Raw genomic sequence first — 456,747 nt, forward strand, 5'->3', positions numbered from 1 at the left:
GCCGACCTGGTCGCCCACTACTGGAACAGCTGACAACACATGTGAGCAGCATGAGCAACGCCGCTGGCCGGCACCCCGCAGCATGGGGGTGCCGGCCAGCGGCGTACCCGCCCGCGGGGGATCGGGATCCCCCGCTCGGGGGAGCCCCGCACGGTTCCTGGCGGGCAGGGTTGGGGCTGGAACGGCGGCGCCCATCGCGGCGCCGACGACACCTGGTACCGCCGGCCGGGTGCGCGGCTCGGGGCGCGTACCCGGCAGGGCGGGGACGGCAGCCGGCGGTGTAAGACGAGCAGTCCTGGCGAGGGGGCGTCAACTCAAGGTTGACGGAGGAGGGTCGTCAACCTATGGTTGACGCATGACGGATCCCGTGAAGATGACCCACCCCGTACGCCTCGACGACCTGATCGAGGGCATCAAGAAGGCGCACACCGATGCGCTGGACCAGCTCGCCGACGCCGTCCTGGTCGCCGACCACCTGGGTGACGTCGCCGACCACCTGATCGGCCACTTCGTCGACCAGGCCCGCCGGTCCGGTGCCTCCTGGACGGAGATCGGCCACAGCATGGGCGTCACCAAGCAGGCGGCCCAGAAGCGTTCCGCCGCCAAGGCCGAGACGGCGGCTGCCCTGGACCCGAACGCCGGCTTCGGCCGGTTCACTCCCCGGGCCCGTAACGTGGTGATGGCCTCGCAGGAGGAGGCGCGGGCCGCCGGTAACGCCGAGATCGGCCCCGGGCACCTCGCCCTCGGCCTGTTCGTCGACCCGAACGCGCTGGCTCCCCGGCTGATCGAGGCCGCCGGCGTGTCCGCGGAGCGGTTCCGGGAGACGGTCGCCGCGACCCTGTCGGCGAAGGCCGAGCAGGTCCCGGACCTGATCCCCTACGACGCGCGAGGCAAGAAGGTGCTGGAGCTGACGTTCCGGGAGGCCCTCCGGCTCGGCCACAACTACATCGGCACCGAGCACATCCTGCTCGCCCTGATCGAGGAGGAGGACGGCGACGGCGTGCTCACCGGCCTCGGCCTGGCGAAGGACACCATGGAGGCCGCGATCGGGGGCGCGTTGGCCGAGATCGCCCGGAAGATGGCCTGACTGTGCCCCACCGGGCACTCGCCGCGGGGGCGGGTGCCCGGAAACCGGGACGTCAGTCGGCGGTGGGGAAGCCGTAGCGCGCGGCGTGCTCCGGGTCGGTCGGGTCGACCTGGCGGACGCCGGCGTCGGCGAGGCGCTTGTTGACCTCGTCGAGGCGCTCCCGCACCAGCCGGGCCTCCTCCTCGGTGACCCGGCCCCGGTGGGGCTTTCCGGCGTGCTCGATGGTGCCGTAGTCGACCTTCTCCGGGCTCCGCCGCGCCTTCGGCGGCCTGACGCGCTCGGCGGTGCGCAGCAACTGCGCCATCGGCACATCCGTGGCCATGGCGTCGAACTCGCTGGCGGTCAGCACCACCCGGCGCGGTTCGCCCCCGCCGTGCCGGTCGTGGACCTCCACCACGGCCACGTCCAGCGCCGCATCGTCGATGCTCTCCACCTCGACCGGGGTGGCGTCCAGCTGCACGGGCCCGACGACCAGGTCAGGGTGCTCCAGCACGACGACCTTGACCACCTCGTCGTCGGGGCGCAGCACCGTGCCGCTGAAGTCGGAGACGTGGATCGTCTTCTTGCCCATGCGCGGAGCTTCTCCTGTCGTAGGCCGGGATTTCGGACCAGAAGACGCTACCCGACACATGTGCGAAAGCCCGGTTGGAGCGCCTGGGTGTGTCGTTCCTTTCGCTCCCCGCCCGCCTCCGCCGCGTCAGCGGGCGTTCAGGCCACGCCGGGTGGAGGTGCGCGCCGGCAGCGCGTTCAGCGCGGCCCAAGAGAGCGCTCCGTTCGCCCGAGCCTCCCGGTACGGGGGCTGCGCCGGGCACCCGACGGCCTCGGCGGCCGGCCAGCCCCGCTCGCTGTCCTGCTGGTACGGGTCGTTCGGCTGATTCGGCATGACCATCACCGTCCCCGAAAAGTTGTACATGTATGGGCACGAATATGACGTGCGATCGATGCGTCAGGTTCCCGCCGCCGGCAGCCGGATCACGAACCGGCAGCCCTCGGCGATGTTCTGGACATCTACCCGCCCGCCGTGCGCCTCAACCAGCCCGCGCACGATGGCCAGCCCCAGCCCGCCCGACCCCTCGGCGCCACCGTTGCCGGGGCGTGGCGTCCGCGCCGGCTCGCCTCGGAACGCCACGTCGAACAGCCTGGGCAGGTCCGTCTCGGGGATACCGCCGCAGCTGTCCGCCACCGCCAGCCACGCGGTGTCGCAGTCGCGGCCGGCGTCCACCCGCACCGTGCCGTCCGCCGGGGTGTAGCGGACCGCGTTGAGCAGCAGGTTGCCCACCACCCGGGTCAGCTCCGGTTCGCTCGCCGTGACCGTCGGCCAGCCCGACTCGGCGGCGACCAGCCGGATCCGGCGCGCGGCCGCCAGCGGCGCGGTGCTGGCCAGGGCGTCCGAGACCACATCGCCGAGCGGCACCGCGGACAGCGACAGCCGCAGCGCGCCCGCGTTGATCCGAGACAGCTCGAACAGGTCGTCGACCAGCCGGGTCATCCGGTCGGTCTCCGTCCGGATCCGGCGGTGGTACTCGTCCACCGTCTCCCGGTCGCGGACCACCCCGTCCTCCAGCGCCTCGGCCATCGCTCGCAGCCCGGCGAGCGGGGTGCGCAGGTCGTGCGAGACCCAGGCGACCAGGTCCCGGCGCCCCTTCTCGATCCGTCGCTCCCGCTCGCGCGCCTGGACCGCCCAGACCGCCGCCGCGGCCAGCCGGCGGCCGAAGAGCCAGCCGACCGCGAGGCTCACCACCGCCGCGGCCGACACGGTGATCAGCACCACCTCCAGGTCGTGCGGAGAGAGGAACATCGCCTCGGCCACCACCGCCACCCCGGCGACCACCGCGCCCACCGTGATGGTCAGCAGCACGAAGATGTGCCCGGTGATCGACCGGCCGCGCAGCAGCCGCAGGGCGAGTGCGCCGGCCAGCCCGACGCCGAGCGCGGCGATCAGCGCCACCCCGAAGATCAGCGCCAGGTCACGCATCGGCCCGCTCGTACCGGTAGCCGACGCCCCACACGGTGACGATCCGTCGCGGGCTGGCCGAATCGGCCTCGATCTTCTCCCGCAGCCGTCGGACGTGGACCGTCACCGTCGACTGGTCGCCGAAGCTCCACCCCCACACCCGCTCCAGCAGCTCGGCCCGGCGGAACGCCCGAGCCGGGTGCCGCATCAGATGCACCAGCAGGTCGAACTCGCGCAAGGTCAGGGTGAGTTCCTGGCCGTGCAGCCGGGCCACCCGGGGCCCGGTCGCCACCTCCAGGCCGTCGTCGGACAGCACCTGCGGGGGTGCGCCGGCCGGCTCCCCGCCGGCCCGGCGCAACACCGAACGGACCCGCAGCACCAGCTCGCGCGGAGAGAACGGCTTACCGAGGTAGTCGTCCGCGCCCAGCTGCAGGCCGAGGATCCGATCGGCCTCGTCGCCGCGCGCGGTCAGCATGACGATGGGTACGCCGTCCGGCCGCTCCCGCAGCCGCCGGCAGACCTCCAGCCCGTCCAGCACGGGCAGCATCAGGTCGAGCACCACCAGGTGCGGCGGGCGGCGGGCCACGGCGGCGAGCGCGGCAGACCCGTCCCCGACGTGGCTGACCTCGTAGCCGGCGTGCTCCAGATACCGGCAGACCACGTCGGCGACCGTCCGGTCGTCGTCGACCACCAGGACCCGCTGCGCCACGGCCACCTCCCCGTCGTGGGGGCCAGCGTATCGGCGGGTGGGTGGTTGATCTATTGCGATGGCCTTACGGTTGGCGTGGTCCGGCCGGACGGGCCTCGCCCGGCGCCGGGCCATGGACCGGGTCGGGCGTAGCGTGATCACGAGGCGTGGCGCGACGACCCGGCGGGTGAGGAGGTGTGCCCCGGTGCTCGACCGGCGGTTGTTCCTGCACCTGGCGACCTGGCTGGGACAGTGGCCGGCCGGCCCCGGGCTGCACGTGGTCCGCTCACGCCGCCGCGCCCGGCCGGCGTGGGACGGCCGGCTGCGGCCGGCCATCGCGGTCGGGTCACCCGGGTGCACGATCCTCTCCGTGCCGCCGGACCGGATCACCACGGTCCGGGCCCTCGCCCACGGGCGGTCGGCCGAGGAACTGCTGGCCACCCTGCCGGCCGCGGTCGGGTCGCCGGAGTTCGCCACCCAGACCGGCCTGTTCCGTTGGAGCACCGCCCCGGCACCGCTGCCCGATGTCGGCGAGTGGATTCCGCCTGCCACGCCAGGGTTGCCATCCTGGTTGCGGCTCTTCGACCGTGAGGTGCTGGTGGTACGCGACGCCGACGGGCGCTACCTCGCCGGTGCCGGGATCAAGCGGCACGACGCGCACGGGCACGAGCTGGCCGTCGGCACGGTGCCGTCGGCCCGGGGGCGGGGCCTGGCCCGGCGGCTGGTCGCACAGGCGGCCCGGCGGGTGCTCGACGAGGGAGCCGTCCCCACCTACCTGCACGACTTCGGCAACAGGGCCTCCGCGCGGGTGGCCGAGGCGGCCGGCTTCCCGGACCGGGGCTGGACCTCGTACGGGGTCTTTCCGCCCTGACGCCCGGTGGCGGCGGAGGTCAGTGACGCAGCGTGCGGATGAGGGCGAGCACCTGACGGGTCACCGGTCGCAGCACCCGGAGCCGGGACAGCCCCACCAGCCGGTCCACCAGCGGCGCCGCGTTGTCGATCAGCTGCCGCGTCTTCACCTGATCCGGCGAGCGGTCGTGCACCCAGTAGAGGACCACGCCCATGTATGCGAGCCAGAGCAGCTCCGGCAGCGCCGGACGCAGCTCGGGGTCCACCCGGGTGGTGGAGCCCTCCAGCACCTCCCGGAACAGCGCGACCGATGCCTCCCGGGGCCCGGCGGACTCCGACGAGAACGGGCTGGTCGGCGAGGTCGGCTCGGCCGCCGTCTTGAAGAAGCTGGCGGCGAACGAGTGGTACGGGGTCAGCACGTCCACGCCGGCGTGCAGCACCCCGGCCAACCGGGCGGCGAAGTCCCGCTCCCTGGCGAGCACCGACGCCGCCGCCGCCCGGTGCTCGTGCTGGGTGTCCGCGTAGAACCCCTGGATGAGGTGTTCCTTCGAGTCGAAGTAGTAGTAGGCATTGCCCACCGCCACGCCGGCCTCCTGGGCGATCGCGCGCATGGTGGTGCGCGCGTAGCCCCGCTCGCGGAACAGCCGCATCGCGGTGTCCAGGATCAGCTGCCGGGTCTGCTCACCCCGGGCGGTCGCCCCGGTGGTCGGGCCACCCGCACCTGTCGTCGCAGTCTGCTCGGTCATCGTCGTCACCGTATCCCGGGTCCGGCCGCGGCTGGCGGACCAGTTCGCGCACCGTGGAGGCGGTCGCCACCATCCGCCGGGCCAGCGGCAGCAGGTGCGGGCGGGCCAGCCGCTCGGCCGTCGACCGGTGGTCCGCCAGCGACCAGAGACAGGCGAACCAGGCACCGTCGCCGGCGTACACCGCGCCGGTGTCGGCCACCACCGTCAGGTCCCGCAGCGTCGCGTCGTGGTCGAGCCCGGGGAAGCGCCGCCGGGCCTCCGCCGAGCCGGCCGGCACGAACTCCAGGGGTACGAGCTGGGCGCGGGACGCGAGCCACTGCCGGGCGGCCCGGCACACCGGGCAGTGCGCGTCGTAGAGGACGGTGAACCAGCGGATCCCACCAGCCCCGTGCCCGGTGGGATCCGCCGGGTGCCCGCCCGGCCCGACGGTCACGGTGCCAGCGGCGTCGGTCCGGCGGACGGTGCGGGACCGCCGGCCGGGATCGGGCCGGCGGGGCCGGCCAGCCGGGGGCCGGGCGGCGCGGCCAGGTGACCCGCCGGGGCGAGCGGGGGATGGGCGGCCGCCTGCTGGCGGAGTCGGCCGCGCCGGTACCGGCCGAGCGCGAAGACGTTGAAGAAGTGCAGCGCGCCGAGCACCAGCAGCACCAGGCCGACCTTCATGGAGAGTTCCTCCAGCGCCTGGCTGGTGGTGTCGACCGGCGCGGCCTCCTTCATCGCCACCGTCACGTAGCCGAGGTTGAGCAGGTAGAAGCCGACCACCAGGAGGCTGTTGACCGCGTTGGCCAGCCGCTTGTCGCTGAAGACGTCCTCGAGGAAGACCAGCCCGTTGCGGGAGAGCGCCCGGGCCACCCAGACGGTCAGACCGATGCTGACCGCGAGGTAGGCCAGGTACATCCAGACCTTCACGTCCATCTCGTCGCCCTTCTTGAACGTGTTCAAATTCAGGTCGGGCTCAGCGTACGACAGGTTTTGAACGTGTTCAAGAGCGCGTCGGGCCGGCCCGCATCCCCCGTCGGTGAGCGGGGCGGCCCGACGTCGGCCGGTGGGCGGCGGGGCTCAGCCGGCCAGGCCGAGCACCTGCGCCGCCGCGCGGCCGTTGGCGTGGCTGGCGCCGTACGTGGTGACGAAGGCGCGCGCCCCGGTGGGACGCCAGGCGCCCGGCCAGCCCATCTCCACCACGGTCACCGGATGAGCGGCGGCCAGCGCCTCGACCAGTTCCCGCGCTCCGGGCAGGCGGTGCAGGTGGCGGCCGACCAGCACGATCGGCCGGTCCCCGGCCCGCTGGCGCAGCTCGTCCGGGTCGGTCTCCCCGGCGACCGCCCGGACCTCCTCGGCCCGGGCGAGGTGCGGGCCCAGCCCCCACGGCACCCGCCCCTCGGCGATGGTCGAGGTGGCGTGGACCTGCACCACCAGTGGCGCGGTCAGGCCGGTGACGTCGCCCTCGACGCGTACCGCCCGGAGTGCGGCGGCGTAGCCGAGGCCCTCGGGGCCCGGGGCCGGGACGCCGACGGCTTCGGTCCAGGTGGCCAGCTCGGCGACCCGACCGGCCGCCTCCTCGACCCGGAGCCGGTCCAGCCGGCCGTCGCCGAGCGCGCCGACGATCTCCTCGACCACCTGTTCCACCAGGTCGGCGTCGACCTTGGCGCCGATGCAGAGCAGGTCCGCGCCGGCGGCCAGGGCGCGTACGGCAGCCGGACCCACCCCGCCGGCGGCCAGCGCGGCGCCCCTCATCTCGAGCGCGTCGGTGATCACCGTGCCGGTGAAGCCGTACTCGCCGCGCAGCAGGTCGACCAGGACCGCCCGGCTGAACGTGGCCGGGCCGTCGCCGGTCAGCTCCGGTACCCGGATGTGCGCGGTCATGATCGCTCGTACCCCGGCGTCGATCACCGCGGCGAACGGCGGCAGGTCGCGCTCGCGGAGCACCGCCGCCGGCACGTCGACGGTGGGCAGCTCGTAGTGGGAGTCGGCGACGGTCGCGCCGTGGCCGGGGAAGTGCTTGGCGCAGGCGGCCACGCCGACGGCCTGGAGACCGGCGACCGCGGCCCCCGAATGGGCGGCCACCCGGGCCGGGTCGGCGCCGAACGAGCGGGTGCCGATCACCGGGTTCTCGTCGGCGCTGTTCACGTCGACGGTCGGAGCCAGGTCGACGGTGACGCCGAGCGCCGCGAGTTCCGCCCCGATCGCCGCGTACACCTGGCGGGTCAGCGTCACGTCGTCGACCGCGCCGAGCGCGGCGTTGCCCGGGTACGGGCTGCCGGCGGCGTGGGCCAGCCGGGTGACGTCGCCGCCCTCCTCGTCGATCGCGAGGATCGCGTCCGGGCGGCCGGCGCGCAGCGCGGCGGTGCTCGCCGCCACCTGTGCCGGGTCGTGGATGTTGGTGCCGAACAGGGTGTGCCCGGCGAGCCCGTCGGCGAGCAGGTCCACCGCCCAGTCGGGCGGGACCGGTCCCGGGTACGCGGCCAGCAGCGTGCCCAGCGCGAGCCGGCGGAGTCCTGGATCCAACCCCACGAGTTCCCCTTTCCCTGCCGAGTCGTCCGACGACTCCGGATCGGAGCGGCCGATACGCTAGCGGACACCCCTGTGCAGGCCTTTTTGTGGTTAGCAAACTTTACTGAAAATAGAGGACGTGGCATGAGTGCGACCCGGCTGCCCGGCACCCCCCGCCTGTTACGCGCGCTCAACGACCGTGCGGCGCTGGAGCTGCTGCTCGAACGCGGGCCGCTCACCCGGGCCCGGCTCGGCGAGCTGACCGGGCTCTCCAAGGTCACCGCGTCGCAGCTGGTGGAGCGGCTGGAGGAGCGCGGTCTGGTCACCCGGGTCGGCGAGCAGGCCGGCGGGCGGGGCCCGAACGCCCAGCTCTACGCGGTCCGTCCGAGCAGCGCGTACGTGGTCGGCGTGGATGTCGGCGCCGAGCGCGTGGTGGCTGCCTGCGCCGACATCACCGGCGCGATCATCGGGCGGGTGGAACAGTCCACCAAGGACACCGACGATCCGGTGGGCGTGGTGCACAACGCGGTGGTCCAGGCGGCGAGCAGCGCCGGCGCGGAGCTGTCCAGCGTGCGGCGGGTCGTGCTGGGCACCCCCGGCCTGGTCGACCCGGCCACCGGCGACATCACCTTCGCGTTCAACCTGCCGCGCTGGCACCGCGGCCTGCTCGCCGCGCTCCGCGAGGACCTGCACATCCCGGTGGTCTTCGAGAACGACGTCAACCTGGCCGCCGTCGCCGAGGCCCAGTCCGGTGCGGCCCAGGGCGTGTCGGACTTCGTGCTGGTCTGGGTGGGCGCGGGCGTCGGTCTGGCGATCGTGCTCGGCGGCCGGCTGCACCATGGCAGCAGCGGGGCGGCCGGCGAGATCGGCTACCTGCCGGTGCCCGGCGTACCCATCCCACGGGACGTCTCGAAGCGGACCAAGCCGGCGTTCCAGCAGCTCGCGGGCGCCGACGCGGTCGCCGCGGTGGCCGCCGAGCACGGGTTCGCCGCGGAGAACGCCGCCGAGGCGGTGCGCCTCGCGATCGCCGCAGGCACTGCCGGCGGGCCGATGCTGGACGAGTTGGCCCGCCGACTGGCCCTCGGGGTGGCGAGCACCTGCGTGGTGCTCGACCCGCCGCTGGTGGTGCTCGCCGGCGAGGTGGGCCAGGCGGGCGGCGCGGCGCTGGCCGAGCGGGTGCAGCACGAGGTCGCCGCGATCACCCTGGTCCGGCCTCGGGTGGTCGTCACCGGGCTGAGCGAGGAGCCGATCCTGCGGGGCGCGCTGCGCACCGCCCTGGACGCGGTACGTGACGAGGTGTTCGGTTCGACGGTCGGCTGACCGTCCGCCACTGCCCGCCCGCGCCGCCATGTGAAGGAATTCTTCACGAACCGGAGAACCGCTGCAAGGACTTGCCGGTACGGCCCCGGCCTGCGGGCCGTACCGGCACGTCCCTCAGATCAGGTCGCGGCGGCGGAACACGGCGAAGGCGGCCCCGACCAGCACGACCGTCAACCCGAGCAGCACCGCCAGGCCCACCCCCCAGCCCAGCGTGTAGGTGCCGTCGCAGAAGCTGCTCGCGTCAACCACACGGCAGGCTTGGCTGTCGAGGAGCCGGATCTCGCCGTTCAGCCAGGCGGCCAGATAGGTGGAGAGCATCCACTGGTCCGGGCGGGCGGCGTCGAGGATCTGCAGCACCAGCCGGGCACCCAGTTCCCACACCACCAGGTAGGCGGCGACCGCGCCGAGCGCGGCCGCGGTGTGCCGGCCCACGGTGGCGATGGCGAAACCGAGCGCCGCGGCGAGCAGCACCAGCACTAGGCCCCGCCCGTAAGTGGCCCCCAGCGACCCCCAGAACTCCCCGTCGAGCTGCCCGGGCAGCCCCGCCGTCTGGCCGATCAGCCAGAACACCCCCAGGTACGCCGCCGACGCCACCGCGGAGAGCACCAGCAGCGCGCCGAGCAGCGCACCCAGCTTGGCGCCGAGCACCGCCCAGCGGCGTGGCCGCCACAGCAGCAGGTTGACCACCCCACCCGAGTTCAGGTCGGCGCCGATGTAGGAGGCCCCGACCAGGAACCCGAAGAGCACCAGGAACGCGACGAGGAAGTAGAGCAGCGGCAGGGCCTCGGTGGCGAAGGTGAACACCCCGTCGAGGTAGTCCGCCGCGATCGGCGGATGCTCCATCAGGGCCGGGTCCAGCTCGGCACAGTCCATAGGGACGTAATCGTTTTCCTGCGCCTCCACCTTCCCGGCCTTGATGTCCAGGCACCGGTTGTGTTGGGCCTCGAGCTCCATCCGCTGCTGCGCGGCCTGCGCCTGGGCCTGGCTCACCTCGGCCGGCGTGGGCTGGTGCGACCCGGCCAGCGTGGTCGCCGCGGTCACCGCGAAGGCGACGAGCAGCAGCACCACCATCAGTTGCACGAAGCGGCGGGCGGTCAGCCGCTCCAGCTCGGCTCGGACCAGGTTCACGCGTCCACCTCCCGGTTCTCGCGCGCGTCGAGATCGATCACCACGTCGTCGGGGTCGGCCGGTGGCCCTGCCGACCAGCCCACCTGATGGGGCAGGCTCGGGTGCGGGGTGGTGCCGGTCAGCTCCAGGAAGACGGACTCCAGGTCCGGACGGAGCGGGACCAGCTCGCGCACCCAGAGGCCCTGCTCGCCGAGCGTGCGGCTGATCAGCTCCGGCTCGTCGACCCCGGCGACCACCAGGTGGTCGGGGTGGGCGGTGACCGACATCCCGGAGCGGCCCAGCAGCTCCGCGGCGCGCTCCGGCTCGGCCACCCGGACCTGCCACTCGTGCCGGTCGAAGCCCGACAGCACCTCGTCCACCCGCCCGTGCGCCACCCGCCGGCCACGGCTGATGATCGTCACGTGGTCGCAGATGAGCTGGATCTCGGCGAGGATGTGGCTGGAGAGCAGGACGGTCACCCCGGCCGCGGACAGCGACCGCATCAGGTCCCGCATCTCCCGGATACCGGCCGGGTCCAGGCCGTTCGCCGGCTCGTCGAGGATCAGCAGCTCCGGCTGCTTCAACAGCGCCGACGCCACCGCCAGCCGTTGCTTCATGCCCAGCGAGTAGCCCTTGACCCGCTCCTCGCTCCGGTCCCGCAGGCCGACCTGCTCCAGCACCTCGTCGACCCGGGTGGTGGGCACGCCCCCGGCCCGGGCCAGCAGCCGCAGCGTACGGCGGGCGGTGAAGTTGCCGAAGAACTGCGGGCTCTCCACGATCGCGCCGACCCGACCCGCCACCTCGGGCAGCCGCTGCGGGGAGGTGGCCCCGAGCACGCTCATCCGCCCACCGTCGGCGCGCACCAGCCCGAGCAGGGCGCGCAGCGTGGTGGTCTTGCCCGAGCCGTTCGGCCCGAGGAACCCGTGGACCTGCCCGGCCTCCACCAGCAGGTCGAAGCCGTCCACGGCGACCTGGCGCCCCTGGCGCAGGGTGTGGAAGGTCTTGTGCAGGCCGGAGATCTCGATGACCGCGCTCATCAGTGCGGCTCCTGGCAGCGGTGGGGCATGAACGATCCTCCGGTTGTGGTGACCAACGACACGGCGCCCCACCCTATGGTGGCGGGGCCGCCCGTGGGGGGCAGCACCCCTGCTGCATGGTTGGATGGACAGGTGACTGGTGACCTGATCCCCGGCGCCGCCGGCGCCCCCGCCAACCACTCGACCGTGGACGCGGATCTGGTGGTCAGCCTGGACGGGGTCGGCGTCAAGCGCTCCGGAACCGCGCTGGTGCACGACATCGACTGGCGCGTCGAGCTGGACGAACGCTGGGTGGTGCTCGGTCCGAACGGCGCCGGCAAGAGCACCCTGCTCAACCTGGCCGCCGGCCGGCTGCACCCGACCACCGGCACCGCACACGTCCTCGGCGAGCGGATCGGCCGCACCGACGTCAACGAGCTGCGGACGCGGATCGGCCACTCCACCGCCACGCTGGCCGAGCGGATCCCCGTCGACGAGCGGGTCGTCGACGTCGTGGTCACCGCGGCCTGGTCGGTGGTGGGCCGCTGGCGGGAGAGCTACGACCGCGCCGACGAGGCCCGCGCGCACGCGCTGCTCGGCCAGCTCGGCATCGGCCACCTCGCCGACCGGGCCTACGGCACGCTGTCCGAGGGGGAGCGCAAGCGGACGCAGATCGCCCGGGCCCTGATGACCGACCCCGAGCTGCTGCTCCTCGACGAGCCGGCCGCCGGGCTCGACCTTGGTGGGCGCGAGGACCTGGTCGGCCGGCTCGCCGAGCTGGCATACGACCCGGACGCCCCGGCCCTGGTGCTGGTCACCCACCACGTCGAGGAGATCCCGCCCGGGTTCAGCCACGCGATGCTGCTGCGCGAGGGCGGCGTGGTGGCCCAGGGACTGCTCGCCGACACGCTCACCGCCGACAATCTGTCGAAGACCTTCGGCCTGCCCCTGGTCGTCGAACGCTCCGGCGACCGCTGGACCGCCCGCGCCGCCTGAGCGGAGGAGGACCACCGTGCCGCAGACCCGGGTCGCCGTGGTGGGCAGCGCCAACATGGACCTGGTCGGCACCGCCGCCACGCTGCCCCGCCCGGGGGAGACCGTGCTCGGCAGCGACTTCGTGATGCTGCCCGGCGGCAAGGGCGCCAACCAGGCCGTTGCCGCGGTGCGCGCCGGTGCGTCCTGCGTCTTCCTCGGCGCGATCGGCTCGGACGCCTTCGGGGTCACGCTCAAGGCCCGGATCACCGCGGCCGGCGTCGACGCCAGCCAGCTCCGGGTGGTGTACGGGGCCTCGGGCGTCGCCCTGGTCATGGTCGGCGGGGCGGGGGAGAACGTCATCCTCGTCGTGCCCGGCGCCAATGACGCGTTCACCGGTCTCACCGAGGGCGAGCTGCACGCCGTACGCGAGGCGGACGTGCTGCTGGCGCAGCTGGAGGTGCCGGTCGAGACGGTGACCGAGGCGGCCGTCACGGCCCGCGGGGCCGGCACCCGGGTGGTGCTCAACGCGGCACCGGCCCGGCCGGTGCCGGCGGAGCTGCTTGCCGCGGTGGACCTGCTGGTGGTCAACGAGACCGAGGCGCAGACGCTCACCGGACGGGGCCGGGACGAGCCCGCGGCGCTGCTCGACCTGGTGCCCCGGGCGGTGCTCACGCTCGGCGGCGACGGTGCCTGGTACGTCGACCGGGACGGCGCACGGGTGCACGTCCCGGCGGTGAAGGTCGACGTGGTGGACTCCACCGCCGCCGGGGACGCCTTCACCGCCGCCCTCGCCGTGGCCTGGGGCGAGGGGCGGGACCTGGTCGACGCGGTGCACTGGGCGGCGGCGGCCGGGGCGGCCTGCGTACGCCGGCTCGGCGCCTCGGTGGCGCTGCCCCGCCGGGTCGAGATCGAGGAGCTGTACCTCCCGCCGGTCTGAGCTGCCCCGCCCGGAGCCGCTACGCCGCGCCGGCCCGGAACGCCCGCCGGTACGCCGAGGGCGAGGTTCGCATCGTCCGGCCGAAGTGGTGCCGGAAGGTGACCGGACTGTCGAAGCCCACCGCCACGGCGATCTCCGCCACCGCCGCGCCCCGCACCGCCGTGGCCTGCGACTGCTGAGCCCCGCGCGACTGACCGCCGCCGCGCGGTCACCGATGCTCACTGCGCTGCTCGACGGCGCGTTGCACGGCCCGGTAGATCTGCCCGAACCGTAACGCGTCAGGCGTGCGCAGCAGCATCACCTCCCGCCCGTGGTGCTGCACCCACAGTTCGTGCACCCGGCTGCCCCGCTCGTAGGAGCGGTCCAGCCAGCCGAGCGGCAGTTCCAGGAACGGGGTCAGCACCAGGCCGACGACCACGAAGGCGCCGAGGATGATGAGCGCCAACTTCCAGTCGCCCCGGTCCTGCGCCGCCCAGGCCAGCGAGATCACGCAGACCAGGGCCACCAGCGGCGGCAGCGAGAGGAGCAGGACCAGCACGCCCCGGCCGAGGACCCGCCCGCGTACGGCTGGCGTGGTCGCGCCGCGCGCGTGCCAGACGTACGTGACGTCGGCGAGCCTGACGACGTGCCCGCCGGCGTGGATGGCCTCGGAGGTGACCTGCACCGCGTCGTCCCGGTAATAGAGCGTCATCACTTAGCCTAACCACCCGGAATCAAGCCCGGCCGATGCCGTCGCGGCCGTGCGGCGGCGGTCGTTCCGGTCGGCGGAGAGGACCCCGGTCGGGTAGCGTCCCGAACATGGCGGACCGGAGCGGTGCCGAGGCGGCCGTGACCGAGCAGGAGCGCAACGTCGAGGTGGTCCGGAGATACCTGCGGACCTTCGTCACCAAGGACCTGGCCGAGCTGGCCGAGGTGGTCGCCGAGGACGTGGAGATCTACGGGTCCGGCACGGCGGTGCGCGGCCGGCGCTATCCGGAGGGGGCCGTTTCCTCGCCCGGGCTCACCGTGATCGACCAGGAGATCCTGGAGATCTTCGCGGCCGAGGACCGGGTGGTGGTCTCGATGGCGCAGACGTACCGACGGGACGCGACGGGGGCCACCACGGTGCAGAGCGCCTGCAAGATGTACCGGCTGGCCGGCGGCCGGATCGTCCAGTTCTGGGGCGAGCAGGACACCTACGGCCTGCTTCGCGGCCTCGGGCTGCTGCCGGACGAGCCGATCACCTTCTGACGTCGGGGCGCCTGCTCCATCGCCCGCTGCACCGCCCGGTAGATCTGGCCGAAGCGCAGCGCGTCGCCGGTGTGCAGCAGCCGCACCGGCTGGCCGCGCCAGCGCGCCCAGATCTCCAGCTCCCGGCTGCCCCGGGCGTACGACCGGTCGAGGTGTTCGAAGAGGACGTCGGCGAGCGGGCCGACCCCGAGGCCGACCAGCACCGAGGCCCCGACGATGGCCAGGGTGACCACGGCGGAGCGGTGCAGCCAGAGCGCGAGCCCGATGCCGCACACGGCGGCCACGAGCGGCCCGGCGAGGGCCGCGCCGATCGCGCCGCGACCGGCGAGCACCCGCCAGGAGCGGCTGCCCCGCCGGTGCCACACCATGCCCAGTTCCGCGAGCGGGTAGGTCCGCCCGTCCACCTGGACGGCGGTGGAGGTGACCTGCACCGACCGGTCGTCGTAGTACGTGATCATGGCTGCACTCCGGGTGTCGGGACGGACACCACACTGTCTACCCCAACGAGCCGGGCCGTAAGGTTGGCACGCGACTTCGACGAGGAAGTGAGGGCAGCGTGGGCGAGTTCGTCAGGCTGGAAGTCAAGGACGGCATCGGCACCATCCGCCTGGAGCGGCCGCCGATGAACGCGCTCAACACCCAGGTGCAGGAGGAGTTGCGCGCCGCCGCGGCCGCCGCCACCGCAGACGCCGAGGTCCGCGCGGTCATCGTGTACGGCGGCGAGAAGGTCTTCGCCGCCGGCGCGGACATCAAGGAGATGGCCGACATGTCCTACGTGGACATGGCGGAGCGGGCCGCCGACCTGTCCAGCGCGCTCGGCGCGATCGCCCGGATCCCGAAGCCGGTGGTCGCCGCGATCACCGGATACGCCCTGGGCGGCGGCTGCGAGCTGGCCCTGGCCTGTGACTGGCGGATCGTGGCCGAGGACGCCAAGCTCGGCCAGCCGGAGATCAGGCTCGGCATCATCCCGGGCGCCGGTGGCACCCAGCGGCTGGCCCGTCTGGTCGGCCCGGCCCGGGCCAAGGACCTGATCATGACGGGGCGGATGATCGACGCGGCGGAGGCGCTGCGGATCGGCCTGGCCGACCGGGTGGTCCCCGCCGCCGAGGTCTACGACGCCGCGGTCGCCTACGTGAAGCCGTTCCTGACCGGCCCGGTGCAGGCCCTGCGAGCGGCCAAGGCGGCCGTCGACGGCGGCCTGGACATGGACCTCAACTCGGGCCTGGCCTGGGAGAGCCAGCTCTTCGCGGCGCTCTTCGCCACCGACGACCGGCGCGAGGGCATGGCCGCGTTCGTCGAGAAGCGCAAGCCCGACTTCACCGGCCGCTGATCGCTGACCGGGTAGGCGGCGCACCGCCGCCTACCCGAGAGCGGTTCCCATCGTGACTACCGACCAGTAACGTGTGATGCCGGTCCTGGGACGAAGGGGAGTGGCGATGCCGGAACGAGTCGAGGGGCACGGCGGCGAACTGGCGCTGGCGGCGCTGCGGGCGCACGGCGTACGGGAGATGTTCACCCTCTCCGGCGGGCACGTCTTCCCGCTCTACGACGCCGCGCACCGGACCGGCTTCCCGATCTACGACGTGCGGCACGAGCAATCCGCCGTCTTCGCCGCCGAGGCGGTGGCGAAGCTCCAGCGCCGCCCCGGCCTCGCCGTGCTCACCGCCGGTCCCGGCGTCACCAACGGCGTCTCCGGCCTGACCAGCGCGTTCTTCAACGCCTCCCCGGTGCTGGTGCTCGGTGGGCGGGCCCCGCAGTTCCGTTGGGGCTCCGGCAGCCTCCAGGAGATGGACCACCTGCCGCTGGTCGCCCCGGTCACCAAGCACGCCGCGACGGTGTTCACCGCCGACGACATCCCGGGTGCGGTCACCGCCGCGCTCACCGCGGCGCTCACCCCGCACCGCGGCCCGGCCTTCCTCGACTTCCCCCTCGAAGCGGTCTTCTCCGTCGGCGACGCCGACCTGCCGGCCGTCACCCCGATCGCCCCGGTCGAGGCCGACCCGGACGAGGTCGCGAAGGCCGCCGGCCTGATCGCCGGCGCGTCCCGGCCAGTGATCATCGCCGGCTCCGACGTGTACGCGGGCGACGCGATCGACGCCCTGCGTGCCGTCGCCGAGTCCCTCCAGGTGCCGGTCTTCACCAACGGCATGGGCCGGGGCGCGTTGCCGCCGGCGCACCCCCTCGCCTTCGCCAAGGCCCGCCGGGTCGCCCTCTCCGGCGCCGACGTGGTCGTGGTGGTCGGCACCCCGCTGGACTTCCGGCTCAGCTTCGGCGACTTCGGCGACGCGAAGGTCGTGCACGTCGTCGACGCGCCCAGCCAGCGCGCCGGGCACGTCCTGCCGGCCGCCAGCCCCGCCGGCGACCTGCGGCTCATCCTCACCGCCTTCGCCGAGCACCCCGGCGACCGGGCCGACCACGCCGACTGGATCGCCCAGCTGCGTACCGCCGAGGACGCCGCGAAGGCCCGCGACGCCGAGGAGATGGCCGCCGAGACCGACCCGATCCGGCCGGCCCGGGTCTACGGCGAGCTGCGCAGGGTGCTCGCCGCCGACGCGATCACCATCGGCGACGGCGGCGACTTCGTCTCGTACGCCGGCCGCTACCTGGAGCCGGCCCAGCCCGGCACCTGGCTCGACCCCGGCCCGTACGGCTGCCTCGGCACCGGCATGGGCTATGCGATGGGGGCCCGGGTCAGCCACCCCGACCGGCAGATCTGCGTGCTGATGGGCGACGGCGCCGCCGGCTTCTCGCTGATGGACGTGGAGTCCCTGGTCCGCCAGCAGCTCCCGGTGGTCATCGTGGTCGGCAACAACGGCATCTGGGGCCTGGAGAAGCACCCGATGCGGGCCATGTACGGCTACGACGTGGCCGCCGACCTCCAGCCCGGCCTGCGCTACGACAAGGTGGTCGAGGCGCTCGGCGGTGCCGGCGAGACGGTGGAGAAGGCCACCGACCTCGGCCCGGCCCTGGCCCGTGCCTTCGACGCCGGCGTGCCGTACCTGGTCAACGTCCTGACCGACCCGGCCGACGCGTACCCCCGCTCGTCGAACCTGGCCTGATCCTCACACCTCCGGGCGGTCCCGGTCGCCGTCCTGGCGGCGCAGCTCCTCCTCGCGTCGGCGCAGGTCCTCCTCCCAGCGGCGCAGGCGTTCCTGGTCCTCCCGCCGGCTCCGCTCGGCGAGGGAGGACAGGAACTCCGGATCGTCGTCCGGTGCCACGGGTCGGCGGTCCTGCTCGGAGAACCCGTTCCCCATCGGCCAGGCGGTGCGGGGTCGGCGGGCGGTCGGTTCCCGGCCGGCGACGAACCAGGCGATCGAACCGACCAGCGGGAAGAACAGGATGATCAGCACCCAGGCGACCCGGGGCAGGGCCCGGATCTCACCCTCCTCGGCGGAGAGACAGCTGATCAGCGCGCAGACGGCGAGCACGATCTGGGCGAGGAAGAGGAGTCCGTACAGGCGAGCCATGCCGGACATCATGGACCAGCGGTGCCGGTCAGCGCAGCCCGCGTCCCACCAGCACGACGCCGAGCAGCGCGAAACCGGCGGCGGCCAGCGCGGTCAACGGGAACGACCAGCGCTGCGCCCACCGTGGCCCGGTGCCGGTGGCCCGTCGCCAGTTCGCGGCGAGCGTGCCGAGCCAGGTCAGCAGGGCGAGCCCGGCCAGCAGCACGCTGGTGAGATCACCGGTGAGCGCCAGCCGGACCAGCAGCACGGTGACCCCGGTGAGCGCCAGCAGCGTACGCCGCCAGGCCAGCCGGGTCCGTTCCGGCTGGAGTCCGGGGTCGCCGGTCATCGGATCGCCCGGGCGAGGACCGCGACCACCAGCAACAGCGCGCCCAGCGCGACGGCCATCGCCAGGATCGCCGGGAAGCGGGAGGCGGGCAGCTCCTCGCTTAGCCGGATCGCCCGCTCGGTACGCGCCCAGTGGTCGACCGCCCTTACCGCGACCGTGGCGCCGAGCAGCAGCAGCGCGACGGCGATCGCCTCGCGTAGGTGGGCCAGGGGGAGCGGGGGCAGGAACTGCGCGGCGGCCAGCCCGCCGGCGATCAGCGCGAGGCCGGTACGCAGCCAGGCCAGGAAGGTCCGCTCGTTGGCCAGCGAGAAGCGGTAGTCCGGCGTACTGCCGACCGATCGCAGCTCGCGCGGGTCGAACCAGCGCCTGATCGCCTCCCACACGTCGTCGATTATCCGCTTTGCCCGGTGCATAGTCTGGGAGGATGACTGATCTTGATCCGCGAAGCCTGCGGGACGCCTATGACGCACAGATCCGCCCGGAGATTCCGGACCCGGTGCCTGCGGGAGTGACCGTCGACCGGGACGGGCCGCTGTTCCGCGTCGTCGGCCTGGACCATGGCGGCTTCCTCACCTACCGCACCCTGGACGGGCTGGCCGGCACGGAACTGGACGCACTGATCGCCCGGCAGGTCGAGTTCTTTCGTGCCCGCGGCGAGTCCGTCGAGTGGAAGCTCGCCGGACACGACGAGCCGGCCGACCTGGGGGACCGGCTGCGCGCCGCCGGCTTCGTGCCGGAGGACCTGGAGACCGTCATGGTCGGCCCGGTCGCGGCCCTGGCCGCCGCCGTCCCGGTCCTGCCCGAGGGGGTACGCCTGCGCGAGGTGACCGCCCGGGAGGACCTGGAGCGGATCCGCGCGATGGAGGAGGCGGTCTGGCACGCCGACCGCAGCCACCTGGTGACCGGGCTGGCCAGGGAGATCGAGACGGACCCGCAGTCGATCACGGTGGTGGTGGCCGAGGCGGGCGAAAGGGTGGTCAGCGCGGGCTGGGTGCGCTATCAACGCGGGACCGGCTTCGCCAGCCTGTGGGGCGGCTCGACCCTGCCGGAGTGGCGCAAGAAGGGCATCTACCGGGCGCTGGTGGCGTACCGGGCGCGGCTGGCCGAGCAGCGGGGCAAGGCGCTGGTGCAGGTGGACTGCTCCCCGGACAGCCGTCCGATCCTGGGGCGGCTCGGGCTCGTTGCGGTCACCACGACCACCCCGTACGTCTACACTCCGTGATCATGGAACCGTTGACGGCGGACGAGCGGCTGATCCTCAAGACCGGGGCCTTCGGCGCCGTCTTCCTGGTCTCCAACGCCGAGCCCGGGATGCTGGCCCTGGTGCGGGAGAGCTTCGCGGCCTCCGACGCGCTCGCCGGCGCCAGCGGGGTGGTGAAGGAGGCGCTGACCACCGGCCCGCTGCCGGAGTTGCCCCGGGACTCCGCGCTGGAGATCGAGGCGATGGTGCTGCCGGCGCTGGGCCGGGCGGTGGAGATCCTCCGGGCGAAGTCGCCGGGGGACGTCGAGGCGTACCGGTCGGTGGTGCTGACCGCGGCCGATCGGGTGGCGCAGGCTCACCGCGGCATGTCGCCCGCCGAGGCGACGGCCCTCGACAAGATCAGGAATGCGTTGGCCGCGTCCGCCTGATCGACTCGGCGGACCAGAGCGCCCGGACACTGGCCCGGACGCAGCGGTCACGGACCCGGCCGCAGGCGCACCGGTAGGTCTCCGGGATCATCCGGCGACAGGGCCGGCGGGGGGTGCGCGCAACTCCCGCCGCGCCCCGCGCGGCCGCCGAAATGCTGATTTCCGACATTTGCGTCACCTCCCGATTTGGAAGCTTACCCGGCGCGCGGACCCCGGGTGAGCTGTGTCACTCTGGGACTTCGGAAGGGCTATGCTACTTGTGGGTAACATTGCCCGTGGGCAACCGCACAACAGCCCGCAGTTGACCGATCGTTAAGTCACGCGGGAGGCTGCGGCCGTGACCGGGCGAGTGATCGCAACACCAAACAGGAGGGTCGTCGAAGCGCGATGAACATCGTCGTACTCGTCAAGCAGGTGCCTGATTCGGGCGCGGACCGCAACCTGCGTTCTGACGACAACACCGTCGACCGCGGTTCGGCGAACAACGTCATCAATGAGATGGACGAGTACGCCATCGAAGAGGCGTTGAAGATCAAGGAAGCCCACGGCGGCGAGGTCACCATCCTGACCATGGGTCCGGACCGGGCGACCGAGTCGATCCGTAAGGCGCTGTCGATGGGCCCGGACAAGGCCGTGCACGTGGTGGACGACGCCCTGCACGGTTCCTGCGCCGTGACCACCTCGAAGGTGCTCGCCGCCGCCCTCGGGCAGCTGGGCGCGGACCTGGTGATCTGTGGTGCCGAGTCAACCGACGGCCGGGTCCAGGTCATGCCGCACATGATCGCCGAGCGGCTGGGCGTCGCGGCCCTGACCGGTGCTCGCAAGCTCACCGTCGACGGCTCGACGCTGACCGTCGAGCGGCAGACCGAGGAGGGCTACGAGGTGGTCACCGCCTCGACCCCGGCCGTGGTTTCGGTGTGGGACACCATCAACGAGCCGCGCTACCCGTCGTTCAAGGGCATCATGGCCGCGAAGAAGAAGCCGGTGCAGACGCTGTCCCTGGGTGACCTCGGCGTCGCCGCGTCCGAGGTCGGCTTCGACGGCGCGACCAGCGCGGTGCTGGAGCACACCAAGCGGCCGCCGCGTTCCGGCGGCGCGAAGATCACCGACGAGGGCGAGGGCGGCGTGAAGCTGGTCGAGTTCCTCGCCACCGAGAAGTTCGTGTGAGAGGTCTGAGTCATGTCTGAGGTTCTCGTCGTCGTCGAAGCCACCCGGGAGTTCGGCGTCAAGAAGGTCACCCTCGAGATGCTCACCCTCGCCCGCGAGCTGGGCACGCCGAGCGCGGTCGTGCTCGGTGGCGCCGGGGCCGGCGAGGCGCTGAGCGCGAAGCTCGGCGAGTACGGCGCGGAGAAGGTCTACGCCGCCGAGGGCGAGGAGATCGACGGCTACCTGGTGGCCCCGAAGGCCACCGTGCTGGCCGAGCTGGTCGCTCGGGTGCAGCCGGCCGCGGTGCTGCTCGCCTCGTCCCAGGAGGGCAAGGAGATCGCCGCCCGGCTGGCCGTGAAGCTGGACAACGGCATCCTGACCGACGTGGTCGCCCTGGCCGCCGACGGCACCGCGACCCAGGTCGCCTTCGCCGGCTCGACCATCGTCAAGTCCAAGGTCACCAAGGGCCTGCCGCTGGTCACCGTCCGGCCGAACTCGCTCACTCCGGCCCCGGCCCCGGCCACGCCGGCCGTCGAGCAGCTCACCGTGTCCGTCGGTGCGGCCGACAAGCTGGCCAGGGTGGTCGAGCGGGTCGCCGAGCAGAAGGGCACCCGCCCCGAGCTCACCGAGGCGTCGGTCGTCGTGTCCGGCGGCCGCGGGGTCGGCAACGCCGACAACTTCAAGCTGGTCGAGGAGCTGGCCGACCTGCTCGGCGGCGCCGTCGGCGCGTCCCGCGCGGCGGTCGACTCCGGCTTCTACCCGCACCAGTTCCAGGTGGGCCAGACCGGCAAGACCGTCTCCCCGCAGCTCTACGTCGCGCTGGGCATCTCCGGCGCGATCCAGCACCGGGCCGGCATGCAGACCTCCAAGACCATCGTCGCGGTGAACAAGGACGCCGAGGCGCCGATCTTCGAGCTGGCCGACTTCGGCGTGGTCGGGGACCTGTTCAAGGTCGTCCCGCAGGCCGCCGAGGAGATCCGTAAGCGGAAGTGAGTGAACGGGAGCTGATCGGCGGGCCGGGGAGCTGAGCCGGCCCGCCGATCAGCCCGTCAGGGCGCCCTCAGCGACACCGTCGCTGGAACGGGCGGGCTGGTCGTCGTAGCTCAGCGTACCTACCGGAGACGTTCGCGACGTCCCGGGATCGACAAACCGGTCCCGGTGCGCGAGGGGCGGTCCGGCATCCGGCGAGGCGACCCTCGGCCACTAGGCTGAAGGGGATGGCATACCTGGATCACGCGGCGACCACCCCGATGCTCGACGAGGCACTCGAGGCGTACGTCGCCACGGCCCGCGAGGTGGGCAACGCGTCGTCGCTGCACGCGGCGGGCCGGCAGGCCCGGCGCCGGGTGGAGGAGTCCCGCGAGCGGGTGGCCGCCGCGCTCGGCGCCCGCCCGTCCGAGGTGATCTTCACCGGGGGTGGCACGGAGAGCGACAACCTCGCCGTGAAGGGCGTCTTCTGGGCCCGCCGCGCCACCCACTCCGGGCGGATCCGGGTGGTCTCCAGCGCCGTCGAGCACCACGCGGTGCTGGACGCGGTCGACTGGCTGGCCGGGCAGGAGGGCGCCGAGGTCGGCCGGCTGCCCGTCGACGCCGTCGGCCGGCTCGATCCGGAGTGGCTCCGCGCCGAGTTGGCCGCGTACGGCGAGCGGGTGGCCCTGGTCACCGCCATGTGGGCGAACAACGAGGTGGGCACCGTGCAGCCGGTGGCCGGGCTCGCCGCGGTCGCCGCGGAGCACGGGGTGCCGTTCCACACCGACGCGGTGCAGGCGGTCGGCCAGGTGCCGGTCGACTTCGCCGCCAGCGGCGTGTCCGCGCTCACCGTCACCGGGCACAAGCTCGGCGGCCCGAACGGGGTCGGCGCGCTGTTGCTGGCCCGGGACGTCGCCGCCACCCCGCTGCTGCACGGCGGCGGCCAGGAGCGCGACGTCCGCTCCGGCACCCTCGACACCGCCGGCATCGTGGCCTTCGCGGTCGCCGTCGATGCCGCGGTGAAGGGCCAGCAGGAGTACGCGGCCCGGGTCGCCGCGCTCCGCGACGAACTGGTGGAGCGGGTCCGGCGGGCGGTCCCCGAGGTGGTCTTCAACGGCGACCCGGTCGACCGACTCCCCGGCAACGCGCACTTCTCCTTCCCGGGCTGCGAGGGGGATGCGCTGCTGCTCCTCCTGGACGCGCAGGGCATCGCCTGCTCGACCGGCTCGGCCTGCTCCGCCGGGGTGGCCCAGCCCTCGCACGTGCTGCTGGCGATGGGTGCCGACGACGACCGGGCGCGGTCGTCGTTGCGGTTCACCCTCGGGCACACCAGCACCAGGGCCGACGTCGACGCCCTCATCACCGCGCTGCCCGGCGCGGTGGAACGGGCCCGCCGCGCGGCCGCCCTCCGGTCTCCCCGTTGACCCGGATACGCTCGGTGAGGACGAGGGGAGCGAGCTGGTGAGGGTTCTGGCGGCGATGTCGGGCGGGGTGGACTCCGCCGTGGCGGCGGCGCGGGCGGTGGCGGCCGGGCACGACGTGACCGGCGTGCACCTGGCGCTGGCCCGCAACCCGCAGACCTACCGCACCGGTGCCCGAGGCTGCTGCACCCTGGAGGACTCCCGGGACGCCCGCCGGGCCGCCGACGTGATCGGCATCCCGTTCTACGTCTGGGACATGGCCGACCGGTTCCACTCCGATGTGGTGGACGACTTCGTCGCCGAGTACGCGGCCGGCCGTACCCCGAACCCGTGCCTGCGCTGCAACGAAAAGATCAAGTTCGCGGCGGTGCTGGACCGGGCGGTGGCCCTCGGCTTCGACGCCGTGGTCACCGGCCACCACGCCCGGCTCGGCCCGGACGGCCTGCTGCGGCGCAGCGTCGACGAGGCCAAGGACCAGTCGTACGTCCTCGCGGTGCTGACCCGGGAGCAGCTCGACCGGTCGATCTTCCCGCTCGGTGACTCGACCAAGGCCGAGGTGCGCGCCGAGGCCGCGCGCCGCGGCCTCGCGGTGGCCGACAAGCCCGACTCGCACGACATCTGTTTCATCGCCGACGGCGACACCCGCGGTTTCCTCGCCCAGCGGCTCGGCGAGGCTCCGGGCGACGTGGTCGACGCGCTCACCGGCGCGGTGGTCGGCAGCCACACCGGCGCGTACCAGTACACCGTCGGCCAGCGGCGCGGCCTGCACCTGGACCGGCCCGCCCCGGACGGCCGCCCCCGCTACGTGCTCTCCATCACCCCGAAGAGCAACACCGTGGTCGTCGGCCCGGCCGAGGCACTGGAGGTCGCCCAGGTCCGGGCCGCCCGCCCGGTCTGGACCGGTGGCGAGCGGCCCACCGCGCCGATCGAGTGCGAGGTGCAGCTGCGGGCGCACGGCGACGTGGTGCCGGCCACCGTGGAGCTGACCTCCGACGGCCTGCGCGCCGAGCTGGGCCGTCCGGTCCGCGGGGTCGCCGCCGGCCAGGCGATCGTGGCGTACCGGCCGGACCCGGCCGGGGACGTGGTGCTCGGCTCCGCCACCATCTCCGACTGAGTCGACGGGCCGGTGAAGGCCGCGCCGTGGCCGGATGTCGCCGCTCGGCGCCGCCGTGCCCTGCCCGGCCAGCTGAGGCATGCCTCTCCGGAAGCTACGAACTTGATGTCGTGAACGACTCAGACCCGCTCGGCGCGGCGGCGCTGCGCCAAGGCTGGTGCCCTGCGGCGGTACTGCCGAGTCGCTGAATCATCCACGTCATCAAGTTCGTAGTGCCCGCCGAGGTGGTCGTGCACCCGCCGGTGCGGCCCCGCCGGCCGTCGGCATCCCGTCGCCGGTCGGCCGCGGAGCGATAACCTTCGGCGGTGACTGATCAGACCTGGCCCTGGCCCGCCGGGGCGGCGACCGGCATCGGCTCGCTGCCCGGCACCGACATCGCCGAAGCGCAGCGCATCGTGCTCGGCGAGCTGCCGGCCCTGCCGCACCTGCCGGAGCTGCCCGCCCGGGGCCCCGGCGCGGATCTGATCGGCCGGACCGGCGGCCTCCTCGTCGAGCTGCCGATCGAGCTGTACGCGGCCCGCTGGCGGATCGCCCGGCACCCCGGCAAGGACCTGCGCCGCGCCCGCGACCTGATGGAACGTGACCTCGACCAGCTCGCCGAGCAGGCCGAGGAGTACGTCGGCCCGGTCAAGGTGCAGGCGGCCGGTCCGTTCACCCTGGCCGCCTCGCTGGAGCTGCCGATCGGCGGCCGACTGCTGCGCGACCCGGGAGCGGTCCGGGACCTCGCCGGTTCGCTCGCCGAGGGGCTGCGCGGGCACGTCGAGGCGGTGGCCCGACGGCTGCCCCGTGCGTCGGTGCTGCTCCAGCTCGACGAGCCGTCGCTGCCGGCGGTGCTGGCCGGCCGGGTGCCCACCGAGAGCGGTTTCGGCACGCACCGGGCGGTGGAGTCGGGGGTCGCCGGCGCGCTGCTGCGCGGTGTGATCGAGGCGGCCGGGGCGCCGACCGTGGTGCACTGCTGCGCACCCGACGTGCCGCTGGAGCTGATCCGTACCACCGGGGCCGTCGGCGTCGCGATCGACCTCGGGCTGGTCACCGACCTGGACCCGCTCGGCGAGGCGATCGACGCCGGGCTCGGGCTGCTGGCCGGCGCTGCGCCCGCGCTGCCGGCGTCCAGCGGTCGCGCCCCGACGTCGGCCCAGGTCGCCGACCGGGTACGCCGGATCTGGGACCAGCTCGGCTTCCCCCGCCGCCGGCTCGCCGAACAGGTGGTGGTCACGCCCGCCTGCGGTCTGGCCGGGGCCACCCCGGGGTTCGCCCGCGCGGTCCTCACCGCCTGCCGGGACGCCGGTCGCCGGCTCTTCGAGGAGTGAGTTTCCTGTCGCACCCTCGGGGCAGGATGACCGGCATGATTGGACAGCTGCGTTCCGTCGTGATCGACTGCCCCGACCCGCGCGCGCTGGCCGGCTTCTACGCGGAGCTGCTCGGCCTGCCGCTGATCGAGGACAACTCCGACGGCGACGAATGGGTGGTGCTCGGCGGCCCGCCGGGGCACCAGCCGCGGGTCGCCTTCCAGCAGGCGCTCAACCTGCGCGCGCCGGAATGGCCCGACCCGGAGCGGCCCCAGCAGTTCCACCTCGACGTGACGGTGGACGACATCGAGGCCGCGGAGAAGGCGGCGCTGGCGCTGGGCGCACGGCGGCTGCCCGGCGAGGGTGACGGGTTCCGGGTCTATGCCGACCCGGCCGGGCACCCGTTCTGCCTCTGCTGGGACTGACCGCCGCCGGCGCGGCTTGCCTCGGCGATGCATGATCGCCATCGTGATCGACTCTTCGCCGCGCCGCGCCTCCGGTTCGCTCTTCGGCCTCGCCTACGGCGATGCCTTGGGCAAGCCCACCGAGTTCCTGACCGTCGCCGAGATCGTCCGCCGGTACGGTCCGGCCGGCCCCCGGGAGCTGGCGGGCGACCCGGCGCTGGTCACCGACGACACCCAGATGGCGCTCGCGGTGGCCTGGGCGCTGCGCGACGCGCCGGCGTACACCCCGCAGGTGGTGGAGCCGCTGCTGCGGCAGCGCTTCCTGGACTGGGCGGCCAGTCCCGACAACAACCGCGCGCCCGGGATGACCTGCCTGCGGGCCTGTGCCGAGCTGTCCCTCGGCACCCGCTGGCAGGAGGCGAGCATCGCCGAGTCGAAGGGCTGCGGCGCCAACATGCGGGTCACCCCGGTCGGGCTGCTCGACGTCGATCTCGACACCCTCGCCGGGCTGGCCCAGCTCCAGGCCGGCCTGACCCACGGCCACCCGACCGGCCTGGCGGCCAGCGAGCTGACCGCGTACGCGGTCCGGTTGCTGCGCGACGGCGCCGCGCTCGCCGAGCTCCCCGGGCTGCTCGTGGCACGGGCCCGGGAGCAGCGGACGGTCTACCGGGCCGACTGGCTCGGCGACCTGTGGCAGCGCCCCGGCGGGCGGACGCCGGAGGAGTTCATCGCCCGGGGCTGGGACGACTGCCTGCAGGTGCTCGGCCGGCTCGACGCGGCGCTGGACCGGCCGGACGACGGTGGCGACCCGTGCCGGCTCACCGGCGAGGGCTGGGTCGCCGAGGAGGCCCTGGCGACCGCGCTGCTCTGTGCCCTGTGGCACGCCGACGACCCGGTCGGCGCGCTGGCCCGGGGCGCCACCACGGCCGGTGACTCGGACTCGATCGCCGCCCTGGCCGGCGCCTTCGTCGGCGCCGCCCACGGCATGTCCGCCTGGCCCGCCGACTGGTGCACCCGCATCGAGTACGCCGACCAGCTCACCACCCTCGCCACCCCCGCCGACTGATTCAGCTGCTGAGGTGCGGGAGGCGACGGAGGTGCCGCCACAGGGTGGGGTCGCAGGTGCCGGCCCAGCCGGGGCACCGGCCGGCGCGGCCGGGTGACCGGGCGGGTGGTCGCTGCGCGGCGCCCCGGCGCATGCTGGTGTCGCGCGCCTGGTCAGGGCGGGTTGGGGGAGCGTTGTCAGCCCTAACCGCTACGGTGCGGGGGTAACACGATCACGGGAGGTCGACAGCGGTGTCCGAAGGCGGCAGCGTGTCCGAGGAAGCGGTTCCCCAGGCGGTCAGCCCCGCGCAGGAGACGGCGGCGGGCGCCGAGCCGACCCCGGAGGTGCGGGAGCGGCACGCCACGCTGAGCCAGGAGCTCACCGAGCACCAGTACCGCTACTACGTGCTCGACGCGCCGACCATCTCCGACGCCGAGTTCGATCGGCAGTTGCGCGAGCTGGCGGCGTTGGAGGCGGAGTACCCGGCGCTGCGCACCCCCGACTCGCCGACCCAGCGGGTCGGCGGCACCTTCTCCACCGACTTCACCCCGGTCACCCACGCCGAGCGGATGCTCTCGCTGGACAACGCCTTCGCCGACGAGGAGCTCGCCGCGTGGGCCGAGCGGGTCGAGCGGGACGCCGGCGGCCCCGCACCCTACCTGTGCGAGCTGAAGGTCGACGGCCTGGCCATCAACCTGACCTACGAGAAGGGCCGGCTGGTCCGGGCCGCCACCCGTGGCGACGGGCGCACCGGCGAGGACGTCACCGCCAACGTGCGCAGCATCCGGGACGTGCCGGCCCGGCTGACCCCCTCCGACGGCTTCCCGGACGTGCCGGAGTTCCTGGAGGTGCGCGGCGAGATCTACTTCCCGGTCGCCGGCTTCGCCGACCTCAACGCCGGCCTGGTCGAGCAGGGCAAGGCGCCGTTCGCCAACCCACGCAACGCCGCCGCCGGCAGCCTGCGGCAGAAGGACCCCCGGGTGACCGCCTCCCGGCCGCTGCGCCTGGTGGTGCACGGCATCGGCGCCCGCAAGGGCTTCCAGCCGGCCGCGCAGTCCGAGTCGTACGCGGCGCTGAAGGCGTGGGGGCTGCCCACCAGCGACCGCTGGCGGGTGGTCCCCGACCTGGCCGGGGTCGCCGACTACATCGCCTTCTACGGCAAGCACCGGCACGACGTCGAGCACGAGATCGACGGCGTGGTGGTCAAGGTCGATCCGGTCTCCATCCAGGGTCGGCTCGGCTCGACCAGCCGCGCGCCGCGCTGGGCGATCGCCTTCAAGTACCCGCCGGAGGAGGTGACCACCAAGCTGCTCGACATCGACGTCGAGGTCGGGCGGACCGGCCGGGTGACGCCACGAGCCCTGCTCCAGCCGGTCAAGGTGGCCGGCTCCACCGTCGCGTACGCCACCCTGCACAACGCCCAGGAGGTGGAGCGCAAGGGCGTGCTGATCGGCGACACGGTGGTGGTGCGCAAGGCCGGCGACGTGATCCCCGAGGTGCTCGGCCCGGTGGTCGACCTGCGACCCGCCGATGTCCACGCGTTCGTCATGCCCACCACCTGCCCGGCCTGCGGCACGCCGCTCGCGCCGGCCAAGGAGGGCGACGTCGACATCCGCTGCCCCAACGCGCGCAACTGTCCGGGCCAGATCCGCGAGCGGGTCAGTTACCTGGCCGACCGCAAGGTGCTCGACATCGAGGCGCTCGGCGAGAAGAGCGCCGCCGCGTTGCTGGACGGCCAGATCATCACCAACGAGGGTGACCTCTTCCAGCTCGACGCCGAGCAGCTCGCCCGCTCGCCGTTCTTCGTCAACAAGGACGGCAGCCTGGGCAGCAACGCCACCAAGCTGCTGGAGAACCTGGCCGTGGTCAAGGAGCGGGACCTGTGGCGGGTGCTGGTGGCGCTCTCCATCCGGCACGTCGGCCCGAAGGCGGCGCAGAGCCTTGCCCGGCACTTCCGCTCGATCGACGCGATCGAGGCGGCGGGCGAGGAGGAGCTGTCCTCGGTGGACGGCGTCGGCCCGACCATCGCCGCCAGCATCAAGGAGTGGTTCGCCGTCGACTGGCACCGCGAGGTGGTGCGCAAATGGGCCGAGGCCGGCGTACGAATGGCCGAGGAAGCCGGCGAGGAGGGGCCGCGCCTGCTGGAGGGTGTGACCGTGGTGGTGACCGGCACCCTGACCGGGTTCAGCCGCGACCAGGCGTCCGAGGCGATCCAGTCCCAGGGTGGCAAGGTCACCGGCTCGGTCTCCAAGAAGACCAGCTTCGTGGTGGTCGGGGACAACCCCGGGTCCAAGGCCGACAAGGCGGCCAGTCTCAAGGTGCCGGTCCTCGACGAGGAGGGCTTCCGGGTGCTGCTGGAGTCCGGCCCGGACGCGGCCCGGGAGGTGGCCCGCGTCGAGGGCTGAGGCCAGGTTCAATGTGAAGCTCGAAGGGACCTGATCGCGTATACCAACTTAGTTACGACTACGACCGATTCGTGACTGTCGTGTCGGGGAAATCGGCACCGAGGGCGTTTCATTGGCCTACGGCGTGTGGACGGCGCATGCCGCTGCCGCCCGGGAGGTGCGATGGAGACCGGCGACCCGCGAAACTCCGTTCCGCCCGGGCGGGGTGCGCCGTTCTTCGCTTTCGTCGTCGCGGTCGGCGTGCTGGCCGTGCTCGTGTCGGCCGGGCCGCTGGCCGGGCTGCCCGACCGGCTGTCCGGGCTGCCGGCGGCCTTCTGGACCATGGCGGCGCTCGCTGTCGTCGGTGACGCCCGGCCGTTCGTCCCGCCCGGTCGGCGGCGATCCTCGGCGGTCTTCCCGTCCACCTGCTTCACCTTCGCGATCCTGCTCGGTTGGGGGCTCGGCCCGGCGGTCGCCGTGCAGGCCGTGGCGGTGGCCGTCTCCGGCTGGCGGATGGGGTACGCCCTGTGGCGGACCGCCTTCAACGGAGCCCAGTACGCCTGCGCGCTCGCCGCCGCGTACGCGGTCACCCGGCTCGGTCCCGGCGACCTGTTCTACGGCGGGCGGCTGCACTGGACGGATGTGGCGGCGGTGGGTGGCGCCACCGCGGCCTGGTTCGCGGTCAACTACGGCCTGGTCAACTCGGCGATCCGGCTGCGCTTCGGCGACCGTTGGTGGCCCAGCGTCCGGCTCGGTCTGGCGTACGAACTGCTGTCCACCGGCTCGTTGCTGCTGCTCGCTCCGGTGCTGGTCGCCGCCGCCCGGGCCAGCGCGGCACTGATACCGCTGGTGCTGGTGCCGCTGTTCGCCGTCTACCGGATGGCCCGGCTCTCCACCGAGCGGGAGCAGCTGGCGGCACTCGACCCGCTCACCGGGCTGCCCAACCGCAAGGCGATGCTGGCCGAGGTGGCGGAGCAGGTGCACCTGCACGCCGAGCGGGCCGCCCGGGGCGAGCCGGATGCGCACCTGGCCCTGCTGTTGCTCGACCTGGACCGGTTCAAGCACGTCAACGACGCCCTCGGGCACTCGGTGGGGGACCGGCTGCTGGTCGAGGTGAGCGCCCGGCTGACCGAGGTGGTGGGCGAGGGCGACCTGGTGGCCCGCCTCGGCGGCGACGAGTTCGCCATCGTCGTGCCCCGGCTCACCGGGACCGACCAGGCCCGCGAGTTGGCCGACCGGGTGGTCGCCGCGCTCGCCGAGCCGGTCCCGCTGGACGGGCTGCCGCTGGACGTGGGCGGCTCGATCGGCATCGCCCTCTTCCCCGACCACGGCGAGGACTTCGCCACCCTGATGCGCCACGCCGACGTGGCCATGTACGACGCGAAGCACCGTAACGACACCGTGGCCGTCTACGCGGCCGAGTCCGACCACAACTCCGCCGAGCGGCTCAGCCTCCTGGCCGACCTGCGCCGGGTCCTGGAGACCACGCCGGCCGTGTCCGCCGAGAAGCCGCTCGGCGTGCGCGGGGGCGACGGCGCCACCCTCGCTCCGGACCCCGGTCTCACCGCGCCGGTCCGTGCGGGTCGGGCCGACGGCGCCCCGCCCAACGGTGGCCGGGATGGCAGCGCCGCCCGGCCCGGCGACGCGTCGGCGTGGTGGCGGCTGTGGCGGCGCCGGGAGCGGCTCGACGCACAGCACGACGACGAGTTGATCAACCGGATCGTCACGAACGCCGATCCGATCCGCCGCCGGGCGGCCCGGGCGGTCTCGTTCGACGGGCCGACGGGCGTGGCCCGCGCCGACGCGCCGCCCGAGCTGGACGGATCGCCGGGGACGACGACCGGGCCGGACGAGTCCCTCAGCCCGGCGGACGCCGGCGGGCGACCACCCGAGGTGTCCGGCGGCAGCCTGCCCGGCAACCTCGGGGTGACCGACGGCGCGGACGATCCGGCCGGGGATCCGGGCGAGATCACCATGTACTACCAGCCACAGATCGAGATCGCCACCGGCGAGGTCGTGGGGGTGGAGGCGCTGCTGCGCTGGCGACACCCGCGCCGCGGCATGGTCGACCCGGGGGAGCTGATCCAGGTCGCCGAGCAGAGCGCGGTGATGCGGCTGCTCACCCGGCGGGTGGTGGACGACGTGGTGGAGCAGGTGGCGAAGTGGTCGGCGGCCGGGATCACGCTGCGCGCCGCGCTCAACGTCAGCGTCCGTGACCTGCACACCGGCGAGATCGCCGAGCAGATCGCCGACCGCCTCGCCGGGTACGGCCTCCCGCCGGACCGCCTCCAGGTGGAGATCACCGAGGGTGCCCTGATGGCCGATCCCCGGCGGGTGCTGGCCAGCATCTCCCAGCTGCACCGGATCGGCGTCGGCATCGCGCTGGACGACTTCGGCACCGGGTACTCGTCACTGCAGCACCTGCGCCGGCTGCCGCTGTCGGAGGTGAAGGTGGACCGGTCGTTCGTCCTCGGGATGGCCGAGGACCCGGACGACGCGGCGATCGTCCGGTCGATGATCGAGCTGGCCGCGGCGCTCGGGCTGCGGGTGGTGGCCGAGGGGGTCGAGGACGAACGCACCTGGCGGCTGCTGCACGCGGCCGGCTGCGACGTGGCCCAGGGGTGGTTCCACGCCCGGCCGATGCCGGCCGAGGAGTTGGTCGCGTGGCTGTCCCGGTACCGTCCGGTCCATCCGGCCGGTGGCGACCGTCCGAGGTGAGCAGCAGGTGCCTGGTTGAGGGGAGTCAGGATGAGGGCTGCCAAGCCCGCCTCGGTTGCGCGGCGACGCCTCTCGGGACCGTCGTCGCGTCACCGTCGATCTCTGGCCGCCCTGCTGGCTTCCGGGCTGGCCCTGACGTTCACCACCGCCGGGTGCACGTCGACCCCCACGGTCAGCGGCACGGCCGCCGCCGCAATCGGAGCCGATCTCCTTGATCTCTACGAGCGCATCAACGGGAACGTGCGGCAGCGCGGCGCCTCCGACGTGCTGACCTACGTCGCCTACCAGGAGCCGATCAAGAAGTGTGTCTCGGCGGAGGGTTACGCCTACGCCCCGCCGCCGTTCCACGAGCCCTACCGAGGGCTTGCCCACGTCGCGCTGCCCAGCGACGTGTCCGCGATCGTGGAGCCGGGCGCGGACTCGGTGCTGGGGCAACTGGTCACCTCGCTGGCTGCCGCCGCCGCAGTACCGGAACACCGCAATCCCGGGTCCGAGGCGCTTCCCGAAGGCGAGCGGCCGCGCTACCAGGCCAAGGTCGGGTCATGTGAGCCGCCGACCGACACCTACGTCGACCGGTTCACGCCGGCGACGGCGACTGCGGTGAGCGGCAGGTTTCACCAGATGGTGGAGAAGGTCGGCGAGGACGGAAAGGTCGCAGCCGCGATGGAGTCGTACGCCGACTGCATGGCGGGGAGGGGTTTCCCGGTGCACGACCTGGATGAACTGCGAGCCTCCGTACGAAACAGGTTCGCCGGCGCGGACGGAGCGCCGTTGGGCCCCCGGTCCGCGCAGTGGCCATCGGCCGTCTCGTACAAGGAGTCCGCCGTGGCGGCGGACAAGACCTGCCGGGCCGGTGCCTGGCGCGCCGCCATGACGCGCGTCGGCCAGTTGTTGCCCGCGTTCCTCGACACGAACGCGGCCCAGCTGGCGACCATCGACGAGGAGTGGCGGGCCATCGAGGACATGGCCGATGAGGCGCGAGCGAAGCTCCCGCTCTAGCAGTGGGGTCGGGGCCGACGGTTCGGGCCGGGTGACGGTGGTCGGGGAGCCGGAGGCGCCGCCGGAGGTCCCGACACATAGACTCGGCACGTCACCACCTGCGCCCACCGCGAGGCAGGTCGGCAAGCAGCACGCAGCCAGGAAGGGGTCGTCATGGCCGCCATCTCCCGCGAGGAGGTCGCGCACCTCGCGCGACTGTCGCGGCTCGCCGTCACCGAGGAGGAGCTGGACACCTTCGCCGGCCAGCTCGACGTGATCCTCCAGTCGGTCGCCCAGGTCGGCGAGGTCACCGCGGCGGACATCCCGCCGACCTCGCACTCGGTGCCGCTGACCAACGTCCTCCGCGAGGACGTGGTGGTGCCCGGGCTGACCCCGCAGGAGGCGCTGTCGGGTGCGCCCGACGCCGAGGAGCAGCGGTTCCGCGTCCCGCGGATCCTGGATGAGGATGTGGCTTCATGAGTGACCTGACCAGGCTCACCGCGACCGAGATCGCGGGGCTCGTCGCGAGCGGGGAGACCTCCGCCGTCGAGGTGACCCGCGCCCACCTGGACCGGATCGCCGCCGTCGACGACCGCGTGCACGCCTTCCTGCACGTCGACGCCGAGGGCGCGCTGGCCGCCGCCCGCACGGTCGACGAGCGCCGGGCCGCCGGTGCGGAGCTGGGTCCGCTGGCCGGCGTGCCGGTCGCCGTGAAGGACGTGCTCACCACCAAGGGCGTCCCGACCACCGTCGGCTCGAAGATCCTGGAGGGCTGGCGCCCGCCGTACGACGCGACGATCGTGCAGCGGCTGCGCGACGCGGGCACGGTGATGCTCGGCAAGACCAACATGGACGAGTTCGCGATGGGCTCCTCCACGGAATACTCCGCGTACGGCCCGACCCACAACCCGTGGGATCTCGACCGCATCCCTGGTGGCTCCGGCGGGGGCAGCGCCGCGGCGCTGGCCGCATACGAAGCACCGCTGTCGATCGGCTCGGACACCGGTGGCTCGATCCGCCAGCCCGGCGCGGTCACCGGCACGGTCGGCGCGAAGCCCACCTACGGCGGCACCTCCCGATACGGCCTGGTCGCGTTCTCCTCCTCGCTGGACACCCCCGGTCCGTGCGCCCGTACGGTGCTGGACGCCGCGCTGCTGCACCAGGTGATCGGCGGCCACGACCCGCGCGACTCCACCTCGATCCCGGCCGCGGTGCCGGACGTGGTCGGCGCGGCGAAGCTCGGCGCGACCGGCGACCTGACCGGGGTGCGGCTCGGCGTGGTCACCGAGTTCACCGGCGAGGGCGCCGAGCCGGGCGTGCTGGCCGCGTTCCGCGAGTCCGTCGAGGCCCTGGCCAAGCTGGGGGCCGAGATCGTCGAGGTCTCCTGCCCGCACTTCAAGTACGCGCTGCCGGCGTACTACCTGATCGCGCCGAGCGAGTGCTCCTCGAACCTCGCCCGGTTCGACGGCGTCCGGTTCGGCCTGCGGGTCGGCGACGACGGCAACCGGTCGCTGGAGGAGGTCATGTCGCTGACCCGCGAGGCCGGTTTCGGCCCCGAGGTGAAGCGGCGCATCATGATCGGCACGTACGCGCTCTCCTCGGGCTACTACGACGCCTACTACGGGCAGGCGCAGAAGGTCCGCACCCTGATCACCCGGGACTTCACCGCGGCGTTCGAGCAGGTGGACGCGCTGATCTCGCCGACCACCCCGTTCGTGGCCTTCCCGATCGGGGCGCGCACCTCCGACCCCTATCAGATGTACCTGGCCGACCTGTTCACCATCCCGACCAACCTCTACGGTGGGCCGGCCATCTCGGTCCCGTGCGGCCTCTCCGAGGGGCTGCCGGTCGGTCTCCAGATCATGGCTCCGACGATGGCCGACGACCGGATGTACCGGGTCGCCGCCGCCCTGGAGTCCGTGGTCGGCACGTTCACCCCGCCCGCGCTCTGACGCGCACACACCGCCAAGGCCGGCGCCGACGGGAGACTCCCCGTCGGCGCCGGCCGTTTGTGCGGAACCGAATCGCAACGCGAATCGGCGACGCGCTGTCACCGTTCGGTCCATTTCGCCTCGCCACTCGTCCTGATTGGATAGCGTCTGTTTCCACTGGCGAATGGCGCTGTCGATCAATTCCTGGACGGGTGATGAAGAAGCTGCGGCCGATCATGATTTTTCGGTGCTAATGGTGCTGCTTTTCGGCACGGCGCAGCCGGCGGCTGCCGCGACGATCACCATCACCTCGGGTACCCCCACCTCACCGGTCACCGCCTATGAGCCGTATCCGACGCACACGTTCACGGCGTCGGGCGGCACCGCGCCGTACAGCGTGGCGCTGCGGTCGGGGTCGCTGCCGGTGGGGATGTCGCTGGCGTCGGTGACGGGGAAGTTGTCGGGTACGCCGACCACCCCGGGCAGCTACACCTTCGGCATCCGGATGACCGATGCCGACGGCTCCTTCGCCGACCAGAGCGTCACCGTCGAGGTGGTCGCGCCAAAGATCACCATCACCTCGGGCACCCCCACCTCGCCGGTCACCGCGTACGAGCCGTATCCGACGCACACGTTCAACGCGTCGGGTGGCAGCGCCCCGTACACCGTGGCACTCCGGTCGGGCTCGCTGCCGGTGGGTATGGCGCTGGCGTCGGTTTCGCGCACCTTGTCGGGGACGCCGACCACCCCGGGCACCTACACCTTCGAGGTCCGGGTGCTCGACGCGAACGGCTTCTTCGCCGACCAGAGCGTCACCATCAAGGTGGTCGCGCCGACCATCACCATCACCTCGGGCACCCCCACCTCGCCCTGGTACACCGGTCAGCCGTACCCGACGCACACGTTCACGGCCTCGGGTGGCACAGCCCCGTATTCGGCCTCGCTGCGGTCGGGGTCGTTGCCGGTGGGTATGGCGCTGTCGTCGCTCTCGCGCAACCTTTCGGGGACGCCGACCACCCCGGGCAGCTACACGTTCGGGGTCCGGGTGACCGACGCGAACGGTTTCTTCGCCGACCAGGACGTCACGGTCGTCATCGCCGACCCGGCCACCACCATCACGTCGGGCGATCCGCCCGCGGGCACGGTCGGCGAGGCGTACTCGTTCCGGTTCACGGCCACTGGTGACTCCAACATCAAGTTCAGCCTGGCCGCCGGCGACCTGCCCGACGGGCTCACCCTGGCCCGGGACGGCGTGCTCAGTGGCACCCCCGAGTCCGCGAGCAGCTTCACCTTCACGGTGAAGGCGACCGGTACCGCGTCGAGCGACACGGCCGAGGTGACCGTCGTCATCGCCGCTGCACCGCCCTCGTCGACACCGACACCGACGGTGACGCCGACATCGCCGGCGCCGTCGCCGTCGGCCACGCACGGCACGGGGCTTCCGGTGACCGGATCTGACACGAGCGCCATCCTGTTGCTGGGCGTCGCAGCGATCGCCCTCGGCGGGATCCTGCTGCTCGTGGTCCGCGCCCGCCGCCAGCGGTTCACGACGGGTGGCTGACACCCGGCCGGAGCGGGACCGGCCGAGCGGCCGATCCTGACGTGACCCCCCGCCGCCCACCCGGGCGGCGGGGGGAATCAGTTGGCCACCCGAGGGCCGCCCCGCCGGCCGCGGGTGGGTAGCCGGTCGCCCGCACGGCGAGGATCCACCACAACCACCGGACACCCGGTGAGCGCCGGTGGGCACCGCACTAGGCTTGGGCACGTTGATTCCGGATGCCGCCCGAAAGCTGGAGTTCTCATGACGACGACACTGCCCGCGTACGACGAGGTCGTCGCGCGCTTTGAACCGGTGATCGGCCTGGAGACCCACGTCGAGCTGGGCACGAACACCAAGATGTTCTGCGGCTGCCCGACGGACTTCGGTGGCGCGCCGAACACCCGGGTCTGCCCGGTCTGCCTGGGCCTGCCCGGCTCGCTGCCGGTGGCCAACAAGGCCGCCATCGAGGCGACCATTCGGATCGGGCTGGCGCTGAACTGCTCGATCGCGCAGTGGTGCCGGTTCGCCCGGAAGAACTACTTCTACCCGGACATGCCGAAGAACTTCCAGATCAGCCAGTACGACGAGCCGCTCTGCGTCGACGGCTACCTGGACGTCGAGGTCAACGGTGAGACGGTGCGGATCGGCATCGAGCGGGTGCACCTCGAGGAGGACACCGGCAAGACGCTGCACGTCGGCGGTGCCACCGGCCGGATCCACGGCGCGACCGAGTCGCTGGTCGACTACAACCGGGCCGGCATCCCGCTCGTCGAGATCGTGACCAAGCCGATCCCCGGCACCAGCTCGCTCGCGCCGGAGGTGGCCCGGGCGTACGTCACCGAGCTGCGCGACGTGATCCGCTCGCTGGGCGTCTCCGACGTCCGGATGGAGGAGGGCTCGCTGCGCTGTGACGTCAACACCTCGCTGAACAAGCCGGGCGAGGAGTGGGGCACCCGCACCGAGACCAAGAACGTCAACTCGCTGCGTTCGGTCGAGCGGGCGGTCCGCTCGGAGATGCTGCGCCAGGCGTCGGTGCTCGACGCCGGCGGCAAGATCACCCAGGAGACCCGGCACTTCCACGAGGAGACCGGGGACACCACGCCCGGCCGGTCCAAGGAGACCGCCACCGACTACCGGTACTTCCCGGAGCCGGACCTGGTCCCGCTCGCGCCGGACCAGGCCTGGGTGGCCGAGCTGAAGGCCGCCCTGCCGGAGCTGCCGCGGCTGCGGCGCAAGCGGTTCCAGCAGGAGTGGGGCCTGTCCGACCTGGACATGCAGTCGGTGGTCAACGCCGGCGCGGTCGAGCTGATCGAGGCAACCGTCGCCGCCGGCGCCACCCCGGCCGCCGCCCGCAAGTGGTGGCTGGGTGAGCTGTCGCGGCGGGCCAACGAGACCGGTGTGGAGCTGGCCGACGTCGGGGCCACCCCGACTCAGGTCGCCGAGCTGCAGAGCCTCGTCGACGCAGGCAAGCTCAACGACAAGCTGGCGCGCGCCGTCCTGGAGGGCGTGGTGGCCGGCGAGGGCTCGCCGACCGAGATCATGACCAACCGGGGCCTGGAGGTGGTCTCCGACACCGGCGCGCTCACCGCCGCCGTGGACGAGGCGATCGCCGCCAACCCGGACGTCGCGGACAAGATCCGCAGCGGCAAGGTCGCCGCGGCCGGCGCGTTGGTCGGCGCGGTCATGAAGACCACCCGCGGCCAGGCGGACGCCAAGACCGTCCGTGAGTTGATCCTGGAGCGTCTCGGCGCCCAGGGCTGAGTCCCACCCCCCGGAGGCCGCCGTCGTGACCCGGCGGCGGCCTCCGGCCATGTCGAGTGCGCGCGCGACCCGCGCCACCCCCTCGCGAGGGCGTCAACGGCGACGCCCGGATGGAGTCATCGTGAACCAGCACGACCTTGATGTCCTCGACGAGATCCAGCGGCGGGTGCTCTGGCTCGCCACCCGCATCGTCGACGCGGCCAACCACGACCGGAACACCGGCGACGGGGTGAAGGTCGGCGGCCACCAGGCGTCGAGCGCGTCGCTGGTCACCGCGATGACCGCGCTCTGGTTCGCCCACCTCGACGCCGAGGACCGCGTCGCGGTCAAGCCGCACGCCTCGCCGGTCTTCCACGCCATCCAGTACCTGCTCGGCAACCTGGACCGGTCGTACCTGCCGAAGCTGCGGGCGCGGGGCGGGTTGCAGTCGTACCCGTCGCGGACGAAGGACCCGGACGGGGTGGACTTCTCCACCGGCTCGGTCGGTCTGGGCGCCGCCGCGCCGCTGTTCGCCGCGGCCACCCGCCGCTACGTCGACGCGCACTTCGGCGCCCGGCCACGCTCCCGCTTCATCGCCCTGATCGGCGACGCCGAGCTGGACGAGGGGAACATCTGGGAGGCCGTCGCCGATCCGGCCACCACCGGCCTGGGCAACGTGATGTGGCTGGTCGACTTCAACCGCCAGTCGCTCGACCGGGTCGTCCCAGGGGTGCGGATCAACCAGTGGCGGGGCCAGTTCGAGGCCGCCGGCTGGCACGTCGTCGAGGTCAAGTACGGCCGCAAGCTCGCCGAGGCGTACGCCCGGCCGGGCGCGTACGCCCGGCCGGGCGGCGAGGCGCTGCGCGACTGGATCGACCTGATGCCGAACGAGCAGTACCAGTCGCTGTTCGCGTTGACCGGCCCGGCCCTGCGCAAGCAGTTCCTCGACGGCGCTCCGGCCGGCATCGCCGAGTTCATCGCCGACATCCCCGACCACGAGCTGGGCCCGCTCGTCACCGACCTCGGCGGCCACGACCTGGCGGCGATGCTCGACGCGTACGCGCAGTGCGACGCGGTCACCGACCGGCCCAGCGTGATCTTCGCCTACACCGTCAAGGGGTGGGGCCTGCCCATCGCCGGCAACCCGCGCAACCATTCGGCGCTGCTCACCACCGAGCAGGTCGAGGCGTTGCGCGCCGGGCAGGGCCTGACTCGCGAGACCGAGTGGGACCGCCTCGACCCGGCGTCCCCGGCCGGCATCCGGGCCGGCGAGCGCCGGGAGACGCTGTCCCGCACGCCCCGCGAGCGGGCGCTGGGGGTCACCGTCCCGGAGGCCACCAAGGTACGTGCGAACAAGCCCGTCTCCACTCAGGAGGTCTTCGGCCGGGTGCTGGTCGACCTGGCCCGGGACGAGAACGTGGCCCCCTACCTGGTCACCACCGCGCCGGACGTGGCCACCTCCACCAACCTGGCCGGCTTCATCAACAAGACCGGCGTCTTCGCCCCCACCGCGCAGCGCTCCTGGACCGAGGACCGGATGCTGCGCTGGACGGAGAGCCCGGCGGGCCAGCACATCGAGCTGGGCATCTCCGAGATGAACCTGTTCCTGCTGCTCGGCCAGCTCGGCCTGTCGTGGGACCTGTCCGGGCAGCCGCTGCTGCCGATCGGCACGGTCTACGACCCGTTCGTGCTGCGCGGCCTGGACGCATTCCTCTACGGCACCTATTCCGGCTCCCGGTTCGTGGTCGCCGGCACCCCGTCCGGCATCACCCTCGCGCCGGAGGGCGGCGCCCACCAGTCCACCATCACCGCCTCCGTCGGCCTGGAGCTGCCCGGCGTCACCTTCCTCGAGCCCGCGTACGCCGGCAGCCTCGACTGGCTGCTCTGTGACGCGCTCGGCCAGATCGCCGGGGGACCGGCACCCGCCGCCACCGCCGCGCCCGCCGAGGACGGGGCGTACTACTTCCGGCTCAGCACCCGCCCGATCGACCAGGCGCCGTTCGAGGCGGCCCGGGCCCGGATCGGCGACGCGGTGCTGCGCCGGCAGGTGGTCGCCGGGGCGTACCGGCTGGTGGACGCGCACGAGGCCTACCCGCATCTGGCGGATGCCCCGGTCGTGCAGCTCGCCGCCTCCGGCGCGGTGCTGCCCGAGGTCCTGGCCGCCGCCGCGGAGCTGGCTGACGAGGGAGTGGCCGCGCACGTGGTGGACGTCACCTCGCTGGACCGGCTCTACCGCGCCTGGCAGCGGACCCTGCGCCAGGGGGTACGGACGGCGACCGTGCCGAGCGTGCCCGATGCCCTGCGGTCCGCCTTCGCCGACCGGGTGCCGGTGGTGACCGTGCACGACGCCGCCTCGCACGCGATGGCCTGGCTCGGCTCGGCGCTCGGCGCCCCGGCGGTGCCGCTCGGGGTGGACGAGTTCGGCCAGTCCGGCAGCGTCCAGGAGCTGTACGAGCTGCACGACCTGCTGCCCGGCAGCATTGTCAACGCCGCCCTGGCCGCGCTGTCGCTGCGCTGACCGTCCGCGCGCTCGCCGTCGGCCCGCGGAGGAGACTCCTCGCCGGCCGACGGCGCGCCCGGGCGGATCAGCGAGTGGCGGTGGGCGTCGGGGCCGGCGACTCCGACTCACCGGTCGGGGTGGGCGACACCGACTCACCCGGCGGGACGGGCGACACCGGCCCACCCCGGCTGGGCGTCGGGGTGACCGGCACCTGGGCGCCCTTCTCCGGCTCCTGGATCACGTGCCGTTCCAGGTTCACCTGCGACTGACCGGTGCCGCCCACGGTGATGTCGTCGTACGCCTGGAGCAGCTTCTGCTGGTCGAAGTAGAGCACCGTCATGGTCAGCGGGGTGGGCTTCTCGCCCTCCAGGCCGCGCAGCCCGGCACCACCGGTGGAGCCCTCCACCATGAGCTGCGTCGGCTGCTTGCCGGGCACCTCCGGCAGCTTCGACACCTGCCGCACGTGGGTGTGCCCGGCTAGCACCAGCGGGGTGGTGCCGGAGAGCGGCCCGGCGGAGGCCGGGTCGTGCACCAACGCGATGTTCACCTGCTTCGGCGAGTTGACCACCGTGGTGGCGAGCTGTTCGCCGGCCCCGATCACCTGGTCGGCGACCTGCGGGGTGAGCCCGCTGCCGGCCGGCGAGGTCTCCTTGTCGGGGGTGAACCGCGGGTCGCCGATGCCGGCGATGGTCAGCCCGGACACCGTGGTCGTCGAGTTGTCCAGCACGATCGCGTTCGGCTGCTGGGCCACCGCCGCGGCCGTCCGCGCCGAGTCGTGGTTGCCGCGGATGTAGACGTACGGCTTCTTGAGCAGACCGATCGAGCCGACGAAGGACGCCTCGGGCTCGCTGCCCCAGTCGGTGATGTCCCCGGTGTCGATCACGACGTCGATGCCGAACTGCTCGACGATGGTCCGGATCAGCGACCAGCCGGTCGGGTTGAGGTGCATGTCGGAGACGTGCAGTACCCGGGTGGTGCCGGGCGCCGGCTCGTACACCGGCAGCGCGGAGACGGTGGTGTAGAGCTTGCTGACGTTGCCGACCATCCGCTGGAGCTGCTCGGCGTACTTGGTGTAGTCGTTGGCGATCCGCCGCGCGTCGCCGACGATCGCCGGCGCGTTGACCAGCAGCCCCTCGTAGCGGGGCTCCTCGATCGACTGTGGGCGGATCGTGGCGACGGCCAGCCCGAGGCTGCCGGCGGTGATCACCAGCGCCATGCCGCCGGCCCAGGCCATCCGGCGCACGTCCCGGAAGACCAGCCCGGCCAGCAGCAGGGTGGCCAGCACCGCCGACGCGAGCGTCTTCAGCCCGAGACGCATCACCCCGGCGCGGACGTCCTCGACCGCGGACTGGCTGGCCCGGCTGATGCTCGCCGGGTCGTCGAGCAGCGCCTCGGTACGCCGCTGGTCCAGCGAGCCCAGCTCCACGGTCAGGTAGGCCGGCCCGTTGTGGCTGTCCAGCAGCAGTGCGCCCAGCGGGGGCACGGCGATGGTGGTGCCCCCGCTCAGCGACGGGGTCAGGCTGATCTGCGCGCGGAACGGCCCGATGTCGGTGCCCAGGTGCCCGCCGGCGTACGTGCCGCCGACGGTCCCGGCCAGGGTGACCACGAGCAGGGCCAGTACCGTACCGAGCCGGCGCAGCCGGACGCCCGGCCGCCCGATCCGCGGTCGCAGCCTCCAGCGGCGGCGGGCGCGCACGGTCTCCGGGGTCACCTCGCCCCCGATGTTGCGCTGCTCGTTCTCCTGGCCGTCCATACTCAAATCCTGCCCTGTGAAGGATCTTGGAAAACCTGCGGGAAGCCCGATCCTGCTCAACCGGCGCGGCTGGGGGTCGATCGGGCCGATCGATCAGCTGCGTCCGGCGCCGCCGTCGGCGAAGACCAGCCGCAGGATCCGGTCGTCCTCCGCGGCCGGCCTGCCCCGCCCGTCCCGGTTGGAGGTGCTCACCCAGACCGAGCCGTCCGGGGCGACCGCGGCGGCCCGGAGCCGGCCGTACCTGCCGTTCAGCAGCTCGTGCGGTTGGCCGAGGACAGTGCCGTTCGGGGCCAGCTCGACCAGCCAGAGCCGCTGCCCGCGCAGGCAGGCGGTGACCAGCAGGCGGTCCGTCGCGGCCAGCCCGGAGCACGACGCGTCGGCGGTGCGCCACTGCACGATCGGGTCGACGTAGCGCCGGTCGTCGCCGCGCCCCTCGACCTGCGGCCACCCGTAGTTGCCGCCCTTTTGGATCTCGTTGATCTCGTCCCAGGTGTTCTGGCCGAACTCCACGGCGTACATCCGCTTGGCCGAGGTCCAGGCGAAGCCCTGGACGTTGCGGTGCCCCAGCGACCAGACCGGGGAGCCAGGGGTGGGGTTGCCCGGCGCCGGCCTGCCGTCCGCGGTGATCCGCAGGATCTTGCCGCCGAGGCTCTTCGGGTCCTGCGCGTTGGCCGTCTTCCCGGCGTCGCCCGTGCTGGCGTAGAGGAAGCCGTCCGGACCGAAGCCCAGGCCGCCGCCGTTGTGGTTTCCGGCCTTGGGGATGCCGGTGAGGACCGGGGTGGGAGCCCCGCCCAGCTGCAGCTTCGCGATCCGGTTGTCCTGGTTGGTGGTGTAGTAGACGAAGACCGTGCGGTCCTTCACGTACGACGGGGAGACCGCGATGCCGAGCAGCCCGCCCTCGCCGCCGGCCGCCACGTCCGGCACGGTCTGCACCACGGCGACCTTCATCCCCTCCGGCGCGGACGCCGGGCCGACCTGGAGGATCCGCCCGCTGTCGCGTTCCGTCACCAGCGCGCCGCCGTCGGGCAGGAAGGCGATCGCCCACGGCACCGCCAGCCCCTTGGCCAGCACCGTGGCGACCACCTGCTGCCCGCCGCCGGGGCCGGCCGTCGCCGAGGGCGTCGGCAGGTTCGGCGGCTCGCCGGCCGGGTCGGGGTCCGGCTCGCCGAAGGCGCAGCCGGCGGTGCCCAGCAGCAGCGCCGCGCACGGCGCCGCCAGGGCCACCCGGAGGCGGCCGGTGCGGGGATACGGGGGACGGGCGCTCACCCGCCCCAGCGTAGCCGGGCTGCGGCCGGCCGTCCGGCCTCGCGGGCGCGCGGCTATCGTCGGCGGTCGTGAAGGTATGGATTCCGCACCGGGCCGGTCACGCTCTCCTCGGCGAGCTGCCCCCGGGCATCACCGTGGAGTTGCTGGAGGACCCGACCCGGCTCCCGTCGTCCCCGGCCGACGTGCGCTTCTGGGTGCCGCCGTTCCTCGCCGCGTCGGACGCCGGCGCGCTGCTGGCCGAGCTGCCCGATCTGGCGGTGGTGCAGCTCCTGTCAGCGGGGGCGGACGCCTGGGTGGGGCGGATCCCCGCCGGGGTGACGCTCTGCGACGCCCGGGGCGTGCACGACTCGAGCACCGCCGAGTGGGTGGTCACGGCGATCCTGTCCGCGCTGCGCGGCTTCGGCCCGCTGGCCCGGGCCCAGGCGCGCCACGAGTGGGCGTACCACGAGGTGGCCCCGACCGACGAGCTGGCCGGCAAGCGGGTGTTGATCGTCGGCGCGGGGTCGATCGGCGCGGCGGTCCAGGCCCGGCTGGCTCCGTTCGAGGTGACCTTCACCCTGGTCGCCCGCAGCCCGCGTCCCGCCGAGGGGGTGTACGGGGTGGACGAGCTGCCCGCCCTGCTGCCCGAGGCGGACGTGGTGGTGCTGCTGGTGCCGTTGACCGAGCAGACCCGGGGGCTGGTCGACGAGAAGTTCCTCGCCGCGATGCCGGACGGCGCGTTGCTGGTCAACGCCGCCCGCGGCCCGGTGGCCCGGACCGAGGCGCTGGTCGCCGAGCTGGCCTCCGGACGGCTACGGGCCGCGCTGGACGTCACCGACCCCGAGCCGCTGCCCGCCGACCATCCGCTCTGGGAGCTGCCGAACGTCCTGATCACCCCGCACGTCGCCGGCTCGGTCCGCGGCCTGCTGCCGCGGGCGTACCGGCTGGTGGGGGAGCAGTTGCGGCGGTTCGCGGCCGGCGAGCCGCTGGTGAACCAGGTGGTGGGCGGCTACTGACCGGTCCGGCTGATCCGGCTGATCCGGCCCGGTCGGGTCAGCCGGCGCTGTCGGACAGTTCCTGCCCGGTGGCGGAGACCAGCCGGGGCAGGTCGTCGGTGCGTACGGCGGGGAGCACGAGCAGCTCCCCGTCGTCGAGCCGGACGACACCCCGACCGCGTGCGTCGCCGGTCAGCTCGGCGACCCGGTCCCAGGGGATCCGCCGCTGCCCGGTGAGCGCCCGCAGCCGCAGCTCGCGGGAGTCCGCGTCGGTGCCGGCCCGCCACGCCCAGACGATGACCGCGAGCGGGATCAGCAGCACCCAGAGCAACCACCAGTTGGCGGTGGCCAGCGGCAGCGCGCCGAGGAGCGCGACGATCGCGGCGACCAGGATGGCCTGGTTGTGGCGGAAACGGACGGTGGCGGCGCGGCTCATCCTCCGATGATCGCACCCCGGATCCGGCCCACCCCCGGCGGGCGGAACGGGGGCGATCGGCGGCACAGGTGTGACCGACATCACGCGCGGTGCCGCGTTGCCGGACGCGTCCGGAATCGTTCATCGGCATGGCCGTACCGGATCCACACCGGCGTCGTCCACACCCGTCGCCGCTCATCGATCCACCCGCTGGCCCCGCACACCGCTCCGCAACCGCACCGCCCCCGTGCCCCCTCGCGAAGGCGATCGCCGTGACCGTCACCCACTCGTGCCCTGGTCCACGCCGCCGACCACCCCTGCCCGATCTCGTCGTGCCGCTCGCCGGCGCGCTGGTCGTGCTGGCCGGGGCCGCCGGCCTCGTCCCGGCCCTGGCCGCGGTGGCGTTCGCCGTCGCCGGCGGCTGTGCCCTGGCCTGCGTCCGGCTCGCCCGGCTGGCCGGCGCTCCGCCCGCCGGTGCCGAGCCGGACCGGCTCCTGGCCGCCGAGCCGGCCCCCGGCACCGATGGCGGCGGATCGCCGCCGACCGGTCGGCGGGCCCGGGCACCGTCCCGCCGGGGCGTCGCGACCCTCGACGCGGCCGTGCTGGCCGCCGGGCTCACCGTCGCCGTACTGCCGCTGACCGACTCGCCGCACCGGCCGCCGGTCGCGCTGGTCGGCCTCGCCGTCACCGCCCCGCTGTACGCCGTGGCACTGCTCCGGCTCCCCGGCCACTCCTGGCGCACCGCCGCCGAGCGGCTCCGCCGGGCCGTCGAGACCGTCGGCCTCGGCGTCAGTCTGCTCTTCGCGGCCTGGATGCTGCTGCCGCCCGGTCCGGTGCCACCGACGGCGGGCACCGCGTGCATCGCAGGCGCGACCGGAGTGGCGGCGCTGCTGGTGACCGCGCTGGCGGACCGGCGCCGCCGGCCGGGCGCGGCGCGCTGCCTCGCCGGAGCGGCGGCCACCCTCACCGGGCTGGCCCTCCTCGTGGTGCTGCTCGCCTACGGCGCTCCGGACCGGGCCAGTCTGGCCGTCGCGCCCCCGTTGCTGGCCGGCGCGTTGCTCACCGTCGCCGGCGCCCGACGTCACGCGGCCGGCGAGCGGCCCCGGCCGGACGGCTTCCCGGCCGCCCTGCCCGTGCTGACCGCGCCCGCCGGCATCGCCGCGCTCGCCGCCGGCCACCACCTCTGGACGGTGGGGGAGTTCGACACGCCCGCGATCGCCCTGGGGCTGGGGATCATCCCGCCGATGGTGCTCCGCGAGGTGCTCGCCGCCGCGGACCAGCGGCGCTGCGCCGACCGGCTGGCCGCGCGTGAGGCCCGGCTGCGCGCCCTGGCCGGCGACCAGCGGGCCACCGTCGGCCCGCCCGCCGAGCTGGCCGACCGGGGCGGCCTGCTGCGTGGGCTGGCCCGGCGGGAGGGCGGGGCCCTGCTCGTCGTCGACCTGGTCGGGGCCGACGACGGCCCGGCCGTGGACCAGCCCGTGCTGGGCGAGGTCGCCCGGCGGCTCCGGGCCGGCTGCGGCCCCGACGACCTGGTGGCCCGCCTCACCGACGCCGAGTTCGCCGTGCTCACCGACGTCGGGCCGGTGGTCGCGTACGCGTTGGCCGGCCGGTTGCTGACCGCACTGACCGAGCCGTACGCGGGGACCGGCGGGGTGACGCGGATCCGGGTCAGTGTCGGGCTGGCCGAGACGACCGGCGGTGACCCGGAGGACGTGCTGCGCCAGGCCGACCTGGCTCGGCGGCGTGCGGTGCAGCTCGGCCGGGACCGGGTCGAGTGGTACGACGCGTACCTGGAGGAGCAGCTCGTCCGCCGGCTGGACCTGGAACGGGAGCTGCCGGGGGCGGTCGCCCGGGGCGAGCTGGACCTGGTCTACCAGCCGGTGCTGGCCCTCGCCGACCGGCAGCCGGTCGGCATCGAGGCCCTGCTGCGCTGGCGCAGCCCGGTGCTGGGCACCGTGCTGCCGGACGAGCTGGTGCCGGTCGCGGCGGACCTGGACCTTCTCGGCGAGCTGGGGCGGTGGGTGCTCGACCGGGCCTGCCGGCAGCTCGCCGACTGGTCGGACGGGGGCCGAGAGCTGTGGATGGCCGTGAACGTCACTCCCCGCGAGCTGGCGGCGCCGGACTTCGTGGCTCGCGCGGCGGCCGCCCTGGCCGCGTACGGTGTGTCCCCTGAGCGGCTGGTGGTGGAGGTGGCCGAGCCGGCGGTCGTCGCCGAACTGCCCACGATGGTGGCCCGGCTCGCCGGTCTGCGTTCCCTCGGGGTGCGGACGGCGCTGGACGACTTCCGCGCCGAGCACGCCTCCCTGGCCCAGCTCCGCCGGCTGCCGATCGACCTGCTCAAGGTCGGCTCGCACCTGGTCGGGCCGGCTCCCGACGGGCAGCTTCCGCTGATCGCCGTGGTGGCCAGCCTCGGCGACCGGCTCGGCCTGGAGGTGGTGGTCGAGGGGTTGGAGTCCGACGCCCAGGTCGCCGAGGCCCGCGGGGCCGGCTGCCGCTACGGCCAGGGCTTCGCCCTCGCCCGCCCCGCCACCGCCGAGCGGGTCGAGGCATGGTTCGAGGAGTTCGGCGCCGCACCCCGCTGAGCGGGTCGTCCAGCAGCGGGCCGAACCAGTTCACCGGCTCCGCGGGGGTGCGGTGCTGCCGCGCGGGGTGAGGTGAGCGGTCTCGTCCTGGAGGCCGGCGGCCGGCTCGCCCCCGATCACGGCGAGGAGCTGCCGCGCGGCGTGTGCGCCGTATCCGGGGATGTCCCGGCCGAGGGCGGTCAGCGGCGGGTGCACCAGCTGGCAGAGCGGGGAGTCGTCCCAGGCCACGATGGACAGGTCGCCGGGGACGGCGAGCCCCATCTCCTGGGCGACCGAGAGCCCGGCGATCGCCATCACGTCGTTGTCGTAGATCACCGCGGTGGGCCGGTTCGCGGAGCTGAGCAGCCGGCGGGTGGCCCGGGCGCCCTCCTCCCCGGTGTAGTCCGACCAGACCGTGGTGGCGTCGTCCAGCCCCAGCCGCCGGCACACCTCGGTGAACGCGTCGGTACGGATCTCGGTGTGCAGCAGGGTGGGCAGCCCGCCGACCCGGGCGATCCGCCGGTGCCCGAGCGCGACCAGGTACTCCACGGTCTCCACCAGGGCTGCCGCGTCGTCGGACCAGACGTTGGCCAGGCTGCCGGTGTGGCCGGGGCCGCCGATCACCACAGCCGGCAGTTGCAGCTCCTCCAGCGCCGGCACCCGTCGGTCGTCGGTACGCAGGTCGCACACGAGGACGCCGTCCACCCGCCGCTCGGCCCACCACCGGCGGTAGACCGCGATCTCCGCCTCCTGGTCGGCGACCACCTGGAGGGTCAGGGCGTAGGAGCGGGCGGACAGTTCGGCCTCGACGCCGCTGATCAGCCCCATGAAGAACGGTTCGATGCCCAGCGTCCGCGCCGGCCGGCACAGGGCCAGGCCGACCGCGTTGGCGGTGGCGCCGGAGAGCGCCCGGGCGGCGCTGCTCGGGCTGAAACCGATCTCGGCGGCGATCGCCAGGATGCGCTGTCGGGTCGCCTCCGACACGCCGGGCTGCCCGTTCAGGGCGTATGACACCGCGCCCTTGGAGACCCCGGCCCGTCGGGCGACGTCGGCGATGGTCGGCCGCTTCACCGGCGTGCTCCTCCAGTTGTCCGGCCCCGCGGGGGCTCCTGCGCCGCCGGGGGTGACCGGCGGCCGTCACGCTACTGCAACGGGCCCGACCGGCGGTCGGCGCGGCGGGCCTGGGGCTGACCGGGACAGCCCGTCACTTGCCCGGTTAAGCGTACGGCCCCGTCCGGCGTTCTCCACCAGAGCCCGCCTCACGATTCTGCTCCGGAAAGCGCTTCACCACGCATGGTCGCGCTCCCACAATGGTCGGAGGTCGTTCGAGGCGTCTCGCGGCGGACTGACCGTTGACAGTCCGGAGGGTGCCCCGTACGGTGTGCTCACTTATCCGGTTCAGTCAACGTTTCTCGATCTTGGGAGCGTTCCCATTCGGCGCGGAGGATGACATGAAGCGGTCCTGGACGCACTGGGCCCGGGCGGTCACCGTGGGTGCCGTCAGCCTGGTCATGGTCGCGGCGTGCAGCGGACAGAGCACCACCGGCGGCTCGGCTTCGGGCGACGGTCAGATCACTCTGAAGATCAACTTCTGGGGCGACTTCGGCCTCCAGGATCTCAAGGCCAAGTACGAGGCCCAGCACAAGAACGTCAAGATCCAGCTGAACTCCGGCGAATACAACGCCCAGCACGAGGACCTGCAGAAGAAGCTGGTCGCCGGCTCCGGCGCCCCGGACATCGCCGCGATCGACGAAGGCTTCATGGTCCAGTTCCGCAGCCAGTCCGACAAGTTCGTCAACCTGCTGGACAAGGGCGCCGGCTCGTACGAGAGCAAGTACCTGCCCTGGAAGTGGAAGCAGTCGCTGTCGGCCGACGGCAAGACCCAGATCGGTCTCGGCACCGACGTCGGCGGCCTGGCCATGTGCTACCGGACCGACCTGTTCAAGGCCGCCGGCCTGCCCACCGACCGGGACCAGGTCTCCGCCCTCTGGCCCACCTGGGACAAGTTCATCGAGGTCGGCCAGCAGTACACCGCCAAGAGCAAGAAGAAGTTCATCGACGCCGGCAGCAACATGTTCAACCCGATCCTCGGCCAGCAGCCGGTCGGCTTCTACAACGAGCAGGAGCAGCTGCAGATGGACGGCGGCCCGAAGGTCGCCTTCGACTACACCATCAAGGCCATCCAGGCCGGGCTCTCGGCCAACCTCGCCAGCTTCCAGGCCGACTGGGACAAGGGCTTCACCAGTGGGTCGTTCGCCGTGCTCGCCTGCCCCGCGTGGATGCTCGGCCACATCAAGGACACCGCGCCCGGCACGCAGGGCAAGTGGGACATCGCCGCGGTGCCGGGGGGCGGCGGCAACTGGGGCGGCTCCTTCCTGACCATCCCCAAACAGGGCAAGCACGTCGACGAGGCGTACAAGCTGCTGGAGTGGCTGGTGCAGCCGGAGCAGCAGATCGAGATCTTCAAGAAGGTCGGCAACCTGCCCTCGCAGCCGGCGCTCTACGCCGACCCGGCGATCGCCGACTTCAAGAACCCGTTCTTCAACAACGCGCCGGTCGGGCAGATCTTCCCGAAGATGGCCCAGGGCCTGACCCCGCAGTACCTCGGCAAGAAGAACGGCCCGACCCGGGTCGAGGTGGAGAACGTCATCGGCCGGGTGCAGAACAAGAGCCTGAAGCCGGACGCCGCCTGGGCGGCGGCGGTCAAGGCGGCGGAGAAGGCGGCCAGCTCCTGACGGCGGCTCCGCCGCAGTGACTCCTGTGCAGCACCGGTGACGGAGCGGGGCACCGGCCCGCTCCGTCACCGTCCGTCCCGTCACCACCTCGGCCCTGGAGTGATCCGATGTCCACCACCCGTGCCGCAGCCACACCGTCGTCGGGCCGCCGAGCCGCGCCGGAGCGCGGCCGCGGGGGCGGCAGGCAACGGTTGACCTGGCGCGACCGGCTGTACCGCTTCGACCTGCGTTACCTGCCGTACCTGATGATCGCGCCGTTCTTCCTGCTGTTCATCGTGTTCGGGCTCTTCCCGCTGCTCTTCAACGGCGTGGTCGCGCTGCGCAACTACCGCCTCGACGACCCGACGCTGCCGTACTGGGCCGGCTTCGACAACTTCAGCAAGCTCTTCGGCGACGAGTACTTCTGGAACGCCCTTTACAACACCTTCGGCATCTTCCTGCTCTCGACCGTGCCGCAGTTGCTGCTCGCGCTGGTGGTCGCCGCGCTGCTCAACCGCAAGCTGCGGGCGCAGACCTGGTGGCGGGTCGCCGTGCTGCTGCCGTACGTGACGCCGATTGTCGCCTCGACCATGGTCTTCAGCGTCTTCTTCTCCCGCGACTTCGGCATGGCCAACTGGGTGCTCGGCCTGTTCGGCATCGGCGGCGGGGACGACCCGATCGACTGGCGGGCCGACAAGCTGCACTCCTGGATGGCCATCGCGACCATGGTCAACTGGAAGTGGATCGGCTACAACGCCCTGCTCTACCTGGCCGCGATGCAGTCCATCCCGCGCGACGTCTACGAGGCGGCGGCGATCGACGGCGCCAGCCCGTGGAAACAGCTCTGGCGGATCACCGTGCCGATGATCCGCCCGGTGGTGCTGTTCACCGTCATCCTCTCCACCATCGGCGGGTTCCAGCTCTTCATCGAGCCGATGCTCTTCGACCTGAACGCGCAGGCCGCCACGGGCGGTGCCGGCAGGGAGTGGCAGACCATCGCCCAGCTCATCTACAAGGTCGGCTGGAAGGACCTCGACCTTGGCTACGCCGCCGCGATGTCCTGGGCGCTGTTCCTCATCATCCTGATCGTCGCCGGCGTCAACACCCTGCTCACCAACCGACTGTCGGGAGGGCGCAAATGACCGCCGTGACCGCGCCGCCGCCCACCCCGCCGAGCAGGCGGAACCGCCCGCGGCTGATGGGACGGGCCCCGCAGGACACGGCGGCCGGCGTCTGGACCTATCTGCTGCTGGCCGCGACGTTCCTGTTCGGCGCGTTCCCGCTCTACTGGATGTTCGTCATCGCGACCAGCACCGACGAGGCGCTGGCGAAGCTCCCCCCGTCGGTGGTCCCCGGCGACCAGTTCCTGGTCAACCTGCGGGAGGTCTTCTCCCTGCAGGACGTCTACTTCGCCGCCTCGCTGGTCAACAGCGTCATCGTCTCGACCGTGGTGACCGCCTCGGTGCTCTTCTTCTGCTCGCTGGCCGGCTTCGCGTTCGCCAAGCTCCGGTTCAAGGGCAGCAACGCGCTGATGCTCTTCGTGGTGCTCACCCTGACCGTCCCCAACCAGCTCGGGGTGGTCGCCCTCTACATCGTGATGGGCAAGCTCGGCTGGAACGGCACCCTGCTCGCGGTCATCGCCCCCGGCCTGGTCAGCGCGTTCGGCGTGTTCTACATGCGGCAGTTCATCGTCAACAGCGTGCCCGACGAGCTGGTCGAGTCGGCCCGGATGGATGGCGCCACCACCATGCGGATCTACGCGACCATCGTGCTACCGGCGATCCGTCCCGCCCTGGCGGTGCTCGGCCTGCTCATCTTCGTGGCCACCTGGAACGACTTCCAGTGGCCGTTGATCACGCTGGGCGGCACCGACTACCCGACCTCGATGGTGGCGGTGTCCGACCTGGCCAGCGGCAACTACGTGATCTACCGGCGGGTGCTGGCGGGCGCGTTCGTCGCCACCGTTCCGCTGCTGGTGATGCTGTTCATCGGTGGCCGACAGATTGTCCGCGGCATCATGGAAGGCGCGGTGAAGTCGTGAGCCGGCGGGCGTTGCACGAGGGTTGGGTCCTGCGGGCCGTACCCGGTCCGCAGGTACCGCCGGAGGTCGCCGGGCGGGCGGTGTCGGCCACCGTACCCGGCTGCGTGCACACCGACCTGCTGGCCGCCGGCCTCATCCCCGACCCGTACCCCGACGACAACGAGACCCGGCTGGGCTGGATCGGGCGCACCGACTGGGTCTACGAGACCACCTTCGCCTGGCGGCCGGGCGACGACGACCGGGTGGACGTGGTCTGCGCCGGGCTGGACACGGTCGCCACGGTGACGCTCAACGGCACCGAGGTCGGCCGCACCGAGAACCAGCACCGCGGCTACCGGTTCGCCGTCGGGTCGCTGCTGAGGCCCGGTTCGAACACGCTGACCGTCCGCTTCGGCTCGCCGTACCGCTATGCCGAGGCGCACCGGGAGCGGCTCGGTGACCGGCCCAACGCGTATCCGGAGCCGTTCAACTTCATCCGCAAGATCGCCTGCAACTTCGGCTGGGACTGGGGTCCCACCCTGGTCACCGCGGGCATCTGGCAGGAGATAGGGCTGCACGCCTGGTCGACCGCCCGGCTGGTCACGGTCCGCCCGCTGGCGACCGTCGAGGGCGGCACCGGCCGGGTCGAGTTGCACGTCGAGGTCGAGCGGGCCGCCGAGGTGCCGGTCACCGTGCACGCCACGGTCGCGGGCGCCGCCGCCGAGGTCACCGTCGCGCCGGGGCAGCGCACGGCCGTGACGGCCCTCACCGTCCGCGACCCGCGGCGGTGGTGGCCGATCGGGTACGGCGAGCAGGCTCTCCACGATCTCGAGGTCACCCTCCGCGCCCCCGACGGGCGGGAGTTGGACGCCTGGTCCCGCCGGATCGGCTTCCGCTCGGTACGCCTCGACACCACCCCCGACGCGTACGGCACCCCGTTCACGCTGCACGTCAACGACGTGCCGGTGTTCGTCAAGGGCGTGAACTGGATCCCCGACGACGCGTTCCCCAACCGGGCCACCCGGCAGCGGCTGGTCGAACGCTTCGACCAGGCGATCGGGGCCAACGCCAACCTGCTGCGGGTCTGGGGCGGCGGCCGGTACGAGTCGGACGACTTCTACGAGCTGGCCGACTCCCTCGGCCTGCTGGTGCAGCAGGACTTCCTCTTCGCCTGCGCCGCCTATCCGGAGGAGGAGCCGTTCCGCACCGAGGTCGAGGCCGAGGCGCGGGAACAGGTGACCCGGCTGGCCGCCCACCCGTCGCTGGTCCTGTGGACCGGCAACAACGAGAACATCTGGGGCTGGCACGACTGGGACTGGCAGCAGCCCCTCGCCGGGCGGACCTGGGGGCGCGGCTACTACCTGGAGCTGCTGCCCCGGATCGTCGGCGAGCTGGACCCGACCCGGCCCTACTGGCCGGGCAGCCCCTGGTCCGGCCGTGAGGACGTGCACCCCAACGACCCGGCCCACGGCACCATGCACATCTGGGACGTCTGGAACACCGACGACTACCTGAGATACCGGGAGTACGTGCCGCGCTTCGTCGCCGAGTTCGGCTATCAGGCGCCCCCGGCGTACGCGACCCTGCGCCGGTCCCTCTCCGACGAACCGCTCGCGCACGACTCGCCGGGCATGGCCCACCATCAGAAGGCGATCGACGGTGACCGGAAGCTCCGGCGTGGACTGGACGCGCATCTGCCGGTGCCCACCGACTTCGACGACTGGCACTACCTCACCCAGGTCAACCAGGCCCGGGCCATCCAGCTCGGCGTCGAGCACTTCCGATCCCACCGGCCGGTGTGCATGGGCACCATCGTCTGGCAGCTCAACGACTGCTGGCCGGTCACCTCCTGGGCGGCGGTCGACGGCGACGGCCGGCGCAAGCCGCTCTGGTACGCGCTGCGCCGCGCGTACGCCGACCGGCTGCTCACCGTGCAGCCGCGCGATGGCGGGCTGGCCCTGGTGGCCGTGAACGACGCCGGCGAGGCGTGGCGCGCGCCGGCCACGGTCACCCGGTTCACCCTGGCCGGGGAGCCGAGGGCGAAGACCTCGGTGGACCTCGACGTCCCCGCGTACTCCTCGGTGGTGCTGGCGCTGCCGGCGGAGCTGGCGCGGCCGGACGAGGCCCGGCGGGAGCTGCTGGTCGCGGAGGCCGGTGACACCGCGGAGCGGGCGCTGTGGTTCTTCGCCGAGGACCGGGAGATCGACTGGCCGGCGGCGGCGTGGGACGCCGTGGTCGAGCCGACCGGCGACGGCCAGCGGGTCCGGGTGACCGCCCGGACAGTCCTGCGCGACCTGACCCTCTACCCGGACCGGCTGGACCCGGCCGCCCAGGTCGACCAGGCCCTGGTCACCCTGCTGCCGGGGGAGTCGGTCACCTTCACCGTCACCGCGGCGGCGCCGCTCGACCCGGCCGCCCTCACCGCCCGCCCCGTGCTGCGCTGCGTGAACGGCATCACCAGCGGCGCGGCATGAGGGGCCGGCCGGCGGGCGGCTGACGGGCCGCGCGTGGCGGTCGGTCCGGGGCCTCGGGCCGCCCTTGACCGGCTGGCCGAGGGGATGGCGCTGACCGCCTGCAAACTTGATGACGCGGACGAATCGCCGAGGCCGTCGTCGGCGCAGTGCGATCGAGGTGAATCGTCCACGTCATCAAGTTCGTAGCGGTTGGTGCGCTGCCGGCACGCGGGCTGGCGGGCGCCGTCACCACTTGAAGATTTGTGCAAGTGCTAAAGTCGTCAAGGCTTTAGGGAGGACCTTGATGTCGGTGCCGCTGTACCAGGCGAAGGCGGAGCTGTTCCGCACCCTCGGCCATCCGGTCCGCATCCGGGTGCTCGAGCTGCTTCAGGACGGCCCGAAGCCGGTCCGCGACCTGCTCGCGGCCATCGACGTCGAGGCGTCCAGCCTCTCCCAGCAGCTCGCTGTGCTGCGCCGGGCCGGCATGGTCACCTCGTACCGGGACGGGTCGCTGGTCATGTACTCCCTCAGCACCCCCGACGTGGCCGACCTGCTGGCCGCCGGACGACGGATCCTCGGCGCGGTCCTCACCGACCGGGACGCCCTCCTCGACGAGCTGCGCGCCTCCGGGACCGACCGGTGAACGTGCTCGGGCTGCTGCCCGGCCGGGCCGACTGGGCGGCGGTGCGCCGGTCCCCCCGCCGTGACCTGCTCGCCGGGCTGACCGTTGCGGTGGTGGCGCTGCCGCTCGCCCTCGCCTTCGGCGTCACCTCCGGGCTGGGCGCGCAGGCCGGGCTGGTCACCGCCGTGGTCGCCGGAGCGGTGGCCGCCGTGTTCGGCGGTTCCAACCTTCAGGTCTCCGGGCCGACCGGGGCGATGACCGTCGTGCTGGTGCCGGTCGTGCAGCGCTTCGGCGCCCGCGGAGTGCTCATGGTCGGCGCGATGGCCGGCCTGGTGCTGATCGCCCTCGCCCTCGCCCGGCTCGGCCGGTACGTCCGCTACCTGCCCACCCCGGTGATCGAGGGCTTCACCGCCGGCATCGCCGTGGTCATCGCGCTCCAGCAGGTGCCCGCCGCGCTCGGGGTCACCGACGCGCACGGCGACAAGGTCTGGGCGGTGGCCGCCGACGCGGTCGCGCAATTCGTCACACATCCCCGACCGGTTGCCGTCGCGGTGGCCCTCGGCGTCGCGGCACTCATGCTGCTCGGCTCGCGGTGGCGGCCCGGACTGCCGTTCTCCCTGGTCGGCGTGGCCGCCGCGACGGTCCTCGCCGAGTTGGCCCCGGTCGACCTGGTCCGGATCGGCGCCCTGCCGCAGAGCCTGCCCGCGCCCTCGCTCGACTTCCTCGACCTCGGCGCGGTCGGTGTGCTGCTGCCCAGCGCGCTCGCGGTCGCCGCGCTCGCCGCGCTGGAGAGCCTGCTCTCGGCCACCGTCGCCGACGGTATGACCGTCGGCCAACGGCACGACCCGGACCGGGAACTCTTCGGGCAGGGCCTGGCCAATCTGGCGTCGCCGCTGTTCGGCGGCATCCCGGCCACCGCCGCGATCGCCCGGACGGCGGTGAACGTCCGCGCCGGGGCCGCCTCGAAGCTGGCGGCGCTGGCCCACGCGGTCGCCCTCGCCGCGATCGTGCTGGCCGCCGCCCCGCTGGTCGGCCGGATCCCGCTGGCCGCGCTGGCCGGCGTGCTGCTGGCCACCACGGTCCGGATGGTGGAGGCCGGCTCGCTCCGGGCGATCGCCCGGGCCACCCGCGGCGACGCGGTCGTGCTCGTGCTGACCTTCGCCGTCACGGTGATCTGGGACCTGGTCACCGCGGTGGCGGTCGGCCTCGCGGTGGCGGTCGTCCTGGCCCTGCGCGCGGTGGCCCGCAGCGCCCGGCTGGAACAGGTTCCGCTCGACCCGGGCGAGCACAGCGCCGAGGAACACGCCCTGCTGTCCGAGCACATCGTGGCCTACCGGTTGGACGGGCCGCTCTTCTTCGCCGCCGCGCACACCTTCCTGCTGGAACTCTCCGACGTCGCCGACGTGCGGGTGGTCATCCTACGGATGTCCCGGGTGTCCACCATGGACGCCACCGGCGCGCAGGTGCTCGGCGACGCCGTCGACCGGCTCCAGGCGCGCGGCATCGTGGTGCTGCTCTCCGGCATCACCCCCGGCCACGACCAGGTGCTGGACGCCCTGGGCGTGGCCGACGAGCTGCGCCGTGCGGGCCTGGTCTTCCCGGACACCCCGGCCGCCATCCGGTACGCCCGCACGATCGCCCTCGAGCCTGCGCCGGCGGCCGGCCGCTAGCTGCTAGTGCGGTGTCCCCATGGACACCGCACTAGCTCGGCAGGGCGCCGAGCCCGGCGAGCAGTTCCCAGCGCTCGTCCTCGGTGAGCACCCCGTACGCGGGCGCGTCGCGGCGATCGGTCTCGGACTCGATCGCCGCGCGCTCCGGCCCGTCGGGCAGCGCCCTGATCTCGGCGGCGGTCAGCCCGGCCGCCCGCCACGCCGCCCGGTGCGCGTCGGCACGATGGTGCCGCAGCGAGCCGAGCCGGGTGATGAGCAGCATCGCCGGCGAGGCGTCGTCCGGCTCGTACGGTGGCGTCATGGCGCGGAACGCCGGCCCGCCGGTGGCCAGCCCGTGCCCCAGCACCCGGCCCACCAGCTCGGCCAGCCGGGGCACCGCAGCCAGGCCGGGCAGCATCGAGGGATTGGAGGACCACAGCTCCTCGGCGGCCTCGGCGGTCGCCCGCTGCGCGAACAGCGCCAGCTCCCGGCCCAGCTCGGTGAGGTGCCAGGTGCCCTCGGCATCCACCTTGGTCACGCCCTGGGCCAGCTCCCGGCTCATGTCACCGCTGGTGTAGGCCAGCGCGTCGGCGAGGGCGTCGGCCGGCATCGGCCGGGCCAGCGCCCCGGCGAAGAAGGAGTTCTCGTAGCCGAGGTCCACGCCCCGCTCGGCGTAGAACGCCTCCATCCGGGCGCGGGCCGCCCAGCGGGCGCCCACGTAGACCCGGTCGATGACCGGTCGGATCCGTCGCGCGTAGCTCATGGTCGCCTCCACGACGCCGCACGCTACCGGGAAAGGGCACCACGAGGTGCCCCTGCTGTGCCCGCGCCTACAGGGGCCCGCACCTCACTCGGGGACGCGGCGGTAGGCGCCGTCGCTGGCCGAGGTGGCCATCGAGGCGTACGCGCGCAGCGCCGCGGACACCGGCCGCTGCCGGTCGGCCGGGGTGTACGGGCGATCCCGCTTCTCCTCGGCGACCCGGCGGGCCTGCAGCACGTCGTCGGGCACGTCGAGGTGGATCGACCGGGCCGGGATGTCGATGACGATCTCGTCGCCCTCGCGCACCAGCGCGATCAGCCCGCCGGAGGCCGCCTCCGGGGAGACGTGGCCGATGGACAGGCCGGAGGTGCCGCCGGAGAAGCGCCCGTCGGTGAGCAGCGCACAGGAGCGGCCCAGCCCACGGCCCTTGAGGAACGAGGTGGGATAGAGCATCTCCTGCATGCCCGGGCCGCCCTTCGGGCCCTCGTACCGGATCACCACCACGTCCCCGGCGGCGACCGACTTGTTGAGGATGCCCTCGACGGCGGCCTCCTGGCTCTCGAAGACCCGCGCCGATCCGCGGAAGGTCAGGCACTCCTCGGGCACCCCGGCGGTCTTCACCACGCAGCCGTCCGGCGCCAGGTTGCCGTGCAGGATGGCCAGCCCGCCGTCGGCGCTGTAGGCGTGCTCCCGGTCCCGCACGCAGCCCCCGGCCGCGTCGGTGTCCAGCGACGACCAGCGGTTGGTGGTGGAGAACGGCTCGGTGGTGCGCACCCCGCCCGGGGCGGCGTGGAACAACTCGACCGCCTCCGGCGTGGCCGAGCCGCCCCGCACGTCCCAGTCGGCCAGCCATTGCCGAAGACCGGGCGAGTGCACCGCGTGCACGTCCCGGTTGAGCAGCCCGGCCCGGTCCATCTCGCCGAGGATGGCCGGGATGCCACCGGCGCGGTGCACGTCCTCCATGTGGTACTGCGGCGAGTTCGGCGCGACCTTCGCCAGGCAGGGCACCCGGCGGGAGATCGCGTCGATGTCGGCCACGCCGAAGTCCAGCTCCGCCTCCCGGGCGGCGGCGAGCAGGTGCAGCACGGTGTTGGTCGAGCCGCCCATCGCCACGTCGAGCGCCACGGCGTTCTCGAAGGCGGCCCGGTTGGCGATCGAGCGGGGCAGCACCGCCGCGTCGTCCTCGTCGTACCAGCGCTTGGCGATCGCCACCGCGGTGCGGCCGGCCTCGACGAAGAGCGACCGGCGCGCGGCGTGGGTGGCCAGGGTCGACCCGTTGCCGGGCAGCGCCAGGCCGATCGCCTCGGTGAGGCAGTTCATCGAGTTGGCGGTGAACATGCCGGAGCAGGAGCCGCAGGTCGGGCAGGCCGAGCGCTCGATCTGGTCGAGCTGGTCCTCGGTGACCGCCTCGTTCGACGCGGCGATCATCGCGTCGATCAGGTCGATCTTGGAGTGGACGACGCCCTCGATCGCCACGGTCTTGCCGGCCTCCATCGGCCCGCCGGAGACGAAGACCGTCGGGATGTTGAGCCGTAGCGCCGCCAGCAGCATGCCGGGGGTGATCTTGTCGCAGTTGGAGATGCAGACCAGGGCGTCCGCGCAGTGCGCGTTGACCATGTATTCCACCGCGTCGGCGATCAGCTCCCGGCTGGGCAGCGAGTAGAGCATGCCGCCGTGGCCCATGGCGATGCCGTCGTCCACGGCGATGGTGTTGAACTCCCGGCCCACCCCGCCGGCCTCGGCCACCGCGTCGGCGACCAGGCCACCGAGGTCCTTGAGGTGTACGTGGCCGGGTACGAACTGGGTGAAACTGTTGGCGATGGCGACGATCGGCTTGCCGAAGTCGTCGTCGGTCATCCCGGTGGCCCGCCACAGGGCCCGGGCACCGGCCATCGTCCGACCGTGGGTGGATGTCCTCGACCGCAGCTCAGGCATGGCTACCAGTGTGGCACCGCCGTTGCCGGAGGCCCCCGGCACGCGGCTCGTGTCCCAACAGTTGCACATCCGGTACCCCCGGAGATGCGGGCGTCCGGCACAGTTGGGGTCGTGCATTCGTCCCCGGGCGTGGTCGCCGTCGCGGTGCTGAGCGGGCTCGTCGCCGCCGGCGCCACCGCGCTGCTCGCGGCGTCGGCCCGCCGGCGGGTCGGGCCCCACCGGCAGACCCACGTGCTGCTCGCCGTGGCGGCCGGGATCGCGCTGGTCGGCCTCCTCGTCGGGGTGACCGCCGTGCTGGCCGCCGGTGGCCACTGGGCCCACCGGCAGGGGCAGCGCACCGGCTGGGCGACCCTCGTCTCGGTGGGCGGCACGCTCGGCGGGCTCGCTCTCTGCGCCGTCCTGCTCCGCCTGCCCGGCGCCGCGCTCACCCGGGCCGCCACCGCCCGGTTGCTGCTCGACGGTGTGATCATGGCGAGCGCGCTGTGGTTCGTCGGCTGGGTGGCCTTCAGCGAGCCGACCCGGCTGCTCGGCGAGCCGACCCCGGTGGCCTGCGTGCCCATCGTGCTGGCCACGCTGAGTGCGGCGCTCACCGCCGGGCTGGCCCTGATCATGGTGCTGCGGGCGGCCCCACCGCGCGGCCGGCTCGCCCTGCTCGGGGCAGGGGGGACCGGGGTGACCGGCGGGGGCCTGGGCCTGGCCGCCGGGCTCTGCCAGACCGGCCCGGGGATGGCCGTCACCGGTGCCGCAGTGCTGGCCGCGGGCCTGCTGGCCACCGCCGTGGCGGTGCACCGGGTCGACCTGCTCGGGCAGGTGGACGTCGACCTGATCCGCCGTGACGGCGAGTACGCCTTCGTCCCGATGTTCGCCATGGTCGCCTCGGCGATGTACCACCTCGTGCAGGGCGGCAGCTTCGACGGCTTCGGCGTCGTCGCCGGCAGCGTCGAGGGCTTCGCCCTGGTGGCCCGGCAGTATCTCGCCCTCAACGACGTCCGTGGCTACGCCAGCCGGCTGGCCGAGCGGGAGGCCCACTTCCGCGAGCTGGCGCACACCGACCCGCTCACCGGCCTGGCCAACCGGCGTGGGCTGCTGCGGGCGCTGCACCGTTGCGCCGACGCCGGCGTCCCCTGCGTCCTGCTCGGGTTGGACCTGGACGGCTTCAAGAACGTCAACGACATGCGCGGGCACGACGTCGGCGACGCGGTGCTGGCCGAGGTCGGCCGGCGGCTGCGCGGCAACCTGCGCCCGGGTGACCTGGCCGCCCGGCTCGGCGGGGACGAGTTCGCGGTGCTGATGCACGGCGCGAACGATGCCGGGCCGGTCGCGGAGCGGCTGCTCGGGGTGCTCGGCCGCCCGTACGAGGAGGCGGACGGCCCGGTCTTCCTCTCGGTCAGCATCGGGGTGGCCGGCACCTGCGGGGAGACCGAGGTCGAGCGGCTGCTGCGCAACGCCGACCTGGCCCTGCGCTACGCCAAGCAGCGCGGCAAGAACCGGATCGAGCGCTACGACGCCACGTACGACCAACTGCTGCGCCGGCGCACCACGCTCGAGCACGAGCTGCGCGGCGCGATCGAGCGCGACGAGCTGCGGTTGGCGTTCCAGCCGGTGGCCTCGCTGCCGTCGGTCCGCCCGGTCGGCGCGGAGGCGCTGCTCCGCTGGCACCATCCGGAGTTGGGCAATGTCCGCCCGGACGAGTTCATCCCGCTCGCCGAGGAGTGCGGGATGATCTCGACGTTGGGCGCCTGGGTGCTGCACCAGGCCTGCTTCCAGCTCTCCCGCTGGCTGGCCGACGGGCACGACGTATGGGTGTCGGTGAACGTCTCGCCGCGGGAGCTGCACGCTCCGGAGTACGTCGTGCAGGTCGCCGACGCCCTGCGCGCCCACCACGTACCACCGCAGCGGCTGGTGCTGGAGGTCACCGAGCACGCGGTCGCCACCGACCTGGACGAGCTGATCCGGCGGCTGGCCGCGTTGCGGCTCACCGGGGTGCGGATCGCGCTGGACGACTTCGGCGCGGGCTACTCGTCGCTGGGGCAGCTGCGCCGGCTGCCGATCGACATCCTCAAGATCGACCACAGTCTGGTCGCGGAGCACGAGCCGGTTCGGCCGGTCGGCCGGGACGGCCCGGCGTTCGCCCCGATGGTGGACATCGTCATGCGCCTCGGGCACCAGCTCGGCCTGGAGGTGATCGCCGAGGGCGTCACCACCCGCACCGAACTGGCCGCGGTGGTCGCCGCCGGCTGCCGGTTCGGGCAGGGCGCGCTGTTCGGCTGGGGCGTGCCGGCCGAGCACCTGGAGGCGATGCTGGAGGCGGCCACCTCGCCGGGCGCGCGTCCCACCTCCGTGCCGCCCGCCCCGCCGGCCCCACCGGTGCATCCCGGCCCGCCGCTGCTGCCCGGGTTCCGGTCGAACGCCCCCGCGCCGCGTCCCTCGGAGGAGGGATCTTCGCAGGTGGCACCGGCCGTGGAGGGCGCGCCCAGGCCCGACACGCCGACGTCCGTTAACCAGAATGTGGGATCAGTTGACTCATCGCGTGAGATGCGTCAGGCTTAGTCCCATGTCGTCGAACCGGTCGCTGCGAGTACTTACCTGAGCGCACTCTCCCTGATCGAGAGTGCGCTGGCCCCCGTGCATCTGCACGTGGGCTTTTTTGTTGCCGTCTGACCCTCACCGGGACCGCCCGCGTTCCACCCTGAGAAGCGCATCACCCACTCCAGCCGAAGGGCTGAACCGCCATGACGAGACCCACGCCAGAGACCCTCGCCCACGCCGCCCGGCGAGCCCGTCCGGCCACCGAGCCGGCCGGTGACGCCGACCACGCCTCCACCCCCCGTAACGGGGCCGTTCCGGCCGCGCCGGCCGTACGGCAGCCCGGCCCGGCGCAGGTCTCCGGCGCCGGATCGCTGGTGCGGTCACTTGAGGCGCTCGGTGTCGACGTCGTCTTCGGTATCCCCGGCGGCGCGATCCTGCCCGCGTACGACCCGCTCTACGACTCCACCGTCCGGCACATCCTGGTCCGCCACGAGCAGGGCGCCGGGCACGCCGCCACCGGGTACGCCCAGGCCACCGGCAAGGTCGGCGTCTGCATGGCCACCTCCGGCCCGGGCGCGACCAACCTGGTCACCCCGATCGCCGACGCGTACATGGACTCGGTGCCGATGGTGGCGATCACCGGCCAGGTCGCGCGGCCCGCGATCGGCACGGACGCCTTCCAGGAGGCGGACATCCAGGGCATCACCCTGCCGGTCACCAAGCACAACTTCCTGGTGCAGACCGCCGACGAGATCCCGCAGGTGCTGGCCGAGGCGTTCCACCTGGCCTCGACCGGCCGGCCGGGCCCGGTGCTGGTGGACATCCCCAAGGACGTGCTCCAGGCGCAGACCATCTTCGCCTGGCCGCCCACCCTCGACCTGCCCGGCTATCGGCCGACCCTGCATCCGCACGGCAAGCAGATCCGCGAGGCGGCCCGGCTGATGGCCACCGCCCGCCGCCCGGTGCTCTACGTCGGCGGTGGGGTGCTCAAGGCCGGCGCCACCGAGAGCCTGCGCCGGCTGGCCGAGCTGACCGGCATCCCGGTGGTGACCACCCTGATGGCGCTCGGCGCCTTCCCGGACTCGCACCGGCAGCACCTGGGCATGCCCGGCATGCACGGCACCGTCGCCGCGGTCTACGGGCTGCAGAAGGCCGACCTGATCGTGGCGCTCGGGGCCCGCTTCGACGACCGGGTCACCGGCAAGCTGGACTCGTTCGCGCCGGACGCCACCGTCGTGCACGCCGACATCGACCCCGCGGAGATCGGAAAGAACCGGCACGCGGACGTCCCGATCGTCGGCGACGCCCGGCACGTGATCGACGAGCTGATCGCGGCCATCAGCACCGAGCAGGTGGCCCGGCCGGCCGCCGACCTCGGCGACTGGTGGACCCAGCTCGACGACCTGCGCAGGCGCTACCCGCTGGGGTACGAGGAGCCGGCCGACGGCACCCTCTCCCCGCAGTACGTGATCAAGCGGCTGGGCGAGATCGTCGGCCCGGACACCATCTACGTGGCGGGCGTCGGCCAGCACCAGATGTGGGCCAGCCAGTTCATCTCGTACGAGAAGCCGTACACCTGGCTCAACTCCGGCGGCCTCGGCACCATGGGATACGCCGTCCCGGCGGCGATGGGCGCCAAGGTCGGCCAACCGGACACCACGGTCTGGGCGGTGGACGGCGACGGCTGCTTCCAGATGACCAACCAGGAGTTGGCCACCTGCGCGCTGGAGGGCATCCCGATCAAGGTCGCCGTGATCAACAACGGCAACCTGGGCATGGTCCGGCAGTGGCAGACGCTCTTCTACGGGGAGCGCTACTCCAACACCGAGCTGGGCACCCACAAGCACCGCATCCCGGACTTCGTCAAGCTCGCCGAGGCGCTCGGCTGCGTCGGCCTGCGCTGCGAGAACGCCGCCGATGTGGACAAGACCATCGAGGCGGCCATGGCGATCAACGACGCGCCGGTGGTCATCGACTTCGTGGTCGGCAAGGACGCCATGGTCTGGCCGATGGTCGCCGCCGGCACCAGCAACGACGAGATCATGTTCGCCCGGGGCGTCCGCCCCGCCTTCGACGAGGACGAACTCTAATGACCATGCACACGCTCAGCGTCCTGGTGGAGAACAAGCCGGGCGTCCTGGCCCGGGTCTCCGGGCTGTTCTCCCGGCGCGGCTTCAACATCGACAGCCTCGCCGTCGGGGAGACCGAGAACCCGGACGTCTCCCGGATCACCATCGTGGTCAACGCCGAGTCGTCCCCGCTGGAGCAGGTGACCAAGCAGCTCAACAAGCTGGTCAACGTACTCAAGATCGTCGAGCTGGACCCGCAGGTCGCGGTGGCCCGGGAGCTGCTGCTGGTGAAGGTCCGCGCGGACCGCAACGCCCGCGCGCAGGTGCTGGAGACGGTGAGCCTGTTCCGAGCCCGGGTGGTCGACGTCGCCCCGGACACGCTGACCATCGAGGCCACCGGCACCCCCGACAAGCTCGACGCGCTGCTGCGCGACCTCGAACCCCTCGGCATCAAGGAGATGGTCCAGTCGGGCACGGTGGCGATCGGGCGCGGCTCGCGCTCGATCACCGCCGGCCCCGCGCTGCGCGCCGCCTGACCCAGACCGGACCGGCGCCGCGCGCCGCCCGAACCACCGCACAAGTCCACGACGGGCCGCCGGGCACCGCCGTACGAAAGGGAAGTCATGAGCGTTGAGGTGTACTACGACGACGACGCCGACCTGGGCCTGATCCAGGGCCGCAAGGTCGCCGTGATCGGCTACGGCAGCCAGGGCCACGCCCACGCGCTGTCGCTGCGCGACTCCGGTGTCGACGTGGTGATCGGCCTGCCCGCCGGCTCGAAGAGCCGGCCGAAGGCCGAGGAGCAGGGCCTGCGGGTGCTCACGCCGGCCGAGGCGGCGGCCGAGGCCGACGTCATCATGATCCTGGCGCCGGACACCGCCCAGCGGGGCCTGTACGCCGAGGCGATCGCGCCGAACCTGGCCCCCGGCAAGGCGATCTTCTTCGGCCACGGCTTCAACATCCGGTACGGCCTGATCAAGCCGCCGGCCGATGTGGACGTGGCGATGGTCGCCCCGAAGGGCCCGGGTCACCTGGTCCGCCGCCAGTACGTCGACGGCAAGGGCGTGCCGTGCCTGGTCGCCGTCGAGCAGGACGCCAGCGGCGAGGCGTTCGGGCTGGCCCTGGCGTATGCGAAGGCGATCGGCGGTACCCGGGCCGGCGCGATCAGGACCACCTTCACCGAGGAGACCGAGACCGACCTCTTCGGCGAGCAGGCGGTGCTCTGCGGCGGCGCGGCGGCGCTGGTGCAGACCGGCTTCGAGGTGCTCACCGAGGCCGGCTACGCCCCCGAGGTGGCCTACTTCGAGTGCCTGCACGAGCTGAAGCTCATCGTCGACCTGATGTACGAGGGCGGCATCGCCCGGATGCGCTACAGCATCTCGGACACCGCCGAGTACGGCGATCTCTCCCGCGGCCCCCGGGTCATCGACTCCCGGGTCAAGGAGGAGATGCGCAAGATCCTCGGCGAGATCCAGTCCGGCGAGTTCGCCCGCGAGTGGGTGGCCGAGGACGAGGCCGGCCGGCCGAACTTCGCCAAGTGGCGGGCCGAGGGCGCGGCGCACCCGATCGAGGAGACCGGGCAGAAGCTGCGCGCCATGATGAGCTGGGTCGACCGGCCCATCACCGAGACCGCCTGAGCGATCCCGGCAAGGCGGGTGGCCGCGCCCGGCGCTCTCCCCGGCGCCGGGCGCGGCCACCGCCGTCATTCGGCGCCCTCCTCGATCCTGGCGATCTCGTCGGCGACCCGGCCGGCCTCGTCGTGCTGGCCGAGCCGCACCAGCGTGATCTCCAGGTTGCGGAGGGGCCGCAGGAGTTGCCCGGGCGGGATCTCGGCGCCGCCGTCGCGCAGCAGCGCGACGCACTCCCGGTGCGCGTCCACCGCCTCGTCCCACCGGTCGAGGACGTGCAGCCGGTTCCCCAGGTTGCCCAGCGCCTCGGCCAGCCTCAGCCGGTGCTTCGCCGGATCGCCGCGAAAGAGTTCGCGGCGGATCGACACGCACTCCCGCAGCAGCTCGCTCGCGCCGAGCGGGTCCCCGACGCCGTTGACCGCCCGTTCGAGGCCGAACAGGCAGCCGGCCAGCAGGTCGCGGTAGCGCCCGTCGGCGCCGGCCAGCGTCCGGGCCAGCTCCACCGCCTCCCGCCCGGCCGCCAGGGCGTCCGCGGCGTTGCCGCTCGCCGTCTCCCCGTCCGGGGTGACGGGTTCCCGGGCGACCGCTCCGGGCGGTGGGGGGAATGCCCACAGCGCGCAGGTCACCGCCAACGCGTGGGCCAGCCGGGGACGCCATACCTCCGGCAGCTCCTCGGCGTTCGTCCGGCAGAGCGGGACCGCCTCGGCCAGCAGCGCTTCGACCGCCGCCTGGTGGCCCGTCTCGATGTGCAGGTCGGACAGGTCGAGCAGGGCGCGGGCCAGGATGACGTCGTCGTCGATGCCCCGGGCCAGGTCCACCGCCTCGGCGAGCCGGTCGGTCGCTTCGTCCCGGCGGCCGGCCCGAGTCAGCAGCGTGCCGAGGACGTGCAGCGAGTCGGCCAGCCCCGCTGGGTGAGCGGGCGGGCTGGCCTCGACCAGCCAGCGCTGGTGGGCGACCGCCTGTTCCGCCGTCCGGATTGCCGCCTCCGGCTCGCCGAGCCCCTCCCGGCAATCCGCCACTGTGCGCAGCAGCCGGCCCAGTGCCGTACGGGCCTGCCGGGGCTGTAAACGCAGCCAGAGCGGGCTTTCGAGTTCGGCGCGGACCTCCTCGGCGACGACGAGTGCGTCCTCCCAGCGCTCCACCGCGGCCAGGCTCGCCGCCAGCCCGGTCGCCGCCGCGTGCCCCGTCGGCGCCCAGCGGGCCTGCCTGAACAGGGGCAGCGCCCGGTAGAGGTCCATCGCCTCCTGGTGGGCGGCCAGCGCCTCCTCCGGCCGGCCCAGCACGGCCCGGCAGTCCCCGATCACGATCAGCGTCCGGGCCAGCCCCATCCGCTCGCCGGCTCCGACCGGTCGGCAACTCAGCCAGGTCGCCCGGGCCCTGAGCGCCAACGGCAGCGCCTCCCGGGTCGAGCCGGTGAAGTGCAGCGACGCGGCAACGAGCCTGCGCGCCTCGGCGAGGACGACCAGCGCCTCGCGGTCGTCGGTGTCCTCGACGTAGCCGATCGCCTCGCGTCCCTGCGCGATCGCGGAGGCCACGGTGTGGTCGTCCGGGATGGCGGCCTGCGCGACCAGCGCCCGGGCGAGCCCGACGCGGTGCCGGCCCGGCTGATCGCCGTCGAGCCGGCGATAGAGCGCCACCGCCTCCTCGGCGGCGGCCGCGCGCCGGGCGATGAACGTGGGTCGGATGCTCACCTGCTGGGACCGGGTGACCAACGCCTCGGCCAGCCGCGGCTCGTACCGGAGCGGGGCGTGCCGGGCCAGCCGGCGCAGCAGCGCGATACGGACACCAGGTAACAAGGCCGTTCCTTTCCCCGCGTGGGCGCCGGCCTTCGTTGTACTGGTGCCCTGCAAGTGCGGGAACCGGGTGAACGGGGGATGACCGACCTGCGGCACGAGTGTGTGAGGGCCCTCACCCCACACTCCGGGACATGCGGGCCGGGGTGCGCCCTACGATCCCTGATAGGTGCGTAGCCGGCACCTGACGGCCAAGGCACGGATCAGCGCAGGGCGCAGCGCGGCGTCCCGACGCGCCAGGCCGACCGCATACGAGCGTCTACGAGGACCGATGAATCCTGTCGTACTGATCGCCGAAGAACTTGCCCCTGCCGCCATCGAGGTGCTCGCGCACGACTTCGACGTGCGCCACGTCGACGGCACCGACCGTCCGGCCCTGCTCTCCGCACTCTCCGAGGCCGACGCGGTGATCGTACGCAGTGCCACCCAGATCGACGCCGAGGCGATCGCCGCCGCGCCGCGCCTGAAGGTGGTCGCCCGGGCCGGCGTCGGTCTGGACAACGTCGAGGTGCCGGCCGCCACCGCGCGGGGCGTCATGGTCGTCAACGCGCCCACCTCCAACATCGTCTCCGCCGCCGAGCAGGCCGTCGCGCTGCTGCTCGCCGTGGCCCGCAACACCGCCAGCGCCAGCGCCGCGCTCAAGGCGGGGGAGTGGAAGCGGTCCAAGTACACCGGTGTGGAGATCCAGGGCAAGACCGTCGGCGTGGTCGGCCTCGGCCGCATCGGCGTGCTCTTCGCGCAGCGCATCGCCGCCTTCGGCACCCGGTTGATCGCGTACGACCCGTACATCCAGCCGGCCCGCGCCGCGCAGCTCGGCGTGCGTCTGGTCGGGCTCGACGAGCTGCTGCGGGAGAGCGACTTCATCTCGATCCACCTGCCCAAGACCCCGGAGACCGTGGGCCTGATCGGCGAGAAGGAGCTGGCGGTCGTCAAGCCGGGTGTCCGGATCGTCAACGCCGCCCGCGGTGGCCTGGTCGACGAGCAGGCCCTGGCAGACGCGATCGCCGAGGGCCGGGTCGCCGGCGCCGGTGTCGACGTCTACGCGAAGGAGCCCTGCACCTCCTCCCCACTGTTCGCCTTCGACAACGTGGTGGCCACCCCGCACCTGGGCGCCTCCACCCAGGAGGCGCAGGACAAGGCGGGTCTGGCCGTGGCCAAGAGCGTCAAGCTGGCGCTCCAGGGCGAGTTCGTGCCGGACGCGGTGAACGTGCAGGCCGGCGGCGTGGTCGCCGAGGATGTCCGGCCGCTGCTCCCGCTGGCCGAGAAGCTCGGCCGGGCCTTCACCGCGGTGGCCGGCGGGGTGGCCGCCAGCGTCACCGTCGAGGTGCGCGGCGAGGTCGTCTCGCACGACGTCTCGGTGCTCAAGCTCGCCGCCACCAAGGGGCTGTTCAGCTCCGTGGTGGAGGAGCAGGTCACCTACGTCAACGCGCCGCACCTGGCCGCCGAGCGTGGCGTCGAGGTGACCCTGACCACGCAGCCCGAGACGGTCGACCACGCCAACCTGGTGACCGTACGCGGTGCGCTGCCGGACGGCCGGACGGTCAGCGTCTCCGGCACGGTGACCCACACCGGCACCCGGGACATCATCAAGCTGACCGAGGTGGACGGTTTCGACGTGGAGATCGGCGCGGAGGGCATCCTGGTCTTCCTGCGCTACGTCGACCGGCCGGGCGTGGTCGGCACCGTCGGCACCCTGCTCGGCGAGGCGGGTGTGAACATCGCCGCCATGCAGGTCGCCCGTCGGGAGGCCGGTGGCGAGACGCTGATGACGCTCACCGTCGACCAGGCCCTCGGCGCCGACCTGCTCGGCTCGGCCGCCGATTCGATCGGTGCGGTCGCGGCCAGCGCGGCCGACCTGCGCGACGAGTAGTCCACACACGACGGATCAGGGGCCCGGCCGGCAGGCCGGGCCCCTGGCCGTATCGGACGTCGGTCAGGGGGTGACGCGGCTGGGCGGCAGGTAGACCGAGCCGTCCTGGGCGTCGAACAGCATCAGGTCGTACTCGGCGGCCAGCCGCTCGATGTCGAGCAGCACCTGGTCCTCACAGGTCGGGGAGAGGTTCATCTCCACGTGGTCGCCGGCCGTGTGCAGCGGGGTTACCTCCCACGGGGTGCCGGGGCCGGCCTGGCGGTCGGGATACGCCGCGGTGATCGCCCGGTAGAAGGCGACCAGCCTCGGGTCGGGGTGCTGCCCGCCGTGCCGCCCCTCGCGGCACTGCTGCGCCGCCGCCCGCACCTGGTCGGGCGTGGCTCCGGCCGGCAGGGCCCACACGCTCAGATCGAAACTCACGGCGGACAGCGTGCCATCCCTGGCGCGCGCCGTCACCCCTGCCCCGCGGCAGGCCGGTGCCCGGACGGCGAAACGGGCGCCACGACGGTCCGCTGTGGAGACTCTTGCGTCGAGTTGCGTCGATTCGCTAGCGTACCCGTGCGGTCACTGGCTGAGTTGCGACTCCGGCCCGTCTTCGGGTGGCGCGGTCAGATGTCCGGCCCGCCGGCCCGCACCCCTCGATTGCGCGAGCCACGCGCACTCGTCGCTGACCGGCCCCCATGGTCGTTGCCGAGACCGTGGGGGCCGATCGCGGACCGCGCCCCGGATGCGAAGGCGGGACGACGGGATTCGGTGCGACGTGTGCTCACCGTCGACGGTGGGCGAAGAGCGCCCGGTAGTCCGAGCCGTTGCGGAACCAGGCCAGCCCGGCCGGGCCGGCGGCGTAGAGGGCGGTGGCGTAGGCGTCGGCCACCGCGAGGTCCGGACCCACCACGGTGGCGGCGACGAGTTGGTCGGCCGGCTCGCCGGTGTGCGGGTCCACCACGTGCCCCTGGCGCCCGGTCACCCCGGAGGTGCCCACCGCGCCGGCCGTCATCTCCAGCACCAGCGGTGCCCGGTGCGGGTTGGTCGGGTGGTGCACGGCGACCCGCCACGGGCCGCCGTGCGGTGCGTGGCCGCGCACGGTGAGGTCGGCGCCGCTGAGCACGGCGTAGTCGTGGATGCCGCCGGCGCGCAGGCGGGCCGCCGCCCGCTCCACCGCCCAGCCGCCGAGCAGGCCGCCCGGGTCGAAGCCGCCCGGCACCGCCCAGGCGTCGAACCAGCCGTCGGTCGCCGCCCGCATCGCGGCGCAGCGGTCCACCAGGTCGGCCAGCGGAGGGTACGACTCGGGGTTGATCTCGCCCCGCCGCAACTTCGATACCAGGCTGTCCGGCCGGTTCGGTCCGTAGGTGAGGTCGATGGCGCGCAGTTCGGCGACGGCGTCCCGCAGCGCCTCGCCGACGATCCGCCGGCCCAGCCACTCGGGTGCGTTGAGCAGCAGTGAGTATTCGGCGGTCGAGGTGCGGACGGTGTGCCGGACGCTGATCCGGTCCACGGCGGTGCCGCCGCCCCGGTCCAGCCGGTGGCTGCGGACACCGAGGCGCAGGTCGGCGCGGCGGCTGAGGAAAGCGGACTGGTCGATCCACCGGGTCCGCGGCTGCTCGTCGATCCGCATCGCACCTGCCCCCCTCGTTGACGACGCCGCAGCGCCGCGGCGAAGCCGGACCCGGGCCCCCTCCGGCCCGGTCGCCTTCGACCCTAGGCGGTGGAGTTGACTGCGCCATGAATGCCACCTGGGAGCCTGCTGAGCGTTCGATCATCCCAAATCCTGGAAGGCGCGTACCGGGGGACGGGACGGGGGCGTACCGTTGCGCAGAACGACGAGGTGAGGGAGCGCCAGGTGGCACGGATCGCGGTGGTGGCCGGGGACGGGATCGGACCCGAGGTGGTCGAGCAGGCCCGCAAGGTCATCGACGCCGTGCTCCCCGGCGTGGCGGCCACCGAGTACGATCTCGGCGCCGCGCGCTACCACCGCACCGGCGAGGTGCTGCCGGACTCGGTCCTCGACGAGCTGGCCGGGCACGACGCCATCCTGCTCGGCGCGGTCGGCGACCCGACCGTGCCGCCGGGGGTGCTGGAGCGCGGCCTGCTGCTTAAGCTCCGCTTCGCGTTCGACCAGTATGTCAACCTCCGCCCGTCCCGCCTCTGGCCGGGCGTGTCCGGCCCGCTCGCCGCCGTCAAACCGGGCGAAGTCGATCTGGTCGTGGTCCGCGAGGGGACCGAGGGTCTGTACGCCGGCGCCGGCGGCTCGCTGCACCGGGACACCCCGGCCGAGGTGGCCACCGAGGAGAGCCTGAACACCCGGCACGGGGTCGAGCGGGTGATCCGGGACGCCTTCGCCCGGGCCCGCCGCCGGGAGCGGCGCAAGGTCACCCTCGTGCACAAGACCAACGTGCTCACCCACGCCGGCTCGCTCTGGGCCCGGGCCTTCGAGGCCGTCGCCGCCGAACATCCCGACGTGACCACCGAGTACCAGCACGTCGACGCCGCCGCGATGTTCCTGGTCACCCAGCCCCAGCGGTATGACGTGGTGGTCACCGACAACCTCTTCGGTGACATCCTCACCGACATCGCCGCCGCGGTGACCGGCGGCATCGGGCTGGCGGCCAGCGGCTGCATCAACCCCGAGGGGCGCTACCCGTCGATGTTCGAGCCGGTGCACGGCTCCGCGCCGGACATCGCCGGCCGGGGCGTCGCAGACCCGGTCGCCGCGGTGCTCTCCGCGGCGCTCCTGCTCGACCAGCTCGGGCACGCCGACGCCGCCGCGCGGGTCAGCGCCGCGGTCGCCACCGAGCTGGCGAGCCGTACGCCGGGGGCGCCGCTGCGTACGGAGGAGGTCGGCGACCGGCTCGCCGGATACGCCGTAGCCTGACCAGCCGCACTACCATTCGGTGCGTTCGATGTGCCGGGGTGGAGCTATCCGCTGAACGACCGTTCGGGGTAAGTTTCTGGCACCAGTGACGTCGGAATGCGATAACGCATGCCGTGAACCCGCAGGAGGTCAGCGCGATGAGCGGTGGTGACAAGCTCGATTTCGAGATCCGTCCGAATCCCGCGCCGGTATCCGCCGCCGATCGGGCCGCCCTGCTGGCGAACCCCGGGTTCGGTCGGGTGTTCACCGACCACATGGTGACGATCCGGTACGCCGACGGCAAGGGCTGGTACGACGCCCGGGTGGAGGCGCGTGCGCCGATCCCGATGGACCCGGCCGCCGCCGTCCTGCACTACGCGCAGGAGATCTTCGAGGGGCTGAAGGCGTACCGGACCGCGGACGGGGCGGTGACCCTGTTCCGCCCGGAGAAGAACGCGGCCCGGTTCGTCGCCTCGGCCCGGCGGCTGGCGATGCCCGAGCTGCCGCCGGAGGCGTTCGTCGAGTCGCTGCGTCGGCTGGTCGAGATCGACAAGGACTGGATCCCGGAGAGCGAGGACGCCAGCCTCTACCTGCGGCCGTTCATGTTCGCCAGCGAGGTCTTCCTCGGCGTCCGGCCGGCCAACGAGTACCTCTACGCGGTCATCGCCTCGCCGGCCGGCGCCTACTTCCCCGGCGGAGTCAAGCCGATCACGGTCTGGGTCTCCCCGGACTACACCCGGGCGGCCCCGGGCGGCACCGGCGCGGCCAAGTGCGGTGGCAACTACGCCGCCTCGCTGGTCGCCCAGGCCGAGGCGATCGACGCGGGCTGCGACCAGGTGGTCTTCCTGGATGCGGTCGAGCGGCGCTTCGTCGACGAGTTGGGCGGCATGAACGTCTTCTTCGTCTACGACGACAACACCCTGGTCACCCCGCCGCTGACCGGCACCATCCTGCCGGGCATCACCCGGGACGCGATCCTCACCCTGGCCGCCGAGTCCGGGCACCGGGTGGAGGAGCGGCCGATCAGCTTCGCCGACTGGCAGGCGGACGCGGCCAGTGGCCGGCTGCGCGAGGTGTTCGCCTGCGGCACCGCGGCGGTGGTCACCCCGATCGGCGGGGTGCGCTTCCCCGACGGGGAGTTCCTCGTCGGCGGCGGCGAGCCGGGTCGCTCCACGATGGCCCTGCGGCAGCAGCTGGTCGACATCCAGCGTGGCCGCGCCGAGGACCGGCACGGCTGGGTGCAGCAGGTGCTCTGAGCGCGTCCCTGTCTGGGGTCAACCTCGTCTTCCCGGCCCAGACCTGAGCAGTCGTAGCGTGCCGGCCCCGGCCAGATAGGCGATGAGCGCCGGGACCGGCACGCCGAGCGGCTCGGGGGCCGACTCCGGCGTGCGGACGTTGATCGTCACGCCCAGCACCAGCAGACCGAAGCCGGTGACGGCGAACGCCATGGGCAGCGCGCGGGCGAGTCCGCAGCCGCGTGGCCCGCCCCCGCGCCGCGGCCGTCGGTGGCCGGACCGGGCCTCGACCGGTCCGAAGATCGCGACCAGCCCGGCCAGCACCACGCTGAGCATGAGCAGCCAGGGCACCCGCCAGGCGAACCAGGCGAGGGAGGGCACCGGCGGGGTGGGCAGCAGGCGCAGCGTGTCCAGGAGAGCGATCAGCAGCACGGCCGCGGTCAGGTGCCAGAGAAACACGGTGAGGACGACTGCGTTGACCGCGACCACCGCCTGCCAGGGGCGCCGCCGGCGCAGCCACCGCTCCGCGTGGTCCCGCAGCAGCAGGATCAACCCGAGTTGGGCGCTAGCCGCGGCGAGCAGCGCCACGGTGGGTGGGGAGGAGTTGTTCAGCCGCTCACCGGGCACCGCGAGCATGGCCACGGGGTACGGGCCGAGCAGGGTCAGCAGCGCCAGCGCGGCGAGCCCGCCGCCGAGGAACGCCAGGGCCGCCCGACGGGTCATCGGCAGCCGGCGTGTCCACAGCCCCCGTCGCTGTGGGGCGTCGTCGGGCCGGAGCCGGGTGTCGTACCAGGCGAAGCCGAGCTGGTGGATGGCCAGCCAGCCCAGCACGTAGTTCCCCTGTGCCAGGATGTCCCGCCCGGTCAGCCGAGCCACGTCACCGAGCGCCACGAGCGGGACCAGCGCCACCGCCACCGTGAGGCCGAACCGGCGGTGCAGCGCGTACATCGCCGGGGCCAGCGGGACCACGATGAGGTAGGCGCCGAGGAACCACAGTGGGATGGTGGCGAACCAGACCACGATCCGGATCTCCACCGGATCGGTGCCGTGCAGCTGGGCCGCCAGGGCGGTGCCGGCGAGCACCACCAGCAACACCGTGGTGGGCGGGACCAGGCGTGCGCTGCGGTCCAGCAGCCACCCGGTGACGGTTCCGCCGTGCCGCAACCGGCTGGTCAGCGACGCCGCGTTGGCGAAGCCGCCGACGAGGAAGAAGACCGGTATCACCTGCACCACCCAGGTGACCGGGTACGCCCAGGGCATGTCGCCGAGCGCCGAGTGCCCGGTGGGACGGCCGGCGGGGTCGTGGCCGATCACGGCAATCGCCCAGTGGCCGAGCACCACCGTCATGATCGCCAGGGCGCGGAGCAGATCGACGTAGCGTTCCCGCCCTGCCGGGGTCCGCTCGGCGAGCCGCTGCAGGCGGCGCATGAGATCACGCTACCGGGACCCCATCAGCCATGCCCGCGAACAGGCGCATGGGAGCGCCTCGGCGGCTCAGTCGAGCAGGTGGGCGCGGAGGGCGGCGAGCTGTCCGTCGGTCACTCCGGCGTGGCGCAGGTAGCCCTCCACCGAGCCGTGCCCCACCCGCAGCTCGGTGAGGAAGAGCATCATCGCCTCGGCGGGGGAGGCGAGGTAGGGGCGGGGCGGCTGCGCGGCCTCGGGCAGCGCCGCGGCGACCCAGGCACTGAACCGGGCGGACGCCTCGGTGCTCAGTGCGTAGTCGGCGGCGATGTCCTCGTCGGAAACGCCGAGCACCGCGAGGGTGAGCGCGCAGACGATGCCGGTGCGGTCCTTGCCGGCGACGCAGTGCACCACCACCGGCGCGTTGGCGCTGTCCGCGATCAGCCCGACCGCCTCGGCCAGCCCGGCGGTGCCCGTCTGGGCCAGGGCCGCGTACCGGTCGGCGAGCCAGCGCGCGAGGCTCTCCTCGGGGTCGTACGGGATGCCGGCCCAGTTCTGGTGCTCGGGGTGGATGTGCCGGTAGGTGAGGCCGTCGTACGCCGGCACCCGGCCGTCGCGGGCCACCTCACTGGGACGGCGCAGGTCGATGACGGTGCGGATGCCGAGGGCGGTGAACGCCGCCCGGTCGGTCACGTCGATCCGGTGCAGCGAGTCGGAGCGGTAGAGCCGGCTGCGGCACACGGTCCGCCCGTCGTGGCCGGTCAGGCCGCCGACGTCGCGGAAGTTGAACAGGGCGGGGAAGGGGTTCCGGTGCGGGGTGTCCGTGGCGTCCACCTCTGACACGGTAACGGCCGGCGGGGCAACGATGTGCCCCGCCGGCCGTCAGGTGCAGGTGCCCTCCGTCACCGGGCGGTACCCGGCGGGATCGACGAGTAGGTGTCGTCGTAGTATCCGCCGAGCTTGTCCCGGTATGCCGGATCCGTGTCGGTGGACTCGTCGTACTCGGGCGCGGCCTTGATCTGGTCCTTGCTCCGGTCGACGTAGACCTTCCGCTCGTCGTGGTCGACGTGGTTGACGGTGCCGGCCGGCAGCATGACCTTCTTGCCGAAGATCCACGGGCCGGTGTCGACCACGAGGTAACTGGAGTTCACCTCGTGGCTGGCCCGGTCCACCTTGCCGATACCGCCGTCGGTCGCCTCCACCTTGTAGCCGACCAGGTCGATGCCGGTCACCCCGGCGTCGTCCCGGTAGCGCCACGGGTCGAAGCGCCCCGCGGGCGCGCTGCCCGCGAAGGCACCCTGATCACCGTAGGCGAGCGGGTCCGGCGTCCCGTGGGTCGTTCGAGGGTCGAGCCGCTCCATTCGCGTTCACTCCCTTTCTCGACTTTCTCGGGGGATGTGCCCTGTCGGACCCTTCGTACCCGGCTGCGGAGATCGCTACACCGGCGACTCAGGCCAGCGCGGCCTCCGCGTCGAGGGCCACCGCGGCGGCGTGCACGACGGACGCGATCCGCAGCCCCTCGTGCACCTGGTCGCGGCTGAACCCGGCGGCGCGCAGGGTCTTCTCGTGCGACTCCAGGCAGACGCCGCAGCCGGTGATCGCCGAGACGGCGAGGCACCAGAGCTCGAAGTCGCCCTTCTCCACGCCCGGCCTGGCGATGATCTGCATCCGCAGCCGGGCCGGCAGCGAGGCGTACTGCTCGTCGCCGATCAGGTGCTTGGCCCGGTAGTAGATGTTGTTCATCGCCATGATCGTGGCCGCGCCCTTGGCCGCCTCGACCGCCTCCGGCGTCAGGTGGCCGGCCGCCTCGGCGGCGATCTCCCTGAGCACCACCGGGTTGCGGGCCGCCACCGCGCAGGCCAGGGCGGTGCCCCAGGCCTGCTCCGGCTTCAGCGTCGAGGTGGCGATGGTGGAGCCGAGGTTGAGCCTGATGTCCTTGGCGTACTCGGGCAGCGCCGCCTTGACCGCGTCCAGGCCCATCGTCAGGCCCCGGCGCCGGCGAGCAGGGCGTTGGCGTCCAGGGTCGCGCCGCCCTTGTTCCAGTTGCACGGGCAGAGCTCGTCGGTCTGCAGCGCGTCCAGCACCCGCAGCACCTCGGAGACGTTCCGGCCGACCGAGCCGGCGGTCACCATGGCGAACTGGATCTCGTTGTTCGGGTCGACGATGAAGGTGGCCCGCTGCGCCACGCCGTCCTCGCCGAGCACGCCGCAGGCGGCGGTCAGCTCGCGCTTGATGTCGCTGAGCATCGGGAAGGGCAGCTCGCGCAGGTCCGGGTGGTCCTTGCGCCACGCGTAGTGGACGAACTCGTTGTCGACGGACACGCCGAGGACCTGCGCGTCCCGGTCGGCGAAGTCGCCGTTGAGGCGGCCGAACTCGGCGATCTCCGTGGGGCAGATGAAGGTGAAGTCCTTCGGCCAGAAGAAGACCACCCGCCACTGGCCCTGGTGGGACTTGTGGTTGATCGTCTCGAACGCCTTGTCGGCGTCCAGCGATACGCAGGCGGTGAGTTCGTACTCGGGGAAGCGGTCACCGACAGTGAGCACAGGTCCTCCTTGACAGCGGCTTGTCAGCGGCGCGTAGGCCGGTAACTGGATCGGTTCCAGATACTTCCTCAGTCCTGTTTCCGCTTGATGCCGGCCGGATGACATGTGAAGTCGATCACGAGTGCCGCGTTCTGCCCGGGTCCGTCCCTCGATCGGGTACTACCACTCTCCGTCACCGTCCCGATATGTGGATTGTGCCTCCCAGATTCAGCGTCGGGGTGGCAGAGTACGGATCGTGACCAGCTCCGCCCTGATTATTGGCAACTAGCGCGCCGGCTTCCCTCTCGCCGAGCGCGCAGACCTCCCGCATCCGCGGGGGGTCTTTTTGTTGCTCCCCCAAGGCCCGAGAAGAGGACTCCCATGACCTTCCAGGTGTACGACACGACGCTGCGCGACGGCGCCCAGCGCGAAGGGCTCAGCTACTCGGTGGTCGACAAGCTGGCCGTGGCCCGCCTGCTCGACGACCTCGGGGTCGGCTTCATCGAGGGCGGCTGGCCGGGCGCAGTCCCGAAGGACACCGAGTTCTTCCGGCGCGCCCGTACCGAGCTGGAGCTGAGGCACGCGATCCTGGTCGCGTTCGGGGCCACCCGCAAGGCCGGGGTGGCGGTCGACGCCGATCCGCAGGTGCGCGGGCTGCTCGACGCGGAGACCCCGGCGGTGGCGCTGGTCGCCAAGGCGGACCTCCGGCACGTCGAGCGGGCCCTGCGCACCACCGCCGACGAGAACCTGGCAATGATCCGGGACACGGTCGCGCACCTGGTGGCGCAGGGGCGGCGGGTCGTCGTCGACGGCGAGCACTTCTTCGACGGCTACCGGCACGACCCGGCCTACACCGCGGCGGTGCTGGAGACGGCGCTGGCCGCGGGCGCCGAGCGGTTCGTGCTCTGCGACACCAACGGCGGGATGCTGCCGTCCCAGGTCACCGCCGCCATCGCCGATGTCACCGCGCGCACCGGCGTGGCGCCGGAGCTGCTCGGTATCCACTGCCAGAACGACACCGCCTGCGCGGTCGCCAACACCATCGCCGCGGTCGAGGCCGGCGTCCGGCACTTCCAGGGCACCGCCAACGGCTACGGCGAGCGCCCCGGCAACGCCGACATCTTCGCGGTCGTCGCCAACCTCCAACTCAAGCTCGGGCTGCCCGTCCTACCGGAGGGCTGCCTGGAACAGATGGTGCGGGTCTCGCACGCCATCGCCGAGATCGCCAACATCGCCCCCGACACCCACCAGGCGTACGTCGGGGCCGCCGCCTTCGCCCACAAGGCCGGGCTGCACGCGAGCGCGATCAAGGTCGACCCGTTGCTCTACAACCACGTGGACCCGTCGGTGGTGGGCAACGACATGCGGATCCTGGTGACCGAGATGGCCGGCCGGGCCAGCATCGAGCTCAAGAGCCGTGAGCTGGGCCTGGACCTGGCCGGCCATCCGGAGGCGCTGTCCACGGTCACCAAGCGGGTCAAGGAGCTGGAGGCCGGCGGCTGGTCGTTCGAGGCCGCCGACGCCTCGTTCGAGCTGCTGGTCCGAGCAGAGCTGCCGGGCCGGGCCGCGCCGCGGCCGTTCGCCCTGGAGTCGTACCGGGTGCTGGTCGAGCACCGCGAGGACGGCGTCGTGGTCTCCGAGGCCACCGTCAAGATCCGGGTGGCCGGCGAGCGGGTGATCGCCACCGCTGAAGGGAACGGCCCGGTCAACGCGCTGGACGAGGCGCTGCGCGCGGCGCTCGTCCGGCACTACCCCGAGCTGCGCGAATTCGAGCTGGCCGACTACAAGGTCCGCATCCTGGAGGGCAGCCACGGCACCGGCGCGGTGACCCGGGTGCTGGTGGAGACGGCCGGCCGAGGCCGCGACTGGACCACTGTCGGCGTCCACCCGAACGTGGTCGAGGCGAGCTGGCACGCCCTGGTCGACGCCCTCACCTACGGCCTGAACCAGTCCCGGGTGTGAGGAGGCACCCGTCCTGAAGCCCGCGATCGAGCACGGGTTCCCTGGCCACCGGGCCGGCGAGCGTCAGGCGTCGGGGAGGCGCAGCTCGGCGAGGACGGCCCGGTGGTCGCTGCCGGGGAGAGCGTGTACGGCGACCGAGCGGACCGCGATGCGCCGGTCGGCCAGCACGTGGTCGATGGTGACCGGCGGGATCGAATCGCCGTCGTACGGGCCCCAGGTGCCGGCGAGCCCGGCGCCGGCCGCGTCGGCGGCGTCGACGTACCCGGTGGCGATCAGCTCCCGTAGCGGCGCGTGGTCCAGGGTCGCGTTGAAGTCCCCGGCCAGGATGCTCAGCCGCCCCCGCGGGGTGGCGGGCGGCTGCCCCCGCAGGTCGGTCCACCAGTCCGGCAGGACTTTGACGGCGTACGGCGCGGCCGGGTGCGCCGACTCCACCCGCAGGGGCGGCGCGCCCGGCACCGCCAGCGTCCCGTACGCCTGGCTGAAGCCGAAGCCCTGGTTGCGCCGGAACCCGGCCTCGCTCAGCGGGAAGCGCGCGTAGAGCCCGGAGCCGGTGGTCCCGACCTCGGCGTTGAGCTCCCGATACGGCAGCAGGGTGGCCAGGCCGAGCTGGTCCAGCGCGGCGGCGATCTCCGGGGTGAACTCCTGCACGGTCAGCACGTCCACCCGCTGGCTGCGGACCAGCTCGACCAGCCGGGCCGGGTCGGCCTTGCCCACGAACAGGTTGGCGGTGAGCAGCCGCAGCGTGGGGCCGCCGGCCGCCGGCTGCGTGGCGGCGACCGCGCGGGGGGCCACCACGCCGACCAGCGCCAGCGCCGCGACCGCCGCGACCACCGCGGCGGCGCGGCGCCGCAGCGCCAGCGCCAGCGCCAGCGGCACCAGCGACCCGGCGGCGACGTACGGCGTGAAGGCGACCGCCTGCACCAGTGGTCCCCGCTCCAGCCCGGCCAGTCGGAGCGCGGCCCAGGCGGGCGCGGGCGCGACGGCGAGCCAGCAGGCCACCGTGGCGACGCGCCCCGCGCGGCCCTCGGTCCGTCGCTCCGGCAGCACTACGGTCACGGCGGTCACCGTATCGCCCGGTGCGAGGTCTCGGTTGCCCCGCGCCACCTGACCCCCGAACGGTGTCTTCAGCCGGCGGCTCGTCCGGAATCGCCTCGGACCGGCCGTTTCACCTGGCCATCCACCACCGACCCGCCCCAGCGGCCAGCGCTGCGCCGCTGCCCCGCTCTGCGTCGGCCTGGCACCACTCGTGCCGTTCCCGACCGGACGGGGGAGTCATCCCGATCCGGCCCGAGAACGACCGCGGAGGGGCCGATAATCCGACGTTTGTCCGACCGCACGGACGGGAAGCAAGCACCGTGACGGACATCTCGGACACCCTGGCCAGCGTGCACAGCCCGGTTGATGCCGACGCGAGCGGCGTCGAGCTGGAACAGACCCTATTCGAGGTGAAGCGCGTGATCGTCGGGCAGGACCGCCTCGTCGAACGCCTGCTCACCGCCATGGTCGCCGACGGGCACTGCCTGCTGGAGGGCGTGCCGGGAGTGGCCAAGACCCTCGCCGCGCAGACCCTCGCCACCGTCGTCGGCGGCACCTTCTCCCGGATTCAGTTCACCCCCGACCTGGTCCCGTCGGACATCGTCGGCACCCGCATCTACCGCGCCTCCACCGAGGCGTTCGACGTCGAGTTGGGTCCGGTCATGGCGAACCTGGTGCTCGCCGACGAGATCAACCGGGCGCCGGCCAAGGTGCAGTCGGCGCTGCTGGAGGCGATGGCCGAACGGCAGGTCTCCATCGGTGGCCGGAGCTGGTCGGTCCCCGATCCGTTCCTGGTGCTCGCCACCCAGAACCCGATCGAGTCGGAGGGCGTCTACCAGCTCCCCGAGGCGCAGCGTGACCGGTTCCTCATGAAGATCGTGGTCGACTACCCGAGCGACGCCGACGAGCTGGCCATCCTCTACCGGATGAGCAGCGACCGGCCGACAGCCCGACAGGTGCTCGACCCGGCCCGGTTGCGGGAACTCCAGCGCCGGGCCAGCCAGATCTTCGTCCACCACGCACTCGCCGAGTACGTCGTCCGGCTCATCCTGGCCACCCGGGACCCCGGCCGGTTCGGGCTGCCCGACCTCGCGCCGCTGCTGGCGTACGGGGCGAGCCCGCGGGCCACCCTCGGCCTGGTCGCCGCCGCCCGCGCCCAGGCGCTGATCCGGGGCCGGGACTACGTGCTTCCGGAGGACGTCCGGGACCTGGCCGTGGACGTGCTCGCCCACCGGCTGGTGCTCTCCTTCGACGCGGTGGCCGACGGCGTCTCCGCCGACGCGGTGGTCCGTCGGCTGGTCGAGGCGGTGCCGCCGCCCCGGATCGTCTCCGGCCACCCCGAGACGGCGCCCGACCTGGCGGCGGCATGAGGCGCCGGGACAAAACCCCGGTGCTGCCCGAGCCCGGCCTGGCGGATCTCGCGCCCGACCAGCGGCTGCGCCGGCTCGAGCTGACCGTCACCCGCCGCCTCGACGGGTTGCTGCACGGCCAGTACCGCGGCCTGCTGCCCGGGCCGGGCAGCGAGGTGGCCGGCAGCCGGGAGTACCGCCCCGGCGAGGACGAGGTACGCCGGATGGACTGGGCGGTCACCGCCCGGACCACCGTCCCGCACGTCCGCGAGGTCGACGCCGACCGGGAGCTGACCACCTGGCTGCTCGTCGACGCCAGCCCCAGCATGGAGTACGGCACCGCCACACTGGACAAACGCGAACTCGCGGTGGCTGCCGTGGCGGCGGTCGGCTTCCTCACCGCAGGCGTCGGCAACCGCCTCGGCGCGCAGGTGCTCGCCCCGGACGGCGTACGTCGGTTCCCGGCGCGCGGTGGGCGTACCCACCTGCTCGGGCTGCTGCGCGCCCTGCTCGGCGCACCCCGCACCGGCGGGTACGAACAGGAGCGACAACTCCAGCGCGGCGCGTCCGACGCCGCGCCGCGACGACGACTTCAGTTCGGCGCGTCTGACGCCGCGCCGCGACCTGAAGCCGTCGCTGGAGCCGCCGCGCCGACACTGGCCGACGGGCTGGCCGGCGTCCAGCGGATGGCCACCCGCCGCGGCCTCGTGGTGGTCGTCTCCGACTTCCTCGACGACCTGCCCGACGACCCGGACGCCGCCCCGCCCTGGGAGCCGGTCCTGCGCCGGCTCGCTGTCCGGCACCAGGTGCTCGCGGTGGAGGTGACCGATCCGCGCGAGCTGGAACTGCCGGACGTCGGCCTGATCACCCTGGTCGACCCGGAGACCGGCCGGCGCCGCGAGGTGTGGACCGGGGACCGGAGCCTGCGGGAGCGGTACGCCCAGGCCGCTCTCGCCCAGCGCGACCAGGTCGGCCAGGTGCTGCGCCGGTCCGGGGCGACCCACCTGGCCCTGCGTACCGACCGGGATTGGAGCGCCGACATCGTGCGGCACGTGCACACCCAGCGCCGCCTGGCTGCCGCGCCCGCCGCGGCTCGGGGAGGTGTCGCGTGACCTGGCAGTCGCCGGCCCGGCTGTTGCTCCTGCTCGGCGTCGCCGTGCTCCTCGTCGGCTACCTGGCGATGCAGCGCCGGCAGAGCCGCTACGCGGTCCGCTTCACCAACCTGCGCCTGCTGGACCGGGTCGCGCCGCGGCGACCGGCCTGGCGCCGGCACGTGCCGGCCGGGCTCTTCCTCGCCATGCTCGCGCTGCTGGTGGTCGGCTTCGCCCGGCCCAGCGCCGAGGTGCGGGTGCCCCGGGAACGCGCCACCGTGATGGTGGCCGTGGACGTCTCCACCTCGATGCTCGCCACCGACGTCGACCCGGACCGGCTGACCGCCGCCAAGCAGGCCGCCCGCCGGTTCGCCGACGGCCTGCCGAAGGAGTTCAACGTCGGGCTGGTCGCCTTCGCCGGCAGCGCGGCGGTGCTGGTCCCGCCGGGCACCGACCGGGACGCGCTGCACGAGGGGATCGGGCGGCTCGCCGAAGGGGTCACCGGCGTCCAGGGCACCGCCATCGGCGAGGCGATCAGCACCTCGCTGGGCGCGGTGAAGAGCCTGGACGCCAAGGCCGTCAAGGACCCCCCACCGGCCCGGATCATCATCCTCTCCGACGGTGCGAACACCTCCGGGATGGACCCGATGGAGGCCGCTGCCCAGGCCGTGGCGGCCAAGGTCCCGGTGCACGCGATCTCCTTCGGCACCCCGTCCGGCTTCGTCGACCGGGGCGGGCGGGCGATCCAGGTGCCGGTCGACGGGCAGACCCTCAAGGCGGTCGCCGAGGAGACCGGGGGTGGCTTCCACGAGGCGTCCAGCAGCGCCGAACTGCGCGCCGTGTACGAGGACATCGGCACGTCGGTCGGCTACCGCAAGGAACGGCAGGACATCTCCGCCCGCTTCATCGGCCTGGGACTGGTCTTCGCCATGGGCGCGGCAGCCGGATCCCTGCGGTGGTTCTCCCGCCTGCCCTGATCCGCACCACCCATCCGCGATGTCGGCACGACACGTGAGGAGCCAGGTATGGCAGTGCAGACCGGACTCGGCGAGCCACGCGGCCCGTGGTTCGTCTCGCCGGAGCTGGATCCGGACGGGCGTGGGCGCTGGGACGTACCCGGATCGGAGCGCGGCCCGCGGCCACGGAGCTGGCGCGGCCGGCTGCTGAGCGCGCTGGCGGTGGTGGCCCTCTCCACGCTCTCCGGGGCGGCGGCCGGCAGCTGGGTGGCCGGCCGGGACGCACCGGGGCCCGCAGCGGCCTCCGCCGCGCCGGTGCCGGGGGAGCTGGTCACCGCCGCCGAGAAGACCGTGCCCGGGGTGGTCTCGGTGCTGGTCGGCGGCGCGTCCGGGGCGTCCGCCAGCGGCTCCGGCTTCGCCATCGACCATGAGCAGCACATCGTGACCAACGACCACATCCTGGCCAAGGGCGGCTCCGGCCCGGTGACCGTGGAGACCTCCGACGGCCGCCGGTTCACCGCCGAGGTGGTGGGCCGGGAACCGAGCAGCGACCTCGCGGTGCTCAAGGTGCCCGCCTCGGCCGGACTGTCGCCGCTGCCGCTGGCCAAACCCAACTCCACCCGGGTCGGCGAGCCGGTGCTCGCGGTCGGTTCCCCGCTCGGGCTGGCCGGCACGGTGACCGCCGGCATCGTCAGCGCGCTCAACCGGCAGGTACGCATCGGCAACGGCCGGCACACCGCGGTCCAGACCGACGCCTCGATCAATCCGGGTAACTCGGGTGGCCCGCTGGTCAACGCGCGGGGCGAGGTGGTCGGGGTGAACACGGCCATCGCCACGATCGACGGCAACGGCTCGATCGGCATCGGGTTCGCGATCCCGATCGACCAGGTGCAGCAGACCGCCGACACCATCATCGGCCGGGGCGGCTGAGCGGCGGGCCACAGCGGGGCGCCGGCTCTCACGCAGCGTGATGTCCTTCGGCGGGTGCTCGCGTCGGCGGCCGACGCTCCCGAGCAGCCCAGCAAGATCGCGTGAACTGTCAGATACCCGGCGCGGAGCCATCGGGCCATGGAAATATCACGCTGAGTGTGGATACTGACGTGGGTGGAGCGATCTCTCATGGCAGTCCTGCTGGCCGTGGGCATCCTGCTCGGCGGTGTGACGGGTGCCGCCTACGCGCGGGCGCGGTGCAGATGGGACGACTACCAGATCATCAAGAAGAGGGTGCCGGTGCTTCGTCGGACGGCGTGGCTGCTCATCCGGCTGGCGGCCACGAAGATCGGTGTGATCGCGCTGCTGCTGATCGGGGCTGTCGCATACGCCGCCGCCGGTGCCGACCACGAGCGGGCCACCCCGACGCCAACCCCGACGGTAACTCCGATGCCGAGGCAGCAGTCAGGGCGATAGCCTCGGGGCGTGGACGACGGACTGCGGGTGACCGACCGGCTCGTGGTCCCCGGCGCCGAGCTGCGGGAACGCTTCTCCCGCTCGTCGGGGCCGGGTGGGCAGGGCGTCAACACGGCCGACTCCCGGGTGGAGCTCAGCTTCGACCTGGCCGGCTCGCCCAGCGTGCCCGAGCCGCTGCGCGCCCGCGCGCTGGAGCGGCTCGCCGGCCGGCTGGTCGACGGCGTGCTGACCGTGGCCGCCAGCGAGCACCGGGCGCAACTGGCCAACCGGGAGGCCGCCCGCGACCGGCTGGTCGCCCTGCTGCGTGAGGCGGTCGCCCCGCCGCCGAAACCCCGCCGCCCGACCCGCCCGTCCCGCGGGGCGAAGGAGCGGCGCCTGGCCGAGAAGAAGCGCCAGTCCCAGCGCAAGCGCGACCGCCGGGTGGACGGCGACTGATCGGCCCTGTCCGGAAAAACGGTTTGAGGTCGATCGGCGCGCAGCCCACAATTCGCCGCGTGCCCGTCGACTTCTCCGTCAAGCCCACCCTCACCGGTGACCGGGTCGTGCTGCGCCCGTTCGTCGACGACGACGTCGCGACATTCCAGGCGGCCATAGCCGACCCGGAGGTGGTCCGGATGACCGGCAGCCCGCCGGGGGACGGGTTCGACCTGGGCCGGCTGCGGGCCTGGTACGGCACCCGTAACAGCCAGACCGATCGGCTCGACCTGGCCGTGGTGGACAAGGCGACCGGGGCCTGCGTCGGCGAGGTGGTCCTCAACGAATGGGACGGCCACAACCGCAGCTGCAACTTCCGTACGTTGATCGGCCCGGCCGGCCGGGACCGGGGGCTCGGCACCGAGTCGGTGCGGCTGATCGTCGGGTACGGCTTCGAGCAGCTCGGCCTGCACCGGATCGCGCTGGAGGTGTTCGCGTTCAACCCGCGCGCCCGGCACGTCTACGAGAAGGTCGGCTTCGTCGCCGAGGGGACGCTGCGCCAGGTGCTCCGCGACGGCGAGCACTGGGTGGACGCCACCGTCATGTCGATCCTCGCCCCGGAGTGGGCGGTCCACCGGGGGTATCCGCCGGGCTGAGTCCGGAACGCGGGACCGGGTTGAGCGGGAGCCGGTCAGTCGGTCGCCGCGAGCAGCTGGGCCCGTAGTGGGGCGGCCCGCTCGGCGAACCCGCGCTGGGCGGCGGCGTACTCGGCCCGGCCCTCCGGCGTCTCCACCCGCACCGGCGGGTACCCCAGGTCGGCCAGGTCGTACGGGCTGGCCCGCATGTCCAGCACGCGGATGTCCCGGGCCAGCGCGAAGCAGTCCCCGACCAGCTCCGACGGCACCAGCGGGGAGAGCTTGTACGCCCACTTGTAGAGGTCCATGTTGGCGTGCAGGCAGCCCGGCTGCTCCAGCGCGTGCTGGGTCTCCCGGGTCGGGGTGAGCAGGTTCAGGGGCCGGGCCGGCGCGGTGAAGAACCGGTACGCGTCGAAGTGGCTGCAGCGCACGCCGCGCTCCTCGACGACGGCGGCGGTGGCCTCCGGGCCGAGCCGCAGCGGCCAGGCGTTGTGGCGTACCTCGTCCTGGGTCTGCCGGTAGACCATCGCCCACTCGTGCATCCCGAAACAGCCGAGGTGGGCCGGGCGGCCGGCGGTCGCCGCGAGCAGGGCACGGATCCAGGTGATCGACTCCGCGCGCCGCGCGCGTACCCCATCGGTGTCGAGGGTGAGCCCGGCGGTGGTGGCGCGGTAGTCCCGGCCGAACTCGGCCGGGTCCGCCTCGGGCAGCACCACTCCCGCACCCGGGTGCCATCGGCGCAGCTGGGCGGGGCGGTGCGAGTAGTAGGTGAAGAGGAAGTCCTCCACCGGGTGCTTGACCCCGCCTCGCCGGCGGGAGAGGTGCGGCGCCAACCAGGCGTCCACCCGCTCCTCGTGGGCGCGCCGCCGGGCGTGCCAGTCGGCCGCGGTCAGGGCGGCGGCGGGGACGAGGGCGGCGGTCACGGACCCCAGGGTACGACCGCCGCCCGACCGCCGGTCAGGGCACGTCCACCCGCACCCCGGCGGAGAAGACCCCGCTGCGCAGCTCCAACTGCTTCGGCTGGTCGCTGCCGCCGACGCTGAAGACCAGCGGCAGGAGCACCCGGCTGCCCGCGGCGACCGGCTGGGCGAAGATGTCCTGCCCGAGGTTGGCGACCCGGGTGGCGTCCTCGTCGGCGGCGACCCAGTTGCCGCCCGGCAGGTACGCCCGTTGCAACTGCCCGTGCCAGGTCTGCTCGCCCGACGTGAGGTTGCGCACCCCGACCGTGGCCAGGCACTGCCGCCCGCCCTTCGAGGCCGAGGGGAGGTTCCCGGCGCCGCACGCCACCCGGTAGACGGTGAACTCGAACGCGGCCTCGCGCAGCGGGACGCCGACCGCCCCGGTCACGCTCTTGCCCATCCACGCGCCGCTGGTCGGCTGCTTGGCGGTGTCGATCGCGGCGACCCGCTGGGTGGCGGTCCACGCCGCCGCGCCGACCACACCGGCCAGCACCGCCGCCGCCACCCCGATCATCAGCCAGACCGGCGGCGTGCGGCGTCGCCCGGCCGGCGAGGGCATCGCCGCGCGCGGGTAGACCGTGCCGCGGTCCGCCGGGCCGCGGGCCCCGCCGGCGACGGCCGGGGCGCCGGCGCTCGTCGTCGCCGCATCGTCCGACGCCACGCCGGAGCGCCGCCGGCGGCGGCCCAACCACCACCAGAGCACGCCGCCGGTGACGACCAGGAGAGCGGCCAACGCGGCCAGCTGGACCGACGATCGCTGCCACATCGGTGCCGCCGCCGCAGCCTTCGTGGCGGGTACCGCCGGCCCCGTCCAGGTCGCCGTGGCGCAGTCGTACGGCCGGGTGCCGTCGGTGCCGTACGCGCAGGCCGGCGCGGTCACCGGCTGCCCGGACACCGTCATGCTGAGCGCGGTGTTCAGGGTGGTGGTGCTCCGTGGCGGCAGCTTAAGCCGCCAGGTCACCTCGTTGGCGTTGGACGCCCCCGCCACGGGGGTCGTCCGACCGCCCCCGGTCACCGTGGTCGCCCGCGATCCGGTCGGCAGCTCCTGCCGGAGGGTCGTCTCGACCGGGGTGTTCCCGGCGTTGAGGACCTGGATCTGGTAGCCGGGCGCCGGGGTGTTGGCCGCCGCCACCCGCACGGTGATCGGCGGCTTCGACATCTGGACGGGTGGCGGCTTCGCGGGCGGCACCGCTGGTGGGGCCGCCGGCATCCCGGTCTGGACCGGGGTGGCCACCGGGGAGGCCTGGGCCGCCGCCGGTGCCGGGTTCGCGGGCGCGGCCACCGCCCGGGGCGCCGCGGCGGGCAGGGCCGGTACGGCGGCGATGACGCCGAGGCAGTTCACGATTACTGCCAGGGACCTGTGGTGTCGTCTCGTTGCAGGCATACGAACGCACCTCCGGACCCGAAGCTATGGTCCCCGGCCCGCCGTGCGGGTACGAAGTCGACATACCCGCCCCGGGCGGCCGGCGGCCGCGTACTCTGGCGCGTCCCGATCGGGATGACGTGGCGTGACCGCGTCCCGCGCGGCACGGGCGGCACGCGGGGATAGATTGGCCGGGTGCGTATCGCTCGTTTCGCTCATGCCAAGGGAATGTCGTTCGGGGTCGTCGAGGGCGAGTCGGAGGCCGGGCCGCAGGGCCTGACCATCGCCGAGATCGAGGGGCATCCGTTCGGACAGATCCAGTTCTCCGGCGCCCGCTGGGCGCTTTCCGACGTCCGGCTGCTCTCGCCGATCCTGCCGAGCAAGGTGGTCTGTGTCGGCCGCAACTACGCCGAGCACGCCGCGGAGCACGGCAGCGAGGTGCCCAAGGAGCCGTTGCTCTTCCTCAAGCCCTCCACCTCGGTGATCGGCCCGCGGGACGCGATCCGCCTGCCGATCTTCTCGAAGCAGGTGGAGCACGAGGCGGAGCTGGCGGTGGTGATCGGTGCCCCTGGCGCGCGGCGTGCCGACCGGGCCGCCGCCGAGCGGGCCATCTTCGGCTACACCTGCGCCAACGACGTCACCGCTCGGGATCTGCAGCGCTCCGACGGCCAGTGGACCCGCGCCAAGGGCTTCGACTCCTTCTGCCCGCTGGGCCCGTGGATCACCACCGGGCTGGACGTCGCCGACCTGGAGATCCGCTGTGAGGTGGGTCGCAACCCGGAGGAGATGGAGGTACGCCAGCTCGGCCGGACCAAGGACATGGTCTTCGACGTGCCGGCCCTGGTGTCGTACATCTCCCATGTGATGACGTTGCTTCCCGGTGACGTGGTCCTGACCGGGACCCCGGCGGGGGTTAGCCCGCTCACCGACGGGGATACGGTCACCGTGCGGATCGAGGGGATCGGCGAACTCGCCAACCCGGTGGTGCCGGTCGCCTGATGCGTCCGACGTCTCGTTTCCGCTGGTCACGGGCGGTTCGAGGGGTTGGATTTGGCCTGCCGGCACCGGGAGGGTAAAGTTCATTCCCGGCACCGCAAGGGGCCAATGGGGTATGGGGTAATTGGCAGCCCGACTGATTCTGGTTCAGTTAGTCTAGGTTCGAGTCCTGGTACCCCAGCGCAACCGCGGATTCGCGAGAATCCCGGGACGCTGGATTCTGGCGGAGTTCCGCTCCGCCCCTCGTGAGAGGGGTGGATGATGATCTCTGATAGAGTGCAGCTTCCCCGCCTCCACGGCGAGGAAGCAGATTGTTCTGGCCCCGTCGTCTAGCGGCCCAGGACGCCGCCCTCTCAAGGCGGTAGCGCCGGTTCGAATCCGGTCGGGGCTACAGCGTGCACAGCCCGTCCCACCTGATGGGGCGGGCTGTTTCGTGTCCGTGCCCGTCCAGGCGGGTGAGCCGGCTGCGTGTCCGGTTGCCGTCAGGGGCGGGCTGGGCCGGGTCCGGTCCGCCCGCTGGCGCCCGGTCGGCCCGGGACCCCGTCGCGCGGCCCGTAGGTGGTGCCGCTAGACTACGTCCGCACCGCTCGTCTGGGCGGTGAACAGGAAAAGTCCCTGGCCCCGTCGTCTAGCGGCCCAGGACGCCGCCCTCTCAAGGCGGTAGCGCCGGTTCGAATCCGGTCGGGGCTACCACACCGAACGGCCCGGTTCGCTCATGCGAGCCGGGCCGTTCGCCGTTCCCGCCACGGGGTTCGGAGGGGATCAGAGGCCGGAGAGGCGTTGGCCGGCGCGGACCACGGCCATGGCGTGACGTTCGCCGGGTCGGCGGCCGAGGCGTTCGATCGGGCCGGAGATGCTGATCGCCGCGATCACTCGGCCGGTGCGGTCGCGGATCGGGGCGGAGACGCTCGCCACACCGGCCTCCCGCTCGGCGACGCTCTGCGCCCAGCCGCGGCGGCGGACCTCGGCCAGGGTGCGGCCGGTGAACTTCGACCGGGGCAGCAGCGGCATGACCGCCTCCGGCGGTTCCCAGGCGAGCAGGATCTGGGCGGCCGAGCCGGCCGTCATGGGCAGCACCGAACCGATCGGCACGGTGTCCCGCAGGCCGCTGGCCCGCTCGGCCGCGGCCACGCAGACCCGCTCGTCGGCGCGACGCAGATAGAGCTGGGCACTCTCGCCGGTGGCGTCGCGCAGCGCGCCGAGCAGCGGCTCGGCCGAGGTCAGCAGCACGTCCGGCGCGGCGTTGGCCAGCTCGCCGAGCCGGGGGCCGGGGCGCCATCGGCCCTGGGTGTCCCGAACCAGCATCCGGTGGATCTCCAGCGCCTGTGCCAGCCGGTGCGCGGTGGCCCGGGGCAGCTTGGTGCGTTCAACGAGTTCGGCCAGGCTGGCGCCGTCGACACAGGCGGCCAGAATGACCACCGCCTTGTCGAGAACGCCGACACCGCTCATACTGTGTCCCACAAGCCGAAATTTACCTCCCAGAATTTAGGATGTCCAGATGGTGGGAGTCACTCAACCGAGGACCCTGGCCGAGAAGGTCTGGGACGCGCACCTGGTCCGCTCCGCCGCCGGCGAGCCGGACCTGCTCTTCATCGACCTGCACCTGCTCCACGAGGTCACCAGCCCGCAGGCGTTCGACGGGCTGCGGCTGGCCGGCCGCCGGGTCCGTCGTACCGACCTGACGATCGCGACCGAGGACCACAACACCCCGACCGGGTACGACGATCCCGCGTTCCGGTCCCGCCGCGGAGACCTGCTCACCATCGCGGATCCCACCTCCCGCACCCAGATCGAGACGCTGCGCCGCAACTGCGCCGAGTTCGGCGTACGGCTGCACCCGCTGGGTGACGAGAACCAGGGCATCGTGCACGTCATCGGCCCGCAGCTGGGTCTCACCCAGCCGGGCATGACGATCGTCTGTGGCGACTCGCACACCGCCACCCACGGCGCGTTCGGCGCGCTCGCCTTCGGCATCGGCACCAGCGAGGTGGAGCACGTGCTGGCCACCCAGACGCTGCCGCAGGCCCGACCGAAGACCATGGCGGTGAACGTCACCGGCCGACTCGCTCCGGGCGTCACCGCCAAGGACCTGGTGCTGGCGCTGATCGCTCAGGTCGGCACCGGCGGCGGGCGCGGCCACATCGTGGAGTACCGGGGCGAGGCGATCCGCGACCTCTCCATGGAGGGCCGGATGACCATCGCCAACATGTCCATCGAGTGGGGTGCCAAGGCCGGCATGATCGCGCCGGACGAGACCACCTTCGCGTACCTGAAGGGGCGGCCGAACGCACCGCAGGGCGCCGAGTGGGACGCGGCGGTGGCGTACTGGCGGACCCTGCCCACCGACGAGGGAGCGACCTTCGACGCGGAGGTGACCCTGGATGCCAGCCGGATCACCCCGTTCGTCACCTGGGGCACCAACCCGGGTCAGGGCGCGCCGCTGGGCTCGGCCGTGCCGGACCCGGAGGAGTTCGTCACCGAGTCCGAACGAGCCGCCACCCGTCGGGCGCTGGAGTACATGGACCTCGCGCCCGGCACGCCGCTGCGCGACCTCGCCGTCGACGTGGTCTTCGTCGGCTCCTGCACCAACGGCCGGCTGGAGGACCTCCGGGCCGCCGCCGACGTGCTGCGCGGCCACCAGGTCGCCGACGGCGTACGCATGCTGGTGGTACCCGGGTCCGCCGCGGTCCGCGAGGCGGCCGAGGCGGAGGGGCTGGACAAGGTCTTCGCCGACGCCGGCGCCGAGTGGCGCTTCGCCGGCTGCTCCATGTGCCTGGGCATGAACCCGGACACCCTCTCGCCGGGCCAGCGTTCGGCCTCGACCTCCAACCGCAACTTCGAGGGCCGCCAGGGCCGGGGCGGGCGCACCCACCTGGTGTCCCCGCCGGTCGCCGCCGCCACCGCCGTGGTCGGCCGGCTGGCCGCCCCCGCCGACCTCTAGAAGGGCAGCCGAGAGATGGACAAGTTCACCACCCACACCGGCACTGCCGTGCCGTTGCGCCGATCCAACGTGGACACCGATCAGATCATTCCCGCCGTGTACCTCAAGCGGGTGACGCGAACGGGTTTCGCGGACGGGCTCTTCAACGCGTGGCGGGAGGATCCGGCATTCGTTCTCAATGATCAATCCCATTCGGGTGCGTCGATTCTCATCGCCGGCCCCGAGTTCGGTACGGGTTCCTCGCGTGAGCACGCCGTCTGGGCGCTGCGGGACTGGGGCTTCCGGGCCGTGATCTCTCCCCGCTTCGGCGACATCTTCCGTGGCAACGCGCTGAAGGAAGGTCTCCTTCCGGTGGAGCTGGAATTGAAAGCGGTGGAGGAACTCTGGGATCTGGTGGAAGCCGACCCGACCACCCCGATCACGGTCGACCTCACCGCCCGCCAGGTCCACGCCGGGGATGCCACCTGGGCCTTCCCGCTGGACGACCACAGCCGTTGGCGGCTGATGGAGGGCTTGGATGACATTGGACTCACCCTCCGACACGAGCCTGAGATCAGCGCGTACGAGGCGTCCCGGTCGCCGTTCCTGCCCTCGGTGGCATAGCCGTACGCCGGAACACACAGCGGTTTTCGCCCCCACCCGACCGGCGGGTGGGGGCGAATCCGTTACGACACAAGGCCTTTTTTCCACCGAATGTTTGTGTCCAGGCAGCACAGGGCATACCGTGCGCGCAGAATGGCTCGCGTCGAGTCAGTTGCACAATCGGGAGGAAGTCGTGAACAAGGCCGAGCTCATCGAGGCGCTCGCCGTTCGCCTGGGGGACCGGAAGACGGCGACGGCCGCGCTCGACGCGGTCCTCGCTGAGGTCCAGGCGGCGGTCACCAAGGGCGAGAAGGTGGCGATCACCGGTTTCGGAGCGTTCGAAAAGCGTGTCCGAGGCGCCCGAACAGCGCGTAACCCGCGGACCGGCGAGGCGGTGAAGGTCAAGAAGACCTCCGTCCCGACCTTCCGCCCGGGTGCCGGGTTCAAGGAGATGGTGGCCGCCGGCAAGGTGCCGAAGGCCACGGCCGCCGCCAAGAAGATTGCCGCGGCCGCCGCCAAGACCACCGGTGCGAAGGCGACCGGGGCCAAGGCGACCGCGGCGAAGAAGACCACCGCGGCGGGTGCCGCCAAGAAGACCACGGCGGCGAAGGCCACCAAGACCACCGCCGCCAAGAAGGCCGCGCCGACGAAGAAGGCCGCCCCGGCCAAGACCGCCGCGGCGAAGAAGACCACGGCGGCCAAGAAGGCGCCCGCGGCCAAGCGGACCACCGCGGCGAAGAAGACCACGGCGGCCAAGAGCACGGCCGCCAAGAAGGCGCCCGCGAAGAAGGCACCGGCCAAGAAGGCCGCCACGCGGCGCTGACCGTACCGGCAGGGAAGGGCGTCCACCGTTCTCGGTGGGCGCCCTTCCCCGTGCCCAGGCCCGGTAGACGCGCGTGACCGGGGGCCCGTCCCTACAGTCGATCGGCGGCGAGCAGGCGGTCCCCGGTGAAGGCGAGCAGCCAGCCGCCACCCTTCGGGGTGGTGAAGTCGTCGGCCCGGCCGGTCAACCGTTCCAGCATGCCCGGGATCACCTTTCCCTGACTGCACACGGCGACCGGCTCACCCGCGACGGCCAGCGCGGCGACGCGGGCCGCCCCGGCGAGGGCACACTCGTCCGGCTGCTGGCCGGGCTTCGGCTCGTCCAGGTCACCGGTCACCTCGATCGGCAGGTCCAGCAGGGCGGCCGCCGGGTCGAGGGTCTGCACGCAACGGCGGGCCGAGGCGGAGAGCAGGCGGACCGGACGGACCAGGGCCACCAGCTCGGCCAGCGCCTGCGCCTGGGCCCAGCCCTGCGCGTCCAGCGGCCGGCCGGTGTCCGGGCCGGTCCAGGTGCCCCGGCTGCCGGCGTGCGCGTGCCGGACCAGCAGCACGGTGCCGGTCACCGGGGGCAGCGCCGCGAACGCGCCGATCACCTCGGCGTCGTGCGGGTAGCTGACCCGGCGGGCCGCCTCGTCGAGCCCGAGCCAGCGCACCTCGTCGACCTCGGTTTCCGGCTGGAAGCCGCCTTCCGCGACGGCCCGCATCGACCAGTAGTCGACCGCCTTCGGCCGGCCCTCGCTGCGGTAGCGGACGGTGGGCAGGCGCACCTGCGGCACGGCCCGGACGTCGGTCTCCTCGGCGACCTCGCGGACGGCGGCGCGCAGCGGGTGTTCCCCGGCGTCCAGCTTGCCCTTGGGCAGCGACCAGTCGCCGTACCGGGGGCGGTGCACCAGGCAGACCTCGACGCCGCCAGGGGCGGGCCGCCAGACGACCCCGCCCGCCGCCCGGATCCGCACCGGCTCGTCCGTCATACGCTCACCGTAAGCCCGGTCCGAACAGGCCGTGGCCCGCTCAGCTCGCCGTTCCGCCGACCCGGTGCAGCAGCAGCTCCTGCAGGTGCGTCAGCGGCTCGTCGTCGGTGCCGGTACGCCGGCTCCAGCTGCCCTCCCCGGCCAGTTCGAACGCGTCCACCTCGGGGCTGAACGCGGCGGTCAGCACGTAGTCGAGTTCGGCCCGGGCGACCGGATCGCTCACCTGCACCAGCGCCTCCACCCGGCGGTCCAGGTTGCGGTGCATCAGGTCGGCCGAGCCCATCCAGAACTCGGCGTCGCCGTTGTTGCCGAACCGGAAGATGCGCGAGTGCTCGAGGAACCGGCCGAGGATCGAGCGGACCCGGATGTTCTCCGACAGCCCGGGCACCCCGGGGCGCAGCGTGCACATGCCACGGATCAGCAGGTCGACGTGGACACCGGCCAGGGAGGCCCGGTAGAGCGCGTCGGTGATCTCCTCGTCCACCAGGGCGTTCACCTTGAACTGCACCAGCCCGGGCATGCCGAGCCGGACGTGGGCGATCTCCCGTTCGATCCGTTCGATCAGGCCGCTGCGGATGCCCTGCGGGGCCACCAGCAGCCGTCGGTACGCGGTCTGCCGGCTGTAGCCGGTGAGCACGTTGAACAGGTCGGTCAGGTCGGCACCGATCTCCGGGTCGGCGGTGAGCATGCCGAAGTCCTCGTAGAGTCGGGCCGTCTTCGGGTGGTAGTTGCCGGTGCCGATGTGGCAGTAGCGGCGGATCTGGTTGCCCTCCTGGCGTACCACCAGGGCGGTCTTGCAGTGCGTCTTGAGCCCGACCAGGCCGTAGACGACGTGGCAGCCGGCGCGTTCCAGGGTGCGGGCCCAGCCGATGTTCGCCACCTCGTCGAAGCGCGCCTTCAGCTCGACCAGCACCACCACCTGCTTGCCGGCGGCGGCCGCGTCGACCAGCGCGTCCACGATCGGGGAATCGCCGCTGGTGCGGTAGAGGGTCTGCTTGATGGCCAGCACGCTGGGGTCGGCGGCCGCCTGCTCGATGAAGCGCTGCACGCTGGTGGCGAACGAGTGGTACGGGTGGTGCACCAGCACGTCCCCGTCGCGAAGGGTGGCGAAGACGCTGCGCGGCACCTCGCCCTCGGTGAGCCGGGGGTGGGTCGCCGGCACGAACGAGGGGTCCTTGAGCTCGGGGCGGTCGGCCTCGCCGTACACCTGCCAGAGCGCGGAGAGGTCCAGCAGGCCGGGCACCCGCAGCACCTCCTGGTCGTGCATGTCCAGCTCCCGGACGAGCAGCTCCAGCATGTGGTCGGAGATCGAGGCGGCGACCTCCAGCCGGACCGGCGGGCCGAAGCGGCGCCGGGCGAGCTCCCGCTCCAGGGCCTGGAGCAGGTCCTCGTCGCGGTCCTCGTCCACCTCCACCTCGGCGTTGCGGGTGACCCGGAACAGGTGGCACTCGACCACCTGCATCCCGGAGAAGAGCTGCCCGAGGTGCACCGAGATGAGGTCCTCGACGGGGATGAACCGGACGCCGGGGGAGTCCCGGGCGACCCGGACGAAGCGGGGCACGTTGTTGGGCACCTTCACCCGGGCGAACAGCTCCGAACCGCCGTCCGGGTCGCGGACCGACACGGCGAGGTTCAACGACCGCCCCGAGATGTACGGGAACGGGTGCGCCGGGTCCACGGCGAGCGGGGTGAGCACCGGGAAGATGTGCTCCCGGAACCAGGTACGCAGCCGCTCCCGTTCCGGGTCGTCCAGGTCGCTCCAGCGCAGGATCCGGATCTCCTCGTCGGCCAGCTTCGGCAGCACGTCGTCGACGAAGCAGGCGGCGTGCCGGGCCACCAGGTCGGCGGTCTTCTCCCCGATCAGCTCCAGCTGGGTACGCAACGGCAGCCGGTCGCCGCCGCGTACCGGCAGGCCGGCGGAGAGCCGGCGCTTCAGACCGGCCACCCGCACCATGTAGAACTCGTCCAGGTTGCTGGCGAAGATGGCCAGGAACTTCACCCGCTCCAGCAGCGGGGTGCGCCGGTCCTCGGCGAGCGCGAGCACCCGGGCGTTGAAGTCGAGCCAGGAGAGTTCCCGGTTGAGAAACCGGTCCTCGGGCAGCGGCTGCGCCGCCGGCGGCTCGGCGCCCGGCACCGGGCCCGGGCCCTCGACCGGGTCGAGGGACTCCTCCAGCCCGGTGGAGGCCGCCGCGGCGTCCGGGCCGGCCTGCTCCGCGATGTCCTCCTCGGGCGGACGGACCCGGCGGAAACGGCCGTCGGCGCCGCGGGTCGGGGCGCCGTTGCGGGGCGCGTCCGGGTCGAGGACGTGCTGCGGACTCTCGGGGCGTTCGCGAGGGGTGCTCACCACCTCATGATTCCCCGATCAGGGTGAACGGAAAATGAACTCGGGGCAGGTTGCTCAGGCCATCGTCGGCAACGTCACGCGGATGATCTCGCCGGCGCCGTCCCGCTCGATCCGGACCCGCTGACCGAGCCGGAGCAGCCGCAGCCCGGAGGCGTCGAAGGCGCGGGCCGGGAAGGGCAGCTCGGTGCCGTCGTCGAGAAGCAGCACGCCGCTGCGCGTCGACGCGTCGTAGGTGGCCACCGTGCCCTGCATGCCAGCACCGTACCCGACGGGCCTGGCGAGCAGCGCCGCCGTGCGGGGCCCCGAGCCCAGCCGGGCGGCGGCGGCCAGGTCGGCGGCGGTGTCCACGTCCCGGCGCAGGGTCGGCCAGTCGCCGCGCAGCGGCAGCGCCCCGCTCGCGGTGTGGGCCGCCGCCGAGTCCACCCCGAACCTGGGGTCCAGCGGCACGCCGGCCGGCGCGGCGAGCAGCACGGTGCCGCTTCCCGGCTCGTCGGCCACGAATCGGCGTACCCCGGGCGGGCCGGCCGGGACGGCACGGAGCGCCGCGGCCAGCTCGGCCGGGCGTAGCGCCGGCAGGTCGGCGGTGAGCCCGGCCACCGCGGCGCCCGGACCGGCGACGGCCGCGCCGCGCCGGAAGGCGCCGTTCAGCCCGACGGCCGGGTCCGCCACGACCCGCGCGCCGGCCGCCCTAGCCTCCGCCGCCACCCGCGGGTCGTCGGTGACCACGAGGACCTCGCCGACGGCCGGGCAGGCCCGCACCGCGCGGACCGTGTCGGCCGCCAGGGCCAGCGCCAGGTCCGCATGGGGTACGGCGGGCAGTGCGCCCCGCAGGCGGCTCTTCGCCGCCCCGAGGCGCTTCACCGGCACCACCGCGGTCCAGGTCGGCTCGGGCACGCCACCATCCTGCCAGTCGGGCGGCGGTACCCTCACTGGCCGGACCCGCGGCGAGCAGGCATGATTTCGTCCCGGGGGCGTTCGGCACGTGGGTCGGGGCAGTACGAGGAGGCAGGGTGGCACCGCGGAAGCTGGGATTCTGGCGACGGTTCGCCGTGGTGCTGGTCAAGCCGGTGTTGACCGTCTGGACGCGGCGCACCTGGCGGGGCATGGAGCACCTGCGCCGCGAGGGCGGCTTCATCATCGTGCCGAACCACATCTCGCACGCTGACCCGCTGGTCTCCGCGCACTTCATCTACGACTCCGGGCGCTGGCCGCGATACCTGGGCAAGGCCAGCCTGTTCCGGTTGCCGGTGATCGGCTGGATCCTGCACCAGTGCAAGCAGATCCCGGTGGAGCGCGGCAGCGTCGAGGCGGCCAAGTCGCTGGAGAAGCTGGTCGCCGCGGTGCGGGCGGGCGGCGCGGTGGTGATCTACCCGGAGGGGACCACCACCCGCGAACCGGACCTGTGGCCGATGAAGGGCAAGACCGGAGCGGCCCGGCTGGCGCTGGCCACCGGCGCACCGGTGATTCCGGTCGCGATGTGCGGGCCGGAGAAGATGTTCGATCCGCGGACCGCCCGGCTCGGGCTGCGCCCGCGGACCCCGGTGACGGTGGTCGCCGGGCCGCCGATCGACCTGAGCCGCTGGGCGGGCGCCACGCCGAGCCGGGCCGTCCTGGAGGAGATGACCGACACGATCATGCTGCGGATCCGGGACATGGTCGCCGAGATCCGTGGGGGCACCCCACCGCCGCTCTGGGAGCGTCCCGCCCGCACCCGTTCCACCGAGGTGACCGAATGAGCGAGCGAATCGGCCGGCTCGGCGCGGTGGTGCCGCAGGCCTTCGCCGACCATGGGGAGGCGACGGCATGAGCGGGCATGTCGCGGTGCTGGGGGCGGGATCGTGGGGGACGGCGTTCGCCAAGATCCTCGCCGACGCCGGCCGGGACGTGACGATCCTGGCCCGGCGGCCGGCGGTGGCCGAGGCGATCCGGACCGGGCGCCGCAATCCGGACTACCTGCCGGACGTGCGGCTGCCCGACCGGGTCACCGCGACCGGAGACGCCGAGGAGGCGATCGCCGGGGCCGGAGTGGTGGTGCTCTCCGTACCGTCGCAGACGCTGCGCGGCAACCTCGCCGAGTGGACCCCGTACCTGGACTCCGACGCCACGCTGGTCTCCCTGATGAAGGGCATCGAGCTGGGCACCACCAAGCGGATGAGCCAGGTGATCATGGAGACCGCCGGGGTACCGGCCGACCGGGTGGTGGTCGTCTCCGGGCCCAACCTGGCCCCGGAGATCGCCGCCGAGCAGCCCGCCGCGACCGTGGTCGCCGGCACCGACAGCCGCCGGACCGCCCTGGTCCAGTCGTCGATCCGGACGCCGTACTTCCGCCCGTACACCAACGACGACGTGGTCGGCTGCGAGCTGGGCGGAGCGGTCAAGAACGTGATCGCGCTGGCGTACGGGATCGCCACGGCGATGGGCTTCGGCGACAACACCCGGGCGATGCTGATGACCCGCGGCCTGGCCGAGACCGCCCGGCTGGGTGTGGCGCTCGGCGCCGACCCGATCACCTTCGCCGGCCTGGCCGGCATGGGCGACCTGGTCGCCTCCTGCGCCTCACCGCTGGCCCGCAACCGCACCTTCGGCGAGCACCTGGGCCGCGGGGAGACCCTGGAGCAGGCCCAGGCGGCCACCCGGCAGACCGCCGAGGGGGTGAAGAGCTGCCTGGCCATCCGGGACCTGGCCCGGGCGCACGGGGTGGAGATGCCGATCACCGAGCAGATCGAGCGGATCTGCCACGAGGGAATGGACCCGCGGCTCGCCGTGGACGCCCTGATGAGCCGGACCGCGAAGCCCGAGTCGTACGAGTGAGGTGGCGATGACCGAGTGGGGTGACGGCACCCGTAGCGCGCACGCCGGGCTGCCCGCGGCGGCACCGGGGGAGCCGTTCCTGCCTGGGCCGGTCTTCGCCGCGCCCTACCATCTCGACCCCTGGCGGGGGCCGGAGGCGGCACCGAACGGGTACGGCCGGCCGGACAACCCCACCCGGCGGTTGCTGGAGGCGGCTGTCGGGGAACTGGAGGGCGGGGACTGCCGGGTCTTCGCCAGCGGCCAGGCGGCCATCACCGGGCTGCTGCTGGCGCTGCTGCGCCCCGGGGACACCGTGCTCCTCCCCGCCGACGGATACTTCCCGGTGCGTGCCTTCGCCACCGACACCCTGTCCGGGATCGGGGTGCGCGTCGGCTTCGTGCCGACCGCCGGGCCGCACCCGTCGTTCGAGGGCGTCCGCCTGGTGTTGCTGGAGACCCCGGCGAACCCCGGCCTGGACGTGGCCGACGTGTCCGCGCTGGCCGCCGCCGCGCACGCCGCCGGGGCGCTGGTCGCCGTCGACAACACCACCGCCACGCCGCTCGGGCAGCGACCGCTGGACCTCGGCGCCGACGTCGTGGTGGCCTCCGGCACCAAGGCGCTCACCGGCCACTCCGACCTGCTGCTCGGATACGTGGCGAGCCGCTCCGCCGAGATGCTCGACCCGGTGACCGCCTGGCGGACCACCACCGGCGGAACACCCGGGGCGTTCGACTGCTGGCTGGCCCACCGCTCGCTGGCCACCATGGACCTGCGGCTGGCCCGGCAGACCGGCAACGCCGAGGCGCTCGCCCGGCTGCTCGCCGGCCGCGCCGACGTCACCGGCCTGCGCTGGCCCGGGTTGCCGGAGGACCCGGCGTACCCGGTCGCCTCGGTCCAGATGCGACGGATGCCCGGGGTGCTCTCGTTCGACCTCGGCGACGCCGACCGGGTGGCCCGGTTCCTCGACGCGTCCCGGCTGGTCGCGGCTGCCACCTCGTTCGGCGGGGTGCACACCACCGCCGACCGGCGGGCACAGTGGGGCGACGACACCGCCCCCGGCTTCGTCCGGCTCTCCTGCGGCATCGAGGACCCCGCCGACCTGGTGGCGGACGTCGCCGCCGCGCTGGACGCCAGCGCGGCCCTGACGGCGGACGGCTGACGCCGGCGCGGCCCGAAGCCGGGGCGGTCGGAGGCCGTCCGCTCCCGAAAGGCATCCCCATGGCACCGTTCCATTCCGACCGCCCCGCTCTCGTCGCCCGGCTGCGCGCCGCCGGCTGCGTCTACGCCGAGGACGAGGCGGAGCTGCTGATCGCCGCCGCCGGCTCCGCCGAGGCGCTGACCGACCTGGTCGACCGCCGGGTCGCCGGCCTGCCGCTGGAGCACCTGCTCGGCTGGGCCGAGTTCTGTGGCCTGCGGGTCGCCGTCGATCCCGGGGTCTTCGTGCCTCGGGGGCGTACCGCCCTGCTGGTCTCCGCCGCCGCGGCGGTGGCCGGGCCGGCGCCCGCCGTGCTCGAGCTCTGCTGCGGGTCGGGTGCCGCCGCGTTGGTGCTGCACGGCCGGCTCGCCCCCCGTTGGCTGGCCGCCGCCGACATCGATCCGGCCGCGGTGGCCTGCGCCCGGCGCAACCTCGACCCGCTGGGCGTTGCGGTCTACCAGGGCGACCTGTTCGCGCCGGTCCCGTCCGAGTGGCGGGGGCGGCTCGACCTGGTCGTCGCGAACGCCCCGTACGTGCCGAGCGGCGCACTGGCGTTGATGCCGGCGGAGGCGCGACTGCACGAGGCGCCGGTGGCGCTGGACGGCGGCGCCGACGGGCTGGCCGTGCTGGGCCGGGTGGCCGCCGGGGCGGCCGAGTGGCTCGCCCCGGGCGGGCACCTGGCGGTCGAGGTCAGCGCCGCCCAGGCCGAGGCGCTCTGTGCGGTGCTGACCGGAGCGGGCCTCGTGCCGACGGTGGTACACGACGACGACCTGGACGCCACGGCAGTCACCGCCCGCCGACTCGCCTGAGCGCCACGGCCGGCACCGCAGCCGGCCGCCGTGGCCGCGGCTCCGCCGGCTGGGGCTGCCGGTGGTCTACGCCAACGACGGGAACGCCGCGGCTCTCTACGCGTACCACGTCCACTTCGGGGTGGACGCGATGCGTCGCTCCTCCGTCGCCGCCATCGTCGGCACCGGCCTCGGCGGCGGGGTGGCCATCGCCGCCCTGGAGGCCGTCCGGTCCGGCTCGGTCGCCGGCCCGCTGGCCGCCGGCAGAGCCGGGCCGGGCCCGGCCCCCAGCGCCGTCCGATTACTCCGCGTATTCGACTTCCTGACCGGTTGCGCCGAGGTACGCCGTCCTCCTGGGTATCGGCTACCCGCCCTCGCCACGCACAGTAGGGTCAACCGGGTGAGCGCCACCGGCGAGCACGGCCAGCCGCAGTCGCGACCGAAGAGGTGACCGGAGTGACCACCCCAGGCAAGACCCGTGTGGCGATCGTCTTCGGCGGCCGCAGCCCCGAGCACGGCATCTCCTGCGTCAGCGCGGGCAGCGTGCTGAGCGCGCTGGACCCGGACGAGTTCGAGGTGGTGCCGGTCGGCATCACCCGCCAGGGCCAGTGGGTGCTGGCCAGCGGCGACCCGGGTCAGCTGGCGATCCAGGACCGCAAGTTGCCGGAGATCACCTCCGGCTCGGGGGCCGAGCTGGTGCTGCGCGCGGACCCGGCGGCGGGTGGCCTGATGGTGCTCGACCCCGCGCAGGGTCCCCGGGCACTGGCCGACGTGGACGTGGTCTTCCCGGTGCTGCACGGCGCGTACGGTGAGGACGGCACCATCCAGGGGATGCTCGAGATGGCCGACATCCCGTACGTCGGGGCGAACGTCTTCGCCTCCGCCGCCGCCATGGACAAGGAGTTCACCAAGAAGCTGTGCGCCGCGGAGGGCATCCCGGTCGGCCCGTACGTGGTGCTGCGCAACGGGATGACGATGACCGAGGAGGACAAGGAGCGGCTGGGCCTGCCGGTCTTCGTCAAGCCGTCGCGGGCCGGGTCCTCCTTCGGCATCACCAAGGTCGACGACTGGTCGCAGCTCGACGCGGCGGTCGCCGTCGCCCGGGAGATCGACACCAAGGTCCTGGTCGAGGGCGCCGTCGTCGGCCGCGAGATCGAGTGCGGCGTGCTGGAGGGGGAGGCCGGCGGCGCCCCGGAGGCGTCGGTGCTGGCCGAGGTGCGGATGGTCGACGGCCACGGCTGGTACGACTTCGAGGCCAAGTACATCTACGCCGACGAGGTCTGTGAGTACGACGTCCCGGCGAACCTGCCGGAGCAGGTCACCCGCCGGGTGCAGGAGTACGCCGCCCGCGCCTTCACCGCGCTGGACTGCTCCGGCCTGGCCCGGGTCGACTTCTTCGTCACCCCCGACCTGGACGTCTACCTCAACGAGATCAACACGATGCCCGGCTTCACCCCGACCTCGATGTTCCCGCGCATGTGGGCCGCCAGCGGCCTGGAATACCCGAAGCTGGTCAACCGCCTCATCCGCACCGCACTCCGCCGCGCCGGCCGCTGACCCCGTCCGCCCGGCGTCAGGCGGCGCAGCCCGACGGGGCGGTCTTCGCGGAGGGAACGGCGGCGACCACGGCGTCGGCGATCGGAGCGACCCACTGGAGGGCCTGCTCGTACTGCCCGGGCACGCGGACCCGGACCGGGGCCTCCCGGTCGACGGTGGTCAGCACGGTCGCGTCGGCCTCCTGCAGCGCGTGCCAGCAGACCCCGTTGACCGACCACACCTCGTCGGTGGCGGCGTAGCAGCCGTCGGCCGGCTGCCCGGTCGCGCCGGCGGTGGCGGTGGGGCACTGCTTGAGCGGCTCGACGCCGCAGGCCACGGTCAGCGCCGGGTCGCCGTACGCGGCGTTCTGCTCCGGCCCGGCGGTGACCGGTCGTTGCGGCAGGTCCCGCACGCTCGACGGGAGCTGCGACAGCAGGGCGCGGCACACCGTCGCCGGCCGCTGCGCCAGGGCCGGGGCCGGCATCTCGACCGGGGTGGTCGACTGCGGCCGGGCGGCGCTCGCCGACGGCTTCGCCGCGGTGACCGGCTGGTCCGGAGAGAGCTTGGCGAAGGTGAACGCGGCCACCGCCACGGTGACCGGCACCGCGACCAGCGTCGCCCAGAGCGCCGCGCTGCGGGTGGAACGCTCGCGGCGCGGGGCCGGCTCGGCCGGGCGGGACTCGTCGCGAGCGGGGGAGGAAGTGATCTTGTCCACTTACAGACGCACCACGGAACACGTGAGGGTACGGGTGATGCCGGGCACCATCTGCACCTTGCTGACGATGAGTTTGCCGAGCTCGTCGACGGTGTTCGCCTCCGTGAGGACGACCACGTCGTACGGCCCGGTGACGGCGTCGACCCGAACCACGCCGGAAAGGTCCGCGATCTGACCGGCCACGTCACGCGCCCGCCCGACCTCGGTCTGGATGAGGATGTACGCCTGTACCACGACTCGACCTCCGTCCGTCGCCGCCTGGGGCGACCCGAAGGGTGAAACTACCCTACGGAGCAGGCCCGATCCCTATCGGTGGTCGGCTGGACGCGGTGAGCGAGGACACGCCCGGGGCGTGGTGGCGGGAATGCGGAACGGAAGAGCGCGACGAGAGGACAAGATGACGGTCGCGGGTGTCGGGGAGTTCGGGCTGATCGATCGGGTGACCGCCCGGCTGACGTACGGGGAGAGCTGCCTGCTCGGCCCCGGGGACGACGCGGCGGTGGTCGCGGCGCCGGACCGGCGGGTGGTGGCCTCCACCGACGTGCTGGTGGAGGGGCGGCACTTCCGCCGGGACTGGTCCGGGGCGCGGGACGTCGGGCATCGGGCGGCAGCCGCCAACCTGGCTGACATCGCGGCCATGGGCGCCACCCCGACCGCCCTGCTGGTCGCCCTCTGCATCCCGGCCGAGCTGGACCCGAGCTGGGCGGAGGAACTGGCCGACGGGCTGGGCGCCGAGGCGGCCCTGGTCGGCGCGGGGGTGGTCGGCGGCGACATGTCGGGCAGCCCGGTCATCACGGTCGCCGTGACCGCCCTGGGCGACCTGGGTGGCCGGCCGCCGGTGGTCCGCTCCGGGGCCCGCCCGGGAGACGTCGTGGCGCTCGCCGGCCGCACCGGCTGGGCGGCGGCCGGCTACTCCGTCCTCTCCCGGGGCTTCCGGACGCCTCGGCTGCTGGTCGAGGCGTACCGCCGTCCCGAGGTGCCGTACGCGGCCGGCCCGGAGGCCGCCCGGCACGGGGCCACCGCCATGATCGACGTCTCGGACGGTCTGCTCGCCGACCTGGGGCACGTGGCGCGGGCGAGCGGCGTGGGGATCGACCTGACCCGGGACGCGTTCGAGGTGCCCCGACAGATGCGCGACGCGGCCCAGGCGCTGGGCGTCGATCCGTACTCCTGGATTCTGGCCGGCGGCGAGGACCATGCCCTGGCGGCGACCTTCCCGGCGACGGCGGCGCTGCCCGAAGGGTGGCGCCCGGTCGGCCGGGTCGCCGAGGGGGACGGGGTGACCGTGGACGGCGCCGCGTACGAGGGCCCCGCCGGGTGGGACCACTTCCGCCGGACGGAGTGATCTGCGACCGAGGTACGCCGGTCGGCCCCGGGCGGCACGGATTGCGGTCGTAGCCTTCATGACGTGAACGAGATCGAGATCCGGGCGCAGCGCTTCGACGCGCCCGAGTCACACGCGTTGATCCGGGCGGCCCTGACCGACCTCGGCCAGCGGTACGGCGGCACCGGCGACGACACGCCGGTCGACGCGGCGGAGTTCGAGCCCCCGGTCGGCACCTTCCTGGTCGCCTACGTCGACGGGCAGCCGGTGGGCTGTGGCGGCTGGCGCAGCCACGGCGATGACGGCGAGACGGCCGAGCTGAAGCGGATGTACACCGCGCCGGTCGCCCGGGGCCGGGGCGTCGCCCGGTCGGTGCTCGCGGCGGTGGAGCGGTCCGCGCGGGAGCAGGGCCGCAAGCGGATCGTCCTGGAGTGCGGCGACAAGCAGCCCGAGGCGATCGCCATGTACACCTCGGCCGGCTACGAGCGGATCCCGAACTTCGGCTTCTACAAGGACGCGCCGGGCTGCCTCTCCTTCGGCCGTACCCTCTGACGGCCGCCGCCCGGCGGTGATGCGGGCCTGCTGCCCGGATCAGGCGACGGTGACGCGGATCTGGTCGGCGGCCTCGCGGGCGGCGCCTGCCGCCTCACCCGGGCCGGCGCCCCAGACCAGCAGGTGCCCGCTGCGATACGCCGAGGAGATCAGCTCCGGCACGGTGTCCCCGACGGCGACGTCGAGCTGCACGTCCAGCACGCCCGGCATCCGCAGGGCCGCCCGGGTCCCGTCCACCGCGGTGACCCGGCCGGGCGCGGCGACCAGGAACTCCACGGCCGCCGCGCCGGTCGGCCGGGCCGGGAGCGCGGGGCGCTCGCCCCGCAGCACCCGCAGGTACGCCTCGATGAAGCCGCACTCGTAGGCGATCGACACCAGCGCGGTGATCATGTCGCCGGGCATCCGGGCGGCGCACTCCACCAGCGTGGGCACGCCGTCGGCGAGGATCCACTCGCTGTGCAGCATTCCGCTGCGGAAGCCGGCCGCCCGCGCGAGCCGTACCGCCGCGTCCCGCAGCGCCCGGTGCTCCGTCTCGGGCAGCGCGGACGGCACGGTGTGGCCGCTCTCCACCGGGAACCGACCGCCGACGATCCGCTTGTCGGTGACGTTGGCGAAGATCGGCTCGCCGTCGGCGACCAGCAGCTCGACGCTGTGCTCCGAGCCGGCCAGCATCTCCTCGACCAGCACCTCGGTGGGCAGGCCCGCGGTGGCCTCGTCCGGCGCCGGCGGGCTGGCGCTGGCCGCCCACACCGCGGCGATCTCCGCCGGGTCGGCGATGAGCTGCACGCCGAGGCTGCCCGAGCGACGGGTGGGCTTCAGCACGCACCGGCCGCCGTGGCGCCGGGCGAACTCCGCCGCCCGCGCCGGGTCGTCGACCAGCTCGTACGCCGGGTTGGCCAGGCCGGTGGCGTCGGCGAGCAGCCGCATCCGGTGCTTGTCGGAGAAGATGTCGGCGGCCGGCAGCCCGGCCCCGGGCAGGCCGAGCCGCGCCGCCAGGCGGGCGGTGGCGCCCACCGCGTACTCCATGCCGGGCACGACCAGCCGGGCCGCGGCCAGGCCGGGCTCCCGGGCGAGCAGGGCGTCGACGTCGAGGCCGGTCTGGTATCCGGCCGGCACCAGCCGGGAGACGAGGGGCAGCTCGGCGGCGTACCGCTCGAGGCCCCGGCGGCGGATCACGTCGGGCTCCTCGACCAGGACCACGCTGCCGGCCGGGAGCTCCTGGTCGAACCAGCGCAGCGACCCGAACGACGCGCCGACCACCACCATCTCGTCGCGCCCCAGGTCCAGGTCCACCGGTCGTTCCTCCCCCACGCGCCGTCGGCACCGGAACGGACAGCCGGCGCAGCACGACCCTAACCGGGCGGTGCGGCCCGGTCGCCAGCCGGTCGGACGGCCGCCGGCTCCGGCTTTCGGACACGACAGAAGCCGGCGGACCATCTCGGTCCGCCGGCTACCGGCGAGTTGTGGGTGGCGCTACCGAGTCAGGCGCGGGTGACCTTGCCGGCCCTGATGCACGAGGTGCAGACCTGCATCTTCTTGGTGGTGCCGCCACCGGCCGGGGTACGCACCGACTGGATGTTCGGGTTCCAGCGGCGGTTGGTCCGCCGGTGCGAGTGGGACACGTTGTGGCCGAAGCCCGGCCCCTTGCCACAGACGTCGCACACGCTAGCCACGGGATACTCCTGGGATTGAAACGTTCATGAGGTCGCCGCCAGGCGCAGCCCGGGCAACCTGGTCAGGTTACCCGATGGCCCGTCGGTACGCCCAACCGGCCCGGCCGGCGGCCGGCTCCAGGTCGCTGCGCGGCGTCAGACGCGCCGAGCTGGAGTTGCCGGATGGAAACTCGCCCAGCGTACCGGCGCGGACCGGTCCCCGATCCGCGGCCCCGGCCCCGGTCGGACACGCCGACGGGGGCCGGGCACGCCCGGCGCGTGTCAGTGCGCGCCAGTAGGCTTCCCGACGTGCTGGACACCCTCGACGCCGCCGCGGTGCGCCGCTGGTGCGCGAGCGGGCTGGCCACCCTCCAGCGGCACCAGGGCGAGATCGACGACCTCAACGTCTTTCCGGTCCCGGACGGGGACACCGGCATCAACCTGGTGCTCACCCTCACCTCCGCGCAGCAGGCCCTCGCCATGGACCTGGGCACCCTTCCCGACGACGGGCACACCCCGCACGGGCACGTGCTGCGGCTGATGGCCCAGGGCGCGCTGCTGGGGGCGCGGGGCAACTCCGGGGTGATCCTGTCGCAGATCCTGCGCGGCTTCGCCGACACGCTCGCCACCGCCCCGGCGGTCCGCGGCCGGCAGCTCGCCGCCGCGCTGGCCGCCGCCACCACCGCGGCGTACGCCGCGGTCGCCCATCCGGTCGAGGGCACCCTGCTCAGCGTGGTCGCCGCCGCGGCGCGCGCCGCCGGGCAGGCCGACAGCGACGAGCTGCCCACGGTGGCCCGAGCCGCGGCGGGCGGGGCGGCCCGGGCCCTCGCGCGTACCCCCGAGCAGTTGCCCGCGTTGGCCCGCGCCGGCGTGGTGGACGCCGGCGGGCGCGGCCTCTGCCTGCTGCTGGACGCGCTGGTCGAGGTGGTCACCGGGGAGAGCCCGCAGCAGCCGATGCTCGCGTCGCCCGCGGTCCGCCCGCCCGCCACCACCGTCCGGGAGGCCGGCTCCCCGGCGTACGCCTACGAGGTGCAGTACCTGCTCGACGCCACCGACGACGCGGCGGCCCGGCTGCGCGCCGAGCTGGACGCGCTCGGCGACTCGCTCGTCATCGTCGGCGACGGTGGCCCGGGCGTCGAGACCTGGAACGTGCACGTGCACGTCAACGACGTCGGCGCGGCGATCGAGGCGGGCATCGTCGCCGGCCGCCCGCACCGGATCACGGTGACCCGCTTCGCCGACCAGGTGGCTCCGGCCCCGCCGGCCCTGCTGCCCGACGGTCGGGCGGCCGTGGTGGTGGCCACCGGCGCCGGCATCGCCGAGCTGTTCGCCGCCGAGGGGGCCATCGTGGTGCCGGCCAACCCGTCCACCGGCGAGCTGCTCGACGCGATCCGCGCCACCGGCGCCGCCCGGGTGGTGGTGCTCCCCAACGACCCCAACACCCAGTCGGTGGCCAGCACGGCCGCCCAGGAGGCGCACGGGCTCGGCGTGAAGGTGAGTGTGGTGCCCACCCGCTCCCCGGTGCAGGCCCTCGCCGCCCTCGCCGTACGCGACCCGTCCCGCCGCTTCGAGGACGACGTCATCGCCATGGCCGAGGCCGCCGGCGCCTGCCGGTACGCCGAGGTCTGCCACGCCGGCAGGGAGGCGCTGACCGTGGCCGGCCCGTGCCGGGCGGGCGACGTGCTGGCGCTGGTCGAGGGGGAGGTGCACCTCATCGGCGCCGACCTGCTCGACACCTGCACCGCCATGGTCGACCGGATGCTCGGCGGGGGCGGCGAACTGGTCACGCTGCTCTGCGGGGCGGACGCCCCGGACGGGCTGGCCGACCGGGTACGCGAGCATGTCGCACGGTCCTGGCCGTTCGTGGAGGTCCAGGCGTACGAGGGCGGGCAGCCGCACTATCCGCTCCTGGTGGGGATCGAATGACGAGCGAACCGGCCACGGTGGACACGCCGCTGAAGAAGCTGGTCGGGGAGAAGACCGCCAAGGCCCTGGCCGGCCACCTCGACCTGCACACCGCCGGCGACCTGATCTACCACTTCCCCCGCCGTTACGACGAGCGCGGTGAGCACACCGACATCCGCTCGCTGGACGTGGGGGAGCAGGTGACCGTGCTGGCCCAGGTGCAGCGCACCGCGGTCCGGCCGATGCGCCAGCGCCGGGGCAACCTGCTGGAGGTGACCGTCGGCGACGGCTCGGGCGGCGTGCTCACCCTCACCTTCTTCGGCAACCAGGCCTGGCGGGAGCGCGAGCTGCGCCCCGGCCGGTGGGGGCTGTTCGCCGGCAAGGTCACCGAGTTCCGGGGCAAGCGGCAGCTCAACGGCCCGGAGTACGTGCTGCTCGGGGAGGGCGGCGACGGCGAGGCGGCGGCCAACGAGGAGGTCGAGGAGTTCGCCGGGGCGCTGATCCCGGTCTACCCGGCTGCGGCGGCCGTCCCGACCTGGGTGATCGCCCGCTGCGTCCGGGTGGTGCTGGACACCTTCACCCCGCCGGAGGACCCGCTGCCCGCGACGGTGCGGGCCAGCCGGAACCTGGTCGGCATCGGCACCGCGCTGCGCGAGATCCACCGGCCGTCCAGCAAGGAGGAGCTGTACCGGGCCCGGCGCCGGCTCAAGTGGGACGAGGCGTTCGCCGTGCAGCTCACCCTGGTGCAGCGCAAGCACCGGGCCGCCGCCCGGCCGGCGCAGGCCCGGCCGCCGCGCGCCGGCGGCCTGCTGGACGCGTTCGACGCCCGACTGCCGTACGAGCTGACCCCCGGTCAGCAGGTCGTCGGCCGGGAGGTCGCCGCCGACCTGGCCACCGCGCACCCGATGCACCGGCTGCTGCAGGGCGAGGTGGGCTCCGGCAAGACGGTGGTCGCGCTGCGGGCCATGCTCCAGGTGGTCGACGCCGGTGGGCAGGCCGCGCTGCTCGCCCCGACCGAGGTGCTCGCCGCCCAGCATCACCGGGGCATGCTCGACCTGCTCGGCCCGCTCGCCCGCGCCGGTGAGCTGGGCGCGGCCGACGACGCCACCCGGGTGGAGCTGGTCACCGGTTCGCTCGGCGCGGCGGCCCGGCGGCGGGCGCTCGCCGAGGTGGCCGAGGGACGGGCCGGCATCGTCCTCGGCACCCACGCCCTGCTCTACGAGGGGGTCGACTTCCACGACCTGGGGCTGGTGGTGGTCGACGAGCAGCACCGGTTCGGCGTGGAGCAGCGGGACGCGCTGCGGGCCAAGGCCGACCAGCCACCGCACGTGCTGGTCATGACCGCCACCCCGATCCCGCGCACGGTGGCGATGACCGTCTACGGCGATCTGGAGGTCTCCACCCTCTCCGAGCTGCCGCAGGGGCGCTCGCCGATCGCCTCGCACGTGGTGCCGGCCGCCGAGAAGCCGGCCTTCCTCGACCGGGCCTGGCGCCGGGTACGCGAGGAGGTCGCCGCCGGCCACCAGGCGTACGTGGTCTGCCCGCGGATCGGGGACGGCCCCGTCTCGGAGGAGGAGACGCCGCGCGAGGACGACAACGGGCGGCGACCCCCGTTGGCGGTCACCGAGGTGACGCCGCTGCTCGCCGAGGGGCCGCTGCACGGGCTGCGGATCGGGGTGCTGCACGGGCGGCTGCCCGCCGACGAGAAGGACGCGGTGATGCGTTCCTTCGCCGACGGCGACCTGGACGTGCTGGTGGCGACCACGGTGGTCGAGGTGGGCGTGAACGTGCCCAACGCCACCGTGATGATCGTGCTGGATGCCGACCGGTTCGGCGTCTCCCAGCTGCACCAGTTGCGCGGCCGGGTCGGTCGTGGCTCGGCCGCCGGCCTCTGCCTGCTGGTCACCGAGGCGGTGGAAGGTTCGTCGGCTCGGGAACGCCTCGACGCGGTCGCCTCCACCACCGACGGGTTCAAGCTCGCCGAGCTCGACCTGGAGCAGCGCCGCGAGGGCGACGTGCTGGGCGAAACCCAGTCCGGCCGCCGGTCCCACCTGCGGCTGCTGTCGCTGCTGCGGGACACCGACCTGATCCGGGACGCCCGCGCCGAGGCGATCGCCCTGGTGGAGGAGGACCCGGAGCTGGTCCGGCACCCGGCCCTGGCCGCCTCGGTCGCCGCCCTGGTCGACGAGGAACGCGCGGAGTACCTCGAGAAGGGCTGACCCGCAGCCCCATCCGAGGTCATCGATGTACGGCTGGTGATCGTCCTTACCTGCCGGCGGGCGCAGCGGGTCGCCCGGGCCGGTCGGGCCGTCGCGTAGCGTCAGGGGCATGTGCAGGAGCAGACGGTGACCCGGATCGTGGCCGGGACGCTCGGCGGGCGGCGGATCAGCGCGCCCCCCGGCGCCGGCACCCGGCCCACCTCGGACCGGGTCCGGGAGGCGCTGTTCAGCGCCGTCCAGGCCGAGCTGGACCTGGACGGGGCGCGGTTCGCCGACCTCTACGCCGGCTCGGGGGCGGTCGGGCTGGAGGCGCTGTCCCGCGGCGCGGGGCACGTGCTGCTGGTCGAGTCCGACGCCCGGGCGGCCCGGGTGATCCGGGAGAACATCGCCGCGCTGCGGGCCGCCCCGGCCGCCCGCCTGGTCACCGGAAAGGTGGCCACCGTGCTCGCGGCCGGACCCGACGGCGGGCCGTACGACGTGGTCTTCGCCGACCCGCCGTACGCCGTTACCGACCAGGAGGTCGCCGCGGTGCTGGCCGCGCTGGTCGACGGCGGCTGGTTGGCCCCCGGCGCCCTGGTGGTCGTGGAGCGGTCCAGCCGCACCGGCCCGGTCGCCTGGGTGGACGGCGTCACCGGCGAGCGCAGTCGCCGCTACGGCGAGACCACCCTTTGGTACGGTCGCCGATCATGAGACGTGCGGTCTGCCCGGGCTCCTTCGACCCGGTCACCAACGGACACCTCGACATCATCGGCCGGGCCGCCCGGCTCTTCGACGAGGTGATCGTCGGCGTGCTGGTCAACCAGTCCAAGCAGGGGCTGTTCACCGTCGAGGAGCGGATCGACATGCTCCGCGAGGTGACGTGCTCGTACGACAACGTGCGGGTCGAGTCGTTCCGCGGGCTGCTGGTCGACTTCTGCCGGGCCCAGCACGCCAGCGTGCTGATCAAGGGCCTGCGCGCGGTCAGCGACTTCGACTACGAGCTCCAGATGGCCCAGATGAACATCGGCCTGGCGGGCGTGGAGACGCTGTTCATGCCGACCAACCCGCTCTACTCGTTCCTCTCCTCCAGCCTGGTCAAGGATGTGGCCAAGTGGGGCGGGGACATCTCGGCGCACGTCCCCGACGTGGTTCGCGAGCAGTTGGTGACCCGCCTCAACCCGGGCGCCCGGTCCTGACCCCGCCCGCTCGGGAGCCCGGACGGGCGGCGCGCGACGCGCCGGGCCGGGGTGGGTCGGCGTGGCGTGGGGCGGGCGCGACATGATGGGTGCAGCGCCGAACCCTGGTGCAGGCTGCATCATGTAGGTCGGCCGAGGAACGACAGGAGTGAGGTACCGGTGGACCCGCTCGATCGCATCGACGAACTCATCGCCATGGTGGAGCAGGCCCGCTCCGTCCCGATGTCGCGCAACAACTGCATGGTCGACCGGGGTGAGATGATCGCCGCCCTCGACGAGGTGCGCGCGGAGCTTCCCGCCGACCTGCGCCGGGCCGCCGCGCTGCTGGAGGAGCGGGACAAGATCATGGAGGCCGGCAAGCGCGAGGCCGACCGGATCATCAGCGAAGGTGAGGCGGAACACGCCCGCCTGGTCTCGGTGAACGAGATCACGGTCTCCGCCGAACACGAGGGTGCCCGGATCATCGCCGAGGCTCGCGCCGAGGCGCAGCGCCTGCGCGACGAGGTGGACGACTACGTGGATACGGCGCTGGCCAACTTCGAGCAGTTCCTCACCCGGGCGCTCGCCTCGATAGAGCGTGGCCGGGACAAGATGCACGCGCTGCGGGAGATCGGCACCTTCGCCGGTGACGAGGCCGACCGGCCGCTACCCTTCTGAGCGGCACCCCGGCCGGTGGCCGACAGCCGGCGGCCGACGGGCGGGGCGGCGACGCCCCGGTTCGACGGTTCGGCGGTCGCCCAGGTAACCTTCTTTGTCGGCCTCTCACCGGCCGGAGTCTGACTATGCCCAAACACTCGCCATCCTCACTCAACCCCAGGTCGCCGCTGGTCCTCGACACGAGAGACCTGCCGCGTCGGCCTGGCGCGTTGCGTACGGTCAAGCGGGTCGTGCCGGCACCGGAGGACCTCGGCGTGGAGTTGATCGGCGTGCCGGCGGGCGCGGACCTCGACCTCGACCTGAGGTTGGAGTCGGTGTCCGAGGGTGTGCTCGTCTCCGGGACCGTGACCGGCCCCGTCAAGGGCGAGTGCGGCCGCTGCCTGCGCGAGATCGACGACTCGGTGGCCGTGAAGATCCAGGAGCTGTACGCGTACGCGAACAGCACCACGGACGACACGACCGACGAGGACGAGGTGGGCCGGATGCAGGACGATCTGATCGACCTGGAGCCGGCGCTGCGGGATGCGGTGGTGCTCACGCTGCCGACCAACCCGCTCTGCCGGGAGGACTGCCCAGGCTTGTGCCCCGACTGCGGGGTGCACTGGGACGATCTGCCGGCCGACCACAGCCATCAGCAGATCGACCCGCGTTGGGCGGGCCTGTCGCAACTGACCCGTACAGAGGAGTAAGAACCGTGGCCGTCCCCAAGCGCAAGATGTCGCGCAGCAACACCCGCGCCCGCCGGGCGAACTGGAAGGCCGCGGCGGTCGCGACCGTTGCCTGCCCGCAGTGCAAGTCGGCCAAGCTGCCGCACGCCGCCTGCTCCGTCTGCGGCACCTACAACGGCCGCCAGGTCCTCGACGTCTGATCTGGACGCCGAGTGACGTCCCCGACCAAGGGTCGGGCGACGCGCGCACCCTGGCTCTCGCCCGGTGCCCCGGCTCCCTCCGCCGCCGGCCGTTCTGCGGCCGGCGCACCGATGGAGCCGGGCACCGCGCGGATCGCCGTTGACCTCCTCGGCGGGGACGAGGCTCCCGCCGTCGTGGTTGGCGGCGCTCTGCGAGCGGTGCGTACCGACCCTGACCTGCACCTGCTGCTCGTCGGACCGACCGAGGTCGCCGACGGGCTGATCGATGCGCTCGACCCGGAGCAACGGTCCCGGGTCACGGTCCGCCCGGTGCGGACCGCCGTCGGCATGGCCGACCACCCCACCTCCGCGCGCGCGGACAGCACCGTCCGCGCGGCGGTCACCGCCGTCCGCGACGGGCTCGCCGACGCGGTCGTCTCCGCCGGCTCGACCGGCGCCACCGTCACCGCCGCCGCGCTCGGCCTCGGTCGCTGGACCGGAGTACGTCGTCCGGCCCTGGTGGCGACTCTCCCCGCTGTCGCCGGCCCGGTGGTGCTGCTGGACGTCGGCGGCACGCTGGAGTCCCGCCCCGCCACCCTCGCCCGCCACGCCGTGCTCGGCGCCGCCTACGCCGCCGTGGCGCACGCCGTCGCCGCGCCCCGGGTCGGGCTGCTCTCCGTCGGCACCGAGGCCGGCAAGGGCGACCGCCTGCGCCGCGCCGCCGACCCCGCGCTCGCCGCCGTGCCGCTGCCGTGCGATGCCCGCTACATCGGCCTCGTCGAGGGGTACGACATCTCGCTCGGCGCGCGCGCCGACGTCGTGGTCACCGACGGGTTCACCGGTAATGTGCTGCTCAAGGCGATCGAGGGCGCGTACGCGATGGCCGGCGGGCCTCCGGCGAGCGGCGGCGCCCCGCGTGCGGCGGCCCTGCTCGGCGTGGCCGGCACGGTGGTCGTCTGCCACGGCGCGGCGCGGCCCGACGACGTCGCCTCCGGCATCGCTCTCGCCGCCCACCTGTGGCGGCGCGGCGCCACCGACACGGTCGCCGCCCTGCTCGACGGCGTCCCGCACGATTTCGCACCTGACCGCAACGACACCGAGGTAGCACCATGACCAACGACAAGCGGCGGCGGGCTCCCGTGGGCCACCTGGAGGCGGCCTTCGGGGTGTCGCTCGACCCGGAACTGCTGGAGCGCGCGCTGACCCACCGCTCCTACGCGTACGAGAACGGTGGCCTGCCCACCAACGAGCGGCTGGAGTTCCTGGGTGACTCGGTCCTCGGCGTGGTGATCACCACCGCGCTCTTCCACAACCATCCCGACCTGCCCGAGGGGCAGCTCGCCAAGCTGCGCGCCAGCGTGGTGAACATGCGCGCGCTGGCTGACGTGGCGCGCGGCCTCGGCCCGTCGGGGCTGGGCGCGTACCTGCTGCTGGGCAAGGGGGAGGAGACCACCGGCGGCCGGGACAAGGCCAGCATCCTGGCCGACACCCTGGAGGCGCTGCTCGGCGCGATCTACCTCCAGTACGGCCTGGACGCCGCGGCCATCGTGATCCACCGTCTCTTCGACCCGCTGATGGCCGAGTCGGCCGGCCGGGGCGCCGCGCTGGACTGGAAGACCAGCCTGCAGGAGTTGACCGCCGCGTTGGGGCTGGGCGTCCCGGAGTACCGGATCGAGGGCACCGGCCCGGACCACCTCAAGACGTTCACCGCCTGGGTGGTGGTGGCCGGCAACCGGTACGGCGGCGCCGAGGGGCGCAGCAAGAAGGAGGCCGAGCAGCGGGCCGCCGAGTCGGCCTGGCGGATGCTGACCGAGCAGGCCGAGAAGGAGCAGGCCGCGCTGGGTGCGGCGGAGGGCCTGCCGGCGGCAGCGGACGATGTCGGCAGCGGGTCGGCGGCCGATGCGGCCGGAGCGGGCGCGAGCCGTGCCTGAGCTGCCCGAGGTGGAGACGGTCCGGCAGGGGCTGGCCCAGTGGGTCATCGGGCGGACCATCGCCTCGGTCGAGGTGCGCCACCCCCGGGCCGTACGCCGGCACCAGCCCGGCGCCCAGCACTTCGCCGACGTGCTGTCCGGTCGGACGATCGCCGACGTCCGGCGCCGGGGCAAGTACCTGTGGCTGCCGCTGGACAGCGGGGACGCCCTCGTCGGGCACCTCGGCATGTCCGGCCAGTTGCTGCTCCAGCCGGTCGGGGCGGCCGACGAGCTGCACCTGCGGGTCCGGTTCCGGTTCGCCGACGACGGCCCGGAGCTGCGCTTCGTCGACCAGCGCACGTTCGGTGGCCTGTCGGTCTCGGCCGGGGGCGCGGAGCTGCCCGCCGAGATCGCCCACATCGCCCGGGATCCGATGGACCCGGACTTCTCCGACGCCGACTTCGTGGCCGCCCTGCGGCGGCGGCGTACGGAGGTGAAGCGGGCGCTGCTCGACCAGACCCTGGTCTCCGGGGTCGGCAACATCTACGCCGACGAGGCGTTGTGGCGGGCGATGCTGCACGGCGCCCGACCGACCGACGCGCTCACCGGCCCGGCCGCCATCCGCCTGCTCGGCCACGTCCGGGACGTGCTCGGTGAGGCGATCAAGCAGGGCGGCACCAGCTTCGACGAGCTGTACGTCGACGTCAACGGCGAGAGTGGCTACTTCGACCGGTCGCTCAACGCGTACGGCCGGGAGGGGGAGCCCTGTGGGCGGTGCGGCGCCCCGATCCGCCGCGAGGCGTTCATGAATCGTTCGTCCTACAGCTGCCCGCGCTGCCAGCCCCGCCCCCGGGGGGCCCTCCGGGGATGACCCGGAGTCGGCTCGGGGTTGCACCGGTGTGCCTCGCTGGGCGGCTTGCGGCGCGTCCCCCGGTCGTACCCTGAAAGTCCCGTTCTGTCCGCTTGGTGGAACCCGGCTGGGCCGACCGGTCGCGACCGCGCGGATCGGGGACGAGCCGGGGCCGTTCCCCGATGTCCGGGCGTCGCCCGCTCCCTAGCGTCAGCACAGTCGGTACAGGACCGGCGTGTGGAGGGGGAACCCAGGTATGGGCAGGCGACCGGTGACCGTGCGGTTGGCACGGTGGAGTGCGGAGCATCCGTGGCGAGCCATCGCACTGTGGGCGGTGTTCGTGGCGGTCTGCTTCGTCGGCGGCAACGCCGCGGGCCTGAAAGAGGCGACCAACGGCGACCAGGCGATCGGGGAGGTGGGACGGGCCCAGCTGATCGTCGACAGCGGCGGCTTCCACGAGCCGGCGACCGAGAACGTGCTGATCACGTCCCGCTCCGGGACGCTCGACCAGGCCGCGGCGAAGGCCGCCGCCGACGACGCGGCGGCCCGGCTGCGGCAGGTCGACGGCGTCACCTCGGTGGGAGCGCCGGTGCCGTCCCGGGACGGCACCGCACTGCTGTTGCCGATCACCATGTCCGGCGACCCGGAGACCGCGTCCGACCGGGTGCAGCCCCTGCGGGACACCACCGCCAAGGTGCAGGAGGCACACCCGGCGCTGCGGATCGAGGAGGTCGGGGGGCCCTCGATCAACAAGGCGCTCGACGACACCCTGGGCAAGGACTTCAAGCGGGCCGAGCTGCTCAGCCTGCCGGTCACCCTGGCCATCCTGATCATCGCGTTCGGCGCGCTGATCGCGGCCGGCGTGCCGGTGCTGCTCGCGCTCTCCTCGGTGGCCGCGGCCATGGGACTCTCCACCCTGGCCTCACACCTGGTGCCGGCCAACGACACCACGGCCAGCGTGATCCTGCTGATCGGCATGGCGGTCGGTGTCGACTACTCGCTCTTCTACGTTCGACGGGAACGCGAGGAACGGGCGAAGGGGCGCTCCGGGCTCGACGCGGTGGAGGTCGCGGCGGAGACCTCCGGGCACGCCGTGGTGGTGTCCGGCACCGCCGTGATCATCTCGATGGCCGGGCTGCTGCTCGCCCAGGACGCCATCTTCTCGTCGCTGGCCGTCGGCTCGATCCTGGTGGTCGCGGTCGCGGTGCTCGGCTCGCTGACCGTGCTGCCCGCGCTGCTCGCCAAGCTCGGTCGCTGGGTCGACCGGCCCCGGGTGCCACTGCTGTGGCGGCTCACCGCCCCGCGTACCGGCCGGGACGGCCAGCCGGCCCGACCCCGGTTCTGGCCGGCCGTGCTGAAGCCCGCGCTGCGGGCCCCGCGGGCCACCTTGATCGTCTCGGTCGGACTGCTGCTCGCCCTGGCCGCCCCGGCGCTCGGCATGAAGATGAAGTTCCCCGGCATGGAGGACGTGCCGCGCAGTACGCCCGCCATGCAGGCGTACGACCGGCTCACCGCCGCCTTTCCGAGCAACGGCACCAGCCACACGGTGGCGGTGCGGGCGCCGGCCGACCAAACCGACCGGGTGCACGCCGCGCTGACCGAACTGGCCGGGCGGGCCGCCGCCGATCCGCTCTTCGCGCCGGCCGAGGGGGACGGCCCGAAGATCAAGGTGTCGGCCGACCGCCGGGTGTCCGTGCTGGAGGTGGCCACCCCGTACGGCAGCCGCACCGACGAGGCCACCCGCTCCCTGCACGAGCTGCGCCAGGACCTGGCCCCGGCCGCGCTGCGCGACATCCCCGGGATCGAGTACGCGGTCGGTGGTGCGGTGGCCGCCAACGAGGACTACGCCCAGCACATCCGGGAGAAGCTGCCCGTCGTGGCCGCCTTCGTCCTGGCGCTGACCTTCCTGGTGATGGCCTGGACGTTCCGGTCGGTGGTGGTCGCGCTCACCTCGATCCTGTTGAACCTGCTCTCCGCCGGGGCCGCCTACGGCCTGTTGGTGCTGGTCTTCCAGAACGACTGGGCGGAGGGTCTGCTCGGCTTCACCTCGATGGGCGCGATCGTCACCTGGCTGCCGCTCTTCCTGTTCGTGGTGCTCTTCGGACTCTCCATGGACTACCACGTCTTCGTGGTCAGCCGGATCCGCGAAGGCGTCCGCGCCGGCCTGTCGAACCGGGACGCGGTGGCGTACGGGATCACCTCGTCGGCGGGCGTGGTGACCAGCGCGGCGATCGTCATGGTCGGCGTCTTCTCGATCTTCGCGACGCTGAGCACCATCGACATGAAGCAGCTCGGCATCGGCCTGGCGGCGGCGATCCTGCTGGACGCCACCATCATCCGGGCCGTGGTGCTGCCGTCCCTGATGACCCTGCTGGGCGATGCGAACTGGTGGGCCCCGCGCTTCCTGCGCCGCCGGGCGGACGCCCCGCCCGCCGACCCGCCCACCCCGACCCCGGAGCTGGTCGGCGCCCACTGACCCCGGCACCCGGAGGGCCGGACCGCGCAGCGGCCCGGCCCTCCGGCTCGCGGCCGGTGCGTCGCCGGGGCCCTCGTCACGGACGGGTCGCCTTCCACAGGCCTTACGGACAGTGACGGCGACGTGGAACGGTCACGGCAGGGGACAGGGCTGCCGCCAGGCGTCCAGCGCGTGGTCCTTGCGGATCGAGGCGAAGCCGTAGCCGACGGTGGTGACGCAGAACGCGGCCGGGTCGCCGGTGTACTCGACGTGGAAGACCGGCTTGTCCGCGTCGGCGAAGGGCAGCAGCTTCGCGCACTCCCGCCGCCGTACGCACTCCTGGTTGACGGCGAAGTCGAAGTCGGGAGCGAGGGCGGCCACCTGCGGCACGTCGTCGACCAGCCCGGGGGAGAGGTCGAGCTGGCGGGCGAGGGTGGCCAGCCGGCGGTTGAACAGCAGTTGGTCGTCGAAGTCGAGCGAGAAGCCGGGGCGGTGCTGGTAGCCGTCGGCGTCGTTGATCGCCACCGCGCCGAAGCCCTTGCCCCGGCACAACCGGAACCGGTCGGCGAGCACCGGCTCCAGCGCGTCCCACCGGCGCACGTCCAGCCATCGGCTCTCCGGCCGGCCCGCCACCGCCGCGCCGAGCACGTCCGCCGGGAAGCGGCTCGCGTCCGGATCGGTGGGCGCGTACGTCCCGACCCGCACCTGGCAGACCAGCCGGCGGTCCCGGGCGCGCAGCGCGGCGGTCTCGGTGGAGGTGGTGAGGACCGGGTCGAGCAGGAAGACGTCCGCGTCGACGGTGACGTCCACCGGGCCGGTGAGCTGCCACTGCCACTGCCACTGGTGGGCCAGCGCGGTCGGCCACGGGGTGGGTGCTCCCGGCGGGACGAGCGGCGCCCGGCAGCCGGGCACCGGGGCGAGCAGCAACATCGTCACCAGGGCCGCCACGCCCCGGCCCAGCCCGCGTCGCAGGACGCGGACCGGCCGGACGGGCGGCACGGCCCACGCCGGCCGGATCCACATCGACAGCTCCCGGGTCGCGGGCGGCGCCCCGCCGCCCCTGCCGGTACGCCGAGCCGACCCGGGCCTACCGGCCCAGCCGGCACGGTCAGGTGACCCTGGCGTACCTCACCCGGTCAAACGAGCACATACCCGGTCACGACGCGCCGTTCAGCGCGGGGTGCCGAAGTCCTGCGTCCAGTACGGCCCGTTGCTTCGCGCCACGCCCACGCCGATCTCGGTGAACGAGCAGTTCAGGATGTTGGCCCGGTGGCCCGAGCTGTTCATCCAGGCATCCATGACCGCGGCGGGGGTCTTCTGGTTCCAGGCCACGTTCTCGCCGTACGCCCGCCAGGTGTAGCCGACCCGGTCGAGCCGCTCGCCGGCGTCGCTGCCGTCGCTGCCGTCGTGCGTCATCGTCCGGTGGTCGGCCTGGTCCTGGCTGTGTCGCTGGGCGGCCAGCATGAGCTTGTCGTCGATGGTCAGCGCCTTGCAGCCGGCCTTGGCCCGCTCCTGGTTGACCAGGTCGACGACCTGCTGGAGCTCGGCGCTGATCCCGCCGGTCGAGGTGGGCCGGGTGGCGGTGCTGCTCGGCGCGGAGCTGCGCTGGAGCTGGCGGGAGGGGGCGGTGGACCGGCTGGACTTCGGCGTGGCCCTCCGGGTCGGGCTCGGGCGGGCGCTGCTCGGCGCGGCGCTGGGGGAGGCCGCGGGCGAGTCGGGGGCGAGGGCGTCGCCGGGGGCGTCGCCGGTGGTGTCCGGAACGACCGGGGCGGCGGCAACCATGCCGTCGGTGGCGGCCGGCTCGGTCCCTTGGTCGTCGCCGGGCAGCATCAGGGCACCCACTCCGAGGCTCACCGCGAGGGTCACCGCAGCGGCGGCCCCGCCGATCGCGAGGGGGCGCGGGAACCGGCGCCCCCGCCGCTGCCGGTGCCGGCCCGGCTCCTCGGCTGGGGCGTCGGGGTCCGGACGCCAGGTGACGGCGGGCTGCTCCCCGGCCCGAGCGCCGGCGGCCTGCTCGAACGGGGCGATCGGCACACCCGGCGCCCCCGGGTGGGTCGCCGGGTCGAACGCGGGGTGCCCGCCGGTCCGGTCGACCGTGGGCGTGAGCGCGGTCCAGTCGGCCTCGCCGGTGTATCCGGTCCGGTCGGCGTCGGTGAAATGACCGGTCCGGTCGTCGTCGGGGAGGTGACCGGACCAGGAGGAGCTGGGGAGGGAGCTGGTCCGGTCACCTCCCCGACGGGCATCGGCCGGGGTGGCCCGCCACTGGTCGTCCGGGGTGGCGGTCCGCCAGGTGCCGGCCGGGTCCGGGCCCGGCTGCTCCAGTTCGTCCCCGAAGAGGTACGCCGACCGCGGCTCGGGCCGGTCGGTGAGCCAGGCCGGGCCCTCGGCGGCCGGCGGCTCGGGGCGCCGGGAGACGCCATCCGGTTCGATCGGGTCGGTCCAGCGGTGCACGCCTGTCCCCTCCACGGGTCGGTTGCGGGGCCTCGGTGACGCTACGGGTGCCCCGCGAGCTGCGGCAACGTGGCTAAGAAAGAGTTAAGGGGAACCGGACGCCGAGGGTGAGGTGTTCGCACATTCCGGGGCGTACAGTTAACGGGTCCGGACAGAGCGTGTCCGCGCCTCACGGCAGCCCCCCGACAAGTGGACAGGTCGACGTGGAGATGATCTACGGCCTGCGGGAAACTTGACGAAGGAGGGGTTTGCGGCTCAATATATAGGTGTCGCCAGTCGCGCCCAGCCATGCCCGCATTTTGCTGGGATGGCAGCCGCGAACATGATGGGCGCGCGTTGGCCGGCCTTTCCGGCAGCGCATATCAAGGAGTCAGCATGGCGAAGGCCCTCTACGGCCACGTTGGTGCAGCGCCCGACCGGCGCCTGCTCGACGAGGTCACCCGACTGCGTGCCAGGGTTCAGGCACTGGAGTTCGAGATCACGCGTCTGCGCGCCGACAATGATCGGCTTGCGGCGGCAGCGGCGGAGGCTGATGACCTCCTCCGGCTGGCCGAGCCCGCGCTGACCTGATCTCCGGTTGTCGGAAAACTGAATCGCACCACACGAAAACGCGCGCCGACACCCCAGTGCCGGCGCGCAGCTTTGTGCGTACGTCTTTTGTTTTCGCGCCGCACTTCAGATCGGGTGAGCCGCCCGGAATTGCGTGGCGGCGACCGTGGCCGTAAATACGATCTTGTGGTTTTCCGCACTGTGCCGGGGTGCGCGGAAACCGGACACGGCCGGCCCGGGGTGGGTCGCGTACCGAGACCTCCCCTGCCCCGGGTTAGTCTGCGGGTTCAGGTCCGCGCAGCCGGCGACGGTACGGCGGCCACCGGACGAGGATCGAGAAGGTGCATCTCAAGAGCCTGACGGTGAAGGGCTTCAAGTCCTTCGCCTCCGCGACGACGCTGAAGCTGGAGCCCGGGATCACCTGCGTGGTCGGCCCGAACGGCTCCGGCAAGTCCAACGTCGTCGACGCCATCGCCTGGGTGCTCGGTGAGCAGGGCGCCAAGGCGCTGCGCGGCGGCAAGATGGAGGACGTCATCTTCGCCGGCACCGCCGGGCGGGCGCCGCTGGGCCGGGCCGAGGTCACCCTCACCATCGACAACACCGACGGCGCCCTGCCGATCGAGTACACCGAGGTCTCCATCACCCGCCGGATGTTCCGCTCCGGCGAGAGCGAGTACGAGATCAACGGCGACTCCTGCCGGCTGCTCGACATCCAGGAGCTGCTGTCGGACTCCGGCATCGGCCGGGAGATGCACATCATCGTCGGGCAGGGCCGGCTCGACGGCATGCTGCACGCCAAGCCGGAGGACCGGCGGGCGTTCATCGAGGAGGCGGCCGGCGTCCTCAAGCACCGCAAGCGCAAGGAGAAGGCGCTGCGGAAGCTCGACGCGATGCAGACCAACCTCAACCGGCTCACCGACCTCACCGCCGAGCTGCGCCGCCAGCTCAAGCCGCTGGGCCGGCAGGCCGAGGTCGCCCGCCGGGCCGCCGCCATCCAGGCCAACCTGCGGGACGCCCGGTTGCGGCTGCTCGCCGACGACCTGCACACCCTGCGGACCACCCTGGACAAGGAGATCGCGGACGAGACCGCCCTGCGCGAGCGGCGGGAGCAGATCGAGGCGGAACACGGCGAGGTGCAGGCCCGCCTCGGTGAGCTGGAGGCCGCCCTCGCCGAGGACGCCCCGCTGCTCGCCGCCGCCCAGGACACCTGGTACAAGCTCTCCGCGCTCCAGGAGCGGTTCCGTTCCATCGAGCAGCTCGCCCGGGAGCGGCTGCGCCACCTGGGCGCCACCCCGGACGACGAGCGCCCCGGCCGCGATCCCGACCAGCTGGAGGCCGAGTCGCAGCGGGTCCGGGAGCAGGAGGAGGAGCTGCGCGCGGCGCTCACCGAGGACCAGGTCCGGCTGGCCGAGGCGGTCGAGCACCGGCAGGAGCTGGAACGGCAGCTCGCCGCCGAGGAGCGGGAGCTGGTCGCCGCCGCCAAGGCGATCGCCGACCGGCGGGAGGGGCTCGCCAGGCTGACCGGCCAGGTCAACTCGGCCCGGGCGCGGACCACCAGCGCCGGCGAGGAGATCGAGCGGCTGGCCGCCGCGCACACCGACGCGATGGCCCGCGCCGAGAAGGCCCAGGGCGAGCTGCACGAGGTTGCCGAGCAGTCCACCGAGGCCGACCGGGACAACGCCGACCTCGACGCCCGGCACGCCGAGGCGGTGGCCGTCCACGAGCAGGCGCAGGCCGTCGTCCGCAGCGTCACCGACGCCGAGCGGGCCGCCGAGAAGGACGCGGCCACCTGGAAGGCCCGCGAGGAGGCGCTCGCCCTCGGCCTGCGGCGCAAGGACGGCGCCGGGGCGCTGCTGGCCCGCGCCGACCAGGTGCCCGGCCTGCTCGGCAGCCTCTCCGGGCTGCTCACCGTCGCGCCTGGCCACGAGGCGGCGCTCGCCGCCGCGCTCGGCGGGCTCGCCGACGCGGTCGCGGTCAGCGGCGTGGACGAGGCCGTCGAGGCGATGCGGCTGCTCAAGATCTCCGACGCCGGGCGGGCCGGCCTGCTGGTCGGCAGCCCCGCCGGGCCGGGCATGGCCGGCCCGGTCGACGCGCTGCGCCCGAAGCTGCCGGACGGTGCCCGCTGGGCGCCCGACCTGGTGGAGTGCTCGGTCGAGATCCGGCCAGCGGTGCACCGGGCGCTGCGCGACGTGGTGCTGGTGGACGACCTCTCCGCCGCGGCGGAGCTGGTCGCCGGCAACCCGGAGCTGCGCGCGGTGACCCCGGAAGGCGACGTGGTCGGGGCGTACGCGGCAGCCGGTGGATCGGCCAAGGCGCCCAGCTTCATCGAGGTGCAGGCGGCGGTCGAGGAGGCCCGAACCAACCGGCTCGCCGCCGAGCGGACCGGTGCCGAACTGCGCGAGCAACTGGTCGAGGCGCGCGCCGAGGTGGCTGCCGCGAAGGAGGCCGTGCAGCATGCCGCCGCCGCCAAGCGGGAGGCGGAAGGCCACCGTAACGCCGCCGCACGAAGGCTTGCCGAGCTGGGCGCGGCCGCCCGCTCGGCAAAGGCGGAGACCGACCGGCTCGGCGAGTCCCGGGCTCGCGCCGAGGCGGCCCGGGAACGCGACCTGACGGCGCTGGCCGAGCTGGAGGAGCGGCTGCGGCTGGCCGAGGCCACCCCGATCGACGCGGAACCGTCCGCCGACGAACGCGACCAGCTCGCCGCGATGGTGCCGCAGGCTCGGCAGAACGAGATGGAGGTCCGGCTCGCGGTGCGTACCGCCGAGGAGCGGGTCTCCTCGATCGCCGGCCGGGCCGACTCGCTGGCCCGGCAGGCGAATGCCGAGCGGGCCGCGCGGGAGCGTGCGGCGGCCCGGCGCGCGGCCCGCACCCGCGGCGCGGAGATCGCCCAGGCCGTGGTCGGCGGCGCCCGCGAGGCGCTGACCCGGCTCACCGTCTCCATCGCCCGGGCCGAGGAGCATCGCGACGCCGTGGCCCGCGAGCGCGCCGCCCGCGAGGCCGAGCTGTCCGAGGTACGCGGCGCGGCCAAGCGGCTCGGCGCCGAGCTGGACCGGCTGACCAGCCAGGTGCACCGGGACGAGGTGGCCCGCGCCGAGCAGCGGCTGCGCATCGAGCAGCTGGAGGCGAAGGCCGCCGAGGACTTCGGCCTCGACGTGGCGACCCTGATCGCCGAGTACGGCCCGGACCAGCTCGTCCCGCCCACCCAGGCGGACGTCGCGGCCGCCGAGAAGGAGGGCCAGCCGGTGCCCGAGCCGGTCCGCTACGAGCGGCCGGTGCAGGAGAAGCGGGCCGCCAAGGCGGAACGGGAGCTGGCCCTGCTCGGAAAGGTCAACCCTCTCGCGCTGGAGGAGTTCGCCGCGCTGGAGGAGCGCTACAAGTTCCTCTCCGAGCAGCTGGAGGACCTCAAGGCCACCCGCCGGGACCTGCTCACCGTGGTCAAGGACGTCGACGACCGGATCCTGGAGGTCTTCGCCAGCGCGTTCGAGGACACCGCGCGGGAGTTCGAGCAGGTCTTCACCGTGCTCTTCCCGGGTGGCGAGGGGCGCCTGGTGCTCACCGACCCGGAGGATCTGCTCACCACCGGCGTCGAGGTCGAGGCCCGCCCGCCGGGCAAGAAGATCAAGCGGCTGTCGTTGCTCTCCGGCGGGGAGCGGTCGCTGACCGCGGTGGCCATGCTGGTGGCGATCTTCCGCGCCCGGCCGAGCCCGTTCTACATCATGGACGAGGTGGAGGCCGCCCTCGACGACGTGAACCTGGGTCGCCTGATCACGCTGCTGGCCCAACTGCGGGAGAAGAGCCAGCTGATCGTGATCACCCACCAGAAGCGGACCATGGAGATCGCCGACGCGCTGTACGGCGTGACCATGCGCAGCGGGGTCACCCAGGTGATCAGCCAACGGCTCAACCGGGCCGACGACGACGGGCAGGAGACGGACGAGTGAGTCGGGAACGCGCGACGGCGCTGCTGGTGGACTTCGACGGCGTGCTGCGCCGCTGGGACCCGGCGGTGGCCGGCGCCGTCGAGCGGAAGTACGGGCTCACCGGGGGCGTGCTGGGCGAGATCGCCATGTCGTGGGGGCTGCTCCAGCCGGTGCTCACCGGGAAGGTGAGCCACGCCGACTGGATGACCAGCGTGGCCGACGCGCTCACCCCCTCGGTGGGTGACCCGGCGCGGGCCCGCGCGGCCGTGGACGAGTGGCAGCGCTACCGGGGCGAGGTCGACCCGGACGTGCTGGCGTTCATCCGGGAGGTGCGGGCGGCCGGCGTACGGGTCGGGCTGGGCACCAACGCCACCGACCTGCTCGACGCCGACCTGGTCGCGCTGGGCCTGACCGACGAGTTGGACGTGGTGGTCAACTCCTCGGTCGTCGGGGTGCACAAGCCGGCGAAGGAGTACTTCGAGGCGGCCTGCGAGGCGCTGAAGACCCCGCCGGCGCGGGTGCTCTTCGTCGACGACGAGGACCGGTCCGTCGCGGGCGCCCGGGTGGCCGGGCTCTCCGCGCACCGCTGGACCGGCTCGGGCGACCTGCGCTACCTGCGCGCCGCACTGGCGTACTGAGCCGCGTCCGGCGCTGCTTCGCCGAGGTGGCGGTCTCCGCTCCGCCGCGATACCGCCACCTCGCCGACATGGGGGCAGTCAGTCGCCGGTGACGCCGTCGATCCGCTCGCGGATGAGGTCGGCGTGGCCGTTGTGCCGGGCGTACTCCTCGATCATGTGCACGTACACCCAGCGCAGGTTGAAGGTGCGTTTCTTCGGCCCGACCTCGATGAAGGTCTCGTCCAGGGACCGGCCCGCCGCGGCGGCCCGGGCCAGCTCGACCTCGCGGTGGTACGTGGCGAAGTCGGCCTCGGCGTCGGCGGTGCTGACGTCGTGGTCGGCGTCCGGATTTTCCGAGGTGAAGTACGGGTAGTCGACCCGCTGCCCGGCGAAGTTCTCCCGGAACCACCAGGCCTCCACCTCGGCCATGTGCCGGACCAGGCCGAGCAGGGTCAGCGCGGAGGGCTCGACGCTCGCCGTGCGCAACTGCTCGGCGGTCAGCCCGGCGCACTTCATCAGCAATGTCTGCCGGTGGTAGTCGAGCCAGCTCTCCAGCATGGTGCGCTCGTCGCCGACGGTGCTCTCGTTGGTCCGGACGATCTCCGGTGCTCTCCAGGTCATGCCGGCCATCCTGGCCGGAAAACCGGACAATCCGCGACCGGATATCAGGGGACCACCACGACGGGCCAGCGGCCGGTGCGGACCAGCCGGGTGGCGACCGAGCCGACCAGGCGGTGCCCGGCCTGCTCGGACGCCCCGACCACCACCATGTCCGCGCGGAACTCGTCGGCCGCCGTGCACAGCTCGTGGTACGCGTCCCCGCGCCGGCACAGGAAGGTGACCGGCAGGCCCAGCTCCTCGGCGCCGCGCCGGCATTCGTCGCGCAGCTCGGCGGCCAGCTCGTCGTGGGTCTGCTGGACCGCCCCGGCCACCATGCCGGACATCATCGCGGCGTACGGGGCCGGCGAGCTGACGAAGACCACCACCAGCCCGGCGCGCTGCCGGCGGGCCAGCCCGGCCGCGTACGCGGCGGCCCGCAGCGAGGTGCGGGTGCCGTCCACCCCGACCAGCACCACCCGGGGCCCGTCCGTGCCGCGTTCGAACGGCAGCGGCCGGGACTCCGGACCGTACTTCTCGCGCTCGGCAGATGTGCTCATCGGGTCACTCCTGGATGCCGGTCCGGACCACCGGGGCCCCGCTGCCGACCGCGACGGCCGACTCCCGCTCGACCTCGGCGGAGATCGCGTCGCTGGTGTGCCGGCGCAGCGGCACCTCCTTGATGAAGATGACCGCGATCAGGGCGATCAGCCCGAACGGTGCGGCGGCCAGGAAGATGTCCCCGGCGCCGTGCCCGTACGCGGACTCGACCACCGCCCGGATCGGAGCGGGCAGGGTGTGCACGTCGGGCAGGGCCCCGCCGCCTGCGCTGGACGCCCTGATGCCGAGCCCGGCCAACCCCTCGGCGAGGTAGTCCTTGACCTTGTGGCCGAGCACCGCCCCGAGGGCGCTCACGCCGATCGCGCCGCCGAGGCTGCGGAAGAACGCCACCGTGGAGCTGGCCGCGCCGAGTTCGTGCACGCCGACGGTGTTCTGCACGGCGAGGACCAGGTTCTGCATGGTCATGCCGACGCCGAGACCGATCAGCGCCATGAAGATGGCCAGCCGCCAGTACGGGGTGTCCGCGCGTACCGTGCCCATCAGGGCGAAGCCGGCCGTGAGCAGGGCCGAGCCGGCGACCAGGTAGCGCTTCCAGCGGCCGGTGTTGGTGATGATCCGGCCGACCACCGTCGAGGAGATCAGCAGGCCGCCGATCATCGGCAGGGTCATCAGGCCGGACATGGTCGGGCTCGCGCCGCGGCTGATCTGGAAGTACTGGCCGAGGAAGACCGAGGCGCCGAACATGCCCACCCCGACCGCGATGCTGGCGACCACGGCGAGGGTGATGGTGCGGTTGCGGAACAGCCGCGGCGGGATCATCGGCTCGCTGGCCCGCTGCTCCACCCGGATGGCGAGCGCGCCGATCAGCAGCGCCCCGACCACCATGGCGGCGGACTGCCAGGAGATCCACTCGTACCGGTCGCCGGCGAGGGTGACCCAGATCAGCAGCAGCGACACGGCCGCGGTGATCAGGGTGGCACCCCACCAGTCGATCTTCGCCGGGTGCTTGACCACGGGCAGGTGCAGGGTCTTCTGGAGCACGACCAGGGCGAGGATCGCGAACGGCACGCCGACGTAGAAGCACCACCGCCAGCCGAGCCAGTCGGTGTCGACGATGACCCCACCGATCAGTGGGCCGCCGATTGTGCCGACGGCCATCACCGCGCCGAGGTAGCCGCTGTACCGGCCGCGCTCACGCGGGGCGATCATCGTTGCCATGATCACCTGGGCGAGCGCGGTCAGCCCGCCCGCGCCGACGCCCTGGAGCACCCGGCAGGCGATGAGCTCCCCGGTGGACTGGGATTGCCCGGCGAGCACCGAGCCCAGCACGAAGATCCCGAGAGCGAGCTGGACCAGGACCTTCTTGCTGGTCAGGTCGGAGAGCTTGCCCCAGATCGGGGTGGTCGCGGTGGTTGCCAGCAGCGTCGAGGTGACCACCCAGGTGTACGCGGACTGACCGCCGTGCAGTTCGGTGATGATCCGCGGCAGCGCGTTCGAGACGACCGTGGAGGAGAGGATCGCGACGAACATGCCCAGCAGCAGGCCGGAGAGCGCCTCCAGGATCTGCCGGTGGGTCATGTCGACGGCGGTCGCCCGGGCGGGCGCTGTCGCCTGCGTCATCGTGGATTGCCTCCGGAGAAAGACGGGGGAATATGTTGCTTCGGGCAACCGTATGACTTGGTTGCCTCAAGCAACAACCGGAGGTGGCGCAGGTCTTATTCCTCGCCCGAGCGGGCTCAGAAGGTCTCGTTGAACCGGTGCAACAGTCGGGCGAAGTCCTTGACGTCCTGTTTCGGCCAGTTCTCCAGGGTTCGGCGGATCTGTGCGAGCCGGGCCGCCCGCGCCGCGTCGAACCGCCGGGTGCCGTCCTCGGTGAGGCTGAGCTGGGCGGCCCGCCGGTCGGTCGGGTCCGGGTCACGGCGGACCAGGCCCAGGCCCTCGAGGCCGGCGATCTGCCGGCTGAGGGTGCCCTTGCCGATGCCCAACCGCGCGGCCAGGTCGGTCAGCCGGATCGAGCCGCACCGGCGCAGCCACAGCAGCAGGCCGTACGCGTTCGGCTCCAGGTTGGGGTGGACCTCCCGGGCGATCTCCCAGGACAGCGCCCGGCCGCGGCGCAGCAGCGCGGCCAGTTCGTCCTCCACCGCCCGCAGGGTCTCCGGCAGGTGTTCGTCCACCGGGAGAGCGTACTCACGCATCGTCGCTGAGTGGCTGCCGCGCCACCGTACGGAGGTGGCCGTCCGAGGTGGTGCCCTCGACCACCACCTCGGCCGACCGACCCCGGTGGGTCAGGGTGGACACCGCGTTGCCGAAGTACGGCCCGGCCAGCCTCTTCCACCGCACGCTCGCCCGGCGTACCCCGGCGGAGCGGGCCAGCGCCCGGGTGGCCGCGGCCGGCCCCGGATGCCAGCCCAGCCTCATCAGCGGGCGCATCGCCGCCGGCACCTGGTTGTGGATCGGGGAGCAGGTCAGCTGGTGCACCGGGGTGCGGACACTCCGGTCGGTGAACCGCGCCCGGGCCACGTACGAGTGGTGCACGTCACCGGAGAGCACGCTGATCGAGGCCGGGGGCGCGTACGCCGGCCCGGCGCCAACCCGCGCTCCAGGACCACCGGGGGCGCCGCTGCCCAGCCGGGCGAAGAGCTCGCCGAGGGCGTCGAACGAGCGCCGGAACGACGCCCAGTGCTCCAGGTCCAGGGCCCGCCGGAGCCGCTCGGAGACCTTCGCCACCCAGCGCCGGCGGGAGTCGGCGAGCTTCTCGTTCCACGCCTCGACGTGGTGGATGCCGGGCGGTAGCAGCCAGGGCAGCGAGGCGCCGATCACCAGGTGGTCGTAGACGCCGTGCGCCCGGTCGACGAACCAGGACCACTCGCCCGGCGGCAGCATCGCCCGGTTGCCGGACACCAGCACCCGGCTGGACCGGTTGTCCAGCATCACCAGGCGGGTACGCCCCAGGTCCAGCGCGTAGCTCCACTGGTACTGGACGGCCCGCCAGCGCTCGGTGTCGTGCGCGACGTCGGCCTCCCGGTCGACCCGCTCGCCGAACTCGTGCAGCACGCCGGTGGCGTCCTCGGCGGCCGCGACCTTGGCGTACACCGGGTCGGCGGCGATCTCGTCCGGGGACAGGTTGCCCAGGTGCTGGTAGACCCAGTACGAGGCGAGCCCGCTGCGGATCCGCTCCGCCCACCACGGCTGTTCGCGCATGTCCGCCCGCCACGCGGCCGAGGTGTTCCAGTCGTCGATCACCTCGTGGTCGTCGAAGATCATCACGCTGGGCACGGTGGAGAGCAGCCACCGGATCTCGGGATCGCGCCAGGACTCCAGATAGAGCTTGGTGTACTCGTCGAAGCTGACCACCTGGGTGGCCGGCGCGCCGGCCGGCCGGCGCCGGCGCCGCTTGAGCAGCCGGCGCACGGTCGGCGAGGTGACGTCGGCGTAGACCTGGTCGCCGAGGAGCACCAGCAGGTCGGGCCAGCGGGTGGGATCCGGGTCGGCCATCAGCCGCCGGGCGTAGGCGTCCAGCGCGTCCGGGGGCAGCTTCCGGGAGGTGGCGTGCTGGGTGGTCTCCCGGCACGAGCCGAAGAGCAGTCTGACGGGCTGGTCCCGGTCGTCCGCCGCCCGGGTGCGGATCACGCTGGGCGGGAAGCCGGTCTCCGGCATCGGCCAGGCGACCTCGTCGTCGATCAGCACCTGGTAGGTGGTGGCGCTGTCCGGGGTGAGCCCCGCCACCACCACGATCGCGTAGTGGTGCTCGTACGCCGAGAAGGTCGGTGCGGTGCCCGTGGCGCCGTCGGCCGTGCGGACGGTGACCACCGCGGGGGCGCTGGTCTCCACCCAGACCGTCGCCCGCGTGTCGACGACCCGGCGCAGCAACGGGCCGATGAGCAGGCGCGAGTTGGCCACGGGGCACCTCCGAGGGAGAAATGTGCCGCCTGTTCTACCCGGACGGCGAGTTCGGCACGCCTGGCTGCGGCGAGCCTACCCGCGGCTGGCTCGCCGACGGAGGCGGTGAGTGGGACGCCGCCGCCACCATCTGACAGGATTTCGGGCATGAAGGAATACCTCCTCATCATCATCGCCCTGCTCGGCGTGCTGATCCTCGGCGGCCTCAGCCTCGTGGTGCCCCGGCTGCGCCGGCGCCCCGCGCCGCCGCCGGAGCGGGAGGTCGAGACCCGGCCCGAGGAGGAGTTGGCCGCTCCGCCGGTCGAAGCGGCGCCGGAGGTCTCCACCGGGGTGCTGGTCGAGCCCCCGGTGGTCGAGATCCCGGCGATCACCATCGAGGTTCCCGAGCCCACCGCCGGCCGGCTGGTCCGGCTGCGCTCCCGGCTGTCCCGCTCGCAGAACGTCTTCGGCAAGGGCCTGCTCGGCCTGCTCAGCCGCGACCACCTGGACGAGGACGCCTGGGAGGAGATCGAGGACAGCCTGATCACCGCCGACGTCGGCATCGACGCCACCCGGGAGATCGTCGACCGGCTCCGCGAGCGGACCAAGGTGCTCGGCACCCGCTCCACCACCGAGCTGCGCGCCCTGCTCGCCACCGAGCTGGTCAACGCCCTCGACCCGGCCCTGGACCGGTCGCTGAAGACCGCACCCAAGGTGGACGTGCCGGCCGTGCTGCTGGTCGTCGGGGTCAACGGCGCCGGCAAGACCACCACCTGCGGCAAGATCGCCCGGGTGCTGATCGCCGACGGGCGCACCGTGCTGCTCGGCGCGGCCGACACCTTCCGGGCCGCCGCCGCCGACCAGCTGGAGACCTGGGGCAGCCGGGTCGGCGCGGAGACGGTCCGCGGGCCCGAGGCCGCCGATCCGGCCAGCGTCGCCTTCGACGCCGTCAAGCGGGGCATCGACACCAGGGTCGACGCGGTGCTGGTGGACACCGCCGGTCGCCTGCAGAACAAGATCGGCCTGATGGACGAGCTGGGCAAGGTCAAGCGGGTGGTGGAGAAGCACGGCCCGATCGACGAGACCCTGCTGGTGCTCGACGCCACCACCGGCCAGAACGGCCTGGAGCAGGCCCGGGTCTTCACCGAGGTGGTCAACGTGACCGGCGTGGTGCTGACCAAGCTCGACGGGACCGCCAAGGGCGGCATCGTGATCGCCGTGCAGCGCAAGCTCGGCATCCCGGTCAAGCTGGTCGGCCTCGGGGAGGGCCCCGACGACCTGGCCCCGTTCGACCCGGCGCAGTTCGTCGACGCGCTGCTCGGCACCGAGCCGCTCGCCCGGGACGCGTAGCCTCGAGTGACGACTGACGATCGCGCCTACGCGGGGTGGCGCGACCCCAGCCATCCGTCGCCGCGCCTCGGGAGACCGTACGTGACTTCACAGGAGATCCCGCTGCACGGCGGGAACGTGAGCACCGTGGTCCGGGTGGGCGACACGGTCCGGCGCAACGCCGGGCCGTGGACCCCCTCGGTGCACGCCCTGCTGCGGCACCTGGAGTATGTCGGGTTCACCGGCGCCCCGCGCGCCCTGGGCATGGACGAGCGCAACCGGGAGGTCCTGTCGTACCTGGAGGGGGAGTGCGGGGAGTACCCGCTCGCCCCGCACTGGGTCACCGACGAGGCGTTGGTGACCGTGGCCACGATGCTGCGGATGTTCCACGACGCCCAGTACGGCTTCACCCCGCCACCGGGAGCGGTGTGGCGCTCGTTCGGCCCGCCCCCGCCGGACACCGAGGTGATCTGCCACCACGACGCCGCCCCGCACAACGTGATCTGGCGGCCGGACGGCACCCTCGGCCTGATCGACTTCGACCTGGCCTCGCCGGGCGCCCGGATCTACGACGTGGCGTACGCGGCCTGGACCTGGGTGCCGATCTTCTCCGACCGGGACTCGATCACCCTCGGCTGGAAGCGCCCGGACCGGCCGCGCCGGCTGCGCCTGTTCGCCGACGCGTACGGGCTGATCCCGCGCGACCGGCACCGGCTGGTCCGGACCATCCGCAAGCGGGTCGTGGATCACGTCGAGGGCATCCGCCGGATGGCCGCCGCCGGGGAGCCGGCGTTCGTGCGGATCGTGCACAAGGGCCATCTGCGCCGTCCGATGCGCGACCTGCGGCTGCTCGACTACGAGCGGCACGCCCTGGAGTACGCCCTGCGGTGACCCGCCGGCGGGCGGAAGAGTGGCCGGTTCGTCTGCGGAACGGCCACTCTTTCCGTTTCCCGGGTCCATGATCGGCGTTCTTCACACGCCCGAAACAACCCGTCACGACGCGGAAATCGAGCGGTGTCGGTGGAGGTAACAGCCGGCGACCAAGCTTCCGCGCAACCGGCGTACGGGCGACGCTGCCCCGGAAGCCGCGAAGGAGGGAACTTCACCTTTAGGAGGCCAGCGTGCCTGAAGCACCGACGATCGACGGCGGCAACACGGTTTGGCTGCTGGTTTCGACCGCTCTCGTGCTGCTCATGACCCCCGGACTGGCGCTGTTCTACGGCGGGCTCAACCGGGGCAAGGGCGTGCTCAACATGATGATGATGAGCTTCTCCGCCATCGGGCTCATCTCGGTTCTGTGGTGGTTCTACGGCTTCAGCGTCGCCTTCGGGACCGACGTGAACGGACTCTGGGGCGACCCCACCGCCTACCTGGGCACCAAGACGTTCCTCGCCGAGACCGACCTCTGGGGCGCCACGGCGGACAACCCCAGCGGCATCGGCGTCCCGCTGTACGTGTTCATGGCGTTCCAGATGGTCTTCGCGGTGATCACCGTCGCGCTGATCAGTGGCGCCGTCTCCGACCGGGCCAAGTTCGCCGGCTGGGTGCTCTTCGCCTTCGGCTGGGCCACCCTGGTCTACTTCCCGGTCGCCCACTGGGTGTGGGGCGGCGGCATCATCGGCGGCAAGCTCCACGCGCTGGACTTCGCCGGTGGTACCGCGGTGCACATCAACGCCGGCGCGGCGGCACTCGCCCTGGCGCTGGTGCTGGGCAAACGGCTCGGCTGGCCCCGGGAGGGCATGAAGCCGCACAACATCCCGCTGGTCGCCCTCGGCGCGGGTCTGCTCTGGTTCGGCTGGTTCGGGTTCAACGCCGGCTCGGAGCTGACGGTTGACTCGGTCGCCGGTCTGGCCTTCATCAACACCCAGCTCGCCACCGCCGCGGCGGTGCTCGGCTGGATCGCGGTCGAATGGATCAAGGACCGCAAGCCGACCATGGTCGGGGCGTCCTCCGGCGCCGTGGCCGGTCTGGTCGCCATCACCCCGGCCTGCGGTTTCATCGCCCCGTGGGCGTCGGTCCTGCTCGGCATCGTCGCCGGCGTGGTCTGCGCGCTCGCCATCAGCCTGAAGTACCGGTTCGGCTACGATGACTCGCTCGACGTGGTCGGCGTGCACTTCGTCGGCGGTTGGATCGGGTCGCTCTGGCTCGGTCTGTTCGCCACCAACTCGGTCAACGGCGCGATCAGCGACGTGGTGGGCGCCTCGGACGGCCTCTTCTACGGTGGTGGCCTGACCCAGCTCGGTCGGCAGGCGCTCGCTGGCCTGATCGTGAGCGCCTGGTCGTTCGGCGTCGCCTGGCTGCTCGCCACGGCGATCGAGAAGACCATCGGCTTCCGGGTCGGCAGCGAGGCCGAGGTCGAGGGCATCGACGTCGCCGAGCACGCGGAGAGCGCGTACGACCTGTCGCCCACCACGGGCAGCAGCGCCGGTGGCGCGTTCGCGATGGCCGGGATCGGCGCCGCCAGGCCGACCCCGGAGCCCACCGGCGCGGCGGCGGAGCCCGTCGAGCCGGCCAGCGAGAAGGTCGCCGGTTAACGTTCCTGGGATGGAGGGGTTGGACATGAAGCTGGTGACCGCGGTCATCAAGCCGTACCAGCTGGACGCGGTGAAGGAGGCTCTGCACGCGCTCGGCGTGGCCGGCCTGACCGTCAGCGAGGTCCAGGGCTACGGCCGGCAGAAGGGGCACACGGAGGTCTACCGGGGTGCCGAGTACACGGTCGAGTTCCTGCCCAAGATCCGGGTCGAGGTGCTCACCGACGAGATGGACGTCGACAAGATCGTCGACGCCATCGTGGGAGCGGCCCGGACCGGCAAGATCGGCGACGGCAAGGTCTGGGTGACCGCCGTCGAGGAGGTCGTTCGCGTGCGCACCAACGAACGCGGCCTGGACGCCCTGTAAGGAACGCGTCGATGACCTCGTCGATCAGGGAGAACGCGTCCGGAAACTCCGGGAACGGCGACGCGCACTTTTTGATCAACGAGGTCGTCGGCGTGCCGGGCGGGATCGGGGCGGCGGCGCGGCGGGCGCGGGCGGACGCGCTGGACGCCTGGCTGGGCTCGATCTTTCCCCGCCGGGACGGGGTCGCCCTCGTCGCGGTCGGCGGGCTGGGGCGGCGGCAGTGCGCGCCGTACGGGGACCTCGACCTGGTGCTGCTGCACGCCGGGGTGCCCGGCACGGACGAGCTGGCCGCCTCGCTGTGGTATCCGATCTGGGACGCCGGGCTGCGGCTGGACCATTCGACGCGCACCGTCGCCGAGGCGCTCTCGGTGGCCCAGGACGACGTGAAGGTCGCCCTCGGCCTGCTCGACGCCCGCTACCTCGCGGGCGACCGGGCGCTCGCCGACCAGCTCATCCGTACCGCTGCCGATCACTGGCGGCGGACCGCCGTCCGGCAGCTGCCGCGGCTGCGGGAGATCACCACCGCCCGCTGGGAGGCCCACGGCGAGCTGGCCTTCCTGCTCGAGGGCGACCTCAAGGAGGCCGCCGGCGGGCTCCGTGACGTGGGCGTCCTGCGCGCCATCGCGACCGCCGGCGTCACCGACGCGCTGCGCCCGGCCGTCCACGCCGCCCACCTGCGGCTGCTCGACACCCGCGACGCCCTGCACCAGCAGGTCGGCCGCCGGGTGGACCGGCTGGTGGCCCAGGAGCGCGACGGCGTCGCCAAACTGCTCGGCCTGCGACAGCTCCAGCCGGGGCCGCCTGACGCCGCGCAGGGACCCGCAGGTGCCGTGGACGACCGCGACGCCCTGCTGCGTCGGGTCGCCGGGGACGCCCGCACGGTCAGCCACGCCCTCGACGACGCCTGGCGGGCCGGGGACCGGCTCCGGACCGACCGTCGCCGGGGCGCGGGCCGGCCGGCGCGCCGTCCGGTCGCCCGGGACGTGGTCGAGCACGGCGGGGAACTGGTGCTCGCGCGGACCGCCATCGGGGCCCGGCCCGACCCGAGCCTGTCGCTGCGGATCGCCGCCGCCGCGGCCGTCACGCGGCTGCCGATCGCCCGGGCGACCTGCGAGTGGCTGGCCGCGTACTGCCCGCCGCTGCCCGCGCCCTGGCCGCCGGACGCCCGCGCCGCGCTGGCCACCCTGCTCGGTGCCGGTCCCGGGCTGGTGCCCGCCTGGGAGACGTGCGACCGGTACGGCCTGATCGAGGGCTGGCTGCCCGAGTGGACCAGGCTGCGCAGCCTGCCCCAGCACAACCCCGTGCACCGGTTCACCCTCGACCGGCACCTGGTGCAGACCGCGTACGAGGCGAGCCGGCACACCCGCGAGGTGGACCGGCCCGACCTGCTGCTGCTCGGCGCGTTGCTGCACGACATCGGCAAGGGACTGCCCGGCGAAGGTGCCGCCGGGCGGGCCGGCAGGTCCGAGCCCGCCGGCACCTTCGTGGACCACAGCGTCGTCGGCGCGCCGATCGCCGAGGCGGTGGCCACCCGGATCGGACTGGCCGCGCCCGAGGTCGCGCTGATCGGGAAGCTGGTCCGGCTGCATCTGCTCCTGCCCGACGTGGCCACCCGGCGCGACCTGTCGGACCCGAAGACCATCGCCGGTGTCGCCGAGCAGGTCGGCGACACCACCACCCTCGATCTGCTGCACGCCCTGGTCCGCGCCGACGCCGTCGCCACCGGCCCGGCCGCCTGGTCCGACTGGAAGGGGCGGCTGATCGCCGAGCTGGTCGCCCGGGTACGCACCGCGCTGGACACCGGTGCGCTGCCCGCGCCCCCCGCCCCCGACCCGGCGCTGGTGGCGGGGCCGCTGCCGGTCGTACACCTGGCAGACGACCGGGTGGCGGTGGCCGCCGCGGACCGGCGGGGCCTGCTCGCGACGGTGGCCGGCTGCCTGGCCCTGCACCGGCTGGAGGTGATCTCCGCCGACGCCTCCACGATCGACGGGCGGGCTCTGGTCGAGTGCCGGGTGCAGCCCCGCTACGGCCTCGCGCCCGACCCCGTCGCGCTCAGCGCCGACCTGCGGCGCGCCGTCGCCGGGGACGTCTCGGTGACCCAGCGGCTGCGCGGCCGGGCCCTCGCCGCCCGCGGCCAGGGTGCCGCGCCCCGGGCGGTCTGGCACCGCGAGGCGGCCACCGACGCGGTGCTGCTGGAGCTGCGCGCGGCCGACGCGGCCGGGCTGCTCTACCGGGTCACCTGCGCCCTCGACGAGGCCGGCGCGCAGGTGCGGGCGGCCCGGATCTCCACCCTCGGCGGCGACGTGGTCGACGCGTTCTACCTGGTCGGCGGCTGGCCCGACGACGCCGAGCGGGCCCGCATCTCGGCCGCCGTCCTCGCCGTCGTGTAGGGGCATACGTCCCGGGGCGTAGGCGTGGAGCCGCTCGCGGGGCGACGCGCGAGGGCCGGGCGGCCGGCACGCTCGTGGCATGAACCTGCCAGTGCAGACCGAAGGGCTCACCAAACGGTACGGCGGCCTCACCGCCGTGCAGGACCTCGACCTGACCGTCCGGCCCGGCGAGGTGTACGGCTTCCTCGGCCCGAACGGCGCCGGCAAGACCACCACCCTGCGCATGCTGCTCGGGCTGGTCCGCCCCAGCGCCGGCACGGTACGGCTGCTCGGCCGGCCGCCCGGCGCGGGCCGGCTCACCGGGGTCGGGGCGCTCATCGAGGGACCGGCCTTCTACCCGTACCTCTCCGGGCGGGACAACCTGCTGGTGCTCGCCCGCTACGCCGGGGTCGGCGCCGACCGGGTGGCGCTGGTGCTCGACCTGGTCGACCTCACCGACCGGGCCGGCGACCGGTACGCCGGCTACTCGTTGGGCATGAAGCAGCGGCTCGGTGTGGCCGCCGCACTGCTCAAGGACCCGCGCCTGCTGATCCTCGACGAGCCGACCAACGGCCTCGATCCGGCCGGCATGGCGGACATGCGCACGCTGATTCGCCGGCTCGGTGCCGGCGGGTGCACGGTGCTGGTCTCCAGCCACCTGCTCGGTGAGGTCGAGCAGGTCTGCGACCGGGTCGGGGTGATCTCCCGGGGGCGGCTGGTCGCCGAGGGCAGCGTCGCCGAGCTGCGCGGCGCGGCCGTACTGCGGGTGCTCGCCGACCCGCTCGACCACGCGGCGGCGCGGGCCCGCGAGCTGGTCGGTGCCGAGCGGGTACGGGTGGTGGACGGCGGGCTGGAGTTGTCCGTCGAGCCCGACCGGGCCGCCTGGCTCAACGCCGAGCTGGTGGGCGTCGGGGTGGCGGTCCGGGAGCTGCGTGCCCGGGAACGGGATCTGGAGCAGGTCTTCTTCGACCTCATCGAGAAGGGAACGGCCGATGTCGCGTAGCTTCCGGGCCGAGGCGGTCAAGCTGGTCCGCCGGCCGGCGTCCTGGCTGCTGCTGGCCATCGCGCTGGTGCTCGCCCTGATCTTCACGTACGTCTTCCCGTACGCGAGCATCGCCGGCGGGACGACCGGCCCGAACACCGACCGGACCCTGCCGATGCTCCTGCCCGACCAGCTGGTCGGGAACTCGCTCGGCGGGCTGCCGGTCTTCCTGGGCGCGATCGTGCTGATCCTCGGCGTGCTCACGGTCGGCGGCGAGTACGCCTGGGGCACCTGGAAGACGGTGCTCACCCAGGGCCCCACCCGGCTGGAGGTGTACGCGGGCAAGCTGCTGGTCCTGGCGGCCGCTGCCCTCGTCGTGGTGCTCTCGATCTTCGCCGTCGGCGCGGTGGCGAGCGCGTCGATCGCGGTCGCCGAGTCGCAGCCGGTCCACTGGCCGTCGGCCGGCGACCTGCTCACCGGTATCGGAGCGGGGTGGCTCATCGCCACGATGTGGGCCATGCTCGGTGCCGTGCTCGCCGTCGCGCTGCGAGCGGTGGCGCTGCCCGTCGGGCTGGGGCTGGTGTGGATGCTCGCGGTGCAGAACCTGCTCGCCGCGATCGCCGCGCCGCTGCTCGACTGGGTGGCCCAGCTCCAGAAGGGGTTGCCCGGCCCGAACGCCGGTTCGCTGGCGGCCGCGCTCGGCGCGACTGGGGACACCCCCGGCGTCGCGGCGACGGTCGGGGGCGGGCGGGCGGCCATCGTGGTGGCGGCCTACCTGGTGGCCTTCATGGCGGTCGGCGGGGCGCTGCTGCGCCGGCGGGACATCGGCTGAGGCCGGCGGGGAGGGACGGCATGGACCGGAACCGGAGCGGCTGGGGCGACGGCGTCTTCGACGCCCTGGTCGCCCTGGCCCTGGTCGTCGTCGGGCTGTTCGGCACCGGGCCGGCCGGCCTCAACCAGGGGGTGGGCACCGGCCGGGCGACGTATCCGCTGGTCGTGGTGGCCGCACTGGCCCTGGCCGGACGGCGGCGGTGGCCGCTGGCCGTCCTGGCCGTGATCACCGCGGCGACCACGGCGTACCTGGTGCTCGGCTACCCGTACGGGCCGATCCTGATCTCGTTCTTCGTCGCGGTGTACACGGTCGCCGCGTACCGGCCGCTACGGACCGCGGCGCTGGCCGGCGCCGTCGCGCTGCCGGCGCTGCTGGCGCACGCCTTCGTCGGGGTACGCCCGTCCGGCCTGGTCGGCCTGATGCCGGTCGCCGCCTGGGTGGTCGTGCCGTTCGCGGTGGGCACGACGGTGCGGCTGGGCCGGGAGGGCGCCGCCCGGAACCGGGTCGACGAGGCCCGCCGGTTGGCCGATGCCGAACGGCTGCGGGTGGCCCGGGAGGTGCACGACGTGGTCGGGCACGGGCTCGCCGCCATCCACATGCAGGCGGAGATCGCCCTGCACCTGCTGGCGAGGAAGCCGGAACAGGCCGAGTCGGCGCTGACCGCGATCAGCCGGACCAGCAAGGAGGCCCTGGACGAGCTGCGGGTGACCCTCACCGTGGTCCGGCGGGACGAGGCGGCCGACGAGCGGGCTCCCGCCCCCGGGCTCGGCCAGCTGCCGCAGCTGCGCGACCGGCTGGCCGGTGCGGGGGTGCCGGTCACTGTCGAGGTCACCGGGGAGCCGCGCCCGCTCCCGGTCGCCGTGGACCTGGCCGCATACCGGGTGGTGCAGGAGTCGTTGACCAATGTGCTGCGGCACGCGGGCCCGGCCACCGCCACCGTCCGGCTCCGGTACACGCCGGCCGAGGTCGCCGTCGAGGTCACCGACACCGGCCGCGGCCCGGTCACCGGGCCGGGCTGGGCCGGCGGGTACGGCCTGGCCGGCATGCGGGAGCGGGTCACCGCACTGGGTGGGTCGTTCGCCGCCGGCCCCGGCCCAGGCGGGGGCTTCCGGGTGTCCGCCACACTGCCCGTCGAGGAGGTCGCATGATCAGGGTGTTGCTCGCCGACGACCAGGACCTGGTCCGGATCGGGCTGCGGGCCCTGGTGGAGAGCGAGGACGACCTCACCGTGGTGGGCGAGGCGGCCGACGGGCTCGGCGCGGTCGAGCTGGCCCGGCGGGAGCGCCCCGACGTGGTGCTGATGGACGTCCGGATGCCGGGCGTCGACGGCATCGAGGCGACCCGGCGCATCGTCGCCGACCCCGAGCTGGCCGGCACCCGAGTGGTCGTGCTGACCACCTTCGAGCTGGACGAGTACGTCTTCGACGCGCTCCGCCACGGGGCGAGCGGTTTTCTCACCAAGGACACCCGCCCGGCCGAGCTGCTGCGGGCGATCCGGCTGGTCGCCGAGGGGGAGGCGCTGTTGTCCCCGTCGGTGACCCGGCGGGTGGTCCGGGAGTACGCCACCCGGCCGGCCCGGGTGCCCCGACCGCATCCCCGGCTGGACACGCTCACCGACCGGGAACGGGAGGTGGTGGGGCTGGTCGGCGAGGGGCTGAGCAACGCCGAGATCGCCGAGCGGCTGGTGGTCAGTCCGGCCACCGCGCGTACCCACGTCAGCCGGGCCATGGTCAAGTTGGGTGCCCGGGACCGGGCGCAGCTGGTGGTCTTCGCGTACCAGTCGGGTCTGGTCGTGTCGTGACGCTAATTACCACAAAACGGTGCGTTTCACGCCGACTCGGCGAACTGACGTATCCGAAGTGGGGCTCTCGCGTTCACCTTTGTGTGCGCTGGGCGGATGGCACGGGGATGTGCTGTTTGCCCACCTTCTGAGCAGTCGGCATGGCACGTGCCGCTGAAGGGAACGTCTCACATGCGTGACCGGCACGGCTCGTCCTCGATCGCCACGGAGGACATCGAGGGCGTCCTGTACCTACCGCAGCCACCGACGGACCAGGAAAAGTACAGCTATTTCCAGAAGTCGAAGCCGTGGATCTTCGCGTGGATCTTCGTCAGCGCCCTCGGCATCCTGTACGGCTACGTGATGGTGGCCGTCAAGGCGCCGTGGACCACGCCCGCCCTGCTCTTCCTGCCGATCATGATCATGCCGGTGCTGGTGAACTTCTGGTTGCGCAGCCACCGTCCGCGGCTGACCCTGCCGAAGCACAAGGCGATCGTCTCGCAGTACCGCCCGGATCCGGCCGACACGGTCGACATCTGGGTGCCGATCTGCGGCGAGCCCATGGCCGTCCTGGAGAACACCTGCCGGGCGGTCGCCGCCGTCGAGTGGCACGCACCGGTCATGCGGTACCTGCTCGACGACGGTGACCGGCGACCCGAGGTCGAGCAGCTCGCCATCAAGCACGGCTTCGTCTACATGCGTCGCCGGGATCCGGTGCCCGGCCGCCCGCCGCAGGAGGGCGAGCGTGGTTGGTTGAAGAAGGCGGGCAACATGATCAACGCCTTCGAGTACTCGATCGGCCGCTTCGGTGCGGTCTTCGACGCGGACTTCGCGCCCCGCCCGGACTTCCTGTACGAGACCGTGCCCTACATGCAGGCCGAGCCGCGGATCGGCATTGTGCAGACCGCCCAGTACTTCGACGTCGAACCGTGGATGAACTACGTCCAGCGAGGCGCCGGCAGCCTCCAGGAGATCTTCTTCCGCTGGATCCAGCCGGCGCGGGACGTCTGGCGGGCGGCCATCTGTGCCGGCACGAACGTGGTCTACCGGCGGGAGGCGGTGGAGGCGGTGGGCGGGTTCGCGCGGGTTCCCCTGGGCGAGGACGTGAACTCCGGCGTGAAGCTGTGGACCGGCGGCTGGGAGACCCGGTACCTGCCGCTCGCGCTGGCCAAGGGTGTCGCGCCCGACACCTGGGCGGCGATCACCAACCAGCAGCAGCGATGGTGCCGCTCGTCGATGCTGCTGATGACGGAGAAGCATTTCCGCGACGCCAAGTTCAACTGGCAGCAGCGGATGGCGTTCTGGGCCGCCTTCCTCTACTACATGGCGTCCGCAGGCCTGTTGATCACCGGGCCGTTCCCCACCCTGACCATGCTCTGGTTCTTCCCGGAACGGGTCCTACCGCGCAACTACCTGCCGATGGTGCCCGCCGTGCTGGCCACCCTGCTCGTCTTCCCGATGATGGCCCGCGGCTGGCGGCCGTCCATCTTCCGGCTCTGTCTCATCAACTCCGCGTGTCACGTCATCGCCATCTGTGACGCGCTCCGGGCGAAGGTGCAGGAGTGGGTGCCGACCGGCGCCGCCGGCCGGACGCCCAAGGCGAAGAAGAAGGGTGCGCCGGAGCGGGTCTCCCGGCTGATCCGCAGCTGGATCGTCGCGGTGCAGGTGCTGCTCTGGGCTGGTCTCGCGCTCCGCTTCCCGCAGTACGGCATCGGTCCGCTGTGGACGACGGCACTCCTCGCCGGGGTGCAGCTGTACATGGTGGCACCGCTGCTCACCCCCTCCTACGGCGTCCGACCGGGCGTTCCACCCACCCCGCCCCCGATTCCTGTCTCCCCGGCTCCCGCTCCCGCCCAGCTGGCCCTGACTGCGCGAGTGGACGTGCCTCGCGTACCGGTCGGATCGGGTTCTGTGCAGGGCGCGCCGGGTCACGTCCCCGTCGCGGCGTCCGCGCCGCGGGGCGCCGGGACGGCCACCGCAACCTGGGCACCGACGGCCGCCTGGACGGCCGGGAACCGCCAGGATCCGGTGCGGCCGCAGCCGCCGGCGTCTCCCCGGGCGCATTCGCGGCCGGCAGCGCAGCCGGCGCTGTCCTACCAGCCGAGGCATGCGCTGGTGCATCCGCCCACGGTGGGGGGAAGGCGGTGAGCGACATGGCATCCCGATGGAGACGGCTGCTGGCGGCCACGGTGGTGCTCGCGGCGCTGCTACCGCTCGCGGCATGCGGCGGCGACAAGGACCGGGGCACCCGGAATCCGTCGGGTTCCCAGGCCCCGCCGCCCGGCTCCGCCCCGCAACCAGCGGGTCCCGTGGTGGCGGACGTGGACGAGTTGCTGGGCGACCGGGTCCTCTTCGGCATCACGACGCACGACCCCGCGGAGGCCGCGCTGGCTGACGTCGCGCTGAAGCTGAACTGCCGGCCCTCGGTGGTGCAACTCTTCGCCTCGGTGGAGAAGGGGATCTCGGCGAAGCGGCTCGCCGAGGTACCCGGAACCCCGTTGCTGGCGATGGAGCCGTGGCACAACACGTCGGGGCGTACGCAGCCGGCGTGGACGCTGGCAAGCACCATCGACGGGCAGTGGGACGAGCGCTACGAGGCCATCGCCCGGGCGGTGGTCGCCTACGGCAAGCCGATCCTCATCCGGTTCGGTCACGAGATGAACGGCCACTGGTATCCGTGGGGGACGCGCAACGGGAACCGCCGGGGTGAGTTCATCACGGCCTGGCGGCACGTCGTGGAGATCTTCCGGGCCGCGGGCGCCACCAACGCGCTGTGGGTGTGGTCGCCGAACATTCTGCGTGGCGCCGACAGCCGCACGATCAAGGAGTTCTGGCCCGGTGACCAGTACGTGGACGTCGTCGGCGTGACCGGGTACGGGGTGCGGGAGGCCACGCCGGAGACCACCTACCGGGCGACGTTGAAGCAGGTGTACGCGCTGACCCGGAAGAAGATCCTGCTGACCGAGGTGGGGGTGCAGCCGGGGCCCGAGAAGGAGAACTGGCTCAGACGCTTCGGCCCCTGGCTGCGGGACAACCCCCGCGTCGCCGGCTTCATCTGGTACCAGGTCGTCCGGCAGGGCGACTGGCGGTTCGACGACACCCCCGCGAACCTCGCCGCTTTCAGGTCCGGTCTGGCGGCGGCGGATCCGGCATGCTGACGAACGACAACGCCGCCCGGCCGCGTCCCCGATCCGACGCGGTGACCGAGTTCCTGCCGAGGACGACCGAGGGCACGATCATCATGCCCCGGGTGCGGCGGCCCATTCCACCGGCCAGGGAAAACGCGCCGATCGTCGCGGGGGAACGGGTCGTCCGCTACCCGGCCTGGCAACAGGCGCTGATCTTCCTGCTGTCGGCCTCGCTCACGCTCGCCATCGGCGCGCGGGGCATCGCTGACCGACAGCTGTGGAACGACGAGTACGCCACCTGGCACGCCGCCACCCTCGACTGGGCGGAACTGTCGAGACTGCTCGACCACGTGGACCGCGTGCTCGGGCTTTACTACGTGCTGATGCATGGCTGGGTGTCGCTGGTGGGTGACGACCCCGGCATGCTTCGGCTGCCCTCGCTCGTGGCGATGAGCTGCGCGGCCGGCTGCACGGCCCTGGTCGGTCAGCGGCTGTTCGACTGGTACGCCGGGCTGGCCGCGGGCGTCATCTTCGGGCTCGTGCCGTCGGTCAGCCGGTACGCGCAGGAGGCCAGGCCGTACGCGCTGTCCGTGGCCGCCGTCACCCTCGGTACCGCGCTGCTGCTGGTGTCGCTGGAGCGACCGCGCTGGCCGTGGTGGTTCGCCTACAGCCTCAGCATGGTGCTGGCCTGCGCGTTCCACCTCGTCGCCGGGCTGGTCCTCGCCGCGCACGCGATCATCTTCTGGCTGCGCTATCAACGGTCCGAGCGGGACGTGCGGTTGTGGAAGTACCTGGGGGCGCTGGCGCTGATCGCGGCCGTGGCGCTGCCGTTGATCTACTCCGGCTCGGACCAGTCCGGCGCCATCGACTGGATCAAGGCGGACGGGACGACGATCGTCGAGCTGCCCAAGCGGCTGTTCGGCTCGTATCAGGCAGCAACGGCGGTCTGCGCTCTCGCGTTGCTCGGCCTCCTCGCGCTGCCGTTCGTCCGACGCCGTGGAACGTTGGCCGCCCTGCTCGTCTGGGCGCTGTTTCCGCCGCTGTTCACGTTCGTCACGTTCCCGCTGCTGCACCTCTTCCTCTACCGGTACTTCCTGTTCACCCTCCCGGCATGGGCGCTGCTGGCGGCGGGCGGCCTGCATGCCATGACCCGGCTGAGCTTCCGCCGGTCGTGGCCGCAGCTGCTGCTGCTGGTCGCGGCGTTGCCCGGATTGATCCTGCTGACCCTCGCGGGGCAACGCGAGGCACGCGAGCCGGTCCTCGAGTGGGAGCCCGACTTCCGGTCCGCCGCCCGGGTGATCGCCCCCGACGTGCGTCCGGGGGACGCGATCGCCTACGCCGGGCTCGCCCGACCGCCGCGGTTGGCCATGACCTACGAACTGCGCGACGGTGGCCTTCCGGCGGACATCTTCCTGACCCGGTCGGCCGCCGAGCGAGGCAGCTTCGCGGGGCAGGAGTGCGACGTCGCCCTCAGCTGTCTCGGTGATCACAAACGGATCTGGCTGGTGAGTACCAGCGCCGATCAGCAGCCCTGGTCGGAGATGTCGCCGGACCGGGCGGCGACGTTGGGCAAGCTCTTCCAGATCGAGCGGGAAGAGCGGTTTCAGCACGTGCAGGTGTACCTGCTGGTCCGCAAGCCCAAGCGCTGAGCGAGACCCACCGCGCCTCGGCACCGCCGCCGGCGCGGGTGCGGATGCCCGTGACGGTCGCGGCCGCGCCGGCGGGAAGCGTCGGGGAGGTGGGACCGTTACCCTTGCGGGTAGCCGGCCTTGTGCGTGCCGGCTGATTGTGCCCCGCCAAAGACGACAAACGGGATGTTCGCGTGTTTGACACCTTGAGTGACCGCCTGTCCGGGATCTTCACGAAGCTCCGCGGCAAGGGTCGGCTCACCGACGCCGACATCGACGCCACCGCGCGCGAGATCCGCATGGCGCTGCTGGAGGCCGACGTCGCCCTGCCGGTGGTCAAGGGCTTCATCGCGAACGTCAAGGAGCGGGCCCGCAGCGCCGAGGTCTCCCAGGCGCTGAACCCGGCCCAGCAGGTCGTCAAGATCGTCAACGAGGAGCTGGTCGCCGTCCTCGGTGGCGAGGGGCGGCGGCTCCAGTTCGCCAAGCACCCGCCGACCGTGATCATGCTGGCCGGTCTCCAGGGTTCCGGTAAGACCACGCTGGCCGGCAAGCTGGCCCGCTGGCTCAAGACCCAGGGCCACCAGCCGCTGCTGGTCGCCGCCGACCTCCAGCGTCCGAACGCCGTCGGGCAGCTCCAGGTGCTCGGTGGCCGGGCCGGCGTCGAGGTGTACGCCCCGGAGCCGGGCAACGGCGTCGGTGACCCGGTGCAGGTCGCGCGTGCCTCGATCGAGCACGCCAAGCGGGCCGCCCGGGACATCGTGATCGTCGACACCGCCGGTCGGCTCGGTATCGACGCCGAGATGATGCAGCAGGCCGCCGACATCCGCGACGCGGTCCAGCCCGACGAGGTCATCTTCGTCATCGACGCGATGGTCGGTCAGGACGCCGTCCGCACCGCCGAGGCGTTCCGCGACGGCGTCGGCATCACCGGTGTGGTCCTCTCCAAGCTCGACGGTGACGCCCGCGGTGGCGCCGCGTTGTCGGTGCGGGAGGTCACCGGGCAGCCGATCCTCTTCGCCTCCACCGGCGAGAAGCTGGAGGACTTCGACGTCTTCCACCCCGACCGGATGGCCAGCCGGATCCTCGGCATGGGCGACGTCCTCACGCTGATCGAGCAGGCCGAGGCGGCCTTCGACGCCGATCAGAAGGAGAAGATGACCGCCAAGCTGATCGGCGGCGAGACCTTCACCCTGGAGGACTTCCTCGACCAGCTCATCGCGGTTCGGCGGATGGGCCCGATCGCCAACGTGCTCGCCATGATGCCCGGTATGGGGCAGATGAAGGACCAGCTCGCCGAGCTGGACGACAAGCACTTCGACCGGGTCACCGCGATCATCCGGTCGATGACCCCGGCCGAGCGCACCACCCCGAAGATCATCAACGGCTCGCGGCGGGCCCGGATCGCCAACGGTTCCGGCGTGACCGTGATGGACGTCAATCAGTTGCTCAACCGCTTCGCCGACGCGCAGAAGATGATGAAGCAGATGGGCGGCATGATGGGCCTGCCCGGAGCAGGCCGGCGCAAGGCGACCAAGTCGCCCAAGAATAAGCGGAAGGGCACCAAGGGTGGCGGCCGGCCGCGGACCGGCGCCGGGGTGCCGGGGGGCTTCCCGGGCGGCATGCCGCAGCTCCCGCCGGGCCTGGACCCGGGCGACCTGGCCGGCGGCCAGGGCCTGCCGCCGGGCTTCAAGCTGCCGAAGATCGACTTCAACAAGCTCGGCAAGGGCGGTGACAACCGCCCCCGCTGACGCCTGTCGGTGACGGGCGGGGATCCGCTCACCCGCCCACACCGCCCGTCGGGACGACCTCCTCGCCGCCGCCGAGGAGTGATCGGGTAGGACTGTGCACATGGCTCTGCATGTGCGCGGTGTGCTCCTGCCGGACGACGAGGTCCGGGATCTCTGGCTGGTCGGCGACCGGGTCACCTTCGAACCGGTGCCCGGCGCGGAGACGGTCGTCGACGGCGGCTTCGTGCTCCCCGGCCTGACCGACGCCCACTGCCACATCGGCATCGCCCACGGTGGTGCCCCGGTCACCTCCCTCGACCAGGCCCGGGAGCTGGCCCGGACCGACCGGGACGCCGGGGTGCTCGCCATCCGGGACGCCGGCTCGCCGTACCCGTACCCGGAGCTGGACGACGACCCGGAGCTGCCGCGACTTGCCCGCGCCGGCCGGCACGTCGCGCCGCCGAGGCGCTACCTGCGCGACATCGGGGTGGAGGTGGGCGCGGCCGAGGTGGCCGCGACGGTGGCCGAGCAGGCCGCCGCCGGCAACGGCTGGGTCAAGCTGGTCGGCGACTGGATCGACCGCGGCGTGGGCGACCTCGCGCCGTCGTGGGACACCGACACCATGACGGCCGCCGTCGCCGCCGCGCACGCCGCCGGGGCACGCGCCGCCGTGCACACCTTCTCCGAGTCGGCCGTGGAGATCATGGTGCGGGCCGGGGTGGACTCGGTGGAGCACGGCACCGGGCTGAGCCTGGACCTGATCGACCTGATGGCCCGCCAGGGCACCGCGCTGGTCCCCACGATGATCAACATCCAGACCTTCGGCGGCATCGCCGACCAGGCCCGCCCGAGGTTCCCCGGGTACGCCGACCACATGCTCGCCCTGCGGGACCGCTTCCCCGACGTGGTCCGGGCCGCGTACGAGGCCGGGGTGCCGATCTACGTCGGCACCGACGCCGGCGGGGGCATCGACCACGGGCTGGCCGCCGAGGAGATGCTGCTGCTGCACGAGCGGGCCGGCATGTCCACCGAGGACGTCCTCGCCGCCGCCTCCTGGCGGGCCCGCGAGTGGCTCGGCTTCCCCGGTCTGGTCGAGGGCGGCCTCGCCGACCTGGTCGTCTACCCCGAGGACCCGCGCCGCGACCTGCGGGTGGTCCGTACCCCGTCCCGCATCGTCCTCCGCGGCCGCGTCCTGCGCTGACCGGGGCTCAGCTCACGGTCAGCTGATATCGCGCCTTCACCCAGAACTCGCCGCCGTCGGTGCCGCCGAAGGTCAGTTCGTGCTCGCCCGGGGCCAGCGCCGGCAGGCTCGCCCAGAGCCCCCAGCAGGTGACCGGGTACGGCCGGGACCGGGCGGTGACGCCGTTGCCGAACGCCCCGCGTACCTCGAAGGGAGTCGGCGTGCCGATGGTGGCGAGCGGCACCCGCTCCCCGTCGAGCTTGGCGTGCCCGGTCGCCGAGCTCACCACCGGTACCTCGCCGGGGCCGGAACCGACCTGCCACATGTTGAAGGCGGGGAAGAAGAGCGGCCGCCCGGCGGGGATCGCACAGCGCCGCCGCACCGTCCCGCCGTACGTGCCGGCCAGGAACCAGACGTCGTCGGGCTGGTGGTGTCCGGCGTCCTCGCCGGTGCTGTCGTGGATCGGGTCCTTCGTCGGCCCGTGCGCCGCCACCCAGCGCACCCAGCGCGCGACGGAGCCCTCGGGCGAGGACGGTGGGTAGGGCAGCGGGGCCGGCTCGGAGGAGCGGCTGAACAGGGAGAACAGCGAGGGCATGGCCGCAGATGCTAGCCAATGCCCGCGCGGGCGTGCCCGATCGCGCCGCCCCGCCGGGGGCGGCATAGGATGTGCGGTCATGGCACGCGTGCTCACTCCCCGTGCGGAGGACTTCCCCCGCTGGTACCAGGACCTGATCGCCAAGGCCAAGCTGGCCGACAACGGCCCGGTGCGGGGCACCATGGTCATCCGACCGGCGGGCTACGCCATCTGGGAGCGGATGCAGGCCGAGATGGACGCCCGGATCAAGGCGGCCGGCGCGGAGAACGCGTACTTCCCGCTCTTCATTCCGGAGAGCTATCTCAAGCGCGAGGCCGAGCACGTCGAGGGCTTCTCGCCGGAGCTGGCCGTGGTCACCCATGGCGGCGGCAAGCAGCTCGCCGAGCCGGTGGTGGTGCGCCCCACCAGCGAGACGGTGATCGGCGAGTTCATGGCCAAGTGGATCGACTCGTACCGGGACCTGCCGCTGCTGCTCAACCAGTGGGCGAACGTGGTCCGCTGGGAGCTGCGGCCCCGGATCTTCCTGCGCACCAGCGAGTTCCTGTGGCAGGAGGGCCACACCGCGCACGCCACGCGGGAGGACGCCCGCGCCTACGCGCGCCGGATCCTGCACGAGGCGTACGAGGACCTGATGGTCAACGTGCTCGGCATCCCGGTGGTGGTCGGCCTGAAGACCGCCCGCGAGCGGTTCGCCGGCGCGACCGCCACCTACACCTGCGAAGGCATGATGGGCGACGGCAAGGCGCTCCAGCTGGGCACCAGCCACGAGCTGGGCCAGAACTTCGCCAAGGCGTTCGACATCAGCTTCTCCTCCGCCGAGGGTGGCCGGGAGCTCGCCTGGACCACCTCCTGGGGCACCTCGACCCGGATGCTCGGCGGTCTGATCATGTGCCACGGCGACGACAACGGCCTGCGGGTGCCGCCGAAGCTGGCGCCGGTCCAGGCGTACGTGATGGTCGTCAAGGACGGCGAGGGCGTGGGCGAGGCGGCGGCCAAGCTCCGTGACGCGCTGCGCGACGCCGGCGTCCGGGTCGCGCTGGACGACCGGACCGACACCGCCTTCGGCCGCCGGGCTGTCGACGCCGAGCTGCGCGGCTACCCGGTCCGCGTCGAGGTCGGCCCCCGCGACCTGGCCGCCGGCAACGCGGTGGTGGTCCGGCGTACGGACGGCTCGAAGGCCGCGACCCCGGTGGCCGACGTGGTGGGCGCGGTCCTCGCCGCGCTGGAGGCCGACCAGCAGGCGCTGCACGACCAGGCCCTCGCGGTCCGGCAGTCCCGCACCACCGACGTCGCCACGCTGGCGGAGGCGATCGAGGCGGCGGCCACCGGGTGGGCCCGGGTGCCGTGGTCGGCGGTCGGCGTCCAGGGCGAGGCCGAGGCGAACGGCCAGGGGGTCACCGTCCGGTGCCTGCTGCGCGCCGACGGCTCGGTGCCGGACTCCGAGGACGAGCCGGACCTGGTCGCCATCCTGGCCCGCGCCTACTGAGGTGTGCGGAGGGCCCCTTCGTCGCGACTGGGTGGGAGGAGGGGCTCCGCTGACCGCCTGGGGTGGTGACGTGCGTTTCGAGCCGGGCCGGCTGATCATGCACCGGAACGTGCGCAACGGCCGGATCGGCTGGGTCCGGCCGGCCCGCGTGGTCCTCGACGACGACCGGGGGTTGCTGCTCTGGGTCGCCCGGGACACGCCCGTGGCCAACGAGGTGACCGAGGCGGGGCTGGGCATGCGGGCCGTGCCGTTCGCCGAGTGGATCACCTCCCGCTACCGGCTCGCCCGGGGCAGCTGGAACGGGCCGCCGCTGCTCAAGTTCCTGCCCACCGGCGCGGCCCACTCCGTCTGGTGGTTCCGCGACGTCCGGGGCGGGTTCCGGAACTGGTACGTCAACCTCGAGGAACCGGGCGTGCGGTGGGACGACGGCGCGGTGGCCGGGGTCGACGTGGTGGACCAGGATCTCGACGTGGTGGTCCATCCCGACCTCAGCTGGGAGTGGAAGGACGAGGACGAGTTCGTCGAACGCCTGGCCTTCCCGGACCACTACTGGGTGACCGACGAGAAGGCCGTCCGCGCCGAGGGGGAGCGGGTGATCGCCCGTGCCGAGGCCGGCCTCTTCCCCTTCGACGGCACCTGGTGCGACTTCACCCCACCGGCCGAATGGGACGTACCGGACGGATTGCCGCCCGGCTGGGACCGGCCGCCGGTCCGCTGACCGTGTCGTACGTCACCCGACGGGCGACCCGGGTGACCTGTCCGGGTCCGGTGCGAGAGATCGGGGCCGGATCTGGCAGAATGGTTCGCTGGTATCCGGCGCGCGTCCGGCGCCCTCTAACCCGGGCGCGTCGCCAGTTGACCGAGCAGTCTCCGGCCCAACCCCACTGTGCCGGTCGGCGCTCACCCGCCACACCGCCCGTACCGGGCCGGTGAGATCGCAACAGGAGCGAAACAACTGTGGCCGTAAAGATCCGGCTCCTGCGGATGGGCAAGATCCGCAACCCGCAGTACCGCATCGTCGTCGCCGACTCGCGCACCAAGCGTGACGGCCGGGCGATCGAGTTCGTCGGTGTGTACCAGCCGAAGGAGGACCCTTCGGTGATCGAGGTCAAGTCGGAGCGGGTCCAGTACTGGCTGTCCGTCGGCGCGCAGCCGAGCGAGGCGGTACAGCGCCTGCTGGAGCTGACCGGTGACTGGCAGAAGTTCAAGGGCCTGCCGGCCCCGGCTCCGCTGAAGGTCGCCCCGGAGCGGGCCGACCGCAAGGCGGCGTACGAGGCCGAGGCGAAGGCCGCCGCCGGCCTGGCGGAGACCCCGGCCAAGCCGGCCAAGAAGGCTGCGAAGCCGGAGGCCGCGAAGCCGGAGGCCGAGGCGCCGAAGGCCGAGGAGCAGACCGGTGCCGAGTCCGGCGAGCAGGCCTGACATGGCGCTGCGTCCCGCCCTGGAGCACCTGGTCAAGGGGATCGTCGACCACCCGGACGACGTCCGGGTGCGGATGGTCGATTCCCGCCGGGGCAAGCGGCTCGAGGTCCGCGTGCACCCGGAGGACCTCGGCACGGTGATCGGGCGGTCCGGCCGGACCGCCAAGGCGCTGCGCCAGGTGATCGGCTCCATCGGTGGGCGTGGGGTACGCGTCGACATCGTCGACTCGTACTGATGCTTCTCATCGTCGGCAGGATCGGCAAGCCGCACGGAATCCGCGGTGAGGTCACCGTGGAGGTGCGGACCGATGAGCCCGAAGCACGGTTCGCCCCGGGCATGGTGCTGCGCACCATGCCCGGGGCGGTGCCCCGGTCTGAGCGCATCACGGGTGTGCTGCACACCATGCCCGGGGCGGCCGCGCCCGCGGAGCCCGGGGCCTACCGGGTGCCGGAGGAGCTGACCGTCGAGGCCGCGCGCTGGCACCAGGGCCGGCTGCTGGTGGCCTTCGAGGGAGTGCTGGACCGCGACGTCGCCGAGGCGCTGCGCGGCACCCTCGTCGGGGTGGACAGCGCCGACGTCGCGCCGCCGGAGGACCCGGAGGAGTTCCACGACCACCAGCTGGTCGGTCTCGCCGTGGTCACCCCGGCCGGCGAGCCGCTGGGCGAGGTGGCCCGGATCGACCACGCCCCCGCCTCCGACCTGCTGGTGCTGCGCCGCCCCGAGGGGCGGACCGCGCTGATCCCGTTCGTCAAGGCGATCGTGCGCGAGGTCGATCTCGCCGGCGGTCGCGTCGTCGTCGACCCGCCCGGCGGTCTGCTCGACCTGTAGCTGGAGCCACCCGTCATGCGCGTCGACATCGTGTCGATCTTTCCCGAGTACTTCGCCCCGCTGGACCTGTCACTGATCGGCAAGGCCCGCGCGAACGGCACGCTGCGGCTTGCCGTGCACGATCTGCGGACCTGGACCCACGACGTGCACCGCACGGTCGACGACACGCCGTACGGCGGCGGCCCCGGCATGGTGATGCGGCCGGAGCCGTGGGGTGCGGCGCTGGACGCCCTCGCGCCGGCGGAGGCACCCCCGCCCCGGCTGCTGGTGCCCTCGCCGGTCGGCGTCCGGTTCAGCCAGGCCATGGCGCACGAGCTGGCCGCCGAGTCGCACCTGCTCTTCGCCTGCGGCCGGTACGAGGGCATCGACCAGCGGGTGCTCGACCACGCGGCGACCCGGATGCGGGTGACCGAGGTCTCCCTCGGCGACTACGTGCTCTTCGGCGGTGAGGTGGCGGTGCTGGTGATCCTGGAGGCGGTCACCCGGCTGCTGCCCGGGGTGCTCGGCAACGCCGGTTCGCTGGACGAGGAGTCGCACGCGCACGGGCTGCTCGAGGCGCCGATGTACACCAAGCCGGCGACCTGGCGCGGGCACGAAGTGCCCGAGGTGCTCCGCTCCGGCGACCACGGGAAGATCGCCCGCTGGCGGCGTGACGAGGCGCTGCTGCGCACGGCGGCCCGCCGGCCGGACATGATCGCCGCGCTGCCGCCGGAGAGCCTGGACAAGCGGGACCGGGCGGCGTTGGACCGGGGTGGATTTCAGCTGCCGCCGGGGGATGTGGCAAAGTAGGGGGGTTGCCGCATCCGTCCACGCCGTGGGCGGCTGCGAGGACCCTCGACCGGGGTCGGCGTCGCCGGCCACCACCCGGGGGTCAGAATCACCCATTCGCGCATCGACTGACGGTGCGCCGTGAGCCTCACGAGGACGCAGCGATGAACATCCTGGACGCCCTTGACGCACAGTCGAAGCGCGTTGACCTCCCCGACTTCCGTGCCGGTGACACCGTCAAGGTGCACGCTCGGGTCGTCGAGGGCAACCGGTCCCGGGTCCAGATCTTCCAGGGCGTCGTCATCCGCCGCCAGGGTGACGGCCTGCGCGAGACCTTCTCGGTCCGCAAGGTCAGCTTCGGTGTGGGTGTGGAGCGGACCTACCCGCTGAACAGCCCGGCGATCGACCGGATCGAGATCGTGACCCGCGGTGACGTGCGGCGCGCCAAGCTCTACTACCTGCGCGAGCTGCGCGGCAAGAAGGCCAAGATCAAGGAGCTGCGCGAGAAGCAGCCGGCGAGCTGAATCTTCCTTCGCCACGCCGCCTCACCTGCGTGGATGTCGTATCGACCGGATCGCTTTACCCTGGTCGTACGGGCGCAGGAGGACGGCGCGCTGCGCTCGTTCGACGCGTGGCACGACGAGTCACTACCGCCCGCGGGGTCTCCGGCGAGACTCCCGGGCGGTAGTGTCGTTTCTGCGGACCGGAGAGTGGCATGGTGCAGATGCTTGACGAGGACGGCACCGTCGATCCGTGGCGCCGGCGAGCCCGGCGCACCCGCCGGTCGATGCCCCTCTGGCAGGAGCTGCCCCTGCTGCTGGTCGTCGCCTTCTGCCTGGCGGTGCTGATCCGCACCTTCCTGCTCCAGGCGTTCTTCATCCCGTCCGGGTCGATGGAGAACACCCTGCTCATCGGCGACCGGGTGCTGGTCAACAAGGTCGTCTACGACGTCCGCGACCCGGTCCGCGGCGAGGTGGTGGTCTTCCGGGGCACCGACAACTGGGTGGCCCAGGAGGCCCCGACGCCGCCGACCAACTTCGCCGGCAGGATCGGCCGGACCCTCGGCGACCTGGTCGGCGTCAGCCGTCCCGGCGAGAAGGACTTCATCAAGCGGGTCATCGGCGTGCCCGGCGACCGGATCTCCTGCTGCGACGACGGCCGGGTCGTGGTCAACGGCGTACCGCTGGACGAGAGCGCCTACGTGTCCGAGGATTCGCCGGCCGAGCTGCCGCCGAATGCGAAGGAGTGCCGCTCCCGGCAGTTCACCGAGGTGGTCGTACCCCCGGGGCAGATCTTCGTGATGGGAGACCACCGGCTGGTCTCGCAGGACGCCCGGTGCCAGGGTCCGGTGCCGATCGACAACGTGGTCGGCCGGGCCTTCATGATCGTGTGGCCGTCGCAGCGGTGGGCCACGCTGCCCGTCCCGCAGGCCTTCGCCGACCTGACGCAGCCCCACGCGGCACCGGCCGGGCCGGTGCCGGTGGATCCCGACCCGGTGGGCGGTGTGATCCTGGTCCTCCCCGTCACGGCCACGCTCTCCGTTCTCGCGCGTTCGGGGCGACTGCGCCGCACCCGGGGACGTAGGCTCCTCCCGTGATCGACGAGCAGACCGAAAAGCCGCGCAGCTCCTTCTGGAAGGAGCTGCCCATCCTCCTGGGCGTGGCGATCCTGGTCGCAGTGCTGGTACGTGCCTTCGTGCTGCAGACCTTCTTCATCCCCTCGCCGTCCATGGAGAACACTCTCAAGATCGACGATCGGGTGCTGGTCAACAAGCTGGTCTACGACTTCCGCTCGCCGCACCGGGGCGAGGTGATCGTCTTCAAGGCGCCCACCACCTGGAGTGGAAACCCGGAGGGCGAGGACTTCATCAAGCGGGTGATCGGAGTCGGCGGCGACCACGTGGTCTGCTGCGACCACACCGGCCCGCAGGAGCGGCTGGTCATCAACGGCAAGCCGATCGACGAACCGTTCGTCTTCCCCGGCAACAAGCCGGCCGACCGGGACTTCGACATCACCGTGCCGCAGGGACGGCTCTGGGTGATGGGTGACCACCGGGAGGCCTCCGGCGACTCGCTGGAGCACTGGCAGCAGTCCGGCGAGGACATCACCGAGGCCACCATTCCCGAGGACCAGGTGGTCGGCCGGGCGTTCACGATCTTCTGGCCGCCCAGCCGGGCGACCTGGCTCACGGTGCCGAAGCAGTTCGACGGGATCCCCAATCCCTGACCCTGGAGGGCGTGGGCGTTCGTCGGACGCGTCTGGCAGGCTTGGGCGGTGACCGTCTACACCCCTCGCCGTGCGGCCCGTGTGCTGCTCGTCGACGCGTCCGATCGGGTGCTGCTCTTCGCCGGCACCGACCCGGGCCGACCGGGGCACGCCTACTGGTTCACGCCGGGCGGCGGCCTGAAGCCGGGGGAGAGCACCGCCGAGGGCGCGGCCCGCGAGCTGGCCGAGGAGACCGGGCTGCGGCTCGCCCCGGCCGCGTTGGGCGCGCCGGTCTGGTCGGAGACGGTCGAGTTCCCGTTCGACGGCGTCTGGTACCGCCAGGAGCAGGAGTTCTTCCTGTTGCGGGTGCCGTCCTGGGAGGTCGACACGGCGGGCTTCGACGAGATCGAGCGGGCCAGCGTGTCCGGCCACCGGTGGTGGCCGGTGGCGGAACTGGCCGCGACCGCGGAGCGGTACTACCCGCCGGACCTGCCGGACCGGCTCACCCGGGCGCTCGCCGGAGGTGCGCCGTGCTGACGCCCCCGCGCACCGTGGTGCGCCGCGACGGCGGCCTCTACGCCTTGGAGCGGGCCCTGCAACGGCGGGGATTCCGGCACGTGGCCGGTGCCGACGAGGCCGGCCGGGGGGCGTGCGCGGGCCCCCTGGTGGCCGCCGCGGCGGTGCTGCCCGAGGGGCGGCGCGGCGAGATCGAGGGGCTGGCCGACTCCAAGCTGCTCACCCCGGCCAGCCGGGAGCGGATCTACGACGAGGTGGTGGCACGCGCCCTGGCGTACGCGGTGGTGGTCATCCCCGCCGACGAGGTCGACGCGCGGGGGCTGCACGTGTGCAACCTGGCCGCGATGCGCCGGGCGCTCGCCTCGCTGACCACCCGCCCGGATTACGTGCTGACCGACGGCTTCGGCGTCGACGGGCTGGACGTGCCGGGGCTGGCGGTCTGGAAGGGGGACCGGGTGGCCGCCTGCGTCGCGGCGGCCAGCGTGCTGGCCAAGGTCACCCGGGACCGGATCATGGTGGAACTGGACGAACGGCACCCCGGCTACGGCTTCGCCGAGCACAAGGGCTACATCACGCCGGAGCACACCACCGCGCTGCGGGAGCTCGGACCGTGCCGGGAGCACCGCTTCTCGTACGTGAACGTGGCGGCCGTCTCCGGGCGGGACGGGCAGCCACCCCGTTCCCGCCGGCCGGTCGTCGGTGGCCCGGACGAGCCGATGGAGCAGTCCGGCGCGCCAGGGGGTACCGTCGGCGTGGCGTTGGGCGAGCAGCCGCGACCTCCGGCGCCGGTGGGGGAAGATGTGGTCATGGAAGGCGGAGTGCGATGAGCGCGGAAGATCTCGAAAAGTACGAGACCGAGATGGAACTGCAGCTCTACCGGGAGTACCGCGACATTGTCCGCCAGTTCTCCTACGTGGTGGAGACCGAACGCCGCTTCTACCTGGCCAATCAGGTCGACCTGCACGTTCGCAACTCGGACGGCGAGGTCTACTTCGAGGTGGAGATGCACGACGCCTGGGTGTGGGACATGTACCGCCCTGCCCGATTTGTCAAGAACGTGCGGGTGATGACGTTCAAGGACGTCAATGTGGAAGAGCTGGAAAAGCCCGACATCTCCCTTCCCGCAGACTCCGGATTCGGCAGCTGACCCGACCGTGGGCGGCCCGATCGGCCGCCCACGGCGGATCACTCCGCCAGCACCATCACCTCGACCCGCTGCACCAGGTTGTTGGCGAACCCGCCACGGTTCCACGGCTGCTCAACCGGCTGGGTACGCCCGGAGGCGTCGACCGCCCGGGCGCTCAGCACGTGCCGGCCCGGCGTCGGGTGCCACTCGACGTGCCAGCGCCGCCAGGCCCAGGCGCCCCCGGTCGGCTCCTCCAGCGTCGCCGGCACCCAGGTGGTGCCGCCGTCGAAGGTCACCTCCACGGCCGTGACCGGCGCGTGGCCCGACCAGGCCCGACCGTCCACCGTGCACCGCCCCGGCCGCAGCACCCGGGTGCGCGACATGAAGTCCGGAAAGCCCGGCGGGCGGACCAGGGCGCGGGGCTCGATCCGGGTCACCGGCACGCCCGGATCGTCGGCGTCCTGCCGCAGCCGGTACGCCACCGCGTTCTGGTAGCCGTCGAACGGCTCGGTCGACACCTGGATGTTCCGTAGCCACTTGACGTGCGCCATCCCGTACCAGCCGGGCACGATCAACCGCAGCGGCGCGCCGTGCTGCGGCAGCAGGGGAGCACCGTTCATCTCGTACGCGAGCAGCACCTCCTCGCGCAGCGCGTCCGCGACCGGCAGCGCCCGCTGGTAGTCCTGTTCGACGCCGCGCTCCACCCCATGGTCGGCGCCGGTGAAGACCACGTCCACGGCGTCCGCGCTGAGCCCGGCCTCGCGCAGCAGCGGGGCCAGCGGTGTGCCGGTCCACTCGGCGTTGCCCACCGCCTCCACCAGCCAGGGCTGGCTCACCGGGCGTGGGTGCAGCAGCGCCCGGCCGTTGCCGGCGCACTCCAGCGTGACCCGGTGGGTGACCCGGGGCCGCTCCCGCAGCGCGGCCAGAGCCAGGGCGAGCGGGCGCTGCACCGCGCCGTCGACGGTCAGCGTGTGCGCCGCCGGGTCGACGTCCGGAATGTCGTAGTGGATGAGCAGGTAGTGCAGGCCGGCCGGGGTCACGTCGTAGCGGAGCGCCTCCAGCGGAATCCCGTGGTTGCGCGCGGCCAACTGGAGTTCCTCGGCGCTGATCGCCTCGTCCGGCCCGGCCACCCGGGAGGGCAGACTGACATCGTCCACAGTGGTCATCGTGGCTTCCTCCGGGCGGTCAGGGGTGGGTGAGGTGGTCGTGGCCGACGAACTCGAACATCGTCACGCCGGGCTCCAGCGGGCGGGGCGCGCCGGTGAAGCGGTGCACCCCCACCCCCACGCCGTCGGCGGGGCTGCTCACCGCCACCGGGGTGAAGCCCTCCTCGGCGAACCAGTCGCAGATCGCCGGGACCAGGTCCGGCTCGCGGCGGTGCCGGGTCCAGAAGACCGTGCCCCCGGTGGCACAGAGCGCCGCGCAGTGCCGGACCGTGGTCCGGATGTCCGCCTCGGCGATGTTGCCGAACACCCCGCAGACCAGCACCAGGTCCGCCGGGACGAGATCGGCGTACCGGTCGGTGAGTGCCGCGTCCCCGACCACCACCTCGACCCCGCAGAGGCCGGCCTCGGCGGCGGCCTTCCGGGCGACCTCGGCGTTGCGCGGGTCCAACTCGACCAGACGGGCGGTGACGTCGTCGCGCCGGGAGTGGGTGGCGAGCACCGGGATCAGGTCCCGCCCCTGGCCGGCGCAGAGGCTGATCACCCGCAGCGGGCCGGCCGGCGCGTGATCCAGGACCTCGCGGATCCGGTCCCACAGCTCGGTGAGGCGCCGGTGCAGGCCGGAGCCGGGCTGGTCGTAGTCGGCGTGCCAGGCGTACCAGTCCTTCGTCACGCGGCCAGCATAGGCGTCGCGCCCATACCAGATCCGCTTCCCGCCCGGGGGCCGTCCACAGCCGGTCCCGTCGTCCACAGTCCCGACTCCGGCGCCAGCGGGACACCGCTGGTGGCGGCAGGGTGCATGGCGTGCGGACTCTCCTGCGACGGGCCAAGTCGGCCCTCGGCGCCCTGCTGCTCGTGGTCGCGGTGACCGGCCCGGTCATCGCGCCGCCCCGGCCCGTCGCGGCGGTCCACCCGGCGCTCCCGCCTCCGGCGGGTGGGCGAGCGCCGACCGCCGGGGCGGTCCCGGCGGACGGGCCGGCGACCGCTGCCGGTGCGGCGGCCGGAGCACGGTCGCGGTTCGGCTGGCCGCTGTCCGGAACACCCCGACCGGTACGCCGGTTCGACCCGCCACCGCAGCCGTGGCTGCCCGGCCATCGCGGCGTCGACCTCGCCGCCGCGGCGGGCGCCGAGGTCCACGCCGCCGGCGCCGGGGTCGTCCTCTTCGCGGGCATGGTGGCCGGGCGACCGGTGGTGACCGTCGGGCACGCCGACGGCCTGCGGACCACCTACGAGCCGGTGCTCCCCGTGCTGCCCGTCGGCGCCCCGGTCGCGGCCGGCACGCCGGTCGGCACCCTCCTCCCCGGCCACCCAGGCTGCCCGGCCGAGGCGTGCCTGCACTGGGGGCTGCGCCGGGGCGAGGAATACCTGGATCCGCTGGCCCTGCTCGGCCTCGGCCCGGTCCGGCTGCTCCCGCTCGACCCGCCGCCGCCGACGCGGCTCAGCCCAGGGCGAGCAGCGTGGGCAGCCGGACCGCCAGCCGGTCGTATTCGTCGGGGGTGTTGTAGACCTGGCCGCACAGCCGCAGCCAGCCCTGCCCCTTCCAGGACGCCACCTGCACCTCGGCGGCGAGCCGTTCGGCGATCCGGGCGCGCAGCGCCTGCGCGGCGTCCATCGTGGTGGCGAGGCCGGCCGGCAGCGGGATGAGCCGCATGGCGACCGTCGGTCCGCCGGGCTCCGGCAGGTCGGCCGGCGCCACCCCGAGCGCGTCCCCGACCACCCGTTGCCCGTACGCCGCCAGCGCGGCGTTGTGCGCGCGGACCCGGTCCAGGCCGAGGCTGCGCAGGGTGAACAGGCCCACCGGGGCGGCCAGCCAGGGCGTGTAGTCCAGCGTCGCCTGCCACTCGACCCGGGTCGGGAAGCCGCTGTCCTGCTCCCACGACACCACCAGCGGTTGGATCCGCTCCCGCCACGGCTCGGCCACCACCAGCGCGGCGGTGCCCCGCGGCGCGTACGCCCACTTGTGCAGGTTGCCGACCCAGAAGTCGGCGCCGATCGAGGCCACCGTGATCGGCAGCATGCCCGGGGCGTGCGCCCCGTCGACCAGCACCGGCACCCCCTGCTCCCGAGCCACCCCGACGATCGCGGCCGTCGGGAAGAGTCGCGCGGTGGGCGAGGTGAGCTGGTCGACGATCAGCAGCTTGGTCCGGCCCGGGCGCAGCCCCGCCCGGATGATCTCGACTACCTCCTCGTCGGTGGCGGTCAGCGGCACGGGCACGGTGCGGGACACCGCCCCGGTGCGGCGGCACTCCCGCTCCACCGAGAAGGCGACCGCCCCGTACCCGTGGTCGGTGGTCACCACCTCGTCGCCGGGCCGCAGGCCCAGCGACTGGAGCACCACGGCCACGCCGGTGGTGGCGTTGCCGACCAGCGCGGTGCCATCCGGATCGGCCCCCAGGAACGTGGCCAGGTGGCGCCGGGTGTGGGTGATCCGGTCGACGAGGCCCTGGGTGAAGAAGCGGAGCGGGTTGGCCTCCATCTCGTCACGCAGGCGCTGCTGGGCCCGCTGCACCGCGATCGGGACCGCGCCGAACGAGCCGTGGTTGAGGTGGCTGACCGACGGGTCGAGGGAGAAGAGCAGCCGAGCCCCGGGGATCGGCTCGGGCGGCTGCGGGACCGTCATCGACTTCCTTCCGCGGATACCCCTGCCTTCGGGCGGGGGAGGAAACGGAACCCTTGCCGGGCATGGCAGGGGCAGCAGGTCCGCCGCCAAGGCGGATATGCGTCGGCCCACACCCGTTGCAGCAGGCGTTGCGGCACTTGCAGGCGGCGTTCACGAACTTCTTCGCCAAGCGTGCCCGCTACCCCACCTTCAAAAGCAAGAAGAAATCTCGTCGATCGGCGGAGTACACCCGCAGCGCGTTCCGCTACCGCAACGGAACTCTCACCCTGGCGAAGATGACCGAACCCCTGAACATCGTGTGGTCGCGTCCCCTGCCGGAGGGCGTGTCCCCGTCCACGGTGACTGTCTCCCAGGATGCGGCTGGCCGCTGGTTCGTGTCCCTGCTCTGCGCCGACCTGATCCCGCACGCCCCGGCCGTGAACGCCGCCGTCGGGGTTGACGCGGGGCTCGACAGCCTGCTCACCTTCTCCACGGGGGAGAAGATCGTCAACCCCCGGCACGAACACGCTGACCGGGCCCGGCTCGCCCGCGCCCAGCGGGACCTGTCCCGCAAGCAGAAGGGCTCGGCGAACCGGGCCAAGGCCCGGCTCCGGGTGGCGCGGGTGCACGCCCGGATCGCCGACCGGCGGCGGGACCACCTGCACAAGCTGACCACTCGACTCGTGCGTGAGAATCAAACGCTCGTGATCGAGGACCTGGCAGTGCGGAACATGGTCAAGAATCACCGCCTGGCCCGTGCCATCTCGGACGCGGCGTGGCGGCAGTTCCGCACCATGTTGGAGTACAAGGCCGACGGGTACGGCCGTGAGCTGATCACGGTCGACCGCTGGTTTCCGTCCTCCAAGCTGTGCTCGGCCTGCGGGGCGCTGGCCGAGCAGATGCCGCTGGACGTGCGGTCGTGGACGTGCCGATGCGGCACGACCCATGACCGGGACGTGAACGCGGCGCGCAACATCCTGGCCGCCGGGCTGGCGGTGTCTGCCTGTGGAGCTGGTGTAAGACCTCAAAGGGAGTCCTCCCGAACAGGGCGGCCGGCGGTGAAGCAGGAAACCTCTGGGGCGACCCAGGGAATCCCTTCCCTTTAGGGGAGGGAGGATGTCAATCGCTGATCGTAGCCCGACCGTGGATCATCAACTCGCGGTTCTCCCAGGTCGCCCGGCACCCTGCCGACCGGGCGCGTTGCCCGGATCGCCCGCCCGCGAGTCAGGCCCGCGGGTGCGCCTGCCGGTACGCCGCCCGCAGCCGCTCCACCGAGACATGCGTGTAGATCTGGGTGCTGGCCAGCGAGGAGTGGCCGAGCAGTTCCTGCACGGCCCGCAGGTCCGCGCCGCCCTCCAGCAGGTGGGTGGCCGCCGAGTGCCGCAGCCCGTGCGGGGTCGTCCGGGGCAGGCCGGCGGCCTCGGCGTACCCGGCGACGATTCGGCGGGCGGTGGTCGGGTTGAGCCGCCTACCCCGAGCGCCGAGCAGCAGTGCCCTCGCCGAACCGGGACCGGTGAGGGCGGGCCTGCCCCGGCTCAGCCACGCGTCCAGCGCGCGTTGTGCCGGCACCCCGTACGGCACGGCCCGCTCCCGCCCGCCCTTGCCCAGCACGCGTACCACCCGACGGGCGTGGTCGACGTCGGTGACGTCCAGCCCGCACGCCTCGCTGACCCGTACGCCGGTGCCGTAGAGCAGCTCGAGCAGCAGCCGGTCGCGGAGCAGCAGCGCGTCCTCTTCTCCGCCGCCATCCGGGCCGGTGCGCACGGATCCGCCTGCCGCGTACGTCCCGCCCGACACGGCGTCCGCGTCGCTGCCCGGCACGGCGTCCGCATCGCTGGCTGGTGTCCGGTCGACGCCCCGGCGCGGGGCGTCCATCAGGGCGGCGGCCTGGTCGGCCCGCAGGACCGTGGGCAGTTCCCGGTGGGCCCGGGGACTGGCCAGCGGTGCGGCCACGTCGGCGGCGAGCAGGCCGGTCCGGTGCGCCCACGAGCTGAACGTGCGCGCGGAGGCGGCTCGGCGGGCCAGGGACGTCCGGGCCGCGCCCATCGTCCGCTGCTTCGCCAACCAGCTCCGCAGCACGGTCAGGTCCAACTCCGACAGGTCGGCGCAACCCATCCGTACCGCGTGGTCGAGCAGGGAGACCAGGTCGGTCACGTACGCCCGTACGGTGTGCGCGGACCGGTTGCGAACCGTCGCCAGGTGGTCGGCGAAGGCGTCCACCGCCTCACGTAGCTCCGGCGGCAGCGCCTCATGGGCAGCTCGGGTATTGCGTCGCTCGTCGCTCACCGGCGCCCCCGGTCCTGCCGGGTGATCGAGGTCGGCGTGGTGAACCGGGACGATCGACCGGCGTCGTCCGGAGCCGTCCCGCAGCCGGTGCGCACGGTGCTGTCGGCGGACACCGGCCCAGCCTACGGGCACGACCGCGCCCCAGCGGGCCGCCGTTCCGACGCGCGCCGGAAGCCGGCTTGCCGGGTCCGGTGCGTCGAGCGGGGCGGCATGCCGATCCGGGGTGGCTGACCTGGGCCCGGACGGGAGAAACTGGTCGTACGAAGAGGACGGTGGCCGCGCCGGGCGGGCGTTCGGCGGTCAGCTCGGTGCAGCCGCCGGCTGGTGCCGCCAGCGCCGCTGTCCATAAAGCGGCTGTTCCGTCCGCACGGCGGGCGGCCGGGGCGGTGCGGCGTACCGGCACAGCGGCGGCACGCAAGGGTGACTCGCACGTCGGAACGGGGCGTCGACCGGGTAGAGCGACGCCGACGGGAGGAGGAACGAGCGTGGGTGTGGATGCCGTCCTCTACCGGCTGGTACGGGCCGGGCCCGCTCGCCGCCAGCCGTCGTACGTCGCCGTCGCGGTGGTGGCGGACCCCGACGACGTGCTGCTCGACCTGATGAGGCGGGTCCGGGGTGGGGGCCGTACGCCCCTGCTCGACCGTGTCGACCCTCTCGGCGAGCTGGTCGTGAACGCCGAGGCCGTCCCGCAACTGCTCCCCGAGCTGCGCTGTCTGGCCGAGGCGGCCCGGGCACCCGCGGAGGTCGAGCAGATTCGCCAGCTGGTGCTGCTCGCCCGACGCTGCCTGAACGGCCGGGATGTCGAGATCCGGTTCGAGAGCGACTGAACGGACGGCAGCCCCTCCCGATCGACGTCGGCCGGGAGGGCCGCAGTGCGACAGGCTGTGCCCGCCCCGCCGTCGCGTATCGCGTCCGGGTCCCGGCGCTCGCCGCGTCGTCCGGCTCGTCCGGGGCGTCGGGCGCTGGTCATGCCGGCCGGCCCGGGGCGGCGCCCGCGCCCTTGGCGGGGGGCGGCGCGAGGGCGTACCCGTCGTCGCGGCGGACCACCAGGGCCAGCTCCTCCAACATGGACAGCTTGCGCATGGCGGTGCGGAGATCCACCCCGGCGCGGGCCGCGACGCTCTCCAGGCCCAGCGCCTTGCGCCGTGGCAGCGCCTCCAGCACCTGGGTCGCCTCGTCGTCGAGCCGGTCCCGGGGGCGCTCCGGTGCCCGGGTGGGTGGGGCCAGGTCGTCCCCGATCCGGCCCACGTCCTCCAGCACGTGTGCGACGCCGGTGACCAGCCGGGCCTCGGGCTGCTCCCGCAGCAGCTCGTGCGCGCCCACCGACATTGCCGAGGTGACCGGGCCCGGCACCACCATGCCCGGCCGGCCGACCCCGATCGCCCGGTTGAGGGTCTGTGTGGCGCCGCTGCGGGCCGCCGCCTCCACCAGCACCGTCCCGAGCGTGCCGGCCGCGATGACCCGGTTGCGGATGAGGAACCGGGGCCGCAGCGGCTCGGCGCCCGGCAGCCACTCGCTGACCAGCAGGCCCGTCTCCGCGATCCGGTCGAAGAGCGCCGCGTTGCCCATCGGGTACGGGCGGTCCAGCCCGCAGGCCAGCACGGCGACGGTGAGCCCACCCGAGGTCAGCGCGCCCCGGTGCGCGGCGGAGTCGATGCCGAAGGCGCCGCCGGAGACCACCGTCCAGCCCCGGTCGGCCAGCCCGTAGCCGAGTTCGGTGGCGACGTGCGTCCCGTACGGGGTCGCCGCCCGGGCGCCGACGACGGCGACCGACCGGTCGAACGCCTGCCCGAGGGGCCAGGCGCCGCGTACCCAGAAGCAGAGCGGTGGCGCGGTCTCCAGGTCGACCCGGCGTTCGGCCCCCGGCAGCACCAGCCTTCGCAGGTCCGCGACCCGGGCCGGCCACTCGTCGTCGTCAGGGGTGACCACCCGCGCGCCGAGCCGCTCGGTGCGCGCCAGCGCCTGCTCCGCCACCGCCCTGGCGTCGTCGCCGGCCGACCGGGCGGCCACCGCGGACCGGAGCGCCCGGTCCGGAGCCCCGCCGTCGAGGAGCCGGTCCAGCGCGGCGACCGGGCCGAGCTGATCGACCAGCCGGTGCACCGACCAGGTCCCCGGTTCGGTGAGCCAGGTCAATGCCACCCGCGCCAGCAGGCGGTCAGCCACGGCGGTCATGCGCCCTCTCCCGTCCTGAGCTGGATGGCCTCCGCGATGTCGCCGCCGTCGGGGCGGTCGCGCCCGTCGAGGTCGGCGATGCTCCAGGCGAGCCGGATGACCCGATCGAACCCGCGGGCGGAGAGCGAGCCGGAGTCGAGCCGCTTGCGCAGCTCCCGGGTGTCCCGCCCGGGCAGCTGCCACGGTGGCCGGCGCAGGTACGGGCCGGGGATCTCGGCGTTCACCCGACGACCGGTGGACGCCCAACGGTCGGCGGCGGCCCGGCGGGCGTCGGCGACCCGGGCGGCCACCGTCGCGGACGACTCGTGCGGCGTGCCCGCCTCCAGCAGCTCCGCCGCCCGCACGGGCAGCAGCCTGACCTGCACGTCGACCCGGTCCAGCAGGGGCCCGGAGAGCCGGCCCAGGTAGCGCCGCCGGGCCAGGGGAGTGCACTCGCAGTCGACGTCGCCGGACGGCTTCGCGCAGGGGCAGGGGTTGGCGGCCAGCACGAGCTGCATCCGGGCCGGGTATTCCATGGCGCCCCGGGTCCGGGCGACCCGCACCCAGCCGCTCTCCAACGGCTGGCGCAGCGCCTCCAGCGCCCCCTTGCTGAACTCGGGTGCCTCGTCGAGGAAGAGCACGCCGCGGTGAGCCAGCGACACCGCGCCGGGCCGGGCCAGCCCCGACCCGCCGCCGACCAGGGCGGGAACCGTGGCCGTGTGGTGCGGCGCCTGGAACGGGGGCCGGCGCAACAGCCACCCACCGGGCGGCAGGAGCCCGGCGATCGAGTGCAGGGCGGTGACCTCCAGCGCGGCGTCGTCGTCGAGCTCCGGCAGGATCGACGGGAGCCGCTCGGCGAGCATGGTCTTGCCGGCGCCCGGAGGGCCGAGCAGCGCCAGGTGGTGCGCGCCCGCCGCCGCCACCTCCACCGCCCGCCGGCCGAGCCGCTGCCCCGCCACCTCGGCGAGGTCGGGACCCTCCGCGACCGTGGCCGGCGCGTTCGCCGTCGGGGGGAGCAGCGGCGAGCCGTCCCGGACGAAGGCGACCAGCCGGTGCAGGGTGTCGACCGCGCGTACCTGCATGCCGGGGATCACGGCCGCCTCGGCGGCGTTGCCGGCCGGCACCACCACCCGCGCGACACCGGCCCTGGCCGCGGCGGCGACCATCGGCAGCACCCCCCGTACCGGGCGGACCGTGCCGTCCAGGCCGAGTTCGCCGAGGACCACCGTCCGGTCCAGCGGCAGCAGCGGCAGCTCGCCCGAGCCGCCGAGCACCGCCACCGCGATGGCCAGGTCGAACGCGGACCCGTACTTCGGCAGGGTGGCCGGAAGCAGGTTGAGGGTGATCCGCCGGTTCGGCCACTTCTGGCCGGAGTTGACGATGGCCGCGCGTACCCGGTCCCGGGCCTCGTGCAGGGCCGTGTCGGGCAGGCCGGAGATCGTGACGCCCGGCAGCCCGGCTGCCAGGTCGGCCTCCACCTCCACCACGTGCCCGGCCACCCCGACCAGGCCCACGCACAGCACCTTGGCGTAGCTCATGGCTAGAACGCGCCCTTGAGGTGCTCGACGCGGGCCGGGCCGGCGGCGGAGAGCCGGACGGCCAGGACGTCGAAGCGGACCTCCTCGGCGGTGGTGCCGGTCTCGGCCAACCATCGGGCGGCCAGGCCGCGCAGCCGGCGCGCCTTCGCCGGCACGATCGCCTCGGCCGGGCTGCCGAAGTCCTCCGTACGGCGGGTCTTCACCTCACAGAAGGCGAGCACCGCGCCCTCCCAGGCGATGATGTCGATCTCCCCGTCCGGGCAGCGCCAGTTCCGGGCGACCGGGCGCAGCCCCGCCTCGATCAGGTGCCGGACGGCGCACCGCTCCCCGTACGCGCCGACGGCCTGGTTCCGCTTCGTCATGCCCGCCACGGTGCGCGCCCACTTCCCGGGCGGCGGGGTTCCACCGGACCTCCTGTGGACGACGGAGCGCCCTGTGGACGGGCGGACGATCATGCCCTGGCTGTGCTAGCGGGCCGGCCCGGAGCGTGCCGGCATGGCGCGCGCGGAGCCGGTCGCATACCGTGCCGGTCGTGGACGGACGACGGAGCTATTCCGAGGATCAGCAGGGATCGCACTGGGGCGACCGCGGGTACGACGAACCGGACTGGCGTGGCACCGGCGAGGCGCGCTACGGCGACGATGACTTCCGAGCCCCCGAGCAGCGCACCGGCGGCGAGAGCCGGTACGGCGACCCGGGGCGGTTCGGCGCGGCCGACCCGCTGGGCGACGACACCGACAGCTACCGGCGGGCGCGGCGGTCGGACGACCCGGAGATCTCCGGTGAGCTGCCGGGCGAGCGCGTCGGCCGCCGGGCGGCGCGCGAGGTCGGCGACCTGGGTGCGCGCGAGAGCGCCGCTGATCCGCTCGGCGTGGACCGCACCGGCGACGCGCTGCGCCCCGGCCCACTGGGCGGTTACCCGATCGTGGAGCCGACCCGCCCGGCGGACGCAGCCCTCGCCGCCCCGGCGCCGATCACCGCCGGTGACCGGCCGACCCACGGCGCGCCCACGCCGCTGACCGTCGGGGAGCGGCCCGGTGCGCCGGCCGAGGCGGTCGGCGGCCCGGTGCCGCACCCGCTGGACATGCCGACCGGCCCGATGCCGGCGGTCGTGCCCCGGCTGGACGGGCCGCCGCCCGGGGACGGCGTCTACCGGACCCGCCGGCCGGTGCTCGCGGTGCTGCTGACGGTGCTGGTGCTGGTGTTGGAGGTCCCGGCGCTGCGGGTGCTCCTGCGGGGCGTGGTGGGCAACCCGGTCTCCGCCTCGCACGTGGTGGTGGGCACGTTCCTCGTGCTGGGGCTGCCGATCTTCGGCACCGGCCTCTACGGGTTGCGCACCGGCGGGCTGGCGCTCGCCGACGGCAGCCGCGGCTGGCTCCGGCCGCCGACGGCGTATCTGACCGTCGGGCTCGTGCTCTTCGTCGCGGCGGCGCTCGCCGCCCGCTGACCGGACGTACGTCCGCCAGGGCGACCCGGGCGGACGTTCCCGCACCCCGGGACCGGCGGACGGAGAAGGGGCGTACACTGGTCGACTGGCGACCGCCTCGCGCGGTCGACCTCGCGCGCCTTCTCCACGGACACCTCGTGGGGCGACGGCCTCCCTGGTCCCGATCATGATCGGGTCCGCCACGGCCGGCGAACGGGCGCCAGGACGCCCGGCCGCCGGCCGGGCGGGACAACCAGGGATCGCAAGGAGTACCCCATCATGGCCGTCGTGACCATGCGTCAGCTGCTGGAGAGCGGTGTCCACTTCGGGCACCAGACCCGGCGCTGGAACCCGAAGATGAAGCGCTTCATCTTCACCGAGCGCAACGGTATCTACATCATCGACCTGCGCCAGACCCTCGACTACATCGAGAAGGCGTACGACTTCGTGCGCAACACCGTCGCCGAGGGTGGCAGCATCCTCTTCGTCGGCACCAAGAAGCAGGCCCAGGAGGCCATCTCCGAGCAGGCGACCCGGGTCGGCCAGCCGTACGTGAACCACCGCTGGCTCGGCGGCATGCTGACCAACTTCCAGACGGTGTACAAGCGGCTCCAGCGGATGAAGGAGCTGGAGGCCCTGGGTGACCTGAGCGGCACCGCGGCCGGCTACACCAAGAAGGAGACGCTGCAGCTCTCCCGCGAGAAGGACAAGCTGACCCGCACCCTGGGCGGTCTGCGGGACATGCAGAAGCTCCCGGCCGCGGTCTGGGTGGTCGACACCAAGAAGGAGCACATCGCTGTCGACGAGGCCCGTAAGCTGGGCATCCCGGTCATCGCGGTGCTCGACACCAACTGTGACCCGGACGAGGTCGACTTCCCGATCCCGGGTAACGACGACGCCATCCGCTCGGCCGAGCTGCTGACCAAGGTCGTCGCCGCCGCCGTCGCCGACGGTCTGATCGCCCGTTCCGGCCGCCGCCGCGGCACCGACGAGAAGCCCGAGGCGGGCCAGGTCGGCGCCGACGAGCCGCTGGCCGAGTGGGAGCGCGAGCTGCTCGAGGAGCCGAAGAAGGGCGACGAGCAGCCGGCGCCCGCCACCGCGGAGTGATCGCACCGTCGCGTCCCCACCGTCCGAATTTCCGGCCGGTGGGGCGCGACGGGCACGCCGGGCACAACCGGCCCGGATCCGGGTAACCGGGACCCAGACCATCCCACCGCAGTCTCAAGACCCGAAGAGAGAGCCATGTCCAACTTCACCGCCGCGGACGTCAAGAAGCTCCGCGACCTCACCGGCGCCGGCATGATGGACTGCAAGAAGGCCCTGACCGAGGCCGAGGGTGACTTCGACAAGGCCGTCGAGATCCTGCGCGTCAAGGGCGCCAAGGACGTCGGCAAGCGGGCCGGCCGCACCGCCGCCAACGGCCTCGTCGCGCACTCCGGCCAGGCGCTGCTCGAGCTCAACTGCGAGACCGACTTCGTCGCCAAGAACGACGCCTTCATCGCGCTGGCCCAGCAGTTGGTCGAGCACGGTGTGGCCAGCGGCGCGAGCAACGCCGAGGAGCTGCTCGCCAGCACCGTCGACGGCAAGAGCGTCGCCGAACTGGTCCAGGAGCAGTCCGCCAAGATCGGCGAGAAGCTGGTGCTCAGCCGCTTCGCCAAGCTCGACGGCAGCACCGCGGTCTACCTGCACCGCAAGAGCCAGGACCTGCCGCCGGCCGTCGGCGTGCTGGTGCAGTACGCCGGCAAGACCGACGAGGCCGCCGACGCGGACGCCCGCGGCGTGGCCATGCAGATCGCCGCCATGCGGCCGAAGTACCTCACCCGCGACGAGGTGCCGGCCGAGGTCGTCGAGTCGGAGCGGCGCATCGCCGAGCAGACCGCCCGCGAGGAGAACAAGCCCGAGGCGGCGCTGCCGAAGATCGTCGAGGGTCGGGTCAACGCCTTCTTCAAGGACTTCGTCCTGCTGGAGCAGTCGTCGGTCGCCGACAACAAGAAGACGGTCAAGCAGGTGCTGGCCGAGGCCGGCATCGAGGTGACCGGCTTCCTGCGGTTCGAGGTCGGACAGGCCTGAGCCGCCGCTCCGGGCGTATGACGCGCCCGGGGGGAGGGAAACGTCGACGAGGAGGCCGCCGGTGTACGTGACAGGCACCGCGGCCTCCTCGTCACATAGGGTCGGCAACGGCAGGTTCGGCGTACGCGGCGCACCCGGGGTGCGCAACGGAAGGGGCGGGGCGGATGACGCAGGTTGTGAGTGACCGGAGCCTGGCGGCGGATGATCCGACCGCCCCACCGCCCGGCCGGGCCCGCCGGGTGGTGCTGAAGCTCTCCGGTGAGGTCTTCGGCGGCGGCGCGATCGGCGTCGACCCGGACGTCGTGCAGGGCATCGCCCGGCAGATCGCCACCGTGGTCCGTCGCCGTGTGCAGGTTTCCGTGGTGGTCGGCGGCGGCAACTTCTTCCGCGGCGCCGAGCTGCAGAAGCGCGGCATGGACCGGGCCCGGGCCGACTACATGGGCATGCTCGGCACGGTGATGAACTGCCTGGCCCTCCAGGACTTCCTGGAGAAGGAGGGCATCGAGACCCGGGTGCAGAGCGCGATCACCATGGCACAGGTCGCCGAGCCGTACATCCCGCTGCGGGCGATCCGGCACCTCGAGAAGGGCCGCGTGGTCATTTTCGGCGCCGGTGCCGGCATGCCCTACTTCTCCACCGACACCGTCGCCGCCCAGCGGGCGTTGGAGATCCGCGCCGACGTGGTGCTGATGAGCAAGAACGGCGTGGACGCGGTGTACACCGCGGACCCCCGGGTCGACCCGACGGCGAGCAAGCTCGACTCGATCACCTTCTCCGAGGTGCTGCGCCGCAACCTGCGGGTGGCCGACGCCGCGGCGTTCAGCCTCTGCATGGAGAACGGCCTGCCGATGCTGGTCTTCGGCGCCCAGGGCGACGACACGATCGTCCGTGCCGTCGGCGGTGAGAAGATCGGCACCCTGATCACCGCCTGAGCGGCCCGCCGAGCCGGCAGCGGTCCTCCGCGACACCACAGCAGCAGCACAGCCCACGACGAGCAACAGAAGGAGGCGAGGAGACCGGTGATCGACGACACCCTCCTCGAGGCCGAGGAGAAGATGGAGCGTGCCATCGAGCACGCCAAGGAGGAGTTCGGCGGCATCCGCACCGGTCGCGCCAACGCCGCCATGTTCTCCCGGATCGTCATCGACTACTACGGCAGCCCCACGCCGCTGCCCCAGATGGCGTCCATCGCGGTTCCCGAGCCGCGCATGGTGATCATCAAGCCGTACGACAACTCGCAGCTGGGCGCCATGGAGAAGGCGATCCGCGACTCCGACCTCGGGGTGAATCCGAACAACGAGGGCAACCAGCTCCGCATTCTGCTTCCGCAGATGACCGAGGAGCGCCGTCGCGAAATGATCAAGGTCGCCCGGCACAAGGGCGAGGAGGCCAAGGTGGCCGTCCGCAACATCCGCCGCAAGGGCAAGGAAGAGCTGGACCGCCTGGTCAAGGACGGCGAGGTCGGCGAGGACGACGGCCGGCGCGCGGAGAAGGAGCTGGACGACCTGACCCAGCGTTTCGTCGCCACCGTCGACGAGCTGGTCAAGCACAAGGAGAACGAGCTGCTCGAGGTCTGAGCTCTCGTCCACGCGTCACGGCACCGGTGTGCCGCCATCCGCTCCGGGTAGCGGACCCGGTGCCGTCGTCGTGGTGGGCCATCGTCCGCCGTGCCGGGTTCCCCGGTGCAGTAGGCTCGGCACGATTCCCGACCACCACCGGGTGAACGGCGGGGATCGGCCGACCGTCTGGTCGGTCAACCGGAACAGTCACGCCTGTAGGGGATGGTCTTGGTCTTGCGTCATGTGGTGGCTCTCGTACCGCTTCCGCTCGGTGCGTGATGTCCCGCCCCGACCCCTACGGCGCCGCCGAGTCGCGCGGCTGGGATTCGACCCCGCTGCCCTGGCCGGAGACCGACCTCGAACCGCAGCCCTGGCACCAGCCGGGCGGGCCCGAGGCGTACGCGGAGTCGACCGGCCGTCGTCGTCCCGCCGCTGACCCGTACGGCCGGCCCCGACCGGACGACGACGGGTACGACGCACCGCGCGGCCGCCGCCCCTACGACGACCGCCCGGGCCGCGGCCCGGGCGAGCGGGTGCACCGGGGGGCGGATCGCGGCTGGCGCGACCAGGCCGGCTACCACGACGACCGCGGCCAGCGGGATCCGGGCCGCGACGACCGAAACCACTGGGACGCGGGCCGCGACGACCGAGGTCACTGGGACGAGGGCCGCGACGAGCGGGACCACCGGGATACCGGCTCGGCCTACCGCGACGCGGACCCGGACCACCAGGACGATCCCTGGTACCGGGACCCGGGCCGGGATCCGCACGGCCGGAGCCACGACGACGCTCGCCGGGACAGCCGCCCGCACGTACCCGACGACGAGTACCCCATCGCGCAGATCGACCCGGTCCGGGACGAACCGACCGACCAGCTCCCGGCGGTACGGGACGCGCCCGCAGCCGAGCCTGCGCCGGCTCGGCGCGGGCGCGGCCGCCGTCGCGCCAGCGCCGACCGACCGGCCACCGCCCAGCCGGCGACCGGCCGGGCGGGCCGCAACCTGCCGGCCGCTGTCGCGGTCGGGCTGGCCCTCGGCGCGGCGATCGTGGTGCCGCTCTTCTTCTACCTTCCGGCGTTCCTCGCCGTGATCACCGCCGCGGTGGCGATCGGGACCTGGGAGATGGCCCGGGCGGTCCGCCGTGGCGGAGCCCACCCGCCGTTGGTGCCGTTGATCGCCGGCGGCGTGATCACCGTCGGGTTGGGCTGGTTCGCCGGCCCCGACGCGCTGAGCCTCGGCCTGCTGGTCACCGTGCTCGGCACGATGATCTGGCGGTTGGGTGACGGCCCCGGCAACTATCAGCGCGACCTGACCGCGGCCACCCTGATCGCGGTGTACGTGCCCTTCCTCGGCGGGTTCGCGGCCATGCTCGCGGCCGCCCCCGGCGACGGGCATCTGAGGGTGCTGGTCACCCTGGTCGCCGTGGTGCTCTCCGACACCGGCGGGTACGCGGCCGGCGTCGCCTTCGGCAAGCATCCGATGGCGCCCAGGATCAGTCCGAAGAAGTCCTGGGAGGGCTTCGCCGGCTCGGTGACCGCCGCCGCGGCGGGCAGCGCCCTGCTGCTCCGGCTGCTCTTCGAGGTGTCGCCTTGGTGGGGTGCGCTGTTCGGGGTGGCGATCTCCTGCGCGGCGGTTCTCGGCGACCTCGCCGAGTCGATGATCAAGCGGGATCTCGGGGTCAAGGACATGAGCAACCTGCTCCCCGGGCACGGTGGCCTGATGGACCGGCTCGACTCGATCCTGTTCGCGGTGCCGGCGGCGTACCTGCTGCTGGCGGTCTTCGTGCCGATGGCGGGCTGAGGCATGAATCACGCGGGCGGAGCCGCATCCGCCGGCCGGTCGGGGCCGATTCGGCACCTACGGACGGGTGCGCCTCGCCCCCGGCGTGTCAGACTGGACGCGCCATGACGAGCCTCCCCCTGATCTCCGTAGACCCCGACGCCCGCGGCCGACGGCCGGCGTTGCCGCCCCGTCACCTCGCCGACCTGGACCTGCCGGGCCGGCAGGCGCTCGTCGCCGAGCTGGGGGAGCCGGCCTTCCGCGCCAAGCAGGTCTCCAACCACTACTTCGGCCGTCTGGTCCGCGATCCCGCCCAGATGACCGATCTGCCGGCGGCCACCCGGGAGCGGCTGGCCGGGGCGCTGCTGCCCACCCTGCTCAACCCGGTACGCGAGATGGCCTGCGACGACGGCGCCACACGCAAGGCGCTCTGGCGGTTGCACGACGGCTCGCTGGTGGAGAGCGTGCTGATGGGCTACCCGGACCGGGTCACCGTCTGCATCTCCAGCCAGGCCGGCTGCGGCATGGCCTGCCCGTTCTGTGCCACCGGCCAGGCCGGGCTGACCCGTAACCTGTCGACCGCGGAGATCGTGGACCAGGCCGTCTATCTCGCGGGCGTCGCCGCCTCGGGGGTGGTGGCAGGTTCGCCGCCGCGCCTGTCGCACGTCGTCTTCATGGGCATGGGCGAGCCGCTTGCCAACTACTCCCGGGTGGTCGCGGCCATCCGGCGGCTGGTGGCGCCGGCCCCGGAGGGGCTCGGCCTGTCCCAGCGGCACATCACCGTCTCCACGGTCGGCCTGGTGCCGGCCATCCGCCGGCTGGCCAGCGAAGACCTCTCGGTGACTCTTGCGCTGTCGCTGCACGCCCCCGATGATGAGCTGCGCGACGAACTCGTCCCGGTGAACCAGCGCTGGAAGGTGTCCGAGGTGTTGGACGCGGCGTGGGACTACGCGGCCACGACGGGGCGTCGCGTGTCGATCGAGTACGCGATGATCAAGGACGTGAACGACCAGCCGTGGAGAGCCGATCTGCTCGGGCGGCTGCTGGCCGGCAAGCTGGCCCACGTGAACCTCATCCCGCTCAACCCGACGCCGGGCAGCCGCTGGGACGCCAGCCCGAAGCCGGTCGAGCGGGAGTTCGTCCGGCGGTTGCGCGATGCCGGGGTGTCGACCACGGTGCGGGACACCCGGGGGCGCGAGATCGACGGCGCGTGTGGGCAGCTCGCCGCCGCCGAGGACAGGGACAGCGAGCCACCGCGCGAAGCCACGGTGTGACCGGGCGTAGCGAACGAGACCAGGAGACATAGTGGCGAGTCAGGGTCAGCGTTTCCGGCGTAAGGCGCTCCGCCGGGGGTACAAGGTCGACGAGGTGGACGCCTTCCTCGACCGGGTGGAGGCGACGCTCGCCGGTCAGCCGGTCGGCGCGCCCGTGGCCTCCCAGGAGGCCCACGACGTCGTCTTCCGGGTCCGGTTCAACGGCTACGACGAGTGGCAGGTCGACCTGCACCTCGACCGGGTGGAGCGGCAGTTGGCCGAGCTGGAGGAGCGCGGCGGTGCCCCGGGCGGGCGCGCTGGCGATCCCCGGACGGTCGACCGGCTCGGTCCGCCGATGCGCGACGACTTCGGCCCCCCGCCCGGGTCGCAGCCGCCCATGCCGCCGCGACCGATGCCCGCGCAGGCCGGCCCGCCCGGCGACCGCTACGGCAGCCGCTACGACGAGCCGACCGGCGCCTTCGCCGGCGGATACGACGGCCCGCGCGGCGGGTACGACGCCCCGCGCGGTCCGGCCGGCCCCGGCCCGATGGGGCCGGGTGCACCGATGGGGCCCGGTGCCCCGATGGGCCACGGTGGCCCGCCGCCCCGAGGCCTGCCCCCGGGTCCTGGCGGCTTTGGCCCCGATGACCGTTTTGGCCCCGATGACCGGCATGGCCCGGACGATCGCTTCGGGCCGGACGGCCGGTTCGACGGGTTTGAGGCCGGTCGGCGCGGCCGTCCCGACATGACCGCCGAGATCCGGATGCCCGAGCGGGACCTGCGTGACCTGCGTGGTCGTGGCCCGGCCGGCCCGCCGCCCGTGCCCCAGCAGGGTTTCGGGGGTGGCCCTGCGATGTCCGGCCCGCCGCTGGCCGGCCCACCCGTCGCCGGCCCGCCCATGGCCGGTCCGCCCGGCAGTGACCTCTACCGGGTGGACCAGATCCGCCGCAGCTTCCAGGTGCGCCGCTTCGGCAGCGGGTACGACCCGGACCAGGTCAACCGGTTCTTCGACAGCCTTCTCGGCGGCATGCAGGGTCGTAACCCGATGCCGGTGAACCCGCAGGACCTCGACACCCTGCGCTTCGGGCTGGTGCCCGGCGGCTACTTCGAGGCCGAGGTCGACGCCGCGCTCAAGGACGTGCAGGACATCCTGCTCGGCCGCTGAACCGTCGACGACGAGGGCCCGCCCCCGGCCGGGGGCGGGCCCTCGCGCGTATCGGGTCGAGTGCGTGACGCCGGATCAGGACCGCAGGCCGTTGCGGCGCAGCACCGCGTCGGCGATCACGATGCCCAGCAGCAGCGCGGCGATCCCGATCAGCCAGATGTCCTCGACCTTGCCCTCGTGGTTGCCGCAGATCGCCATCAACACCAACATCGCCGCCGACAGCACCGCCAGGATCCGTCCGGACTTGCGGTGCCCGGGCTTGTGCTGATCTGGCGCGGTTACCGGCTCGCTTCCTGCCACTGTCGGTCCTTCCCTCGCGATCGGATCTCCGGTTAGTCTGGCACGCCCCGTGCCGGGCCCGGCGCAGGGCCTCACCTGATGGGGGACGCAATGACCCGCGAAGACGACCGGGAGCTGTACAAGCGGGCGCAGCAGGCATGGGACGCCGAGGACTGGCCGGTCGCCGGGGAGCTGTGGGAGCGCCTGGTGCGCCGGTACCCGGACATCCCGGCGGCGGAGACGTGGTGGTACAACGCCGCGCTGGCCCACAAGTTCCTGCGCAACTGGGCGAAGGCGTACGAGCTGGGCCGGGAGGCGGCCGCGCGGGCCAGGCGGGGCACCGAGGACCCGGCGTTCTGGAACCTGGGCATCGCGGCCACGATCATGGAGGACTGGGCGACGGCCCGCGACGCCTGGCGGGGATACGGGTTGACCGTCCCGGACGGCGACGGCGAGATCGTGACGGACTTCGGGGCCACGCCGGTCCGGCTGGAGGGCGGCGAGGTGGTCTGGGCCCGCCGACTCTGCCCCGCCCGGGCCCAGGTGCTCAACGTGCCGACGCCGCATTCGGGTCGCCGGTTCGGCGAGGTGGTGGTGCACGACGGCGCCCCGAACGGGGAGCGGGAGGTCGATGGGCAGATCTTCCCGGTCTTCGACGAGCTGCTGCTGTTCCGGGCTTCCGAGCTGCCCACCACGGCCGTCGAGGTCGTCGCCGGCACACCGGAGGACGTTCGTGCCCTGGCCACGCTCTTCGACGAGCACGGGTACGCGGCGGAGCCGGCCAGCGGGGCACGGGTCATCTGCGCGTGCTGCAGCGAGGGCAGTGTGACGCAGGACCGGGACCACCAGGTCGCCGGCGGGCAGCGGGTCCACCTCGCGGCGCCGGTCGACCGGATCGCGGCCCTGATGGATGCCTGGTGCGCCGCCGCGCCGGAGCGCAGGAGCTGGACGGGGCCGGTCCAGGGCTGAACCCGGGCCGTTGGACCTGTCCCGGGCGGGGCGGAGAGCACTAGCGGCGTCGCGGGACGGGGACCACACTGCCTCCGGTAGCGTCTGAACGTACGCCTGATTGCCTTTTGAGGGGGACTGCGGTGCGAGTGACCGGTACGGGACATGCCAGCATGCGGATCGACACGGCCGCGGGCAGCATCCTGTGCGACCCGTGGGTCAATCCGGCCTATTTCGCCTCCTGGTTCCCTTTCCCGGACAATTCCCAGCTCAACTGGGATGCCCTGGGCCAGGTCGACTACCTGTACGTGTCGCACCTGCACCGGGACCACTTCGACGCGAAGCACCTGCGGGACTTCGTGTCCAAGGAGGCCACCGTCCTGCTGCCCGAGTTCCCCACCTCCGAGATGGAGGACGAGCTGCGGGAGCTGGGCTTCACCAAGTTCCTCAAGGCCCCGAACGAGCAGGTCGTGGAGCTGCCCGGCGGTCTGAAGATCATGATCCAGGCGCTGACCAGCCCGACCGACGGCCCGATCGGTGACTCCTCGCTCTGGGTGGAGTACGACGGCGTCCGGCTGCTCAACCAGAACGACGCCCGCCCGACCGACCTGAGCGTCTTCGCCGAGCTGGGCCACGTGCACGCGCACATGCTCCAGTTCTCCGGGGCGATCTGGTATCCGATGGTCTACGAGCTGCCGCAGGCGGCGAAGACCGCGTTCGGCAAGCAGAAGCGGGACCGGCAGTTCGACCGCACCTGGCGCTACATCGACGACCTGAAGGCCGACCACGTCTTCCCGATCGCCGGCCCGCCCTGCTTCCTCGACGATTCGCTCTGGCAGTTCAACGACATCCACGGCGACGAGGGCAACATCTTCCCCGACCAGTCGGTCTTCCTGGAGGAGTACGCCAAGGTCGGCGGCACCAACGGCATCGTGCTGCTGCCGGGCAGCGTCACCGAGATCACCACCGAGGGCGCGACCACCACCCATCCGGTGCCGGTGGCGGAGTTCTTCGCCAACAAGGCGGCCCACCTGGAGGAGATGCGGGAGCGCAAGCGGCCGATCATCGAGGCGGAAAAGGCGTCCTGGCGGCACCCCGAGGTCGACGTGCTCGGCGAGATGAAGCGCCGGATCGAGCCGCTGCTGGACGAGTCGATCTACCTGGCCAAGGGTGTCGGTGGCCCGGTCCGCTTCGACCTCGTCGGCTACGACGGTGACAGCGTCGAGTCGATCGTGGTGGACTTCCCGGAGAAGGAGGTCCGGCCGTACGCCGACGAGAAGGTCCGCTACCGGTTCCGGACCGAGCGGTCGCTGATCGAGCACCTGCTGCACATCGGCGAGGTGGACTGGGTCAACTCGCTCTTCCTCTCCTGCCGCTTCTCCGCGGCCCGGATCGGTCAGTACAACGAGTTCGTCTACGCGTTCTTCAAGTGCCTGTCCGAGGAGCGCCTCCAGTACGCGGAGGGCTGGTACGACGAGCACGAGCGCGCCGTCGACGCGGAGGACATCACGCTGGACGGCTGGGTGGTGCAGCGCCGCTGCCCGCACCTGAAGGCGGACCTGAGCCGGTTCGGCATCGTCGAGGGCGACCAGCTCACCTGCCAGCTGCACGGCTGGAAGTTCGACATGGCCAGCGGCCGCTGCCTGACCAGTGTCGGCCACAAGATCCGCGCCCACCGCGCAGACGCCGCCAGCTAAGAGCTGCGGGAGCGTATCCCCTGGTCGAAGGAACGCAGTCAGTGAGAAGGGCCTCCGATTCGGAGGCCCTTCTCACGTGCTACGTGCTGTCGCCAGCGGCCACGTCGGGTCAGTGAGCGAGGTCGGCGAGGATGCGCCGGGCGGCGTTGTGCCCGGCGGCGCCGATCACGCTGCCGGCCGGGTGGCAGCCGGCACTGCCCGCGTAGACGCCGTCGATCCCGGTGGCGTACGGCATCCGGTCGGTGAACGAGACCGTGTTGTCGACGTGGTGGATGTGCCCGCCGGTGATGCCGAAGTGGGCCTCGATGCCGGGCGGGGGCAGCGGCACCGCGTCGGCGATCAGGTCGCCGGTGCCCGGCGCGTACCGCTCGCAGATCGCCACCAGCTTCTCCACGTAACCGGGCAGCGCCTCGTCCCAGGTGGTGCCGGCCAGCTCGTACGGCACCGACTGCACGAACAGCGCGGAGGAGTGGTGCCCGGCGCCGTCGGCCAGCGACGGGTCGACCGTGGTGTGCAGGTACCACTCGATGGTCGGCTCCTCGGGCAGCCGCCCGGCCTGCACGTCCGCCCACATGGCGCGCAGCGCGGCCATCGGCGACTCGCCGCCGGCGCCGACCAGCGACGCCGAGCCGGGCAGCAGGTGGATGGTGGAGCCGAACGGGCTGGGCGCGTCCGCCGGCAGGCAGGAGAACCGGGGCAGCCCGCTCAGCGCCAGGTTGAGCTTGAGTGTGGTGCCGGGGCGGCGGACTGCCGCCATCCGCTCGCCCAGCGCCGCCGGGAGCGCGCCGTCGGGCAGCAGCTCCATCAACCGGTACGGGTCGCACGCCCCGAGCACCACGGAGGCGGCCACCTCCCGCCCGTCGGCCAGCACGACACCGGATGCGGCGCCGCCGTCGAGGGTGATCGCGCTGACCGGCGTGCCGGTGAGGATGGTCGCTCCGGCGGCGCGGGCGGCCTCGGCGAAGGTCCGGGAGACGGTGCCCATGCCGCCCTGGGCGATCATCCAGGTGCCGCCGGACCCGGGCAGCCGGCACATGTTGTGCACCAGGAAGTTGTGCCCGGTGCCGGGGTCGTCCGGGCCGGCGTTCAGGCCGGAGAGGCCGTCGGTGACCGCGTACATGCTGACCAGCAGCTCGGAGCGGAAGTCGAAGCGGGCCAGGTAGTCGACGACCGAGCCGCGGACCAGGTCGATGAAGACCTGCCGCAGGGCCGGGCGGACGTACCGCTCGGCGGTCTCCTCCACCGGCAGCGGCTCGGTCAACCAGGCCGGCGCCAGGTCCTCGCGGAGCTGGGCCAGTTCGGCCTGGAGCGCGTCGTCGGCGGCCGCGTCGGCGGCGGAGAACATCTCCGCGACCTGCCGCCGGCTCGCCGCGGCGTCGCTGCCGAAGAGCAGGTACGGCGAGCCGAGCCCGCCCGGGGTGGGCAGGAAGTAGTGCGGGTCGCGGCGCAGCACCGGGATGCGGACGTCCAGTGTGGCGAGCAGCTCCGGCGGCATCAATCCGAGCAGGTAGGAGCCGGTGGAGTGGCTCAGCTCCGGGACCTTGGGAAACGGGTTCTCCGTCCGGGTGGCCCCGCCGATCACCTCGGCCGCCTCCAGCACCAGCACGTCGAGGCCGGCGCGGGCCAGCAGGACCGCCGAGACCAGACCGTTGTGCCCGGAGCCGACCACGACGACGTCGGCGCGGGCCGGCAGCTCACTAGCTTCGCTCATGCCCGGGCAGCCTAGTGGCGCGCGCCCCCTTCGGGGAGGGCATCGCCGGGTTCGACCGGGCGGAGCTGGAGGAGCAGACCGATCAGCTCGGTCTCGAAGAGCGCCTCCGGCTCGTCGACCGCCCAGCCGAGGTGGCCGAAGACCTCCATGGCGACCAGGCCGTAGAGCCGGGTCCAGGCGGAGAGGAAGGCGTACGCGACCTCGATCGGCAGCACGCCGTGCTTGGTCGCCAGCGGGGCGAGGTGGTTGCCGAGCCGTTCCTGGAGCAGTTCGGCCGGTGGGGTGGGCAGCCGGTGGCCGCGGGTGAGTTCCACGAACGGGGCCAGGAAGACCGCGCCGAGGCGCGCCCCCGGGTGGTCGGGGTCGACGCAGTGGTCGGCGAACTCGATCACTCCCGGGACCGGGTTGCCGAAGATCAGGGTGAACTCGGCGGGGTGGCCGACCGCCCAGCGCCGCATCGCCCGGCACATCTCGAGCAGCTGGCCGGCCGGGTCCGGTCCGGTCGCGTCCCGGGCCGTCTCGACCTCCCGGCGCAACTCGTCGTAGAGGTCGCCGGCGAGCCCGGCGACCAGCGCCTCCAGGCTGGGGAAGTACCGGTAGATCGCGGGGGCGGTCATGCCCATGTCCCGGGCGATCGCCCGCAGCGAGACCGCCTCGATCCCGCCGGTCACGAGCAGCCGCCGCGCCCCGTCCTTGATCTCGGAGAGGGTCGCCGTGCGCAGGCGCTCCCGCCGGGTGGGTGCGGTCATCCGTCAGGCTCCCTTGACTGGCGCGAACGGTGTTGCAATAGTTAACGCCGTTCACTCAGATTATCGATGGTTACAAGATACGACCTTAACGGTCGGTGAGGGGGAAGGGCGATGTTCGCCTGGTGGGGGCGGGTGGTCGTACGCGCCCGGTGGGCGGTGCTGGCCGCCGCCGTGGCGCTCGTGGTGATCGGTTCGACCTGGGGCGCCGGGGTGTTCGGCGAGCTGACCGGGGGTGGCTTCCAGGACCCCGCCAGCGAGTCCACCCGGACCGCCGAGCGGATCACCGCCGAGTTGGGCCGGCAGGGCGCCGACGTGATCGTCCTCTGGTCCAGCGACACCGCGACGGTCGACCAGCCCGCCTTCCGCGACCCGGTCACGGCCACCGTCGCCGGGCTGCGCGGGCGGTCCGAGGTGTCCAGCGTGACCACGTGGTACGACAGCCCGGCCCCGGCCCTGGTCGCCACCGACCACCGGGCCACGTACGCCCTCATCCGGCTCGCCGGCGCCGACGAGGACGCGCGGGCCGGGCAGTTCGAGGCGCTGCGTCCCGCGCTGGACGCCCCCGGGCTGCGGACCGAGGTCGGCGGGGCGGTCGCCTTCCAGCACTACGCCAACACCCAGACCACCGAGGACATCACCCGGGCCGAGATGCTGTCCATGCCGGTGTTGCTGGTGCTCCTCGTACTGATCTTCGGCGGGCTGGTCGCCGCCACCACCCCGCTGCTCATCGGCGGGCTGGCCATCCTCGGCGCCTTCGTCGCCGTACGCGTGGTGAACCTCTTCACCGACGTGTCGATCTTCGCGATCAACATCATCACGCTGATCGGTCTCGGCATGGCCGTCGATTACGCCCTCTTCGTGGTGAGCCGGTTCCGGGAGGAACTCGCCGCCGGGCACGACACGGCCGAGGCGATCCGCCGCACCATGGCCACCGCCGGCCGCACCGTGCTGGTCTCCGGGCTCACCGTCGCCCTCGCCCTGGCCAGCCTGCTGATCTTTCCGCAGGCGTTCCTCCGCTCGATGGGGCTCGGTGGCGTGGCCGCCGTCCTGGTCGCGATGCTGGCCGCGCTGACCGTGCTGCCCGCCCTGCTGGCGGTGCTCGGCCACCGGATCGACGCGGTGCGCGTACCCCTGCCGTGGCGGCGTGGGGCGCGGCGCGCCGGGCCGACGCAGCCCGCCGGGGGCGGTGCCTGGGCCCGGATCGCGCGCAGCGTGATGCGCCGTCCGGTGCGCTACCTGGTCGGGGTCGCGGTGCTACTCGGCGTGCTGGCCACCCCGTTCCTGCGGATCTCCTTCGGTGGCTTCGACGAGCGGGTGCTGCCGGCGGACGCCGCGCCCCGGGTGGTCTCCGAACGGATCGCTGCCGAGTTCCCCGGTGGCCAGGTCGCCCCGATCGACGTGCTGGTCTCCGGGGCGCCGGCCGACGCGGCGCGCGGGTTCGCGGACCGGATCGCGGCGGTGCCCGGGGTGACCGGGGTGCGGGTCGCCGCCAGCCAAGGGGAGACGACGCTGCTCGCGGTGAGCTACCCGGGGGAGCCGACCGGTGACGTGGCCCAGGACGTGGTGCGCGACCTGCGCCAGCTGCCCGGGCCGGCCGGGGCCGAGGTGCTGGTCGGTGGGCGGCCCGGCGCGGACCGGGACCTGCTGGACGGCCTCGGCGACCGGCTGCCCTGGATGGCCCTGTTGATGGCCGGTGCCATCCTGCTGCTGCTCTTCCTCGCCTTCGGCTCGGTGGTGCTGCCGGTCAAGGCGGTGCTGATGAACCTGCTCTCGATCGGCGCCTCGTTCGGCGTGGTGGTCTGGATCTTCCAGGACGGCCACCTGGCCGGCCTGCTCGGTTTCACCTCGACCGGCTTCATCGAGCCGAGCAACCCGATCCTCATGCTCGCGGTGCTCTTCGGGCTGGCCACCGACTACGAGGTGTTCCTGCTCTCCCGGGTCCGTGAGGAGTGGGATCGCACCGGCGACAACACGGTCGCGGTGGCCGGCGGGCTGCAGCACACCGGGCGGATCATCACCGCTGCCGCGTTGCTGCTGATCATCGTGGTGGGCGGCTTCACCACCGGCGGCATGTCCTACATCAAGCTCATCGGGGTCGGCATGATCGTGGCGATCGTGGTCGACGCGACCCTGGTCCGGGCCCTGCTGGTGCCGGCGACCATGCGCCTGCTCGGCCGCTGGAACTGGTGGGCACCGGGCCCGCTTGCCCGGGTCTACCGCCGCTACGGCATCCGCGACTCCGACCAGCCCGCCGCCACCCCCCACACCCCCGTCCCGGTCCCCTGACGAGGCGTTAGCATTCATGGCCATGATGATCGCCTCGACCGACCGGCTCGTGGTCCGGGAGTGGACCGACTCGCCGGACGACCTGGCCCGGATCTATGACATCTACTCGCGGGACGAGGTGATGCGCTGGCTGGGCGGGGGAGCCGGGCTGATGACCGACCCGGCCCAGGCGGAGGAACGCCTGCGCGCCTGGCAGGACCGGTACACCCCGTACGCCGGCCGGTGGGGCATCTGGGCGATCGAGCCGCGCGACGCCGGGCGGGCGGTGGGCAGCGTCCTGCTGAAGGCGCTGCCGGGGCGGGACGGCGTCACCCCCACCGACGACATCGAGGTCGGCTGGCACCTGCACCCCGACTCGCAGGGCCACGGCTACGCCACCGAGGCGGCCCGGGCCGTGCTGGACCGGGAGTTCGCCGCCGGCACCCGGGAGGTCTTCGCGGTGGTGATGGCGGGCAACGAGGCGTCGATGGCGGTGGCCCGGCGGCTCGGCATGACCCACGTCGGCATCCGCACCGACTGGTACGCCGGCGCCGAGCTGGAGACCTTCGTGCTGCGCGGGCCGGCCTGACCTCCTGGCGTAGGCCGCCCCGCGGCACGGCGTCATCGACGTGACAGCGGGCCTGAGCAGATGACTGCTCAGGCCCGCTGTCGTACGGGGGCTCAGCCGAAGGCTTTGACGCTCGTTTTGGAGGTGCCATGGAATACATTGATCTTTCGCCTTATGAATACAGGGCTTTCCCGGTTCCGATGCGCTCGGTTGGCTGGCTGGGAGGCAGATACGGGGTGCGGGGTGCTGGCGCACCTCCGGTGGCTGAAGCTGAGCTGCGGCTGCGTTCGAGGGAAATGGTGAATACCATTACTACGCTGCCAATGGCGATACATATTCTGCCCCGATGATGATCCTGCATTACGTAGAGGACCACGGATACCGCCCGCCCGAGGAGTTTCTGAAGTCCTTGACCGATGCGGAGCGATTGACGTGGGACTGGCGCGCCGAGCGTCTGGCCACAGTACTGCTGGACAAGTCGGAGGATCTGGATTTCCGCTGCGAGGCCATCGCCGATCTGGCGCACTGGAAGGATCCGCGGGCGTTGGATGCGCTGACCCGCGCGGCCCGGGACGAAGAGTTGGTCGATGTGGCCGGTGTAGACCTCGGCCGGTCCCTGGGGGGTGTTGCTGTCCGGTGATCTCGCGAGCGGTCTTCGCGTCGACGGCTTCTCCGCTGATGTCAGATTTGGGATCGATCAGGCTCTTCGGCAGTGATCCACCGGCCCGACCATCTCCGGCGCGCCAAATGTCGGAGAAGCGGGACCTGCGGCGGCGATTGCTGGACAAGCGCCGCCCGGTGTTGCCGCCTGATCACCGCTACTGAGCGGAAGCATGATGGCGGTGCCGGCCACCAGTCGGTCGAGTGAGAACTGCCCTACCTGCTGCGTGGCTCCGCATCGGCGAGTCGACCTCGCGCCATGGGGGCGCTGGCGGCCCGAGTCGGCGCCCATAGCCGACTGATGAGGCGCTGTTCGTGCCGGCAGTTCCCGCTGTCTGCCGAGCAGCACGAGTGGATCTCCTTCATTTGCGGTGGAGGCTTGGTGGCGGGGCCCCGCCCGCGCCGATCGATCAGGGCAGCGTCGGCAACTCGTCCGACTGATCATCAGGGCTGTGCGCCGCTCGGCCTGGCCTGGAAGATTGGCAGCGCGAGGCGGGACGGGTCGGCGACGTGCCGTCAGTCGAGGTGGCGGCGGGCCGAACCGGGAGTGCTGTGGCAGGGTGGCAGGGCGTGATGAGGGGGTGGCCGAAATCACCGGGTTTGCCGGGCTGGCGGCGAGCCGGCCGGCTGAGCCGGATCAGACGCAATCGGTATCGAGGCATCGTCCGCAGCGGCAGTCTTACCCGTCCGGTGGTCGTCCGGGGTGCCCCGCTCAGCCCGTTCGCCCTGCCTGACGTGCGGATGGGGCGGTGCGTGTGCGAGTCTCGTTTCACGATTTCTCCTTCGGGGTGGACGGGGATCCCCGCGGAGGCCCGTGCACTGCGCGGGCAGATATTTCAGTCGAACCTGGAGACAACGTGGGCAACCTCGACACCGCCCTGAAGGACGCGATGACCATCGACGGCGCGATCGGCGTCGCGCTCGTCGACTACAACAGCGGGATGACCCTCGGCGTGGCCGGTGGCACTCCGGAGATCGACCTGACCGTCGCGGCCGCCGGCAACACCGACGTGGTGCGCGCGAAGATGCGCACCATCGAGATGCTGAAGCTGAACGACGAGATCGAGGACATGCTGATCACCCTCGGCGGTCAGTACCACATCATCCGGCCGCTCAGCGGCCAGACCGGCAAGGGGCTGTTCCTCTACCTGATGCTCAGCAAGTCCCGGTCCAACCTGGCGCTCGCTCGGCACCAGCTCCGCACCATCGAGGAGCGGCTGGAGCTGTGAACGCCCTCGGTGGATTCCTGCCCCGCCGTGCCTCGCGGCGGCCCGACCTTCCGCCACCGGCCCCACTCCCTCCCTCGCTCGCTGGCAACCCGTCGTTGCCGTACCCGGCGATCGGCACCGAGCTGGCCGAGCTGCGCCTGCAGATCCCCGGGGTGCGGGGGAGTGTCCTTGGCGGCGTGGACGGCCTGCGCATCGCGCACGACGTGCCGGACGAACTGGATCCCGACGACCTGGCCGCGATGGCGGCGGCGACCTTCGGCCTGGGCCGGCAGGTCAGCCTCCGCCTCGGCCAGGGCGAGTTCTGCCAGTCCACCGTCCGCAACCAGGCCGGCTACTTCGCCGTGTACGCGGTGGGCCCGGAGGCGCTGCTCTCCGTGGTCGGCCAGGACGCGATCAACGTGGCCCGGCTGCACCTGCACGCCCCACCGGTGGCAGAGCGTATTGCCAAGCTGATCGCCCAGGTCTGACCAGCCCGGCCGCGTGGGGGTGGCCCGTCGCCGGCGCGTCCGCCCTCGTCCCGGCCCGCCTGCGACGATTGCGGCCGAACTGACGAGCCGCTATCGTTCCGGGCCGGAACCCGACCTTGAGGAACGTGATGACTTCCCCGTCCTTGACGACCGTTGCCGCCCGGGGGAGTTCGGAGGCCGAGACGTCGGACGCGGGGATCTCCCCGGCAGCCGCCGGCGCCGGGGCGGAGACCACATCCGGGCGGGAAAGCGGCGGGCAGCACTCCTCAAGCCGCTTCCGGGGGGACGTCGCCGGGCTTCGCGCCGTGGCCGTCGGGTTGGTGCTGCTCTATCACGCCGGGCTGCCGTTTCTTCCGGGCGGCTTCGTCGGCGTCGACGTCTTCTTCGTGATCTCCGGCTTCCTCATCACCGGGCAGCTCGTCGCCGAGATCGAGCGCACCGGCCGGGTCTCGCTGCTCGGGTTCTACGCGAGGCGGGCCAAGCGGATCCTGCCCGCCGCGACGGTGGTGCTGGCGGCCACGGCCGTGGCGGTTTGGCTGTTCGTCCCCGGCGACCGGTGGGAGGACATCGGCGGCGACATCGCCGCTGCCGCGATCTACGTCGTGAACTGGCGATTCGCCGACCGGGCGGTCGACTACCTGGCTGCGGACATTTTGCCCTCGCCGGTCCAGCACTTCTGGTCGCTCGCCGTGGAGGAGCAGTTCTACCTGATCTGGCCGCTGCTGATCATCCTCGCGATCCTGGTGGCGAGGCGGATCCGGCGGGCCAACGTCCGGCCGGTGCTGTGGGTCGGCCTCGCGGTCCTGGCGGTGCCGTCGTTCGCCTGGTCGATCGTGGCGACCGCGGCCTCGCCGCAGCGCGCGTTCTTCGTCTCCACGACGCGGATGTGGGAGCTCGCGGTCGGTGCCGCCATCGCCTTGATCGGGGTAAACGCCGTGCGCCTGCCACGGGGACTGGCTGTCGTCCTCGGGTGGCTCGGCCTCGCCGCGATCGTGGCCTCCGCGGTGCTGGTGAGCGCGGAGACGGCGTGGCCCGGGTACGCAGCGGCGCTGCCCACGCTCGGTGCCGCCGCGGTGATCACGGCGGGGGCCGCGGCGGGTTCGCGCGGCCCGGTCCTGCTGCTCGGCACCCGCCCCTTCCGCTGGGTCGGCGACCTGTCCTACTCGCTGTACCTGTGGCACTGGCCGATGCTCATGGTGGCGGCCGCGCACTGGAACGGGCTGTCGTTGACCCGTGGCCTGGCGGTGGCGGCCGCCTCGGTGATCCCCGCCTGGATCACCTTCCGGCTCGTCGAGAACCCGCTGCGATACTCGCGGGCGATCTCGACCTCCCCGCGTCTCGCGCTGAGCCTCGGCGGCAACTTCACCCTGGCGGGGATCTGCGCCGGCCTCGCGCTGCTCCTGGTGAACACGTGGGCGGCCGGCCCGACGTCGGGTCGAACCTACGCCCCGGGCGCGGGGCTGCTGGCGGCCGCGTCCGACACCGTGCCGATCGGGCCGGTGCCCGAGTCGTACGACTTCATCACGCCGGACCCTCGGCGGGCAACGAAGGACGTGCCCGACAGCACCCCGGACGGGTGCTTCCAGGACATGGTGTCGGCCGAGCTCATCTGGTGCACCTACGGCAAGCCCGACGGCGCCACCACGGTCGCCCTCGTAGGCGACTCCAAGATGGACCAGTGGCTGCCGGCGTTCCAGGTGCTCGCCGCGGAGAACGACTGGAAGCTGGTGGTCGCCTTCAAGGGCGCCTGTCCGTTCACCACCGCCAGCACCCTCAAGGGCGACGATCCCACGAAGCCGTACCCCGACTGCACGGAGTGGAACAGGACCCTGCTGCAGCGGCTGGTCGCGGAGCGCCCCGACTATGTCGTCACCAACCACGTGTCGGCGCGCGCGATGGACGACGCGGGGCGGGCGTCGGTCGACGGGATGGTCGCGGGCATGCGGTCGGCCTGGAAGACGCTCGACGAGGCCGGCAGCAAGGTGATTGTCCTGGCCAACAATCCCCATCCCGGCGGCAACATGCCGCAGTGCGCCGGCAAGAACCGGGACCACCTCTCCGCCTGCGCGTTCGACCGCAAGCGGCACGAGCAGAACGAGGCCTACCAGACGCAGCGCAAGGCGGTGGCCGGGGTGGCCGAGGTCGAGATGATCGATCTGTTCGACGCCATCTGCCCGACCGAGAAGTGCCCGGTGGTGTTCGGCAACGTCATGGTCTATCGCGGGGGTTCGCATCTCACCGCGACCTACGTCAGGTCCTTGGCCCCCCAGCTCGCGAAGGCGTTGTCGGAGGCTGACGTGCCGGTGCGCTACATCCCGTCGAACTGACCGCCTCGGCGATTCCCCGGCGAGCCGTCCTCCTCGACGAGGAGGCCCCAACTGAGGAACCGGACAAGTGCAAACCGAGGCTCCCAGCAAGCGCCCAGCCGGTCTGAGGAAGAATGTCCGGGTGACGTCTCCCCGCGATCTCGTCCTGCTCGGCTCGACCGGCTCGATCGGCACCCAGGCCATCGACATCGTCCGGCGCAACCCGGACCGGTTCCGGGTGGTGGCGCTCGGCGCCGGCGGTGGCAACGTGGAACTACTCGCCGCGCAGGCCCTCGAACTGGGCGTCGAGGTGGTCGGCGTGGCCAAGGCCTCCGCCGCCCAGGATCTCCAGCTCGCGTTCTACACCGAGGCGAGCCGACGCGGCTGGGCCACCGGCGACTTCAAGCTGCCCAAGATCGTGGCCGGCCCGGACGCGATGACCGAGCTGGCCGGGTGGCCGTGTGACGTGGTGCTCAACGGCGTGGTCGGCTCGCTCGGGCTGGCACCGACGCTGGCCGCGCTGCGCTCCGGTCGTACCCTCGCGCTGGCCAACAAGGAGTCGCTGGTCGCCGGCGGCCCGCTGGTGAAGGCCGCGGTGACGCGGCCGGGGCAGATCGTTCCCGTCGACTCCGAGCATTCGGCGCTGGCGCAGTGCCTGCGCGGCGGCACCCGGGGCGAGGTGCGCCGCCTCGTGGTCACCGCCAGTGGCGGCCCGTTCCGGGGCCGCCGCCGGGACGAGTTGACCGAGGTCACCCCGGAGCAGGCCCTGGCCCACCCCACCTGGAACATGGGGCCCGTGGTCACGATCAACTCCGCCACAATGGTCAACAAGGCCCTGGAGGTGATCGAGGCGCACGAGCTGTTCGACGTCCCGTACGCCGACATCGAGGTGATGGTCCACCCGCAGTCGGTGATCCACTCGATGGTCGAGTTCACCGACGGCTCCACCCTCGCTCAGGCCAGCCCGCCGGACATGCGGCTGCCCATCGCTCTCGGCCTCGGCTGGCCGGACCGGGTGCCCGGGGCCGCCGCCGCGGTCGACTGGACGACGGCCCACACCTGGGAGTTCTTCCCGCTCGACGACGCCGCCTTTCCGGCGGTCGCCCTGGCCAAGGCGGCCGGGGAGGCCGGACGCTGCCGGCCGGCCATCTACAACGCGGCGAACGAGGAGTGCGTGGCGGCGTTCGTGGCCGGGCGGCTGCCGTTCCTCGGCATCGTGGACACCCTGCGGCGTGTGCTGGAGGACGCTCCCGACTTCGACGAACCAGGTACCGTCGAGGACGTGCTCGCCGCCGAGTCGTGGGCACGGGGGCACGCCCAGGAGATCATCGTCGGTTCGGTGGAAGGAGCTTGATGAGTTACCTGCTCGGGGTGGTGCTCTTCGCCGCGGCGATCCTCATCTCGGTGAGCCTGCACGAGGCGGGGCACATGCTCACCGCCAAGGCCTTCGGAATGAAGGTCACCCGCTACTTCGTCGGCTTCGGCCCGACGCTGTGGTCGTTCAGGCGGGGCGAGACCGAGTACGGCATCAAGGGCATTCCGCTCGGCGGCTTCTGCAAGATCGTCGGGATGACCCCGCAGGACGACGACGTCGACCCGGCCGACGAGCCGCGCGCGATGTGGCGGTACCCGGTCTGGAAGCGGACGATCGTGATGTCCGCGGGCTCGATCACCCACTTCATCCTGGCCCTGGTGACGCTCTGGCTCATCGCGGTCACCGCCGGCCTGCCCAACCCGAAGTTCCCGAGCACCGAGGCGCAGTTCCGGGCCGAGCCGGCGGTGATCGGCCTCGCCGACTGCGTGGTGGTGGAGAACGTGAGCCGCCCCTGCCAGGCCGGCGACCCGGCCAGCCCGGCCGTGACCGCCCAGCTCAAGAACGGTGACCGGATCACCGCGGTCAACGGCAAGGCGGTCTCCACCTGGGGCGACATGCTCGACGTGGTCCGCGCCACCAAGCCCGGTCCGGCCACCGTCGGATACGTCCGGGACGGCGTCCCGGACACCGCCACCGTCGACTTCGCCGCCGTGCAGCGCCCGCCGCTGGGCGACCCGAAGGGCGCCACGTCGGCGGTCTCCGCGCTCGGCGTCGCGCTCCGGCCCAGCACGCCCGCCCTGCTGCAGTACGGCCCGGGTGCCGCGTTCGGCGCCACCGCCGACTTCACCGGCAACATGGCGGTGCAGACCGCGCACGCCATGCAGCGGATCCCGCAGAAGGTCCCCGCCCTCTGGACCGCCGTCACCGGTGGCGAGCGCGACATGGACACCCCGATCAGCGTGGTCGGCGCCAGCCGGCTCGGCGGCGAGGCCGTGGAGAACAGCGCCTGGCTGGTGTTCTTCATGCTCTTCGTCTCGCTGAACTTCTTCATCGGGGTGTTCAACCTGCTGCCGCTGCTCCCGCTGGACGGCGGCCACATCGCGATCGCCTGGTTCGAGCGGGTCCGCTCCTGGATCTACGCCCGCCTGCGCCGCCCCGACCCCGGCCGTGTCGACTACCTCAAGCTCATGCCCATCACGTACGCGGTGATCCTGATCGGCGGCGTGTTCACGCTGCTGACCGTCACCGCGGACGTCGTCAACCCGATCACGCTCTTCTCAAGGTGAGTGCCTGAAGTGACCGCTGTCAGTCTCGGGATGCCTCCCGTACCGCCGCCGCCGCTCGCCCCGCGCCGGGCCAGCCGCCAGATCATGGTCGGCTCGGTGCCGGTCGGTGGGGGAGCGCCGGTCTCGGTGCAGTCCATGACCACCACCCTGACCGCCGACGTCAACGCGACGCTCCAGCAGATCGCCGAGCTCACCGCATCGGGCTGTCAGATCGTCCGGGTCGCCGTGCCGTCCCAGGACGACGTGGAGGCGCTGCCCGCGATCGCGAAGAAGTCGCAGATCCCGGTGATCGCCGACATCCACTTCCAGCCGAAGTACGTGTTCGCCGCGATCGACGCCGGCTGCGCCGCGGTCCGGGTGAACCCGGGCAACATCCGCCAGTTCGACGACAAGGTCAAGGAGATCGCCAAGGCGGCCGGTGAGGCCGGTGTGCCGATCCGGATCGGCGTCAACGCCGGCTCGCTGGACAAGCGGCTCCTCGCCAAGTACGGCAAGGCCACCGCCGAGGCGCTGGTCGAGTCGGCGCTCTGGGAGTGCTCGCTCTTCGAGGAGCACGGCTTCCGGGACATCAAGATCTCGGTCAAGCACAACGACCCGGTGGTGATGATCCGGGCGTACCGGCAGCTCGCCGAGAAGTGCGACTACCCGCTGCACCTGGGCGTCACCGAGGCCGGGCCGGCGTTCCAGGGCACCATCAAGTCGGCGGTCGCCTTCGGCGCGCTGCTGGCCGAGGGGATCGGCGACACCATCCGGGTCTCGCTGTCCGCCCCGCCGGTCGAGGAGATCAAGGTGGGCGCCGCGATCCTGGAGTCGCTGGGTCTGCGCGAGCGGGGCCTGGAGATCGTCTCCTGCCCGTCCTGTGGCCGGGCCCAGGTCGATGTCTACAAGCTCGCCGAGGAGGTCACCGCCGGCCTGGAGGGGCTGCCGGTGCCGCTGCGCGTCGCGGTGATGGGCTGCGTGGTGAACGGCCCGGGCGAGGCCCGCGAGGCCGACCTCGGCGTCGCCTCCGGCAACGGCAAGGGGCAGATCTTCGTCAAGGGCCAGGTCATCAAGACCGTGCCCGAGGGGCAGATCGTGGAGACGCTGATCGAGGAGGCGCTGCGCCTCGCCGACGAGATGGGCGCCGAGATCCCCGAGGAGCTCCGCGACCTGGTCCCCGGCGCCACCGTCACCGTGCACTGACCCACCGTTGCGCCGACGTGCGGCCGTCCCCGCCCGGGGGCGGCCGCACGCGTCGTCTCAGACCCGCGCCGGCCGGGGGACGGTGGCGAAGTCGGAGAGGGTGAACCACCCGGGCAGGGCCCGCCGGAGCGTCTCCGGGCCGGCCACCTCCACCGCGCCGCTGCGCAGCGCCTCGGGCCAGCCCAGGTCGCCCAGCCACACCCGCACCAGGGCGCGCAGGTTGGCGGTCACCGTCACGGACACCTCGTGCCCCGGGTCCACGTCGCAGACGTCGGCCTCCCCGGTGGCGATGACCAGCCACCAGGCCCGCAGGCCCGCCGGCACGTCCCGGAAGCGGAAGTGCACGACGGTACGCTCCGCCGGCACGGCGGCGTGGTCGACGTGCCGGTGCATGTCCCAGAGCAGCAGCTTCGGGTCCAGGTCGGCGTCGCCCAGCTCGCCGATCCAGCGCACGCCCCAGACGCCGAGGGCCTCGAGCACCGGCCGCAGCTCCCGGCCCGCCTGGGTGGGGACGTACCGCACGTCGGCGCCGTCGACGTGCCGTTCCACGACGCCGGCCCGGACGAGCTGGTGCAGCCGCCGGGATAGCAGGGTCGGCGACATCCGCGGCAGGCCCCGGCGCAGCTCGTTGAAGCGCTCGGACCCGCTCACCAACTCGCGGATCACGAGCAGCGTCCACCGCTCGTCGAGCAGCTCCATGGCCTTCGCGACGGGGCAGAACTGGTGGTAGGAGGCCCCCATGGTGGGGACGGTACGCCGGGGCCGGCGGCCGGACCAGGAACCTGTCGGGACCGGTACACATCTCGTACTAGGTCGGCCCGCTCCCGCTGCCTACCGTCCGTTGGAGAGGACGACGCAGAGGAGCACGCCATGATCGACGAGATGGAGCGGGACCGGGCCGTGAAGGCCCGGCACCGGCAGATGTGGGCGCTCGGCAGCTACGCCGCGGTCGCCGCGGAGGTCATCCCGGAGCTGGGGGCGACCCTGGTCCGGGCGGCCGGGGTGGGTCCCGGTGACCGGGTGCTGGACGTGGCCGCCGGCACCGGCAACGCGGCCATCCCGGCGGCCCTGGCCGGCGCCGACGTGGTGGCCAGCGACCTGACCCCGGAGCTGCTGGAGATCGGGCAGGCGCTCGCCGCGGAGCGCGGCGCCCGGCTGGAATGGCAACAGGCCGACGCCGAGGCGCTCCCGTACGCCGACGGCGAGTTCGACCGGGTCCTGTCCTGTGTGGGCGTGATGTTCGCGCCCCGGCACCAGGCCGGCGCCGACGAACTGGTCCGCGTCTGCCGGCCGGGCGGCACGATCGGCCTGGTCAGCTGGACCCCCGAGGGGTTCATCGGGCAGATGTTCGCCACCATGAAGCCGTACGCCCCACCGCCACCGCCGGGCGCGCAGCCTCCCCCACTGTGGGGGAGCGAGGACCACGTCCGTGCGCTGCTCGGGGACCGGGTCACCGACGTCGTCACCCGCCGTCAGGCGGTCACGGTGGACCGGTTCGCCAGCCCGGAGACCTTTCGCGACTTCTTCAAGGCCCACTACGGGCCGACGATCGCGGCGTACCGGGCGATCGCCGGTGACCCCGAGCGGGTCGCCGCCCTGGATCAGGACCTCGCCGACCTGGCGCGGCGGCACCTCGAGGCCGGGGCGATGCGGTGGGAGTATCTGCTCGTCACCGCGCGCCGGCGCGGCTGACCGCACTGGCGCCGGCAGGGGTGGTCGGTTCGTGGCCACCCCTGCCGGCACCCAGGTCGTGCGGGCCCGTGCTCACTCGGATTCGGCGAGGATGGCGTACAGCTTGCGGCGGGTTTCGTCGAGCACCTGGGCGGCGCGTTCCCGCTGGTCGTCGGTGCCGGTCATCATCACCTGGCGCAGCGCGTGCATCGCCTGCGCACCCGCGTCGCGGATGTCGTGCCAGCTGTTGACGGTCGTCTCGGCGTACTCGGCCCAGGGCGGGGTCTGCGCCGCTGTGGCCGCCTCGTCACGCCCCTGCTCGGTGAGGGTGAACCGCTTCCGTCCCCCGTCGGAGTCGGCGGCGGCGGCGATGACGCCCTCGTCCTCGAGCAGTTGCAGGGTCGGGTAGATCGAGCCGGGGCTGGGCCGCCAGGCCCCGCCGGTCCGGGAGTCGATCTCCTGGATCATCTCGTAGCCGTGCATCGGTCGCTCGGTGAGCAGGGCCAGCACGGCGCCCCGCACGTTGGGTCGGCGTCCCCGCCCCCGGCCCCGGCCGCCCCGGCCGTGCCCGTGCGCTCCGGGCGGTCCGGGCGGGAACGGCGGGCCGGGCGGGAACGGCGGGCCGGGCGGTACGGGTGGGAAGCCGAAGCCGCGCATCCGCATCTCGTGCATCGCGTGCATCCGTCGGTGGAAACCCATCGGGCTCTCCTTCTGTTCGGGTTATCGCTGATGTATTGACGATATATCGGCAACGCATCGCCGACAACACGAAATCTGGGCGAATCACAAACCGTACGTACGTCTTGCTACGCTCCTCGGCGTGCGCCTGCTTCCCGAACCGGGCCCGGCCCGGACCCTCGCCCTCTCCACCCTGGTCAACACGGTCGGCCGAGGCACCTGGCTGACCGTCAGTGCGCTGTTCCTGACCCGTTCGGTGGGGCTGACCGTGGCGCAGGTGGGCCTCGGTCTCACCGTCACCGCGCTGGTCAGCCTGGTGGCGAGCACCCCGATGGGCTATCTCGCCGACCGGTACGGGCCGCGCGGGATGCAGCTCGCGGCGTTGCTCGCCTCCGCCGCCTGCACCGCCGCCCTGGTGGCCGTCCGGTCCTTCTCGGCGTTCCTGGTGGTCGGCATGCTGATGGCGGTCGCCGACGCGGTCAGCCGGGGCGCCCGGGGTGCACTGATCGCCGGGGCGGTCCCGGCCGACCAGCGGGTCCGGACCCGGGCCTGGCTGCGCGCCGTCACCAACGTGGGGATCTCCGTCGGGGCGGTGGCCGCCGGCTTCGGCATCGCGGCGGACACCCGTACCGGGTACGTCGCGCTGATCCTGCTCGACGCGGTGACCTACCTCGGCGCGGCGGCGATCCTGCTCCGGCTGCCCGCCGTTCCGCCGGTGTCCGCGCCGGCGCACGGCCCGCGCCTGATCGCGCTGCGCGACCGCCCGTTCCTCGCCTTCACCGTGCTGGACGGGCTGATGTCCATGCACTTCGGGCTGCTCAACATCGCCCTGCCGCTCTGGATCGTCGAGCACACCACCGCGCCGGGGTGGCTCGTCTCGGGCTGCATGCTGGTCAACACGGTGATGGTCGTCCTCTTCCAGGTCCGGGCCTCGCGCGGCACGGAGGAACTGGCCGGAGCCGCCCGGGCGGCCCGGCGGGCCGGCGTGGTCATCGCGGCCGCCTGCGTCCTCTTCGCGGCCAGCGGCGGGGTGTCCACCCCGGTCGCCGTCGCGCTGCTGCTGGCCGGGGCCCTGGTGCACGTGGTGGGTGAGCTGTGGCACGCCGCGGCCGGCTGGGGCATCTCCTTCGGCCTCGCCCCCGCCCACGCCCAAGGCCAGTACCAGGGCGCGTACGGGATGGGCATGCAGCTCGGTTCGATGGTGGCGCCGGTGGTGGTGACCACCCTGGCGGTCGGTTGGGGCGTGCCGGGCTGGTTGCTGCTGGGTGTCCTGTTCCTGCTGCTCGGGGCGCTGGTGCCGCCGGTGGTGGCGTGGGCCGGACGGACCCGCCCGGCCGAGGTCGCCGCGCCGGTTGCGGTTGGCTGAGTCGCCGCTCGGCGGCCGGCCCCGCCGATCCCGGCCGGGGTGCTCAGGTCGGCCCGCGCGCCACGGTCCGTATCTGGCAGGCTGGTATCCGTGCTCACGGTGCCGGTACGCCAACTGGGGGAGTCGGAGCGCCGTGCGGTCGAACGGCTGCTCGACCTCGACCCGTTCGCCGGCGCGCAGGTCGCGGAGCGGGTGGCCGCCCGTGGTCTGGCCTGGTGGCGGGCCGAGGGGCGGATCCTGGGCTACGGCGCCCGGCGCAACCTGGAGTCGATCTGCTGGCTGGGCGGCAACCTGACTCCGGTGCTCGCCTCGGAACCGGCGGTGGCGGCCTTCGCCGACCAGTTGAGCACCGAGGAGCGGCTCTGCTCCTCGATCGTCGGGCGGGCCGACGCGGTGCTCGGTCTCTGGGATCGCCTCTCCGCCTACTGGGGGCCGGCCCGGGACGTACGCCCCAACCAGCCCTTGCTGGCCACGGACGCCCTGCCCCCCGTGGCGGCCGACCCGGAGGTCCGCCGGGTGCGCGGCGGTGAGGTCGACCGGCTCTTCCCGGCGGCGGTGGCGATGTACACCGAGGAGGTCGGGGTCTCGCCGCTGGCCGAGGACGGCGGCCGCGGCTATCGGCGGCGGGTGGCCGACCTGGTCCGCACGGGCCGGGCCTACGCCCGGTTCGTGGACGGCAAGGTGATCTTCAAGGCGGAGCTGGCCGTGGTGACCAGGCGGACCGCCCAGGTGCAGGGGGTCTGGGTCGCGCCGGAGTGGCGTGGCCGCGGGATCGCCACCGCGGCGATGGCGGCGGTGGTGCGGGACGCCCTGATCCGGGTCGCCCCGACCGTCAGCCTCTATGTCAACGACTTCAACCTGCCCGCCCGGCGGGTCTACGAGCGCTGCGGCTTCCGCCCGGTCGGCACGCTCGCCACCGTTCTGTTCTGAGCCGCTCCCGGCGGCATGGCCGGAATCACGTCCCGCCGCATTGCGTCGAACCGGACAGCCGTCGTTATGCTGGCCATGTTTTTGTACTGACTGGTCGGTCTAATTTTGTGGATGGGACGATGAAGATCGTCGAGGCCGGCGGACTGGGGCTGCGCACCCGCCGCGGCTGGGTCTACCGGGGTGTCGACCTCACCGCCGAGGCAGGGGAACTGCACGCGATCACCGGCCCGCCCGGCAGCGGGCGTACCTCGCTGCTGCTCGCCCTGGCCGGGCGCTTCCCGCACACCGAGGGAGAGCTGCGCCGCCGGGGACCTGCCGCGCTCGGGCAGGTCGCCGGGGTGCACGAGCCCGACCCGACGCTGACCGTGGCCGAGCACATCCAGGAGCGGCTGCTGCTGCTCGGGCCGGTACCGCGTCGCCGGCGGCAGCTCGTCCCGGTCGCCGCGGTGCGGGCGCGGCGGGCGTACCGCCGGGACGCCTTCGCCGCCGCGATCGCCGGTGCCGGCTTCACCGGGACCCCGCTCGACCCCGACCGGTACGGCCGTGACCTCACCCCCGTCGAACGGCAGATGCTCGGCCTGGTGCTGGCCAGCCTGAGCGGCCCGAACCTGATCGTCGCGGACGACGTGGACGCCGGCTCCGACGCCCCCGAGCGGGAACGGGTATGGACCGCCCTGGGCCGCCTCGCCGACCAGGGATACGCGGTGATCGCCACCGCCCGCGCGGTCGAGCCGGGCACCACGGCGATCGTGCACCGGATCGGCGACCCGGCGCTGCCCACCCGTACCGAGCCGGCCGCGCCCCCGACCGCCACGCTCGCCGCGCCCCGTGCGGCGACCCACGAACAAAACTCCGAGGTGACCGCGTGAGCGTCGTCCGACTCGCGCTGTTCGAGCTGCGCCGGATGACCCGGGGTCGGCTGCCGCGCGCCGCGCTCGCCGTCCTCACCGTCATCCCGCTGCTCTACGGCGCCCTCTACCTCTACGCCTTCTGGGATCCGTACGGGAACCTCGACCGGATCCCGGTCGCCCTGGTCGACGAAGACCGGCCGGCGTCGGCCGGCGACGGCACCGAGGTGCACGCCGGCCGGGACCTCACCGACGAGCTGCTGGCCCGCAAGGTCTTCGGCTGGACGGTGACCGACCAGACCGACGCCACCGAGGGCCTGCGCGACGGCCGCTACCACCTGGTCTTCGCCATCCCGGCGGACTTCTCCGCCGCCCTGGTGGCCGGCCCGGAGCCGGACCAGCCGGCCCGCCGGGGCGAACTGAAGGTGGTCAACGACGACGCCACCAACTACCTCTCCGGGCTGCTCGCCCGCTCCGCCTTCAGCGAGATCCGGGCTGCCGCCGCGGAGAGCACCGCCGCGTCGTACTTCGACAAGATGCTGATCGGCTTCACCGACGCCAAGGCCGAGACGGGCCGGGCCGCCGACGGGGCCGGAAAGCTCCACGACGGGCTCGGCGCGTCGGAGGATGGCGCCGGGAAGCTCGCCGACGGGCTGGGCACCGCCGGGGACGGCGCGGGGCAGCTTGCGAGCGGCCTCGACCAGTCCGTCCAGGGCGCGGACAAGCTGGCCAACGGACTCGACCAGCTCTACGCCGGCGCGGCCCAGCTCGCCGACGGCACCAGCCGCGCGGCCACCGAGACCCGGGCCGCCGCGGCCACGGTGGACGCCGCCGCCGACCGGTACGAGCCGTTGCTCCGGCAGAACGCGGCCGACATTCAGCGCGCCGCCACCGCGGTCGCCGAGGGCGCGCAGGCGCTCGCCGACGGCATCGACGCATTACCGGACCGGGCGGACCAGGTGGTGACCCAGGCGGAGGAGGTCCGCGACCGCCTCGACGCGGTGGTGCGGGCCCACCCCGAGCTGGCCGACGACCCGAGCCTCGTCGCCGCCCGGCAGGCCGCCGACCGGGCGGCCACCACGGCCCGGGCCATCGCCACCACACTCGACCGGACCGACCTGGCCACGCTCAAGAAGAAGATGACCGAGGTCGCGCAGACCGCCCGGGAGGTCGCCGCCGCCGCTCCGCGCCTCGCCGACGACGTCGCCGCCGCCCGCACCAAGGTCGACCAGCTCGCCGCCGGGCTCAGCTCGCTCGCCGACGGCAGCGCCAAGCTCCGCGACGGCCTCGGCGACGCCACGAGCGGCGCCGACCAGCTCCGCGGTGGGCTCTATCGCCTCGCCACCGGCGCCCGCCAGCTCGACGGCGGCCTGGCCCAGCTCAGCGCCGGTAGCGACCGGCTCGCCGACGGACTGACCAAGCTGGAGAGCGGGGCCGGCGACCTGGCGGACGGGCTCGCCGCCGGGGCGAAGAAGCTGCCCGGATACCACGACACGGACAGCCGCTCCGGCATCCTCGGCGACCCGGTCGGCCTGATCCGCTCCGCGCACAACCCGGCCGGGTCGTACGGCGTGGGCTTCGCCCCGTATTTCCTGGCGCTGGCGCTCTGGGTCGGCGCGATGATCACGTACATGCTGCTGCGGCCGGTCAACCGGCGGCACGTGATGTCCGGCGCGCCCGGCCGGCGGGTCGTGCTCGCCGGCTGGCTGCCGGCCGCCGCGATCGGCCTGGCCCAGGCCGGGGTGCTGTTCACCGTGGTCACCCTGGTGCTCGGTCTCGACCCCAGGCACGAGCTGGCGACGCTGGGCCTGCTCTCGCTGGCCTCGCTGGCGTTCACCGCGATCATGCAGCTGCTCGGCGTGGCGCTCGGCCCGGCCGGCCGGCTCGCCGCGCTGGCCCTGCTGATGCTCCAGCTCACCTCCTCCGGCGGCACCTACCCGGTGCAGACCTCGCCCGGTTTCTTCCAGGCGATCCACCCCTGGCTGCCGATGACGTACGTGGTGTCCGGCCTGCGGCACACCATCAACGGCGGCCCGGCCGGACCGGTGGTCACCGGGGCGCTGGTGCTCGTCGGCTTCGGGGTGGGCGCGCTGGCGCTCACCATCGGCGCGGCGCGCCGGTCCCGCCGGCTCACCCCGGCCAAGCTGCACCCCGAACTGACCATGTGAGGATGGGCGAGTGACGGACGGACGGTCGCGCCGGCGGGAGGACACCCGCCAGCGCCTCTTCGTGGCGGCGGTCGAGCTGATCGCCGAGCAGGGCTTCTCCGCCACCACCGTGGACGACATCGCCGCCCGGGCCGGGGTGGCGAAGGGGACCGTCTACTACAACTTCGAGTCCAAGACGGTCCTCTTCGAGGAGCTGCTGCGGCACGGTATCGGCCTGCTCACCGCCGAGTTCCGTGCCGCGGTCGCCGGGCTGCCGCCCCGTGAGGCGCTCGCTGCGCTGGTCCGCGCCGAGCTGGAGTACATCTGCCGCTACCGGGCGTTCGCCCAGCTCCTGCTCTCCGAGATGTGGCGGACCAACCGGGAGTGGCAGCAGACCCTGCGGCTGCTGCGCGGCGAGGCGATCGAGGTGATCGCGGAAACCGTACGGGCCGGCGTGGCCGGCGGCGATCTCCCCGCCGACCTGGACGTCCGGACGGCCAGCTCGGCGCTGTTCGGCGTCGGCCTGGTGGTGGCGGTGGACTGGCTGGTCTTCCAGCCGGACCGGCCGATCGAGGAGGTGCAGGAGTCCCTGCTCGGGATCGTCCGCCGGGTCGCCCAGACCTGAGCCGGGGATGTCTGCCGGCGGCGAAAATGCGTTGAGTTGTCCGGGCCGGACGGGCGAGGCTGGGGGCACCGCCCCCACCGACCCGAGTCCGGAGGACTTTCCATGCGCCTGCTCCGCGATCTCTGGGCCACCGCACCGCGTCGGATGGTGGTCGTCCTCCTGCTCATCCTGCTCGGCGCCGGCGGTCAGGCCGCCGCCTCGGCGCTGGCCGGCCCGGTGCTGGTGCACCGGTCGGTCGGCTGGTTCGCCGCCCTGGCCGTGGCGTTGGTCGCCGCCGTGGTCACCGACCTGGTGATCGGGCTGCTGATGGCCGGCCTCACCGCCGACTGGTCCGCGGACGTGCGGCGACGGCTGTGCCAGGTGGCGCTCGGGCAGGACCTGCCCACCCTGGAGACCACCCCGGTCGGCGAGCTGCTCGACCGGATCGACAACGATGTCTACCAGGTCGCCGCCGAGATGCGGAACACCGGAGTACGGGTCGTCCAGGGGCTCGCCGTCTGCCTGCTCGCCACGGTCAGCGCGCTGTTCGTCTGGTGGCCGGCCGGCGTCGGGATGGTCCTGCTGACCGCCCTGCTCGGCGTGCTGCTGCGCCGCCCCACCGCCCGGATCGCCCCGGCCCGGATGGCCGAGGAGGAGGCCTGGTCCGACCTGGCCGCCGTGATGGAGGAGGCGGTGCACGGGCAGGACGACGTACGCACCAGCCTGGCCCGGCCGTACGTGCTGCGCCTCTACGCCCGCCGGGCCGCCGAGGTGATCGCCCGGGGCGGCCGGGTGTTCCGGATGTCCGCCCGGGTCACCGCCATCGCCGCCGGCGGCATCCGGGGTGGCATCGCGGCCGTGGTCCTCGCCGGGGCGTGGGCGCTCGCCGCCGGCCGGGTGGACGGCGCCCGGCTCACCGCGATCTGGCTGCTCGCCCTCGCCTTCGGCGCGACCGTCGAGCACATCGCCCGCTGGGTGCCGCACCTGCAGTACGCGCTGGGCGCGTGGGCCCGGGTGCAACTGCTCGCCGCCGCCCGGCAGGAACCCGTCGGCGGCGTCGCCCCGGTCGACGGGGACCTGACCGTCCGCGGGCTCACCTTCCGCTACCCCGCCGCCGGGGACGACCGCGGGCCGGCGCTGCGCGACATCCGGCTCACCTTCGCCCGGGGCCGGTCGTACGCCCTGGTCGGGCGGACCGGGTCGGGCAAGTCGACCCTGGCCAAGGTGCTCACCCGGGCGGTGGACCTGCCGAGCGGCACGGTCTTCCTCGGCGACACCGACCTGGCCGACCTGGACGTGGAGGCGCTGCGGCGGTGGATCGCGGTGGTGCCCCAGCGCACCGAGATCCTGGCCGGCACCCTCGCCGAGAACGTCGCCCTCTTCGACCCCGCCCTGCTCGACGACGCCACCCGGGCACTGGAGGAGCTGGGGCTGGCCGGCTGGATCGCCGAACTTCCCGACGGGGTGCACACCAAGCTGGGTGAGGGCGGGCACGTGCTCTCCGCCGGGCAGGAACAGCTCGTGGCGTTCGCCCGGATCCTGGTCCGGGACCCGCACGTGGTGATCCTCGACGAGGCCACCGCCCGGCTCGACCCGGTCACCGAGACCCGGGTACGCCAGGCCACCGAACGGCTGCTCACCGACCGCATCGGCATCGTCATCGCGCACCGGCTCTCCTCGGTGCACCGCTGCGACGAGGTCGTGGTGATGGCCGACGGCGCGGTGCTGGAGGCCGGCCCGCTGCGCGAGTCGGCCCGCTTCGCCGAACTGCTCGCGACCAGCCATGCCAGCGCGTACGCCGGTGCCGGCCGGCACGGCGGGGTGGAGCTGCTGGAGGGGCCGGGCGACGCGTGGGCCGACGAGCCGGTGGAGCCGACCTCCCCGGCCCCCGTCCCGTGCCAGGTCCCCGCGCCGCGGACCGACCCGCCGCCGATGCCCGCCGCGCCGCGCACGCGGACCCTGCGGGAGATCCTGCGGCTGGGCACCAACGACCCGCGGTACGGCCTGGTCTCCGTCGGGCTGTTCATCGTGATGACCCTGCTCGGGCTGGACGGCGCGGTGCTGCCCTGGCTCTGGGCCGAGGTGGTCGGCGGGGGAGACCCGTGGCTGCCGGCACTCGGCATCGTGGCCGCGCTGCTGGTCGTGCTGCCGCTGCCCTACCTGACCAACCTCTGGTTTCCGCAGTGGTGGATCCGGCAGATGCTGCGGATCAGCCAGCGCCTGGTGCACGGGCAGACCGGGGCCCGGCGGGTCAGCGGGCACACCCCCGCCGAGGTGGTGGCCCAGGGCGGCGACACCGAACGGGTGGTGCAGCTCGCCGACAACCTGATGGACCAGTTCATCTCGCTGGCCATCGTGATCACCATGACGCTGGTGACCGGCAGCTTCGTACCCGCGCTGTTCTTCGCCGGGACGATGGTGGTCTCCGGGCTGGCCGCGACGCTGTTCGCGCCCCGGCTCGAACGCACCGCCGGCGGCACCGTCAAGGCCCGGGCCGCCTTCGCCACCGCGCTGGTCTCCTCGCTCTCCGCCGCCCGTACGGTGAAGCTCGCCGGCGCCACCCGACCGGTGCTGGACCACCTCGCGAAGCTGGACACCGTCCGTAGCGACCGGCAGCGGCGGGAGATCGCCATGCAGGTGTGGGCGCGGTCCACCCCGTCGCTGGCCAGCGGGCTGCTGCCGATCGGGGCATGGGCGCTCTATCTGGCCGGTGGGCTCTCCGCCGGGGCCACCCTGGTGGCGGTCTCCACGCTCGGCGCGGCCCGCTGGTTCGCCTGGACCACCGCGTCGCTGGTCTCGCACTACCCGTCGGCGCGGGTGTGGACCCGGCGGACCGTGGCGATGACCGGGGTCGCCACGTATTCGGCGGAGGTCCCCGGGGTGGACCTGGCCACCGGGGCGGCCCCGGCGCCGGAGCCGCCGCCGCGGCACCCGCTGCGAAGGTTGGAGCTGGCCGGGTTCGGCGCGCTGCACTCCGACGGCGTCCTCGCCGTCCGGGACGTCGACCTCGCCGTCGACCGGGGACAGCTGGTGCTGGTGGTCGGGCCGGTCGGCGCCGGCAAGTCCTCGCTGCTGCGGGCGCTCGCCGGGATCGTCCACCACACCGGGACGCTGCGCTGGAACGGCGAACCGGTCAGCGAGCCGGAACTGTTCCTCCGCCCCAACCAGGTCGGCTACGTCGGGCAGCTGCCCCGGGTGCTCTCCGGGACGGTGGCCGACAACATCGCGCTCGGGCACCAGGTCGACGCGGCCGGCGCGGTGTCGACCGCCCAGCTCGACCACGACCTGGCCGCCGCCGGGGGTGGGCTCGGGCTGCTCATCGGGCACAAGGGCACCCGGCTCTCCGGCGGGCAGCTCCAGCGGCTGGCGCTGGCCCGGGCGCTGGCGCCGCGTACCGAGCTGCTGGTCGCCGACGACGTGTCGTCCGCGCTGGACGTCACCACCGAACTGGCGCTCTGGGCGGCACTGCGCGAGCACGGGGTGACGGTGGTCGGGTCGACCTCCAAGCGGGCCGCGCTGGTCCGGGCGGACCACGTGGTGGTGCTGGTCGACGGGGCGGTGGCGGCCCAGGGGCCCTGGCGCGACCTGGAGGATCGCTGGGGGCACCTGGCGGGCTGACCGGCTCCGGATGCGCGACGTGGCGGTGTCCCGAACGCGGGGACCCGCCACGTCGCGGAAACGGGTCGAGGTCAGAAGGCGCGGACGTACTGGTTCGGCCAGTGGGGTTCGGCGCCGAGCTTGGCGGCGGCGCGGCGCGGCCAGTACGGGTCGCGCAACAGCTCCCGGCCGAGCAGCACCAGGTCGGCCTCGCCGCCGGCGACGATCTGCTCGGCCTGCTCCGGCTCGACGATCAGGCCGACCGCGCCGGTCAACACGCCCGTGTCGCGGCGGATCCGCGCGGCCAGGGGCACCTGGTAGCCGGGGCCGACCGGGATGCTCGCCGCGGCCGAGGCGCCGCCGGAGGAGGCGTCCACCAGGTCCACGCCGGCGGCGGTCAGCTCGCCGGCGAGCACCACGCTGTCCTCGACGGTCCAGCCGCCGGCCACCCAGTCGGTGGCGGAGATCCGGGTCAGCACGGGCACCGACTCGCCGACCGCGGCGCGGACCGCCCGGGCCACCTCCAGGGCGAGCCGCATCCGGCCGGCCCGGTCGCCACCGTAGGCGTCGGTGCGGTGGTTGGTCAGCGGGGAGAGGAACTCGTGCAGCAGGTAGCCGTGCGCGGCGTGGATCTCCACCGCGCCGAAGCCGGCGTCGAGCGCCCGCCCGGCGGCGGTGGCGAACGCCTCGATCAGCGCGGCGATCCCGGCCTCGTCCAGTGCGGTCGGCCGCCGGTAGTCCGGCAGGAACGGCTCGCTGCCGGGGCCGACGGGCGTCCAGCCGCCCTCGGCGTCCGGTACGCCGCCCCGGTGCTCGGCCCACGGCCGGAAGGTCGACGCCTTGAATCCGGCATGCGCGAGCTGCACGGCCGGCACCGCGCCCTGTGCGGCGACGAACGCGGTGATCGGCCGCCACGCGTCGACGTGCGCGCCTGACCAGAGCCCGGTGTCCTGCGGGCTGATCCGCCCCTCGGGGACCACCGCGGTGGCCTCGGTGATGACCAGCCCGGCCCCGCCGACCGCGCGGGAGCCGAGGTGGACGTGGTGCCAGTCGGTGGGCAGGCCGTCCGGGCCGGCGCTGTACTGGCACATCGGGGCGAGGGCGATCCGGTTGGGCAGGGTGACGCCGCGCAGGGTGAGCGGGGTGAACAGGGCACTCATGTCGTGATCCTCCAACGACACGGAGAGGGGCCCCGGGTGGGGCCCCTCTCGATCAGGTGGGTCAGGCGGGGACGGGGGCGAGCCGCTCCGCAGGGCGCTCGGCCTCGTCCGCGTCCACCAGGTCGCGCTTGCCGGCCGAGTCGTACGCGGCCCGGTCGAGGGTGCCCTCGCGGGCGGCGACGATGGTCGGGACGAGGGCCTGGCCGGCCACGTTGGTGGCGGTGCGGATCATGTCCAGGATCGGGTCGATCGCCAGCAGCAGGCCGACGCCGGCCAGCGGCAGGCCCAGCGTGCTCAGGGTCAGGGTGAGCATCACGATCGCGCCGGTCAGGCCGGCCGTGGCGGCCGAGCCGACCACCGAGACGAAGGCGATCAGCAGGTAGTCGGTGACGCCCAGGTGCACCCCGAAGACCTGGGCGACGAAGATCGCCGCCAGGGCCGGGTAGATGGCGGCGCAGCCGTCCATCTTCGTGGTGGCGCCGAACGGCACGGCGAAGGAGGCGTACTCGCGGGGGACGCCGAGCCGCTCGACCGAGCGCTGGGTCACCGGCATGGTGCCCACCGAGGAGCGGGAGACGAAGGCCAGCTCGATGGCCGGCCAGGCGCCGGCGAAGAAGCGCAGCGGGTTGAGCCGGCCCGCGGCCACCAGCAGCAGCGGGTAGACCACGAAGAGCACGATCGCGCAGCCGACGTAGACGGCGGTGGTGAACTTGGCGAGCGGGGCCAGCAGGTCCCAGCCGTACGAGGCGACGGCGTTGCCGATCAGGCCGAGTGTGCCGATCGGGGCGAGCCGGATGACCCACCAGAGCGCCTTCTGCACGATGGCCAGCAGCGAGCGGTTGAGCGCCACGAACGGCTCGGCGGCCTCGCCGATCAGCATCGCGGCGGCGCCCACCACCAGGGCGAGGAAGACGATCTGGAGGACGTTGCCCTCCACGAACGCGCCGACCGGGTTGGTCGGCACGATGCCGGTGAGGAAGTCGGTCCAGGAGCCGGTCTTCTTCGGCGCGGCGGCGCCGGCCAGGTCGAGTGTCACGCCGCGACCCGGGTTGGTGAGCAGGCCGAGGCCGATGCCGAGGCTCACCGCGATCAGCGCGGTGATGCCGAACCAGAGCAGCGTCTTCAGCGCCAGCCGGGCGGCGTTGGCCACGCCGCGCAGGCTGACCACGCTGACCACGATGGCGGTGAAGACCAGCGGCGGCACGGCCAGCTTGAGGAGCTGGACGAACAGGTGGCCGACGGTGTCGAGGGTGCTGGTCAGCCAGGCGACGTCGTTGGCGCGGGCGAGGAAGCCGAGCGCCACGCCGAGCACGAGGCCGAGCAGGATCTGCAGGGAAAAGGGGATCTTGCGCAGGGCGGAAGCCATGAGGATGCGTCCAAGGTCTGGTGGAGGGAACGGGGCAGCGTCAGGAGAGTGGCTGCGCCGGACAGATGCCGCTGGCCTGCCGTCGGAGGTCGACGTACAGGCGCACGGTGAGGTTCCAGACGTTGGTCATCGCCCGCTGACGATACGCCCAGCGGGTTCACAGGTGGAAGGACTGATAGGCGTGACGATCCTTACAGGCACGGTTCATGGCACGGTGACCCGTTCGTCACGATCGTCGACGCAGGCCCAGGCTGGCCGCCGTGGCCACGCCCCAGGCGGCGGCCACCGCCAGCAGCAGCCGCTCCAGCACCCCCACCAGGCTGCCGCGCCCCACGATCAGCATGGCCAGCCCGATCGCCGCGGCGAGCGGCAGCGCCAGCGCCGCACCGACCCTGGCGACCCGGCGTAGCTGCCGGTCGGCCGCCGGGGAGACGGCCAGGACCAGCATCGCGAAGACCACCGCGGCGGTGCCCGCCACGCTCGCCCCGCCATGCACCAGGTCTGCCACGGTGGTCGCCTCGAACGGCGGCAGCGGGCAGCCGTCGCTGCAGGTCACCGCACCGGAGAGCACCGTGCAGCCACCGGCGACGGCGAGCAGCGCCGCCGCCGCCTCCAGCGCCGGGAGCAGCGCCGCCGCGAGCAGCAGCAGCCCCGCCGCAAGCGCGAACACCCCGATCCGGTACGCCCCGGCGTACCCGCTGTCGGTCACGCCGGCCTCGCTGACGTACCCGGTCAAACCCGGACCGGGACCGGCGACCACGGCGACCGTCACCGCGACCGCGCCGGCCACGACGCAGCCGGCGGCGGCGGATGCGGCGACGGCCCGGGCGACGCCGGGATCAGCCACGCCCGTGCGGCGTGGTCCAGCCCGAGAGGTCCGGACCCAGCGGCACGATCCGGGTTGGATTGATCATCTCGTGGGTGGCGTAGTAGTGCCGCTTGATGTGGTCGAAGTCCACCGTCTCCCCGAAGCCCGGGGTCTGGAACAGGTCCCGGGCGTACGCCCAGAGCACCGGCATCTCGGTGAGCTTCTGCCGGTTGCACTTGAAGTGCCCGTGGTACGCCACGTCGAAGCGGACCAGCGTGGTGAACAGCCGCACGTCGGCCTCGGTGATCTGGTCGCCCATGAGGTAGCGGCGCCCGGCCAGCCGCTCCGACAGCGCGTCCAGCCGAGCGAAGAGCGCGGTGTACGCCTCGTCGTACGCCTGCTGCGAGGTGGCGAAGCCGCACCGGTAGACCCCGTTGTTGACGTCCCGGTGGATCTCCGCCATCAGCGCGTCCATCTCCGGGCGCAGCTCGACGGGGTAGAGGTCCGGCGCGCCGGGCTTGTGGAACCGCCGCCATTCGGTGATCAGGTCCAGGGTGAGCTGCGGATAGTCGTTGGTCACCACCCGCCCCGTGCGGGTGTCGACCAGGGCCGGCACGGTCACCCGCCCGGAGTAGTCCGGGTCGGTCGCCAGGTACGCCTCGGACAGGAAGCTGATCCCCAGCTCCGGGTCGAAGCCGTCCTGGTCGAGGGTGAACCGCCAGCCCCGCTCGTCCCGGATCGGGTCGACCGTGCCCAGCGAGATCACGTCCTCCAGCCCGAGTAGGGTGCGCACGATCCGGGCCCGGTGGGCCCACGGGCAGGCCCGGCACCAGATCAACCGGTACCGGCCGGCCTCCAGCGGCCAACGGTCCTGCTCGTCGGGGCCGCCGCCCTCCGGCGAGGTCGAGTGCGGGGTGACCCGACCGGTGAACCGGTTGGGCTGGCGGACGAACGCGCCGCTGCCGGCGGTCTCTGCGCTGAACTGGGCCCGGGCCATGCCGCCAACCTATCCGTTCCGGGCGCGGATATCCTGGCGCCGGACGACCCCGGGACCCCGGGCGACGCACCCCCGCCAGCCCCTTCCCACCCCCGAAGGACGCAGCACGATGACCGTGGCATACCTCGTGGCCGGAGTCCGCACCCCGATCGGCCGCTACGCCGGCGCCCTCGCCGGGGTACGCCCCGACGACCTGGCCGCGCACGTGATCCGCGAGCTGGTCGCCCGCCACCCGGCCGTGGACTGGGCCCGCACCGACGACGTGATCCTCGGCTGCGCCAACCAGGCCGGCGAGGACAACCGCAACGTGGCCCGGATGGCGGCGCTGCTCGGCGGGCTGCCCGAGGAGGTGCCCGGCAGCACGGTCAACCGGCTCTGCGGCTCCGGCCTGGACGCCCTCGCCACCGCCGCCCGCTCCATCGTCGCCGGGGAGGCCGACCTGGTGGTCGCCGGCGGGGTGGAGAGCATGAGCCGGGCGCCGTTCGTGATGCCGAAGGCGACCACCGCGTTCGCCCGCACCGCGGAGGTGTACGACACCACCATCGGCTGGCGGCTGGTCAACCCCCTGATGAAGAAGGGCTGGGGGATCGACTCGATGCCGGAGACGGCGGAGAACGTCGCCGCCGAGTACGGCGTCGACCGCGCGGCGCAGGACGAGTTCGCGTTCCGCTCGCAGCAGCGCGCCGCCAAGGCCCAGGCCGACGGCCGGCTGGCCGAGGAGATCGTGCCGGTCACCGTGCCGGCCGGCAAGCGCGAGACGAAGCTGGTCGACGTCGACGAGCACCCCCGGGAGACCTCGCTGGAGAAGCTCGCCGCGCTGCCCACCCCGTTCCGGGAGGGCGGCACGGTGACCGCCGGCAACTCCTCCGGCGTCAACGACGGCGCGGTGGCCCTGCTGGTCGCCTCCGAGGCGGCCGTCGCGCGGTACGACCTCACGCCGCTCGCCCGGGTGACCGGCGCGGCGGCGGCCGGCGTACCGCCGCGGATCATGGGCGTCGGCCCGGTCCCGGCCACCCGCAAGCTGCTCGACCGGTACGGCCTCGGCCTGGCCGACCTCGACGTGATCGAGCTGAACGAGGCGTTCGCCGCCCAGTCCGTGGCGGTGCTGCGCGAGCTGGGGCTGCCCGAGGACGCCGAGCACGTCAACCCGAACGGCGGCGCGATCGCCCTCGGCCACCCGCTCGGCGCCAGCGGTGCCCGGCTGGCGCTGACCGCCGCGCTGGAGCTGCGCCGCCGGGGCGGCCGGCGGGCCCTCGCCACCATGTGCATCGGCGTCGGCCAGGGCATCTCGCTGCTGCTGGAGTCGGCCGGCTGACCTCGGGGCGGTCCGCCGGTCCCGGTGGGCCGCCGGCCTCGGTGGGCCGCCGGCCTCGGTGGTCCGCCGGCCGGCCGTCCGAAGTGGATTCCCCGCATCCGGGCGCCTGCGCATAGAGTGGCGAGGAGAGCAGATCCCCGCCGGCTGGCCGGCCGGGAGGAGGCGACATGAGCCCGGGCGACACCCAGGCGCTGGTCTCGGTGGTGGCCGGCCTGGCGATCCTGGCCGGGCTGGCCGGGGTGGTGGTGCCCGGGCTCCCGGCGCTGCCGCTGTGCTGGGGCGGGGTGCTGGTCTGGGCGCTCTTCGGCGGCGCCGGCCCCGGCCGCTGGGCGGTGCTCGCCGCCGCCACCGTGGTCGCCGTCGGCGGCGAGGTCGTCAAGTACCTGTGGCCGGGGCGCAACCTGAAGCGGGCCGGGGTGCCCACCTCGTCGCTGCTGGCCGGGGCCGCGCTCGGGCTGATCGGGTTCTTCGTCATCCCGGTGGTCGGGCTGGTGCTCGGGTTCGTCGCCGGGGTGTGGGGCGCGGAACGGCTGCGGCTCGGGGGCAACCGTCTCGCCTGGCCCGCCACGGTCCAGGCGCTGAAGGCGGTGGGGCTGTCCATTCTGGTCGAGCTCCTGGCCGGCCTGGTGATCGCCGCGCTCTGGGTCGCCGGCCTGCTGGTCGCCTGAGCAGGCGTGCGGGCGGCGGCGCGGGGCGTCCGGAGGGTACGGCGGATCGCCGTCCGAGTGAGAGAGAGGTGGACGCCCCGCGCCGTCGCGGGCCGGGCGTTGCCGAGTGCCCGGCGTGGGCCCGTCGCGATCGGGCCTGGTCACTGGTTCAAGGATGCGGCCGGCGGCACCGGTGCGGCAACGCATTTCGCCACCAGGTGCGAGGGGGCGCGGCGCGGGCATCGGTTAATGGTCTGGTTCTGGCCGAATTTTCGGTCGACCTCCATTGACCTCGATGAGGGTGCGGGCTCATCATCCCGTCAGGCGGTGACGCAGGTCACAGTCTCCACCCCTGTCCAAGGGAGACACCGATGAGCTCAACGATTGAGGACGGAGTACCCCCGCCTTCCCCGGTCTCGGACGAGGAACGGCTCGCGCAGCTGGGATACAAGCAGGAGCTGCGCCGCAAGTTGTCCGGCTTTTCCAACTTCGCGGTCTCGTTCTCCATCATCTCGATCCTGGCCGGCGCGATCACGTCGTACGGCATCGCGATGACGGCGGGCGGCCCGCTGGCGATCACCCTGGGCTGGCTCTTCGTCGGCGGCATGGTGATCTTCGTCGCGCTGGCGATGGCCGAGATCTGCTCGGTCTATCCCACCGCCGGGGCCCTCTACTGGTGGGCCGCCGCGCTCGCCAAGCGGAACAAGGCGGTCTGGGCGTGGTTCGTCGGCTGGTTCAACTTCCTGGGTGAGGTGGCGGTGACCGCCGCGATCGACTTTGGCGCGGCCATCACCACCTCCGCCTTCCTGAGCCTCGCCTTCGACATGGAGGTGACCGCCGGACGCACCTTCCTGATCTTCCTGGTGATCATCATCGCGCACGGCCTGCTCAACACCTTCGGCGTCAACCTCGTGCGGCTGCTCTCGGACGTCAGCGCCTGGTGGCACCTCGCCGGCGTCGCGGTCATCGTCATCGCCCTCGCGTTCGTGCCGGACCAACACAAGCCCCTCTCCGAGGTCTTCTTCGAGGTGCGCAACGAGACGGGCTTCACCTTCGCCGGCGCGGCCGGGTACGCGGTGCTCATCGGACTCCTGATGGCGCAATACACCTACACGGGCTACGACGCCAGCGCCCACGTGGCGGAGGAGACCCATGACGCGGCCCGCTCCGCGCCCCGCGGCATCGTGATGTCGGTCGTGGTCTCGGTCATCGCCGGCTTCGTGCTCCTGTTCGCCATCACCTGGTCCATCCAGGACTACGATGCCGAGCGGACGACCGCGCTGGGCCTGCCCCCGGCGCAGATCTTCATCGACGCGGTGGGGCACGATCTCGGCACGTTCCTGCTCTTCATCTGCGTGGTCGCCCAGTTCTTCTGCGGCATGGCGTCGGTCACGGCCAACTCCCGGATGGCCTACGCGTTCAGCCGGGACGGTGCACTGCCCGGCTCCGCGATCTGGAAGCGGGTCAACCCGCGTACGGGCACGCCGACCAACTCGATCTGGCTCTGCGTCACCTGCTCCAGCCTGCTCGTCCTGCCCTCGCTCTGGAACACCACCGCCTACCTGGCGGCCACCTCCATCGCGGTGATCGGTCTCTACATCGCCTACGTGGCCCCGGTCTTCCTGCGCCGACGCACGCCGGACTTCCAGGTCGGTACGTGGAACCTGGGTCGGTGGAGCGCGCCGGTCGGGTGGATCGCCGTCGTCTGGGTCGCGATCATCTGCGTCCTGTTCGTGCTGCCGACGGGCAGCCCCATCACCGCCAGCACGTTCAACTACACCATCGTCGCGGTCGGCGTCGTGCTCGGTGCTGCCTGGCTCTGGTGGGTGCTCAGCGCCCGGCGCTGGTTCACCGGCCCTCGCCACAACGTGCCGGATCCGGTGATCCCCAGGCCGGCGACGGGCGCCGAGCCCGTCACGGAGCCGGGCGTCGAGTCGGCCACCGAGTAGGTTGCCCGGGTGGCGGGTGCCCCGACGGGCGCCCGTCACCCGTGCGGAAGGGAAGGGACGGCCGATGTCGATCGATGCCGGGACTGCCGAGTCGGGCGGCGCCGCCGCTCGGGGGCCGAGCGGTGACGGGGCATCGATGCCGGACGCCGCACCGTCCTTCCCGGTGTGGCGCCCGGTCCGCGGCGGCAACGCCTTCGAGATCACCGTGGCCCGACTCGTCCAGGCGATCAAGCTGGGCCTGGTCCGGGTCGGCGAGCGGCTGCCCGCCGAGCGGGAGCTGGCCGAGCGGCTGCAGGTCAGCCGGGTGACCCTGCGGGAGGCGATAGCGGCGCTGCGCGAGGCCGGCTATCTCGAGTCCCGCCGCGGGCGAACCGGTGGGACCTTCGTCCGGGCGGCGCTGCCCGCACCCGGCCCCGGCGGGCGCCCGGACGCGGGGGAACTGGCCCGCGAGATGGGCGACCGGCTGCCCGACGCGCTCGACTTCCGGCGGGTGCTGGAGTCGGGTGCGGCTGCCCTGGCCGCCAACCGCAGCCTGCCGGCGGTCGAGCGGCAGCACCTGGTCGGCGCCCTGGCCGCCTCCCGCGACCGTGATCCGGTCAACCGGCGGGTCGCCGACTCCCGGTTGCACCTGGCGATCGCCGCGGCCAGCGGCTCCCCGTCGTTGGCCGCCGCCGTCGCCGACGTGCAGTTGACCCTCGACCGGCTCCTCGCGGCGATCCCGGTGATCCCCCGGAACCTCGACCACTCCGACGCCCAGCACACCCGGATCGTCGACGCCATCCTGGCCGGCGACCCGAACGGCGCACGGTTGGTGATGGAGGAGCACTGCGACGCCACGGCGGAGTTGCTGCGCGGCCTGCTCGGGTAAGTCAGAGTCGCCCATTGACGGATTCAAAGGTTCGGTAGTAGACCTTTCCCATGGAGGCGCGCCGATGAGGAAAGCCCCGCTCACGTTGGAACAACTTCGGGTCGCGGTCGCCGACGGCGAGATCGACACGGTGGTGCTGGCCCTCGCCGACATGCAGGGCCGGCTCCAGGGCAAACGGTTCCACGCTCCCTTCTTCCTCGACGAGGTGGTCGCGCACGGCAGCGAGGGCTGCAACTACCTGCTCGCCTGCGACGTCGAGATGAACACCGTCGACGGGTACGCGATGTCGAGCTGGGAACGCGGCTACGGCGACTTCGCGATGACGCCCGACCTGAGCACCCTGCGCCGGGTGCCGTGGCAGCCGGGCAGCGCCATGCTCCTGGCCGACCTGGAGTGGCTGGACGGCTCCGGCCCGGTGGTCGCCTCGCCCCGGCAGATCCTGCGCCGGCAGCTCGACCGGCTGGCCGGGCACGGGCTGACCGCGTACGCCGGCACCGAGCTGGAGTTCGTGCTGTTCCGGGACTCGTACGAGGAGGCGTGGCGGCGCGGCTACCGCGACCTGACCCCGGCGAACCAGTACAACGTCGACTACTCGCTGCTCGGCACCGCCCGGGTGGAGCCGCTGCTGCGCCGGATCCGCACCGAGATGGCGGGGGCCGGGCTGACCCCGGAGAGCGCCAAGGGCGAGTGCAACCTCGGCCAGCACGAGATCGCCTTCCGCTACGACGAGGCGCTGGCCTGCGCCGACCACCACGTCGTCTACAAGAACGGGGCGAAGGAGATCGCCGCCCAGGAGGGCATGTCGATCACCTTCATGGCCAAGCCGAACGCGCGCGAGGGCAACTCCTGCCACATCCACTTCTCGCTGCGCGACGCCGACGGCCGGCCGGCGCTGCTCGGGGACGGCCCGGCCCACCTGAGCGTGACCGGGCAGCGGGTGCTGGGCGGGCTGCTCGCCACCATGCGCGAGTTCAGCCTCTTCTCCGCCCCGAACGTCAACTCGTACAAGCGCTACCAGCCGGGCTCGTTCGCCCCGACCGCGCTGCGCTGGGGCACCGACAACCGCACCTGCGCGCTGCGGCTGGTCGGGCACGGGCCCGGCCTGCGGGTGGAGAACCGTGCGCCCGGCGCGGACGTCAACCCGTACCTGGCGATCGCCGCGCTGGTGGCGGGCGCGGTGTACGGCATCGAGCGGGAGCTGGAGCTGGGCGAGGAGTGCACCGGCAACGCGTACGACGACACGGGCGCGGAGCAGGTCCCCGGCACCCTCCGCGACGCCCTCACCCTCTGGGAATCGTCCACCGTCGCCAAGGACGCCTTCGGCGCCGAGGTGGTCGCCCACTACGCCAACCAGGCCCGCGTCGAGCTGGCCGCCTTCGACGCCGCCGTCACCGACTGGGAACTGACCCGTGGCTTCGAACGCCTCTGACCCGCCCGTACGTCCAGGAGGAGGGCACGTGACCGAGGTGGTGAACCCGGCGACGGGGGTGGTGCTGCGGGAGGTGGCCGGCAGCTCCGTGGCCGAGGTCGATGCGGCGATCGGGCGGGCTGGCGCGGCGTACGAGATGTGGCGGAAGGTGGCGCCGGGGGACCGGGGCCGGATGTTGCGGCGGTTCGCCCAGGTCGTCGACGCGCACATCGAGGAGTTGGCGCTGCTGGAGGTGCGCAACTCCGGGCACACCATCGGCAACGCCCGGTGGGAGGCCGGGAACGTCCGGGACGTGCTCGACTACTACGCCGGCGCGCCGGAACGACTGACCGGGCGGCAGATTCCGGTGCCGGGCGGGCTGGACGTCACCTTCCACGAGCCACTCGGCGTGGTCGGCGTGATCGTGCCGTGGAACTTCCCGATGCCGATCGCCGGCTGGGGCTTCGCCCCGGCGCTCGCCGCCGGCAACACCGTCGTGCTCAAACCCGCCGAGCTGACCCCGCTGACCGCGCTGCGCCTGGCCGAGCTGGCCCTCGACGCGGGGCTGCCGGAGGGCGTGTTCACCGTGCTGCCCGGCAAGGGGAGTGTGGTCGGGGAGCGGTTCGTCACCCACCCGGCGGTACGCAAGGTCTGCTTCACCGGCTCCACCGAGGTGGGCACCCGGATCATGGCCGGCTGCGCGGCCCAGGTGAAGCGGGTGACCCTGGAGCTGGGCGGGAAGTCGGCGAACCTGGTCTTCGCCGACGCCGACCTCGAGAAGGCGGCGGCCACCGCGCCGTACGCGGTCTTCGACAACGCCGGGCAGGACTGCTGCGCCCGCTCCCGGATCCTGGTCCAGCGCCCGGTGTACGACCGCTTCCTGGAACTCCTCGAACCGGCCGTGCACGGATTCCGGGTCGAGGACCCGGCCGCCGAGACCGCCGAGATGGGTCCGCTGATCTCCGCCGGGCACCGGGACCGGGTCGCCGGGTACGTCGACGGGGCGAAGGTGGCCTTCACCGGCTCCCGCCCCGACGGCCCCGGCTTCTGGTACGCCCCGGCGGTGCTGCTCACCGACTCCCCGGCCGACCGCCACTGGCGCGAGGAGATCTTCGGCCCGGTGGTCTCCGTGCTCCCGTTCGACGACGAGGCCGACGCGATCCGGCTGGCCAACGACACCGACTACGGCCTGTCCGGCTCGATCTGGACGCGGGACGTGGGTCGGGCGGTCCGGGTGGCCCGGGCGGTGGAGTCCGGCAACCTCAGCGTCAACTCGCACTCGTCGGTGCGCTACTGGACCCCGTTCGGCGGAATGAAGCGCTCCGGCCTCGGCCGGGAGCTGGGTCCCGACGCACTGCACGCCTTCACCGACGTCAAGAACGTGTTCATCTCGACAGAGGAGTGACCGCAGTGCAGGAGCGGCTTCAGGACCGGGTCACCGTGGTGACCGGGGCGGGCAGCGGGATCGGGCTGGCCACCGTGCGGCGCTTCGCCGCCGAGGGGGCTCGGGTGGTCTGCGTCGACATCGACGCCGAGGCGGGCAAGCGGGCCGCCGACGAGGTCGGCGGCGAGTTCGTGGCCTGCGACGTGGCCGACGAAGCCTCGGTCCGGGACCTCTTCGACGGGGTGGTCGAGCGGCACGGTCGGGTCGACGTGGCGTTCAACAACGCGGGCATCTCGCCGCCGGACGACGACTCCATCCTGGAGACCGGGCTGGACGCCTGGGAGCGGGTGCTGCGGGTCAACACCACCAGCGTCTATCTGTGCTGCAAGTACGCCATCCCGCACATGCGCCGCGAGGGGAAGGGTTCGATCATCAACACCGCCTCGTTCGTCGCGTTGATGGGGGCGGCGACCTCGCAGATCGCGTACACGGCGAGCAAGGGTGGGGTGCTGGCGATGACCCGGGAGCTGGGCGTGCAGTTCGCCCGGGAGGGGATCCGGGTCAACGCGCTCTGCCCCGGCCCGGTCGCCACGCCGCTGCTGCTGGAGCTGTTCGCCAAGGACCCCGAGCGGGCCGCCCGCCGGCTGGTGCACGTGCCGATGGGCCGGTTCGGCAACCCCGAGGAGATCGCCGCCGCGGTGGCGTTCCTGGCCAGCGACGACGCCTCGTTCATGACCGCCGCGCAGTTCGTGGTGGACGGTGGCATCACCGGCGCGTACGTGACACCACTGTGAGCGCGAGGAGTGAGCCGGGCCTGCGAGCCCCGCAGTCGCGAACGGAGCTGGTCCGGTGAGCGCGAGGAGTGAGCCGGGCCTGCGAGCCCCGCAGTCGCGAACGGAGCTGGTCCGGTGAACCGGCCGCTGATCGGGATCACCGCGTACATCGAGCGGGCCGGCTGGGCGGCGTGGCGGGACGTCCCGGCGACGCTGGTGCCGCACGCCTACGTCCGGGCGGTCACCGCCGCCGGCGGCCGGGCCGTGGTGCTGCCCCCGGACGACACCGACGCGGACGTGCTGCGGGTCCTCGACGGGCTGCTGCTGGCCGGCGGCGCCGACGTCGGCCCGGAGCGGTACGGCCGGTCGCCCGACCCGCGTACCGAGAGCCGGCCGGACCGGGACGCCGGCGAGCTGACTCTGCTGACCGCCGCGCTCGCCGCGGACCTGCCGGTGCTCGGGGTGTGCCGGGGCATGCAACTGCTCGCGGTCGCCCACGGCGGCGCGCTGCACCAGCACCTGCCCGACGTGGTCGGGCACGACGGCCACCAGCCGGCACCCGGGGTTTACGGCGCCCACCCGGTCCGGTTCGCCCCCGGCAGCCTGGTCGGGGCGGTGATGGCCGGGGTGGACCGGGTCAACTCGTACCACCACCAGGGGGTGGCCGACCCGGGCGGCCTGACCGTGACCGGCTGGGCCGACGACGGGGTGGTGGAGGCGGTCGAGGACCGGGAGCGACGCTTCCTGCTCGGCGTGCAGTGGCATCCGGAGAGCGACGCGGACCCCCGACCGGTGGCCGCGCTGGTCCGCGCCGCCAGCGGGGGTCGGCGGTGAGGTAGCCGGTCGGCCGGCCCGTCGGGCATGATCGCGACGGGCGGCGGGGAGGCCGGTGGCAGGCGCGGGGCGGCCGCCCGACTCGCGGCCGGGCGGCGGTTACGTCAGGATGTTGGCGTAGGCCACCAGCGTCGCGCGTGTGTTACGTCGCTCCCCCGTCTGGGTACGAAGTGGGGACGGCCGACGGCATCGCGTCGGCCGTCGTGGACACGGCCGGAGCGGGAGGCTGCATGGGCTCGGCCCAGGGGGGCGAGGAGGGGCGCCGTTCGTCCTCGGCGACCGGCGAGGCGGAGCTACCACCCCTGCTGGCCGCGGCGTTCGCCGCGGGCGGCGAGATGGGCGAGCGGCTGCGCGGCTTCGACTGGTCCGGCAGCCCGCTCGGCACCCCGGACACCTGGCCCCCGGCGCTCTGCCACGCGGTCGGCATGATGCTCTCGTCCAGCGCCCAGATCGTGATGTTCTGGGGCGACGACCACCGGGCCTTCTACAACGACGCCTACCGGCCGACCATCGGCGACAAGCATCCGGCGGTGATCGGGCAGCCCGCCCGCGAGCACTGGGTGGAGACCTGGGAAGTCCTCGGCCCGCTCCTCGACGGGGTGCGCGGAACCGGGGTGCCGTACCGCGGCGAGAACCACCCCTTCCTGCTCGACCGGCACGGCTTCCTGGAGGACGTCTACTTCGACGTCTCGTACGACCCGATCCGGGACGCCGACGGCACCGTCAAGGGCGTGTTCTGCTTCGTCAACGAGACCACCGGTCGGGTTGTCGGCGAGCGCCGGTTGCGCGCCCTGGCCGAGCTGGGCACCCGGCTCGGCGACATGCGAAGCACCCTGGAGCTGGGCCGGGAGGCGGCCCGGGTGCTCGACGCGTACCGGTCGGACGTGCCGTTCGGCGCCATCTGGTTGCACGACGAGGACGGCGCCCCGGCCCTTGCCGGCTGCGCCGGGGTGGACCCGGGCGCGATCGCCGACCGGCCGTCGACGCCCGGCGCGGGGGAGACCGTGGACGTTGTCCGCTGGGTGTCCGTCGCCGACCTGCTCGGCGAGGTCCCGGGGGACGCCGCCGAGCACGCCCTGGTGCTGCCGCTCACCGCCACCAACGAGCCGGCCGGCGTGCTGCTGATCGGGGTGGCCCGCCGGCTGCCCTTCACCGACGACTACCGCGGCTTCGTCGACCTGGTCGCCGCCCAGATCTCCCGGGCGGTCGGCAAGCAGCGGGCGTACGAGCAGGAGCGCTCCCGGGCCGCCGGGCTGGCCGCGCTGGACCGCGCCAAGACCAACTTCTTCGCCAACGTCAGCCACGAGTTCCGTACCCCGCTCACGCTGGTCCTCGGCCCGCTGGAGGACCTGCTCGCCGACCCGGGGCTGCCGGCGGCGTACACCGAACGGCTGGCCGTGCCGCACCGCAATGCGCTGCGGCTGCTGAAGCTGGTCAACACCGTGCTCGACTTCTCCCGGCTGGAGTCCGGCCGGCTGGCCGCCCACTACCAGCCCACCGACCTGGCCGACTACACGGCCCGGCTGGTCAGCACCTTCCGCTCGGCCACGGAGCGGGCCGGGCTGCGGCTGGTGGTGGACTGCCCGCCGCTGCCCGCGCCGGTCTACCTCGACCCCGAGATGTGGGAGAAGATCGTCCTCAACCTGGTGTCGAACGCGGTCAAGTTCACCTTCGACGGCGAGATCCGGGTCGAGGTACGCCCCGGCGAGGGCGTCGCCGTGCTGGCGGTGGCCGACACCGGCGTCGGCATCGCGCCGGAGGAGCTGCCGCACGTCTTCGAGCGGTTCCACCGGGTGCCGGACGCCCGATCCCGCAGCCACGAGGGCAGCGGCATCGGGTTGGCCCTGGTCCGCGAGCTGGTCGAGATGCACGGCGGCACGGTCGAGGCGCGCAGTGTGGTCGACCGGGGCACCACGTTCACGGTGGCCCTCCCGCTCGGGCACGGGCATCTGCCCGCCGATCAGGTGGCCGTGCTCGCACCGGCGCCGTCGACCGAGCCCGAGCAGGCCCGCCTGCACGTCGCCGAGACGGCGCTCTGGAGCGACGAGAGGGCGACGTCCGTCGGCGTGTCGGCGCCGGTCGGGGCGACGGCCGAGGCGGGCCGGATTCTGCTCGCCGACGACAACGCCGACCTGCGCGAGCACGTCAGCCGGTTGCTCGCCCCCTCGTACGAGGTGGTCGCCGTGCCGGACGGCGTGGCAGCGCTGCGGATGGCCGTCGACTCCCCGTTCGACCTGGTGCTGGCCGACGTGATGATGCCCCGGCTGGACGGCTTCGGGTTGGTCACCGCCCTGCGGGCGAACCCGGTCACCCGGCACGTGCCGATCGTGCTGCTCTCCGCCCGGGCCGGCTCGGCGGAGGAGGTCGCCGGCCTCTCGGTCGGCGCCGACGACTATCTGACCAAGCCCTTCTCCAGCCAGGAGCTGGTCGCCCGGGTCCGGTCCAACGTCGAGCTGGGCCAGCTGCGCGGGCAGATCATCCGCCGGCTGCGCGCCCTCGCCGACGCGGCCGTGGCGATCAACACGGCCCGCTCCACGGCCGAGGTGGTGCAGGTGGCCGCCCGGCACGCCCTCAGCCTCGCCGAGGCCGCGCGGGTGGTGGTCACCGCCACCGGCGCCCGGTACGAGGCCGACGGCGGCGGCGAGGCGCCCGCCGAACCGTCGGCGGTGCTGGCGTTGACCGGGACCACCGGCGTGCAGCTCGGCGAGCTGCGGGTGTGGCTCCGGGAGGGCGGCGGCACCGAGCAGGCCGCGCTGACCGAGCTCGCCCGGCTGGTCGGCGTACGGCTGGAGAATGCCCAGCTCTACGAGGCCGAGCACCGGATCGCCACCACCCTCCAGCACAGCCTGCTGCCGCGTAAGCTGCCGCAGCTGCCCGGCGCGGTGGTGGCCAGCCGCTACCTGCCCGGCAGCGCCGACGTCGAGGTCGGCGGCGACTGGTACGACGTGATCGGCACCTCGGACGACGAGCTGGTGCTGGTCATCGGCGACGTGGTCGGCAAGGGGGTCCGGGCGGCCGCCGCCATGGGCCAGCTCCGCAACGCGCTGCGGGCGTACGTGCTGGAGGGCTTCGACCCGGGCGAGGCGCTGACCCGGCTCAACCGCCTGGTCGGCTCCACCGAGGGCGGCTCCTTCGCCACCGTGGTCTGCCTCTGGTTCGCCCCGCGCACCGGCCGGCTGCGGTACGCCAGCGCCGGGCATCCCTCCCCGATCCTGATCCACGGCGACGACGCGGCGTTCCTGCACGAGCGGGCCCTCGGACCGCCGATCGGGGCGATCCCGCAGACCCGGTATCCGACCGTCGAGGGCGCGCTGGCCCCCGGCGGTCGTCTGCTGCTCTACACCGACGGGCTGATCGAGGACCGGCAGCTCGGCATCGACGACGGGTTCGGGCAGCTCCGGCAGGACGTGCTTGCCGGAGGCGGGCACGTGGCCGACCTGGTCGACGCGGTGGTCGAGCGGGTCGCCGAGCGTACCCGCCACGACGACGTGGCCGTGCTCGCGCTGGAGGCGGCCGAGGTGAACCGCTTCGCGCTGCGGCTGCCGGCCGACCCGGCCCGGCTCAGCGTGCTGCGTAAGCGGCTGGAGGACTTCCTGGTCGCCCACCGGGTCGGCGAGAACGACCTGTTCGACCTCACCGTGGCGATCTCCGAGGCCGCCGCGAACGCCATCGAGCACCCGGTCGCCCCGACCGAGCCGGTGATCGGCGTGGAGGTGGCGATCGAGGACGGCACGGTGACCGCCACGGTCCGGGACAGCGGCCGGTGGCGGGAGTCCACCGGATCGAGCTTCCGCGGCCGCGGGCTGGCGCTGATCAAGGCGCTCGGCGAGCTGACCGTGACCCGGACGGACGAGGGCACCGAGCTGACGCTGCGCCGCCGGCTGACGGACTGATTCCCGCCCCGGTCAGTCGGGCAGCAGCCAGTCCTGCTCGCCCAGGCCGGAGATCTCCAGCACCCGGCGTACCTGCCGCGACGGCAGCACGGCCAGCGCTCCGGGGAGGCGCTGGGCCAGCCGGACCACCGCGTGGATCGCGGCCGAGTCGAAGAAGGTGACCGCCCGCAGGTCGAGCGTGACGTGACGGGCCGGCCCCCGGAGTGCGCTCTGGTACATGGTGTCGGCGGTCGCCATGTCGACCTCGCCGGTGACCACCACACGGAGCTGGTCACCGTCGACCTCCGCCTTGGCAGAGAAGATGGGAGGTGCGCCCCCTTGATCCACGGAGCAACAATGGCACAGCGCTTGCGGCACGGCAACAACCCGGGCGAGCGGGCCGTGACGGGGGCACCCCGAGGTGCGGCGATAGGCTGTGGCCATGACCGTCCGTGCGCCGCTGACCCCAGGCACGCTCTCCCCGTGGCGAGCGGTGCCCGCCCACATCCCGCGTCCCGAGTACGTGGGCAAGAAGCGTCCGCAGGAGTGGCGCGGCTCGCACGTGCAGACCCCGGAGACCATCGAGAAGATGCGCGTCGCCGGCCGGCTCGCGGCCCAGGCCACCCAGCTCGCGGGTGAGCACTGCAAGCCGGGGGTGACCACCGACGAGATCGACAAGGTGGTCCACGAGTTCCTCTGCGACCACGGCGCCTACCCCTCGACGCTGGGCTACAAGGGCTTTCCGAAGTCCTGCTGCACCAGCCTCAACGAGGTGATCTGCCACGGCATCCCGGATTCGACGGTGCTCCAGGACGGCGACATCATCAACGTCGACGTCACCGCGTACCTCGACGGGGTGCACGGCGACACCGACGCCACGTTCTGCGTGGGCGAGGTGAGCGAGGAGGCCCGCCTGCTGGTCGAGCGGACCCACGCGGCGATGATGCGCGGCATCAAGGCGGTCGCCCCGGGCCGGCAGATCAACGTGATCGGCCGGGTCATCGAGTCGTACGCCAAGCGGTTCGGCTACGGGGTGGTCCGCGACTTCACCGGCCACGGCATCGGCGAGTCCTTCCACAGCGGCCTCTACGTCCCGCACTACGACAGCCCCCGCCCCACCGACGTGATGGAGCCGGGCATGACGTTCACCATCGAGCCGATGATCACCCTCGGCACCTACCAGTACGACATGTGGGACGACGGCTGGACGGTGGTGACCAAGGACCGGAAGTGGACGGCTCAGTTCGAGCACACCATCGTCGTGACCGACGACGGCTACGAGATCCTGACCCTGCCGTGACCGACACCCCGGCAGCGCTGCGCGAGGCGCATCACGCCGACGTGTCCGGCGGCTGGCTGCGGCCGGCCGTGTTCGGCGCGATGGACGGCCTGGTCACCAACATCGCCCTGATCGCCGGCGTCGGCGGCGGTGGCGTCTCGCCGCGCAACATCGTGCTCACCGGCGCCGCCGGGCTCGTGGCCGGCGCCATCTCGATGGGGCTGGGGGAGTACACCAGCGTCCGGTCGGCCAACGAGCAGGTGGCCGCCGAGGTGGCGAAGGAGCGGCGCGAGCTGGAACGGCACCCCGAGGCGGAGGCTCGCGAGCTGGCCGAGGCGTGGGTCGCCCGCGGGCTGCCCCGAGACCTCGCCATGCAGGTGGCCGACGCGGTCCGGGACAATCCCGAAGAGGCGCTGCGGATGCACGTCCGCGAGGAGTTGGGCGTCGATCCCGACGAGCAGCCCAGCCCGTGGGCGGCGGCGATCTCGTCGTTCCTCTGCTTCTCGGTCGGTGCGCTGGTGCCGCTGCTGACCTATCTGCTCGGTTTCACCAGCCTCTGGCTGGCGCTCGGCGTCGGCGGGGTAGGGCTCTTCGTGGCCGGCGCGATCGTGGCCCGGTTCACCTACCGCCCCTGGTGGTCCGCCGGCCTGCGGCAGCTCCTGCTCGGCGGCCTTGCGGCCACCGCGACCTACTTCATCGGCACTCTGATCGGCATCCAGGGCGGCATCGGCTGACCATGCCCTCATGGGTCAGCCGTCGAGGAGGTCGTCGACGGTGCCGTCGACCGGGCGGCCCCGGGCGGCCAGCTCCTCGGCCTGGCGGCCCAGCACCGTGCCCACCTCGGTCATGTCCGCGCCGGCCAGCCCGGTTCGCCGCACCGCGTCGCCCGGGTCGCGGAAGTAGGTACGGCTGAGCAGCCCGTGCACCGTGGCCGTGGCCAGCCGCGCCTCGCCGAGCATGAGCAGCGCCTGGTCGGTCTCGTACCACTCGGCGAGCCGGAGCGCCCGGGCGTGCGCCGCGCTGCCCCGGTACCACGCCTGCCGGGCGGCGGTGCTGAACTCGGCCGGCCGGGCCCGGGCCAGCCGGGCCAGGTGCTCGTCGCGCAGGGTACGCAGCCAGCCGGTCGGGTCGTGCAGCGCGCGGGTGGTGACGTAACGGTCGGCGGTGAGCGGCCAGAGCGCGGTGATGGCCCGGGCCTGCCGCAGGTAGTCGTCCGCGCCGGCGACGGTGAGGTCGACCAGCACCCCGTCCACCCGGCGGGTGGACGGCGACGGCCCGCTGCCGGACCGGTACGTGGCCAGCAGCAGTCCCACCTCGCCGTCCCCGCCACCGTCGTCGTCTCCGTGCGCGAGCGGACCGTGCACCGCCACGGCGAGGATGTCGGCCGGGAACCGCCGCAGCGCGGCGTCGCTCACCCGCTCGGCGACCCGCCACCGGGGATCGTCCAGGTACCGGTCGGTCTCCAGTTCGGCCCCGCTGGCGTCCACGGCCCACCTCCGTTCGCGGGCGGGCCGCCAGCCGACGGCCCCGCACATGACGTCGACCGTCCATCACTCTAGGCAGGGGACCGGGGCTCGCCGGGCTGCCGCGCCCTTCCGATCTCGATCGGTCTGCCCGGTGAGGGCCCCCCGCGCGAGTCGACAGGAAATCCCAGAACCGCTACGAACTTGATGACGTGAACGACTCACGGCGATCCGATCGTGAGCTGCGGTGAATCGTTCATGACATCAAGTTCGTAGCCACCGAAGACACTCGCCTTCGCCGACGGGGACCAGGCGGAAGACGCGGATCTCCCGGCCGCCGGCCCGCTCCACGTACGTCAGGTAGGCCGGCCACTGGGCGACCAGGCGGGCGAACAGCCGTTCCCGCTCCTCGCCATTGATCAGTTCGGCCCGTACCGGGATCCGGCGCCCCCTGACGTCGATCTTCGCCGTGGGCCGGGCGAGCAGGTTCAGCGACCAGGCGGGCTGGTGCCGCTGCCCCCAGTTCGACCCGATCACCACGTACGCGTCGCCGTCCGGGACGTACCCGAGCGGGTTGCTGCGTGGCTTGCCGGAGCGGCGGCCGATGGTGGTGATGACCAGGGCCGGCGCCAGCCCGAGCGCGATCACCCGCCCCTTCGTCAACCGGCCGACCAGCCGGTCGGCAGGGACGAACAGGCGCATCGTGGGCCCGAACCACTTGTGGTGACCGAGGCGACGGGCGAGGGCTCCCAGGGCGGACACCCGCCCAGTGTGTCAGTCCAGCCGGCGCTCCACCGGCAGTCGGGACCGGGTGAGCAGTGCCGCGCCGAGCATCGCCACCAGCGGCACCACCACCAGCACGCCGACGGTCAGGCCGGGCACCACCAGCGGGTACGGCTCCGGCGCCGGCCACGCCTGTGCGTACCGTCGGTTCAGGGAGACCAGGATGATGGCCGCCGAGCCGAGACCAGCCACGATGCCGAGCGCCGAGCCGAGCACGGCGATCACCCCGGCCTGGCAGAGCGACAGCACCCGACGTACCCGGGGGTCGGCGCCGACCGCCGCCAGAGTGGACAGGTCCCGGCGGCCCTCCGCGGCGGCGAGGCCGGTGGCCACCCCGGCCGCGCCCAGGGTGATCACGCCGGAGGCGATCGCCAGCAGGAGCAGCAGTGGCCGCTGGTCCGAGCCCGGCACCCCGTCCTCCACCTGGACCGACAGCGAAGCCGACCGGGCCAGCTCGGCATTGAGCTGCTCTCGCTGGGCGGCGGTGGGTGCCGCCGAGGTGTCGACCGCGTAGCCGAGCTGCCCGCCGACGAGGCCGATCGCGGCCGCCGCCGGCGGGGAAAGGAAGAGCCGGTTGACGGGGAGACCACCACGCAGCACGTACCCGGGCAGCGTGGCACTGGCCGCCGAGGTGCCGTCGCCGTGGGTGGCGACGACCGTCACCCGGCCGTCCACCATCTGTCGGGGGTCGGTGACGACCACCCCACCCGCCCGGAGCACCCGGGCCGCGGCGGCGACCTCCTCCGCGGGCGCGCCGGTGAGCGCGGGCAGTGCCGAGCCGTCGTCCACGAACGCGGGCAGGTAGATACCGGTCGAGTCGCGGAAGAGCCGCGCGCAGCGCGGATCGGCCCGGGGCCCGGGCTGGCCGGCGGGGACGACCTGCCCGGGGTCGTAGGGGCAGCGCTGCTCGGGCGGCAGCACGGTGGTCGCGATGCAGAAGTCCTCCGCGGACGCGGGCCGCGCGCACTCCGGGGTGGCCAGCGCGACGACCGTGGCGGCCGGCAGCACGGCCCGGATCCGCTGCGTGACCTCGTCGGCCGGTGGCAGGGTGCCCTGTTGATCGGTCCGCAGCAGCAGCACGTGGCCCGGCGGGATGCCGGGCTGCCACTCCGCCCGGGCCCGCGCGTCGTCGCTGGCCACGTAGGCGCCGAGGGCCACGCTGCCGGCGACCGCCGCCATCACGGCGGAAATGGCCGGCGCCGCCGAGGAGCGGTTGCGGCTGGCGTCGCGCAGCGCGAGCCGTGGCACCAGTGGCAGTGACCGTCCCGCCCGGGCGAGCAGCCCGATCAGCGCCGGGGTGCCGAAGACCAGCCCCAACTCGCCGAGGATCAGCCCGGCCAGGACCACGGGCGGGCTGGTCCAGGTGGCGCCCAGCGCGGCGACGGCGGCGCCGGCGACGGTGAGCAGCACCCCGAGCACCGGCCAGCGACGCCGGTGCCGGGGCGGGTTGCGTCGGCCGGCGAGGCCGGCCACCACATCCTGTCGGGCCGCGGTCCAGGCCGGGGCCAGCGCGGCCAGCAGCCCGGCCAGCACCGCCACCGCGGCGATCGCGGCCAGGGCGGCGGGGAAGACCCGGTACGCGCCGAGCCGGGCGGACACCACGTACTGCTCGACGAGCGGCCGGCCGGCGAACGCGGCGCCGACGCCGAGCAGCAGCCCGAGCGCCGCCCCGCCCGCGCCGAGCACCACCCCGTCGGCGAGCACGATTCGGCGCAGGTGTGCGGCGTCCCCGCCGGCCACCGCCACCAGGGCGAGATCCCGGCGTCGCCGGCGGACGCCGACCGCGAAGGCCGGGCCGACCAGCAGCACCACCTCCAGCAGGCCGAGCCCGCCGACCAGCACCGCGTTGCCGGCCTGCTCCAGGTCGGGCAGCGCCGGGCCGGCGACGAACTCCTCCCGCCCGGGCAGCGGGGCCCGGGCGGCCACCACGATTCCGCGCTCGTTGAGCCGGTCCACCAGTTCCCGGTCCACCGGCCCGGGCAGGTCCACCAGCCAGCTCTCGTCCGGCGGCGGGACCGGTCCGGGCTGCGCCTCCGGCCGTAGCGCCACCACCTCGCGCAGGTTGTCCGGGAACTCCATCACCCCGACGACGGTGTACGTCGCCGTGCCGTCGGCCGTGGGCACCGGATCGCCGAGGCGCACGCCCAGCTGTCGCAGCGCGGACGGGCTGACCGCGATCTCGTCCGGGGCGGTCGGCCGCCGGCCGGCACGCAGCGTGGCCAGCGGGCGGGTCAGCGGGTCGGTGAGGTCGACGGCCCGCGCGTCGAACGAGACGAGGCGGCCGTCGATCCGCACGTCGAACGGGACCCAGCGGCGAAGCTGGGTGACCCGGCTGCCGGCGGGCAGCAGGGCGCGGATCTCGTCGGCCGTCGCCGGCCGGACCCGAGGCACCATCTCGTCGCCCTCGACCGGCCAGAAGCTCTCTCCCCAGGCGCCCTGCTCCACCGCGTTCACGGTCGCCCAGCGCAGCTCGGCGTCCGCCGCGCCGAGCTGGCGGGCCATCCGTTCCGGGTGGGTGAGCTGGGCCATGTCGTAGCTCACCGCGACGAAGCTCAGCGCCAGCACGGGCAGCGCGATCATCGCCAGCACCAGCGCCGTACGCGCGCGCGCCCGGCGGGCCTCGCGCCGGGCGATGCGCAGCGCGGTCCGCCACGAGCCGAGCGCGGCGGTGAGCCGGCCCCGGCTCACCGACCGCTGCCGGTCAGCAGCTGCTCGATCCCGGCCAACGGGGCCGTCGAGTCCACCAGTACCCCGTCCCGGAGGAACACCACCCGGTCGGCCCAGCCGGCGTGCCGCGCCTCGTGGGTGACCAGCACCCCCGCCGCGCCGGCGTCCACCCGGCGGCGCAGCAGGTGCAGCACTGCCTCCCCGGCCTGCGAGTCGAGCGCCCCGGTGGGTTCGTCGGCGAGGACCAGCCGCCGCTCGCCGACCAGCGCCCGGGCGATCGCCACCCGCTGCTGCTGGCCGCCGGACATCTGGTCCGGGAACCGGTCGCCCAGCGTGGCCACATCCACCTCGGCGAGCGCGGCCACGGCCGCCCTCCGGGCCGCCCGGACACCGGCGCCGTCCAGTTCCAGGGGCAGCGCCACGTTCTCCACCGCGGTGAGGCTGCCGAGCAGGTTCAGGTCCTGGAAGACGTACCCGATCCGGCGGCGGCGCAGCCGGGCCAGCTCGCGCGCGCCCAGCCCGCCGAGCGGCTCCCCCTCGACGAGCACCTCGCCACCGGTGGGGCGGTCCAGGCCGCCGGCGAGCGCCAGCAGGGTGGACTTGCCGGAGCCCGACGGGCCCATCACCGCCACCAGTTCGCCGGCCCGGACGGTCAGGCTGACCCCGCGCAGCGCGTGCACGGCCGCCTCTCCGGCGCCGTGGGTCCGGTGCACGTCCCGCAGCTCCAGCACCTCGCTCACCGGAGCCACCTCTGTTCGCGACTGCGGGGCTCGCAAAACCGGCTCGCTCCTCGCGCTCACCGGCGTCCCTCCCCTCGGGCCGGGTCCCGGCTCACCGCCGGGCCTCCTCGTCGGCCCGGTCCACCGCCTCCGGGTGGCGGGTCGGCCGGCTCGGGGCGGGGCGGTGTCTGACCAGGCTGGTCTCGCAGTGGTCGAGCCAGCGGACCTCCGCCTCGGCCTGGAAGATCATCGCGTCCAGCACCAGGCGCCAGGGCAGGTCCTCCGGCTTGTCGCTGGCGTACTTCAACCGGGTCAACTCCTGCAACGCGCGCATGGTCGCGCTGCGCTGGGTCTGCACCACGGCACGGACGTCCACGCCGGGGGTGGTGAGCGCCAGGGCCAGCTTGATCGACAGCTCGTCGCGGGGTCGGTCGGTGCGGCTGATCGGGGTGGCGAACCAGAGTGTCAGGTCCGCCCGTCCGGCGTCGGTGATCTCGTACGGCCGCTGCCCGCCGTCGCTCTCCGGCAGCGAGCGGACCAGGCCGTCGCGTTCCAGGCGGGCGAGGGTGGTGTAGACCTGCCCGATGTTCAGCGGCCAGGTCGAGCCGGTCGACTCCTCGAACGCGGCGCGCAGCTGGTAGCCGTACATCTGGCCGCGTTCGAGCAGGGCGAGCAGGCCGTGACGGATGGACATGGCGAGGAGTATGCATACCTGGTATGCGGACCGCAACCGGAGCGATTCACCCCGTGATCGGGGTCTCGGGTCAGATCTGCCGGCCGGGGAACGGGACCGTGACAGGAGTCACGCCGGCGGTGCGCCGCCAGCGGGTGGCTCGCAGGGCGCAGTCGGTCAGCGCCGCCAGCGCCCGGTTCCGGTCGGCGCCGGTGGTGTGTGCCAGGGCCGCCCGCCAGTGGCCGGCGGCCCGCTCCTCGATCTCGACCGCCAGCTTGAGCGCGCTTGCCCGGTCGGTGACCGGGTACGGCAGGGCGTACCCGGCCCGGTCGGCGGGGACCTGACCGCCGCCGGAGCTGAGCTGGAGGATGAGGGTGTCCCGGCGGGCCCGGTGGGCCGCCTCGGCGGCGCGCGCGGCGGTGCGGGCCGCTTCGGTGAGGTGCACGCCGATCACCCCGTACGCCCAGATGGCGGCGTACTCGGCGGCTAGCGCGTCGGTCAGGGCCTGGGCCGGCCCGGTCGGTGCGGTGCGGGGAATCACTTCAGCGCCTCCAGGTGGGTCGCCCGGGCGGCGGCGATCGAGCCGAGGAGGGCGGCCCGTTCGCCCGGCGCGGCGGCACACGCCTTCGCGGCGTTCTCCCGCGCCTGCTGTTCCGCCTGCCGCAGCCCGGCCAGCAGCCCGTCCGGGTCGGTGGCCGTCGTGGTCGGGGTCGCGGCCGGTGTGGTGGCGGGAGCGCCGGAGGGGGCCGGGCGGCCGATCACCCGGCGCAGCTCGCCGGCGTGCGCCTGATGAGCGTCGGCGATCGGGGTGAGCCGGTCGGCCAGCGCCGGGGCGGCGGCGATGGCCGCCCGGTACCGCCCCTCCAGGGCGGCGGACTCCGCCGCGAGCGGCTCCAGGGGGTCCGGGGGCTTCGGCTTGTCTCCGTCGAAAAGATCACAGCCAGTCAGCGGCACGGTGCCGCCGGCGAGCGCCACCAGCGCCCCGGCGCGCAGCAGCTTTCGCCGGGAATGTCCCGGTGTTCCGTTGCGCTGTGTCGTTCTGCCAATCCCCACCGGACAAGTCAACACCATCTCCGCCGTCCTGTGGGCCAGTGGCCGTCGGTGCGCCGCCGGGTCCGCCACCCGGTGCGCGCGTTACGCTCTGCGCAGCCACCGGGCGCGTTCGCCCCGGTGGCGTGCCGGCATGGCGGGCCGAACGGCCCGCCTGAACAGTGGAAGGGTGCGCCAGATGACGCAGCGTGGCCGTGCCACCAGGCCGACGGGGCCCTCCGGGCGACCCCGACGGGCCGACGGTCCCCGTGGCGGGGACCGCGGCGGCGCACCCCGCGGCGACCTGGGCGCCCGCCGGGCCCGACTGCGCGAGGTGATCGAGCCGGTGGTCGCCGCCGCCGGGTACGACCTGGAGGATCTCTCGGTCTCCCGCGCCGGCCGGCGGCACGTCGTGCGGGTGATCGTGGACGCCGACGGTGGGATCAACCTGGACGCTGTCGCGGACGTCTCCCGGGCGGTGTCCGCCGCGCTCGACGCCGCGGAGGAGGCCGGCGGTGACATCGTCGCCGGCGAATACCAGCTCGAGGTCAGCTCGCCGGGGGTGGACCGGCCACTCACCCTGCCCCGGCACTGGCGGCGCAACGTCGGCCGGCTGGTCAAGGTGACCGTGCGCGGCGGGGCGGGCGTGCCCGAGCAGCGGACCGCCGGGGACCGGCAGCTCACCGGCCGGGTGGTCGAGGCCGACGACGAGCGCGTGGTGCTGGAGACCGACGCCGGCCACGTGGAGCACCCTTACGCCGAGCTCGGCCCGGGCCGGGTCCAGGTGGAGTTCAGCCGCCTGGACGAGTTGGCCGACGACGAGGCCGGCGAGGATATCGACGACATCGACGACGAAGATGATGTGGAGGACGAGGAGAGGTGAACATCGACCTCGCGGCGCTGCGCGCACTGGAGCGCGAGCGGGAGATCCCGTTCGACACGATCCTCGCGGCGATCGAGACCGCGCTGCTGACCGCCTACCGGCACACCGACGGCGCCGAGCCGCACGCGCGGGTGGAGATCGACCGCAAGACCGGGGCCGCCTCGGTGTACGCCCAGGAGTTGGACGCGGACGGCACCGTCGTGCGGGAGTGGGACGACACCCCGCACGACTTCGGCCGGATCGCGGCCATGACGGCGAAGCAGGTGATTCTCCAGCGGCTGCGGGAGGCCACCGACGAGGTGCACTTCGGCGAGTACGTGGGCCGCGACGGCGACCTGGTCACCGGCGTGGTGCAGGCGCACGAGGCGCGGGCCGAGAAGGGCATCGTCAGCGTCGACCTGGGCAAGCTGGAGGGCGTGCTGCCCCAGTCCGAGCAGGTCCCCGGCGAGCGGTACGCGCACGGCGAGCGGATCCGCTGCGTCGTGGTGCACGTGGCCAAGGGAATGCGCGGCCCACAGATCACGTTGTCCCGGTCGCATCCGGCGCTGGTGAAGAAGCTCTTCGCCCTGGAGGTTCCGGAGATCGCCGACGGCACGGTGGAGATCAGCGCGATCGCCCGTGAGGCAGGTCACCGTACGAAGATCGCGGTGCGGTCGACCGCGTCGGGGGTCAACGCCAAGGGTGCCTGCATCGGCCCGATGGGCCAGCGGGTCCGCGCGGTGATGAGTGAGCTGCACGGCGAGAAGATCGACATCATCGACTGGTCGGACGACCCGGCCACCTTCGTCGGCAACGCGCTCTCCCCGGCCAAGGCGCTGCGGGTGGAGGTGGTCGACCTGGCCAGCCGGACCGCCCGGGTCACCGTGCCGGATTTCCAACTTTCGCTGGCTATCGGCCGGGAAGGGCAGAATGCCCGGCTCGCGGCCCGACTGACCGGTTGGCGGATCGACATCCGCTCGGACGCGGAGCAGGCCGGCGCGGCCAGCCGGAGCGAAGCTGATCACGTACCCGAGCCGGGCGGCGCGATCTCGAGCAGCTAGGGGTAGACTTCCTCCAGTGGCACGACGCGCGCTGCCGGAGCGCACCTGTGTGGGCTGCCGGAAGCGAGCGCCGGCCAGCGAGTTGTTGCGGATCGTCGCGGTCGGTGACGAGGCTGGTCATTGCAGCCTCCGGCCCGATCCGGCCCGCAGACTGCCGGGTCGGGGAGCAAACATGCACCCGGATCCGGCCTGCTTCGCGCAGGCGGTGCGGCGCCGCGCCTTCGGGCGGGCACTGCGCATCGCCGGGATCGTCGATCACGGTGCGCTGGCGGAGCACGTTGACGCGCCATCCCCGACGACCGGTCAACCCGACCGGTCGAGGGTCGCTAGCAAGGTAGGACGACCGACATGAGCACACGATGAAGTCCCAGAAATGACCAGGCTTCAAGTGCACGAGTGAGGTCGCTGCGGGTGCTGCCCGCACGACCTCGGAGTGAGGAGTGCAGTGGCAGGAAAGGCCCGCGTACACGAGCTCGCCAAGGAGCTCGGGGTCGAAAGTAAGACCGTTCTCGCCAAGCTCAAGGAGATGGGCGAGTTCGTGAAGTCCGCGTCCAGCACCGTCGAGGCGCCCGTCGCCCGACGGCTGCGTGGCGCCTTCGTCGCGTCCGCCGGTGGCGCCGCGGCGGCGGCCGCCCCGGCGCCGGCCGCCCCAGCGGCGGCGACCCCGACCCCGACGCCGTCCCCGACCCCGGGTGCCCCCCGGGTCTCGGCCAAGCCGATGCCGCCCCGGCGGCCGGCCGCGCCGACCCCTGGACCGAAGCCCAAGGGCCCGGTCCCCGGCCCGCCGCAGCCGGCGACCCCGGTCGCCAAGCCGGCGAGCGCGCACGACATCGAGGTGGCGGCCGCCGAGGCGCGCGCCGCCGCCCTCAAGGCTGAGCAGGAGGCCGCGGTCAAGGCCGCGCAGGCCGCCCGCCAGCAGCAGCGGGAGAACGTCCGCCGGGAGCCTCCGGCGGAGGGTGGTCCCCGTCCGGGTCCGCGTCCGGGTCCGAACGCGGTGCCGCCGCGTCCGGGTAGCCCGGCCGCCGGCCGTCCCGGTGGCCCGACCCCGGGCCCGGGTGCCCGGCCCGGTGGCCGTCCGCCGGCGCGCGGCGCCGGTAACAACCCGTTCGGCATCCAGGGCGGCCAGCAGCAGCGGCCGCCGGCCGCCGGTGCCGGCGGCCCCCGTCCGAGCCCGGCCGGCATGCCGCCGCGGCCCAGCCCGGCCTCCATGCCGCCCCGGCCCAGCCCGGCCTCCATGCCGAGCCAGCGCCCCACCACGGGTCGCCCTGGCGGCCCCGGTGGCGGTCGTGGCGGTCCCGGTGGCGGCGCGGGTCGCCCCGGCGGCGGTGGCGGTGGCTTCCGCGGCGGTCCCGGTGGCGGTGGCGGTGGCGGTGGCTACCGTGGCGGTCCCGGTGGCGGTGGCGGTGGCGGTGGCTACCGTGGCGGTCCCGGTGGTGGCGGCGGTGGCGGTGCTCCCGGCGGTGGTTTCCGTCCGGGCGGCCCGGCCGGTGGCGCCGGTCGTCCGGGTGGTGGCGGTCGTGGCCGTGGCGGCGGCGCCGCGGGTGCCTTCGGGCGTCCGGGTGGCAGGCCGACCCGTGGCCGCAAGTCCAAGAAGCAGCGCAGACAGGAGTTCGACAACCTGTCGGCCCCGACCATGTCCTCGGGTGCTCCCCGGGGTCAGGGTCAGGTCATCCGGTTGTCCCGTGGCGCCTCGCTGCCGGACTTCGCCGACAAGATCAACGCCAACCCGGGTTCGCTGGTCCAGGAGATGTTCAACCTGGGCGAGATGGTGACCGCGACCCAGTCCTGCTCCGACGACACCCTGCTGCTGCTGGGTGAGCACCTCGGCTTCGACGTGCAGATCGTCAGCCCGGAGGACGAGGACCGCGAGCTGCTCGCGCAGTTCAACATCGACCTCGACGCGGTGGTGTCGGAGGACCGCCTGGTCAGCCGTGCGCCGGTGGTGACCGTCATGGGTCACGTCGACCACGGTAAGACCAAGCTGCTCGACGCGATCCGCAAGGCGAACGTCGTGGCCGGCGAGGCGGGTGGCATCACCCAGCACATCGGCGCGTACCAGGTCCACGTCCCGCACGAGGGCGAGGAGCGCGCGGTGACCTTCATCGACACCCCGGGTCACGAGGCGTTCACCGCCATGCGTGCCCGTGGTGCCCAGGTCACGGACATCGTGATCCTGGTGGTCGCGGCCGACGACGGTGTGATGCCGCAGACCATCGAGGCGCTCAACCACGCCAAGGCGGCGGACGTGCCGATCGTGGTCGCGGTCAACAAGGTCGACAAGCCGGAGGCCAACCCGGACAAGGTTCGCCAGCAGCTGACCGAGTACGGCCTGGTCGCCGAGGAGTACGGCGGCGAAACCATGTTCGTCAACGTGGCCGCGAAGCCCGGCATCGGCATCGAAGACCTCCTGGAGGCCGTGCTGCTGACCGCCGACGCGTCGCTGGAGCTGACCGCTCCGATCGACGGGCCGGCGCAGGGTGTCGCGATCGAGGCGCACCTGGACAAGGGCCGCGGTGCGGTGGCGACCGTGCTGGTGCAGAAGGGCACCCTCCGGGCCGGCGACTCGATCGTCGCCGGTGGGGCGCACGGCCGGGTCCGGGCCATGCTGGACGAGAACGGCAAGCCGGTCGACGAGGCCGGTCCGGCGCGTCCGGTCATGGTGCTGGGTCTGACCACGGTGCCGGGTGCGGGTGACACCTTCCTGGCCGCCGAGGACGACCGGACCGTGCGGCAGATCGCCGAGCAGCGGCAGGCGCGGCGACGGGCGGCGGCGTTCGCCAACTCCCGTGGCCGGGCCACCCTCGAGACGCTCATGGAGCAGCTCAAGGAGGGCGAGAAGACCTCGCTCAACCTGGTGCTCAAGGGCGACGGCTCCGGTTCCGTGGAGGCCCTCGAGGACGCGCTGTTCAACCTCGACATCCCGGAGGAGGTCCAGCTGCGGATCATCCACCGGGGCGTGGGTGCGATCACCGAGAGCGATGTCATGCTCGCGAGCGCCTCGTCCGAGGCGGTCACGATCATCGGCTTCAACGTGCGGGCCGCCAACAAGGTCCGCGAGATCGCCGACCGCGAGGGCGTGGAGATCCGGTACTACACCGTCATCTACCAGGCCATCGAGGAGATCGACGCGGCGCTCAAGGGGCTGCTCAAGCCGGAGTACGAGGAGGTCGAGCTGGGGAGCGCGGAGATCCGCGACGTCTTCCGCTCGTCCAAGATCGGCAACATCTCCGGTTGTATCGTCCGGTCCGGCATCATGCGCCGCAACGCCAAGGCGCGGCTGCTGCGGGACGGGGCGGTCGTGGCGGACAACCTCACGATCAGCTCCCTCAAGCGGTTCAAGGACGACGCGACGGAGGTCCGCGAGGGCTTCGAGTGTGGTCTGACCCTGGGCGGTTTCAACAACGTCCAGGTCGGCGACATCATCGAGACCTTCGAGATGCGGGAGAAGCCGCGCGCCTGAGCGGTGTGAACGAGGAGACGGCCGGGGCCCTGGGCCCCGGCCGTCGCCGTCTGCGTGGGCTGCGACAATCTCCCGCGTGCTCAGGTACGCACTGCTCCTCGCCCCCTCCGCCAACCGGGTCTACGCCGACGCGGCCGGCCGACTGGCCCGCGCCGAACTGGCGGCCTTCGCCGGCTCGGGGGTGCTCGACGCGGCGCCCGCCGACGTCGCGGTGGAGCGGATCGGCGGGGTGGAGTACCTGACCTTCACCGCGCCCGAGCCGGGGCTGGGCGCGCGGGACCTGGCGTACCTGGCGAACCTCTCGGCGGCGTACGCGCTCTTCGCGCGGGTGGACGACGACCTGCTCCGGCCGGTGCCGCTGCACCCGCTGGCCCGGTACGACTCGGACCTGATCACCATCCCGAAGTACGCCGGCAAGACCAACGAGCAGTTCACCCGCCTGCTGCTCAACGTCACCCTGCTGGCCTCCGCCTCCGCCGTCGGCATGCTGGACCGGCAGCTGGTGGTGCTCGATCCGCTCTGCGGCCGGGGCACCACGCTCAACCAGGCGCTGATGTACGGCTACGACGGCATCGGCGTCGAGCACGATGGCAAGGACGTGGACGCGTACGCGGCGTTCCTGCGTACCTGGCTGCGCCGCAAGCGGCTCAAGCACACCGCCGAGACGGTGCCGGTACGCCGGGATCGCCGGCTGGTCGCCCGGCGGTTCGAGGCGGTGCTCGCGCCGTCGCGTGACGAGCACCGGGCCGGGGCGACCCAGCGGGTCACCGTGCTGCACACCGACACCACCCGGGCCCGCGAGGTGCTGCGCCCGCGCTGCGCCGACCTGATCGTGACCGACGCGCCGTACGGGGTGGCGCACGGCAGCCGCACCGGGCCGGGGCTGTCCCGTAGCCCCCTGGAGCTGCTCACCGCAGCCGTGCCGGTGTGGCGGGAGCTGCTGCGCCCGGGTGGGGCGCTGGGGCTGTCCTGGAACACCCTGGTGGCGCCCCGGGCGGCCGCCGAGGCGGTGCTGGCCGGGGCCGGCCTCCGGGTGGTGGACGGGCCGGGCTACCGGGACCTGGCGCACCGCGTCGACCAGGCGATCGACCGGGACGTGCTGGTGGCGGTCGCGCCTGGCGACGACTCCGACTCGGCGCGTCCAGCACCGCGCCACGCCCTGAAGCCGTCGCTGGAGCCGTCGGCGGAAACCGGGTGACCCGGGCGGCGGCGCGGGCGTACCGTTGCTCGCCGTGTACACGGGAACCGCTCATTTCGACCTGTTGCTGCCGGGTGACTCCCGGTCCCTGAAGATCAAGCGGTCGTACGTCCGGCCGATCGTCGCCGCGCTGCGCAAGTTCGAGGTGTCGGCCGCCGAGGTCGGGGCGCTCGACCTGCACGGCCGGGCCGAGATCGGGGTGGCCGTGGTGGCCGCCGAGGCGTCGCACGTCCGCGAGGTGCTCGACTCGTGCGAGCGCCTGGTGGCCGGCCGGCCCGAGGCCGAGCTGCTGTCGGTCCGCCGCCGGCTGCACGGCGAGAACGACTGACTGTCCGGCCCGTCCGGACCGGCGCCGCGGGCCGATGCCAGCGCGGTGGTCGCCACCGGCGGCCCCGCGCGGCGGCCCCGATCACGCGGGTAGTGTTCGAGATGTTGGGCGGTCGGGCCCGGCGGCGCCCCGCGCCGTCGTCTCCGGCCGGGAGCGGGAAGCCCTGGAGGTGGGGGACATGACGGATCCGGCCAAGGTACGCCGGCACGCGGAGCGCATCCGTGAACTGGTCGCGTCGGTGGTGCGGAGCCAGATCAAGGACCCCCGGCTCGGGATGATCACCATCACCGACGCCCGGATCACCGCCGATCTGCGCGACGCCACCGTCTTCTACACCGTGCTGGGCGACGCGGCGGCCCAGGCCAGCACTGCCGCCGCGCTGGAGAGCGCCAAGGGCATGCTGCGCAGCACGGTCGGAAAGGCGCTCGGGCTGCGCCACTCGCCGACCCTGACCTTCGTCCTGGACGACGTGCAGGACCAGGTCAAGCACATCGACGACCTGCTCGCGGCGGCCCGCAACGCCGATGCCGAGGTGCAGCGGCTGGCGGCCAACGCGCAGTACGCGGGCGAGGCGCAGCCGTACCGGGTGGACGAGGAGGACTCGGACGTCGAGGAGACCGGGGACGACGAGCCGCGCGGCGGCGACCACCGGTGACGATCCCGTCGAGGGCGGTACGCCGGCCGGTGCCGGCCCCACCGACACCGACTGGGCGGCCGCCGTGGCGGCGCTCCGCGAGCTCCCCGCCGACGCGCGGGTGCTGCTGGTCTGCCACGTCAACCCCGACGGCGACGCGCTGGGCAGCATGCTCGGCTTCGGGCTGGGCCTGCGCCGGTGTGGCGTACGGCAGCTCCAGGCGACCTTTCCCGGGCCGCCGGTGGTGCCCGAGCCGTTCCGCTGGCTGCCCGGGCTCGATCTGCTGGTGCCGCAGGACGACGCGTATCCGGATCCGGACCTGGTGATCTGCTTCGACGCGGCGAGTGAGTCCCGGCTGGGTGACCTGGTCGACCGGCTGGACAAGGCCGGGGCCGCGCTGGTGCTGGACCACCACGCCTCGAACACCCGGTTCGGCGGCATCCACCTGGTCGACCCGCACGCGGCGGCCACCTCGGTGGTCGCCGAGGAGCTGCTGGACCGGCTCGGCGTGCCGCTGGACGCGGAGATCGCCGCCTGCCTGTACGTCGCGTTGAGCACGGACACCGGCTCGTTCCGGTTCGAGGCCACCACGCCCGCGGTGCACCGGATGGCGGCCCGGTTGCTGGCCACCGGCATCCGTCCCGGGGACATCTCCCGGCGGATCTTCGACACCCGGCCGTTCGGCGCGGTCCGGCTCTTCGGCGAGGTGCTGGGCCGGGCCCGGCTGGAACCGGCCGCCGCCGCGGGGCGTGGGCTCGTCTGGGCGTACGCCACTCTGGACGACCTGGCCCGGTACGGCCAGCCGGCGTACGTGCTGGAGGCGCTGATCGACTCGGTGCGCTGCACCGTCGAGGCGGACGTGAGCTGCGTGGTCAAGCAGGTCGCCCCCGCCGAGTGGGCGGTCTCGCTGCGCAGCAAGGGTGCGGTGGACGTGAGCCGGGTGGCGATGGCGCTCGGTGGCGGCGGGCACCGGTTCGCGGCCGGGTTCACCGGGCGGGGCACGGTCGACGAGGTGGTGGACCGGATCCGCGCCGAGCTGGCCAGTGCGGTGCCGACGGCCTGATATCAGGGTCGACTCCGGGGCGTGGTGGGCTTCCCGCCGTCGGTGACGGTGGGGACAATCGGGTGATGGATCATTCCCGAGAGCTCACCGCCGAGGCGCCCCGAGCCTGGGACCGCCCGGTCGTCTCCGTGCCGGTGCTGATCTGCCTCTCCCTGGTCGGTGGCCAGTTCCCCTCCTTCTCCGCCCAGGCCAACCTCTACACCCTGGGCACGGGTGGCGCGTTGATCTGGATCGGCCTGAGCAACCGGATGCCCCGGCGACCCACGCCGCGCCGGTTGCCGTCCGGCGCGGTCTGGTGGTTGCTGCCGGTCACCGTCTTCGGGATCTTCGAAGGGGCGACCTTCGTGCTGTCCGTCGGGGACGAGTTCCCCACCTTCTCCCGGCTGGCCGACCCGCTGCTGGAGGATCACCTGGTCCGCTCCGCGGCCTGGTTCGCCTGGCTGGCCGCGTTCTGGGGGCTGGTCCGCCGATGATGCGCGCGCTGGCGATCGGCGGTTTCCTGACCGCGCTGCTGCTCTTCGCGGCCGTCGAGTGGGCCGCCCGGCGAGAGGGCTCCCGGATCCCGTCGCTCGCCGACGTCTGCGCGTTCGTGATGCGCTACGAGGTCGGCCCGGTGCCGGTCGGGCGGATCGGCCTGTTCGGCTTCTGGTGGTGGCTCGGCTGGCACTTCCTGGCCCGCTGACCCCCGGGCCGTCCCCCCTTGGCGTCCGCATCCCGGGAACAGTGGGCCAGCCGGGGAAGTGAACGTTAATTTGGGTGCGGACCGGTGCTTCGGCGCTGGTCACGGGCGGTGGCGCCACACCCGGTGCCGCCTCCCTCCAGGGTCAGACCGACCCGGGCTCACGCTGCCAGGCGAGCCGCTCCGGTGATCCCGGACCGCCGCCCGGCGCCCAGCAGCCGACGGCTCCAGCGACGGCTTCAGGTCGCGGCGCGGTGTCAGACGCGCCGAGCTGAAGCTGTCGTAGCGGCGCGGCGTCAGACGCGCCGAGCTGGAGTTGTCGCACGCCCGTAGGACCGCCGCGCGCCGGTGGTCCGCACCCTGGAAGGGAACTCCCATGGCGACCAAGCACAAGCCGCAGACCGAGACCACCACCGACGAGGCGCGCGAGCAGATGCGCCGCGCGCTGCAGACCTCGATGGACACCCGTCAGTGACGGTGCCCGTGCGACGGTGACGCCGTAGCCACGACGTCACCGCCGCGCCGTCGCGCGCGCCCGCCGGGACGCCCGCCACTGGCTCTCCACCCTCCCCACCCCCTGACCACCACCAAGGCCCCCGCCGGCGGTTCCAGGTAAGCGACGCCTGGGGTTGCGATCCTTACTTGCCGCGTGTCAGGATCGGCCGCGATGAGTCAGCTCACCGCCCCCGCCACCGGCGCCGCCTCGCCCCGCCGGATCGCCGCGCTCGCCCTGCCGGCCCTCGTGGTGCTCGCCGCCGAGCCGCTCTACGTCCTGGTCGACACGGCGGTGGTCGGCCACCTGGGCCGCGTCCCGCTCGCCGCGCTCGCCGTCGGCGGCACGGTGCTGACCCTGACCGCCTGGCTCGGCACCGTCGTGGCGTACGGCACCACGGGGCGGTCCGCCCGGCGGTTCGGCTCGGGGGACCGGGCCGCGGCGGTGGCCGAGGGCGTCCAGGCGTCCTGGCTCGCCCTGGCCGTCGGCGTGCTGGTGGCGCTCGCCATGCAGGTCGGCGGTGGGTGGCTCGCGCGTACCCTCGTCGGCGGCCCCGGCGAGGTGGCCGACGCCGCCGCCGGCTGGCTGCGGATCGCGGCGCTCGGCGCGCCCGGCCTGCTGCTGGCCGCCGCCGGCAACGGCTGGCTGCGCGGCGTCCAGGACACCCGTCGCCCGCTGCTGTTCGTGCTCGCCCCCAACCTGCTCTCGGCGCTGCTCTGCCCGCTGCTGGTCTACCCGGCCGGGCTCGGCCTGGTCGGCTCGGCGGTGGCGAACGCGATCGCGCAGACCATCTCCGGCGGCCTCTTCGCGGCGGCGCTGATGCGCGAGCGGATCTCCCTGCGCCCCCGGCCGCGGCTGATCCGCCAGCAGCTCGTGCTCAGCCGCGACCTGCTCGTCCGGGGGGTCGCCTTTCAGGCGAGCTTCCTGTCCGCCACCGCCGTGGCCGCCCGGTTCGGGGCCGCCGCAGTCGGCGCCCACCAGATCGCCGTGCAGCTGTGGTTCTTCACCGCGCTGGTGCTGGACGCCCTCGCGATCGCCGCGCAGGCGCTGATCGGCGCGGCGCTCGGCGCCGGCGACGCGGCCGGCGCCCGCGCCCTGGCCCGCCGGATCGCCCTGCTCGGCGGGGCCTGCGGCGTGGCCTTCGCGGTGCTCATCGCCGCCGGCGCCGGCCTGGTGCCGTCCTGGTTCAGCGCCGATCCGCAGGTACGCGACCAGGCGATGCTCGCCTGGCCGTGGTTCGTCGCGCTCCAGCCGATCGGTGGGGTGGTCTTCGCCCTCGACGGCGTGCTGATCGGTGCCGGGGACGTCCGCTACCTGCGCAACCTGACCATCGTGGCGGCGCTGGGTGGCTTCCTGCCGGCCATCTGGCTGGCCTACGGGCTCGACCTCGGGCTGGGCGGCATCTGGGCCGGGCTGACGCTGTTCGTGGTGCTCCGGCTGGTCGCGCTGCTGCTGCGGCTGCGCTCCGGCGGCTGGGCGGTGGTCGGCGCGGTCCGCTGAGGGTCAGCAGGGCTTGAACGAGCCCGGGCCGCCCATCCACGGCTGCACGGTGAGGTAGCCCTCGGTGAGCCTGGAGCACTCCACGTTGCTCGTGCCCGCCTCCGCCGAGGTCAGCCAGAGCCCGCGCTCCGTAGCCGGCACCGAGGCCGCCTGGGGAACCTGCCAGACCACCTTGTCGCGGATCGCTGCCAGACCTGCCCCGTCGGGAGTCGTGCGGGGAATGTCGAACGCGTAGACCCAGACGTACTCCGTAGTGATCTCCAGCACCTGGATCCCCTCGTCGTTGGTCGTGGCCCGGTAACTCATCGCCCCCTTCGCACGGACCTCGTCCGACCGCGGGCCGCGGGAGTCGATCCGGGTGGCGTAGTGCAGGAAGGTGTAGTCCTCGAAGTCTCTGGCGCGTTCGCCGCGGGTGGCCGGCGCGAGGAGAGCGAGGAACGGCTCCGGGTCCCCGAGCTGCATGGACAGGTCGATACGGGCCTCCACCAGCGCCTTCCGGACCTGGGTCAGGGCGGCGCGCACCTCTGCGGCGGAGAACGGTTCCGCTGCGGCGACCGGCGGCAGGACGATCGCGGCCTCGCCGACCGCGAAGTCTGCGGCGGGGCCCTCGGCGAAGAGGTCCCGGGGCTCGCCGATCTGGCTGCTCGGCACCGGGGAGGCCGAGGGCTGAGTGCCGGTGCGGATCCGGTCGACCGTAAGGCGCCCGAGGACCACCGTGCCGGTGACGAGCGCCAGCAGCAGCAGGATGACGAAGCCGACCAGGAGCTTCCCGCGGTGCCGGGCCCAGGCCAGCCGGGCGCGCTCCCCGCGGGTGAGCGGCTCGGTCGCGTCCTGACCGCTCATCCAGCTGGGCAACCGGACGGAGTCGCCGCGGGTCGCTACGGCGTACCGGTCGGCGTCGGCGGGCGGGGTGGTCGGTTCCTCGGTGGTCATCAGGCGTCCCTGGGGTGCGGCGGGGGGTGGCGCGGTGATCTTCGCATCCGGGCCGCCCACCGCTGCCCGGTTTCCGGCCGGCTCAGGGCCGATCGTGGGTGATCCGGTAGAGCAGATAGAGGGTCCCGACCACCAGGCACGTGGCCACCAGCGCGACGACGAAGAACGACACGATCGCGGAGATCGCCGGGTGCCGCTCGCTGAACCGGCTCCGGTCCCGCCACGCCCACAGCCGGTGCCGCGCCGCCCGCAGGGCCGGGACCCCGTCGACGACTTCGGAGAGGCGGCGGCCGAGGGTGCGGCGCGGCGGCTCCGGGTTGCGCATCCAGTCGGGCAGGTCGACCCGGGCGCGGTGCTGGTGAGACGGCGGCGGGTTGGTCAAAGTGGACTCCGGGGGGTGCGAGGGGGTTTGGGGAGTCTGCCGTACGGACGGCGCGGGCGCGACCCCGCTCCGGGCTCGATTCAGCAGGTGTCCGGGATGTCCAGGGTGCGGTCGGGGTCGAAGACCGCGTCGGGGTCCGGGTCCTCGGGCCCGCCGTAGCTGGGCGTACCGACGTCGAGCAGGCCCTTGTCGAAGGCCGCGCAGTCGATGTTGGAGGCGTACGAGTTCGCCTCCTCGATCCACAGCCCGTTCGAACCGCGATCCACGTCGTCGGGGTGGGGCACGCTCCAGACCACCGTGTCGTGCACCACGACCACCCCGCCGCCCGGCAGGATGTCGCTGGACCTGAAGGCGTACGCCCAGACGAAGTTGCTGGTGACCTCCAGGATCCGGATGCCGTGGGCGTCCTTCGTGGCCCGGTAGCTGATCCGTCCCTTCACCCGGGGCTCGTCGGCGGTGATCCGCGCGCCGGGCGCCAGCCGGGTGGCGTACGTGGCGAAGGAGTCGGAGGTGAAGTCCTTGCGCAGGTCGGCGCGGGCGTCCGGGGCGAACTGCCTGATGAGCTGTTCGGGGTCCTTCGAGCTGATGAACTTGCGGTCCAATCGGGCCGTCACCAGGGCCTTCCGGACCTTCGCCAGCGCGGCCGCCACCTGCTGCTCGGTGAACGGGCTGGTCCGCTTCGCGGCGGGAACGGCGATCCCCGCCACGCCCTCGGGGAACGCGGCGGCCGGGGTGCCGTCGAACGGGCCGCCCGACGAGGGCGGCGACGCCGACGTGCTGGCCTGCTCCCCGACCGGCTGGCTGATGGTCGGGTGCGCCGCAGGCGGTTCACCCCAGCGCTGGAAGGACCGGTAGCCGGCCGTGCCGACCAGCCCGAAGAAGGCGAGCAGCAGCAGGGCCGCAGCGCCGCCGAGCACCTTGGCGGAGTGCCCGCTCAGCCAGATCCGCAGCCGGTCGGCACGGTCCGGCTCGGCCTCCACGGCCGGTTGGCGGAGCCACTCGGGGACCGTCCTCAGCCCCTCGTCGGGCGGGTAGGGCTGGTCGGGGCGGCGGGGTTCGGGGGTCGGTGGGTGATAGGTCATCTCGGTTTCCAGGTGTCAGGGGGTGGCGGATGGTCGTGTCGGCGCGCGCCAGCGCACTGCCGGTCGGGAGCCGGCCGTGCGGCGGATCAGCAGGTGTCGGGGATGTCCAGCGAACGGTCCGGGTCGTACAGGGAGTCGGGGTCCACCGTGGGCGTGGCGACCGGCCCCGGGTCGCGCCACTTGCCGACGTCGAGCAGCCCCTTGTCGAAGGCGGCGCAGTCGATGTTCGCGCCGTACGAGCGCATGCCGCCGAACCAGAGGCCGCGGGCGCTGGAGCGCACGTCGGCGGGATGCGGCACCCGCCAGACCAGGGTGTCGTGCACAACCGCCACCCCGTCGCCGGGCGCCACGTGCGGCTGGTGGAAGGGGTACGCCCAGACGAAGTTGGTGGTCACCTCCAGCACCCGGACCCCGGTGTCGTCGCGGACCGCCCGGTAGGTGATTCGGCCCTTCACCCGGGGCTGGCCCGGCAGCAGCCGGGCCCCCGGCGCGAGCCGGGTGGCGAAGTGCGCGAACGCGCCGGTGCGGAAGTCGTCGCGGATGGCGGGCCGATGGTCCGGGGCGAACTGCCGGACCAGCCGCTCCGGGTCCTTCGACGTCAGGAACGCGTGGTCCAGCCGGGCGGTCACCAGCGTGGCGCGGATCTTCGTGAGCGCGTCGGACACCTGCTTCGCCGTGAAGCCGCCGGTCGCCCGCGCCGGGGGCAGGGTGATCCCGGCCGCCCCCTCGGGGAATGCCGCCGCGGGGGTGCCGTCGAACGGGCCGGGGGCCGGGGGCGGCGAGGCCGACGTGGTCGCCTGGATCCCGGCGGGTGGGCTCACCGTCGGGTACGCCCGGGGCTGCTCGGCCGGACGTCGGGCGTACCGGTAGCCGACCGTGCCGAGGTACGCCAGCAGCGCGATCGCCAGCAGCGCGGCGACGCCGACGCGCAGCTTCCGGGCGTGCCGGCCGAACCAGATGCGGAGCCGGACGGCCGGGCCGACCCGGATCTCCCGCTCGAGCTGGCGCACCCACTCGGGGATCTCCTCCGGGCCACCGGAAGAGGGGCGGTCGATCCGCGGTGGCTCGGGGGTGAGGTCGTCGCTGCTCATCGTGCGTTCCCGGGGCAGGAGTGGGGCGAGGGGCGCATGATCTTGGCACCCCCATCGATCAGCGCGGTATCCCCCGCACGTGCGATCACCGTGGTCTGGCAGGCTTGGCCGTCGTGAGCACAGACGGTCTGATCGTGGTCGACAAGCCCGGCGGCATGACGTCGCACGACGTGGTGGCGCGGATCCGGCGGCTGGCGCGTACCCGGCGGGTGGGGCACGGTGGCACGCTGGACCCGATGGCGACCGGCGTGCTGGTGATCGGGGTGGGGCGGGCCACCCGCCTGCTCACCTATGTGATCGGCGCCGGCAAGAGCTACACCGCGACGATCCGGCTGGGCCAGGCCACCGTCACCGACGACGCCGAGGGCGACGTGATCGCCACCACCCCGGCGGGTGCGGTCACCGACGAGGCGGTCCGTGCCGCGCTCGCCGCGCTGACCGGCGAGATCGACCAGGTGCCGAGCGCGGTCAGCGCCATCAAGATCAACGGCCAGCGGGCGTACAAGCGGGTCCGCGAGGGGGAGAGCGTCGAACTGCCCGCCCGTCGGGTCACCATCTCCCGGCTGGATGTCCTGGCGGTCCGCCGGGACACCCCGGACGTGGTGGACGTGGACGTGGACGTGACCTGCTCGTCCGGGACGTACATCCGGGCCATCGCCCGGGACGCGGGCCTGGCGCTCGGGGTCGGCGGCCACCTGACCGCGCTGCGCCGCACCGCCGTGGGCGGCTTCACCCTGGCCGAGGCGGCCACCCTCGACACGCTGGAGCAGCGCGCCCCCGACGTGGTCAACCTGCCCTTGGCCGCGGCCGCCGACCGGTTCTTCCCGCGCCGGGACGCCACCGGCGACGAGGCGAAGATCCTCTCCCACGGCGGCCCGCTCGACGCGGCCGGCATCGCCGGCCCGTACGCCGTCTTCGGACCGGACGGCGGGTTGATCGCTATCGTCAGCGAGCGGGACGGGCGGGCCCGCGCGGAGATCGTGCTCGCCCCGGCCTGACAACGGCGGCGCGAGCGCGTGGGTGAGCAGGGGAGGATCGGCATATGCAACGGTGGCGGGGGTACGAGGCGGCGCCCGGGGGCTGGGGGCGCTCGGTGGTCACCATCGGCGTCTTCGACGGGGTACACAAGGGACACCAGGCCACCATCGGCCACGCCGTCGCGCACGCCCGTGAGCGGGGCTTCAAGTCGGTGGTGGTGACCTTCGACCCGCACCCGGCCGAGGTGGTCCGTCCCGGCTCGCATCCTGCGGTGCTCACCGAACCGGCCCGCAAGGCGGAGCTGATCGAGGCGCTCGGCGCCGACGTGCTCTGCGTGGTGCCGTTCACCCCGGAGTTCTCCCGGCTGCCGGCCGAGGCGTTCGTGCACGACATCCTGGTCGAGCACCTGCACGCCGCGCTGGTGGTGGTCGGCGACAACTTCCGGTTCGGGCACAAGGCGGCCGGTGACGTGGCCCTGCTGGAGCGGCTGGGCCGCACCTTCGGCTTCGGGGTGGAGGGCGCCCCGCTGGTCGCCGAGGCGGGGACGATCTTCTCCTCCACGTACATCCGCTCCTGCGTCGACGCGGGCGACGTGGCCGCGGCGGCCGCCGCGCTCGGGCGCCCGCACCGGGTCGAGGGCGTGGTGGTCCGCGGTGACCAGCGCGGACGTGAGCTGGGCTACCCCACCGCCAACCTGCTCTGTCACCGCCATGCGGCGGTCCCCGCCGACGGGGTGTACGCCGCCCGGCTGGTGCGCCGCGGGCGGGAGCCCCTCGCGGCGGCCGTCTCCATCGGCACCAACCCGACCTTCTCCGGTCGGGAGCGCCGGGTGGAGGCGTACGCGCTCGACTTCGCCGGCGACCTGTACGGCGAGCGGGTGGCCCTGGACTTCGTCGCGCACCTGCGGGAACAACGGACGTACGACTCGATCGAGCCGTTGCTCGCCCAGATCGCCGAGGACGTCGAGCGGACCCGCCGGGCGCTCGACTGAGCCCCGCCGACCGGGGCTCTGGCCGGCTCGGGCGCCCGCCACACGGCCCTTCACCGGGTGGTGGCCGGCCGGGCTGGTAGTCTGGCAGGGACGTCGGCTGACCGACGTGGGGCCTCGCGTGCCTGCACGACGCCGCGGGTGCGAGGAACCGGTCCGTTCCCCGGTCACTCCGACCGATCCGACGGACCTCATCGAACGACCCAAGAACAGGGAGAACATGGCGCTCGACCAGCAGGCCAAGGCAAAGATCCGCGCGGAGTACGCGACCGTCGAGGGCGACACCGGTTCGCCGGAGGTGCAGGTCGCGGTCCTCACCAAGCGGATCGCCGAGCTCACCGAGCACCTGAAGGTGCACAAGCACGACCACCACAGCCGCCGTGGGCTGCTGCTGCTGGTCGGCCGTCGCCGTCGGCTGCTCAACTACGTCCAGAAGAAGGACATCAACCGCTACCGGTCGCTCATCGAGCGGCTCGGTCTGCGCCGGTGACCTGACGGGGGAGTGGCCTTCGGCCGCTCCCCCGTTCCGGTACCACAGAAGAACCGGGCCACGCGACCACCCAGAGGGAGCCGGTCGGCGTACCGGTCTCCGGTAGTGGCCCCCGGGCACCCCGGCATCCGCCGGTCACCCGGGCGCTTCGATCGAAGACCGGCCGTCCGAGCAGCTCCCGCGTCGTGGGCCCCCGATGCGAAGGAGCATTGCCGCACCATGACCGAGAATCGACTCGGCTCCGAATCCCGCACCGCCACGATCGACAACGGATCGTTCGGCACCCGCGAGGTCACCTTCTCCACCGGCCGGCTGGCCCGTCAGGCCGCCGGCTCCGTCATCGCCCAGCTGGGCGAGACGGTCGTCCTCTCCGCCACCACGGCCGGCAAGCAGCCGCGGGAGCAGTTCGACTTCTTCCCGCTGACCGTGGACGTCGAGGAGCGGATGTACGCCGCGGGCCGCATCCCCGGCTCGTTCTTCCGCCGCGAGGGCCGGCCCAGCGAGGACGCGATCCTCACCTGCCGGCTGATCGACCGGCCGCTGCGCCCGTCCTTCGTCAAGGGCCTGCGCAACGAGGTCCAGGTCGTCGAGACCGTCCTGGCGCTCGACCCGCAGCACCCGTACGACGTCGTGGCGATCAACGCCGCCTCGATGTCGACCAAGCTCTCCGGCCTGCCGTTCTCCGGCCCGATCGGGGCCACCCGGATGGCGCACGTCGACGGCCAGTGGGTCGCCTTCCCGACGTACGAGGAGCTGGAGCGGGCCACCTTCGACATGGTGGTGGCCGGCCGGGCCCTGCCGGACGGCGACGTCGCGATCATGATGGTCGAGGCCGAGGCCACCGACCACACCGTGAAGCTGGTCGCCGGCGGCGCCGCCGCCCCGACCGAGGAGGTCGTCGCCAGCGGCCTGGAGGCCGCCAAGCCGGCCATCCGGGAGCTGTGCCGGGCGCAGAGCGAGCTGGCCGACGTGGCCGCCAAGCCGGTCGCCGAGTTCCCGATCTTCCTGGACTACCAGGACGACGCGTACGAGGCGGTCGCCGAGGTGGCCCGCGCCGAGGTCGCCGAGGCCCTGAAGATCGCCGGCAAGCACGACCGCGAGGAGGCCCTCGACCGGGTCAAGGCCAAGGTCGTCGAGGAGCTCGGCCCGCGCTTCGAGGGCCGCGAGAAGGAGCTGAGCGCCGCGTTCCGCTCGCTGACCAAGTCCGAGGTCCGCAGCCGGGTGCTGCGCGAGCAGGTCCGCATCGACGGCCGTGGCCCGCGCGACATCCGTCCGCTGACCGCCGAGGTCGGCGTGCTGCCGCGGGTGCACGGCTCGGCGCTGTTCGAGCGCGGGGAGACCCAGATCCTGGGCGTCACCACGCTGAACATGCTGCGCATGGAGCAGTCGCTGGACACCCTCTCGCCGGAGAAGTCCAAGCGCTACATGCACAACTACAACTTCCCGCCGTACTCCACCGGCGAGACCGGCCGGGTCGGCTCGCCGAAGCGGCGCGAGATCGGCCACGGCGCCCTGGCGGAGCGGGCGCTCATCCCGGTGCTGCCCTCCCGCGAGGAGTTCCCGTACGCCATCCGGCAGGTCTCCGAGGCGCTCGGCTCCAACGGCTCCACCTCGATGGGTTCGGTCTGTGCCTCGACGCTCGGCCTGCTGTCGGCCGGTGTGCCGCTCAAGGCGCCGGTCGCCGGCATCGCCATGGGCCTCATCTCCGACGAGGTCGAGGGCAAGACCCAGTACGTGACGCTGACCGACATCCTCGGTGCCGAGGACGCGTTCGGTGACATGGACTTCAAGGTCGCCGGCACCCGGGACTTCGTCACCGCGCTCCAGCTCGACACCAAGCTCGACGGCATCCCGTCGGACGTGCTGGCCGCCGCGCTCCAGCAGGCGCACGAGGCCCGGCAGACCATCCTCGACGTGATGCAGTCCGCGATCGAGGCCCCGGCCGCGATGAGCGACTACGCGCCGCGGGTCACCACCGTCAAGATCCCGGTCGACAAGATCGGCATGGTGATCGGCCCGAAGGGTCAGACCATCAACGCCATCCAGGACGAGACCGGCGCCGAGATCTCCATCGAGGACGACGGCACGATCTACGTCGGCGCGACCAACGGCCCGTCGGCCCAGGCCGCGGTCGAGCGGATCAACGCGATCGCCAACCCGACCCTGCCGAAGGTCGGCGACCGGTTCCTCGGCACCGTGGTGAAGACCGCCGCGTTCGGCGCCTTCATTTCGCTGCTCCCGGGTCGCGACGGCCTGCTGCACATCTCCAAGGTGGGCGACGGCAAGCGGGTCGAGAAGGTCGAGGACTTCCTCAACGTCGGCGACAAGGTCGAGGTGGAGATCGCCGACATCGACCAGCGCGGCAAGATCTACCTGGACAAGGTCCGCCCGGAGGGCGCCGAGGCGCCGGCCGCCGAGGAGGCCGCCGGTGGCGAGCGCCCGGCCGGCCGGGACCGCGGCGACCGTGGCCCGCGCGACCGGGGCGACCGCGAGCGCGGCAGCCGCGGCCCGGAGCGGGGCGAGGGCGGCGAGGGCGGCGAGGGCGGCGGCGAGTCCCGCCCGCGTCGCCGGACCCGGCACAGCTGATCCACGACGGCCGGGCGACGTGCGGCGTCGCCCGGCCTCCGACGGCTCCAGCTCGGCGCCTCTGACGTCGCGCCCGACTTGGAGCCGTCGGTCGTGAGCACCGCACCGCACCACCCACCCCTCGTCGAACTGAGAGCAGGTTTTTCGTGAGCCGGACCCGGCGTTCGTCTTTTCCTGCGGATCGACGGGGGGTGGTGCCGTCCGGCGTGGCCCGGCACGCCACCGGGGGCACCCGCTCGGCCGGTGGATCGACCCGGGCGGTCACCCGCACGCTCAGCGACGACCCGCTGGGCGGCACCGTACGCCGTACCGTGCTCCCCAGCGGGTTGCGCGTGCTGACCGAGGCGATCCCGGCGATGCGCAGCGTCTCGTTCGGCATCTGGGTGGCCGTCGGCTCCCGCGACGAGACCGGGCCGCAGGGCGGCGCCGCGCACTTCCTGGAGCACCTGCTCTTCAAGGGCACCCGCAAGCGCAGCGCGTTGGAGATCTCCTCGTCGATCGAGGCGGTGGGCGGCGAGACCAACGCCTTCACCACCAAGGAATACACCTGCTACTACGCTCGCGTGCTGGACGAGGACCTGCCGCTGGCCATCGACGTCATGTGCGACCTGGTCGCCGACTCGGTGCTCAACGACGCCGACGTGGAGACCGAGCGCGGCGTGATCCTCGAAGAGATCGCCATGCACGACGACGAACCCGGCGACGAGGTGCACGACCTGTTCGCCCGCGCCGTCTACGGCGACCATCCCCTGGGCCGGCTGATCTCCGGCACCGAGGAGACGGTCACCCCGATGACCCGCCGGCAGATCCAGAGCTTCTACCGCCGCCGGTACGCCGCGCCGCAGATCGTCATCGCGGCCGCCGGCAACCTCGACCACGCCGCCGTGGTCAAGCTGGTCCGGCAGGCGCTGCGCGGCACCCCGCTGGACACCGACCCGGCGGTGCCGGCCCCGTACCGCCCGGCCTCCCCGGCGGTACGCACGAAGCCGGCCGCCACCCTGGTCGAGCCGAAGGAGACCGAGCAGGCGCACGTGATCCTCGGCTGCCCGGGCATCGACCGCATCGACGAGCGGCGCTTCGCCCTCGGGGTGCTCAACAACGTCCTCGGCGGCGGCATGTCGAGCCGGCTGTTCCAGGAGATCCGCGAGCAGCGCGGCCTGGCCTACTCGGTCTACTCGTACGCCAGCCAGTACGCCGACAGCGGCCTGTTCGCCGTCTACGCCGGGTGCGCGCCGGGCAAGGTGGACGAGGTGCTGGAGTTGACCCGGGCCGAGCTGCACCGGGTGGCCGCCGAGGGGATCACCGAGGCCGAGCTCGCCCGGGGCAAGGGGATGAGCAAGGGCTCCTTCGTCCTCGGCCTGGAGGACACGGGTTCCCGGATGAGCCGGCTGGCCAAGGGCGAGCTGCTCTACGGCAACCTGATGCCCGTGGACGAGCTGCTCAGGAGGGTCGACGCGGTGACCCTGGACGACGTGAACGGCCTCGCCGCCGACCTGCTCGGCCGGCCGATGTCCCTCGCGGTGGTCGGCCCCTTCGACGAGTCCGCCTTCGCGGCGTCCCGCTGAGCGGTCCCGCCGGGTGACCGCGTCCCGATTGGGATAGGTTGTGCCCCGTGACTGACGAGCAGCAGGAGTACCTGGCCGAGCCGATCCGGGTCGGCGTGCTGGGCGCGCGCGGCCGGATGGGCATGGAGGTCTGCAAGGCGGTCGACACGGCCCCCGACATGGATCTGGTGGCGATGATCGACCAGGGGGACGGGCTGTTCGCCGCCTCCGACGCCGGCGCCGACGTGGTCGTCGACTTCACCACCCCGGACGTCGTCATGGACAACCTGCACTGGTGCATCGACCAGGGCATCAACCTGGTGGTCGGCACCACGGGCTTCACCGAGCAGCGCCTCGACCGGGTCCGCGGCTGGCTGGCGCGCAAGCCCGGCGTGGGCGTGGTGATCGCCCCCAACTTCGGCATCGGCGCGGTGCTGATGATGCAGTTCGCCGCCCGCGCGGCCCGGCACTTCGAGTCGGTCGAGATCATCGAGCAGCACCATCCGCGCAAGCTGGACGCCCCCAGCGGCACCGCCACGCACACCGCGCGCCTGATCGCCCAGGCTCGTGCCGAGGCGGGTCTCGGCCCCGCGCCGGACGCCACCAAGGACGAGGTGCCGGGTGCGCGCGGCGCCGAGATCGACGGGGTGCGCGTCCACGCCGTCCGCGCCACCGGTCTGGTCGCCCATCAGGAGGTGCTGTTCGGCACCACCGGCGAGACGCTGACCATCCGGCACGACTCGTACGACCGGGCCTCCTTCATGCCCGGCGTGCTGCTCGGTGTGCGCGAGGTACGCCGCCGGCCGGGCCTCACCGTCGGCCTGGACGCCCTGCTCGACTGAGCCGCCTCACCCGACCTCCGGGCAGCCACGTGACCGCTGGCCGGCGCGGAATTGGGTCGTCGTTTCACCGGCACGCGCCTAGGGTCACCTGCATGATCAATTCCGGGCTGCACGACCGTGCCGGCCGAGGGGTGACCCTGCGGCCGGTCGACGACGACAACTGGCGAGCCGTGGCGGACGTCGCGCCCCGCGACGACCAGCGCGCCTGGGTGGCCGCCCTGGCCGCCCGCTACCTGCTGCTGACCATGCACTCGGACGTCTGGACCTCGCTGGCGGTGTACGCGGACGAGACGGTCGTCGGGCACCTCATGTGGGGCGTGGACGACGACGGTTCCCGCTGGATCGGCGGGATGGTGATCGACGCCGCCGAGCAGGACCGGGGCGTGGGCCGGGCCGCCGTGCGTACCCTCGCCGACTGGCTGGCCACGGCGGGCCAGCCGATCCGGCTGAGCTACCACCCGGACAACGTCCCCGCCGCCACCCTCTACCGCTCTCTCGGCTTCCACCCCACGGGCGGCATGGAGGACGACGAAGTGGTCGCCGAACTCACCCCGCCCAAGCCCGCCTGAACCCGCCGGCCCTCGTCGATCATGAAGTTGCTGTCGCCGGCACCGGCTGTCCCGACGACAACTTCATGATCGACCGAGGGTGGGCGGGCGGTCAGCGAGTGCGGGCCGGGGTGTCGGGGGTCGGGCGTTGGGTGGGGATGCGCGGCGTGACGGTCGAGGTCAGGCCGGCGGGGAGGCCGGTGAGGACGGGGTGGCCGGAGCCGTCGACCTGGACGGTGACCGGGGTGCCGGCGACCCGGAGGCCGCTGGCGTCGAGCGCGCCCAACTCGGGGCCGGCGAGGGGGCGCACCTCCACCTGGCCGGCCGGCACGTCGGGGTAGAGGCCGACACCGGCCTGGAGCAGCGCCACCGCGGCCGCCGCCGACCAGGCCTGCGGACGACACGACGCCGGGTACGGCACCGGACGGCCGAGCCCGCGGTCGTCGCCGCCGTGCAGCTCGGGAAGGCGGTAGTCGAACGCCTCGGCGGCGTCGAGCAGGCCGTCGGCGAGGCGGAGCGCGGCGTCGGCGAAGCCGGCCCGGGCCAGCCCGCCGAGCACGATCGCGGTGTCGTGCGCCCACACCGTCCCGCAGTGGTACGACAGCGGGCTGAACCCGGCGTCGTCGGTGGACATGGTGCGCAGCCCGAAGCCGCCGGCCAGCGCCTCGGTCGACAGCAGCGCCGCCACCTGCGCCGACTCGCCGTCCGAGAGCAGCCCGGTGCCGAGCAGGTGGCCGATGTTGCTGGTCAGCGAGTCCACCGGGCGCTTGTCCCGGTCCAGCGCGAGCGCGGGCTGGGGGCCGTACCGGCCGTCGACCCAGAACGCGGCCCGGAAACGGCGGGCGAGCTCGTCGGCGTACCCGCGCCAGCGGTCGGCCCCGGGGCGGCCGAACGCGTCGAGCAGGTCGGCGCCGTGCATCGCCGCCTGGTACGCGTACCCCTGCACCTCGGCCAGCACGATGGGCGGCTTGGCCAGCCGGCCGTCGCGGAAGCGGACCGCGTCGCCGGAGTCCTTCCAGCCCTGGTTGGCCAGACCCCGGCCGGTGGTGTCGATGTACTCGACGAAGCCGTCGCCGTCGGCGTCGGCGTGGTCGCCGAGCCAGCCGAGCGCCGCCTCCAGGTGCGGGAGCAGGGGCTCGACCTGGTCGGCGGGAAGCCCCCAGCGCCAGGCGTCGTGCAGCAGGCCGACCCAGAGCATGGTGGCGTCCACCGTGCCGTAGTACGCGGGCGGCAGCCGTAGCTCGTGGGCGGGCAGGGCGAACTCGTGTCGGCGCAGCTCGTGCAGGATCTTGCCGGGTGCCTCGCCGGTGTTCACGTCGACCCGGGCGCCCTGCCGGCGGGCGAGGACGCGCAGCGTGCCGGCGGCCAGCTCGGTGCCGAGCGGCAGCATCATCCGGGCGGCCCACAGGCTGTCCCGGCCGAACAGGGTGAGGAACCAGGGCACGCCGGCGCCGAGGAAGACGTCCTCGGGGTTGGCGGGCTCGGCCAGCCGCAGCCCGCGCAGGTCGGCCAGGGAGCGGTCGAGCAGCCGGACCAGGCGGCGGTCGTCGGCGCGTACCTCCGGGACGGACCATTCCGGGCCGGCCGGCGGGGCGACCACCACCGCCCTCGGGTCGGTGACGGTGAGCCGCCAGCGCAGCGTGACGGTCGCGCCGGGAGCCAGCTCGACCGGCCAGCTGAGCCGGGGCGCGAGAGCGCGGTCGCCGGTGGCGTCCACGACGGCGGCCTCGCCGGTCACGGTCACGGTGGTTCCCTCGGCGGCCCACTCGATCCGGCCGGGCTCGCCGGCCTTCGCCTCCAGCTGTGGCGCGCTCGCGCCGGACTTGACCACCTCGATCGGGGCGAGGTCGCAGGCGAGGTCGACGCTGACCGTGGCGCGGACCGGAACCGAGGCGGTGGAGGCGACCCGTAGCTCCTCGGTGACGCCTCGCGGTCCGGCCTGTCGGGTCCGGTCGATCCGCACGGTCGGGTCGGGGCCGGGATCGCCGAGCCAGCGGGCCAGCGCGACGAAGCGGGCTCCGTGCGGCCCGTCCGGGCCGTGGGTCAGCGCCTCCGGCTCCTGGTCGTCGACGCGCAGTTCGGCCCGGGAGAGCACCCGGGCGTCCGCGTGGAAGACACCCTGGACGCCGGCTGGGCGGATCTGACCGGCCGCGTCGCCCAGCGCGCTGGTGGGGGCGAAGAGCACTCCGACCAGGTCGTGCAGCAGGGGTTGCAGGTGGCGTTCGGACAAGGGGGGACTCCTGGTGCTGATCGATGGTTCTGTGGTGCGGCGACCTGACGTCTTGACAGATGCCTTCGGCCAGTGCAAAGTGCGAAACATTCCAGAAACTTGAACGATCCAATCCTGCCCCATCGGGGTTGGAACGTTCAAGCCGGCGAGAGGGATTTTGTGTCTGAAAAGGTGACCATCGCGACGGTGGCCCGGCACGCCCGGGTCAGCCGGCAGACGGTCTCCAACGTGCTCAACGCGCCGCACATCGTCCGCGAGGAGACCCGGCGCCGGGTGCAGGAGGCGATCACCGCGCTCGGCTACCGGGCCAGCCAGGCGGCCCGGCAGATGCGGACCGGCCGGTCCCGTCTCATCGCGGCCCGTATCGAGCCCACCCGGGACGGCATCAACGGCTCGGTGCTCGACCGGTTCCTGCACGGTCTCACCGAGACCGCCGACGCCGCCGGCTACCGGATCATGCTCTACACCGCCCGTGACGACGACCACGAGATCGCCACGTACGACGACCTGCTCGGGGCGTACGACCTGGACGGGTTCGTGCTCACCGGCACGGACCACGGCGACCCGCGCACCGCCTGGCTGGCCGAGCGGCAGGTGGCGTTCGTCACCTTCGGTCGGCCGTGGGACGCCCCGGACGCCCACCCCTGGGTCGACGTCGACGGCGCCGCCGGCACCGCCCAGGCCACCCGGCGGCTCCTCGACGCCGGTCATCGCCGGATCGCCTTCATCGGCTGGCCGGCGGGCTCCGGCGTCGGCGACGACCGGCGCTCCGGGTGGCGTACGGTCATGGCGGCTGCCGGGTTCGACGGGACCGCACCCGATCGGGAGACCGAGGACGGTATCGACCACGGCGAGCGGGAGATGCGCGACCTGCTCGCCGCCGACGAACCGCCGACGGCGGTGGTCTGCGTCAGCGACTCGCTCGCCCTCGGCGCACTCCGGGCCGTCCGCGACGCGACGGCGCCGGTCGCGGTCGTCGGCTTCGACGACACCCCCGTGGCCGCCGCGATCGGGCTCACCAGCGTCAGTCAGCCGCTCGAGGCGGCTGCCGCCCGCTGCGTCGAGCTGCTCACCGGCGTGCTCGCCGGCCAGCCCACCGAACCTCATGCGTTGCTCAGCCCCACGCTCGTGCTCCGGCACACCGCGTGACCCCCATCCCCATCAGGAGAATCACATGACACCTCGCACGCTCACCCGGGCTGCGGTGGCCGGCTTCGCCGCCGCCGCCCTGTTCGGCTCCGCCGCCTGCGGCAGCGGTTTCGACGACTCGGGCAAGGACGCCAAGCAGTCCACCGGCCCGGCCAACCTGCAGATCATGATCGGCTCCTCCGGTGACGCGGAGACCAAGGCCGTGCAGGACGCCGCCGCCAAGTGGGCCTCCGCCTCCGGCAACACCGCCACCGTCACCCCGGCCCAGGACCTGACCCAGCAGCTCGGCCAGGCCCTCGCCGGCGGCACCCCGCCGGACGTCTTCTACGTGGACGCGAGCCGCTTCGCCGACTACGCGAGCGTGGGCGCGCTGGAGCCGTACGGCGACAAGGTCAACAACAAGGACGACTTCTACGAGAGCCTGCGCAACACGTTCACCTACGACGGCAAGCTCTACTGCGCGCCGAAGGACTTCTCCACCCTCGCCCTGGAGATCAACACCGACCTGTGGGCGAAGGCCGGCCTGACCGACGCCGACGTGCCGACCACCTGGGACCAGCTCACCGCCACCAGCCAGAAGATCAAGGCGAAGGGCCTGGTGGCGCTCGCCCTGGGCGACACCCGCGACCGGATCGGCGCCTTCCTGGTGCAGAACGGCGGCTGGCTGATGAGCAAGGACGGCAAGCAGCCGACTGCGGACACCCCGGAGAACGTCCAGGCCCTCGAGTACGTGAAGTCCCTGCTCACCAACGGCTACGCGAAGTTCCCGAAGCAGCTCGACGCCGGCTGGTCCGGTGAGGCGTTCGGCAAGGGCAAGGCCGTGATGACCATCGAGGGCAACTGGATCAAGGGCGCCCTGCAGAACGACTTCCCGAACATGAAGTACAAGGTCGTCCCGCTGCCGGCCGGCCCGAAGGGCCAGGGCACCCTCTCCTTCACCCAGTGCTGGGGCGTCGCCGCCAAGTCCAAGTACAAGGACCAGGCGATCAAGTTCGTCGAGGCGATGACCGCCGGCGACCAGCAGATCGCCTTCGCCAAGGCGTTCGGCGTGATGCCGTCCCGGCAGTCCGTCCGTGACCAGTACACCGGCGAGTTCCCGGCGGACAAGCCGTTCATCGACGGCGCCGCGTACGCCCAGGGCCCGGTGAACGCCCCGAAGATGGACAGCGTCCTGCGGGACCTCGAGGCCGGCCTGCAGGGCCTGGCCAACGGCGACCCGAAGACCATCCTGGGAGACTTCGACAAGAACGCCAAGGCGGCGCTCGGCGGCTGAGCATGACCGGAGGGGCCCGCGATGCGGGCCCCTCCGCGTCGGCTCCCAGCAAAGGGAGGGGAGATGGCAACGGAGGCGCTCGCCGCCCCGGCCACCACGCCGGCCGGCCCGCCGCGCGGCCGCCGCCGCAGCGGCGTTCGGGGCAACGAGAACATCGCCGGCTGGCTCTTCGTCGCGCCGGTGATCGTGATCCTCGGGCTCTTCATGCTGCTGCCGATCCTGATGGCGCTCTGGGTGAGCCTCACCGACTGGAACGGCCAGGGCAGCCCGTTCACCCAGGACGTGCCGTTCGTCGGCGGGCACAACTACACCCGGCTGTTCACCGAGGACGGGCTCGCCCGCCGGGACTTCATGACCAGCGTCCGCAACAACATGTACTACGTGGGGATCGTGGTGCCGGTGCAGACCGTGCTCGCCCTCGGCCTCGCGCTGGTCGTGAACAACCGGATGCTCAAGGGGAAGGGCTTCTTCCGCAGCGCCTTCTACTTCCCCTCGGTCACCAGCTCGGTGGCGATCAGCGTGGTGTTCCTGTTCCTGTTCGCCAACTCCGGCGCGGTCAACAAGCTGCTCGGCCTGTTCGGCATCGGCGGGCCGGAATGGTTCGCCGACTCCCGCGGCGTGCTGCACCTGCTGCTCGGCGTGTTCGGGGTGGACTCCCCGCCCGCCGCGCTCACCTCCGGCGGCCCGTTGGGGCTGACCTGGTGGGACTGGCTCTCCGGGCCGAGCGTCGCCATGACCTCGATCATCTGCCTGGTGATCTGGACCACCTCGGGCACGTTCATGCTGATGTTCCTCGCCGCGTTGCAGAACGTGCCGGAGGCGCTGGACGAGGCCAGCACCCTCGACGGGGCGAGCCGCTGGCAGCGGTTCCGCTACGTCACCCTGCCGATGATCAAGCCGACCACCTTCCTGGTGCTCACCCTCGGCGTGATCGGCTCCTGGCAGGTCTTCGACCAAGTGTACGTGATGAGCCAGGGCGACCCGGCCAAGACCACGCTGACGCCGGCGTACCTGTCGTACCGCACCGCGTTCCGGGACTTCGACTACGGTTCCGGCGCGGCGATCTCGTTCGTGCTGTTCCTGATCATCATCGTGCTCACCCTGGTCCAACGCCGCGTGATGGCCGACCGGGACGAGCCCCGGCGCGGCCGGTGGTGGCGGCGACGCGTACCGGAAGGGTCCTGACATGGCCGTGCTGACCGACCGGCCGGCGGCGCCCGTCGCGCGCCGCGGCGGCCGTGGGCCCCGCGCCCAGGTCAACCGCTTCCTGGGGTACGCGGTCCTGATCTTCTTCGGGCTGGTCTTTCTCTACCCGTTCGTCATCCAGCTCGGCAACTCGTTCAAGACCGAGCCGGACGCTGCGGCGAACCCGCTCTCCCCGGTGCCCGACCCGCTCTCGCTGGCCGGCTTCGAGCGGATCTTCGCCGGCACCAACTTCCCGCTGTGGCTCGGCAACTCGCTGCTGGTCACGGTGCTGGTCACGCTCGGCCGGGTCTTCTTCGACTCGCTCGCCGGCTACGCGCTGGCCCGGCTGCGCTTCCGCGGCCGGTCCGGGCTCTTCGCCGCGGTCATCGCGGTGATGGCGGTGCCCGGCGTGGTGCTGCTGATCCCGAAGTTCCTGGTGCTCAAGCAGCTCGGCCTCTACGACAGCTACGCGGGCCTGGTGGTGCCGCTGCTCGCCGACGCGGCCGGGGTCTTCATCATGAAGCAGTTCTTCGAGTCGGTCCCGGCCAGCGTCGAGGAGGCGGCCCGGATCGACGGGGCCGGCGTCTTCCGCACCTTCTGGTCGGTGGTGCTGCCGATGGCCAGACCCGCGCTGATCACGCTGACCATCCTGTCGTTCCAGGGCTCCTGGAACGAGTTCCCGCACAGCCTGGTCTCCGTCCAGAGCCCGGACCTGTTCACCCTGCCCCGGGGCCTGGCCGACCTGGTCAGCGGGTCGCTCGGCAAGGGCACCCAGTATCCGCTCAAGCTCGGCGCGGCCCTGCTGGCCACCATCCCGGTGGCGATCCTCTTCGCGACCTTCCAGCGGTATTTCGTGCGGGGCGCCAACGACGCCGCCGAGAAGGGCTGAGCCGGGCGCCGGCGGTCCCGCCCCTGTGCCGGGACCGCCGGCCGCGCCGGCGCGCGCCCTCAGGCCGGCTCGGTGGGCACCGCGACGTGCAGGCGGAGCTGGGGGACCAGCATGTCGTCGACGTCCAGCGCCCGGGCGGCACCGTCCGGCTCCCAGCCGGTCGAGGCGAGGAACTTCCGGGTCGCCGCGTCCCCGTCGAACGCCCAGGCCACCGCGCGGCTGAAGCCGTCGGACCGCCAGTGCTCCACGGTCGCCGAGAGCAGTCGGCTGCCGTGCCCGCGCCGACCCCAGCGCGGCTCGACCAGCAGGTCGGTCACCGCCGCCACCCCGTCGCCGAGCGCGTCGACCGGCTCGCCCGGCGCGAGCGCCTCGGCGTCGGCCGGGCCGGATGCCACGAACCCCACCAGATACGATTGTTCGGCCTGTTCGACGGCGACCAGCACACGGTGCGCGCTCGAAGGCGGCTCCTGCACCGCCGCGCTCCACCGCCGGGCGAGGTACGCCTCGTCCAGGTTGTCGAGCACGTGCCGGGGCAGGATCCGGCGATACGCGACCCGCCAGGTTGCGAGCTGGATGCGTGCGATCTCGCCGGCGTCTTCCGGACGCGCGGGGCGGACGTACCCGAGAGCCATGGCACGTGAGCCTACGCAGGGCGAGGGAGGCGACGTTGGCGCAGGGTGCCAGGCGGACGATCGGGCAGGTCGTCGCCGTGGTGGTGCTCGCTGTCGCGGTGAGCGCCTTCCTGTCGGTGGCGGCCGAGCGGCACGGCTTCTTCGACCTCAAGGTCTATTACGGCGCGCTGACCTGGTGGGTGCACGACGGCGGGGAGATCTACGACTTCCTCAAGCTCGGCACCCAGTACGGGTTCACCTACCCGCCGTTCGCCGCGCTGGTCATGCTGCCGATGGCCTACCTGCCGTGGTCGGCGGCGATCACGGTGAGCGTCGCCGCCACCGTGGTGGTCAGCGCGGTGGTCATCTGGTGGCTGGTCGACCCGATCGCCCGCCGCTCCGGCTGGACCCGCTGGTTCGCCCTCGCGGTGGCGCTCTGCCTGGCCGCCGCGTTCGAGCCGATGCGCGAGACGGTCAACTTCGGCCAGGTCAACATGCTGCTGCTCTTCCTGGTGGCGGTGGATCTGCTGCGGCTGCTGCCGGGCGGCAGCCGGTGGGCCGGCGCGGGCATCGGGCTGGCCACCGCGATCAAGCTGACCCCGGGCATCTTCATCGTCTACCTGCTGGTCACCGGGCGCTGGCGGGCCGCGTTCGCGGCGATGGGCGTGGCGGCCGGGGCGACCCTGCTCGCCGGTGCGCTCTTCCCGGACGCCTCCCGCGAGTTCTGGACCTCGGCGTTGTGGAACACCGACCGGGTGGGCGAGCTGGATTTCGTCTCCAACCAGTCGCTGCGGGGCGTGGTCGCCCGGCTGGACCCGGCGCACCCGAGCACCGTCGCCTGGCTCGCGCTGGTGCTCGTCGTCCTGGCCGTGTGGGGATGGCGCTCCCGCGCCGCGGTGGCCGTCGGCGACGAGGCCGCCGGCCTGGCCCTGACCGGTGCCACCATGTGCCTGGTCAGCCCGGTGACCTGGGTGCACCACCTGGTCTGGCTGCTGCCGGCGCTGATCCTGCTGGTCGACAACGGGATGGCGGCCAACGCGCGGAGCCGCCGGCGCCGCGTTCACCTGGCCGCCGCGACCATCGGGTACGCCTTCCTGATCAGCCGGATCGTGTGGGCGTTCGACGAGAACTTCGGCGGCGTGACCGGCTTCCTCGGCAGCAACATGTACGTCTGGATCAGCCTGGCGCTGCTGCTCGGCCTGCCGATCCGGCGCTGGGCCGCACCGGCGGGCGGCTCGCCCACCGACCGGGGCGGGCCGCCCGGGTCAGGCGCCGAGGCGGGCGGCGTAGCGCAGTTCCCGCAGCCGGACCGGGTCACGCCCACCGGAGAGCGGCACCGGGTAGCTGGACTCCTCGCCGTCCGGTGACAGCCCGGCCCGCTCGTAGAAGCGGCGGGCCCGGACGTTGTCGGCGAGCACCCAGAGCCGGTACTCCGTCCAGCCCCGCTCGGCCAGCCCGGCCCGGGCCGCTGCCAGCAGCTCCCGGCTGGTCCCGGTGCCCCAGTACGCGGGCTCGACGTAGACCGCCAGGATCTCGCCGTACGTGCGGTCGAGGTCACCGCGGTCCTGGTTGTTCCGGTACGGCCCGAACGTGGTGAACCCGATGACCAGCCCGTCGACCTCGGCGAGCAGGGTGGTGAACGGGTGTTCCGGGTCGGCGGTGCCGACGTCCCGGCGGCGTTGCGCCCAGGCGGCCGGGTTCAGCCGGCGCAGCACCTCCTCCGGCATGATCCCGGCGTACCCGGTCTGCCAACCGTGCACGTGCACCCGGGCGATCGCCTCCGCGTCGTCCGGCTCCTCCCGGCGAATGGTGAGCATCCGTCCGTTCTATGCCCCGGCGGGCGGCAGGTCCAGCGTCCGCTCCGGCGTCATACCGGTGGACTAGGGTCCCCGGCGATGGCCGCACCGGAATCGCTCTCGCTCGCCCAGGCCCGCCGGGTCGCTCTCGCCGCCCAGGGCTTCGCCGACCCGCCGCCCGCCGGGGTGCCCACCCGCCGGCACCTGCGCCGGGTGCTGGACCGGGTCGGGCTGATCCAGATGGACTCGGTGAACGTCCTGCAACGGGCCCACTACCTGCCGCTCTACAGTCGGCTCGGGCCCTACCCGACCGCGCTGCTCGACGACGCCGCCTACCGGCGCCCCCGCGAGCTCTTCGAATACTGGGGGCACGAGGCGTCGCTGGTTCCGGTCGGCCTGCACCCGGCGCTGCGCTGGCGGATGGCCAAGGCCCGCGACGAGGCCTGGGGCGGGATGCGCCGGATCGCCCAGGAGCAGCCCGAGCTGGTCGCCTGGGTGCGCGCCGAGGTGGCCGCCCGGGGGCCGCTCACCGCGGCCGAGATCGAGCACGACGCGCCCCGGGAGACCGGCAACTGGGGCTGGAACTGGTCCACCGTCAAGCGCGCACTGGAGTTCCTGTTCTGGTCCGGCGAGGTGACCGCCGCCGAACGCACCAGTTCGTTCGCCCGCCGCTACGATCTGCCCGAGCGGGTGCTGCCGGCCGCGGTGCTCGACGCACCCACCCCGAGCGACGCCGACGCCCACCGCACGCTGGTCGCGGTCGCCGCGCGGTCGTTGGGCGTGGCGGCCGAGCCGGAGCTGCGCGACTACTTCCGGTTGCCGGTGGCCGGGGCCCGGCGCGCGATCGCCGAGCTGGTCGAGGCGGGGGAGCTGACCCCGGTCGAGGTGCAGGGCTGGCGGCAGCCGGCCTACCTGCACGCGCAGGCGCGGCTGCCCCGCTGGGTACGCGGCAACACCCTGGTCAGCCCGTTCGACCCGCTGGTCTGGGAGCGGGCGCGCACCGAGCGGCTGTTCGGTTTCACCTACCGCATCGAGATCTACGTGCCCGCGCCGCAGCGGGTCCACGGTTACTACGTGCTGCCCTTCCTGCAGGGCGAGCGGTTCACCGCCCGGGTCGACCTCAAGGCCGACCGGAGGGCGGGGGTGCTGCTGGTGCCGGCCGCCTGGGTGGAGCCGGGGGCGGATCCGGGGGAGACCGCGCTGGCGCTCGCCGTCGAGCTCTACCGCCTGGCCGGGTGGCTCGGCCTGGACGCGGTCGCCCCACCGGTCGGGGGCGACCTGGCGGTCCCGCTGGCCGCCGCGCTGACGGGCCTGGCGGGTGTACGGTGAGCCCGTGACGAGCGCTGACCGGCCGGCCGCCCCGCCCGACCCGCAGACGGTCCCCGTCCCGCCGGCCGCCGCCGGCCCGGCCGTGGCCGGGTCGCACGCCGAAGGCGCTGCGGCTGCCGCCGTGGCCGAGCCCGGGTCGGCGATCTGGCCCGCCGGAGCGGCGTACCAGCCCGTCGAGGAGGATCGGTTCACCCGCCTGGTGATCCGGCTGCACGCCCGCGCCCCACGGTGGGCGGTGCCTCTCGCGGCGCTCGGCTGCGTCGGCATGGGCATGGCGTACGCCCTGCTCAGCGACCCCACCCACAGCGAGCCGGACGCCCGGCCGACCTGCCTGCTCAAGCTCACCACCGGGCTGGACTGTCCGGGTTGCGGCGGCACCCGCGCCCTCTGGTACGTGCTGCACGGCAACCTGCCGGCCGCTGCCCGGCACCACTTCGTCTTCGTCTTCGCGCTGCCCTTCCTGGCGTACCTCTTCGCCAGCTGGGCGGGAAACCGGGCGTTCGGCTGGCGGCTGCCGGAGCTGAGGCTCAGCCCGAAGGTGCTCGGCGGCTTCCTGGCCGTGTGGTTCGCCTTCTCGGTGGCGCGCAACCTGCCCTGGGCCCCGTTCACCTCGCTCTACGTCTGACCCGGCCGCCCACCCGACGGTGCGGTGCGAGATCTTGGACACTTGCCGTCCGCCGCTCCTCGGAAGTGTCCAAGATTCGCAGGTCATGAGCGCTTTCGACCCGCCGAGCCCAGCTTTGGCCCAGTGCTGCCGGGCCACTACAGTCGCAGGAATGCCGGACATGGTGCAGCCCCAGGTCAAGCTCATCGCGTGGACCCAGTTCCAGGCCCCGGACGACGTGCCGTGGTCGACCGACGCCGAGGGCGGTCAGGCCCTCGCCGAGTTCGCCGGCCGGGCCTGCTACCAGAGCTGGAAGAAGCCGAACCCGGCCACCGCGACCAACGCCAGCTACCTGGCACACATCCTGGACGTGGGCCACCTCTCCGTGCTGGAGCACGGCTCGGTGAGCTTCTACTTCAGCGGCGTCTCGCGGTCCTTCACCCACGAGCTGATCCGGCACCGGCACTTCTCGTACTCCCAGCTCTCCCAGCGGTACGTGCCGGAGCGGGACGCCGCCATGGTCGAGCCCGCGGCGATCGCCGAGGACCCGGAGCTGCACAAGAAGTTCGTCGAGGCGACCGAGGCGAGCGTGCGGGCGTACACCGAGCTGCTGGAGGGCCTCGAGGCGCGCTTCGTCGACGAGCCCAACCCGACGCTGCGCCGTAAGCAGGCCCGACAGGCGGCCCGGGCGGTGCTGCCCAACGCCACCGAGACCCGGATCGTGGTCACCGGCAACTACCGGGCCTGGCGGCACTTCGTCAAGATGCGCGCCACCGAGCACGCCGACGTGGAGATCCGCGAGCTGGCCGTGGAGTGCCTGCGGCAGCTCCAGGGCGTCGCGCCGAACGTCTTCGCCGACTTCGTGATCTCGACGCTGCCCGACGGCACCGAGGTGGCGGCCAGCCCGCACGCCGAGTGAGTCCTGCACCCTTCGCCACCGGGACGCCGGTGGTCGTCCGCTAGGTTGTGAACATGACGCACGACCACCCTGCCGCCCCCGACCGGGGCGCGTCGCGCCCGTTCGGGCGACTGATCACGGCCATGGTGACCCCGTTCACCGCCGACGGGTCCCTCGACCCGGACGGCGCGGTGCGGCTCGCCCGGCACCTCGTCGACGAGCAGGGCAACGACGCGCTGGTGCTCAACGGCACCACCGGTGAGTCCCCGACCACCACCGACGCGGAGAAGGAGACCCTGATCCGGGCCGTGGTGGAGGCGGTCGGCGAACGGGCCCGGATCATCGCCGGGGTCGGCACCAACGACACCCGGCACACCATCGAACTGGCCACGCAGGCGGAGAAGGCCGGCGCGCACGGCCTGCTGGTGGTCACGCCGTACTACAGCAAGCCGCCGCAGAGCGGGTTGTTGCGGCACTTCACCGCGGTCGCCGACGCCACCGGCCTGCCGATCATGCTGTACGACATCCCGCACCGGGCCGGCACCGCGATCGCCACCGACACCCTGGTGAAGCTGGCCGAGCACGGCCGGATCGTCGCGGTCAAGGACGCCAAGGGCGACCTCACCGCCACCTCCTGGGTGCTCGCCCGCAGCGACCTGGCCTTCTACAGCGGCGAGGACGCGCTGACCCTGCCCGCCCTCGCGGTCGGCGCGGTCGGCGTTGTCGGCACCTCCACGCACTTCACCGGCGTGCAGACGAAGCAGATGATCGAGGCGTACGAGGCGGGCGACGTCGCCACCGCGCTGGCGCTGCACCGACGGCTGCTGCCCCTGTACACCGGCATCTTCCGTACCCAGGGCGTGATCCTGGTGAAGGCGGGCCTGGCGGCCAGCGGCCTGCCGGCCGGCCCGGTACGCCCGCCGCTGGTGGACGCCACCGCGGACGAACTGGCCCAGCTGCGCGCCGACTGCGCGGCGGCGGGCCTGGCACTTCCCGAATGATCGAACGACACGACGGACGCCGCGAGACGGCGTCGCAGAATGAGGTGGACGCGTGACCGAGGCGCACATCGAGGGTGAACTGCCGCCGCCGCTGCCCGAGGGCGGCTTGCGGATCATCCCGCTCGGCGGACTCGGCGCGATCGGCCGGAACATGACCGTCTTCGAGTACGACGGCAAGCTGCTGATCGTCGACTGCGGGGTGCTCTTCCCCGACGTCGAGCAGCCGGGCGTGGACCTGATCCTGCCCGACTTCGGCCCGATCCTGGACCGGCTCGACGACGTCCAGGCGATCGTGCTCACCCACGGCCACGAGGACCACATCGGCGCGGTGCCGTATCTGCTCGCGCACAAGGCGGACATCCCGCTGGTGGGCTCGCAGTTCACCCTGGCCCTGGTCGAGGCGAAGCTGGCCGAGCGGCGGATCCAGCCGTACACGCTGACCGTGCGGGAGGGCGAACGGGAGCGGCTCGGCCCGTTCGAGTGCGAGTTCTTCGCGGTCAACCACTCCATCCCGGACGCGCTGGCGGTGGCCATCCGCACCCCGGCCGGGCTGGTGCTGCACACCGGCGACTTCAAGATGGACCAGCTCCCGCTGGACGGCCGGATCACCGACCTGGCCGGCTTCGCCCGGCTCGGCGCCGAGGGCGTGGACCTGCTGCTGTCGGACTCCACCAACGCGGAGATCCCCGGCTTCGTCACCCCGGAACGGGAGATCGGGCCGGTGCTCGACTCCATCTTCGCCAAGGCGCGCGGCCGGATCATCGTCGCCTCGTTCGCCTCGCACGTGCACCGGGTGCAGCAGGTGTTCGACTCGGCGATCGAGCACGGCCGCAAGGTGGCGCTGATCGGCCGGTCGATGGTCCGCAACATGGGCATCGCCCGCGACCTCGGCCTGCTCAACATCCCGCCGGGCCTGGTGGTCGGGCTGGAGGAGGCCACCTCCCTGCCGCCCGAGCAGATCGTGCTGATGTCCACCGGCTCGCAGGGCGAGCCGATGAGCGCGCTGGGCCGGATGGCCAGCGGCGACCACCGGCACATCACCATCGCGCCGGGCGACACCGTCGTGCTGGCGAGTTCGCTGGTGCCGGGCAACGAGACCTCGGTCTACCGGGTGATCAACCGGCTGGCCCGGGCCGGCGCCGTGGTGGTGCACAAGGACGTGGCCAAGGTGCACGTCTCCGGCCACGCCCCCGCCGGGGAACTGCTCTACCTGCTCAACGTCACCCGGCCGAGCAACCTGATGCCGGTGCACGGCGAGTGGCGCCACCTGCGGGCGCACGCCCGGCTCGGCGTGGAGTCCGGCGTCGCCCCGGACCGGGTGGTGCTCTGCGAGGACGGCGACGTCGTCGACCTGGTGGACGGGCGGGCCAGCCTGGTCGGCCACGTGAAGAGCCGGTACGTCTACGTCGACGGCCTCGCCGTCGGCGACGTCAGCGAGTCGCTGCTCACCGAGCGGCGGATCCTGGGCGACGGCGGCTTCATCGCCGCCACCGTGGTGGTCGACTCGGTCACCGGCAAGGTGGTCGGCGGCCCGACCGTCTCCGCGAAGGGCTTCTCCGAGGACCCGGAGGCGTTCAACCCGGTCGTCCCGTTGGTCACCGAGGCGCTCAACCGGGCCGCTGCGGACGGCATCACCGACCCGCACCAGCTCCAGCAGATCGTCCGGCGCACCGTCGGGCGCTGGGTCAACGACGCCTACCGCCGCCGGCCGATGATCGTCCCCACGGTCGTCGAGGTCTGACCCCGACCGACGGGTCAGGTCAGGTCAGCGCCGCGACCGCCTCGGCGTACGCCGTCCCGGTGCTGACTGCGGCCGTCACGAGCACCACGAGCTGCGCCGGGGCCACCCCGTGCGCCAGGTCGGTGGTGACGTCGGCGGCCAGCACCAGCGTCCCGTCGCCGGGATCGTGCACGTATGCGGCAGGCAGCAGCCGGTCGTGGTTCCAGGCGTTGCAGAATGCGTACGCCTGGGCGCGCCGGGCGGCCGGCAGCCGACGGGCCGCCGCCACCCGGGCGTGCAGGATCTCCCCCTGCCGCCCGAGCCGGCGGAACTGGATCACCGCCTCACCCCAGCGCCCCACCACCGTGCCGTCCGGCTCCACCGTGTACCCGTCGCCGCGTACGTCGAGGGCGGCGGTGAGCAGCGCCAGGGTCAGCGGGGCGGGCTCGTCCTCGCCCGGCGGGCCCGGTTCCGCCGCGTCGTCGTCGGGCCACTCGACGACGTCGTCCTCGGGGGGCAGCGGCACCGGGTCGGCGAGCGGACGTTCGGCCAGCCAGGAGGCGATCCGGCCGGACTGGTGCCCGGTGCCGTTGCGGGCGTCGAAGCTGCCGGCCAGCGCGGTGGCGAGCGCCTGCAGCTGCCCGCCCAGCGTGGCCGCGTCCACCTCGGCCGCCGGCCGGGACCCGTGGCCGGGGCGGTGGATCCGCCGGCCGCCGAGCCCGGCCTCGACCGCCAGCCCGCACAGCAGCGCCCCCGCGGCGGCGAACTCCATCGCGGACAGATCGTCGGCGGGCTGGTCCAGCCTGGGCAGTTGCTCGGCCAGCAGCTCCAGCCCCCGATCCAGTTGCCCACCCAGCGCGCAGTACCGCAGGTGCGCGGCGAGCAGCGGAAACGCCGCCCGCTCCCGCCGATGTCGGCGGTACGCCCGGACGTGCGCCCGGGCGGCGCGCGTGACCTTGCCCGTCCGCAGCCACGGCAGCAGCGCCGCCGCCAGCGCCCGCTCCGGCTGGTCGGTGCAGCTCAGCTCGCGGTCGAGCACCGGGCGCAGCGCCGCCAGGGCCGCCGCCGGCTCGCCCCAGCCGGCCAGCAGCTCGGCCGACCGGGCCGGCGCGCAACCGGGACAGCCGGCGGCCGGGTCGGTCGCGCCGGCCGCCTGATCCGGGTCGCGGCGCGGCTTCGGCGCCGCCGCGCCGGTCTGTTCGTGTGACTGGTCCGGGTCGCGGCGTGGCGAGACGAGATGGTGGTCGTGCCAGCGCCCGTGCTCCCGCCGGGCGGTGGGCTCGTCGCCGAGGTGGTCGGCGAGCCGGCAGCGCAGCTCGGCCACCGGCTCGGCGTCCGGGCCCAGCCGGTCGGCGAGATCGTCCAACAGGGATCGGGCCTGGTCCAGGCCGACGCGGGGGGTGCCGAACAGCGCCTCCACCGCCTGCCGCTGGTGTCGGCGCAGCCGATCGGCGGCACCGGGGTGGCCGTCCAGCAGCCCGGGCGCCCGGTCGAGCGCGGCCAGGCAGCGGCGTACCAGCTCCACCAGCCGCCACCGCTCCCCGAGGTGCAGGTACGCCTCGATCAACGCGAACCGCGCGGCCAGCCCGGTGTGCGGGTCGCCGGTCGCGTCGGCCCGTGCGGCGATCCGCTCCAGCTCGGCGCAGCGGGCCTCGCCGTCGGGCTGGTCCCGGGCCTCGGCGAGGGCATCGGCCAGGCCCCGGTCGCGGGAGGTGGTCACCGGACCGACCCGCCGGGCAGCCGGCCCACGGCGGCGCCGAGCTGGCAGCCGGTGGTGATGCCGCAGTCGATGAGCTGGTCGAGCTGGTGTGGCGTGACGCCGCGCTCCAGGTCGGTGGTCACCTCGCCGCAGACCTGGGCCAGTCCGTCGTCGGCCACGTGCACGAACGCCTTCGGCCACAGCCGGTCGTGGTTCCAGGAGTTGCAGAAGGCGTACAGGTCGGGGACGCGCTCGATGCCGAAGCGGTGCGCGGCGACCGTGCGGACCTGCAGCAGCTCCCCGGCCGCGCCCCGGCGGTGGAACCAGATCAGGTGCTGGTCCCAGCGGCCCACCAGGTCGCCGTCGGGGTCCTCGGCCACCGCGTACCCCCGGTTGGCCAGCACGGCCGCGATCAACTCGTCGGTCAACGGGCACAACGCCTGCGGGTGTCCGGCCAGGGGACCGTCCGGACCGTCCTCGATCTCCGGCGACGCCATGGGGGCATCCCTTCTGAGGCGAATAACACATCGACGGCGCGGTCCGTGCTGCGACGCGCGGACACGACCCGGAAAAGCGGCGATCTGCCGGGTCCCGCCGTTACGGTGACTCTATGGCGGGCCGTACCTCTCAGGCGAGCCGGCGGCGCGGCGCGTCGCCGCGCGGTAGCACGAACAGCCGTGCCCGCCAGCCGGCGAAGAAGGCCACCCGGGCGACCCCCCGGCGGCGGCCCGCGGCCCGGCCGGGACCGGCGGTCTACGTCGGTCGGGCGGTCGGTGCACTGTGGATGGGGCTGGCGCACGGCGTGGGCTGGGCGGTCCGCGCCGCCGGCCGGCAGGCCGCCTCGGCCCGCGACCTCGACCCGGAGCACCGCCGCGACGGCGCCGGGCTGCTTCTGTTCGGCGTCGCCATCCTCAGCGCGGTGGCCATCTGGTTCGGCGGCGCCGGGCCGGTCGGCGCCCGCCTCGCCGACACCGTCCGCCTCTTCCTCGGTGCGATCGCGATCGTGGTGCCGGTGCTGCTGATGATCGGCGCCTGGCGGCTGATGCGGACCCCGGGCGATCCCGCGCACCGCGGGCGCGGCCTGGTCGGCTGGGGCTCGATGCTGCTCGCCACCGCGGCGATGCTGCACATCGGACAGGATCCGGCCGACGCGGTGCAGCGGGACTACGCGGGCGGCCTGATCGGGGCCGGCGTCGGTGACCTGCTGGCGGCCGCGGTCACCGCCTGGGTGGCGATGCCGCTGCTCATCCTGCTGCTGGTCTTCGGCCTGCTGGTGGTCACCGCGACCCCGATCAACAAGATCCCGGAACGGCTCGGCCTGCTCGCCGGCAGCCTGCTCGCGTCCCCCGACGCGGCGGAAGCCGAAGCCGAGCCGCCGAAGCCGGCCCGCAAGCGGCCGGCCAAACGCGTCCCGCCGCAGCTGGACCCGCAGGACCCGGACGACGACCTCGACGGCGTCGACCTGCAGGACACCCTGGTCCTGCCCCGCAAGCTGTCGACGAAGGTGCCGGCGAGCCGCAAGCCGGCCGAGCCGCCGGAGCATTCGCCGCTGCCCACCCGGGCCGAGCAGCTCGCGCTCACCGGCCTGGCCGGCGACTACGCGCTGCCGCCGGCCAACATGCTGGGCAGCGGCGCCGCGCCGAAGACCCGGAGCAAGGCCAACGACGAGGTGATCGCCGCGCTGACCGGCGTCTTCGAGCAGTTCGACGTTGACGCGGCGGTCACCGGCTTCACGCGCGGCCCGACGGTCACCCGCTACGAGGTCGAGCTGGGCCCGGGCGTCAAGGTGGAGCGGATCACCCAGCTCTCCCGCAACATCGCGTACGCGGTGAAGTCGCCGGACGTCCGCATCCTCAGCCCGATCCCGGGCAAGAGCGCGGTCGGCGTGGAGATCCCGAACACCGACCCGGAGAACGTGGCGCTGGGCGACGTGCTCCGCTCGCGGGCCGCCACCGGCAACCACCACCCGATGGTGGTCGCGCTCGGCAAGGACATCGAGGGTGGCTACGTGGTGGCCAACCTCGCCAAGATGCCGCACATTCTCATCGCCGGAGCCACCGGTGCGGGCAAGTCGAGCTGCCTGAATTCTCTCCTTGTGTCCATTCTGACCCGGGCGACTCCCGACGAGGTGCGGCTGCTGCTGATCGACCCGAAGCGGGTCGAGATGACCGGCTACGAGGGCATCCCGCACCTGGTCACCCCGATCGTGACCAACGCGAAGAAGGCGGCCGACTCGCTGGAGTGGGTCGTCCGTGAGATGGACATGCGCTACGACGACCTCGCCGCCAACGGGGTCCGACACATCGACGACTTCAATCGCAAGGTGCGCAACGGCGAGATCAAGGCCCCGCCGGGCAGCGAGCGGGAGCTGAGACCTTACCCGTACCTGCTGGTGATCGTGGACGAGCTGGCCGACCTGATGATGGTCGCGCCGCGCGACGTGGAGGATTCCGTCGTCCGGATCACCCAGCTCGCCCGGGCCGCCGGCATTCACCTGGTGCTGGCCACCCAGCGCCCCTCGGTCGACGTGGTCACCGGTCTGATCAAGGCGAACGTGCCGTCCCGGCTGGCGTTCGCCACCTCCTCGCTGGCCGACTCGCGGGTCATCCTCGACCAGCCGGGTGCGGAGAAGCTGCTCGGCCGGGGTGACGGCCTCTTCCTGCCGATGGGCGCGTCGAAGCCGATCCGGATCCAGGGCGCCTGGGTGACCGAGCGCGAGATCGCCGACGTGGTGAAGTTCTGCAAGGACCAGCGCGAGCCGGAGTTCCGACCGGACGTGCTGACCGGGGCGCAGGAGAGCAAGAAGAAGATCGACGAGGACATCGGCGACGACCTGGACCTGCTGGTGCAGGCGGTGGAGCTGGTGGTCACCTCGCAGTTCGGTTCCACCTCCATGCTCCAGCGCAAGCTGCGGGTCGGCTTCGCCAAGGCCGGCCGGCTGATGGACCTCATGGAGACCCGGGGCGTGGTCGGGCCGTCCGAGGGCTCCAAGGCCCGCGACGTGCTGGTGAAGCCGGACGAGCTGGACGAGGTCCTGGCCGGCCTGCGCGGCGACGAGGCGTAGCGGACGTGCGCGGGCCCGCCGGTGGTCCGGCAGGCCCGGGGACGCGTACGGATGGGTCAGGAGTTGTAGATCGCGTAACTGATGATCATGCCGAGGACGGCGCCCACGACGCTGGCGCCGGCGGCGTACCAGCCGAGCGGCTTGTCGCCGAGCACGGCGCCGACGATGCCGAGCACCAGGCCGACGAGGCCGAACAGCGGCGGCAGGAAGAAGATCGCGATGACGGCGAAGACGAACGCGAGGATCGTGCAGATGCGCGCCGCACCGCTGCGCGGCCGGGCGGTGGCATGGATGTCGGCCATGATGTCCTCCGTGACGGGTAGGTCCCTCGGATGAGGTGAGGGAGCACTACCCGCCAGGGACAGGTGTCCAAACCGGACGCGGGGGCGTTCCGGGGCGTCAGTGGAAGAACTTGAGCCCGACCACGCCCGCGATCACCAGAAACAGGCAGCCGATCCGGGGGAGGGTGGCCGGCTCGTTCAGCGCCAGCATGCCGACCAGCGCGGTGCCCACCGCCCCGATCCCCACCCACACGGCGTAGCCGGTGCCGACCGGGATCTCGCGCAACGCGTACGCCAGGCCGGCCATGCTGGCCACCAGCGCGACAACGAAGGCGACGGTGGGGACGGGGCGACTGAAGCCGGCGCTGCGGGCGAGGGCGATCGCCCACGCGGTCTCCAGCAGTCCGGAGAGCACCAGCACGATCCAGGCCATGACGGTCACCTCTGAGGGGTGGGCCCGGCCGCCGGGGCCGGGACGGGTGGTCTGACACGGGGCGTCTTGGCCTGACCGGGTACGCCCACCACTCGTCCGGGGCGGCACAGCGGCCGCCGCAGCCGACGTTAGCACCACCGTCGGAGGTCGACCGGTGCGGTGACGAACCACACCATCGTTGGATCTCACGTTAACTTCAAGTTGCATCATGTTCGTCATGACCCTGCTCTTCTCCGACGAGGACGTCGCCGCCGTGGACGCCCCGTTCACCGTCGCCGCCATGCGGGACGCTCTGCTGGCCGCGTACGAGGGCAGGCTGATCGCCCCGCCCCGGGCGTCCGCCCAGCTGGACGGCGGCCGGATGGTGCTCACCGCCGGCCACCTCACCGGCGAGTGGTACGGCTTCCGGTCGTACGACACCTTCGGGCTCCCGGTGAGCGGGCAGCTGGTCGTGCTGCACGACGCGCGGAGCGGCGCGGTACGGGCGATCGCGGTCGGCGAGGAGCTGGGCTCCCGGCGCACCGGGGGACTGGGCGGGGTGGCGGTCGACGCGCTGGCCCGCCGTGACGCGGCCACCCTCGGCGTGGTGGGCTCCGGTCGCCAGGCGTGGACCCAGGTCTGGGCCGCCGCCGCGGTGCGCCAGCTGCGGGAGGTGACCGTGCACAGCCGTTCGGCGGCCCGTCGGGAGGCGTTCGCCGCCCGGGTCCGGGCCGAACTGGGCGTACCGGCCCGCGCCGTCGACTCGGCCGCCGCGGCGGTCCGCGACCGGGACGTGGTGGTGCTCGCCACCACCAGCACCACCCCGGTGCTGGCCGCCACCGACCTCGCCCCGGGCACCCACGTCAACACCGTCGGCTTCAAGCAGGTGAACCGGCACGAGTTCGGTCCGGACCTGCTGGACGCCGCCGACGTGCTGGTCACCGACTCGCCGGCCCAGGCCGCCGCGTACGTCCCGCCGATGCTCACCACCGTCGAGCCGTACGCCGGGCGGCTGCGCGACCTGGGCGCGGTGCTGGCGGGGGCGGTCCCGGGCCGGACCGGTGCGGACCAGATCTCGGTCTTCTGCTCCACCGGTCTGGCCGGCACGGAGGTCTTCCTGCTCGACCGCCTGGCCCGGGTGGGCGCGGCGCCGCGCTGACGGGCGCCCGCGCCCTGCGGGCGGAGCGGCAGGCGCGGGCGGACCGGAGGCGGTGACCCGCCCGGTGTGAGCGGGTCGATGCCGGCGGCCTGCCGTCGCGGGCGCACCGGCGCGGCCCGGTACCCTCGGATGGTGTCTGCCACCTCCCCTTCCCCGTCGGCCGACGGCCGCCGCGTCGCCCTGCTGACTCTCGGCTGCGCTCGTAACGAGGTCGACTCGGAGGAGTTGGCCGCCCGGCTGCACGCCGACGGCTGGCAGGTGACCACCGACGGCGAGGGCGCCGACGTGGTGGTCGTGAACACCTGCGGCTTCGTGGAGAAGGCCAAGCAGGATTCGATCCAGACGCTGCTCGCCGCCGCCGACACCGGCGCCAAGGTGGTCGCCGCCGGCTGCATGGCCGAGCGCTACGGCCGCGAGCTGGCCGACAGCCTCCCCGAGGCCCAGGCGGTGCTCAGCTTCGACGACTACCCGGACATCTCGGCCCGGCTGAACGCGGTCGTCGCCGGCCAGGCCCTCGATGCGCACACCCCGCGCGACCGCCGGGAGCTGCTGCCGCTCACCCCGGTGCAGCGGCGGGACGTGGCGGTGTCGCTGCCCGGCCACGGCACCCCGAGCCGGGTGGCCAGCGAGACCGACGAGCACACCCCGGCCCACCTGCGGCAGGTGCTGCGGCGCCGGCTCGACACGGGCCCGGTCGCCTCGCTCAAGTTGGCCAGCGGCTGCGACCGTCGCTGCGCGTTCTGCGCCATCCCGGCCTTCCGCGGCGCGTTCGTCTCGCGCACGCCCGACGAGCTGCTGGCCGAGGCCGAGTGGCTGGCCAAGACCGGCGTCCGCGAGCTGGTGCTGGTCAGCGAGAACTCCACCTCGTACGGGAAGGACCTGGGTGACCCCCGGGCGTTGGAGAAGCTGCTGCCGCAGCTCGCCGCGATCGACGGGATCGTCCGGGTGCGGGCCAGCTACCTCCAGCCCGCCGAGACCCGGCCCGGCCTGGTCGAGGTGATCGCCACCACACCGGGTGTGGCACCGTACTTCGACCTGTCGTTCCAGCACTCCAGCGAGCCGGTGCTGCGCCGGATGCGCCGTTTCGGCTCCACCGACCGGTTTTTGGAGCTGCTGGCCTCCGCCCGCGCGCTCGCCCCGGACGCGGGCGCCCGGAGCAACTTCATCGTGGGCTTCCCGGGTGAGACCCGGCAGGACGTGGCCGAGCTGGTCCGATTCCTGACCGAGGCGCGACTCGACGCGATCGGTGTGTTCGACTACAGCGACGAGGACGGCACCGAGGCCGCCGGCCTGCCCGGCAAGGTCTCCGCCGCCACCGTCAAGCGACGGTACGACAGGCTCAGCGCGCTCGCCGACGAGCTCTGCTCACAGCGGGCCGAGGAGCGGCTCGGTTCGACGGTCGAGGTGCTGGTCGACTCGGTCGCCGACGGCGTGGTCGAGGGCCGGGCGGCCCACCAGGCGCCGGAGGTCGACGGATCGACCACCCTGGTCGCGCCGGAGGGTGGCGGGGTCGACCTGGCCGCGCTGCGCCCCGGCGACCTGGTCCGGGCCACGGTCACCGCGACCGAGGGTGTCGACCTGGTCGCCGTACCGGATGAGATGATCTCGGCGGCGCCCGGCGCGGCACGGTGACGACGGGCCCGGACGGAGCGGGGGAGCCACGTGGTGGGGTGCCAGGAACGCCACGGCGGCTGGAGCGGGGTGCGGGGATGACCGGGGCGGAGTCGACGGTGGCGACCCGCGTTCCGCTGCTCAACGCCGCGAACGTGCTGACCGCGATGCGTCTGGTGCTGGTGCCGGTCTTCGCGGCCACGGTGGTCGCCTCCGGGATGACGCACCCGGACTGGCGGATGGCCGCCTGCCTGATCTTCGTGGTCGCCTCGGCGACCGACCTCGTGGACGGCTGGATCGCGCGCCGGTTCGCGCTGGTGACCTCGCTCGGCAAGGTCGCCGACCCGATCGCCGACAAGACGCTCACCGGGGCCGCCCTGGTGCTGCTCTCGTGGTACGACCAGCTGCCCTGGTGGGTCACCGTGGTGATCCTCGTCCGGGAGTTGGGCATCACGGCGCTGCGCTTCTGGGTGATCCGGCACGGGGTGATCGCGGCCAGCCGGGGCGGCAAGATCAAGACGGCACTCCAGATCCTCGCCATCACCTGGTACCTCTGGCCGATGCCCGCCGCCCTGGCCGTGGTAGGCCCCTGGATCATGGGTGCCGCCGTCGTCGTCACCGTGCTGACCGGCTTCGACTACATTGCCCAGGCCCTCCGTCTCCGCCGCCCCACCTCCTGACCACCACCCCGGCCCCGCCCTGGTGCTCGGCCGGGCGGGCGCGTCGTGGCAACAACCTCGTGGTCGACGGATCGGTGCGCAGGATGGGTAGGGCCGGCGACAGGGGGGAAGAGATCGGTATGGGGACGGATGCGAGGCACGAGCGGCCCGTCGGAAATCCGGCGGCCGGGGTGGTGCACAGCCTGGCGCTGCGGCACGAGACGCTGGCCACCGTCGAATCCCTCACCGGCGGCCTGCTCGCCGCCTCGATCGTGGAGATCGCCGGGGTGAGTGGCGTCTACCGGGGCGGTCTGGTCGCCTACGCCACCGAGCTGAAGTCGCAGCTCGTGGGCGTACCGGAGGACCTGTTGGCGGAGCGCGGACCGGTCGACCCGGACGTGGCCGCCGCGCTCGCCGAGGGTGGGCGGCGCCGCTGCGGCGCCGACTGGGGGCTGGCCACCACCGGCGTGGCCGGGCCGGAACCGCAGGACGGCAAGCCGGTCGGCCTGGTGTACGTCGGCGTCGCCGGTCCCGGCGGCACCCAGGTACGCCGGCTCGACCTCGACGGTGGCCGCGACCACATCCGCTCGGCCGCGGTGATCGAGGCGCTGCGCCTGCTCGCCGACCGGATCTACGCCGCGGTCGGCGAGGCGGACCACGGCGGCCCGGTCAACCAGGCCGACCGAGCCGGGGCGGGCCACCGGTGAGCCGGGCGGCGACCCGCCCGACCGTGGGCCTGCCCGCGCACGGTGGCTTCGGTACCGGCCAGGACGGATCCGGGCAATTGGAGGGGCGGGGCGGGATGTCGCCGGAGCGGTCAACGGGTACGGTTGCGGGAAGGCTCCGACGGACGGCGTCGGCGCCGGAGGGGCTCGCCCCGGTCCGGCGCGGCACGGCCGGGCCGGAGAAGGTGGTCCCGACAGGGGGAGGTGCGATGGTCCTGCTACGCCGGGTGATCGGTGACGCACTTCGGGCGCGCCGGCAGGGGCAACACCGCACCCTGCGCGAGGTCTCCTCCGCCGCCAACGTGAGCCTCGGTTACCTCTCGGAGATCGAGCGCGGCCAGAAGGAGCCCTCCAGCGAGTTGCTGGCCGCGATCTGCGACGCGCTCGGTGCCCGCCTTTCCGAGCTGCTTCGCGAGGTCAGCGACACGGTCGCCCTGGCCGAGCAGCTGCCGGAGGTGCTGGTTCCGATGGCCGACGAGTCGGTCGAGCCGTCGCGGGTCGCCCCGGCCGTCCGGAAGGCGACCAACCGGAGCGTCCGCCAGGTCTCCTCCGACGGGTCGGTGGCCGTCCAGGTCCGCCAGGACTCGCCGCTCAAGGCGACGCTGCGCAGCACCCGGGTCCGCTCCGCGGACCGGGACGTGGTCTGCGCCGCCTGACTCCGCTCCGCCGCGCCATGGTTTCGGGTGGCGCCCGCCGCATAATGTTGATCAGGGTCGTACGGGTGCCGGTCTGGCGTCCGCCTGGAACGATGGAGGCACACCGCGCGGCCCGCCGGTCGACCCCGTCCGGCCCGGTCGAGGCGGCGCGACGCTACTGAGGGGACAACGCGGAGATGGCTAACCCGTTCGTCAAGGGTTGGAAATACCTGATGGCGCTCTTCGGCTCGAAGATCGACGAGCATGCCGACCCGAAGGTGCAGATCCAGCAGGCCATCGAGGAGGCCCAGCGGCAGCACCAGGCGCTGGTCCAGCAGGCGGCCGCGGTGATCGGCAACCAGCGCCAGCTCGAGATGAAGCTGTCCCGGCAGATGTCCGAGGTCGAGCAGCTCCAGGCGAACGCCCGGCAGGCCCTGGTCCTGGCCGACCAGGCCCGGGCCCGCAGCGAGGAGGCCGAGGCCGGACGGTACGAGCAGTCCGCGCAGCTCCTCGCCACCCAGCTGGTCTCGGCCGAGCAGGCCGCCGAGGACCTCAAGACGCTGCACGACCAGGCGCTCGGCGCGGCGGCCCAGGCCCGCAAGGCGGTCGAGAACAATTCGATGATCCTCCAGCAGAAGCTGGCCGAGCGCACCAAGCTGCTCAGCCAGCTCGAGCAGGCCAAGATGCAGGAGAGCGTGGCCCGCTCGCTGGAGTCGATGTCCTCGCTCACCGCCCCCGGCACCACCCCGGCACTGGACGAGGTCCGGGACCGGATCGAGCGCCGGTACGCCACCGCGATGGGTCGGGCCGAGCTGGCCGGCAACTCGGTGGAGGGCCGGATGCTGGAGATTCAGAAGGCCACCCTCGACTCGGCCGGAACGGCGAGACTGGAGCAGATCCGGTCGAGCATGGCCGGCGAGCGGCTCACCGGCCAGCAGGAGCGCCCGGCGGTGGGGCAGCCCGCGCCGGCCGCCGACCCGGCGGCCGCCGCCCGGCTCGACGAGATCCGGGCGAGCATGAGCCGGGAGCGTGGCACCGGGGAGAGCACCACCAGCTGAGAGGCGGGGGAGACCGATGGTGGACGAGCGGGCGCGACACTTCCGCCGACTGCGGCGGTTGCGGCGGTCCGCCCGCCGGTGGAGCGTCCTGGCCGGTGGGCTCGGCGGTGCGGCGGCGGTGCTGACCCCGTACGCCGGGCTCGGCCTGCCGGACGCGGCCTGGGCCGCCGCGGCGGGCAGTGCCATCGCGGTCGCCGCCTGGCGCTGGGCCGACCTGCGCGCCCTCGCGGCGGTGCCGGTGCCACCGGCCCTCGACCCGGCCGAGGCCGCCGCCCGTTCCCGCGCCCGGCTGGTCGCCGTCGTCGAGCGGCTGCCCGTCGGTCCGGCGGTCCTCGCCGAGCTACGCCGGGCCCGCTCCCGGGTGGCGCTGCGCGGCACCACCGCCGCCCCGTCATGGGCCCGGCTCGACCGGGCGGCGACGACCCTGGACGGAATGGCCGGTCGGCTGACCGGGCTGGCCGAGCCGGTGGTTCGCGAGGCGGCCGCCGCCGACCGCTCGCTGCGTGACCTGGCGGGCCGGGTGGCCAGCGTGGAACGCGCCCTCAGGCTCGCCCCGGCCGAGGCCCGGGGGGCGCTCACCGAGGCGCACGGCACCCTGGCGGCGCAGCTGGAGAGCGGGGTGTGCGCGTACGAGCGGCTGGTCGTGGCCGCCGCGGGCTACGTGGCCGAGGACGCCCGGCCGAGCACCGAGCACCCGGCCGCGGCCCGACTCACCGAGGCGACCGACCTGCTGCACGGGGTGGCGTCGGCGCTGGCCGAGCTGCGCACCGTCGGCACCCCCCTGCGCACCACCCCCACCCCCTGACCCCTGGCGCGGGTGGTCAGCCGGGGGTGGTCACCGGGATGGGGCCGGTCCAGGCGGAGGTGCCGACGACGTTGAACGACCGGATCCGGTAGTGGTAGGTGACGCCGCGGGCCAGCCCGGTGTTGGTGAACCCGCGGCCGGTGACGGTGAACGTGGTCAGTTCGCGGCTGAACCTGGGGTCGGCGGCCCGCTGCACCACGAACCCGGAGCCCGGCCCGGTGGGCGTGCTGGCGGACCAGTTCAGGATCACCGTGGCGGTGTCCGGGGTGGGTGCGGTCGCGGTGGCGCCGACCCCGGTCGGCAGCCCCGGCCGCGGCGGAGTGGTCACCGCGGCGACCGTCGACCACGGTGACGAGGCGCCCAGGTACGTGGTGCGGACCCGGTAGTAGTACGTGGTGTCCGGCGCGACCGCGGGATCGACGTGGGCGTCGCCGACCGCGATGGCGGTCGTGCCCGGCCCGCTGGTGAATGTCGGGTTGGTGGCCCGCTGCACGTCCACCCCGGTCGCGAACGAGCGGTTGGCCCAGTGCAGCGCGACCCGCAGCGGCGCGGCCGGCGGCACCGCCGCGGCCAGCTTCGCCGGCGAGGTGAGCTGCACCGACGCCGGGACGCCGTTCGACCAGGCCGAGCAGCTCACCGTGTTCTCCGCCCGGATCCGGTAGTGGTAGGTGATCCCGGGTGTCACCGTCGCGTCGGTGTACCTGGTAGCGGCGGCCGCCACGGTGATCTCGGTGAGCCCGGTGGCGAAGGCCGCGTCGGTGGCGCGTTGCAGCAGGTGACTCGTGGCCGGCGGGCGGCTGCCGTTGCCCGTCCAGGCCAGCGCGATGGCCGGAAGCGCGGTGGCCGACCCGGACGCCGGGGTGGCGGTCAGCCCGGTCGGGGCCACCGGCGCGACCCGCAGCACCAGCGGCCGGCTCATGCCCTGGTCGCGCAACCCTGCCGAGCGGGTCTGCCAGCGGTACTCCCAGCCCAGGTTCACCAGTTGGTTGACCACGGCCGAGGGCCGCCCGTCGACCGGACTGACCGGGCTGGCGTCGAGCCGGGCGCCGGCCGGCCGGGACGGGTCGAGCAGCCGGACGCTGTCGCCGATCTTGAACGGCAGGCTGGGCGGGACGGGGCGCAGCGCGACGATCACGTCCTCTCGCGGGTTGACCCGGACGGTCTCCTTCCAGCCCAGCTCGTCCGGGTCCGGCGGCCGGACCGTGCCGTCCCAGGCGACCCGGTTGACCAGTTGCATGTCGCAGCCCTCGACGTGCACCGGGTGGGTACGCGGCGCGTCCCCGACGATCCGCCAGAGCTGGGTGCCGTCGGCCGGCCCGCCGACCGGCGCGGTGGGATCGGTCGCGTACAGCACCTCGGTGGCCGGGTCGACGGGCCCGAGCGGCAGGGTGGCCGTGGTGAGCGGGCCGGCGTTCGGGTGGCCGACGCCGAGCCGTCCCACCGCCCGGCCGTGCCGGGCCTCGAAGACCTGCCCGACCGACTTCACCAGCAGCGGCAGCGTCACCGGGGCGACCGCGCCGGCCGGGGTGAAGCTGACCGACGTGGCGTGCGCGGGGACCAGCGTCTCCCGGGCCGTCCGAGTGCCGAAGGCCGCGTCGTACGCCGGTTGCGGCACGATCGGCGGTCGCTGGCTCTCCGCGTACGCGCCGGGGAGCCGGGCGGCGAGCCGAGCCACGTCGTACGGCTCGGCCGGGCTGCCGGTCACCCGGAGTTGGAGCAGGGTACGGGTGTTCGGGCCGAATCCGGGCCGGGCGGCGGGGAGCCCGCCGATCGCGGTGCGGTCCGGGGCGTCGGTGTGGTGGTCGTACCGGGGGTCGAACCGGGGCAGCGGGGCGGGGCAGTCGTTGTAGAGGATCAGCGTGCTCCCCGGGGGCACCGTGGAGAAGTCCACCACCACGTCGGCCCGCTCCCCGGGGGCGAGCAGCAGGGTGTGCCCGTCCACGTTGAGCACGGTCGGGTCCTGCCGGTCGTACCGGTAGCCGATCGGCCGGTTCACCAGCATCACGGGGGCGGGCAGCAGGCCGCACTCGTTGCCGATCCGGATCAGGTCCGGGCCGGCGGCGCGCGGGTCGGGCACGCCGCCGTCGCGCCCGTCGGTGGGCCAGTACGCGGGCCACCCGGCCGCCCGTACCGCCTCGACCATGGGCACCTCCCCGGCGTCCGGGTCGGCCGGAGCACCGCCGTCGGTCCACATCGGCCCGTCGGACCGGGCCCGGTGGAGCTGCAGGTTCAGGCTGCGGTCGGCGCAGGCGTTGAGGATCCGGAACCGGTACGCCCGTGGCGCCACCTCCAGGTACGGGTACGCCACGCCGTTGACCAGCGGGGTGTCCCCGTACGCCTCGGGGACGGCCGACGGGTGCGGCACGCCCGGGGCCAGCGGCGGCTCGTGCGGCTCGGCGACCGGGTCGTGGTGCGGGTTCGGCACCGGAGCGACCCACGGGCTGCGGCCGCCGTCCGGGTCGTGCGTCCACGGCCCGTAGTCCCAGCGGCCGGTCGAGTTGGTGCCGGTACTGCGGTACGGGTTCTGCCGCGGTTGATAGACGTGCGGGTGCCAGAGGCTGCCCTTGGCGCCCCAGCGGTCCCGGTCCCAGGTCGGATCCTGCGCGGCGAGCTGGGCGTCGTCCGGCACGAAGGTCTTGTCCTGGATCACCAGCGGCAGCTGGTCGGCGGGAAGCACCCCGTCGTCGACCAGCCGCTCCTCGGCCGGATCGGTGAGCAGATAGAGGGCGAGCTGTCCGGAGTAGGTGGTGAGTCGGGACAGGCCGAGGGTGTTGTCGTGCAGCCACATGAGCCGCCCGCTCTGGTCGTTGGGGAAGTAGAGCGTGGTGGCTCCGGCACCAGGCGGCGGCATGTCGGGCACCGGGGTCACTCCCACCCCGGTCGGGTACGGGGTGATCTCGCCGGCCGGGGTGACCCACTGCCACGGGTTGCCGGCGCTGATCCACGCCGTCTGCGCGCCGGCCAGGTGCGGCACCGCCCGGTTCTGCGGGTATGGCGCCGGCCCGTCCAGCGGCCCGGTCCCGGCGCCGTCGACGGTCTCGTCGACCGGCAGGGAGAGCTCACCCGCCCGGCCGGTGGGGAGCTGGTTGATGAACTTGATCCGGACCGGCCGGCCGCGTCGTGCCATGATCATCGGGCCGAGGTGCCACGGCCGGTCCGGCGGGTTGACCGTGTTGTGCCCGGACGGGTCGGTGCCCAGGTTGAGCTGGCGGTAGCCGCGCAGCCCGGTGGCGGGCAGGTCCCGGTGCAGCCGCTGGGCGTACTCCTGCAACCCGATCTCGTAGTAGTCGCAGCCCGGCCAGGTGATGGTGTCCGGCACCGCCACCGGCAGTCGGGCGTCCAGCCCGGCGGTGGCTGGCGACGGCTCCAGGTCGCGGCGCGGCGCCAGACCGGCCCTCATTCGGTCCGGAGCGCCGCCTGGCGGCGCGGAGGCCGAATTATGGCCGCCAGCCGAGCTGGAGTTGTCGAACGCGCCGGGCAGCGGCAGCGCGTCGACGAACTTGCGGATGCCGGTCCCGGGCACCGGCCGGCCGTCGCGGTCCAACGCCGGCAGCGGGCTGCCGGCGAAGTTCGGCACCGGGCCGAAGCAGCGCGGCACGGCAGCCGGGTCGAGGCTGGCCGGCACCGGACCGGTCTCCTCCTCGGCGACCCGGGTGGCGGGCACGGTCGGCGCGTGGTCCTCGTCGGCCCGGACGGCGCGGTCCGCCCGGCCCGGCCGGAGTCTGCGGAACAGGGCCATGGCTCTCTCCCGGATCAAGGCGCGCCCGCCGCCACTCTGGCGTGGCGGGCGTACGCGCTGCTGACGATCGGTGAGCGGTCAACCGCAGCATGCGACGTCGAAGCCGGGGGAGGGAAGTGTCCAATCGTCCCTATCTTGGGGGATCTTGCCGGTTCGTGGAAGTTCCACGCATCGGCTACCGGTTGAAGTGGATCTCCACGCGTCGGTTCCGGGCCCGGCCCTCCGGGTTGTCCCGGCCGTCCACCTGGTTCGGCGCCACCGGCCGCGCCTCGCCGAAGCCCCGGACGTCGAAGGTGACCGGCGCCGCGCCGAGCAGCCGGGCCAGCTCGGCGCGGACCGCCTCCGCCCGCCGTTGGGACAGCGTGAGGTTGCTCCGGTCGTCCCCGACCGAGTCGGTGTGGCCCTCGATCTGCACGGTGCCCTTGGCCTGCGTGCTGAGCTGCTCGGCGATCCGCGCCAGTCGGGTCCGGGCGGCCGGGGACAGCGCGGCCTTGCCGAAGGCGAACAGGACGTCGGCGGCGAGCGTCAGCTCGACCCGCGAGCCGGACTCGGCGGTGATGCTGCCGTCGGCCAGGTCCTCGATCGGGATGAGGATGTCCAGCGGCGATGCGGTGATGTCCAGCGCCGGACGGAGCACCTTCGTGCCGGGGGCGATGCTCGGCCCGGGCACGACCATCGGTCCCGGCGCCGGGGACGGCTGCGCGGCCACCGCCTCACGGGCCGGCACGACGAGGACGAGGGCGACGGCCAGCGCCGCCACCCGCTCAGCCGAGCGGGACATTCTCGAACACCGGTACCCGCGGGATGAGCACGTCGACGGCGGCGACGTCGTCCGCCGGTGCGCCGAAGGTGGCGTACAGCCAGATGGACTGGTCGGGCTTCACGAACACTGTGGAGAGATTCGTCGAGGCGAGGTACTGGCTGTCCTTGCCGTCCGGGGTGGTGTTCGGGTCCACCCTCGCGACCAGGTACCGCTTGCGGTTCTTCCGGTCCAGCAGGGTCACCCCGGCGAAGGTGAGCGAGATGGTGTCGCCCTCGAAGGTGTCGCCGACCTGCCAGTCGTTGTTCCCCGTGCCCTGGTCGGTGCGGGTCATCCTGACGTTGACCGTGACGAACCCGTCCCGGCGCCGCAGTTCGTACAGCTCGACCCGCACCGAATACAGGTTGCTGCTCTTGCTGATCTGGACGTCGCGGGTGGCGACCACCGCGCCGAGGTCCGCGACGGCCCCGGACGCGGCCGCCACCGGGGCCGGGCGGCCGCCCGACCCGTCGGCGCCGCCGAGAACCCCGCATCCGCTCAGTGCCAACGCCGCGGTCAGCGCGTACGCACCGAGCCGGATCGTGCTTGTGGACCGCATCAGACCGCCTACCCCCGTGTGGTCGGAGCACGGACGACGCCGCCGACCGCGACGTCCGACCCGGGCCCGGGATGCAAGTTCGCCCAGCCTACAAAGTGGACGGGCTGCGGCGGCCGGGGGGTCAGTGGCGGTCCGGCTGGCAGGTCGGGCACCAGTAGGTGACCCGGTCGCCCTGCTCCTCCTTGCGGATCGCGGTGCCGCAGCGCCGGCAGGGCTGAGCCCGTCGGCCGTACACGTAGCTGGTCTGCCCCCGGTGCAGCGAGCCGGTGGTGCTCTGCGTCCACCGGCCCCGGTTCGCGGCGAGCAGCCGCTGGGCGAGGGTGACCGTGCCGAACAGGTCGGGCACGGCGCGGACCGGCGTCCATGGCGAGATCCCACGCAGGAAGAGCAGCTCACACTTGTAGAGGTTGCCCACCCCGGCCAGGTTGCGCTGGTCCAGCAGCGCCTCGCCGATGGTCTCGTCCGGATGCGCCGCCAGCCGGCGGACCGCCTCGTCCGGGTCCCAGCCGGGGCCGAGTAGGTCCGGCCCGAGATGGCCGACCAGCGATGACTCGTCGGCGGTCGGGATCAGGGCCAGCTCGTGCAGGTGGTAACCGACCGCGACCGCGCCGGGGGAGCGGAGCACCACCCGGATCAGGTGCGCCGGCCGGGCCGCCCACCGCTCGCCCGGGGCGTACGCCCGCCAGGCGCCCTCCATCCGCAGGTGCGAGTGCAGCGTCCAGTCGCGTCCGCAGGCGGCCCTGTCCTCGGGGCCGGCTGCCGTGTCCTCGCGGCCGGTGGCTCGATCCTCGGGGGCGGTGAGCCGGAGCAACAGGTGCTTGCCGCGGCTGGCCGACTCCCGGACGGTCCAGCCGGTCAGGTCGGTCGCGGCGAGCTGCGGCACCCGGAAGTCGGAGCCGGTGAGCCGGGCACCGGCCAACGCCCGCTGCAGGAGGCGGGCGGTGTTCCAGACGGTGTCACCTTCGGGCACCCGTCCATCCTGCCTCGCCGGTCCGGGCCGTACCCGGTTCAGTCCCGGTGCACCGTCAGCACGTCCCCGGGGCGTACGCCGAGCAGGTCGACCGCGCGGCCGGTGTTGACCGCCAGCGCGACCAGCCCGGCCGAGTCGACGTACGCGACGAGCGCGCCGGGCGGGGCGTCGCCGAAGGTCCGCCCGTGCACCGCGACGGCTCCAGGGACGGCGTCAGGCCGCGGCGCGCCGAGCTGGAGTTGTCGGTCGGCCCGGCGGGCCACCCGGACCCGCTCCGGCAGCCGGTCCAGCAGCTCGCCGGCGGCGGCGAGCTGCACGTTGCCGAAGTGGTCGACGGTGAGCACCTCGGCGGCGAACCCGTCCGGCTCGGTGCGGACCACCGGTGCCGGCAGCCGGACCAGCGCCGCCGGGTCCACCGCCGGACCGGCCTCGGCCAGCGGCGCGCCGAGCGCCAGCCGGGCGGCGACCGGTGCGAACACGTCCCGGCCGTGGAAGGTGCGGGACACCGCCGGCGCCAGCCACGCCGGGTTGGTCAACGCCACCGCTTCGGTGGCCCCGCCCAGGGCCTCGGCGGCGTCCAGCAGCAGCCCGTTGTCCGGCCCGACGAACAGCCCGCCCGGGGTGGCCAGGGCGATCCCCCGCCGGCTGGTGCCGACGCCCGGGTCGACCACCCCGACGTGCACCCCCACCGGCAGGTACGGCACGGTCTGGGCGAGCACCGCCGCGCCCCGGCGGACGTCCGCCGGCGGCACCAGATGGGTCACGTCGATCACCCGCGCGGCCGGGGCGAGCCGGGCGATCACTCCGTGACAGGCCGCCACGAACCCGTCGGCGAGACCGTAGTCGGTGGTCAACGAGATCCAGGCGGTCCGGGCCATGCGGGAAGGCTATCCGGCGGGCCGGTGGCAGCAGGACGGCTGGCCGGTAGGGCGTCCCTGCCGGTGAAATGTGACAACATTTCATCAAACTGGCGTCGACCGTCCGATCGCCATGAAAGCGTTGCTATGGGCGCCCGGCCGATTCGTAACGGTTGAGGCTCCACGATTCCTCGCATCGAGATTGCCGACGCCCATGCCTGCGCCCGCAACGGTCACCCGGCCCATCCTGCGGACGCGGGTCCCTGTCAGTCGATCGAGAGGAGCAGCATGGCGACGAAGATGGCACGGCTGGTGGCCATCGGAGCGGTGGCCGCGACCACCGCCGTCGGTAGTCCGGCGTGGGCCTCAGACGGCGGCCCTCAGACGCAACCGACGCCGCGCTTCGACGTGATCAACCAGGTCTCGGACCAGGCGCTGACTCAGGACTCCCAAAGACCGGCGCTCGTGGATCCGAATGCGGTCAACACCTGGGGCCTCGCCCTGGGGCCGGACACGCCGTTGTGGGTGGCCAACAACGGCACCGACACGGCCACCGTCTACAGCGGCGGGGTGAACGGCGAGCTCGTCGACAAGGTCAACATTACGGTCAGCGTGCCCGGCGGGCCGACCGGCGCGGTGTTCAACGACACGGCCGGCTTCGCGGTGCCGGACACGGGTGGCGGTGCGCCCGCCCGCTTCATCTTCGTCACCGAGGGTGGCGACGTCATCGCGTGGAACCAGAACGCGGGCGCCAATGGCGTCGTCGTTGCTCACGGGGCGGAGGGCGCGGTCTACAAGGGAGCCACCCTGCTGCATACGGACTCCGGCAACTTCCTGCTCGCCGCCGACTTCCACAACGCGCGGATCGACGTGTTCGACCAGCACTTCGAGAAGGTCAACTTTTCGGACGGCCGCTTCCAGGACCCGGACCTGCCGGAGGGTTTCGCGCCGTTCAACGTGTTCGCGGTCGGCGAGCGGGTCTACGTCAGCTACGCCAAGCAGGACGCGGCGGCCCACGACGACGTGCCCGGAGAGGGGCTCGGCTTCGTGGACCTCTTCACCGACGTCGGCCGGAGCGTGTCCCGCGTCGCCAGCCAGGGGACGCTCAACGCGCCGTGGGGCATGGCCATCGCGCCGAGCAGCTTCGGCAGCTTCGCCGGTGACCTGCTGGTGGGCAACTTCGGCGACGGCAGGATCAACGTGTTCAACGGGACCGAGTTCCAGGGCCAGCTGCAGGACGCCGAGGGTGACGTGATCACCATCGACGGTCTCTGGGCGCTGCTGCCCGGGACCGCGACGACCGGCGGCGCGGGCACGCTCTGGTTCAGCTCGGGACCGAACGACGAGCAGCACGGCCTGGTGGGTCAGTTGATCCGGGCGAACTGACGGTCGGCTGTTGCCTGTCGCGCCTCCGGGGCCACCCGGGGGCGCGGCATCGTTCCTGCGGCGCATACCGCCGGACCGGTCCACCGCGCCCGCGTCGTCCACCGCCACCAGCGTCGGCAGCTCCCGCAGGTCGTAGCGGGTGTCGTGGACCACCACGTACGGGCCGCCCCACTCCCGGTGGTGCAGCACCGCCACGTCCGGCTGGTCGGGTGGCTCCGCGGGTCGTATCTGGATCGCGGCCATCGGGCCGCCCTCCCTCGTCGTCTGCCGGCCACACCCTACCGACGAGGGACTGCATCCCCCGCGCACCTCGCGCGCGACGGCACCGGTTCGCAAGATCGCGCTCGATCCGGGAAGTAGTGGCCTCGCCCACTCTCCGATACCACTCGTTCCTGGATCGAGCACGATCTTGGCGCGCGGGGCGCGGGCCGGGATGAGGGGAGGGTGTCAGCCGCGTAGGCGCAGGCCGCGCGGGGTGGGCCGGAAGCCGGCGGCGGTCAGCGCGTCGCGCAGCGGCGAGCTGTTCACCGCCTCACCGTCGGCGCGCTCCACCGAGATGGCGCCGAGGGCGCCGGAGTGCACCGCGTCCGCGAGCGCCTTGCCGGCCGCGGCGAGCGCGTCGGTGTCGTCGGTGAACGACAGGAGAGTCCGCCCGCCGCGCTCCACGTAGAGCACCAGGTCGCCGCCGCCGAGCACGACCAGGGCACCGGCCTTGCGCGCGGCCCGGTGCCCCGTGGCCGGAGTCGTGCCGTCGCCGGAGTCGACGACCCGCTCCGGCCAGGGCAGCGCCGCGCCGTAGGGATTCGCCGGGTCGGTGGCGGCGAGCACCACGGCCGGCCCGCCCGCGCCCCGGGCGTCGTCGGCCAGGGCGCGGATCCGGTCCACCGCCCCGGGTACGGCGAACTGTGCCGCGCCCAACCCTTCGACGAAGTATCCCCGGCGGGCCGCGCCGCGCTCCTCCAGCGCGGACAGCACCGGGTAGACCGCGGCGAAGCCACCGACCACCTGCTCGGCCATGACCGCGCCCCGGGTGACCACCCCGTGCCGTTCGAGCAGCAGGTCGGCGAGGGCGGCGGCCCGGCGGGTCGGGTCGAGGTCCCGTTCGGGCAGCCGGGACCAGCGCCCGGCAACGGTGGGTGGGCCGCCGCGGCTGGGCAGCGCCATGCGGCCGGGCCGGCGGTAGCGGGTGCGCGCGGCGGACGGCCGGGACCGGTGCGCCCCGCCCCCGCCCAGCACCGCTCGCAGCGGAGCGAGTGTGTCGTTGGTGAGGTGGCCGGCCCAGACCAGGTCCCAGATCACGGTCGCGAGGTCGGCGTCGTCGGTGGCGCCGACCCGGTCGGAGAGGGCACGGAAGAAGAGCGCCTGCCCGTCGGCGAGCGCGTCCAGCACGGCCTCGTGCAGCGGGGTGCGGGCCAGGGCCTCGTCGGGCGGCGGGAGCAGCAGCGGCGCGGCGTCCGCGTACGCCAGGGTGACCCAGCCGTCGCCGCCGGAGATCGCCCCGGATCCGGCCCAGACCACCTCCCCGCTGGCGCACAGCTCGTCGAGCTGGGCGGGGGAGTAGTCGGCGACCCGGGCGGGCAGCACGAGACGTTCCAGCGCGGACGCCGGCACCGCCGCCCCCTGCAACTGCTCCACGGTGGCGGCGACCGCCTCCACCCCCCGGGCCGGCGAGCCGACCTGCTGCCAGCGGGGCAGGAACGCGGCGAGGGCCCGCGGCGGCACGGGCTCGATCTCCCGGCGCAGCGCCGCGAGGGAGCGGCGGCGCAGCAGCCGCAACACCTCGGCGTCGCACCACTGGGTGCCGGCGCTGTCCGGGGCGAACTCGCCGGAGACCACCCGCCCGGTGGCGGCGAGCCGGCGCAGCGCCTGCTCGACCACGAACACCCCGAGCCCGAACCGGGCGGCGCAGGTGGCCGCCGCGAACGGGCCGTGGGTACGCGCGTACCGGGCGACCAGGTCGCCGAGCGGGTCGGCCACCGGCGTCAGGTACGCCTCGGCCACCCCGACCGGTAGCGCCACGCCGAGCGCGTCGCGCAGCCGGGCCGCGTCCTCCACGCCCACCCAGCGGTCCTCGCCGGCGATGCGGACCCGCAGCACCCGGCGGGCCGCCGCCAGCTCGGTCAGCCACCCCACCGGTACGTCCCGCTCGGCCAGCTCGGCCTCGCTCAGGTCGCCGACCACCCGGAGCAGCTCGACCACGTCCTCGGCGTCGCGGGGGCGGCGCTGCTCGGTGAGCCAGCGCAGCTGCCGCTCGGTCTCGGTGAGAACCGCCGGGTCGAGCAGCTCCCGCAGGTCCACCCGGCCGAGCAGCTCGCCGAGCAGCCCGGAGTCGAGGGCGAGCGCGGCGGCCCGGCGCTCGGCCAGGGGCGCGTCGCCCTCGTAGAGGAACGCGCCGACGTAACCGAAGAGCAGCGAGCGGGCGAACGGCGACGGACGCTCGGACTCCACCTCGACCAGGCGTACCTTGCGGCTGCCCAGGTCGCGCATCAGCTCGGCGAGGGCCGGCTGGTCGAAGACGTCCTGCAGGCACTCCCGGGCGGCCTCCAGGGTGACCGGGAAGTCGGCGTATTCCCTGGCCACGTCGAGGAGTTGGGCGGCGCGCTGGCGCTGCTGCCAGAGCGGCTGCCGCCGGCGCGGGTCGCGGCGCGGCAGCAGCAGCGACCGGGCCGCGCACTCGCGGAACCGGGACGCGAACAGCGCCGAGGTGCCGACGGACTCCTCGACGAGCTGGGCGATCTCGTCGGGCTCGAAGACCACCACGTCGGCGCCGGGCGGCTCGTCCGCGGTGTCCGGCAACCGGACCACGATGCCGTCGTCGGAGGGCATCAGCTGGGCGTCCACCCCGTATCGTTCGGCGAGGCGGCGGCCGATGGCCAGCGCCCATGGGCCGTTCACCCGGGCGCCGAGCACCGAGTGCACGGCGAGCCGCCAGTCGCCCAGTTCGTCGCGGAACCGTTCGACCACCACCGTCCGGTCGTCCGGCAGGGCGCGGGTGGTCTCCCGCTGCTCCCGCAGGTATGCCAGCAGGTTGCCGGCGGCCCAGTCGTCCAGCCCACCCGCGCGCAGCGCGGCGATCGCGTCGGCGTCGTTCTGCCGGAGCAGCGCGCGGATCCGGGCGCCGATCGCCCGCCCCAGCTCGACCGGGCGGCCGAGCTGGTCGCCCTTCCAGAACGGCATCCGGGCGGCCTGCCCGGGCGCGGGGGAGACCAGCACCCGGTCAGGGGTGATCTCCTCGATCCGCCAGGACGACGAGCCGAGCAGGAAGACATCGCCGACCCGCGACTCGTAGACCATCTCCTCGTCCAGTTCGCCCACCCGGGCGGCCCGCTCGGCGCCGGCCAGGAAGACACCGAACAGCCCCCGGTCGGGGATCGTTCCGCCGCTGGTCACCGCGAGGCGCTGGGCGCCGGGCCGGCCGGTGAGCACGTCGGTGGCCCGGTCCCAGACCAGCCGGGGCCGCAGCTCGGCGAAGGCGGTCGACGGGTAGCGCCCCGACAGCATGTCGAGCACGGCGTGCAGCGCCGAGTCGGGCAGCTCCGCGAAGGGGGCCGCCCGGCGGACCAGCACGGCGAGGTCGCCCAGCCGCCACGGCTCCAGGGCCACCATCGCCACGATCTGCTGGGCCAGCACGTCGAGCGGATTGCGCGGGTAGTGCAGCTCCTCGATCGCACCGTCCGTCATCCGCTCGGCCACCACGGTGCAGGAGAGCAGGTCGCCCCGGTGCTTCGGGAAGACCACGCCCCGGGAGACCGCGCCGACCTGGTGCCCGGCCCGGCCGACCCGTTGCAGCCCGGCGGCGACGCTCGGCGGGGCTTCGATCTGCACCACCAGATCGACCGCGCCCATGTCGATGCCCAGCTCCAGACTGGAGGTGGCGACCACGGCGGGCAGCTGCCCGGACTTCAGCGCCTCCTCGATGTGCTTGCGCTCCTCGCGGGAGACGCTGCCGTGGTGGGCGCGGGCGATCACCGGTGGCGCGCCGGCCGCCGCGCCGGACTGGGCCATCACCTCGGCCGGCTGGCGCGGCGCGCGCAGCGGCCCCGCCGGCCCGGCGAACGCGTCCGCCGCGCGCCCGCCCTCCGTGGCGCCGTCGGGCCCGCCGGCCAGTTCCTCGGCGGCCAGTTCGTTGAGGCGCGCGCAGAGCCGCTCGGCGCTGCGCCGTGAGTTGGTGAAGACGATGGTCGAGCGGTGCGACCGGATCAGCGCGAATACCCGCTCCTCGACGGCCGGCCAGATCGATGCCCGGCGCGGGCCGGGACCGCCGAGGTCGTCGACGGGCGGCTCCTGCTCGTCGAGGCGGGTCATGTCCTCCACCGGCACCTGCACGCTGACCTCGATGGTCTTGCTGCTGGGCGGCTGCACCACGTCGACCGGACGGGCCCCGCCGAGGAACCGGGCGCAGGCGTCGATCGGCCGCACGGTGGCGGAGAGGCCGATCCGCTGCGCGGGCGCCTCCAGCAGCGCGTCGAGGCGTTCCAGGGAGAGCGCCAGGTGGGCACCGCGCTTGGTGCCGGCGACCGCGTGCACCTCGTCGACGATGACCGTCCGCACCCCGCGCAGCGAGTCCCGGGCGGCGGAGGTGAGCAGCAGGAACAGCGACTCCGGCGTGGTGATGAGGATGTCCGGCGGGGTACGCGCGAAGGCCCGGCGTTCGTCGGCCGGGGTGTCGCCGGTGCGCATGCCGACGGTGATCTCGGGCGGGGTGAGGCCGAGCCGGGTGGCGGCCTGCCGGATGCCGGCGAGCGGGGCGCGCAGGTTGCGCTCCACGTCGACCGCGAGGGCCTTGAGCGGGCTGACATAGAGCACCCGGCAGCGTTGCCGTGCCTCGGCCGGCGGCGGTTCCTTGGCCAGCCGGTCGAGCGACCAGAGGAACGCGGCGAGGGTCTTGCCGGAGCCGGTCGGCGCGACGACCAGGGCGTTGCGCCCGGCGGCGACCGACTGCCACGCGCCGGCCTGGGCGGCGGTGGGCGCCGCGAAGGCGGCGGTGAACCACTCGCGGGTCGCCGCGCCGAAGCCCGCCAGCACCCTGTCCCCGCCGCTCACCTTGTCCGCCACGCCAACCATCCTGCCTCGCCGATGTGACATCTCGGCATCCGTGGACGCTGGTCTGTCCGGGTGCGGAGTCTTACGCGATGGATGCGGCGTTGCAGCTGTTAAGTCTTACTTAACTGCTTGCTTGCGCCGGACAACATAAAGTAACTTCACTCGCAACGCAGCGTCGGGTGGAGGGCTTGGATGACCGTCGAGGGGCGAGGCTCCGGGCCCGGGACCGACGTGCTCATCCGCAAGGTCGACGGCCATCTCGCCGCACTCCGCACCGGCCTGCACGGCCCCGAGCTGGAGCTCGCCGAGGAGTTGGCCCGCTGCCTGCGCGAGTTGGTCGTCGCCACCGCCCACTCCAGCGCCGCCGACCGCGGGCTGGTCCGCGCCGCTGTGCACTACTTCGTCCTGCGCCGGGAGAGCCGCGGCAAGCTGCTGCCGGTGCGCTCCCTCGCCGCCGCGCAGCGGGTGGTCAACAAGGCCGTCCGGCAGCTCGGCCGACCCGACCTGCTGGTGGAGACCCCGCGGGAGTGCCCGGCCCGCGAGCCGGCGACGACCATTCCGGCTCGGCGCGTCTGACGCCGCGCCGCGACCCGGAGCAGTCGGTGTCCGCCGGCGACGTCGCGCTCCGCTGACCGTCGGCAGCCACCGAATACGCCCACTCGTCATCATCGTGGGTCATTTTCCGCAAAATGGCCCCCCGACCGGTGATCTGACGTCTGATCGGTCGTGGCGCAGCGTGCCGGCGCGCGCTGCCACCTCGACCTGGAGTACGCGTGCTCGTCCTGCTGATCCTGCACCTGGTGGCGGCCCTGCTCGCGCCGATGCTGGTCCGCCGGTGGGGGCCGCGCGCCTGCTACCCGCTCGCGCTCGCCCCGGCCGCCACGTTCGGCTGGGCCGTCGTCCACACCGGAACGGTCCGCGCCGGCGGTGCGGTGGTCGAGACGTACCCCTGGGTCGCCCAGCTCCGGCTCGACGTGGCGCTGCGGGTCACCACCCTGTCCTGGCTGATGATGCTGCTGGTCGGCGGGGTCGGCGCGCTGGTGCTGGTCTACTCCGCCCGCTACTTCCACGCCGGCTCGGCGGGGCTGGCCCGGTTCGCGGCCGTCATGGTCGCCTTCGCCGGAGCGATGCTCGGCCTGGTCGTCTCCGACGACCTGCTGCTGCTCTACGTCTTCTGGGAGCTGACCACCGTCTTCTCCTACCTGTTGATCGGGCACAGCACCGAGCGGCGGTCCAGCCGCTGGGCGGCCGCCCAGGCGCTGACCGTCACCACGTTGGGCGGGCTGGCCATGCTGGTCGGTTTCCTGCTGCTCGGCCGGCATGCCGGCGGTTACCGGGTGTCGCTGATCACCACGGTGCCGCTGCCCGGCGGCGGGTACCTGGTCACGGCCGTGCTGCTCATCCTGGCCGGGGCGCTGGCCAAGTCCGCGGTGTTCCCGTTCAACTCGTGGCTGCCGGTGGCGATGGCGGCCCCGACACCGGTCAGCGCGTACCTGCACGCGGCGGCGATGGTGAAGGCCGGCGTCTTCCTGGTCGGGCTGCTCGCCCCGGCGCTCGCTCCGGCCGGCCCGTGGCGGCCGGTCACCGTGGCCGCCGGGCTGGTCGCCCTGGTCGTCGGGGGCTGGGCGGCGCTGCGACAGACCGACCTCAAGCTGCTGCTGGCGTACGGGACGGTCAGCCAGCTCGGCCTGCTCACCGTGATGCTCGGCGCGGGCACCCCCGACGCGGCGCTGGCCGGCACCGCGATGCTGCTGGCGCACGCGCTGTTCAAGGCGGCGCTCTTCCTGGTCGTCGGCATCCTCGACCACAGCGCCGGCAGCCGGGACCTGCGCGACCTGTCCGGCGTGTGGCGGACCGCGCCCGGGCTCGCCGTGGTCGCCGCGCTGGCGGCCGCCTCGATGGCCGGGGTGCCGCCGCTGGTCGGCTTCGTCGCCAAGGAGGCGGACCTCGCCGCGTTCACCGGGCGACCCGTGGTGCTCGCGGTGCTCGTGGTGGGCAGCGCGCTCACCGTCGCGTACAGCATCCGCTTCCTCTGGGGCGCCTTCGCCGACCGGCCGGGCGTCCCGGCCACCGACGTCGAGCGGCCCCCGGCCGTGATGCTCGTACCCGCGGCCCTGCTCGCCGCCGCCGGGCTCGCCGCCGGTCCCGCCGCCGGCTGGCTCGACGGCCTGCTGCGCCCGTACGCCGAGCTCCTCGGCCCGGTCGAACAGGGTCTCGCGCTCTGGCACGGACCGACCGTGGCGCTGGGCCTGTCCGGCGTCGTGCTCGCCGGCGGCGTGGCGCTGCATCTGGTCCGCGGCCCCCTCGCCCCGGCGCTGGCCCGGCTGCGCTCCCCGGTCGGCGGCAACCAGGGGTACGAGTGGGTGACCCACCAGTTCGACCGGTTCGCCATCAAGGTCACGGGCGCCACCCAGCGCGGTGCCCTGCCGCAGTACCTCGGCACCGTGCTGCTCGTGCTGGTGCTGGTGCCGGGGTCGGCGATGCTGGCCAGCCGGCCCTGGCGGGCCGGGGTCGTCGCCTGGGACACCCCGGCGCAGCTCGTGGTCTGCGCGGTGATCTCGGTGGCGGCGGTGTTCGCGATCGGCGCCCGGCGCCGCCTCACCGCGATGCTGCTGGTCGGGGTGACCGGCTACGGCACCGCGATGATGTTCGTGCTCTACGGCGCGCCCGACCTGGCGCTCACCCAGTTCCTGGTGGAGACGGCCACCATCGCGGTGTTCGTGCTGGTGCTGCGCCGGCTGCCGGACCGCTTCTCGGCCCGCCCGCTGAGGAGCAGCCGCTGGGTACGCCGGGGGATCGGGGCCGCCGCCGGGCTGGTGCTGGCCGGACTCGCCCTCGTCGCGGCCGGTGCCCGGCGTGCCCCGTCGATCTCGCTGGCCTTCCCCGATCTGGCGGTCGCCGAGGGGCACGGCCGCAACGTGGTCAACGTGACCCTGGTGGACATCCGGGCCTGGGACACCATGGGGGAGATCTCGGTGCTGGTGGCGGTCGCGACCGGGGTGGCCAGCCTGATCTACGAGCGGTCCCGTACCGGGCCCCGGCCGCGCCGCCCCCGCCCGTCGCGGGACCGGCGCACCGTGTGGCTGCGCGGCGGGGCCACCCTGCAGGAGCGGCGGCGCTCGATCGTCTTCGAGGTCGTGACCCGGCTGATCTTCCACACCGTGGTGCTCTTCTCCCTGTTCCTGCTCGTCTCCGGGCACAACGCGCCCGGGGGCGGCTTCTCCGGCGGGCTCGTCGCCAGCCTCGCCCTGGCGGTCCGCTACCTGGCCGGCGGCCGGTACGAGCTGGCCGAGGCCGTCCCGCTCGGGACCGGGACGGTGCTCGGCGCCGGGCTGGCCGTCTCGGTCGGCAGCGGGGTGGTCGGGCTGCTGACCACCGGCGAGGTGCTGCACAGCACGCAGGTGCCCCTGTGGCTCCCTCTGGCCGGCCACTTCCACCTGGTCACGTCGCTCTTCTTCGACATCGGCGTCTATCTGATCGTGGTCGGGCTGGTGCTGGACATCCTGCGCAGCCTCGGCGCCGAGGTGGACCGGCACATCGAGGCGGCCGGCGAGCCGGCCCGGGGGCTCGCCGTCGAGCGGAAGGGAGAGCAGCGATGAGGCAGCCGAGCCTGGTCCTGGTGCTCGCCGTCGGGGTGCTCGTCGCCGCCGGCGTCACGCTGCTGCTGGAGCGGAGCCTGACCCGCATCCTGCTCGGCATCATCCTGCTCGGCAACGGGGTGAACCTCCTGATCCTGGTCGGTGGCCGCCCCGGCGGCGCGCCGCTGGTCGGCAGCGGGCCGATCGACGGGATGAGCGACGCGTTGCCGCAGGCCATGGTGCTCACCGCCGTGGTGATCACCTTCGGGCTGACCGCGTTCCTGCTCGCCGTCGCGTACCGGGACTGGTATCTCAGCGGTGACGACGAGGTGCAGGACGACCTGGAGGACCGGCAGATCGCCCGGCTCGCCGAGCGCAACGAGGTGTCCACCGCGGACCTCGGCGGCGAGGGGCCGAACGACGACCCGGAGCAGGTGGACCCGGAGCCGGCGCTGCGTCGACTGCGCCGCCGGGAGGAAAAGCAGTGAGCGCGAGGAGCGAGCCGGTGTCGCGAGCCCCGCAGTCGCGAACAGAGGTGGCCCAGTGAGCGTCCTGGTGCCGTTGCCGGTGGTGGTACCGCTGCTCGGCGCCGCGCTCACCCTGCTCCTGGGCAACCGGCCCCGGTTGCAGCGGACGGTCAGCGTGGTCAGCCTCGCCGCCACCCTGGCGGTCGCGGTGCTGCTGCTGGTCGAGGCGTACCGGCACGGGCCGGTGGTGGTCCAGGTGGGTGGCTGGCCCGCGCCGGTCGGCATCGTGCTGATCGCCGACCAGTTGGCGGCGCTGTTGCTGGTGGTCTCCTCGGCGGTGACCCTCTGCGTGCTGCTCTACTCGATCGGCCACGGCCGCGGGGAGACCGGCGAGACCGCCCCGGTGAGCATCTACCACCCCACCTACCTGGTGCTCACCGCCGGCGTGGCCAACGCCTTCCTGGCCGGGGACCTGTTCAACCTCTACGTCGGCTTCGAGATCCTGCTGGCTGCGAGCTTCGTGCTGATCATGCTCGGCGGCACCGAGACCCGCATCCGCACCGGCCCGACGTACGTGGTGGTCAGCATCCTCTCCTCGATGATCTTCCTGACCGCGCTGGGTCTGGTGTACGCGGCCACCGGCACCATGAACATGGCCCAGCTCGCCGGGCGGCTGGACGCCCTGCCGGGCAACGTACGCCTGGCCTTGCAGCTCATGCTGCTGCTCGCCTTCGGCATCAAGGCGGCGGTGTTCCCGCTCTCCGCCTGGCTGCCGGACAGCTACCCGACCGCGCCGGCCCCGGTCACCGCGGTCTTCGCCGGCCTGCTCACCAAGGTCGGCGTGTACGCGATCATCCGCGCCGAAACCCTGCTCTTCCCCGGCGGCCAGGTCGCGAACCTGCTTCTGGTGGTGGCCGGACTGACCATGCTGGTCGGCATCCTCGGCGCGGTCGCCCAGTACGACATGAAGCGGCTCTTCTCCTTCACCCTGGTCAGCCACATCGGCTACATGATCTTCGGGGTGGCGCTGGGCAGCGTCGCCGGCCTGTCCGGGGCGATCTTCTACGTGGTCCACCACATCACCATCCAGACCACCCTCTTCCTGGTCGCCGGCCTGGTCGAGGTGCGGGCCGGCAGCACCGACCTGCGGCGGCTGGGCGGGCTGGCCCGGATCGCCCCGCTGCTCGCCGTGCTCTTCTTCGTGCCGGCGATGAATTTGGCCGGCATCCCGCCGTTCTCCGGCTTCCTCGGCAAGCTCGGCCTGCTCCAGGCGGGCGTCGCGGCCGGCGGGGTGCTGCCCGGGGTGCTGGTCGCCGCCGGGACGCTGACCAGCCTGCTCACCCTCTACATCGCCTCCCGGGTGTGGAACATCGCGTTCTGGCGGTCGCCCCGACTGGCCACCTCCCGCCCGCCCGCCCGCCTGCCCGCGCTCATGGTCGGCGCCACCACCGCCCTGGTGGCACTCGGCGTGGCGCTGACCCTGGCCGCCGGGCCGCTCTTCCGGGTCACCGCGGACGCCGCCACCGACCTGCGCCAGCGCACCCCGTACGTCCAGGCCGTCCTGCCGGCGGGCATCCGGTGACCGACGACCTGCCCCCCGTGCCCCCGGCCCACGGCGGGCCGCCGCCTGAGGTCGGGCCGCCGGACAGGCCGCCGGCAGCCGACGATGGACCGACGCCGGCCGTCGGGCGTGGCGGGCGACGGCGGGACCAGGCCGTCGCGCTCGGTTGGCTGGTGGCCATCTGGATGCTGCTCTGGGGAGACCTCTCCTGGGGCAACCTGCTCGGCGGCATTCTCGTCGGCGCCGCCGTGCTGCTGTTCTTCCCGCTCCCGCCGGTCACCTTCGGCGGCCGGCTCCGCCCCGGTGCGCTGCTCGTCCTCGCGGTCACCTTCCTCGCCGAGCTGGTCAGCGCCAGCGTGCACGTCGCTGCCATCGCGGTCCGTCCCGGGTGCCGGCCGCGCGGCGCGATCCTCGCGGTGCCGCTGCGGGTCCGCACCGACCTCAACCTGGCCCTGACCGCCGAGGTGATCTCCCTCGTTCCCGGCACCCTGATCCTCGAGGTGGACCGTGACCGCGGCGTCCTCTACGTGCACGTCCTCGACGTCCGGAGGCCCGAGGACCTGACCGGCAGCCGGGAGCGGGTCCTCGCCGTCGAACGGCGCATCGTCCGCGCCGTCGGCTCCGCCGAGGAGCTACGCCAGCTCAGCCTCGAACCGTCCGACCGGAGGACCGACCCGTGACCATTTTCCTCGCCGTCGCGCTGACCGTGCTGCTGTCGGTCACCGCGCTGCTCGCCCTGGCCCGCATCTACCGGGGGCCGTCCCTGCTCGACCGGGTCGTCGCCGCCGACCTGCTGCTCTCCAGCATGCTCGGCGCGGTCGGCGCCGAGGCGGCGGTCAACCGGCACACCGGCACGCTGCCCGTGCTGGTGGTGCTCGCCCTGCTCGGCTTCGTCGGCTCGGTCTCCCTGGTCCGCTTCGCCGTCCGCGAGGAGGCGTGATGGGCATCCTCGCCGACTGGCTTGGCGGGGCCTGCCTGCTGGCCGGGGCGCTGCTCGGCCTCGCCGCCGGGATCGGTGTGCTGCGCTTCCCCGACGTGCTGAGCCGGATGCACGCGGCCACCAAACCGCAGGTGCTCGGTGTGCTGCTGCTGCTCGTCGGGCTGGCGCTGCGCCTGCGTACGCCGTCGGACCTGGGCATGATCGCGCTGGTCGCGATCTTTCAACTGGCCACCGCGCCGGTCGCCGCGCAGATGATCAGCCGGGCCGCCTACCGGTCGGGGCGGTTCGACCGTGACCTGCTGGACGTCGACGAGTTGGCCGGGCGGTGAACCGGACGCCGGGGAGGCTTCCTGGCACCTTCAGCGGGCGTCCAGGCAACGCCGATAAGATGGCTGCATGATCGACTCTTCTGCCCAGGAGGGCAGCAGTAGCCAGCCGGGTCATGCCCGGCAGCCCCTCGCCCCGACGACCCCGGGAGCCCTGAGCCTCCCGTGTTGATCCTCGTCGGACTCGCTCTCATCATCGTGCTCACCGCCGCCACCGGTTACTTCGTGGCCCAGGAGTTCGGTTACGTCGCCGTGGACCGGGGCAAGCTCAAGCAGCTCGCCGACGGTGGCGACGCGGCCGCCGCCCGGGCCCTGGAGGTGACCGGCCGGCTCTCGTTCATGCTCTCCGGCGCCCAGCTCGGCATCACCGTGACCGCCCTGCTGGTCGGTTACGCCGCCGAGCCGTACCTGGGTGCCGGGCTCGCCGGCCTGCTCGGCCTCGCCGGGGTCTCCACCGCCGTCGCGCTGCCGATGTCGGTGGCGCTCGCCCTGATCATCGCCACCGTGGTGCAGATGGTCCTCGGCGAGCTGGCCCCGAAGAACCTGGCCATCGCCCGCGCCGAGCCGTTGGCTCGGGCGCTGGCCCGGTCCACCCTGATCTACCTGAAGATCGCCGGTCCGGTGATCACCCTGTTCGACCGGGCCGCCGTCCGGCTGCTCCGTCGGGTCGGCATCGAGCCGATCGAGGAGTTGCCCAGCGGTGCCACCCCGAAGGACCTGGAACAGATCATCGCGGAGTCCCGGGAGGAGGGGCATCTCGACGCCGAGATGTCCGACCTGCTCGACCGGGGCCTCGACTTCCGGGAGCTGACCGCCGGGGAGGCCATGGTCCCCCGCGTCGACGTGCACACCGTACGGGCCGACGAGCCGGTCAGCCGGGTCGTCGAGCTGCTCGACACCGGCCACTCCCGGTTCCCCGTCCGCGGCGCCGAGGGCGTCGACGACCTCGTCGGCGTGGTCGGTATCGCCGACGTGCTCGGGGTGCCGCCGGCCGAGCGGGCCGCCACCCGGGTCGCGGCGGTGGCCGTACCCCCGCTGCTGGTGCCGGAGACGCTGCCGCTGCCGACGGTGCTGGACCGGCTCCGGGTCGGGCACCGGCAGCTCGCCTGCGTGGTCGACGAATACGGCGGCTTCGCCGGCGTGATCACGCTGGAGGACATCGCCGAGGAGCTGGTCGGGCCGATCCGCGACGAGGACGACCCGCCGGAACGGGCCCCGGCGCGGCAGGAGGACGGGTCCTGGGTGGTGCCCGCCCGCTGGCGGATCGACGAGGTCGCCGACAGCACCGGCATCGCGCTGCCCGAGGCGCCCGAGTACGACACCCTCTCCGGGCTGGTCATGCGGGAGCTGGGTCGGGTGCCCGAGGTCGGCGACCGGCTGGAGATCAGCCTCGCCGTCGACGGCGACGAGCCGGACGCGGAGTCGCGCGCCCTGGTCGAGGTGCTGGCCGTGGATCGGCACGTCGCCGACTCCGTCCGGCTCCGGACGGCCGCCGTCGAGCGCGGGGAGGAGGCGGCATGACTCCCGGGTTCGCGTTGTTCTTCTCCGTGGTGCTGCTGGCGCTCAACGGCTTCTTCGTGGCGGCCGAGTTCGCCCTGGTCGCGGCGAAGCGGTACCGCCTGGAACAGATGGCGGCCGGCGGCGGCCGGGCGGCCCGCGCGGCGCTGGACGGCGTCCGCGAGCTGAGCCTGATGCTTGCCGGCGCGCAGCTCGGCATCACCCTGTGCACGCTGGGCCTCGGTGCCCTGGCCGAACCGGCGATCGAGCGCCTGCTCAGCCCGGTGCTGCACGCCGTCGGGCTGCCGGAGGCGGCGAGCCACGCGGTGGGCCTGCTGCTCGCGCTGGCCCTGGTGACCTTCCTGCACCTGGTCGTCGGCGAGATGGCCCCGAAGTCGTGGGCGATCACCGACGCGGAGCGTTCGGCGATGCTGCTGGCGCTGCCGTTCCGGGCCTTCGCCCGGGTCGCCCGTCCGGTGCTGTCCGCGCTGAACGCGATGGCCAACGCGATCCTGCGGCTGGTCGGCGTACGCCAGCAGGACCAGCTCGCCCAGGTGCACGGCCCGGACGAGCTGCGCATCCTGCTGGAGCAGTCCCGCGAGCACGGGCTGCTCGGCGCCGAGCAGCACCAGATGCTGACCAGCATGCTGGAGCTGCAGGGCACCACCGTGGCCCAGGTGATGGAGCCGTTCGACCGGATCGTGACGGTCCGGCGGGACGACACGGCCGAGCGGATCGAGCACGTCTCCCGGGACAGCGGCCGCTCCCGGCTGGCCGTCCTCGACGCCGGCGGCGAGGTCTGCGGCCTGGTCCACGTACGCGAGGCGGTCCGGGCGGTCACCACCGGCCGGACGGCGACCGCCGGCGAGCTGATGACCCCGGCGTTCACCCTGCCCGGTGAGGCGTCGGTCACCGAGGCGGTCGCGGCGATGCGCGGCCGGCAGGCCCAGCTGGCGCTGGTCCGCAACGGCGGCGGTCCGACCCGTCCGATCGGCTTCGTGGCCCTCGAGGACCTGCTGGAGGAGGTCATCGGCGAGTTCGACGACGAGACCGACCCGGTGCCCCGGGGCCGCCGCCTGCGCTGACCGCGCGCCGGCGTCCGCCGGCCGTGGCCCGTGCGTACTTCACGGGAAGACGCGTACTTCACGGAAAGAGTGGCCTCCCCGGGTGGGAGCGCCACTCTTTCCGTGAATCTGTCCCGTCTGTCGATCACCCGGGTGGGCGGCTGGGTGGGGCGAGGAGTGGGCGGGGGCTCGTGGGGAAAGTGCGCCTGGAAGGAGCGCCGCCGTCGGGCGGGGGCGCGGCGGGCCGGGACGGGGGCGCGGGGTGCGGCTGACCGGGGTGTCCTCGGAGTCCGTGTGGACCGGGCTCTCGGTGAGCACCACCCTGCCCAACCCCAGCACCCGACCGGGCCTGCGGTTGCCCGGCCGGGTGACCCTCACCGCCGGGGGCGAGGACGTGCCGGTCCGGCACGTCCGGCTCGGGCTGGTCGCCCAGGTCGAGCCGGAGGATCCGGAGGCGCCGCGCCGGTTGGTGCAGTACCACCACGTGCCGGTGGCCGGCCGGTTCGTGGTGCCGGCCGGGCGGCGCCGGGCGGTCGACTTCGCGTTCCCGCTGCCCTGGGAGACGCCGGTGACCACGTTCGGTGGGGTGCCGCTGATGAGCCTGCGTACCGGGTTGCGTACCGAGGTGTCGGTCGACCCCGATCTGGACCAGGGCGCGATGGTGCCGGTCTTCGTCCACCCGCTCCCCACCCAGCAGCACGTCCTCGCCGCGCTGGACACCCTCGGCTTCGTGATGCGGCAGGCGGGCCTCCAGCACGGCCGGTTGCCCGCGGTGGAGCAGACGCTGCCGTTCCATGAGCGGCTCGGTTACTGGGTGGCGCCGCTGTACGCCGGCCCGATGACCGAGCTGGAGGTGATCTTCGTGACCAACGCGGCGGGGCTGGAGGTGCTGCTCTGGCTGGACCGCCGGCTCTCCCTGGCCGGGGTCACCCACCAGAGCATCAGCCGGTTCCGGGTCTGGCACGCCGGGGCCGAGCGACGGGACTGGGTCGCCACCGTCGACGGCTGGCTGCGGCACGCGATCAACCGGCACGCCGCAGCCGCCGCCCACTCCGACTGGTCCGCCACCATCCGGGAGTCCGCGCACGTCAGCCGCCCGCCGGACGAACCGGTCGCCCCTGGCTTCGGCCTCCAGGGCACGGCGGGTGGCACCGGCGGCATCTCCAGCGGGAACGGCGGCGGCATCTGACCCGGCCGCGGCGTCGTTAGACCGAGGCGGTGGCGAGCTTGAGGCTGAAGCCGAGGAAGAGCACCCCGATGGCGGTGGTGCCGCTCGCGGCCAAGCGCCGACGGCGGTGGAACTGGGCGGCCAGGAAGGTGCCCATGAAGATCAGCGCGGTGAGGTAGAGCGCGCTGGTCACCTGGGCGATCAGCCCGAGCAGCAGGAACGACAGCGCCGGCCAGGCGTAGCCGGGATCGACGAACTGGATGAAGAAGGAGATGAAGAAGAGGATCGCCTTCGGGTTGAGCAGGCTGACCACCAGCGCCCGCCGGAACGGGCTGCGCAGCACCGCCGGCTCCGCCGCGTCGATCAGTCGCGGCGTCGCCGGGTCGTTGCGGTCGCGCCAGCGCCGCCAGGCGCCGCGGAGCATGGTCAGCCCCACGTAGCCGAGGTACGCGGCGCCGGCGTACTTGATCACCAGGAAGAGCGGCGGGTACGCCTTGAGCAGCGACGCCACGCCGGCTGCGGAAAGGATCATCAGCACCGAGTCGCCGACGAACACCCCGCCGGCGGCCCGGTAGCCCGCCCGTACGCCGCGCTTGGCGGCGGTGGAGAGCACGAAGAGCGAGTTCGGCCCGGGCAGCAGCACGATCGCCACGGTCCCCAGCACGTACGTCCAGATGTCAGTGATGCCCAGCACGTGGGACATCATGACGCCGCGGGTGCCACTGGGCGAAGCCTTTCCCGCAGCCTGGTCTGTGCACTGGGCCACTCCGCGGCGAGCATCGAGTAGAGCGCGGAGTCCCGCCAGGTCCCGTCGGCCCGCCGGCGGTTGGCGCGCAGTGTCCCCTCCCGGGTGGCGCCGAGCCGCTCGATGGCCCCCTGCGAGCGTTCGTTGAGCGTGCTGGTCTGCCAGGTGACCCGGGTCGCGTCCAGCTCCTCGAAGGCCCGGGTGAGCAGCAGCAGCTTCGCCTCGGTGTTGATCCCGGTGCGCCACCACGCCCGCCCGAGCTGGGTGAAGCCGATCTCCACCGTCCGCAGGTCCTCGTCCGGCTGGTAGTAGGAGGTGGTGCCGACCACCGCCCCGGTCGCCGCGCACCGCTGCACCCAGGGCGTCCGGACGCCGCGCAGGTGGGCGTCCAGCGCCGACCGGACGTACCCGGTCATCTCGGCCACCGATCGCGGGCGCGGGCTGCCGATGTACCGCCACACCTCCTCGTCGTCGAGGGCGGCGTACAGCTCCTCGGCGTGGGACAGGTCGAGCGGCTCCAGCACCACGTGCTCGCCGCGCAGCACCACCGGCTCCAGCCACGGCGAGCGGGCCGGCCGCAGGTATGCCGGCACCGGCGCGGCCACCCCGGCGGCCGGCTCGGGCGTGCCGGCGGTGAGCCGCAGCGGCACCACTCCCGCCCAGTACGGCAGGTCGAGGTCGGCGGGCTCGTCGTTGGCCCCGGCGGCCCGGGCGCGGACCGACACCTCGCGCAGCGGCAGCGCCAGCATGGCCGTCTCGGCCAACTCCCGCCGGCTCGGTGGCCGGCTGTCCGCGCTGCGTCCGGCGGCCACCTTCTCCACCAGCGCGGTGAGCACCTCGGCCTTCTCCCGCTCGTCGGTCACCAGGCGGGCGGTGCCGTGGACGACCACCGACCGGTAGTTGGCGCTGTGGTTGAACTGGGACCGGGCGAACACCAGGCCGTCGAGGTGGGTCACCGCGACGCAGACCGGCAGCCCGTCCCCGCGGCGGGCGGCGAGCAGCGGTCGGCTGCCGGTGGAGCCGTGCAGGTAGAGGGTGTCGCCGACGCGGACGTGCAGGGTGGGCAGCACGCGCGGCTCACCGTCGACGACGAACGACAGCGCGCAGTGGTACGCCTCGTCCAGCGCGGCGTGCGCGGCGGCCTCGTCGTAGCTCATCCGGTCGCGCATCCGGGTGGCGGTGGTCCGTTCGGTCCGGGAGTACATGCGACAGTCCCACCTTTGTTCTAGTACAATCCTCGAACTGTGGCAGCACGTTATCAGATCACCGGGTCGTCGTCGTCGGCCATTTCGGCCAGCGTCGAAACCGGCATCCGCACCGGCACCCTCGCCCCGGGCGACACCCTGCCCGCCGTTCGCGCCCTCGCCACCGAGCTGGCGGTCAGCCCGGCCACGGTCGCGAAGGCCTACCAGGAGCTGCGGCAACGCGGTCTGGTCGTCACCGCCGGCCGGCACGGCACCCGGGTCCGCCCCCGCCCGCCGCTGGCCACCCGCCGCGCCGCGCTGATGCCGCCCCCGTTGCCCGGTGCCCGCAACCTCTCCGCCGGGGAGCCCGACAGCCGGCTGCTGCCGCCGCTCGGCCCGCACCTGGCCGCGCTCGCCGCCGAGCTCGGCCGCCCCGGTGGATACGCGGCCGCCGCCGTCCTGCCCGAGCTGGCCGCGGCGGCCCGCGAGCGGCTCGCCGCGGACGGCGTACCGGCCGAGGAGATCACCGTGACCGGGGGCGCGCTCGACGGCATCGAGCGCCTGCTCGCCGCCCACCTGCGACCCGGCGACGCGGTCGCGGTCGAGGACCCCGGCTGGGCCAACCTGCTCGACCTGGTCGCCGCGCTCGGGCTGCGCGTCATCGGGGTGCCGGTCGACGACGACGGCCCCACCGAGCCGGGCGTCCGGGCCGCCCTCGCCGCCGGCGCCCGCGCACTGATCGTCACCAGCCGGGCCCAGAACCCGACCGGCGCCGCCGTCTCCGCCGACCGGGCCGTCGCCCTGCGTACGTTGCTCGCCGGCCGCGCCGACCTGCTGCTGATCGAGGACGACCACGCCGCCGAGCTGGCCCGCGTACCCGTGCACCCGCTGGCCGGGGCGACCCCGGCCTGGGCCTTCGTCCGGTCGGTGAGCAAGCCCTACGGCCCGGACCTGCGGCTCGCGGTGCTCGCCGGCGACGAGGCCACGGTGGCCCGGGTGGCCGGCCGGGCCCGGGTCGGCGCCGGCTGGGTCTCCACCGTGCTGCAACGCCTGGTCCTGGCGCTCTGGCGCGACCCGGCCACCACGGACCTGGTGCGCCGGGCGGCGGAGAGCTACGAGCGGCGGCGGGGTGGGCTGGTCGACGCGCTGGCCGCGCGGGGGCTGGCCGCCCACGGCCGGACCGGGATCAACGTCTGGGTGCCCGTGCCGGACGAGACGGTGGCGGTCACCGCGCTGCGCGACGCGGGCTGGTCCGTCGCCCCCGGCGCGCTGAACCGGATCGCCGCCGCCCCCGGGGTACGGATCACCGTCAGCTCCCTCGACGAGGCCGACCTCGCCCCGTTCGCCGACGCGGTGGCCCGGGCGGTGCGCCCCGTCGCGTCGGCCGGATACACCGCCTGACCTCCGGGCGGCAGCATGGCGCGGCCCCGGACGGGTAACCCCGACCCGGGAGGCGGATGACCATGGCATCGAACGGGTCCCGGACGGGCCTCTGGATCGGCGTGGCGGTAGTGGTGGTGGTGATCATCCTGGTGGTCATCGGATTCGCGCTGGCCTCGCGCCTCGGTGGCGGCGGCGGTTACTGATGCCGGATCGTGCCGCACGCGGGCCGGCAACCGGCGTCGATGCCGAAACCGGTATAAGAGTCGGCATGGTCGAGACCGACAGCGCGCCCGGAGCCCAGGAGTTCATCCCGCCGCAGGCGGACACCATCGACCAGCTACGCACGGCCGCGGCCGGCTGTCGGGGCTGCGAGCTCTACCGGGACGCGTCGCAGACCGTCTTCGGCCGGGGCGACGAGAGCGCCCGGGTGGTCTTCGTCGGTGAGCAGCCCGGCGACATGGAGGATCAGAAGGGCCTGCCCTTCGTCGGGCCGGCGGGCCGGCTGCTGCGCCGGGCGGTGGACGACGCCGGCATCGACCCCGGCCACATCTATCTGACCAACGCGGTCAAGCACTTCCGGTTCGAGCTGCGCGGGAAGCGGCGGATCCACCAGTCGCCGGACCGGGTGCACATCACCGCGTGCCGGCCCTGGCTGGTCGCCGAGTTCGCCCGGCTGCACCCCGAGGTCGTGGTGGTGCTCGGCGCCACCGCGGCCAAGGCCCTGCTGGGCCCGGCGTTCCGGGTGACGAGGCAGCGCGGGGAGCTGCTGCCCTGGCCGGAGGCCGCCCAGCGCCCGGAGGACTTCAAGCGGGTGCCGGTGGACAGCGCCGGAAAGGTGGCCGACGCCCCGGAGGCCCGGCTGCTGGCCACCATCCACCCGTCCGCGGTGCTGCGGGCCGACAACCAGAGCGTGGCGTACGAGGGCCTGGTCGCGGACCTGAAGGTCGCCGCCCGCGCCCTGCGGTGAAGACCTCCCTGTCAGAGGCGACCGCCGCTGGCCGTGTCCGAGACCCGCTGGGCGAGGTAGATGGGCACCACCGAGGCGACGATCAACACGGCGGCCACCACGTTGATGACCGGTGCCTGGTTCGGTCGGAACAGGTTGCTGAAGATCCAGATGGGTAGCGTCTGCACGCCCGGGCCGGCCGTGAACGTGGTGACGATGATCTCGTCGAAGGAGAGCCCGAACGCCAGCAGCCCGCCGGCCAGCAGCGCCGAGCGCATGACCGGGAGCGTGACGTACCGGAAGGTCTGCAGCCCGTCGGCGCCCAGGTCGGCCGACGCCTCCTGAAGGTTGCCGCCCATCCGGCGCAGCCGGGCCAGCACGTTGTTGTAGACCACCACGACACAGAACGTCGCGTGCCCGACGATCACCGAGAAGAGGCCCTTGCCGACGCCCAGCGGCGCCAGCACCGAGCGGAATGCGGTGTCCAGGGCGATGCCGGTGACGATGCCGGGCAACGCGATCGGCAGTACGACCAGCAGCGACACGGCCCCACGGCCGAAGAACCGGTACCGCTGCACGGCGAACGCGACCAGCGAGCCGAGCACCAGCGCGATGGCGGTGGCGCCCAGCCCGGCCTTGACCGACATCCACAGCGCCTCCCGCGCGCCCGCGTTGTCCCACGCGCGCGCCCACCACTCCGTCGTCCAGCGGGGTGGCGGCCAGGTGAAGGTGCGGTCGGCGTTGAAGGAGTTGACCAGGACGATCGCCAGCGGCAGGTAGATGAAGGCCAGGCCGAGCGCCATCGCGCCGCGCAGCAGCCAGCGGGCCGACCGGGAGAGCGTCACAACTCCTCCAGAGCCCCGGACCGCCGCACGGCGACCAGGTAGATGACCATGATCAGAACCGGGATGGTGGCCAGCGCGGCCGCGAACGGCAGGTTGTTCGCCGCCCCGATGTTGGCGTAGACGAGATTGCCGATGAGCTGGGTCTTGCCACCGACGATCTGGACGGTGATGTAGTCACCCAGCGAGAGCGAGAAGGTGAAGACCGAACCGGCGATCACCGACGGGACGATGACCGGCAGCACCACCTTCCGGAAGGTCCGGCCGGCCCGGGCCCCGAGGTCCGCCGACGCCTCCAGCAGCGAGTCGGGCAGGCGCTCCAGGCCGGCGTAGATGGGCAGGATCATGTACGGCAACCACAGGTAGGCCAGCACCAGCACGGTGGCGGTCAGCCCGTAGCCGGGTCCGCGGCCCGGCCCCCCGAGCAGCCAGTCCACCGGCCCTCCGTTGGCCAGCAGCACCCGCCAGGCGTACGCCTTGACCAGATAGCTGGCCCAGAGCGGGGTGAGGATGGCGATCACCAGCCAGCGTCGGTAACGGGGGCGGGCGACCTTTGCCATGTAGAAGGCCATCGGCAGGGCGATGAGCGCGTCGATCACGGTCACCGCCGCGGCCGTGCCGATGCTGCGCAGCGCGACCGTCCGGTAGACCTCGTCGGTGACGATGGTGCGGAAGTTGGCCAGGGTCGGCTGCCGGACGAGCTCCCCGGTGAAGCCGTTGACGGTCCACAGGGCCGAGACGAACAGCACGGCCAGCGAGCCCAGGTAGGCCACCACCAGCCAGAACAGCGGCGCGGCGAGCAGGGCGGCGAGGCGGACCCCGGCGTGCCGGTGCAGCCACGCCGAGAGCCGGCGGACCGGCCCACGGACGGCCGAGGCGCCGCCCGCGGACCGGTCGAGCGTCGAGGTGGCCACCTCAGCCCTTGACGGTGGTCCAGGCCTGGGTCCAGGCCGCGTAGTCCTTGCAGGTCACGTCCTTGCGCCCGTCGAGGCACTGGGCCACCGGCGTGCTCCAGAACCAGACCTTCTCGTAGTACGCCTCGTCCTCGGCGTGGTAGGTCGCGCAGTGGTTCTTGTCGGCCGTCTGCGCGCAGGCGAGCCGGTTGGCCGGCGCCTCACCGAACCACTCCGCCACCGCGGCGTTGGCCTTCGGGGAGACGATGTGGTCCATCCAGCGGTACGCGCAGTTCGGGTGCTTCGACTTCGCCGACACCATCCAGGTGTCGGACCACCCGGTCGACCCCTCCTCGGGCAGGATCGCCTCGACCGGCGCCTTGTCGGCCTGGGCCAGGTTGGCGATCACCTGCCAGGTGGTGCCCAGCACCGAGTTGCCCGTCTTGAAGGCCTGCACCTCCTTGGTGTAGTCCGACCAGTACTCGCCGATCGTCGCGTTCTGCTTCTTCAGCAGGTCCACGGCCGCGGTGAACTGCTTGTCGTCCAGCGCGTACGGGTTCTTGATGCCCAGCTCCGGCTGGTGCTTCATCAGGTAGAGCGCCGCGTCGGCGAGATAGATCGGCGAGTCGTACGCGGTGATCTTGCCCTTGTACGGCGAGTTGGCGTCGAACACCGCGCCCCACGACGTCGGGGCCGGCTTGACGAGGTCCGTGCGGTACATCAGCAGGTTGGCGCCGCGCCCGTGCGGGATGCCGTAGGCCACCCCGTCCACGGAGTTCCACTGCTTCAGCTTGAGCCCGTCGAAGACGTCCTTGTAGTTGCTGACCAGGTCGGTGTTGACCGGCGCCACGTCCCCGCCGTAGATCAGCCGCAGCGAGGCGTCTCCCGAGGCGGAGACCACGTCGTAGTCGCCGGTCTTCATCAGGGTCACCATCTCGTCGGAGGTGCCCGCGACCTTGACGTTGACCTGGCAGCCGGTCTCCTTCTCGAAGTCGGTGACCCAGTCCACCTTCGGATCGGTGGAGCCGTCCTCGACGTACCCGGCCCAGGCGACGATGTTGACCTGGCCCTCGCCCGCGCCGAGGCTGCTCAGCTTCGGCACGGACGGGGGCTTGATGCCGCCGGGGCCGGATCCGCCGGCGTTCCCGCCGCCGTCGCCGCAGCCGGTCAGGGCGAGCAGGCCGACCGCGGTGAGCGCGGTCAATGTTCTACCGGTACGCATGTGCGCTCTCCTTAATGAGGGGGCTCGGCACCACGGGCTCGGGTACGGCAACGGCGTGCTCGGTGCGCCAGGCCAGGCGGACCGGGGTGCCGCGCAGTGCCGCCACGTCGGCCGAGGAGGTGGTCAGGTTCTGCTGCGTCACGACCAGCCGGGCGCCGGCGTCGAGGTCGACGACGAACCGGGTGGTTGCCCCGGCGTAGACGACCTCGGCCACCCGACCGGTGGCCGACGTCTCCTCCGCGCTCGCGGCCGGGCCGTCGAGCCGGATCTTCTCCGGCCGTACCGAGAAGGTGCCATCCCGGCCGAGCACGGCCCGCGCCGCGTCGCCGCTGAGCAGGTTGGAGGTGCCGACGAAGCCGGCGACGAACGGGGTGGCGGGCCGCTCGTAGACCTCGGCCGGCGTCCCCACCTGGGCGAGCCGTCCATTGTCGAAGACCGCCACCCGGTCGCTCATGGTGAGCGCTTCCTCCTGATCGTGGGTGACGAAGACGAAGGTGATCCCGACCTCCCGCTGGAGCGCCTTCAACTCGACCTGCATCTGCTCGCGCAGCTTCAGGTCCAGTGCGCCGAGCGGCTCGTCGAGCAGGAGCACCTTCGGCCGGATTACCAGGGCGCGGGCGAGGGCGACCCGCTGGCGTTGCCCGCCGGAGAGCGCGGCCGGTCGCCGGTCGGCCAGCCCGTCGAGGCGTACGCTGCGCAGCGCCTCCGCCGCCCGCTCGCGCCGCTCGGCGCGGCCCACCTTCCGGACCCGCAGGCCGTACTCGATGTTCTGCCGCACGGTCAGGTGCGGAAAGAGCGCGTAGTCCTGGAAGACGGTGTTGACGTCGCGCTCGAACGGGGCCAGCCGGGTGACGTCGCGCCCGCCGAGCAGGACCGTCCCGGCGGTCGGCGGCTCGAATCCGGCGATCATGCGGAGCACGGTGGTCTTGCCCGAGCCGGACGGCCCGAGCATGGAGAAGAATTCGCCGTCATCGATCTCCAGATCGACGCCGGCCACCGCCTCCACCGCGCCGAACGATTTACGCAGGCCGCGAAGGGCGACGGCGGGAGTGGCCGGCCCAGCTGACATGGGCGCTCCTCAGTCCTACGGTTAACGTTGCACGAGCGGACCAAGGTCCACGGAAATCGTGTCGTGAGAATAAAGCCGCAACGGATAGCGTCGTCAAGACCCTCGGGGCTTGGGTCCTTTGTCGCCGGCTCTTCCCGCCCACCGGTCCGGCGGGCACACTCATCGCCATGGAGCAGCATCTCTACGAGCCCGTGCACGAGGAGTTCCGCGACCTGTGCCGCGAGTTCCTCGCCCGGGAGGCCGTGCCGCACCACGAGCGTTGGGAGGCCGACGGGATCGTGGACCGGGCGGTGTGGCGCAGGGCCGGTGCCGCCGGGCTGCTGGGCATGGACGTCGACGAGGAGCACGGCGGCGGCGGCCAGCGCGACTTCCGGTTCCACGCCGTACTGGACGAGGAGATCGTCGCGGCCGGCTGCTCCGGCCTCGGGTTCGGCCTGCACAACGACGTGGTCGCGCCGTACCTCACCGAGCTGACCACCGAGGATCAGCGCAAGCGCTGGCTGCCCGGCTTCTGCTCCGGTGACCTGGTCACCGCGATCGCGATGAGCGAGCCCGGTGCCGGTTCCGACCTCGCCGGCGTCCGTACCGGAGCGGTCCGCGACGGCGATTCGTACGTCCTCAACGGGCAGAAGACCTTCATCACCAACGGGGAGCTGGCCGACCTCGTGGTGGTGGTCGCCAAGACGGCGCCGGACCAGGGCGCGCACGGGGTGAGCCTGATCGCGGTGGAGACCGGCACCCCGGGCTTCAGCCGCGGCCGACGCCTGGCGAAGGTCGGGCTGAAGGCCAACGACACCGTGGAGCTCTTCTTCGACGACTGCCGGGTCCCGGCCGAGAACCTGATCGGCACCGAGAACCACGGCTTCTACCACCTGATGGCCAACCTGCCCCGGGAGCGGTTGAGCATCGCCGTCGCCGCGGTGGCGGCGGCGGAGCGGCTGCTCGCGCTCACCCTCGACCACGCCCGCTCCCGGGAGGCGTTCGGCCGGCCGATCGGGGCGTTCCAGCACAACCGCTTCCTCCTGGCCGAGCTGGACACCGAGGTCACCATCGCGCGAACCTTCGTCAACCACTGCGTCGCCGAGTTCAACGCCGGTCGGCTCTCGGTGACCGACGCGGCGAAGGCCAAGTGGTGGACCACCGAACTGCAGAACAAGGTCGCCGACCGCTGCCTCCAGTTGCATGGCGGCTACGGCTTCATGCTGGAGTACCCGGTGGCGAAGGCCTGGCTGGACGGCCGGGTGCAGACCATCTACGGCGGCACCACCGAGATCATGAAGGAGATCATCGGCCGAGGTCTGGGCCTCTGACCGAAACCGGGTGCCAACGGCGCGGTCGGGTGCGGGAGGATAGGTCACCCCTTACCGAGGAGCACCTCGCATGACCACCGACCTGACCGCCCCGGCGCCGCCCCGGCCCGATGTCGCCCCGATCCAGCGTCGGACCCTGCGGCTGCTCTTCGTCACCCAGATCATCGGCGGGATCGGCGTCGCCATCGTCTTCGCCGTGGGTACGCTGCTCGCCGCCCGGATCGCCGGCATCGCCGCGGCCGGTCTGGCGCAGAGCGCCGCCACGGTCGGCGGGGCGTTGCTCGCCGTCCCGGTCACCCGGATCATGACCGGTCACGGCCGCCGGCCGGGCCTGGTGGTGGCGTACCTGACCGGGGCGGCCGGGGGCGTGCTGGTGGTGCTCGCCGCGGTCACCCGTCAGGTGCCGCTGCTCTTCCTCGGCATGCTGCTCTTCGGCGGCGGCTCCGCGGCGAATCTCCAGGCCCGTTACACGGCGGTGGACCTGGCCGAACCGGCCCGGCGGGGGCGCCAGCTCTCGCTGATCGTCTGGGCCACCACCATCGGCGCGGTGGCCGCCCCGAACTTCGCCGCGCTCGCCGACCACGCCATCAGCGGCTGGGGGCTGCCGCCGCTGGCCGGCCCGTTCGCGTTCAGCGCCGTCGCGTTCGTGCTGGCGGCGGTCGTACTGCTGATCCTGCTGCGGCCCGACCCGCTGCTCACCGCGCGCCGGCTGGCGGCGGCGGCCGAGCCGGTGGCGGCGCCGGCCGGCCTCGCGCCGGAAAAGGCCGCCGCCCGGCGCGGCGTGGGGATGCGGATGGCCTGGCGGGTGGTACGCGAGCGGCCCGCCGCCCGCCTCGGCATCGCCGCGGTGGCGATGGGCCACCTGGTGATGGTCGCGGTGATGTCGATGACCCCGGTACGCCTCGGCGAGTTCCACCACGACGCCGACGTGCTGCGAGTGGTCGGCGTCGTGCTGAGCCTGCACATCGCCGGCATGTACGCCCTCGCTCCGGTGGTGGGCTGGCTCACCGACCGGCTCGGCCGGCGCCCGGTGATCCTCGGCGGGATCGGGGTGCTGCTGGCCGCCTGCGCGGTCGCCGGCACAGCCGGGCACCACACACCGGGACTCTCGGTCGGGCTGACGCTGCTCGGGCTGGGCTGGTCGGGCACCATGGTGGCGGGTTCCACGCTGCTGTCGGAGTCCGTGCCCACCGCCGTCCGGCCGGCGGTGCAGGGGCTCTCCGACCTGACCATGGGACTGGCCGGCGCCGGCGCCGCGGCGCTCAGCGGGTTTGTCATGCGGGTGGCCGGTTATCCGGCGCTCACCCTGCTGGCGGCGATCGCGGTGGTGCCCCTGGTGGCGCTAGCGTTACGTCCGGTGCCGTCGGTGCCCGACGAGGAGGATTGACTAGTGCGGCTGACCGACTTCTGGGCGCGGCTGGAGGAGGCGTTCGGGCCGGGCTATGCGGCCAGCATCGCCAGCGACCAGGTGTTGCCCCAGCTCGGCGGGCGGACCGTCGAGCAGGCCCTCGCAGCGGGTGAGGAGACGCACGTGGTGTGGCGGGCGGTGGTCGCCGCGTACCCCGACCGGGTGCCTGCGCGGCTACGCTGAGCAGCCTTTTTCTCGGGTCCGCGTGTCGCTTGCCGAGTCGTACACCTGTTCGGCTATTGTCCACAACGGGGTGCTCGTCCACAGCTCACGGCCCGTCGGCTGGTTTTCTGTCGGACCCAGCGCCTAGCGTGTCCGCGTGACGCGAAGCTCAGGAAAGACGCCGGCGGCGAAGGCAGGGGTGGCAACGATGGCGGCAGGGCAGGACCGGGAGAAGGCACTCGACCTTGCTCTCGCTCAGATCGACAAGCAGTTCGGCAAGGGCTCGGTGATGCGGCTGGGGGAGCGGCCGGTCGTCCAGACCGCCGTGATCCCGACCAGCTCCATCGCGCTCGACGTCGCGCTCGGCGTGGGCGGTCTGCCCCGCGGCCGGGTCGTCGAGATCTACGGTCCGGAGTCCAGCGGTAAGACCACGGTGGCTCTGCACGCGGTGGCCAACGCCCAGCGGGCGGGCGGCATCGCCGCGTTCATCGACGCCGAGCACGCGCTCGACCCGGAGTACGCGAAGGCACTCGGCGTCGACACCGACGCCCTGCTGGTCTCCCAGCCGGACACCGGCGAGCAGGCGCTGGAGATCGCGGACATGCTGGTCCGCTCCGGCGCGATCGACATCATCGTGATCGACTCGGTTGCCGCCCTGGTGCCGCGCGCCGAGATCGAGGGGGAGATGGGCGACAGCCACGTGGGCCTCCAGGCCCGGCTGATGAGCCAGGCGCTGCGGAAGATCACCGGTGTGCTCAACAACACCGGCACCACGGCGATCTTCATCAACCAGCTTCGCGAGAAGATCGGTGTGATGTTCGGCAGCCCGGAGACCACCACCGGTGGTCGGGCACTGAAGTTCTACGCCTCGGTCCGGCTCGACGTGCGCCGCATCGAGAGCCTCAAGGACGGCACCGAGGTGGTCGGCAACCGCACCCGGGTCAAGGTCGTGAAGAACAAGGTCGCCGCGCCGTTCAAGCAGGCCGAGTTCGACATCATGTACGGCAAGGGCATCTCCCGCGAAGGGTCGCTGATCGACGTCGGCGTGGAGCAGGCGATCATCCGCAAGTCCGGCGCCTGGTACACCTACGACGGCGACCAGCTCGGCCAGGGCAAGGAGAAGGCCCGCGAGTTCCTTCGGGAGAACCCGGACGTGGCGGCCGAGATCGAGAAGAAGATCCTGGAGAAGCTCGGCGTCGGGATCGGCGTGGGCGACGCCGCCGGTGGCCCGGAGCTGCCGCCGGTCGACTTCTGACCTGACCTATGGCAGGACGACGCGCCCGGGCGGGGCGAGGCTGGGACGCCAGCCCGCCCCGCACAGGTGACGCCACCACCCCCCGCCCCCGCCGCTCCCGGCGCAGCCCCGCCGAGGAGACCGAGCCGGAGGTGACACCGGTCCCGCCTCGGGACGAGGCCGAGGTGGCCCGGGAGATCTGCCTGCGGCAGCTCGCGGTCCGGCCGCGTACCCGGGCCGAGCTGGCCGGCGCGCTTGCGAAGCGGGGCATCTCCGATGAGGTTGCCGCCCAGGTCCTCGACCGATACGACGAGGTCGGCATAATCGACGACGCCGCCTTCGCCCGGGCCTGGGTCACCAGCCGGCACACCGGCCGGGGGCTGGCCCGGCGGGCGCTCGCCAACGAGCTGCGCCAGCGCGGGGTCGACGGCGAGGTGGCCAGCGAGGCCCTCGGCGAGCTGGACGAGGAGACCGAGGCGGAGACGGCCCGTGCCCTGGTGGAGCGGAAGCTGCGGACCGCCCGGGGTGAGCCGGACGCGGTGTTCCGTCGCCTTGTCGGCATGCTGGCCCGCAAGGGCTATCCGCCGGGCGTGGCGATCCGGGCGGTGAAGGATGCCCTGGCCGCGCAGAGCGCCGAGGCGGCCGAGTTCGCCGAGCACATCGACGCCGACGCCCTCGCCGAGGTCGAGAGCGACCTCGACCGGGACCCCCGCACCCTCGACTGAAGCATGATGGGCGGGTGTTGAAAGCCTGTCTCAACGGGGGCCGGCGCCGAGACGACCACAATGCCGTCCCGGTCACCCCGGCCGAGTTGGCTGCGGACGCCGCCCGGTGCGCCGCGTCCGGCGTGGCCGCCGTGCACGTTCATCCGCGCGACACCGCGGGCGTCGAGTCCCTCGACCCGACCGTGATCGCCGAGGCGGTCACCGCGATCCGGGTGGCCCGGCCCGACCTGCCGGTCGGGGTGAGCACGGGTGCATGGATCGCGCCGGACCCGGCGGCCCGGGTCGCCGCCGTCCGGGCCTGGACGGTGCTGCCCGACTTCGCCTCGGTCAACGCGCACGAGCCTGGCGCGGCGGCGGTCGCGGCGGCCCTGCACGAGCGGGGCGTCATGGTGGAGGCCGGGCTCTGGACGGAGGCAGCGGTCGACGCCTGGCGCCGGTGGTCCGTGCCGACCGGCCGGATCCTCGTCGAGTGCATGGCGGAGGAGCCCGACGTGGCCCTGTCCGACGCGGCCGCGATCCTCGCCGCGCTGCCCGCGGGCGGCCCGCCCGTGCTGCTGCACGGGGAAGGCGCGGCCACCTGGTCGGTGCTCGCCGAGGCGGTACGCCGGGGCCTGGACACCCGGATCGGCCTGGAGGACAGCCTGGTGCTGCCGGACGGTTCGGTTGCGCCCGACAACGTGGCCCTCGTGGCGGCCGCCCGCGCCCTCGGTGCCACCTGACCCGGATCACCCATCCGCGGCGCGCGCCGGGCCCAGCGTCCGCGGCCGCACCGCCGGCTCCCGCCAAGATCCGCCACACTGTCGGCCGGAGGGCGAGGCGTTCCGCAGCCGTGAGGCCGCAATTTCCGGAAAGTTTGTTACCGATTGCCGTCGCCCGAGAGGTCGTCATCGGGACCGTCGCCGACCGGCCGCCGCCGGGTCGACAGGCGCCGCGAGGGCTCTGAGCAGGTCGGAAAGGCGACGGTCGGGTCGGTCCAGCGTGACGTTTGTCCTTCCGTGTCCGGCATCTGATCGGCGCTGAGTGACGCCGTGACTTCTCTCCGTCCGGGTGATTTGATCATGAGTTCTTGACCGAACGGCCCTCGGAGACCTAGCCTCGCCATACAGGCTCACATTGCCCGACCAGTGCAGGCTAAGCGCACAACATAGATCGCGTAACAACACCGCATCACTTTGGCCAGCTTCACCGGCCCTTGACGGTGGTTCCGGACGGCGCTCCGGAACCACCGACAACTGCAACCGGCCGTCGGCGGCGCCTCACCGGGCACCGCCGATGGAGAGAGCTACCCACAGCCAGCCGCTCCGGTCGGGCGTCCAGAGCCGCAGGTGCGTGCCCGTCGGCATGCCGCCTGCGGTGTCGATGTTCAGGGGAGGCGGCCATGGCGGCGCGACAGAGGTTCACCGGCGGTCCGCCATGCGTCACCGCACCCCGGCGAGCCGGCCACCCATTCGGAGCGGCCGCATGAGCCCCTTCGACTTCCTCATCCTCGCGGTGGTGCTGCTCCTCGCCGTCGTCGTGGTCGGCGCCGTCCTGGTCGGCGCCCGTACCCTGCGCCGGCTCAGCGTCGCGCCCGTCCCCGAGGACCCGGCCTTCATCGCCGAGAAGGACCGGCAGGAGCAGTCGTTGGCGGCGCTACGCAGCGCCGCCAACGAGGCGAACAGCACGATCGACGTGGCGAAGTCGGCCGCCGCCGCGGCCCGCGCCGAGGCGGCCGCGGCCAAGGCGGAGGCGAAGGCGGCCCGGGCCGAGGCCCGGCGGGTCCTCGACGACGCCCGGGCCGAGGCCGACACCGTGCTGGAGCGGGCGCACAATCAGGCCGAGGCCGACGCTGAGCAGCTCCGGGCAACCGCCCGGCGCAGCGGCGAGCGGGAGGTGGCCGTGCTCGCCGCGACCACCCGGGAGCAGGCCGCCGAGGTGGAGCGACGGGCCGCCCGGATGGACGAGCGGGAGCGGCTGCACACCGAGGAGGTGGAGCGGCTCGCCGAGCGGGAGCGGCAGCTCACCGCCGCCAGCGCCGTGCTGGCCGGCCGGGAGGCCGCCCTGGTCGACCGTGAGCAGGCGCTCACGGAGGCGGAGGAGCAGCGCCGCCGCGAGCTGGAGCGGGTGGCCGGCCTGACCGCCGACACGGCCCGGACCGAGCTGGTCGAGTCGATCGAGAGCCAGGCCAAGCGGGAGGCCGTCCTGCTGGTGCGGGACATCGAGTCCGACGCCCGCAACACCGCCGAGCAGCGGGCCCGGCACATCGTCGTCGACGCCATCCAACGGGTCGCCAGTGAGCAGACCGCGGAGAGCGTGGTGAGCGTCCTGCACCTGCCGGGCGACGAGATGAAGGGGCGGATCATCGGCCGGGAGGGGCGCAACATCCGCGCCTTCGAGTCGGTCACCGGGGTCAATCTGATCATCGACGACACCCCCGAGGCGGTGCTGCTCTCCTGCTTCGACCCGGTACGCCGGGAGGTCGGCCGGCTCACCCTGGAGAAGCTGGTGCTGGACGGCCGCATCCACCCGCACCGGATCGAGGAGGTCTACGACCTGGCGCGGCAGGAGGTCGAGGAGCTCTGCCACCGGGCCGCCGAGGACGCCCTGGTCGAGGTCGGCATCACCGAGATCCACCCGGAGCTGGTCGCCCTGCTCGGTCGGCTGCGCTACCGGACGTCGTACGGGCAGAACGTGCTCAAGCACCTCGTGGAGACCTCGCACATCGCCGGGATCATGGCCGCCGAGCTGCGGCTGGACGTGCCGACGATCAAGCGCTGCGCGTTCCTGCACGACATCGGCAAGGCGCTCACCCACGAGGTGGAGGGGAGCCACGCCATCATCGGCGCCGACGTGGCCCGCAAGTACGGCGAGAGCGAGGACGTGGTGCACGCCATCGAGGCGCACCACAACGAGGTGCCGCCGCAGACCATCGAGGCGGTGCTCACCCAGGCCTCCGACGCCTGCTCCGGCGGCCGGCCGGGGGCGCGACGGGAGAGCCTGGAGGCGTACGTCAAGCGGCTGGAGCGGATCGAGGAGATCGCGGCCGGCAAGCTCGGCGTGGAGAAGGTGTTCGCCATGCAGGCGGGCCGGGAGATCCGGGTGATGGTCAAGCCGGAGGACGTCGACGACATCGGCGCGGCGGTCCTCGCCCGGGACGTGGCCAAGCAGATCGAGGAGGAGCTGACCTACCCCGGGCAGATCCGGGTGACGGTCGTCCGCGAGTCCCGGGTCACCGAGATCGCGCGCTGACCCCCGACGCGAGCGAGGGCCGGTCCGGGAAAACCGGGCCGGCCCTCTCTCCGTACGAGTCGGGTCAGTGGCCGCCGGCGCCCTCGGCCTGCGACATGATCGCCGCGGGCGGCAGGTTCTGTGCCGGGGTGCCGGCGGTCTTGCGGCCCCGGGACAGGCGGCGCTGGACGTACTGTGCCAGCTTCGACAGCGAGTAGTTGATGGCGATGAAGAGCACGGCGATCACGACGTAGACCTGGATCGGGTTGCCCAGCACGCCGATGATCTGCTTGCCGATGTTCAGCGTCTCCTCGTAGCTGATGATGAAGCCGAGCGAGGTGTCCTTGAGCACCACCACCAGCTGGCTGATCAGCGCCGGCAGCATGATCCGGAACGCCTGCGGCAGCAGGATCATCCGGGTGGTCTGCAACGGGGAGAGGCCGATCGCGGCGGCGGCCTCCGCCTGGCCGCCCGGCAGCCCCTCCATGCCGGAGCGGAGGATCTCGGCGATGACCACTGAGTTGTAGACGGTCAGGCCGATGACCAGGTACCAGAGGTTGTCCCACGAGATGCCGAACTCGGGGAAGCCCCTGGCGACGAAGAAGATGGTGAGGACGACGGGCAGTCCCCGGAACACCTCGACGCAGAACCGGGTCACCGCGGACAGCAGCACGCTCAGCCCGCGCAGCAGGTACGCCACCGGCACGGCCAGCCCGGTGAAGCGCCGCCGGGCTAGGCTCTTGAGCTGGATCCGCAGCACGGCGAGCAGGGTGCCGACCACCAGCGAGGACACGATGGCCAGGGCGGCGGCCGTCAGGGTGTTCTTCAGGCCGATGCCGATCCGGTCCCAGACCAGCGGGAAGCTCTCGTTCGAGGGGTCGACCAGCGGCCCCCACAGCTCCATCGAGAACTGGCCCTTGTCGGCCAACGGCCGGTAGATCAGGAAGTACGCCCCGACGAGCACCACCACGGTGGCGACGAGGCTGCTGATCAGCGTGATCCGCCGCTGACGGGGGCCAGGGACGTCGTAGAGGACGCTGGTCTGCTGGCTCATCGGGCCACCGCCTGTCGCTTCTCGATCCGGTCGAGCAGAGCGCCGAGCGGCACCGTCATGATCAGGTAACCGACCGAGATGCCGATGGCGACCGGGATGAAGGCGTAGCCGCCGGCCGAGGTGAGCTGGTCGGCGGTCTGGGACAGGTCACCGACGACGCCGAAGAAGCCCACCAGCGCGGAGTTCTTGATCATCGCGATGATCACCGAGCCGAGCGGCACCACCGACGCCTTCCACGACTGCGGCAGCACCACGTACCGGAGGTTCTGCCCGAAGGTGAGGCCGAGCGAGCGGGCGGCTTCGGCCTGCCCCGCAGGCACCGCGTTCACGCCCGAGCGCAGGGCCTCGCAGACGAACGCCGACGTGTAGAGCACCAGCGCGATCAGCGCGAAGCGGAAGTACGGCAGGTCCGTGCCGAGCCGGCGGAAGATCACGTCCAGACCAGGGATCCGGAGGAAGTCCGCGTTCGACCCGAGTGCCGGCAGGCCGAACGCGGCGAAGAACATGACCACGGTCAGCGGCATGTTCCGGAAGGTGTTCACGTAGGCGGTGCCGACAGCGCGCAGCGGCGGCACCGGGGAGATTCGTAGCATCGCCACGACGGCGCCCAGGATCAGGGCGCCGATCGCGGCGAGCACGCAGATCTGGAGGGTGAGCCAGAAGCCACCCGCAAAGACGTCGAACTTGTCGATGAGCACACTCACGGGTCGGTGTTCCTCCCCACCCTCCAGATTCGCGGTTGATCAGTAGCGGTCGATCGTGGGCGGGTTGCCCAGCGTCGCGCCGAACTTGCCGGCGGTGTCGTCCCAGGCCTTCTTCCAGCTGCCGTCCTGGAAGGCCTTCTCCAGCACGTCGTTGATGAAGTTGCGGAAGTCCGTGTCGTCCTTCTTCACGCCGATGCCGTACGGCTCCTTGGTGAAGTTGTCGCCAGCCATCTTGAAGGACGCCTCGTCCTTGGCGATGTAGCCGAGCAGGATCACGTTGTCCGTGGTCACCGCGTCCACCTGGCCGCCCTTGAGGGCGTCCCGGCACTTGTCGTAGGTGTCGAAGAGCACCAGCTGGGTGGCCACGTCCTTGACGTACTTCTTGATCTCCTCGGCCGGCGTGGAGCCGGTGACCGAGCAGACCTTCTTGGCGCCGTCCTTGAACGCGTCCGGCCCGGTGATCGCGGTGTCGTCCTTCTTCACCATGATGTTCTGGCCGGCCTCGTAGTACGGCCCGGCGAAGGAGATCCGCTCCTTGCGCTCGGCCTTGATCGTGTAGGTGGCCGCGATCAGATCGACGCTGCCGTCGGCGATCTTGTCCTCACGGACCTTCGACGGGGTCTCAACGAACTCGATCTTGTCCTCGGGGATGCCGAGTTCCTTGACGACGAGCTTCGCGATCTCGACGTCGAAGCCCTCCGGCTTGCCCGACAGGCCCTTCAGGCCGAAGCCCGGCTGGTCGAACTTGGTGCCGACCTTGATCTTCTGCGCCTTGTTCAGCCGCTCCATGGTGCTGCCGGCCTTGAAGGACTTGCTGCCCGCGCCGGTGCCCTCGTCGGCCTTGTCGCCGCAAGCGGTCATCCCGAGCGCCAGGGCGGCGGCCGCGGCGACCGCGGCAATACGCTTCATGCGCATACTTTTCTCCTTTTCGACAGAACCCGCCGGGGGACGGCGTGCCCCACTACTGATGCCTAGTGCGTGAGGATCTTGGAGAGGAAGTCCTTCGCCCGCTCGCTGCGCGGATTCGCGAAGAACTCGGTCGGCGGAGCGTCCTCCACCAGCTGCCCGTCGGCCATGAAGATGACGCGATTGGCGGCGTGCCGGGCGAAGCCCATCTCGTGGGTGACCACGACCATCGTCATGCCGTCGCGGGCCAGGGACGTCATCACGTCCAGCACCTCGCCGACCATCTCCGGGTCCAGCGCGCTGGTCGGCTCGTCGAAGAGCATCGCCTTGGGCTGCATGGCCAGCGCGCGGGCGATCGCCGCCCGCTGCTGCTGGCCGCCGGAGAGCTGCGCCGGATACTTGTCCGCCTGGTTGGCGATGCCGACCCGGTCGAGCAGGGCCAGGCCCCGTTCGCGGGCGGCGGCCGGCTTCTCCTTGCGGACCTTCACCGGACCGAGGGTGACGTTCTCCAGGATGGTCTTGTGCGCGAAGAGGTTGAACGACTGGAAGACCATGCCGACCTCGCTGCGCAGCTTGGCGAGGGCCTTGCCCTCGGCCGGCAGCGGCCGCCCGTCGAAGGTGATGGTGCCCGAGGTGATCGGTTCCAGCCGGTTGATCGTCCGGCAGAGCGTCGACTTGCCGGAGCCGGAGGGGCCGATCACCACGACCACCTCGCCCCTGCCGACGGAGAGCGAGACATCGTCCAGCACGTGCAGCGGGCCGAACCACTTGTTGACCCCGTCCAGCACGATGAGCGGTTCGCCCGTCGTCACGTAGTCCACCGTCCCCTGTCGTCCATGGCGGTAAGCGGGGTCGGTCGACCCCCGGTTGGGCCACTCTAGGCGGGCGCATGTGGCAGAACGCAACTCGAATGGTCACGTTGCGGTAACACCGATTACCCGGCGCAGCCGGAGGTCCGATTTCCGTCACGGACCAGCCCGCATTAGCGGTCGACCGGGTGCTTTAGGGAGATCATGTGGGGATGACCGAGCTGCTCCGGCTGACCGATTACGCCCGTGGCGGCGGCTGCGCCTGCAAGATTCCCCCGGGTGAACTGGAGGCCATGGTCGCCGGGCTCGGCCCGGCGACCGGCGCCGCCGACCTCCTGGTCGGCCTCGAGCACGGCGACGACGCCGCGGTGGTCCGGCTGGACGAGCGGACCGGCCTGGTCAGCACCGCCGATTTCTTCACTCCGGTGGTGGACGACGCGTACGACTGGGGCCGGATCGCCGCCACCAACGCACTCTCCGACGTGTACGCCATGGGCGGCACCCCGCTCGTCGCGCTCAATCTGCTGTGCTGGCCCCGGGAGGTGCTCCCGTTGGAGCTGGCCCGGGAGGTGCTGCGCGGCGGCCAGGACGTGGCCCGGGAGGCCGGCTGCCACCTCGCCGGCGGGCACAGCGTGGACGACGACGGCCCGAAGTACGGGCTCGCCGTCACCGGAGTGGTCCGGCCGGAGGAGCTGATAACTCTGGACGCCGGCCGGGCCGGCCTGCCGCTGTCGCTGACCAAGCCACTCGGCGTCGGGGTGCTGAACACCCGGCACAAGCGGACCGGGGAGCGGTTCCCGGAGGCGGTCGCCGCGATGACCCGGCTCAACCGGAATGCGGCCCGGGCGGCCGTCGCCGCCGGCATCCGCTGCGGCACCGACGTCACCGGCTTCGGCCTGCTCGGGCACGCCACCAAGCTGGCCCGGGCCAGCCGGCTCACCGTCGCCGTCGACGCGGCCGCCGTGCCCTACCTGCCGGGCGCCCGGGAGGCGGTGCGCGACGGGTACGTCAGCGGCGGCACCCGCCGCAACCTGGACTGGGTGACCCCGTGGACCGACTTCGGTGGCGTCGACGAGGGGGAGCGGCTGCTGCTGGCCGACGCGCAGACCTCCGGCGGGCTGCTGGTCGCGGGCGAGGTGCCCGGTGGCACGGTGATCGGCGAGCTGCTGCCCGCCGGCGAGCACCTGGTCCGGGTCCGCTGATTTCCATGTCGCCGACGCGAGCGGGGCACCATACCCGATAAACTGTCATCTTCCCGCTACTTGCGGCAATCGCGCTGGCGGAAACTTTGCCCGGAATGGTCACAGACCGGTAACTTGCCCCCGGCTGAGGTCATATGCACCCCACCATCGTCAGTAAGGCCCGATCCGGAGGCCGGTGGGACGAGCACAGCGAGGAGGCGGCATGACCGAGCTGTGGAACTGGAGAATTGACGGTGCGGCGCCCGTGGAGGTCTACCCGGCGCTCGCCGAGGCGCTCGGCCGGGTGGTGATGCCCCTCGCCGCCGCCGACCCGGCCCGACTCCCCGCGTACGCGGTGATCTGCGACGTCTGGGAGGCGCCGGGGGTGTACGGCACCATGGTCGACTGCTACGGGGTGCCCGAGCAGCTACCCGAACTGCCCAGCATCGCGGCGCTGGCCAAGCTGCTGGACCGCAACTGCCTGATGCGCGACGACACCCTCGACGCCGGCCGGCACCTGCTGGTCGCCCCGGACGGCACGATCCGCCCCGTGCACTTCGACGTCGTCGAGACCGACGGGGGCGAGGTACTCAGCGACCAGCGGCTCTGCACCGTGGCTCACCCCGGCTGCCGGGGCTGGTCGCAGTGCCACCGCTCGCAGTGGGGCCCGGACTCGATCGCCCCGGCTCTCGCCGCCGCCTGACCGGATCTTCCCGGGAAGGGCGGCACGGCCACCACGGCGACGGTGGCCGGGGGTCAGGTCCGGGCCGCCGGCTGCTGGCCCGGACCACCAGCTCGTCGAGCAGGATCGCGGTGGCCGCCGCCACGCCGTCCACCGCCGCCTCGAACGCGGCCGACTGCCTCGGCCCGGATACGCTGTCCACGTCATGACTACCGCAGCCGCGGGCAGCCCGCGCACCTACCAGGTGCGCACGTACGGCTGCCAGATGAACGTGCACGACTCCGAGCGCATTTCCGGCCTGCTCGAACAGGCCGGGTACGTGCGTGCCGCCGAGGCCGACGAGCAACCCGACGTCGTGGTGTTCAACACCTGCGCCGTGCGGGAGAACGCCGACAACCGGCTCTACGGCAACCTGGGTCATCTGCGCCCGGTGAAGGACAAGCATCCCGGGATGCAGATCGCCGTCGGCGGCTGCCTGGCCCAGAAGGACCGCGGCGAGATCGTCCGCAAGGCCCCCTGGGTGGACGTGGTCTTCGGCACGCACAACATCGGCTCGCTGCCGGTGTTGCTGGAGCGGGCCCGGCACAACACCGCCGCCGAGGTGGAGATCCTCGAATCCCTCGAGGTGTTCCCCTCCACGCTGCCGACCCGGCGCGAGTCGACGTACGCCGGCTGGGTGTCGATCTCCGTCGGCTGCAACAACACCTGCACGTTCTGCATCGTGCCCTCCCTGCGCGGCAAGGAGAAGGACCGCCGCCCCGGCGACATCCTCTCCGAGGTGCGCGCCCTGGTCGACGAGGGCGTGCTGGAGGTGACCCTGCTCGGGCAGAACGTCAACTCCTACGGCGTGGAGTTCGGCGACCGGTACGCCTTCGGCAAGCTGCTGCGGGCGTGCGGTGACATCGAGGGCCTGGAGCGGGTCCGGTTCACCAGCCCGCACCCGAAGGACTTCACCGACGACGTGATCGCCGCGATGGCCGAGACGCCCAACGTCTGCCACTCGCTGCACATGCCGTTGCAGTCCGGCTCCGACGACGTGTTGCGCGCGATGCGCCGGTCGTACCGGTCCGAGAAATACCTCGGGATCATCGAGAAGGTCCGCGCGGCGATGCCCGACGCGGCGATCACCACGGACATCATCGTCGGTTTCCCCGGCGAGACCGACGCCGACTTCGAACGCACGCTCGACGTGGTCCGCGAGGCCCGGTTCGCCTCCGCGTTCACCTTCCAGTACTCCAAGCGCCCCGGCACCCCGGCCGCGACAATGGACGGCCAGCTGCCCAAGCAGGTCGTGCAGGAGCGGTACGACCGGCTGATCGCGTGCGTCGAGGAGATCACCTGGGCGGAGAACAAGAAGCTGGTCGGCGAGACCGTCGAGGTGCTGGTCGCGGTCGGCGAGGGGCGCAAGGACGAGCGCACCGGCCGGATGTCCGGCCGGGCCCGGGACGGCCGCCTCGTGCACTTCGCGACGGGCGCAGCCGGAGCGAACGGCCAGTACGGCGCGACGGGCGCAGCCGGAGCGAACGGCCAGCACGGCCAGGCCGGCAGCCTGGCCGGGCAGATTCGCCCCGGCGACATCGTGCACACCACCATCACGTACGCCGCCCCGCACCACCTCAACGCCGACGGGGATCCGCTGTCGCACCGGCGTACCCGGGCCGGCGACGCCGCCGAGGCGGGGCGCGCCGCGCGTACCCCCGGGGTGTTGCTGGGGCTGCCCACCATCGGCGCCCCCGCCGCGCCGCCCGCGCCGACCACCGGGTGCGCCGCCCGCTGACCGGCAAGCAGGGGCCTCTGGTCAACGCCAGGCGTTGACCAGAGGCCCCTGCCTGTCAGCTCAGCATGCGGCGCCGTTGAGCTTCACTGTGTCGGGCGCGGATGCCGCGCCGTTGGCGGTGAAGCCGATGGTGACCGAGGCGCCGGGCGCGAGGGACTTCGCCCAGTCGGGCGCGGCGGCGGTGACCGTGGTGCCGGACTGGGTGACGGTGGCGTTCCAGCCGCTGGCCACGGTCACCCCGGACGGCCAGGTCCAGGTCACCGACCACGGGTTCACCGTGCCGGTGCCGTTGTTCTTCACGGTCAGCTCCCCCTGGAAGCCGCCCTGCCACGCGTTGACCTGCTTGTAGCTGGCCGTGCAGCCGCCGGTCGGCGGCGGCGTGGTCGGGGAGGCGGTGGGCGATCCGGTCGGCGACGCCGTGGGCGAGCCGGTCGGCGACGGGCCGCCGCCGCCCACCGGCGCGATCAGGTACGGCTGCAGGATCGCCTGCTTGGCGGTGTTGATGTTCGTCCAGTCGTCCAGGGCGATGCCGCCGGTGTCACCCGAGTTCGGGTTCCATGACCAGTAGGTGAAGGACATCCCGTTCACCCCGGACCCGGTGTACGCCATCAGGTTCTGCAGCCAGATCTTGTCCTTCGGGTCCTGCAGCGTGGTGCCGAACTCGCCCATCATGATCGGCGCGATGTTCTGCTTGTAGAGGTAACCCCAGTACCTGTCCCAGATGCCCGGCATGTTCGCCGGGTACGTCGGGTCGTCGAACCAGGCCTGGTGGTAGACCGAGGTCGCGTACTCGTGCGGGGAGTAGACCAGCCGGTTGGCCACGTTCAGCCGGACCGGGAACTGCCCGGCCTTGGAGAGGTTGCCGCCCCACCAGCCGCAGTCCTCGTCGTTGCTGGGGTCGCCGTCCCAGATGTTCGACAGGCCGCCGCTGGGGCAGCTCACCCCCTCCACGAAGATCAGCCAGTTCGGCTGCACGGCGAGGATCGCGTTGCCGGCCCGCTCGGCGGCCAGCCGCCAGTCGCGGGCGGTGTCACCGCAGCCCCAGCAGGCGCCGGTGGCGGCCGGGTTGGTGCCCTCGGCGTGCGGCTCGTTGTGCAGGTCAGCGCCGATCACCGTGGTGTTGTTCGCGTACCGCTGGGCGAGCATCTTCCAGTCGTTGATCCAGGTGGCCTCGGAGACCGTCGAGGTGTACCAGAGCGGCGACTGCCCGGCCGAGGTGGGCCGGTGCCGGTCCAGGATGACCCGCATGCCCTTGCTGCCCGCGTAGTCGACGACCCGGTCGAGGATCTGCAACGGTGAGAGCCCGACCAGGTCCGGGTTGACGTAGTCGTTGATCCCGGTGGCCGTCGCGCCCGGCTTCAACGCGTCGTTCGAGTACGGGATGCGCAGCGTGTTGTAGCCCAGCCGGGCCATGGTGTCGAGCTGGCTGCGCCACGGGTTGCTCGACCACAGGCCGTGGAAGGTCCGGTTGTCGGTCTCCATGCCGAACCAGTTGATGCCGGTGAGCCGGACCGTGGCTCCCGTGCTGTCGACGATCTTGTTCCCGCTGGTGCGCAGGTAGCCGGTGCCGGTGCCACCGGTGGCGGCGACGGCCGGGGTGGTGCTGACGGCGGCGGCGACGAGGACGCTCGCCGCGGCGGTGGCGAGCGCGGCGAGCGCGCCGCCGAGGGCGGTGGGTCGGTGCATGTGCGAGCTCCACTTCGGATGCCCGCGCCGCTGCGGCGCCGCGGGCGGAAAGACCAAGGGAGACGGCCCACTCATCATCGAGTACGCGGACAGTGCGCGACGGGCCGTGTCACGTGGGCGGCCACTCGCGATGCGGCACCGGCGGCTGCGACGGCGGCACTCGCCGTCGGTGCCCTCGCGCCGGTGATCCGACCTGGCTCTGCCGACCATTCTGATCAGCCCACCTCGATGCGTCAACCAACCGTGCCCCGGGCTTCACGCCACAGGCAGAAGCCCCCGGTCCCGAGCGGGACCGGGGGCTTCGGTTGGGCTCAGCTCAGCTGGTCTGCTCGGCCAGCTGGAGGAACTGCCGCTTCGAGGCGAGCGCCTGCTCGGCCTCCTTGATCCGCCGGGTGTCACCGGCGGCCTGCGCCCGGGCCAGCCGCTCCTCGGCCTCGGCGACCTGCGCCCGCATCTGCGCGAGCAGCGGGTTGTCCTGAGGTGCGGTCCGCCGCCATGCCGAGTCCATGACCTCGCGGACCTTGTCGTCCACGACACGCATCCGGCGCTCCAGCCCGGCGGCGGCCTCCCGGGGCACCCGGCCGGCCTCGTGCCACTGCGCCTGGATCTCCCGCAGCTTCACCTGGGCGCCCTTCGGGTCGCCGTCGACGTCGAGGGCCTCCGCCTCGGCGAGCAGGGCCTGCTTGCGCTCCAGGTTGGCGCGCTGCTCGTTGTCCCGCGCCGAGAAGACCTCGCTGCGCCGGGTGAAGAACTCGTCCTGCGCCGCCCGGAACCGTTCCCAGAGCTTCTGCTCGGCCTCCTTGGACGCCCGCGGCGCGGCCTTCCACTGCGCCATGAGGTCCTTGAGCTGGCCGGCGGTGGCGCCCCAGTCGGTGGACTCCTTCAGCTTCTCGGCCTCGGCGACCAGCTCCTCCTTGACCGACTGCGCCTGCTTGCGCTGCTGGTCGAGGGAGGCGAAGTGGGCGCCCCGGCGCCGGGTGAAGCCGTCCCGGGCCGCGGCGAACCGCTTCCACAGCTCACCGTCGGTCTTCTTGTCGACCCCGCGGATGGTCTTCCACTCGTCGAGGATCTCCTTGAGCCGGTCCCCGGCGGTCTTCCACCCGGTCGACTCGGCGGCCAGCTTCTCCGCCTCGTCCACCAGGGCGGTCTTGCGGGCCAGGGCCTCGCCCCGGGCCGCGTCCCGGGCCGCCCTGGCCTCGCCGGCCTTCTCCTCGGCCACCGTTGCCAGCTTGTCCAGACGCGCGGCCAGCGTGTCGATGTCCCCGACGACGTGTGCCTCGGCCAGTGAGGCGCGGATCCGCCGGATCGTGGCCAGTGAGTGGCCCGCGTCCGCCGCGCCCGAGTTGAGCCGGGCCTCGGTCAGGTCCACCTCCGTCACCAGGTCGTCGAAACGCCGGGCGAAGTGGGCCAACCCCTCCTCCGGGGCTCCCGCCTGCCAGGATCCGACCACCCGCTCGCCCTCGGCGGTCTTGACGTAGACGGTGCCGTCCTCGTCCACCCGTCCGAAGGCAGTCCAGTCGCTCATGTGCCCATCCTCGTTCTCCCGGCGTCGACGGGATGGTCCCCTCGATCGCCGCCACGGCGCAGCAAAGTTACTTCCGGCATTGTCACAGGTCCGACCCGGTCCGTGTCGAGCGCCTGTCGTCGACCGTGACCATACGGTGTCGTAGGCCCTCGATGACCGGATCGGCGCGGGGACGCTCCGGGGCGTCCGGATAGGTTGGACGGGTGCCTCTGGTCGCCGCCGCCGTCTGCCCTCACCCGCCCCTGATCGTGCCCGAGTTGGCCGGCGCCGCCGCCGGTGAGCTGGACGATCTCCGCGCCGCCTGCGATGTCGCCGTCGCCCGGCTGCACGCCTCCGGCGCGCGCCGCATCGTGGTGGTGGGTGGCGGGGAGAGCACCGCCGATCTCGACTTCCCGTACCGGGGCAGCTTCGGGGCGTGGGGGCTGCCGCTGGAGGTTCAGCTCGGCCGGCTCCCGGACGGCGCGGTTGGCACCGACGGTCTCCCGCTGAGCCTGCTCGTCGGCGCCTGGCTGCTGCGGCGGGTACCGCCGGAGTCGGGCCCGATGACGTGGCGGATGGCGACCGTCGCGGCCGACGAACTGGCCGAGGAGTGCGCTGCCGGTGGGGCCCGGATCGGGGCTGACCAGCCGTGGGGACTGCTGGTGATGGGGGACGGGTCGGCCTGCCGGGGCGTCAGGGCGCCCGGCTACGACGACCCGCGCGCGCAGGCGTACGACGACGGGGTGGCCCGGGCCCTGGCCGACGCGGACGCCGAGGCCCTGCTCGGCCTGGACCCGGTGCTGTCGGCGGAGCTGAAGGTCGCCGGGCGGGCGCCCTGGCAGGTGCTGGCCGGCGCGGCCCGTGCGGCGGGCGGCGGCTGGCGCGGCGAGCTGCACCACTACTCGGCGCCCTACGGGGTGGCCTACTTCGTGGCGAACTGGGAGCGGGTGTGAGCGCGCGGCATGAGCTTGCGAGCCCCGCAGGCGCGAACGGGGAGCAGCGATGAGCGGCACGGTGGTGGCCGTGGTCGGGCCGACCGCGGCCGGGAAGTCGGCGCTGAGCATCGCCCTCGCGCACGCTCTCGACGCCGAGGTGGTCAACGCCGACTCGATGCAGCTCTACCAGGGCATGGACATCGGCACCGCCAAGCTGACCCCGGCCGAGCGGGAGGGTGTCCCGCACCACCTGCTCGACATCTGGGCGGTGACCGAGCCGGCCAGCGTCGCCGAGTACCAGAAGCTGGCCCGGGCGGCCGTCGACGACATCCTGGCCCGGGGAAGGGTGCCGCTGCTGGTCGGCGGCTCCGGCCTGTACGTGCGGGCGGTGCTGGAGCAGTTCGAGTTCCCCGGCACCGACCCGGCGGTGCGCCAGCGGCTGGAGGCGGAGCTGGCGGCGAACGGCCCCGCTCCGCTGTACGCCCGGCTCAGCGAGGCCGACCCGGCGGCGGCGGCCGGCATCCTGCCGACCAACGGGCGGCGGATCGTCCGGGCCCTGGAGGTGATCGAGCTGACCGGGGCGCCGTTCACCGCCGCGCTGCCCGAGCCGACCCCGTACTACCCGTCGGTGCAGCTCGGGGTGGATCTGGACACCGCGCTGCTGGACGAGCGGATCGCGTTGCGGGTGGACCGGATGTGGGCCGACGGCCTGGTCGCCGAGACGCAGACGCTGGTCGGCCGCGGCCTGCCGGAGGGCCGCACCGCCAGCCGGGCCCTCGGCTACCAGCAGGTGCTGCGCTTCCTGGCCGGGGAGCTGACCGAGGCCGAGGCCCACGAGGAGACGATCCGGGCCACCCGCCGGTTCGTCCGGCGGCAGCGCTCCTGGTTCCGGCGCGACCCGCGGATCCACTGGCTGGACTCGGCCTCGCCGGAGCTTGTCCCGGCTGCGCTGCGGGTGGTCGCCGACCATCAGGAATGATGGGGGCGTGGAGTTCACCAAGGGCCACGGCACCGGCAACGACTTCGTCATCCTGCCCGACCCGGACGGGGCGCTCGACCTGACGCCCGGGCTGGTCGCCGCGCTCTGTGACCGCCGGCGCGGCATCGGCGGGGACGGCGTGCTGCGCGTGGTACGCGCCGCCAAGCACCCGGACGGCGCCGCCCTGGCCGGTGAGGCCGAGTGGTTCATGGACTACTGGAACTCCGACGGTTCCTTCGCCGAGATGTGCGGCAACGGCGCCCGGGTCTTCGTTCGCTACCTGCTGGAGACAGGACTGGCCACCCCGTCCGGCGCGGCGCTGCCGGTGGCCACCCGGGCCGGCGTGGTCCGCGCGCTGATCGAGGGGGAGGCCATCGCCGTCGAGATGCGGCGTCCCCGGCTGTACGACACCGCCACCGCCGCCCTGGGCGGGCTGACCCTGACCGGCACGGCGGTGGACGTGGGCAATCCGCACCTGGTCTGTGCCCTGCCGTCCGGCCTGGACCTGGCGGCCCTCGACCTCACCCGGCCGCCCGACGTCGACCCGGCCGCCTTTCCCGCCGGGGTGAATGTCGAGTTCACCGCCCCCGGCGAGCCGGTGGCCGGCACCGACGGGCACGTGTCGATGCGGGTCCACGAGCGCGGCTCCGCCGAGACGCTCTCCTGCGGCACCGGCGCCTGCGCGGTCGGTGCGGTGGCGCTGCACGACGTCGGCCGGGACACCGGCACGGTCACGGTCGACGTACCGGGCGGTCGCCTCGTGGTCACCGTGGCCGAAGACTCCTGCTGGCTCTCCGGCCCCGCGGTCCTGGTCGCCACCGGCGAGGTCACTCTCCCCACCCTGCGCCCCTGACCCAGGCTGCCGACGTGCCGCCGTGGCCCGGAACCGTGGGCACGGCCCGGGCGATGCAGGCGGGGTTCGCCGGCGGTGGGCCGGTCAGGGGGTGGCGCTGGCCTCGGCGGCGATCTCGGGGAGGTCGGCCGGCCCCGGGTCGGCGGCCGGGGGCGGCGTGGCGCCCGGGTTGATCGCGGCGGCCCGCACCGCGGCCGCCACGGCCGGGGCGACCCGGGAGTCGAAGACGCTCGGCACGATCACCGTCGGGTTGATCTTGTCCTCGCCGACCACGTCCGCGATGGCCTGGGCCGCGGCGATCGCCATCTCCTCGGTGAACTCCTCGGCGTGCGCGTCGAGCATGCCCCGGAAGACGCCGGGGAAGGCGAGCACGTTGTTGATCTGGTTCGGCTGGTCGGAGCGGCCGGTGGCGACCACCGCGGCGTGCTTGCGCGCCTCCCGCGGGTCGACCTCCGGGTCCGGGTTGGCCAGCGCGAAGACGATCGCGTCCTTGGCCATGGTGGCGACGTCCTCGCCGGTGAGCAGGTTCGGCGCGCTCACCCCGATGAAGACGTCCGCGCCGCGGACCGCCCCGGCCAGGTCGCCGGAGTAGTTCTCCTTGTTGGTGTTCTCCGCCAGCCACTGCCAGGCCGGGTTGAGACCGGTCAGCCCGCGGTGCAGGGCGCCCTGCCGGTCGTACGCGATGATGTCGCCCACGCCCTGACGGAGCAGCAGCTTCATGATCGCGGTGCCGGCCGCGCCGGCGCCGGAGACGACCACCCGGACGTCCGCGAGCTGCTTGCCCACGACGCGCAGCGCGTTGGTCAGCGCCGCCAGCACGCAGATCGCGGTGCCGTGCTGGTCGTCGTGGAAGACCGGGATGTCCAGCGCCTCGCGCAGCCGGGCCTCGATCTCGAAGCAGCGCGGCGCGGCGATGTCCTCCAGGTTGATCCCGCCGTACGCGGGGGCGATCGCCTTGACGATGGCCACGATCTCGTCGGTGTCCTGGGTGTCCAGCACCACCGGCCAGGCGTCCACCCCGCCGAAGCGCTTGAACAGGGCCGCCTTGCCCTCCATCACCGGCAGCGACGCGGCCGGCCCGAGGTTGCCCAGGCCGAGCACGGCCGAGCCGTCGCTGACCACGGCGACCGTGTTGCGCTTGATGGTGAGCCGGCGAGCGTCGGCCGGGTTCTCGGCGATCGCCTGGCAGACCCGGGCCACCCCCGGGGTGTACGCGCGGGAGAGCTCGTCGCGCGTGCGCAGCGCCACCTTCGAGCTGACCTCGATCTTGCCACCGAGGTGCAGCAGGAACGTCCGGTCGGAGACCTTGCGGACGTCCACCCCCTCCAGCGCGGTCAGCGTCTTGACCACCTGGTCGGCGTGGCCGGCGTCGGCGGTGTCGCAGGTGAGGTCGACGATCACGTGGGCCGGGTCGGAGTCGACCACGTCGAGCGCGGTGACGATGGCGCCGGCCTCGCCCGCCGCGGTGGTCAACCGACCGATCGAGGAGGCGTCCGCGGGTACCGCGATCCGGATCGTGATTGAGAATCCGGCACTCGGCAGTCGGCTGATGGCCACGAAAAACCCCTCCGTCATTCCTGATCGGCTCGCCACGCATTTCTACTCGCCCGCCCGGGTCTGTCGGCATCCGCCCCCGCTACCAGTGGGTATGCCCACGGGCATATAGCAGGTGCGTCGAGCGTTGCCACATGTCAGGATTGCTCGTACGCGCCGGAAATCCCCCGGCGATGGATATAACGGACAGGAGACGCAGTTTGCGCGAGCAGGAGACCTTCCTTCCCTACGAGGACGACGAGCTCGACGCCACCACCGGCGAGTACGAGCTGTCGGAGCGGCAGGCGCTGCGGCGGGTCCCCGGCCTCTCCACCGAGCTCACCGACATCACCGAGGTCGAATACCGCCAGCTGCGGCTGGAGCGGGTCGTCCTGGTGGGCGTCTGGACCGAGGGGACCCAGGACGACGCCGACAACAGCCTCACCGAGCTGGCGGCGCTGGCCGAGACGGCCGGCTCGCAGGTGCTCGAAGGGCTGATCCAGCGGCGTAACCGCCCCGACCCGGCCACCTACATCGGTCGGGGCAAGGTCGACGACCTCGGTGCGGTGGTGCTCTCCACCGGCGCCGACACGGTGATCTGCGACGGTGAACTCTCCCCGTCCCAGCTTCGCAACCTGGAGCAGCGCACCAAGGTCAAGGTGGTCGACCGGACGGCGCTGATCCTCGACATCTTCGCCCAGCACGCCAAGAGCCGCGAAGGTAAGGCACAGGTCGAGCTGGCCCAGCTCGAATACCTGCTGCCGCGGCTGCGCGGTTGGGGTGAGACGCTCTCCCGGCAGACCGGTGGTAGCGGTCGCGGCGGTGGCGCCGGCGGTGGCGTGGGTCTGCGTGGTCCCGGTGAGACCAAGCTGGAGACCGACCGGCGCCGGATCCGGCACCGGATCGCCCGGCTGCGCCGGGAGATCAAGAGCATGACCACGGTACGCCAGACCAAGCGCGCCCGCCGCACCCGCAACGCGGTGCCCGCGGTGGCCATCGCCGGCTACACCAACGCCGGCAAGTCCAGCCTGCTCAACCGGCTCACCGGGGCGGGCGTGCTGGTGGAGAACGCGCTGTTCGCCACCCTGGACCCGACCACCCGCAGGGCCACCACCTCCGACGGCCGCCTCTACACCCTCTCCGACACGGTCGGCTTCGTGCGGCACCTGCCGCACCAGATCGTCGAGGCGTTCCGCTCGACCCTCGAGGAGGTCGCCGACGCCGACCTGGTGGTGCACGTGGTCGACGGCACCCACCCGGACCCGGAGGAGCAGGTCCGGGCGGTCCGCGAGGTGCTCGCCGAGGTGGGCGCCGACCGGCTGCCCGAACTGCTGGTGGTCAACAAGACCGACGCGGCCGACGAGGAGACGCTGCTGCGGCTCAAGCGACTCTGGCCCGAGGCGGTCCTGGTCTCCGCGCACAGCGGGCGAGGGATCGACGGGCTGCGCGAGGCGATCGAGCAGCGGCTGCCCCGCCCGGCGGTCGAGGTCCGCGCGGTGCTTCCGTACGACCGGGGGGACCTGGTGGCCCGGGTGCACCGGCAGGGCGAGGTGCTCAGCACCTCCCACCTGCCCGAGGGCACGCTGGTGCACGTACGGGTCGGCGAGGCACTTGCCGCGGAGTTGGCGCCGTATCGCGCCGGCGACCGGCTCACCAGCGAGGAGCGGGTCGGCGCCGGACGGTGAGCCGTCCGGCGTCACCCGCCGCAAACCCGAGTCGTGCAACACTTGGCGCCATGCGGCACGCTGTCTCCTCGGTCACGATCGCGCTGAGCCTCGTCGGCGCGGTCGTGGCGCCGGCCGGGATCGCCCTGGCGGCTCCCGCCGCGGCCCCCGTGCTGGCCGCGGCTCCCAAGAAGAAGTGCACCATCGAGGACAAGAAGCTCCGCGCGTTGTCCGGCCTCGTCGCCACCAAGTCCGGCTACGTGGTGATCAACGACGGCAGCGTCCAGGACAGCCAGAAGCGGGTGTTCTACCTCGACACCAAGTGCGAGATCTCGAAGGAGGTCCGCTACTCGGGCGCGGGGCCGTTCGACACCCAGGACCTGGCCCTCGGGCCGGGCGGCAGCACCCTCTGGATCGCCGACACCGGTGACAGCCCCTCCAGCAAGACCCGCCGGGAGCGGGTCGCCGTCTGGAACATGCCGCTGAGCGGCTCCAAACAGCCGGTGCTGCACCGGCTGTCGTACCCGGAGAACAAGCCGCACGACGCCGAGGCGCTGCTCATCGGCGACGACAACCTGCCGCTGATCATCACCAAGGACCCGTCCGGCAAGGCGGAGATCTTCAAGCCCGAGGCGAAGCTCAAGTCGGGCGACACCGAACCGGTGCCGATGACGAAGGTCGGCGAGGTCACCATCCCCAAGACCAACACCGAGAACAAGCTCGGCGCGCCCGGCCGGCTCACGGTCAGCGGCGCGTCCCGCTCGCCCGACGGCACCAAGGTGGTCCTGCGCACCTACGCGGACGCCTTCGAGTACGACGTGGCCGGCGGCGACATCGTCGGGGCGCTGACCACCGGAAAGCCGCGCGTCACGCCGCTCGCCGACCCGTTCGGCGAGGCCATCTCCTATACGCCGGACGGCAAGTCCTTCGTCACCGTCTCCGACGCCACGACCCTGGACGCCACCGACCCGGTCGACGTCCTCAGCTACACCCCGTCGGCCAAGGGGGTCGAGGCGCTGCCGAACGGCGGCAAGGACGTCGTGAAGCAGTCTGCTGCGGACAAGTCCTGGCTCGACGAGCTGAGCCTCAACCAGATCACGTACCTGATCGCAGCGGTCGGCGTGATCGGCGCGCTGCTGGTCGGCGCCGGGATCTTCGGCATCATGCGGGCCCGCCGCAAGCCGGCGCCGTCCGCAGAACCCGCTGACGCGCGGGAGCGCGGCGATGGGTTCCCGCAGAATGACGGGTCCGGCTCGCCGCACGGCGGCTCTCGGGGTGGCGGGGTTTACGGCGGCGCGCCGGCGAACGGCACCCCGGGGCGACCGGGCGCCGGCGGCGTGTACGGCGGTGGCCGTCCCCAGGACGGCGGCGGCCGCGGCGGTGTCTACGGCGGTGGCCAGCAGGGCGGCGTTTACGGCGGTGGCCAGCAGGGCCGCGGCGGCCAGCAGGGCGGTGGCGGCTACGGCGGTGGCCAGCAGGGCGGCGGCTACGGCGGCGGGCGCTCGCAGGGCGGTGTCTACGGCGGTGCGCCGCAGGGCGGCGGATACGGCGCCGAGCCGCCGCGCCGGGAGCCCGATCGCCGAGACCCGCGCGCCGGCCGCCGGGGCGACGGCGGCTACGGCGACCGGGAGTATCGGGGCGACCGCTACTGAGCACGACACCGGGTGACCGCCGGCCGGCGGTCACCCGGTCAGGTGTCAGATCCGGCGCAGCACGGCGACCACGCGACCCATGATGGTGGCGTCGTCGCCCGGGATCGGGTCGAAGGCCGGGTTCTGCGGCATGAGCCAGACGTGACCGTCGCGGCGCCGGTAGGTCTTCACCGTCGCCTCGCCGTCGAGCATGGCGGCCACGATGTCGCCGACCTCGGCCGTCGGCTGCTGCCGGACCACCACCCAGTCGCCGTCGCAGATGGCGGCGTCGAGCATCGAGTCGCCCTTGACCTGGAGCATGAAGACCTCGCCCTCACCCACCAGCTCGCGGGGGAGCGGGAAGATGTCCTCCACCGCCTGCTCGGCGAGGATCGGACCACCGGCGGCGATCCGGCCCAGCATCGGCACGTACGCCGGGGTGGGCCGCTGCGCGCGGGCCGCCTCGTCGTCGATCACGTCGCCGGGTGCGCGGACGTCCACCGCGCGCGGGCGGTTGGGGTCGCGGCGCAGGAAGCCCTTCTTCTCCAGCTCCTTGAGCTGGTAGGCGACGCTGGACGGGGAGACCAGGCCGACCGCCTCGCCGATCTCCCGCACGCTCGGCGGGTAGCCGTGGCGCTCCACCCAGGTGCGGATGAACTCCAGGATCCGCCGCTGCCGGGCGGTCAGGTCGACCGTCGTCGGGTCGGGGAAGCTGCTCACCACCGGAGTGACCGGACGCACAGCGGGCTGGGCCGCCCGGCTGCGCGTGGTGCGGGGGCGGCGGGTCGCCGGCGGACCCGCCCCGTCGATCGGCTGCGGGTTCTTCTGCCGGCTGGCCCGGTCCTCGGTCACGTCCGTCCTCCCTGGTCGGCGCTGGGTGCCTTGTCGGCTCGTGGTGCGTGCTCAGGTGGTGCTGCCGACCGGTCCGAGGCGAAACGCCGTGCCCGGTCGTTCTTGACCGTATAGGTGAGATCGGTCATTTTCAAACATCTGTACGACCTGATGTCGGCGTGTCGCGCGGAAATCCTGGATTTCCGAACGCCTGTTCTGCTAATACTACGTCGCTCTCGAACGCGTGTTCTATGACCGGAGGCGGATCGGGGGCCCGGTGGTAACCGTCCCGGGGTGTCGGCCGTTGGGCTTTCGGCGACCTGGGAGGGGTGGTGCGGGTGAGTGATTCTGATGACGCGCCGGACACGCCGGCCAACTTGACCTCGCTAGGGCGACGGCATACGGTCGACCCCTAGATGTAGTAGTCACATGGGCGTAAGTCGCCTACAGGTTGGGCTCGACTACCGAACGCACTCCCGTACGGTCAACCCGGCGTCGGCTATCTGACGATGGCGTCGTCGCGGTGACGCGTGCCCGGGAGCAGGTCGGTGCGCCCGCGGTTGGTCAAGGAGGTCAGGCGATGCGGTGTCCGTACTGCCGGCATGCCGACTCTCGTGTGGTCGACTCGCGGGAGGCCGACGACGGCCAGCTCATCCGGCGGCGGCGGGCCTGCCCGGAGTGCGGCAAGCGGTTCACCACCGTCGAGGAGGCGGTCCTCGCGGTGGTCAAGCGCAGTGGGGTGACCGAGCCGTTGAGCCGGACGAAGATCATCGGCGGGGTGCGCAAGGCGTGCCAGGGCCGGCCGGTCGACGACGACTCGATCGCGCTGTTGGCGCAGAAGGTCGAGGAGACCGTGCGGGCCAAGGGGGCCGCCGAGATCCCGAGCCACGAGGTCGGGCTGGCCATTCTGGGGCCGCTGCGTGACCTGGACGAGGTGGCCTACCTGCGGTTCGCGAGCGTCTACCGGTCCTTCGACTCGCTCGCCGACTTCGAGCGCGAGATCGAGACGCTGCGGGCCGCCGCGCGTGCCCGGGAGGGCGCCGAGGCGGCCGAGGCCGCCAGCCAGGCCGGCTGAGTTTCGGATTTCTGACAGTTGACGAGCGCGGTGGGTGAGACCGCGCAGACGAGGGGGCGGATGAGATGGCGGGGGAGAGCGTGACAACGAGCCGGGCCCGGACGAAGAGCGGGGCGGGCCTCAAGGTCGAGCGGGTGTGGACGACCGAGGGGGTGCACCCGTATGACGAGGTGACCTGGGAGCGCCGCGACGTCGTGATGACGAACTGGCGGGACGGCTCGATCAACTTCGAGCAGCGCGGGGTCGAGTTCCCCGACTCCTGGAGCGTCAACGCGGCCAACATCGTGACCACGAAGTACTTCCGGGGCGCGGTGGGGACCCCGGAGCGGGAGTGGTCGCTCAAGCAGCTGATCGACCGAGTGGTCGGCACCTACCGCAAGGCGGGTGAGGAGTACGGCTACTTCACCACCCCGGCCGACGCGGAGGTCTTCGCGCACGAGCTGACCTGGATGCTGCTGCACCAGGTGTTCAGCTTCAACTCGCCGGTCTGGTTCAACGTGGGTACGCCGTCGCCGCAGCAGGTCAGCGCCTGCTTCATCCTGGCCGTCGACGACTCGATGGACTCCATCCTCGACTGGTACAAGGAGGAGGGGCTGATCTTCCAGGGCGGCTCCGGCTCCGGCGCCAACCTGTCCCGGATCCGCTCCTCGAAGGAGCTGCTCTCCTCCGGTGGCACCGCCTCCGGCCCGGTCAGCTTCATGCGTGGCGCGGACGCCTCCGCCGGCACCATCAAGTCCGGTGGCGCCACCCGGCGCGCGGCCAAGATGGTCATCCTCGACGTGGACCACCCGGACATCGAGGAGTTCGTGCTCACCAAGGCGCGCGAGGAGGACAAGATCCGCGCGCTGCGGGACGCCGGCTTCGACATGGACCTGGGTGGCGCCGACATCGTCAGCGTGCAGTACCAGAACGCCAACAACTCGGTCCGGGTTTCCGACGAGTTCATGAGCGCGGTGGAGAACAGCGGCACTTTCGACCTGCGCGGCCGGCTCGACGGGCAGACCATCGAGACCGTTGACGCCAAGAAGCTCTTCCGGACCATCTCCCAGGCCGCCTGGGAGTGCGCCGACCCCGGCCTGCAGTACGACGACACCATCAACGACTGGCACACCTGCCCGGAGACCGGGCGGATCACCGCGTCGAACCCGTGCTCGGAGTACCTGCACCTGGACAACTCCTCGTGCAACCTGGCCTCGCTGAACCTGATGAAGTTCATGCGCGCCGACGGCGGCTTCGAGGTGGAGAAGTTCGTCAAGTCGGTCGAGTTCGTCATCACCGCGATGGACATCTCGATCTGCTTCGCCGACTTCCCGACCGAGAAGATCGGCGAGACCACCCGCGCCTACCGGCAGCTCGGCATCGGGTACGCCAACCTGGGTGCCCTGCTGATGGCCTCCGGCCTGCCCTACGACTCGGAGCAGGGCCGGGAGGTCGCGGCGGCGATCACCTCGCTGATGACCGGCACCGCGTACCGCCGTTCGGCCGAGCTGGCCGGCATCGTCGGCGCGTACGACGGCTACGCCCGCAACGCCGAGGCGCACAAGCGGGTCATGCGCAAGCACGCCGCAGCCAACGACGCGATCAAGCCGACCGGCACGGTGGCCACCGCCATCCAGCGCGAGGCGACCAAGCAGTGGACGCAGGGCAACAAGGTCGGTGACAAGTCCGGCTGGCGGAACGCGCAGGCCAGCGTGCTCGCCCCGACCGGCACCATCGGCCTGATGATGGACTGCGACACCACCGGTGTCGAGCCGGACCTGGCCCTGGTCAAGTTCAAGAAGCTGGTCGGCGGCGGCTCGATGCAGATCGTCAACCAGACCGTGCCGCGCGCCCTGCGCAGCCTCGGCTACCCCGAGGAGCAGGTCGAGGCGATCGTCGAGCACATCGCCGACCACGGCCACGTGGTCGACGCCCCCGGCCTCAAGCCGGAGCACTACCCGGTCTTCGACTGCGCCATGGGCGAGCGGTCCATCGCGCCGATGGGCCACGTCCGGATGATGGCGGCCGTCCAGCCGTTCATCTCCGGCGCCATCTCCAAGACGGTCAACATGCCGGAGCAGGCGACCGTCGAGGACGTCGAGAAGATCTACTTCGAGGGCTGGAAGCTCGGCCTGAAGGCGCTGGCGATCTACCGGGACAACTGCAAGGTCGGTCAGCCGCTGTCGGCCGCCAAGCCGAACAAGGCCACCGCCGAGACCTCGGCCGCCGAGGTGGAGAAGGTCGTCGAGAAGGTCGTCGAGTACCGGCCGGTGCGCAAGCGGCTGCCGAAGAAGCGCCCGTCGGAGACGATCTCCTTCTCGGTCGGCGGCGCCGAGGGCTACCTCACCGCCTCGTCGTACCCGGACGACGGCCTCGGCGAGGTCTTCCTCAAGATGTCGAAGCAGGGCTCCACCCTGGCCGGCGTGATGGACGCCTTCTCGGTGGCCATCTCCATCGGTCTCCAGTACGGCGTCCCGCTGGAGACGTACGTCAGCAAGTTCACCAACATGCGCTTCGAGCCGGCCGGCATGACCGACGACCCGGACGTGCGGATGGCGGCGTCGGTGATGGACTACATCTTCCGTCGCCTGGCCCTGGACTTCCTGCCGTACGAGCGCCGCGCGGAGCTGGGCATCTTCACTGCCAAGGAGCGGGCCGCCCAGCTCCAGGCGGAGGCGGAGGCGGAGGCGAACGGCGCGGACCTCGCCGCGATGGCCGCCTCCGCCCCGGTCGAGGTGCCCGCGCCGAAGACCGGCCCGGTCGCCCAGCCGGCGCAGGAGGTGGCGCAGGTGGCCGCCGTCAAGCCGGCGCCGTCGGTCGGCTCCAGCACCGAGCTGCTGGAGGCCGTGATCGGCAAGGCCGCGGACGCGCCGCTCTGCTTCACCTGCGGTACGAAGATGCGGCCGGCCGGTAGCTGCTACGTCTGCGAGGGCTGCGGCTCCACCAGCGGCTGCAGCTGACGTTTCACCGTCTCGCGGGCGCGGCAGGGATTCCTGCCGCGCCCGCGGCGTTTCTGCGGTGGGTGGCGGGCGCTGCGGCTCGCGGTGCTCACGGGCGCCAGGCAGCGTGGCCGATGGTGGTTGCTCGCTACGAACTTGATGACCCGGACGATTCAGCCGGGAGCCCCGTTGTTGCCCTCCGCGTCGATGAATCGTCTACGACATCAGCCCTGTAGTGCCTGAGGGAGAAGGCTCCCCGCACCCTCGTGCTGCCAGGCGCCCCTCGAGCTTGCGGACACCGGGGCAAATGGCGGTGTGGGAGGTTCATAGACTGGCGTCATGGTGATCCCGCCGCTGGTCGTCGAGGAGTTCGGCAGGGAACTCGCGGCGCTCGGCTGGGTCAGCGGACTTCTGGTCGCGGGATCGTTGGCGACGGGCGACTACCTTCCCCGCATCAGCGATCTTGATCTCGTCGCGCTGGTCGACGGCACGGTCGATGTGGCCCGGCAGGCCGCGCTCGCCGATCTGCACCGTCGACTCGACGGCGGTGCCGGCTCGGGCCTGCACCTCGGCTGCGTCTACGTCGACACCGGGTTGGCGCTCGACGTCCAGGTGCGGCATCCGACCTGGACCCACGGGCAGCTCGTCCAGCGCATCCTCTCCGGGATCACCCGGGCCGAGCTGGTGCGCCACGGGTACGCGATCTTCGGCCCCGCGCCCCGCGACGCCTTCCCGCCGATGAGCGCCGACGACGTACGGGCCGCTGCCCGCGCCGAAGTCACCGGCTACTGGGCCTGGGCCGCCCGGCGTCCGTGGCTGTGGTGGGATCCCGTCATCGCCGACCTCGGTCTCACGTCGATGGCCCGTGGCCGCTACGCGCTCGGCACCGGCGAACTGCTCACCAAGTCCGAAGCCATCCGGCAGGCCGACGCCCCTGCCTGGCTGATCGACCAGCTCGCCGCCCGACGCCGAGGGGAGAGTGTCTCCTCTCCCCGGCTCCGTACCGCCCTGATCGCCTGGCGCGATGCCCGCCGGACCGTGGCCCGGACACGGAAGGACTTTGAGCGATGACGATCGCAGCCAGCTATGCCAGGTTCGGCGCCCGCGAGGCGCACGGTGTGTCACCCGCGTACGAACGGCTGGCCCTGGCGGTGTCCCGCGATGACGAGCTGCTCGCTCTGCTGGAGACTCTCCCACCCGCCAAGCGGCAGCCGAACCTGCTGTTCGCCGTGGTCCGCCTCCTCGGTGGCCCGGTCGAGGATCCCGCCGCATTTCGCGCCTACACCCTGGCGAACTGGCCGGCGATCGAGGCGGAGATCCGGGCCAGGACAACCCAGACCAACGAGGCCGGCCGGTGCGCCGTCCTGCTGCCGGTGCTCGCCGCGCTGCCGCAGCCGCTCGCGCTGCTGGAGGTCGGAGCGTCCGCCGGCCTGTGCCTCTACCCCGACCGGTACGCCTACCGGTACGGCGAGCACGTGCTCGGCGCGGGGGAGCCGGTCCTCGACTGCGTGGCCACCGGAATGGCGCCGCCGACCCGCCGACCAGATGTGGTGTGGCGGGCCGGTCTGGACCTGAACCCGCTCGACGTGACCGACCCGGCCGACGCCGCGTGGTTGGACGCCCTCATCTGGCCCGAGCAAGAGCACCGCCGCGCCCGGTTGCGGGCTGCGGCGGCCGTCGCCGCGGCCGACCCGCCGCTGCTCATCCGCGGCGACCTGGTGGACGACCTGCCGGCGCTGGCCGCCCGCGCGCCGGCCGGCGCGACCCTCGTGGTGTTCCACACCTCGGTGCTGTACCAGGTGCCGGCGCCCCGGCGGGACGCGTTCGCCGAGGTGGTACGCGGCCTCCCCGGGCACTGGATCGCGAACGAGGCCCCGGACGTGCTGCGCCACGACGCGCTGCCGGAGCCGCCGAGCGGGGCACATCTCAACGTGCTCGCGTTGGACGGGAAGCCGCTCGCCTGGACCCGCGGGCACGGCCAGGCGATCAATTGGTTCGCCTAGCGCCGCCAGCGCTCGGCTAGCCCGGGGTGAGGTCGGCGAGGCGGGTGGTGAGGAAGGCGCGCTCGGCGTCGTTGTCGACCATGGTCAGCGCGGCCCGGTACGCGGTGGCCGCCTCCTCGTGGCGGTCGAGGCGGCGGAGGAGATCGGCGCGGATCGCCGGGAGGTAGTGGTAGCCGGCCAGGCGGGGGTCCTCCGCCAGCAGATCCACTTCCGCCAGGGCGGCTGCCGGGCCGTCGACCATCGAGACCGCCACGGCCCGGTTCAGCGCAACCACCGGCGAGGGCCAACGTTTCAGCAGCTCGTCGTAGAGGCGCACCACCTGGGGCCAGTCGGTCGCCGGGTAGCTGGATGCTACGGCGTGCAGCGAGGCGATGGCGGCCTGGAGGGCGTACCGGCCGACCCGGCCGGTGCGGAACGCGCCGAGGACCAACTCGTTGCCCTCGGCGATGGCCGCCCGGTCCCAGGCCGAACGATCCTGGTCCTCCAGCCGCAGCAGGCGACCGTCAAGATCGGTGCGGGTGGCCCGGCGGGCGTCGGTGAGCAGCAGCAACGCGAGCAGGCCCCGGACCTCCGGCTCGTCGGGCATCAGCGCCAGCAGCATCCGGGTCAGGTGCAGCGCCCGGCCGACCAGGTCGGCGCGGACCAGGTCGGCGCCGGTCGGCGCGGTGTGCCCGGCGGTGTAGAGCAGGTGGATGACGGTCAGCACCGCGTCCAGCCGTTCGGGCAGCTCGGCGGCCTCGGGCACCCGGTACGGGATCCGGGCCGCGGCGATCTTCTTCTTGGCCCGGGTGACCCGGGCGGCCATCGTCGGCTCGGAGACGAGGAACGCCCGGGCGATGTCGCCGGTGCTGACCCCGCACACCAGGCGCAGGGTCAGCGCCACCTGGGCCTCCCGGGCCAGCGCGGGGTGGCAGCAGGTGAAGACCAGCCGCAGCCGGTCGTCGGGCACCGAGTCCTCGTCGGGTTCGTCCGTCACGTCGACCTCCGCCGGTTCGACGAGCAGGGGCATCTTCGACCGGAACACCTTGTCCCGGCGCAGGACATCGAGGGCCTTGCGCTTCGCCGTGGCGGTCAGCCAGGCACCGGGCTTGTCGGGTACGCCGTCCCGCGCCCAGGCGGCCAGCGCGGCCAGGTACGCGTCCTGCACGCACTCCTCGGCCACGTCGAGGTCGCCGGCGACGCGCGCCGTCGCGGCGAGCACGAAGGCCCACTCGCGACGGTGCGCGTCCGCCACGGCGCGCTCGGCCGCGGCCGTGCCGCCGTCGGTCACTCGGCCGGCGGGACGAACAGCGGCCGGACCTCGACGCCGCCGTCGATGGTGGCCGGGTTCAGCTTGGCGATCTTCAGGGCCACGTCCAGGTCGGGCGCCTCCAGGACGAAGAACCCGGCGACGACCTCCTTGGCCTCGATGAACGGGCCATCGGTGACGAGGTCGCCGCGGATCGCGGTGGCCGTGGTGCTGGGCTGGAGCGCGAAACCCGTGACGATCTTCCCGCCCAGCTCCTCGACCTGGGCCGGGTACCGCTCGAGAAGCGCCAGGTAGTCGGGCGTGATCTCCATCGGGTCGGCCGGCGCCGGCGAGTAGATCAGGACTGCGTACTGGGTCATCGGATTCTCCTCGGGTTGTCGTTTCCCTCTACTGCCTCACCGACGGACGGGTGCGGCCGGATTCGACAGCGGTCCGGGAAAACTTTCCCGGAGCCTCTCACGCGGAGGTGGCCGACCAGGGCGACCACCAACCCCGCGTGGCCCCGAGACGGGCGCGGCTGGCGACTAGGGTGGCTGGTCGTGACCGAACCGACCTGGCTGACCGAGACCCGCGCCGCGTACGACACGGTCGCGGTGGACTACGCCCGGCTTCTCCCCGACGTGGTGGAGGGCCCGCTCGACCGGGGCATGCTGGCCGCCTTCGCCGAGCTGGTCGGCCCCGGTCGACCTGTGCTGGAGGTGGGCTGCGGGACCGGCCGGATCACCGCCCACCTGCGCGACCTCGGGCTGGACGTGTCCGGCGTCGACCTCTCGCCCGGGATGATCGAGGTGGCCCGCCGGACCTGTCCGGGGCTGCGCTTCGAGATCGGCTCGATGACCGCCCTGGCGCTGCCCGACGCCGGCCTGGCCGGCCTCGTCGCCTGGTACTCGATCATCCACCTGCCGCCGGAGCTGCTGCCCGCTGTTTTCGCCGAGTTCCACCGGGTGCTCGCTCCCGGCGGTCAGCTCCTGCTCGCCGTCAAGGCCGGCGACCAACGGATCCGCCTCGAGCAGGCGTACGGCCACACCGTCTCGTACGACATGCACTGGCTGCCGCCGGACCGGCTCGCCGACCAGCTCGCCGAGGCCGGCCTGGTCGTGCGGGCACAGCTGGTCCGGGAGGCGGAGGGCGTCGACAAGGGACCGCAGGCGTTCCTGCTGGCCGAGCGGCCGGAGGGGACGGTGGCCCGGTGACCGTCGCACTGTTCACCCTCGGTGGCACGATCGCCATGGCCGGGAGCGCCGGCCAGGGCGTGGTCAACCGGCTCACCGGGGCCGAGCTCACCGCCGCCGTGCCTGGACTGGCGGACATTCCGCTCGACGTCCACGACGTGCAGGCGGTGCCGAGCGCCGCGCTGACGTACCGGCAGATGCTGGACCTGGTCGACGCGTCGGGTGCGGCGGTGGCCGCCGGGGCGAGCGGCGCGGTGGTCACCCAGGGCACCGACAGCCTGGAGGAGACCGCGTTCCTGGCCGACCTGGTCTGGCCGCACCCGGCGCCGCTGGTGCTCACCGGCGCGATGCGCAACCCCACCCTGGCCGGCCCCGACGGCCCGGCGAACCTGCTCGCCGCCGCCCGGGTCGCCGCCACACCGGCCGCGCGCGACCTCGGCGTGCTGGTCGCGTTCAACGACGAGATCCACGCTGCCCGGCACGTCCGCAAGACCCACAGCACCAGTACGGCTACCTTCGCCTCGCCCAACGCCGGACCGCTCGGCCACGTGATCGAGGGTGAGGTACGGCTGCTCACCCGGCCGCCCCGGCACGCTCCGCTGCCGCCGGTGGACGCCGATCGGCTGACCGCCACCCGGGTGGCGCTGCACACCGTCACCCTCGACGACGACGTGGCGCTGCTCGACGCGCTCGCTCGGGACCTCGACGGGCTGGTGGTCGCCGGCTTCGGGGTGGGGCACGTGCCGCCGGCCTTCGCCCCGGCGCTCGGCGAGCTGGCCGAACGGATGCCGGTGGTGCTTGCCTCGCGGACCGGCGCCGGGTCGGTGCTGCGGCACACGTACGGGGCGGTCGGCTCGGAGACGGACCTGCTCCGGCGCGGGCTGATCTGTGGGGGGCTGCTCGACCCGTACAAGGCGAAGGTGCTGCTCCGGCTCCTGCTGGCCGGCGGTGCCGACCGAGCCGCGATCACCGACGCCTTCCACCGGCACGGGTGAGCCCGGGTGCGGCCTCCGTAGACTCGGCCGGTGAATGGAGAGCGACGACCCCTGGCGGACCGGGCGTTGACCGAGCCGCACCCGTCCCGGCTGTCGCCCGACCATCCGCGGCGGGAGCGGATCCTGGCCGCGCACGGGGCTGCCCTGGCCGCGGGGGAGGCCGGCTACCTCGACCCGGAGACCGGTCTGTTCGTGCTCACCGCCGGCTTTCTCGCCCGCCGGGGCACCTGCTGCGGGCGCGGCTGCCGGCACTGCCCGTACGTGGACGACTGATGCCCGGTGGTCGTGTTCGCGCCCGTTCGGGATCAGCGGGCGGGGTTCGACCCGTCCCGGGGCTTTCGCGTCGGCGGGGTTGCCCGTACGGTGTCCGACGGACGTCCGGCGGGGAACCGCCGACGAGGGCGAAGGGGTGAGCGTGCAGGCGCGGATCTGGTTCGCCGGCGCGGCCGTACTGCTGACCGCCGGCTGCGCCGCGGAGGCCCCGCGGGTGGCGGTGCCGGCGGCGGAACCGTCCACGGTCGAGGTCGCCGCGGCCTCCTCGGGCGGCGCGTGCCGGCTGCTCGATTTCGGGGTGATCGCGAAGCACACCGGCGGCCAGTTCGACGTGGCCGCCTCCGTGGAGCGGGGCGACACGCACACCTGTGTGGTACGCGCCGAGGGCGCCCTGCTGCCGGAACTGACCCTCACCGTCACCGACACGTCGCTCGACACGTCGAGCTTCACCATGGACGTGCAGCCCCGCGGCGCGAAGAAGGTCGCCAAGCTGGGGAAGATCGCCTACCGGCAGACCCTGCCGAAGACCGGCAAGGTCGGGCCGTCGGCCGAGGTGGGCTGGCTCGCCACCGAGGGGCGGCTCGCCACCCTCCGCTGGACCTGCCCGCGCGGCGCGGACGAGGCGGAGGCCGAGCAGGTGGCGGGCACGCTCGTCAACCTGGCCAAGGCGGTGGACACCCGCCGGCTCTGACCGGCGGGTCGGCGGAGGCCCCCGACCGGCCGGTCAGCGAGCCGCGACGAACACCCGGGAGGCCACCTCGCGGGGCAGCCGGATCCGGTCGCCCGAGCGGTCGATGGAGACGCCGTCGCGCTCCTGCGCCACGGTCACCATGGCGCCCGGGTCGACGCCGGCCGCGTGCAGCTGCCGGAGCACCTCCGCGTCGGTCTGCACGCTCTCGCAGATCCGCCGCACCACCACCGGGCCGGAGAGGCCGGGGAAGGCCAGGTTGCGCTCGCCCTCCATCGGGTCGGCCTCGGGCTGGCCGGGCTCGCCCAGCTCCTCCAGGCCGGGGATGGGGTTGCCGTACGGCGAGCGGGTCGGGCGGTTGAGCAGGTCGTAGACCCGCTTCTCCACCGCGTCGCTCATCACGTGCTCCCACCGGCAGGCCTCGTCGTGGGCCTCCTCGTAGGGCATCCCGATCACGTTCACCAGCAGCAGCTCGGCCAGCCGGTGCTTGCGCATCACCGAGACGGCGGTGCCGCGGCCCAGCGGGGTGAGCGACAGGTGCCGGTCACCCTCGACGGTGAGCAGGCCGTCCCGCTCCATCCGGGCGACGGTCTGGCTGACGGTGGGACCGCTCTGCTTCAGCCGCTCCGCGATCCGGGCGCGCAGCGGCGGCACCCCCTCCTCCTCCAGCTCGAGGATGGTGCGCAGGTACATTTCGGTCGTATCGACCAGGTCATGCTTCACGTCACGGCCTCCCGGTCGTCGATGCTACCCCGGACCCCCGACACCCGGCCGCCGCCGAGTCGCCGGCCTGCTGCCCGGATGGTGTTGACTGGACCGCATGTCCGGAACCGTTGACCTGCTGGTCGAGCCCGACCAGCTCGCCGCCGAACTCGATCGCGCCGACCCGCCCGTTCTGCTCGACGTCCGCTGGCGGCTCGCCGGGCCGCCCGCCCGGGACGACTACGCCGCCGGCCACCTGCCCGGTGGCGTCTTCGTCGACCTGGACACCGAGCTCTGCGGGCAGCCGGGTGCCGCCGGCCGGCACCCGCTGCCCGACCCCGCCGCCCTCCAGGCCGCGCTGCGCGCCGCCGGGGTCCGCGCCGGTCACCCCGTCGTCGTGTACGACGGCGGCGACGGCATGTCGGCCGCCCGGGCCTGGTGGACGCTGCGCTGGGCCGGCCACCGGGCGGTCCGGGTGCTCCACGGCGGCTTCCCGGCCTGGGTGGCCACCGGCCTGCCGGTCTCCACCGAGGCGCCCACCCCGGTGCCCGGGGACGTCACGGTCACCCCGGGTGAGCTGCCGGTGCTCGACGCGGGGCAGGCCGCCCGGCTGGCCGCCGCCGATGCCGGGGTGCTGCTCGACGTGCGGGCCGCCCCGCGCTACCGGGGCGAGACCGAGCCGATCGACCCGGTCGCCGGGCACGTGCCGGGCGCGGTCAACCTGCCCGCGCCGGAGTACGTCACCGACGGCCGGTTCCCCGCCGCCGAGGCGCTGCGCCAGCGGTTCGCCGCCGCCGGTGTCGCCGAGGGCGCGCCGGTCGGGGCGTACTGCGGCTCCGGGGTGACCGCCGCCCAGGCGGTCCTGGCCCTGCACCTCGCCGGCCGCCCGGACGCCGCCCTGTACGTCGGCTCGTGGAGCAACTGGGTGGCCGACCCGGACCGTTCGGTGGCCACCGGCTAGACAACTGGCCGCTGAGCAGCACGGAACGTGGGCGCGGTCGGGCACGCGTGCGACGATGGCCGCATGGCGGACGAAACGGTGGTGGTGTGGGACGAAGCACTGCTCGGCTACGACATGGGTGATCATCCCCTCGACCCGGTCCGGGTCGAGTTGACCATGGCGCTCGCCCGCGAGCTCGGCGTGCTGGACCGGCCCGGGGTCCGGCTGGTCAAGCCGGAGCCGGCCGACGACGAGCTGCTGACCCGGGTGCACGACCCGCGCTACCTGGACGCGGTGCGGGCCGCGCCCCGGGACCCGCTGTTCGCCGGCTTCGGGCTGGGCACCTCGGACAATCCGATCTTCGACGGCATGCACGAGGCCAGCGCGCTGATCGCCGGGGCGAGCGTGGCCGCCGCCGAGGCGGTGTGGCGCGGGGAGGCCCGCCGGGCGGTCAACGTGGCCGGCGGGCTGCACCACGCCATGCCGGCCAGGGCCGCCGGCTTCTGCGTCTACAACGACCCCGCGGTGGCCATCGCCCGCCTGCTCGACCTGGGCGCGGAGCGGATCGCGTACGTGGACGTGGACGTGCACCACGGCGACGGCGTGCAGGAGATCTTCTACCGCGACCCCCGGGTGCTCACGGTCAGCCTGCACGAGACCCCGCTCGCGCTCTTCCCCGGCACCGGGTTCCCCGACGAGACCGGCGGTCCGGGCGCCGAGGGGAGCGCGGTCAACGTGCCGCTACCGCCGGGCACCGGCGACGCCGGCTGGCAGCGCGCGTTCCATGCCGTCGTGCCGTCGGTGCTGCGGGTGTTCCGGCCCCAGGTTCTGGTCACCCAGTGCGGGGCGGACGGCCACCGGCTCGACCCCCTGGCCGACCTGCGCCTCTCCGTCGACGGGCAGCGGGCCACCTACCAGACGCTGCGGGCGCTCGCCGACGAGTTCTGCGACGGCCGCTGGGTGGCCTTCGGTGGCGGCGGGTACGCGCTGGTCGAGGTGGTGCCCCGGGCGTGGACGCACCTGCTCGCCGTGGCCACCGGGGAGCCGATCGACCCGGCCACGCTCACCCCGCCCGCCTGGCGGGAGTTGGCGGCCAGGCGGCGGCCCGGACACGAGGTGCCGCTGCGGATGACCGACGACGTCGACCCGTCGTACGAGCCGTGGCAGCCCAACGGCGAGCCGGACGCGGTGGGCCGGGCGGTCGCGGCCACCCGCCGGGCGGTCTTCCCGCTGCTCGGGCTCGACCCGCACGACCCGCGCGACTGATCCCGGCGGTAGGGGAGGACCGACCGGTGACCACCGTCGAGCAACCGATGGACGTGCTGCTCAGCGACGGCACGACCGTCCAGCTGCGGCAGATCCGTCCCGAGGACGCGCCGGAGATCGTGGCGATGCACTCGCGCTTCTCCGAGCGCACCCGCTACCTGCGCTACTTCTCGCCGTACCCGCGGATCCCCGAGCGGGACCTGCGCCGGTTCGTCAACGTCGACCACCGGGACCGGGAGGCGTTCGTGGTGCTGGCCGGCGACCGGATCGTCGCCGTGGGCCGGTACGAGCGGCTCGGCCCCGGGTCGCCGGAGGCCGAGGTGGCCTTCGTGGTGGAGGACGCGTACCAGGGCCGGGGGATCGGCTCGGTGCTGCTGGAGCACCTGGCCGACACGGCCCGCCGGTTCGGCATCGTGCACTTCGTCGCCGAGGTGCTCCCGGCCAACGGGGCGATGCTGCGGGTCTTCTCCGACTTCGGCTACCAGGTCCAGCGCCAGTACGCCGACGGCGTGGTGCACCTGAGCTTCCCGATTGCCCCCACCGAGGTGACCCTGGAGGTGCAGCGCGGCCGGGAGCACCGCACCGAGGCCCGCTCGATCGCCCGGCTGCTCGCCCCGCGCGGCATCGCCGTCTACGGGGCCAGCACCACCGGGCAGGGCGTCGGCGCGGCCCTGCTCGGGCACCTGCGCGACGGCGGGTTCACCGGCGCGATCGTCCCGGTGCACCCGACCGCGGCGACCGTGGCGGGGCTGCCCGCGTACCCGTCGGCGGCCGATGCCGGGCTCGACGTCGACCTGGCGGTGGTGTCGGTCGCGCCGGAGGCGGCGACCGAGGTGGTCGCCGACGCCGCGAAGGCCGGGGCGCACGGCCTGGTGGTGATCTCGGCCGGGTTCGCCGAGTCCGGGCCGGCGGGGGCGGCCGTCCAGCGCGCCCTGGTCCGCGCCGCCCACCTGGCCGGCATGCGGGTGGTCGGCCCGAACTGCCTCGGCCTCGCCAACACCGACGAGACGGTGCGCCTCAACGCCACCCTCGCCCCGGTGCTGCCCGCGCCCGGCCGGGTCGGCATCTTCAGCCAGTCCGGCGCGTTCGGGGTGGCCCTGCTCGCCGAGGCGTCCCGGCGCGGGCTCGGCCTGTCCAGCTTCGTCTCCGCCGGCAACCGGGCCGACGTCTCCGGCAACGACCTACTTCAATACTGGCAGGACGACCCCGGCACCGACGTGATCACGCTCTATCTGGAGACCTTCGGCAACCCGCGCAAGTTCGCCCGGCTGGCCCGGCGGATCGGCCGGAGCAAGCCGATCGTCGCGCTCGCCTCGCTGGCCCGCCCGCCCGGTCTCGGCGACGGCCCGGCGCTGGACGCCGCCGCGGTCAGCGCGCTCTTCGCCCAGTCCGGGGTGATCCGGGTGGACACCGTCGCCGAGTTGCTCGACGTGGGAGTGCTCCTGGCCCACCAGCCGCTGCCGGCCGGGCGCCGGGTGGCCGTGGTCGGCAACTCGTCGGCGCTGACCGGGTTGGCCGCCACCGCCTGTGCCGCCCAGGGCCTCACCGTCGCCGACGGCTACCCGCACGACGTCGGCCCCCGGGCCGGCGCCGCCGAGTACGCCGCCGCGCTCGCCGCCTCGGCCGCCGACGAGCGGGTGGACGCCGTGGTGGCGCTCTTCGCGCCGCCGCTGCCCGGCCAGCTCACCGGCCCGGAGGCGGACTTCACCGCCGCCCTGCCCGACGCGCGGGCCGCCGGCAAGCCGGTGGTGGCGACCTTCCTCGCCGGCCGGGTGCCCGCCGGGGTGCCGGCGTATCCGAGCGTGGAGGAGGCGGTGCGGGCCCTCGCCCGGGTCGCCACGTACGCCGACTGGCTGCGCCGCCCGCCGGGTGTGCTGCCCGAGCTGGCCCGGGCGGACCGGGCGGCCGGGCAGGCCGCGTTGCGGGCCGACGGCGCGGATCCGGCGGCGCTGCTGCGGGCGTACGGGATCGACGTGGTGGAGTCGACGCCGGCCCGCTCGGCCGACGAGGCGGTCGGGGCCGCGGAGCGACTCGGCTTTCCGGTCGCCCTCAAGGCCGCCGCCCCTGGGCTGCGGCACCGGCTCGACCTCGGCGCGGTCCGGCTCGACCTGGCCGACCCGGCCGCGCTGCGGCGCGCGTACGCCGAGCTGGCCCCGGTCTTCGGCGCGGACGTCCTGGTCCAGCCGATGGTTCCGCCCGGCGTCGCCTGCGTCGTGGAGCTGGTGGAGGATCCGGCGTTCGGGCCGGTGGTCGGCTTCGGCCTGGGCGGCGTCGCCACGGAGCTGCTCGGTGACCGGGCCTGGCGGGCGGTGCCGCTGACCGACCGGGATGCCGCCGAGCTGGTCGACGAGCCGCGGGCCGCGCCGCTGCTGCGCGGTCACCGGGGTGCCGCGTCGGTGGACCGGGCGGCGTTGGTCGACCTGCTGCTGCGGGTCGGGCGGCTCGCCGACGAGCAGCCCCGGGTGCGCTCGCTCACCCTCAACCCGGTGCTGGCCCGCCCGGACGGCATCTCGGTGCTGCACGCAACCGTCCGCGCCGGCGTCGAATTCCCCCGCCCCGACACCGGCCCCCGCCGGCTGTAGAGCACCGGAGGCCCCGGCGAACCGCCGGGGCCTCCGTGGGGCGGGCGCGCTCAGCAGGCGTACGCCTCCAGGCGGTTCGCCCGCTCCGGGGCGCGCAGCTTCAACAGCGTCACCTTCTCGATCTGCCGGATCCGCTCCCGGGACAGCCCGAACTCGCGGCCCACCTCGTCGAGGGTGCGCTGCCGGCCGTCGTCCAGGCCGAACCGCAGCCGGATCACCGCCTGCTCCCGCTGGGAGAGGGTGGCCAGCACGATCCGTACCTCGTTGCGCAGCTCCCCGTTGGCGGCGGCGTCGCCCGGCTCCTCGCGCGGGTCCACCGCCGCGACGAAGTCACCCAGCGCGCTCTCCCCGTCCTCGCCGACCGCCTGGTCCAGGCTCACCGGCTCCCGGTCGTACGAGATCAGCTCGATGACCTGGAAGTCGGGCATCTCCAGCGCCTTCGCCACCTCGGCGACGGTGGGCTCCCGGCCCAGCGTGACCGACAGCTCGCGGCGCACCCGGACCATCCGGTTGACCTGCTCGACCATGTGCACCGGGATGCGGATGGTGCGGGCCTGGTCGGCCATGGCGCGGGTGATGGCCTGGCGGATCCACCAGGTGGCGTAGGTGGAGAACTTGTAGCCCTTGGTGTAGTCGAACTTCTCGACCGCGCGGATCAGGCCGAGGTTGCCCTCCTGGATCAGGTCGAGGAAGGCCATGCCGCGACCGGTGTAGCGCTTCGCGATGCTCACCACCAGCCGCAGGTTTGCCTCCAGCAGGTGGTCCTTGGCGGCGCGGCCCTCCGCCACGATCAGCTCCAGGTCGGCCCGCAGCTCGGCGAAGACCGGCGTGCAGGTGGACAGCTTCTCCTCGGCGAACAGGCCGGCCTCGATCCGCTTGCTCAGCTCGACCTCCTGTGCGGCGGTGAGCAGCTTGGTGCGGCCGATGCCGTTCAGGTAGGCCCGGACCAGGTCGGTGGAGACGCCGCGCTCGTCGGTGGCGTCCAGATCGGTCAGGGTAGCCTCCACTTCGCGCGGGTTGTCCGCGCCGTGCTCGGCGTCGACGGTGGCAGCCGGGCGCGTCTGGTGCTCGATCATCTGCTGGGCCATCTCTGTATCTCCCCGTGTCCTTCGTGCCCTACCGGATTCCGCACCGTGGGTCGGCGCGGTGATGCCGGTGAAGACAGCTTGGCGGTCGGGGCGTGAAACGGGAGTGAGGCGATCGGGGAACCGACAGCAATCCGGGCGGAACGTCCGATGTCGCGGGCCGGATCCGGTTACCGTGCCAGCGGCGGCCGGCGAGGTTCGCCCAGCTCAGGCGATCGGAGGACGCGGTGGTCTTCAAGCGGCTCAGGCAGGCGATGGGAGTGGGCGGTCCGTCGGTGGAGATGGTGCTCGTCGACCCCGGCTGCCGTCCCGGTGGCCACCTTGAGGGCCGCGTCCAGCTGGTCGGTGGGGACCACCCGGTGGACGTCACCCATGTCGCGCTCGGCCTGGTCACCCGGGTCGCGGTGGAGGGCGGCGACGCGGCGTACGACACCCCGCAGGAGTTCGGTCACCGGCGGGTGACGGGCGCGGTCCGGCTGGATCCTGGGCAGCGGTACGACGTGCCGTTCCGCTTCGAGGTGCCCTGGGAGACCCCGCTGACCGACCTGTACGGCCAGCCCCTGCACGGCATGACGATCGGGCTGCGTGCCGAGCTGGAGGTGGCCCGGGCGGTCGACCAGGGCGACCTGGAGCCGGTGGCGGTGCATCCGCTGCCCGCCCAGGAGCGCATCCTGGAGGCGCTGCTGCGGCTGGGCTTCCGGTTCGCCCGGGCCGACATCGAACGCGGGCACCTCTACGGCGTGCACCAGACGCTGCCGTTCTATCAGGAGATCGAGTTCCTCCCGGCGCCGCCGTACGCCGGCGCGATCAACCAGTTGGAGGTCATCTTCGTGACCGACCCGCACCGGATGCAGCTGGTGCTGGAGGTCGACAAGCGGGGCGGCCGGGTCTCGGCGGGCCGCGACGCCTTCGGCCGCTTCACCGTGGAGCACGCCACCGTGGACCGCACCGACTGGGCCGCCCAGCTGGACGCCTGGCTCCGCCAGTCCCTCCACCACCACGGCCTCTTCTCCTGACAGTGGCCCTTCCGCGACGCGAACTTCTTGATCAACAAGCCGGAGGGGTCAGAGGTCCAGGAGGAGGGTGCGGGGGCCGACGTTGGTGCTCTCGACCAGCATGTGGGTGCGGAACCGGCCGGTCTCGACCTTGGCGCCGCGGGCGCGCAGCTCTTCGACGACCGCTGTCACCAGGGGCTCGGCCTGCTCGGCGGGGGCCGCCGCGATCCAGCTCGGTCGGCGGCCCTTGCGGGCGTCGCCATAGAGGGTGAACTGGCTGACCACCAGGATCGGCGCGCCGGTGTCGGCGGCACTCTTCTCGTCATCCATGATGCGCAGCTCGTGGATCTTGCGGGCCATGGTGGCCGCCACCTGCGGGGTGTCGGCGTGGGTCACCCCGAGGAGCACCAGCAGACCGTCCGCGATCTCGCCGACCACCTCGCCGTCGACGGTCACGCTGGCCCGGCTGACGGTCTGCACCACCGCCCGCATCAGCCCTCCACCGGCTCGATGATGCCCCGCTCGACCAGATGCGCCACGATCGGGCCGGCCGCCTCGGCCAGCTCGTCGGGGGTGACGTCGTGCGCGGCCGCGAGCAGGGCGAGCTGATCACGCAGCGGCAGTCGGCCGTCCGCGCCGCCGACCAGGGCCAGCACCAGCGGGTCGATCTCCTCCGACCAGCGCAACCCGTGCGGCATGGCGAGGACCTGCCGGTCCACCGCCCAGCCCTCGTCGCCCATGGTCGCCTCCTGCCGCAGCTGGAGTCCCTCGGCGGCCCGGTAGCGCGCGGCGAGCAGCCCGTCGGTGTCGCGTACCCGGAGCCAGTCCTGCCGGTCGAACCACCCGGCGATCCGGTCGCCCATCGGTGGCTCCACCCGTTGGCGCAGGTCCTCGACGCGGACGACCGGCTGGTCGTGGCCGGACCGGCGCAGCGAGACGATGCCGAAGCCGATCGCCTCCACCTTGTGCGCGTCGAACCAGTCCAGCCAGGCCGCCATCCGCTGCGGGTCGGCCGCCTCGCCGACGTCGGTCAGCCAGAGGTTGACGTACGCCATCGGGTCGGCCACCTCGCGCTGGATCACCCAGGCGTCCAGCCCGGTGCCGGCGAACCAGCCGGCCACCCGCTCGTCCCACTCCTCACCGGTGACGTGCACCCAGTTGGCCAGATACTGCATCGTGCCGCCCTCGGTGAGCAGCTGCGGGGCGGCGGCGGCCAGTTCGGCGCCGATCGCGTCACCGACCCGCCCCGAGTCCCGGTAGACGTGCGTGGTGGTGCCGGGTCCGACCACGAACGGCGGGTTGCTGACCACCAGGTCGAAGCGACGCCCGGCGACCGGCGCCACCAGGTCGCCGCGGAGCAGCTCCCAGTCCTGCCCGTTGAGGGCGGCGGTGGTGGCGGCGAAGCGCAGCGCCCGTTCGGAGACGTCGGTCGCGGTCACCCGCCGGGCGTGGGTGGACAGGTGCAGGGCCTGGACGCCGGAGCCGGTGCCCAGGTCCAGCGCGGTCTCCACCGGGCGGCGGACGGCGGCGCCGATCAGCGTCTGGGTGGCCCCGCCGATGCCGAGCACATGCTCGCTGTGCAGCGGCTTCCCGGGCCGGGCGCTGGCCGGCACGTCGGCGAGCACCCACCAGTCGTCCCCGTACGGCTCCAGGTCGACGCCGGCGCGCAGGCCGTCGGCGTACCGCTCGACGATCCCGCCGGCGACGGCCTCCTCCACCGTCAGCGGGGCGAGCGCGGCGGCCACCGCCGCCTCCGGCTCGGTCTGGTCGCAGATGAAGACCCGGATCAGCGTGGCCAGCGGGTCGCGGTCCTCGGTGGCGCGTAGCGCGGCCCGGAAGTCGTTGCGGGCCACCCCGCCGGTGGCCTGCACGCCGAGCCGGTCGGCGATGCCGTTGGCGGTGAAGCGTGCCCGGGCCAGCGCGGTCCGCAGCGCCTCGACGCCGGCGGGGGAGAGCAGCATGTCTTGACGATCCACGTCGCCATCCTGCCCTCCCGGGGGCGCCCGTCGGCCGGCACCCACGACATCCATACCGCAACCCCCATACATTGGCGATGCTCTCTTTTATTGACTTCGATGTATGGCTACCATCTCCCCCAACATCCGTCGATGGGCGCCCCCGACGGCCACGAGCCGGGGTGCGCCCGGTAGGGAGCCTGACGATGACCGACGTGTCCGTTCCCCGGCGCCGCGCGCTGCGTGCGCTCGCCGTCGCGGCAACCGCCGCGGCCCTCGCCGCCGCCGCCTCCACCCCCTCCCTCGCCGCCCCCACCGGCGACATCCGCTACGCCTCCGCCCCCGACGCCGTCAGCGGCAGCTACCTGGTGGTGCTCAAGGGCGACGCCGTCGGTGCCGCCAACAGCCTCGCCGCCCGCACGGCGGTCCCGGGCCGCGCCGCCGGTCTCGCCAAGCGCTACGGCGGCACGGTCGGCACCGTGTGGAGCGCCGCCCTCACCGGCTACAGCGCGAAGATGAGCCCCGGCCAGGCCCGCCGGCTCGCCACCGACCCGGCCGTCGCATACGTCGAGCAGGACCGGGTGGTCACCACCCAGGCCACCCAGACCGGCGCGACCTGGGGGCTGGACCGGATCGACCAGCGCAACCTGCCGCTGAACGGCAGCTACACCTACCCGAACACGGCCACCAACGTGCGGGCGTACATCATCGACACCGGCATCCGGACCTCGCACAGCCAGTTCGGCGGCCGGGCGACCTGGGGCACCAACACCGTGGACAGCAACAACACCGACTGCAACGGCCACGGCACGCACGTCGCCGGCACGGTCGGCGGCAGCACATACGGCGTGGCCAAGGGCGTACGCCTGATCGCGGTCAAGGTGCTCAACTGCTCCGGCAGCGGTAGCACCACCGGGGTCATCTCCGGCGTCAACTGGGTCACCGCGAACTCGGTGAAGCCGGCCGTGGCCAACATGAGCCTCGGCGGTGGCGCCAGCACCACCCTCGACAACGCGGTGGCCAGCTCGATCAGCTCCGGCGTCACGTACGCCATCGCGGCCGGCAACTCCAACGCCAACGCCTGCAACTCCTCGCCGGCCCGGGTCGCCTCCGCGATCACCGTCGGCGCCACCACCAGCACCGACGCCCGCGCGTCGTACTCCAACTACGGGTCCTGCCTGGACATCTTCGCCCCGGGCTCGTCGATCACTTCCTCGTGGAGCACCAGCGACACCGCCACCAACACGATCAGCGGCACCTCGATGGCCACGCCGCACGTGGCCGGCGCGGCGGCGCTGGTGCTCGGCGCGAACCCGTCGTACACGCCGGCCCAGGTGGCCAGCTACCTCACCACCAACGCCACCACCGGCAAGGTGACCAGCCCCGGCACCGGCTCGCCGAACCGGCTGCTCTTCGTCGTCAACTGACGACCCGCCCCACGCGGCCCGGCGGACCGACCCCCTGTCCGCCGGGCCGCGTCGCGTCGTACGGGGAGTCGGCTCGGCGGGCGGCGGTCCGACCGGCAGGATGGAGGCATGACGCTCTCCCTGCCCATCGATTCCGAGGCCAACGAGCTGCTGGCGCGCAGCCCGCTGGCGCTGCTCCTCGGCATGGTGCTCGACCAGCAGGTGCCGATGGAGAAGGCGTTCTCCTCCCCGTACGTCCTCGCGCAGCGGCTGGGCCACGAGCCGGACGCCGGGGAACTGGCCGGGTACGACCCGGAGGCCTTGGTCGCGCTCTTCGCCCAGCCCCCGGCCCTGCACCGGTTCCCCAAGGCCATGGCGGCCCGGGTCCAGGAGGTGTGCCGGGTCCTGGTCGAGCGGTACGACGGTGACCCGGCCCGGCTCTGGTCCGACGCCAAGGACGGCCGCGAGCTGCTGCGCCGGGTCGGCGAGCTGCCCGGCTTCGGCAAGCAGAAGGCGCAGATCTTCGTCGCCCTGCTCGGCAAGCGCTTCGGCATCACCCCGGACGGCTGGCGGGAGGCCGCCGGCGGGTACGGCGGCGCCGACGCCTACCGCTCGGTGGCCGACGTGACCGATCCCGAGTCGCTGCGCCGGGTCCGGGAGTACAAGCAGCGGATGAAGGCGGAGGCCAAGGCCGCGAAGGGCTGACCGGAGCGCCTCTGGCCGGCGCACTCCGGCCGCCCCGCCCGGGCGGCGACGGCCCGGCCCGCTCAGGCGGCGGTGGGGCGGGACAGTGCGGCCAGCGCCCGGCGCACGTCGGCGAGCGAGACGGTCGCCGACTCGTCCAGGTCGGCCAGGCCGGCCTCGATCCACTGCCGCATCAGCGTGGTCACCCCGATGCCGCGCGCCTCGGCGGCGGCCCGGACCCGTTCGTAGGTCTCGAGCGGCAGGCGTACCGAGCGGCTGACCATCGGCACGTCGGTGTCGGGGGTGGGCAGCTCCGCCGGCTGTGTCTCGTCGATCAGGTCGGCGAACGCGTCGCCGCCGTCGTGGAACCGCTTGGTCGCTTCGTTACGGTGCATCGTGACCGCCTCCTCGTCGGCGTGATCTCCGCACGGCCTCGTCGTAGCGCTTGGCCTCGACGTCGCTCAGATCGCGGGCGGAGAGGATGTCCCAGTCGTTGTCGGTGCCGTCGGCCTCGGCCAGCAGCACGGCGAGGCGCCGCCCCCGGTGGTCGGTCGCGTAGACCACCATGACGTCGTCCCCGAGATGCCGGATGACCCGTCGCGTGCTGTGCAGGGCCTCCCAGACTTCCCCGGGCGTGACGTCGTAGACCCGCAGGTTGGCCAACGCCTCGTCGGTGAAGCTGAACCGGTTGCCCACGGGCGGAGCGTACCACGCACGTAACACGCGGCCAGGTTGAGACGATTTTCGCCGACCACCGGCCGCGAGTGACAGGATGAGGGGTAATCCCCTCGAGGAGGTTCGTGGTGAAGCGTCAGGCGTACCAGCCCATCCTGATCACCGACGCCTCGCGCAGCCAGGACGACCAGCTCAACAGCCGGCAGAAGCGTTATGTGCTGATGATGGGCATCCGGGTCGCGTGCCTGGTGGCCGGTGCGATCCTGGTCGGCGCGAAGGCACCTCTGCTCTGGCTCTGGCTGCCGCTGTGCGGCCTCGGGATGGTGTTCATCCCGTGGCTGGCGGTGCTGCTGGCCAACGACCGGCCGCCGAAGGAGCAGCACCGCCTGGCCCACAAGCTCCACCGCCCCCACCGCGACGAAGCCCCACCCAGGTCCCTCCCCGCCGAGGAACCTCCCCACAAGATCATCGACGCCGAACCCTGACGCCTCCGCTCCACCCCGTGACCTTGCACTTCGTGCCTGGGCAGGCACCCGAACCGGGCGCGGACCGGGCCGTGAGTGCAAGACCGGCGCGAGGGAGGGGTCAGGAGGTGGGGCGGGCACCGATCGAGGAGACGGCCAGGGCGCCCAGGTCGCCGGCGCGCGAGAGGGCCGCCCGGGGGTCCGCGCCGGCCAGCCACGCGGTGAGCAGCCCGGCGGCGAAGGCGTCCCCGGCGCCGGTGACGTCCACGACGGGCACCCCGCGGGCGGGTGCCGCCTCGACCGCCCCGGTCCGGTCCACCCAGACCGCGCCGGCCGCGCCCCGCTTGACCACCACCCGCCGGGCCACCGCGGTCAGCGCCCGCCCCTGTGCCGCCGGGTCCAGGCCGCCGGCCAGCACCGTCGCCTCGTCCGTGTTGACCAGCAGCAGGTCGACGTCGCGTACCCAGGTCAGGAAGGTCGCCGCGCCGACCCGCCGCAGCGGTGCCGCGGAGGCCGCGTCGACGCTGGTGGTCAGCCCGCGCTCGCGGGCGGCGGCCAGCGCGCGCAGTCCCGCGCCGCGCGACCCGGCGTCCAGCAGGGTGTACGCGGACAGGTGCAGATGTCCCGCGTCGGGCGCCGCCGCCAGGGCCCGGTCGACCTGTGCGGCGGTCAGCCGTAGGTTCGCCCCGCGCTGGCTGATCATGGTGCGTTCCCCGTCGTGGGTGAGCACGATGACCGTCCCGGTCGGATACCCCTCGTGGCGCTCCACCGCGCAGGCCACCCCGACCCGTTCCAGCTCGGCGACCCGGACGCGGCCCGTCTCGTCGTCGCCGACCGCGGCGGCCAGCGTGACCTCCGCCCCCTGCGCGGCGAGCCAGGCCGCCGTGTTGGCCGCCTGCCCACCACCGCTGAACCGGATTCCGGCCGCGGTGTCCGAACCGGCCGCCAGGGGGCCGGAGAGCACCGCGACCACGTCGGTGATCACATCGCCGACCACGACGATGCGAGGCGACCCGCTCATGCCACCACCTCGCTCATGCTGCGCGCCGGGCCGCCGCGGCGACCGCGATCCGCGCGGCCAGGTCGGCGTTGCGCAGGATGATCCGGACGTTGACCGCCAGGCTGGCGCCCTCGGTGGCCGAGTGGAAGTGGGCCAGCAGGAACGGGGTGACGGCCTTCCCGGTCACCCCGTCGCGGGCCAGCATGGCCAGGCCGTCGGCGAGGGTACGGTCGTGCAGATCCGGGTCGAGCTGCTGGTCGACCGGGAGCGGGTTCGCCACCACCAACCCGCCGTGGTGCACGCCCTGCCGCTCCCGCGCGACGAGCACGTCGGCGACCTGCTCCGGAGACTCCACCGACCAGTCCAGGTCGAAGCCGGCATCGGTGAGGTAGAAGCCGGGGAAGCGGCGGGTGCGGTAGCCGATCACGCTCACGCCCAGGGTCTCCAGCCGCTCCAGCGTGGCGCCCACGTCGAGGATCGACTTCACCCCGGCACAGACCACCGCGATCGGCGTCCGGGCCAGGGTGATCAGGTCGGCGGACTCGTCGAAGGTCTGCGCCGCCTCCCGGTGCACCCCGCCGAGGCCGCCGGTGGCGAAGACGCCGATCCCGGCCGCCGTGGCCACCGCGCTGGTCGCGGCCACCGTGGTGGCGCCGTCCGCGCCGGTCGCCGCCGCCACCGCCAGATCGCGTACGGAGAGCTTGCTCACGCCGTCTACCGTGGCGAGCCGGGTCAACTGCGCGTCGTCCAGGCCGACGATCAGTTCCCCGGCGACCATCCCGATGGTGGCCGGGACTGCGCCCGCGTCCCGGACCGCCTGCTCGATCCGCCGCGCGACCAGCAGATTGTCCGGCCGGGGGAGGCCGTGCGAGACGATCGTGCTCTCCAGGGCGACGACGGGACGCCCGTCGCGCAGGGCATCGGCCACCTCGGCGCCGAGACTGATGTGAAAGTTGGTCACTTCCGTTACGGTACGGGCCGCGTCCGGGCCGCCTGCGGTGGACCGGCCCCGATTGACCTGCAAAACTGGAAAGTTGGAGGTGTAAACGTGAGCACACAGGTTCTGGAGCGTCCCGAGCTGAAGGACGCCGACACCGGTCCGGAGATGTTCCACTACGTCCGCAAGGACAAGATCGCCGAGAGCGCGGTCATGGGCACATACGTCGTCGCGCTCTGTGGGGAGACCTTCCCGGTGACCAAGGCCGCCAAGCCGGGCTCGCCGGTCTGCCCGAAGTGCAAGGAGATCTACGACTCCTGGGGCGAGTGACCGTGGGCGGCCCTGCCGCCTCCCACGTAACCTGCGGCGGTGACCACCTCCACCGCCCTGCTCGTCGCCGATCTCACCGGTGTCGCGGTCTTCGCCGCCTCCGGCGGCTCGGCGGCAGTGGCCAAACGGCTCGACCTCTTCGGGGTGGTCTTCGTCGGCGTGGTCGCGGCGCTCGGCGGCGGGATCTTCCGTGACCTCGTCATCGACGAGGTCCCGCCGCTGGCCTTCGCCGACTGGCGGTACGCGGTCACCGCGGCGGCCACCGCCGCCGCCGTCTTCTGGCTGCACCCTCAGCTCGCCCGGCTGCGCACCACCGTTCTGGTGCTCGACGCGGCCGGCCTCGGTCTGTTCACCGTCACCGGCACGCTCAAGGCACTCGAGGCCCACGTACCGGCGGTCGGCGCCTGCATGATCGGCATGCTCACCGCGATCGGCGGCGGTCTGGGGCGCGACCTGCTCACCGGCGAGATCCCGGTGGTGCTGCGCCGGGAGATCTACGCCCTCGCCGCGCTCGCCGGGTCGATCGTGGTGGCCCTGATGTCCGCGTACGGGCAGGCGAGGACCGTGCCGCTGATCGCCGCCGCCGCCTTCGTGTTCCTGCTGCGGCTGGTCTCGCTGCGGCGGCGTTGGTCCGCCCCCGTGGCCACGCTGCGCCCGCCCCGCACCGGCACCCGCGGCCCCCAGGACTGAGTCCGCCGGACGGCGGGGTGGACGGATGTGACCAGCGTGGCGTCGAGTGGGGAGAAGGAGTCCCGCTGGTTATGCTGAGTCGGCCTTCGCGGCACCGGATGCGCGAGGGCCTTTTCATGGGCGGCGGCACCCGTGGCCCTCGACCGGGGCCCGCCGTCGCGAGGTCGGAGAGGAGCTACGGGTGGCACCGCGGTTGCCGGCGCTCGAGACGTTCCCGCCCCTGCGGGCCTGGCAACGCAAAGCGATGGTGGAGTATCTGCGCCGTCGTACCGAGGACTTCACCGCGGTCGCCACACCAGGCGCCGGCAAGACCACCTTCGCCCTGCGGATCGCCGCCGAGCTGCTGGCCGACGGCACCGTCGAGGCCGTGACCGTGGTCGCCCCGACCGAGCACCTGAAGACCCAGTGGGCGCAGTCCGCCGCCCGGGTCGGCATCCAGCTCGACGCCGCCTTCCGCAACGCCGACCTGCACTCCTCCGCCGACTTCCACGGCGCCGTCGTCACGTACGCGCAGGTCGGTATGGCGCCGCAGGTGCACCGGCGACGCACCATGACCCGGCGCACTCTGGTCATCCTCGACGAGATCCACCACGCCGGCGACTCGCGTACCTGGGGCGACGGCGTCAAGGCGGCCTTCGAGCCCGCGGTACGCCGGCTGATGCTCACCGGCACGCCGTTCCGCTCCGACGACAACCCGATCCCGTTCGTCGGCTACGAGCGGGGCGGGGACGGGCTGCTGCGCTCCCGCGCCGACTCCGTCTACGGCTACTCCGACGCGCTGCGCGACGGCGTGGTCCGACCGGTGCTCTTCCTGGCGTACTCGGGGGAGACCCGGTGGCGCACCAACGCCGGGGACGAACTGGCCGCTCGGTTGGGCGAGCCGATGACCCAGGACCTGATCGCGCAGGCCTGGCGTACCGCGCTGGACCCGGCCGGCGACTGGATGCCGCAGGTGCTGCGGGCCGCCGACGCCCGGCTGACCGTGCTGCGCAACGCAGGCATGCCCGACGCCGGCGGCCTGGTGATCGCCACCGACCAGCAGGCCGCCCGCTCGTACGCGAAGCTGATCGCACAGGTGACCGGCGAGACGGCGGCCGTGGTGCTCTCCGACGACCAGGGCGCGTCCGCGCGGATCGCGACGTTCGCGGCGTCCGCGCAGCGCTGGTTGGTCGCGGTGCGGATGGTCTCCGAGGGTGTCGACATCCCCCGGCTGGCGGTCGGTGTCTACGCGACCAGCGCCAGCACGCCGTTGTACTTCGCTCAGGCGATCGGCCGGTTCGTCCGGGCCCGGCGGCCCGGCGAGACCGCCTCGGTCTTCCTGCCCAGCGTGCCGCACCTGCTCGGGCTGGCCAGCGAGATGGAGGCCGAGCGGGACCACGTGCTCGGCAAGCCGAAGGACTCCGACGGCTTCGACGACGACCTGCTGGAGCGCGCCCAGCGGGACGAGCAGGCCAGCGGCGAGCTGGAGAAGCGGTTCACCGCGCTCTCCGCGACCGCCGAGCTGGACCAGGTGATCTTCGACGGTGCGTCGTTCGGCACCGCCGCCCAGGCGGGCACCCCGGAGGAGGAGGAATACCTCGGCCTCCCCGGGCTGCTCACCGCCGACCAGGTCTCGATGCTGCTGAGCAAGCGGCAGGCCGAGCAGCTCGCCGCGCAGCGGCGCCGGGCCACCCAGCGGGCCGCTGAGCCGGCCGCTGAGGCCACGGCGTCGGTGGCCCCGCCGATGAGTGCCGCCCAGCGCCGAGTGGCGCTCCGGCGGCAGCTGAACGCCCTGGTGGCCGCCCGGCACCACCGGACCGGGCTGCCGCACGGCAAGATTCACGCCGAGCTGCGCCGGATCTGCGGCGGCCCGCCGAGCGCCCAGGCCACCATCGAGCAGCTCGAGGAGCGGATCGCCACGGTCCAGACCCTCTGAGGGCGGTGGGCAGCGTGGAGAGCGGATGCGAAAAGCCGACCGGAGGCACCCTCTGGGGCCTCCGGTCGGCTATGTCGTGGTTGTGCTGTTGCGGACTCAGTTCGCCATCAGATCGGCGCCACGCCAGCTGAATTCCGGGTCCGTCGCGAACCGCACGGTGATCTTGACGAGATCCTCCGCGTACTTGTTCGCGTGGTGCCCACAGAACACCAGCTCGCTCCCACCCGCCAGAGTGATCCGGAGCTTGCCGGCAGCATTGCAGCGGTCGCACCGTTCATCGGCGGCCGGGGGGCTCACCGTCTCGGGCGGCGGCGTGAGGGTCGGGGTCATCGCCTTCCTCCTCTGGTCGTCACCGATGAACACTCTCTTCGGTCGTTGCTCACCTATCGTGCAACACCCAACTCGGGCCCTGCCTTCCCTGTGTGCCCGCGGGGGACCGAGGTCACACCTGGCGTGGAGGACAGTGTGCCGTGCACCAAGGGTGCCACGTCAACGATCACAAACAGGCAACCGACCGATCACCAAAGAGTGTTGTACGGCTGGTGGTCAAACCGACACGACTGGTTGACGTGTGTGGTCAGTCCAGGTAGTCGCGAAGCACCTGGGAACGCGACGGGTGCCGCAACTTGGACATGGTCTTGGATTCGATCTGCCGGATGCGCTCCCGGGTCACGCCGTACACCTGGCCGATCTCGTCCAGGGTGCGGGGCTGGCCGTCGGTGAGGCCGAAGCGGAGGCGTACCACGCCCGCCTCGCGCTCGGAGAGCGTCTGGAGGACCTGCTGGAGCTGGTCCTGGAGCAGCGAGAACGAGACCGCGTCGACCGCGACCACGGCCTCCGAGTCCTCGATGAAGTCACCGAGCTGGCTGTCCCCCTCGTCACCGATGGTCTGGTCGAGCGAGATGGGCTCCCGGGCGTACTGCTGGATCTCCAGCACCTTCTCCGGTGTGATGTCCATCTCCTTGGCCAGCTCCTCCGGGGTGGGCTCGCGGCCCAGGTCCTGGAGCAGCTCACGCTGGATCCGGCCGAGCTTGTTGATCACCTCGACCATGTGCACCGGGATGCGGATGGTGCGGGCCTGGTCGGCCATGGCGCGGGTGATGGCCTGGCGGATCCACCAGGTGGCGTAGGTGGAGAACTTGTAGCCCTTGGTGTAGTCGAACTTCTCGACCGCGCGGATCAGGCCGAGGTTGCCCTCCTGGATCAGGTCGAGGAAGGCCATGCCGCGACCGGTGTAGCGCTTGGCCAGCGAGACGACCAGCCGGAGGTTCGCCTCCAGGAGGTGGTTCTTGGCCCGCTCGCCGTCCCGGGAGATCCAGAGCAGGTCGCGCTGCATGTCCCGGGTGAGCTTCTCCTCGCCCTCGTCGGCGGCGCGCAGCCGCTCGGCGGCATAGAGGCCGGCCTCGATCCGCTTGGCGAGCTCGACCTCCTGCTCCGCGTTGAGCAGCGGCACCTTGCCGATCTGCTTCAGGTAGGCCCGGACGGAGTCCGCGGAGGCGGTCAGCTCGGCGTCGCGGCGCGCCTGCTTGAGCGCCTCGGACTCCTCGTCGTCCCATTCGAAGTCGTTGTCGCTGGCGGAGTTGGCCGCATCGGCCTCGGCGGCCTGGGTCAGCTCGGCCGGTTCGTCGACCACCACGTCCTCGATCTCGGCGGCCAGCTCCTCCGGGTCGATCTCACCCTCGGGGCCCTCGCCCTTCGGGGCGGCCTTCGCCGGCTTCGCCCCGGCGGTCTTCGCGGCCACGGTGGCCTTGGTGGCCCGGGTCGCCTTGGTGGCCTTGGCCGGGGCGGCGGCCTTGGCGGCCACCTCGGCGGTGGTGCCGGCGGCCTTGCGCGCGGTCGCCTTCCGCGGGGCGGGGGCCGGGGCCTCCTCGGCGGCCGGCGCCTGCTTCGGGGCGGGCGCGGCGGCCTTCTTGGTGGTCTTGGCAGTGGTGGCCCGGGAGGCGGGCGTGGCGGACCGGGCGGCGGCCACCCGGCGGCGGGTGCTGGCGGAGCCGTCCACGACCACCGTCACCCCCGCGTCGGAGAGCGCACGCAGGATCTTCTTGGCCTGGGCCGGGGTCACCTCAGCGGACTCGACGGTGCGCGCGAGCTGGGCCGACGTGAGCTGGCCGCCGGCGCTCTGCGCGTGGGCGATCAGGGTGTCGGTGAGCGAGCGAACGTCGGCGCCGGTCTGGCGGGGTTCTGTCACGAATGACCTTCCGGAGGCGAAGAGCGAGCAAGGCCGGGTCGTCCGGCGCAGCACGGTACGCCGTGCCGGGCGAGCGTTGAGGGACCCCCGCGTCCCGGGCCGGCCGGTCGGTGGCGGTCCGTGGCGCGTGGGCAGGGTGAATTGTAACGCCGTCTGCGGCGATCATTCGGCGCCGCACGGTGGACCGGCGGTATGGACCACCGATTCGGCGCAGATGTGGACTTTGTAAGGATGATACCCGCGCACGATCCGGCCGGCCCCGGGTCGTGCGGGAAGGGGATGAACATGATCCGCTCGGTGCCCGTGCCGCGGGACCTGTTGGAGATCGCCGTCGAGGTGGCCCGGGACGCCGCCGCCACCGCGTACCGGATGCGGGCCGAGGGGGTCTCGGTGGCCGCGACCAAGAGCACAGCCACCGACGTGGTCACCGCCGCGGACCGGGCGGTCGAACGGCAGGTGCTGGACGTCCTGCGGGCGCGCCGCCCCGGCGACGCGGTGCTGGGCGAGGAGTACGGCGCGGGGGAGACCGGCCCGGCCGCCGACGGCGGGGTGCGCTGGATCGTCGATCCGATCGACGGCACGGTCAACTACCTCTACGGGCTGCCGTACTGCGCGGTCTCGCTCGCCGCCGAGGTGGATGGCGAGGTGGTCGCCGGGGTGGTGCGCAACGTCGTCACCGGCGAGGAGTGGACGGCCACCCGGGGTGGCGGCGCCTGGCGGAACGGGGAGCGGCTGCACTGCTCCACCGAGACCGACCTCGGGCAGGCGCTGGTCGCCACCGGTTTCGGCTACGACGCCGGCCGCCGGGCGCACCAGGCCCGGGTGGTCGCCGAGTTGATCCCGCACGTCCGGGACATCCGCCGGATGGGCGCCGCGGCGCTGGACCTCTGCCTGGCCGCGGAGGGGCGGGTGGACGCCTACTACGAGAAGGGGTTGGCCGCCTGGGACCTGGCCGCCGGCGGGCTGGTCGCCCGAGAGGCCGGGCTGCTGGTGACCGGGCTGGCGGGGCGGGCGCCCGGGCCGGATCTGGTGATCGCCGCGCCGCCGGCGCTCTTCGCGCCGCTGCACACCCGGCTCGCCGCCCTGGACGCCTCCGGCGGCCCCTGACAAGCCGGCGCCGCTCCGCCGATTCTCGCCACGCCACCGGGACGCCACTGTTTCCCGGAAAGAGTGGCCGTCCCAAGTTTTGGACGGGCGGCCACTCTTTCCCGGAAATTGTGCGGATCTTGCCTGGCCGACCGGCCGAATGGTGGACGGCTACTTGTCGTCAACCGGTGCCGGGCAGGTACCGGCCGGGGCGACCGGCGAGCCGAGGTCGCCGAGGGACTGGTTGACCTCGGTGGTGGTGGCCAACTGCTGGAAGGCGTTGCCCAGGATCACGTCGACCGTGTCGTCCTTGCGTTTCGGGTCGAACTTCTGCTCGGCGCTGTTCAGGAAGTAGGCCCGCAGCAGGTGCGCGGAGCCGACGCCCTTGGGGCCGAAGCGCAGCACCGCGACGCCGTCGACGCCCGGCTTCGCGTTGTCGACCTTCTTCACCTGGAACTTGCGGTTACGGAAGTCGTCGGCGACGCTGCCGGCCCTGCCGACCTCGTCGGTGGCGTTGAAGACGTTGATCTTGACGTCTTTGGTGTCGCGCAGGGTGACATCGGCCAGCGGCCAGCCCTTGGGGCAGCCTCCGGCGATGCCCGCCTTGCTCTGGGTGTCGCGAACCATCGCGACCACGACGAAGACCAGGGCGACGACCGCCAGCAGACCGACGACAACGAGTGCCCGCACTCGCGCAAAACTCATCTGGGCGCTCCCCGCACAGTGGTTGGGTGGCGGCGGCCGCTGGCGGTCGGGCCGCCCCGCCGGCCGTCGAGTACGCCGCTGAGGTTAACGGTTGTCCGGCCGTCGCGTGAAACAGTCCGACATGCCGGCGCGCCACCGGGGGAACGGGTAGTACTACCCCTATCTTCGTGTCGCCTGAGTCACATTGGGAACAACTTCGGGCGCAGGGGCGTACATCTCTGCCACGAGGGCGGTATACATGCCTCGCCCAATGGGGGGGTAAGGTTCCGCGCTCGCCGGGGGGTTCCTCTCTGGCGGACTCGGCCCACCGGTCGTCGGGTCGGGTGACCGACACAAATTGGTGGCCGGCCAGTGGAACCGAAGCATGTCGTCCGGCGTTACAACCGGAAGCGACCATATCGATATGGGAGAGTGAAACCGATGGCCACCGACTACGACGCCCCGCGTCGAGACGAGGTCGACCTCGGCGAGGACAGCCTGGAAGAGCTCAAGGCCCGGCGGGTCGACTCACAGTCGGGCGCCGTGGATGTCGACGAGGCCGAGGTGGCGGAGAGCTTCGAGCTGCCCGGCGCCGACCTGGCCGACGAGGAGCTCACGGTCAAGGTGCTACCGATGCAGCAGGACGAGTTCCGGTGCGCCCGCTGCTTCCTGGTCCACCACCGCAGCCAGCTGGCGGTCGAGCGCAACGGCGAGCTGATCTGCCGCGAGTGCGTCTGACCCCGACGCGTGTCACCGGCGGCGGCCTCCCCGGCGGGGCCGCCGCTGTTCGAGTCGCCGTGCGACTCGGGCGGGGAGCTGCTTGACTCGTACGGGCGGCGGCCGCGCCGCGCGGAGCACGGGAGGGCGGACGGGTGAGCGAGCGCAGTGAGCGGGCTGGGGGGCCGGGCGCCGAGGGACCGACCGACGGTGGTGGCGCCGAGCGGCTCGAACCGGCCACCCAGGATGGTGCGCCGGACCAGCTCGGCGCGACCGTCGCCGCGCTGACCGCCGACGACATCGCCCCGGCCCGGCGCCGGCAGCTGCTCGGCCGGATGGTCGGCCAGGCCCGTGCCCGTGGACTCGCCGACCTGTTCAAGCCGAAGGCCGCGATCCGCTGGGTGACCGAGACCATCGCCGAGGTGGCCCCGCACGTACCGATCCGCGACCTGGCGACCCTGCGCCGGCACTTTCCCGGCCTGGACGACGACGCGTTGGCCGACCGGCTGATCCGCAACGCCGCCCGGGCCACCGCCGGAGTCGGCGCGGCCGGGGGCGGGGTCGCCGCGGTCGAGTGGACGGTCACCCCGACGCTGCTCTCCGCGCCCGTGCTGCTGGCCGCCGAGACGGTCGCCGTGGTCGCGATCGAGCTGAAGCTGATCGGCGAGCTGCACGAGATCCACCGGATGCCGGTGCCCACCGGCGGCACCGAACGCGCCGTCGCGCTGGTGCAGGCCTGGGCCGGCCAGCGCGGCATCAACCCGATGCTCCCGGGGGTCGGGGTGAGCGCGGTGCTCGGCACCGCAGCCCGCAGGGAGCTGCGGGACAGCGTGCTGCGCCGCTTCGGCCGGAACCTGACGACCCTCGGACCGTTCCTCACCGGGGCCGCCGTCGCCGGCTACCTCAACCGCCGGGCCACCCGGACCCTCGCCGACCGGCTCCGCAAGGACCTGCGCCGCCGGGCCCGGGAGCTGCCCGCCTCCGGCCGCCCCGCTCTGCCCTGACCAATCCTCGGCGTGCGGGCTCAGGCGGCGTCACGGGCGGTGAGGATCGCCGCGGCAAGCTCCACCGGGCGCCGCGTGCTCACCACCCAGAACGGTGTCGGGTCGGCCGGGTCGTCCAGCACCACCTGCACCGCGCCGCCGATCCACGGGCGCTGCACCACGAAGGCGAGCGGGTCGGACCCGACGCCGAGCACCTCGCGCCGGCCTGCGGCGTCCAGCGGCACCACGTCGGAGACGTACCGCACCGGGAGCCGGGCATCGTCCACCCGCAGCTCCCCGTCGCGGACCGCGACCCGGATCCGCCCCAGCCAGCCGAGCACGGCCACCGTCGCCGGGAGCAGCAGGACGAACGGGAGCCAGGCCCGTACGCCCGCCGCGCCCATCCAGAGCTCGGCGGCGAGCAGCCCGGTGAAGGCGAGACCGGCCGGCCAGGCCCACCAGGGCAGTCGCAGCCGCTCCGCGTACTCGGGCGCGGCGGCCACGGACGCGGCCGGGGTGGACGAGGACGACGACAGGCTCACAGTCCGAGGGTACGGCGCACGAAGGGCCGGTCAACCGGCAGGATGGCAGGGTCACCCCCGCAAGGACCGGACGGAAGAGGAAGACCGTGACAGACGTCGTACCCGTGCCCGTGCGGCAGCTCGACCCGGGGCTGCCACTGCCGGCGTACGCCCATCCCGGCGACGCCGGCGCGGACCTGGTGGCCGCCGCGGACGTCGAGCTGCCGCCCGGCGGCCGGGCCCTGGTGCCGACCGGCGTGGCGATCGCGTTGCCGGAGGGATATGTCGGGCTGGTGCACCCCCGATCGGGGCTGGCAGCCAGGCTCGGCGTGACCGTGCTCAACGCGCCCGGTACGGTCGACGCCGGCTACCGGGGTGAGATCCTGGTCAACCTGATCAACCATGATCGGGAGTCGCCCGCGAAGATCAGCCGGGGCGACCGGATCGCGCAGCTCGTCGTCCAGCGGGTCGCGCGGGCCGAGTTCCAGCCGGTGGCGGAGCTGCCCGCGTCCCGGCGCGGGACCGGCGGGCACGGGTCGACCGGCGGACACGCCGGGCTGATCCCGGCACCGGCGGGCGGGCACACGGAAGAGGTGGCAGGGTGAGTGCGAACAGCGGAGGGTTGGCGCAGTGATCTTCTCCCGAAAGCGGGCCGACGACGCGCGGCACGCGCGTGACGAGCGGACCACCGAGGTCCTCGATCCCCAGGAGACCGGGGAGTCGAGCCCGCAGGCGCCGGCTCGGGGCCCCTACGACGTCTCCGAGGCGCCCGATACGCCCCGACTCGACCTGGGCAGCCTCCAGATCCCGGCGGTCCCCGACGTCGAGGTGCGGGTGCAGGCCGACCCGCAGGGCGTGATCCAGCAGGTCGTGCTGGTGCACGGCGACAACGCTCTGCAGCTCGGCGTCTTCGCGGCGCCCCGCTCCGACGGCATCTGGGACGAGGTGCGTGAGGAGATCCGGCAGTCGCTGTTCAACGACGGCGCCGCCGCGCAGGAGGTCGAGGGGGAGTACGGCATCGAGCTGCGGGCCCGGGTCCGCACCCCGGACGGCCTGACCGACCTGCGCTTCGTCGGCATCGACGGGCCGCGCTGGATGGTCCGCGGCGTCTACCAGGGCGACGCGGCCGGCGACCCGGACGCCGCCGGCCCGCTGGCGCTGTGCCTGAGCGGCCTCGTGGTCGACCGGGGCCAGGAGGCCAAGCCGGTCCGCGAGCCGCTGCCGCTGCGGTTGCCTCGCGAGATGGCCGAGCAGCAGGCTGCCGCTCAGCAGTCCGCGCCGGGGCAGCGCGAGGCCTGAGGCGTACCATGCCGGGCCCGGTCCCGTCGGCTTCCGTCGGCGGCGCCGGGCCCGTCGTGCCACCAGAACCGGGAGCGGTACCAGCCGGACGCCGGCTCCGCCGACGGGCCGGATCGGCGTACGCTGGCGGGACGGTTCCGGCATCCCGGAGCCGGGCCAGTGCCGGCGCGGGCCGGCCAGCGTGGAGAGGGTGACGCGGAGGTCATGACGACCGACGAGGGCCGGGTGTCGCTGCGGCGGCTCCTGCATCGGCTCACCGCGAGCGAGGCCGAGATCGAGGCGCAGGAGCTGCGCCGGGAGAGCGCCGAGTCCGGCGGCATGCCGGCCCACCAGTGCATGCGTGGCCAGGTGGTCTCGGTCGCCGGGCGGCTCCGCACGGTGGTCTACACGCCCCGGACCAACCTCCCCACCCTGGAGGCGGACCTCTACGACGGCAGCGACGTGGTCACCCTGGTCTGGCTGGGCCGGCGGCACATCGCGGGCATCGAGCCGGGCCGGCACCTCACTGCCCGCGGCCGGGTGGCCGTTCGCGACGACCGTAAGGTGATCTACAACCCGTACTACGAGCTGGAGTCGCCGAAGTGACGACCGGACAGCATCCGTCCGCCGAGCCGGAACTCGGGCCGGAGGACGACCAGCGGCTGCCCAGCCTCGCCGAGCAGATGGCCGACCAGCTCGGCGGCTGGCGGGGCCTGGTCGAGTCGAGCATCCCGGTGGTGGTCTTCGTGATCGCCAACGTGGTGGGCGAGCTGCGCCCCGCGGTGATCGCCTCGGTGGCCGTCGCGCTGCTGATCGCCGGGCTGCGGCTGGCCCAGCGCCGGCCGGTCCGGCACGCGATCAACGGCCTGTTCGGCATCGCCATCGGCGCCGCCATCGCCTGGCGCACCGGCGACGTGCGGGACTTCTACCTCCCCGGCATCCTCTACGGCATCGGCTACGGCCTGGCGCTGCTCCTGTCGGCCGCGGTGAAGCAGCCGCTGGTGGGCTGGATCTGGTCGGTGCTGGTGGCCCGGGGCCGCTCGGAGTGGCGGGACGATCCCCGGCTGGTACGCACCTTCACCCAGCTCACCGTGCTCTGGGGCGTGGTGTGGCTGGCCAAGGTGGGCGTGCAGGCCGGGCTCTACCTGGCCCACCAGGACACCGCGCTGGGCGTGGCCCGGCTCGCCCTGGGCTACCCGCCGTACGCGCTGCTGCTGCTGATCACCGTCTGGACGGTGCGCCGGGTGACCCGGGAGACCGCGCCGACGCCGTTGCCGGGCGCCTGACCGAGCCCGCCGGTGCGGGGGACCGGCCGGTGGGACGAGCGGCTCAGCCCCCCTGGTGGTTGCGCTCGACGCTGGCCGGGCCGAGGATCACCGCCCGGACCTCATCCTCCACGGCGGCCGTGCACACGAAGATCAGCTCGTCGCCGGCCTCGATCGGGTCGTCCGGGCTGGGCACCAGCACCCGCTTGCCGCGCAGGATCGCCACCAGCGCCGCGTCCCGCGGGATCGGCACCGCGTGGATCGGCTGGCCCACGTACGGTGCGCTGGGCGGCAGGGTGATCTCGACCAGGTTCGCCTCGCCCTGCCGGAAGGTCATCAGCCGGACCAGGTCGCCGACCGTGACCGCCTCCTCGACCAGGGCGGCCATGACCCGCGGCTTGCTCACCGCGACGTCCACCCCCCACTGCTCGGTGAACAGCCACTCGTTCTCCGCCCGGTTGACCCGGGCGACCACCCGGGGCACCGCGAACTCGGTCTTGGCCAGCAGCGACACCACCAGGTTGACCTTGTCGTCGCCGGTGGCGGCCACCACCACCTCGCAGCCGGCGACGTCGGCCTCCTCCAGGCTGGCCAGCTCGCACGCGTCGGCGAGCACCCACTCGGCCGCCGGCACCCGGTCGGGGCGGAGCATCTTGGGCTGCCGCTCGATCAGCATCACCTGGTGCCCGTTCTCGATCAGCTCCTGGGCGATCGACCGGCCCACGTTGCCGGCGCCGGCGATGGCGATGCGCATGGCTCAGTGCCCTCCTTCCGGCGGCGCCGCCGCCACCGAGGTGACCGACGCGATGATGTCATCGGTCACCAGCATGAAGACCTGGTCGCCCTCCTGCACCACGGTGGAGGCGGTGGCCAGGGTGCCGATCCCGAACCGGGTCAGGTACGCCACCCGGGCCCCGGCGGACTCTTCCAGCTGCCGCAGCGGCCGGCCGATCCAGTCCTTGTGCACCGGCACCTCGATGATCGACACGGTGCTGGTCGGGTCCCGGAAGATCTCGACGTTGCCCTCGGGCACCAGGTGCCGCAGCATCCGTTCGGCCGTCCACCGGACGGTGGCCACGGTGGGGATGCCGAGCCGCTCGTAGACCTGGGCGCGACGCTGGTCGTAGATGCGGGCGGCCACCCGGGAGACGCCGAAGGTCTCCCGCGCCAGCCGCGCCGAGATGATGTTGGAGTTGTCGCCGCTGGAAACGGCCGCGAAGGCGTCCGCCCGCTCGATGCCGGCCTGGCGCAGCACCTCGCCGTCGAAGCCCGCGCCGGTGACGGTGATGCCGGCGAAGTCGGGGCCGAGGCGGCGGAACGCGTCGGCGTCCTGGTCGATCACCGCCACCGAGTGGCCCCGGGACTCCAGGCTGTGGGCGAGGGTCGACCCGACCCGGCCGCAGCCCATGATCACGACATGCACGGTGTCCGCTCCTCCCACGGTGCTCCCCTGGCGGGGCCGTCGACTGCGAGCCTGCCACGTCCCCGCGGGGAGCGGGGGATCGACCGTACCCCGCGGGCGGGCGCGAGGGTGATCAGGCACCCCCACCGGAGTGGGCGGAGTGGTCGTACCCTTGGCGCTTGTGGCCAGACCCACCTCGCTGCTGAAGCGACTCCTCGTCGGTCGACCGTTCCGGTCCGACCGCCTCCAGCACACCCTGCTGCCGAAGCGCATCGCGCTGCCGGTCTTCGCCTCCGACGCGCTCTCCAGCGTCGCGTACGCGCCCGACGAGATCCTGTTGACCCTCTCGATCGCGGGCGCGTCGGCGTACTTCTACTCGCCGTGGATCGCGCTCGCGGTCGTCGTGGTGATGCTCACCGTGGTGGCGAGCTACCGGCAGAACGTGCACGCCTACCCCTCGGGCGGCGGCGACTACGAGGTGGCGACGGTCAACCTGGGCCCGCGTGCCGGCCTGGCGGTGGCCAGCGCGCTGCTGGTCGACTACGTGCTCACCGTCGCGGTCTCGATCTCCTCCGGGGTGGCCAACCTCGGCTCCGTGCTCCCGTTCGTGGCCACCCACAAGGTGCTGATCGCGGTCGTCGCGGTGACGCTGCTCACCGCGATGAACCTGCGCGGCCTGCGGGAGTCCGGCACGGCGTTCGCCATCCCGACCTACGGCTTCGTGATCGTGATCGGCGGCATGCTGCTCACCGGCCTGATCCGGATCTTCATCCTCGGTGACGAGCTGCGCGCGCCCAGCGCCGGCCTGCAGATCCAGGCGGAGCACAGCGTCACCGGGTTCGCGTTGGTCTTCCTGCTGCTACGGACCTTCTCCTCCGGCAGCGCCGCGCTCACCGGTGTGGAGGCGATCTCCAACGGGGTGCCGGCGTTCAAGGCGCCGAAGAGCCGCAACGCGGCCACCACCCTGCTGCTGCTCGGCCTGATCGCGGTGACCATGCTGTTCGGCATCATCTGGCTGGCCCGGCTGACCCGCCTGCAGTTCGTCGAGAGTGCGAGCCAGATCGTCTCCGGGCCGGACGGGTACGTGCAGAAGACGGTCACCACCCAGCTCGGCGAGGCGGTGTTCGGTCACGGGTCGGTGCTGCTCTACATCGTCGCCGGGATGACCGCGCTGATCCTGTTCCTGGCCGCCAACACGGCGTTCAACGGCTTCCCGGTGCTCGGCTCGATCCTGGCCCAGGACCGCTACCTGCCCCGGCAGCTGCACACCCGGGGCGATCGGCTGGCGTTCTCCAACGGCATCGTCTTCCTCGCCGTCTTCGCGGTGGTGCTGATCGTCGGCTTCCAGGCCGAGGTGACCCGGCTGATCCAGCTCTACATCGTCGGCGTGTTTGTCTCGTTCACCCTCTCCCAGGGGGGCATGATCCGGCACTGGAACCGGCACCTGCGCACCGAGCGGGACCCGGAGGTGCGCCGCCGGATGGTGCGGTCCCGGGCGATCAACGCCTTCGGCATGGCGCTCACCGGCACGGTCCTGGTCATCGTGCTGGTCACCAAGTTCCTACTGGGCGCCTGGATCGCGATCGCCGCGATGGCGGTGATCTACGTGCTGATGCTGGCCATCCGCCGGCACTACGACCGGGTCGCCGCCGAGCTGGAGCCGACCGAGGCCCGGGCCGTGCTGCCGGCCCGCAACCACGCCATCGTGCTGGTCAGCAAGCTGCACCAGCCGACGCTGCGGGCCATCGCGTACGCCCGGGCGACCCGGCCGGACACGCTGACCGCGGTGACCGTGAACGTGGACGAGAAGGACACCCGGGACCTGCAGGCCGACTGGGAGCGGCGCGAGCTGCCGGTGCCGCTGACCGTGATCGACTCCCCGTACCGGGAGATCACCCGGCCGATCCTGAACTTCGTCGCCTCGGTCCGCCGCGCGTCGCCCCGCGACGTGGTCACCGTCTTCATCCCCGAGTACGTGGTGGGCCGCTGGTGGGAGAACCTGCTGCACAACCAGAGCGCGCTGCGGCTGAAGGGGCGGCTGCTCTTCGAGCCGGGCGTGATGGTGACCAGCGTGCCCTGGCAGCTCGCCTCCACCGCCAGCAAGAACCTGGACCGGCTGGACGCCACGCTGAGCCGCGGGCCCAAGCGCGGGCCCCGGGTGGCGCCACGCAGCACTCTGCCTCCCACGGTCCCGCCGATCGTCCCCGCTCCGTCGGGGGAGAGCGGCCCGACCGCGGGGGAGCGCCCGTGACCGCGCCCGGCCGACGCGGCCTGGAAGAGGCCGAGCGCATCGAGCTGACCGTCGACGCGGTCGCGCCGGGCGGGCACTGCGTGGCCCGGGTGGACGGCCAGGTGGTCTTCGTCCGGCACGCCCTCCCCGGGGAACGCGTGGTGGCCGAGGTGACCGAGCTGCACCGCGGCTTCGCCCGCGCCGACGCGGTGGAGGTTCTCGTCGCCTCCCCCGACCGGGTCGAGCCGCCCTGCCCGTACGCGACGCCGGGCCGCTGCGGCGGCTGCGACCTCCAGCACGTCGCCGCCGCGGCCCAGCTCGACTGGAAGGCCACCGTGGTGCGCGAGCAGCTCACCCGCCTCGGCGGCCTCACCGACCAGCAGGTCGACGCGCTCGACGTCCGGGTCGAGGCGCTGCCCGGCGGCCCGCTGGGCTGGCGGTCCCGGGTCCGGTACGCCGTGGACGGCGCCGGCCGGGCCGGGCTGCTCAAGCACCGCTCGCACGAGGTGGTGCCGGTCGACCGCTGCCTGATCGCCCACCCGGTCATCCAGGAGCTGCCGGTGCTGGCTCCCAGCGGGGCCCGCTGGCCGGACGCGGACGCGGTGGAGACGGTCGCCTCGACCGGCGGCGACGTCAGCGTCACCGCCGTCGCCGCGGCGGTGCCCACCCCGGTGAGCGGGCCGGAGCGGGTCCGTGAGGTGGCCGCCGGCCGGGACTGGGCGCTGCCGGCGTCCGGCTTCTGGCAGGTCCACCCCGCGGCCGCGGACACCCTGGTCGACGCGGTTCTCGACCTGCTCGACCCGCGGCCCGGCGAGACCGCCTGGGACCTGTACGGCGGCGCCGGGCTCTTCGCCGCGGCCCTCGCCGGCCGGGTCGGCGGCGCGCGGATCAGCCTGGTCGAGTCCGCCGAGCAGGGCGTGGCCGCGGCCCGGGAGAACCTGGCCGACCTGCCCGCAGTGGAGGTCGTCGCGGCCCGGGTGGAGCGCGCGTTGGCCCGCCGCCGGGTCACCGGACCGGTCGACCTGGTGGTGCTCGACCCGCCCCGCTCGGGGGCCGGCGCGTCGGTGGTGCGGGACATCGTCGCCGCCGAGCCGCGCGCGGTGGCGTACGTGGCCTGCGACCCGGCGGCCTTCGCCCGCGACGTGCGCACCTTCACCGGGCAGGGCTGGCGGCTGGCCGCGCTGCGCGGCTTCGACCTCTTCCCGATGACCCAGCACGTCGAGCTGGTCGGCCTGTTCCTCCCCCCGTCCTGACCCTGCCACAGCCGGCCGGTCGGCACCCGGTGATCGGGGCGTTGAGGTGCGGAGATCCACGGTCAAGCTGCGCGGCGGTGGGCGGCCGATAGACTCTTCGGTCATGAGCGTTGAAGAGGGCACGGCCAACCACGGTCGGCTGCTGGGCACCGTCCGCGGCCCGCGGGACGTCAAGCGGATGACCGTCGAGCAGCTGAACAGCCTCGCCGCCGAGATCCGTGACTTCCTGATCGCCAAGGTGTCCCGCACCGGTGGGCACATCGGGCCCAACCTCGGCGTGGTGGAGCTGACCCTGGCCATGCACCGGGTCTTCGACTCGCCCCGCGACCGGCTCCTGTTCGACACCGGCCACCAGGCCTACGTACACAAGATCATCACTGGCCGGCAGGACGGCTTCGACAAGCTCCGCCAGCGCGGTGGCCTCTCCGGCTACCCGAGCCAGGCGGAGAGCGAGCACGACCTGATCGAGAACTCGCACGCCTCCACCGCCCTGTCGTACGCCGACGGGCTGGCCAAGGCGTACGCGCTGCGCGCCGAGAAGCGCAACGTGGTCGCCCTGGTCGGCGACGGCGCGCTGACCGGCGGCATGTGCTGGGAGGCGCTGAACAACATCGCCACCGCCGGCAACCCGCTGGTGATCGTGGTCAACGACAACGGCCGGTCGTATTCGCCGACCATCGGCGGCCTCGCCGACCACCTCTCCTCGCTGCGGCTCAACCCGGGCTACGAGAAGGTGCTCGACACCGTCAAGGAGGCCCTCGGCTCGACCCCGCTGGTCGGCAGGCCGATGTACGAGGTGCTGCACGCGGTCAAGAAGGGCATCAAGGACGCGGTCGCCCCGCAGGCGATGTTCGAGGACCTCGGCATCAAGTACGTCGGCCCGGTCGACGGCCACGACGTCGCCGCGGTCGAGTCGGCGCTGCGCGCCGCGAAGCACTTCGGCGGCCCGGTGATCGTGCACGCGGTCACCCGCAAGGGCTACGGCTACCGCCCGGCCGAGGAGGACGAGGCGGACTGCTTCCACGGCCCTGGGGCGTTCGACATCCAGACCGGCAAGCTCGTGGCTGCCCCGTCGGTGAAGTGGACCCAGGTCTTCGCCGACGAGCTGGTCAAGATCGCCGACGAGCGGCCGGACGTGGTCGGCATCACCGCCGCCATGGCCGAGCCCACCGGCATCGCCGCCCTGGCCCGCAAGTACCCGAAGCGGGTGTACGACGTGGGCATCGCCGAGCAGCACGCCGCCACCTCGGCGGCCGGCCTCGCGATGGGCGGGCTGCACCCGGTGGTGGCGGTCTACGCCACCTTCCTCAACCGCGCGTTCGACCAGGTGCTGCTGGACGTGGCGATGCACAAGCTGCCGGTCACCTTCGTGCTGGACCGGGCCGGCATCACCGGCCCGGACGGGCCGAGCCACTACGGCATCTGGGACATGTCCGTCTTCGGCGTGGTGCCGGGCCTGCGGATCGCCGCGCCCCGCGACTCCGCCAGCCTCCGCGAGGAGCTGCGCGAGGCGGTCGCCGTGGAGGACGGCCCGACCATCGTCCGCTTCCCGACCGGCACCGTCGCCGGCGACCTCCCGGCCGTCCGCCGGGTCGGCGCGGTCGACGTGCTGGCCGAGTCGGCGCGTACCGACGTGCTGCTGGTCGCGGTCGGCTCCTTCGGCCAGCTGGGCATGGAGGTGGCCGCCCGGGTCGCCGAGCAGGGCTACGGCGTGACCGTGGTCGACCCGCGCTGGGTCCGTCCGGTCCCGGCCGAGCTGGTCGAGCTGGCCGCCGCGCATCGGATGGTCGTCACCGTCGAGGACGGCGTCCGGGTCGGCGGCGTCGGCGACGCCCTCGCCCAGGCCATGCGGGACGCCGGCGTCCGGGTGCCGCTGCGCGACCTGGGCGTGCCGGCCGACTGGCACCCGCACGGCACCCGGGCGCAGATCCTGGCCGACCTCGGCCTGACCGCGCAGGACGTGGCCCGCGACGTCACCGGCTGGATCTCCGGCCTGGACGCCCAGCCCGTCGAGCCGGCCGCCGACGAGGCCGCCGCCAAGAACTGACGGACACGCCAAACGGGCGGTCCTGCCTCGAGCAGGGCCGCCCGTTCGGCGTCGAGCGCGTCGACGCGCTGGAAGGGCGACCGACGGGCGAAGCCTTGGAAGGTGCGGGGGTCAGCGACCGCTCACGGACCGGTACCAGGTCCTGTCGGCGCCCGCCAGGCTGAACGTCTGCGTGGTGTCCGGCTCCGGCACCACCACGAGCCCCGGCCGGTCCACCAGGCGCGGCGTCCCGGGAGGTGCGGCGAACGAGGCGTCCCGGCTGGTGCGCCAGCTCAGCACCGCCAGCGGCTGGCCGGGCACCGGCAGGCGGTACGCCTGCAGCGTGGTGGACCGGTCGGCCGCGGAGACGACCGGTGTCCCGCCGTCGGCCGGGCGGTAGACCACCGCGGTCATCGTGTCGGTGGCGCTCTCCCAGGTGAGTTGTTCCAGGTCGCCCAGCTCGCCGCCGCCGAGCTTCACCTCGCCGAGCGACCGGACGGCGATCTTCGCCATCGGCCAGGACTCCGGGGTGGAGCTGGCCGCCGCCCGGTCGCCGCTGCGGCGTGGGACGCTGCCGAACGGCCCGGAGGCGCCGGCGAGGACGCAGGTGTCCAGCCCGGCCAGGGCCCGCTTGCCCGAGCCGCTCTCGTCGCGGACCAGGGGATAGCGGGGGGCGGCGGTGGCCGTACCCAGGTCGAGGACGCGGTCCGCGGCCCGGCCCCGCGGTAGGGACCGGGTGGCGCGCAACGTCGCGGTCAGCTCCACCGCCTGGCAGGCGGGCACGGCGACCGGGTCGCTGACGCCGTCGGTGGTGGCCAGCGTGCGGCCGTCCGGGCCGAGCAGCCGCTCCACCCGGGCCGAGGTGAAGTAGCGACGGCTGTTCAGGACCTGGACCGGCAGCACGTCGGAGTAGACCAGGTAGCCGGGATCGGTGTACTCGGTGGCGTGGGTGACCCGCCACCGGTCGCCGTCACGGTGGAGCTGCAGCAGCCAGGAGGCGCTCTGGCCGGGCACGTCGGCGGCGACCAGGGCCAGCGGCGCCCCGGCCACTTCGCCCGAGAAGAGGATGCCGGACGAGGGCAGGTGGGCGCGGTCGCCCACCGGCGAGCGCCAGTCCCGGACGGCCGCGCTGATCTCGCCGGTCACGGCGGCGTCACCTGCCAGGCTGCCGCGCGCCGGCCAGACACCGAGCGTCCCGTCCATGCTGTCGTAGCCCACGCGCAGGTCCGCGGACTGCCGTCCGGCGACCGGCCCGCAGCCGGTCGCGAGCAGCAGGGCCAGCAGCGCGGTGGCCGTCGTGCCGCGTCGGCGGACTGCAGCCACCTGTACGCCCCCGATCGCGTGGTCGGTCGTGTTCGGAAGACATGGTACGAGATGTCCGGTCAGCCGGCCGCGCCCGGCCCCCGCCGGAATTCCACATTGGAGTCGGCGCGCTTCCTCGACCACTGTCCGGCTCCGGTAGACTCCGCCGACTGTGACGCTTGCCGAGCCCCATGGCGATTCGCCACCGGACGCTGACACCCCGACGGGCTCCGCCTCCGTCACCACCGCGACCGCGACCGCGGACGCCGATCCGGACCGGCCGGTCGTACGGCGGCGCTGGACACCCCGCCGCCAGGAGGTCGCCGTGTACGGCGCCTTCCTGCTCGCCGCGCTCTGGGTGACCAGCCGGATCTGGGTCGACCCGGCCGGTCGGGTGGCCACCCTCTACAGCAGCGACCCGGCGCAGGTGCAGTACTTCCTCGCCCACTCGGTACGCGTCGTGCTGCACGGCGACTTCCCCTTCTACACCGACCGGTTCAACTATCCGGACGGGGTGAACCTGATGGCGAACACCGCCATCCTGGCCCTCGGCATCCCGATGGTGCCGGTGACCCTCCTGTTCGGACCGGCGGTCTCCTTCGTCACGCTGGTGACGCTCGGCCTGGCCGGCACCGCCGCCGCCTGGTACCGGATGCTCTCCCGGCACGTCGTGCGTACCCGGCTGGCCGCGGCCGTGGGCGGCTGGTTCTGCGGGTTCTCGCCGGCGATGCTGGCGCACGCCAACTGGCACCCCAACATCATCTCCCAGTTCCTGCTGCCGTTCATCGTCTGGCGGGTCCTGGTGCTGACCCGCTCCACCCGCCCGGTCCGCGACGGCGCGCTGCTCGCGCTGCTGGTCACCGTGCAGGCGTTCATCAACGAGGAGATCCTGCTCTTCACCGCGCTGGCCTGCGCGGTATTCCTGCTCGCGGTGGTCGCCCAGCAGCGGCAGCGGTGGGCCGCCGCCTGGCGACCGCTCGGGACCGGGCTGGCGGTCTGCGCGCTCCTCGCCGGTGCGCTGCTGGCGTACCCGCTCTGGGTCCAGTTCGCCGGGCCGATGGCGTACCACGGTCTCAGCGACGCGGTCCGCGACTACGGCAACGACGTCGCGGCGTTCTTCGCCCCCGGCTCGCCGACCGTGGGCGGCAACGAGCGGGCGAACGTCAACCTCGCCCCGAACTACTCGGAGGAGAACGCCTTCTTCGGGTGGAGCCTGTCCCTGCTGGCCGTCGGCATCGTGATCTGGCTCCGGCGGGAGGTGGTGGTCCGGGCGCTCGCGGTGACCGGGGTGTTCTTCGCGGTGCTCTCCCTCGGCGAGCGGGTGACCTGGTGGGACCGGGACCTGTTCACCGGCCCGTGGGAGCTGCTGGTCCGGCTGCCGTTGCTCGACGCGGTGGTGCCCACCCGGTTCGGCCTGATCACCACGGTGGTCATCGGGATGCTGCTGGCCCTCGCCGTGGAGCGGGCCTGGTCGCTGCGGACCGCCGAGCGGCGGACCGTTCGTACGCTGGCCGTCGCCGGCCTGGTGCTCGCGCTGCTGCCGATCGCGCCGATGCCCCTGCAGGTCACCACCCGTCCGGCGGTGCCCAGGTTCATCACCGCCGACCGGTGGCGGCAGTACGTGGGCCCGGACCAGACCCTGGTGCCGGTGCCGGTGCCGAGCATGGGCAACACCAACCCGATGCGCTGGGCGGCCAGCACCGACCTGGACTTCAGAATTCCCGGCGGCTACTTCCTCGCCCCGCGCAACGGGGTCACCGGCGACCCGGGTCGCTTCGGCGGGCGGCGCAGCGGCGTCGGCGAGCTGCTGGCGGAGGTCGCGGCCACCGGCCGTACGCCGAAGCTGGACGACCGGCAGCGCCGGCGCTTCCTCGACGAGCTGCGGTACTGGCGGGCCGCCATCGTGGTGCTGCCGCTGAACCAGCAGAACGCCGAACCGCTGCGGCGGACCGTCGAGCAGTTGGTCGGCCCCGCACGGCAGGAGCTGGACGTGTGGTTGTGGGACGTCCGGACACTGACCAGCCACTCCGCCTGACCGCGCCGGAGGCCCCGCCAGCGGCCCGCGCACGGCGATGGCGGCCGCGTGCGGTCGACGCGCTGGTGGTGGCCGGATACCTCGGCCTGGCCCTGCTGCTCACCGCCGACCAGTGGCGGCGGCCGGAGCGGCTGTTCCACCAGGCCGGCGACCAGATGCTCTTCGAGTGGATGCTGGCCCACGCGGCCCGGGCGGTCACGGGCGGGGAGAACCCGCTGTACAGCACCGCCCTGAACGCGCCCGACGGGGTCAACCTGATGGCCAACACCTCGGTGCTCGGGCTGGGGGTGCCGCTCGCTCCGGTCACGTGGGCGTTCGGGTCCCAGGTGGCCTTCCTCGTCGCCGTGGTCGGCTGCCTCGCCGGCACCGCCACCGCCTGGTACGGGCTGCTGGCGCGCCGGCTGGTCCGGTCCCGGTCCGCCGCGGCGGTGGGCGGGTTGTTCTGCGGCTTCGCGCCCGGCGCGGTGTCGCAGGCCGGGGCGCACCTGCACGTGGCCGCCCAGTTCCTGGTCCCGGTGATCCTCGGGCTGGTGTTCCGCCCCGCCGGCGACCGGGTACGCCGGGACGGGGTGCTGCTCGGGCTGGCCGTCGCGTACCAGGTCTTCGTCGGCGAGGAGGTGCTGGTCTTCCTCGCCCTCGCCGCCGGGGTGCTCGCCGGGGCGTACACGCTGGCCGATCGGGCCGCCGCGCGTCGGCTGGCACCCGCGGTGCTGCGCCGGCTGTGCGTCGGCGCACTGGTCGCGGGGGTGCTGCTGGCGTATCCGCTGTGGTTCCAGTTCCACGGCCCGGGCCACTACACCGGGATGCCCTTCTTCGCCCAGGGCTTCCGGCTCGACGCGGCCTCGTTCACCGCGTCCGCCCGGCAGACGGTCGCCGGGGACGACCACCACTCGGGCCTGCTGTCGCCGAACCTCACCGAGGAGACCTCCTTCTTCGGCCCGTTCCTGCCGCTGCTCGCCGTGCTGGTGGTGGTACGGCTGTGGCGGCGACCCCTGGTCCGGGCCCTCGCGGTCTGCGGACTGCTGTTCGCCCTGCTCTCCCTCGGCCCCACGATCGTGGTCAACCGGCACGACACCGGGTTGCCCGGGCCGTACCGGCTGCTCGCCCGGCTGCCGCTGCTCGACCTGGTGGTGCCGGCCCGGTTGGCGCTGGTCTGCGTACCGGTGCTCGGGGTGCTGCTGGCCCTCGCCCTGGACCGGGTGCGACACCGCTCCGCCCGCACCCGGGCGCCGTGGGTCGGGGCGGTCGTCGCCGCGCTGCTCCCGCTCGCCCCGACGCCGATCCGTACCGTGCCGGTCGTGCCGGTGCCGGCCTTCGTCGCCGACGGCGGCTGGCGGGCGTACGTGCCGGCGGGGCGGACGCTGGTGCCGGTGCCCCCGGTGACCGGCGCGGCGGTGAGTCCGGCCACCTTCTGGTCGGCGCGCGGCGGGCTGGCGTTCGAAGCGCCGGGCGGCTACTTCATCGGCCCGCGCAGCGGGGACGACGCGACCGCGCGGTGGGGCGCGCCGGACCGCCCCACCTCGCTGCTGCTGCGCCGGGCGGCCGAGACCGGCCAGGTGCCGCCGGTCGGCGAAGCGGAGCGCCAGCAGGCGGTCGCGGACCTGCGGCACTGGCGGGCGGCGGTGCTGGTGCAGGCCGGCTCGTTCCCCGGCGACCCGGTCCGGACCACGGTGGACGCCCTGGTCGGCCCGGGCCGCGACGTGGCCGGCGCGTACCTCTGGGACGTCCGCCCCCTGGTCGGTTGAGTCGGTTTCCTTCGGGCCGGGCGGGTGACGACCTCTTGCGGGCTCGGGATGGGTCATCGGACGCTACGAACTTGATGACGTGAACGACTCAGCGCCGCATCGGGGAACGCTGGACCACTGTCCGCGGTCCGGTGCGGCCACCCCTCGCCCCGCGGTGAATCGCCTGCGTCATCAAGTTTGTAGGCGGAGTGGAGTCGGCCGACGGCTCGGTCCCCGCAGGACCGCCTTCAGATCCGGTCGCGGACGTCCCAGAGCCAGACGTCGTCGACCCGCTGCGGCGGCCCGAGCAGCGCGGTCATCAGCTCCCGCAGCACGGGCTCCCGCGGGTTCGCGCCGAGCACCACCACCGACGCCTTCCAGAAACGCAGGTCCGCAACGGCCTGGCGGCGGTTCTCCTCGGTGATCTCCGGGACCCGGTCCGCGTCGATGGTGGAGTAGATCAGTGTGCTGGTCGGCCGGTTCGGCGCGCCGAAGACGCCCTCGCCGTTCTCGTTCGGGCCGATGAAGTAGCCCCCGGCGATCGGGAACTCCTGCCTGGTCAGTGCGCTCCAGCGCAGCGTGGGCAGGCCGTGCACGTTGCTCGGGATCGGCACCGGCACCAGCGTCCGGCCGGCCGGCACGTAAGGCCGCCAGCCGCCCGCGGTGATGAAGTGCGGTGGCGGGTCGATCCGCTGGGCCGGCAGCGGGCGCGGGAACAGCGGCAGCAGGGCGGCCACGATCGCCGCGTACCCCATGCCGTGCAGCCAGCGGCGCCGCCGCGCGACGGGTGCCGGCACCGCCGCGGTGTCCCCGGCGCGTGGCGCCGGCACCGGCGGGCGACCACCTCCGGCCAGGGCGTTCCAGGCCAGCGCGAGCAGCACGCCGACCGCGCCGGCCACCACCAGGGTCAGCCGGGTCGGCATCATCATCTCGACCAGCGGCAGGTCGTCGGGCACGTACGCCCAGGGGCCGTCGACGGTGGTCTCCACCCCGTCGAAGCGCACCTTCGGGCCGATCGCGGCGACGGTGAAGACCACCACCAGCACGGCGACGATCCGGGCCGGCAGCGACCGGCGCACCAGCAGCACCAGGGCGACCAGCGCGACGAGCACCAGCGGCCAGCCGAACCAGGAGTTCTGCTCGGTCATCCCGATGGTCTTCTCGACCGCCTCGTCACCGGCCAGCGTGTCCCGGGCGAAGGTGACGAAGGCCATCAGGTCCTCGCCCCAGCTGTGGAAGACCCCGCCCTGCAGGCCCCGGTAGGACTGCGGCCCGTTGAACTGGAACCAGATCGGGTACGCGGCCAGCAGCACGGCCAGCCCGCCGCCCACGCCGATCGCGGCGAGGAAGGTGCCGGCGCGCTCGCGGGCGGCGCGCGGCCGTTGCACCGCGTACGCGACTACGATGACCAGGCAGGCCAGCGCGGTCAGCAGCAGCATCTCCTCGTTGATGAAGATCTGGTACGCCACCAGCAGGCCCAGCACGATCCCGTCGCGCCGCCAGCGGCCCGGCTCGCCGAGGCGCAGCACCCGGACCACGATCAGCGGAAGCAGGAAGTTGGAGACGAAGTTCGGCTGCCCGTTGGCGTGGTGCACGATGCCGGGGGCGAAGCCGAGGAACGCGCCGCCGACGAAGGCGGCCGCGCGGGAACGCACCAGGTGTCGGGAGAGCATCCAGTACGAGGTGGCCGCCGTCGCGGACAGGGCCGCGCCCAGGTAGAGCGCGTACACCACCTGTGGACCGAACAGCAGGGTGAGCGGCGCCAGCGGCAGGGTAACCCCGAGCAGCGAGGTGTTCGCCATCATGTTCACCCCGTCCGGGGCGTTCTGCCGGGTGGTGAACAGCGGGTTCTCCAAGTGGCGAACCGAGTGGGCGCCGTGCGCGAAGAGCCATTCGAACCAGCTGTGGTCCGTCGGCAGGTGGGACGAGACCCGGTGCTGCACGTCCCCCCAGTAGTTGAGGCACACGAGAACGCCGAGCAACGCATAGGCTCCGATGGCCAGCATGTCGGCGCGGGCCGGCCGGCGCCGGGGCCGGGGCGGCGCATCCACCACGACGGGCTCGGCCGCGACGGGCGAGGAGTTCAGCGAGGGGTCTACCACCGGCACAGCCACGACGGGCCATCGTACCGGCCGGCCCGGTGTCGCTCCGGCCACCCGGTACGTCCCGTGCTAGGGATGGCCGATGCGTCCGGCGGCGGCATGGAGAGGGGTGGTCGTGGCGGTCATCGATCTGGGTGAGCTCCGTGCCGATGACCCGCCCGACCCGCCGGCCCGACCGCCGCGGGCCGCCGGCCGCCCGTTCCGGTCCGTTGTGGTGCTGCTGGCGGCGTTGGTCACCCTCGCCGGCGCGGCGCCCGCACCCCGCCGGGTCGCCGCCACCGTGCCGGGCGGTCCCGGTGCCGCGGTGTTCGTCGTCGCCGACCGGGTTTACGTGGTGGAGCCCCCCGACCCGGAGCGCGGCGTCGGCCGGCAGTTGGTCGCGTACCGTGCGACGGCGGGTCGGCCGCAGACAGTGTGGCGTGTCCCGCTGCCCGGCGACGGCGACGCCGCCATGGCGTCGGGGGTGGACAGTTGGCTGCTGCTGGCCTGTCGGGCCGTCACCAACAATGCCGGGTGGGAGACACTGGCGCTCGACGCCGCGACCGGACGGCTCGGCTGGCGGCGGCCTGGTGTGGCCTTCCGGGCGGGCGACGCCGTGCTCCTGCACACCAGCGAGGGTGAGGGCGCGGACGAGACCCGCCGGTTGGAAGTCGGCACCGGACGGACACTGTGGTCGCTGCCGACGCCGTCGAATGAGCTGAGCCTGAGCTACGGGCCCAGCGGGATAGAGCGGCTGGTGTTGATGCACGACTCGGACACGGCGGAGGTCTTCGACGCCACCTCCGGCGTCCGGCTGGTCGCCCGCGACCTGGGTTCCGGTGCGCCGCCCGGTCGGCGGTTCGTCATGACGGCCGTCGGCCTGCTGTTGGTGATTCAGGATGTCAGCGGCACGGTGACCGGCTACGACCTGGACACCCTCGACAGGCGCTGGTCGGTGTCACTGCCCCGGGTCAGCTACGTCGATCGCTGCGGCCGGTCGCTGTGCGCGTATCGGCAGGACGGCGGGGTGGGGGTGCTCGACCCGGCGACCGGCGCGACCCGGTGGACCGACCGCCGGTGGCTGGCGGCGCCGGCGGCGGCGGATGGGCGGCTCCTGGTCGAACAGCCGACGGCCACCACTTCCACGCTGGCGGTGGTCGAGGAGGCCACCGGCCGGCTCGTCGCCGACCTCGGCAAGTGGCAGGTGGTCCCGGGTGCCGACCGGGACGATCCGGTGATCGGCGTACGGCTCGGCGGCGACGGCCGCCTGATCATCGCCGAGCTTGACCCGGTGGCCGGACACGCCCGGATCCGCGACGCCCTGCGGGGCGCTGTCGGGGACTGCAGCTTCGGCGGGGCGCTGCTGGTCTGCCGCCGGATCGACGGTCGCTTCGCGCTGTGGTGGAACCGGTGAGCCGGGTGATCGAGCTGGGGGAGCTGCGGCACGGCGACGAGCCCGAGCCACCGCCACAGGGGCGCCGGCCTCCGTCCCGGGCGGCTCGGGTGGTGGCGCTCTGCTGCGCCGCGCTGCTCACCCTGGCCGGCGCGGCACCGGCGCCGCGCCGGCCGCCCGGCGTCACCGTGCCCGCCGCGCAGGCCGCCGGCTTCCTGGTCGTCGCCGACCGGCTGGTGGTGGCCGACGGGCCGGTCCCGAGAGGCCCTGGCGGCCGGCTGGTCACCGGGCACCGGCTGCCCGACGGCGCCCCCATGTGGCGGTTCACCCTGCCCGTCGATCACCAGGTGGCCGGCTTGAACGTGGTGGCCGGGGTGCTGCTGGTGACGAGCATCCCGGTCGGGGGCGACAGCGTTTCCACCGCGCTCGACCCCCGTGACGGCGCGGTGCGCTGGCAGCGGCCCGGCTACCCCTTGCCGACCCAGCCGGGCGGGCTGCTCTTCGAGACGTCCACTGCCGACGGGACGGGCACGATCGGGGCGGTCGACCCGGCGACCGGCGCGGAGCGCTGGTCGCTGCCGGTGCCCAACACCGGGCTGGTGTACCAGTTCGGTGATCGAGGCATGACGGACATCGTGCTGCTCACCGACGACGGGCGGGTCGCGGTGCACGACGTGGGCTTCGGCGCGCTGCGGCGGTCCGGCCGCGTGCCGCCGGCCGCCGACGGGATGCCGTACCGGTTGACCCAGGCGGTGGCCGACCTGCTGCTGATCGACGACGGGAGGGGCACGGCCACCGCGTACGGGCTGGACCGATTCGACCGGCGGTGGACCATGCCGGTGCAGCCGGAGAGTCGCGCGTCCTGGTTCCTCGACTGTGCCCCGGTGATCTGTCTGGGGCAGGAGGAGGCCGGGATACGGACGTATGACCCGGCCACCGGCCGCCCGCTCTGGAGTGACGAGCACCGGTTCCTGGTAGGGCGGGTGGGCGATCGTCTGCTCGCCTTCGCCGGGGCTCCCGGGCAGGAGGTGGAGCTGGTGGTGCTCGACCCGTGGACCGGCCGGGTCCTCGCCCGGTTGGGCCGCTGGCGGATGGGCGGCGGCGACCCGTACACGCACCGGCTGCTCGGCTACCACCGGCTCCCCGGCGACCGCACGCTGGTCGCGGAGTTGGACGTGCCGACCGGGCAGGTCCGGATCCGGGCGGTGCTGCCCGGTGCCTGGAACGAGTGCGCCGACGGCGGCGACGTGCTGGTCTGCCAGCAGCATTCCCGCGGGCTGGTGATCTGGCCGACCGGCACGTGAGTCACCAGTTCGCCTGCGCGGGTGGCGGGGGCAGTGGCACCGACGGGGGCCGGACCACGTACGCGACGCCGCCGCTGCCCGCCTGCCAGGCCGCCTCGAACGGCGCCCGCGGCACGGTCCGGCGCACCCCCTCGTCGTCCGGGGCGTACGGGTCGTTGAGCACCGGATCGCCGCCGGCGGTGAAGCCGACCAGCACCATCAGGTGTCCCCGGGTGTCGTAGTCCAGCCCGGGCACCTGCCCTGCCGTGAAGGCGGCCGACAGGATCAGCGGGATGCCGGCGGTCACGAACCGCTCCGCCTCGGCCAGGCCGCGCAGCCGGGTGACGAAGGCGTCCACCCCGTGCCGGCCCGCGTACGCGGTGTTGAACGCCCAGTTCCCGGCCCCCGCGTACGCGTGGTCGTAGCAGTGCCGGGCGGCGTGCACCACCACCGGCCGAGGGCCGGGCGGGTCGACCCAGGCGTACCGGTCGGGGGTGGGGCCGGCGCCCCAGAAGTCCAGCACCATCGAGACGCAGGTGGGGCTGCACCAGGAGTCCCCGCCGCCACCCCAGCGGGTCTCCCCGCCGGCGTGCAGCCGCTGCGCGTACCGGGGCACGTCGAGGACCCGCCCCCGGGCGCCGGCCCCCGCCGGAGCGTCGTCCACGCCGGCCGTCTCGGTGGTCAGGTCGGCCGGCGCGTCGGCCGAGGCGACCGCCCCGACGGCACGCAGCACCGGGCCGGCCGCGGCGTCGGTCCGGCGGAACAGGGTGATGCGGACCTGCCAGCCGGTGACCTCCGCGGCTCCGACGCGCAGCGTGTCGACCGTCACCCGCGCGTCGTCGCCGGCCTGCCCCGGCACCGAGCTGCGGTGGATGGTGGCGTCGTCGGCGGCCCAGTGGCCCAGCACGTACCAGTCGGTGGACGGTGCCACCTCGTGCCAGCCGCGCACCTCCACCCGGAGCCAGCAGCCCGCCGGGGTGTCGGCGGTCCACGACGGCACGATCTCGTCCACGGCGAAGCCCGCCCCGACCACCGGGGAAGTCCAGACGGCCTGCTCGTACCCGGCGGTGACGCCGGTGTGCGGGTCGGTGTGGTCGACCCGGCCGGCGGGGGCCCCGACCACCAGGCCGTCCGGGCCGGCGCTCACCCCGTCGGCCGTCCCCAGGCCCAGGTCCTCCGGGAAACGGAAGCGGTGGTACGCCACGTCGCGCCGTGCGGGCGTTCCGGTCATCGGCAGCTCCTTGTTTCCGGGTGCCGGGAAGCATGGCGTACCTGGAAGGTTTTGTGCAACGACGGCGAGGGACGCTGGTTTGGTGGCCGGCACTAGGTTGTCGGAAGGTCGCGAGGCGGGAGGCCGGGATGCGGGTACTGGTGGTCGAGGACGAGCGGAACCTCGCCGACGCGATCGCGCGCGGGCTGCGCAAGCGCGGTATGGCCGTGGACGTCGCCTACGACGGCGACGCCGGGCACGAGGCCGCCTTCGTCACCCGGTACGACGTGGTGATCCTGGACCGGGACCTGCCCGGCGTGCACGGCGACCGGATCTGCGCCGACCTGGCCGCCTCCGGCACCCTGACCCGGGTGCTGATGCTGACCGCGAGCGGCACGGTCGCCGACAAGGTCGAGGGGCTGCGGCTCGGCGCCGACGACTACCTGCCCAAGCCGTTCGCCTTCGACGAGCTGGTCGCCCGGGTGCAGGCGCTCGGCCGACGGGCCACCCCGGCCGCCCCGCCGGTGCTCGCGCTCGCCGACCTGGTGCTCGACCCGGCCCGCCGGGTGGTCACCCGCGGCGGCGTGCCGGTCGACCTCACCAACAAGGAGTTCGGGGTGCTGGCCGAGCTGCTCAAGGCGCGCGGGGCGGTGGTGTCCAGCGAGCAGCTGCTGGAACGGGTCTGGGACGCGAACACCGACCCGTTCACCACGATCGTCCGGGTCACCGTCATGACGCTGCGCAAGAAGCTCGGCGACCCGCCGCTGATCGAGACGGTGGTGGGCGCCGGCTACCGCACCGCCGAGCTGCCGGCATGAGGGCGAGGAGCGCGCCCCGCCGGCTGCGGCTGCGCCCCACCCTGCGGCTGCGGCTCACCCTGCTCAACGGGGTGCTGCTGGTCGGGGCCGGGGCGATCCTGGTGCTGCTGGCCTGGCTGCTGGTCCGCGACGCGCTGCGTCCCACCGATGAGCTGCTGCCCGGCACCACGGTGGTGCTGGCCGACGGCCGCACTCTCGACGCCGGGCACTGGCAGCGTCAGCTGGTCGACGCGGCCTCGCGGGAGCTGCTGCTCAAGGGTCTGGTGGCGCTGCTGGCGATCAGCGTGGTCGGGGTCGCCGGAGCGTACGTGGTGGCCGGGCGGGCGCTGCGCCCCCTGCACCAGGTCACCGCCACCGCCCGGCGACTCGGCGAGGCCACCCTGGACCAACGCATCGGCTGGTCCGGCGCGGACGACGAGGTGGCCGAGCTGGCCGAGACCTTCGACGCGATGCTGGACCGGATCGCCGCCGCGTTCGAGGCGCAGAAGCGCTTCGTGGCCAACGCCTCGCACGAGCTTCGGACCCCCCTCGCCGTGATGCGGACCGAGATCGACGTGACGCTCAGCGACGACGAGGCGGACATCGCCGAGTACCGCCGGATGGCCACGGTGGTCCGGGACGCCTCGGAGCGGGCCAACGGCCTGGTCGACGCGTTGCTGGTGCTGGCCCGCAGCGAGGCCCAGGCCGGGCGCCGGCTGGCCCGCCGCGCCGAGTGCGACCTCGCCGTGGGTGCCGCCAACGCGCTCAACGCGATGGCCCACGAGGTGGAGCGGATCGGCCTGAAGGTGCAGACCTCGCTGCGCCCGGCGCCGGTGGTCGGCGATCCGGGGCTGCTCGATCGGCTGGCCGGCAACCTGGTGGAGAACGCCGTCCGCTACAACCACCTGCACGGCCGGCTGTGGGTCCGCACCGGCACCGATGGGCAGCGGTCCTGGCTGATGGTGGGGAACACCGGCTTCGAGGTCGCTCCGGCCGACGTGCCGGGGCTGTTCGAGCCGTTCCGCCGGGGCGGCCAGGAGCGGACCGGCGCTCGCGGCTCCGGCCTGGGGCTCTCCATCGTCCGTGCGGTCTGCGACGCGCACGGCGGCACGGTCAAGGCGGTCGCCCAGCCGGGCGGCGGCTTGGAGGTGACCGTCATCCTGCCGGCCGACGCCCCCGCCGCCTGACCGGTCCGGCGGCGGGGAGGCCGCCTTGCACACGAGGCGGGAGCGGTGACATGATCTTCCGAGTCAGCCGACGCGAGGAAGGGGGTGTGGTCGATGTCCACCGTGAACAGTCCCGCGCCCCGCAGCCGCCGCTGACGTCATCCACTTCCGCGGGGCGCACTCCGACCAGGAGGAAGCACCGTGAGTGCACAGATCCATTGCGTCACCGTCGAGTCCGACGACCCGTACACCCTGGCGAGCTGGTGGGCCGAGGCGCTCGACCGGAAACTGCACGACGACGACCACCCCGGTGACCCCGAGGCGGTTCTCGTCGCGCCCGACGGCCACGGTCCCGACCTGCTCTTCGTAGCGGTGGGGGAGCGGCACGGCAAGGGCGCGTTCCACCTCGACCTGCACGCGGCCGAGGGCACCCGGGACACCGAGGTCGAGCGACTGCTCGGCCTCGGGGCCAGCCTGGTCGCCGACCGGCGCCGGCCGGACGGCACCGGCTGGGTGGTGCTGGCCGACCCGGAGGGCAACGAGTTCTGTGTCTGCCGCAGCCCGGCGGAACGGGCCGCGGTGGTCTGACCCGGAAACGGAACCGGGCCCCCGCCGGCGGCGGGGGCCCGGTTCACCGGTCAATCGGAAGGGTCAGCCCTTCTTCTCGATCTCGCCCCGCATGGCGACGAACTCCGACTGGAGCGCCGACACGGGCTTGAAGTACATGGCGATCATGCCGAAGCTGCCCCGGTCCGTCCAGAAGCAGACCCCCATCTTGAGGCCCCCGACCTTGCCCTCGCCGCACCGGGCCTCGCCGCCCAGCGGGCCGGCGTCGACCGTCTTGAACTTTGCCACCCCGAGGGTGGGGCCGAGCTTGGTGGTGGCGTCCTCCATCTCCTTCTTCGGATCCGCCAGCAGGGCGGACGCGCCGCCGATCAGGACCACGTCCTGCTTCTCCAGGTTGCCGTAGACGCCACCGACGGCGCTGGTGGCCCCCGGGACCGACTTCTGGATTTCGGCCTTCATCTCCTCGGCGACGCTCATGAGCTGCGGGTCGTTCACCTTGGGCCGGCCGGCCAGCGTCTCGGGCTCGACCAGGCGGGTCTTGGTGGCGCCGACCACGTCATCCACAGTGGGCTTCAGGGCGAAGTAGATGGCCGTGCCGCCGCCCACGCAGAGCACCACCACGACGGCCAGGATGATCAGCAGGATCTTGCCGACGCCGGACTTCTTCTTCGGCGGGGGGCCGGCGGGGGCGCCGTAGCTGGGCTGGCCGGTCTCGAGGTATCCGCCGTACTGCTGGTCCGGCTGCTGCGGTGCCGACGGGTAGCCGCCGCCGTACTGCTGGCCGGTCTCCGGGTATCCGCCGTACGGCTGGCCCGGCTGCTGCGGCGCCGGCGGGTAGCCACCGCCGTACTGCGGACCGGGCTGCTGCGGTGCGGGCGGGTAGCCGCCGCCGTACTGAGGCTGCTGCGGTGCCGGCGGGTAGCCGCCGGGCTGCTGCGGGGGCGGGGGGTAGGAACCGGGGTATGGATTGGACGGCGGCTGCGACATGATTTGGTCAGCTCCTGATAGAAATCCGGACGGGTGATCGTATCGAGCCCCACCGACAGAGCACGGTCGGTCCCAGGCGGGTGTGACAAAACCGGAACCGGCTCGTGACCAGGCGGGCTGCCGGGTGACGCTGAAGCCAGCGCTGGGTGGTCGGGAGATTACCGGGCGGTGCGCCGGTGCGGGTTGCCCAGGGGCGGCTGGGGGCATCGCCCATTGGTGCCGGAACCCGGCGGTCCCGTCGTGGGCCGCAAACGGCGATCGCGGCGGCCGGACCGTCCGGGAGAGACGGTCGGCCACCGCGATCGTCGGGGAGTGGCGGTGGATCAGGCTGACGGCCGAGCTGGGGTTGTCACCGCAGGCTGGCCACCCCGCGCGGCAGGAACCGCTGGCCGGTGACCTGCTCGGAGGTGCCGGTCCGGTCGAGGTACGGCGTGACGCCACCCAGGTGGAACGGCCAGCCGGCACCGAGGATCAGGCACAGGTCGACGTCCTGCGCCTCGGCGACGACGCCCTCGTCGAGCATCAGCCGGATCTCCTGCGCCAGCGCCTCCAGCGCGCTCCGGCGGACCTGCTCGGCGGTCAGCGGCTGGTCGCCGACCACGAGCAGCTTGGCGACCTCTTCGTTGACCTGGTCGTCGACCACGATCGGCTGGCCGGAGTCGGCGATCCGCTTGAGGTTCTCGCTGACCCCGAAGCGGTCCGGGAAGGCGGCGTGCAGCGTGCCGCCCACGTGGTACGCCACCGCCGGGCCGACCAGCTGGAGCAGGGCCAGCGGACGCATCGGCAGACCCAGCGGGTCCAGCGCGCTGTTCGCCACCTCCAGCGGGGTGCCCTGGTCGACGGCGGCGAAGACGGCGCCGAGGAAGCGGGTCAGCAGCCGGTTGACCACGAACGCCGGGGCGTCCTTGACCAGCACCGACGACTTCTTCAGCTGCTTGCCGACGGCGAACGCGGTGGCCAGGGTGGCGTCGTCGGTCCGCTCGCCCCGGACGATCTCCAGCAGCGGCAGCACGGCGACGGGATTGAAGAAGTGGAAGCCGACCACCCGCTCCGGGTGTGCCAGGTCCTCGGCCATGGCGGTCACCGAGAGCGACGAGGTGTTCGTCGCCAGCACCGCCTCCGGGGAGACGATCTTCTCCAGCTCGGCCCAGACCTGCTTCTTGACGGCCAGGTCCTCGAAGACCGCCTCGATGACGAAGTCGGCATCCGCGAAGACACCCTTGTCGACGGAGCCGCTGACCAGGCCGTACAGCTTGGCGGCGGTGCGCTTGTCCATCCGGCCCTTGCTGACCTGCTTCTCGATCTGGGTGTGCACGTAACCCACGCCCTTGTCCACCCGGGCCTGGTCCAGATCGGTCAGCACCACCGGCACCTGGAGGCGGCGGGCGAAGAGCAGGGCGAGCTGGCTGGCCATCAGGCCGGCGCCGACGATGCCCACCTTGGTCACCGGCCGGGCCAGGCTCTTGTCCGGCGCGCCGGCCGGCCGCTTGGCCCGCCGCTGCACCAGGTCGAAGGCGTACAGGCCGCTGCGCAGCTCCTCGGAGAAGACCAGGTCGGCCAGGGCCTCGTCCTCGGCGGCGGTGCCGGCGGCGAAGTCGGCGTCCTTCGCGGTCTCCAGCAGGTCCAGCGCCCGGTACGCGGCCGGGACCGCGCCGTGCAGCCGCTGGTCCAGGGTCTGCCGGGCGAAGTAGAGCACGCCCGCCCACATGTCCTTGTCGACCTCGGGCCGGGTCACGGTGACCTCGCCCCGTACCACGCCGGCGGCCCACTCGAGGGAGCGCTCCAGAAAGTCGGCCGGCTCCAGCAGCACGTCCGCGATGCCCATCTCCGCCGCCTGCTTCGGCTTGAGCATCCGGTTCTGCATCAGCGGGTTCTGGAGGATCACCTGGGTGGCGGCCGGGATGCCGATCAGGTTCGGCAGCAGCTGGGTGCCGCCCCAGCCGGGGACCAGGCCGAGCGAGACCTCGGGCAGGGCGAGGGCCGCCGCGCCCGCCGACAGTGTCCGGTAGTGGCAGTGCAGGGCGAGCTCCAGGCCGCCGCCCATCGCCGCGCCGTTGACGAAGGCGAACGTCGGGATCGCGCTGTCCTTGAGCCGCGCGAAGACCCGGTGGCCGAGCCGGCCGATCTCCAGCGCCTGCTCGCGGTCGGCCAGCAGCGGCAGGCTGGTGATGTCCGCGCCCACGCAGAAGATGTACGGCTTGCCGGTGACCGCGACGAAGGCCGGGTCGGCCGCCAGCGCGGCGGTGATCGCCTCGTCCAGGCTGGTCAGGCCGGCCGGGCCGAAGGTGTTCGGCTTGGTGTGGTCGAAGCCGTTGTCCAGGGTGATCAGGGCGGCGGGGCGGTCCAGCCCCGGTACGTTCACCTGGCGTAGCAGCGCCCTGGTGACGACCTCGTTCGGTGCGGCGAGCGCGCTCACTTGTTCCCCTCCCAGTCGGGGTTCTCCCAGATGACCGTGCCGCCCATGCCGATGCCGATGCACATGGCGGTGAGGCCGTAGCGGACCTCGGGGTGCTCGGCGAACTGCCGGGCGAGCTGGGTCATCAGCCGTACGCCCGAGGAGGCGAGCGGGTGACCGACGGCGATCGCGCCGCCCCACGGGTTGACCCGCGGGTCGTCGTCGGCGATGCCGAAGTGGTCGAGGAAGGCGAGCACCTGCACGGCGAACGCCTCGTTCAGCTCGAACAGGCCGATGTCGTCGATGGTCAGGCCGGCGATGCGCAGCGCCTTCTCGGTGGACGGGATCGGGCCGACGCCCATCACCTCGGGCTCGACGCCGACGAAGCCGTACGACACCAGTCGCATGGCGATCGGCAGGCCCAGCTCGCGCGCGGTCTCCTCGGCGGCGAGCAGGCTCGCGGTGGCGCCGTCGTTCAGGCCGGCCGCGTTGCCCGCGGTGACCTTGCCGTGCGGGCGGAACGGGGTCTTCAGGGTGGCCAGCTTCTCCATCGAGGTGTCCCGGGGAGCCTCGTCCACCGTGGCCAGACCCCAGCCGGTCTCCGGGTCGCGCACCGCGACCGGCACCAGGTCTTCCTGGAGCTTGCCGTTGGCGTACGCCTTGGCGGTCTTCTGCTGGGAGGCGAGCGCGAACGCGTCGGTGCGCTCCTTGGTGATGTGCGGCACCAGGTCGTGCAGGTTCTCCGCGGTGGCGCCCATGACCAGGGCGGACGGGTCGACCAGCTTTTCCGCGATGATCCGCGGGTTGGGGTCGACACCCTCACCCATCGGGTGGTGGCCCATGTGCTCGACGCCGCCGGCGATGGCGATGTCGTACGCGCCCATGGCGATACCGCCGGCGACGGTGGTGACGGCGGTCATCGCGCCGGCGCACATCCGGTCGATGGCGAAGCCCGGCACCGTCTTGGGCAGGCCGGCCAGCAGGGCGGCGGTGCGGCCGATGGTCAGGCCCTGGTCGCCGATCTGGGTGGTGGCCGCGATGGCGACCTCCTCGACCCGCTCCGGCGGCAGCTGCGGATTGCGCCGCATCAGCTCGCGGATGCAGCGGATCACCAGATCGTCGGCGCGGGTGTTGGCGTACATGCCACCCGCCTTGCCGAACGGGGTGCGGACGCCGTCGACGAAGACGACATCCCGAACTTCACGGGGCACTTTGAGCCTCCCTTTTCGACCGTGATTCGGCCGGCGCCGACAGGTGGCGCCACAGACCGAACGACGGTCGCCGGCACTGGCGTTTCCCCGGATGCTACTCGCCGGTAACCAAACGCCGTCACCGTCCCCCGTGTGGCCCACCCCACACTCCGCGCCGGCCCCGCGTCCGGTCGCCGACCCGAGGGCTCAGGCCACCGGGAGCGTGAGGGCCTGGGTGAGGGCGGGGAGCAGGAGGCCGACCTGCCACTCTCGCGCGCCGAAGCCGCGCAGGGTTTCCGCCACCGTGTCGTCGGTGATCTCCTCCGGCGGCTGCCAGGCCAGGCGGCGGACGGAGTCCGGCGCGATCAGGTTCTCCGGCGGGAGGGTGTGCGCGCCCGCGGTGCCGACCACCACCTCCCGGCAGCGGGCCAGCCGGGCGGCCGCCACCGGGTCGCGCTCCGCCCACCGGTGCGGTGGGGGCGGGCCCTCCACGACCGGGGTCACCGGCAGCGCGTCGTCGGGCAGCTGGCGGGCGTCGTCCAGGGCCGCCAGCCAGGTACGGGCCAGCCGGCGCACCGAACGACCGCCGAAGCCGGGCAGGGTGAGCAGGGTCTTCTCGTCCTTCGGGTCCAGCTCGGCGGCGGCCACGATGGCCGAGTCCGGCAGCACCCGCCCCGGGGCCGCGTCCCGCCGCGCCGCGATCTGGTCACGGGCGTACCAGAGGGAGCGCACCCGGGCCTGGGCCCGGGCGCCACGCACCCGGTGGATGCCGGAGGTGCGCCGCCACGGCTCGGCCCGGACCCGGGGCGGACGGGCGCCGTTGCGGACCAGCGCGGCGAACTCCTCCGCCGCCCACTCCGACTTGCCCTGCCGACACAGCTCCTCGTCGAGGGCGTCGCGCAGGTCGACCAGCATCTCCACGTCCAGCGCCGCGTACGTCAACCAGGACTCCGGCAGCGGCCGGCTGGACCAGTCCGCCGCCGAGTGGTGCTTCTCCAGCGTGTAGCCGAGCAGTTGTTCGGTCAGTGCGGCGAGACCGACCCGCTCGAAACCGGCCAGCCGGGCGGCCAGCTCGGTGTCGAAGAGCCGGCGCGGGCGCAGCCCCACCTCGGCGAGGCAGGCGAGGTCCTGGCTCGCGGCGTGCAGCACCCACTCGGCCTCGGCGATCACCGCGTCGAGGGCGGAGAGGTCGGGCAGCGGCAGCGGGTCGATCAGCGCGGTGCCGGAGCCGGACCGCCGCAACTGCACCAGGTAGGCCCGCTGGCTGTAGCGGTAGCCGGAGGCACGTTCGGCGTCCAGGGCCACCGGGCCGGCGCCCGCCGCGAAGCGGGCCACGACCTCGTCGAGCTCGCTCGGCGTGGCCACCGGCGCGGGGGTGCCCTCGCGCGGTGCGGTCAGCGGTACGGGCCCGCCGGCGCCGGGTTCGGTCCCCGCGTCCGCCGGCTGCGGCGCGGCCGACGACGGATTCGGCGATGCCTCTTCCGTACGGCTTTCGGCGGCCCGACGGCGCAGGGGTGGTTCGTCGGTCACCTGACAACCCTAGTGCGCCGGCGGATCGGGTGTGCGCAGCCGGTCCGTCGTGTGTCGGCGGGATGACCGGCGGGTGTCGTGACCAGGCCGGGTTGCACCGCCATGGCAGGGTCGGACAACAGGGGAGACAAACCCCGTTCATGCAGGTACGGTCCATCGGGCCGTGGTGGGTGTCGAAGGCCCCAAGCGGCTCGCACGGAGCGTTCACGGGGAGGACGAGCATTCATGGAGGCTGGATACGGGTCCGGCGACGGGGTGCCGGGGCAGGGCGCCGACGAGGCGACCGACCGGGGATACGCCGAGCGAGCCGGGACCGACCGACCTGGGCCGCTGCCGCCGCGCCTGGTCCCGCCGTCCGGACCCGGTCACCCGGCGGCACCCGGCTGGCCCGACGGGTTCCCGGCGGCCGGTGACGGCCCCGTCGATCCGTCCGGCGCCGCAGGCTTCGCCGCCCCCGGTACCGCCGGCTTCGCCGCCCCCGGTACCGCCCGCCTCGCCACCCCGTCCGCCAACCCTGGTGCCGCCGGTCTGCCCGGTGCCGGCCTGCCGGCCGGTTCTGCCGCCGGTGCGCCGGGGCAGGCAGCCGTACCCGGGTCCCGGGCCAGCTGGCCCCCGGTCCCGAACGACGGCCGGTGGGGCGGCCCGACCGGGGCCGCCGCCGGCCCGCGCGGCCAGGGGTGGCCGCCGGCCCAGCCGACCGACGCCGAGCCGACGGTCCCGGGCCTCGTCGCCGGCCCGCCCACCGCCACGCCGGCCCACCCGGGCCTCGTCGCCGGCCCGGCCACCGCCACGCCCGCCCAGCCGGCATCCGGGTCCGCCTATCCAGGCCAGCCCCAATACGGGTCCGCCTATCCAGGCCAGCCGACCTCGGGCTTCGCCGCTGCGGGGCAGCCCGCCCCGGGTCCCGCTTTTCCGGGCCAGCCGGTCCCGGGGCCGGCGCTCGCGGCCCCGCCCGTCTCCCCACCCACCCACCCGAGCCAGCCGACCTTTGGGGCCGCCTTTCCGGGCCAGCCGACCTCCGGGCCCGCCATTCCGGGCCAGCCCGCCGCAGCGCCGACGTATCCGGGCGGGGCGGCGACCGGGTCCGGCCGGCGGCGCCGGCTGCCGGTGGTGGCGCTCGCGCTGGCCGGGGTGCTGGCCGTGGTTGCCGGCGTGCAGGCGTACCAGATCTACCGGCTGAACGACCGGCTCACCGCTACCGACCGGCGGTTGGCCGAGGCCCAGGGCGCGGACGGGCACCGGCTGGACGGCCTGGAGCAGCGGGCGGAGGCCCTGGAGAAGCAGGCCGGCGCCGCCTTCAACCCGGAGGCCGTGGCGAGCGCGGTGCTGCCCAGCGTGTTCCGGGTCCGCGCCGGCCAGTTCACCGGTACAGCCTTCGCGATCGGCAAGCCACCGGCCGAGGGCGGCACCACGCTGCTCACCAACTTCCACGTCGTGGAGGCGGTCTACGACTCCGGCGGCCGGAAGGTCTTCCTGGAGCGGACCAGCCAGCGCTTCGAGGCCACCGTCGTCAAGGTCGACAAGGACAAGGACCTCGCCCAACTGCGAACCACCGCCCGGTTCACCGGGCTGGTCGCGGCCGCCGCGCCGGTGAAGTCCGGGCAGCAGATCGTCGTGGTCGGCGCCCCGCTGGGTCTGCAGGACAGTGTGACCACCGGGGTGGTGAGCGCGTTCCGCAAGGACGAGGACGGCTCGGGCCCGGTGATCCAGTTCGACGCGCCGATCAACCCCGGCAACTCGGGCGGGCCGGTGATCAACGGGTCCAAGGAGGAGGTCGTCGGTATCGCCACCGCCAAGGCCCGGGACGCCGAGGGGATCGGTCTCGCGGTGCCGATCAAGACCGCCTGCGACACGTTCAAGCTCTGCTGACCGGCCCGGCGCCGGTCGCCTTGACCGCACCCCGCACCGTCGAGGTGTGGCCCCGGCCACCTCGACCCGCAGATTCCGGCCCGAAGAGGCCACCCCACGGGGGACCAGCAACCTGGAGGAAGTGACATGTCCCAGCCACCGACCGGAGCGGAGGGCTACCCGCCCCAGCCGCCGCCCGGCACCACGTACGGCGCCGGCCAGCCGGTGCCCCAGCAGTACGGCGGCAGCCCGCCCGCGACCCCCCAGTACGGGGGCGGCCAGCCCGCGACCCCGCAGTACGGGTCGGCACAGCCCGAGCCGACTCTGCCCCGGCCCGTCCCGCCGATGTCCGACCCGCCGGCTCCCGGTCAGTACGCGCCGGGTTCCGCCCCGGTCTCCGCGCCCGGTTACCCGCAGCCGATGTCGGCCCCGCCGGTCTCCGGCCCCGGTTACCCACAGCCGATGTCGCCCCCGCCGGTCTCCGGGGCCGGCTACCCGCAGCCGATGTCGGCCCCGCCCGGCGCGGTCCCGCCGTACGGGGCGCCCGCGGCGGGCGCCCGCAAGGGGCGGAGCACCCTGATCCTCGCGCTCGTCGCCGGGCTGCTCTTCGTCCTCGGCGGCGTGGCGACCGGCCTTTACGTGACCACCAACGGGAAGCTGCACCGGACCGAGCAGAAGGTCAGCCAGCGAGAAGGCACCATCACCGCGAACCAGCAGGAGATCGAGAAGCTCAAGGTCGACCTCCAGGCGGCCCGGGACAAGCTCGCCGACGCCCAGCAGGACCTGACCGGCACCAAGAACGACCGGGACGAGCAGGCCCGGCAGAAGAAGGTCATCGCCAACTGCCTGGACAAGCTGATCGCGGCCAGCGAGGCGGCGGCGGCCGGCAACAAGGCGGCCTTCGACAAGGCCACCAAGGGCCTGAACAAGATCTGCGACGAGGCCGAGAACTACCTCTGACACGCGCCCTGCCGTACGGGTCGCTCCGAGCACCGGGGCGGCCCGTCGTCGTGCTCCGGCCGCTCAGGCGGCGCCGGCGGGGCGCCGGGAGGGCAGCGCCGTCACGCCGGGCGGCGGCAGCCCGGCCGTCGAGGCGAGCAGGGCGCACCAGCCGGACAGGTGCGGGGCCAGGTCGACGCCGAGCGGTGTCCAGGAGGCGCGGATCTCGATGTCCCCGGCGGCGGGCGGCCCGGCCAGCTCGCCGAACCGGGTGGAGAGCGTCTGCGTGACCGTGCCGCCGATCGCCCGATACCGGGCCTCCTGCGCGTCCAGCGCGTCGGTCAGCCAGGTCCAGCCCACCCCCGGCAGCAGCGGGTCGCTGGCCAGGTCCACCTCCAGCTCGGCGGTCACGTAGGTGACCAGCCGCAGGGTGCCCTGCCACGCCTCGTGCCCGGCCGGGTCGTGCAGCAGGATCAGCCGCCCGGTGGCCACCTCGTCGCCGTCCCGGAGCACCGCCGCGGAGAGCGCGAACGCGTAGGGGGCCAGGCGCTGGGGGGCACCGACCTCCTCCAGCACGATCTCCGACCGGGGTGTCACCGATCGCAACCCCGCGACCGCGCGAGCGAAGGTTTCCGGGAGCGCGATCGGGGGGCCATGCCGGCAGCCTATGCCGCCGCCCGCCGCACGGGGCGACGGCACGCCGAGTGATCCGCGTTGAGCCGGGTGCCCGCTCTGCCGCCGAAGTCAAGCGGGTCCTTCCACGTCACAAAAGGTGACGGGGGCGGCGGCCCGGACCGGGCGGCGTGGCACGATTGCCGCGATGACCACCGACACCACGGGCACCGCCGCCCGAGACGGACAGCCCCGCCACGGCGGGCCCGCCCACTCGCCTTTCGTCCGCGCCTGCCGGCGCGAGCCGGGGCCGCACACCCCGGTCTGGTTCATGCGCCAGGCCGGTCGGTCGCTGCCGGAGTACCGCGAGATCCGGGCCAACGTGCCGATGCTGGAGTCGTGCCGCCGCCCCGAGCTGGTCACCGAGATCACCCTCCAGCCGGTCCGCCGGCACGGGGTCGACGCGGCGATCCTGTTCAGCGACATCGTGGTGCCGGTGGCCGCCGCCGGGGTCGACCTGGACATCGTGCCCGGCACCGGGCCGGTGGTGGCCGAGCCCGTCCGCACCGCCGCCGACGTGGACCGGATCCGCCCGATCACCCGCGATGACGTGTCGTACGTGGACGAGGCCGTGCGGCTGCTCGTGGCCGAGCTGGGCGACACCCCGCTGATCGGCTTCGCCGGCGCCCCGTTCACCCTGGCCAGCTACCTGGTCGAGGGCGGCCCGTCGCGTACCCACGCCAAGACCAAGGCGCTGATGTACGGCGACCCGGACCTCTGGCACGCGCTCTGCGCCCGGCTCGCCGAGGTGACGCTGTCGTTCCTGCGGGTGCAGGTCGACGCCGGGGTCTCGGCCGTCCAGCTCTTCGACTCCTGGGCCGGCGCGTTGTCCGAGGCCGACTACCGCCGCTACGTGATGCCGCACTCCGTCCGCGTGCTCGGCGGCCTGGCCGACGCCGGGGTGCCCCGGATCCACTTCGGGGTGGGCACCGCCGAGCTGCTCGGCGCCATGGGCGAGGCCGGCGCCGACGTCGTCGGCGTGGACTGGCGTACGCCGCTGGACGTGGCGACCCGCCGGATCGGCCCGGACAAGGCCGTGCAGGGCAACCTCGACCCGTGCGTGCTGCTCGCCCCGTGGCCGGTGGTGGAGGCCGAGGTACGCCGGATCCTCGACCAGGGGCGGGCCGCCCCCGGTCACGTGTTCAACCTCGGCCACGGCGTGCTGCCGGAGACCGACCCCGACGTGCTGACCCGGGTGGTCGCGCTGGTGCACGAGCTCAGCGCGCGGCCGGTCGAGTAGAGGAGGGACCGTGGCGCGACCGCGTCGGGTGGCGATCGTCGGTGGCGGGATCGCCGGGCTGGCCGCCGCCGTCCGGTTGCGCGACCAGGCCCCCACCGGCACCGAGATCACCGTGTACGAGCAGTCCGGCCGCCTCGGCGGCAAGCTGCGCACCGGTGAGCTGGCCGGGCAGGCCGTCGAGTTCGGCGCCGAGTCGTTCCTGATGCGTGACCCGGCCGGCGGGGAGTCGGCGGCGGTGACCCTGGTCCGCCGGCTCGGCCTGGCGGACCGGATCGTGCACCCGACCGTCGGGCAGGCCGCGCTCGTCGTCGACGGCGGGCTGCGCCCGGTCCCGGGCGGCACCCTGGTGGGCGTACCCGGGGATCTGGCGAAGGTGACGGCGGTGGCCCGGCCGGCGGCGGGCGCGGATTCCGACGGCGGTGCTCCGCTGCTCGGTCCGGACGAGGACCTGCCGGTCGGTGCGCTGGTCCGCGCGCGCTTCGGCGACGAGGTGGTGGACCGGCTGGTCGACCCGATGCTCGGCGGCGTCTACGCCGGTCGCGCCGACGACCTCTCCCTGGTCACCACCATGCCGGCGCTGGCCCGGGCGGCCCGGGCCGAGCGCACCCTGGTCGGAGCGGTCCGCGCCGCGCAGGCCGCCGCGCCCCGCGCCCCCGGCGCGCCGGTCTTCGGCACCCTGGCCGGCGGGCTGAGCACCCTGGTCGACGCGGCGGCGGTGGCGAGCGGCGCGACCGTCCGCCGGGACGCCGCGGTCCGCGAGCTGCACCGCACCGCCACCGGCTGGCGGCTGGTGGTCGGCCCGACCCGCGACCCCCAGTCGGTCGAGGTCGACGCGGTGGTGCTCGCCGTACCGGCCCGCCCGGCCGCCCGGCTGCTCGCCGGCCCGGCGCCCGAGGTGGCCACCACCGTCGCTGGGCTGGACTACGCCAGCGTCGCCCTGGTCACCATGGCCCTGCCGGAGCCGGAGCTGCCGGAGCTCTCCGGGTTCCTGGTGCCTGCCACCGAGGGGCTGTTGATCAAGGCGTCGACGTTCTTCACCACCAAGTGGGGCCACCTGCGCCGGGCGGACGGGCTCGCCCTGCTCCGCGCCTCGGTCGGCCGGTACGGCGACGAGACGTCGCTGCAGCTCACCGACGACGACCTGGTCGCCACTGTGCACCGGGAGGTGTCGAAGGTGCTCGGCGTTCCGCTGCCCGCCCCGGTCGGCCGGCACGTGCAGCGGTGGGGCGGGGCGCTGCCGCAGTACACCCCCGGCCACCTCGGCCGGGTGGCGGCGGCCCGGGCGATGCTGCGTGCCGCCCACCCGACGCTGGCCCTGGCCGGGGCCGGCTACGACGGCGTCGGCATTCCGGTCTGCATCCGTTCGGGGGAGACCGCGGCCGAAGAGATCATCACAGCACTGGGAGGATCGGCAGCATGACCGAGCAGACCAACGCGGCCCGGCTGCGGGAGCTCAACGAGACCGTCCGCTACACCATGTGGTCGGTGTACCGGGCCACCAGCCCGCTCCCGTCGCTGCGCGAGAACGTCGTCGACGAGGTCGAGTCCCTCTTCGAGGAACTGGCCGGCAAGGACGTGACCATCCGGGGCACGTACGACCTGGCGGGCCTGCGCGCCGACGCGGATCTGATGATCTGGTGGCATGCCTCGTCCAGCGACGACCTGCAGGACGCCTACCTGCGGTTCCGCCGGACCACGCTGGGCCGGGCACTCACCCCGGTCTGGTCGCAGATGGCGCTGCACCGGCCGGCCGAGTTCAACAAGAGCCACATCCCGGCGTTCCTGGCCGGCGAGGAGGCACGGGCCTACATCTGTGTCTACCCGTTCGTCCGGTCGTACGAGTGGTACCTGCTGCCGGACGCCGAGCGGCGCGAGATGCTGGCCGAGCACGGCCGGATGGCCCGCGGCTACCCGGACGTCCGGGCCAACACGGTGGCCTCCTTCGCCCTCGGCGACTACGAGTGGATGCTCGCCTTCGAGGCCGACGAACTGCACCGGATCGTCGACCTGATGCGTGACCTGCGGGCCTCCCGGGCCCGCCGGCACGTCCGCGAGGAGGTCCCTTTCTACACCGGCCGCCGCCGGCCCATCGCCGACATCGTCACCTGCCTGGTCTGAGCCGCATCGGGGTGTGCGGGATGCCGTCCTCGACGTAGCCGGGGCCGCTGACCGCGAAGCCATGGCCGGCGTAGAAGTCGACCAGGTGGGTCTGCGCCTCCAGCACGCACGGGCCAGCGCCGACCACGGCCAGCGCCTCGGTCATCAGCCGGCCGGCCAGGCCCGCCCCACGGGCCGCGGGGGCCACCACCACCCGCCCGATCCGCGCCACGCCGTCGGGGTCGGCCAGGATCCGCAGGTACGCCACCACCGCGCCGTCCCGGGTCAGCCAGAGGTGCCGGGTGCCCGGTTCGACGTCCCGGCCGTCCAGCTCCGGGTACGGGCAGGTCTGCTCCACGACGAACACGTCGATGCGCAGCCGGAGCAGGTCGTGGAAGGTGCGGGCGTCCAGTTCGGCGAAGCTGGCGAGTCGGACCTCGGTCGTCGGTGGCACCCTGCGATGTTAGGTCGCGTCCACCCGCTCCCCCTCGGGGGTGGTGCGGGTGGCGACCCGGCGGCGGGCCAGGGTGCCGGCGGCGGCCACCCCGACCAGCGCGGCGGCGATCGCGGCGACGGCCCACGGGCCCAGCCCGGCCAGCCAGCCGCTCGCCGTGGCCTGCACCCGGCCGGCCGCGGCGATCACCGGGTCGTCGGCGTCACCGCCGGCGAAGAGGCGCACCTCGTACCAGCCGTACCAGGCCACGTAGCCGCCGGTGAGCACGAGCAGCAGGCCGGCGAGGCGGCTGAGCAGCGGCGCGGCCCGCCGGGTGCGCCGAATCAGGGATTCCCGGGCCAGTGCCACGGCGAGGGCCGCCGCGCCGACCGCCAACCCCATGCCGAGGGCGTACGCCACGAAGAGGCCGACCCCGGCGGCCGCGCTGCCGGCCCGGAAGCCGGCGACCACGACGGCGAGGAACGGGCCGATCGTGCAGCCGAGCGAGGCCACCGCGTACGCCACGCCGAAGAGCGCCATCGATCCGAACCGCGCCCGGACCGCCGGGCCGGCCGCCGGTCGCGGGGTGAGGGCCGGCAGTTGCCGACCGGCGAGCAGCCAGCCGCCGGCCGCCACCAGCGCCACCCCGATCAGCACCGACACCCACGGCAGGCGGCGCGCGACGACGTCCGCGGCGGGCCCGGCGAGCAGGCCGAACGCGCCGAACACCGCGACGAAGCCGAGGGTCATCGCGCCGGTCAGGGCCAGGGCCCGGCCCACCGGGGCGAGCGGTCCGCGGGCCGCCGCCGAGCCCTCACCCAGTACCAGCACCGACAGGTACGCGGGCAGCAGCGCGAACCCGCACGGGTTCACCGCGGCGAGCAGGCCGGCGGCGAGGGCGAGGCCGTAGGGGGCGTCGGACATGTCAGGCCAGCTCGGCGATCCGCTGGCGCAGCTCCGCCTGGGACAGCGCCCCGGACTGCACCACCTTCCCCGCGGAGTCGAGCAGCACGTACCACTCCTGGCTGGTGACGCCGAACCGGCGCCACACCGCACCCTCGTCGTCGGCCAGGTTGGGGAAGTCCGCGATGCCGGTCTCCGTGGCGAACCGCCGCATGGCGTCGGCACCGCTGCCCAGCCCGGCCACGCCGATCAGGTTGACCCGGCCGGCGTTGTCCCGCCGCACCGCGGCCACGTCGTCGGCGACGCCCCGGCAGCGGCTGCACCAGGCCGCCCAGAACCACAGCACGGTCGGCCTGCCGGCGAGGCTGCTGCCGGCGAACGACCCGCCGTCGATGGTGCGCGCGGTGAAGTCCAGCGTGGCGGGCACCGGTGCGGTGGTGCCAGCCGGCGTGGTGGTGCCGGCCGGCGTGGCGGCGGCCGTCGCGGTGGGCGCCGGGGCCGAGGTGGCCGGGGCCGCGTCGCCGGTCGGGCGGTCGGAGCCCGCGCAACCGGCGAGGGCGAGAGCGGTGGCGAGCACCAACGGGGCAAGCTTCGATGTCGTGGCGGGCATGGCCGGATGTTAACCAGGACCGCGCGGCCCCGACCCTTACCGCCCGCTTACGGCCAGCCCGTCCACCCGCTTGTCGCGGTGCTGGCCGGGTTCAGGCAGGCCGGGCGCCGACCGCGTCGCGGATCTCCGCGCCCTGTGTGCCCTCCTCCGCGCGGGCGCAGTGCGCGCAGCAGAAGAAGCGGCCGGAGACCTCGACACCGTGGCCGACGATCTTGATTTGGCAGTGCTCGCAGATCGGCGCCATCTTGTGGATCGCGCACTCGAAGCAGTCGAAGGTGTGCGTCGCCCCGTTGACCGTGCGCACCTCGAACGCCATCCAGTAGTCGTTGCCGCAGACCTCACAGCTAGCCATACGAAACCCCCCGAAAACGGACCTGTCATCCCAGGGTCGACGAGGGGACACGGCGCGGCAACCGGAACGGGCGAACCTGGGTCGGCTCGACGGCGAGTCGCCCCCGGCGTGTCGCGCGTCGGGCCCGCTGCGGCTCCGAACTGGCCACGGACCCGCCCGGTCAGGCGGTCCTGGGCGCCAACCGGATCGAGACCGAGTTCACGCAGTGCCGGGTGTCCTTCGGGGTGAAGCCCTCACCCTCGAAGACGTGCCCCAGGTGGCTGTCGCACCGGGCACACCGGATCTCCGTACGCCGCATGCCGAGGGTGTTGTCGGGGATCTCCTTCACCGCGCCCGGGATCGCGTCGTCGAAGCTCGGCCAGCCGCAGTGCGAGTCGAACTTGTCGTCGCTGCGGAACAGTTCCGCCCCGCAGGCCCGGCAGTGGTAGACGCCGGGGGTCTTGGTGTCGACGTACTCGCCGGTCCACGGTGGCTCGGTGCCGGCCTCGCGGAGCACCCGGAACTCCTCGGGGCTCAACCGGACCCGCCACTCGTCCTCGGTGGTGGGCAGTTCACTCTCGGAAAGACTCACCGGCCAACGGTACGCCGGGCGTCGGTGGCATCGCATATCGTCGCGCAATGGCTGGCAGCAAGGCCGCAGTCGAGGAGATCGAGGTCGCCGGGCACACCGTACGACTCAGCAGCCCGGACCGGGTGATCTTCCCGCAGCGCGGCTTCACCAAGGCGGACGTCTTCCACTACTACCTGTCGGTCGGCGAGGGCATCATGCGCGCCCTGCGGGACCGACCCACCACGTTGCAGCGCTTCCCAGAGGGCGTCGAGGGGGAGATGTTCTTCCAGAAGCGGGTGCCGGCCCGGGGCGTACCCCCGTGGGTGGCGACCGCGGAGATCAGCTTCCCCAGCGGCCGGAAGGCGGCCGAGCTCTGCCCGGCCGACCTGGCCCACGTGGCCTGGGCCGCGCAGATGGGCACGGTGGTCTTCCACCCCTGGCCGGTCCGCGCCGCCGACGTCGACCGTCCCGACGAGCTGCGGATCGACCTGGACCCGCAGCCCGGCACCGACTTCACCGACGCGGTCACCGCCGCCGGCGAGCTGCGGGCGCTGCTCGACGAGTTGGGTGTCACCGGCTGGCCGAAGACCTCCGGCGGTCGGGGTGTGCACGTCTACCTGCGCATCCACCCGCGCTGGACATTCGTCGAGGTACGCCGGGCCACCATCGCGCTGGCCCGGGAGCTGGAACGCCGCCGCCCCGAGCTGGTCACCACCGCCTGGTGGAAGGAGGAGCGCGGCAGCCGGGTCTTCGTGGACTTCAATCAGATGGCTCGGGGCCGGACGATCGCCTGCGCGTACTCGCTGCGGGCCAACGCCCGGGCCACCGTCTCCACCCCGGTCGACTGGGACGAGCTGACCGAGGTGGACCCGGACGACTTCCACCTGGGCAGCGTGCCGGCCCGGCTGGCCGAGCGGGGCGATCCGCACGCCGGCATCGACGACACCCCGTGGGACATCAGCCCGCTGCTGGAGTGGGCCGAGCGGGACGCCGCCGCCGGGCAGGGCGATCTGCCGTACCCGCCCGAATATCCGAAGATGCCGGGCGAGCCGAAGCGGGTGCAGCCCTCCAAGGACCGCGACCGGCCCCGCGCCTGACCCCGGGCCTGGTAACGATCATGTAACGGGCGCGAACCTTTCCCGCCCCCTGACCGGTCTTCCTGTTCGTCGGCCCGACCGGGGCCAGGGGAGGGCCGGATGAGACTGGTTTTTAGGCGGGCCAACGCGGCGCGGGGGCTGCTGCTGGCCGCGGTGGCTGCGGCGCTGGTCGCGGTCGCTTTGGTCACCGGGCTCACCGACTACAACCGCCGGGCGGTGGAGGCCGGCCAGCGGTCGCTGCTCGCCGGAGCCCCGTTGGAGGAGCGCAGCCTGCTGCTGAGCGGCTCCGGCGGCCGGGACGCCGCCGAGTTGGCCACCCGGGACCGAGCGGTCCGCGACGGATTCGCGCACGGGCTCGGCGGTGCACCGGTCGCGGTGACGGGTGCCCGGTACGGCGGTGGCCGGGAACTGACCGGTGACCTCGGCCCGCGGGTCCGGACCGACGACGACCCCGTCTTCGCCAACCTCGCGACCCTGGACGACCTGCCCGCGCACGCCGAACTGGCCGGCGGCGCGTGGCCCTCAGCCGGGGCGAGCCCGCTTGAGGTGACGTTGCCGGAGAAGGTCGCCGGCGCGCTGGGGATGACTGTCGGCGACCGGGTGCCGCTGCTGGACCGCAGCACCGAGCGGGCGGGCGAGGTGGTGCTCGTCGGGACGTGGCGCCCGCGTGACCCGGCCGAGCCCTACTGGCGGTTGGCGCCCGGGGTCGGGGCGGACAGCGCGGTGCTGTCGGACACCTCGTACGGGCCGTTCGCGCTGGACCCGGCGGACTTCGCCGCCACCTTCCCGAAGTCGGTCACCGCGTGGTGGGTGGTCGAGCCGGACCTCGCGGCGGCGGCCCGGAACGGCCGGCTGCTCGACGTCCGCCAGGCGCTCCCCGACGCCGTCACCGAGGTGCCCGAGGCGGCCGGGCTCGGCTCCTCCGCGCAGGTCGTCACGGCGATGGACCGGCTGCTCAACCGGATCGCCCGGGCCGACCTGGTCGGGCGGTCCTCGTTGGCCACCCCGGTGCTGCTGATCGTGGTCCTCGGCGGGTACGCGCTGGTGCTGGTCGCGGCGCTGCTGCACGAGGACCGGCGGAACCAGACCGCCCTGCTACGGGCCCGGGGCGCCGCGAAGCGGCAGTTGGCCGGCCTCGCCGCCCGGGAGGCGACCCTCGTCGTCCTGCCGGCCGCCGTGCTCGGGCCGCTGCTCGCCGGCGAGGCACTGCGGCACCTGGGCGACGGTCCGGCCCCCGCACTCACCGCCGGCAGCCCCATGCTGCTCTGGGCGGCGGCGTGGATCACCGCTGCCGGCTGCCTGGTCGCGATGGTGGCCCCGACGTTGCGGGGGGCCGGAACGTACGTCGCCGACATGGCAGCCCGGTCCCGGCCTGACCGGTCCGGCTCCGTCCAGCGGGCCAGCCTCGACCTGGTCCTGGTCGGGTTCGGGGTGCTGGCCTGGACGCAGCTGCGGCAGTACTCCTCGCCGGTGACCGGCGCCGCCGGGCGGCTCGGGGTGGACCCGCTGCTGGTCGCCGCGCCGACGCTCGGCGTCCTCGCCGGCGCGGTGGTGGCGCTCCGGCTGCTCCCACCCGCAACCCGGTTCGCCGAACGCTTTGTGGTCCGGAAGCTGTGGACGGCGACCATTCTCGGCATGTGGCAGGCGGGCCGCCGCCCACACGCCGGGCCGGTGCTGCTGCTCGCCCTCGCCGTCGGCGGTAGCACCCTGGCCTGGTCGCTGGTCGCCACCGGCGAGCGGTCCCAGGTCGACCAGGCCGACCATGCCGTCGGCGCCGACCTGCGGCTCGTCGAGCGCGACGGAGTCGCCCCGATCGGCCGGGCCGGGGAGCTGGGGGCGCTGGCCGGCGTGGACCGGGCGTTGCCGGCCTGGCGGGACGAGATCAGGGTCGGCCGCGCCGACCTGCCCGCCACCGTGGTGAGCCTCGACGCGGCGAGCGCCACGCAGGTGGTACGGCTCGACCCGCGGCTGACTCATGAGCCGGTGCAGGCGCTGTTCGACCGACTGGTCCGGGCGCGGGGCGAGCCGGCCGGGGTCGAGTTGCCCGCCGGCACCCGGTCGGTCACCGGCACCGTCCGCACCCCGGTGCGTGGTGCCGTGTTCCCGCACAAGGTCGCCGTGTCGATGCTGCTGGCCCGAGCGGACGGGCTGGCCTTCCGGCTGCCGATGGGAAGCACGGGCAGCGACGGTCGTTCGGCGCCGTTCACCGTGGCGCTGCCCGACGCCGGGAGCCTGCGGCTGGTGGGATTCGAGGTCGACGGCGGTGACGTGGCCGGCCGGGCGTACCGGATGGAGGTGACCGAGCTGCGACTGGTCGGCGCCGACGGGGCGACCAGCCCGGCGCAGCTCGGCGACGGGTGGGTGGCGACCAATGGTGATCCGAATGGCAAGTTGTCCATCTCGACCACAGCCACCGGCTTGTCGGCCGAGAACCAGGTCGTCTTCCAGCCGGGCGGCCGGTTCGCGCACCAGGACCCCTCTCGCTTCGTCGTGGTGCCGACCGGCGACAGCGCGCCGGTGCCGGCGCTGATGACCCCCCGGGTACGCGAGGCGCTGAGCCTGCGCACCGGAGACACCGTCACCCTCTCGCTGTCCGGCGTGTCGCTGCCGGTCACCCTGGTCGGCGAGGTGGCCGCGGTGCCGTCGACCACCGGAGAGGGCGTGCTGCTGGACCTGCCCACGGCGACGGACTGGCTGATCCGGGACCGGGGCACGGTCCGGCCGGTGCAGCAGTGGTGGCTGGCCACCGACGAGGGTGGACACACCGCGGCTGCCCGGGCGGCGGCGGAACTGAACGGCGTCACCGTGCTGGACCGGCGGGAGGTGGCCGAACGCGCCGCGTCGGACCCGTACTGGCGGGGCGCCCGCACCGGCCTGCTCGCCGCCGCGCTCGGTGCGGTGCTGCTGGCCCTCGTCGGGTTGATCGTTGACGTCTGGGCGACGGCCCGGCACCGGTTGGGCGAGTTCGCCGTGCTGCACACGCTCGGCGCCACCCCCCGGCTGCTGGCCCGGGCCCTGCTGGCCGAGCAGACCTTTTTGGCCGGGATCGGGGTCGGGGTCGGGGTGCTGCTGGGCGCGGTGGTGGGCGTGACGATGGCCCCGCTGGTCATCCTCACCCCGTCGGCAAGCAGACCGGTGCCCGAGGCGGCCTTTGTGCTGCCCTGGACGCCGGTCGGGCTGACCGCGGTCGGCCTGTTGCTGGCGGCGCTGGCCATCAGCGCGTTCATCGCCCTCGGCATCCGGCAGCGGGTGGCGGCGGCGCAGCTGCGGATCGGGGGAGACCAGTGACCGGGTGGAGCGGAGCGACGACCACGAGCGGGGTGGCGGCGAAATGAGCATCAGCGCGGTCGCCCGCCGGATCCGGGCGTACGGTGGGCAGTTCCTGCTGCTCGGGGCGCTGACGATGGTCGTCATGCTGTTGATCAGCGCAGTGCCGCGGGTGGTGAACTGGCGCACCGATCAGGGCCTGCGGACGATGCTGGACAGCCAACCGGCCGAGCTGCGGGACGTGACGTACACGACGCCGATGCCGCTGTTCAACGCCGGAAACGACACGTCGTTGATGACCGCGTTCGAGGCCGACCTGCCGCGGAAGCAGGCCGAGATGCCGCCGGACGTGCGAAGGCTGGTCGGCCAGCGGTGGTTCACCGCGGAGACCGACCCGAGCCTGCTCACGGGCCCGGACCTGGCGGCGAAGAACCTCCTGGTCCACCTCGGTCTGCGGAGCATGGCAGGGATCGCGGAGGCCGGCAGGCTGACCGACGGCCGCTGGCCGGACAAGGGGGCGCGGGCCGGTCAGCCGGTGCAGGTGGCGCTGGCCGCCGAGGTGGCCCGCAAGCTGAACCTGCGGGTCGGCAGCCGGCTGACGCTCGCCGGCGTCGAGTCGTCGACCCCGGAGGGCGCCCCCAGCCCCGTCCGGATCTCCGTGGTGGGCGTCTTCGAGCCGGGCGACCGCGCGGACGGCATCTGGCAGGGCCTGCCCTCGATCCTGCGGGTGGTCGAGCCGGAGGGGGACGCCCAGCCGTTCATCGCGCTCGGGGTCGTCGACGGCGCCGCCTTGGACCGGCTGTCCGTCGATGGCCGGGGCTTGCGGTTCACCTGGCGCTACCGGTTGGTCGGCGACGGCATCGATGCTCGCGCGGTGCCCGGGCTCATCGACAGTCTTCAGCGGATGAGCCGGGAGGCGCAGGGCTTCGCCTTCGTTCAGGGCTTCGACATTCCGCTGCGGGAGTTCATGGCCGCGGTGGCCGCCGCCCGTACGGTCCTCGCGGTGATCGCGGCCGGCGTGCTGGCGACCCTGGCCGGGCTGGTCGTGCTGGCCGCCGGCCTGACCGTCCGCCGGCGCCGGGCCGAGTTCACCCTGCTGCGAGCCCGGGGCGGTGCGGCGACCGCCGGAGCCCGCCGTAGCCTTGCCGAGTCGCTGCTGGTGATCCTGCCTGCCGCCGCGTTCGGTTGGCTGCTCGGAAACCTGGCGCCCGGGGCGCCCGGCGACACCACGGCGGTCGCCGTGGTCGCGGCGATCCTGGTCACGCTGGTGCTGCCGGTGGCGACGCTCGCCGCGCCGACCGGTGTCGGGGGGCGGCGCGACCTGATCAAGCTGCGTCCGTCCGCGCGTCGGATCACCGTGGAGGCGAGCCTGTTGCTGCTCGCCGTGGTCGCGGTCGTGCTGCTGCGCCGCCGCGGTCTCGTCCTCGGAGAGATCGATCCGCTGCTGGTCTCGGTCCCGGTGCTGCTCGCCGTCGGCGCGGCGGTGCTGGCCGTACGGCTCTACCCGTGGCCGCTGCGGCTGCTCAGCCGGCTCGCCGCCCGGACCCGGGGCAGTATCGCCTTTCTGGGCACCGCCCGCGCCGGCCGCGCCGTTTTCACCACCCCGCTGGTGGTCGTGGTGCTGGCGATCGCGACCGCGGCGTTCTGCGCGGTCGTCGCCGCCGGCATCGAGACGAGCCGGGACGGGGCGGCCAGCCGGCAGGTGCCTGCCGACGCGTTGATCCGGGGAGAGCGGATCGCGCCGGAGACCGGCGCCGAACTGGAACGGCAGCCCGGGGTGCGGGCGGCTGCTCCGGTGCTGCAGGAGGCGGGCCTGCGCCTCGCAAGGGACAAGGCCGGCTGGGACGCCCGACTCGGCGAGGTCACCGTGGTGCTGGTCGACGGGCCGGCGATGGCCAGGGTGGTCCGAGAGTCCGGCGTCGACGTGACCGTGCCCGCGGCGCTGCTCGCCCCCGGCGCGCAGCCCGGCCCGCTGCCCGCGGTGGTCTCCCCGGCCGTGGCCGCCGAGCTGGCCGCCGCCGGACTGGACCGCTCCGCCTTCATCCCCGTGCAGGGCCAGCGGTACGAGTTCCGGGTGGCCGAGCGGGCGGACAGCTTCCCGATGCTCCGGGCGGACAGCAGCCGGTTCGTCATCCTGCCCTGGCAGGCCCTGCCCCGGCGTGACTATGCCGCCGTGCCGACCGGTTTCCTGGTCGCCGGCGATGACCTCGACGTCGAGAAGCTGCGCGCGGTGGGTAACGCTGGCCAGTCCCGCTTCCAGCAGGACGGGGCGGTCGCCGGGCGGGAGCCGCCGCGCGAGGTGGAGGTGGTCACGTGGGCGGAGACCCGCCAGCGCGTGGGCGAGGGGAGCGCGAACGGCGTGCTGGTCTTCGGCTTCGTCGCCGGCGCCGCCACCGGAACGGCGCTGGGTCTGCTCGCGATCGCCTTCGTGGTGCTGGCCGGCGCCCGGGCCCGCGGTCAGGTGCTGTCCCGGCTGCGCACCCTCGGCCTGTCCCGTCGGCAGTGGCGGGGACTGCTGCTGGTGGAGCTGAGCCCGTTGGTCGGCGCGTCGGTGCTCACCGGCGCGCTGGTCGGAGCGCTGCTGCCGCTGCTGCTCACCCCGGTGCTCGGCCTGTCGGCCTTCACCAGCGGCGCCCCCGTCCGGGTGGCGTTCGAGCCCCGCCTGGTCGCCGGGGTCGCCGTGCTCGGGGCGGTCGCCCTCGGCATTGCGGTGGCCGTCGAGGCCCTGAACAACCGCCGGCTGCGCCTCGGCGAGGTGCTCCGGCTCGGAGAGGAGAGCTGATGACCGCTACCGCACAGAACCCCGTCGTGCCGGACCTGGCCGCGATGCAGCGTCAGGCCGCCCAGCGCGCCGCCGATCGGGCCGGTGGCCAGGACCGGTTGCGCGGGCACATCGTCTGTGACGGCCTGGTCCGCATCTTCAAGACCGAGGGGGTGGAGGTGTTCGCCCTGCAGGGGCTCGACCTGGTCATCGACCGGGGTGAGCTGGTGGCGATCGTCGGCGCCTCGGGGTCCGGCAAGTCCACCCTGCTGAACATCCTCTCCGGGCTCGACACCCCGACCGCGGGCATCGCCCGGGTGGCGGACTACGACCTGCTCAAGCTCTCCGCCCGGCGGCGGCTGAGCTACCGACGGGAGATGGTCGGCTTCGTCTGGCAGCAGACCGGCCGCAACCTGCTGCCGTACCTGACCGCGTTGGAGAACGTCGAGCTGCCGATGCACCTGGCGGGCCGCGGCGGCGGTCGCCGGAACCGCCGCCAACGGGCCAAGGAACTGCTCGACCTGGTCGGGGTGGGCTACTGCGCGGACCGGCGGCCCGGCCAGATGAGCGGTGGCGAGCAGCAGCGCTGTGCGGTCGCCGTGGCCGTGGCCAACGACCCGGAGGTGCTCTTCGCCGACGAGCCGACCGGTGAGCTGGACGAGGCGACCGGGGCCGAGGTCTTCGGCGCGCTGCGGACCATCAACGCCGAGCTGGGTGTCACCATCGTGGTGGTCACCCACGACCACGCCGTGGCCAGCCAGGTCCGGCGGACCATCGCGATCCGCGACGGCCGCACCGCCTCCGAGGTACGCCGCACCGCGCGCGTCGCCGCCGACGGCAGCACCGAGCTGGTCAGCGAGGAGTACGCGGTGCTCGACCGGACCGGCCGCATGCAGCTCCCGGCGTCCTTCGTGGACGCGCTGACCCTGCGCGACCGGGTCCGGCTCAACCTGGAACCCGACCACGTCGAGGTGCGGCCCGGCGACCGGGCGCACACCGAGAAGGAGTAAGGCATGACCGAGCAGCTGTCCGTGGCGCCCGCCCGCGTCGCCACCATCGACGACGTGGTCCGCGTCGAGGCGGTGAGCCGCACCTTCGGGCGGGGTGAGCACGCGGTGCACGCCGTGCGGGACGTCTCCTTCTCCGCCCGCCGCGGTGAGCTGGTCGCGGTCCGGGGTCGCTCCGGCGCCGGCAAGACCACCCTGCTCAACCTCGTCGGTGGCCTGGACCGGCCGGACGCCGGCCGGGTGCGGGTGGCCGGGCACGACGTGACCGCCGCGAGCGAGCGGGAGCTGCTCGCGCTGCGCCGGGGCACGATCGGCTTCGTCTTCCAGACCTTCGGCCTGGTGCCGATCCTGTCGGCGGCCGAGAACGTCGGGGTGCCGCTGCGGCTGGCCAAGGTGCCGGCCGCGGAGCGGGAGCAGCGGGTGGCCGTGCTGCTGGAGCTGGTCGGGCTGGGCGGGCACGCCGCGCAGCGCCCGTACGAGCTGTCCGGCGGGCAGCAGCAGCGGGTGGCGGTGGCCCGGGCCCTGGCGAACGAGCCGGACCTGCTCATCGCCGACGAGCCGACCGGCCAGCTCGACTCGGAGACCGGACGGTCGATCATGGATCTGATCCGGGCCGTGGTGCACGCCCGGGGCATGACCGCCCTGGTCGCCACCCACGACCCGGCACTGATCGAGATGGCCGACCGCACCCTCACGCTGCGGGACGGCCGGCTGGTCGACGACTGACCGGGCCTGACCTGCCGCAGCTGGCAGCGCGGCCGGTGCGAGCCTGGCAAGGGCTGCCCTCGGGTGTGTCCTTCCGCTCACGACCGGCCGTCGGTCCCGGTGCGGTCAGTCCCGGCAGCGGCGGCGGTGGTAGGCGTAGGCGACCGTGAGCAGCAGCGGGCCCCAGAGCAGCAGCGGCAGGTAGCAGGCCAGCAGCAACGCGAAGCCGGCCGTCGTGCCACCCAGGTCGTTGCCCGCCACGAGGAGGCCCCAGGCGGCGTACCCCCAGATCAGGGTGACCGCGATGGCGCCGGCGGTGGCGACGGTGATCGCGAACGACGGCGGCACCCGTCGCCCGCCCAGCAGCGGCAGGCGGCGGGGGAACACCTCACCCCACGGACGGACCAGGCCGAGCGATAGCAGCGCCAGTGCCTCCGACACCACGCTCAGCGACACGATGTAGACGCTCTCGCCGAGCCCGAGGCGGACCGGTCCACCCTGCTCCGACATGCCGAGCGGCACTCCGGTGACCAGGGCGATCCGCCACAGGCCGGACGGGAGGGTGATCAGCGGGATGAGGTGGGCGGCGCGGATCGCCCAGGCGGGGGCGGGACGGCCGTCGCGCGGGTGGAGGGCGGCTGGTGCGGTGGCGGTGGACACGTGACTCCCCGTTCGTCGGACTGCCTGCCCAGCCTGGCCGCGCCGCCGCCGGCGGCCCTCCCGCCCGGCGGGGAGTCAGCTCCCCGGTGTGGGGGAGAGCGGTGTCAGAGCGCCAGCTTCATCCCCTCGTGGCTGGCCACGAAGCCGAGGTTGCGGTAGAAGCGGTGCGCGTCGGCGCGGGACTTGTCGGTGGTGAGCTGCACCAGCGCGCACCCCCGCTCCCGGGCCCGGTCGATGACCCAGACCATCATCTCCCGGCCCAGCCCCCGGCCGCGCAGATCGGAGCGGACCCGCACCGACTCGATCAGCGACCGTTCGGCGCCGTGCCGGCCCAGCCCCGGGATGTACGTGATCTGCAGGCAGCCCACCAGCTCACCGCCGGCCTCCGCGACGACCAGATGGTTACGCGGGTCAGCCTCGATGTCGGCGAACGCCTTCTCGTACGCGTCGTCCACCTCGGTGAAGTCGCGGGCCTTGCCGAGCTCGTCGTCGGCGAGGAGGGCGATGACGGCGGGCAGGTCGGCGCGGCGCGCCTCCCGGAAGATCACGTCGGTCATCCCGGCAGCGTGCCACAGTGGCATCCGACGATCTGCGGGCGGCGGGCGGCGGGCGCCGGCCCGGGCCGGTCACCGGGCCGGACAGCGCAGCCCCGCTCGGGGGACGGTCAGCGAGATCAGGTAGGCATCGACGGCGGTGGTGACGCAGGCGGTCTGCGGGTAGGCGGTGTGTCCCTCGCCCTCCCAGGTGAGCACCTGCCCGACGCCCAGCATCGAGGCGAGCGCGCCGGTCTGCTCGTAGGGTGTGGCCGGGTCGCCGGTGGTGCCGACCACCACGATCGGCGGCGCACCGACCGCCTTCCCGGTCGGGTACGGATCCCGCCCGCCGGGCCATTCCACACAGCCGAGCATGCCCACGGCCAGCGCCGGACCGAAGAGCGGGTACTTCTGCCGCCACTGCGACTGGAGCTGCCGGATCTGCTGCAGGCTCGGCTTCTCGGTCTCGTCCGCGCAGTTCACCGCCAGGTTGGCGTCGAACAGGTTCGAGTAGTGCCCGTCGTCGCCGCGGCCCGCGTAGGCGTCGGCGAGCTTGAACACCCCGGTCGGGTCGCCGCCCTGCAACGAGTCGATCGCCCGGGCCAGCTCCTGCCAGCCGGCCTCCGTGTAAAGGGAGGAGATGACCGCGTAGAACACCCAGCCGGCGGTGGCCTCCCGGCCGTCCCGGCCGCGGACCGGGGAAACCCTGGCCTTGTCGATGGCGGTGGTGACCGCCGCTCGGGCGTCCGGCGCGATCGGGCAGCGGCCGGCTTCGGCCGCGCACCAGCCGGCGAAGTTGTCGAAGGCCCGCTCGAAGCCCTTCGCCTGGCTCTCCGAGCCGGCGATCAGCTTCTGCTGCGGGTCGACCGCGCCGTCGAGCACCAGCGCCCGTACCCGCTGCGGGTGGAGCTGGGCGTACACCGCGCCGAGCAGGGTGCCGTACGAGTAGCCGAGGTAGGTCAGCTTGTCGTCGCCGACCGCCGCGCGCACCGCGTCCATGTCCCGGGCCGCCTGCTCGGTGCCGTAGAGCGGGAGCTGGTCGCCGTACTTGTCGCCGCAGCCGGCGCCGATCCGCCGGTTGAGCGCGACCAGCCCGTCGAAGGACGGCTGGTTCCGCGGATCCGGGTCGTAGCCGAAGCTGGCGTCCAGGTTGGCGTCGGAGATGCACTTGACCGGGCTGGACCGGGACACTCCGCGCGGATCGAAACCGACGATGTCGAAGCGGTCGGTCACCTCGGCCGGCAGCCCGCCGAACGCCGAGCCGAAGGAAAGGTAGACGGCAGTGTCCACCCCGGAAGCCCCGGGCCCACCCGGGTTGACCACCAACGACCCGATCCGGTCGCGCTGCTTCTGCGAGCGGATCCGGATCAGCGAGATCTCGAAGGTCTCCCCGGTGCCCGGCCCCGCGGTCGCGCCGGTCGCCGCGCCGTTGCCCCAGTTTCGGGGTACGAGGATGCGGGCGCACTCGTAGCGCATGCCCGCCGCACCCCGGCCGACCAGCTCGTCGGGGACCTCGGGGCAGGCACGCCAGGTCGGGGCGGTGCCCGGGGGCGCGGCCTTGCCCTGGCTCTCGGCGCGCGGGGCGAACGCCGGCAGCGTACAGCCGGCGGTGAGCACCAGCGCGGCGGCGAACCCGGCCAGGGCGGGCCGGACCCGACGGATCCGGTCGGAGAAGCGGGTCACGTGGCTGCCTTCCATGATCGTGTCCGACGGCCAGGCTACGCCTGACCGGGCGCGCCGCCCACGATCGCCGCCGGATCCCCGCGCAGCACCTGGTCCACGTCGTAGCGGATCGGGCGCTCCAGCTGGTCGTAACGGCAGGAGCGGGGATCGCGGTCGGGGCGCCAGCGGACGAACTGGGCGGTGTGCCGCAGCCGGTCGCCTTCCATCGCGTCGTACCCGACCTCGACCACCAGCTCGGGGCGCAGCGGCTCCCACTCCAGGTTCTTGGTGCCGGTCCACCGGCTCACCCCGCCGGGGATGCGCTGGCCCCGCTCGTGGTCGCCGTGCACCCACGGGTGGTCGCCGCCGACCTCGCGGTACGGCTCCAGCTCCGTCAGCAGCTCCTTGCGCCGGGCTGCGGTGAACGACGAGCTGACCCCGATGTGGTGCAGCACGCCGGCGTCGTCGTAGAGGCCGAGCAGCAGCGAGCCGACCACCGGGCCGGACTTGTGCCAGCGGAAGCCGGCCACCACCACGTCGGCGGTGCGGGCGTGCTTGACCTTGAACATCAGCCGCTTGCCCGGCTCGTACGGCAGGTCGGCCGGCTTGACGATCAGGCCGTCCAGCCCGGCCCCCTCGAACACGTCGAACCAGCGCCGGGCCGTCTCCGGGTCGGTGGTCACCTGGGTGACGTGCACCGGGGGGCGGACCTTTGCCAGCGCCTGCTCCAGCCGGGCCCGGCGCTGCGGGTAGGGCTGGTCGGTCAGCAGCTCATCGTCGAGGGCGAGCAGGTCGAAGGCGACGAAGTCGGCCGGGGTCGTCTCGGCGAGCAGCCTCACCCGGGAGGCGGCCGGGTGGATCCGCTGGGCGAGCAGCTCGAAGTCGAGCCGGGGCTGGCCCCCCGGGCCGTCGCGGCGGATCACGATCAGCTCGCCGTCGACGGCGCACCGGGGCGGAAGCTGGCGCCGCGCCTGCTCGACCACCTCCGGGAAGTAGCGGGTCATCGTCTTGCCGCCCCGGCTGGCCAGCTCGACCTCGTCGCCGTCGCGGAAGATGATGCAGCGGAAGCCGTCCCACTTCGGCTCGTACGTCAGGCCGGGGGCGGTGGGGAGTTGGGGCACGCTCTTGGCCAGCATCGGCTCGACCGGCGGATTGATCGGCAGGTCCACGGCGACCAGTCAATCAGACGCCACCGACAGTGGTGAGGCAGATCACCGGCGGTGCCGGGTGGCGCGTCCCGGTCCGGCCCGTTCGTCACCCCGGGACCGGATGGCGAAACCCCAGGTCAGCGCTACCGTTCGCCGCGTGTCGGAGTGGAGCTGCGGGTGCTGCGGGCGCTGGCGGGTCAGCGTGGAGTTGATCCGCGGGCGGTACCGGTACCGGCTGGTGCACCGCTACCGCCCGGAACACGGCGGCGGCGCCAACGTCATCGGCGAGGTCGCCTCGGTGGCCGACCTGGCGGAGCTGCTCCGCCGGTACGCCCCGGTCGGCCTGGCCGACCTCCGCGAGGCCGCGTAGCCGCGGCCGTCCCGCGGTGGGCGGGCCGCCGGCGCCCGTACGCTGGCGCTGTCCCCGTGCGAGGAGGTGCCCACTGTGCCGGAGCTGACGTACCCCGAGGTGGGGGCGACCCGCGACGGGCGGCTGCCGGCCGGTTACCACCACCTGCGCCACCGGGTCCGGCTGCCGGACGGGTGCTTCGAGAGCGCGGCGGACGCGGTGCTCGACTGGCGGCTGCACCGGGCGGCGGGGGTGGCGATGCGCACCGACGCGCCCCGCGCCGACGCGGGGGTGCGGGTAACCCCCGGCCTGGGCGTCGGCCCGCTGCGGATCTGGGGCCCGACCGAGGTGGTCTGGGCGGTGGACGAGTCGGACCGGGCCGGGTTCGGCTACGGCACCCTGCCCGGGCACCCCGAGGTCGGCGAGGAGGCGTTCCTGGTGCGCCGGGAGACCGGCGGGGTCTGGTTCGAGGTGTCCGCGTTCAGCCGCCCGGCCAGCTGGTACGTGCGCGCCGCCGGGCCCGTCGCCCGGGCCGTGCAGCACGCGTACGCCTGGCGGTTGGGGCGGACCCTGCGCCGGCTCTGCGCGCAGAGCTGACCGTTCAGTACGCGGCGAAGGACCGGATCGTGGCGCGGGGGCCGTACCTCGGCGCCTGGATGCCGGCCGCCTCCAGCAGCAGGCAGACCCGCCCCCGGTGGCCCCGGAACGGCTCCAGCAGCGTCAGCATCCGGGCATCGTCCCCGCGCGGCTCCCCGGCGAGCGCCCAGGCCACCGTGTTGGGGATGTGGTAGTCGCCGACGCTGACCGCGTCCGGGTCGCCGTACGCGATCCGCACCACCTCGGCGGCGGTCCACGGGCCGATGCCGGGGATCGCGGTGAGCCGGCGGGTGGCCTCGGCGGCGTCGGCGCAGCGCTCCAGCCGCGACGCGGCGGCGGCCGCGCGGCGCAGCGTGTCGGCCCGCCGCTGCTCCACCCCGAACGGATGGAAGACCCAGTACGGGGTGGCCGCCACCGCCGCGGGCTCGGGCGGCAGCAGCAGCGACGGCACCGGCCCGGGCGCCGGCTCGCGGAAGTGCCGGACCGTCGCCGCGTACGCCCGGTAGGCCTCCTTGCCGGTGACCTTCTGCTCCAGCACGGCCCGCAGCAGCCGGGGGAAGACCTGGCCGGTGGCCGGCATCCGCAGCCCGTGGTGCTCCCGGGCCAACCGGGCCACCAACGGGTGAGCGGCGGCGAGGTCGGCGAAGCCGGCCAGGTCGTCGTGGAGCCCGGCCACCGCGTCGGCCCGCTCGACCACCCAGTCGGCGCCGGGCCCGTATCCCTCGGCGACCAGTTCACCGGCGGCGGGGCGCAATGCGAGGGTGGCCGGCCCGGCCGGAGTGCGGGTGGCCCACCAGAAGGTGCCGGCGGCGATTCGGGCGCACGGGTCGTACGAGCTGAAGGTGAGGGCCCGGACCGAGGCGGCCAGCCGGTAGCCGGCCGGGGGGCGCAGCGTCCGGGCGGCGGCGGGGGTGCTCACCCCGCCACTCTGCCACGGGAGCGCCGCGTGACGGGCGACACACCGTGCGCCTGCAGGCCTCCGGGAGTCCCCGTGACCTCGGCCACCCACCCGGGCCGCCGGTGAGACGGAACGACCCGCCGAGCGGATCAACGGGGCACGGAGAAAATTCCGGGCGGTGGCGGGGTGGAGTCCGTGGCGTCGGCGTCGTGCACCACCGGGGCACCTCCGGCGAACCGGTCCAGGTCGTCGCCGGCCAGCACCCGGCCCGGGAACCAGTCGCCGGCGGCCCGCCGGGTCAGCTCCGGCACCGGCGGCTCGACCCGGGACGCGACGAGCACGAGGTTGCCGTAGCGCCGCCCGCGCAGCACCGCCGCGTCCCCGACCAGGCAGGCTCGGGGCAGCACGGTACGGACCGTGGCGACCTGCGCGCGGGCGTGCCGCAGCGGCGGCCCGTCGGCGATGTTCGCCAGGTAGGTCCCGCCCGGGCGGAGCACCCGGGCCACCTCGGCGGCGTACTCCGCCGAGGTCAGGTGGGCCGGGGTGCGGGCGCCGGCGAAGACGTCCGCCACCACCAGGTCGTAGCCGGCGTCCCGGCTCGACGTCAGGGTGGCCCGGGCGTCGGCCACCCGCACCCGCAGCCGGGGGTCGGCGGGCCAGGGCAGCGCCCGCCGGACCAGCTCCACCAGGGCGCCGTCCACCTCGGACACCCGCTGGGTCGACCCGGGGCGGGTGGCCGAGACGTACCGGGGCAGGGTCAGCGCGCCGCCGCCCAGGTGCAGCACCCGCAGCGGTGCGCCGGCCGGGGCGACCAGGTCGATCGCGGCGGCCAGCCGCCGGACGTACTCGAACTCCAGGTGGGTGGGGTCTGCCAGGTCGACGTGGGACTGCGGCGCGCCGTCCAGCAGCAGCGTCCACGACCCTGGCCGGTCCGGGTCCGGCACCAGCTCGGCCTGCCCGGTGTCGACCTGCTCGACCACCCGGTCCGCGCCGCGTCGGCGGCCCATCAGCGCGTGATCCCCCGGGCCGCCGCGGTCAGCACCCGGTGCAGCAGGCGGGCGTCGCCGAGCAGCCCGCGCAGCCGGCGCTCCAGGCCGGCGATCGGGATGAGGTTCTGCGGGGCCCGCGGATCCTTGTACGGGGAGGAGGCGAATCGGGGCAGGGTCACCAGGGAGAGGTCGGCCAGCTCGATCGCCTCGGCCTCGGTCAGCTCGGCCGAACACTCCATCCGGACGATGCCCGCCCAGGGCGCGCCCCCGGCCACGGGCAGGCGCAGATACCACGAGTAGCCGCCCCATGCGGTGCCCAGCCGGAACACCGGGCAGCGCTGGCCCGGGGCCAGCCCGGTGACCACCGCGGTCAGCCGGGCGTCGAGATACTGGCTGTGCTGGGTCTTGATGTAGCCGAGGGTGCGCGGCAGCTGCCGGCGGCTGCGCAGCGGGCCGTCGACCACGAGCAGGTCGCCATCGGTGCGCGCGGCATCGGAGACCGCCACTTCCAGCGCGGTCAGCGGCGCCTGCACCGCGGCCGGCAGCTTGCTCAGCTCACCGGTGCCGCCCACCCGGTGCACGGGGTAGCGGATCTGACCGGCCACCACGTCCTGGGCCGACGGGCTGGCCGTGAACAGCCCCCGGCCCACCTGTGCGCCGGCCAACTCCGCCGCGCCGCGCTCCAGGTCGCAGCGGACCACCCCGGCGGCGTACGAGGCGGCGATGCCGGGGAACGAGCCGCCGTCGTCCTCGGCCGTCCAGACGCTGGCGTCGATCCGGCGTACCCCGTCCACCAGGAGCACCACGTCCGGGGCGACCACGTCCCGCCGGACGCCGATCGCCCGCCAGTCCGCCGCCGGCAGTTCGACGTCGGCGTCGACCTGGGCGCTGCTCGGCGCGGCCGGTCCGCCCCCGCCGGCCGCCTCGAACGACGCCCCGTACGCCGGATCCCACGCGTCGACGAAGAGCCGGGGCCGACTCACCGGGCACGCCTTTCGTTCGCGACTGCGGGGCTCCGCTGCGCTGCACTCCTCGCGCTCACAGGGCCGCCTTTTCGTTCGCGACTGCGGGGCTCCGCTGCGCTGCACTCCTCGCGCTCACAGGCCGGTCCGTTCCACTCGGGCGGTGCGGGCGTCCTTGCGGACCTCGAATCGGACCGGGATCCGCTCGGCCAGGGCCGGCACGTGGGTGACCACGCCGACCATCCGGTCGCCACGGGCGGCCAGGTTCTCCAGGGTGGCCGCGACGGTGTCCAGGGTGGCCGCGTCCAGCGTGCCGAAGCCCTCGTCGAGGACGATCGACTCCAGGCTCGCCGCGGTGGTCGACATGCCTGCCAGCTGCTGCGACAGCGCCAGGGCCAGCGCCAGCGACGCCTGGAAGGTCTCTCCGCCGGAGAGGGTGCGCACCGCGCGGCGCAGCCCGGCGTCGTGGTGGTCGACCACGAAGAACTCGCCCTTGTCGTGCACCAGGTCGTACTGGCCGCCCGAGAGTTCCCGCAGGATCTGCGACGCGCCGTCGACCAGCAGGTCCAGCGCCTCGGCCAGCAGCCAGCGTTCGAAGTTGTTGGCCCGCAGGTGCCCGGCGAGGGCCCGGGCCACCCGGGACTCCCGCTCGTGGCCGGCCCGTTGCTCGCGCAGCTCGGCGGCCTGCTCCCGGCGCTCCGCCAGCCGGCGCAGCTCCGCCTCGGCGCGCTCGACCGCCACCGCGGCGTGCCGCAGCGGGTCGTCGGGCGCGTTCAGCCCGGCGGCGGTGAAGACCGCGGCGATCCGCGCCCCGACCTCGCCGGCGGTGGCCTCGGCCACGCCGACCGACTCGGCCAGCCCGCCCCGGTCGGCGCGCCGCCGGTCGGCCTGCTCGCCGGCCCAGCCCGCCAGGACCGCCCAGGCGGCGGCCACGTCGGCCCGGTCGGCGACCGGCGGGCCGAACCGGGCCAGCCCGTCCCGGGTGGCGTCGAAGTCGCGCCAGGCGCGGCGCAGCCGTTCCTCCGCGCCGTCGAGCGCGCCCCGGGCCCGGCGGGCGCCGTCCCGGCCGGCGCGCACCGCGCCCCCCGCCTCCTCCAACGCGCGGCGCAGCCGGGCGTGCTCGGCCAGGGCCTCCCGCAGCGTCTCCGGCGTGGCGGCCTCGGCGAGCTGGTCGTCCAGCTCGGTCAGCCGGGCCCGCAGCTGGTCGTGCTCGGCGCGGGCGCGCAGCAGCACCCGGTCCAGCTCCCGCGCGGCGGCGTCGCGCTCCTGCACCAGCCGCTTGGCCGCCTCGCTGGCCGTCCGGGCCGCCTTGCCGGCCGCGATCGCCCGGGCCACCGCCGACCCGGCCGGCACCCCCGGCACCCGGGGCACCACCTGCTCGCAGACCGGGCACGGGCCGCCCTCGACCAGGTGCGCCCGCAGCGCCACGGCCTGGTCGGTGGCCTTCGCCTCCTCGTGCGCCCGGAACGCCGCCTCCAGGTCCGCCTCGGCCCGCTCCGCGGCGGCCCGGGCCTCCGCCAGGGCCCCGGTCGCCGCGTCGTGCTCGGTGTGCGCCGCGGTCACCGCCGCGTGGACCGCCGCCGCCTGGCTGGTCAGCTGCTCCCGGTCGGCGTGCGCCTTGAGCAGCAGCCGCAGCGCGCTCTCGTCGCCGGCCGCGGCCAGCTCGCCGCGCAGCTTCTCCTCCCGCTCCTCGGCCAGCCCGACGGCCGTGGCGGCCTCGTCGGCCGCGACCCGCGCCGCGGTCACCGCCCGGGCCAGCTCGGCGATCCCGTCCGGTGGCCGTACCCCGGCCAGCACCGCCAGCTCCGCGTCGAGCGCGGCCAGCGTCGCCGCCACCTCCCGCGCCGTCGCCCGGGCCCGGTCCAGCTCCGGTACGGCCACCGCGACCGCCTCGGCCAGCTCGCGCATCCGGTCCACCCGCTGCCGCGCCCCGGCCAGGGTCTCGTCGTCGACGTCGGCGAGACCGCCGAGCATCTTGTCGACCGTCTCCAGCTTCGCCTCGGCCTGGCCGGCGCGCTCGGTGGCCTTCTTCTGCACGTCCTCGTAGATGCCGAGGCCGAGCAGGTTGACCAGGATCTGCTGCCGGGTGGCCGGCTTGGCGTGCAGGAAGTCGGCGAACTGCCCCTGCGGCAGCACCACGCAGCTGGTGAACTGCTCGTAGGGCAGCCCGACCGCCGCCAGCACCGCCTGTTCCATCTCGGCGGGCGTGCCGGCGACCACCTCGCCGAGGTCCTCCGGGCTGAGCCCGGTGTCGAGCTTGGTGACGTCGAACCCGGGTGGCATGAGCTGGAGCCCGGCGTTGGCGGTCTTCACCGTGCCGCGGCCGTCCCGGCGGACCACCCGGGTCGCCACGTACCGGTCCCCGGCGGACTCGAAGACCAGCCGGACCCGGGCCTCGTTCGCCGACGGCGCGAGGGCGTTCGCGAGGCCCCGGGTGCCGCCCCAGCGGGGCACGGTGCCGTAGAGGGCGAAGCAGATCGCGTCCAGCACCGTCGACTTGCCGGAGCCGGTCGGCCCGACCAGCGCGAAGAAGTCCGCGTCGGTGAAGTCGACGGTGGTCTCCTCGCGGAACACGGTGAACCCGGCCAGGTCCAGTCGCATCGGTCGCATCAGCGTTCGACCTCCTCGAGCAGCTCGTCGAAGAGTTCCTGGACGCCCTCGTCGGCGTGGCCCCGGCTGTTCAGGTAGTCGGCGAAGAGCTCCCGCGGTGAGCGGCCGGCCCGCTGCGCGGTGCGGGTGGCGCTGCCGGGGGCCGGCACCAGCTCCGGGTCGATCCGGATCTCCAGCGCCCGGGGCAGCAGCTCCTGCACCTCCTCGCGCAGCCCGGCGCGGGGCTGCTCGCGGACGTAGACCCGCAGCCAGCCGTCGGGCACGTCGAGCTCGGCGAGCTGGGCCAGGGTGCCGCGGACCGTCCGCAGCGGGGTGGCCCCGGGCACCGGCACCTCCCGGATCTGGGCGGCGGTCGTCGCGGTCACCTCGACCAGGGTCACCGAGCCGACGTTCTCCTGCTCGCCGAAGTCGACGGCGAGGGGGCTGCCGCTGTAGCGGATCGGGCAGGGGCCGATGACCCGCTGGGAGCGGTGCAGGTGGCCCAGCGCCACGTAGTGCGCGTTGCCGGGGAAGACGGTGGCCGGGACCGCGTATCCGAGGACGGTGTGGGCGTCCCGCTCACCGCCGCCGGTGCTCGCCCCGACCACGGTCAGGTGGGCGGTGACCAGGTGCACCCGGTCCGGCTCGGTGAAGCCCTCGGCCAGCCGGGCGAGGACCCGCCCGAGATGGTCGGCGTACGTCTGGTTGGCCTCGGCGGCGGTCAGCTCGTACATCTCCACGGCGCGGACGGCGTACCGCTGGGAGAGGAAGGGCAACGCGGCGAGTTGCCAGCGCTCGCCGCCGGCGGTGACCCCGTCGATGACGTGCTCGGCCGGGTTGTCGCGGACGCTGCCGCGCAGCGTGATGCCGGCGGCCTCGGCCCACGGGCGCAGCGCGTCGAGGGCCGCGCCGTTGTCATGGTTGCCGCCGATCGCCACCACGTCCGCCCCGGTGCGCCGCAGAGCGGTCAGCGCGCGGGTCACCACCCGGGTCGCCTCCGGGGTGGGCGCCGCGGTGTCGTACAGGTCGCCGGCCACGATGACCAGGTCGGGCCGCTCGGCCCGGGCGATCTCGATCACCTCGGCGAGCACCTGCTTGTGCTCGTCGGCGCGTGACTGCCCCTTGAGGACCTTGCCGACGTGCCAGTCGGAGGTGTGCAGGATCTTCATGGGTCACCGTCTCCCTAGAACGGGATGTCGTCGTCGGTGCCGCCCGAGCCGATCACCGCGAACGGGTCGGCCGCCTGGGTGATCGAACGCAGCGTCTCCGACGGCGCCCGGCCGGCCTCGGAGACCCGGGTCGCCCAGGCCGGGAACGGGAACTCCAGGCAGAGTGGCACCGGGATGTCCGGCTGGTTGACGAACATGGTGCCCGGCTTGGCCAGCAGCGCCCGTTGCCGCTGCGCGGGCGGGAGGAAACCGTATTCCGGGCGGGACGCCTCGGCCGGGTCGAGCCGGCCGACCACCCGGATCGCCGAGTTGGTGACGATCCGCCGCTCCACCTCGCTGGCGGTCTGCTGTGCGCCGACCAGGATCACCCCGAGCGAGCGGCCCCGCTCGGCGATGTCGAGCAGCACCTCCTTGATCGGGGAGGAGCCCTCGCGCGGGGCGTACTTGTTGAGCTCGTCGAGGACGACGAAGAGCAGCGGCTTGGCCGTGCCGGCCTTCTCCTTGCGTTCGAACTCGCTCTTCAGCGTCACGCCGACCACGAAGCGCTGCGCCCGGTCCGGCAGGTTGTGCAGGTCGACCACGGTGACCTGGGCGCTCTCCGCGGTGTTGATCGAGTGCGGGCGGCGGGTGGCCAGGTCGCCCCGGATCAACCGGCCCAGGTCCTTCTTGCTGCCGATCAGCCGGCGGGCGAACGCGTTCACCGTGCCCAGGCCGACCGCGCTGCCCGCCCAGTCGCCCCGGGTCTCGTCGTCGTTGAGCTGCTCGACGATGTGGTCGACCAGGTCGGCGTACGAGCCGAGCCGGACGCCGTCGATGCTCACCCCGCCGTCGGCCGGCTGGGCGTACCGGGCCAGGTGGGCGGCGACCGAGTGGACCACCATCGTGTACTGCTGCCGCTCGTCGTCGGCGTCGGCGAAGACGTACGGCAGCAGCCGGTCCGCGCAGAACTCGCTCAACGTCCAGTAGAAGCTGTCCACGCCGGTGAGCCGGCTGCTCACGTCCGGCGTGCCGGAGGAGTCGCCGACCCGGGGCGGCGCGTAGACCCGCACGTCGGGGAAGGCACCGGCGGCCAGCCCGAGCTTCGCGTAGCCGGCCCGGGTGTCGTCGTCGAGCCGGGCGTTGGGGTGGTCGAGGAAGAGCAGGTCCTCGCCCTTGACGTTGAAGATCAGCGCCTTGGCGTTGACCGCGTCGCCGCCGAGCACGCCGGAGCGGAAGACCGAGTAGAGCAAAAAGGTGGCGAAGCTGGTCTTGGTGGCCACGCCGGAGATGCCGGAGATGGAGACGTGGGCGCCCCGGGTGCCGTCGAGGAAGTCGGCGTTGAGGTAGACCGGGACGCCGTCGCGGCCCATGCCCATCGGGATGCGCCGCTCCATCCGGTCGAAGTGCAGCGCCCGGGCCCGGGCGTCGCCCTCGGCCCGGTGCACCACCGCGCCCGGGGTGGGCGGCACGTAGAACTCCGGGTCCACCCGGGTGGTGGTGACCTCGGCAGCCTCCTGCACCTGGGCCGGCAGCGTGCCGTCGGCGATGGCGAACACGTCGGAGTCGAACTGCGCACCCTCGTGCCGGGCCCGCACCTGGGTGACCACGCCGGCGATCGTCACCGGCTCCCGGTCGGGCAGCTCGCGACGGGTGACCACCACGTCGTCGAGCTGGAGGTAGCTGCCGGGGGAGACGGCGGTCCAGAAGGTGAGCGGGGTGGCGTCGGCGGTGCCGAGCACCCGGCCGACCCCGTCGCCCGGGCCGTCGAGCAGGTCGTCGGTCATGGGCGGTCTCCGGAAGGCAGGTCGTCTCGGTCGCGGCGCACGAGGTGCATCCTGCCCGAGGGATGCGACAGGTTGCCACGCGACGCGGCGGATGCCACGCGGCGCCGTGTCGATGCTGACGGTACGGGCTCGTGTCGTCACCTGGCGTCATCGAATTCGGCCGCCGCCGGGGAAGCCGACCCGACGGCGGCCGCCGGCGGTGGCGCGGGCGGTCAGGCGGCGGGCGCGGAACCGGCGGGTGGGACATCCCCCGGGTCGCGTGCGTAGCGCAGCATCAGCACCCCGTCCTCGGCGGCCAGCACGTGGCGCAGCGGCAGCCGGCGCGGCGGGCTGGCGTCGCCGGCGGTGATCCGGCCCGGGCCGGCGCCGGCGAGCAACGGCGCCACGGTCAGGCAGAGCTCGTCCACCAGGTCGGCGGCGGTCAGCGCACCGAAGAGGTACGGGCCGCCCTCGCAGAGCAACTGGTCCAGCCCGCGGCGGCGCAGTTCGGCGAGGCCGGCGGCGAGGTCGACCCGCTCGGCGCCGCAGCGGACGAGGTCGGCCACCGTGGTCAGCCCGGGCGGCGGCTCGACCCCGGCGCGGGTGAGCACCAGCGGCCGGACCGGCGCGTCGGCGAAGCACGCCTGGGCCGGATCCAGGTCCAGCGAGCCGGAGACGACCACCAGGGTCGGGTATTCGGTCAGGCCGTGCTCGCGCCGCCAGGCACGGCGGTCCTCGCTCAGCCGGACCGCGCGGTAGCCCTCGTGACGCAGGGTGCCGGCGGCCACCACCAGGCCGTCGCAGAGCATCCGGAGCAGGCCGAAGACGCGCTTGTCCGGCGCGCCGGAGAGCCCGGCGGAGTAGCCGTCCAGGGCGACCGCGCCGTCGGCGCTGGCCACGAAGTTCACCCGTAGGTGGGGCCGGCCGGGGCGACCGTAGAGCGCGGCCAGTTCGGGGTCGGTCAGTGGACCGGTCGCGGGCGTCGGCCAGACCCGCGCGATCGGGGTACCGGCGGTCATTCGCCGGCCGGACCGGTGACCGGAGGGGTCGGTTCGGGGGTACGGTGCTGGCAGTCGCACCACTTCCGGCCCGGACAGTCGTCGTGCCGTCGTTCCCGGCACGCTCGGCAGATCATGCTGGCAGCCTATGCCGAGGGGGATGGGACAGCCATGCCGCGTCAGATCTTCCAGCTCACGGTGTCGCTGGCCGGGGTCCGGCCGCCGGTGTGGCGGCGGGTGCTGGTTCCCGGCGGCTACACCCTGGACCGGCTGCACCGGGTGACGCAGCACGCGATGGGTTGGCGGGACTGCCACCTGCACTCGTTCGAGATCGACGGCCTCCAGTACGGCGAGCCCGACCCGGACGGTGAGCTGGCCCTCCGCGACGAGCTGGACGTCCGGCTGGACGCGGTGGTGGGCAAGGGCAGTCGGTTCCGCTACACCTACGACTTCGGAGACTGGTGGGAGCACGACGTGCTGGTGGAGGACGTCTGCACCGCCGACCCGGACGAGCGCTACCCGTCCTGCCTGCAGGGGGAGCGGGCCTGCCCGCCGGAGGCCGTCGGCGGCCCGGCCGGATACGCGGTCCTGCTCGCCGCGCTCGCCGATCCGCATCACCCGGAGCGCCGGGTGATGCGGGACTGGGCCGGCGCCGGCTTCGACCCGGGTGCCTTCGACGCCGCCCGCGCCACCACCCTGCTGCGCCGCTTCTGCTGACCGCGTCCGGGGGCGCTCCGAGAGCGGGGCGGTAACGATCTGGGAACGCTCCCATAGGTCTATTGACACCCCCGACACCTGCCGGCAATCTCATGGGAGCGCTCCCGTGAGTGGTGTAGATCTCCTTCCTGCCCGCTCTCGGGTCGCCGCCCGCGGCCCCTCGGTCGGTGGTGGCGAGCGGCGCGGCAAGCACCCCCCACCACACGACACAGCCTCACCACCGAAAGAGGGGTCTCGGATGAGCGTCCCATTCCGCCGCCGTCGGCTCGCGGCCATCGCAGTCGCGTCCGTGGCGGTGCTTCTCACCGCCACCGCGTGCGGCGACGACAAGTCGGGCAGCAGCAGTGACGGCCCGATCACCCTGGTCGTCGACGTCTTCGGCGACCAGGGCTTCGGCTACGAAGAGCTCTACAAGCAGTACGAAGCGGAGCACTCGAACATCAAGATCCAGGAGCGGGGCAAGGGCCTCGGCCTCGGGGACTACAACACCCGGCTGACCCAGCAGATCACCGCCGGATCCGGTGCCGGCGACGTGGTGGCCCTGGAAGAGGGCACCATCGTGCAGTACTACGCGCAGACCGACAAGTTCGTGAACCTGGCCGACCACGGCGCGAACGACCTCAAGGGCAACTTCCTGCCGTGGAAGTGGGAGCAGGGCACCACCCCCGACGGCAAGGTGCTCGGCCTCGGCACCGACGTCGGCTCGATGGCGCTCTGCTACCGCAGCGACCTGTTCAAGGCCGCCGGCCTGCCCACCGACCGGGAGCAGGTCGGCGCCCTCTGGCCCACCTGGGACGAGTTCATCGCCGCGGGCCAGAAGTTCGCCACCGTCGACAAGAAGCACAAGTTCGTCGACTCGGCGACCAACTTCTACAACGTGGTGCTGATGCAGAAGGCGGGCGCCGGCACCGGCTACACCTACTACGACAAGAGCAGCAAGCTGGTCATCGGCGAGAACCCGGACATCAAGGCGGCGTACGACCTCACCACCAAGATGATCGCCGCGGGCCTGTCGAACAACCTCCAGTCGTTCTCCAACGAGTGGAACGCCGGCTTCAAGAACGGCACCTTCGCCACCATCGCCTGCCCGGCCTGGATGACCGGTGTGATCAAGGGTCAGGCCGGTGACGCGGCGGCCGGCAAGTGGGACGTGGCCAAGGCCCCCGGCAGCGGCGGCAACTGGGGCGGCTCCTTCCTGGCCGTGCCGAAGTCGAGCAAGCACCCCAAGGAGGCCGCCGAGCTGGCCAAGTTCCTGACCAGCGCCAAGGGCCAGATCGAGGCGTTCAAGAAGGTCGGCAACCTGCCGTCCTCGCCGCAGGCGCTGGCCGATCCGGCCGTCGCCGACTCGACCAACGACTACTTCAGCGACGCCCCGACCGGCAAGATCTTCGCGGCCGGCGCCAGCGAGCTGAAGCCGGTCTACCTCGGCCCGAAGAACAACGCGGTGCGCACCGAGGTGGAGAACACCCTGCGCGCCGTCGAGCAGGGCAAGTCCGCGGACGAGCAGTGGCAGGCGGCGCTGAAGAACGGCGAGGCCGCCGGTAAGTGACCCGGCCGGACCGACCGCGGGTGGCGCCGACAGTACGGCTGTCGGCGCCACCCGCGGTGCCCGGAGAGCCCCGGCGTCGCCCGTGTGGGTGGGTGACGCCGGCCGAGGATAAGGACCGTCGATGAGCCTCGACCTGCACGCCGCGGCACCCCTTGACCGCGGCCCCACCCGACCCGCCCGCCCCGCGTACCGCCGCCCCGCCTCGTTCAACCGGCTGGACCTGAAGTACTCGCCCTACCTCTACGTCCTGCCGTTCTTCGTGATCTTCGCGGTGTTCAGCCTGTACCCGATCGTGTACACGGTCTGGATCGCGCTGACCGACCGGTCGCCGCTGAACCCGACGATCTCCTTCGTCGGCCTGGACAACTTCGTCGAGCTGCTCACCGACGACCCGAAGTTCTGGAACGCGGTGGTCAACACCTTCGGCATGTTCGTGCTCTCCACCGTGCCGCAGCTACTGCTGGCCCTGGTGCTGGCCAACGCGTTGAACCGGAAGCTGCGCGGGCAGACCTTATTCCGGATGGCCATCGCGATGCCGGTCATCACCTCGACCGCGGTGGTCGCGCTGATCTTCTCCATGATCTACGCGAAGGAATTCGGCCTGATCAACTGGCTGCTCGACGCCGTCGGTCTGGACAAGATCGACTGGCGGGCCAACCGATTCGCCTCCTGGTTCGCCATCTCGACCATGGTCGACTGGCGGTGGGTCGGCTACAACGCCCTGATCTACCTGGCCGCCATGCAGTCCATCAACAGGGACATGTACGAGGCGGCGGCGCTGGACGGCGCCTCCCGCCGCCGTCAGTTCTGGTCGATCACCATCCCGCAGCTCCGCCCGACGATCATCTTCACGTTGATCATCTCGACCATCGGCGGGTTGCAGCTCTTCACCGAGCCGCTGCTGTTCACCAGCGGCGCCGGCGGCATCTCCGGCGGCTCGCAGGGGCAGTTCCAGACCATCACCATGTACCTGCTCGACGTGATGAACCAGCGCTTCCGGTGGGGGTACGCCGGCGCGGTCGCGCTCGTGCTCTTCGTGCTCATCGCGCTGATGTCGACGGTGAACTACCTGCTGGCCCGCCGCATCGGCTCCGACAAGTGAGGTGACGAGATGACGACCACCACGCTCCGCCCACCCGCGCGGCCGGCCAGCCCGCCGCGCGCCAGCCACCAGGCCGCGCGGCTCTGGAGGGCCAGCCCGCTCACCTGGTTCGGGCTGGTCCTCGGGGTGATCCTGTCGCTCTTCCCGTTCTACTGGATGATCGTGATCGCCTCGCGGACCAACGACGCGGCCAATTCCTGGCCGCCGCCGTTCCTGCCCGGCGGCAAGCTCGGCGACAACATCCAGCGGGTGCTCGACAACGGTGACGCCAACATCGTCAAGGGCCTGCTGAACTCGTTCCTGGTCTCCGGCACGATCACGGTCGCCACGGTCTTCTTCGGCTCGCTGGCCGGCTTCGCCTTCGCCAAGCTCCGGTTCCGGGGCAAGAACGCGTTGCTGCTGATCATCCTGGCCTCGATGATGGTGCCGATCCAGCTCGGCGTGCTGCCGCTGTACATCCTGATGGCGAAGCTCGAGTGGCTGAACACCATGCCCTCGGTGACCGTGCCGTTCCTCATCGGCGGCTTCGGGATCTTCATGATGCGCCAGTACGCCGAGCAGGCCGTCCCGAACGAGCTGATCGAGGCGGCCCGGGTGGACGGCTGCTCCACCTGGAAGGTGTACTGGCACGTGGTGATGCCGGCCCTGCGTCCGGCCGCCGCGGTGCTCGGCCTGCTCACCTTCATGGAGCAGTGGAACCAGTTCTTCTGGCCGTTCGTGGTGCTGGCGGACCCGGCCAACCCGACCGTCCAGATCTCCCTGCGCAGCCTCAACACCGCCTACTTCGCCGACAACTCGCAGATCTTCGCCGGTACGTTGATCGCGACCCTGCCCCTGTTCATCGTGTTCGTCCTGTTCGGCCGCCAGATCATCGGCGGAATCATGGAAGGCGCCGTCAAATCGTGAGCGTGAGGAGTGAGCCGGGTTTGCGAGCCCCGCAGTCGCGAACGAAGGGTGGTCCGATGAGCAACCCAGCCAGCCCGCCCGCCGTCGGCGTCCTCGACCAGGGACCGGAACTGACCTTCCCGCCCGGCTTCCGCTGGGGCGCGGCGACGGCCGCGTACCAGATCGAGGGCGCGGCGACCGAGGGCGGCCGGACCCCCTCGATCTGGGACACCTTCAGCCACCTGGAGGGCCGGACGGTGGCCGGGCACACCGGCGACGTGGCCTGCGACCACTACCACCGGATGCCCGACGACGTGCGGCTGATGGCGGACCTGGGGCTGAACTCCTACCGCTTCTCGGTCTCCTGGCCCCGCGTGCAGCCCGGCGGCGCCGGGGCGGCCAACCAGGAGGGGCTGGACTTCTACCGACGGCTGGTCGACGAGCTGCTGGCCCACGGCATCGAGCCGTGGCTGACCCTCTACCACTGGGACCTGCCCCAGCCGTTGGAGGACGCCGGCGGCTGGCCGGCCCGGGACACCGCCGGCCGGTTCGCCGACTACGCCCAGCTCGTCGCCGACGCTCTCGGTGACCGCGTGCCATCCTTCACCACGTTGAACGAGCCCTGGTGCTCGGCCTTCCTCGGCTACGGATCCGGCGTGCACGCGCCGGGCCGATCCGACCGGGCGGACGCGGTGCGGGCCGGGCACCACCTCATGCTCGGGCACGGGCTGGCCGTCCAGGCGCTGCGGGCGTCCCGGCCGCAGGCGCAGCTCGGCATCACGCTCAACCTCTACCCGGTCACCCCGGCCACCCGCTCGCCCGCGGACGCCGAGGCCGCCCGCCGCATCGACGCCCTGGCCAACCGGTTCTTCCTCGACCCGGTGCTGCGCGGGGCGTACCCGGCGGACCTGAAGGCCGACCTGCGTCAGGTCACCGACTTCGGGCACGTCCGCGACGGGGACCTGGCGGTCATCTCAACCCCGCTGGACATGGTGGGCATCAACTACTACAGCCGGCACGTGGTCGCCGCGCCGGTCGAGGGGGCGGAGCCGGAGGCCTACTGGCGGGCGCCGTCGTCCTGGCCGGGCAGCGAGGACGTCCGGTTCGTCACCCGGGGCGTGCCGGTGACCGACATGGACTGGGAGATCGACGCCCCCGGCCTGGTGGAGACCCTGGAACGCGTCCACCGGGACTACACCGACCTGCCGCTCTACATCACCGAGAACGGCTCCGCGTTCGTCGACGCGGTGGTCGGCGGCCGGGTCGACGACCCCGACCGGCTGGCGTACTTCGACGCGCACCTGCGCGCCGCCCACGCCGCGATCCGGGCCGGGGTGCCGCTGCGGGGGTACTTCGCCTGGTCGCTGATGGACAACTTCGAGTGGGCCTGGGGCTACACCAAGCGTTTCGGGATGGTGTACGTCGACTACGACAGCCAGACCCGGATCCCCAAGTCGAGCGCCAGGTGGTTCGCCGAGGTGATCCGACGTAACGGTCTGGCCGCACAATAGGCTGGGTCAGCAGTAACGGGCGGTCCGGCACCGACGCCATAGCAGGTGCCGGGCCCGTTCGACGTCGGAGGAGCACAGGATGACAACGCAGCGCACGCGGTCGCTCGGGCGCCCGACCCTTGACGCGGTCGCCGCCCGCGCCGGCGTGGGGCGCGGCACGGTCTCCCGCGTGGTCAACGGCTCGCCCCAGGTCAGCCCCGAGGCCCGGGCCGCCGTCCAACAGGCGATCGCCGAGCTGGGGTACGTGCCCAACCGGGCCGCCCGGGCACTGGTGACCCAGCGGACCGACTCGGTGGCGCTGGTGGTCTCCGAGTCTGGGGAGCGGGTCTTCACCGAGCCGTTCTTCGCCGCCATCGTCCGGGGCGTCAGCTCCGGGCTGCTGGAGACGCCGATGCAGCTCTGGCTGGCCATGGTGCAGTCGCCGATCGAGCGGGAACGTGTCGAGCACCACCTGACCAACCAGCACGTGGACGGGGTGTTGCTGCTCTCGCTGCACGACGCCGACCCGCTGCCCACCCTGCTGGAGGAGCGCGGACTGCCCGCCGTGCTCGGCGGCCGGCCGGCCCGGATGCTGCACCCCGACGCCCAGGCCGCCTGGTTCGTCGACGTGGACAACGTCGGCGGCGCCCGGCAGGCGGTGGAGCACCTGTTCGCCCGCGGCCGGCGGCGGATCGCCACCATCGCCGGCCCGCAGGACATGGGCGCCGGCCTGGCCCGGTTGTCCGGCTACAAGGCGGCGGTCCGGGCCGCGGGCGGCACGGTCCAGGACGACCTGATCGCGTACGGGGACTTCAGCGAGGGCAGCGGCACGGCCTGCATGCGGCGGCTGTTGGAGGTCTGCCCCGACCTGGACGCCGTCTTCGTCGCCTCCGACCTGATGGCCTTCGGCGCCCTGCGTGCGCTCCGTGAGGCCGGCCGCCGGGTGCCGGAGGACGTGGCGGTGGTCGGCTTCGACGACGCCCCGATCGCCCGGCAGGCCGAGCCGCCGCTGACCACGGTATTCCAGCCGGTGGAGGAGATGGGCCGCCAGATGGCCCGCCTCCTGGTCTCCCGCATCCGCGGCGAGGAGGTCCCGACACCCCACGTCATCCTCGACACCAAACTCATCCACCGCGCCTCCGCCTGATCCGGGCCCCGCAATGCGGGTCAGGACCAGCGGCGGAGTTCGCGCCTGGCGAGGGACGCCTTGTGGACCTCGTCGGGGCCGTCGGCCAGGCGGAGGGTGCGGGCCTGCGCCCAGAGGGCGGCGAGCGGGGTGTCCTGGCTGACGCCGGCCCCGCCGTACGCCTGGACGGCCTTGTCGATCACCCACTCGGCCATGACCGGCGTGGCGATCTTGATGGCCTGGATCTCGGTGTGCGCGCCCTTGTTGCCGACGGTGTCCATCAGCCAGGCGGTCTTGAGCACCAGCAGCCGGGCCTGCTCGATACGCACCCGGGACTCGGCGATCCACTCCCGGACCACGCCCTGCTCGGCCAGCGGCCGGCCGAACGCGACCCGGTCCAGGGCGCGCCGGCAGAGCAGCTCCAGGGCCCGCTCGGCCATCCCGATCAGCCGCATGCAGTGGTGGATCCGCCCCGGGCCGAGCCGGGCCTGGGCGATCGCGAAGCCGCCACCCTCGGCGCCGACCAGGTTCTCGGCCGGCACCCGGACGTCGTGGAAGTCGATCTCGGCGTGCCCGCCGTGCGGGGCGTCGGTGTAGCCGAAGACGGTCATGCCCCGTCGTACGGTGACGCCCGGCGTGTTCCGGGGGACCAGGAGCATGCTCTGCTGCCGGTGCCGGTCGGCGTCCGGGTCGGTCTTGCCCATCACGATGAAGATCTCGCAGCGCGGGTCCATCGCCCCGGACGACCACCACTTGCGGCCGTTGACCACGTACGAGTCGCCGTCGCGGGTGATCCGGGTGGCGATGTTGGTGGCGTCGGAGGAGGCCACCTCCGGCTCCGTCATGCAGAACGCGGAGCGGATCTCCCCCGCCAGCAGAGGCGTCAGCCAGCGGTCCCGCTGCGCCGCGGACCCGAACTCGGCGAGCAGTTCCATGTTGCCGGTGTCCGGGGCGGCGCAGTTCAACGCCTCCGGGGCCAGGTGCGGGCTGCGCCCGGTCAGCTCGGCGAGCGGGGCGTACTGGAGGTTGGTCAGGCCGGCGCCGTAGCGGGAGTCGGGGAGGAAGAGGTTCCACAGGCCGCGAGCCCGGGCCTCGGCCTTCAGCTCGTCCAGCACCGGCGGGCGGGCCCACGGGTCGCCGGCGGCGGCCACCTGCTCGGCGTGCACCGGTTCGGCCGGGTACACGCACTCGGTGAGGAACGCCGCCAGCCGCTCGCGCAGCTCGACCGTACGGGCGTCGTACCCGAAGTCCATCACCGCTCCCTGACCGCGTGCAGACCGTGCTCGACCAGCGGCGCCACCAGCTCGCCGATCCGGTCGAAGCCCCCGCCGAGCGTCTGCCCGAGGGTGTGTCGGTAGTGGATTCCCTCGCAGATCACCGCGAGTTTGAAGCAGCCGAGCGCCACGTGCCAGTGCAGCGGGCCGACGTCGACGTCGCTGCGGCCCGCGTACCGGTCGATCAGCTCGGCGCCGGCGGGAAAACCGGCCCGGGGGCCGAGGCCGTCGGCGACCGGGTTGCCCTCGGCGAGCTCGCTGTCGCCGAGCACACTCCAGTAGGTCAGCAGCAGCCCGAGATCGGCCAGCGGGTCGCCGAGAGTGGCCATCTCCCAGTCGAGCACCGCCCGGACCGCGACCGGGTCGACCGAGACGAGCAGGTTGTCCAGCCGGTAGTCGCCGTGCACGATCCGCCCCGCGTTCGCGCCCTCCGGCACGCTGCCGGCGAGCGCGTCGCGCAGCTCGTCGATGCCGGGCAGCGGGCGGCTGCGGGAGCGGTCGAGCTGGCCGGCCCAGCGGCGCACCTGCCGGGCCAGGTAGCCGACGGGGCGACCGAAGTCGGCCAGCCCGACCGCGGCCGGCTCGACCAGGTGCAGCGCGGCGAGGGTGTCCATCATCGCCATGGCCAGGTCGTGCCGCTGCCCGGCGCTGAGCGGGTCGGTCTGCGAGCGGCTCCGGCAGACCTCGCCGTCGACCTTCTCCATCAGGTAGAACGGTGCGCCGATCACGTCGTCGGCGGGGCAGAGCAGCAGCGTGGCGGGGACCGGGACGTCGGTGGCGGCGAGCGCGGAGATCACCCGGTGCTCGCGGGCCATGTCGTGCGCGGTGGCCAGCACGTGCCCGAGCGGCGGCCGGCGCAGCACCACCTCGCGGTCGCCGCTGCGCAGCAGGTAGGTCAGGTTGGACTTGCCGCCGGCGATCAGCCGCGCCGACAGCGGCCCGGCGGCCAGCTCGGGCCGGTGCGCGGCCAGGTACGCGGCGAGCCGGTCGAGATCGAGCCCGCGGGGAGCCGAACCGGTCGTGGTCTGCGGCGCCGCGACGGCCGGATCGGTCATCCGGTTAGTTGATGGCAGCTCAACCTTCTTGTCAAGGCAGGATTTTCCCGGCGGGACATGCCGCGGCAACAGGGGCGAAATGGTCAACCGGCAGGCTGGGGCCCAGCCTGCCGGCCGCCACGGCCGGCCCGCCACGGGAGGGGGACCAGAGATGCTGCTGAGAGTTCGGGTGACCCTGCCGGACCGACCCGGCACGCTCGGGCAGGTGGCCCGGACACTCGGTGTCGCCGGCGCCGACATCGTCCAGGTGGTCGTGCTGGAGCGACTCGGCGGCCGGGCGGTGGACGACTTCACCGTGGTGTGGCCGGGCGCGACGCGGATGGAACGCCTGATGGCCGGCCTGGCCGCCATCCCCGGCGTACGGCTGGACGGGGTGTGGCGGGCGATCGGCGCGCCCACCACCACGGGTCAGGACGCGGAGCTGCTCGCCCAGATCGCCGCGAACCCGACCGAGGGGGTCGCCACCCTGGTCGACGCGGTGCCCGGGCTGCTCGCCGCGGACTGGGCGGTGGCCGCGGTGGTGCCCGTGGACTGGGCCGCACACCGCGGCGGCGGGGGCGAGGCCACCGTCGGGCACGCGAGCTGGCGGGCTCCGGTCCCGCCCCGGCTGCCGGAGGTGACCCCGCTGCGGGCCCGGGCGATGACCGGCCCGGACTTGCGCCACTACGCGGTCGCGCCGTTCGGCCGCGCCGGCCTGGTGCTGGTGGTGGCGCGGGACCGCGCCGAGCCCCTCGCGGCCGCCGCGTTCCACTCCACCGAGGTGGACCGGCTCTCCCAGTTGGTCCGGGCCAGCGCGGTGATCCTCGGCGACCGGTTGGACCTGGTCGGCGCGCCGCCCGTGACGACCATCACCTGACCGGTTCCCACCCCGTCACCGCCGGGCAACGGCGGCGCAACAGCCGGGCGGCAGGGTCTGGGGTGAGGAAGGGAGCGAAACATGGCGCTGTGGCGGATCCGAGCCACCGTGGACGACCGGCCGGGCTACCTGTCGGTGCTCACGGCGAGCCTCGCGTTGCGCGGGGTCAACATCCTCACCGTGCAGGTGCACACCACCGAGGTGGGGGCCGTCGACGACTTCCTCGTCGACGCACCCGAGCAGCTCACCGAGGCGGACCTGCGGGCCGCCGTCGAGCGGGGACGGGGACGGGACTGCTGGGTCGCGCGCAGCGAGGCGCGCGGCCTGGCCGACCAGCCCACCCGGGTGCTCGGCCTGGCCACCCGGCTGGCCCGCGATCCGGAGGCGGCCGGCGAGGCGCTGCGTGCGCTGCTCGGCGCGGACACGGTCACCTGGCGGCCGGCGCCGGCCGGCCAGCTCGGCGGGGTGGGCGCCCACACGATGCTGCTCGCCGATCCGTCCGGCGGCTGGTACGAGCTGCGCCGCGGGGAGCCGACGTTCACCCCGGCCGAGTACGCCCGGGCGCAGGCCCTGGTCGAGCTGGCCGCGGCCGTTGCCCGCCGGGACGCCGACCGGGCCACCCTGGTGCTGCCCGACTCGGCCGAGGTGCTGGTCCGGCCGGCGACCGAGGACGACCTGCCCGGCGTGGTGCGGCTGCACGAGATCTGCTCGGACCGGAGCCGGCAGCGGCGGTACCTGGGCGGGTCGGCCCTGCCGTCCCCGGTCCGGCTGCGCCGGCTGCTGGAGCCGGCCCGGGGGCTCACCCTCGTCGCCATGCCCGGCTCCGGCGGGGAGGCGGAGGCCGTCGTGGCGATGGCCAACCTGGTCGGCGAGGGGGACGAGGCGGAGGTGGCCCTGCTGGTCCGGGACGACTGGCAGCGGCGCGGCCTCGGCTCGGCCCTGCTGCGGCGGCTGCTCGGGCACGCCGACCGGGCCGGCTACGCCGCCGTGCTGCTGCACGTGGCGGCCGCGAACACGCCGATGCTGCGCACCGTACGCCGGCTGGGTCGGCCGACGTCGGTGCAGCGGGACGGCGAGGTGCTGGCCGTGACTGTGCCGCTGGACGCCACTGCCCTCCGCGCCGACGTGCCCCGGCCCGCCGGCGTGACCGTACCCACGCGACGGTCGTACTGACTCCCGGCAGGGCCCCCGGTGCGGAGGCCCTGCTCGGGTCTGGCTCAGGTGGTCGGGTAGCTGCTGTAGTCGGGGAAGTTGCCGTAGAGCCGCCCGCCGCCCACCGTGACCGCCTGCACCAGCAGGTCACCGCCGACGAAGGCACCCTTCCAGGATGCGCCGCGGCCGCCGAACGGCTCCTGCCGGTCGCCCCGGGAGCGGGGCTTGTTGATGCCCACCTTGAACGCCTGGAGGTCGACCGCCAGCTTGCCGGCATGTTCCTCGTCGTCGCAGGCCAGGGACGCGACCAGCGCGCCGTTGGAGGCGTTCATCTGGGCCAGCAGCTCGTCGGTGGTGTCCACCACGACGATGGTGTCCACCGGGCCGAACGGCTCGGCGTGCATCAGCCGGGACCGCCCGGGCGGGGCGAGCAGCACCGCCGGCGCCGCGTACGCGGAGGTGTCCTGCCCCTCGAGGAAGGGCGCGCGGTCGAGCTTGCCCCGGTGCAGCGGCACCGCGCCGCCGCGTACCGCCTCGTCGACCTTGCGGCGCAGCTCCTCGGCCTTGGCCGCGCTGATCAGCGGGCCGAAGTCCAGCTCGGGCAGCGGGTCACCGGCCGACCAGTCGTCGTCGACGGCGAGCGGGTGTCCGAATCGGATCGAGCGAACCACCGGCAGGTAGATGTCGAGGAACTCGTCGACCAGGTCGCGCTGGACCACGAACCGCGGGTACGCGGTGCAGCGCTGCTTGCCGTATTCGAAGCCCTTCTTCAAATGGGTGGCGAGCAGGTCCCACTGGGAGAAGTTCCAGATCCCCCAGGCGTTGAGGCCTTCCTGCTCGATGAAGTGTCGCTTGTCGGAGTCGAGCAGCGCCGCGGCCACCTTGCCGCCGTTGGAGCGGCCGCCGACGAACGCCACCGCGCCGATCTCCGGGGCGCGCACCAGGACCTCGGAGAGCTCCTCGCCGCCGCCGGACAGCAGGGTGGCGGGCAGTCCCGCGCGACGCAGCAGCGCGTGCGCCACGGTGAGGCAGGCCGCGCCGCCCTGCGACGGGGTCTTGGCGATCACCGCGTTGCCGGCGAGCAGCTGCACCAGCTCGGCGTGGACCAGGACGCTCATCGGGTAGTTCCAGGAGGCGATGTTGCTGACCGGCCCGGGCAGCGGCTCACGGCCGTCGGCGAGCATCCGGTCGATCTCCCGCACGTACCAGCGCACGCCGTCCAGGGCCCGGCCGACGTCGGCGCAGGCCAGCCGCCACGGCTTGCCGATCTCCCAGACCAGCAGCATGGCGAGCAGGTCGCGGTGGGCGGTGAGTGCGTCGAGGGCCTCGGTGACCCGGGCCTTCCGCTCGGCGAGCGGGGTCCGCGCCCAGTCCCGGTGGTCGGCGGCGGCATGGGCGACCGCCCCGCGCGCCGCGTCGGCGTCGAGGCGGGCCAGGTGCAACAGGACGGTGTTGTCGACCGGGGTGCGCACCGGGGTCGGGGCGCCGACCGCCCGCCACTCGCCCTCGATCAGGTTGTGCAGGACGGCGCCGCCGCCGGGCGCCGTGCCGAAGGCCTCCGGTGCGGCGGCCACCGCGCGGGCGAGAGTGTCGGACCAGGAGGTGCCGTCGGCGATTCTGAGAGCCATCGCGATCTCCTCAGGGTTATCCGGGGAGCGGCGGCGTCGATGGCACCGCTGGTGTCGCGTACTGTCCCGCGTCGCCGAGCGCGCGGGCAACCGTACGCTCGTATACCAGGACACCGGCCCCGCCGGTCGGCTCCGCCCGCGGAACATCGCGGCCCTCGTCCCCGGGCTCCTACCTGGGGATACGCCGACAGGCTGTCGATGTCTGTCGATGATGTGATCCAGCTCAGGTGGCGTCGGCCGGATCGCCCATCGGTGCGGATCATCGCCTCGGCCGGTTCGGCCGGGAAGGGCTGCCTCGGATACGCGGAACCGGCCGCCGGAGCGAGTCCGACGGCCGGTTCCCGGGCTGGCGCGTACGTCAGCTGGTGAAGGTGATCTTGTCCCGGCGGCGACGCAGGACGGTCAGGGCGACCCCGCCACCGATGAGGGCGACGCCGGTGAGCGCCATGCTGGTCGCGGCCACACCGGTCAGCGGCAGGCCGCCGCCGGTGTTGCTGCCGCCACCGCCGCCGGTCGAGTCGCCCGGCGAGGGCGGGGTGTCGGACGGGTTCCCCGAGTCGCCCGGCGTCGGGTTCTCCGAGTCGCCCGGGGTGGGTGTCGGCGACTCCTCGCCCGGAGTGGACGGCGTCGGGGTCGGCGACTCCTCGCCCGGGGTGGACGGTGACGGTGACGGCGACTCGGACGACTCGCACGGGCTCAGCCAGAAGACCTTGGACTTGCCGTTGGCCGACTTGCCGCCGATCAGGTTCACGTCGAGCTTGAGGTGGTAGCCCTGCTTCGGGTGCAGCTTCAGGCCCGTCAGGTCGAGGTCGTTCGCGGAGAGCCTGATGACCTCGTCGTGGTCGTTCTCCGCGCCGGAGGCCGGGTCGTCGCTGATCAGCACGTCCTTCTGCGACCAGACGACCTTGTCCCTCGGGGTGGCGGACGGCGCCTGCGCCCAGAGCGTGATGTCCGCCCGCTGGTCCTGGTCGAAGTTGAAGAACTCCAGCTCGAACTCGCAGGTGACGTGCGGCTGGTTGTCCACCTTGTCGGTGAACGGCATTCCGTCGATCTTGACGGTGCCGTTGTCGCCCGGCGGGTTGTGCGGGTTGCCGGCGGCCCAGGCCGGGACGGCGAGCCCGAGCAGGGCCGTGGCCGCGGCTGCGGCGAGGGCCGTGCGCGCCACGTGCCGACGCTGTGGCATGAGGAATCCTCCATGATCGGGAGAGGGGACGGCCCATGATCGCATGCCACCCCCGCACCGAGGACATCGGACGATCGGGCTGACCGGTCGGGCGGGTCGTCTTCCCAAACCGGCGCCGCGGTCATTACATTGTCGTCTATCCATGGGAGCGCTCCCGCGCCTCGTGGTCCACCCCACCACCGCCCCGCACGGCGGCGCCGGCCACCGGCCCCGTCCGGCCGATCGGGCCGCCGTGCGGCGCCACCCACAGGAGCTCGCCATGTCCCGACTGATCCCGCCGCCACGTGCCCGGTCCCGGCTCCGCCGCCTGCTCGCCGCCGGCGCCGCACTGGCCGCCGGCCTCGCCGCCGCCGTCACCGCCCCGCTCCCGGCCTCCGCCGCGCCCACCTTCAACTACGCCGAAGCGTTGCAGAAGTCGCTGTTCTTCTACGAGGCGCAGCAGTCCGGGAAGAAGCCGACCTGGAACCGGGTCTCCTGGCGGGGCGACTCGGCACTCACCGACGGCGCCGACGTCGGTCTCGACCTCACCGGCGGCTGGTACGACGCCGGCGACCACGTGAAGTTCGGCTTCCCGATGGCGTTCAGCGCCACCATGCTGGCCTGGGGCGCGGTCGAGTACCGCGCCGGCTACGCCGCCTCCGGCCAGCTGCCGCACCTGCTCAACAACCTGCGCTGGGTCAACGACTACTTCGTGAAGGCGCACCCCGCGCCGAACGTCCTCTACGGACAGATCGGCAAGGGCGACGACGACCACCGGTGGTGGGGGCCGGCCGAGGTGCTGCCGATGGCGCGGCCCGCGTACAAGATCGACGCGAGCTGCGGTGGCGCGGACCTGGCGGGGGAGACGGCGGCCGCGATGGCCGCCTCGTCGATGGTCTTCCGCCCGACCGACGCCGCCTACGCCGACAAGCTGCTCGGGCACGCCAAGCAGCTCTACACCTTCGCCGACACGGTGCGGAAGAGCTACCACGAGTGCATCACCGACGCGACCAGCTTCTACCGGTCGTGGAGCGGCTACCAGGACGAGCTGGTCAGGGGGGCGATCTGGCTCCACCGGGCCACCGGTGACGCCACCTACCTGGCCAAGGCGGAGAGCGAGTACGACAAGCTCGGCACGGAGCCGCAGTCCACCACCCGCTCCTACAAGTGGACCATCGCCTGGGACAACAAGCAGTTCGGGGCGTACGTGCTGCTGGCCAACCTGACCGGCAAGCAGAAGTACGTCGACGACGCCAACCGGTGGCTCGACTGGTGGACCGTCGGCGTCAACGGCTCGCGGGTGAACTACTCGCCCGGCGGGGAGGCGGTGCTCGACTCCTGGGGATCGCTGCGCTACGCCGCCAACACCGCCTTCGCGGCGCTGGTCTACAGCGACAGGACCACCGACGCGACCCGCAAGGCGCGCTACCACGACTTCGCCGTCCGGCAGATCAACTACGCGCTCGGCGACAACCCGCGCAACTCCAGCTACGTCATCGGCTTCGGGACCAACGCCCCGAAGAACCCGCACCACCGCACCGCGCACGGCTCCTGGTGGGACAGCCAGACCGTGCCCACCGAGACCCGGCACGTGCTCTACGGCGCGCTGGTCGGCGGCCCGTCGTCGGCCAACGACGCCTACACCGACAGCCGGTCGGATTACGTGATGAACGAGGTCGCCACCGACTACAACGCCGGCTTCACCTCCGCCCTGGCCCGGCTGGTGACGGAGTACGGCGGCAACCCGCTCGCCGGCTTCCCGACCGCCGAGCAGCCGGACCTGGACGAGCTGACCGTGGAGACCACGGTGATGCAGGCCGAGCCCCGGGGCACCGGACTCAAGGTGATGATCTACAACAAGTCGGCCTTCCCGGCGCGGGCGCTGACCACCGGGAAGTTCCGCTACTACTTCCGCCCCGACGGCGCCGGTCCGGTGCAGGTCACTCCCGGCTACACCCAGGGCTGCCCGTCGCCGACCACGGCTCGTCAGCTGTCCGGTGACATCTGGTACGTCGAGGTCGACTGCACCGGCTACACCATCGCGCCGGCCGGGCAGTCGCAGCACCGGATGGAGGTCCAGTTCAAGGTCGGCGTGCCGGAGGGCGGCACCTGGGATCCGACCAACGACCCGTCGTACCAGGCCACCGCCGGGCCGAACCGGAAGGTGCCGCTCTACTCCGCCGGCGTCTGGGTCTGGGGCGAGGAGCCGGGGCCGGGCACCCCGGACACCACCCCGCCCACCGTGCCCGGCACCCCGGTCGCGTCCGGGCTCACCTCCACCTCCGTCACGCTGACCTGGGCCGCTTCCACCGACAGCGGGGGCAGTGGCCTGGCCGGCTACGACGTGAGCCACGAAACGGTCGGCAGCGACGTGGTGGTGAAGTACCCGACCAGCACCAACACCCTGACCGTCAGCTCGCTCCAGCCGGCCCGGACGTACCGGTTCCGGGTGAGCGCTCGCGACAACGCCGGCAACCAGTCGGCGTCCTCGCCCGCGGTGCAGGTGACCACCCCAGGCGGGAGCGGCTCGGACACCACCCCGCCGACGTCGCCCGGCGCCCCGACCGCCTCGGCGGTCGGCCCGAACGGGTTCACCCTCACCTGGGGCCCAGCCACCGACAACGTCGGCGTCACCGGCTACCGGGTCTACCGGCAGACCTGGCCCGCCGACACCCTCGTCACCACGGTCACCGGCACCACGTACGCCGCCACCGGGCTGACCCCCGCCACCACCTACGTCTACTACGTGGTCGCGGTGGATGCCGCCGGCAACGCCTCGGCCCCGTCGCCCACGGTCACGGTGACCACGGCGCCGGCCCAGAGCACCGCGCCGTGCAAGGTCGACTACGTGACCAACGACTGGGACACCGGGTTCACCGCGAACATCACGCTCACCAACACCGGTACGACCTCGATCAACGGCTGGGCCCTCGCCTTCACCTTTCCGAACACCGGGCAGAAGGTGGGCCAGGGCTGGTCGGCCAACTACACCCAGACCGGCGCCGCGGTGACCGCGACGAACCTGTCGTACAACGGGATGCTCGCGCCGGGGACGTCGACCAGCTTCGGCTTCAACGGCACCCACACCGGCACCAACCCGAAGCCCACCAGCTTCACCCTCAACGGCACCCCCTGCACCGTCTCCTGACGGCCTGCCCTCGAGATCTTGGACAGTTGCCGTTCGCCCGGAACGGCAACTGTCCAAGGTTCACTCCTCGGGACGCCAGCCGGCGGCGAGGAGAGCGCGGCGGAGCGACTCGGCGACCTCGTCGGGGTGGGCGCGGACCAACCACGCGGGGAAGCGGAGGATCCGATCGCCGGTCGTCCAGACGTCGTTCTGCCGGCGCATGTCGTCGGCCCAGTGCCGGACGTCCATGTGGTGATCTCGTCGGGCAGCACCAGACGCTGCTGGCACGCCGACGGGCAGGGTGCGCAGCAGCCGGCCCGCTCGTCGGTCCGCCGGCACGAGCACGTGCAGCGGCTTCCGCCGCAGCCCCGTACGCCGGCCTCGGCAGCGGCGGTCGGGCCAGCCAGCACGGCACGCGGGCCGGCGGCCAGTACTGCCGCCCAGAGCTCCTGGTCCCGGGTGAGGCGACCGTTGTTCGTGAGCAGGAGTCCCCGGCAGATCGACCGCCAGCGCCCGGAGCGGACCAGGCCCCGTACCGTGCCCGCGGTCAGCAGACGGGTCGCCTGGGCAGTGGTCAGTACACCGGCCTGCTCGAACGCCAGCCACTCCAGCGCGCCCGCCTCGTCAGGGGGAAGAGCTCTCACCACCCGCCCGAGTCTGCGCGCGGGACGGTGCTTCCGCCGTCCCGTCCGCAACCGCCCGCGGATCTTGGACATTTGCCGTTCGGTGTGAACGGTAAGTGTCCAAGAATCCGGGCAAGCTGGCCTGGTGGAGCGGGCGTTGCTGACCGTGGGGCACGGGGCGGCCGATCGGGAGCGGCTGGGAGAGCTGTTGGGCGGGGCCGGGGTGGCGCTGGTGGTGGACGTGCGGCGGTACCCGGCCAGCCGGACCAACCCGGACGTCCGGAGCGAGGCGCTCGAACACTGGCTGCCGGAGCGGGGCATCGACTACCGCTGGGAGCCCCGCCTCGGCGGTCGCCGGCACGTGCGCGCCGGGGAACCGGAGCCGGACACCTGGTGGCGGGTCGCGGCGTTCCGGGCGTACGCCGCGTACACCCGGACGCCCGAGTTCGACGCGGCGCTGGAAGAGGTGCTCGCCGACGCGGCGCACCGGACCACCGCGGTGATGTGCAGCGAGAGCGTCTGGTGGCGCTGCCACCGACGCCTGATCGCCGACGTGGCGGCGCTCGGTCACCGGGTGCCGGTGCGGCACCTCATGCCGGACGGGCGGCTCAGCCCGCACCGGCCGGCCGAGGGCGCCCGCCGCCTCCCCGACGGCCACCTGATCTGGGACCGCTGACCCGGTCGGGCCTCGGCTGGGATCGGTGACCCGGGTTGCCCGTGGTTCCGCAGGCGCTCGGGTCCCGCGGAAAGCGGTGGCCTCGGCCGGCCACGGGCCGCTAGCGTCCGCGCATGGTCGAGCTGATCGCCCCCACCGCCCGCCTGCACCGGTCCTGGCTCGCCGCCCGGGACGACTGGGGCCGCGGCGTCCACCAGGACGGCGCCGGGCTGGGCCCGACCGACGAGGTGGACTCGCCGGAGGGCTTCGCGACCTGGGTGAGCGGGCTGCGGGACGGCACGGACGAATCCCGGGTGCCGGAGGGGCGGGTCCCCGCGATCTACTGGTGGATCGTCGAGGGCGACGAGGTGCTCGGCGCGATCTCCCTGCGGCTGCGACTCAACGACTTCCTGCTGCGTGCCGGCGGCCACATCGGCTACGGCGTGCGCCCCGCCGCC

406 protein-coding genes, 3 tRNA genes, 7 pseudogenes and 1 riboswitch (1 of these 417 only partly in view) are annotated in these 456,747 nt (G+C 73.4%); of the genes and pseudogenes, 266 read left to right on the top strand and 150 right to left on the bottom strand.

Annotated features, from left to right (window positions below):
• Positions 1-355 precede the first annotated feature (355 nt).
• A complete protein-coding gene (locus ACNAVT_RS03830; RefSeq protein WP_416292877.1) occupies positions 356-1,087 on the top strand; it encodes a Clp protease N-terminal domain-containing protein in 732 nt (243 codons plus the stop codon).
• A 52-nt stretch (positions 1,088-1,139) separates the two neighbouring features.
• On the opposite strand, the gene ACNAVT_RS03835 is transcribed toward ACNAVT_RS03830, so the two are convergent.
• The 4 genes from ACNAVT_RS03835 to ACNAVT_RS03850 form a co-directional block, all read right to left on the bottom strand.
• Positions 1,140-1,658 carry a hypothetical protein gene (locus tag ACNAVT_RS03835; protein WP_416292879.1) on the bottom strand — a complete coding sequence of 173 codons (519 nt, stop codon included), beginning with the start codon at positions 1,656-1,658 and terminating at the stop codon, positions 1,140-1,142.
• 126 nt (positions 1,659-1,784) lie between these two features.
• Positions 1,785-1,970: a DNA repair protein gene (locus tag ACNAVT_RS03840; protein WP_416292881.1), complete on the bottom strand. Its 186-nt coding sequence runs from the start codon at positions 1,968-1,970 to the stop codon at positions 1,785-1,787.
• Between the two features lie 63 nt (positions 1,971-2,033).
• On the bottom strand, positions 2,034-3,062 hold the full coding sequence (locus ACNAVT_RS03845) for a sensor histidine kinase (RefSeq protein ID WP_416292883.1): 1,029 nt from the start codon (positions 3,060-3,062) through the stop codon (positions 2,034-2,036).
• Positions 3,055-3,750, bottom strand: coding sequence for a response regulator transcription factor (locus ACNAVT_RS03850; protein ID WP_416292884.1), 696 nt, complete (start codon positions 3,748-3,750; stop codon positions 3,055-3,057). Before ACNAVT_RS03850 ends, ACNAVT_RS03845 begins: the two co-directional genes overlap by 8 nt.
• A gap of 184 nt (positions 3,751-3,934) precedes the next feature.
• On the opposite strand from ACNAVT_RS03850, the gene ACNAVT_RS03855 reads away from it, so the two are divergent.
• On the top strand, positions 3,935-4,600 hold the full coding sequence (locus ACNAVT_RS03855) for a GNAT family N-acetyltransferase (protein ID WP_416292886.1): 666 nt from the start codon (positions 3,935-3,937) through the stop codon (positions 4,598-4,600).
• A gap of 19 nt (positions 4,601-4,619) precedes the next feature.
• Here ACNAVT_RS03855 and ACNAVT_RS03860 read toward each other — a convergent pair whose 3' ends face one another.
• The 4 genes from ACNAVT_RS03860 to ACNAVT_RS03875 form a co-directional block, all read right to left on the bottom strand.
• Positions 4,620-5,324 carry a TetR family transcriptional regulator gene (locus ACNAVT_RS03860; protein ID WP_416292888.1) on the bottom strand — a complete coding sequence of 235 codons (705 nt, stop codon included), beginning with the start codon at positions 5,322-5,324 and terminating at the stop codon, positions 4,620-4,622.
• The gene (locus ACNAVT_RS03865) at positions 5,260-5,757 is read right to left on the bottom strand and encodes a thiol-disulfide oxidoreductase DCC family protein (protein WP_416292889.1); all 498 of its coding nucleotides are present in this window, start codon (positions 5,755-5,757) and stop codon (positions 5,260-5,262) included. Before ACNAVT_RS03865 ends, ACNAVT_RS03860 begins: the two co-directional genes overlap by 65 nt.
• Entirely contained in the window at positions 5,754-6,236 is a 483-nt protein-coding gene (locus ACNAVT_RS03870) for a hypothetical protein (protein WP_416292890.1), read from the bottom strand. The genes ACNAVT_RS03865 and ACNAVT_RS03870 overlap by 4 nt, the downstream gene beginning before the upstream one ends.
• A 144-nt stretch (positions 6,237-6,380) precedes the next feature.
• Positions 6,381-7,832, bottom strand: a complete 1,452-nt coding sequence (locus ACNAVT_RS03875) for a glycoside hydrolase family 3 protein (protein ID WP_416292892.1) — start codon at positions 7,830-7,832, stop codon at positions 6,381-6,383.
• A 123-nt stretch (positions 7,833-7,955) separates the two neighbouring features.
• Between ACNAVT_RS03875 and ACNAVT_RS03880 the strand changes: the two genes are divergently transcribed.
• Positions 7,956-9,131, top strand: a complete 1,176-nt coding sequence (locus tag ACNAVT_RS03880) for an ROK family transcriptional regulator (RefSeq protein WP_416292893.1) — start codon at positions 7,956-7,958, stop codon at positions 9,129-9,131.
• 114 nt (positions 9,132-9,245) lie between these two features.
• Here the strand turns inward: ACNAVT_RS03880 and ACNAVT_RS03885 are convergent, their stop codons facing one another.
• Together ACNAVT_RS03885 and ACNAVT_RS03890 are read right to left on the bottom strand one after the other, a co-directional pair.
• Positions 9,246-10,259 (bottom strand): ABC transporter permease subunit, encoded by a 1,014-nt coding sequence (locus ACNAVT_RS03885; RefSeq protein WP_416292894.1) that lies wholly within the window; start codon positions 10,257-10,259, stop codon positions 9,246-9,248.
• The gene (locus ACNAVT_RS03890) at positions 10,256-11,275 is read right to left on the bottom strand and encodes an ABC transporter ATP-binding protein (RefSeq protein ID WP_416292895.1); all 1,020 of its coding nucleotides are present in this window, start codon (positions 11,273-11,275) and stop codon (positions 10,256-10,258) included. Before ACNAVT_RS03890 ends, ACNAVT_RS03885 begins: the two co-directional genes overlap by 4 nt.
• 75 nt (positions 11,276-11,350) lie before the next feature.
• Between ACNAVT_RS03890 and ACNAVT_RS03895 the strand changes: the two genes are divergently transcribed.
• Positions 11,351-12,250 carry an ABC transporter ATP-binding protein gene (locus tag ACNAVT_RS03895; RefSeq protein ID WP_416293564.1) on the top strand — a complete coding sequence of 300 codons (900 nt, stop codon included), beginning with the start codon at positions 11,351-11,353 and terminating at the stop codon, positions 12,248-12,250.
• Positions 12,251-12,266: 16 nt separating this feature from the next.
• Entirely contained in the window at positions 12,267-13,166 is a 900-nt protein-coding gene (locus ACNAVT_RS03900) for a ribokinase (protein ID WP_416292897.1), read from the top strand.
• Positions 13,167-13,185: 19 nt separating this feature from the next.
• On the opposite strand, the pseudogene ACNAVT_RS03905 reads toward ACNAVT_RS03900, so the two are convergent.
• Together ACNAVT_RS03905 and ACNAVT_RS03910 are read right to left on the bottom strand one after the other, a co-directional pair.
• Positions 13,186-13,314, bottom strand: a pseudogene (locus ACNAVT_RS03905) (helix-turn-helix domain-containing protein); the annotation flags it as partial.
• Between the two features lie 60 nt (positions 13,315-13,374).
• Positions 13,375-13,857, bottom strand: a complete 483-nt coding sequence (locus ACNAVT_RS03910; RefSeq protein WP_416292899.1) for a DUF6232 family protein — start codon at positions 13,855-13,857, stop codon at positions 13,375-13,377.
• Between the two features lie 107 nt (positions 13,858-13,964).
• On the opposite strand from ACNAVT_RS03910, the gene ACNAVT_RS03915 reads away from it, so the two are divergent.
• The gene (locus ACNAVT_RS03915) at positions 13,965-14,396 is read left to right on the top strand and encodes a nuclear transport factor 2 family protein (RefSeq protein WP_416292901.1); all 432 of its coding nucleotides are present in this window, start codon (positions 13,965-13,967) and stop codon (positions 14,394-14,396) included.
• Here ACNAVT_RS03915 and ACNAVT_RS03920 read toward each other — a convergent pair.
• Positions 14,342-14,854: a DUF6232 family protein gene (locus tag ACNAVT_RS03920; protein WP_416292903.1), complete on the bottom strand. Its 513-nt coding sequence runs from the start codon at positions 14,852-14,854 to the stop codon at positions 14,342-14,344. The two genes, ACNAVT_RS03915 and ACNAVT_RS03920, sit on opposite strands and share 55 nt — an antisense overlap.
• A 98-nt stretch (positions 14,855-14,952) precedes the next feature.
• Between ACNAVT_RS03920 and ACNAVT_RS03925 the strand changes: the two genes are divergently transcribed.
• Both ACNAVT_RS03925 and ACNAVT_RS03930 read left to right on the top strand, forming a co-directional pair.
• Positions 14,953-15,726: an enoyl-CoA hydratase-related protein gene (locus ACNAVT_RS03925; RefSeq protein WP_416292905.1), complete on the top strand. Its 774-nt coding sequence runs from the start codon at positions 14,953-14,955 to the stop codon at positions 15,724-15,726.
• Positions 15,727-15,832: 106 nt separating this feature from the next.
• Entirely contained in the window at positions 15,833-17,455 is a 1,623-nt protein-coding gene (locus ACNAVT_RS03930; protein WP_416292907.1) for an acetolactate synthase, read from the top strand.
• 3 nt (positions 17,456-17,458) lie between these two features.
• On the opposite strand, the gene ACNAVT_RS03935 is transcribed toward ACNAVT_RS03930, so the two are convergent.
• The 3 genes from ACNAVT_RS03935 to ACNAVT_RS03945 are packed head-to-tail and all read right to left on the bottom strand — an operon-like array spanning position 17,459 to position 18,574.
• The gene (locus ACNAVT_RS03935; protein ID WP_416292908.1) at positions 17,459-17,863 is read right to left on the bottom strand and encodes a PLD nuclease N-terminal domain-containing protein; all 405 of its coding nucleotides are present in this window, start codon (positions 17,861-17,863) and stop codon (positions 17,459-17,461) included.
• 28 nt (positions 17,864-17,891) lie between these two features.
• The gene (locus tag ACNAVT_RS03940; protein WP_416292909.1) at positions 17,892-18,191 is read right to left on the bottom strand and encodes a DUF202 domain-containing protein; all 300 of its coding nucleotides are present in this window, start codon (positions 18,189-18,191) and stop codon (positions 17,892-17,894) included.
• Entirely contained in the window at positions 18,188-18,574 is a 387-nt protein-coding gene (locus ACNAVT_RS03945; protein WP_416292911.1) for a YidH family protein, read from the bottom strand. Before ACNAVT_RS03945 ends, ACNAVT_RS03940 begins: the two co-directional genes overlap by 4 nt.
• A 41-nt stretch (positions 18,575-18,615) precedes the next feature.
• On the opposite strand from ACNAVT_RS03945, the gene ACNAVT_RS03950 reads away from it, so the two are divergent.
• The 17 genes from ACNAVT_RS03950 (at position 18,616) to ACNAVT_RS04030 (ending at position 41,017) form a co-directional block, all read left to right on the top strand.
• A complete protein-coding gene (locus ACNAVT_RS03950; protein ID WP_416292912.1) occupies positions 18,616-19,413 on the top strand; it encodes a GNAT family N-acetyltransferase in 798 nt (265 codons plus the stop codon).
• Between the two features lie 2 nt (positions 19,414-19,415).
• On the top strand, positions 19,416-19,820 hold the full coding sequence (locus ACNAVT_RS03955; RefSeq protein WP_416292914.1) for a hypothetical protein: 405 nt from the start codon (positions 19,416-19,418) through the stop codon (positions 19,818-19,820).
• 387 nt (positions 19,821-20,207) lie between these two features.
• Positions 20,208-20,987, top strand: coding sequence for an electron transfer flavoprotein subunit beta/FixA family protein (locus ACNAVT_RS03960; protein ID WP_416292915.1), 780 nt, complete (start codon positions 20,208-20,210; stop codon positions 20,985-20,987).
• Between the two features lie 12 nt (positions 20,988-20,999).
• A complete protein-coding gene (locus tag ACNAVT_RS03965) occupies positions 21,000-21,959 on the top strand; it encodes an electron transfer flavoprotein subunit alpha/FixB family protein (protein WP_416292917.1) in 960 nt (319 codons plus the stop codon).
• A 224-nt stretch (positions 21,960-22,183) separates the two neighbouring features.
• The gene (locus tag ACNAVT_RS03970) at positions 22,184-23,359 is read left to right on the top strand and encodes a cysteine desulfurase family protein (RefSeq protein WP_416292918.1); all 1,176 of its coding nucleotides are present in this window, start codon (positions 22,184-22,186) and stop codon (positions 23,357-23,359) included.
• Positions 23,360-23,396: 37 nt separating this feature from the next.
• Positions 23,397-24,470 carry a tRNA 2-thiouridine(34) synthase MnmA gene (gene mnmA, locus ACNAVT_RS03975; protein ID WP_416292920.1) on the top strand — a complete coding sequence of 358 codons (1,074 nt, stop codon included), beginning with the start codon at positions 23,397-23,399 and terminating at the stop codon, positions 24,468-24,470.
• A gap of 305 nt (positions 24,471-24,775) precedes the next feature.
• Positions 24,776-25,780, top strand: a complete 1,005-nt coding sequence (locus ACNAVT_RS03980) for a methionine synthase (protein WP_416292922.1) — start codon at positions 24,776-24,778, stop codon at positions 25,778-25,780.
• Positions 25,781-25,815: 35 nt separating this feature from the next.
• Positions 25,816-26,184 (top strand): VOC family protein, encoded by a 369-nt coding sequence (locus ACNAVT_RS03985; protein WP_416292924.1) that lies wholly within the window; start codon positions 25,816-25,818, stop codon positions 26,182-26,184.
• A 31-nt stretch (positions 26,185-26,215) separates the two neighbouring features.
• Positions 26,216-27,229 (top strand): ADP-ribosylglycohydrolase family protein, encoded by a 1,014-nt coding sequence (locus ACNAVT_RS03990; RefSeq protein WP_416292925.1) that lies wholly within the window; start codon positions 26,216-26,218, stop codon positions 27,227-27,229.
• A gap of 248 nt (positions 27,230-27,477) precedes the next feature.
• Positions 27,478-29,613: an NAD-dependent DNA ligase LigA gene (gene ligA, locus ACNAVT_RS03995; RefSeq protein ID WP_416292927.1), complete on the top strand. Its 2,136-nt coding sequence runs from the start codon at positions 27,478-27,480 to the stop codon at positions 29,611-29,613.
• Between the two features lie 162 nt (positions 29,614-29,775).
• On the top strand, positions 29,776-32,310 hold the full coding sequence (locus ACNAVT_RS04000; protein WP_416292929.1) for a putative bifunctional diguanylate cyclase/phosphodiesterase: 2,535 nt from the start codon (positions 29,776-29,778) through the stop codon (positions 32,308-32,310).
• 30 nt (positions 32,311-32,340) lie between these two features.
• The gene (locus ACNAVT_RS04005; protein WP_416292930.1) at positions 32,341-33,309 is read left to right on the top strand and encodes a hypothetical protein; all 969 of its coding nucleotides are present in this window, start codon (positions 32,341-32,343) and stop codon (positions 33,307-33,309) included.
• Positions 33,310-33,462: 153 nt separating this feature from the next.
• Complete coding sequence (gene gatC, locus ACNAVT_RS04010) at positions 33,463-33,768, top strand: Asp-tRNA(Asn)/Glu-tRNA(Gln) amidotransferase subunit GatC (RefSeq protein WP_089008968.1); 306 nt, start codon at positions 33,463-33,465, stop codon at positions 33,766-33,768.
• A complete protein-coding gene (gatA, locus tag ACNAVT_RS04015) occupies positions 33,765-35,240 on the top strand; it encodes an Asp-tRNA(Asn)/Glu-tRNA(Gln) amidotransferase subunit GatA (RefSeq protein ID WP_416292932.1) in 1,476 nt (491 codons plus the stop codon). The genes gatC and gatA overlap by 4 nt, the downstream gene beginning before the upstream one ends.
• A gap of 232 nt (positions 35,241-35,472) precedes the next feature.
• Positions 35,473-36,780, top strand: coding sequence for an Ig domain-containing protein (locus ACNAVT_RS04020; RefSeq protein ID WP_416293566.1), 1,308 nt, complete (start codon positions 35,473-35,475; stop codon positions 36,778-36,780).
• 240 nt (positions 36,781-37,020) lie between these two features.
• The gene (gene gatB, locus ACNAVT_RS04025) at positions 37,021-38,520 is read left to right on the top strand and encodes an Asp-tRNA(Asn)/Glu-tRNA(Gln) amidotransferase subunit GatB (RefSeq protein WP_416292934.1); all 1,500 of its coding nucleotides are present in this window, start codon (positions 37,021-37,023) and stop codon (positions 38,518-38,520) included.
• Positions 38,521-38,641: 121 nt separating this feature from the next.
• Positions 38,642-41,017: a transketolase-like TK C-terminal-containing protein gene (locus ACNAVT_RS04030; RefSeq protein ID WP_416292935.1), complete on the top strand. Its 2,376-nt coding sequence runs from the start codon at positions 38,642-38,644 to the stop codon at positions 41,015-41,017.
• A 67-nt stretch (positions 41,018-41,084) separates the two neighbouring features.
• Here ACNAVT_RS04030 and ACNAVT_RS04035 read toward each other — a convergent pair whose 3' ends face one another.
• The gene (locus ACNAVT_RS04035; protein WP_416292937.1) at positions 41,085-42,752 is read right to left on the bottom strand and encodes a metallophosphoesterase family protein; all 1,668 of its coding nucleotides are present in this window, start codon (positions 42,750-42,752) and stop codon (positions 41,085-41,087) included.
• A 93-nt stretch (positions 42,753-42,845) separates the two neighbouring features.
• Positions 42,846-44,018, bottom strand: a complete 1,173-nt coding sequence (locus tag ACNAVT_RS04040; protein WP_416292938.1) for a PQQ-dependent sugar dehydrogenase — start codon at positions 44,016-44,018, stop codon at positions 42,846-42,848.
• A 68-nt stretch (positions 44,019-44,086) separates the two neighbouring features.
• On the opposite strand from ACNAVT_RS04040, the gene ACNAVT_RS04045 reads away from it, so the two are divergent.
• Positions 44,087-45,013 carry a 2-hydroxyacid dehydrogenase gene (locus tag ACNAVT_RS04045; protein ID WP_416292940.1) on the top strand — a complete coding sequence of 309 codons (927 nt, stop codon included), beginning with the start codon at positions 44,087-44,089 and terminating at the stop codon, positions 45,011-45,013.
• A 37-nt stretch (positions 45,014-45,050) separates the two neighbouring features.
• On the opposite strand, the gene ACNAVT_RS04050 is transcribed toward ACNAVT_RS04045, so the two are convergent.
• Positions 45,051-45,428: a PH domain-containing protein gene (locus ACNAVT_RS04050; protein ID WP_416292942.1), complete on the bottom strand. Its 378-nt coding sequence runs from the start codon at positions 45,426-45,428 to the stop codon at positions 45,051-45,053.
• A gap of 251 nt (positions 45,429-45,679) precedes the next feature.
• Between ACNAVT_RS04050 and ACNAVT_RS04055 the strand changes: the two genes are divergently transcribed.
• Entirely contained in the window at positions 45,680-47,989 is a 2,310-nt protein-coding gene (locus ACNAVT_RS04055) for a putative bifunctional diguanylate cyclase/phosphodiesterase (RefSeq protein ID WP_416292944.1), read from the top strand.
• Between the two features lie 30 nt (positions 47,990-48,019).
• Here the strand turns inward: ACNAVT_RS04055 and ACNAVT_RS04060 are convergent, their stop codons facing one another.
• On the bottom strand, positions 48,020-49,039 hold the full coding sequence (locus ACNAVT_RS04060; protein WP_416292946.1) for a LacI family DNA-binding transcriptional regulator: 1,020 nt from the start codon (positions 49,037-49,039) through the stop codon (positions 48,020-48,022).
• A gap of 380 nt (positions 49,040-49,419) precedes the next feature.
• Here ACNAVT_RS04060 and ACNAVT_RS04065 point away from each other — a divergent pair, with 380 nt between their 5' ends.
• The 6 genes from ACNAVT_RS04065 (at position 49,420) to ACNAVT_RS04090 (ending at position 57,447) form a co-directional block, all read left to right on the top strand.
• On the top strand, positions 49,420-50,703 hold the full coding sequence (locus ACNAVT_RS04065) for an ABC transporter substrate-binding protein (protein WP_416292948.1): 1,284 nt from the start codon (positions 49,420-49,422) through the stop codon (positions 50,701-50,703).
• A gap of 107 nt (positions 50,704-50,810) precedes the next feature.
• Complete coding sequence (locus tag ACNAVT_RS04070) at positions 50,811-51,824, top strand: carbohydrate ABC transporter permease (protein WP_416292949.1); 1,014 nt, start codon at positions 50,811-50,813, stop codon at positions 51,822-51,824.
• The gene (locus ACNAVT_RS04075; RefSeq protein ID WP_416292951.1) at positions 51,821-52,723 is read left to right on the top strand and encodes a carbohydrate ABC transporter permease; all 903 of its coding nucleotides are present in this window, start codon (positions 51,821-51,823) and stop codon (positions 52,721-52,723) included. The genes ACNAVT_RS04070 and ACNAVT_RS04075 overlap by 4 nt, the downstream gene beginning before the upstream one ends.
• Positions 52,720-55,176, top strand: a complete 2,457-nt coding sequence (locus tag ACNAVT_RS04080; RefSeq protein WP_416292953.1) for a glycoside hydrolase family 2 protein — start codon at positions 52,720-52,722, stop codon at positions 55,174-55,176. The genes ACNAVT_RS04075 and ACNAVT_RS04080 overlap by 4 nt, the downstream gene beginning before the upstream one ends.
• A gap of 283 nt (positions 55,177-55,459) precedes the next feature.
• Entirely contained in the window at positions 55,460-55,798 is a 339-nt protein-coding gene (locus ACNAVT_RS04085) for an ArsR/SmtB family transcription factor (RefSeq protein WP_416292955.1), read from the top strand.
• A complete protein-coding gene (locus ACNAVT_RS04090; RefSeq protein ID WP_416292957.1) occupies positions 55,795-57,447 on the top strand; it encodes a SulP family inorganic anion transporter in 1,653 nt (550 codons plus the stop codon). Before ACNAVT_RS04085 ends, ACNAVT_RS04090 begins: the two co-directional genes overlap by 4 nt.
• Positions 57,448-57,478: 31 nt before the next feature.
• Here ACNAVT_RS04090 and ACNAVT_RS04095 read toward each other — a convergent pair whose 3' ends face one another.
• Positions 57,479-58,189, bottom strand: a complete 711-nt coding sequence (locus ACNAVT_RS04095; RefSeq protein ID WP_416292958.1) for a hypothetical protein — start codon at positions 58,187-58,189, stop codon at positions 57,479-57,481.
• Between the two features lie 84 nt (positions 58,190-58,273).
• Positions 58,274-60,121 carry a dihydroxy-acid dehydratase gene (gene ilvD / locus ACNAVT_RS04100; protein WP_416292960.1) on the bottom strand — a complete coding sequence of 616 codons (1,848 nt, stop codon included), beginning with the start codon at positions 60,119-60,121 and terminating at the stop codon, positions 58,274-58,276.
• Between the two features lie 84 nt (positions 60,122-60,205).
• Here ilvD and ACNAVT_RS04105 point away from each other — a divergent pair, with 84 nt between their 5' ends.
• From ACNAVT_RS04105 to ilvC, 4 genes and pseudogenes are all read left to right on the top strand, one after another.
• Entirely contained in the window at positions 60,206-62,671 is a 2,466-nt protein-coding gene (locus tag ACNAVT_RS04105; RefSeq protein WP_416292962.1) for a putative bifunctional diguanylate cyclase/phosphodiesterase, read from the top strand.
• A gap of 182 nt (positions 62,672-62,853) precedes the next feature.
• Entirely contained in the window at positions 62,854-64,740 is a 1,887-nt protein-coding gene (locus tag ACNAVT_RS04110) for an acetolactate synthase large subunit (RefSeq protein WP_416292964.1), read from the top strand.
• Entirely contained in the window at positions 64,740-65,255 is a 516-nt protein-coding gene (ilvN, locus tag ACNAVT_RS04115) for an acetolactate synthase small subunit (protein ID WP_416292966.1), read from the top strand. The genes ACNAVT_RS04110 and ilvN overlap by 1 nt, the downstream gene beginning before the upstream one ends.
• Positions 65,256-65,324: 69 nt before the next feature.
• Positions 65,325-66,356 (top strand): annotated as a pseudogene (gene ilvC, locus ACNAVT_RS04120) (ketol-acid reductoisomerase); the annotation flags it as partial.
• Positions 66,357-66,421: 65 nt separating this feature from the next.
• Here the strand turns inward: ilvC and ACNAVT_RS04125 are convergent.
• A complete protein-coding gene (locus ACNAVT_RS04125) occupies positions 66,422-68,143 on the bottom strand; it encodes a tetratricopeptide repeat protein (protein WP_416292967.1) in 1,722 nt (573 codons plus the stop codon).
• 268 nt (positions 68,144-68,411) lie between these two features.
• Between ACNAVT_RS04125 and serA the strand changes: the two genes are divergently transcribed.
• Entirely contained in the window at positions 68,412-70,010 is a 1,599-nt protein-coding gene (gene serA / locus ACNAVT_RS04130) for a phosphoglycerate dehydrogenase (RefSeq protein ID WP_416292968.1), read from the top strand.
• Between the two features lie 63 nt (positions 70,011-70,073).
• On the opposite strand, the gene ACNAVT_RS04135 is transcribed toward serA, so the two are convergent.
• Positions 70,074-70,430, bottom strand: coding sequence for a hypothetical protein (locus tag ACNAVT_RS04135; RefSeq protein WP_416292970.1), 357 nt, complete (start codon positions 70,428-70,430; stop codon positions 70,074-70,076).
• A gap of 346 nt (positions 70,431-70,776) precedes the next feature.
• Complete coding sequence (locus ACNAVT_RS04140) at positions 70,777-71,625, bottom strand: FAD:protein FMN transferase (RefSeq protein WP_416292971.1); 849 nt, start codon at positions 71,623-71,625, stop codon at positions 70,777-70,779.
• Positions 71,626-71,850: 225 nt separating this feature from the next.
• Here ACNAVT_RS04140 and ACNAVT_RS04145 point away from each other — a divergent pair, with 225 nt between their 5' ends.
• The gene (locus ACNAVT_RS04145) at positions 71,851-72,882 is read left to right on the top strand and encodes a 3-isopropylmalate dehydrogenase (RefSeq protein WP_416292973.1); all 1,032 of its coding nucleotides are present in this window, start codon (positions 71,851-71,853) and stop codon (positions 72,880-72,882) included.
• Positions 72,883-73,019: 137 nt separating this feature from the next.
• Positions 73,020-74,117: a branched-chain amino acid aminotransferase gene (locus ACNAVT_RS04150; protein ID WP_416293567.1), complete on the top strand. Its 1,098-nt coding sequence runs from the start codon at positions 73,020-73,022 to the stop codon at positions 74,115-74,117.
• Positions 74,118-74,135: 18 nt separating this feature from the next.
• On the opposite strand, the gene ACNAVT_RS04155 is transcribed toward ACNAVT_RS04150, so the two are convergent.
• The 5 genes from ACNAVT_RS04155 to ACNAVT_RS04175 form a co-directional block, all read right to left on the bottom strand.
• Complete coding sequence (locus tag ACNAVT_RS04155; protein ID WP_416292975.1) at positions 74,136-75,524, bottom strand: acyltransferase family protein; 1,389 nt, start codon at positions 75,522-75,524, stop codon at positions 74,136-74,138.
• Between the two features lie 66 nt (positions 75,525-75,590).
• Positions 75,591-76,340 carry a tyrosine-protein phosphatase gene (locus tag ACNAVT_RS04160; RefSeq protein WP_416292977.1) on the bottom strand — a complete coding sequence of 250 codons (750 nt, stop codon included), beginning with the start codon at positions 76,338-76,340 and terminating at the stop codon, positions 75,591-75,593.
• Between the two features lie 59 nt (positions 76,341-76,399).
• The gene (locus ACNAVT_RS04165; RefSeq protein ID WP_416292978.1) at positions 76,400-76,858 is read right to left on the bottom strand and encodes a PRC-barrel domain-containing protein; all 459 of its coding nucleotides are present in this window, start codon (positions 76,856-76,858) and stop codon (positions 76,400-76,402) included.
• 88 nt (positions 76,859-76,946) lie between these two features.
• On the bottom strand, positions 76,947-77,477 hold the full coding sequence (locus ACNAVT_RS04170; RefSeq protein ID WP_416292980.1) for a carboxymuconolactone decarboxylase family protein: 531 nt from the start codon (positions 77,475-77,477) through the stop codon (positions 76,947-76,949).
• Positions 77,478-77,479: 2 nt separating this feature from the next.
• Entirely contained in the window at positions 77,480-78,040 is a 561-nt protein-coding gene (locus ACNAVT_RS04175; protein ID WP_416292982.1) for a peroxiredoxin, read from the bottom strand.
• Positions 78,041-78,400: 360 nt separating this feature from the next.
• Here ACNAVT_RS04175 and cimA point away from each other — a divergent pair, with 360 nt between their 5' ends.
• Complete coding sequence (cimA, locus tag ACNAVT_RS04180; protein WP_416292984.1) at positions 78,401-79,981, top strand: citramalate synthase; 1,581 nt, start codon at positions 78,401-78,403, stop codon at positions 79,979-79,981.
• A 63-nt stretch (positions 79,982-80,044) separates the two neighbouring features.
• On the opposite strand, the gene ACNAVT_RS04185 is transcribed toward cimA, so the two are convergent.
• Positions 80,045-80,980 carry an endonuclease/exonuclease/phosphatase family protein gene (locus ACNAVT_RS04185; RefSeq protein WP_416293568.1) on the bottom strand — a complete coding sequence of 312 codons (936 nt, stop codon included), beginning with the start codon at positions 80,978-80,980 and terminating at the stop codon, positions 80,045-80,047.
• Positions 80,981-81,336: 356 nt separating this feature from the next.
• Here ACNAVT_RS04185 and ACNAVT_RS04190 point away from each other — a divergent pair, with 356 nt between their 5' ends.
• The 7 genes from ACNAVT_RS04190 to ACNAVT_RS04220 all read left to right on the top strand — a co-directional run bounded on the left by ACNAVT_RS04190 (position 81,337) and on the right by ACNAVT_RS04220 (position 86,889).
• Positions 81,337-82,386: an AAA family ATPase gene (locus tag ACNAVT_RS04190; protein WP_416292986.1), complete on the top strand. Its 1,050-nt coding sequence runs from the start codon at positions 81,337-81,339 to the stop codon at positions 82,384-82,386.
• On the top strand, positions 82,383-83,477 hold the full coding sequence (locus tag ACNAVT_RS04195; RefSeq protein ID WP_416292988.1) for a DUF58 domain-containing protein: 1,095 nt from the start codon (positions 82,383-82,385) through the stop codon (positions 83,475-83,477). Before ACNAVT_RS04190 ends, ACNAVT_RS04195 begins: the two co-directional genes overlap by 4 nt.
• Positions 83,474-84,433: a VWA domain-containing protein gene (locus ACNAVT_RS04200; protein ID WP_416292990.1), complete on the top strand. Its 960-nt coding sequence runs from the start codon at positions 83,474-83,476 to the stop codon at positions 84,431-84,433. The genes ACNAVT_RS04195 and ACNAVT_RS04200 overlap by 4 nt, the downstream gene beginning before the upstream one ends.
• 48 nt (positions 84,434-84,481) lie before the next feature.
• Positions 84,482-85,342: a S1C family serine protease gene (locus ACNAVT_RS04205; RefSeq protein ID WP_416292991.1), complete on the top strand. Its 861-nt coding sequence runs from the start codon at positions 84,482-84,484 to the stop codon at positions 85,340-85,342.
• A 174-nt stretch (positions 85,343-85,516) separates the two neighbouring features.
• The gene (locus ACNAVT_RS04210; RefSeq protein ID WP_416292993.1) at positions 85,517-85,819 is read left to right on the top strand and encodes a hypothetical protein; all 303 of its coding nucleotides are present in this window, start codon (positions 85,517-85,519) and stop codon (positions 85,817-85,819) included.
• Positions 85,820-85,828: 9 nt separating this feature from the next.
• The gene (gene arfB, locus ACNAVT_RS04215; protein ID WP_416292995.1) at positions 85,829-86,254 is read left to right on the top strand and encodes an alternative ribosome rescue aminoacyl-tRNA hydrolase ArfB; all 426 of its coding nucleotides are present in this window, start codon (positions 85,829-85,831) and stop codon (positions 86,252-86,254) included.
• A 59-nt stretch (positions 86,255-86,313) separates the two neighbouring features.
• A complete protein-coding gene (locus ACNAVT_RS04220; protein ID WP_416292996.1) occupies positions 86,314-86,889 on the top strand; it encodes a GNAT family N-acetyltransferase in 576 nt (191 codons plus the stop codon).
• 35 nt (positions 86,890-86,924) lie between these two features.
• Here the strand turns inward: ACNAVT_RS04220 and ACNAVT_RS04225 are convergent, their stop codons facing one another.
• Positions 86,925-87,791, bottom strand: coding sequence for a 3-methyladenine DNA glycosylase (locus ACNAVT_RS04225; RefSeq protein ID WP_416292998.1), 867 nt, complete (start codon positions 87,789-87,791; stop codon positions 86,925-86,927).
• Positions 87,792-87,825: 34 nt separating this feature from the next.
• Positions 87,826-89,211, bottom strand: coding sequence for a hypothetical protein (locus ACNAVT_RS04230; protein ID WP_416293000.1), 1,386 nt, complete (start codon positions 89,209-89,211; stop codon positions 87,826-87,828).
• Between the two features lie 174 nt (positions 89,212-89,385).
• On the opposite strand from ACNAVT_RS04230, the gene ACNAVT_RS04235 reads away from it, so the two are divergent.
• From ACNAVT_RS04235 to ACNAVT_RS04250, 4 genes are all read left to right on the top strand, one after another.
• Complete coding sequence (locus ACNAVT_RS04235) at positions 89,386-90,189, top strand: fumarylacetoacetate hydrolase family protein (protein ID WP_416293001.1); 804 nt, start codon at positions 89,386-89,388, stop codon at positions 90,187-90,189.
• A gap of 106 nt (positions 90,190-90,295) precedes the next feature.
• Positions 90,296-90,367 (top strand) — tRNA-Gln (locus tag ACNAVT_RS04240).
• Positions 90,368-90,504: 137 nt separating this feature from the next.
• A tRNA-Glu gene (locus ACNAVT_RS04245) sits at positions 90,505-90,577 on the top strand.
• Between the two features lie 226 nt (positions 90,578-90,803).
• Positions 90,804-90,879, top strand: a tRNA-Glu gene (locus ACNAVT_RS04250).
• A gap of 69 nt (positions 90,880-90,948) precedes the next feature.
• On the opposite strand, the gene ACNAVT_RS04255 is transcribed toward ACNAVT_RS04250, so the two are convergent.
• Entirely contained in the window at positions 90,949-91,635 is a 687-nt protein-coding gene (locus ACNAVT_RS04255) for an IclR family transcriptional regulator (protein WP_416293002.1), read from the bottom strand.
• Positions 91,636-91,684: 49 nt separating this feature from the next.
• Between ACNAVT_RS04255 and leuC the strand changes: the two genes are divergently transcribed.
• The 3 genes from leuC to ACNAVT_RS04270 all read left to right on the top strand — a co-directional run bounded on the left by leuC (position 91,685) and on the right by ACNAVT_RS04270 (position 94,532).
• Positions 91,685-93,127 (top strand): 3-isopropylmalate dehydratase large subunit, encoded by a 1,443-nt coding sequence (gene leuC, locus ACNAVT_RS04260; protein WP_416293003.1) that lies wholly within the window; start codon positions 91,685-91,687, stop codon positions 93,125-93,127.
• A 15-nt stretch (positions 93,128-93,142) separates the two neighbouring features.
• Positions 93,143-93,730, top strand: coding sequence for a 3-isopropylmalate dehydratase small subunit (leuD, locus tag ACNAVT_RS04265; RefSeq protein WP_416293004.1), 588 nt, complete (start codon positions 93,143-93,145; stop codon positions 93,728-93,730).
• A gap of 172 nt (positions 93,731-93,902) precedes the next feature.
• Complete coding sequence (locus ACNAVT_RS04270; protein WP_416293006.1) at positions 93,903-94,532, top strand: HU family DNA-binding protein; 630 nt, start codon at positions 93,903-93,905, stop codon at positions 94,530-94,532.
• 91 nt (positions 94,533-94,623) lie between these two features.
• Here the strand turns inward: ACNAVT_RS04270 and ACNAVT_RS04275 are convergent, their stop codons facing one another.
• From ACNAVT_RS04275 to cofC, 3 genes and pseudogenes are all read right to left on the bottom strand, one after another.
• A complete protein-coding gene (locus tag ACNAVT_RS04275; protein ID WP_416293007.1) occupies positions 94,624-95,502 on the bottom strand; it encodes an NUDIX hydrolase in 879 nt (292 codons plus the stop codon).
• 40 nt (positions 95,503-95,542) lie between these two features.
• Entirely contained in the window at positions 95,543-97,846 is a 2,304-nt protein-coding gene (locus ACNAVT_RS04280; protein WP_416293008.1) for an RNA degradosome polyphosphate kinase, read from the bottom strand.
• A 282-nt stretch (positions 97,847-98,128) separates the two neighbouring features.
• Positions 98,129-98,740 (bottom strand): annotated as a pseudogene (gene cofC / locus ACNAVT_RS04285) (2-phospho-L-lactate guanylyltransferase); the annotation flags it as partial.
• 116 nt (positions 98,741-98,856) lie between these two features.
• Here cofC and ACNAVT_RS04290 point away from each other — a divergent pair.
• The 6 genes from ACNAVT_RS04290 (at position 98,857) to ACNAVT_RS04315 (ending at position 104,176) form a co-directional block, all read left to right on the top strand.
• Positions 98,857-99,582: a lysophospholipid acyltransferase family protein gene (locus ACNAVT_RS04290; protein ID WP_416293009.1), complete on the top strand. Its 726-nt coding sequence runs from the start codon at positions 98,857-98,859 to the stop codon at positions 99,580-99,582.
• A gap of 67 nt (positions 99,583-99,649) precedes the next feature.
• Positions 99,650-100,657 (top strand): NAD(P)H-dependent glycerol-3-phosphate dehydrogenase, encoded by a 1,008-nt coding sequence (locus ACNAVT_RS04295; RefSeq protein WP_416293010.1) that lies wholly within the window; start codon positions 99,650-99,652, stop codon positions 100,655-100,657.
• A gap of 7 nt (positions 100,658-100,664) precedes the next feature.
• A complete protein-coding gene (locus ACNAVT_RS04300) occupies positions 100,665-101,795 on the top strand; it encodes a cystathionine gamma-lyase (RefSeq protein ID WP_416293011.1) in 1,131 nt (376 codons plus the stop codon).
• 59 nt (positions 101,796-101,854) lie between these two features.
• Positions 101,855-102,640 (top strand): putative protein N(5)-glutamine methyltransferase, encoded by a 786-nt coding sequence (locus ACNAVT_RS04305; protein ID WP_416293013.1) that lies wholly within the window; start codon positions 101,855-101,857, stop codon positions 102,638-102,640.
• A 55-nt stretch (positions 102,641-102,695) separates the two neighbouring features.
• Positions 102,696-103,070, top strand: coding sequence for a hypothetical protein (locus ACNAVT_RS04310; protein WP_416293570.1), 375 nt, complete (start codon positions 102,696-102,698; stop codon positions 103,068-103,070).
• Between the two features lie 5 nt (positions 103,071-103,075).
• Positions 103,076-104,176 (top strand): D-alanine--D-alanine ligase family protein, encoded by a 1,101-nt coding sequence (locus ACNAVT_RS04315; RefSeq protein ID WP_416293015.1) that lies wholly within the window; start codon positions 103,076-103,078, stop codon positions 104,174-104,176.
• A 16-nt stretch (positions 104,177-104,192) separates the two neighbouring features.
• Here the strand turns inward: ACNAVT_RS04315 and ACNAVT_RS04320 are convergent, their stop codons facing one another.
• A complete protein-coding gene (locus tag ACNAVT_RS04320) occupies positions 104,193-104,870 on the bottom strand; it encodes a DUF3515 family protein (protein ID WP_416293016.1) in 678 nt (225 codons plus the stop codon).
• Complete coding sequence (locus ACNAVT_RS04325) at positions 104,871-105,104, bottom strand: Lrp/AsnC ligand binding domain-containing protein (RefSeq protein ID WP_416293018.1); 234 nt, start codon at positions 105,102-105,104, stop codon at positions 104,871-104,873.
• A 163-nt stretch (positions 105,105-105,267) separates the two neighbouring features.
• Between ACNAVT_RS04325 and ACNAVT_RS04330 the strand changes: the two genes are divergently transcribed.
• Both ACNAVT_RS04330 and ACNAVT_RS04335 read left to right on the top strand, forming a co-directional pair.
• Entirely contained in the window at positions 105,268-106,215 is a 948-nt protein-coding gene (locus ACNAVT_RS04330; RefSeq protein WP_416293020.1) for a thiamine-phosphate kinase, read from the top strand.
• A 63-nt stretch (positions 106,216-106,278) separates the two neighbouring features.
• Complete coding sequence (locus ACNAVT_RS04335; RefSeq protein WP_416293021.1) at positions 106,279-106,746, top strand: GNAT family N-acetyltransferase; 468 nt, start codon at positions 106,279-106,281, stop codon at positions 106,744-106,746.
• A 39-nt stretch (positions 106,747-106,785) separates the two neighbouring features.
• On the opposite strand, the gene ACNAVT_RS04340 is transcribed toward ACNAVT_RS04335, so the two are convergent.
• Together ACNAVT_RS04340 and rpmB are read right to left on the bottom strand one after the other, a co-directional pair.
• Positions 106,786-108,039, bottom strand: a complete 1,254-nt coding sequence (locus tag ACNAVT_RS04340) for an ATP-grasp domain-containing protein (RefSeq protein WP_416293023.1) — start codon at positions 108,037-108,039, stop codon at positions 106,786-106,788.
• Between the two features lie 188 nt (positions 108,040-108,227).
• Positions 108,228-108,419 (bottom strand): 50S ribosomal protein L28, encoded by a 192-nt coding sequence (gene rpmB / locus ACNAVT_RS04345; RefSeq protein WP_416293024.1) that lies wholly within the window; start codon positions 108,417-108,419, stop codon positions 108,228-108,230.
• 288 nt (positions 108,420-108,707) lie between these two features.
• On the opposite strand from rpmB, the gene ACNAVT_RS04350 reads away from it, so the two are divergent.
• From ACNAVT_RS04350 to ACNAVT_RS04400, 11 genes are all read left to right on the top strand, one after another.
• Positions 108,708-110,324 carry a DAK2 domain-containing protein gene (locus ACNAVT_RS04350; RefSeq protein WP_416293026.1) on the top strand — a complete coding sequence of 539 codons (1,617 nt, stop codon included), beginning with the start codon at positions 108,708-108,710 and terminating at the stop codon, positions 110,322-110,324.
• The gene (recG, locus tag ACNAVT_RS04355) at positions 110,321-112,522 is read left to right on the top strand and encodes an ATP-dependent DNA helicase RecG (protein ID WP_416293028.1); all 2,202 of its coding nucleotides are present in this window, start codon (positions 110,321-110,323) and stop codon (positions 112,520-112,522) included. Before ACNAVT_RS04350 ends, recG begins: the two co-directional genes overlap by 4 nt.
• 126 nt (positions 112,523-112,648) lie before the next feature.
• A complete protein-coding gene (rsmD, locus tag ACNAVT_RS04360; RefSeq protein WP_416293030.1) occupies positions 112,649-113,212 on the top strand; it encodes a 16S rRNA (guanine(966)-N(2))-methyltransferase RsmD in 564 nt (187 codons plus the stop codon).
• Positions 113,209-113,697 (top strand): pantetheine-phosphate adenylyltransferase, encoded by a 489-nt coding sequence (gene coaD / locus ACNAVT_RS04365; RefSeq protein WP_416293032.1) that lies wholly within the window; start codon positions 113,209-113,211, stop codon positions 113,695-113,697. The genes rsmD and coaD overlap by 4 nt, the downstream gene beginning before the upstream one ends.
• 159 nt (positions 113,698-113,856) lie before the next feature.
• Complete coding sequence (locus ACNAVT_RS04370; RefSeq protein ID WP_387138787.1) at positions 113,857-114,354, top strand: hypothetical protein; 498 nt, start codon at positions 113,857-113,859, stop codon at positions 114,352-114,354.
• Positions 114,355-114,479: 125 nt separating this feature from the next.
• Positions 114,480-115,043 carry a YceD family protein gene (locus tag ACNAVT_RS04375; protein WP_416293034.1) on the top strand — a complete coding sequence of 188 codons (564 nt, stop codon included), beginning with the start codon at positions 114,480-114,482 and terminating at the stop codon, positions 115,041-115,043.
• A 5-nt stretch (positions 115,044-115,048) separates the two neighbouring features.
• Complete coding sequence (gene rpmF, locus ACNAVT_RS04380) at positions 115,049-115,222, top strand: 50S ribosomal protein L32 (protein WP_416293036.1); 174 nt, start codon at positions 115,049-115,051, stop codon at positions 115,220-115,222.
• Between the two features lie 111 nt (positions 115,223-115,333).
• Positions 115,334-116,314, top strand: a complete 981-nt coding sequence (locus tag ACNAVT_RS04385) for a phosphate acyltransferase PlsX (protein ID WP_416293038.1) — start codon at positions 115,334-115,336, stop codon at positions 116,312-116,314.
• Positions 116,311-117,132, top strand: coding sequence for a ribonuclease III (gene rnc, locus ACNAVT_RS04390; RefSeq protein WP_416293039.1), 822 nt, complete (start codon positions 116,311-116,313; stop codon positions 117,130-117,132). The genes ACNAVT_RS04385 and rnc overlap by 4 nt, the downstream gene beginning before the upstream one ends.
• Positions 117,125-117,982 carry a bifunctional DNA-formamidopyrimidine glycosylase/DNA-(apurinic or apyrimidinic site) lyase gene (gene mutM / locus ACNAVT_RS04395; protein WP_416293040.1) on the top strand — a complete coding sequence of 286 codons (858 nt, stop codon included), beginning with the start codon at positions 117,125-117,127 and terminating at the stop codon, positions 117,980-117,982. Before rnc ends, mutM begins: the two co-directional genes overlap by 8 nt.
• A gap of 235 nt (positions 117,983-118,217) precedes the next feature.
• The gene (locus ACNAVT_RS04400; RefSeq protein ID WP_416293041.1) at positions 118,218-120,437 is read left to right on the top strand and encodes an MMPL family transporter; all 2,220 of its coding nucleotides are present in this window, start codon (positions 118,218-118,220) and stop codon (positions 120,435-120,437) included.
• Positions 120,438-120,569: 132 nt separating this feature from the next.
• Here the strand turns inward: ACNAVT_RS04400 and ACNAVT_RS04405 are convergent, their stop codons facing one another.
• Positions 120,570-121,439, bottom strand: coding sequence for an endo alpha-1,4 polygalactosaminidase (locus ACNAVT_RS04405; RefSeq protein WP_416293043.1), 870 nt, complete (start codon positions 121,437-121,439; stop codon positions 120,570-120,572).
• Positions 121,440-121,586: 147 nt separating this feature from the next.
• On the bottom strand, positions 121,587-122,867 hold the full coding sequence (locus ACNAVT_RS04410) for a CAP domain-containing protein (RefSeq protein WP_416293044.1): 1,281 nt from the start codon (positions 122,865-122,867) through the stop codon (positions 121,587-121,589).
• 375 nt (positions 122,868-123,242) lie between these two features.
• Between ACNAVT_RS04410 and ACNAVT_RS04415 the strand changes: the two genes are divergently transcribed.
• From ACNAVT_RS04415 to ACNAVT_RS04425, 3 genes are all read left to right on the top strand, one after another.
• Positions 123,243-123,437 carry a hypothetical protein gene (locus tag ACNAVT_RS04415; RefSeq protein WP_007456482.1) on the top strand — a complete coding sequence of 65 codons (195 nt, stop codon included), beginning with the start codon at positions 123,243-123,245 and terminating at the stop codon, positions 123,435-123,437.
• A 320-nt stretch (positions 123,438-123,757) separates the two neighbouring features.
• Positions 123,758-127,357 carry a chromosome segregation protein SMC gene (gene smc / locus ACNAVT_RS04420; RefSeq protein WP_416293046.1) on the top strand — a complete coding sequence of 1,200 codons (3,600 nt, stop codon included), beginning with the start codon at positions 123,758-123,760 and terminating at the stop codon, positions 127,355-127,357.
• A complete protein-coding gene (locus tag ACNAVT_RS04425; RefSeq protein WP_416293048.1) occupies positions 127,354-127,974 on the top strand; it encodes an HAD family hydrolase in 621 nt (206 codons plus the stop codon). The genes smc and ACNAVT_RS04425 overlap by 4 nt, the downstream gene beginning before the upstream one ends.
• Positions 127,975-128,052: 78 nt before the next feature.
• Here ACNAVT_RS04425 and ACNAVT_RS04430 read toward each other — a convergent pair whose 3' ends face one another.
• The 5 genes from ACNAVT_RS04430 to ACNAVT_RS04450 all read right to left on the bottom strand — a co-directional run bounded on the left by ACNAVT_RS04430 (position 128,053) and on the right by ACNAVT_RS04450 (position 133,011).
• Positions 128,053-128,574, bottom strand: coding sequence for a DinB family protein (locus ACNAVT_RS04430; RefSeq protein WP_416293049.1), 522 nt, complete (start codon positions 128,572-128,574; stop codon positions 128,053-128,055).
• Positions 128,575-128,618: 44 nt separating this feature from the next.
• The gene (locus ACNAVT_RS04435; RefSeq protein ID WP_416293051.1) at positions 128,619-129,110 is read right to left on the bottom strand and encodes a universal stress protein; all 492 of its coding nucleotides are present in this window, start codon (positions 129,108-129,110) and stop codon (positions 128,619-128,621) included.
• Positions 129,111-129,114: 4 nt separating this feature from the next.
• Complete coding sequence (locus tag ACNAVT_RS04440; protein ID WP_416293053.1) at positions 129,115-130,731, bottom strand: MDR family MFS transporter; 1,617 nt, start codon at positions 130,729-130,731, stop codon at positions 129,115-129,117.
• A 116-nt stretch (positions 130,732-130,847) separates the two neighbouring features.
• Positions 130,848-131,285, bottom strand: a complete 438-nt coding sequence (locus ACNAVT_RS04445; RefSeq protein WP_416293054.1) for a MarR family winged helix-turn-helix transcriptional regulator — start codon at positions 131,283-131,285, stop codon at positions 130,848-130,850.
• Between the two features lie 13 nt (positions 131,286-131,298).
• On the bottom strand, positions 131,299-133,011 hold the full coding sequence (locus tag ACNAVT_RS04450; RefSeq protein ID WP_416293056.1) for an alkaline phosphatase D family protein: 1,713 nt from the start codon (positions 133,009-133,011) through the stop codon (positions 131,299-131,301).
• 147 nt (positions 133,012-133,158) lie between these two features.
• Between ACNAVT_RS04450 and ftsY the strand changes: the two genes are divergently transcribed.
• The 14 genes from ftsY to ACNAVT_RS04520 all read left to right on the top strand — a co-directional run bounded on the left by ftsY (position 133,159) and on the right by ACNAVT_RS04520 (position 150,864).
• A complete protein-coding gene (gene ftsY / locus ACNAVT_RS04455) occupies positions 133,159-134,340 on the top strand; it encodes a signal recognition particle-docking protein FtsY (protein WP_416293058.1) in 1,182 nt (393 codons plus the stop codon).
• 6 nt (positions 134,341-134,346) lie between these two features.
• A complete protein-coding gene (locus ACNAVT_RS04460) occupies positions 134,347-135,210 on the top strand; it encodes an aminoglycoside phosphotransferase family protein (RefSeq protein ID WP_402849431.1) in 864 nt (287 codons plus the stop codon).
• Between the two features lie 230 nt (positions 135,211-135,440).
• A complete protein-coding gene (locus ACNAVT_RS04465; protein ID WP_416293060.1) occupies positions 135,441-136,853 on the top strand; it encodes an ammonium transporter in 1,413 nt (470 codons plus the stop codon).
• A gap of 25 nt (positions 136,854-136,878) precedes the next feature.
• A complete protein-coding gene (locus tag ACNAVT_RS04470; RefSeq protein WP_416293572.1) occupies positions 136,879-137,217 on the top strand; it encodes a P-II family nitrogen regulator in 339 nt (112 codons plus the stop codon).
• Positions 137,218-137,228: 11 nt separating this feature from the next.
• Positions 137,229-139,607 carry a [protein-PII] uridylyltransferase gene (locus ACNAVT_RS04475; RefSeq protein ID WP_416293063.1) on the top strand — a complete coding sequence of 793 codons (2,379 nt, stop codon included), beginning with the start codon at positions 137,229-137,231 and terminating at the stop codon, positions 139,605-139,607.
• 79 nt (positions 139,608-139,686) lie between these two features.
• Positions 139,687-140,589 carry an ABC transporter ATP-binding protein gene (locus ACNAVT_RS04480; protein WP_416293065.1) on the top strand — a complete coding sequence of 301 codons (903 nt, stop codon included), beginning with the start codon at positions 139,687-139,689 and terminating at the stop codon, positions 140,587-140,589.
• Complete coding sequence (locus ACNAVT_RS04485; RefSeq protein WP_416293067.1) at positions 140,579-141,400, top strand: ABC transporter permease subunit; 822 nt, start codon at positions 140,579-140,581, stop codon at positions 141,398-141,400. Before ACNAVT_RS04480 ends, ACNAVT_RS04485 begins: the two co-directional genes overlap by 11 nt.
• A gap of 20 nt (positions 141,401-141,420) precedes the next feature.
• Complete coding sequence (locus tag ACNAVT_RS04490) at positions 141,421-142,548, top strand: sensor histidine kinase (protein WP_416293069.1); 1,128 nt, start codon at positions 141,421-141,423, stop codon at positions 142,546-142,548.
• Entirely contained in the window at positions 142,545-143,201 is a 657-nt protein-coding gene (locus ACNAVT_RS04495; protein ID WP_416293071.1) for a response regulator transcription factor, read from the top strand. Before ACNAVT_RS04490 ends, ACNAVT_RS04495 begins: the two co-directional genes overlap by 4 nt.
• A gap of 171 nt (positions 143,202-143,372) precedes the next feature.
• Complete coding sequence (locus tag ACNAVT_RS04500; protein WP_416293073.1) at positions 143,373-145,328, top strand: glycosyltransferase family 2 protein; 1,956 nt, start codon at positions 143,373-143,375, stop codon at positions 145,326-145,328.
• 5 nt (positions 145,329-145,333) lie between these two features.
• Positions 145,334-146,338 carry a glycoside hydrolase family 26 protein gene (locus ACNAVT_RS04505; protein ID WP_416293075.1) on the top strand — a complete coding sequence of 335 codons (1,005 nt, stop codon included), beginning with the start codon at positions 145,334-145,336 and terminating at the stop codon, positions 146,336-146,338.
• The gene (locus ACNAVT_RS04510; protein ID WP_416293077.1) at positions 146,332-147,957 is read left to right on the top strand and encodes a glycosyltransferase family 39 protein; all 1,626 of its coding nucleotides are present in this window, start codon (positions 146,332-146,334) and stop codon (positions 147,955-147,957) included. Before ACNAVT_RS04505 ends, ACNAVT_RS04510 begins: the two co-directional genes overlap by 7 nt.
• A gap of 173 nt (positions 147,958-148,130) precedes the next feature.
• Positions 148,131-149,684 (top strand): signal recognition particle protein, encoded by a 1,554-nt coding sequence (gene ffh / locus ACNAVT_RS04515; protein ID WP_416293079.1) that lies wholly within the window; start codon positions 148,131-148,133, stop codon positions 149,682-149,684.
• 100 nt (positions 149,685-149,784) lie between these two features.
• Positions 149,785-150,864 carry an amidohydrolase family protein gene (locus ACNAVT_RS04520; RefSeq protein WP_416293081.1) on the top strand — a complete coding sequence of 360 codons (1,080 nt, stop codon included), beginning with the start codon at positions 149,785-149,787 and terminating at the stop codon, positions 150,862-150,864.
• Positions 150,865-150,871: 7 nt separating this feature from the next.
• Here ACNAVT_RS04520 and ACNAVT_RS04525 read toward each other — a convergent pair whose 3' ends face one another.
• On the bottom strand, positions 150,872-151,438 hold the full coding sequence (locus tag ACNAVT_RS04525) for a hypothetical protein (protein WP_416293083.1): 567 nt from the start codon (positions 151,436-151,438) through the stop codon (positions 150,872-150,874).
• 79 nt (positions 151,439-151,517) lie between these two features.
• On the opposite strand from ACNAVT_RS04525, the gene proS reads away from it, so the two are divergent.
• The 12 genes from proS to ACNAVT_RS04585 all read left to right on the top strand — a co-directional run bounded on the left by proS (position 151,518) and on the right by ACNAVT_RS04585 (position 159,807).
• The gene (gene proS / locus ACNAVT_RS04530) at positions 151,518-152,924 is read left to right on the top strand and encodes a proline--tRNA ligase (protein WP_416293085.1); all 1,407 of its coding nucleotides are present in this window, start codon (positions 151,518-151,520) and stop codon (positions 152,922-152,924) included.
• A gap of 70 nt (positions 152,925-152,994) precedes the next feature.
• Positions 152,995-153,642, top strand: a complete 648-nt coding sequence (locus ACNAVT_RS04535; protein ID WP_416293087.1) for a DUF402 domain-containing protein — start codon at positions 152,995-152,997, stop codon at positions 153,640-153,642.
• A 239-nt stretch (positions 153,643-153,881) separates the two neighbouring features.
• Positions 153,882-154,343 carry a 30S ribosomal protein S16 gene (gene rpsP, locus ACNAVT_RS04540; protein WP_416293089.1) on the top strand — a complete coding sequence of 154 codons (462 nt, stop codon included), beginning with the start codon at positions 153,882-153,884 and terminating at the stop codon, positions 154,341-154,343.
• A complete protein-coding gene (locus tag ACNAVT_RS04545; RefSeq protein WP_030500803.1) occupies positions 154,318-154,578 on the top strand; it encodes an RNA-binding protein in 261 nt (86 codons plus the stop codon). Before rpsP ends, ACNAVT_RS04545 begins: the two co-directional genes overlap by 26 nt.
• Positions 154,578-155,171 carry a ribosome maturation factor RimM gene (gene rimM / locus ACNAVT_RS04550; protein ID WP_416293092.1) on the top strand — a complete coding sequence of 198 codons (594 nt, stop codon included), beginning with the start codon at positions 154,578-154,580 and terminating at the stop codon, positions 155,169-155,171. Before ACNAVT_RS04545 ends, rimM begins: the two co-directional genes overlap by 1 nt.
• A gap of 15 nt (positions 155,172-155,186) precedes the next feature.
• Positions 155,187-155,960, top strand: a complete 774-nt coding sequence (trmD, locus tag ACNAVT_RS04555) for a tRNA (guanosine(37)-N1)-methyltransferase TrmD (protein ID WP_416293094.1) — start codon at positions 155,187-155,189, stop codon at positions 155,958-155,960.
• Positions 155,961-156,103: 143 nt separating this feature from the next.
• Positions 156,104-156,463 (top strand): 50S ribosomal protein L19, encoded by a 360-nt coding sequence (rplS, locus tag ACNAVT_RS04560; RefSeq protein ID WP_088977890.1) that lies wholly within the window; start codon positions 156,104-156,106, stop codon positions 156,461-156,463.
• 191 nt (positions 156,464-156,654) lie between these two features.
• Positions 156,655-157,536, top strand: coding sequence for a signal peptidase I (gene lepB / locus ACNAVT_RS04565; protein WP_416293097.1), 882 nt, complete (start codon positions 156,655-156,657; stop codon positions 157,534-157,536).
• Positions 157,533-158,165 carry a signal peptidase I gene (gene lepB, locus ACNAVT_RS04570; RefSeq protein WP_416293098.1) on the top strand — a complete coding sequence of 211 codons (633 nt, stop codon included), beginning with the start codon at positions 157,533-157,535 and terminating at the stop codon, positions 158,163-158,165. Before lepB (ACNAVT_RS04565) ends, lepB (ACNAVT_RS04570) begins: the two co-directional genes overlap by 4 nt.
• Positions 158,166-158,213: 48 nt before the next feature.
• Positions 158,214-158,681 (top strand): NUDIX hydrolase, encoded by a 468-nt coding sequence (locus tag ACNAVT_RS04575; RefSeq protein WP_416293099.1) that lies wholly within the window; start codon positions 158,214-158,216, stop codon positions 158,679-158,681.
• Positions 158,675-159,487, top strand: coding sequence for a ribonuclease HII (locus ACNAVT_RS04580; protein ID WP_416293101.1), 813 nt, complete (start codon positions 158,675-158,677; stop codon positions 159,485-159,487). The genes ACNAVT_RS04575 and ACNAVT_RS04580 overlap by 7 nt, the downstream gene beginning before the upstream one ends.
• Positions 159,484-159,807, top strand: a complete 324-nt coding sequence (locus ACNAVT_RS04585; RefSeq protein ID WP_011905215.1) for a DUF2469 domain-containing protein — start codon at positions 159,484-159,486, stop codon at positions 159,805-159,807. Before ACNAVT_RS04580 ends, ACNAVT_RS04585 begins: the two co-directional genes overlap by 4 nt.
• Positions 159,808-159,845: 38 nt before the next feature.
• Here ACNAVT_RS04585 and ACNAVT_RS04590 read toward each other — a convergent pair whose 3' ends face one another.
• On the bottom strand, positions 159,846-160,952 hold the full coding sequence (locus tag ACNAVT_RS04590; RefSeq protein WP_416293103.1) for a sulfite oxidase: 1,107 nt from the start codon (positions 160,950-160,952) through the stop codon (positions 159,846-159,848).
• A gap of 19 nt (positions 160,953-160,971) precedes the next feature.
• A complete protein-coding gene (locus tag ACNAVT_RS04595) occupies positions 160,972-161,622 on the bottom strand; it encodes a class I SAM-dependent methyltransferase (RefSeq protein WP_416293105.1) in 651 nt (216 codons plus the stop codon).
• Positions 161,623-161,744: 122 nt separating this feature from the next.
• Between ACNAVT_RS04595 and ACNAVT_RS04600 the strand changes: the two are divergent.
• Positions 161,745-162,368, top strand: a pseudogene (locus ACNAVT_RS04600) (peptidoglycan DD-metalloendopeptidase family protein); the annotation flags it as partial.
• Between the two features lie 19 nt (positions 162,369-162,387).
• Here ACNAVT_RS04600 and ACNAVT_RS04605 read toward each other — a convergent pair.
• Positions 162,388-163,569: an aminotransferase class V-fold PLP-dependent enzyme gene (locus tag ACNAVT_RS04605; RefSeq protein WP_416293107.1), complete on the bottom strand. Its 1,182-nt coding sequence runs from the start codon at positions 163,567-163,569 to the stop codon at positions 162,388-162,390.
• A gap of 62 nt (positions 163,570-163,631) precedes the next feature.
• On the opposite strand from ACNAVT_RS04605, the gene ACNAVT_RS04610 reads away from it, so the two are divergent.
• Positions 163,632-164,654, top strand: coding sequence for an RNA-guided endonuclease InsQ/TnpB family protein (locus ACNAVT_RS04610; RefSeq protein WP_416293109.1), 1,023 nt, complete (start codon positions 163,632-163,634; stop codon positions 164,652-164,654).
• A gap of 118 nt (positions 164,655-164,772) precedes the next feature.
• Here the strand turns inward: ACNAVT_RS04610 and ACNAVT_RS04615 are convergent.
• Together ACNAVT_RS04615 and ACNAVT_RS04620 are read right to left on the bottom strand one after the other, a co-directional pair.
• Positions 164,773-165,273, bottom strand: a pseudogene (locus ACNAVT_RS04615) (tyrosine-type recombinase/integrase); the annotation flags it as partial.
• Between the two features lie 131 nt (positions 165,274-165,404).
• Positions 165,405-165,834: pseudogene (locus ACNAVT_RS04620) on the bottom strand (site-specific integrase); the annotation flags it as partial.
• Positions 165,835-166,319: 485 nt separating this feature from the next.
• Here ACNAVT_RS04620 and ACNAVT_RS04625 point away from each other — a divergent pair.
• Positions 166,320-166,661 carry a hypothetical protein gene (locus ACNAVT_RS04625; RefSeq protein ID WP_416293110.1) on the top strand — a complete coding sequence of 114 codons (342 nt, stop codon included), beginning with the start codon at positions 166,320-166,322 and terminating at the stop codon, positions 166,659-166,661.
• Positions 166,662-166,800: 139 nt separating this feature from the next.
• Here the strand turns inward: ACNAVT_RS04625 and ACNAVT_RS04630 are convergent, their stop codons facing one another.
• From ACNAVT_RS04630 to ACNAVT_RS04640, 3 genes are read right to left on the bottom strand one after another with little or no spacing between them, the layout of a single operon-like run.
• Positions 166,801-168,006, bottom strand: a complete 1,206-nt coding sequence (locus ACNAVT_RS04630; protein WP_416293111.1) for a DNA-processing protein DprA — start codon at positions 168,004-168,006, stop codon at positions 166,801-166,803.
• Positions 168,003-169,523, bottom strand: coding sequence for a YifB family Mg chelatase-like AAA ATPase (locus tag ACNAVT_RS04635; protein WP_416293113.1), 1,521 nt, complete (start codon positions 169,521-169,523; stop codon positions 168,003-168,005). The genes ACNAVT_RS04630 and ACNAVT_RS04635 overlap by 4 nt, the downstream gene beginning before the upstream one ends.
• A 2-nt stretch (positions 169,524-169,525) precedes the next feature.
• Entirely contained in the window at positions 169,526-169,885 is a 360-nt protein-coding gene (locus ACNAVT_RS04640) for a YraN family protein (protein ID WP_416293114.1), read from the bottom strand.
• A gap of 161 nt (positions 169,886-170,046) precedes the next feature.
• Here ACNAVT_RS04640 and ACNAVT_RS04645 point away from each other — a divergent pair, with 161 nt between their 5' ends.
• The 8 genes from ACNAVT_RS04645 (at position 170,047) to ACNAVT_RS04680 (ending at position 178,774) form a co-directional block, all read left to right on the top strand.
• Positions 170,047-170,970 carry a hypothetical protein gene (locus tag ACNAVT_RS04645; RefSeq protein WP_416293116.1) on the top strand — a complete coding sequence of 308 codons (924 nt, stop codon included), beginning with the start codon at positions 170,047-170,049 and terminating at the stop codon, positions 170,968-170,970.
• A gap of 258 nt (positions 170,971-171,228) precedes the next feature.
• Entirely contained in the window at positions 171,229-172,056 is an 828-nt protein-coding gene (gene rpsB, locus ACNAVT_RS04650) for a 30S ribosomal protein S2 (protein ID WP_416293117.1), read from the top strand.
• Positions 172,057-172,191: 135 nt separating this feature from the next.
• Positions 172,192-173,019: a translation elongation factor Ts gene (tsf, locus tag ACNAVT_RS04655; protein ID WP_416293118.1), complete on the top strand. Its 828-nt coding sequence runs from the start codon at positions 172,192-172,194 to the stop codon at positions 173,017-173,019.
• A 164-nt stretch (positions 173,020-173,183) separates the two neighbouring features.
• The gene (gene pyrH, locus ACNAVT_RS04660) at positions 173,184-173,951 is read left to right on the top strand and encodes a UMP kinase (protein ID WP_416293120.1); all 768 of its coding nucleotides are present in this window, start codon (positions 173,184-173,186) and stop codon (positions 173,949-173,951) included.
• An 87-nt stretch (positions 173,952-174,038) separates the two neighbouring features.
• Positions 174,039-174,596: a ribosome recycling factor gene (gene frr / locus ACNAVT_RS04665; RefSeq protein ID WP_416293122.1), complete on the top strand. Its 558-nt coding sequence runs from the start codon at positions 174,039-174,041 to the stop codon at positions 174,594-174,596.
• A gap of 260 nt (positions 174,597-174,856) precedes the next feature.
• Positions 174,857-176,377, top strand: a complete 1,521-nt coding sequence (locus ACNAVT_RS04670; protein WP_416293574.1) for a phosphatidate cytidylyltransferase — start codon at positions 174,857-174,859, stop codon at positions 176,375-176,377.
• 104 nt (positions 176,378-176,481) lie between these two features.
• Positions 176,482-177,630, top strand: a complete 1,149-nt coding sequence (gene rlmN, locus ACNAVT_RS04675; RefSeq protein ID WP_416293124.1) for a 23S rRNA (adenine(2503)-C(2))-methyltransferase RlmN — start codon at positions 176,482-176,484, stop codon at positions 177,628-177,630.
• 31 nt (positions 177,631-177,661) lie between these two features.
• A complete protein-coding gene (locus ACNAVT_RS04680; protein WP_416293126.1) occupies positions 177,662-178,774 on the top strand; it encodes a DivIVA domain-containing protein in 1,113 nt (370 codons plus the stop codon).
• Between the two features lie 75 nt (positions 178,775-178,849).
• Here the strand turns inward: ACNAVT_RS04680 and ACNAVT_RS04685 are convergent, their stop codons facing one another.
• Complete coding sequence (locus ACNAVT_RS04685) at positions 178,850-179,074, bottom strand: DUF2631 domain-containing protein (RefSeq protein ID WP_416293128.1); 225 nt, start codon at positions 179,072-179,074, stop codon at positions 178,850-178,852.
• Positions 179,075-179,164: 90 nt separating this feature from the next.
• Here ACNAVT_RS04685 and ACNAVT_RS04690 point away from each other — a divergent pair, with 90 nt between their 5' ends.
• Together ACNAVT_RS04690 and ACNAVT_RS04695 are read left to right on the top strand one after the other, a co-directional pair.
• Positions 179,165-180,022: a hypothetical protein gene (locus ACNAVT_RS04690; protein ID WP_416293130.1), complete on the top strand. Its 858-nt coding sequence runs from the start codon at positions 179,165-179,167 to the stop codon at positions 180,020-180,022.
• 122 nt (positions 180,023-180,144) lie between these two features.
• Positions 180,145-181,698 (top strand): Rieske 2Fe-2S domain-containing protein, encoded by a 1,554-nt coding sequence (locus ACNAVT_RS04695; protein WP_416293132.1) that lies wholly within the window; start codon positions 180,145-180,147, stop codon positions 181,696-181,698.
• A gap of 109 nt (positions 181,699-181,807) precedes the next feature.
• Here the strand turns inward: ACNAVT_RS04695 and ACNAVT_RS04700 are convergent, their stop codons facing one another.
• Both ACNAVT_RS04700 and ACNAVT_RS04705 read right to left on the bottom strand, forming a co-directional pair.
• The gene (locus ACNAVT_RS04700; RefSeq protein WP_416293134.1) at positions 181,808-183,409 is read right to left on the bottom strand and encodes a phytoene desaturase family protein; all 1,602 of its coding nucleotides are present in this window, start codon (positions 183,407-183,409) and stop codon (positions 181,808-181,810) included.
• A gap of 11 nt (positions 183,410-183,420) precedes the next feature.
• Positions 183,421-184,158: a TetR/AcrR family transcriptional regulator gene (locus tag ACNAVT_RS04705; protein ID WP_416293136.1), complete on the bottom strand. Its 738-nt coding sequence runs from the start codon at positions 184,156-184,158 to the stop codon at positions 183,421-183,423.
• Between the two features lie 111 nt (positions 184,159-184,269).
• Between ACNAVT_RS04705 and ACNAVT_RS04710 the strand changes: the two genes are divergently transcribed.
• From ACNAVT_RS04710 to ispG, 9 genes are all read left to right on the top strand, one after another.
• A complete protein-coding gene (locus tag ACNAVT_RS04710; protein ID WP_416293138.1) occupies positions 184,270-186,444 on the top strand; it encodes an MMPL family transporter in 2,175 nt (724 codons plus the stop codon).
• Positions 186,445-186,466: 22 nt separating this feature from the next.
• A complete protein-coding gene (locus tag ACNAVT_RS04715) occupies positions 186,467-187,012 on the top strand; it encodes a GNAT family N-acetyltransferase (protein ID WP_416293140.1) in 546 nt (181 codons plus the stop codon).
• 325 nt (positions 187,013-187,337) lie between these two features.
• Positions 187,338-187,631, top strand: a complete 294-nt coding sequence (locus ACNAVT_RS04720; RefSeq protein WP_416293142.1) for a hypothetical protein — start codon at positions 187,338-187,340, stop codon at positions 187,629-187,631.
• Between the two features lie 877 nt (positions 187,632-188,508).
• The gene (locus ACNAVT_RS04725) at positions 188,509-188,880 is read left to right on the top strand and encodes a hypothetical protein (RefSeq protein WP_416293143.1); all 372 of its coding nucleotides are present in this window, start codon (positions 188,509-188,511) and stop codon (positions 188,878-188,880) included.
• Positions 188,877-189,347 carry a roadblock/LC7 domain-containing protein gene (locus ACNAVT_RS04730; protein WP_416293145.1) on the top strand — a complete coding sequence of 157 codons (471 nt, stop codon included), beginning with the start codon at positions 188,877-188,879 and terminating at the stop codon, positions 189,345-189,347. The genes ACNAVT_RS04725 and ACNAVT_RS04730 overlap by 4 nt, the downstream gene beginning before the upstream one ends.
• 128 nt (positions 189,348-189,475) lie before the next feature.
• Positions 189,476-191,674 (top strand): acyltransferase family protein, encoded by a 2,199-nt coding sequence (locus ACNAVT_RS04735; protein WP_416293147.1) that lies wholly within the window; start codon positions 189,476-189,478, stop codon positions 191,672-191,674.
• 121 nt (positions 191,675-191,795) lie between these two features.
• The gene (dxr, locus tag ACNAVT_RS04740) at positions 191,796-193,007 is read left to right on the top strand and encodes a 1-deoxy-D-xylulose-5-phosphate reductoisomerase (RefSeq protein WP_416293149.1); all 1,212 of its coding nucleotides are present in this window, start codon (positions 191,796-191,798) and stop codon (positions 193,005-193,007) included.
• Entirely contained in the window at positions 193,007-194,254 is a 1,248-nt protein-coding gene (locus ACNAVT_RS04745) for a M50 family metallopeptidase (RefSeq protein ID WP_416293151.1), read from the top strand. The genes dxr and ACNAVT_RS04745 overlap by 1 nt, the downstream gene beginning before the upstream one ends.
• Before the next feature lie 9 nt (positions 194,255-194,263).
• Positions 194,264-195,436, top strand: coding sequence for a flavodoxin-dependent (E)-4-hydroxy-3-methylbut-2-enyl-diphosphate synthase (ispG, locus tag ACNAVT_RS04750; protein WP_416293153.1), 1,173 nt, complete (start codon positions 194,264-194,266; stop codon positions 195,434-195,436).
• 57 nt (positions 195,437-195,493) lie between these two features.
• Here the strand turns inward: ispG and ACNAVT_RS04755 are convergent, their stop codons facing one another.
• Complete coding sequence (locus ACNAVT_RS04755) at positions 195,494-196,177, bottom strand: winged helix-turn-helix transcriptional regulator (RefSeq protein ID WP_416293155.1); 684 nt, start codon at positions 196,175-196,177, stop codon at positions 195,494-195,496.
• Between the two features lie 129 nt (positions 196,178-196,306).
• Between ACNAVT_RS04755 and ACNAVT_RS04760 the strand changes: the two genes are divergently transcribed.
• A complete protein-coding gene (locus ACNAVT_RS04760) occupies positions 196,307-197,128 on the top strand; it encodes a class I SAM-dependent methyltransferase (protein ID WP_416293157.1) in 822 nt (273 codons plus the stop codon).
• Between the two features lie 72 nt (positions 197,129-197,200).
• Here ACNAVT_RS04760 and ACNAVT_RS04765 read toward each other — a convergent pair whose 3' ends face one another.
• The gene (locus ACNAVT_RS04765; protein ID WP_416293159.1) at positions 197,201-197,806 is read right to left on the bottom strand and encodes a PadR family transcriptional regulator; all 606 of its coding nucleotides are present in this window, start codon (positions 197,804-197,806) and stop codon (positions 197,201-197,203) included.
• 121 nt (positions 197,807-197,927) lie between these two features.
• Here ACNAVT_RS04765 and ACNAVT_RS04770 point away from each other — a divergent pair, with 121 nt between their 5' ends.
• The 6 genes from ACNAVT_RS04770 (at position 197,928) to ACNAVT_RS04795 (ending at position 207,298) form a co-directional block, all read left to right on the top strand.
• Positions 197,928-199,151, top strand: a complete 1,224-nt coding sequence (locus ACNAVT_RS04770; protein ID WP_416293161.1) for an MFS transporter — start codon at positions 197,928-197,930, stop codon at positions 199,149-199,151.
• 90 nt (positions 199,152-199,241) lie between these two features.
• Positions 199,242-200,081 (top strand): GNAT family N-acetyltransferase, encoded by an 840-nt coding sequence (locus ACNAVT_RS04775; RefSeq protein ID WP_416293163.1) that lies wholly within the window; start codon positions 199,242-199,244, stop codon positions 200,079-200,081.
• Between the two features lie 119 nt (positions 200,082-200,200).
• Entirely contained in the window at positions 200,201-200,950 is a 750-nt protein-coding gene (locus ACNAVT_RS04780) for an ATP-binding cassette domain-containing protein (protein ID WP_416293165.1), read from the top strand.
• Positions 200,947-203,097: a YhgE/Pip family protein gene (locus tag ACNAVT_RS04785; RefSeq protein ID WP_416293167.1), complete on the top strand. Its 2,151-nt coding sequence runs from the start codon at positions 200,947-200,949 to the stop codon at positions 203,095-203,097. Before ACNAVT_RS04780 ends, ACNAVT_RS04785 begins: the two co-directional genes overlap by 4 nt.
• A 10-nt stretch (positions 203,098-203,107) precedes the next feature.
• The gene (locus ACNAVT_RS04790) at positions 203,108-203,701 is read left to right on the top strand and encodes a TetR/AcrR family transcriptional regulator (RefSeq protein ID WP_416293168.1); all 594 of its coding nucleotides are present in this window, start codon (positions 203,108-203,110) and stop codon (positions 203,699-203,701) included.
• A 102-nt stretch (positions 203,702-203,803) separates the two neighbouring features.
• Positions 203,804-207,298 (top strand): ATP-binding cassette domain-containing protein, encoded by a 3,495-nt coding sequence (locus tag ACNAVT_RS04795; protein ID WP_416293169.1) that lies wholly within the window; start codon positions 203,804-203,806, stop codon positions 207,296-207,298.
• Positions 207,299-207,369: 71 nt separating this feature from the next.
• Here ACNAVT_RS04795 and ACNAVT_RS04800 read toward each other — a convergent pair whose 3' ends face one another.
• The 4 genes and pseudogenes from ACNAVT_RS04800 to ACNAVT_RS04815 form a co-directional block, all read right to left on the bottom strand.
• Complete coding sequence (locus ACNAVT_RS04800; RefSeq protein WP_416293170.1) at positions 207,370-208,437, bottom strand: NADH:flavin oxidoreductase/NADH oxidase; 1,068 nt, start codon at positions 208,435-208,437, stop codon at positions 207,370-207,372.
• A gap of 61 nt (positions 208,438-208,498) precedes the next feature.
• Positions 208,499-209,791, bottom strand: coding sequence for a dicarboxylate/amino acid:cation symporter (locus ACNAVT_RS04805; RefSeq protein WP_416293576.1), 1,293 nt, complete (start codon positions 209,789-209,791; stop codon positions 208,499-208,501).
• Between the two features lie 238 nt (positions 209,792-210,029).
• The gene (locus ACNAVT_RS04810; RefSeq protein WP_416293172.1) at positions 210,030-210,593 is read right to left on the bottom strand and encodes a DUF998 domain-containing protein; all 564 of its coding nucleotides are present in this window, start codon (positions 210,591-210,593) and stop codon (positions 210,030-210,032) included.
• Positions 210,572-211,608, bottom strand: a pseudogene (locus tag ACNAVT_RS04815) (glutathione S-transferase family protein). The gene ACNAVT_RS04810 and the pseudogene ACNAVT_RS04815 overlap by 22 nt, the downstream one beginning before the upstream one ends.
• A gap of 109 nt (positions 211,609-211,717) precedes the next feature.
• On the opposite strand from ACNAVT_RS04815, the gene pcaF reads away from it, so the two are divergent.
• From pcaF to ACNAVT_RS04860, 9 genes are all read left to right on the top strand, one after another.
• On the top strand, positions 211,718-212,923 hold the full coding sequence (gene pcaF / locus ACNAVT_RS04820) for a 3-oxoadipyl-CoA thiolase (protein WP_416293174.1): 1,206 nt from the start codon (positions 211,718-211,720) through the stop codon (positions 212,921-212,923).
• A gap of 167 nt (positions 212,924-213,090) precedes the next feature.
• Positions 213,091-213,591, top strand: a complete 501-nt coding sequence (locus tag ACNAVT_RS04825; RefSeq protein WP_416293176.1) for a DUF456 domain-containing protein — start codon at positions 213,091-213,093, stop codon at positions 213,589-213,591.
• Between the two features lie 350 nt (positions 213,592-213,941).
• A complete protein-coding gene (locus ACNAVT_RS04830) occupies positions 213,942-215,519 on the top strand; it encodes an amino acid permease (RefSeq protein WP_416293178.1) in 1,578 nt (525 codons plus the stop codon).
• A 64-nt stretch (positions 215,520-215,583) separates the two neighbouring features.
• Complete coding sequence (locus tag ACNAVT_RS04835) at positions 215,584-216,387, top strand: FadR/GntR family transcriptional regulator (RefSeq protein ID WP_416293180.1); 804 nt, start codon at positions 215,584-215,586, stop codon at positions 216,385-216,387.
• Between the two features lie 64 nt (positions 216,388-216,451).
• Positions 216,452-217,816 (top strand): glutamine synthetase family protein, encoded by a 1,365-nt coding sequence (locus ACNAVT_RS04840; protein WP_416293182.1) that lies wholly within the window; start codon positions 216,452-216,454, stop codon positions 217,814-217,816.
• Between the two features lie 28 nt (positions 217,817-217,844).
• On the top strand, positions 217,845-219,200 hold the full coding sequence (locus ACNAVT_RS04845) for an aldehyde dehydrogenase family protein (RefSeq protein WP_416293184.1): 1,356 nt from the start codon (positions 217,845-217,847) through the stop codon (positions 219,198-219,200).
• A 5-nt stretch (positions 219,201-219,205) separates the two neighbouring features.
• Positions 219,206-219,973: a 3-oxoacyl-ACP reductase gene (locus ACNAVT_RS04850; RefSeq protein ID WP_416293186.1), complete on the top strand. Its 768-nt coding sequence runs from the start codon at positions 219,206-219,208 to the stop codon at positions 219,971-219,973.
• Between the two features lie 114 nt (positions 219,974-220,087).
• Positions 220,088-220,786 carry a gamma-glutamyl-gamma-aminobutyrate hydrolase family protein gene (locus ACNAVT_RS04855; RefSeq protein ID WP_416293188.1) on the top strand — a complete coding sequence of 233 codons (699 nt, stop codon included), beginning with the start codon at positions 220,088-220,090 and terminating at the stop codon, positions 220,784-220,786.
• Positions 220,787-221,016: 230 nt separating this feature from the next.
• Positions 221,017-224,679 (top strand): SpoIIE family protein phosphatase, encoded by a 3,663-nt coding sequence (locus ACNAVT_RS04860; protein ID WP_416293190.1) that lies wholly within the window; start codon positions 221,017-221,019, stop codon positions 224,677-224,679.
• A gap of 12 nt (positions 224,680-224,691) precedes the next feature.
• Here ACNAVT_RS04860 and ACNAVT_RS04865 read toward each other — a convergent pair whose 3' ends face one another.
• Positions 224,692-225,006 (bottom strand): STAS domain-containing protein, encoded by a 315-nt coding sequence (locus ACNAVT_RS04865; protein ID WP_416293192.1) that lies wholly within the window; start codon positions 225,004-225,006, stop codon positions 224,692-224,694.
• Positions 225,007-225,100: 94 nt separating this feature from the next.
• On the opposite strand from ACNAVT_RS04865, the gene map reads away from it, so the two are divergent.
• Positions 225,101-225,958, top strand: a complete 858-nt coding sequence (gene map, locus ACNAVT_RS04870) for a type I methionyl aminopeptidase (protein WP_416293194.1) — start codon at positions 225,101-225,103, stop codon at positions 225,956-225,958.
• On the top strand, positions 225,955-226,671 hold the full coding sequence (locus ACNAVT_RS04875) for a VIT1/CCC1 transporter family protein (RefSeq protein WP_416293196.1): 717 nt from the start codon (positions 225,955-225,957) through the stop codon (positions 226,669-226,671). The genes map and ACNAVT_RS04875 overlap by 4 nt, the downstream gene beginning before the upstream one ends.
• A 15-nt stretch (positions 226,672-226,686) precedes the next feature.
• On the opposite strand, the gene ACNAVT_RS04880 is transcribed toward ACNAVT_RS04875, so the two are convergent.
• The 7 genes from ACNAVT_RS04880 to ACNAVT_RS04910 all read right to left on the bottom strand — a co-directional run bounded on the left by ACNAVT_RS04880 (position 226,687) and on the right by ACNAVT_RS04910 (position 233,238).
• Positions 226,687-227,424, bottom strand: coding sequence for a nucleotidyltransferase domain-containing protein (locus ACNAVT_RS04880; RefSeq protein WP_416293197.1), 738 nt, complete (start codon positions 227,422-227,424; stop codon positions 226,687-226,689).
• 240 nt (positions 227,425-227,664) lie between these two features.
• On the bottom strand, positions 227,665-228,162 hold the full coding sequence (locus ACNAVT_RS04885) for a nitroreductase family deazaflavin-dependent oxidoreductase (protein WP_416293198.1): 498 nt from the start codon (positions 228,160-228,162) through the stop codon (positions 227,665-227,667).
• A gap of 12 nt (positions 228,163-228,174) precedes the next feature.
• Positions 228,175-230,871, bottom strand: a complete 2,697-nt coding sequence (locus tag ACNAVT_RS04890; protein WP_416293200.1) for an FtsX-like permease family protein — start codon at positions 230,869-230,871, stop codon at positions 228,175-228,177.
• Positions 230,868-231,599: an ABC transporter ATP-binding protein gene (locus tag ACNAVT_RS04895; RefSeq protein WP_416293202.1), complete on the bottom strand. Its 732-nt coding sequence runs from the start codon at positions 231,597-231,599 to the stop codon at positions 230,868-230,870. The genes ACNAVT_RS04890 and ACNAVT_RS04895 overlap by 4 nt, the downstream gene beginning before the upstream one ends.
• Positions 231,600-231,681: 82 nt before the next feature.
• A complete protein-coding gene (locus tag ACNAVT_RS04900) occupies positions 231,682-232,263 on the bottom strand; it encodes a PadR family transcriptional regulator (RefSeq protein ID WP_416293204.1) in 582 nt (193 codons plus the stop codon).
• 70 nt (positions 232,264-232,333) lie between these two features.
• Complete coding sequence (locus ACNAVT_RS04905) at positions 232,334-232,783, bottom strand: ferritin-like domain-containing protein (protein WP_416293206.1); 450 nt, start codon at positions 232,781-232,783, stop codon at positions 232,334-232,336.
• Positions 232,780-233,238 (bottom strand): hypothetical protein, encoded by a 459-nt coding sequence (locus ACNAVT_RS04910; protein ID WP_416293577.1) that lies wholly within the window; start codon positions 233,236-233,238, stop codon positions 232,780-232,782. Before ACNAVT_RS04910 ends, ACNAVT_RS04905 begins: the two co-directional genes overlap by 4 nt.
• 232 nt (positions 233,239-233,470) lie before the next feature.
• Here ACNAVT_RS04910 and rimP point away from each other — a divergent pair, with 232 nt between their 5' ends.
• The 11 genes from rimP to ACNAVT_RS04965 all read left to right on the top strand — a co-directional run bounded on the left by rimP (position 233,471) and on the right by ACNAVT_RS04965 (position 244,549).
• Entirely contained in the window at positions 233,471-234,154 is a 684-nt protein-coding gene (gene rimP, locus ACNAVT_RS04915) for a ribosome maturation factor RimP (protein ID WP_416293208.1), read from the top strand.
• Positions 234,151-235,194: a transcription termination factor NusA gene (gene nusA, locus ACNAVT_RS04920; protein ID WP_416293210.1), complete on the top strand. Its 1,044-nt coding sequence runs from the start codon at positions 234,151-234,153 to the stop codon at positions 235,192-235,194. The genes rimP and nusA overlap by 4 nt, the downstream gene beginning before the upstream one ends.
• A gap of 16 nt (positions 235,195-235,210) precedes the next feature.
• Entirely contained in the window at positions 235,211-235,546 is a 336-nt protein-coding gene (locus ACNAVT_RS04925) for a YlxR family protein (RefSeq protein WP_416293211.1), read from the top strand.
• Positions 235,547-235,639: 93 nt separating this feature from the next.
• Entirely contained in the window at positions 235,640-238,654 is a 3,015-nt protein-coding gene (infB, locus tag ACNAVT_RS04930; RefSeq protein WP_416293213.1) for a translation initiation factor IF-2, read from the top strand.
• Between the two features lie 76 nt (positions 238,655-238,730).
• Positions 238,731-239,852 carry a TRM11 family SAM-dependent methyltransferase gene (locus tag ACNAVT_RS04935; RefSeq protein WP_416293215.1) on the top strand — a complete coding sequence of 374 codons (1,122 nt, stop codon included), beginning with the start codon at positions 238,731-238,733 and terminating at the stop codon, positions 239,850-239,852.
• 34 nt (positions 239,853-239,886) lie between these two features.
• A complete protein-coding gene (locus ACNAVT_RS04940; RefSeq protein ID WP_416293217.1) occupies positions 239,887-240,180 on the top strand; it encodes a DUF503 domain-containing protein in 294 nt (97 codons plus the stop codon).
• 178 nt (positions 240,181-240,358) lie between these two features.
• Positions 240,359-240,835 carry a 30S ribosome-binding factor RbfA gene (gene rbfA / locus ACNAVT_RS04945; protein ID WP_416293219.1) on the top strand — a complete coding sequence of 159 codons (477 nt, stop codon included), beginning with the start codon at positions 240,359-240,361 and terminating at the stop codon, positions 240,833-240,835.
• Positions 240,836-240,899: 64 nt separating this feature from the next.
• Positions 240,900-241,877 (top strand): DHH family phosphoesterase, encoded by a 978-nt coding sequence (locus ACNAVT_RS04950; protein ID WP_416293221.1) that lies wholly within the window; start codon positions 240,900-240,902, stop codon positions 241,875-241,877.
• A gap of 65 nt (positions 241,878-241,942) precedes the next feature.
• On the top strand, positions 241,943-242,350 hold the full coding sequence (locus ACNAVT_RS04955) for a hypothetical protein (protein WP_416293223.1): 408 nt from the start codon (positions 241,943-241,945) through the stop codon (positions 242,348-242,350).
• On the top strand, positions 242,350-242,559 hold the full coding sequence (locus ACNAVT_RS04960) for a DUF6186 family protein (protein ID WP_181572704.1): 210 nt from the start codon (positions 242,350-242,352) through the stop codon (positions 242,557-242,559). The genes ACNAVT_RS04955 and ACNAVT_RS04960 overlap by 1 nt, the downstream gene beginning before the upstream one ends.
• 664 nt (positions 242,560-243,223) lie before the next feature.
• Entirely contained in the window at positions 243,224-244,549 is a 1,326-nt protein-coding gene (locus tag ACNAVT_RS04965) for an MATE family efflux transporter (RefSeq protein WP_416293225.1), read from the top strand.
• Positions 244,550-244,552: 3 nt separating this feature from the next.
• On the opposite strand, the gene ACNAVT_RS04970 is transcribed toward ACNAVT_RS04965, so the two are convergent.
• The 4 genes from ACNAVT_RS04970 to ACNAVT_RS04985 all read right to left on the bottom strand — a co-directional run bounded on the left by ACNAVT_RS04970 (position 244,553) and on the right by ACNAVT_RS04985 (position 248,037).
• Complete coding sequence (locus tag ACNAVT_RS04970; RefSeq protein WP_416293227.1) at positions 244,553-245,482, bottom strand: hypothetical protein; 930 nt, start codon at positions 245,480-245,482, stop codon at positions 244,553-244,555.
• Between the two features lie 82 nt (positions 245,483-245,564).
• Positions 245,565-245,864 carry a hypothetical protein gene (locus tag ACNAVT_RS04975; protein WP_416293229.1) on the bottom strand — a complete coding sequence of 100 codons (300 nt, stop codon included), beginning with the start codon at positions 245,862-245,864 and terminating at the stop codon, positions 245,565-245,567.
• Positions 245,865-245,944: 80 nt separating this feature from the next.
• Positions 245,945-246,946, bottom strand: coding sequence for a hypothetical protein (locus ACNAVT_RS04980; RefSeq protein WP_416293231.1), 1,002 nt, complete (start codon positions 246,944-246,946; stop codon positions 245,945-245,947).
• Positions 246,947-247,032: 86 nt separating this feature from the next.
• Positions 247,033-248,037 (bottom strand): hypothetical protein, encoded by a 1,005-nt coding sequence (locus ACNAVT_RS04985; RefSeq protein ID WP_416293233.1) that lies wholly within the window; start codon positions 248,035-248,037, stop codon positions 247,033-247,035.
• Positions 248,038-248,150: 113 nt separating this feature from the next.
• Between ACNAVT_RS04985 and truB the strand changes: the two genes are divergently transcribed.
• From truB to ACNAVT_RS05020, 7 genes are all read left to right on the top strand, one after another.
• The gene (truB, locus tag ACNAVT_RS04990) at positions 248,151-249,035 is read left to right on the top strand and encodes a tRNA pseudouridine(55) synthase TruB (protein ID WP_416293235.1); all 885 of its coding nucleotides are present in this window, start codon (positions 248,151-248,153) and stop codon (positions 249,033-249,035) included.
• Between the two features lie 44 nt (positions 249,036-249,079).
• Positions 249,080-250,006, top strand: a complete 927-nt coding sequence (locus ACNAVT_RS04995; RefSeq protein WP_416293237.1) for a bifunctional riboflavin kinase/FAD synthetase — start codon at positions 249,080-249,082, stop codon at positions 250,004-250,006.
• Between the two features lie 217 nt (positions 250,007-250,223).
• A complete protein-coding gene (gene rpsO / locus ACNAVT_RS05000) occupies positions 250,224-250,493 on the top strand; it encodes a 30S ribosomal protein S15 (protein ID WP_416293239.1) in 270 nt (89 codons plus the stop codon).
• 219 nt (positions 250,494-250,712) lie between these two features.
• Entirely contained in the window at positions 250,713-253,079 is a 2,367-nt protein-coding gene (locus tag ACNAVT_RS05005) for a polyribonucleotide nucleotidyltransferase (protein WP_416293241.1), read from the top strand.
• A 191-nt stretch (positions 253,080-253,270) separates the two neighbouring features.
• Positions 253,271-254,644: a M16 family metallopeptidase gene (locus ACNAVT_RS05010; protein WP_416293243.1), complete on the top strand. Its 1,374-nt coding sequence runs from the start codon at positions 253,271-253,273 to the stop codon at positions 254,642-254,644.
• Between the two features lie 47 nt (positions 254,645-254,691).
• Positions 254,692-255,465 carry a 4-hydroxy-tetrahydrodipicolinate reductase gene (gene dapB, locus ACNAVT_RS05015; RefSeq protein WP_416293245.1) on the top strand — a complete coding sequence of 258 codons (774 nt, stop codon included), beginning with the start codon at positions 254,692-254,694 and terminating at the stop codon, positions 255,463-255,465.
• 92 nt (positions 255,466-255,557) lie between these two features.
• Positions 255,558-256,034, top strand: a complete 477-nt coding sequence (locus tag ACNAVT_RS05020) for a GNAT family N-acetyltransferase (protein WP_416293249.1) — start codon at positions 255,558-255,560, stop codon at positions 256,032-256,034.
• Positions 256,035-256,125: 91 nt separating this feature from the next.
• Here the strand turns inward: ACNAVT_RS05020 and ACNAVT_RS05025 are convergent, their stop codons facing one another.
• On the bottom strand, positions 256,126-258,243 hold the full coding sequence (locus ACNAVT_RS05025) for a glycogen debranching N-terminal domain-containing protein (RefSeq protein WP_416293250.1): 2,118 nt from the start codon (positions 258,241-258,243) through the stop codon (positions 256,126-256,128).
• 171 nt (positions 258,244-258,414) lie between these two features.
• On the opposite strand from ACNAVT_RS05025, the gene ACNAVT_RS05030 reads away from it, so the two are divergent.
• The 4 genes from ACNAVT_RS05030 (at position 258,415) to ACNAVT_RS05045 (ending at position 262,739) form a co-directional block, all read left to right on the top strand.
• Positions 258,415-259,392, top strand: a complete 978-nt coding sequence (locus ACNAVT_RS05030; RefSeq protein ID WP_416293252.1) for a LacI family DNA-binding transcriptional regulator — start codon at positions 258,415-258,417, stop codon at positions 259,390-259,392.
• A gap of 25 nt (positions 259,393-259,417) precedes the next feature.
• Positions 259,418-260,665 (top strand): sugar ABC transporter substrate-binding protein, encoded by a 1,248-nt coding sequence (locus ACNAVT_RS05035; protein ID WP_416293254.1) that lies wholly within the window; start codon positions 259,418-259,420, stop codon positions 260,663-260,665.
• A gap of 63 nt (positions 260,666-260,728) precedes the next feature.
• Positions 260,729-261,850: a carbohydrate ABC transporter permease gene (locus tag ACNAVT_RS05040; protein ID WP_416293256.1), complete on the top strand. Its 1,122-nt coding sequence runs from the start codon at positions 260,729-260,731 to the stop codon at positions 261,848-261,850.
• Between the two features lies 1 nt (position 261,851).
• Positions 261,852-262,739: a carbohydrate ABC transporter permease gene (locus ACNAVT_RS05045; RefSeq protein ID WP_416293258.1), complete on the top strand. Its 888-nt coding sequence runs from the start codon at positions 261,852-261,854 to the stop codon at positions 262,737-262,739.
• Positions 262,740-262,798: 59 nt separating this feature from the next.
• On the opposite strand, the gene ACNAVT_RS05050 is transcribed toward ACNAVT_RS05045, so the two are convergent.
• On the bottom strand, positions 262,799-263,371 hold the full coding sequence (locus ACNAVT_RS05050; RefSeq protein ID WP_416293260.1) for a GNAT family N-acetyltransferase: 573 nt from the start codon (positions 263,369-263,371) through the stop codon (positions 262,799-262,801).
• Positions 263,372-263,406: 35 nt separating this feature from the next.
• On the opposite strand from ACNAVT_RS05050, the gene ACNAVT_RS05055 reads away from it, so the two are divergent.
• Positions 263,407-264,717, top strand: coding sequence for a glycosyltransferase family 87 protein (locus ACNAVT_RS05055; RefSeq protein WP_416293262.1), 1,311 nt, complete (start codon positions 263,407-263,409; stop codon positions 264,715-264,717).
• Here the strand turns inward: ACNAVT_RS05055 and ACNAVT_RS05060 are convergent.
• Complete coding sequence (locus ACNAVT_RS05060) at positions 264,616-265,167, bottom strand: GNAT family N-acetyltransferase (protein ID WP_416293264.1); 552 nt, start codon at positions 265,165-265,167, stop codon at positions 264,616-264,618. The two genes, ACNAVT_RS05055 and ACNAVT_RS05060, sit on opposite strands and share 102 nt — an antisense overlap.
• A gap of 78 nt (positions 265,168-265,245) precedes the next feature.
• On the opposite strand from ACNAVT_RS05060, the gene ACNAVT_RS05065 reads away from it, so the two are divergent.
• The 5 genes from ACNAVT_RS05065 to ACNAVT_RS05085 all read left to right on the top strand — a co-directional run bounded on the left by ACNAVT_RS05065 (position 265,246) and on the right by ACNAVT_RS05085 (position 270,719).
• On the top strand, positions 265,246-266,475 hold the full coding sequence (locus ACNAVT_RS05065; RefSeq protein WP_416293266.1) for a winged helix-turn-helix domain-containing protein: 1,230 nt from the start codon (positions 265,246-265,248) through the stop codon (positions 266,473-266,475).
• On the top strand, positions 266,465-267,100 hold the full coding sequence (locus tag ACNAVT_RS05070; protein WP_416293268.1) for a DUF2752 domain-containing protein: 636 nt from the start codon (positions 266,465-266,467) through the stop codon (positions 267,098-267,100). The genes ACNAVT_RS05065 and ACNAVT_RS05070 overlap by 11 nt, the downstream gene beginning before the upstream one ends.
• A 160-nt stretch (positions 267,101-267,260) precedes the next feature.
• On the top strand, positions 267,261-267,998 hold the full coding sequence (gene thyX / locus ACNAVT_RS05075; protein ID WP_416293579.1) for an FAD-dependent thymidylate synthase: 738 nt from the start codon (positions 267,261-267,263) through the stop codon (positions 267,996-267,998).
• Positions 267,999-268,051: 53 nt separating this feature from the next.
• Positions 268,052-268,978, top strand: coding sequence for a 4-hydroxy-tetrahydrodipicolinate synthase (gene dapA, locus ACNAVT_RS05080; protein ID WP_416293270.1), 927 nt, complete (start codon positions 268,052-268,054; stop codon positions 268,976-268,978).
• A 52-nt stretch (positions 268,979-269,030) separates the two neighbouring features.
• Complete coding sequence (locus tag ACNAVT_RS05085; protein WP_416293272.1) at positions 269,031-270,719, top strand: ribonuclease J; 1,689 nt, start codon at positions 269,031-269,033, stop codon at positions 270,717-270,719.
• Positions 270,720-270,738: 19 nt separating this feature from the next.
• On the opposite strand, the gene ACNAVT_RS05090 is transcribed toward ACNAVT_RS05085, so the two are convergent.
• Together ACNAVT_RS05090 and ACNAVT_RS05095 are read right to left on the bottom strand one after the other, a co-directional pair.
• Complete coding sequence (locus ACNAVT_RS05090; protein ID WP_416293274.1) at positions 270,739-272,418, bottom strand: YbjN domain-containing protein; 1,680 nt, start codon at positions 272,416-272,418, stop codon at positions 270,739-270,741.
• Entirely contained in the window at positions 272,415-272,894 is a 480-nt protein-coding gene (locus ACNAVT_RS05095) for a YbjN domain-containing protein (protein ID WP_416293276.1), read from the bottom strand. Before ACNAVT_RS05095 ends, ACNAVT_RS05090 begins: the two co-directional genes overlap by 4 nt.
• Positions 272,895-273,007: 113 nt before the next feature.
• Here ACNAVT_RS05095 and ACNAVT_RS05100 point away from each other — a divergent pair, with 113 nt between their 5' ends.
• Entirely contained in the window at positions 273,008-275,461 is a 2,454-nt protein-coding gene (locus ACNAVT_RS05100; RefSeq protein ID WP_416293277.1) for a DNA translocase FtsK 4TM domain-containing protein, read from the top strand.
• A gap of 56 nt (positions 275,462-275,517) precedes the next feature.
• Here the strand turns inward: ACNAVT_RS05100 and ACNAVT_RS05105 are convergent, their stop codons facing one another.
• Complete coding sequence (locus tag ACNAVT_RS05105) at positions 275,518-275,763, bottom strand: hypothetical protein (protein ID WP_416293278.1); 246 nt, start codon at positions 275,761-275,763, stop codon at positions 275,518-275,520.
• A gap of 97 nt (positions 275,764-275,860) precedes the next feature.
• Complete coding sequence (locus ACNAVT_RS05110; protein WP_416293280.1) at positions 275,861-276,175, bottom strand: DMT family transporter; 315 nt, start codon at positions 276,173-276,175, stop codon at positions 275,861-275,863.
• 55 nt (positions 276,176-276,230) lie between these two features.
• Positions 276,231-276,296: riboswitch (guanidine-III (ykkC-III) riboswitch) on the bottom strand.
• A gap of 96 nt (positions 276,297-276,392) precedes the next feature.
• Between ACNAVT_RS05110 and ACNAVT_RS05115 the strand changes: the two genes are divergently transcribed.
• The 7 genes from ACNAVT_RS05115 (at position 276,393) to pspM (ending at position 282,806) form a co-directional block, all read left to right on the top strand.
• On the top strand, positions 276,393-277,313 hold the full coding sequence (locus ACNAVT_RS05115; protein WP_416293581.1) for an ornithine cyclodeaminase family protein: 921 nt from the start codon (positions 276,393-276,395) through the stop codon (positions 277,311-277,313).
• Between the two features lie 129 nt (positions 277,314-277,442).
• Positions 277,443-278,945: a 30S ribosomal protein S12 methylthiotransferase RimO gene (gene rimO, locus ACNAVT_RS05120; protein WP_416293281.1), complete on the top strand. Its 1,503-nt coding sequence runs from the start codon at positions 277,443-277,445 to the stop codon at positions 278,943-278,945.
• Positions 278,946-279,022: 77 nt separating this feature from the next.
• Entirely contained in the window at positions 279,023-279,604 is a 582-nt protein-coding gene (gene pgsA / locus ACNAVT_RS05125; RefSeq protein WP_416293283.1) for a CDP-diacylglycerol--glycerol-3-phosphate 3-phosphatidyltransferase, read from the top strand.
• Between the two features lie 119 nt (positions 279,605-279,723).
• On the top strand, positions 279,724-280,290 hold the full coding sequence (locus tag ACNAVT_RS05130; RefSeq protein ID WP_416293285.1) for a CinA family protein: 567 nt from the start codon (positions 279,724-279,726) through the stop codon (positions 280,288-280,290).
• Positions 280,291-280,517: 227 nt separating this feature from the next.
• Positions 280,518-280,964: a helix-turn-helix domain-containing protein gene (locus ACNAVT_RS05135; protein WP_416293287.1), complete on the top strand. Its 447-nt coding sequence runs from the start codon at positions 280,518-280,520 to the stop codon at positions 280,962-280,964.
• 176 nt (positions 280,965-281,140) lie between these two features.
• Positions 281,141-282,001 carry a PspA/IM30 family protein gene (locus ACNAVT_RS05140; RefSeq protein ID WP_416293289.1) on the top strand — a complete coding sequence of 287 codons (861 nt, stop codon included), beginning with the start codon at positions 281,141-281,143 and terminating at the stop codon, positions 281,999-282,001.
• 16 nt (positions 282,002-282,017) lie between these two features.
• On the top strand, positions 282,018-282,806 hold the full coding sequence (gene pspM, locus ACNAVT_RS05145) for a phage shock envelope stress response protein PspM (RefSeq protein ID WP_416293292.1): 789 nt from the start codon (positions 282,018-282,020) through the stop codon (positions 282,804-282,806).
• A gap of 16 nt (positions 282,807-282,822) precedes the next feature.
• On the opposite strand, the gene ACNAVT_RS05150 is transcribed toward pspM, so the two are convergent.
• The 5 genes from ACNAVT_RS05150 to ACNAVT_RS05170 all read right to left on the bottom strand — a co-directional run bounded on the left by ACNAVT_RS05150 (position 282,823) and on the right by ACNAVT_RS05170 (position 289,751).
• Entirely contained in the window at positions 282,823-286,545 is a 3,723-nt protein-coding gene (locus ACNAVT_RS05150; RefSeq protein ID WP_416293294.1) for a hypothetical protein, read from the bottom strand.
• A gap of 175 nt (positions 286,546-286,720) precedes the next feature.
• The gene (locus tag ACNAVT_RS05155) at positions 286,721-287,326 is read right to left on the bottom strand and encodes an OmpA family protein (protein ID WP_416293296.1); all 606 of its coding nucleotides are present in this window, start codon (positions 287,324-287,326) and stop codon (positions 286,721-286,723) included.
• The gene (locus tag ACNAVT_RS05160; RefSeq protein ID WP_416293297.1) at positions 287,310-287,903 is read right to left on the bottom strand and encodes a hypothetical protein; all 594 of its coding nucleotides are present in this window, start codon (positions 287,901-287,903) and stop codon (positions 287,310-287,312) included. Before ACNAVT_RS05160 ends, ACNAVT_RS05155 begins: the two co-directional genes overlap by 17 nt.
• Positions 287,904-288,024: 121 nt before the next feature.
• Positions 288,025-288,873, bottom strand: a complete 849-nt coding sequence (locus ACNAVT_RS05165; RefSeq protein ID WP_416293299.1) for a zinc finger domain-containing protein — start codon at positions 288,871-288,873, stop codon at positions 288,025-288,027.
• Positions 288,874-288,911: 38 nt separating this feature from the next.
• Positions 288,912-289,751 carry an SAM hydrolase/SAM-dependent halogenase family protein gene (locus ACNAVT_RS05170; RefSeq protein WP_416293301.1) on the bottom strand — a complete coding sequence of 280 codons (840 nt, stop codon included), beginning with the start codon at positions 289,749-289,751 and terminating at the stop codon, positions 288,912-288,914.
• Between the two features lie 267 nt (positions 289,752-290,018).
• On the opposite strand from ACNAVT_RS05170, the gene ACNAVT_RS05175 reads away from it, so the two are divergent.
• The gene (locus ACNAVT_RS05175; RefSeq protein WP_416293303.1) at positions 290,019-291,116 is read left to right on the top strand and encodes a TIGR03118 family protein; all 1,098 of its coding nucleotides are present in this window, start codon (positions 290,019-290,021) and stop codon (positions 291,114-291,116) included.
• Positions 291,117-291,563: 447 nt separating this feature from the next.
• Here ACNAVT_RS05175 and ACNAVT_RS05180 read toward each other — a convergent pair whose 3' ends face one another.
• Positions 291,564-296,180, bottom strand: a complete 4,617-nt coding sequence (locus ACNAVT_RS05180; protein ID WP_416293305.1) for an ATP-dependent helicase — start codon at positions 296,178-296,180, stop codon at positions 291,564-291,566.
• Positions 296,181-296,351: 171 nt separating this feature from the next.
• Between ACNAVT_RS05180 and ACNAVT_RS05185 the strand changes: the two genes are divergently transcribed.
• From ACNAVT_RS05185 to ACNAVT_RS05230, 10 genes are all read left to right on the top strand, one after another.
• Positions 296,352-296,735 carry a hypothetical protein gene (locus tag ACNAVT_RS05185; RefSeq protein ID WP_416293307.1) on the top strand — a complete coding sequence of 128 codons (384 nt, stop codon included), beginning with the start codon at positions 296,352-296,354 and terminating at the stop codon, positions 296,733-296,735.
• Between the two features lie 197 nt (positions 296,736-296,932).
• Entirely contained in the window at positions 296,933-299,758 is a 2,826-nt protein-coding gene (locus ACNAVT_RS05190; RefSeq protein ID WP_416293309.1) for a Na+/H+ antiporter subunit A, read from the top strand.
• Positions 299,755-300,225, top strand: a complete 471-nt coding sequence (locus tag ACNAVT_RS05195) for a Na(+)/H(+) antiporter subunit C (protein ID WP_416293311.1) — start codon at positions 299,755-299,757, stop codon at positions 300,223-300,225. Before ACNAVT_RS05190 ends, ACNAVT_RS05195 begins: the two co-directional genes overlap by 4 nt.
• A 55-nt stretch (positions 300,226-300,280) precedes the next feature.
• Positions 300,281-301,786 (top strand): Na+/H+ antiporter subunit D, encoded by a 1,506-nt coding sequence (locus tag ACNAVT_RS05200; RefSeq protein ID WP_416293312.1) that lies wholly within the window; start codon positions 300,281-300,283, stop codon positions 301,784-301,786.
• On the top strand, positions 301,783-302,445 hold the full coding sequence (locus ACNAVT_RS05205; protein WP_416293314.1) for a Na+/H+ antiporter subunit E: 663 nt from the start codon (positions 301,783-301,785) through the stop codon (positions 302,443-302,445). The genes ACNAVT_RS05200 and ACNAVT_RS05205 overlap by 4 nt, the downstream gene beginning before the upstream one ends.
• Positions 302,442-302,705: a monovalent cation/H+ antiporter complex subunit F gene (locus ACNAVT_RS05210; RefSeq protein ID WP_416293316.1), complete on the top strand. Its 264-nt coding sequence runs from the start codon at positions 302,442-302,444 to the stop codon at positions 302,703-302,705. Before ACNAVT_RS05205 ends, ACNAVT_RS05210 begins: the two co-directional genes overlap by 4 nt.
• Positions 302,705-303,034, top strand: coding sequence for a monovalent cation/H(+) antiporter subunit G (mnhG, locus tag ACNAVT_RS05215; protein WP_416293317.1), 330 nt, complete (start codon positions 302,705-302,707; stop codon positions 303,032-303,034). Before ACNAVT_RS05210 ends, mnhG begins: the two co-directional genes overlap by 1 nt.
• A 162-nt stretch (positions 303,035-303,196) precedes the next feature.
• Positions 303,197-304,552, top strand: a complete 1,356-nt coding sequence (locus tag ACNAVT_RS05220) for a hemolysin family protein (RefSeq protein ID WP_416293319.1) — start codon at positions 303,197-303,199, stop codon at positions 304,550-304,552.
• Positions 304,549-305,613, top strand: a complete 1,065-nt coding sequence (locus ACNAVT_RS05225; protein WP_416293320.1) for a hemolysin family protein — start codon at positions 304,549-304,551, stop codon at positions 305,611-305,613. The genes ACNAVT_RS05220 and ACNAVT_RS05225 overlap by 4 nt, the downstream gene beginning before the upstream one ends.
• 241 nt (positions 305,614-305,854) lie before the next feature.
• Positions 305,855-306,781 carry a sporulation protein gene (locus ACNAVT_RS05230; protein ID WP_416293321.1) on the top strand — a complete coding sequence of 309 codons (927 nt, stop codon included), beginning with the start codon at positions 305,855-305,857 and terminating at the stop codon, positions 306,779-306,781.
• Positions 306,782-306,797: 16 nt separating this feature from the next.
• Here the strand turns inward: ACNAVT_RS05230 and leuE are convergent, their stop codons facing one another.
• Entirely contained in the window at positions 306,798-307,466 is a 669-nt protein-coding gene (gene leuE / locus ACNAVT_RS05235; RefSeq protein ID WP_416293323.1) for a leucine efflux protein LeuE, read from the bottom strand.
• Positions 307,463-308,710 (bottom strand): bifunctional pyridoxamine 5'-phosphate oxidase family protein/GNAT family N-acetyltransferase, encoded by a 1,248-nt coding sequence (locus tag ACNAVT_RS05240; RefSeq protein WP_416293325.1) that lies wholly within the window; start codon positions 308,708-308,710, stop codon positions 307,463-307,465. The genes leuE and ACNAVT_RS05240 overlap by 4 nt, the downstream gene beginning before the upstream one ends.
• Before the next feature lie 39 nt (positions 308,711-308,749).
• Between ACNAVT_RS05240 and ACNAVT_RS05245 the strand changes: the two genes are divergently transcribed.
• The 3 genes from ACNAVT_RS05245 (at position 308,750) to ACNAVT_RS05255 (ending at position 311,039) form a co-directional block, all read left to right on the top strand.
• Entirely contained in the window at positions 308,750-310,090 is a 1,341-nt protein-coding gene (locus tag ACNAVT_RS05245) for an aminotransferase class I/II-fold pyridoxal phosphate-dependent enzyme (protein ID WP_416293326.1), read from the top strand.
• Between the two features lie 56 nt (positions 310,091-310,146).
• Positions 310,147-310,275: a hypothetical protein gene (locus ACNAVT_RS05250; RefSeq protein WP_416293328.1), complete on the top strand. Its 129-nt coding sequence runs from the start codon at positions 310,147-310,149 to the stop codon at positions 310,273-310,275.
• Between the two features lie 65 nt (positions 310,276-310,340).
• Positions 310,341-311,039, top strand: coding sequence for a UdgX family uracil-DNA binding protein (locus ACNAVT_RS05255; protein WP_416293330.1), 699 nt, complete (start codon positions 310,341-310,343; stop codon positions 311,037-311,039).
• 11 nt (positions 311,040-311,050) lie between these two features.
• Here the strand turns inward: ACNAVT_RS05255 and ACNAVT_RS05260 are convergent, their stop codons facing one another.
• Genes ACNAVT_RS05260 through ACNAVT_RS05275 form a run of 4 tightly spaced genes read right to left on the bottom strand, consistent with a single transcriptional unit; the run spans position 311,051 to position 315,044 of the window.
• Positions 311,051-311,863 (bottom strand): ABC transporter permease, encoded by an 813-nt coding sequence (locus tag ACNAVT_RS05260; protein ID WP_416293332.1) that lies wholly within the window; start codon positions 311,861-311,863, stop codon positions 311,051-311,053.
• Positions 311,860-312,774: an ABC transporter permease gene (locus ACNAVT_RS05265; protein WP_416293334.1), complete on the bottom strand. Its 915-nt coding sequence runs from the start codon at positions 312,772-312,774 to the stop codon at positions 311,860-311,862. The genes ACNAVT_RS05260 and ACNAVT_RS05265 overlap by 4 nt, the downstream gene beginning before the upstream one ends.
• Before the next feature lies 1 nt (position 312,775).
• Positions 312,776-313,975, bottom strand: a complete 1,200-nt coding sequence (locus tag ACNAVT_RS05270; protein ID WP_416293336.1) for an ABC transporter substrate-binding protein — start codon at positions 313,973-313,975, stop codon at positions 312,776-312,778.
• Positions 313,962-315,044, bottom strand: a complete 1,083-nt coding sequence (locus ACNAVT_RS05275) for an ABC transporter ATP-binding protein (RefSeq protein ID WP_416293338.1) — start codon at positions 315,042-315,044, stop codon at positions 313,962-313,964. The genes ACNAVT_RS05270 and ACNAVT_RS05275 overlap by 14 nt, the downstream gene beginning before the upstream one ends.
• A 167-nt stretch (positions 315,045-315,211) precedes the next feature.
• Between ACNAVT_RS05275 and ACNAVT_RS05280 the strand changes: the two genes are divergently transcribed.
• The 7 genes from ACNAVT_RS05280 (at position 315,212) to rny (ending at position 323,111) form a co-directional block, all read left to right on the top strand.
• A complete protein-coding gene (locus tag ACNAVT_RS05280; protein WP_416293340.1) occupies positions 315,212-316,354 on the top strand; it encodes an acyl-CoA dehydrogenase family protein in 1,143 nt (380 codons plus the stop codon).
• Between the two features lie 70 nt (positions 316,355-316,424).
• Positions 316,425-317,741, top strand: a complete 1,317-nt coding sequence (locus ACNAVT_RS05285; RefSeq protein ID WP_416293342.1) for an MFS transporter — start codon at positions 316,425-316,427, stop codon at positions 317,739-317,741.
• Between the two features lie 3 nt (positions 317,742-317,744).
• A complete protein-coding gene (locus ACNAVT_RS05290) occupies positions 317,745-317,945 on the top strand; it encodes a DUF3046 domain-containing protein (protein ID WP_222953404.1) in 201 nt (66 codons plus the stop codon).
• A 187-nt stretch (positions 317,946-318,132) separates the two neighbouring features.
• Complete coding sequence (gene recA, locus ACNAVT_RS05295) at positions 318,133-319,179, top strand: recombinase RecA (protein WP_416293345.1); 1,047 nt, start codon at positions 318,133-318,135, stop codon at positions 319,177-319,179.
• Between the two features lie 8 nt (positions 319,180-319,187).
• Positions 319,188-319,883, top strand: coding sequence for a regulatory protein RecX (locus ACNAVT_RS05300; RefSeq protein WP_416293347.1), 696 nt, complete (start codon positions 319,188-319,190; stop codon positions 319,881-319,883).
• 14 nt (positions 319,884-319,897) lie between these two features.
• Positions 319,898-320,602, top strand: a complete 705-nt coding sequence (locus ACNAVT_RS05305; protein ID WP_416293349.1) for a 3-keto-5-aminohexanoate cleavage protein — start codon at positions 319,898-319,900, stop codon at positions 320,600-320,602.
• 742 nt (positions 320,603-321,344) lie between these two features.
• A complete protein-coding gene (gene rny, locus ACNAVT_RS05310; RefSeq protein ID WP_416293351.1) occupies positions 321,345-323,111 on the top strand; it encodes a ribonuclease Y in 1,767 nt (588 codons plus the stop codon).
• A 64-nt stretch (positions 323,112-323,175) separates the two neighbouring features.
• On the opposite strand, the gene ACNAVT_RS05315 is transcribed toward rny, so the two are convergent.
• From ACNAVT_RS05315 to ACNAVT_RS05330, 4 genes are read right to left on the bottom strand one after another with little or no spacing between them, the layout of a single operon-like run.
• Complete coding sequence (locus ACNAVT_RS05315; protein WP_416293353.1) at positions 323,176-324,144, bottom strand: amino acid ABC transporter permease; 969 nt, start codon at positions 324,142-324,144, stop codon at positions 323,176-323,178.
• Positions 324,141-324,848 (bottom strand): amino acid ABC transporter permease, encoded by a 708-nt coding sequence (locus ACNAVT_RS05320; RefSeq protein ID WP_416293354.1) that lies wholly within the window; start codon positions 324,846-324,848, stop codon positions 324,141-324,143. The genes ACNAVT_RS05315 and ACNAVT_RS05320 overlap by 4 nt, the downstream gene beginning before the upstream one ends.
• 39 nt (positions 324,849-324,887) lie before the next feature.
• Complete coding sequence (locus ACNAVT_RS05325) at positions 324,888-325,763, bottom strand: glutamate ABC transporter substrate-binding protein (RefSeq protein WP_416293355.1); 876 nt, start codon at positions 325,761-325,763, stop codon at positions 324,888-324,890.
• Between the two features lie 56 nt (positions 325,764-325,819).
• Positions 325,820-326,575, bottom strand: a complete 756-nt coding sequence (locus ACNAVT_RS05330) for an amino acid ABC transporter ATP-binding protein (protein WP_416293357.1) — start codon at positions 326,573-326,575, stop codon at positions 325,820-325,822.
• Between the two features lie 200 nt (positions 326,576-326,775).
• On the opposite strand from ACNAVT_RS05330, the gene selD reads away from it, so the two are divergent.
• The 3 genes from selD (at position 326,776) to miaB (ending at position 330,203) form a co-directional block, all read left to right on the top strand.
• Entirely contained in the window at positions 326,776-327,765 is a 990-nt protein-coding gene (gene selD, locus ACNAVT_RS05335) for a selenide, water dikinase SelD (protein WP_416293359.1), read from the top strand.
• 202 nt (positions 327,766-327,967) lie between these two features.
• A complete protein-coding gene (locus tag ACNAVT_RS05340) occupies positions 327,968-328,447 on the top strand; it encodes a hypothetical protein (protein ID WP_416293361.1) in 480 nt (159 codons plus the stop codon).
• Positions 328,448-328,631: 184 nt separating this feature from the next.
• The gene (miaB, locus tag ACNAVT_RS05345; RefSeq protein WP_416293363.1) at positions 328,632-330,203 is read left to right on the top strand and encodes a tRNA (N6-isopentenyl adenosine(37)-C2)-methylthiotransferase MiaB; all 1,572 of its coding nucleotides are present in this window, start codon (positions 328,632-328,634) and stop codon (positions 330,201-330,203) included.
• 60 nt (positions 330,204-330,263) lie between these two features.
• On the opposite strand, the gene ACNAVT_RS05350 is transcribed toward miaB, so the two are convergent.
• Complete coding sequence (locus ACNAVT_RS05350; protein WP_416293365.1) at positions 330,264-331,889, bottom strand: cellulase family glycosylhydrolase; 1,626 nt, start codon at positions 331,887-331,889, stop codon at positions 330,264-330,266.
• Positions 331,890-332,205: 316 nt separating this feature from the next.
• Positions 332,206-333,414 (bottom strand): DUF349 domain-containing protein, encoded by a 1,209-nt coding sequence (locus tag ACNAVT_RS05355; RefSeq protein ID WP_416293367.1) that lies wholly within the window; start codon positions 333,412-333,414, stop codon positions 332,206-332,208.
• 203 nt (positions 333,415-333,617) lie between these two features.
• Here ACNAVT_RS05355 and ACNAVT_RS05360 point away from each other — a divergent pair, with 203 nt between their 5' ends.
• From ACNAVT_RS05360 to dapF, 3 genes are read left to right on the top strand one after another with little or no spacing between them, the layout of a single operon-like run.
• Positions 333,618-334,346, top strand: a complete 729-nt coding sequence (locus ACNAVT_RS05360; RefSeq protein ID WP_416293369.1) for a hypothetical protein — start codon at positions 333,618-333,620, stop codon at positions 334,344-334,346.
• 49 nt (positions 334,347-334,395) lie between these two features.
• Positions 334,396-335,307 (top strand): tRNA (adenosine(37)-N6)-dimethylallyltransferase MiaA, encoded by a 912-nt coding sequence (gene miaA / locus ACNAVT_RS05365; protein ID WP_416293371.1) that lies wholly within the window; start codon positions 334,396-334,398, stop codon positions 335,305-335,307.
• Between the two features lie 7 nt (positions 335,308-335,314).
• Positions 335,315-336,160: a diaminopimelate epimerase gene (gene dapF, locus ACNAVT_RS05370; RefSeq protein ID WP_416293373.1), complete on the top strand. Its 846-nt coding sequence runs from the start codon at positions 335,315-335,317 to the stop codon at positions 336,158-336,160.
• Between the two features lie 84 nt (positions 336,161-336,244).
• Here the strand turns inward: dapF and ACNAVT_RS05375 are convergent, their stop codons facing one another.
• Entirely contained in the window at positions 336,245-337,717 is a 1,473-nt protein-coding gene (locus tag ACNAVT_RS05375; protein ID WP_416293374.1) for an NAD-dependent malic enzyme, read from the bottom strand.
• 197 nt (positions 337,718-337,914) lie between these two features.
• Here ACNAVT_RS05375 and hflX point away from each other — a divergent pair, with 197 nt between their 5' ends.
• Positions 337,915-339,378, top strand: coding sequence for a GTPase HflX (hflX, locus tag ACNAVT_RS05380; protein ID WP_416293376.1), 1,464 nt, complete (start codon positions 337,915-337,917; stop codon positions 339,376-339,378).
• Between the two features lie 50 nt (positions 339,379-339,428).
• Positions 339,429-341,009, top strand: a complete 1,581-nt coding sequence (locus tag ACNAVT_RS05385) for a hypothetical protein (RefSeq protein ID WP_416293378.1) — start codon at positions 339,429-339,431, stop codon at positions 341,007-341,009.
• A gap of 45 nt (positions 341,010-341,054) precedes the next feature.
• Here ACNAVT_RS05385 and lexA read toward each other — a convergent pair whose 3' ends face one another.
• Positions 341,055-341,840 carry a transcriptional repressor LexA gene (gene lexA / locus ACNAVT_RS05390; RefSeq protein ID WP_416293380.1) on the bottom strand — a complete coding sequence of 262 codons (786 nt, stop codon included), beginning with the start codon at positions 341,838-341,840 and terminating at the stop codon, positions 341,055-341,057.
• 559 nt (positions 341,841-342,399) lie between these two features.
• Between lexA and nrdR the strand changes: the two genes are divergently transcribed.
• From nrdR to ACNAVT_RS05410, 4 genes are all read left to right on the top strand, one after another.
• Positions 342,400-342,894 carry a transcriptional regulator NrdR gene (gene nrdR, locus ACNAVT_RS05395; RefSeq protein ID WP_416293382.1) on the top strand — a complete coding sequence of 165 codons (495 nt, stop codon included), beginning with the start codon at positions 342,400-342,402 and terminating at the stop codon, positions 342,892-342,894.
• Positions 342,895-342,959: 65 nt separating this feature from the next.
• The gene (locus ACNAVT_RS05400; protein WP_416293383.1) at positions 342,960-345,833 is read left to right on the top strand and encodes a vitamin B12-dependent ribonucleotide reductase; all 2,874 of its coding nucleotides are present in this window, start codon (positions 342,960-342,962) and stop codon (positions 345,831-345,833) included.
• A gap of 318 nt (positions 345,834-346,151) precedes the next feature.
• The gene (locus tag ACNAVT_RS05405; protein ID WP_416293384.1) at positions 346,152-346,883 is read left to right on the top strand and encodes a hypothetical protein; all 732 of its coding nucleotides are present in this window, start codon (positions 346,152-346,154) and stop codon (positions 346,881-346,883) included.
• Positions 346,880-347,815: a DUF2332 domain-containing protein gene (locus ACNAVT_RS05410; protein ID WP_416293386.1), complete on the top strand. Its 936-nt coding sequence runs from the start codon at positions 346,880-346,882 to the stop codon at positions 347,813-347,815. The genes ACNAVT_RS05405 and ACNAVT_RS05410 overlap by 4 nt, the downstream gene beginning before the upstream one ends.
• Positions 347,816-347,831: 16 nt before the next feature.
• On the opposite strand, the gene ACNAVT_RS05415 is transcribed toward ACNAVT_RS05410, so the two are convergent.
• Both ACNAVT_RS05415 and ACNAVT_RS05420 read right to left on the bottom strand, forming a co-directional pair.
• Positions 347,832-349,016 (bottom strand): RNA polymerase sigma factor, encoded by a 1,185-nt coding sequence (locus ACNAVT_RS05415; RefSeq protein WP_416293583.1) that lies wholly within the window; start codon positions 349,014-349,016, stop codon positions 347,832-347,834.
• A gap of 65 nt (positions 349,017-349,081) precedes the next feature.
• Entirely contained in the window at positions 349,082-349,423 is a 342-nt protein-coding gene (locus ACNAVT_RS05420) for a YciI family protein (protein WP_416293387.1), read from the bottom strand.
• Positions 349,424-349,603: 180 nt separating this feature from the next.
• On the opposite strand from ACNAVT_RS05420, the gene ACNAVT_RS05425 reads away from it, so the two are divergent.
• From ACNAVT_RS05425 to ACNAVT_RS05440, 4 genes are all read left to right on the top strand, one after another.
• Positions 349,604-350,257: a class I SAM-dependent DNA methyltransferase gene (locus ACNAVT_RS05425; RefSeq protein ID WP_416293389.1), complete on the top strand. Its 654-nt coding sequence runs from the start codon at positions 349,604-349,606 to the stop codon at positions 350,255-350,257.
• Positions 350,254-351,231, top strand: a complete 978-nt coding sequence (locus ACNAVT_RS05430; protein ID WP_416293390.1) for an asparaginase — start codon at positions 350,254-350,256, stop codon at positions 351,229-351,231. Before ACNAVT_RS05425 ends, ACNAVT_RS05430 begins: the two co-directional genes overlap by 4 nt.
• A gap of 30 nt (positions 351,232-351,261) precedes the next feature.
• Positions 351,262-351,504, top strand: coding sequence for a DUF5522 domain-containing protein (locus ACNAVT_RS05435; RefSeq protein WP_416293392.1), 243 nt, complete (start codon positions 351,262-351,264; stop codon positions 351,502-351,504).
• Positions 351,505-351,640: 136 nt separating this feature from the next.
• Positions 351,641-352,195 carry a hypothetical protein gene (locus ACNAVT_RS05440; protein WP_416293394.1) on the top strand — a complete coding sequence of 185 codons (555 nt, stop codon included), beginning with the start codon at positions 351,641-351,643 and terminating at the stop codon, positions 352,193-352,195.
• Between the two features lie 33 nt (positions 352,196-352,228).
• Here ACNAVT_RS05440 and ACNAVT_RS05445 read toward each other — a convergent pair whose 3' ends face one another.
• Positions 352,229-352,915, bottom strand: coding sequence for a metal-dependent transcriptional regulator (locus ACNAVT_RS05445; RefSeq protein WP_416293396.1), 687 nt, complete (start codon positions 352,913-352,915; stop codon positions 352,229-352,231).
• A 97-nt stretch (positions 352,916-353,012) separates the two neighbouring features.
• Here ACNAVT_RS05445 and ACNAVT_RS05450 point away from each other — a divergent pair, with 97 nt between their 5' ends.
• The 3 genes from ACNAVT_RS05450 (at position 353,013) to ACNAVT_RS05460 (ending at position 357,682) form a co-directional block, all read left to right on the top strand.
• On the top strand, positions 353,013-353,855 hold the full coding sequence (locus ACNAVT_RS05450; protein ID WP_416293398.1) for a sulfurtransferase: 843 nt from the start codon (positions 353,013-353,015) through the stop codon (positions 353,853-353,855).
• A gap of 63 nt (positions 353,856-353,918) precedes the next feature.
• Complete coding sequence (locus ACNAVT_RS05455; RefSeq protein WP_416293400.1) at positions 353,919-355,100, top strand: acetoin utilization protein AcuC; 1,182 nt, start codon at positions 353,919-353,921, stop codon at positions 355,098-355,100.
• 47 nt (positions 355,101-355,147) lie between these two features.
• Positions 355,148-357,682 (top strand): GNAT family N-acetyltransferase, encoded by a 2,535-nt coding sequence (locus tag ACNAVT_RS05460; RefSeq protein WP_416293584.1) that lies wholly within the window; start codon positions 355,148-355,150, stop codon positions 357,680-357,682.
• Positions 357,683-357,732: 50 nt separating this feature from the next.
• Here the strand turns inward: ACNAVT_RS05460 and sigB are convergent, their stop codons facing one another.
• Complete coding sequence (gene sigB, locus ACNAVT_RS05465; protein ID WP_416293401.1) at positions 357,733-358,770, bottom strand: RNA polymerase sigma factor SigB; 1,038 nt, start codon at positions 358,768-358,770, stop codon at positions 357,733-357,735.
• Between the two features lie 224 nt (positions 358,771-358,994).
• Between sigB and ACNAVT_RS05470 the strand changes: the two genes are divergently transcribed.
• Positions 358,995-359,783, top strand: a complete 789-nt coding sequence (locus tag ACNAVT_RS05470) for a sporulation protein (RefSeq protein WP_416293403.1) — start codon at positions 358,995-358,997, stop codon at positions 359,781-359,783.
• Positions 359,784-359,831: 48 nt separating this feature from the next.
• Here ACNAVT_RS05470 and dtd read toward each other — a convergent pair whose 3' ends face one another.
• Together dtd and ACNAVT_RS05480 are read right to left on the bottom strand one after the other, a co-directional pair.
• Entirely contained in the window at positions 359,832-360,254 is a 423-nt protein-coding gene (dtd, locus tag ACNAVT_RS05475; RefSeq protein WP_416293405.1) for a D-aminoacyl-tRNA deacylase, read from the bottom strand.
• Positions 360,254-361,738, bottom strand: coding sequence for a methyltransferase (locus ACNAVT_RS05480; protein WP_416293407.1), 1,485 nt, complete (start codon positions 361,736-361,738; stop codon positions 360,254-360,256). Before ACNAVT_RS05480 ends, dtd begins: the two co-directional genes overlap by 1 nt.
• Before the next feature lie 185 nt (positions 361,739-361,923).
• Between ACNAVT_RS05480 and ACNAVT_RS05485 the strand changes: the two genes are divergently transcribed.
• Together ACNAVT_RS05485 and ACNAVT_RS05490 are read left to right on the top strand one after the other, a co-directional pair.
• On the top strand, positions 361,924-363,144 hold the full coding sequence (locus ACNAVT_RS05485; RefSeq protein WP_416293408.1) for a S8 family serine peptidase: 1,221 nt from the start codon (positions 361,924-361,926) through the stop codon (positions 363,142-363,144).
• A 108-nt stretch (positions 363,145-363,252) separates the two neighbouring features.
• Positions 363,253-363,828 (top strand): HhH-GPD-type base excision DNA repair protein, encoded by a 576-nt coding sequence (locus ACNAVT_RS05490; RefSeq protein ID WP_416293409.1) that lies wholly within the window; start codon positions 363,253-363,255, stop codon positions 363,826-363,828.
• A 62-nt stretch (positions 363,829-363,890) separates the two neighbouring features.
• Here ACNAVT_RS05490 and ACNAVT_RS05495 read toward each other — a convergent pair whose 3' ends face one another.
• Both ACNAVT_RS05495 and ACNAVT_RS05500 read right to left on the bottom strand, forming a co-directional pair.
• On the bottom strand, positions 363,891-364,202 hold the full coding sequence (locus ACNAVT_RS05495; protein WP_416293411.1) for a hypothetical protein: 312 nt from the start codon (positions 364,200-364,202) through the stop codon (positions 363,891-363,893).
• Complete coding sequence (locus tag ACNAVT_RS05500) at positions 364,192-364,503, bottom strand: hypothetical protein (protein ID WP_416293413.1); 312 nt, start codon at positions 364,501-364,503, stop codon at positions 364,192-364,194. Before ACNAVT_RS05500 ends, ACNAVT_RS05495 begins: the two co-directional genes overlap by 11 nt.
• A 104-nt stretch (positions 364,504-364,607) precedes the next feature.
• Between ACNAVT_RS05500 and ACNAVT_RS05505 the strand changes: the two genes are divergently transcribed.
• The gene (locus ACNAVT_RS05505) at positions 364,608-364,967 is read left to right on the top strand and encodes a DUF3099 domain-containing protein (RefSeq protein ID WP_416293415.1); all 360 of its coding nucleotides are present in this window, start codon (positions 364,608-364,610) and stop codon (positions 364,965-364,967) included.
• 100 nt (positions 364,968-365,067) lie between these two features.
• Here the strand turns inward: ACNAVT_RS05505 and ACNAVT_RS05510 are convergent, their stop codons facing one another.
• A complete protein-coding gene (locus tag ACNAVT_RS05510) occupies positions 365,068-365,967 on the bottom strand; it encodes a carbohydrate kinase family protein (RefSeq protein WP_416293417.1) in 900 nt (299 codons plus the stop codon).
• A gap of 13 nt (positions 365,968-365,980) precedes the next feature.
• Positions 365,981-366,907: a pseudouridine-5'-phosphate glycosidase gene (locus ACNAVT_RS05515; RefSeq protein WP_416293419.1), complete on the bottom strand. Its 927-nt coding sequence runs from the start codon at positions 366,905-366,907 to the stop codon at positions 365,981-365,983.
• 87 nt (positions 366,908-366,994) lie between these two features.
• On the opposite strand from ACNAVT_RS05515, the gene ACNAVT_RS05520 reads away from it, so the two are divergent.
• The 3 genes from ACNAVT_RS05520 (at position 366,995) to ACNAVT_RS05530 (ending at position 369,818) form a co-directional block, all read left to right on the top strand.
• On the top strand, positions 366,995-367,213 hold the full coding sequence (locus ACNAVT_RS05520; RefSeq protein ID WP_416293421.1) for a DUF3039 domain-containing protein: 219 nt from the start codon (positions 366,995-366,997) through the stop codon (positions 367,211-367,213).
• A 39-nt stretch (positions 367,214-367,252) separates the two neighbouring features.
• Positions 367,253-367,903, top strand: a complete 651-nt coding sequence (locus ACNAVT_RS05525; protein ID WP_416293423.1) for a trimeric intracellular cation channel family protein — start codon at positions 367,253-367,255, stop codon at positions 367,901-367,903.
• Positions 367,904-368,084: 181 nt separating this feature from the next.
• Complete coding sequence (locus ACNAVT_RS05530) at positions 368,085-369,818, top strand: DEAD/DEAH box helicase (RefSeq protein ID WP_416293424.1); 1,734 nt, start codon at positions 368,085-368,087, stop codon at positions 369,816-369,818.
• Between the two features lie 96 nt (positions 369,819-369,914).
• On the opposite strand, the gene ACNAVT_RS05535 is transcribed toward ACNAVT_RS05530, so the two are convergent.
• Positions 369,915-370,148 carry a hypothetical protein gene (locus ACNAVT_RS05535; protein WP_091672175.1) on the bottom strand — a complete coding sequence of 78 codons (234 nt, stop codon included), beginning with the start codon at positions 370,146-370,148 and terminating at the stop codon, positions 369,915-369,917.
• A 247-nt stretch (positions 370,149-370,395) separates the two neighbouring features.
• Positions 370,396-372,006: an RNA polymerase sigma factor gene (locus tag ACNAVT_RS05540; protein WP_416293427.1), complete on the bottom strand. Its 1,611-nt coding sequence runs from the start codon at positions 372,004-372,006 to the stop codon at positions 370,396-370,398.
• A 285-nt stretch (positions 372,007-372,291) separates the two neighbouring features.
• Between ACNAVT_RS05540 and ACNAVT_RS05545 the strand changes: the two genes are divergently transcribed.
• On the top strand, positions 372,292-373,113 hold the full coding sequence (locus tag ACNAVT_RS05545; RefSeq protein WP_416293428.1) for an inositol monophosphatase family protein: 822 nt from the start codon (positions 372,292-372,294) through the stop codon (positions 373,111-373,113).
• A 150-nt stretch (positions 373,114-373,263) separates the two neighbouring features.
• Here the strand turns inward: ACNAVT_RS05545 and ACNAVT_RS05550 are convergent, their stop codons facing one another.
• Positions 373,264-373,782 carry a LytR C-terminal domain-containing protein gene (locus ACNAVT_RS05550; RefSeq protein ID WP_416293586.1) on the bottom strand — a complete coding sequence of 173 codons (519 nt, stop codon included), beginning with the start codon at positions 373,780-373,782 and terminating at the stop codon, positions 373,264-373,266.
• Positions 373,783-374,217: 435 nt separating this feature from the next.
• Between ACNAVT_RS05550 and ACNAVT_RS05555 the strand changes: the two genes are divergently transcribed.
• Complete coding sequence (locus tag ACNAVT_RS05555; protein ID WP_007075406.1) at positions 374,218-374,514, top strand: DUF4193 domain-containing protein; 297 nt, start codon at positions 374,218-374,220, stop codon at positions 374,512-374,514.
• A 263-nt stretch (positions 374,515-374,777) separates the two neighbouring features.
• Entirely contained in the window at positions 374,778-375,497 is a 720-nt protein-coding gene (locus ACNAVT_RS05560; protein ID WP_416293588.1) for a hypothetical protein, read from the top strand.
• A gap of 20 nt (positions 375,498-375,517) precedes the next feature.
• On the opposite strand, the gene ACNAVT_RS05565 is transcribed toward ACNAVT_RS05560, so the two are convergent.
• On the bottom strand, positions 375,518-376,012 hold the full coding sequence (locus tag ACNAVT_RS05565; RefSeq protein WP_416293590.1) for a DUF3093 domain-containing protein: 495 nt from the start codon (positions 376,010-376,012) through the stop codon (positions 375,518-375,520).
• 92 nt (positions 376,013-376,104) lie between these two features.
• Between ACNAVT_RS05565 and dut the strand changes: the two genes are divergently transcribed.
• The 4 genes from dut to ACNAVT_RS05585 all read left to right on the top strand — a co-directional run bounded on the left by dut (position 376,105) and on the right by ACNAVT_RS05585 (position 378,561).
• Positions 376,105-376,602, top strand: a complete 498-nt coding sequence (gene dut / locus ACNAVT_RS05570) for a dUTP diphosphatase (protein WP_416293431.1) — start codon at positions 376,105-376,107, stop codon at positions 376,600-376,602.
• A gap of 25 nt (positions 376,603-376,627) precedes the next feature.
• On the top strand, positions 376,628-377,296 hold the full coding sequence (locus ACNAVT_RS05575; RefSeq protein ID WP_416293433.1) for a DUF3710 domain-containing protein: 669 nt from the start codon (positions 376,628-376,630) through the stop codon (positions 377,294-377,296).
• Between the two features lie 204 nt (positions 377,297-377,500).
• Entirely contained in the window at positions 377,501-377,881 is a 381-nt protein-coding gene (locus ACNAVT_RS05580) for an OB-fold nucleic acid binding domain-containing protein (RefSeq protein ID WP_416293435.1), read from the top strand.
• A complete protein-coding gene (locus tag ACNAVT_RS05585; protein WP_416293437.1) occupies positions 377,878-378,561 on the top strand; it encodes a DUF3159 domain-containing protein in 684 nt (227 codons plus the stop codon). The genes ACNAVT_RS05580 and ACNAVT_RS05585 overlap by 4 nt, the downstream gene beginning before the upstream one ends.
• A 43-nt stretch (positions 378,562-378,604) precedes the next feature.
• Here the strand turns inward: ACNAVT_RS05585 and ACNAVT_RS05590 are convergent, their stop codons facing one another.
• The gene (locus tag ACNAVT_RS05590; RefSeq protein WP_416293439.1) at positions 378,605-379,294 is read right to left on the bottom strand and encodes a potassium channel family protein; all 690 of its coding nucleotides are present in this window, start codon (positions 379,292-379,294) and stop codon (positions 378,605-378,607) included.
• A 3-nt stretch (positions 379,295-379,297) separates the two neighbouring features.
• The gene (locus ACNAVT_RS05595; RefSeq protein ID WP_416293441.1) at positions 379,298-379,963 is read right to left on the bottom strand and encodes a potassium channel family protein; all 666 of its coding nucleotides are present in this window, start codon (positions 379,961-379,963) and stop codon (positions 379,298-379,300) included.
• A gap of 160 nt (positions 379,964-380,123) precedes the next feature.
• Here ACNAVT_RS05595 and ACNAVT_RS05600 point away from each other — a divergent pair, with 160 nt between their 5' ends.
• From ACNAVT_RS05600 to dxs, 3 genes are all read left to right on the top strand, one after another.
• Positions 380,124-382,193: an APC family permease gene (locus ACNAVT_RS05600; RefSeq protein WP_416293443.1), complete on the top strand. Its 2,070-nt coding sequence runs from the start codon at positions 380,124-380,126 to the stop codon at positions 382,191-382,193.
• On the top strand, positions 382,190-383,425 hold the full coding sequence (locus tag ACNAVT_RS05605; protein WP_416293445.1) for a class I SAM-dependent RNA methyltransferase: 1,236 nt from the start codon (positions 382,190-382,192) through the stop codon (positions 383,423-383,425). The genes ACNAVT_RS05600 and ACNAVT_RS05605 overlap by 4 nt, the downstream gene beginning before the upstream one ends.
• A 103-nt stretch (positions 383,426-383,528) precedes the next feature.
• Positions 383,529-385,472 (top strand): 1-deoxy-D-xylulose-5-phosphate synthase, encoded by a 1,944-nt coding sequence (gene dxs / locus ACNAVT_RS05610; RefSeq protein WP_416293447.1) that lies wholly within the window; start codon positions 383,529-383,531, stop codon positions 385,470-385,472.
• 111 nt (positions 385,473-385,583) lie between these two features.
• Here dxs and ACNAVT_RS05615 read toward each other — a convergent pair whose 3' ends face one another.
• Entirely contained in the window at positions 385,584-386,774 is a 1,191-nt protein-coding gene (locus tag ACNAVT_RS05615) for a hypothetical protein (RefSeq protein WP_416293449.1), read from the bottom strand.
• A gap of 151 nt (positions 386,775-386,925) precedes the next feature.
• Between ACNAVT_RS05615 and ACNAVT_RS05620 the strand changes: the two genes are divergently transcribed.
• Together ACNAVT_RS05620 and ACNAVT_RS05625 are read left to right on the top strand one after the other, a co-directional pair.
• Positions 386,926-388,788 (top strand): hypothetical protein, encoded by a 1,863-nt coding sequence (locus ACNAVT_RS05620; RefSeq protein WP_416293451.1) that lies wholly within the window; start codon positions 386,926-386,928, stop codon positions 388,786-388,788.
• Positions 388,746-390,533, top strand: a complete 1,788-nt coding sequence (locus ACNAVT_RS05625; RefSeq protein ID WP_416293453.1) for a hypothetical protein — start codon at positions 388,746-388,748, stop codon at positions 390,531-390,533. Before ACNAVT_RS05620 ends, ACNAVT_RS05625 begins: the two co-directional genes overlap by 43 nt.
• A 227-nt stretch (positions 390,534-390,760) precedes the next feature.
• On the opposite strand, the gene ACNAVT_RS05630 is transcribed toward ACNAVT_RS05625, so the two are convergent.
• Positions 390,761-392,518 carry a hypothetical protein gene (locus ACNAVT_RS05630; RefSeq protein WP_416293592.1) on the bottom strand — a complete coding sequence of 586 codons (1,758 nt, stop codon included), beginning with the start codon at positions 392,516-392,518 and terminating at the stop codon, positions 390,761-390,763.
• Between the two features lie 211 nt (positions 392,519-392,729).
• Between ACNAVT_RS05630 and ACNAVT_RS05635 the strand changes: the two genes are divergently transcribed.
• Positions 392,730-394,007, top strand: a complete 1,278-nt coding sequence (locus ACNAVT_RS05635) for a PQQ-binding-like beta-propeller repeat protein (protein WP_416293455.1) — start codon at positions 392,730-392,732, stop codon at positions 394,005-394,007.
• On the top strand, positions 394,004-395,290 hold the full coding sequence (locus ACNAVT_RS05640) for a PQQ-binding-like beta-propeller repeat protein (RefSeq protein WP_416293457.1): 1,287 nt from the start codon (positions 394,004-394,006) through the stop codon (positions 395,288-395,290). The genes ACNAVT_RS05635 and ACNAVT_RS05640 overlap by 4 nt, the downstream gene beginning before the upstream one ends.
• A 1-nt stretch (position 395,291) precedes the next feature.
• Here ACNAVT_RS05640 and ACNAVT_RS05645 read toward each other — a convergent pair whose 3' ends face one another.
• Complete coding sequence (locus tag ACNAVT_RS05645) at positions 395,292-396,500, bottom strand: C39 family peptidase (protein ID WP_416293459.1); 1,209 nt, start codon at positions 396,498-396,500, stop codon at positions 395,292-395,294.
• Positions 396,501-396,628: 128 nt separating this feature from the next.
• Here ACNAVT_RS05645 and ACNAVT_RS05650 point away from each other — a divergent pair, with 128 nt between their 5' ends.
• From ACNAVT_RS05650 to ACNAVT_RS05660, 3 genes are all read left to right on the top strand, one after another.
• Positions 396,629-397,297, top strand: a complete 669-nt coding sequence (locus tag ACNAVT_RS05650) for a response regulator transcription factor (protein WP_416293461.1) — start codon at positions 396,629-396,631, stop codon at positions 397,295-397,297.
• Positions 397,294-398,463, top strand: coding sequence for a sensor histidine kinase (locus ACNAVT_RS05655; protein WP_416293463.1), 1,170 nt, complete (start codon positions 397,294-397,296; stop codon positions 398,461-398,463). The genes ACNAVT_RS05650 and ACNAVT_RS05655 overlap by 4 nt, the downstream gene beginning before the upstream one ends.
• 180 nt (positions 398,464-398,643) lie before the next feature.
• Entirely contained in the window at positions 398,644-399,030 is a 387-nt protein-coding gene (locus tag ACNAVT_RS05660) for a VOC family protein (protein ID WP_416293464.1), read from the top strand.
• A 63-nt stretch (positions 399,031-399,093) separates the two neighbouring features.
• Here the strand turns inward: ACNAVT_RS05660 and ACNAVT_RS05665 are convergent, their stop codons facing one another.
• The 4 genes from ACNAVT_RS05665 to ACNAVT_RS05680 form a co-directional block, all read right to left on the bottom strand.
• Positions 399,094-399,996 carry a hypothetical protein gene (locus ACNAVT_RS05665; protein WP_416293466.1) on the bottom strand — a complete coding sequence of 301 codons (903 nt, stop codon included), beginning with the start codon at positions 399,994-399,996 and terminating at the stop codon, positions 399,094-399,096.
• 349 nt (positions 399,997-400,345) lie between these two features.
• Entirely contained in the window at positions 400,346-402,412 is a 2,067-nt protein-coding gene (locus tag ACNAVT_RS05670; RefSeq protein WP_416293468.1) for a 3-hydroxyacyl-CoA dehydrogenase NAD-binding domain-containing protein, read from the bottom strand.
• On the bottom strand, positions 402,409-403,602 hold the full coding sequence (locus ACNAVT_RS05675; RefSeq protein WP_416293470.1) for a thiolase family protein: 1,194 nt from the start codon (positions 403,600-403,602) through the stop codon (positions 402,409-402,411). The genes ACNAVT_RS05670 and ACNAVT_RS05675 overlap by 4 nt, the downstream gene beginning before the upstream one ends.
• 186 nt (positions 403,603-403,788) lie before the next feature.
• Positions 403,789-405,111, bottom strand: a complete 1,323-nt coding sequence (locus ACNAVT_RS05680; RefSeq protein ID WP_416293472.1) for a ribonuclease D — start codon at positions 405,109-405,111, stop codon at positions 403,789-403,791.
• A gap of 225 nt (positions 405,112-405,336) precedes the next feature.
• Between ACNAVT_RS05680 and ACNAVT_RS05685 the strand changes: the two genes are divergently transcribed.
• Both ACNAVT_RS05685 and ACNAVT_RS05690 read left to right on the top strand, forming a co-directional pair.
• A complete protein-coding gene (locus ACNAVT_RS05685) occupies positions 405,337-406,980 on the top strand; it encodes a trypsin-like peptidase domain-containing protein (RefSeq protein WP_416293474.1) in 1,644 nt (547 codons plus the stop codon).
• Between the two features lie 126 nt (positions 406,981-407,106).
• Positions 407,107-407,919 (top strand): hypothetical protein, encoded by an 813-nt coding sequence (locus ACNAVT_RS05690; protein WP_416293476.1) that lies wholly within the window; start codon positions 407,107-407,109, stop codon positions 407,917-407,919.
• A gap of 63 nt (positions 407,920-407,982) precedes the next feature.
• On the opposite strand, the gene ACNAVT_RS05695 is transcribed toward ACNAVT_RS05690, so the two are convergent.
• Complete coding sequence (locus tag ACNAVT_RS05695; RefSeq protein WP_416293594.1) at positions 407,983-408,567, bottom strand: DUF3000 domain-containing protein; 585 nt, start codon at positions 408,565-408,567, stop codon at positions 407,983-407,985.
• 151 nt (positions 408,568-408,718) lie between these two features.
• On the opposite strand from ACNAVT_RS05695, the gene hemE reads away from it, so the two are divergent.
• The 3 genes from hemE to hemQ are packed head-to-tail and all read left to right on the top strand — an operon-like array spanning position 408,719 to position 411,928.
• Positions 408,719-409,810: a uroporphyrinogen decarboxylase gene (gene hemE / locus ACNAVT_RS05700; RefSeq protein ID WP_416293478.1), complete on the top strand. Its 1,092-nt coding sequence runs from the start codon at positions 408,719-408,721 to the stop codon at positions 409,808-409,810.
• Between the two features lie 10 nt (positions 409,811-409,820).
• Positions 409,821-411,230 carry a protoporphyrinogen oxidase gene (gene hemG / locus ACNAVT_RS05705; RefSeq protein WP_416293480.1) on the top strand — a complete coding sequence of 470 codons (1,410 nt, stop codon included), beginning with the start codon at positions 409,821-409,823 and terminating at the stop codon, positions 411,228-411,230.
• Complete coding sequence (gene hemQ / locus ACNAVT_RS05710; RefSeq protein ID WP_416293482.1) at positions 411,227-411,928, top strand: hydrogen peroxide-dependent heme synthase; 702 nt, start codon at positions 411,227-411,229, stop codon at positions 411,926-411,928. The genes hemG and hemQ overlap by 4 nt, the downstream gene beginning before the upstream one ends.
• Here the strand turns inward: hemQ and ACNAVT_RS05715 are convergent.
• From ACNAVT_RS05715 to msrB, 5 genes are all read right to left on the bottom strand, one after another.
• Complete coding sequence (locus ACNAVT_RS05715; protein ID WP_416293484.1) at positions 411,912-412,361, bottom strand: GNAT family N-acetyltransferase; 450 nt, start codon at positions 412,359-412,361, stop codon at positions 411,912-411,914. The two genes, hemQ and ACNAVT_RS05715, sit on opposite strands and share 17 nt — an antisense overlap.
• A 9-nt stretch (positions 412,362-412,370) precedes the next feature.
• Positions 412,371-413,264, bottom strand: coding sequence for a cytochrome c biogenesis CcdA family protein (locus tag ACNAVT_RS05720; protein ID WP_416293486.1), 894 nt, complete (start codon positions 413,262-413,264; stop codon positions 412,371-412,373).
• A gap of 1 nt (position 413,265) precedes the next feature.
• Positions 413,266-413,853 carry a redoxin domain-containing protein gene (locus ACNAVT_RS05725; RefSeq protein ID WP_416293488.1) on the bottom strand — a complete coding sequence of 196 codons (588 nt, stop codon included), beginning with the start codon at positions 413,851-413,853 and terminating at the stop codon, positions 413,266-413,268.
• A gap of 91 nt (positions 413,854-413,944) precedes the next feature.
• Complete coding sequence (locus ACNAVT_RS05730; protein ID WP_416293490.1) at positions 413,945-414,205, bottom strand: Prokaryotic metallothionein; 261 nt, start codon at positions 414,203-414,205, stop codon at positions 413,945-413,947.
• A 160-nt stretch (positions 414,206-414,365) separates the two neighbouring features.
• Entirely contained in the window at positions 414,366-414,776 is a 411-nt protein-coding gene (gene msrB, locus ACNAVT_RS05735) for a peptide-methionine (R)-S-oxide reductase MsrB (protein WP_416293492.1), read from the bottom strand.
• Between the two features lie 47 nt (positions 414,777-414,823).
• Between msrB and ligD the strand changes: the two genes are divergently transcribed.
• The 5 genes from ligD (at position 414,824) to ACNAVT_RS05760 (ending at position 423,613) form a co-directional block, all read left to right on the top strand.
• On the top strand, positions 414,824-415,852 hold the full coding sequence (gene ligD, locus ACNAVT_RS05740; protein ID WP_416293494.1) for a non-homologous end-joining DNA ligase: 1,029 nt from the start codon (positions 414,824-414,826) through the stop codon (positions 415,850-415,852).
• 99 nt (positions 415,853-415,951) lie between these two features.
• Complete coding sequence (locus ACNAVT_RS05745) at positions 415,952-419,140, top strand: FtsX-like permease family protein (protein ID WP_416293496.1); 3,189 nt, start codon at positions 415,952-415,954, stop codon at positions 419,138-419,140.
• Positions 419,141-419,183: 43 nt separating this feature from the next.
• Positions 419,184-421,901, top strand: coding sequence for a hypothetical protein (locus ACNAVT_RS05750; RefSeq protein WP_416293498.1), 2,718 nt, complete (start codon positions 419,184-419,186; stop codon positions 421,899-421,901).
• Complete coding sequence (locus ACNAVT_RS05755; protein ID WP_416293500.1) at positions 421,901-422,890, top strand: ABC transporter ATP-binding protein; 990 nt, start codon at positions 421,901-421,903, stop codon at positions 422,888-422,890. The genes ACNAVT_RS05750 and ACNAVT_RS05755 overlap by 1 nt, the downstream gene beginning before the upstream one ends.
• Before the next feature lie 3 nt (positions 422,891-422,893).
• A complete protein-coding gene (locus ACNAVT_RS05760; RefSeq protein ID WP_416293502.1) occupies positions 422,894-423,613 on the top strand; it encodes an ABC transporter ATP-binding protein in 720 nt (239 codons plus the stop codon).
• A gap of 105 nt (positions 423,614-423,718) precedes the next feature.
• On the opposite strand, the gene ACNAVT_RS05765 is transcribed toward ACNAVT_RS05760, so the two are convergent.
• The 4 genes from ACNAVT_RS05765 to ACNAVT_RS05780 all read right to left on the bottom strand — a co-directional run bounded on the left by ACNAVT_RS05765 (position 423,719) and on the right by ACNAVT_RS05780 (position 427,616).
• Positions 423,719-424,252, bottom strand: coding sequence for a hypothetical protein (locus tag ACNAVT_RS05765; RefSeq protein WP_416293504.1), 534 nt, complete (start codon positions 424,250-424,252; stop codon positions 423,719-423,721).
• 104 nt (positions 424,253-424,356) lie between these two features.
• The gene (locus ACNAVT_RS05770) at positions 424,357-424,809 is read right to left on the bottom strand and encodes a GNAT family N-acetyltransferase (protein WP_416293506.1); all 453 of its coding nucleotides are present in this window, start codon (positions 424,807-424,809) and stop codon (positions 424,357-424,359) included.
• A 69-nt stretch (positions 424,810-424,878) separates the two neighbouring features.
• Complete coding sequence (locus tag ACNAVT_RS05775) at positions 424,879-426,468, bottom strand: alpha/beta hydrolase (protein WP_416293508.1); 1,590 nt, start codon at positions 426,466-426,468, stop codon at positions 424,879-424,881.
• Between the two features lie 35 nt (positions 426,469-426,503).
• On the bottom strand, positions 426,504-427,616 hold the full coding sequence (locus tag ACNAVT_RS05780) for an ATP-dependent DNA ligase (protein ID WP_416293510.1): 1,113 nt from the start codon (positions 427,614-427,616) through the stop codon (positions 426,504-426,506).
• Between the two features lie 136 nt (positions 427,617-427,752).
• On the opposite strand from ACNAVT_RS05780, the gene ACNAVT_RS05785 reads away from it, so the two are divergent.
• The gene (locus tag ACNAVT_RS05785) at positions 427,753-427,965 is read left to right on the top strand and encodes a hypothetical protein (RefSeq protein ID WP_416293512.1); all 213 of its coding nucleotides are present in this window, start codon (positions 427,753-427,755) and stop codon (positions 427,963-427,965) included.
• A gap of 75 nt (positions 427,966-428,040) precedes the next feature.
• Entirely contained in the window at positions 428,041-428,541 is a 501-nt protein-coding gene (locus ACNAVT_RS05790) for a DUF1990 family protein (protein WP_416293514.1), read from the top strand.
• 4 nt (positions 428,542-428,545) lie between these two features.
• Here ACNAVT_RS05790 and ACNAVT_RS05795 read toward each other — a convergent pair whose 3' ends face one another.
• The 7 genes from ACNAVT_RS05795 to ACNAVT_RS05825 form a co-directional block, all read right to left on the bottom strand.
• Positions 428,546-429,460, bottom strand: a complete 915-nt coding sequence (locus ACNAVT_RS05795) for a DNA-3-methyladenine glycosylase family protein (RefSeq protein ID WP_416293516.1) — start codon at positions 429,458-429,460, stop codon at positions 428,546-428,548.
• 128 nt (positions 429,461-429,588) lie between these two features.
• Complete coding sequence (locus ACNAVT_RS05800) at positions 429,589-430,446, bottom strand: spermidine synthase (protein ID WP_416293518.1); 858 nt, start codon at positions 430,444-430,446, stop codon at positions 429,589-429,591.
• Positions 430,446-431,411 (bottom strand): hypothetical protein, encoded by a 966-nt coding sequence (locus tag ACNAVT_RS05805; protein ID WP_416293520.1) that lies wholly within the window; start codon positions 431,409-431,411, stop codon positions 430,446-430,448. The genes ACNAVT_RS05800 and ACNAVT_RS05805 overlap by 1 nt, the downstream gene beginning before the upstream one ends.
• Before the next feature lie 114 nt (positions 431,412-431,525).
• The gene (locus tag ACNAVT_RS05810; protein WP_416293522.1) at positions 431,526-434,000 is read right to left on the bottom strand and encodes an AAA family ATPase; all 2,475 of its coding nucleotides are present in this window, start codon (positions 433,998-434,000) and stop codon (positions 431,526-431,528) included.
• Positions 434,000-435,148: an exonuclease SbcCD subunit D gene (locus ACNAVT_RS05815; RefSeq protein ID WP_416293524.1), complete on the bottom strand. Its 1,149-nt coding sequence runs from the start codon at positions 435,146-435,148 to the stop codon at positions 434,000-434,002. Before ACNAVT_RS05815 ends, ACNAVT_RS05810 begins: the two co-directional genes overlap by 1 nt.
• 14 nt (positions 435,149-435,162) lie before the next feature.
• On the bottom strand, positions 435,163-436,911 hold the full coding sequence (locus ACNAVT_RS05820) for an ATP-binding protein (protein ID WP_416293525.1): 1,749 nt from the start codon (positions 436,909-436,911) through the stop codon (positions 435,163-435,165).
• A gap of 212 nt (positions 436,912-437,123) precedes the next feature.
• Positions 437,124-437,909: a pyrimidine reductase family protein gene (locus ACNAVT_RS05825; RefSeq protein ID WP_416293527.1), complete on the bottom strand. Its 786-nt coding sequence runs from the start codon at positions 437,907-437,909 to the stop codon at positions 437,124-437,126.
• Positions 437,910-438,059: 150 nt separating this feature from the next.
• Between ACNAVT_RS05825 and ACNAVT_RS05830 the strand changes: the two genes are divergently transcribed.
• The 6 genes from ACNAVT_RS05830 to ACNAVT_RS05855 all read left to right on the top strand — a co-directional run bounded on the left by ACNAVT_RS05830 (position 438,060) and on the right by ACNAVT_RS05855 (position 444,778).
• The gene (locus ACNAVT_RS05830; RefSeq protein ID WP_416293529.1) at positions 438,060-438,605 is read left to right on the top strand and encodes a plasmid pRiA4b ORF-3 family protein; all 546 of its coding nucleotides are present in this window, start codon (positions 438,060-438,062) and stop codon (positions 438,603-438,605) included.
• A gap of 238 nt (positions 438,606-438,843) precedes the next feature.
• Complete coding sequence (locus ACNAVT_RS05835) at positions 438,844-440,154, top strand: ABC transporter substrate-binding protein (protein ID WP_416293531.1); 1,311 nt, start codon at positions 438,844-438,846, stop codon at positions 440,152-440,154.
• Between the two features lie 121 nt (positions 440,155-440,275).
• Complete coding sequence (locus ACNAVT_RS05840; protein WP_416293533.1) at positions 440,276-441,256, top strand: carbohydrate ABC transporter permease; 981 nt, start codon at positions 440,276-440,278, stop codon at positions 441,254-441,256.
• 9 nt (positions 441,257-441,265) lie between these two features.
• Positions 441,266-442,162, top strand: coding sequence for a carbohydrate ABC transporter permease (locus tag ACNAVT_RS05845; protein WP_416293535.1), 897 nt, complete (start codon positions 441,266-441,268; stop codon positions 442,160-442,162).
• Positions 442,163-442,218: 56 nt separating this feature from the next.
• Positions 442,219-443,652, top strand: a complete 1,434-nt coding sequence (locus ACNAVT_RS05850) for a GH1 family beta-glucosidase (RefSeq protein WP_416293537.1) — start codon at positions 442,219-442,221, stop codon at positions 443,650-443,652.
• 79 nt (positions 443,653-443,731) lie between these two features.
• Complete coding sequence (locus ACNAVT_RS05855; RefSeq protein ID WP_416293539.1) at positions 443,732-444,778, top strand: LacI family DNA-binding transcriptional regulator; 1,047 nt, start codon at positions 443,732-443,734, stop codon at positions 444,776-444,778.
• A 20-nt stretch (positions 444,779-444,798) separates the two neighbouring features.
• Here ACNAVT_RS05855 and ACNAVT_RS05860 read toward each other — a convergent pair whose 3' ends face one another.
• Both ACNAVT_RS05860 and ACNAVT_RS05865 read right to left on the bottom strand, forming a co-directional pair.
• Entirely contained in the window at positions 444,799-446,010 is a 1,212-nt protein-coding gene (locus ACNAVT_RS05860; protein ID WP_416293541.1) for an acyl-CoA dehydrogenase family protein, read from the bottom strand.
• Positions 446,010-447,086, bottom strand: coding sequence for a phosphotransferase family protein (locus ACNAVT_RS05865; protein ID WP_416293543.1), 1,077 nt, complete (start codon positions 447,084-447,086; stop codon positions 446,010-446,012). The genes ACNAVT_RS05860 and ACNAVT_RS05865 overlap by 1 nt, the downstream gene beginning before the upstream one ends.
• Positions 447,087-447,237: 151 nt before the next feature.
• Between ACNAVT_RS05865 and ACNAVT_RS05870 the strand changes: the two genes are divergently transcribed.
• On the top strand, positions 447,238-447,942 hold the full coding sequence (locus tag ACNAVT_RS05870) for an amino acid-binding protein (protein WP_416293544.1): 705 nt from the start codon (positions 447,238-447,240) through the stop codon (positions 447,940-447,942).
• Between the two features lie 81 nt (positions 447,943-448,023).
• Positions 448,024-449,115 carry a GNAT family N-acetyltransferase gene (locus ACNAVT_RS05875; RefSeq protein ID WP_416293546.1) on the top strand — a complete coding sequence of 364 codons (1,092 nt, stop codon included), beginning with the start codon at positions 448,024-448,026 and terminating at the stop codon, positions 449,113-449,115.
• Between the two features lie 44 nt (positions 449,116-449,159).
• Here the strand turns inward: ACNAVT_RS05875 and ACNAVT_RS05880 are convergent, their stop codons facing one another.
• Positions 449,160-450,722, bottom strand: coding sequence for an aldehyde dehydrogenase family protein (locus ACNAVT_RS05880; RefSeq protein ID WP_416293548.1), 1,563 nt, complete (start codon positions 450,720-450,722; stop codon positions 449,160-449,162).
• Positions 450,723-451,080: 358 nt separating this feature from the next.
• On the bottom strand, positions 451,081-451,905 hold the full coding sequence (locus tag ACNAVT_RS05885; protein ID WP_416293550.1) for a hypothetical protein: 825 nt from the start codon (positions 451,903-451,905) through the stop codon (positions 451,081-451,083).
• Positions 451,906-452,164: 259 nt separating this feature from the next.
• Here ACNAVT_RS05885 and ACNAVT_RS05890 point away from each other — a divergent pair, with 259 nt between their 5' ends.
• Positions 452,165-455,032: a glycoside hydrolase family 9 protein gene (locus ACNAVT_RS05890; RefSeq protein ID WP_416293552.1), complete on the top strand. Its 2,868-nt coding sequence runs from the start codon at positions 452,165-452,167 to the stop codon at positions 455,030-455,032.
• A gap of 60 nt (positions 455,033-455,092) precedes the next feature.
• Here ACNAVT_RS05890 and ACNAVT_RS05895 read toward each other — a convergent pair whose 3' ends face one another.
• Positions 455,093-455,260, bottom strand: coding sequence for a hypothetical protein (locus tag ACNAVT_RS05895; protein WP_416293553.1), 168 nt, complete (start codon positions 455,258-455,260; stop codon positions 455,093-455,095).
• A gap of 519 nt (positions 455,261-455,779) precedes the next feature.
• Between ACNAVT_RS05895 and ACNAVT_RS05900 the strand changes: the two genes are divergently transcribed.
• Positions 455,780-456,310: a DUF488 family protein gene (locus ACNAVT_RS05900; RefSeq protein WP_416293555.1), complete on the top strand. Its 531-nt coding sequence runs from the start codon at positions 455,780-455,782 to the stop codon at positions 456,308-456,310.
• 113 nt (positions 456,311-456,423) lie between these two features.
• On the top strand, positions 456,424-456,747 hold the 5' portion of the coding sequence (locus tag ACNAVT_RS05905) for a GNAT family N-acetyltransferase (RefSeq protein WP_416293557.1). Its footprint extends 201 nt past the window's final position; the window shows 324 of its 525 coding nt (coding positions 1-324); it begins with the start codon at positions 456,424-456,426; the stop codon falls past the right edge of the window.

This window comes from Micromonospora sp. SL4-19 (assembly GCF_047921475.1).
Lineage (GTDB): Bacteria > Actinomycetota > Actinomycetes > Mycobacteriales > Micromonosporaceae > Micromonospora.

Excerpts from the sequence above, each read along its gene's own strand:
- ACNAVT_RS04585 (WP_011905215.1), top strand. The coding sequence starts at position 159,484 with ATGAGCGCGGAAGATCTCGAAAAGTACGAGACCGAGATGGAACTGCAG.
- ACNAVT_RS05040 (WP_416293256.1), top strand. The coding sequence starts at position 260,729 with ATGGCAACGGAGGCGCTCGCCGCCCCGGCCACCACGCCGGCCGGCCCG.
- ACNAVT_RS04955 (WP_416293223.1), top strand. The coding sequence starts at position 241,943 with ATGGATCATTCCCGAGAGCTCACCGCCGAGGCGCCCCGAGCCTGGGAC.
- ACNAVT_RS04970 (WP_416293227.1), bottom strand. The coding sequence starts at position 245,482 with ATGACCACCGAGGAACCGACCACCCCGCCCGCCGACGCCGACCGGTAC.
- ACNAVT_RS04965 (WP_416293225.1), top strand. The coding sequence starts at position 243,224 with ATGAGTCAGCTCACCGCCCCCGCCACCGGCGCCGCCTCGCCCCGCCGG.
- ACNAVT_RS04755 (WP_416293155.1), bottom strand. The coding sequence starts at position 196,177 with ATGGGGGCCTCCTACCACCAGTTCTGCCCCGTCGCGAAGGCCATGGAG.
- ACNAVT_RS05420 (WP_416293387.1), bottom strand. The coding sequence starts at position 349,423 with ATGACCCAGTACGCAGTCCTGATCTACTCGCCGGCGCCGGCCGACCCG.
- ACNAVT_RS04795 (WP_416293169.1), top strand. The coding sequence starts at position 203,804 with ATGCGCCTGCTCCGCGATCTCTGGGCCACCGCACCGCGTCGGATGGTG.
- ACNAVT_RS04480 (WP_416293065.1), top strand. The coding sequence starts at position 139,687 with ATGAACCTGCCAGTGCAGACCGAAGGGCTCACCAAACGGTACGGCGGC.
- ACNAVT_RS03910 (WP_416292899.1), bottom strand. The coding sequence starts at position 13,857 with ATGACGCTCTATTACCGGGACGACGCGGTGCAGGTCACCTCCGAGGCC.
- ACNAVT_RS03955 (WP_416292914.1), top strand. The coding sequence starts at position 19,416 with ATGGAACCGTTGACGGCGGACGAGCGGCTGATCCTCAAGACCGGGGCC.
- recG (WP_416293028.1), top strand. The coding sequence starts at position 110,321 with ATGACGAGCGAACCGGCCACGGTGGACACGCCGCTGAAGAAGCTGGTC.
- ACNAVT_RS04735 (WP_416293147.1), top strand. The coding sequence starts at position 189,476 with ATGACTTCCCCGTCCTTGACGACCGTTGCCGCCCGGGGGAGTTCGGAG.
- ACNAVT_RS05820 (WP_416293525.1), bottom strand. The coding sequence starts at position 436,911 with ATGACCGACGACCTGCTCGACGGCCCGGGCGACGGGGTCGGCCGGGTG.
- ACNAVT_RS03920 (WP_416292903.1), bottom strand. The coding sequence starts at position 14,854 with ATGATCACGTACTACGACGACCGGTCGGTGCAGGTCACCTCCACCGCC.
- ACNAVT_RS04255 (WP_416293002.1), bottom strand. The coding sequence starts at position 91,635 with ATGAGCGGTGTCGGCGTTCTCGACAAGGCGGTGGTCATTCTGGCCGCC.
- ACNAVT_RS03930 (WP_416292907.1), top strand. The coding sequence starts at position 15,833 with ATGCCGGAACGAGTCGAGGGGCACGGCGGCGAACTGGCGCTGGCGGCG.
- ACNAVT_RS05060 (WP_416293264.1), bottom strand. The coding sequence starts at position 265,167 with ATGCTCACCATTCGCCGGGAGGAGCCGGACGACGCGGAGGCGATCGCC.
- ACNAVT_RS05160 (WP_416293297.1), bottom strand. The coding sequence starts at position 287,903 with ATGCGGTCCACAAGCACGATCCGGCTCGGTGCGTACGCGCTGACCGCG.
- ACNAVT_RS03990 (WP_416292925.1), top strand. The coding sequence starts at position 26,216 with ATGATCGCCATCGTGATCGACTCTTCGCCGCGCCGCGCCTCCGGTTCG.
- ACNAVT_RS04050 (WP_416292942.1), bottom strand. The coding sequence starts at position 45,428 with ATGAGCCGCGCCGCCACCGTCCGTTTCCGCCACAACCAGGCCATCCTG.
- ACNAVT_RS05280 (WP_416293340.1), top strand. The coding sequence starts at position 315,212 with ATGGAGCAGCATCTCTACGAGCCCGTGCACGAGGAGTTCCGCGACCTG.
- ACNAVT_RS04140 (WP_416292971.1), bottom strand. The coding sequence starts at position 71,625 with ATGCGGATCGACGAGCAGCCGCGGACCCGGTGGATCGACCAGTCCGCT.
- ACNAVT_RS04745 (WP_416293151.1), top strand. The coding sequence starts at position 193,007 with ATGAGTTACCTGCTCGGGGTGGTGCTCTTCGCCGCGGCGATCCTCATC.
- ACNAVT_RS05835 (WP_416293531.1), top strand. The coding sequence starts at position 438,844 with ATGAGCGTCCCATTCCGCCGCCGTCGGCTCGCGGCCATCGCAGTCGCG.
- leuD (WP_416293004.1), top strand. The coding sequence starts at position 93,143 with ATGGACAAGTTCACCACCCACACCGGCACTGCCGTGCCGTTGCGCCGA.
- ACNAVT_RS05545 (WP_416293428.1), top strand. The coding sequence starts at position 372,292 with ATGATCCGCTCGGTGCCCGTGCCGCGGGACCTGTTGGAGATCGCCGTC.
- ACNAVT_RS04705 (WP_416293136.1), bottom strand. The coding sequence starts at position 184,158 with ATGACCGCACCCACCCGGCGGGAGCGCCTGCGCACGGCGACCCTCTCC.
- ACNAVT_RS04205 (WP_416292991.1), top strand. The coding sequence starts at position 84,482 with ATGGCAGTGCAGACCGGACTCGGCGAGCCACGCGGCCCGTGGTTCGTC.
- ACNAVT_RS04510 (WP_416293077.1), top strand. The coding sequence starts at position 146,332 with ATGCTGACGAACGACAACGCCGCCCGGCCGCGTCCCCGATCCGACGCG.
- ACNAVT_RS05385 (WP_416293378.1), top strand. The coding sequence starts at position 339,429 with ATGCGGCACGCTGTCTCCTCGGTCACGATCGCGCTGAGCCTCGTCGGC.
- ACNAVT_RS03970 (WP_416292918.1), top strand. The coding sequence starts at position 22,184 with ATGGCATACCTGGATCACGCGGCGACCACCCCGATGCTCGACGAGGCA.
- ACNAVT_RS05800 (WP_416293518.1), bottom strand. The coding sequence starts at position 430,446 with ATGGGCCGCCGACGCGGCGCGGACCGGGTGGTCGAGCAGGTCGACACC.
- ACNAVT_RS05095 (WP_416293276.1), bottom strand. The coding sequence starts at position 272,894 with ATGGCGTCGCCGGAGATCGAGGACGGTCCGGACGGTCCCCTGGCCGGA.
- ACNAVT_RS04485 (WP_416293067.1), top strand. The coding sequence starts at position 140,579 with ATGTCGCGTAGCTTCCGGGCCGAGGCGGTCAAGCTGGTCCGCCGGCCG.
- ACNAVT_RS05755 (WP_416293500.1), top strand. The coding sequence starts at position 421,901 with ATGACCGCTACCGCACAGAACCCCGTCGTGCCGGACCTGGCCGCGATG.
- sigB (WP_416293401.1), bottom strand. The coding sequence starts at position 358,770 with ATGGCCCAGCAGATGATCGAGCACCAGACGCGCCCGGCTGCCACCGTC.
- ACNAVT_RS03960 (WP_416292915.1), top strand. The coding sequence starts at position 20,208 with ATGAACATCGTCGTACTCGTCAAGCAGGTGCCTGATTCGGGCGCGGAC.
- ACNAVT_RS04980 (WP_416293231.1), bottom strand. The coding sequence starts at position 246,946 with ATGACCTATCACCCACCGACCCCCGAACCCCGCCGCCCCGACCAGCCC.
- ACNAVT_RS05725 (WP_416293488.1), bottom strand. The coding sequence starts at position 413,853 with ATGCCCGCCACGACATCGAAGCTTGCCCCGTTGGTGCTCGCCACCGCT.
- ACNAVT_RS05850 (WP_416293537.1), top strand. The coding sequence starts at position 442,219 with ATGAGCAACCCAGCCAGCCCGCCCGCCGTCGGCGTCCTCGACCAGGGA.
- ACNAVT_RS05020 (WP_416293249.1), top strand. The coding sequence starts at position 255,558 with ATGATCAATTCCGGGCTGCACGACCGTGCCGGCCGAGGGGTGACCCTG.
- ACNAVT_RS05410 (WP_416293386.1), top strand. The coding sequence starts at position 346,880 with ATGACGATCGCAGCCAGCTATGCCAGGTTCGGCGCCCGCGAGGCGCAC.
- ACNAVT_RS04105 (WP_416292962.1), top strand. The coding sequence starts at position 60,206 with ATGCGGGCGTCCGGCACAGTTGGGGTCGTGCATTCGTCCCCGGGCGTG.
- ACNAVT_RS05460 (WP_416293584.1), top strand. The coding sequence starts at position 355,148 with ATGGACGTGCTGCTCAGCGACGGCACGACCGTCCAGCTGCGGCAGATC.
- ACNAVT_RS05300 (WP_416293347.1), top strand. The coding sequence starts at position 319,188 with ATGGCAGGACGACGCGCCCGGGCGGGGCGAGGCTGGGACGCCAGCCCG.
- pgsA (WP_416293283.1), top strand. The coding sequence starts at position 279,023 with ATGACCGGGGCGGAGTCGACGGTGGCGACCCGCGTTCCGCTGCTCAAC.
- ACNAVT_RS05865 (WP_416293543.1), bottom strand. The coding sequence starts at position 447,086 with ATGACCGATCCGGCCGTCGCGGCGCCGCAGACCACGACCGGTTCGGCT.
- ACNAVT_RS04230 (WP_416293000.1), bottom strand. The coding sequence starts at position 89,211 with ATGCCTGCAACGAGACGACACCACAGGTCCCTGGCAGTAATCGTGAAC.
- rimP (WP_416293208.1), top strand. The coding sequence starts at position 233,471 with ATGACGCAGCGTGGCCGTGCCACCAGGCCGACGGGGCCCTCCGGGCGA.
- miaA (WP_416293371.1), top strand. The coding sequence starts at position 334,396 with ATGAGCGGCACGGTGGTGGCCGTGGTCGGGCCGACCGCGGCCGGGAAG.
- ACNAVT_RS04170 (WP_416292980.1), bottom strand. The coding sequence starts at position 77,477 with ATGGGCCTGGACGCGGTCAAGGCGGCGCTGCCCGAGTACGCCAAGGAC.
- ACNAVT_RS04995 (WP_416293237.1), top strand. The coding sequence starts at position 249,080 with ATGCAACGGTGGCGGGGGTACGAGGCGGCGCCCGGGGGCTGGGGGCGC.
- ACNAVT_RS05140 (WP_416293289.1), top strand. The coding sequence starts at position 281,141 with ATGGCTAACCCGTTCGTCAAGGGTTGGAAATACCTGATGGCGCTCTTC.
- ACNAVT_RS04610 (WP_416293109.1), top strand. The coding sequence starts at position 163,632 with ATGGCAGGGGCAGCAGGTCCGCCGCCAAGGCGGATATGCGTCGGCCCA.
- ACNAVT_RS04430 (WP_416293049.1), bottom strand. The coding sequence starts at position 128,574 with ATGACCTGGAGAGCACCGGAGATCGTCCGGACCAACGAGAGCACCGTC.
- ACNAVT_RS03965 (WP_416292917.1), top strand. The coding sequence starts at position 21,000 with ATGTCTGAGGTTCTCGTCGTCGTCGAAGCCACCCGGGAGTTCGGCGTC.
- ACNAVT_RS05750 (WP_416293498.1), top strand. The coding sequence starts at position 419,184 with ATGAGCATCAGCGCGGTCGCCCGCCGGATCCGGGCGTACGGTGGGCAG.
- ACNAVT_RS04305 (WP_416293013.1), top strand. The coding sequence starts at position 101,855 with ATGGCACCGTTCCATTCCGACCGCCCCGCTCTCGTCGCCCGGCTGCGC.
- hemE (WP_416293478.1), top strand. The coding sequence starts at position 408,719 with ATGACCACCGACACCACGGGCACCGCCGCCCGAGACGGACAGCCCCGC.
- ACNAVT_RS04760 (WP_416293157.1), top strand. The coding sequence starts at position 196,307 with ATGATCGACGAGATGGAGCGGGACCGGGCCGTGAAGGCCCGGCACCGG.
- ACNAVT_RS04400 (WP_416293041.1), top strand. The coding sequence starts at position 118,218 with ATGGGCAGGCGACCGGTGACCGTGCGGTTGGCACGGTGGAGTGCGGAG.
- leuC (WP_416293003.1), top strand. The coding sequence starts at position 91,685 with ATGGTGGGAGTCACTCAACCGAGGACCCTGGCCGAGAAGGTCTGGGAC.
- ACNAVT_RS05630 (WP_416293592.1), bottom strand. The coding sequence starts at position 392,518 with ATGCTGGCCATCGGAGCCTATGCGTTGCTCGGCGTTCTCGTGTGCCTC.
- ACNAVT_RS03985 (WP_416292924.1), top strand. The coding sequence starts at position 25,816 with ATGATTGGACAGCTGCGTTCCGTCGTGATCGACTGCCCCGACCCGCGC.
- ACNAVT_RS03915 (WP_416292901.1), top strand. The coding sequence starts at position 13,965 with ATGGCGGACCGGAGCGGTGCCGAGGCGGCCGTGACCGAGCAGGAGCGC.
- ACNAVT_RS04385 (WP_416293038.1), top strand. The coding sequence starts at position 115,334 with ATGGAGCCGGGCACCGCGCGGATCGCCGTTGACCTCCTCGGCGGGGAC.
- tsf (WP_416293118.1), top strand. The coding sequence starts at position 172,192 with ATGTCCAACTTCACCGCCGCGGACGTCAAGAAGCTCCGCGACCTCACC.
- rny (WP_416293351.1), top strand. The coding sequence starts at position 321,345 with ATGAGCCCCTTCGACTTCCTCATCCTCGCGGTGGTGCTGCTCCTCGCC.
- ACNAVT_RS05745 (WP_416293496.1), top strand. The coding sequence starts at position 415,952 with ATGAGACTGGTTTTTAGGCGGGCCAACGCGGCGCGGGGGCTGCTGCTG.
- ACNAVT_RS04590 (WP_416293103.1), bottom strand. The coding sequence starts at position 160,952 with ATGACCACTGTGGACGATGTCAGTCTGCCCTCCCGGGTGGCCGGGCCG.
- ACNAVT_RS05045 (WP_416293258.1), top strand. The coding sequence starts at position 261,852 with ATGGCCGTGCTGACCGACCGGCCGGCGGCGCCCGTCGCGCGCCGCGGC.
- ACNAVT_RS04150 (WP_416293567.1), top strand. The coding sequence starts at position 73,020 with ATGAGCGGTGGTGACAAGCTCGATTTCGAGATCCGTCCGAATCCCGCG.
- rimM (WP_416293092.1), top strand. The coding sequence starts at position 154,578 with ATGCTTCTCATCGTCGGCAGGATCGGCAAGCCGCACGGAATCCGCGGT.
- ACNAVT_RS04505 (WP_416293075.1), top strand. The coding sequence starts at position 145,334 with ATGGCATCCCGATGGAGACGGCTGCTGGCGGCCACGGTGGTGCTCGCG.
- ACNAVT_RS04825 (WP_416293176.1), top strand. The coding sequence starts at position 213,091 with ATGAGCCCGGGCGACACCCAGGCGCTGGTCTCGGTGGTGGCCGGCCTG.
- ACNAVT_RS05860 (WP_416293541.1), bottom strand. The coding sequence starts at position 446,010 with ATGGACTTCGGGTACGACGCCCGTACGGTCGAGCTGCGCGAGCGGCTG.
- mnhG (WP_416293317.1), top strand. The coding sequence starts at position 302,705 with ATGGGCATCCTCGCCGACTGGCTTGGCGGGGCCTGCCTGCTGGCCGGG.
- ACNAVT_RS04830 (WP_416293178.1), top strand. The coding sequence starts at position 213,942 with ATGAGCTCAACGATTGAGGACGGAGTACCCCCGCCTTCCCCGGTCTCG.
- ACNAVT_RS05720 (WP_416293486.1), bottom strand. The coding sequence starts at position 413,264 with ATGTCCGACGCCCCCTACGGCCTCGCCCTCGCCGCCGGCCTGCTCGCC.
- ACNAVT_RS05875 (WP_416293546.1), top strand. The coding sequence starts at position 448,024 with ATGGCGCTGTGGCGGATCCGAGCCACCGTGGACGACCGGCCGGGCTAC.
- ACNAVT_RS04500 (WP_416293073.1), top strand. The coding sequence starts at position 143,373 with ATGCGTGACCGGCACGGCTCGTCCTCGATCGCCACGGAGGACATCGAG.
- ACNAVT_RS05170 (WP_416293301.1), bottom strand. The coding sequence starts at position 289,751 with ATGGCCCGGACCGCCTGGATCTCGTTGACCACCGACTACGGTCTCGCC.
- ACNAVT_RS05340 (WP_416293361.1), top strand. The coding sequence starts at position 327,968 with ATGACCGAGCTGTGGAACTGGAGAATTGACGGTGCGGCGCCCGTGGAG.
- ACNAVT_RS04415 (WP_007456482.1), top strand. The coding sequence starts at position 123,243 with ATGGCGAAGGCCCTCTACGGCCACGTTGGTGCAGCGCCCGACCGGCGC.
- ACNAVT_RS05240 (WP_416293325.1), bottom strand. The coding sequence starts at position 308,710 with ATGTACTCCCGGACCGAACGGACCACCGCCACCCGGATGCGCGACCGG.
- pspM (WP_416293292.1), top strand. The coding sequence starts at position 282,018 with ATGGTGGACGAGCGGGCGCGACACTTCCGCCGACTGCGGCGGTTGCGG.
- ACNAVT_RS05495 (WP_416293411.1), bottom strand. The coding sequence starts at position 364,202 with ATGCACCGTAACGAAGCGACCAAGCGGTTCCACGACGGCGGCGACGCG.
- ACNAVT_RS04330 (WP_416293020.1), top strand. The coding sequence starts at position 105,268 with ATGACGGTCGCGGGTGTCGGGGAGTTCGGGCTGATCGATCGGGTGACC.
- ACNAVT_RS05130 (WP_416293285.1), top strand. The coding sequence starts at position 279,724 with ATGGGGACGGATGCGAGGCACGAGCGGCCCGTCGGAAATCCGGCGGCC.
- ACNAVT_RS05270 (WP_416293336.1), bottom strand. The coding sequence starts at position 313,975 with ATGCGTACCGGTAGAACATTGACCGCGCTCACCGCGGTCGGCCTGCTC.
- ACNAVT_RS03860 (WP_416292888.1), bottom strand. The coding sequence starts at position 5,324 with ATGACCGAGCAGACTGCGACGACAGGTGCGGGTGGCCCGACCACCGGG.
- ACNAVT_RS05105 (WP_416293278.1), bottom strand. The coding sequence starts at position 275,763 with ATGGCCGACATCCATGCCACCGCCCGGCCGCGCAGCGGTGCGGCGCGC.
- ACNAVT_RS03935 (WP_416292908.1), bottom strand. The coding sequence starts at position 17,863 with ATGGCTCGCCTGTACGGACTCCTCTTCCTCGCCCAGATCGTGCTCGCC.
- ACNAVT_RS04715 (WP_416293140.1), top strand. The coding sequence starts at position 186,467 with ATGATGATCGCCTCGACCGACCGGCTCGTGGTCCGGGAGTGGACCGAC.
- ACNAVT_RS04065 (WP_416292948.1), top strand. The coding sequence starts at position 49,420 with ATGAAGCGGTCCTGGACGCACTGGGCCCGGGCGGTCACCGTGGGTGCC.
- ACNAVT_RS04295 (WP_416293010.1), top strand. The coding sequence starts at position 99,650 with ATGAGCGGGCATGTCGCGGTGCTGGGGGCGGGATCGTGGGGGACGGCG.
- ACNAVT_RS05650 (WP_416293461.1), top strand. The coding sequence starts at position 396,629 with ATGCGGGTACTGGTGGTCGAGGACGAGCGGAACCTCGCCGACGCGATC.
- ACNAVT_RS04495 (WP_416293071.1), top strand. The coding sequence starts at position 142,545 with ATGATCAGGGTGTTGCTCGCCGACGACCAGGACCTGGTCCGGATCGGG.
- dxs (WP_416293447.1), top strand. The coding sequence starts at position 383,529 with ATGAGCGTTGAAGAGGGCACGGCCAACCACGGTCGGCTGCTGGGCACC.
- gatB (WP_416292934.1), top strand. The coding sequence starts at position 37,021 with ATGACGACGACACTGCCCGCGTACGACGAGGTCGTCGCGCGCTTTGAA.
- lepB (WP_416293097.1), top strand. The coding sequence starts at position 156,655 with ATGGTGCAGATGCTTGACGAGGACGGCACCGTCGATCCGTGGCGCCGG.
- ACNAVT_RS03890 (WP_416292895.1), bottom strand. The coding sequence starts at position 11,275 with ATGAGCGCGGTCATCGAGATCTCCGGCCTGCACAAGACCTTCCACACC.
- ACNAVT_RS05315 (WP_416293353.1), bottom strand. The coding sequence starts at position 324,144 with ATGAGCCAGCAGACCAGCGTCCTCTACGACGTCCCTGGCCCCCGTCAG.
- ACNAVT_RS03950 (WP_416292912.1), top strand. The coding sequence starts at position 18,616 with ATGACTGATCTTGATCCGCGAAGCCTGCGGGACGCCTATGACGCACAG.
- rpsB (WP_416293117.1), top strand. The coding sequence starts at position 171,229 with ATGGCCGTCGTGACCATGCGTCAGCTGCTGGAGAGCGGTGTCCACTTC.
- ACNAVT_RS05730 (WP_416293490.1), bottom strand. The coding sequence starts at position 414,205 with ATGGCTAGCTGTGAGGTCTGCGGCAACGACTACTGGATGGCGTTCGAG.
- ACNAVT_RS05325 (WP_416293355.1), bottom strand. The coding sequence starts at position 325,763 with ATGCGCATGAAGCGTATTGCCGCGGTCGCCGCGGCCGCCGCCCTGGCG.
- ACNAVT_RS05840 (WP_416293533.1), top strand. The coding sequence starts at position 440,276 with ATGAGCCTCGACCTGCACGCCGCGGCACCCCTTGACCGCGGCCCCACC.
- ACNAVT_RS05175 (WP_416293303.1), top strand. The coding sequence starts at position 290,019 with ATGGCGACGAAGATGGCACGGCTGGTGGCCATCGGAGCGGTGGCCGCG.
- ACNAVT_RS04800 (WP_416293170.1), bottom strand. The coding sequence starts at position 208,437 with ATGAGTGCCCTGTTCACCCCGCTCACCCTGCGCGGCGTCACCCTGCCC.
- ACNAVT_RS04110 (WP_416292964.1), top strand. The coding sequence starts at position 62,854 with ATGACGAGACCCACGCCAGAGACCCTCGCCCACGCCGCCCGGCGAGCC.
- ACNAVT_RS04700 (WP_416293134.1), bottom strand. The coding sequence starts at position 183,409 with ATGAGCGAAGCTAGTGAGCTGCCGGCCCGCGCCGACGTCGTCGTGGTC.
- pcaF (WP_416293174.1), top strand. The coding sequence starts at position 211,718 with ATGACCGTGGCATACCTCGTGGCCGGAGTCCGCACCCCGATCGGCCGC.
- ACNAVT_RS03880 (WP_416292893.1), top strand. The coding sequence starts at position 7,956 with ATGAGTGCGACCCGGCTGCCCGGCACCCCCCGCCTGTTACGCGCGCTC.
- ACNAVT_RS05760 (WP_416293502.1), top strand. The coding sequence starts at position 422,894 with ATGACCGAGCAGCTGTCCGTGGCGCCCGCCCGCGTCGCCACCATCGAC.
- ACNAVT_RS04300 (WP_416293011.1), top strand. The coding sequence starts at position 100,665 with ATGACCGAGTGGGGTGACGGCACCCGTAGCGCGCACGCCGGGCTGCCC.
- ACNAVT_RS04095 (WP_416292958.1), bottom strand. The coding sequence starts at position 58,189 with ATGAGCTACGCGCGACGGATCCGACCGGTCATCGACCGGGTCTACGTG.
- ACNAVT_RS05855 (WP_416293539.1), top strand. The coding sequence starts at position 443,732 with ATGACAACGCAGCGCACGCGGTCGCTCGGGCGCCCGACCCTTGACGCG.
- ACNAVT_RS05555 (WP_007075406.1), top strand. The coding sequence starts at position 374,218 with ATGGCCACCGACTACGACGCCCCGCGTCGAGACGAGGTCGACCTCGGC.
- ACNAVT_RS05880 (WP_416293548.1), bottom strand. The coding sequence starts at position 450,722 with ATGGCTCTCAGAATCGCCGACGGCACCTCCTGGTCCGACACTCTCGCC.
- ACNAVT_RS04860 (WP_416293190.1), top strand. The coding sequence starts at position 221,017 with ATGGGCTCGGCCCAGGGGGGCGAGGAGGGGCGCCGTTCGTCCTCGGCG.
- ftsY (WP_416293058.1), top strand. The coding sequence starts at position 133,159 with ATGAAGGAATACCTCCTCATCATCATCGCCCTGCTCGGCGTGCTGATC.
- ACNAVT_RS04155 (WP_416292975.1), bottom strand. The coding sequence starts at position 75,524 with ATGCGCCGCCTGCAGCGGCTCGCCGAGCGGACCCCGGCAGGGCGGGAA.
- ACNAVT_RS04440 (WP_416293053.1), bottom strand. The coding sequence starts at position 130,731 with ATGACGCAGGCGACAGCGCCCGCCCGGGCGACCGCCGTCGACATGACC.
- dapA (WP_416293270.1), top strand. The coding sequence starts at position 268,052 with ATGACGCACGACCACCCTGCCGCCCCCGACCGGGGCGCGTCGCGCCCG.
- ACNAVT_RS04035 (WP_416292937.1), bottom strand. The coding sequence starts at position 42,752 with ATGGACGGCCAGGAGAACGAGCAGCGCAACATCGGGGGCGAGGTGACC.
- ACNAVT_RS04985 (WP_416293233.1), bottom strand. The coding sequence starts at position 248,037 with ATGAGCAGCGACGACCTCACCCCCGAGCCACCGCGGATCGACCGCCCC.
- ACNAVT_RS04375 (WP_416293034.1), top strand. The coding sequence starts at position 114,480 with ATGCCCAAACACTCGCCATCCTCACTCAACCCCAGGTCGCCGCTGGTC.
- ACNAVT_RS05825 (WP_416293527.1), bottom strand. The coding sequence starts at position 437,909 with ATGACCGCCGGTACCCCGATCGCGCGGGTCTGGCCGACGCCCGCGACC.
- ACNAVT_RS05065 (WP_416293266.1), top strand. The coding sequence starts at position 265,246 with ATGGCCGCACCGGAATCGCTCTCGCTCGCCCAGGCCCGCCGGGTCGCT.
- ACNAVT_RS05405 (WP_416293384.1), top strand. The coding sequence starts at position 346,152 with ATGGTGATCCCGCCGCTGGTCGTCGAGGAGTTCGGCAGGGAACTCGCG.
- rlmN (WP_416293124.1), top strand. The coding sequence starts at position 176,482 with ATGACGAGCCTCCCCCTGATCTCCGTAGACCCCGACGCCCGCGGCCGA.
- ACNAVT_RS05035 (WP_416293254.1), top strand. The coding sequence starts at position 259,418 with ATGACACCTCGCACGCTCACCCGGGCTGCGGTGGCCGGCTTCGCCGCC.
- hemQ (WP_416293482.1), top strand. The coding sequence starts at position 411,227 with ATGACCGAGCAGACCAACGCGGCCCGGCTGCGGGAGCTCAACGAGACC.
- ACNAVT_RS05535 (WP_091672175.1), bottom strand. The coding sequence starts at position 370,148 with ATGACCCCGACCCTCACGCCGCCGCCCGAGACGGTGAGCCCCCCGGCC.
- ACNAVT_RS04070 (WP_416292949.1), top strand. The coding sequence starts at position 50,811 with ATGTCCACCACCCGTGCCGCAGCCACACCGTCGTCGGGCCGCCGAGCC.
- ACNAVT_RS05450 (WP_416293398.1), top strand. The coding sequence starts at position 353,013 with ATGTCCGGAACCGTTGACCTGCTGGTCGAGCCCGACCAGCTCGCCGCC.
- selD (WP_416293359.1), top strand. The coding sequence starts at position 326,776 with ATGACCGAGCTGCTCCGGCTGACCGATTACGCCCGTGGCGGCGGCTGC.
- cimA (WP_416292984.1), top strand. The coding sequence starts at position 78,401 with ATGACCTTCCAGGTGTACGACACGACGCTGCGCGACGGCGCCCAGCGC.
- ACNAVT_RS04960 (WP_181572704.1), top strand. The coding sequence starts at position 242,350 with ATGCGCGCGCTGGCGATCGGCGGTTTCCTGACCGCGCTGCTGCTCTTC.
- leuE (WP_416293323.1), bottom strand. The coding sequence starts at position 307,466 with ATGATGTCCCACGTGCTGGGCATCACTGACATCTGGACGTACGTGCTG.
- ACNAVT_RS04005 (WP_416292930.1), top strand. The coding sequence starts at position 32,341 with ATGAGGGCTGCCAAGCCCGCCTCGGTTGCGCGGCGACGCCTCTCGGGA.
- ACNAVT_RS05895 (WP_416293553.1), bottom strand. The coding sequence starts at position 455,260 with ATGGACGTCCGGCACTGGGCCGACGACATGCGCCGGCAGAACGACGTC.
- ACNAVT_RS04075 (WP_416292951.1), top strand. The coding sequence starts at position 51,821 with ATGACCGCCGTGACCGCGCCGCCGCCCACCCCGCCGAGCAGGCGGAAC.
- ACNAVT_RS04710 (WP_416293138.1), top strand. The coding sequence starts at position 184,270 with ATGTTCGCCTGGTGGGGGCGGGTGGTCGTACGCGCCCGGTGGGCGGTG.
- ACNAVT_RS05275 (WP_416293338.1), bottom strand. The coding sequence starts at position 315,044 with ATGTCAGCTGGGCCGGCCACTCCCGCCGTCGCCCTTCGCGGCCTGCGT.
- ACNAVT_RS04640 (WP_416293114.1), bottom strand. The coding sequence starts at position 169,885 with ATGACGAAGCGGAACCAGGCCGTCGGCGCGTACGGGGAGCGGTGCGCC.
- ACNAVT_RS04765 (WP_416293159.1), bottom strand. The coding sequence starts at position 197,806 with ATGGGTTTCCACCGACGGATGCACGCGATGCACGAGATGCGGATGCGC.
- ACNAVT_RS05510 (WP_416293417.1), bottom strand. The coding sequence starts at position 365,967 with ATGAGCGGGTCGCCTCGCATCGTCGTGGTCGGCGATGTGATCACCGAC.
- ACNAVT_RS04900 (WP_416293204.1), bottom strand. The coding sequence starts at position 232,263 with ATGTCCATCCGTCACGGCCTGCTCGCCCTGCTCGAACGCGGCCAGATG.
- rimO (WP_416293281.1), top strand. The coding sequence starts at position 277,443 with ATGGTGTCTGCCACCTCCCCTTCCCCGTCGGCCGACGGCCGCCGCGTC.
- ACNAVT_RS05645 (WP_416293459.1), bottom strand. The coding sequence starts at position 396,500 with ATGACCGGAACGCCCGCACGGCGCGACGTGGCGTACCACCGCTTCCGT.
- ACNAVT_RS05285 (WP_416293342.1), top strand. The coding sequence starts at position 316,425 with ATGACCACCGACCTGACCGCCCCGGCGCCGCCCCGGCCCGATGTCGCC.
- ACNAVT_RS05685 (WP_416293474.1), top strand. The coding sequence starts at position 405,337 with ATGGAGGCTGGATACGGGTCCGGCGACGGGGTGCCGGGGCAGGGCGCC.
- ACNAVT_RS05690 (WP_416293476.1), top strand. The coding sequence starts at position 407,107 with ATGTCCCAGCCACCGACCGGAGCGGAGGGCTACCCGCCCCAGCCGCCG.
- ilvD (WP_416292960.1), bottom strand. The coding sequence starts at position 60,121 with ATGCCTGAGCTGCGGTCGAGGACATCCACCCACGGTCGGACGATGGCC.
- ACNAVT_RS04630 (WP_416293111.1), bottom strand. The coding sequence starts at position 168,006 with ATGACCGCCGTGGCTGACCGCCTGCTGGCGCGGGTGGCATTGACCTGG.
- rnc (WP_416293039.1), top strand. The coding sequence starts at position 116,311 with ATGACCAACGACAAGCGGCGGCGGGCTCCCGTGGGCCACCTGGAGGCG.
- serA (WP_416292968.1), top strand. The coding sequence starts at position 68,412 with ATGAATCCTGTCGTACTGATCGCCGAAGAACTTGCCCCTGCCGCCATC.
- ACNAVT_RS04525 (WP_416293083.1), bottom strand. The coding sequence starts at position 151,438 with ATGCCCTCGCTGTTCTCCCTGTTCAGCCGCTCCTCCGAGCCGGCCCCG.
- ACNAVT_RS05485 (WP_416293408.1), top strand. The coding sequence starts at position 361,924 with ATGACCGACGTGTCCGTTCCCCGGCGCCGCGCGCTGCGTGCGCTCGCC.
- ACNAVT_RS03840 (WP_416292881.1), bottom strand. The coding sequence starts at position 1,970 with ATGCCGAATCAGCCGAACGACCCGTACCAGCAGGACAGCGAGCGGGGC.
- ACNAVT_RS05815 (WP_416293524.1), bottom strand. The coding sequence starts at position 435,148 with ATGAAGATCCTGCACACCTCCGACTGGCACGTCGGCAAGGTCCTCAAG.
- ACNAVT_RS04020 (WP_416293566.1), top strand. The coding sequence starts at position 35,473 with ATGGTGCTGCTTTTCGGCACGGCGCAGCCGGCGGCTGCCGCGACGATC.
- ACNAVT_RS05110 (WP_416293280.1), bottom strand. The coding sequence starts at position 276,175 with ATGGCCTGGATCGTGCTGGTGCTCTCCGGACTGCTGGAGACCGCGTGG.
- ACNAVT_RS04000 (WP_416292929.1), top strand. The coding sequence starts at position 29,776 with ATGGAGACCGGCGACCCGCGAAACTCCGTTCCGCCCGGGCGGGGTGCG.
- gatA (WP_416292932.1), top strand. The coding sequence starts at position 33,765 with ATGAGTGACCTGACCAGGCTCACCGCGACCGAGATCGCGGGGCTCGTC.
- ACNAVT_RS04405 (WP_416293043.1), bottom strand. The coding sequence starts at position 121,439 with ATGTGGATCCGGCCGGCGTGGGCCGTGCCGCCCGTCCGGCCGGTCCGC.
- ACNAVT_RS05185 (WP_416293307.1), top strand. The coding sequence starts at position 296,352 with ATGACCGTCGAGGGGCGAGGCTCCGGGCCCGGGACCGACGTGCTCATC.
- ACNAVT_RS04720 (WP_416293142.1), top strand. The coding sequence starts at position 187,338 with ATGATGATCCTGCATTACGTAGAGGACCACGGATACCGCCCGCCCGAG.
- ACNAVT_RS05810 (WP_416293522.1), bottom strand. The coding sequence starts at position 434,000 with ATGCGACCGATGCGACTGGACCTGGCCGGGTTCACCGTGTTCCGCGAG.
- ACNAVT_RS04635 (WP_416293113.1), bottom strand. The coding sequence starts at position 169,523 with ATGAGCTACGCCAAGGTGCTGTGCGTGGGCCTGGTCGGGGTGGCCGGG.
- ACNAVT_RS05150 (WP_416293294.1), bottom strand. The coding sequence starts at position 286,545 with ATGGCCCTGTTCCGCAGACTCCGGCCGGGCCGGGCGGACCGCGCCGTC.
- ACNAVT_RS05135 (WP_416293287.1), top strand. The coding sequence starts at position 280,518 with ATGGTCCTGCTACGCCGGGTGATCGGTGACGCACTTCGGGCGCGCCGG.
- ACNAVT_RS03895 (WP_416293564.1), top strand. The coding sequence starts at position 11,351 with ATGGTGGCGGGGCCGCCCGTGGGGGGCAGCACCCCTGCTGCATGGTTG.
- rbfA (WP_416293219.1), top strand. The coding sequence starts at position 240,359 with ATGACGGATCCGGCCAAGGTACGCCGGCACGCGGAGCGCATCCGTGAA.
- ACNAVT_RS04475 (WP_416293063.1), top strand. The coding sequence starts at position 137,229 with ATGACCTCGTCGATCAGGGAGAACGCGTCCGGAAACTCCGGGAACGGC.
- ACNAVT_RS05770 (WP_416293506.1), bottom strand. The coding sequence starts at position 424,809 with ATGACCGACGTGATCTTCCGGGAGGCGCGCCGCGCCGACCTGCCCGCC.
- ACNAVT_RS04275 (WP_416293007.1), bottom strand. The coding sequence starts at position 95,502 with ATGACGGACGAGCCGGTGCGGATCCGGGCGGCGGGCGGGGTCGTCTGG.
- ACNAVT_RS03940 (WP_416292909.1), bottom strand. The coding sequence starts at position 18,191 with ATGACCGGCGACCCCGGACTCCAGCCGGAACGGACCCGGCTGGCCTGG.
- ACNAVT_RS05655 (WP_416293463.1), top strand. The coding sequence starts at position 397,294 with ATGAGGGCGAGGAGCGCGCCCCGCCGGCTGCGGCTGCGCCCCACCCTG.
- ACNAVT_RS04165 (WP_416292978.1), bottom strand. The coding sequence starts at position 76,858 with ATGGAGCGGCTCGACCCTCGAACGACCCACGGGACGCCGGACCCGCTC.
- ACNAVT_RS03845 (WP_416292883.1), bottom strand. The coding sequence starts at position 3,062 with ATGCGTGACCTGGCGCTGATCTTCGGGGTGGCGCTGATCGCCGCGCTC.
- thyX (WP_416293579.1), top strand. The coding sequence starts at position 267,261 with ATGGTGCAGCCCCAGGTCAAGCTCATCGCGTGGACCCAGTTCCAGGCC.
- ACNAVT_RS05100 (WP_416293277.1), top strand. The coding sequence starts at position 273,008 with ATGGCGGGCCGTACCTCTCAGGCGAGCCGGCGGCGCGGCGCGTCGCCG.
- ACNAVT_RS04840 (WP_416293182.1), top strand. The coding sequence starts at position 216,452 with ATGAGGAAAGCCCCGCTCACGTTGGAACAACTTCGGGTCGCGGTCGCC.
- ACNAVT_RS04835 (WP_416293180.1), top strand. The coding sequence starts at position 215,584 with ATGTCGATCGATGCCGGGACTGCCGAGTCGGGCGGCGCCGCCGCTCGG.
- gatC (WP_089008968.1), top strand. The coding sequence starts at position 33,463 with ATGGCCGCCATCTCCCGCGAGGAGGTCGCGCACCTCGCGCGACTGTCG.
- ACNAVT_RS05225 (WP_416293320.1), top strand. The coding sequence starts at position 304,549 with ATGACTCCCGGGTTCGCGTTGTTCTTCTCCGTGGTGCTGCTGGCGCTC.
- ACNAVT_RS05590 (WP_416293439.1), bottom strand. The coding sequence starts at position 379,294 with ATGCGCATCGCCATCGCCGGCGCCGGCAACGTGGGCCGGTCGATCGCC.
- rplS (WP_088977890.1), top strand. The coding sequence starts at position 156,104 with ATGAACATCCTGGACGCCCTTGACGCACAGTCGAAGCGCGTTGACCTC.
- ACNAVT_RS04085 (WP_416292955.1), top strand. The coding sequence starts at position 55,460 with ATGTCGGTGCCGCTGTACCAGGCGAAGGCGGAGCTGTTCCGCACCCTC.
- ACNAVT_RS04490 (WP_416293069.1), top strand. The coding sequence starts at position 141,421 with ATGGACCGGAACCGGAGCGGCTGGGGCGACGGCGTCTTCGACGCCCTG.
- ligD (WP_416293494.1), top strand. The coding sequence starts at position 414,824 with ATGGCTGGCAGCAAGGCCGCAGTCGAGGAGATCGAGGTCGCCGGGCAC.
- map (WP_416293194.1), top strand. The coding sequence starts at position 225,101 with ATGACCGTCCGTGCGCCGCTGACCCCAGGCACGCTCTCCCCGTGGCGA.
- ACNAVT_RS05250 (WP_416293328.1), top strand. The coding sequence starts at position 310,147 with ATGACCATGGCATCGAACGGGTCCCGGACGGGCCTCTGGATCGGCGTG.
- proS (WP_416293085.1), top strand. The coding sequence starts at position 151,518 with ATGGCACGCGTGCTCACTCCCCGTGCGGAGGACTTCCCCCGCTGGTAC.
- ACNAVT_RS05350 (WP_416293365.1), bottom strand. The coding sequence starts at position 331,889 with ATGCACCGACCCACCGCCCTCGGCGGCGCGCTCGCCGCGCTCGCCACC.
- ACNAVT_RS04195 (WP_416292988.1), top strand. The coding sequence starts at position 82,383 with ATGAGGCGCCGGGACAAAACCCCGGTGCTGCCCGAGCCCGGCCTGGCG.
- ACNAVT_RS05870 (WP_416293544.1), top strand. The coding sequence starts at position 447,238 with ATGCTGCTGAGAGTTCGGGTGACCCTGCCGGACCGACCCGGCACGCTC.
- ACNAVT_RS03830 (WP_416292877.1), top strand. The coding sequence starts at position 356 with ATGACGGATCCCGTGAAGATGACCCACCCCGTACGCCTCGACGACCTG.
- ACNAVT_RS04780 (WP_416293165.1), top strand. The coding sequence starts at position 200,201 with ATGAAGATCGTCGAGGCCGGCGGACTGGGGCTGCGCACCCGCCGCGGC.
- ilvN (WP_416292966.1), top strand. The coding sequence starts at position 64,740 with ATGACCATGCACACGCTCAGCGTCCTGGTGGAGAACAAGCCGGGCGTC.
- ACNAVT_RS05050 (WP_416293260.1), bottom strand. The coding sequence starts at position 263,371 with ATGGCTCTCGGGTACGTCCGCCCCGCGCGTCCGGAAGACGCCGGCGAG.
- ACNAVT_RS05845 (WP_416293535.1), top strand. The coding sequence starts at position 441,266 with ATGACGACCACCACGCTCCGCCCACCCGCGCGGCCGGCCAGCCCGCCG.
- ACNAVT_RS05115 (WP_416293581.1), top strand. The coding sequence starts at position 276,393 with ATGACCCTGCTCTTCTCCGACGAGGACGTCGCCGCCGTGGACGCCCCG.
- ACNAVT_RS04605 (WP_416293107.1), bottom strand. The coding sequence starts at position 163,569 with ATGACGGTCCCGCAGCCGCCCGAGCCGATCCCCGGGGCTCGGCTGCTC.
- ACNAVT_RS05005 (WP_416293241.1), top strand. The coding sequence starts at position 250,713 with ATGACCGAGAATCGACTCGGCTCCGAATCCCGCACCGCCACGATCGAC.
- ACNAVT_RS05890 (WP_416293552.1), top strand. The coding sequence starts at position 452,165 with ATGTCCCGACTGATCCCGCCGCCACGTGCCCGGTCCCGGCTCCGCCGC.
- ACNAVT_RS04670 (WP_416293574.1), top strand. The coding sequence starts at position 174,857 with ATGTCCCGCCCCGACCCCTACGGCGCCGCCGAGTCGCGCGGCTGGGAT.
- ACNAVT_RS05195 (WP_416293311.1), top strand. The coding sequence starts at position 299,755 with ATGAGGCAGCCGAGCCTGGTCCTGGTGCTCGCCGTCGGGGTGCTCGTC.
- ACNAVT_RS05580 (WP_416293435.1), top strand. The coding sequence starts at position 377,501 with ATGACGACCGACGAGGGCCGGGTGTCGCTGCGGCGGCTCCTGCATCGG.
- ACNAVT_RS05400 (WP_416293383.1), top strand. The coding sequence starts at position 342,960 with ATGGCGGGGGAGAGCGTGACAACGAGCCGGGCCCGGACGAAGAGCGGG.
- dtd (WP_416293405.1), bottom strand. The coding sequence starts at position 360,254 with ATGCGGGCGGTGGTGCAGACCGTCAGCCGGGCCAGCGTGACCGTCGAC.
- recA (WP_416293345.1), top strand. The coding sequence starts at position 318,133 with ATGGCGGCAGGGCAGGACCGGGAGAAGGCACTCGACCTTGCTCTCGCT.
- ACNAVT_RS04690 (WP_416293130.1), top strand. The coding sequence starts at position 179,165 with ATGACCCGCGAAGACGACCGGGAGCTGTACAAGCGGGCGCAGCAGGCA.
- ACNAVT_RS04470 (WP_416293572.1), top strand. The coding sequence starts at position 136,879 with ATGAAGCTGGTGACCGCGGTCATCAAGCCGTACCAGCTGGACGCGGTG.
- ACNAVT_RS05490 (WP_416293409.1), top strand. The coding sequence starts at position 363,253 with ATGACGCTCTCCCTGCCCATCGATTCCGAGGCCAACGAGCTGCTGGCG.
- pyrH (WP_416293120.1), top strand. The coding sequence starts at position 173,184 with ATGACGCAGGTTGTGAGTGACCGGAGCCTGGCGGCGGATGATCCGACC.
- coaD (WP_416293032.1), top strand. The coding sequence starts at position 113,209 with ATGAGACGTGCGGTCTGCCCGGGCTCCTTCGACCCGGTCACCAACGGA.
- ACNAVT_RS03870 (WP_416292890.1), bottom strand. The coding sequence starts at position 6,236 with ATGGACGTGAAGGTCTGGATGTACCTGGCCTACCTCGCGGTCAGCATC.
- ACNAVT_RS03835 (WP_416292879.1), bottom strand. The coding sequence starts at position 1,658 with ATGGGCAAGAAGACGATCCACGTCTCCGACTTCAGCGGCACGGTGCTG.
- ACNAVT_RS05455 (WP_416293400.1), top strand. The coding sequence starts at position 353,919 with ATGGCGGACGAAACGGTGGTGGTGTGGGACGAAGCACTGCTCGGCTAC.
- nrdR (WP_416293382.1), top strand. The coding sequence starts at position 342,400 with ATGCGGTGTCCGTACTGCCGGCATGCCGACTCTCGTGTGGTCGACTCG.
- ACNAVT_RS05255 (WP_416293330.1), top strand. The coding sequence starts at position 310,341 with ATGGTCGAGACCGACAGCGCGCCCGGAGCCCAGGAGTTCATCCCGCCG.
- ACNAVT_RS05180 (WP_416293305.1), bottom strand. The coding sequence starts at position 296,180 with ATGGTTGGCGTGGCGGACAAGGTGAGCGGCGGGGACAGGGTGCTGGCG.
- ACNAVT_RS04520 (WP_416293081.1), top strand. The coding sequence starts at position 149,785 with ATGGCTCTGCATGTGCGCGGTGTGCTCCTGCCGGACGACGAGGTCCGG.
- miaB (WP_416293363.1), top strand. The coding sequence starts at position 328,632 with ATGACTACCGCAGCCGCGGGCAGCCCGCGCACCTACCAGGTGCGCACG.
- rpsO (WP_416293239.1), top strand. The coding sequence starts at position 250,224 with ATGGCGCTCGACCAGCAGGCCAAGGCAAAGATCCGCGCGGAGTACGCG.
- ACNAVT_RS05830 (WP_416293529.1), top strand. The coding sequence starts at position 438,060 with ATGCCGCGTCAGATCTTCCAGCTCACGGTGTCGCTGGCCGGGGTCCGG.
- trmD (WP_416293094.1), top strand. The coding sequence starts at position 155,187 with ATGCGCGTCGACATCGTGTCGATCTTTCCCGAGTACTTCGCCCCGCTG.
- ACNAVT_RS05665 (WP_416293466.1), bottom strand. The coding sequence starts at position 399,996 with ATGTCGCAGCCGCCGTCCAATCCATACCCCGGTTCCTACCCCCCGCCC.
- ACNAVT_RS05885 (WP_416293550.1), bottom strand. The coding sequence starts at position 451,905 with ATGCCACAGCGTCGGCACGTGGCGCGCACGGCCCTCGCCGCAGCCGCG.
- ACNAVT_RS04435 (WP_416293051.1), bottom strand. The coding sequence starts at position 129,110 with ATGAGCACATCTGCCGAGCGCGAGAAGTACGGTCCGGAGTCCCGGCCG.
- ACNAVT_RS05155 (WP_416293296.1), bottom strand. The coding sequence starts at position 287,326 with ATGTCCCGCTCGGCTGAGCGGGTGGCGGCGCTGGCCGTCGCCCTCGTC.
- ACNAVT_RS05355 (WP_416293367.1), bottom strand. The coding sequence starts at position 333,414 with ATGAGCGACTGGACTGCCTTCGGACGGGTGGACGAGGACGGCACCGTC.